General features: G+C 66.9%; 435 protein-coding genes, 7 tRNA genes, 3 rRNA genes, 1 other RNA gene, 2 pseudogenes and 1 riboswitch (2 of these 449 cut by a window edge). Of the genes and pseudogenes, 144 read left to right on the top strand and 304 right to left on the bottom strand.

The window, feature by feature from the left end:
• The 3 genes from MRBLWO13_RS13945 to MRBLWO13_RS13935 form a co-directional block, all read right to left on the bottom strand.
• Positions 1-1024, bottom strand: the 5' portion of a protein-coding gene (locus MRBLWO13_RS13945) for a MurT ligase domain-containing protein (RefSeq protein ID WP_341974597.1). 293 nt of this gene lie to the left of the window's left edge; the window shows 1024 of its 1317 coding nt (coding positions 1-1024); the start codon lies at positions 1022-1024; its stop codon lies off the left edge, out of view.
• Positions 1024-2292 carry an RNA polymerase sigma factor gene (locus MRBLWO13_RS13940; RefSeq protein ID WP_341974595.1) on the bottom strand — a complete coding sequence of 423 codons (1269 nt, stop codon included), beginning with the start codon at positions 2290-2292 and terminating at the stop codon, positions 1024-1026. Before MRBLWO13_RS13940 ends, MRBLWO13_RS13945 begins: the two co-directional genes overlap by 1 nt.
• Before the next feature lie 167 nt (positions 2293-2459).
• Entirely contained in the window at positions 2460-3401 is a 942-nt protein-coding gene (locus MRBLWO13_RS13935) for a PAC2 family protein (RefSeq protein ID WP_341974593.1), read from the bottom strand.
• Between the two features lie 115 nt (positions 3402-3516).
• On the opposite strand from MRBLWO13_RS13935, the gene MRBLWO13_RS13930 reads away from it, so the two are divergent.
• From MRBLWO13_RS13930 to sucB, 3 genes are all read left to right on the top strand, one after another.
• Entirely contained in the window at positions 3517-4989 is a 1473-nt protein-coding gene (locus tag MRBLWO13_RS13930) for a leucyl aminopeptidase (RefSeq protein ID WP_341974592.1), read from the top strand.
• Positions 4990-4992: 3 nt separating this feature from the next.
• The gene (gene lpdA, locus MRBLWO13_RS13925) at positions 4993-6366 is read left to right on the top strand and encodes a dihydrolipoyl dehydrogenase (RefSeq protein ID WP_341974591.1); all 1374 of its coding nucleotides are present in this window, start codon (positions 4993-4995) and stop codon (positions 6364-6366) included.
• A gap of 68 nt (positions 6367-6434) precedes the next feature.
• Entirely contained in the window at positions 6435-8177 is a 1743-nt protein-coding gene (gene sucB, locus MRBLWO13_RS13920) for a 2-oxoglutarate dehydrogenase, E2 component, dihydrolipoamide succinyltransferase (RefSeq protein WP_341974590.1), read from the top strand.
• A gap of 21 nt (positions 8178-8198) precedes the next feature.
• Here sucB and MRBLWO13_RS13915 read toward each other — a convergent pair whose 3' ends face one another.
• Positions 8199-9590, bottom strand: coding sequence for a hypothetical protein (locus MRBLWO13_RS13915; RefSeq protein WP_341974589.1), 1392 nt, complete (start codon positions 9588-9590; stop codon positions 8199-8201).
• 191 nt (positions 9591-9781) lie between these two features.
• On the opposite strand from MRBLWO13_RS13915, the gene MRBLWO13_RS13910 reads away from it, so the two are divergent.
• On the top strand, positions 9782-10492 hold the full coding sequence (locus tag MRBLWO13_RS13910; protein WP_341974588.1) for a DUF4191 family protein: 711 nt from the start codon (positions 9782-9784) through the stop codon (positions 10490-10492).
• Between the two features lie 70 nt (positions 10493-10562).
• Here MRBLWO13_RS13910 and MRBLWO13_RS13905 read toward each other — a convergent pair whose 3' ends face one another.
• The gene (locus MRBLWO13_RS13905; protein WP_341978409.1) at positions 10563-11750 is read right to left on the bottom strand and encodes a RimK family alpha-L-glutamate ligase; all 1188 of its coding nucleotides are present in this window, start codon (positions 11748-11750) and stop codon (positions 10563-10565) included.
• Between the two features lie 17 nt (positions 11751-11767).
• Between MRBLWO13_RS13905 and MRBLWO13_RS13900 the strand changes: the two genes are divergently transcribed.
• On the top strand, positions 11768-12256 hold the full coding sequence (locus tag MRBLWO13_RS13900; RefSeq protein ID WP_341974587.1) for a RimK/LysX family protein: 489 nt from the start codon (positions 11768-11770) through the stop codon (positions 12254-12256).
• 3 nt (positions 12257-12259) lie between these two features.
• Here MRBLWO13_RS13900 and MRBLWO13_RS13895 read toward each other — a convergent pair whose 3' ends face one another.
• A complete protein-coding gene (locus tag MRBLWO13_RS13895; RefSeq protein WP_341974586.1) occupies positions 12260-12688 on the bottom strand; it encodes an RDD family protein in 429 nt (142 codons plus the stop codon).
• Between the two features lie 122 nt (positions 12689-12810).
• On the opposite strand from MRBLWO13_RS13895, the gene glnA (MRBLWO13_RS13890) reads away from it, so the two are divergent.
• The gene (glnA, locus tag MRBLWO13_RS13890) at positions 12811-14235 is read left to right on the top strand and encodes a type I glutamate--ammonia ligase (protein ID WP_341974585.1); all 1425 of its coding nucleotides are present in this window, start codon (positions 12811-12813) and stop codon (positions 14233-14235) included.
• Between the two features lie 146 nt (positions 14236-14381).
• Entirely contained in the window at positions 14382-15533 is a 1152-nt protein-coding gene (locus MRBLWO13_RS13885; protein WP_341974584.1) for an AI-2E family transporter, read from the top strand.
• On the opposite strand, the gene MRBLWO13_RS13880 is transcribed toward MRBLWO13_RS13885, so the two are convergent.
• Genes MRBLWO13_RS13880 through MRBLWO13_RS13865 form a run of 4 tightly spaced genes read right to left on the bottom strand, consistent with a single transcriptional unit; the run spans position 15520 to position 21023 of the window.
• Positions 15520-16440 carry a diacylglycerol kinase family protein gene (locus tag MRBLWO13_RS13880; RefSeq protein WP_341974582.1) on the bottom strand — a complete coding sequence of 307 codons (921 nt, stop codon included), beginning with the start codon at positions 16438-16440 and terminating at the stop codon, positions 15520-15522. The genes MRBLWO13_RS13885 and MRBLWO13_RS13880 overlap by 14 nt on opposite strands.
• A gap of 45 nt (positions 16441-16485) precedes the next feature.
• On the bottom strand, positions 16486-19461 hold the full coding sequence (locus MRBLWO13_RS13875; protein ID WP_341974581.1) for a bifunctional [glutamine synthetase] adenylyltransferase/[glutamine synthetase]-adenylyl-L-tyrosine phosphorylase: 2976 nt from the start codon (positions 19459-19461) through the stop codon (positions 16486-16488).
• Positions 19462-19467: 6 nt separating this feature from the next.
• The gene (gene glnA, locus MRBLWO13_RS13870) at positions 19468-20805 is read right to left on the bottom strand and encodes a type I glutamate--ammonia ligase (protein WP_341974580.1); all 1338 of its coding nucleotides are present in this window, start codon (positions 20803-20805) and stop codon (positions 19468-19470) included.
• A 2-nt stretch (positions 20806-20807) separates the two neighbouring features.
• Positions 20808-21023, bottom strand: coding sequence for an SPOR domain-containing protein (locus tag MRBLWO13_RS13865; RefSeq protein ID WP_341974578.1), 216 nt, complete (start codon positions 21021-21023; stop codon positions 20808-20810).
• A 68-nt stretch (positions 21024-21091) separates the two neighbouring features.
• Here MRBLWO13_RS13865 and MRBLWO13_RS13860 point away from each other — a divergent pair, with 68 nt between their 5' ends.
• Positions 21092-21838: an ROK family protein gene (locus MRBLWO13_RS13860; protein ID WP_341974575.1), complete on the top strand. Its 747-nt coding sequence runs from the start codon at positions 21092-21094 to the stop codon at positions 21836-21838.
• Positions 21839-21901: 63 nt separating this feature from the next.
• Here the strand turns inward: MRBLWO13_RS13860 and rnpB are convergent.
• The 4 genes from rnpB to MRBLWO13_RS13840 form a co-directional block, all read right to left on the bottom strand.
• Positions 21902-22273: RNase P RNA component class A (rnpB, locus tag MRBLWO13_RS13855), an RNA gene on the bottom strand.
• Positions 22274-22287: 14 nt separating this feature from the next.
• A complete protein-coding gene (locus MRBLWO13_RS13850; RefSeq protein WP_341974574.1) occupies positions 22288-23943 on the bottom strand; it encodes a bifunctional 3'-5' exonuclease/DNA polymerase in 1656 nt (551 codons plus the stop codon).
• 70 nt (positions 23944-24013) lie between these two features.
• On the bottom strand, positions 24014-24745 hold the full coding sequence (locus tag MRBLWO13_RS13845; protein ID WP_341974573.1) for a C4-type zinc ribbon domain-containing protein: 732 nt from the start codon (positions 24743-24745) through the stop codon (positions 24014-24016).
• A complete protein-coding gene (locus tag MRBLWO13_RS13840; RefSeq protein WP_341974572.1) occupies positions 24742-25164 on the bottom strand; it encodes a YchJ family protein in 423 nt (140 codons plus the stop codon). The genes MRBLWO13_RS13845 and MRBLWO13_RS13840 overlap by 4 nt, the downstream gene beginning before the upstream one ends.
• A gap of 43 nt (positions 25165-25207) precedes the next feature.
• Between MRBLWO13_RS13840 and MRBLWO13_RS13835 the strand changes: the two genes are divergently transcribed.
• Positions 25208-26059, top strand: coding sequence for an aldo/keto reductase (locus MRBLWO13_RS13835; RefSeq protein ID WP_341974571.1), 852 nt, complete (start codon positions 25208-25210; stop codon positions 26057-26059).
• 17 nt (positions 26060-26076) lie between these two features.
• On the opposite strand, the gene MRBLWO13_RS13830 is transcribed toward MRBLWO13_RS13835, so the two are convergent.
• The 3 genes from MRBLWO13_RS13830 to MRBLWO13_RS13820 all read right to left on the bottom strand — a co-directional run bounded on the left by MRBLWO13_RS13830 (position 26077) and on the right by MRBLWO13_RS13820 (position 27699).
• Positions 26077-26964 carry a TIGR01777 family oxidoreductase gene (locus MRBLWO13_RS13830; protein ID WP_341974570.1) on the bottom strand — a complete coding sequence of 296 codons (888 nt, stop codon included), beginning with the start codon at positions 26962-26964 and terminating at the stop codon, positions 26077-26079.
• Positions 26965-26983: 19 nt separating this feature from the next.
• Positions 26984-27550, bottom strand: coding sequence for a hypothetical protein (locus MRBLWO13_RS13825; protein ID WP_341974569.1), 567 nt, complete (start codon positions 27548-27550; stop codon positions 26984-26986).
• Positions 27551-27623: 73 nt separating this feature from the next.
• Positions 27624-27699: transfer RNA gene (locus MRBLWO13_RS13820), tRNA-Val, on the bottom strand.
• Positions 27700-27852: 153 nt separating this feature from the next.
• Between MRBLWO13_RS13820 and aceE the strand changes: the two genes are divergently transcribed.
• The 6 genes from aceE (at position 27853) to MRBLWO13_RS13790 (ending at position 35478) form a co-directional block, all read left to right on the top strand.
• Positions 27853-30579, top strand: a complete 2727-nt coding sequence (aceE, locus tag MRBLWO13_RS13815; protein ID WP_341974568.1) for a pyruvate dehydrogenase (acetyl-transferring), homodimeric type — start codon at positions 27853-27855, stop codon at positions 30577-30579.
• Between the two features lie 31 nt (positions 30580-30610).
• Positions 30611-31813, top strand: coding sequence for a helix-turn-helix domain-containing protein (locus tag MRBLWO13_RS13810; RefSeq protein WP_341978407.1), 1203 nt, complete (start codon positions 30611-30613; stop codon positions 31811-31813).
• Positions 31814-31907: 94 nt separating this feature from the next.
• Entirely contained in the window at positions 31908-32828 is a 921-nt protein-coding gene (locus tag MRBLWO13_RS13805) for an ACP S-malonyltransferase (protein WP_341974567.1), read from the top strand.
• Positions 32825-33826 (top strand): beta-ketoacyl-ACP synthase III, encoded by a 1002-nt coding sequence (locus tag MRBLWO13_RS13800; protein ID WP_341974566.1) that lies wholly within the window; start codon positions 32825-32827, stop codon positions 33824-33826. Before MRBLWO13_RS13805 ends, MRBLWO13_RS13800 begins: the two co-directional genes overlap by 4 nt.
• 67 nt (positions 33827-33893) lie before the next feature.
• A complete protein-coding gene (locus tag MRBLWO13_RS13795) occupies positions 33894-34142 on the top strand; it encodes an acyl carrier protein (protein ID WP_102192880.1) in 249 nt (82 codons plus the stop codon).
• A gap of 97 nt (positions 34143-34239) precedes the next feature.
• Positions 34240-35478 carry a beta-ketoacyl-ACP synthase II gene (locus tag MRBLWO13_RS13790; protein ID WP_341974564.1) on the top strand — a complete coding sequence of 413 codons (1239 nt, stop codon included), beginning with the start codon at positions 34240-34242 and terminating at the stop codon, positions 35476-35478.
• Positions 35479-35547: 69 nt separating this feature from the next.
• Here MRBLWO13_RS13790 and MRBLWO13_RS13785 read toward each other — a convergent pair whose 3' ends face one another.
• Positions 35548-36213 (bottom strand): hypothetical protein, encoded by a 666-nt coding sequence (locus tag MRBLWO13_RS13785; protein ID WP_341974563.1) that lies wholly within the window; start codon positions 36211-36213, stop codon positions 35548-35550.
• 95 nt (positions 36214-36308) lie between these two features.
• Here MRBLWO13_RS13785 and MRBLWO13_RS13780 point away from each other — a divergent pair, with 95 nt between their 5' ends.
• The gene (locus tag MRBLWO13_RS13780) at positions 36309-37712 is read left to right on the top strand and encodes a PLP-dependent aminotransferase family protein (RefSeq protein ID WP_341974561.1); all 1404 of its coding nucleotides are present in this window, start codon (positions 36309-36311) and stop codon (positions 37710-37712) included.
• A 153-nt stretch (positions 37713-37865) separates the two neighbouring features.
• Here MRBLWO13_RS13780 and MRBLWO13_RS13775 read toward each other — a convergent pair whose 3' ends face one another.
• Positions 37866-38369: a DUF3145 domain-containing protein gene (locus MRBLWO13_RS13775; RefSeq protein ID WP_341974560.1), complete on the bottom strand. Its 504-nt coding sequence runs from the start codon at positions 38367-38369 to the stop codon at positions 37866-37868.
• A gap of 171 nt (positions 38370-38540) precedes the next feature.
• A complete protein-coding gene (locus MRBLWO13_RS13770; protein WP_341974559.1) occupies positions 38541-39314 on the bottom strand; it encodes a hypothetical protein in 774 nt (257 codons plus the stop codon).
• A gap of 175 nt (positions 39315-39489) precedes the next feature.
• On the opposite strand from MRBLWO13_RS13770, the gene MRBLWO13_RS13765 reads away from it, so the two are divergent.
• The 3 genes from MRBLWO13_RS13765 to MRBLWO13_RS13755 all read left to right on the top strand — a co-directional run bounded on the left by MRBLWO13_RS13765 (position 39490) and on the right by MRBLWO13_RS13755 (position 43124).
• Positions 39490-41493: a DUF262 domain-containing protein gene (locus MRBLWO13_RS13765; RefSeq protein ID WP_341974558.1), complete on the top strand. Its 2004-nt coding sequence runs from the start codon at positions 39490-39492 to the stop codon at positions 41491-41493.
• Between the two features lie 70 nt (positions 41494-41563).
• Positions 41564-42787: an alpha/beta fold hydrolase gene (locus tag MRBLWO13_RS13760; RefSeq protein ID WP_341978405.1), complete on the top strand. Its 1224-nt coding sequence runs from the start codon at positions 41564-41566 to the stop codon at positions 42785-42787.
• A 55-nt stretch (positions 42788-42842) separates the two neighbouring features.
• Entirely contained in the window at positions 42843-43124 is a 282-nt protein-coding gene (locus tag MRBLWO13_RS13755) for a hypothetical protein (RefSeq protein WP_341974557.1), read from the top strand.
• A 54-nt stretch (positions 43125-43178) separates the two neighbouring features.
• Here the strand turns inward: MRBLWO13_RS13755 and MRBLWO13_RS13750 are convergent, their stop codons facing one another.
• The 3 genes from MRBLWO13_RS13750 to glgA form a co-directional block, all read right to left on the bottom strand.
• Positions 43179-43433, bottom strand: a complete 255-nt coding sequence (locus tag MRBLWO13_RS13750; RefSeq protein WP_341974556.1) for a type B 50S ribosomal protein L31 — start codon at positions 43431-43433, stop codon at positions 43179-43181.
• A gap of 110 nt (positions 43434-43543) precedes the next feature.
• Positions 43544-44329: an ABC transporter ATP-binding protein gene (locus MRBLWO13_RS13745; RefSeq protein WP_341974555.1), complete on the bottom strand. Its 786-nt coding sequence runs from the start codon at positions 44327-44329 to the stop codon at positions 43544-43546.
• A 17-nt stretch (positions 44330-44346) separates the two neighbouring features.
• Positions 44347-45531: a glycogen synthase gene (gene glgA, locus MRBLWO13_RS13740; RefSeq protein ID WP_341974554.1), complete on the bottom strand. Its 1185-nt coding sequence runs from the start codon at positions 45529-45531 to the stop codon at positions 44347-44349.
• A 46-nt stretch (positions 45532-45577) separates the two neighbouring features.
• Here glgA and glgC point away from each other — a divergent pair, with 46 nt between their 5' ends.
• From glgC to MRBLWO13_RS13720, 4 genes are all read left to right on the top strand, one after another.
• Positions 45578-46822, top strand: coding sequence for a glucose-1-phosphate adenylyltransferase (gene glgC, locus MRBLWO13_RS13735; protein ID WP_341974553.1), 1245 nt, complete (start codon positions 45578-45580; stop codon positions 46820-46822).
• A gap of 31 nt (positions 46823-46853) precedes the next feature.
• Complete coding sequence (serB, locus tag MRBLWO13_RS13730; protein ID WP_341974551.1) at positions 46854-47489, top strand: phosphoserine phosphatase SerB; 636 nt, start codon at positions 46854-46856, stop codon at positions 47487-47489.
• A gap of 280 nt (positions 47490-47769) precedes the next feature.
• The gene (locus tag MRBLWO13_RS13725) at positions 47770-53259 is read left to right on the top strand and encodes a glycosyl hydrolase family 8 (protein ID WP_341974550.1); all 5490 of its coding nucleotides are present in this window, start codon (positions 47770-47772) and stop codon (positions 53257-53259) included.
• 22 nt (positions 53260-53281) lie between these two features.
• Positions 53282-53977, top strand: a complete 696-nt coding sequence (locus tag MRBLWO13_RS13720) for an alpha/beta hydrolase (RefSeq protein WP_341974549.1) — start codon at positions 53282-53284, stop codon at positions 53975-53977.
• Between the two features lie 39 nt (positions 53978-54016).
• On the opposite strand, the gene MRBLWO13_RS13715 is transcribed toward MRBLWO13_RS13720, so the two are convergent.
• Positions 54017-54727, bottom strand: coding sequence for a beta-ketoacyl-ACP reductase (locus MRBLWO13_RS13715; RefSeq protein ID WP_045280106.1), 711 nt, complete (start codon positions 54725-54727; stop codon positions 54017-54019).
• 139 nt (positions 54728-54866) lie between these two features.
• Here MRBLWO13_RS13715 and MRBLWO13_RS13710 point away from each other — a divergent pair, with 139 nt between their 5' ends.
• From MRBLWO13_RS13710 to MRBLWO13_RS13695, 4 genes are read left to right on the top strand one after another with little or no spacing between them, the layout of a single operon-like run.
• Positions 54867-55520: a DUF4190 domain-containing protein gene (locus MRBLWO13_RS13710; RefSeq protein WP_341974548.1), complete on the top strand. Its 654-nt coding sequence runs from the start codon at positions 54867-54869 to the stop codon at positions 55518-55520.
• A gap of 39 nt (positions 55521-55559) precedes the next feature.
• Positions 55560-55907, top strand: a complete 348-nt coding sequence (locus tag MRBLWO13_RS13705; protein WP_341974547.1) for a DUF3099 domain-containing protein — start codon at positions 55560-55562, stop codon at positions 55905-55907.
• On the top strand, positions 55904-56098 hold the full coding sequence (locus MRBLWO13_RS13700; protein WP_341974546.1) for a hypothetical protein: 195 nt from the start codon (positions 55904-55906) through the stop codon (positions 56096-56098). Before MRBLWO13_RS13705 ends, MRBLWO13_RS13700 begins: the two co-directional genes overlap by 4 nt.
• Complete coding sequence (locus MRBLWO13_RS13695) at positions 56095-56913, top strand: SURF1 family protein (protein ID WP_341974545.1); 819 nt, start codon at positions 56095-56097, stop codon at positions 56911-56913. The genes MRBLWO13_RS13700 and MRBLWO13_RS13695 overlap by 4 nt, the downstream gene beginning before the upstream one ends.
• Before the next feature lie 58 nt (positions 56914-56971).
• Here MRBLWO13_RS13695 and MRBLWO13_RS13690 read toward each other — a convergent pair whose 3' ends face one another.
• From MRBLWO13_RS13690 to MRBLWO13_RS13680, 3 genes are all read right to left on the bottom strand, one after another.
• On the bottom strand, positions 56972-57400 hold the full coding sequence (locus MRBLWO13_RS13690) for a cupin domain-containing protein (RefSeq protein ID WP_341974544.1): 429 nt from the start codon (positions 57398-57400) through the stop codon (positions 56972-56974).
• A gap of 79 nt (positions 57401-57479) precedes the next feature.
• Positions 57480-59078 carry an ABC-F type ribosomal protection protein gene (gene abc-f, locus MRBLWO13_RS13685; protein ID WP_341974543.1) on the bottom strand — a complete coding sequence of 533 codons (1599 nt, stop codon included), beginning with the start codon at positions 59076-59078 and terminating at the stop codon, positions 57480-57482.
• Between the two features lie 75 nt (positions 59079-59153).
• Positions 59154-59540 carry a CHY zinc finger protein gene (locus tag MRBLWO13_RS13680; protein WP_341974542.1) on the bottom strand — a complete coding sequence of 129 codons (387 nt, stop codon included), beginning with the start codon at positions 59538-59540 and terminating at the stop codon, positions 59154-59156.
• Positions 59541-59567: 27 nt separating this feature from the next.
• Here MRBLWO13_RS13680 and MRBLWO13_RS13675 point away from each other — a divergent pair, with 27 nt between their 5' ends.
• From MRBLWO13_RS13675 to MRBLWO13_RS13660, 4 genes and pseudogenes are all read left to right on the top strand, one after another.
• Complete coding sequence (locus tag MRBLWO13_RS13675) at positions 59568-60182, top strand: VTT domain-containing protein (protein ID WP_341974541.1); 615 nt, start codon at positions 59568-59570, stop codon at positions 60180-60182.
• A gap of 5 nt (positions 60183-60187) precedes the next feature.
• Positions 60188-61453, top strand: coding sequence for a sensor histidine kinase (locus MRBLWO13_RS13670; protein WP_341974540.1), 1266 nt, complete (start codon positions 60188-60190; stop codon positions 61451-61453).
• Positions 61425-62096 (top strand): response regulator transcription factor, encoded by a 672-nt coding sequence (locus MRBLWO13_RS13665; RefSeq protein WP_341974539.1) that lies wholly within the window; start codon positions 61425-61427, stop codon positions 62094-62096. Before MRBLWO13_RS13670 ends, MRBLWO13_RS13665 begins: the two co-directional genes overlap by 29 nt.
• 97 nt (positions 62097-62193) lie before the next feature.
• Positions 62194-63273 (top strand): annotated as a pseudogene (locus MRBLWO13_RS13660) (acyltransferase); the annotation flags it as partial.
• Between the two features lie 189 nt (positions 63274-63462).
• Here the strand turns inward: MRBLWO13_RS13660 and MRBLWO13_RS13655 are convergent.
• The 3 genes from MRBLWO13_RS13655 to MRBLWO13_RS13645 are packed head-to-tail and all read right to left on the bottom strand — an operon-like array spanning position 63463 to position 65322.
• Positions 63463-64056 (bottom strand): energy-coupling factor transporter transmembrane protein EcfT, encoded by a 594-nt coding sequence (locus MRBLWO13_RS13655; RefSeq protein WP_341978403.1) that lies wholly within the window; start codon positions 64054-64056, stop codon positions 63463-63465.
• The gene (locus MRBLWO13_RS13650) at positions 64053-64745 is read right to left on the bottom strand and encodes an ABC transporter ATP-binding protein (protein ID WP_341974538.1); all 693 of its coding nucleotides are present in this window, start codon (positions 64743-64745) and stop codon (positions 64053-64055) included. Before MRBLWO13_RS13650 ends, MRBLWO13_RS13655 begins: the two co-directional genes overlap by 4 nt.
• On the bottom strand, positions 64735-65322 hold the full coding sequence (locus MRBLWO13_RS13645) for a biotin transporter BioY (protein WP_341974537.1): 588 nt from the start codon (positions 65320-65322) through the stop codon (positions 64735-64737). Before MRBLWO13_RS13645 ends, MRBLWO13_RS13650 begins: the two co-directional genes overlap by 11 nt.
• Positions 65323-65426: 104 nt before the next feature.
• Here MRBLWO13_RS13645 and MRBLWO13_RS13640 point away from each other — a divergent pair, with 104 nt between their 5' ends.
• Entirely contained in the window at positions 65427-66023 is a 597-nt protein-coding gene (locus tag MRBLWO13_RS13640) for a TetR family transcriptional regulator (protein ID WP_341974536.1), read from the top strand.
• On the opposite strand, the gene MRBLWO13_RS13635 is transcribed toward MRBLWO13_RS13640, so the two are convergent.
• Genes MRBLWO13_RS13635 through sufB form a run of 7 tightly spaced genes read right to left on the bottom strand, consistent with a single transcriptional unit; the run spans position 65959 to position 72549 of the window.
• On the bottom strand, positions 65959-67338 hold the full coding sequence (locus MRBLWO13_RS13635; RefSeq protein WP_341974535.1) for an MFS transporter: 1380 nt from the start codon (positions 67336-67338) through the stop codon (positions 65959-65961). The two genes, MRBLWO13_RS13640 and MRBLWO13_RS13635, sit on opposite strands and share 65 nt — an antisense overlap.
• Positions 67335-68489 (bottom strand): aminotransferase class I/II-fold pyridoxal phosphate-dependent enzyme, encoded by a 1155-nt coding sequence (locus tag MRBLWO13_RS13630; protein ID WP_341974534.1) that lies wholly within the window; start codon positions 68487-68489, stop codon positions 67335-67337. Before MRBLWO13_RS13630 ends, MRBLWO13_RS13635 begins: the two co-directional genes overlap by 4 nt.
• Positions 68490-68491: 2 nt before the next feature.
• A complete protein-coding gene (locus tag MRBLWO13_RS13625) occupies positions 68492-68821 on the bottom strand; it encodes a metal-sulfur cluster assembly factor (protein ID WP_341974533.1) in 330 nt (109 codons plus the stop codon).
• Positions 68822-68830: 9 nt separating this feature from the next.
• On the bottom strand, positions 68831-69601 hold the full coding sequence (gene sufC, locus MRBLWO13_RS13620; RefSeq protein ID WP_341974532.1) for a Fe-S cluster assembly ATPase SufC: 771 nt from the start codon (positions 69599-69601) through the stop codon (positions 68831-68833).
• Positions 69602-69928 carry a non-heme iron oxygenase ferredoxin subunit gene (locus MRBLWO13_RS13615; RefSeq protein WP_341974531.1) on the bottom strand — a complete coding sequence of 109 codons (327 nt, stop codon included), beginning with the start codon at positions 69926-69928 and terminating at the stop codon, positions 69602-69604.
• Entirely contained in the window at positions 69925-71130 is a 1206-nt protein-coding gene (gene sufD / locus MRBLWO13_RS13610; protein ID WP_341974530.1) for a Fe-S cluster assembly protein SufD, read from the bottom strand. Before sufD ends, MRBLWO13_RS13615 begins: the two co-directional genes overlap by 4 nt.
• Positions 71131-72549: a Fe-S cluster assembly protein SufB gene (gene sufB, locus MRBLWO13_RS13605; RefSeq protein ID WP_341974529.1), complete on the bottom strand. Its 1419-nt coding sequence runs from the start codon at positions 72547-72549 to the stop codon at positions 71131-71133.
• Between the two features lie 233 nt (positions 72550-72782).
• Here sufB and MRBLWO13_RS13600 point away from each other — a divergent pair, with 233 nt between their 5' ends.
• From MRBLWO13_RS13600 to MRBLWO13_RS13590, 3 genes are all read left to right on the top strand, one after another.
• A complete protein-coding gene (locus tag MRBLWO13_RS13600) occupies positions 72783-73901 on the top strand; it encodes a COX15/CtaA family protein (protein WP_341974528.1) in 1119 nt (372 codons plus the stop codon).
• 73 nt (positions 73902-73974) lie between these two features.
• Positions 73975-74400, top strand: a complete 426-nt coding sequence (locus tag MRBLWO13_RS13595) for a hypothetical protein (protein WP_341974527.1) — start codon at positions 73975-73977, stop codon at positions 74398-74400.
• A gap of 55 nt (positions 74401-74455) precedes the next feature.
• Complete coding sequence (locus tag MRBLWO13_RS13590) at positions 74456-75133, top strand: HAD family hydrolase (protein ID WP_341974526.1); 678 nt, start codon at positions 74456-74458, stop codon at positions 75131-75133.
• A gap of 110 nt (positions 75134-75243) precedes the next feature.
• Here MRBLWO13_RS13590 and MRBLWO13_RS13585 read toward each other — a convergent pair whose 3' ends face one another.
• On the bottom strand, positions 75244-76149 hold the full coding sequence (locus tag MRBLWO13_RS13585) for a heme o synthase (protein ID WP_341974525.1): 906 nt from the start codon (positions 76147-76149) through the stop codon (positions 75244-75246).
• 266 nt (positions 76150-76415) lie between these two features.
• Here MRBLWO13_RS13585 and tkt point away from each other — a divergent pair, with 266 nt between their 5' ends.
• From tkt to pgl, 6 genes are read left to right on the top strand one after another with little or no spacing between them, the layout of a single operon-like run.
• On the top strand, positions 76416-78524 hold the full coding sequence (gene tkt / locus MRBLWO13_RS13580) for a transketolase (protein WP_341974524.1): 2109 nt from the start codon (positions 76416-76418) through the stop codon (positions 78522-78524).
• On the top strand, positions 78521-79633 hold the full coding sequence (gene tal, locus MRBLWO13_RS13575; RefSeq protein WP_341974523.1) for a transaldolase: 1113 nt from the start codon (positions 78521-78523) through the stop codon (positions 79631-79633). Before tkt ends, tal begins: the two co-directional genes overlap by 4 nt.
• Positions 79630-81237 (top strand): glucose-6-phosphate isomerase, encoded by a 1608-nt coding sequence (locus tag MRBLWO13_RS13570; RefSeq protein ID WP_341974522.1) that lies wholly within the window; start codon positions 79630-79632, stop codon positions 81235-81237. Before tal ends, MRBLWO13_RS13570 begins: the two co-directional genes overlap by 4 nt.
• A 22-nt stretch (positions 81238-81259) precedes the next feature.
• On the top strand, positions 81260-82810 hold the full coding sequence (gene zwf, locus MRBLWO13_RS13565) for a glucose-6-phosphate dehydrogenase (RefSeq protein WP_341974521.1): 1551 nt from the start codon (positions 81260-81262) through the stop codon (positions 82808-82810).
• Positions 82807-83742, top strand: a complete 936-nt coding sequence (locus tag MRBLWO13_RS13560; protein ID WP_341974520.1) for a glucose-6-phosphate dehydrogenase assembly protein OpcA — start codon at positions 82807-82809, stop codon at positions 83740-83742. Before zwf ends, MRBLWO13_RS13560 begins: the two co-directional genes overlap by 4 nt.
• Positions 83743-83747: 5 nt before the next feature.
• Complete coding sequence (gene pgl / locus MRBLWO13_RS13555) at positions 83748-84527, top strand: 6-phosphogluconolactonase (RefSeq protein ID WP_341974519.1); 780 nt, start codon at positions 83748-83750, stop codon at positions 84525-84527.
• Here pgl and MRBLWO13_RS13550 read toward each other — a convergent pair.
• Positions 84521-85567: a DMT family transporter gene (locus MRBLWO13_RS13550; protein WP_341974518.1), complete on the bottom strand. Its 1047-nt coding sequence runs from the start codon at positions 85565-85567 to the stop codon at positions 84521-84523. The genes pgl and MRBLWO13_RS13550 overlap by 7 nt on opposite strands.
• A 43-nt stretch (positions 85568-85610) precedes the next feature.
• Between MRBLWO13_RS13550 and def (MRBLWO13_RS13545) the strand changes: the two genes are divergently transcribed.
• Both def (MRBLWO13_RS13545) and MRBLWO13_RS13540 read left to right on the top strand, forming a co-directional pair.
• Positions 85611-86177: a peptide deformylase gene (gene def / locus MRBLWO13_RS13545; RefSeq protein ID WP_341974517.1), complete on the top strand. Its 567-nt coding sequence runs from the start codon at positions 85611-85613 to the stop codon at positions 86175-86177.
• 116 nt (positions 86178-86293) lie between these two features.
• Positions 86294-86809, top strand: coding sequence for a hypothetical protein (locus tag MRBLWO13_RS13540; protein WP_341974516.1), 516 nt, complete (start codon positions 86294-86296; stop codon positions 86807-86809).
• A gap of 87 nt (positions 86810-86896) precedes the next feature.
• Here the strand turns inward: MRBLWO13_RS13540 and MRBLWO13_RS13535 are convergent, their stop codons facing one another.
• From MRBLWO13_RS13535 to dusB, 6 genes are all read right to left on the bottom strand, one after another.
• The gene (locus MRBLWO13_RS13535) at positions 86897-87457 is read right to left on the bottom strand and encodes a CDP-alcohol phosphatidyltransferase family protein (RefSeq protein WP_341974515.1); all 561 of its coding nucleotides are present in this window, start codon (positions 87455-87457) and stop codon (positions 86897-86899) included.
• A gap of 143 nt (positions 87458-87600) precedes the next feature.
• Positions 87601-87676 (bottom strand) — tRNA-Asn (locus MRBLWO13_RS13530).
• A 97-nt stretch (positions 87677-87773) separates the two neighbouring features.
• Positions 87774-88547 carry an ATP-binding cassette domain-containing protein gene (locus tag MRBLWO13_RS13525; RefSeq protein ID WP_341974514.1) on the bottom strand — a complete coding sequence of 258 codons (774 nt, stop codon included), beginning with the start codon at positions 88545-88547 and terminating at the stop codon, positions 87774-87776.
• 36 nt (positions 88548-88583) lie between these two features.
• Positions 88584-90437 (bottom strand): DNA primase, encoded by a 1854-nt coding sequence (dnaG, locus tag MRBLWO13_RS13520; protein ID WP_341974513.1) that lies wholly within the window; start codon positions 90435-90437, stop codon positions 88584-88586.
• Entirely contained in the window at positions 90437-91810 is a 1374-nt protein-coding gene (locus MRBLWO13_RS13515) for a deoxyguanosinetriphosphate triphosphohydrolase (protein WP_341974512.1), read from the bottom strand. The genes dnaG and MRBLWO13_RS13515 overlap by 1 nt, the downstream gene beginning before the upstream one ends.
• A complete protein-coding gene (gene dusB, locus MRBLWO13_RS13510) occupies positions 91800-92954 on the bottom strand; it encodes a tRNA dihydrouridine synthase DusB (protein ID WP_341974511.1) in 1155 nt (384 codons plus the stop codon). Before dusB ends, MRBLWO13_RS13515 begins: the two co-directional genes overlap by 11 nt.
• Before the next feature lie 60 nt (positions 92955-93014).
• Between dusB and MRBLWO13_RS13505 the strand changes: the two genes are divergently transcribed.
• Both MRBLWO13_RS13505 and MRBLWO13_RS13500 read left to right on the top strand, forming a co-directional pair.
• Entirely contained in the window at positions 93015-93518 is a 504-nt protein-coding gene (locus MRBLWO13_RS13505; protein WP_341974510.1) for a glutathione peroxidase, read from the top strand.
• Positions 93519-93694: 176 nt separating this feature from the next.
• Complete coding sequence (locus MRBLWO13_RS13500; RefSeq protein ID WP_341974509.1) at positions 93695-94918, top strand: metallophosphoesterase family protein; 1224 nt, start codon at positions 93695-93697, stop codon at positions 94916-94918.
• 71 nt (positions 94919-94989) lie between these two features.
• On the opposite strand, the gene MRBLWO13_RS13495 is transcribed toward MRBLWO13_RS13500, so the two are convergent.
• Positions 94990-95664, bottom strand: a complete 675-nt coding sequence (locus tag MRBLWO13_RS13495; RefSeq protein WP_341974508.1) for a DsbA family oxidoreductase — start codon at positions 95662-95664, stop codon at positions 94990-94992.
• Positions 95665-95717: 53 nt separating this feature from the next.
• On the opposite strand from MRBLWO13_RS13495, the gene MRBLWO13_RS13490 reads away from it, so the two are divergent.
• The gene (locus MRBLWO13_RS13490; RefSeq protein WP_341974507.1) at positions 95718-96281 is read left to right on the top strand and encodes an AAA family ATPase; all 564 of its coding nucleotides are present in this window, start codon (positions 95718-95720) and stop codon (positions 96279-96281) included.
• On the top strand, positions 96278-96901 hold the full coding sequence (locus MRBLWO13_RS13485; protein WP_341974506.1) for an AAA family ATPase: 624 nt from the start codon (positions 96278-96280) through the stop codon (positions 96899-96901). The genes MRBLWO13_RS13490 and MRBLWO13_RS13485 overlap by 4 nt, the downstream gene beginning before the upstream one ends.
• Here the strand turns inward: MRBLWO13_RS13485 and MRBLWO13_RS13480 are convergent.
• Together MRBLWO13_RS13480 and recO are read right to left on the bottom strand one after the other, a co-directional pair.
• Positions 96844-97644 (bottom strand): isoprenyl transferase, encoded by an 801-nt coding sequence (locus MRBLWO13_RS13480; protein ID WP_341974505.1) that lies wholly within the window; start codon positions 97642-97644, stop codon positions 96844-96846. The genes MRBLWO13_RS13485 and MRBLWO13_RS13480 overlap by 58 nt on opposite strands.
• Positions 97641-98384, bottom strand: coding sequence for a DNA repair protein RecO (gene recO, locus MRBLWO13_RS13475; protein WP_341978401.1), 744 nt, complete (start codon positions 98382-98384; stop codon positions 97641-97643). The genes MRBLWO13_RS13480 and recO overlap by 4 nt, the downstream gene beginning before the upstream one ends.
• A 34-nt stretch (positions 98385-98418) precedes the next feature.
• On the opposite strand from recO, the gene MRBLWO13_RS13470 reads away from it, so the two are divergent.
• On the top strand, positions 98419-99105 hold the full coding sequence (locus tag MRBLWO13_RS13470) for a TRIC cation channel family protein (RefSeq protein ID WP_341974504.1): 687 nt from the start codon (positions 98419-98421) through the stop codon (positions 99103-99105).
• A 3-nt stretch (positions 99106-99108) separates the two neighbouring features.
• On the opposite strand, the gene leuA is transcribed toward MRBLWO13_RS13470, so the two are convergent.
• Positions 99109-100863: a 2-isopropylmalate synthase gene (leuA, locus tag MRBLWO13_RS13465; RefSeq protein ID WP_341974502.1), complete on the bottom strand. Its 1755-nt coding sequence runs from the start codon at positions 100861-100863 to the stop codon at positions 99109-99111.
• Between the two features lie 195 nt (positions 100864-101058).
• On the opposite strand from leuA, the gene MRBLWO13_RS13460 reads away from it, so the two are divergent.
• Positions 101059-101712, top strand: coding sequence for a hypothetical protein (locus MRBLWO13_RS13460; RefSeq protein ID WP_341974501.1), 654 nt, complete (start codon positions 101059-101061; stop codon positions 101710-101712).
• Here MRBLWO13_RS13460 and MRBLWO13_RS13455 read toward each other — a convergent pair.
• Genes MRBLWO13_RS13455 through hrcA form a run of 12 tightly spaced genes read right to left on the bottom strand, consistent with a single transcriptional unit; the run spans position 101709 to position 111736 of the window.
• Complete coding sequence (locus MRBLWO13_RS13455) at positions 101709-102650, bottom strand: NADP-dependent oxidoreductase (protein ID WP_341974500.1); 942 nt, start codon at positions 102648-102650, stop codon at positions 101709-101711. The genes MRBLWO13_RS13460 and MRBLWO13_RS13455 overlap by 4 nt on opposite strands.
• The gene (locus MRBLWO13_RS13450) at positions 102650-103132 is read right to left on the bottom strand and encodes a hypothetical protein (protein ID WP_341974499.1); all 483 of its coding nucleotides are present in this window, start codon (positions 103130-103132) and stop codon (positions 102650-102652) included. The genes MRBLWO13_RS13455 and MRBLWO13_RS13450 overlap by 1 nt, the downstream gene beginning before the upstream one ends.
• Positions 103129-104112 (bottom strand): hypothetical protein, encoded by a 984-nt coding sequence (locus tag MRBLWO13_RS13445; protein ID WP_341974498.1) that lies wholly within the window; start codon positions 104110-104112, stop codon positions 103129-103131. The genes MRBLWO13_RS13450 and MRBLWO13_RS13445 overlap by 4 nt, the downstream gene beginning before the upstream one ends.
• Positions 104105-104626: a sigma-70 family RNA polymerase sigma factor gene (locus MRBLWO13_RS13440; protein ID WP_341974497.1), complete on the bottom strand. Its 522-nt coding sequence runs from the start codon at positions 104624-104626 to the stop codon at positions 104105-104107. The genes MRBLWO13_RS13445 and MRBLWO13_RS13440 overlap by 8 nt, the downstream gene beginning before the upstream one ends.
• A gap of 54 nt (positions 104627-104680) precedes the next feature.
• On the bottom strand, positions 104681-105595 hold the full coding sequence (gene era / locus MRBLWO13_RS13435; RefSeq protein WP_341974496.1) for a GTPase Era: 915 nt from the start codon (positions 105593-105595) through the stop codon (positions 104681-104683).
• A complete protein-coding gene (locus MRBLWO13_RS13430) occupies positions 105570-106865 on the bottom strand; it encodes a hemolysin family protein (RefSeq protein ID WP_341974495.1) in 1296 nt (431 codons plus the stop codon). The genes era and MRBLWO13_RS13430 overlap by 26 nt, the downstream gene beginning before the upstream one ends.
• A complete protein-coding gene (ybeY, locus tag MRBLWO13_RS13425) occupies positions 106862-107320 on the bottom strand; it encodes an rRNA maturation RNase YbeY (protein ID WP_341974494.1) in 459 nt (152 codons plus the stop codon). The genes MRBLWO13_RS13430 and ybeY overlap by 4 nt, the downstream gene beginning before the upstream one ends.
• Positions 107317-108342, bottom strand: a complete 1026-nt coding sequence (locus MRBLWO13_RS13420) for a PhoH family protein (RefSeq protein WP_341978399.1) — start codon at positions 108340-108342, stop codon at positions 107317-107319. The genes ybeY and MRBLWO13_RS13420 overlap by 4 nt, the downstream gene beginning before the upstream one ends.
• Positions 108343-108391: 49 nt before the next feature.
• A complete protein-coding gene (locus MRBLWO13_RS13415) occupies positions 108392-108742 on the bottom strand; it encodes an HIT domain-containing protein (RefSeq protein WP_341974493.1) in 351 nt (116 codons plus the stop codon).
• 55 nt (positions 108743-108797) lie between these two features.
• Positions 108798-109526: a 16S rRNA (uracil(1498)-N(3))-methyltransferase gene (locus MRBLWO13_RS13410; protein ID WP_341974492.1), complete on the bottom strand. Its 729-nt coding sequence runs from the start codon at positions 109524-109526 to the stop codon at positions 108798-108800.
• A 15-nt stretch (positions 109527-109541) separates the two neighbouring features.
• On the bottom strand, positions 109542-110657 hold the full coding sequence (gene dnaJ, locus MRBLWO13_RS13405; protein WP_341974491.1) for a molecular chaperone DnaJ: 1116 nt from the start codon (positions 110655-110657) through the stop codon (positions 109542-109544).
• A 44-nt stretch (positions 110658-110701) separates the two neighbouring features.
• Positions 110702-111736, bottom strand: a complete 1035-nt coding sequence (hrcA, locus tag MRBLWO13_RS13400) for a heat-inducible transcriptional repressor HrcA (RefSeq protein ID WP_341974490.1) — start codon at positions 111734-111736, stop codon at positions 110702-110704.
• 125 nt (positions 111737-111861) lie between these two features.
• On the opposite strand from hrcA, the gene MRBLWO13_RS13395 reads away from it, so the two are divergent.
• A complete protein-coding gene (locus tag MRBLWO13_RS13395; RefSeq protein WP_341974489.1) occupies positions 111862-113277 on the top strand; it encodes a carboxylesterase family protein in 1416 nt (471 codons plus the stop codon).
• Here MRBLWO13_RS13395 and hemW read toward each other — a convergent pair.
• The 3 genes from hemW to lepA form a co-directional block, all read right to left on the bottom strand.
• Positions 113274-114491, bottom strand: a complete 1218-nt coding sequence (hemW, locus tag MRBLWO13_RS13390) for a radical SAM family heme chaperone HemW (protein WP_341974488.1) — start codon at positions 114489-114491, stop codon at positions 113274-113276. The two genes, MRBLWO13_RS13395 and hemW, sit on opposite strands and share 4 nt — an antisense overlap.
• Before the next feature lie 16 nt (positions 114492-114507).
• Positions 114508-115161: a DUF1990 family protein gene (locus MRBLWO13_RS13385; protein WP_341974487.1), complete on the bottom strand. Its 654-nt coding sequence runs from the start codon at positions 115159-115161 to the stop codon at positions 114508-114510.
• A 73-nt stretch (positions 115162-115234) separates the two neighbouring features.
• Positions 115235-117085 (bottom strand): translation elongation factor 4, encoded by a 1851-nt coding sequence (gene lepA / locus MRBLWO13_RS13380; RefSeq protein WP_341974486.1) that lies wholly within the window; start codon positions 117083-117085, stop codon positions 115235-115237.
• A gap of 239 nt (positions 117086-117324) precedes the next feature.
• Between lepA and MRBLWO13_RS13375 the strand changes: the two genes are divergently transcribed.
• The 5 genes from MRBLWO13_RS13375 to MRBLWO13_RS13355 all read left to right on the top strand — a co-directional run bounded on the left by MRBLWO13_RS13375 (position 117325) and on the right by MRBLWO13_RS13355 (position 123797).
• A complete protein-coding gene (locus tag MRBLWO13_RS13375; protein WP_341974485.1) occupies positions 117325-118308 on the top strand; it encodes an ABC transporter permease in 984 nt (327 codons plus the stop codon).
• A gap of 20 nt (positions 118309-118328) precedes the next feature.
• Positions 118329-119234 carry an ABC transporter permease gene (locus MRBLWO13_RS13370; RefSeq protein ID WP_341974484.1) on the top strand — a complete coding sequence of 302 codons (906 nt, stop codon included), beginning with the start codon at positions 118329-118331 and terminating at the stop codon, positions 119232-119234.
• Positions 119231-121162, top strand: a complete 1932-nt coding sequence (locus MRBLWO13_RS13365; RefSeq protein ID WP_341974483.1) for an ABC transporter ATP-binding protein — start codon at positions 119231-119233, stop codon at positions 121160-121162. Before MRBLWO13_RS13370 ends, MRBLWO13_RS13365 begins: the two co-directional genes overlap by 4 nt.
• Positions 121163-121279: 117 nt before the next feature.
• Complete coding sequence (locus tag MRBLWO13_RS13360) at positions 121280-122992, top strand: ABC transporter family substrate-binding protein (RefSeq protein WP_341974482.1); 1713 nt, start codon at positions 121280-121282, stop codon at positions 122990-122992.
• A 70-nt stretch (positions 122993-123062) separates the two neighbouring features.
• Complete coding sequence (locus MRBLWO13_RS13355; RefSeq protein WP_341974481.1) at positions 123063-123797, top strand: alpha/beta hydrolase; 735 nt, start codon at positions 123063-123065, stop codon at positions 123795-123797.
• Here MRBLWO13_RS13355 and MRBLWO13_RS13350 read toward each other — a convergent pair.
• Both MRBLWO13_RS13350 and MRBLWO13_RS13345 read right to left on the bottom strand, forming a co-directional pair.
• Positions 123792-125012, bottom strand: coding sequence for an MFS transporter (locus tag MRBLWO13_RS13350; RefSeq protein WP_341974480.1), 1221 nt, complete (start codon positions 125010-125012; stop codon positions 123792-123794). The genes MRBLWO13_RS13355 and MRBLWO13_RS13350 overlap by 6 nt on opposite strands.
• A 5-nt stretch (positions 125013-125017) precedes the next feature.
• Positions 125018-126400: a GH1 family beta-glucosidase gene (locus tag MRBLWO13_RS13345; protein WP_341974479.1), complete on the bottom strand. Its 1383-nt coding sequence runs from the start codon at positions 126398-126400 to the stop codon at positions 125018-125020.
• Between the two features lie 259 nt (positions 126401-126659).
• On the opposite strand from MRBLWO13_RS13345, the gene rpsT reads away from it, so the two are divergent.
• Positions 126660-126920, top strand: a complete 261-nt coding sequence (gene rpsT / locus MRBLWO13_RS13340) for a 30S ribosomal protein S20 (RefSeq protein ID WP_341974478.1) — start codon at positions 126660-126662, stop codon at positions 126918-126920.
• Positions 126921-126969: 49 nt separating this feature from the next.
• Here the strand turns inward: rpsT and holA are convergent, their stop codons facing one another.
• From holA to MRBLWO13_RS13315, 5 genes are all read right to left on the bottom strand, one after another.
• The gene (holA, locus tag MRBLWO13_RS13335; protein ID WP_341974477.1) at positions 126970-128007 is read right to left on the bottom strand and encodes a DNA polymerase III subunit delta; all 1038 of its coding nucleotides are present in this window, start codon (positions 128005-128007) and stop codon (positions 126970-126972) included.
• A gap of 9 nt (positions 128008-128016) precedes the next feature.
• A complete protein-coding gene (locus MRBLWO13_RS13330; protein WP_341974476.1) occupies positions 128017-130368 on the bottom strand; it encodes a ComEC/Rec2 family competence protein in 2352 nt (783 codons plus the stop codon).
• Positions 130365-130961: a ComEA family DNA-binding protein gene (locus MRBLWO13_RS13325; protein ID WP_341974475.1), complete on the bottom strand. Its 597-nt coding sequence runs from the start codon at positions 130959-130961 to the stop codon at positions 130365-130367. Before MRBLWO13_RS13325 ends, MRBLWO13_RS13330 begins: the two co-directional genes overlap by 4 nt.
• Before the next feature lie 254 nt (positions 130962-131215).
• Positions 131216-133795 carry a leucine--tRNA ligase gene (gene leuS, locus MRBLWO13_RS13320; protein ID WP_341974474.1) on the bottom strand — a complete coding sequence of 860 codons (2580 nt, stop codon included), beginning with the start codon at positions 133793-133795 and terminating at the stop codon, positions 131216-131218.
• Positions 133796-133826: 31 nt separating this feature from the next.
• The gene (locus tag MRBLWO13_RS13315) at positions 133827-135134 is read right to left on the bottom strand and encodes a chorismate-binding protein (RefSeq protein ID WP_341974473.1); all 1308 of its coding nucleotides are present in this window, start codon (positions 135132-135134) and stop codon (positions 133827-133829) included.
• Between the two features lie 42 nt (positions 135135-135176).
• Between MRBLWO13_RS13315 and MRBLWO13_RS13310 the strand changes: the two genes are divergently transcribed.
• The 3 genes from MRBLWO13_RS13310 to MRBLWO13_RS13300 are packed head-to-tail and all read left to right on the top strand — an operon-like array spanning position 135177 to position 137815.
• The gene (locus MRBLWO13_RS13310; RefSeq protein ID WP_341974472.1) at positions 135177-135848 is read left to right on the top strand and encodes a DedA family protein; all 672 of its coding nucleotides are present in this window, start codon (positions 135177-135179) and stop codon (positions 135846-135848) included.
• Between the two features lie 4 nt (positions 135849-135852).
• Positions 135853-136878, top strand: a complete 1026-nt coding sequence (locus MRBLWO13_RS13305; protein WP_341974471.1) for a phosphatase domain-containing protein — start codon at positions 135853-135855, stop codon at positions 136876-136878.
• A gap of 1 nt (position 136879) precedes the next feature.
• The gene (locus MRBLWO13_RS13300) at positions 136880-137815 is read left to right on the top strand and encodes a 3-methyladenine DNA glycosylase (protein ID WP_341974470.1); all 936 of its coding nucleotides are present in this window, start codon (positions 136880-136882) and stop codon (positions 137813-137815) included.
• On the opposite strand, the gene MRBLWO13_RS13295 is transcribed toward MRBLWO13_RS13300, so the two are convergent.
• Genes MRBLWO13_RS13295 through MRBLWO13_RS13270 form a run of 6 tightly spaced genes read right to left on the bottom strand, consistent with a single transcriptional unit; the run spans position 137719 to position 142524 of the window.
• Positions 137719-138900, bottom strand: a complete 1182-nt coding sequence (locus MRBLWO13_RS13295; protein ID WP_341974469.1) for a glycoside hydrolase family 3 N-terminal domain-containing protein — start codon at positions 138898-138900, stop codon at positions 137719-137721. The genes MRBLWO13_RS13300 and MRBLWO13_RS13295 overlap by 97 nt on opposite strands.
• A 56-nt stretch (positions 138901-138956) precedes the next feature.
• On the bottom strand, positions 138957-139613 hold the full coding sequence (locus MRBLWO13_RS13290) for an SDR family oxidoreductase (protein ID WP_341974468.1): 657 nt from the start codon (positions 139611-139613) through the stop codon (positions 138957-138959).
• Between the two features lie 21 nt (positions 139614-139634).
• Complete coding sequence (locus MRBLWO13_RS13285) at positions 139635-140159, bottom strand: hypothetical protein (protein WP_341974466.1); 525 nt, start codon at positions 140157-140159, stop codon at positions 139635-139637.
• On the bottom strand, positions 140156-140944 hold the full coding sequence (locus tag MRBLWO13_RS13280; RefSeq protein ID WP_341974465.1) for a hypothetical protein: 789 nt from the start codon (positions 140942-140944) through the stop codon (positions 140156-140158). Before MRBLWO13_RS13280 ends, MRBLWO13_RS13285 begins: the two co-directional genes overlap by 4 nt.
• 4 nt (positions 140945-140948) lie before the next feature.
• Positions 140949-142037, bottom strand: coding sequence for an NAD(P)-binding domain-containing protein (locus MRBLWO13_RS13275; RefSeq protein WP_341978397.1), 1089 nt, complete (start codon positions 142035-142037; stop codon positions 140949-140951).
• Between the two features lie 46 nt (positions 142038-142083).
• Positions 142084-142524 carry a GNAT family N-acetyltransferase gene (locus tag MRBLWO13_RS13270; protein WP_341974464.1) on the bottom strand — a complete coding sequence of 147 codons (441 nt, stop codon included), beginning with the start codon at positions 142522-142524 and terminating at the stop codon, positions 142084-142086.
• Between the two features lie 115 nt (positions 142525-142639).
• Between MRBLWO13_RS13270 and MRBLWO13_RS13265 the strand changes: the two genes are divergently transcribed.
• Positions 142640-142712, top strand: a tRNA-Ala gene (locus MRBLWO13_RS13265).
• A 59-nt stretch (positions 142713-142771) separates the two neighbouring features.
• On the opposite strand, the gene MRBLWO13_RS13260 is transcribed toward MRBLWO13_RS13265, so the two are convergent.
• Positions 142772-143329: a dihydrofolate reductase family protein gene (locus MRBLWO13_RS13260; RefSeq protein ID WP_341974463.1), complete on the bottom strand. Its 558-nt coding sequence runs from the start codon at positions 143327-143329 to the stop codon at positions 142772-142774.
• 102 nt (positions 143330-143431) lie between these two features.
• On the opposite strand from MRBLWO13_RS13260, the gene MRBLWO13_RS13255 reads away from it, so the two are divergent.
• The 3 genes from MRBLWO13_RS13255 (at position 143432) to MRBLWO13_RS13245 (ending at position 145313) form a co-directional block, all read left to right on the top strand.
• Positions 143432-144064 carry a TetR/AcrR family transcriptional regulator gene (locus MRBLWO13_RS13255; RefSeq protein WP_341974462.1) on the top strand — a complete coding sequence of 211 codons (633 nt, stop codon included), beginning with the start codon at positions 143432-143434 and terminating at the stop codon, positions 144062-144064.
• A 111-nt stretch (positions 144065-144175) separates the two neighbouring features.
• Positions 144176-144379 (top strand): hypothetical protein, encoded by a 204-nt coding sequence (locus tag MRBLWO13_RS13250; RefSeq protein ID WP_341974461.1) that lies wholly within the window; start codon positions 144176-144178, stop codon positions 144377-144379.
• A 13-nt stretch (positions 144380-144392) separates the two neighbouring features.
• Positions 144393-145313, top strand: a complete 921-nt coding sequence (locus MRBLWO13_RS13245) for a CorA family divalent cation transporter (RefSeq protein ID WP_341974460.1) — start codon at positions 144393-144395, stop codon at positions 145311-145313.
• Between the two features lie 9 nt (positions 145314-145322).
• On the opposite strand, the gene MRBLWO13_RS13240 is transcribed toward MRBLWO13_RS13245, so the two are convergent.
• From MRBLWO13_RS13240 to rplU, 12 genes are all read right to left on the bottom strand, one after another.
• Entirely contained in the window at positions 145323-145607 is a 285-nt protein-coding gene (locus tag MRBLWO13_RS13240) for a hypothetical protein (RefSeq protein ID WP_341974459.1), read from the bottom strand.
• Between the two features lie 98 nt (positions 145608-145705).
• Positions 145706-146011, bottom strand: coding sequence for a hypothetical protein (locus MRBLWO13_RS13235; RefSeq protein WP_341974458.1), 306 nt, complete (start codon positions 146009-146011; stop codon positions 145706-145708).
• 55 nt (positions 146012-146066) lie between these two features.
• A complete protein-coding gene (locus tag MRBLWO13_RS13230) occupies positions 146067-147362 on the bottom strand; it encodes a threonine/serine exporter family protein (protein WP_341974457.1) in 1296 nt (431 codons plus the stop codon).
• A 47-nt stretch (positions 147363-147409) separates the two neighbouring features.
• Positions 147410-147787, bottom strand: a complete 378-nt coding sequence (gene rsfS, locus MRBLWO13_RS13225; RefSeq protein ID WP_341974456.1) for a ribosome silencing factor — start codon at positions 147785-147787, stop codon at positions 147410-147412.
• Entirely contained in the window at positions 147787-148920 is a 1134-nt protein-coding gene (locus MRBLWO13_RS13220) for a hypothetical protein (RefSeq protein ID WP_341974455.1), read from the bottom strand. Before MRBLWO13_RS13220 ends, rsfS begins: the two co-directional genes overlap by 1 nt.
• Positions 148917-149513 carry a nicotinate-nucleotide adenylyltransferase gene (gene nadD, locus MRBLWO13_RS13215; RefSeq protein WP_341974453.1) on the bottom strand — a complete coding sequence of 199 codons (597 nt, stop codon included), beginning with the start codon at positions 149511-149513 and terminating at the stop codon, positions 148917-148919. Before nadD ends, MRBLWO13_RS13220 begins: the two co-directional genes overlap by 4 nt.
• Positions 149514-149519: 6 nt before the next feature.
• Positions 149520-149744 carry a hypothetical protein gene (locus MRBLWO13_RS13210; RefSeq protein WP_102192627.1) on the bottom strand — a complete coding sequence of 75 codons (225 nt, stop codon included), beginning with the start codon at positions 149742-149744 and terminating at the stop codon, positions 149520-149522.
• A gap of 51 nt (positions 149745-149795) precedes the next feature.
• Complete coding sequence (locus MRBLWO13_RS13205; RefSeq protein WP_341974452.1) at positions 149796-151049, bottom strand: glutamate-5-semialdehyde dehydrogenase; 1254 nt, start codon at positions 151047-151049, stop codon at positions 149796-149798.
• Between the two features lie 9 nt (positions 151050-151058).
• Positions 151059-151844 carry a glutamate 5-kinase gene (proB, locus tag MRBLWO13_RS13200; protein ID WP_341974451.1) on the bottom strand — a complete coding sequence of 262 codons (786 nt, stop codon included), beginning with the start codon at positions 151842-151844 and terminating at the stop codon, positions 151059-151061.
• Positions 151841-153340 (bottom strand): GTPase ObgE, encoded by a 1500-nt coding sequence (gene obgE, locus MRBLWO13_RS13195; protein ID WP_341974450.1) that lies wholly within the window; start codon positions 153338-153340, stop codon positions 151841-151843. The genes proB and obgE overlap by 4 nt, the downstream gene beginning before the upstream one ends.
• Positions 153341-153416: 76 nt before the next feature.
• Entirely contained in the window at positions 153417-153674 is a 258-nt protein-coding gene (gene rpmA / locus MRBLWO13_RS13190) for a 50S ribosomal protein L27 (protein WP_028501603.1), read from the bottom strand.
• Positions 153675-153693: 19 nt separating this feature from the next.
• A complete protein-coding gene (gene rplU / locus MRBLWO13_RS13185) occupies positions 153694-154002 on the bottom strand; it encodes a 50S ribosomal protein L21 (protein ID WP_341974449.1) in 309 nt (102 codons plus the stop codon).
• Positions 154003-154238: 236 nt separating this feature from the next.
• Between rplU and MRBLWO13_RS13180 the strand changes: the two genes are divergently transcribed.
• Positions 154239-154505, top strand: coding sequence for a DUF4031 domain-containing protein (locus MRBLWO13_RS13180; protein WP_341974448.1), 267 nt, complete (start codon positions 154239-154241; stop codon positions 154503-154505).
• Here MRBLWO13_RS13180 and MRBLWO13_RS13175 read toward each other — a convergent pair.
• Positions 154470-157019 carry an Rne/Rng family ribonuclease gene (locus MRBLWO13_RS13175; RefSeq protein ID WP_341974447.1) on the bottom strand — a complete coding sequence of 850 codons (2550 nt, stop codon included), beginning with the start codon at positions 157017-157019 and terminating at the stop codon, positions 154470-154472. The genes MRBLWO13_RS13180 and MRBLWO13_RS13175 overlap by 36 nt on opposite strands.
• A gap of 273 nt (positions 157020-157292) precedes the next feature.
• Here MRBLWO13_RS13175 and MRBLWO13_RS13170 point away from each other — a divergent pair, with 273 nt between their 5' ends.
• Positions 157293-157910: a vitamin K epoxide reductase family protein gene (locus MRBLWO13_RS13170; RefSeq protein WP_341974446.1), complete on the top strand. Its 618-nt coding sequence runs from the start codon at positions 157293-157295 to the stop codon at positions 157908-157910.
• 63 nt (positions 157911-157973) lie between these two features.
• Here the strand turns inward: MRBLWO13_RS13170 and ndk are convergent, their stop codons facing one another.
• The 5 genes from ndk to MRBLWO13_RS13145 form a co-directional block, all read right to left on the bottom strand.
• Positions 157974-158390: a nucleoside-diphosphate kinase gene (ndk, locus tag MRBLWO13_RS13165; protein ID WP_102192635.1), complete on the bottom strand. Its 417-nt coding sequence runs from the start codon at positions 158388-158390 to the stop codon at positions 157974-157976.
• A gap of 1 nt (position 158391) precedes the next feature.
• Positions 158392-158808, bottom strand: a complete 417-nt coding sequence (locus MRBLWO13_RS13160) for a DUF4233 domain-containing protein (protein ID WP_341974445.1) — start codon at positions 158806-158808, stop codon at positions 158392-158394.
• Positions 158805-160157, bottom strand: coding sequence for a folylpolyglutamate synthase/dihydrofolate synthase family protein (locus MRBLWO13_RS13155; RefSeq protein WP_341974444.1), 1353 nt, complete (start codon positions 160155-160157; stop codon positions 158805-158807). The genes MRBLWO13_RS13160 and MRBLWO13_RS13155 overlap by 4 nt, the downstream gene beginning before the upstream one ends.
• The gene (gene ileS, locus MRBLWO13_RS13150; RefSeq protein ID WP_341974443.1) at positions 160154-163516 is read right to left on the bottom strand and encodes an isoleucine--tRNA ligase; all 3363 of its coding nucleotides are present in this window, start codon (positions 163514-163516) and stop codon (positions 160154-160156) included. Before ileS ends, MRBLWO13_RS13155 begins: the two co-directional genes overlap by 4 nt.
• A gap of 360 nt (positions 163517-163876) precedes the next feature.
• Positions 163877-164725, bottom strand: coding sequence for a DUF559 domain-containing protein (locus MRBLWO13_RS13145; protein ID WP_341974442.1), 849 nt, complete (start codon positions 164723-164725; stop codon positions 163877-163879).
• A 243-nt stretch (positions 164726-164968) separates the two neighbouring features.
• On the opposite strand from MRBLWO13_RS13145, the gene MRBLWO13_RS13140 reads away from it, so the two are divergent.
• Complete coding sequence (locus MRBLWO13_RS13140; RefSeq protein ID WP_341974441.1) at positions 164969-165619, top strand: pentapeptide repeat-containing protein; 651 nt, start codon at positions 164969-164971, stop codon at positions 165617-165619.
• 2 nt (positions 165620-165621) lie between these two features.
• Here the strand turns inward: MRBLWO13_RS13140 and MRBLWO13_RS13135 are convergent, their stop codons facing one another.
• From MRBLWO13_RS13135 to MRBLWO13_RS13120, 4 genes are read right to left on the bottom strand one after another with little or no spacing between them, the layout of a single operon-like run.
• Positions 165622-167118 carry an ABC transporter ATP-binding protein gene (locus MRBLWO13_RS13135; protein WP_341974440.1) on the bottom strand — a complete coding sequence of 499 codons (1497 nt, stop codon included), beginning with the start codon at positions 167116-167118 and terminating at the stop codon, positions 165622-165624.
• Entirely contained in the window at positions 167115-167927 is an 813-nt protein-coding gene (locus MRBLWO13_RS13130) for an ABC transporter permease (RefSeq protein ID WP_341974439.1), read from the bottom strand. The genes MRBLWO13_RS13135 and MRBLWO13_RS13130 overlap by 4 nt, the downstream gene beginning before the upstream one ends.
• Positions 167924-168871 (bottom strand): ABC transporter permease, encoded by a 948-nt coding sequence (locus MRBLWO13_RS13125; RefSeq protein ID WP_341974438.1) that lies wholly within the window; start codon positions 168869-168871, stop codon positions 167924-167926. The genes MRBLWO13_RS13130 and MRBLWO13_RS13125 overlap by 4 nt, the downstream gene beginning before the upstream one ends.
• A gap of 43 nt (positions 168872-168914) precedes the next feature.
• Positions 168915-170528: an ABC transporter substrate-binding protein gene (locus MRBLWO13_RS13120; protein ID WP_341974437.1), complete on the bottom strand. Its 1614-nt coding sequence runs from the start codon at positions 170526-170528 to the stop codon at positions 168915-168917.
• Between the two features lie 169 nt (positions 170529-170697).
• On the opposite strand from MRBLWO13_RS13120, the gene valS reads away from it, so the two are divergent.
• Positions 170698-173322 (top strand): valine--tRNA ligase, encoded by a 2625-nt coding sequence (gene valS / locus MRBLWO13_RS13115; RefSeq protein ID WP_341974436.1) that lies wholly within the window; start codon positions 170698-170700, stop codon positions 173320-173322.
• Positions 173322-173537, top strand: coding sequence for a hypothetical protein (locus MRBLWO13_RS13110; RefSeq protein ID WP_341974435.1), 216 nt, complete (start codon positions 173322-173324; stop codon positions 173535-173537). Before valS ends, MRBLWO13_RS13110 begins: the two co-directional genes overlap by 1 nt.
• 100 nt (positions 173538-173637) lie before the next feature.
• On the opposite strand, the gene MRBLWO13_RS13105 is transcribed toward MRBLWO13_RS13110, so the two are convergent.
• Genes MRBLWO13_RS13105 through tdh form a run of 4 tightly spaced genes read right to left on the bottom strand, consistent with a single transcriptional unit; the run spans position 173638 to position 176746 of the window.
• Complete coding sequence (locus MRBLWO13_RS13105; RefSeq protein WP_341974434.1) at positions 173638-173856, bottom strand: hypothetical protein; 219 nt, start codon at positions 173854-173856, stop codon at positions 173638-173640.
• Between the two features lie 2 nt (positions 173857-173858).
• On the bottom strand, positions 173859-174464 hold the full coding sequence (locus MRBLWO13_RS13100; protein ID WP_341974433.1) for a helix-turn-helix domain-containing protein: 606 nt from the start codon (positions 174462-174464) through the stop codon (positions 173859-173861).
• A 60-nt stretch (positions 174465-174524) separates the two neighbouring features.
• Positions 174525-175703 (bottom strand): glycine C-acetyltransferase, encoded by a 1179-nt coding sequence (locus MRBLWO13_RS13095; RefSeq protein WP_341974432.1) that lies wholly within the window; start codon positions 175701-175703, stop codon positions 174525-174527.
• Entirely contained in the window at positions 175703-176746 is a 1044-nt protein-coding gene (tdh, locus tag MRBLWO13_RS13090; RefSeq protein WP_341974431.1) for an L-threonine 3-dehydrogenase, read from the bottom strand. The genes MRBLWO13_RS13095 and tdh overlap by 1 nt, the downstream gene beginning before the upstream one ends.
• An 89-nt stretch (positions 176747-176835) precedes the next feature.
• Here tdh and MRBLWO13_RS13085 point away from each other — a divergent pair, with 89 nt between their 5' ends.
• Genes MRBLWO13_RS13085 through MRBLWO13_RS13075 form a run of 3 tightly spaced genes read left to right on the top strand, consistent with a single transcriptional unit; the run spans position 176836 to position 180438 of the window.
• Positions 176836-177744, top strand: coding sequence for a LysR family transcriptional regulator (locus MRBLWO13_RS13085; protein ID WP_341974430.1), 909 nt, complete (start codon positions 176836-176838; stop codon positions 177742-177744).
• A gap of 34 nt (positions 177745-177778) precedes the next feature.
• Positions 177779-179830 carry a M3 family metallopeptidase gene (locus tag MRBLWO13_RS13080; RefSeq protein WP_341974429.1) on the top strand — a complete coding sequence of 684 codons (2052 nt, stop codon included), beginning with the start codon at positions 177779-177781 and terminating at the stop codon, positions 179828-179830.
• Complete coding sequence (locus tag MRBLWO13_RS13075) at positions 179827-180438, top strand: methyltransferase domain-containing protein (RefSeq protein WP_341974428.1); 612 nt, start codon at positions 179827-179829, stop codon at positions 180436-180438. The genes MRBLWO13_RS13080 and MRBLWO13_RS13075 overlap by 4 nt, the downstream gene beginning before the upstream one ends.
• Positions 180439-180464: 26 nt before the next feature.
• Here MRBLWO13_RS13075 and MRBLWO13_RS13070 read toward each other — a convergent pair whose 3' ends face one another.
• Positions 180465-181178, bottom strand: a complete 714-nt coding sequence (locus MRBLWO13_RS13070; protein WP_341974427.1) for a peptidase E — start codon at positions 181176-181178, stop codon at positions 180465-180467.
• Complete coding sequence (gene clpX, locus MRBLWO13_RS13065; protein WP_341974426.1) at positions 181175-182443, bottom strand: ATP-dependent Clp protease ATP-binding subunit ClpX; 1269 nt, start codon at positions 182441-182443, stop codon at positions 181175-181177. The genes MRBLWO13_RS13070 and clpX overlap by 4 nt, the downstream gene beginning before the upstream one ends.
• A gap of 245 nt (positions 182444-182688) precedes the next feature.
• Here clpX and MRBLWO13_RS13060 point away from each other — a divergent pair, with 245 nt between their 5' ends.
• Both MRBLWO13_RS13060 and MRBLWO13_RS13055 read left to right on the top strand, forming a co-directional pair.
• A complete protein-coding gene (locus MRBLWO13_RS13060; protein ID WP_341974425.1) occupies positions 182689-183300 on the top strand; it encodes a hypothetical protein in 612 nt (203 codons plus the stop codon).
• Complete coding sequence (locus MRBLWO13_RS13055; RefSeq protein ID WP_341974424.1) at positions 183300-183893, top strand: sigma-70 family RNA polymerase sigma factor; 594 nt, start codon at positions 183300-183302, stop codon at positions 183891-183893. The genes MRBLWO13_RS13060 and MRBLWO13_RS13055 overlap by 1 nt, the downstream gene beginning before the upstream one ends.
• Positions 183894-183965: 72 nt before the next feature.
• Here MRBLWO13_RS13055 and MRBLWO13_RS13050 read toward each other — a convergent pair whose 3' ends face one another.
• From MRBLWO13_RS13050 to MRBLWO13_RS13010, 9 genes are all read right to left on the bottom strand, one after another.
• Complete coding sequence (locus tag MRBLWO13_RS13050) at positions 183966-184817, bottom strand: aldehyde dehydrogenase family protein (protein ID WP_341974423.1); 852 nt, start codon at positions 184815-184817, stop codon at positions 183966-183968.
• A complete protein-coding gene (locus MRBLWO13_RS13045) occupies positions 184814-186256 on the bottom strand; it encodes an aldehyde dehydrogenase family protein (protein WP_341974422.1) in 1443 nt (480 codons plus the stop codon). Before MRBLWO13_RS13045 ends, MRBLWO13_RS13050 begins: the two co-directional genes overlap by 4 nt.
• A 10-nt stretch (positions 186257-186266) precedes the next feature.
• Positions 186267-187268 (bottom strand): deoxyribose-phosphate aldolase, encoded by a 1002-nt coding sequence (gene deoC / locus MRBLWO13_RS13040; RefSeq protein WP_341974421.1) that lies wholly within the window; start codon positions 187266-187268, stop codon positions 186267-186269.
• The gene (locus tag MRBLWO13_RS13035) at positions 187265-188200 is read right to left on the bottom strand and encodes a sugar-binding transcriptional regulator (RefSeq protein ID WP_341974420.1); all 936 of its coding nucleotides are present in this window, start codon (positions 188198-188200) and stop codon (positions 187265-187267) included. The genes deoC and MRBLWO13_RS13035 overlap by 4 nt, the downstream gene beginning before the upstream one ends.
• Positions 188201-188384: 184 nt before the next feature.
• Positions 188385-189026: an ATP-dependent Clp protease proteolytic subunit gene (locus MRBLWO13_RS13030; protein ID WP_341974419.1), complete on the bottom strand. Its 642-nt coding sequence runs from the start codon at positions 189024-189026 to the stop codon at positions 188385-188387.
• Between the two features lie 19 nt (positions 189027-189045).
• The gene (locus tag MRBLWO13_RS13025) at positions 189046-189642 is read right to left on the bottom strand and encodes an ATP-dependent Clp protease proteolytic subunit (RefSeq protein WP_341974418.1); all 597 of its coding nucleotides are present in this window, start codon (positions 189640-189642) and stop codon (positions 189046-189048) included.
• An 81-nt stretch (positions 189643-189723) separates the two neighbouring features.
• Complete coding sequence (locus tag MRBLWO13_RS13020; protein WP_341974417.1) at positions 189724-190206, bottom strand: tetratricopeptide repeat protein; 483 nt, start codon at positions 190204-190206, stop codon at positions 189724-189726.
• A gap of 70 nt (positions 190207-190276) precedes the next feature.
• Positions 190277-191752 carry a trigger factor gene (gene tig / locus MRBLWO13_RS13015; RefSeq protein WP_341974416.1) on the bottom strand — a complete coding sequence of 492 codons (1476 nt, stop codon included), beginning with the start codon at positions 191750-191752 and terminating at the stop codon, positions 190277-190279.
• A gap of 63 nt (positions 191753-191815) precedes the next feature.
• Positions 191816-191889, bottom strand: a tRNA-Pro gene (locus MRBLWO13_RS13010).
• Between the two features lie 107 nt (positions 191890-191996).
• Here MRBLWO13_RS13010 and MRBLWO13_RS13005 point away from each other — a divergent pair.
• A tRNA-Gly gene (locus MRBLWO13_RS13005) sits at positions 191997-192067 on the top strand.
• Positions 192068-192170: 103 nt separating this feature from the next.
• On the top strand, positions 192171-193364 hold the full coding sequence (locus tag MRBLWO13_RS13000; RefSeq protein ID WP_341974415.1) for a hypothetical protein: 1194 nt from the start codon (positions 192171-192173) through the stop codon (positions 193362-193364).
• 60 nt (positions 193365-193424) lie between these two features.
• Here MRBLWO13_RS13000 and MRBLWO13_RS12995 read toward each other — a convergent pair whose 3' ends face one another.
• The 11 genes from MRBLWO13_RS12995 to MRBLWO13_RS12945 form a co-directional block, all read right to left on the bottom strand.
• On the bottom strand, positions 193425-193778 hold the full coding sequence (locus MRBLWO13_RS12995) for an RNA polymerase-binding protein RbpA (protein WP_102192665.1): 354 nt from the start codon (positions 193776-193778) through the stop codon (positions 193425-193427).
• Positions 193778-194026, bottom strand: coding sequence for a preprotein translocase subunit SecG (gene secG, locus MRBLWO13_RS12990; protein ID WP_102192666.1), 249 nt, complete (start codon positions 194024-194026; stop codon positions 193778-193780). The genes MRBLWO13_RS12995 and secG overlap by 1 nt, the downstream gene beginning before the upstream one ends.
• 81 nt (positions 194027-194107) lie before the next feature.
• Complete coding sequence (tpiA, locus tag MRBLWO13_RS12985) at positions 194108-194899, bottom strand: triose-phosphate isomerase (protein ID WP_341974414.1); 792 nt, start codon at positions 194897-194899, stop codon at positions 194108-194110.
• The gene (locus tag MRBLWO13_RS12980; protein ID WP_341974413.1) at positions 194890-196104 is read right to left on the bottom strand and encodes a phosphoglycerate kinase; all 1215 of its coding nucleotides are present in this window, start codon (positions 196102-196104) and stop codon (positions 194890-194892) included. Before MRBLWO13_RS12980 ends, tpiA begins: the two co-directional genes overlap by 10 nt.
• 7 nt (positions 196105-196111) lie before the next feature.
• On the bottom strand, positions 196112-197122 hold the full coding sequence (gene gap, locus MRBLWO13_RS12975) for a type I glyceraldehyde-3-phosphate dehydrogenase (RefSeq protein WP_341974412.1): 1011 nt from the start codon (positions 197120-197122) through the stop codon (positions 196112-196114).
• 103 nt (positions 197123-197225) lie between these two features.
• Positions 197226-197852, bottom strand: a complete 627-nt coding sequence (locus MRBLWO13_RS12970) for a superoxide dismutase (RefSeq protein WP_341974411.1) — start codon at positions 197850-197852, stop codon at positions 197226-197228.
• A gap of 137 nt (positions 197853-197989) precedes the next feature.
• Positions 197990-198967, bottom strand: coding sequence for a DNA-binding protein WhiA (whiA, locus tag MRBLWO13_RS12965; RefSeq protein WP_341974410.1), 978 nt, complete (start codon positions 198965-198967; stop codon positions 197990-197992).
• A gap of 68 nt (positions 198968-199035) precedes the next feature.
• Positions 199036-199908 carry an RNase adapter RapZ gene (gene rapZ, locus MRBLWO13_RS12960; RefSeq protein WP_341974409.1) on the bottom strand — a complete coding sequence of 291 codons (873 nt, stop codon included), beginning with the start codon at positions 199906-199908 and terminating at the stop codon, positions 199036-199038.
• Between the two features lie 28 nt (positions 199909-199936).
• The gene (gene uvrC / locus MRBLWO13_RS12955) at positions 199937-201832 is read right to left on the bottom strand and encodes an excinuclease ABC subunit UvrC (RefSeq protein WP_341974408.1); all 1896 of its coding nucleotides are present in this window, start codon (positions 201830-201832) and stop codon (positions 199937-199939) included.
• Positions 201832-204720 carry an excinuclease ABC subunit UvrA gene (gene uvrA / locus MRBLWO13_RS12950; protein WP_341974407.1) on the bottom strand — a complete coding sequence of 963 codons (2889 nt, stop codon included), beginning with the start codon at positions 204718-204720 and terminating at the stop codon, positions 201832-201834. Before uvrA ends, uvrC begins: the two co-directional genes overlap by 1 nt.
• A 71-nt stretch (positions 204721-204791) precedes the next feature.
• On the bottom strand, positions 204792-205232 hold the full coding sequence (locus MRBLWO13_RS12945; protein ID WP_341974406.1) for a MarR family transcriptional regulator: 441 nt from the start codon (positions 205230-205232) through the stop codon (positions 204792-204794).
• 40 nt (positions 205233-205272) lie between these two features.
• Here MRBLWO13_RS12945 and MRBLWO13_RS12940 point away from each other — a divergent pair, with 40 nt between their 5' ends.
• Positions 205273-205521, top strand: coding sequence for a hypothetical protein (locus tag MRBLWO13_RS12940; RefSeq protein ID WP_341974405.1), 249 nt, complete (start codon positions 205273-205275; stop codon positions 205519-205521).
• A 3-nt stretch (positions 205522-205524) separates the two neighbouring features.
• On the opposite strand, the gene MRBLWO13_RS12935 is transcribed toward MRBLWO13_RS12940, so the two are convergent.
• Positions 205525-205857, bottom strand: coding sequence for a TfoX/Sxy family protein (locus MRBLWO13_RS12935; RefSeq protein WP_341974404.1), 333 nt, complete (start codon positions 205855-205857; stop codon positions 205525-205527).
• 18 nt (positions 205858-205875) lie between these two features.
• The gene (gene uvrB / locus MRBLWO13_RS12930) at positions 205876-207948 is read right to left on the bottom strand and encodes an excinuclease ABC subunit UvrB (protein WP_341974403.1); all 2073 of its coding nucleotides are present in this window, start codon (positions 207946-207948) and stop codon (positions 205876-205878) included.
• 66 nt (positions 207949-208014) lie between these two features.
• Between uvrB and MRBLWO13_RS12925 the strand changes: the two genes are divergently transcribed.
• Positions 208015-208623, top strand: a complete 609-nt coding sequence (locus MRBLWO13_RS12925; RefSeq protein WP_341974402.1) for a DUF4126 domain-containing protein — start codon at positions 208015-208017, stop codon at positions 208621-208623.
• Positions 208624-208672: 49 nt separating this feature from the next.
• Here the strand turns inward: MRBLWO13_RS12925 and MRBLWO13_RS12920 are convergent, their stop codons facing one another.
• From MRBLWO13_RS12920 to rpsA, 5 genes are all read right to left on the bottom strand, one after another.
• Positions 208673-209218, bottom strand: coding sequence for a hypothetical protein (locus MRBLWO13_RS12920; protein ID WP_341974401.1), 546 nt, complete (start codon positions 209216-209218; stop codon positions 208673-208675).
• Positions 209219-209450: 232 nt separating this feature from the next.
• Positions 209451-210242: a GNAT family N-acetyltransferase gene (locus MRBLWO13_RS12915; RefSeq protein WP_341974400.1), complete on the bottom strand. Its 792-nt coding sequence runs from the start codon at positions 210240-210242 to the stop codon at positions 209451-209453.
• Between the two features lie 61 nt (positions 210243-210303).
• The gene (locus tag MRBLWO13_RS12910; protein ID WP_341974399.1) at positions 210304-211521 is read right to left on the bottom strand and encodes an MFS transporter; all 1218 of its coding nucleotides are present in this window, start codon (positions 211519-211521) and stop codon (positions 210304-210306) included.
• Positions 211518-212117: a dephospho-CoA kinase gene (gene coaE, locus MRBLWO13_RS12905; protein WP_341974398.1), complete on the bottom strand. Its 600-nt coding sequence runs from the start codon at positions 212115-212117 to the stop codon at positions 211518-211520. Before coaE ends, MRBLWO13_RS12910 begins: the two co-directional genes overlap by 4 nt.
• A gap of 138 nt (positions 212118-212255) precedes the next feature.
• On the bottom strand, positions 212256-213710 hold the full coding sequence (rpsA, locus tag MRBLWO13_RS12900; protein ID WP_341974397.1) for a 30S ribosomal protein S1: 1455 nt from the start codon (positions 213708-213710) through the stop codon (positions 212256-212258).
• A 231-nt stretch (positions 213711-213941) separates the two neighbouring features.
• Here rpsA and MRBLWO13_RS12895 point away from each other — a divergent pair, with 231 nt between their 5' ends.
• From MRBLWO13_RS12895 to MRBLWO13_RS12885, 3 genes are all read left to right on the top strand, one after another.
• Positions 213942-214481: a hypothetical protein gene (locus MRBLWO13_RS12895; RefSeq protein ID WP_341974396.1), complete on the top strand. Its 540-nt coding sequence runs from the start codon at positions 213942-213944 to the stop codon at positions 214479-214481.
• Between the two features lie 74 nt (positions 214482-214555).
• Positions 214556-215278: a hypothetical protein gene (locus tag MRBLWO13_RS12890; protein WP_341974395.1), complete on the top strand. Its 723-nt coding sequence runs from the start codon at positions 214556-214558 to the stop codon at positions 215276-215278.
• 499 nt (positions 215279-215777) lie between these two features.
• Complete coding sequence (locus tag MRBLWO13_RS12885) at positions 215778-216710, top strand: 5'-3' exonuclease (protein ID WP_341974394.1); 933 nt, start codon at positions 215778-215780, stop codon at positions 216708-216710.
• Between the two features lie 7 nt (positions 216711-216717).
• Here the strand turns inward: MRBLWO13_RS12885 and MRBLWO13_RS12880 are convergent, their stop codons facing one another.
• A complete protein-coding gene (locus MRBLWO13_RS12880) occupies positions 216718-217704 on the bottom strand; it encodes a PHP domain-containing protein (RefSeq protein ID WP_341978395.1) in 987 nt (328 codons plus the stop codon).
• Between the two features lie 7 nt (positions 217705-217711).
• The gene (gene trpD, locus MRBLWO13_RS12875; RefSeq protein ID WP_341974393.1) at positions 217712-218776 is read right to left on the bottom strand and encodes an anthranilate phosphoribosyltransferase; all 1065 of its coding nucleotides are present in this window, start codon (positions 218774-218776) and stop codon (positions 217712-217714) included.
• A gap of 181 nt (positions 218777-218957) precedes the next feature.
• Here trpD and MRBLWO13_RS12870 point away from each other — a divergent pair, with 181 nt between their 5' ends.
• The 7 genes from MRBLWO13_RS12870 (at position 218958) to MRBLWO13_RS12840 (ending at position 224874) form a co-directional block, all read left to right on the top strand.
• Positions 218958-219587 carry a heme-copper oxidase subunit III gene (locus MRBLWO13_RS12870; protein WP_341974392.1) on the top strand — a complete coding sequence of 210 codons (630 nt, stop codon included), beginning with the start codon at positions 218958-218960 and terminating at the stop codon, positions 219585-219587.
• A gap of 20 nt (positions 219588-219607) precedes the next feature.
• Entirely contained in the window at positions 219608-220411 is an 804-nt protein-coding gene (locus MRBLWO13_RS12865; protein WP_341974391.1) for a cytochrome c, read from the top strand.
• Positions 220412-220447: 36 nt separating this feature from the next.
• Positions 220448-221530 (top strand): Rieske (2Fe-2S) protein, encoded by a 1083-nt coding sequence (locus MRBLWO13_RS12860; RefSeq protein ID WP_341974390.1) that lies wholly within the window; start codon positions 220448-220450, stop codon positions 221528-221530.
• Positions 221527-223341: a cytochrome bc complex cytochrome b subunit gene (locus MRBLWO13_RS12855; RefSeq protein ID WP_341974389.1), complete on the top strand. Its 1815-nt coding sequence runs from the start codon at positions 221527-221529 to the stop codon at positions 223339-223341. Before MRBLWO13_RS12860 ends, MRBLWO13_RS12855 begins: the two co-directional genes overlap by 4 nt.
• A 97-nt stretch (positions 223342-223438) precedes the next feature.
• Positions 223439-223843, top strand: coding sequence for a Rid family hydrolase (locus tag MRBLWO13_RS12850; protein ID WP_341974388.1), 405 nt, complete (start codon positions 223439-223441; stop codon positions 223841-223843).
• Positions 223836-224354, top strand: a complete 519-nt coding sequence (locus MRBLWO13_RS12845; protein WP_341974387.1) for a GNAT family N-acetyltransferase — start codon at positions 223836-223838, stop codon at positions 224352-224354. The genes MRBLWO13_RS12850 and MRBLWO13_RS12845 overlap by 8 nt, the downstream gene beginning before the upstream one ends.
• A 100-nt stretch (positions 224355-224454) precedes the next feature.
• Positions 224455-224874: a rhodanese-like domain-containing protein gene (locus MRBLWO13_RS12840; protein ID WP_341974386.1), complete on the top strand. Its 420-nt coding sequence runs from the start codon at positions 224455-224457 to the stop codon at positions 224872-224874.
• 61 nt (positions 224875-224935) lie between these two features.
• Here the strand turns inward: MRBLWO13_RS12840 and MRBLWO13_RS12835 are convergent, their stop codons facing one another.
• Positions 224936-225325 carry a MarR family transcriptional regulator gene (locus MRBLWO13_RS12835; protein ID WP_341974385.1) on the bottom strand — a complete coding sequence of 130 codons (390 nt, stop codon included), beginning with the start codon at positions 225323-225325 and terminating at the stop codon, positions 224936-224938.
• A gap of 85 nt (positions 225326-225410) precedes the next feature.
• On the opposite strand from MRBLWO13_RS12835, the gene MRBLWO13_RS12830 reads away from it, so the two are divergent.
• The gene (locus MRBLWO13_RS12830; protein WP_341974384.1) at positions 225411-226844 is read left to right on the top strand and encodes an MFS transporter; all 1434 of its coding nucleotides are present in this window, start codon (positions 225411-225413) and stop codon (positions 226842-226844) included.
• Positions 226845-226901: 57 nt separating this feature from the next.
• On the opposite strand, the gene MRBLWO13_RS12825 is transcribed toward MRBLWO13_RS12830, so the two are convergent.
• From MRBLWO13_RS12825 to MRBLWO13_RS12805, 5 genes are all read right to left on the bottom strand, one after another.
• Positions 226902-227336: a cytochrome c oxidase subunit 4 gene (locus MRBLWO13_RS12825; RefSeq protein WP_341974383.1), complete on the bottom strand. Its 435-nt coding sequence runs from the start codon at positions 227334-227336 to the stop codon at positions 226902-226904.
• Positions 227337-227339: 3 nt separating this feature from the next.
• Positions 227340-228992 carry a cytochrome c oxidase subunit I gene (gene ctaD, locus MRBLWO13_RS12820; protein ID WP_341978393.1) on the bottom strand — a complete coding sequence of 551 codons (1653 nt, stop codon included), beginning with the start codon at positions 228990-228992 and terminating at the stop codon, positions 227340-227342.
• A 78-nt stretch (positions 228993-229070) separates the two neighbouring features.
• The gene (gene coxB / locus MRBLWO13_RS12815; RefSeq protein ID WP_341974382.1) at positions 229071-229988 is read right to left on the bottom strand and encodes a cytochrome c oxidase subunit II; all 918 of its coding nucleotides are present in this window, start codon (positions 229986-229988) and stop codon (positions 229071-229073) included.
• Positions 229989-230084: 96 nt separating this feature from the next.
• Positions 230085-230447 (bottom strand): iron-sulfur cluster insertion protein ErpA, encoded by a 363-nt coding sequence (erpA, locus tag MRBLWO13_RS12810; protein ID WP_341974381.1) that lies wholly within the window; start codon positions 230445-230447, stop codon positions 230085-230087.
• A 102-nt stretch (positions 230448-230549) separates the two neighbouring features.
• Positions 230550-231977: a dipeptidase gene (locus MRBLWO13_RS12805; RefSeq protein WP_341974380.1), complete on the bottom strand. Its 1428-nt coding sequence runs from the start codon at positions 231975-231977 to the stop codon at positions 230550-230552.
• A gap of 46 nt (positions 231978-232023) precedes the next feature.
• Here MRBLWO13_RS12805 and MRBLWO13_RS12800 point away from each other — a divergent pair, with 46 nt between their 5' ends.
• Complete coding sequence (locus MRBLWO13_RS12800; protein WP_341974379.1) at positions 232024-232596, top strand: DUF3043 domain-containing protein; 573 nt, start codon at positions 232024-232026, stop codon at positions 232594-232596.
• 62 nt (positions 232597-232658) lie between these two features.
• On the opposite strand, the gene MRBLWO13_RS12795 is transcribed toward MRBLWO13_RS12800, so the two are convergent.
• The 28 genes from MRBLWO13_RS12795 to MRBLWO13_RS12660 all read right to left on the bottom strand — a co-directional run bounded on the left by MRBLWO13_RS12795 (position 232659) and on the right by MRBLWO13_RS12660 (position 261931).
• Positions 232659-233681, bottom strand: coding sequence for a quinone-dependent dihydroorotate dehydrogenase (locus tag MRBLWO13_RS12795; RefSeq protein ID WP_341974378.1), 1023 nt, complete (start codon positions 233679-233681; stop codon positions 232659-232661).
• A gap of 10 nt (positions 233682-233691) precedes the next feature.
• Positions 233692-234162 carry a transcriptional regulator NrdR gene (gene nrdR, locus MRBLWO13_RS12790; RefSeq protein ID WP_341974377.1) on the bottom strand — a complete coding sequence of 157 codons (471 nt, stop codon included), beginning with the start codon at positions 234160-234162 and terminating at the stop codon, positions 233692-233694.
• A 10-nt stretch (positions 234163-234172) separates the two neighbouring features.
• Positions 234173-235477, bottom strand: a complete 1305-nt coding sequence (gene hisD, locus MRBLWO13_RS12785; RefSeq protein WP_341974376.1) for a histidinol dehydrogenase — start codon at positions 235475-235477, stop codon at positions 234173-234175.
• 2 nt (positions 235478-235479) lie between these two features.
• The gene (locus MRBLWO13_RS12780; RefSeq protein WP_341974375.1) at positions 235480-236688 is read right to left on the bottom strand and encodes a hypothetical protein; all 1209 of its coding nucleotides are present in this window, start codon (positions 236686-236688) and stop codon (positions 235480-235482) included.
• A gap of 68 nt (positions 236689-236756) precedes the next feature.
• A complete protein-coding gene (gene dnaE, locus MRBLWO13_RS12775; protein WP_341974374.1) occupies positions 236757-240269 on the bottom strand; it encodes a DNA polymerase III subunit alpha in 3513 nt (1170 codons plus the stop codon).
• A 69-nt stretch (positions 240270-240338) separates the two neighbouring features.
• Positions 240339-241367, bottom strand: coding sequence for a hypothetical protein (locus MRBLWO13_RS12770; protein WP_341974373.1), 1029 nt, complete (start codon positions 241365-241367; stop codon positions 240339-240341).
• Complete coding sequence (locus tag MRBLWO13_RS12765; protein ID WP_341974372.1) at positions 241342-241947, bottom strand: RNA polymerase sigma factor; 606 nt, start codon at positions 241945-241947, stop codon at positions 241342-241344. The genes MRBLWO13_RS12770 and MRBLWO13_RS12765 overlap by 26 nt, the downstream gene beginning before the upstream one ends.
• 43 nt (positions 241948-241990) lie before the next feature.
• Positions 241991-242563 carry a GNAT family N-acetyltransferase gene (locus MRBLWO13_RS12760; protein ID WP_341974371.1) on the bottom strand — a complete coding sequence of 191 codons (573 nt, stop codon included), beginning with the start codon at positions 242561-242563 and terminating at the stop codon, positions 241991-241993.
• A 14-nt stretch (positions 242564-242577) separates the two neighbouring features.
• Entirely contained in the window at positions 242578-243348 is a 771-nt protein-coding gene (locus tag MRBLWO13_RS12755; protein ID WP_341974369.1) for a polysaccharide deacetylase family protein, read from the bottom strand.
• 188 nt (positions 243349-243536) lie between these two features.
• Positions 243537-244457, bottom strand: a complete 921-nt coding sequence (locus tag MRBLWO13_RS12750) for an RluA family pseudouridine synthase (RefSeq protein ID WP_341974368.1) — start codon at positions 244455-244457, stop codon at positions 243537-243539.
• A 2-nt stretch (positions 244458-244459) separates the two neighbouring features.
• Positions 244460-245017, bottom strand: a complete 558-nt coding sequence (gene lspA / locus MRBLWO13_RS12745; protein ID WP_341978391.1) for a signal peptidase II — start codon at positions 245015-245017, stop codon at positions 244460-244462.
• A 51-nt stretch (positions 245018-245068) separates the two neighbouring features.
• Entirely contained in the window at positions 245069-245671 is a 603-nt protein-coding gene (locus MRBLWO13_RS12740) for a DivIVA domain-containing protein (RefSeq protein WP_341974367.1), read from the bottom strand.
• A 160-nt stretch (positions 245672-245831) separates the two neighbouring features.
• The gene (locus MRBLWO13_RS12735) at positions 245832-246128 is read right to left on the bottom strand and encodes a YggT family protein (RefSeq protein ID WP_341974365.1); all 297 of its coding nucleotides are present in this window, start codon (positions 246126-246128) and stop codon (positions 245832-245834) included.
• A gap of 3 nt (positions 246129-246131) precedes the next feature.
• Positions 246132-246614 (bottom strand): cell division protein SepF, encoded by a 483-nt coding sequence (sepF, locus tag MRBLWO13_RS12730; RefSeq protein ID WP_341974363.1) that lies wholly within the window; start codon positions 246612-246614, stop codon positions 246132-246134.
• A 42-nt stretch (positions 246615-246656) separates the two neighbouring features.
• Positions 246657-247355 carry a YggS family pyridoxal phosphate-dependent enzyme gene (locus MRBLWO13_RS12725; RefSeq protein WP_341974362.1) on the bottom strand — a complete coding sequence of 233 codons (699 nt, stop codon included), beginning with the start codon at positions 247353-247355 and terminating at the stop codon, positions 246657-246659.
• A 14-nt stretch (positions 247356-247369) separates the two neighbouring features.
• A complete protein-coding gene (gene ftsZ, locus MRBLWO13_RS12720) occupies positions 247370-248518 on the bottom strand; it encodes a cell division protein FtsZ (protein WP_341974361.1) in 1149 nt (382 codons plus the stop codon).
• Between the two features lie 181 nt (positions 248519-248699).
• A complete protein-coding gene (locus MRBLWO13_RS12715) occupies positions 248700-249512 on the bottom strand; it encodes an FtsQ-type POTRA domain-containing protein (RefSeq protein ID WP_341974360.1) in 813 nt (270 codons plus the stop codon).
• Between the two features lie 108 nt (positions 249513-249620).
• Complete coding sequence (gene murC, locus MRBLWO13_RS12710) at positions 249621-251021, bottom strand: UDP-N-acetylmuramate--L-alanine ligase (RefSeq protein WP_341974359.1); 1401 nt, start codon at positions 251019-251021, stop codon at positions 249621-249623.
• Between the two features lie 51 nt (positions 251022-251072).
• Entirely contained in the window at positions 251073-252161 is a 1089-nt protein-coding gene (locus tag MRBLWO13_RS12705; RefSeq protein WP_341974358.1) for a UDP-N-acetylglucosamine--N-acetylmuramyl-(pentapeptide) pyrophosphoryl-undecaprenol N-acetylglucosamine transferase, read from the bottom strand.
• Positions 252158-253396 (bottom strand): putative lipid II flippase FtsW, encoded by a 1239-nt coding sequence (gene ftsW, locus MRBLWO13_RS12700; RefSeq protein WP_341974357.1) that lies wholly within the window; start codon positions 253394-253396, stop codon positions 252158-252160. The genes MRBLWO13_RS12705 and ftsW overlap by 4 nt, the downstream gene beginning before the upstream one ends.
• Complete coding sequence (gene murD, locus MRBLWO13_RS12695) at positions 253365-254903, bottom strand: UDP-N-acetylmuramoyl-L-alanine--D-glutamate ligase (RefSeq protein ID WP_341974356.1); 1539 nt, start codon at positions 254901-254903, stop codon at positions 253365-253367. Before murD ends, ftsW begins: the two co-directional genes overlap by 32 nt.
• The gene (mraY, locus tag MRBLWO13_RS12690; RefSeq protein WP_341974355.1) at positions 254893-255999 is read right to left on the bottom strand and encodes a phospho-N-acetylmuramoyl-pentapeptide-transferase; all 1107 of its coding nucleotides are present in this window, start codon (positions 255997-255999) and stop codon (positions 254893-254895) included. Before mraY ends, murD begins: the two co-directional genes overlap by 11 nt.
• Positions 255996-257408 carry a UDP-N-acetylmuramoyl-tripeptide--D-alanyl-D-alanine ligase gene (gene murF / locus MRBLWO13_RS12685; RefSeq protein ID WP_341974354.1) on the bottom strand — a complete coding sequence of 471 codons (1413 nt, stop codon included), beginning with the start codon at positions 257406-257408 and terminating at the stop codon, positions 255996-255998. The genes mraY and murF overlap by 4 nt, the downstream gene beginning before the upstream one ends.
• Positions 257409-257435: 27 nt before the next feature.
• On the bottom strand, positions 257436-259220 hold the full coding sequence (locus MRBLWO13_RS12680; protein ID WP_341974353.1) for a penicillin-binding protein 2: 1785 nt from the start codon (positions 259218-259220) through the stop codon (positions 257436-257438).
• Between the two features lie 26 nt (positions 259221-259246).
• Positions 259247-259810: a hypothetical protein gene (locus MRBLWO13_RS12675; RefSeq protein ID WP_341974352.1), complete on the bottom strand. Its 564-nt coding sequence runs from the start codon at positions 259808-259810 to the stop codon at positions 259247-259249.
• Positions 259807-260745, bottom strand: coding sequence for a 16S rRNA (cytosine(1402)-N(4))-methyltransferase RsmH (gene rsmH / locus MRBLWO13_RS12670; RefSeq protein ID WP_341974351.1), 939 nt, complete (start codon positions 260743-260745; stop codon positions 259807-259809). Before rsmH ends, MRBLWO13_RS12675 begins: the two co-directional genes overlap by 4 nt.
• A 115-nt stretch (positions 260746-260860) precedes the next feature.
• A complete protein-coding gene (mraZ, locus tag MRBLWO13_RS12665) occupies positions 260861-261292 on the bottom strand; it encodes a division/cell wall cluster transcriptional repressor MraZ (RefSeq protein ID WP_341978389.1) in 432 nt (143 codons plus the stop codon).
• A 264-nt stretch (positions 261293-261556) separates the two neighbouring features.
• Positions 261557-261931, bottom strand: coding sequence for a DUF3040 domain-containing protein (locus MRBLWO13_RS12660; protein ID WP_341974350.1), 375 nt, complete (start codon positions 261929-261931; stop codon positions 261557-261559).
• Between the two features lie 98 nt (positions 261932-262029).
• Here MRBLWO13_RS12660 and MRBLWO13_RS12655 point away from each other — a divergent pair, with 98 nt between their 5' ends.
• Positions 262030-263118: a polyprenyl synthetase family protein gene (locus tag MRBLWO13_RS12655; protein WP_341974349.1), complete on the top strand. Its 1089-nt coding sequence runs from the start codon at positions 262030-262032 to the stop codon at positions 263116-263118.
• Between the two features lie 45 nt (positions 263119-263163).
• Here the strand turns inward: MRBLWO13_RS12655 and MRBLWO13_RS12650 are convergent, their stop codons facing one another.
• A complete protein-coding gene (locus MRBLWO13_RS12650; protein ID WP_341974348.1) occupies positions 263164-263514 on the bottom strand; it encodes an Rv2175c family DNA-binding protein in 351 nt (116 codons plus the stop codon).
• Between the two features lie 130 nt (positions 263515-263644).
• On the opposite strand from MRBLWO13_RS12650, the gene MRBLWO13_RS12645 reads away from it, so the two are divergent.
• Both MRBLWO13_RS12645 and pknB read left to right on the top strand, forming a co-directional pair.
• On the top strand, positions 263645-264853 hold the full coding sequence (locus MRBLWO13_RS12645; protein ID WP_341974347.1) for a LysM peptidoglycan-binding domain-containing protein: 1209 nt from the start codon (positions 263645-263647) through the stop codon (positions 264851-264853).
• Positions 264854-264929: 76 nt separating this feature from the next.
• Complete coding sequence (gene pknB / locus MRBLWO13_RS12640) at positions 264930-266864, top strand: Stk1 family PASTA domain-containing Ser/Thr kinase (protein ID WP_341974346.1); 1935 nt, start codon at positions 264930-264932, stop codon at positions 266862-266864.
• 87 nt (positions 266865-266951) lie between these two features.
• Here pknB and MRBLWO13_RS12635 read toward each other — a convergent pair whose 3' ends face one another.
• Both MRBLWO13_RS12635 and MRBLWO13_RS12630 read right to left on the bottom strand, forming a co-directional pair.
• Positions 266952-268292, bottom strand: coding sequence for a 3-deoxy-7-phosphoheptulonate synthase class II (locus MRBLWO13_RS12635; protein ID WP_341974345.1), 1341 nt, complete (start codon positions 268290-268292; stop codon positions 266952-266954).
• 27 nt (positions 268293-268319) lie between these two features.
• Positions 268320-269018: a lysophospholipid acyltransferase family protein gene (locus MRBLWO13_RS12630; RefSeq protein WP_341974344.1), complete on the bottom strand. Its 699-nt coding sequence runs from the start codon at positions 269016-269018 to the stop codon at positions 268320-268322.
• 151 nt (positions 269019-269169) lie between these two features.
• Here MRBLWO13_RS12630 and MRBLWO13_RS12625 point away from each other — a divergent pair, with 151 nt between their 5' ends.
• Complete coding sequence (locus MRBLWO13_RS12625) at positions 269170-271002, top strand: long-chain fatty acid--CoA ligase (RefSeq protein WP_341974343.1); 1833 nt, start codon at positions 269170-269172, stop codon at positions 271000-271002.
• Positions 271003-271054: 52 nt separating this feature from the next.
• Here MRBLWO13_RS12625 and def (MRBLWO13_RS12620) read toward each other — a convergent pair whose 3' ends face one another.
• The 3 genes from def (MRBLWO13_RS12620) to MRBLWO13_RS12610 are packed head-to-tail and all read right to left on the bottom strand — an operon-like array spanning position 271055 to position 276839.
• Positions 271055-271546 (bottom strand): peptide deformylase, encoded by a 492-nt coding sequence (gene def, locus MRBLWO13_RS12620; protein ID WP_341974342.1) that lies wholly within the window; start codon positions 271544-271546, stop codon positions 271055-271057.
• Positions 271546-273378: an AAA family ATPase gene (locus MRBLWO13_RS12615; RefSeq protein WP_341974341.1), complete on the bottom strand. Its 1833-nt coding sequence runs from the start codon at positions 273376-273378 to the stop codon at positions 271546-271548. Before MRBLWO13_RS12615 ends, def (MRBLWO13_RS12620) begins: the two co-directional genes overlap by 1 nt.
• Positions 273379-273431: 53 nt before the next feature.
• A complete protein-coding gene (locus MRBLWO13_RS12610) occupies positions 273432-276839 on the bottom strand; it encodes a pyruvate carboxylase (protein ID WP_341974340.1) in 3408 nt (1135 codons plus the stop codon).
• Positions 276840-276932: 93 nt separating this feature from the next.
• On the opposite strand from MRBLWO13_RS12610, the gene MRBLWO13_RS12605 reads away from it, so the two are divergent.
• Positions 276933-277745, top strand: coding sequence for a ParA family protein (locus tag MRBLWO13_RS12605; protein WP_341978387.1), 813 nt, complete (start codon positions 276933-276935; stop codon positions 277743-277745).
• 65 nt (positions 277746-277810) lie between these two features.
• Here the strand turns inward: MRBLWO13_RS12605 and MRBLWO13_RS12600 are convergent, their stop codons facing one another.
• The 3 genes from MRBLWO13_RS12600 to MRBLWO13_RS12590 form a co-directional block, all read right to left on the bottom strand.
• Positions 277811-278356, bottom strand: a complete 546-nt coding sequence (locus MRBLWO13_RS12600; RefSeq protein WP_102192732.1) for a MerR family transcriptional regulator — start codon at positions 278354-278356, stop codon at positions 277811-277813.
• A 99-nt stretch (positions 278357-278455) separates the two neighbouring features.
• Positions 278456-279145, bottom strand: coding sequence for a MerR family transcriptional regulator (locus tag MRBLWO13_RS12595; RefSeq protein ID WP_341974339.1), 690 nt, complete (start codon positions 279143-279145; stop codon positions 278456-278458).
• Complete coding sequence (locus MRBLWO13_RS12590; protein ID WP_341974338.1) at positions 279145-279627, bottom strand: FHA domain-containing protein; 483 nt, start codon at positions 279625-279627, stop codon at positions 279145-279147. The genes MRBLWO13_RS12595 and MRBLWO13_RS12590 overlap by 1 nt, the downstream gene beginning before the upstream one ends.
• A 101-nt stretch (positions 279628-279728) precedes the next feature.
• On the opposite strand from MRBLWO13_RS12590, the gene MRBLWO13_RS12585 reads away from it, so the two are divergent.
• The 3 genes from MRBLWO13_RS12585 to MRBLWO13_RS12575 all read left to right on the top strand — a co-directional run bounded on the left by MRBLWO13_RS12585 (position 279729) and on the right by MRBLWO13_RS12575 (position 282752).
• Positions 279729-280394 (top strand): copper resistance protein CopC, encoded by a 666-nt coding sequence (locus MRBLWO13_RS12585; protein ID WP_341974337.1) that lies wholly within the window; start codon positions 279729-279731, stop codon positions 280392-280394.
• A 9-nt stretch (positions 280395-280403) separates the two neighbouring features.
• Positions 280404-281801, top strand: coding sequence for a dihydrolipoyl dehydrogenase (gene lpdA, locus MRBLWO13_RS12580; RefSeq protein ID WP_341974336.1), 1398 nt, complete (start codon positions 280404-280406; stop codon positions 281799-281801).
• Positions 281802-281903: 102 nt separating this feature from the next.
• Positions 281904-282752, top strand: a complete 849-nt coding sequence (locus tag MRBLWO13_RS12575) for a siderophore-interacting protein (protein ID WP_341974335.1) — start codon at positions 281904-281906, stop codon at positions 282750-282752.
• Between the two features lie 12 nt (positions 282753-282764).
• On the opposite strand, the gene MRBLWO13_RS12570 is transcribed toward MRBLWO13_RS12575, so the two are convergent.
• The 7 genes from MRBLWO13_RS12570 to MRBLWO13_RS12540 all read right to left on the bottom strand — a co-directional run bounded on the left by MRBLWO13_RS12570 (position 282765) and on the right by MRBLWO13_RS12540 (position 287540).
• Entirely contained in the window at positions 282765-283904 is a 1140-nt protein-coding gene (locus MRBLWO13_RS12570; protein WP_341974334.1) for an NAD(P)/FAD-dependent oxidoreductase, read from the bottom strand.
• A complete protein-coding gene (locus MRBLWO13_RS12565) occupies positions 283897-284613 on the bottom strand; it encodes a methyltransferase domain-containing protein (protein ID WP_341974333.1) in 717 nt (238 codons plus the stop codon). The genes MRBLWO13_RS12570 and MRBLWO13_RS12565 overlap by 8 nt, the downstream gene beginning before the upstream one ends.
• Positions 284603-285763: a type III polyketide synthase gene (locus MRBLWO13_RS12560; RefSeq protein ID WP_341974332.1), complete on the bottom strand. Its 1161-nt coding sequence runs from the start codon at positions 285761-285763 to the stop codon at positions 284603-284605. The genes MRBLWO13_RS12565 and MRBLWO13_RS12560 overlap by 11 nt, the downstream gene beginning before the upstream one ends.
• A 76-nt stretch (positions 285764-285839) precedes the next feature.
• Positions 285840-286454, bottom strand: coding sequence for a CYTH domain-containing protein (locus MRBLWO13_RS12555; protein WP_341974331.1), 615 nt, complete (start codon positions 286452-286454; stop codon positions 285840-285842).
• A complete protein-coding gene (locus tag MRBLWO13_RS12550; protein ID WP_341974330.1) occupies positions 286447-286659 on the bottom strand; it encodes a response regulator in 213 nt (70 codons plus the stop codon). The genes MRBLWO13_RS12555 and MRBLWO13_RS12550 overlap by 8 nt, the downstream gene beginning before the upstream one ends.
• A 55-nt stretch (positions 286660-286714) precedes the next feature.
• Positions 286715-287185, bottom strand: coding sequence for an A24 family peptidase (locus MRBLWO13_RS12545; RefSeq protein ID WP_341974329.1), 471 nt, complete (start codon positions 287183-287185; stop codon positions 286715-286717).
• A gap of 64 nt (positions 287186-287249) precedes the next feature.
• Positions 287250-287540 carry a DUF1905 domain-containing protein gene (locus MRBLWO13_RS12540; protein WP_341974327.1) on the bottom strand — a complete coding sequence of 97 codons (291 nt, stop codon included), beginning with the start codon at positions 287538-287540 and terminating at the stop codon, positions 287250-287252.
• Between the two features lie 115 nt (positions 287541-287655).
• Between MRBLWO13_RS12540 and MRBLWO13_RS12535 the strand changes: the two genes are divergently transcribed.
• The 3 genes from MRBLWO13_RS12535 to MRBLWO13_RS12525 are packed head-to-tail and all read left to right on the top strand — an operon-like array spanning position 287656 to position 293410.
• Positions 287656-288393, top strand: a complete 738-nt coding sequence (locus MRBLWO13_RS12535) for a hypothetical protein (RefSeq protein WP_341974326.1) — start codon at positions 287656-287658, stop codon at positions 288391-288393.
• Positions 288390-289928 (top strand): DNA polymerase Y family protein, encoded by a 1539-nt coding sequence (locus MRBLWO13_RS12530; RefSeq protein ID WP_341974325.1) that lies wholly within the window; start codon positions 288390-288392, stop codon positions 289926-289928. Before MRBLWO13_RS12535 ends, MRBLWO13_RS12530 begins: the two co-directional genes overlap by 4 nt.
• Positions 289928-293410 (top strand): error-prone DNA polymerase, encoded by a 3483-nt coding sequence (locus MRBLWO13_RS12525; protein ID WP_341974324.1) that lies wholly within the window; start codon positions 289928-289930, stop codon positions 293408-293410. The genes MRBLWO13_RS12530 and MRBLWO13_RS12525 overlap by 1 nt, the downstream gene beginning before the upstream one ends.
• A gap of 24 nt (positions 293411-293434) precedes the next feature.
• Here MRBLWO13_RS12525 and MRBLWO13_RS12520 read toward each other — a convergent pair whose 3' ends face one another.
• Positions 293435-293818: a hypothetical protein gene (locus MRBLWO13_RS12520; RefSeq protein ID WP_341974323.1), complete on the bottom strand. Its 384-nt coding sequence runs from the start codon at positions 293816-293818 to the stop codon at positions 293435-293437.
• Between the two features lie 65 nt (positions 293819-293883).
• The gene (locus MRBLWO13_RS12515; RefSeq protein ID WP_341974322.1) at positions 293884-294087 is read right to left on the bottom strand and encodes a hypothetical protein; all 204 of its coding nucleotides are present in this window, start codon (positions 294085-294087) and stop codon (positions 293884-293886) included.
• Positions 294088-294350: 263 nt separating this feature from the next.
• Between MRBLWO13_RS12515 and MRBLWO13_RS12510 the strand changes: the two are divergent.
• Positions 294351-295157, top strand: a pseudogene (locus MRBLWO13_RS12510) (SDR family oxidoreductase).
• Between the two features lie 15 nt (positions 295158-295172).
• On the opposite strand, the gene MRBLWO13_RS12505 reads toward MRBLWO13_RS12510, so the two are convergent.
• The 4 genes from MRBLWO13_RS12505 to MRBLWO13_RS12490 all read right to left on the bottom strand — a co-directional run bounded on the left by MRBLWO13_RS12505 (position 295173) and on the right by MRBLWO13_RS12490 (position 297883).
• Positions 295173-295409 carry a helix-turn-helix transcriptional regulator gene (locus tag MRBLWO13_RS12505; protein WP_341974321.1) on the bottom strand — a complete coding sequence of 79 codons (237 nt, stop codon included), beginning with the start codon at positions 295407-295409 and terminating at the stop codon, positions 295173-295175.
• Positions 295409-295900: a DUF2975 domain-containing protein gene (locus MRBLWO13_RS12500; RefSeq protein WP_341974320.1), complete on the bottom strand. Its 492-nt coding sequence runs from the start codon at positions 295898-295900 to the stop codon at positions 295409-295411. The genes MRBLWO13_RS12505 and MRBLWO13_RS12500 overlap by 1 nt, the downstream gene beginning before the upstream one ends.
• A gap of 109 nt (positions 295901-296009) precedes the next feature.
• On the bottom strand, positions 296010-296870 hold the full coding sequence (locus MRBLWO13_RS12495) for a Rieske (2Fe-2S) protein (protein ID WP_341974319.1): 861 nt from the start codon (positions 296868-296870) through the stop codon (positions 296010-296012).
• A gap of 149 nt (positions 296871-297019) precedes the next feature.
• Entirely contained in the window at positions 297020-297883 is an 864-nt protein-coding gene (locus MRBLWO13_RS12490; protein WP_341974318.1) for a helix-turn-helix transcriptional regulator, read from the bottom strand.
• A 116-nt stretch (positions 297884-297999) separates the two neighbouring features.
• On the opposite strand from MRBLWO13_RS12490, the gene MRBLWO13_RS12485 reads away from it, so the two are divergent.
• Positions 298000-299424, top strand: coding sequence for an MFS transporter (locus MRBLWO13_RS12485; RefSeq protein WP_341974317.1), 1425 nt, complete (start codon positions 298000-298002; stop codon positions 299422-299424).
• Positions 299425-299433: 9 nt separating this feature from the next.
• Here the strand turns inward: MRBLWO13_RS12485 and MRBLWO13_RS12480 are convergent, their stop codons facing one another.
• Both MRBLWO13_RS12480 and MRBLWO13_RS12475 read right to left on the bottom strand, forming a co-directional pair.
• Entirely contained in the window at positions 299434-300165 is a 732-nt protein-coding gene (locus MRBLWO13_RS12480) for a DUF2306 domain-containing protein (protein WP_341974316.1), read from the bottom strand.
• A gap of 91 nt (positions 300166-300256) precedes the next feature.
• Positions 300257-300913, bottom strand: a complete 657-nt coding sequence (locus MRBLWO13_RS12475) for a TetR/AcrR family transcriptional regulator (RefSeq protein ID WP_341974315.1) — start codon at positions 300911-300913, stop codon at positions 300257-300259.
• 58 nt (positions 300914-300971) lie between these two features.
• Here MRBLWO13_RS12475 and MRBLWO13_RS12470 point away from each other — a divergent pair, with 58 nt between their 5' ends.
• Both MRBLWO13_RS12470 and MRBLWO13_RS12465 read left to right on the top strand, forming a co-directional pair.
• Positions 300972-301247 (top strand): DUF1905 domain-containing protein, encoded by a 276-nt coding sequence (locus MRBLWO13_RS12470; protein ID WP_341974314.1) that lies wholly within the window; start codon positions 300972-300974, stop codon positions 301245-301247.
• Positions 301244-302026 (top strand): alpha/beta hydrolase, encoded by a 783-nt coding sequence (locus MRBLWO13_RS12465; RefSeq protein ID WP_341974313.1) that lies wholly within the window; start codon positions 301244-301246, stop codon positions 302024-302026. The genes MRBLWO13_RS12470 and MRBLWO13_RS12465 overlap by 4 nt, the downstream gene beginning before the upstream one ends.
• Positions 302027-302048: 22 nt before the next feature.
• Here MRBLWO13_RS12465 and MRBLWO13_RS12460 read toward each other — a convergent pair whose 3' ends face one another.
• The 7 genes from MRBLWO13_RS12460 to MRBLWO13_RS12430 all read right to left on the bottom strand — a co-directional run bounded on the left by MRBLWO13_RS12460 (position 302049) and on the right by MRBLWO13_RS12430 (position 307732).
• Positions 302049-302531 (bottom strand): hypothetical protein, encoded by a 483-nt coding sequence (locus MRBLWO13_RS12460; RefSeq protein ID WP_341974312.1) that lies wholly within the window; start codon positions 302529-302531, stop codon positions 302049-302051.
• A 9-nt stretch (positions 302532-302540) separates the two neighbouring features.
• The gene (locus MRBLWO13_RS12455; RefSeq protein WP_341974311.1) at positions 302541-302747 is read right to left on the bottom strand and encodes a hypothetical protein; all 207 of its coding nucleotides are present in this window, start codon (positions 302745-302747) and stop codon (positions 302541-302543) included.
• A gap of 70 nt (positions 302748-302817) precedes the next feature.
• Positions 302818-303561 (bottom strand): alpha/beta hydrolase fold domain-containing protein, encoded by a 744-nt coding sequence (locus tag MRBLWO13_RS12450; RefSeq protein WP_341974310.1) that lies wholly within the window; start codon positions 303559-303561, stop codon positions 302818-302820.
• A 174-nt stretch (positions 303562-303735) separates the two neighbouring features.
• Positions 303736-304485 (bottom strand): amidase family protein, encoded by a 750-nt coding sequence (locus tag MRBLWO13_RS12445; protein ID WP_341974309.1) that lies wholly within the window; start codon positions 304483-304485, stop codon positions 303736-303738.
• Positions 304445-305152 carry an amidase gene (locus MRBLWO13_RS12440; RefSeq protein WP_341974308.1) on the bottom strand — a complete coding sequence of 236 codons (708 nt, stop codon included), beginning with the start codon at positions 305150-305152 and terminating at the stop codon, positions 304445-304447. Before MRBLWO13_RS12440 ends, MRBLWO13_RS12445 begins: the two co-directional genes overlap by 41 nt.
• A 5-nt stretch (positions 305153-305157) precedes the next feature.
• Positions 305158-306444, bottom strand: a complete 1287-nt coding sequence (locus MRBLWO13_RS12435) for an amidohydrolase (RefSeq protein WP_341974307.1) — start codon at positions 306442-306444, stop codon at positions 305158-305160.
• Positions 306434-307732: an MFS transporter gene (locus MRBLWO13_RS12430; protein WP_341974305.1), complete on the bottom strand. Its 1299-nt coding sequence runs from the start codon at positions 307730-307732 to the stop codon at positions 306434-306436. Before MRBLWO13_RS12430 ends, MRBLWO13_RS12435 begins: the two co-directional genes overlap by 11 nt.
• Positions 307733-307843: 111 nt before the next feature.
• On the opposite strand from MRBLWO13_RS12430, the gene MRBLWO13_RS12425 reads away from it, so the two are divergent.
• Positions 307844-308893, top strand: coding sequence for an Lrp/AsnC family transcriptional regulator (locus tag MRBLWO13_RS12425; protein ID WP_341974304.1), 1050 nt, complete (start codon positions 307844-307846; stop codon positions 308891-308893).
• A 76-nt stretch (positions 308894-308969) separates the two neighbouring features.
• Here the strand turns inward: MRBLWO13_RS12425 and MRBLWO13_RS12420 are convergent, their stop codons facing one another.
• The 9 genes from MRBLWO13_RS12420 to MRBLWO13_RS12380 form a co-directional block, all read right to left on the bottom strand.
• Entirely contained in the window at positions 308970-310115 is a 1146-nt protein-coding gene (locus MRBLWO13_RS12420) for a serine hydrolase domain-containing protein (protein WP_341978385.1), read from the bottom strand.
• Between the two features lie 2 nt (positions 310116-310117).
• On the bottom strand, positions 310118-311086 hold the full coding sequence (locus MRBLWO13_RS12415; RefSeq protein ID WP_341974303.1) for a glycosyl hydrolase family 32: 969 nt from the start codon (positions 311084-311086) through the stop codon (positions 310118-310120).
• 63 nt (positions 311087-311149) lie between these two features.
• Positions 311150-312316, bottom strand: coding sequence for a serine hydrolase domain-containing protein (locus tag MRBLWO13_RS12410; protein ID WP_341974302.1), 1167 nt, complete (start codon positions 312314-312316; stop codon positions 311150-311152).
• 8 nt (positions 312317-312324) lie between these two features.
• Positions 312325-313179 carry a carbohydrate ABC transporter permease gene (locus tag MRBLWO13_RS12405; protein ID WP_341974301.1) on the bottom strand — a complete coding sequence of 285 codons (855 nt, stop codon included), beginning with the start codon at positions 313177-313179 and terminating at the stop codon, positions 312325-312327.
• Positions 313176-314138: a sugar ABC transporter permease gene (locus MRBLWO13_RS12400; RefSeq protein WP_341974300.1), complete on the bottom strand. Its 963-nt coding sequence runs from the start codon at positions 314136-314138 to the stop codon at positions 313176-313178. Before MRBLWO13_RS12400 ends, MRBLWO13_RS12405 begins: the two co-directional genes overlap by 4 nt.
• Before the next feature lie 64 nt (positions 314139-314202).
• Complete coding sequence (locus MRBLWO13_RS12395) at positions 314203-315552, bottom strand: extracellular solute-binding protein (RefSeq protein ID WP_341974299.1); 1350 nt, start codon at positions 315550-315552, stop codon at positions 314203-314205.
• Between the two features lie 324 nt (positions 315553-315876).
• The gene (locus tag MRBLWO13_RS12390) at positions 315877-316902 is read right to left on the bottom strand and encodes a LacI family DNA-binding transcriptional regulator (RefSeq protein WP_341974298.1); all 1026 of its coding nucleotides are present in this window, start codon (positions 316900-316902) and stop codon (positions 315877-315879) included.
• Between the two features lie 97 nt (positions 316903-316999).
• Complete coding sequence (locus MRBLWO13_RS12385) at positions 317000-318613, bottom strand: amidohydrolase (RefSeq protein WP_341974297.1); 1614 nt, start codon at positions 318611-318613, stop codon at positions 317000-317002.
• Positions 318610-320040 carry a cytosine permease gene (locus MRBLWO13_RS12380; RefSeq protein ID WP_341974296.1) on the bottom strand — a complete coding sequence of 477 codons (1431 nt, stop codon included), beginning with the start codon at positions 320038-320040 and terminating at the stop codon, positions 318610-318612. Before MRBLWO13_RS12380 ends, MRBLWO13_RS12385 begins: the two co-directional genes overlap by 4 nt.
• Positions 320041-320126: 86 nt before the next feature.
• On the opposite strand from MRBLWO13_RS12380, the gene MRBLWO13_RS12375 reads away from it, so the two are divergent.
• From MRBLWO13_RS12375 to MRBLWO13_RS12365, 3 genes are all read left to right on the top strand, one after another.
• Positions 320127-320783 carry a TetR/AcrR family transcriptional regulator gene (locus MRBLWO13_RS12375; protein ID WP_341974295.1) on the top strand — a complete coding sequence of 219 codons (657 nt, stop codon included), beginning with the start codon at positions 320127-320129 and terminating at the stop codon, positions 320781-320783.
• A gap of 174 nt (positions 320784-320957) precedes the next feature.
• Positions 320958-321779, top strand: a complete 822-nt coding sequence (locus MRBLWO13_RS12370; RefSeq protein ID WP_341974294.1) for a hypothetical protein — start codon at positions 320958-320960, stop codon at positions 321777-321779.
• Between the two features lie 215 nt (positions 321780-321994).
• On the top strand, positions 321995-322333 hold the full coding sequence (locus MRBLWO13_RS12365) for a hypothetical protein (RefSeq protein WP_341974293.1): 339 nt from the start codon (positions 321995-321997) through the stop codon (positions 322331-322333).
• Positions 322334-322367: 34 nt separating this feature from the next.
• Here MRBLWO13_RS12365 and MRBLWO13_RS12360 read toward each other — a convergent pair whose 3' ends face one another.
• From MRBLWO13_RS12360 to MRBLWO13_RS12345, 4 genes are all read right to left on the bottom strand, one after another.
• Positions 322368-322946 carry a hypothetical protein gene (locus tag MRBLWO13_RS12360; RefSeq protein ID WP_341974292.1) on the bottom strand — a complete coding sequence of 193 codons (579 nt, stop codon included), beginning with the start codon at positions 322944-322946 and terminating at the stop codon, positions 322368-322370.
• 497 nt (positions 322947-323443) lie between these two features.
• Positions 323444-323674 carry a hypothetical protein gene (locus MRBLWO13_RS12355; protein WP_341974291.1) on the bottom strand — a complete coding sequence of 77 codons (231 nt, stop codon included), beginning with the start codon at positions 323672-323674 and terminating at the stop codon, positions 323444-323446.
• Between the two features lie 77 nt (positions 323675-323751).
• Positions 323752-324960, bottom strand: a complete 1209-nt coding sequence (locus MRBLWO13_RS12350) for a HAMP domain-containing sensor histidine kinase (protein ID WP_341974290.1) — start codon at positions 324958-324960, stop codon at positions 323752-323754.
• The gene (locus tag MRBLWO13_RS12345) at positions 324938-325603 is read right to left on the bottom strand and encodes a response regulator transcription factor (protein WP_341974289.1); all 666 of its coding nucleotides are present in this window, start codon (positions 325601-325603) and stop codon (positions 324938-324940) included. Before MRBLWO13_RS12345 ends, MRBLWO13_RS12350 begins: the two co-directional genes overlap by 23 nt.
• A gap of 156 nt (positions 325604-325759) precedes the next feature.
• Between MRBLWO13_RS12345 and MRBLWO13_RS12340 the strand changes: the two genes are divergently transcribed.
• From MRBLWO13_RS12340 to MRBLWO13_RS12325, 4 genes are read left to right on the top strand one after another with little or no spacing between them, the layout of a single operon-like run.
• Entirely contained in the window at positions 325760-326281 is a 522-nt protein-coding gene (locus tag MRBLWO13_RS12340) for a hypothetical protein (RefSeq protein WP_341974288.1), read from the top strand.
• Positions 326278-327366, top strand: coding sequence for a peptidoglycan-binding protein (locus tag MRBLWO13_RS12335; RefSeq protein ID WP_341974287.1), 1089 nt, complete (start codon positions 326278-326280; stop codon positions 327364-327366). The genes MRBLWO13_RS12340 and MRBLWO13_RS12335 overlap by 4 nt, the downstream gene beginning before the upstream one ends.
• Complete coding sequence (locus MRBLWO13_RS12330; RefSeq protein WP_341974286.1) at positions 327363-328052, top strand: ABC transporter ATP-binding protein; 690 nt, start codon at positions 327363-327365, stop codon at positions 328050-328052. Before MRBLWO13_RS12335 ends, MRBLWO13_RS12330 begins: the two co-directional genes overlap by 4 nt.
• Positions 328049-329239 (top strand): ABC transporter permease, encoded by a 1191-nt coding sequence (locus MRBLWO13_RS12325; RefSeq protein ID WP_341974285.1) that lies wholly within the window; start codon positions 328049-328051, stop codon positions 329237-329239. Before MRBLWO13_RS12330 ends, MRBLWO13_RS12325 begins: the two co-directional genes overlap by 4 nt.
• A gap of 496 nt (positions 329240-329735) precedes the next feature.
• Here MRBLWO13_RS12325 and MRBLWO13_RS12320 read toward each other — a convergent pair.
• Positions 329736-329812: transfer RNA gene (locus MRBLWO13_RS12320), tRNA-Pro, on the bottom strand.
• A gap of 111 nt (positions 329813-329923) precedes the next feature.
• Here MRBLWO13_RS12320 and MRBLWO13_RS12315 point away from each other — a divergent pair.
• From MRBLWO13_RS12315 to MRBLWO13_RS12295, 5 genes are read left to right on the top strand one after another with little or no spacing between them, the layout of a single operon-like run.
• Positions 329924-330502: a GNAT family N-acetyltransferase gene (locus MRBLWO13_RS12315; RefSeq protein WP_341974284.1), complete on the top strand. Its 579-nt coding sequence runs from the start codon at positions 329924-329926 to the stop codon at positions 330500-330502.
• Entirely contained in the window at positions 330502-330696 is a 195-nt protein-coding gene (locus tag MRBLWO13_RS12310) for a hypothetical protein (protein WP_341974283.1), read from the top strand. The genes MRBLWO13_RS12315 and MRBLWO13_RS12310 overlap by 1 nt, the downstream gene beginning before the upstream one ends.
• A gap of 47 nt (positions 330697-330743) precedes the next feature.
• On the top strand, positions 330744-331418 hold the full coding sequence (locus MRBLWO13_RS12305) for a lysoplasmalogenase family protein (RefSeq protein WP_341974282.1): 675 nt from the start codon (positions 330744-330746) through the stop codon (positions 331416-331418).
• A complete protein-coding gene (locus MRBLWO13_RS12300) occupies positions 331415-331783 on the top strand; it encodes an RNA-binding S4 domain-containing protein (protein ID WP_341974281.1) in 369 nt (122 codons plus the stop codon). Before MRBLWO13_RS12305 ends, MRBLWO13_RS12300 begins: the two co-directional genes overlap by 4 nt.
• 51 nt (positions 331784-331834) lie before the next feature.
• On the top strand, positions 331835-333481 hold the full coding sequence (locus tag MRBLWO13_RS12295) for a DUF222 domain-containing protein (RefSeq protein WP_341974280.1): 1647 nt from the start codon (positions 331835-331837) through the stop codon (positions 333479-333481).
• Between the two features lie 126 nt (positions 333482-333607).
• Here MRBLWO13_RS12295 and MRBLWO13_RS12290 read toward each other — a convergent pair whose 3' ends face one another.
• The 25 genes from MRBLWO13_RS12290 to MRBLWO13_RS12170 all read right to left on the bottom strand — a co-directional run bounded on the left by MRBLWO13_RS12290 (position 333608) and on the right by MRBLWO13_RS12170 (position 361018).
• Positions 333608-334546, bottom strand: coding sequence for an NUDIX hydrolase (locus MRBLWO13_RS12290; protein WP_341974279.1), 939 nt, complete (start codon positions 334544-334546; stop codon positions 333608-333610).
• A 65-nt stretch (positions 334547-334611) separates the two neighbouring features.
• Entirely contained in the window at positions 334612-336132 is a 1521-nt protein-coding gene (der, locus tag MRBLWO13_RS12285; RefSeq protein WP_341974278.1) for a ribosome biogenesis GTPase Der, read from the bottom strand.
• Positions 336125-336799 carry a (d)CMP kinase gene (cmk, locus tag MRBLWO13_RS12280; RefSeq protein ID WP_341974277.1) on the bottom strand — a complete coding sequence of 225 codons (675 nt, stop codon included), beginning with the start codon at positions 336797-336799 and terminating at the stop codon, positions 336125-336127. The genes der and cmk overlap by 8 nt, the downstream gene beginning before the upstream one ends.
• The gene (locus tag MRBLWO13_RS12275; RefSeq protein ID WP_341978382.1) at positions 336792-337871 is read right to left on the bottom strand and encodes a prephenate dehydrogenase; all 1080 of its coding nucleotides are present in this window, start codon (positions 337869-337871) and stop codon (positions 336792-336794) included. Before MRBLWO13_RS12275 ends, cmk begins: the two co-directional genes overlap by 8 nt.
• Positions 337872-337945: 74 nt before the next feature.
• Positions 337946-338773 (bottom strand): pseudouridine synthase, encoded by an 828-nt coding sequence (locus MRBLWO13_RS12270; protein WP_341974276.1) that lies wholly within the window; start codon positions 338771-338773, stop codon positions 337946-337948.
• Positions 338770-339360 (bottom strand): SMC-Scp complex subunit ScpB, encoded by a 591-nt coding sequence (gene scpB / locus MRBLWO13_RS12265; protein ID WP_341978380.1) that lies wholly within the window; start codon positions 339358-339360, stop codon positions 338770-338772. The genes MRBLWO13_RS12270 and scpB overlap by 4 nt, the downstream gene beginning before the upstream one ends.
• Before the next feature lie 4 nt (positions 339361-339364).
• Positions 339365-340195: a ScpA family protein gene (locus MRBLWO13_RS12260; protein WP_341974275.1), complete on the bottom strand. Its 831-nt coding sequence runs from the start codon at positions 340193-340195 to the stop codon at positions 339365-339367.
• Positions 340179-341012 carry a ParA family protein gene (locus MRBLWO13_RS12255; protein WP_341978378.1) on the bottom strand — a complete coding sequence of 278 codons (834 nt, stop codon included), beginning with the start codon at positions 341010-341012 and terminating at the stop codon, positions 340179-340181. The genes MRBLWO13_RS12260 and MRBLWO13_RS12255 overlap by 17 nt, the downstream gene beginning before the upstream one ends.
• Positions 341013-341169: 157 nt before the next feature.
• Entirely contained in the window at positions 341170-342450 is a 1281-nt protein-coding gene (locus tag MRBLWO13_RS12250) for an ABC transporter permease (protein ID WP_341978376.1), read from the bottom strand.
• 44 nt (positions 342451-342494) lie between these two features.
• On the bottom strand, positions 342495-343217 hold the full coding sequence (locus MRBLWO13_RS12245; RefSeq protein ID WP_341974274.1) for an ABC transporter ATP-binding protein: 723 nt from the start codon (positions 343215-343217) through the stop codon (positions 342495-342497).
• Complete coding sequence (locus MRBLWO13_RS12240; RefSeq protein ID WP_341974273.1) at positions 343214-344809, bottom strand: hypothetical protein; 1596 nt, start codon at positions 344807-344809, stop codon at positions 343214-343216. The genes MRBLWO13_RS12245 and MRBLWO13_RS12240 overlap by 4 nt, the downstream gene beginning before the upstream one ends.
• Entirely contained in the window at positions 344809-345819 is a 1011-nt protein-coding gene (locus tag MRBLWO13_RS12235; protein WP_341974272.1) for a hypothetical protein, read from the bottom strand. The genes MRBLWO13_RS12240 and MRBLWO13_RS12235 overlap by 1 nt, the downstream gene beginning before the upstream one ends.
• 139 nt (positions 345820-345958) lie before the next feature.
• Positions 345959-346861, bottom strand: coding sequence for a site-specific tyrosine recombinase XerD (gene xerD / locus MRBLWO13_RS12230; RefSeq protein WP_341974271.1), 903 nt, complete (start codon positions 346859-346861; stop codon positions 345959-345961).
• Between the two features lie 2 nt (positions 346862-346863).
• Positions 346864-347433, bottom strand: a complete 570-nt coding sequence (locus MRBLWO13_RS12225; protein WP_341974270.1) for an NUDIX hydrolase — start codon at positions 347431-347433, stop codon at positions 346864-346866.
• Positions 347426-349123, bottom strand: coding sequence for a CTP synthase (locus tag MRBLWO13_RS12220; RefSeq protein ID WP_341978374.1), 1698 nt, complete (start codon positions 349121-349123; stop codon positions 347426-347428). The genes MRBLWO13_RS12225 and MRBLWO13_RS12220 overlap by 8 nt, the downstream gene beginning before the upstream one ends.
• Positions 349124-349140: 17 nt before the next feature.
• Positions 349141-350832 carry a DNA repair protein RecN gene (gene recN / locus MRBLWO13_RS12215; RefSeq protein WP_341974269.1) on the bottom strand — a complete coding sequence of 564 codons (1692 nt, stop codon included), beginning with the start codon at positions 350830-350832 and terminating at the stop codon, positions 349141-349143.
• On the bottom strand, positions 350832-351749 hold the full coding sequence (locus MRBLWO13_RS12210) for an NAD kinase (protein ID WP_341974268.1): 918 nt from the start codon (positions 351747-351749) through the stop codon (positions 350832-350834). The genes recN and MRBLWO13_RS12210 overlap by 1 nt, the downstream gene beginning before the upstream one ends.
• On the bottom strand, positions 351746-352543 hold the full coding sequence (locus MRBLWO13_RS12205; RefSeq protein WP_341974267.1) for a TlyA family RNA methyltransferase: 798 nt from the start codon (positions 352541-352543) through the stop codon (positions 351746-351748). The genes MRBLWO13_RS12210 and MRBLWO13_RS12205 overlap by 4 nt, the downstream gene beginning before the upstream one ends.
• Complete coding sequence (locus MRBLWO13_RS12200) at positions 352540-352716, bottom strand: hypothetical protein (RefSeq protein WP_341974265.1); 177 nt, start codon at positions 352714-352716, stop codon at positions 352540-352542. The genes MRBLWO13_RS12205 and MRBLWO13_RS12200 overlap by 4 nt, the downstream gene beginning before the upstream one ends.
• A 66-nt stretch (positions 352717-352782) precedes the next feature.
• Positions 352783-353820, bottom strand: a complete 1038-nt coding sequence (locus MRBLWO13_RS12195) for an HAD-IIA family hydrolase (RefSeq protein WP_341974264.1) — start codon at positions 353818-353820, stop codon at positions 352783-352785.
• The gene (locus MRBLWO13_RS12190; RefSeq protein WP_341974263.1) at positions 353820-354650 is read right to left on the bottom strand and encodes a hypothetical protein; all 831 of its coding nucleotides are present in this window, start codon (positions 354648-354650) and stop codon (positions 353820-353822) included. The genes MRBLWO13_RS12195 and MRBLWO13_RS12190 overlap by 1 nt, the downstream gene beginning before the upstream one ends.
• 47 nt (positions 354651-354697) lie before the next feature.
• Positions 354698-355513: a hypothetical protein gene (locus MRBLWO13_RS12185; RefSeq protein ID WP_341974262.1), complete on the bottom strand. Its 816-nt coding sequence runs from the start codon at positions 355511-355513 to the stop codon at positions 354698-354700.
• A gap of 224 nt (positions 355514-355737) precedes the next feature.
• Positions 355738-355854 (bottom strand): 5S ribosomal RNA (gene rrf / locus MRBLWO13_RS12180).
• A 107-nt stretch (positions 355855-355961) separates the two neighbouring features.
• Positions 355962-359065: ribosomal RNA gene (locus MRBLWO13_RS12175) — 23S ribosomal RNA — on the bottom strand.
• Between the two features lie 430 nt (positions 359066-359495).
• A 16S ribosomal RNA gene (locus MRBLWO13_RS12170) occupies positions 359496-361018 on the bottom strand.
• The 16S, 23S and 5S rRNA genes sit together here, the layout of an rRNA operon.
• 645 nt (positions 361019-361663) lie before the next feature.
• On the opposite strand from MRBLWO13_RS12170, the gene MRBLWO13_RS12165 reads away from it, so the two are divergent.
• Entirely contained in the window at positions 361664-362962 is a 1299-nt protein-coding gene (locus tag MRBLWO13_RS12165; RefSeq protein WP_341974261.1) for a CoA transferase, read from the top strand.
• 37 nt (positions 362963-362999) lie between these two features.
• Here MRBLWO13_RS12165 and MRBLWO13_RS12160 read toward each other — a convergent pair whose 3' ends face one another.
• The 5 genes from MRBLWO13_RS12160 to MRBLWO13_RS12140 are packed head-to-tail and all read right to left on the bottom strand — an operon-like array spanning position 363000 to position 368526.
• The gene (locus MRBLWO13_RS12160; protein WP_341974260.1) at positions 363000-364865 is read right to left on the bottom strand and encodes a glycerophosphodiester phosphodiesterase; all 1866 of its coding nucleotides are present in this window, start codon (positions 364863-364865) and stop codon (positions 363000-363002) included.
• Between the two features lie 21 nt (positions 364866-364886).
• Positions 364887-365690, bottom strand: a complete 804-nt coding sequence (locus tag MRBLWO13_RS12155) for a DUF4184 family protein (RefSeq protein WP_341974259.1) — start codon at positions 365688-365690, stop codon at positions 364887-364889.
• A gap of 19 nt (positions 365691-365709) precedes the next feature.
• The gene (gene tyrS / locus MRBLWO13_RS12150; RefSeq protein ID WP_341974258.1) at positions 365710-367011 is read right to left on the bottom strand and encodes a tyrosine--tRNA ligase; all 1302 of its coding nucleotides are present in this window, start codon (positions 367009-367011) and stop codon (positions 365710-365712) included.
• 28 nt (positions 367012-367039) lie between these two features.
• Entirely contained in the window at positions 367040-367885 is an 846-nt protein-coding gene (locus tag MRBLWO13_RS12145) for a hypothetical protein (RefSeq protein ID WP_341974257.1), read from the bottom strand.
• Complete coding sequence (locus MRBLWO13_RS12140) at positions 367882-368526, bottom strand: SatD family protein (RefSeq protein ID WP_341974256.1); 645 nt, start codon at positions 368524-368526, stop codon at positions 367882-367884. The genes MRBLWO13_RS12145 and MRBLWO13_RS12140 overlap by 4 nt, the downstream gene beginning before the upstream one ends.
• Before the next feature lie 60 nt (positions 368527-368586).
• On the opposite strand from MRBLWO13_RS12140, the gene MRBLWO13_RS12135 reads away from it, so the two are divergent.
• Positions 368587-369177, top strand: a complete 591-nt coding sequence (locus MRBLWO13_RS12135) for a DUF1349 domain-containing protein (protein ID WP_341974255.1) — start codon at positions 368587-368589, stop codon at positions 369175-369177.
• 36 nt (positions 369178-369213) lie between these two features.
• Here the strand turns inward: MRBLWO13_RS12135 and argH are convergent, their stop codons facing one another.
• From argH to MRBLWO13_RS12055, 16 genes are all read right to left on the bottom strand, one after another.
• Positions 369214-370644, bottom strand: a complete 1431-nt coding sequence (gene argH, locus MRBLWO13_RS12130) for an argininosuccinate lyase (protein ID WP_341974254.1) — start codon at positions 370642-370644, stop codon at positions 369214-369216.
• Positions 370644-371579 (bottom strand): ornithine carbamoyltransferase, encoded by a 936-nt coding sequence (argF, locus tag MRBLWO13_RS12125; RefSeq protein WP_341974253.1) that lies wholly within the window; start codon positions 371577-371579, stop codon positions 370644-370646. Before argF ends, argH begins: the two co-directional genes overlap by 1 nt.
• Positions 371576-372802, bottom strand: a complete 1227-nt coding sequence (locus tag MRBLWO13_RS12120) for an acetylornithine transaminase (protein ID WP_341974252.1) — start codon at positions 372800-372802, stop codon at positions 371576-371578. The genes argF and MRBLWO13_RS12120 overlap by 4 nt, the downstream gene beginning before the upstream one ends.
• A complete protein-coding gene (gene argB / locus MRBLWO13_RS12115) occupies positions 372799-373716 on the bottom strand; it encodes an acetylglutamate kinase (RefSeq protein WP_341974251.1) in 918 nt (305 codons plus the stop codon). Before argB ends, MRBLWO13_RS12120 begins: the two co-directional genes overlap by 4 nt.
• Complete coding sequence (gene argJ / locus MRBLWO13_RS12110) at positions 373713-374870, bottom strand: bifunctional glutamate N-acetyltransferase/amino-acid acetyltransferase ArgJ (RefSeq protein WP_341974250.1); 1158 nt, start codon at positions 374868-374870, stop codon at positions 373713-373715. Before argJ ends, argB begins: the two co-directional genes overlap by 4 nt.
• On the bottom strand, positions 374867-375919 hold the full coding sequence (gene argC / locus MRBLWO13_RS12105; RefSeq protein WP_341974249.1) for an N-acetyl-gamma-glutamyl-phosphate reductase: 1053 nt from the start codon (positions 375917-375919) through the stop codon (positions 374867-374869). Before argC ends, argJ begins: the two co-directional genes overlap by 4 nt.
• A gap of 214 nt (positions 375920-376133) precedes the next feature.
• The gene (locus MRBLWO13_RS12100; protein WP_341974248.1) at positions 376134-377660 is read right to left on the bottom strand and encodes a bifunctional hydroxymethylpyrimidine kinase/phosphomethylpyrimidine kinase; all 1527 of its coding nucleotides are present in this window, start codon (positions 377658-377660) and stop codon (positions 376134-376136) included.
• Positions 377651-377744, bottom strand: a riboswitch (TPP riboswitch). Its footprint overlaps the gene before it by 10 nt.
• 6 nt (positions 377745-377750) lie before the next feature.
• Positions 377751-378464 carry a DUF402 domain-containing protein gene (locus tag MRBLWO13_RS12095; RefSeq protein ID WP_341974247.1) on the bottom strand — a complete coding sequence of 238 codons (714 nt, stop codon included), beginning with the start codon at positions 378462-378464 and terminating at the stop codon, positions 377751-377753.
• Between the two features lie 37 nt (positions 378465-378501).
• Positions 378502-381000 (bottom strand): phenylalanine--tRNA ligase subunit beta, encoded by a 2499-nt coding sequence (gene pheT, locus MRBLWO13_RS12090; RefSeq protein WP_341974246.1) that lies wholly within the window; start codon positions 380998-381000, stop codon positions 378502-378504.
• Complete coding sequence (gene pheS / locus MRBLWO13_RS12085; RefSeq protein ID WP_341974245.1) at positions 381000-382040, bottom strand: phenylalanine--tRNA ligase subunit alpha; 1041 nt, start codon at positions 382038-382040, stop codon at positions 381000-381002. Before pheS ends, pheT begins: the two co-directional genes overlap by 1 nt.
• Before the next feature lie 60 nt (positions 382041-382100).
• Positions 382101-382547, bottom strand: coding sequence for a hypothetical protein (locus MRBLWO13_RS12080; protein WP_341974244.1), 447 nt, complete (start codon positions 382545-382547; stop codon positions 382101-382103).
• Positions 382548-382747: 200 nt separating this feature from the next.
• Positions 382748-383671, bottom strand: a complete 924-nt coding sequence (locus MRBLWO13_RS12075) for an amino acid ABC transporter permease (protein ID WP_341974243.1) — start codon at positions 383669-383671, stop codon at positions 382748-382750.
• Positions 383668-384324, bottom strand: coding sequence for an amino acid ABC transporter permease (locus MRBLWO13_RS12070; protein ID WP_341974242.1), 657 nt, complete (start codon positions 384322-384324; stop codon positions 383668-383670). Before MRBLWO13_RS12070 ends, MRBLWO13_RS12075 begins: the two co-directional genes overlap by 4 nt.
• 65 nt (positions 384325-384389) lie before the next feature.
• A complete protein-coding gene (locus MRBLWO13_RS12065) occupies positions 384390-385295 on the bottom strand; it encodes a glutamate ABC transporter substrate-binding protein (protein WP_341974241.1) in 906 nt (301 codons plus the stop codon).
• A 42-nt stretch (positions 385296-385337) separates the two neighbouring features.
• The gene (locus tag MRBLWO13_RS12060; RefSeq protein ID WP_341974240.1) at positions 385338-386108 is read right to left on the bottom strand and encodes an amino acid ABC transporter ATP-binding protein; all 771 of its coding nucleotides are present in this window, start codon (positions 386106-386108) and stop codon (positions 385338-385340) included.
• Positions 386109-386208: 100 nt separating this feature from the next.
• Positions 386209-387021, bottom strand: a complete 813-nt coding sequence (locus MRBLWO13_RS12055; protein WP_341974239.1) for an RNA methyltransferase — start codon at positions 387019-387021, stop codon at positions 386209-386211.
• Between the two features lie 95 nt (positions 387022-387116).
• Here MRBLWO13_RS12055 and MRBLWO13_RS12050 point away from each other — a divergent pair, with 95 nt between their 5' ends.
• On the top strand, positions 387117-387578 hold the full coding sequence (locus tag MRBLWO13_RS12050; RefSeq protein WP_341974237.1) for a DUF2809 domain-containing protein: 462 nt from the start codon (positions 387117-387119) through the stop codon (positions 387576-387578).
• A 25-nt stretch (positions 387579-387603) separates the two neighbouring features.
• Here the strand turns inward: MRBLWO13_RS12050 and rplT are convergent, their stop codons facing one another.
• From rplT to infC, 3 genes are all read right to left on the bottom strand, one after another.
• The gene (gene rplT / locus MRBLWO13_RS12045; RefSeq protein WP_102193108.1) at positions 387604-387990 is read right to left on the bottom strand and encodes a 50S ribosomal protein L20; all 387 of its coding nucleotides are present in this window, start codon (positions 387988-387990) and stop codon (positions 387604-387606) included.
• 30 nt (positions 387991-388020) lie between these two features.
• Positions 388021-388215: a 50S ribosomal protein L35 gene (gene rpmI, locus MRBLWO13_RS12040; RefSeq protein WP_017828564.1), complete on the bottom strand. Its 195-nt coding sequence runs from the start codon at positions 388213-388215 to the stop codon at positions 388021-388023.
• A gap of 73 nt (positions 388216-388288) precedes the next feature.
• The gene (infC, locus tag MRBLWO13_RS12035; RefSeq protein ID WP_341978372.1) at positions 388289-388921 is read right to left on the bottom strand and encodes a translation initiation factor IF-3; all 633 of its coding nucleotides are present in this window, start codon (positions 388919-388921) and stop codon (positions 388289-388291) included.
• A gap of 276 nt (positions 388922-389197) precedes the next feature.
• Between infC and MRBLWO13_RS12030 the strand changes: the two genes are divergently transcribed.
• Entirely contained in the window at positions 389198-389590 is a 393-nt protein-coding gene (locus MRBLWO13_RS12030; protein ID WP_341974236.1) for a DUF1844 domain-containing protein, read from the top strand.
• Positions 389591-389597: 7 nt separating this feature from the next.
• On the opposite strand, the gene MRBLWO13_RS12025 is transcribed toward MRBLWO13_RS12030, so the two are convergent.
• Together MRBLWO13_RS12025 and priA are read right to left on the bottom strand one after the other, a co-directional pair.
• On the bottom strand, positions 389598-390419 hold the full coding sequence (locus MRBLWO13_RS12025; protein WP_341974235.1) for an SseB family protein: 822 nt from the start codon (positions 390417-390419) through the stop codon (positions 389598-389600).
• Positions 390403-391149, bottom strand: coding sequence for a bifunctional 1-(5-phosphoribosyl)-5-((5-phosphoribosylamino)methylideneamino)imidazole-4-carboxamide isomerase/phosphoribosylanthranilate isomerase PriA (gene priA, locus MRBLWO13_RS12020; RefSeq protein ID WP_341974234.1), 747 nt, complete (start codon positions 391147-391149; stop codon positions 390403-390405). Before priA ends, MRBLWO13_RS12025 begins: the two co-directional genes overlap by 17 nt.
• Positions 391150-391305: 156 nt before the next feature.
• On the opposite strand from priA, the gene MRBLWO13_RS12015 reads away from it, so the two are divergent.
• Positions 391306-392502 (top strand): AAA family ATPase, encoded by a 1197-nt coding sequence (locus MRBLWO13_RS12015; protein ID WP_341974233.1) that lies wholly within the window; start codon positions 391306-391308, stop codon positions 392500-392502.
• Between the two features lie 37 nt (positions 392503-392539).
• Here MRBLWO13_RS12015 and hisH read toward each other — a convergent pair whose 3' ends face one another.
• The 4 genes from hisH to MRBLWO13_RS11995 form a co-directional block, all read right to left on the bottom strand.
• Positions 392540-393178, bottom strand: coding sequence for an imidazole glycerol phosphate synthase subunit HisH (gene hisH / locus MRBLWO13_RS12010; RefSeq protein ID WP_341974232.1), 639 nt, complete (start codon positions 393176-393178; stop codon positions 392540-392542).
• Positions 393175-393780 (bottom strand): imidazoleglycerol-phosphate dehydratase HisB, encoded by a 606-nt coding sequence (hisB, locus tag MRBLWO13_RS12005; protein ID WP_341974230.1) that lies wholly within the window; start codon positions 393778-393780, stop codon positions 393175-393177. The genes hisH and hisB overlap by 4 nt, the downstream gene beginning before the upstream one ends.
• Positions 393777-394862 (bottom strand): histidinol-phosphate transaminase, encoded by a 1086-nt coding sequence (locus tag MRBLWO13_RS12000; protein ID WP_341974229.1) that lies wholly within the window; start codon positions 394860-394862, stop codon positions 393777-393779. Before MRBLWO13_RS12000 ends, hisB begins: the two co-directional genes overlap by 4 nt.
• Positions 394863-394945: 83 nt before the next feature.
• Complete coding sequence (locus MRBLWO13_RS11995; RefSeq protein ID WP_341974228.1) at positions 394946-395308, bottom strand: LysM peptidoglycan-binding domain-containing protein; 363 nt, start codon at positions 395306-395308, stop codon at positions 394946-394948.
• Between the two features lie 284 nt (positions 395309-395592).
• Between MRBLWO13_RS11995 and lexA the strand changes: the two genes are divergently transcribed.
• Positions 395593-396279 (top strand): transcriptional repressor LexA, encoded by a 687-nt coding sequence (gene lexA / locus MRBLWO13_RS11990; RefSeq protein ID WP_341974227.1) that lies wholly within the window; start codon positions 395593-395595, stop codon positions 396277-396279.
• A gap of 81 nt (positions 396280-396360) precedes the next feature.
• On the opposite strand, the gene metE is transcribed toward lexA, so the two are convergent.
• Positions 396361-398673 (bottom strand): 5-methyltetrahydropteroyltriglutamate--homocysteine S-methyltransferase, encoded by a 2313-nt coding sequence (gene metE / locus MRBLWO13_RS11985; protein WP_341974226.1) that lies wholly within the window; start codon positions 398671-398673, stop codon positions 396361-396363.
• A 21-nt stretch (positions 398674-398694) separates the two neighbouring features.
• Positions 398695-399639, bottom strand: a complete 945-nt coding sequence (locus tag MRBLWO13_RS11980; RefSeq protein WP_341974225.1) for a methylenetetrahydrofolate reductase — start codon at positions 399637-399639, stop codon at positions 398695-398697.
• A gap of 196 nt (positions 399640-399835) precedes the next feature.
• Between MRBLWO13_RS11980 and MRBLWO13_RS11975 the strand changes: the two genes are divergently transcribed.
• The gene (locus MRBLWO13_RS11975) at positions 399836-401707 is read left to right on the top strand and encodes a prolyl oligopeptidase family serine peptidase (protein ID WP_341974224.1); all 1872 of its coding nucleotides are present in this window, start codon (positions 399836-399838) and stop codon (positions 401705-401707) included.
• A 49-nt stretch (positions 401708-401756) separates the two neighbouring features.
• On the opposite strand, the gene smpB is transcribed toward MRBLWO13_RS11975, so the two are convergent.
• From smpB to ftsE, 3 genes are all read right to left on the bottom strand, one after another.
• The gene (gene smpB / locus MRBLWO13_RS11970; RefSeq protein ID WP_341974223.1) at positions 401757-402233 is read right to left on the bottom strand and encodes an SsrA-binding protein SmpB; all 477 of its coding nucleotides are present in this window, start codon (positions 402231-402233) and stop codon (positions 401757-401759) included.
• Between the two features lie 64 nt (positions 402234-402297).
• Positions 402298-403212, bottom strand: a complete 915-nt coding sequence (gene ftsX, locus MRBLWO13_RS11965; RefSeq protein ID WP_341974222.1) for a permease-like cell division protein FtsX — start codon at positions 403210-403212, stop codon at positions 402298-402300.
• On the bottom strand, positions 403209-404279 hold the full coding sequence (gene ftsE, locus MRBLWO13_RS11960; protein WP_341974221.1) for a cell division ATP-binding protein FtsE: 1071 nt from the start codon (positions 404277-404279) through the stop codon (positions 403209-403211). Before ftsE ends, ftsX begins: the two co-directional genes overlap by 4 nt.
• A gap of 130 nt (positions 404280-404409) precedes the next feature.
• Between ftsE and MRBLWO13_RS11955 the strand changes: the two genes are divergently transcribed.
• A complete protein-coding gene (locus tag MRBLWO13_RS11955) occupies positions 404410-405483 on the top strand; it encodes a DUF2510 domain-containing protein (protein ID WP_341974220.1) in 1074 nt (357 codons plus the stop codon).
• A gap of 65 nt (positions 405484-405548) precedes the next feature.
• On the opposite strand, the gene prfB is transcribed toward MRBLWO13_RS11955, so the two are convergent.
• Complete coding sequence (gene prfB, locus MRBLWO13_RS11950) at positions 405549-406658, bottom strand: peptide chain release factor 2 (RefSeq protein WP_341974219.1); 1110 nt, start codon at positions 406656-406658, stop codon at positions 405549-405551.
• Between the two features lie 124 nt (positions 406659-406782).
• On the opposite strand from prfB, the gene MRBLWO13_RS11945 reads away from it, so the two are divergent.
• Together MRBLWO13_RS11945 and MRBLWO13_RS11940 are read left to right on the top strand one after the other, a co-directional pair.
• Positions 406783-408030, top strand: a complete 1248-nt coding sequence (locus MRBLWO13_RS11945) for an MFS transporter (RefSeq protein ID WP_341978370.1) — start codon at positions 406783-406785, stop codon at positions 408028-408030.
• Positions 408027-408590: an NUDIX domain-containing protein gene (locus MRBLWO13_RS11940; RefSeq protein ID WP_341974218.1), complete on the top strand. Its 564-nt coding sequence runs from the start codon at positions 408027-408029 to the stop codon at positions 408588-408590. The genes MRBLWO13_RS11945 and MRBLWO13_RS11940 overlap by 4 nt, the downstream gene beginning before the upstream one ends.
• Before the next feature lie 484 nt (positions 408591-409074).
• Here the strand turns inward: MRBLWO13_RS11940 and MRBLWO13_RS11935 are convergent, their stop codons facing one another.
• Positions 409075-410346, bottom strand: a complete 1272-nt coding sequence (locus MRBLWO13_RS11935; RefSeq protein WP_341974217.1) for a hypothetical protein — start codon at positions 410344-410346, stop codon at positions 409075-409077.
• A 72-nt stretch (positions 410347-410418) separates the two neighbouring features.
• Here MRBLWO13_RS11935 and MRBLWO13_RS11930 point away from each other — a divergent pair, with 72 nt between their 5' ends.
• Positions 410419-411459, top strand: coding sequence for a DUF4917 family protein (locus MRBLWO13_RS11930; RefSeq protein ID WP_341974216.1), 1041 nt, complete (start codon positions 410419-410421; stop codon positions 411457-411459).
• Between the two features lie 184 nt (positions 411460-411643).
• Here MRBLWO13_RS11930 and MRBLWO13_RS11925 read toward each other — a convergent pair whose 3' ends face one another.
• The gene (locus MRBLWO13_RS11925) at positions 411644-411985 is read right to left on the bottom strand and encodes a hypothetical protein (RefSeq protein WP_341974215.1); all 342 of its coding nucleotides are present in this window, start codon (positions 411983-411985) and stop codon (positions 411644-411646) included.
• 204 nt (positions 411986-412189) lie between these two features.
• Here MRBLWO13_RS11925 and MRBLWO13_RS11920 point away from each other — a divergent pair, with 204 nt between their 5' ends.
• Complete coding sequence (locus tag MRBLWO13_RS11920) at positions 412190-412846, top strand: SLATT domain-containing protein (protein ID WP_341974214.1); 657 nt, start codon at positions 412190-412192, stop codon at positions 412844-412846.
• 578 nt (positions 412847-413424) lie between these two features.
• Entirely contained in the window at positions 413425-414177 is a 753-nt protein-coding gene (locus MRBLWO13_RS11915; RefSeq protein ID WP_341974213.1) for a recombinase family protein, read from the top strand.
• A 115-nt stretch (positions 414178-414292) separates the two neighbouring features.
• Here the strand turns inward: MRBLWO13_RS11915 and MRBLWO13_RS11910 are convergent, their stop codons facing one another.
• Positions 414293-414517 (bottom strand): hypothetical protein, encoded by a 225-nt coding sequence (locus tag MRBLWO13_RS11910; RefSeq protein ID WP_341974212.1) that lies wholly within the window; start codon positions 414515-414517, stop codon positions 414293-414295.
• Complete coding sequence (locus tag MRBLWO13_RS11905; protein ID WP_341974211.1) at positions 414517-415200, bottom strand: hypothetical protein; 684 nt, start codon at positions 415198-415200, stop codon at positions 414517-414519. Before MRBLWO13_RS11905 ends, MRBLWO13_RS11910 begins: the two co-directional genes overlap by 1 nt.
• Positions 415201-415629: 429 nt before the next feature.
• Here MRBLWO13_RS11905 and MRBLWO13_RS11900 point away from each other — a divergent pair, with 429 nt between their 5' ends.
• Positions 415630-415890: a hypothetical protein gene (locus tag MRBLWO13_RS11900; RefSeq protein WP_341974210.1), complete on the top strand. Its 261-nt coding sequence runs from the start codon at positions 415630-415632 to the stop codon at positions 415888-415890.
• Here MRBLWO13_RS11900 and MRBLWO13_RS11895 read toward each other — a convergent pair.
• From MRBLWO13_RS11895 to MRBLWO13_RS11875, 5 genes are all read right to left on the bottom strand, one after another.
• A complete protein-coding gene (locus MRBLWO13_RS11895; protein ID WP_341974209.1) occupies positions 415887-416060 on the bottom strand; it encodes a hypothetical protein in 174 nt (57 codons plus the stop codon). The two genes, MRBLWO13_RS11900 and MRBLWO13_RS11895, sit on opposite strands and share 4 nt — an antisense overlap.
• A gap of 353 nt (positions 416061-416413) precedes the next feature.
• A complete protein-coding gene (locus MRBLWO13_RS11890) occupies positions 416414-417391 on the bottom strand; it encodes a hypothetical protein (RefSeq protein WP_341974208.1) in 978 nt (325 codons plus the stop codon).
• 22 nt (positions 417392-417413) lie between these two features.
• Positions 417414-417785: a hypothetical protein gene (locus MRBLWO13_RS11885; RefSeq protein ID WP_341974207.1), complete on the bottom strand. Its 372-nt coding sequence runs from the start codon at positions 417783-417785 to the stop codon at positions 417414-417416.
• Positions 417782-418177, bottom strand: coding sequence for a hypothetical protein (locus tag MRBLWO13_RS11880; protein ID WP_341974206.1), 396 nt, complete (start codon positions 418175-418177; stop codon positions 417782-417784). Before MRBLWO13_RS11880 ends, MRBLWO13_RS11885 begins: the two co-directional genes overlap by 4 nt.
• Positions 418174-418539 (bottom strand): hypothetical protein, encoded by a 366-nt coding sequence (locus tag MRBLWO13_RS11875; RefSeq protein WP_341974205.1) that lies wholly within the window; start codon positions 418537-418539, stop codon positions 418174-418176. Before MRBLWO13_RS11875 ends, MRBLWO13_RS11880 begins: the two co-directional genes overlap by 4 nt.
• Positions 418540-418777: 238 nt before the next feature.
• Here MRBLWO13_RS11875 and MRBLWO13_RS11870 point away from each other — a divergent pair, with 238 nt between their 5' ends.
• The 3 genes from MRBLWO13_RS11870 to MRBLWO13_RS11860 all read left to right on the top strand — a co-directional run bounded on the left by MRBLWO13_RS11870 (position 418778) and on the right by MRBLWO13_RS11860 (position 419759).
• A complete protein-coding gene (locus tag MRBLWO13_RS11870; RefSeq protein ID WP_341974204.1) occupies positions 418778-419011 on the top strand; it encodes a hypothetical protein in 234 nt (77 codons plus the stop codon).
• Positions 419008-419460 (top strand): hypothetical protein, encoded by a 453-nt coding sequence (locus MRBLWO13_RS11865; RefSeq protein WP_341974203.1) that lies wholly within the window; start codon positions 419008-419010, stop codon positions 419458-419460. The genes MRBLWO13_RS11870 and MRBLWO13_RS11865 overlap by 4 nt, the downstream gene beginning before the upstream one ends.
• Positions 419461-419525: 65 nt before the next feature.
• On the top strand, positions 419526-419759 hold the full coding sequence (locus MRBLWO13_RS11860) for a hypothetical protein (RefSeq protein WP_341974202.1): 234 nt from the start codon (positions 419526-419528) through the stop codon (positions 419757-419759).
• A 113-nt stretch (positions 419760-419872) separates the two neighbouring features.
• Here the strand turns inward: MRBLWO13_RS11860 and MRBLWO13_RS11855 are convergent, their stop codons facing one another.
• From MRBLWO13_RS11855 to MRBLWO13_RS11845, 3 genes are all read right to left on the bottom strand, one after another.
• On the bottom strand, positions 419873-420910 hold the full coding sequence (locus MRBLWO13_RS11855; protein WP_341974201.1) for a hypothetical protein: 1038 nt from the start codon (positions 420908-420910) through the stop codon (positions 419873-419875).
• Positions 420903-421157: a hypothetical protein gene (locus MRBLWO13_RS11850; RefSeq protein ID WP_341974200.1), complete on the bottom strand. Its 255-nt coding sequence runs from the start codon at positions 421155-421157 to the stop codon at positions 420903-420905. The genes MRBLWO13_RS11855 and MRBLWO13_RS11850 overlap by 8 nt, the downstream gene beginning before the upstream one ends.
• 100 nt (positions 421158-421257) lie before the next feature.
• Positions 421258-421518, bottom strand: coding sequence for a hypothetical protein (locus MRBLWO13_RS11845; protein ID WP_341974199.1), 261 nt, complete (start codon positions 421516-421518; stop codon positions 421258-421260).
• Between the two features lie 379 nt (positions 421519-421897).
• On the opposite strand from MRBLWO13_RS11845, the gene MRBLWO13_RS11840 reads away from it, so the two are divergent.
• The gene (locus MRBLWO13_RS11840) at positions 421898-422074 is read left to right on the top strand and encodes a hypothetical protein (RefSeq protein ID WP_341974198.1); all 177 of its coding nucleotides are present in this window, start codon (positions 421898-421900) and stop codon (positions 422072-422074) included.
• Entirely contained in the window at positions 422071-423138 is a 1068-nt protein-coding gene (locus MRBLWO13_RS11835) for an LPO_1073/Vpar_1526 family protein (RefSeq protein ID WP_341974197.1), read from the top strand. Before MRBLWO13_RS11840 ends, MRBLWO13_RS11835 begins: the two co-directional genes overlap by 4 nt.
• Here the strand turns inward: MRBLWO13_RS11835 and MRBLWO13_RS11830 are convergent.
• Both MRBLWO13_RS11830 and MRBLWO13_RS11825 read right to left on the bottom strand, forming a co-directional pair.
• Positions 423135-424595, bottom strand: a complete 1461-nt coding sequence (locus MRBLWO13_RS11830) for a recombinase family protein (protein ID WP_341974196.1) — start codon at positions 424593-424595, stop codon at positions 423135-423137. The two genes, MRBLWO13_RS11835 and MRBLWO13_RS11830, sit on opposite strands and share 4 nt — an antisense overlap.
• 9 nt (positions 424596-424604) lie before the next feature.
• The gene (locus MRBLWO13_RS11825; RefSeq protein WP_341974195.1) at positions 424605-425006 is read right to left on the bottom strand and encodes a hypothetical protein; all 402 of its coding nucleotides are present in this window, start codon (positions 425004-425006) and stop codon (positions 424605-424607) included.
• A 159-nt stretch (positions 425007-425165) separates the two neighbouring features.
• Between MRBLWO13_RS11825 and MRBLWO13_RS11820 the strand changes: the two genes are divergently transcribed.
• Positions 425166-425247: transfer RNA gene (locus tag MRBLWO13_RS11820), tRNA-Leu, on the top strand.
• Between the two features lie 34 nt (positions 425248-425281).
• Here the strand turns inward: MRBLWO13_RS11820 and MRBLWO13_RS11815 are convergent.
• The 3 genes from MRBLWO13_RS11815 to MRBLWO13_RS11805 form a co-directional block, all read right to left on the bottom strand.
• Positions 425282-426085, bottom strand: coding sequence for a hypothetical protein (locus MRBLWO13_RS11815; protein WP_341974194.1), 804 nt, complete (start codon positions 426083-426085; stop codon positions 425282-425284).
• 76 nt (positions 426086-426161) lie between these two features.
• Positions 426162-427493, bottom strand: a complete 1332-nt coding sequence (locus tag MRBLWO13_RS11810) for a HAMP domain-containing sensor histidine kinase (protein WP_341974193.1) — start codon at positions 427491-427493, stop codon at positions 426162-426164.
• On the bottom strand, positions 427483-428160 hold the full coding sequence (locus MRBLWO13_RS11805; protein ID WP_341974192.1) for a response regulator transcription factor: 678 nt from the start codon (positions 428158-428160) through the stop codon (positions 427483-427485). Before MRBLWO13_RS11805 ends, MRBLWO13_RS11810 begins: the two co-directional genes overlap by 11 nt.
• 123 nt (positions 428161-428283) lie before the next feature.
• On the opposite strand from MRBLWO13_RS11805, the gene MRBLWO13_RS11800 reads away from it, so the two are divergent.
• Entirely contained in the window at positions 428284-429042 is a 759-nt protein-coding gene (locus MRBLWO13_RS11800; protein WP_341974191.1) for a VTT domain-containing protein, read from the top strand.
• 15 nt (positions 429043-429057) lie between these two features.
• Here the strand turns inward: MRBLWO13_RS11800 and MRBLWO13_RS11795 are convergent, their stop codons facing one another.
• The gene (locus MRBLWO13_RS11795) at positions 429058-429909 is read right to left on the bottom strand and encodes a Ku protein (protein WP_341974190.1); all 852 of its coding nucleotides are present in this window, start codon (positions 429907-429909) and stop codon (positions 429058-429060) included.
• Between the two features lie 72 nt (positions 429910-429981).
• On the opposite strand from MRBLWO13_RS11795, the gene MRBLWO13_RS11790 reads away from it, so the two are divergent.
• Positions 429982-432393, top strand: a complete 2412-nt coding sequence (locus MRBLWO13_RS11790) for an ATP-dependent DNA ligase (protein WP_341974189.1) — start codon at positions 429982-429984, stop codon at positions 432391-432393.
• Between the two features lie 12 nt (positions 432394-432405).
• Here MRBLWO13_RS11790 and MRBLWO13_RS11785 read toward each other — a convergent pair whose 3' ends face one another.
• The 5 genes from MRBLWO13_RS11785 to murI form a co-directional block, all read right to left on the bottom strand.
• A complete protein-coding gene (locus MRBLWO13_RS11785; protein WP_341974188.1) occupies positions 432406-433326 on the bottom strand; it encodes a cation diffusion facilitator family transporter in 921 nt (306 codons plus the stop codon).
• A gap of 91 nt (positions 433327-433417) precedes the next feature.
• Entirely contained in the window at positions 433418-433996 is a 579-nt protein-coding gene (locus MRBLWO13_RS11780; protein ID WP_341974187.1) for a dihydrofolate reductase family protein, read from the bottom strand.
• A gap of 45 nt (positions 433997-434041) precedes the next feature.
• Complete coding sequence (gene rdgB, locus MRBLWO13_RS11775) at positions 434042-434635, bottom strand: RdgB/HAM1 family non-canonical purine NTP pyrophosphatase (protein WP_341974186.1); 594 nt, start codon at positions 434633-434635, stop codon at positions 434042-434044.
• Positions 434635-435369, bottom strand: coding sequence for a ribonuclease PH (gene rph, locus MRBLWO13_RS11770; RefSeq protein ID WP_341974185.1), 735 nt, complete (start codon positions 435367-435369; stop codon positions 434635-434637). Before rph ends, rdgB begins: the two co-directional genes overlap by 1 nt.
• 9 nt (positions 435370-435378) lie before the next feature.
• Entirely contained in the window at positions 435379-436230 is an 852-nt protein-coding gene (murI, locus tag MRBLWO13_RS11765; RefSeq protein WP_341974184.1) for a glutamate racemase, read from the bottom strand.
• Between the two features lie 60 nt (positions 436231-436290).
• Between murI and MRBLWO13_RS11760 the strand changes: the two genes are divergently transcribed.
• Entirely contained in the window at positions 436291-437616 is a 1326-nt protein-coding gene (locus MRBLWO13_RS11760; protein ID WP_341974183.1) for a nicotinate phosphoribosyltransferase, read from the top strand.
• A 7-nt stretch (positions 437617-437623) separates the two neighbouring features.
• Here the strand turns inward: MRBLWO13_RS11760 and MRBLWO13_RS11755 are convergent, their stop codons facing one another.
• The 3 genes from MRBLWO13_RS11755 to MRBLWO13_RS11745 are packed head-to-tail and all read right to left on the bottom strand — an operon-like array spanning position 437624 to position 441227.
• The gene (locus tag MRBLWO13_RS11755; protein WP_341974182.1) at positions 437624-437890 is read right to left on the bottom strand and encodes a DUF3039 domain-containing protein; all 267 of its coding nucleotides are present in this window, start codon (positions 437888-437890) and stop codon (positions 437624-437626) included.
• Between the two features lie 41 nt (positions 437891-437931).
• A complete protein-coding gene (locus MRBLWO13_RS11750) occupies positions 437932-439497 on the bottom strand; it encodes a hypothetical protein (protein WP_341974181.1) in 1566 nt (521 codons plus the stop codon).
• A complete protein-coding gene (locus MRBLWO13_RS11745) occupies positions 439473-441227 on the bottom strand; it encodes an ATP-binding cassette domain-containing protein (RefSeq protein WP_341974180.1) in 1755 nt (584 codons plus the stop codon). Before MRBLWO13_RS11745 ends, MRBLWO13_RS11750 begins: the two co-directional genes overlap by 25 nt.
• Before the next feature lie 242 nt (positions 441228-441469).
• Here MRBLWO13_RS11745 and MRBLWO13_RS11740 point away from each other — a divergent pair, with 242 nt between their 5' ends.
• The 4 genes from MRBLWO13_RS11740 to MRBLWO13_RS11725 all read left to right on the top strand — a co-directional run bounded on the left by MRBLWO13_RS11740 (position 441470) and on the right by MRBLWO13_RS11725 (position 445144).
• Positions 441470-442162 carry a phosphocholine cytidylyltransferase family protein gene (locus tag MRBLWO13_RS11740; RefSeq protein ID WP_341974179.1) on the top strand — a complete coding sequence of 231 codons (693 nt, stop codon included), beginning with the start codon at positions 441470-441472 and terminating at the stop codon, positions 442160-442162.
• Between the two features lie 106 nt (positions 442163-442268).
• Positions 442269-443240 (top strand): hypothetical protein, encoded by a 972-nt coding sequence (locus MRBLWO13_RS11735; RefSeq protein WP_341974178.1) that lies wholly within the window; start codon positions 442269-442271, stop codon positions 443238-443240.
• A 66-nt stretch (positions 443241-443306) separates the two neighbouring features.
• Complete coding sequence (locus MRBLWO13_RS11730; RefSeq protein ID WP_341974177.1) at positions 443307-444905, top strand: acyl-CoA carboxylase subunit beta; 1599 nt, start codon at positions 443307-443309, stop codon at positions 444903-444905.
• Positions 444902-445144 carry an acyl-CoA carboxylase subunit epsilon gene (locus tag MRBLWO13_RS11725; RefSeq protein WP_341974176.1) on the top strand — a complete coding sequence of 81 codons (243 nt, stop codon included), beginning with the start codon at positions 444902-444904 and terminating at the stop codon, positions 445142-445144. Before MRBLWO13_RS11730 ends, MRBLWO13_RS11725 begins: the two co-directional genes overlap by 4 nt.
• A gap of 232 nt (positions 445145-445376) precedes the next feature.
• Here MRBLWO13_RS11725 and MRBLWO13_RS11720 read toward each other — a convergent pair whose 3' ends face one another.
• From MRBLWO13_RS11720 to MRBLWO13_RS11710, 3 genes are all read right to left on the bottom strand, one after another.
• Complete coding sequence (locus MRBLWO13_RS11720) at positions 445377-446576, bottom strand: ROK family transcriptional regulator (protein WP_341974175.1); 1200 nt, start codon at positions 446574-446576, stop codon at positions 445377-445379.
• A 271-nt stretch (positions 446577-446847) separates the two neighbouring features.
• Entirely contained in the window at positions 446848-447858 is a 1011-nt protein-coding gene (locus MRBLWO13_RS11715) for a hypothetical protein (protein WP_341974174.1), read from the bottom strand.
• Positions 447855-448770: the 3' portion of an ATP-binding protein gene (locus MRBLWO13_RS11710; protein ID WP_341974173.1), read on the bottom strand. It continues 320 nt past the right edge of the window; only the last 916 of its 1236 coding nucleotides appear in the window; the start codon falls outside the window, past its right edge — the gene reads right to left on this strand; the stop codon is at positions 447855-447857. Before MRBLWO13_RS11710 ends, MRBLWO13_RS11715 begins: the two co-directional genes overlap by 4 nt.

The following is a 448770-nucleotide window of genomic DNA, read 5'->3' as shown; positions in this document are numbered from 1 at the left end:
TGAGCGCGCGCTCGGGCGCTCCGTCCAGTGCGTCGAGATTCATCTGCAGGCTCGGCGCGTTCTTGAACATCACGAATTCGACCTGTTCGCCCGCCGGATCCCGGCGCAGCGGAATGACTTCGCCACGGCCATAGGCCGGAGCCATCCTGGCGAATCCGGTCGCTGCCTTTGCGGCGGAGAAGTCAGTGCCGAGCACACGGGCTGCGACCGTGAGCGCGGCTGCGGCGTCGGCGGCGTAGTGCAGGCCGCGGGCCGGAAGCGTGATCTCCGCCTCCACGTCGCCGACGCGCACCGCGATCTCGCGTCCCTGCGCTCTGAGCACCTCGGAGTACGCGTCGCGGGCACGCGTGCCCGTGTTGCCGCTGCGGGTGTCCGCCGCGTTGGCGAGACCGTGCGCGGATGCGGCGACGAGTTCCGGCGAGACGCCGAAGAACGAGACCTCGCCGCGCATCGCGTCAGTGTCGATCTTGCTCAGATAGGGATCGTCGCGGTTGACGACGACATGCCCCGAGGCGCGAGTCGAGGCGTCGAGCATCATGTCGGCGACGCGCTCGGTCTCGTAGAACCGGTACAGCTGGTCCACCTGCACGTTCAACGACAGGATCACCGCGGGCGACAGCTGATCCGCGAGATCGGCGGCGTAGCCCTCGTCGACCTCGAGCACTGCGACATCGGCGCGGATGCGACCGGTGAGCGTCGCGTCGGCCAGCAGCGCGCTCGTGACCCCCTGAGGCAGGTTCGCCCCGGTGGGGTTCGTGAACACGGTCAGCCCGTGTGCGCGCAGCACCTCACTGATCATGTGCGTCGTCGTCGTCTTGCCGTTCGAGCCCAGCACGAACACGACCCCGTACCGGAACTGATCAGCCAGAGTGGGCAGCAGTGACGGAGAGAGCTTGTTCGTCAGGTACCCGGGAAACGCCGAACCGCCGCCCCGCAGACGCGTCGCGAATCGAGCCAGCTTCCCAGCCAGAACCGGGAAGACGTAGCGGATGCCTGCGGAGCGCGCCTGAGGTGCGCCCGTCATCATTCGAGGTAGTCCCGGAGCGACTGCGAGCGGCTCGGGTGACGCAGCTTCGCCATGGTCTTGGACTCGATCTGGCGGATGCGCTCACGCGTCACACCGAACGTGTCGCCGATCTGGTCGAGCGTCTTGGGCTGACCGTCGCCCAGTCCGAAGCGCATGCGGATCACGCCGGCCTCGCGCTCGGAGAGGGAATCCAGCAGCTGCTCGAGCTGACGCTGCAGCATCGTGAAGCCCACGGCGTCAGCCGGAACCACGGCTTCGGTGTCCTCGATGAGGTCACCGAACTCGCTGTCGCCGTCCTCGCCGAGCGGGGTGTGCAGCGAGATCGGCTCGCGGCCGTACTTCTGCACCTCGACGACCTTCTCCGGCGTCATGTCCAGCTCGCGGCTGAGCTCTTCCGGAGTGGGTTCGCGACCGAGGTCCTGCAGCATCTGACGCTGCACACGCGCCAGCTTGTTGATGACCTCGACCATGTGCACAGGAATGCGGATGGTGCGGGCCTGGTCGGCCATGGCCCGGGTGATCGCCTGACGGATCCACCAGGTGGCGTACGTGGAGAACTTGAAGCCCTTGGTGTAGTCGAACTTCTCGACAGCACGGATCAGGCCCAGGTTGCCCTCCTGGATGAGGTCGAGGAACTGCATGCCGCGACCGGTGTAACGCTTCGCGAGCGAGACCACGAGGCGCAGGTTGGCACCCAGCAGGTGGCTCTTCGCGCGCTGGCCGTCGCGGGCGACCCACTGGAGGTCGAGTCCGAGCTGGCCGGTCCGTTCTGCGCCGGACATCGTCGACAGCTTCTCCTCGGCGAAGAGACCCGCCTCGATGCGCATCGCGAGCTCGACCTCTTCGGCCGCGTTCAGCAGTGCGACCTTACCGATCTGCTTCAGGTAGTCCTTGACGGGGTCGGCAGTGGCCCCGGTGATCTGCGTCGAGTAGACCGGGACGTCTTCATCGTCGTTCGACGAGATGACGATCGCGCCCGTGGGCAGCGGCTCGGTGAACTTCGGCTTGCTGTCCTCGTCGTCATCATCGACGTCGGTGGCTGCAGCAGGGGGAACCTCATCGTCTTCGACGATGTCGTCGGCCTTCTTCTTCTTGACGGGCGCTCGCTTCGCCGCCGCGCGCTTCGCGGCGGTCTGGGCGACGGGCTTCTCGGCAGCAGCCTTCGCCGCCGGAGCCTTCTCCGCTGCAACCTCGGGCTGCGCGTCGAGCGCGGGCTCGTCAGCGGTCTTCTTCGTCCGGGAACTGTTGGTCGTGGCAGGAGTCACGTTTCGCCTTTCACGGGGCCACAGATACGCCCCGGGACATTTCGGACACTAGTAAGACCCTTGTCAAGTCCGTTCTCCGGAAAGAACGATTGACAACGGGTCAGAGTCCTAGTATCGCACACGGGAGACCGAGCGAGCGCATTCCGTCGAAGTTCGTCGAGATCGGGTCAGCCCCGGCCCGGTTTCTCGTCATCACTGGAGGGCCGTGACGCGAGGTAGCGCTCGAGTTCAGCGGCGAGTTCGTCCGCGCTCGGGAGATCGCGCTCGCTGAAGCCACCATCGTCATATGAGTCGTCGTCGGGGTTCCGACCGGCCATGTATGCGTCGTAGCGCCGTTCGAGGGTGTGCACCATCTGCTGCAGTTCCTCGTTGCCGAGGACCTGCTCGTCGACGCGCGCCAGGTAGTCGTCTCGCCGCTCCTGCACGTCATCCATCACCAGCACGAGCCCGGTCGCGGCCATCAGGCGTTCGGCCGCCGTGATCACCGCATCCGGGTTCTCGGTCTCGGCGAGGTAATGCGGCACCAGCAGCACGAAACCGACGGCCCGGTCGCCGCGCTCGGCGAAGCGGAACTCCAGCAGGTGGCCCGCTGTCGCAGGAACCTGAGTGCGCGGACGCCAGACCGAATGCGCGACGGTCAGCTCGCGACGGTTGCCGCTGACTGTGGTCCCGATCGGACGGGTATGCGGCACCGGCATCGCGATCGAGTGCACCCAGTTGAGCCCGGACACCTCGAGGTCTGCGGCCAATTGGAGGATCGTCTGCGCGAACGCATTCCAGGCGAAGTCCGGCTCGTAACCGGCCAGCAGAAGGAACGGCTGTCCGAGCGCGTCCGTGGCGAGGGAGAGCTCGAGCCGCGCCGGACGGAACTCTGTGAGGTGATCCTGCTCGAAGACGATCACCGGACGCCGGGCGCGGTAATCGAGCAGTACGTCGTTGTCGAACACGACGATCGGCTGCGGTGAAGTCGTCTCGCGAAGGTGGTCGATCAGGCCGGAAACAGCGCTCCCGGCATCTGTGAAGCCGGTCAGGAGCATCACCAGCGGGAGTCCGCGCGGCACAGTCGGTGCGTTGGCGACACGTTCGTAGAGGTCTCCGGAAAACGGCATATGACCATGCTACGAGGCACCATCCATCCGGGGGTTGGCCGGGTCATGCTGAGAGCGAACACGCAGCTCGTGCCGCTCGCGCGCCGACGGGTGCGCGAATACCTAGGATGGAGGCATGACGCTTCCCGTGCTGTCGCACACGACTGACCCGTTTCCCGGAAGCACCGCAGATGCCGCAGTGCTCGTCGTTCCCGATCTCTCCGATTCGACAGAGTCGATCGGCGCGTTCAGCGGTCTCGCTGAGGCCTTGAACGGCATCGGCTTCACCGGCGCTGCATCCGCGTTCGCACGCGTGTACGCCCCGGAGGTGACCGCTCTCCCGTTCGCGGTCGTCGGCGCCGGCAAGACGCCGAACGCCGCTGCGGTGCGGAACGCCGTCGGAGCAGCGCTTCGCACTCTGACCGGGTTCGAGACCGTCTCCGTGGCGCTTGCGCCCGGTGTGGATGAGTTCGCGGGCGCCGCCGCTGAGGGCGCGGTCCTCGGCGGCTACCGCTTCGAGAACTACAAGGCCGAGAAGGGCAAGCCGCGGGCCACAGCGGTCATCCTGCACGCCGATCTCGACGACGCGGCCACCGCTCGCGCCAACGCGGTGGGCGACGCTGTGTCGCTGGTGAAGGATCTGGTCTTCGTCCCCGCCGAGTGGCAGAGCCCGGCCCAGTTGGCGCAGAGCGCCGCAGACAGCGTGGCTGATCTCGACGTGACCGTCGAGATCCTCGACGAGAAGGCGCTCGCGAAGCAGGGCTTCGGTGGCATCCTCGGCGTCGCTCAGGGCTCGGAGCGCCCGCCGCGCCTGGTCCGACTCGACTACTCCCCCGCCGACGCCGTTCAGCACATCGCGCTCGTCGGCAAGGGCATCACCTTCGACACCGGCGGCCTGTCTCTGAAGCCCGCCGCCTCGATGGTCGGCATGAAATTCGACATGGCGGGTGCCGCGACCAGTCTCGCCGCGCTGCGCGCGATCGCCACCCTGCAGCTTCCGGTGCGGGTGACCGCGTGGCTGGGCATCACCGACAACATGCCGTCGGGCGGGGCCCTCCGCCCCGGCGACGTGGTGCGGATCCTCGACGGCACGACCGTCGAGGTGCTGAACACGGATGCCGAGGGCCGACTGGTCCTCGCCGACGCGCTCGTGGCCGCCAGCCGTGAGAACCCCGACGTCATCATCGACGTCGCAACCCTCACCGGTGCCATCGTCGCCGCGCTCGGACACCGCCTCACCGGAGTCTTCGGGGACGACGAGACCGTCGCCCGGTTCCTCGCCGCGGCCGACGCCGCGGACGAGCCGGCCTGGCACATGCCGCTGCCCGCGCACATGGAGGAGGCGATGGATTCCCCGATCGCCGACCTGCAGAACGTCAACATGAGCGATCGCATGGGCGGAGCCTCGTACGCCGGTCTGTTCCTGCGCCGGTTCGTCGGACGCACATCGACCGAGGATGACGCACCCCGCATCCCCTGGGTGCATCTCGACATCGCCGGCTCCAGCGAGCACAACGGCGCGCCGTACGGTTTCACTGAGAAGGGCCCCACCGGGGCGATGGTCCGATCGATCATCGCCTTCGCCGAAGCATCCCACACGGAGGCATGACACATGATCACTCACAACTTCGACGTCGTCATTCTCGGCGGCGGCAGCGGCGGGTACGCCGCAGCCATCCGCGCCAGCGAACTCGGCAAGTCCGTCGCACTCATCGAGAAGGACAAAGTCGGCGGGACCTGCCTGCACCGCGGATGCATCCCCACCAAGGCGCTGCTGCACGCGGCGGAGGTCGCCGAGCACGTGCGTGACGCCGCGCACGTCGGCATCACCGCCACTCTCGAGGGCATCGACCCTGCGGGCGTCCGGGCGTACCGCGAGGGCATCGTCGCCAAGAAGTACAAGGGCCTCGAAGGCCTGGTCAAAGCACGCGGCATCACGACGGTCCCCGGTCTCGGACGACTGCAGGCTGACCGGAGCATCGTTGTCGGGGACGACGTGTACGTCGGTGCCGACGTGATCCTCGCGACCGGCTCTTACAGCCGCACCCTCCCCGGTCTGGAGATCGGCGGACGCATCCTCACGAGCGAGCAGGCTCTGGCGCTCGACGTCATCCCCGAGCGCGTCCTCATTCTCGGCGGCGGTGTCATCGGCGTCGAGTTCGCCAGTGTGTGGCGCTCGTTCGGCGCCGAGGTCACCATCATCGAGGCTCTGCCGCACCTGGTCCCGAACGAGGACATCGCGCTCAGCAAGGGCCTCGAGCGCGCCTTCCGCCGCCGCGGCATCCAGTACTCGCTGGGCAAGCGATTCCAGACCGCCGCGCAGGACGACGCGTCCGTCACGGTCACGCTCGAAGACGGCACCGAGTTCACCGCCGACTACCTGCTCGTGGCCGTCGGCCGTGGTCCGGTGACCGCGGATCTCGGCTTCGAAGAGGCAGGCGTGACCCTGGACCGTGGCTTCGTCACCGTCGATCAGGACCTCCGGACCTCCGCAGCCGGCGTCTGGGCCGTCGGCGACATCGTTCCCGGCCTGCAGCTCGCCCACCGCGGCTTCCAGCAGGGCATCGCCGTCGCCGAGCGGATCGCCGGACTCTCACCCGCGAACATCCCCGATGTGCAGATCCCCAAGGTCACGTACTCCAGCCCGGAGGTCGCCTCCGTCGGTGTCACCGAGGAAGCCGCCGTCGCCGAGCACGGCGCGGACAGCATCGTCGCCTACGAGTACAACCTGGCCGGAAACGGCAAGAGCGAGATCATCGGCACCGGCGGCCTGGTGAAGGTCGTCCGTCTCAAGGACGGCCCGGTGCTCGGTGTCCACCTGCTCGGAGATCGCGTCGGCGAGCTCATCACCGAGGGCCAGCTCGCTGTCGCCTGGGAGGCGCACCCGGAGGACATCGCTCCTCTGATCCACGCCCACCCCACGCAGAGCGAGGCACTAGGCGAGGCGTTCCTCGCGCTCGCCGGCAAACCGCTGCACGCCCTCTGAACACCAATCGGCCAACCAGGTCACTAAGCTAGACAAGCGTTATACAACTTCTTGAAGGAGACTCCGTCATGAGCACATCCGTGGTCCTCCCCGCTCTCGGTGAGAGCGTCACCGAGGGTACGGTCACCCGTTGGCTCAAGCAGGTGGGAGACACCGTTCAGGCGGACGAGGGCCTGCTCGAGATCTCGACCGACAAGGTCGACACCGAGATCCCCTCCCCCGTCAGCGGTGTGATCGAGGAGATCCTCGTCGCCGAGGATGAGACCGTCGAGGTGGGCGCTCTGCTCGCCCGTATCGGTGATGGTTCGAATGCGGCACCGGCAGCGGATGCTCCGGAAGCCGCCGCTCCGGCAGCAGAGGAAGCGCCTGCGGCCGAAGCAGCAGCACCGGCCGCCCCCGCGGCGCCGGCCGCCGAAGCCCCGGCCCCCGCGGCTCCGGCAGAAGCCGCTCCCTCCGCTCCGGCCGGCGACGCCACCGACATCGTGCTCCCCGAGCTCGGCGAGAGCGTCACCGAGGGCACGGTCACCCGTTGGCTCAAGCAGGTCGGTGACACCATCGCCGTCGACGAGGCTCTGCTCGAGATCTCGACCGACAAGGTCGACACGGAGATCCCTTCGCCGGTCGCCGGCATCCTGCAGGAGATCGTCGCCGGCGAAGACGAGACCGTCGCCGTCGGCGCTGTCCTCGCCCGGGTCGGATCGGGTGCCGCTCCGGCAGCCGCGCCCGCAGCTCCGGCCGCTGAAGCTCCTGCCGCTCCGGCCGCTGAAGCTCCTGCTGCCCCTGCCGCGCCGGCACCGGCAGCCGCTGCTCCTGCGACTCCCGCCCCTGCTGCCTCGGCTCCCGCTCCGGCAGCTCCCGCCGCGGCCGAGCCTGCTGCTCCGAAGCTCACGCTGCCGACCGAGAGCGACAGCCTCTACGTCACCCCGCTGGTGCGCCGTCTGGCCTCTCAGCAGGGCGTCGACCTCGCCTCGGTGACCGGCACGGGTGTCGGTGGCCGTATCCGCAAGGAAGACGTGCTGAAGGCAGCTGAGACGGCATCCGCCGCCCCGGCCGCTGCTCCCGCCGTTCCGGCTCCCGCGCCGCTCGAGGTCTCGCCGCTGCGCGGAACCACGCAGCCGATGTCGCGCCTGCGCAAGGTGCTGGCCGAGCGTGCCGTCGCCTCGATGCAGCAGACCGCTCAGCTGACCACGGTCGTCGAGGTCGATGTCACGAAGCTCGCCGAGTACCGCGACAGCGTGAAGGCGTCTTTCCTGCAGAAGACCGGCGACAAGCTGTCGTTCCTGCCGTTCTTCGCTCTTGCGGCCGCCGAGGCGCTGCAGGCGTTCCCGATCGTCAACGCGACGGTCGACGGCACCGACATCGTGTACCCGGCGACCGAGAACCTCTCGATCGCCGTCGACACCGAGCGCGGCCTGCTGACTCCGGTGCTGCGGGATGCCGCGTCGAAGAACATCGCGCAGATCGCACATGAGATCGCTGACCTCGCCGCGCGCACCCGCGACAACAAGCTGAAGCCCGACGAGCTGGGCGGCGGCACGTTCACGCTGACCAACACCGGCTCCCGCGGCGCGCTGTTCGACACGCCTGTCGTGTTCCTGCCGCAGTCGGCGATCCTCGGAACCGGAACGGTCGTGAAGCGTCCCGGCCTGGTCAAGGTCGACGGCGCCGACGCGATCGCCATCCGCTCGTACGTGTACCTCGCGCTCTCGTACGATCACCGCATCATCGATGGCTCGGATGCCGCGCGTTATCTCGGCGCAGTCAAGGCTCGCCTGGAGTCCGCGGACTTCGCTGCCGCTCTCGGCGCCTGATCCGACAGACATCTGAACCGATCAGCCTGGCTGGTCCGCGACGTCGTACACGTCGCGGACCAGCCAGTTCTGGTTGAGGCGCACGAGCACGATCATCAGCTCGGACATCGGCTTCTCCTCTTCGCCCGCTCCCCCTGGCTCGGAAGTCGAAGCCGTCGGGGTCAGTCGGATCACCGCGACATCGCCGTATTCGTCGACGAGCGCCAGTTCCCGATCCTGCGCAACCGCCCCCAGGCGCTCCACGACACCGGCGGCTCCCTCAGCGACCGCTGCGTCACACGTCCCGTCCTCCGCCTCCGCGCAGGCTCGGATGACCGCCAGAAGCGCTGTGGCGGCGTACAGCGGGTCGCTGGTCTCCGCGGTCGGTGCAGCATCCGTGTCGTCCGTCGGCTCGTCCGTCTCCGAACTCGGAGTCGAGCTCTCGGCGGGCGGCACCGCGTCGTCCTGCGCACGCGTCGCCGCTTCCGATGCCCCGTCGGTCTGCGCACCGGCCTCGTCCGACCCGCCGGTGGGCCAGAGCAGGCCGATTGCGAGCACCGCAGCGGCAGCCGCACCCGCCACGACCAGAGTTCTGCGTCGTCGCGGCGCACCCTCAGAAACCGTCGATCTCCGACCCCGGTCCTTCTGCGGACGCTCAGCGATCAGCATCCGCCATCGCTCGAGAATGCGGCTGCGCAGCCCCTCGACGAACACCGCCGGTCCGCGGCCGTGAACCGGTTCGGAGAAGTCGTCGAGAGCGGCGTGTTGCGGAGCGATGTCACGCGCCCGCTCCGGCGGGAAGACTTCAGGGCGCAGCGGCTTGGGCGCCGCGTTCTCGAACAGCTCGCGCTCCCAATCGTCCTGCACGCGTCGCGGCACCCGCGGCTGTACAAGTCCCTGCTGCACGGTGGTGAGCGTGCGCCCCAGCGCCCGATCCGTGGTGCTCTCCTGCAGTCGTCCGACGATCCGCGCTGCGGACTCCCGAGCACTCTCACCATCGCCGAGAACGAAGACCGGCCGTCCTTCGTCGGTCAGCCACCAGCTGCCGCCGACAGTCGCCCCGCCGCCGAGCTCGTCGAGGCCGCGCAGAAGGCTGCCGACGAGCGTGGCCGTCTCCCCGGCCGATACGGCGACGCCGGCGGCTGCACGCCGCCCCAGGAAGGCCGCGAGCCGCTCGGAACACCACGGCAGGAGGACATCCTGGCCGTCGACACGGCGCACCACGTCCAAAGGGCCGGCCACGTGCTCTGCGCCGGCATACGCCCACCCGTCCCATCCACTGAGCGAGGCGGCATCGGTCTGCACCGCGACGCCGTCCCCGCGCGTGACGAGAGCACCGGGATAGGGCCCCTCCTGCGCGTCCAACGTCCGGATCACGCGATGCGCGCCGGACACGAGCGTCCGGTCGCCGCCGTCCGTTTCACGATCTGCCATGGATCCATGAGAGCGCAGCGACGCATCCGATGGGGGCCCTGGAGCCCGATGTGGACGAACTCCGTCGAACCCGCCATTGTGCAGGAGAAGTGGTGCCGGAGAGATCGTCCCGGGATCGTGCAGAGAAATTCGAATCCGCCCGACGCGAACGCCGACATCCGCAGCATCCCGGACTCGGTAGGCTGATACCTATGGCAAAGCGTGCTCCTGACCCCGAGAAGCGTCCTGGGTTCTTCTCCCAGATCAAGTCCCTCTTCCGGTTCACGCGTGAGGCTTATGCCTGGCTGCCCTGGGCCCAGATCGCGATCCTCCTCGGAGGCATCCTCGTCGGCCTGGTGGTCGGCTATGTGATTCCGCCCTTCCAGGTGTGGACGCTGGTCCTCTGGGGCATCACCGGCCTCATGCTCGGTGTGCTCGGTGCGCTCTTCCTGATGACGCGTCTCTCCACGAACGCGATGTACAAGAAGATCGACGGCATGCCCGGTGCCACCGGTCACGTGCTCAGCAGCAGCCTCGGTCGCAGCTGGCAGGCATCGGACTCCCCCGTCGGCATCAACCCCAAGACCCAGGAGGCGGTCTACCGCACCGTCGGGCGCGGCGGGGTCGTCGTCGTCGGCGAGGGTTCCCGCGGACGCCTCACCCGCCTCATCAACGAAGAGCGCCAGAAGGTGCAGCGCGTCGCGCAGGGCGTCCCGGTGACCGTGCTCTACGTCGGTCACGGCGAAGACGACGTGCCGATCAGCCAACTCGCCAAGACCATCAAGAAGCTGCCCAAGGCGATCGACAAGACGACGATGGCCGCGGTCATCCGGCGGATCGAATCCGTCTCGCAGTCGCTGTCTTCGTTGCCCATCCCCAAGGGGATCGACCCGACCAAGGCCCGGGCGCAGCGTCCGCGCTGACGCTCACCCGCAGACAGAGAAGCGCGGCCGCCCCTTTCGAGGGCGGCCGCGCTTCTGCAGTTTCAGGGCATCACTCCGAGAGCGGCTCGCGCGGCAGCCGGCGCACCTTCGCGCGGCGCCGACGGCGCTCAGGAATCATCGAACGCATCTCGTCCAGCTTGCCGAAGCAGAACAACCGGTCTTCTGCCTCCAGCACGACGTGCTTTCGGGGGTTCGGGATCACCGATACGCCACGGTGCAGAGTCAGCACGGTGATGTCCCTCTCCCAGAGCCCCGCCTCTCCCAGCGTCTTGCCCACGAGGTCGGCCGCACCGTGCACGAGCAGCTCGGCGACGCCGTATCCGGTCGACACCGTCAGCCGCTGACGCACGTCGATCTCGGGGAACGCCACCTGCCCGGCGATGTAGTCGATGATCGCTCCGGCGACGTCGAGGTTCGTCGCGGTCTCGATGCCCTGCAGGCCCGGCGAGGAGTTGACCTCCATCACCAACGGACCGTCTTCGCCCTCGAGCATGTCGACGCCGGCGACGCGCAGTCCCATGATCTGGGCTGAGCGCACCGCGGTGCGCTCGTACACCGGGTCGAGCTCGACCCGCTCCACGGATCCGCCGCGATGGACGTTCGAGCGGAACTCGTCACCGGCGGCGGATCGGCGCATCGCGGCGACGACGCGGTCGCCCACGACCAGGGCGCGGATGTCGCGGCCGCGGCTCTCGGAGATGAACTTCTGGATCAACACGTTCTGCTTCGTCGAATGCAGCGTCTCGATGATCGCCTCGGCGACCTTCACCTGCGGGGCGAGGATGACGCCGATCCCCTGGGTGCCTTCGAGCAGCTTGATGACGACGGGCGCTCCCCCGACGCGTTCGATCGCCGGCCGCACATCGGCGCGGTTGCGCACGAAGGCGGTCGGCGGCATCGCGATGTTGTGGCGGGACAGGATCTGATTGGCGCGCAGCTTGTCGCGCGCGCTGGAGATGCCGTTCGCCGTATTGGGCGTATAGACGTCCATCTGCTCGAATTGCCGGACCACAGCGGTGCCGAAGTAGGTGATCGAGTTGCCGATCCGGGGCAGGATCGCGTCATAGTCGCTGAGCTGGCGGCCCCGGTAGTGCAGGTCGGGTTCATCAGCGGTGAGGTCGATGGCGAAGCGCAGGGTGTTGAGGACTTTGACGGTGTGGCCGCGCTGCAAGGCGGCGGCTCGCAGTCGTTGGGTCGAGTATGCCTGCGGGGCACGGGAGAGCACGGCGATCTTCACGAAGTTTTCCTGCCAGGATGTATCAGGTGAGTAGGTCAACCCATTCAAACACCCTTACGGGCTGGCGCGAGTGGGTGAGCCTGCCCGATCTCCGTGTCGACTGGCTCAAAGCGAAGATCGACACCGGCGCACGCACCTCGTCGCTGCACGCTTTCGACATCCACGAATTCGAACGCGACAATGTCGCATGGGTGCGCTTCAAGGTCAAGCCCTGGCAGGACAGCCAAGAGGATGCCGTGGTCGTCGAGTGCCCGGTGCATGACCGCCGCGCCATCCGCAGCTCCTCCGGCCACGCACAGCAACGGCTCGTCGTGAAGTTGCTGGTCCGTCTGGTCGATCGCGAGGTTCTCGCGGAAGTGACGCTCAGCAACCGCGACGAGATGGGATTCCGGATGCTCATCGGCCGGGAGGCACTCCGCGGCGGCTACATCGTCGACCCCGCTCGGTCGTTCCTCGGCGGCCGCGCGCCGCGCGAGGCGCGTCGCCGCAACCGCGGACGGGACTGAGTCTCAGGTCCGGACGAGTACGGTCCGCACGGCCTTGTCGTGCAGGCCGCGCTGATCCTCGTCCCAGATCACGGCGGGGATCACCACGATCAGCAGGAGTGTCCGCACGATCGGGCGCCACAGGCCCACCCAGCCGCCGTCGAGACTGACCAGACGCATCCCGAGGATGCGGTGACCCGGGCTGCCACCCGCGGTCGGGATGAAGAGGACCTGCAGCAGCGCGAATACCACGAGCGGGGTGAACTGCGTGAGTCCGGCCTCTGACGGCAGCGCGAACTGATTGAAGCCGAGGAACGCGGTCGCGATAATGGTCGCGGCTGTGTAGTCGATCAGCAGGGCGCCGATCCGGCGACCGACGCGGGCGACGCTGCCACTGCCCGTTCGCGGGAGTCCGAGTCGTTCACCGGGGTACGCGTTCACAGCATCCGTCACCTCCCCAGCCTACCCAGCGTCTGTAACACGCCCGAAACAAAGTGGATACTGGGAGGTAACCCCCTCGCCGTACTGTGCAGAGTGGCCGTGAACCCCGATCCGCTATTCAGGAGTCGTTACACATGTTCAAAGATTCATCTGAGGTGCTGAGCTACATCAAGGAGAACGACGTCAAGTTCCTTGACATCCGTTTCACCGATCTGCCTGGCGTTCAGCAGCACTTCAACATTCCCGCGAGCACGGTCGACGAGGACTTCTTCGTCAACGGCCAGCTGTTCGACGGCTCCTCGATCCGCGGCTTCGCGAGCATCCACGAGTCCGACATGCAGCTCATCCCGGACGTCTCCACGGCCTACGTCGACCCGTTCCGCGAGGCGAGCACCATCGTGATGCTCTTCGACATCTACAACCCGCGCACCGGCGAGATCTACTCGAAGGACCCGCGTCAGGTCGCCAAGAAGGCCGAGAAGTACCTCGCCTCCACCGGAATCGCCGACACCGCGTACTTCGCCCCCGAGGCCGAGTTCTACCTCTTCGACGACGTCCGCTACGAGGTCTCGGCAGGCAAGAGCTTCTACCAGGTCGACTCCGAGGAGGCCGCGTGGAACACCGGTCGTGAGGAAGAGGGCGGAAACCTCGCCAACAAGACCCCGTACAAGGGCGGCTACTTCCCCGTCTCGCCGGTCGACAAGACCGCCGACCTGCGCGACGACATCACCCTGAAGCTGATCGACGCCGGCTTCATCCTCGAGCGCTCGCACCACGAGGTGGGCACCGCCGGGCAGCAGGAGATCAACTACCGCTTCGACACCATGGTGCACGCGGCAGACGACATCCTGAAGTTCAAGTACATCGTCAAGAACACCGCTGAGCTGTGGGGCAAGGCTGCCACCTTCATGCCGAAGCCGCTGTACGGCGACAACGGCTCGGGCATGCACACGCACCAGTCGCTGTGGAGCGAAGGCAAGCCGCTGTTCTACGACGAGACCGGCTACGGCCAGCTCAGCGACGTCGCGCGCTGGTACATCGGCGGTCTGCTGAAGCACGCTCACGCTGTGCTCGCGTTCACCAACCCCTCGCTGAACAGCTACCACCGCCTGGTGAAGCACTTCGAGGCTCCGGTCAACCTGGCGTACTCCGCCGGAAACCGCTCGGCAGCGATCCGCATCCCGCTGACGGGCTCCAACCCGAAGGCGAAGCGCATCGAGTTCCGCGTGCCGGATGCCTCTGGCAACCCGTACCTGGCATTCGCCGCACAGCTGATGGCCGGCCTCGACGGCATCAAGAACCGCATCGAGCCGCTCGAGCCGATCGACAAGGACCTGTACGAGCTTCCCCCCGAGGAGGCGAAGAACATCCCCCAGGTGCCGAACTCGCTGCTGGACTCGCTGACGGCGCTCGAGGAGGACCACGACTTCCTGCTCGAGGGCGGCGTGTTCACCAAGGAGCTCATCGAGACCTGGATCTCCTACAAGTACGAGAACGAGATCCTGCCGATGGCCCAGCGCCCGCACCCGTTCGAGTACGAGCTGTACTTCGGGGTCTGATCCACAGCAGCACCGAGAGAGCCCGCCCCAGCGTCTGCTGAGGCGGGCTCTCGCCGTTGCACCCGGCGCTTCGTCAAGGGGTTTGACCGCGGATCGACATAGAGTTCAACTGTTGCATCGGGATCGGAAACACCAGGGGGATAATCATGCGTCGACGCAAGGCTGCCGTCACGACGGTCGAACATCACCTTCACGCGCCCGGAAAGACCAGTCCTTCGGGGGCGTGGAAGATCAACCCGTTCCTGTTCGGTCTGCTCGGAGCTCTCGGCGTCCTCGTCGCGCTGCTCATCGGGAGCATGGTCGGCCAGCTCGCGACCGTGCTCGTCTACATCGGCGTTGCGCTCTTCCTCGCCTTGGGTCTCGACCCGATCGTCACCCTCATCGAAGCCAAGCTGCCCCGCCCGGCCGCCGTCACGATCGTCGTCGCGTCCGTGCTGCTCGTGTTCGCGGGAATCATCGTCGCCATCGTTCCCATCGTCGTCGAGCAGATCACGAACCTGATCGATGACGGGCCCCAGATGGTCGCCGACATCACGGCCAGCGCCTGGTTTAAGGACATGAGCGCCCAGTTCGGCTCGGTGTTCCAGGACGCCGCGGACGGCATCCTCGACTTCTTCAAGGATCCGGGCAACTTCGCGAACATCAGTGGGGGCGTCTTCGCTGTCGGCGCAGGCATCGCCGGTGGTTTCACCGCCGTCACGATCGTCCTGATCCTCACCCTGTACTTCATGGCGTCTCTTCGCAGCATCAAGCGCACAGCGGTCCGCTTCGTCCCCGCCTACCAGCGGGAGCGGTTCAGCGGACTCCTCGAGGACGTGTCCGGCGCTGTCGGTCGTTACGTCATCGGCCAGGCGAGTCTCGCTCTGATCAACGGCGTCCTCAGCCTGTTCTTCCTCAGCATCATCGGAGCCCCGGTTCCGGCGTTGCTCGCCCTCCTGGCCTTCATCGGCTCGCTGATCCCGCTCGTGGGCACGCTCACCGCATCCGTCATCATCTCGCTCGTCTGCCTGATCACCGACCCGCAGATGGCGCTGATCGCTGCGATCTACTACCTCGTCTACATGCAGATCGAGGCATACTTCCTCAGCCCGAGAATCATGAGCAAGGCTGTCGCGGTGCCCGGTGCTGTCGTGGTGATCGCCGCCGTGGGCGGCGGCGCGCTGGGAGGAATCCTCGGCGCGCTCGTGGCGATTCCCATCGCCGCGAGCGTCATCATCATCATCCAGAAGGTGACGTTCCCCGCTCAGGACAGCAAGACCGTGCCGCCGGACGGCGATCTGATCGTCAGTACACCCTGACGGCAGCGGGCTGCACGCGCACGGTGAACGCCGACACTTCGCCGAGCTCTTCCCCGTCGACTTCGAACGCCTGAGGCTTCTCCAGTTCGACCACGATCCGCTTCGCGGAGAGATGGCGGGTCGAGTCCGTGCTCACCGCCTCCTGGCCAGGGGTGAACAACCGACGGATGCCGTTGTCCCAGACGACCGAGCGCACCGTGTCGAGCCACTGCAGGGCTCCGTCCGAGCTGATCAGGAGGAGATCGAGCAGCCCGTCATCGAGGGTCGCATCCGGCAGCAGGCGGATTCCGCCCTGAACCATCCCGCAGTTCCCGATCAGCAGCGTATGACCCTTGACCGTCTGCGGTTCCTGGTCATCGAGAGTCAACGTGATCGGCGTCATCTCCGTACCGGCGAGAGCGCGGCCCATCGCCTCGACGTAAGCGAGCCAGCCTGCACGATCCTTCAGGTCATCATTGGTCTCGACCAGCATCTGCGCATCGATGCCGAAGCCCACCATGACGGCGAAGGCGTGTTCCTCACCGTTGACCTCCACCCAGCCGAGATCGATGGTCCGGGTCTTGCCCGACCTGACGCGGGCGAGCGCTGCGGGGATGTCGTCGAGCGGAAGCTCGAGGTTGCGGGCGAGGAGATTCCCGGTGCCCTGAGGAACGATGCCGAGAGCGACATCCGTGCCGGCGAGTGTCTCGGCGACCGCCCTGACGGTGCCGTCGCCGCCGACGGCGAGCACGGTGTCGCATCCGGCATCCACGGCCTCCTGCGCCATTCCCCGCCCGGGATCATCGACGCTCGTCTCCCACCACTGCACGTCGGCGTCTGCGGCGAAGGCATCCGCTACAGCCGCGCGCAGCTTCTCCTCCTCGATCTTCGAGGGATTCCAGATCACGCCGATGGTGGAGTTCGTCATGAGGCCACTCTGCGCGACGATGACGATCCGTGCAACTCGGCCGTATCAGCCGTAGAACAGCTGCTCGAAGGCACGCCGTGCGCGACGAGTGACGGCGAGGTAGTCCTCCTCCACCTCGGTGGCCGAGCGATCGGGATATCCGAGCAGACGGCCGATGGCGTCGAGCTGCCTGCGGTCCGTGGGGAGCACGTCGCTGGTCTGCCCGGTGAGCAGCGTGATCGCGGAACGCAGCCGACTGGAGAGGCGCCAAGCTTCCCGAAGAAGCTCCGCGGCCTGCTCCGGGATCAGATCTGATGCGACAGCGGCATCGAGCGCACCGAGCGTCGAGGTCGTCCGCAGCCCTGGCACGTCGTGGGCGTGCTGCAGCTGCACGAGTTGCACCAGCCACTCGACGTCGCTGAGCGACCCTGGTCCGAGCTTCAGATGCCGTCGAGGATCGGCGCCCTGCGGCAGCCGCTCCCCCTCGACGCGGGCTTTGATGCGCTTGATCTCGCGGAGGCCCTGGAGATCGACCGTCGCCGGGTATCGGATCGCGTCGGCCATCGCGGTGAACTTCGCGATCAGCTTGAGGCTTCCGGCGACGCCGCGCGCCCGGAGGAGCGCCTGCGCCTCCCAGGAGAGCGACCAGCGGCGGTAGTACTCCGCGTACGCCTCGATCGAACGCACGACAGGCCCATTTCGACCCTCGGGTCGGAGGTCGGCATCGAGATCGAGAGGCACACGATGATCGGTGAGGTGCTCGCGGAGTGCTGCGACGAGACGAGCGGCGAGGGTCTGCGCCCGCTGGGGATCGACCCCGTTCGCGTCATAGACGTACAGGATGTCCGCATCCGAGCCGAACCCGAGCTCGGCACCGCCGAATCGACCCATCCCGATCACGGCGAAGTCCAGCGCATCGTCTTCGGGCGGGACGATCTCACGACGAACGGCGCGCAAGGCGGACTGAATCGTCGCGTCCGTGATCTCGGTGAGCGCGGTGGCGATCTGCTCGATCGAGAGGACGTCGAGCACGCCGCCCATCGCAGTGCGCAGCAGCTCGCGGCGGCGCAGCGCACGCACCGCGCGCAGCGCATCCCCGGTCGTGCCATGCCGGGTCTGGATGGCCCTGGCTTCCTCGTCGAGGGCCGACTGTCCGCGCGGCGTGAGGAGCTCTGCGCTGTCGAGCCAGGCGACGGACTCCGGGAACCCGTCCATGAGCTCGCCGACGTAGCGCGACGACGACAGCAGTCGTGTCAGGCTCTCGGCCGCTCCGGATGAGTCCCTCAGCATCCGGAGGAACCACGGGGTGTCGCCCAGACGCTCGCTGATCCGGCGGAACGCCAACAAGCCGTAGTCGGGGTCGCTGCCGTCCGCGAACCAGCGCACCATGATCGGCATCAGATGGCGCTGGATCGTCGCCTTGCGGCTGAGACCGGTCGTGAGGGCGCCGATGTGGCGGAGAGCGCCTGCCGGGTCGCGGAATCCGATGGCGGCGAGTCGATCGCGCGCCTGCTCCGTGGAGAGAGTGCGCTCCTCCTCCGGCAGTGAAGCCACAGCGCTCAGCAGCGGCCGGTAGAAGAGGCGCGTATGGATGTCTCGGACCTCGCGGCGGACATGTTCCCAACGCTCCCAGATGCCGTCGCCCGTTTCGGCGAGGCCGCTGCCCCGGGCAAGGATGCGCAGCCCGGCCGGCGTGCGCGGCATGAGGTGCGTTCTGCTGAGTTCTCGCAACTGCAGCCGGTGCTCCATGAGCCGAAGGATGCAGTAGTCGTCGGCGAACGTCGCCGCCTCGGCTCGACCGATGTACCCGCCCTCGACGAGCGCGTCGAGACTCTCCAGGGTCCCGCGCGTTCGCAGAGTGGCGTCGGTGAGCCCGTGCACGAGCTGCAGCAGCTGCACCGTGAACTCGATGTCACGCAGGCCACCGGAGCCGAGCTTGAGCTGGTACGGCGCGTCCTCCGGGTCGATGTGCTCCATGACGCGCTCGCGCATCCGCTGCACGCTGTCGACGAAGTCCTCACGGGCGGCGCTGGACCAGATCTTCGGCTGCACGGCGGCGATGTACTCGATGCCGAGCGCCTGGTCCCCCGCAAGAGGCCGAGCCTTCAGCAGCGCCTGGAACTCCCAGCTCTTCGCCCAGCGGTCGTAGTACGCCAGATGCGAGGCCAGCGACCGCACGAGCGCGCCCTGCTTGCCCTCGGGGCGCAGCGCCGCGTCGACCTCCCAGAGCGGGGGCTCGACCTCGATGCCGCTGAGTCCGCGCATCGTCTCCCGGGCGAGGCGGGTCGCGATGTCGATGGCCTTGGGCTCCGCGACGACATCTTCGTCCGCGGTTCCTCCGACGAAGATCACATCGACGTCGCTGACGTAGTTCAGCTCCCGCGCACCGGCCTTGCCCATCCCGATGATCGCGAGCTGCGTCGCCGCGATCTCTTCGCGGCCGGTCGTGTCCAGCAGGCGCGTACGGGCGACGGCGAGTGACGCCTCCAGTGCTGCACCGGCCGCATCGGCCAGGGCGGCCGACACCGCCGCCACCAAGGCGGTCGGATCCGGATGCGCGAGGTCGACGGCCGCGATCGCCGCGATGCTGCGGCGGTAGGCGACTCGCAACGCGACGAGAGCCGCATCGTCGCCGGTTTCAGCGAACCCGTCGCGGGCCCCGACCGAGGCGAGCAGGTCGTCGCGCAGCTGCTCCGCCGTCGGCAGCTCGTCCGTCGCCTCACCGAGGACGGAGATCTCCCCGGGATGACGCAGGAAGAAGTCCGCAAGCCCCTGCGACGCTCCGAACACGCGCCAGATTCTGCGCCGGGCAGCCGGGTCGTCGCTCAGCGCCCGCAGCGGCGCAGGGTCGCGGCGAGCGACCCGCAGCATCCCGAGAACCGCGGCGTCGGGATCGGCGGCTCCGACGTCTTCGAGCAGCAGCGCGCGCTCACGGCCGAGCAGCGTCGCCAGTTCGGCGAGGGATTCTGCAGCTGCGCTGAGTTCCGCGAATCCGAGGCGTGCGAGCGCGGAGAGCGAGACGGAATCGTCCAGGCGTGCCATACGGGCTCAGAGCAGCTCGAGGTTGCTCTTCAGCTCGAACGGCGTCACTTGGCTGCGGTAGGCCTCGACCTCTTTGCGCTTGTTGAGCAGCACGTAGTTGAACACCTGCTCCCCCAGCGTCTCGGCGACGAGTTCCGACCCCTCCATGAATTCCAGGGCGTGGTCCAGGCTGGTCGGCAGCGCCGAGTAACCCAGGGCCCGTCGCTCCGATTCGCTGAGCGACCAGACGTTGTTCTCGGCCTCCGGCGGCAGCTCGTAGCCCTCCTCGATGCCCTTGAGGCCCGCAGCGAGCATGAGCGCGTATGCGAGATACGGGTTGGCCGCGGAGTCCAGTCCGCGATACTCGACGCGGGATGACTGGCCCTTGTTCGGCTTGTACATCGGCACGCGCACCAGAGCCGAGCGGTTGTTGTGCCCCCAGGTGACGAAGCTCGGCGCTTCATCTCCGCCCCAGAGACGCTTGTACGAGTTCACGAACTGGTTCGTGACCGCAGCCATCTCATTGGCGTGCTTGAGGAGTCCCGCGATGAAGTGTCGACCGGTCTTGGAGAGCTGGTACTTCGCGCCCTCTTCGTAGAAGGCGTTCTGGTCGCCCTCGAACAGCGACATGTGCGTGTGCATACCGCTGCCCGGCTGGCCGCCGAGCGGCTTCGGCATGAACGTCGCGTACACGCCCTGCTCGATCGCGACCTCCTTGATGACGGTACGGAAGGTCATCACGTTGTCTGCAGTCGTGAGCGCGTCGGCGTAGCGCAGATCGATCTCGTTCTGACCCGGTCCGCCCTCATGGTGGCTGAATTCCACAGAGATGCCGAGGTCTTCGAGCATCCGCACGGAGCGGCGGCGGAAGTCGTGCGCCGTACCGCCTGGAACGTTGTCGAAGTAGCCGGCGGAATCGACGGGGACCGGACCCTCAGGACCGAACGAGGAAGACTTGAGCAGGTAGAACTCGATCTCCGGATGCGTGTAGAACGTGAAACCGGCGTCCGCAGCCTTCGCCAGCGCACGCTTGAGCACGTGACGCGGATCGGCCACTGCCGGCTGGCCGTCGGGAGTCGTGAGGTCGCAGAACATCCGCGCGGTCGGGTCGATCTCACCGCGCCACGGCAGGGTCTGGAAAGTGGTCGGATCCGGCTGCGCAAGCAGATCGGACTCGAAGCTGCGGGTCAGGCCTTCGATGGCGGAGCCGTCGAAACCAATGCCCTCCGCGAACGCGCCTTCGACCTCGGCCGGCGCGATGGCGACCGACTTGAGCGTGCCGATGACGTCCGTGAACCACAGCCGGACGAACTTCACGCCGCGCTCTTCGATCGTGCGGAGCACGAAATCCCTCTGCTTGTCCATGGTTACTTTCCGCCAGCGCCCTTGCCGGGAGCCCAGCCGTCGTCTGCTGCGTCGTCTTCGGCCCAGGCGCGCGAACGCTCCTCCAGCGTCTCCGGTGCGCGAGCCGCCTCAGCCTCGGTGTCGAACGGGCCGACGCGGTCAACCGCCGGCGAGATCATCCCGAACTCGACCTGCGCGGTCTTGAGGTTGTACCAGTACTTCTGATCGCCGTCTGACATGGTCCAAGTCCCTTCATCAACTGTCATCGATCCTACTGGGAGTACCACCGCTCGCTAAGCTATCGGCCATGGCTCAAGCAATCGGCGTCGACATCGGCGGCACTGGCATCAAGGCAGGAATCGTCAATCTCGACCACGGGACCATGGCATCCGACAGGGTGCGCGTCCCCACCCCCGAAGGCGCATCACCGCAGGATGTCCTCGTGGCGGTGCAGACGGTCCTCAAGACCCTTGACGTGCACGACTCGACTCTTCCTCTCGGCGTCGCCTTCCCGGCGATCGTCAAGCGCGGGAAGACGCTGTCGGCAGCGAACGTCTCCAAGGAATGGGTGGACTTCGACGCCGAGCGGTTCTTCCGCGACGGTCTCGGACGCAACATCGTCTTCGTGAACGACGCCGACGCCGCCGGCGTCGCTGAAGCTCGTCATGGCGCCGCCAGGGACGTTCGCGGTCTGACCCTGATGACGACGCTCGGCACCGGCATCGGCTCGGCGTTCCTCTATGACGGCGTCCTGATCCCCAACACCGAACTCGGGCACCTGAATTTCGGCACCTTCGACTCCGTGGAGAAGTGGGCAGCGACCTCGGCACGCGAACGCGAGGGCCTCAGCTGGGCCGTATGGGCCGAGCGCCTGCAGGCGTTCTACTCGCACATCGAGTTCCTCTTCAGCCCCGACCTGTTCGTCGTCGGCGGCGGCGTATCGAAGAACGCCGGCGACTTCCTCCCGCTGCTCGAGCTCAAGACCCCGATCGTTCCCGCGATCCACCGCAACAACTCGGGCATCATCGGCGCGGCATCCCTGGCCGGCGACTGACCTCAGACGAATCCGAACGCACGAAGGCCCCGCTGATCCAGCGGGGCCTTCTGCGTGTGTAGGCGAATGGGCCGACCTGTACGCCGGGTTCTGTTCCGGGGTTCTTCGCCCCTTCGACGGCCATCTCTCTCGGCGACACGTTGCCGTGCCGCTCCAGCGGTCTACCCGAGGACTCGGCGAGCCGCGTCAACATCCTCTGTCTGACCTTGCTCCGGGCGAGGTTTACCTGGCGGGCCGTGTCACCACGGCCCCCGGTGGTCTCTTACACCACCCTTTCACCCTTACCGGATCCTCGACGAGCGAGGTTCCGGCGGTCTACTCTCTGTGGCACTTTCTCGCGGATTGCTCCGGGTGGGTGTTACCCACCGCCCTGCCCTGTGGAGCCCGGACGTTCCTCGGTGCGGTTTCCCGCCACGCGACCGTCCAGTCGACCCATTCGCAGGCCCAGTCTACTTCTCGGCCGAGCGCGCGATCCGCAGATCAAGCGGAACATCGATCGGGAACGCTCCGAACAGACGGCGGGTCGCAGCGGCCGCGGCCTCACGGACGGCCTCGGCGGCGGCATCCGCGCACTCCTCGGGAACATGCAGGATCACCTCGTCGTGCAGGAAGAACGCCAGATGAGCCTCGTGGGCGAAGGGCCCGGATGCCGGTGCCGGCGTCCGCGCAGCGGGAAGGCGCTGCAGCCGGTGGCGCAGCTCGGCGAGCCAGATCAGCGACCACTCCGCGGCCGTGCCCTGCACGACGAAGTTCCTGGTGAACCGCCCCCAGTCCCTCGCACGCCGTCGGGCCACGTTCACCTCCGCTGCATCGGCATCCGCGGCGGTGGCACGCGACTGCAGCGTCGCCCACTCGGCGGACGGACGCGGCGACGAGCGGCCCAGCCAGGTCGACACGACGCCGCCGTCTTCCCCGACACGCGCTGCCTCGTCGACGAGCCCCATCGCCCGCGGGTAGACCTTGCGCAACCGCGGAACGAGGCGACCGCTGTCTCCGGTCGTCGCACCGTACATCGCCCCGAGCACCGCGTACTTCGCCTCTTCGCGCGTGCTGACGGCACCGGATTCGACGACACCGGCATACAGGTCGGTCCCCCGCGCCGCTCTGGCCATCGCCTCATCGTGCGCCATCGCCGCCAGCATCCGCGGCTCCAGCTGGGCGACGTCCGCGACGACCAGGATCCATCCGGGATCAGCCCTGACCGCCGGCCGGAGACTCCGCGGCACCTGGAGCGCTCCGCCACCCGATGATGCCCAGCGGCCGGTGACGACACCGCCGGTGATGTAGACGGGGCGAAAGCGTCCGTCGTGCACCCACTCGGCCAGCCACGACCAACCGTTGGCGCTGAGCAGGCGCGAGAGCTTCTTGTACGCCAGCAGGGGTTCGATGACGGGGTGATCATGCTCGGCCAGTTCCCACCGGCCTGTCGATTCCACGTGCACGCCCACCCGGTGCAGCGCCCTGAGCAGCTTGGGCTGACTGTCCAGATGCAGCGTCTGGTCGTCGAGGATCGCCCGCACCTTCTCGCCGAGTGCGACCATCCCGCTGGGCAGACCGCCAGCGATCGGGCGGGCTCCGAGCGTCTCGGTGAGGATCGCCTCGTGGGCGGCCACGTCCCAGGGCAGCCCCGCAGCGCGCATCTCCTCGGCGACGAGTCCGCCCGCCGACTCCGCGGCGCACAGGAGGGTCAACCGGCCGTCGGCTGCCTCACCGATGACTCGACGGTGCGCACGGTACTGGTCGAGGAGTTCGGTGACCGGGTCGCCAGCCGAGCGCTCGTCCACGTCGAACAGCGCCGGCGCCTCGACGACGAGTTCGCGGGGCACCCAATCCGGGGACGGCGGCAGCGGATGCTCCACCGAGGCCGTGTCCCGGAGGATGGCGTGGCACAGCATCAGATCGTGCGTGCGGGCGAGGCGTACACCGGCCTCGAGGAGTCGCGGATAGATCTGTCTGGCGCTGCGCAGAATCCAGCGCGGCGTCTGCGCAGCCTCGACCTCTCGCACCCAGTCGATGAGACCGGTCGCGTCCAGCGGCACACGGCTCGTCTCGACGCCGAGCTCGTCGACCTCGATCGCCAGGAACGCGTTCGGTGCGGTCTCCACGAGAGCGATCCGGCGTTCTGGAGCTGGTCGAGGCGTGGCGGTCACCGCCGTCGAGCGCCCCGGCGGAAGATCACAGGCCGGATTCTTCGGTACGCACCAGGATGCAGCCGCACTCGGGGCAGGAGATCACGGCGTCGGGCGCGGCACGGCGGATGTCGTTCAGATCGGTGCTGGAGAGCACCATGCGGCATCCTTCGCAGGTGCCTCGAGTGAGCAGTCCCGCTCCGGCGGTCTTCGCGGAGCGCCGCGTGTACTCGGCGAGGAGGTCAGCCGGGAGCGGCGCCGTGACGGCAGCGCGATCGCGTCCGAGCTGGGCGATCAGCTCGGTCGCCGCCGCGATGTCGGCCTTTGCCTGCACCGTGAGCTCAGTGCCCTCGGCGGTGGTCGCATCGATGAGTGCCTGCTGCGCCGCGACGGCGGCATCTGCATCCTCGACGCGGCCCATCACGTCGAGCTCGGCGTCTTCGAGGTCGCTGAGCCGCTTGGCCAGGCTGGCGAGCTCATGCTCGAGAGCCTGCGCCTCCTTGGAGTTCGCAGAGGCGGCGAGCCGATCCGCATCGCGTGCGCGACGCTGCTCGGCCACCTTGACGTCGGCCTCCAGCCGGACGAGTTCGGTACGTGCATCTTCGCGTGTTCCGGTGAGGGCCGTGAGGTCTCGCAGCTGCTCCTGACGGAGCGCGGCGAGTTCACTGATCCGCCCGGACTGCGTCGGCTGGGTACGCGCACGCTCGGCCTGCGCGATGCGCCGATCGAGGTCGGCGACGTCGAGCAGGATGCGCTGGTGTTCCGGGGCTGCGTTCACCCTTCCAACCTAGTCGCTGGCGCGACACCGCCGTCGACGTACAGCCAGCGACGGTCTTCCCGCACGAACCGGCTGCGCTCGTGCATCACGCCGCGTTCGTCGCCCTGTCGCCAGAGCGCCTCGAACTCGACGACGCCTTCCCGGTCGAACGGTCCGCCCGCGACCGTTTCCAGGACGACGAGCCGGCGCCAGACCAGTTCGTCGTCGATCTCGACGCGTAGCGGTCTCGTGGACGGATGCCAGGTCGCCAGGAGGTACTCGGCATCGCCGACCGCGAAGGCCGTATATCGCGAGCGCATCAGGCGGACAGCCGTCGGGGCGGATGCGCCTTCCAGCAGTGGACCGCAGCATCCGCGGTAGAGATCTCCCGAGAAGCAGGGGCAGCGGTCATCTGGGGCAACGTCACCTGCTGAGACCATCGCCCCAGCGTACGCTGAAGCCAGTCCGCCTCGAAGGAGCACCGTGAGCACTCAGCCCGTCACCGTCCCCCTGTTTGCCGCCCACAACGGCTTCGCTCTCCCCGCGATCGGCCTCGGGACATATCGCTTGAACGGCGAAGCCGGTGCGGCCGCAGTGGCCGGCGCCCTCGACGCCGGTTACCGACTCGTCGACTCCGCCTTCAACTACGAGAACGAAGGCGCCGTCGGTCAGGGTGTCAGGGATTCCGGAGTGGACCGAGGCGAGATCATCGTCACCACGAAACTCCCCGGTCGGCACCACCCCGTAGCGCGTGCCCGCACGAGTGTCGAAGAGAGCCGCTTCCGGCTCGGCGTCGGCGTCACCGATCTGCATCTCATCCACTGGCCGAATCCTGCGCAGGACGAGTACCTGCAGGCCTGGACGGCCCTCGTGGAGGCTCAGGAACGCGGCACCGTGCGCCAGATCGGCGTGTCCAACTTCCTGCCGGAGCACCTGGAGCGCATCGAGAACGAGACAGGGGTCCGCCCCGTTGTGAATCAGATCGAGGTGCATCCGTACTTCCCACAGGAGGAGCAGCTCGCGTACCACCGGGAACGCGGAATCCTCACCGAGGCATGGAGTCCGATCGGGCGAGGTCAAGACGTACTCGCCGAGCCGATCATCGGGGAGATCGCCTCGGCGCACGGCATCAGCCCTGCTCAGGCCGTGCTCGCGTGGCACGTCGCCCGGGGCACGGTGGCGATTCCGAAGGCTTCGTCGGTGGAGCACCAGGTCGCAAACCTCGCCGCGGCAGCCGTCGTCCTCGACGATGCCGAGGTCGCGGCGATCACGGCGCTGGGCAGGCCTGACGGACGACTGTTCAACGGGGATCCGGCGACGCACGAGGAGTCGTAGCAGGCCGTCGACCCTCGTCAGACCGCGGCGTCGACGGCCTCCTGCGCTGTCACGTGCGTGAAGCGGAAGCCCGACTTCTCCAGAGCGGCCGGTCGCACGTCGGCGTCGGAGAGGAGCAGGGAATCCGCGGCCGCTCCGAGTCCGAAACGTAGCGCCCACGCGGGAGCGGGTAGCCAGAACGGCCGATTCATCTTTCGGGCCAGGGCGCGTCCGATGTCGTTCGCGGTGGCTGCTGTGGGTCCCGTTAGGTTGACCGGTCCGTCCAGCTGCTCGTCGATGACGTGCCGGATCGCCCGCACCTCGTCATCGAGCGAGATCCACGGCCAGACCTGGGTGCCCGTCCCAAGCGGGCCGGAGATGCCGAGCCTGGTGAGAGTGATCAGGGGCTTGAGCACGCCGCGTGGGTGGATGACGGGTGCGGTGCGCAACAGGGCGACCCTGACGTCGTCGCCCGCGCGCCGTGCCTCATCCTCCCAGCGGACGCAGAGCTTCGCGAGGAATGTGTCGCCGGCCGCCGAGCTCTCGTCGAGAACGGCGCTCGGCGCCGAGCCGTAGTAGCCCACGGCAGACGCGGAGACGAAAGCCGGAGCATCGGCTCCCAGGGCGCGCAACGCGGTGGCGAGCGAGCCAGTGGCCTGCAGGCGGGAGCGGACGAGTTCTCGCCGGTAAGCCCGCGTCCACGGCAGCCGGCCGACGCTGGCACCGCCGAGCGCGACGACGGCGTCAGCCCCGGCGAGGATATCGGCGTGGAGCGGATGCTCCCCCGGCGCCCACTGGATCTCAGAACCATCGCGCGGTGGGCGACGCACGAGTGTCGTCACTTCCGCGCCGTCGGCGCGCAACGAGTCTGAGAGCGCGGAGCCGATCAGACCGGATGCTCCGCTGATGACAATGCGACGTTTCATGGTGCTTCCTCCCGGTACGTCAGGACAGGTTCGACAGGGCAGTGAAGAAGTCGGATATCGCCCCGGCGCGGCCTGGGCGACCCAGCTTCTCGAAGATGGTGAGGGCGATCTCGTCCGTCGCATCCAGTCCGACAAGGTCGGTGCGAAGGTACTGAAGCACGCCGTTCTGACGTCCCTTCGAGAACGTGACGATCAGGGAGCCGTCGCGGAGCACGTCGGCCTTGCTGCTCGAGGTGTGGCGCAAGACGTAGTGCCGGCCTCGGAGCTCGATCACGATGCTCTTGGTCGAACGCTTCCCGTCCGCCGCACCCGGCGTCAGAGTTCCGGTGTCACCGCTGCCGGGCAGTTCGAACGGAACAGGTCTTCGGGCGAACGTGAGCTGCGGCCCGTTGTCTTCGAACGCCTTGTTCGTCGTGGAGTTCATCCTGTCGGCGAAGGGTCCGGTGAAGGTCTCCGTCGGTTTGATCGGCACGCGAGCCTGTCGAGCACCGGCGGGGTCCAGCACGTCCATATGCGTACGGTCGTCGTCCACGACGACACGCCAGCCTGCGGAAGTCGGTCGGAGCCAGAGCGGGATTTCAGTCACCGTTCGATCCTCGCAGGTGCAGCTCTGTCCGCACTCCCGGCGGAGCAGGCGATCTCAGTGCAACGAGGAACTGTGGTGGGCCCTGCCGGGATCGAACCGACGACATCCACGGTGTAAACGTGGCGCTCTACCAGCTGAGCTAAAGGCCCTGACCCGATCAGTCTATCCATGCCACAGTGATCCGCGTCGTCGTAGAAGAGGGCTAGGCTGATTCCGGCGTGCGTTGTGTCGAGTCGACAAGACTCCCCCGCGTCGCTTCCCGTTTCCCGGCGAGAACCGCCAGCTTGACGAAAGGCTCCACCGTGACCGTCCACGACCAGGATCCGTACTCCCAGGGCCCCCTCGACAGCGATCCGGAAGAGACCGGTGAGTGGCAGCAGTCGCTCGACGAGCTGGTGGACTCGAAGGGCCACGGACGTGGCCGCGAGATCATGCTCAGCCTTCTCAAGCGCTCGAAGGAGCTGCACCTCAACGTGCCGATGGTCCCGACCACGGACTACATCAACACCATCGCCTCGGAGAACGAGCCCGACTTCCCCGGCGATGAAGACGTCGAGCGCCGCTACCGCGCCTGGATGCGCTGGAACGCCGCTGTCATGGTGCACCGCGCGCAGCGTCCCGGCATCGGCGTCGGCGGCCACATCTCCACCTACGCATCGTCGGCCGCGCTCTACGAGGTCGGCTTCAACCACTTCTTCCGCGGTGCGGACAACCCCGGCGGCGCAGACCAGATCTTCGTCCAGGGTCACGCCTCCCCCGGGATCTACGCCCGTTCCTTCCTCGAGGGCCGGCTGAGCGAGGACAACCTCGACGGTTTCCGTCAGGAGCAGTCCCGTGCGCCGTTCGGCATCCCGTCCTACCCGCACCCGCGCCAGATGTCGGACTACTGGCAGTTCCCGACCGTGTCGATGGGCCTCGGCCCGATCAACGCGATCTACCAGGCCATGTCGAACAAGTACCTGGAGAACCGCGGCATCAAGGACACCTCCGCATCTCAGGTGTGGGCGTTCCTCGGCGACGGCGAGATGGACGAGGTCGAGAGCCGTGGTCAGCTCCAGGTCGCCGCGAACGAGGGCCTGGACAACCTGAACTTCGTGATCAACTGCAACCTGCAGCGCCTCGACGGCCCGGTCCGCGGCAACGGCAAGATCGTCCAAGAGCTGGAGTCGTTCTTCCGCGGCGCCGGCTGGAACGTCATCAAGGTGGTCTGGGGCCGCGAATGGGATGACCTGCTCGCACGCGACACCGAGGGTGCGCTGCTGAACATCATGAACGTCACTCCGGACGGCGACTACCAGACCTTCAAGACGGAGTCCGGCGCCTACATCCGCGAGCACTTCTTCGGCCGTGACGAGCGCGCAGCCGCCCTGGTCAAGGACTACACCGATGACCAGATCTGGCAGCTCAAGCGCGGTGGCCACGACTACCGCAAGGTGTACGCCGCGTACAAGGCCGCCGTCGAGCACAAGGGCCAGCCGACCGTCATCCTGGCGAAGACGGTCAAGGGCTACGGCCTGGGTCCGCACTTCGAGGGCCGCAACGCGACCCATCAGATGAAGAAGATGACGCTGGACAACCTCAAGACGTTCCGCGACACGATGCACATCCCGATCACGGATGCGCAGCTCGAGGAGAACCCGTACCTGCCCCCGTACTACAACCCGGGCGCTCAGGACGAGACCATCCAGTACATGCTGGAACGACGCAAGAACCTCGGCGGATACCTGCCGGAGCGCCGCTCCACGCATGTCGGGCTGTCGCTTCCGGATGACTCCGCGTACGCCCTCCCCAAGAAGGGCTCCGGCTCGCAGGAGATCGCCACGACGATGGCGTTCGTCCGACTGCTGAAGGACCTCCTGCGGTCCAAGGACTTCGGTCACCGCATCGTGCCGATCATCCCGGACGAGGCACGCACCTTCGGCATGGACGCGTACTTCCCGACGGCGAAGATCTACAACCCGAACGGCCAGCACTACACGTCGGTCGACCGTGAGCTGCTCCTCGCCTACAAGGAGAGCCCGCAGGGCCAGATCATCCACGTCGGCATCAACGAAGCGGGCGCTCTCGCCGCCTTCACCGCGACCGGAACGTCGTACGCCACGCACGGCGAGCCGCTGATCCCGATCTACATCTTCTACTCGATGTTCGGCTTCCAGCGCACCGGAGACGCCCAGTGGGCTGCTGCCGACCAGATGGCCCGCGGATTCATCATGGGCGCCACAGCCGGTCGCACGACGCTCACCGGTGAGGGGCTGCAGCACGCGGACGGGCACTCACACCTGCTCGCCTCGACGAACCCCGCCACGGTCTCCTACGACCCGGCATACGGCTACGAGATCGCGCACATCGTGCGTACCGGACTCGAGCGCATGTACGGCGGGAACCACCCCGACCCGAACGTGATGTACTACATCACTCTGTACAACGAGCCGATCGTTCAGCCGGTCGAGCCGGAGAACGTCGATGTCGATGGCATCGTCCGTGGCATCCACCGCGTCTCCGAGGGCACCGGCGAAGGACACCGCGCGCAGCTGTTCGCCTCCGGCGTCGGTCTGCCCTGGGCGCTCGAGGCCCAGGAGCTGTTGAAGAACGACTGGGGTGTCGTCGCAGATGTCTGGTCGGTCACGTCGTGGACCGAGCTGCGCCGCGACGGCCTCGCCGCCGACGAGCACAACTTCCTGTACCCGAACGAGCAGCCGCGGACGGCCTACCTCACCGAGAAGCTGCGGGATGCTCAGGGACCGGTCGTCGCGGTCAGTGACTTCATGCACGCCGTGCAGGATCAGATCCGCCCGTGGGTGCCGCAGCGGTACGCGACGCTCGGAGCCGACACGTTCGGCTTCTCCGACACGCGCGCGGCAGCGCGTCGCTTCTTCAAGATCGACGGCCCGTCGATCGTGGTGCGCACGCTGCAGTCGCTTGCCGACGACGGCGTCGTCGATCGTTCGCTCGCCGCTCAGGCCATCGAGAAGTATCGACTGCACGACGTGAACGCCGGGACCAGCGGCAACGCGGGCGGCGAGAGCTGAGCTCTCGGTGACAGGTTCGTCCCGCACGGCCATGGACAAGGCCGCAACTCTCACCTGGCTGCGCCGGATCTCCGGCGACATCGCCTCGGTGACGATCAAGCGGCTCGAGGACACCCTCCCGTGGTACGCCGATATGCCACCGGCCCGCCGCTCTGCGGTCGGGCTGGTGGCTCAGGCCGGCATCACGTCGTTCATCCAGTGGTACGACGACCCGACCTCGACCCCCTGGATCGCGGCGGACATCTTCGCCGCGGCGCCGCGGGAGCTGTTGCGCAGCGTCAGCCTTCAGCAGACGCTGCAACTGATCCGCGTGACGGTCGAAGTCACCGAGGAGCGCGTCGCCGGCAGGGGCGACAGCATCCGTGAGGCGATCCTGCTGTATTCACGCGACGTCGCTTTCGCCGCCGCCGACGTGTACGCCCGCGCCGCGGAAGCCCGCGGACTCTGGGACGCACGCCTCGAAGCGCTGGTCGTCGACTCGATCCTCACCGGTGAAGCCGATGAGGAGCTGCCCAGCCGGATCGCCGCTCTCGGCTGGCACGGTCACGGAGAGGTCGCCGTCCTCGTGGGCACGACTCCTCCGCAGTTCGACGTCGACCAGGTGCGCCGAACCGCCAGGAAGCTCGCCGTCGACGTGCTGATCGGGGTGCAGGGTTCCCGTCTCGTCCTCGTGCTCGGTCGCGCGCGCATCGCGGGTCACGAGAACGAGGAAGAAGACGACGAGCTGGCGTTCCTGGAGATCGCCGCCCGCCTGGAGCCGTTGTTCGGCCCTGGCTACGTCGTGCTCGGCCCCGCTGTCGCCGCTCTCGTGGATGCCAGCCAGAGCGCTCGCGCCGCACTCGCCGGTTTCGCGGTGGCCCGTGCCTGGCGGAGCGCCCCGCGCCCGGTCGAGGCCGACGATCTGCTCCCCGAGCGCGCCCTCGCCGGCGACCCTCTCGCGAAGCAGACCTTGATCGAACGCATCTTCCGCCCGCTGCAGGCACATTCGACCGACCTCGTGACCACCCTGTGGAGCTACCTCGACAACGGCCGCTCCCTCGAGGCGACGGCCCGCGAGCTGTTCGTGCATCCGAACACGGTCCGATACCGTCTCAAGCGCGTCAGCGAGGTCATTGGCTGGGACGCCACGGGGCCCCGCGAGGCGTTGATCCTGCAGACCGCGCTGATCCTCGGTTCCATCGGCGCCGCCGATCAGGTACGGCGCCGTCCCGGGTTGCGCCGCACCCCGCGCTGAGACCCGCGGGTACTGTGCGCCACACACAAGGGTTTCTCGCAATCTTGTGATGGATCATCCACCGCTCGCCCCCGATCATTGGCAGACTGGGGGTGTGATTGTCGTCGTATGCCCAGGTCAGGGTTCGCAGACCCCCGGTTTCCTCTCTCCGTGGCTTGAGTTGGACGGTGCGGCCGAGCGCCTCGCCGGCTATTCCGAAGCCGCCGGCGTCGATCTGCACGAGCACGGCACCGTCTCGGATGCCGACACGATTCGTGACACGCGCGTCGCACAGCCGCTCATCGTCGCGGCATCACTGATCGCCGCAGACGCCCTGGCCGCCCGCGCCGGACGCTCGGCCGACGGCATCGCCGGCCACTCGGTCGGAGAGATCGCCGCACTCGTCGGCAGCGGGGTTCTCGACGCCGAGACCGGAATGCGTCTGGTCGGCATCCGCGGCCGTGCGATGGCGGATGCCGCCGCCCAGACCCCGACCGGCATGAGCGCCGTCCTCGGTGGCGACGAGCAGGCTGTGCTGGAACGACTCGCCGAACTGGACCTCTCCCCCGCGAACTACAACGGCGGTGGCCAGCTGGTCGTCGCCGGCGCCCTCCCCGCGCTCGCCGCTCTCGCCGCGGAGCCGGTTAAGGGAACCCGCGTCATTGCGCTGCAGGTCGCCGGGGCGTTCCACACCGCGTACATGGCATCGGCCGTCGCCGCCCTCCGCGATGCCGTCGACACGGTCACGCCCGCCGATCCCCAGATCACTCTCTGGACGAATCGTGACGGTTCCGTGGTCAACAGCGGCGTCCAGGCTCTCGACTACCTCGTCGATCAGGTCTCCTCGCCGGTGCGCTGGGATCTGTGCATGGCGTCGTTCGCCGAGCAGGGCATCACCGGACTCATCGAACTCGCGCCCGCCGGCGCCCTGACGGGCCTCGCCAAGCGCGGCCTGCGCGGTGTGCCGACGGTCGCCGTGAAGACCCCCGAAGACCTCGATGCGGCCGTCGCGCTGCTGAATGGAGAAGCCGCATGAGCCCGACGCTGACTCAGATCACGGGTCCCGCGTTCACGCGGATCTACTCCTTCGGCGCGGCTCGCGGCGAGATCGCCGTGCCGAACGACGACCTCGTCGGCCCGATCGATTCCAGCGACGAGTGGATCCAGCAGCGCACCGGCATCATCACGCGCACCCGTGCGGTCAAGGAGACCGATGCGATCGATCTCGCGACCGCCGCTGCGACGGAGGCGATCGAGAAGGCCGGAGTTCCCGCCGACCAGATCGACCTGGTGATCGTCGCCACCATCAGCAACCCCAAGCAGACTCCCTCGGTGTCCGCCATCGTCGCCGATCGCGTCGGATCGAACCCGGCGGCCGCCTATGACATCAACGCCGCGTGCGCCGGTTACGCCTACGCAGTGACGCAGGCCGACGCGCTCATCCGGGCCGGGGCCGCTCGCTATGCCCTGGTCATCGGCACCGAGAAGCTGTCCGACGTGGTTGACCCGACCGATCGCAGCATTTCGTTCCTCCTCGGCGACGGCGCCGGCGCCGCCCTCATCGGCCCCAGCGACACACCGGGAATCGCCCCGGCCGTATGGGGGTCCGACGGCTCCAAGGCGGATGCCGTCGGCATGAACCACACCCTCACGGACTTCCGCGACGGCGTCGCGCCATGGCCCACCCTGCGTCAAGAAGGACCAACGGTGTTCCGCTGGGCGGTGTGGGAGATGGCGAAGGTCGCCCGCCAGGCGCTGGAGAAGGCAGGGATCGAGGCATCCGACCTTGCAGCCTTCATCCCGCATCAGGCCAACCTGCGCATCATCGACGAGTTCGCCAAGCAGCTGAAGCTGCCGGAGACCACGGTCATCGCGCGCGACATCGAGACGACGGGCAACACCTCGGCGGCCTCCATCCCGTTGGCGAGCCACCGCCTGATGGCCGAGCACCCCGAGCTGTCCGGCGGGTTGGCGCTGCAGATCGGCTTCGGCGCCGGACTCGTGTTCGCCGCACAGGTCGTCGTCCTCCCCTGAGAACGCCCGACCTTCTCTAGACTGTTCCACGGTTCCGAATACAACCCGCAAGAAAGAGGAAGACCACATGGCTTTCACCAACGATGAGGTCCTCGCTGGCCTCGCAGAGCTCATCACCGACGAGACCGGCATCTCCGCAGACGAGGTCGCACTCGAGAAGTCGTTCACCGACGACCTCGACATCGACTCGATCTCGATGATGACGATCGTCGTCAATGCCGAGGAGAAGTTCGGCGTCACCATCCCCGACGACGAGGTCAAGAACCTCAAGACCGTCGGCGATGCTGTGAACTTCATCGTCGCGGGCCAGGAGTAATACTGCAGGATGCCACCTCCGCCCTGCGCGGGGTGGCATCCTTCCTGCCTCCCCTCGACATCCGCTCGACACCCGTTCGACAAGGAACCACACCCCCATGACCAAGCGCATCGTCGTCACCGGCATCGGCGCCACCTCCGCCATCGGCGGTACGGCACCGGAGAACTGGACCAACCTGCTCGCCGGGATGTCCGGCACCCGCACCCTCGAGCACGACTGGGTGCAGAAGTATGAGCTTCCGGTCACCTTCGCGGCCGAGGCGATGGTGCGTCCGGAGGAGATCCTCCCCCGCCACGAGGCCAAGCGCCTGGACCCGTCTTCCCAGTTCGCGCTGATCGCCGCCCGCGAGGCGTGGGAAGACGCCGGATCCCCCGAAGTCGCGCCAGAGCGTCTCGGCGTCGACTTCGCCACCGGCATCGGCGGACTGTGGACGCTGCTGGACGCCTGGGACACGCTCAGGGAGAAGGGCCCCCGACGCGTGATGCCGCTGACGGTCCCGATGCTGATGGCGAACGCCGCAGCCGGCAACCTGTCGCTGCAGTTCCATGCCCGCGCGTACGCGCAGACCGTGGTCAGCGCCTGCGCCTCCAGCACCGAGTCGCTCATCCATGCTTTCCACCATCTTCAGGACGGTCTCGCGGACGTCGTGATCGCCGGTGGCGCCGAGTCGGCGATCCACCCGATCACGATGGCGTCCTTCGCTTCGGCGCAGGCCCTCTCGCGCCGCAATGATGACCCCGCGACCGCCTCGCGCCCCGGTGCGATCGACCGTGACGGCTTCGTCATGGGCGAAGGCGCCGCCGTGCTGATCCTCGAGACCGAAGAGCACGCCAAGGCGCGCGGCGCGAAGATCTACGCCTACCTCGTCGGCGGCGGCATCACGGCCGATTCGTACCACATCACCGGCAACGACCCCGAGGGCTGGGGCGCGGCGCGCGCCGTCACGCAGGCTCTGGAAGAGGCCGGAGCCAGCGCCGACCAGGTGACTCACATCAACGCCCACGCGACCTCGACGCCCGTCGGTGACCCGAACGAGTACGTCGCGCTGAAGCGCGTGTTCGGCGACCGGATCGACGAGATCCCGGTCTCGGCGACCAAGGCCTCCACCGGCCACCTCCTCGGCGGAACAGGCGCGCTGGAGGCCATCTTCACGATCCTCGCTCTTCGCGATCGTGTCGCACCGCCGACGATCAACATGACCGAACAGGACCCTGCCGTTCCGTTCCGTCTGTCCGGAGAAGCGCAGCCTCTGGGCGACGGCCCGCAGCTCGCCATCAGCAACTCGTTCGGCTTCGGCGGCCACAACGCCGTCGTCGCGTTCGCGAGCGCCGACTGACCGACGTGCATACGACGAAGGCCCCGGGAATCGCTCCCGGGGCCTTCGTCGTTCTTGCCGTCGTCGGTCTCAGTACGAATCAGCGGGAACGAGCCGACGCGATCGTTGCTCGCCGAGCCGGGTGATCCTCGGCAGGAACCATCCGATGAGCGGCCCGACGCCCAGGGCGAAGAGCACCGTGCCGACGCCCACGGGGCCGCCCAGCAGGAAGCCGACGAGGAGGACGCTGCCTTCGATAAACGTGCGCACGATCCACACCTTCCACCCGGTGACCCGGACGAGTCCGGTCATCAACCCGTCACGCGGGCCGGGACCGAAGCTCGCGGCGATGTAGAGCCCGGTGGCGAACGCGAGCAGCACGAGTCCGAGAACGAAGAGCGGCGCCCCGACCCACACCGAGGGCACCGGCGGGAGCAGCCACAGCGTGAGATCGGCGCTCGGGCCGACGAGAAGGGCGTTGAGCACCGTTCCCAGACCGAGGCGTTGGCGCAGCGGGATCCACAGCAGAAGAACTGCGACGGCGACGAGATTCGTGATGAGTCCGTACCCGAGTCCGGTCTGACCGGAGATGCCCAAGGAGAGCACGTCCCACGGCGCGACGCCGATGCCACCGCGGAGCATCAGTCCGAGCGCGACTCCATAGAGGAAGAGTCCTACCAGGAGCTGGAGGATCCTCTCGACGAGGTCGCGCCGGCTGCTGGCGACGACAGGAAGGAAGACGGTACGCAAGAGCATTCTCCTATCGTGCCGCTCTTGGGGGTGACGATTCCCGGACCACTCGATGCAAAGTGGTCTGATCATCTCGTGCCACTTTCCGGCAGACTGTAGGCATGGGATCACGATTGGTCGAACTGCTGGGTGCGCAGCACGTGGCAGGGTCCAGCGCGTCGCGTCTGTCGGATCAGATCCGCGCGCTGATCCTCGACGGGCGCCTGACCGTGGGAGAACGCCTGCCCAGTGAGCGCGCTCTCGCCCTGGAACTGCGCCGATCTCGATCCACGATCACCCGCGCGTACGACACGCTCGACGTCGAACGCTACGTGGACCGCGTTCATGGCGGTGGCACGCGGGTCACCCTTCCTGGCAGCCATCTCTCACCGGGCCCGGCCGTCGGCGACGAGGCGATCGACATGTCCATCGCCTCGATGGATTCGACTCCGGGTCTCTACGATGCGACCGTCCGCTCCCTGCCTCAACTGGCGGCGCTCCGGGGATCGAGCGGATATCTCCTGCAGGGGCTACCCGAACTGCGCGAGGCCGTGGCACGGCGCTTCACGGAACGCGGCGCGCCCACCTCAACGGACGAGATCGTCATCACGGCCGGCGCCATGCACGCTCTCAACCTCGTACTGACGACGATCGGGCGGCGCGGCGACCGTGCGCTCATCGAACAGCCGACGTTCCCCCACGCGATCGAGGCCCTCCGTCGCCACGGATATCGCATGCAGGCCACACCCGTGGAGGTCGATGGGTGGGACGCGGGGCACGTCACGGACATCCTCCTCAGCGCCAGGCCTCAGGCGGCGTACCTGATCCCCGACTTCCACAACCCCACTGGGGCCACGATGACGGATGCTGCGAGAGAGGTCATCGCGACGACCGCACGCAGCGCGGGAACGCTCCTGATCGTCGACGAGACGACAGCGGAACTCGACATCGATCGGGGTTGGTCCCCGAAGCCGATGGCCTCGTTCAGCCCCGACATCATCACGATCGGATCGATGTCGAAGCTGGCGTGGGGCGGTATGCGCATCGGCTGGATCCGCGCAGATCGACGCCTCGTCGCCCGCCTCCTGGCCGTGCGCTCCTCCTACGACCTCGGCACCGCGTTGCTGGAGCAGTGCATCGCGGCAGAGCTGCTGACCGACCTGCCGTCGCTGAGGGCACATGTCCGCGCGCGGCTGAGCGCAGGGCGAGCCGCTGTGGCTGATGCTCTGGAGGGTTTCGACGGGATCCGGATGCCACGCACACCGGGTGGACTCTCGGCGTGGGTGGACCTCGGGGCGCCTGTGTCGACGGCGTTGTCTCTCGCAGCCCGCGATCGCCAGCTGATCCTGCCGCCCGGCCCTCGCTTCGCAACAGGCGGTGTCCTCGAGCGCAAGGTGAGGATCCCGATCTCGTTTCCCCCGAAGCAGGCTGCAGAAGCCATGGAGCGGCTTCACCTCGCCTGGGATCACATCTCTCAGAGCGATGCGACGGCGATCGGGGAACTGCCCCGCACGGCAGTGATCTGATGACGATGATGAGGACCCCGCCCCCTCTGGGGCGGGGTCCTCATCATGCGGAGTGGGGATACGATTTCTCAGCGTCCGGGATGATTCACCGGCATCCGATACTCACGCCTCCCCCGCTCCGAGTCTTGGGGCCAGTCCATCGCTGTCGCGGGACTAGCCCACTTTGTGGAGCCAGACGACGCGTGCATCGTCGCTGGCGTGGCGGAACGGCTCCAGTTCTTCGTCCCACACGGAGCCGAGGGCGACATCGAGCTCACGCTGGAGTTCGATCGCGCTGCCGGCGGCGATCTCCATCGCGTACCGGATGCGGTCTTCCCCGATGACGATGTTGCCGGCCGCATCGGTCTGCGCGTAGTGGATGCCGAGGTCTGGCGTGTGCAACCAGCGTCCGCCGTCACTGCGCGGGGTGGGGTCCTCGGTGACTTCGAAGCGCAGATGCTCCCAGCCGCGAATGGCCGTCGCGAGCACAGCGCCCGTGCCGACAGGGCCGTCCCAGTAGAACTCCGCGCGCTGGGCGCCTTCGAGGACGGGCTGCTCAGCCCAGTCGAAGTTCACTGCTCGACCAATAGCGCGACCCACCGCCCATTCGAGGTGCGGGCAGAGCGCGCGTGGTGCGGAGTGGATGTACACCACTCCGCGTGCGTAAGCCGTCGCCATGATCTCTCCGTTTCATCAGGTGCGTCTTCCCCAACGACCTGAGCCAACGAAGTGGCGAGAATATGCGGTTATGCGCCCATTCTCGCCCAGTCGGGCGGAAATCACAAGCATGTGATTCATACGACGGAAGCCCCGGTCTCGCGACCGGGGCTTCCGAGTGCAGAACGAGGGTCAGGCCTCGCTCATCGCGAGCTTCACCTGCTGGCCCTTCGCCGCGTAGTAGGCGGCGCGGGCGGCATCCTTGCGTGCCTGCTCGATGTAACCGGCCTCGAGAACCTCCTGCGGAACCTCGACATTGGGAACGTCGTCGGTGCCCTTGTACTTCTCGATGTAGGCGTCGAGCTCGGGGCCGGACGTCCACGAGGTGATCAGGTTGTAACGCGGCTCGGTGCCGACGTGGGTCGCCGCGTGCCAGAGGCGCTGCGTGTCGATGATCAGCTGCGCGCCGGCCGGGAGAGCGATGCGGTACTCGATGCTCGGATCGGTGCGGTTCTCACGCAGGACGAAGAAGCTGTCCTTGTCATCGGTGAGGTTGAAGAAACCGCGCACGACCCAGCCGGTGCCGTCCGGGTTCAGGCGGTTGTTGTCGTCCTGGTGCAGGTTGTAGAGGCACTCACCGTAGGGAGTCGGCTGCAGTTCGATGACCCGGCAACGGCCGACGTTCGCGCCTGGCTCCTGTGCGCGACGTGCCAGGTTCGGGGCCTTGGCGACCTGCGAGTCGATCCAGACGCCGTCCTTGTCGGTGCGCGGCGGCTTGTGGTTCCAGAAGCCGTTGCACTCGATGTCGCCGAAGGCGCTGGCGAGCGGCGCGAACCGCGTATCGCCAGATGACTTCCAGTCGTTGTACTCGATGTCCAGCCACTCTTTGGGGTCGAGGTCCTGGTTGTAGCTGTCGAGTACGACGAAGCCCTTTTCTTCGAGGGCAGCGGATTTGATGTAACCCATGATCTGAATCATGTCCTTTCATCGGGGGCCAGCACGTTTTAACAGGCCCTGATAAGGCAAGCCTAACAGCGAAGTCCGCGCGTTCCCCGGAGGTCGCCGTGCACAAGCGAATAGACTGATCGGGGCACCAGGCGAGTCCTCGGCGCCCGGCACTACGGGAGGACGAGACACCAGCATGAGCACTGCGACCAACGTCGAGGCGACAGCAGTCAACACGATCGAATGGCTCGCAGCGGGCTCCACGACGATCGTCGTGCCGGTGTATCAGAGGCAGTACCGATGGGACATCGGCGGTTGCGAGCAGCTGCTCACCGACATCCGTGCAGTGGCAGGCGAAGACGACGCGCATCGGCATTTCATCGGCTCCATCCTCTCTGCCGAGAGCCCGGCGGATGCCGCGACCGACCTGATCCTCATCGACGGCCAGCAGCGCATCACCACCGTGATGCTTCTGGTCGCGGCCCTCCACCACTCGATCAAGGGCTCCGATCCGGCGCTGGCCGCCGAGCTCGAGCGCGTGCTGGTCCGACAGGACGACCCCACACGCACCAAACTGCGTCCGCACGATGCCTGGGCCGAGCTGTACGAGTCGGTGGTACTGGACCGCCGGGGCGACACCGATCGCGAGTCGCGCTTCGACGACAACTACGCCTTCTTCCGCAGTCAGGTGCACGTCGAAGACGTGCCGCAGATCTGGCGTGGGCTGCAGAAGCTCGAGCACGTCTCGATTACTCTCGGAACCGCGGCGAACGCTCAGCAGATCTTCGAGAGCCTGAACTCCACGGGTGAGCCACTCCGGGATCACGAACTCATCCACAACTACATCCTGATGGGTCTCACGCACGCCGAGCAGCTCGACGTCGAGGAACGCTTCTGGTTGCCGATCGAGCAGCACACCGGTCAGGCGATCGGTGCGTTCTGGCGGCACTACTTGGTCATGACCACCGGACGCGAAGTCGCAGCGAGCGGCGAGCACGGCGTGTACAGCGCGTTCCGGCAGTCGTTCCCTCGTGTCGACCTCGAGCACCTCCAGGCGGATGCCGAGATCTGGCGGCACTACGCGGAGATCTACGGCATCCTGCTGGATCCTTCGCTGGAGCAGGATCCCGAACTCGCCCGGCAGCTTCGGTACGTGAACACGTTCGGCCGCGCCGGGTACCCGCTGGTGATGAACGTCTACAGCGACTATGTCCGCGGAGTCGTCGGTCGCGACGAGCTGATCCAGACGCTGGAGTGGATTCAGGCGCTCTACCTGCGACGGACCCTGGTGAACCTGCCGAACGAGCGTCTCATAGCCCGGCTGTGCCGCGCGCGCATCGAGGGCCGCGAGTCGCTGATGCGCGCCTTCTCCCGGATCACCCCCTCGGACGAGCGAGTGAGCGCCGTGCTGAAGTACAGCGAGCTCCCGTACGCCGCATACGTGCTGGGCCGACTCGAAGGCGTCGACGATCCCGCGGATTACGACGTCGAGCACATCGCGCCGGCGGCGCCGGGCGATGCCTGGTCCGGTGACGGCGTCCGACCGTGGAGCGAGTTCACCGACGACGAGCAGAACAGCCATCGCGCGCTCGCACCGACTCTCGGAAACCTCACGCTTCTCGAGCAGCCGCTCGCACAGAGGGTGTTCGGAGCGTCGTACTCCGTCAAGCGGGCCGAGGCCTATGCGCGCAGTTCGGTGCCCGCGACCCGAGAACTCGGAGAGGTCGCTTCCTGGGGCACTGCGGCGATCACGGGGCGTACCGTGCAGCTCACTGCAGAGCTCTTGCAGATCTGGGCGCGCCCGGAACTCCCCGAGATCGACGACGACGGCCTGACCCCGATTCTCGATGCCGTCCGCAGGCGTGGATGGCCCGCCGGATGGGACCGGGAGTTCGATTACGTGGAGTACCGCGGCGAACGCTGGGAGGTCTTCGACGTCAAGCACCTCTTCAACCGGGTGCTCCGCAGAGCCTGGACCGACACCAGAGAAGCGGCGGTGGCGTACTGCGCTCGCCACGGCGGGCCGATCTACGACGCGATGGCATGGAAGGGACAGTGGGATGAGCTCGACGAGTCGCATTTCCTCTACATGGGCTGGGACTCCAACTACATGATGAGCGCGGTGCAGGGAGTGCTCGAGGAGTCCGGACTCGCGCCCGAGGTCTTCGTCAAGTACTCCTACATCGCCGACGTGATGTAGGTTCCTCGGACGAATGCGCGCGCTCGGCCGACGATATGCTCGAAGTGTGAGCACCGTTGCCCGTCGCATTATGGACCTGACCATCGAAGAGCACACGCTCACCGTCCCTCTGGTCTGGTCGGATCCGGCCGACAGCCGCACGATCGACGTCTTCGCCTCTGTGGTGTCGCGCGACGGCGGAGAGGCCCTCCCGTATCTGGTGTTCCTCCAGGGCGGGCCCGGATTCGAGGCTCCGCGACCCTTCCATTCCTCCACGTCGCCGGCGTGGCTCGACGAGGCTCTGGCCCACTACCGCGTGGTCCTGCTGGATCAGCGCGGTACCGGACGCTCGACCCCCGTGAGCGATGCCGACCTCGAGCAGGGCAGCGCGGCGGTGGCCGAGTATCTGACTCATCTGCGCGCGGACTCGATCGTGCGCGACTGCGAGGCGATGCGACAGCACCTGGGGGCTGCGACTTGGACCGTGCTGGGTCAGTCCTTCGGCGGATTCACGACTCTCGCCTACCTCTCCACCGACGCCGCATCCCTCGAGCACGTCTTCATCACCGGGGGCCTCAGCGCCATCGGCCGGCATCCCGATGACACCTATGCGCTCTGCTACGACAAGATGCGCGCAGCATCCGAGCAGTACTACCGCCGGTTCCCTGAGCACCGCGATGCGATGCGCCGCCTGGTCGACCACGCGGATGCCGGGCGGATCACCCTTCCGGACGGCGAGATCGTCTCGGTGTCACGCCTGCGTTCCCTTGGCTCGGCGCTGGGAACGAACGAGGGCTGGCAGACCGTCTGGTCGTTGCTGGAGCTCGACCCCGGATCGAATGCGTTCCGCCACGATCTGATGCATGCGATGCCGTACACCGGCCGCAATCCGCTGTATTTCGCGTTTCACGAATCCAGCTATGCCGACGGTCACGCCACTCGCTGGTCGGCCGAGCGCACCGAGCCGAGCGACTTCGCCGCCGACCCGACGCTGTTCACCGGCGAGCACATCCGCCGCGAATGGACCGAGACCGTGCCGGCCTTCCAGCCGTGGCGTGACGTCGCCCTGGAGCTCGCCGAGTTCGAGTGGCCGCGCGTGTACGACGCCACGGCGATCGCGGCATCCGATGCCACCGGCGCCGCTGCCGTCTATGTGAACGACGTCTACGTGCCGATGGAGTACTCGCTGGAGACGGCGCGGCTGCTGCCCGGCGTGCAGCTGTGGGTCACCAGCGAGCACGAGCACAACGGTCTGCGTTCCGGCCCGGTGCTCTCGCGCCTCATCGACCTCGTGCAGGACCGGCGCATCCGGTGAGCAGATCCCCCGTACGGGGGATGCCACGACGGTGCGAGCGGCGTACGGTGGCCTCATGAAGGACGTGGTCGGTTGGTTCTACGTCGCCGTGGTCGCAGGCATGGGACCCGGCCTGATCGTATTCGCGATCGTCCGCAGCCTGTCGAAGAAGTCGGTCGAAGAGAAGTATGACGGCACCGGCGGCGGGTTCGGCGGATCGTTCGACGCGATCTGGATGCCGTCGGCCTACGAGGCGGGCATGGAGCGCGACCGGCAGACGAAACGCACCGCCCCCGCCCCGTCTCCTGGCGACCCGCCGAGCAAGATCGACGGCGATCGCATCACGATCGAACTCTGAGCGAGACGACAAAGGCCCCGTGCTCCGAGGAGCACGGGGCCTTCGCGGCAATGATTACTTGGAGCCGCCGAAGCCCTTGAAGCGCTGGTTGAACTTCTCGACGCGACCGGCCGAGTCCATGATGCGCTGCTTGCCCGTGTAGAACGGGTGCGAGGCCGAGGAGATCTCGACGTCGATAACGGGGTAGACCACGCCTTCGAGTTCGATGGTCTTGTCGCTGGACACCGTGGAGCGGGTGAGGAAGGTCTCGCCCGAACCGAGGTCGCGGAACACGACAGCCTGGTAGTCGGGGTGAATGTCAGTCTTCATGGGATTCCTTACTTGGTGCCCTGGATTGTGCCAGGGCGCGGGAAGTCTGCGGTGCAGTGAGCACCAAGGTTCGAGTCTAGCAGTCCTTCGACGAGCTCAGAAACCCGAGCTCAGGACTGCGCTCGAGCGGCGTAGCGACCGTCTTCGCTGCTGAGGGTGATCGGCATGCCGAAGGTCTCCGTCAGCGTTTCGGCGGTGAGCGTGTCGGCGACCGGACCGGCCGAAACGACCTGACCGTCGCGCAGCAGCATCACATGTGTGAAACCGACGGGGATCTCTTCGACATGGTGCGTGACCATGAGCATCGCCGGCGTGGTGGGAGACGACGCGTACCCGCTGAGCAGGGCGAGCAGCTCCTCCCGGGAACCGAGGTCGAGCGACGCCGTCGGCTCGTCGAGGAGCAGGAGCTCGGGGTCGGTCATCACCGCGCGCGCGATCTGTACGCGCTTCTGCTCGCCGTCGCTCAGGGTTCCGAAGGTGCGGTCGGCGAGGTGCTCGAGACGCCAGTCGCCGAGCACACGCAGCGCGCGGCGCTCATCGATGTCCTCGTAGTTCTCGTTCCAGCGCCCGAGCACCGAGTACGCGGCGGTGAGCACGGCATTCAGCACTGTCTCGTCGCGCGGGACCCGCTTGGCCATCGCGGATGACGCGAAGCCGATGCGCGGACGCACCTCGAACACGTCGGTGCGGCCCAGAGTCTCCCCCAGCACCGTGACCGTTCCGGAGGTCGGGTGCATGAGCGTGTCGGCGAGCTGGAGCAGGGTCGTCTTGCCCGCCCCGTTCGGTCCGAGGATCACCCATCGCTGATCATCGGTGACCTGCCAGGTCACGTGATCGATGATGTTGCGCCCCTCGCGGCGCACGACGACGTCGGTGAGGTCCAGAGCGATCGGCATACCGCCAGCCTATCGGCTCAGGAGGTGAGCTCCGCGTAGAGCGCGCGCGTGGTGTCGGCGATCGCGGCCCAGCTGAAGTCCGTTCGAGCGCGCTCGCGCCCGGCCTCCCCATACGCCTTCGCCCGTTCCGGATCCGAGACCACTTCGGTGAGCACCGCCGCGAGGTCCGCGACATAACGCTCCGGATCGACCGGAGTGCCGGTGCCGTCCTGCACCTGCTCGATCGGCACCAGGCGACCGGTGATTCCGTCTGCGACGACCTCGGGGATGCCACCCGTCGCCGTGCCGACGACCGCGGCCCCGCACGCCATCGCCTCGAGATTGACGATGCCCAGCGGCTCGTAGACGGACGGGCAGACGAACGTGGTCGCCGCCGTGAGGATGGCGGAGAGCTGCTCCCGCGGAAGCATCTTCTCGATCCAGATCACGCCATCGCGAGTCTCCTGGAGCAGTCGGACGCCCTCCTGCACCTCGGCCATGATCTCCGGTGTGTCCGGCGCACCGGCACACAGGACGAGCTGAACCTCCGGCGGCAGCCGTCGAGCCGCCTGCAGCAGATACGGAAGACCCTTCTGCCTGGTGATGCGTCCGACGAAGACGACCGAAGGCCGATCCGGATCCATGCCGACGCTCTTCAGGAAGTCGGTGTCGTGCACGGGGTGCCAACGCTCGACGTCGATGCCGTTGTGGATCACCCGCACCCTGGCCGGATCGACATTCGGGTAGCTGCGCAGGATGTCTGCCCGCATCCCGGCGCTCACGGCGATGACGGCCGCAGCGTTCTCGTATGCCAGCTTCTCGATGCCGCTGGACACGGCGTAACCGCCACCGAGTTGCTCCGCCTTCCAGGGGCGGAGCGGCTCCAGGCTGTGAGCGGTCAACACGTGAGGAATGCCGTGCAGCTGGGAGGCGAGGTGACCGGCGAAGTTCGCGTACCAGGTGTGGCTGTGCACGACATCCGCGTGCTCGATGGCCGCCACGATCTCCAGATCGGTGCCCAGAGTCTGCAGAGCCGCATTCGTGTCGGCCAGTTCCGTCGGCGTGCCATACGCATAGGTGTCGGCTTCGTCGCGCTTTTCACCGAAGGCGCGAACACGCACATCGATGCTCTCTCGAAGCGCGGCAACGAGCTCCGCGACATGCACGCCGGCACCGCCATAGATCGCAGGCGGATACTCCTTGGTGATCATCTCAACTCGCATGATCGAACGCTAGTACACGACGGGTTTTGCCCTCTAGGGTGGAGCCATGTCCGCTCCAAAGAAGGTCTTCGGGATCATCCTCGCCGGCGGCGAGGGCAAGCGCCTCATGCCACTCACGGCCGATCGCGCCAAGCCTGCAGTGCCGTTCGGCGGACAGTACCGATTGATCGATTTCGCGATCTCGAACCTGATCAATTCCGGGCTGCGTCAGATCGTCGTCCTGACGCAGTACAAATCCCACAGCCTCGACCGACACATATCGCAGACGTGGCGGATGTCGGCCCTGCTGGATTCGTATGTGACTTCCGTTCCGGCTCAGCAACGACTGGGCAAACGCTGGTTCTCCGGTTCCGCCGATGCGATTCTGCAGAGCCTCAACCTCATCAGCGACGAGAAGCCCGACATCGTCGTCGTGATCGGTGCCGATCACGTGTACCGGATGGACTTCCAGCAGATGCTGGATGCGCACATCGAATCGGGCGCGAAGGCGACGGTCGCCGGCATCCGCCAGCCTCTCGCCATGGCCAACCAATTCGGCGTGATTGACACGGATCCCGAGGATGCCGGGCGCATCAAGCGGTTCCTGGAGAAGCCCTCCGATGCCGTGGGTCTTCCGGATTCGCCGCACGAGGTGCTGGCGTCGATGGGTAACTACATCTTCGATGCCGACGCCCTCATCGAGGCGGTCGAGGTCGACGGCGAATCACCGACCTCCGGACACGACATGGGCGGCGACATCGTCCCCTACTTCGTGGATCGCGGCGAAGCCGGCTTCTACGACATGAAGCAGAACGACGTTCCTGGGTCCTCGCCGCGCGACCGTTCTTACTGGCGCGATGTCGGTACGATCGACTCGTTCTTCGATGCCCACATGGATCTCATCTCGGCGCTGCCGATCTTCAACCTGTACAACATGGACTGGCCGATCCACTCGCAGGCCGTCAATTCACCGCCAGCGAAGTTCGTGCGCGACTCCGTCGGGCGGATCGGTAACGCGATCGATTCCATCGTGTCTTTGGGATCTGTGCTCTCCGGAACGCATCTGGAACGCAGCGTTGTGGGTCCTTGGACGCTCGCGGCGGGCGGCTCGACCATCACGGACTCCGTGGTGTTCGACCACGTCCAGGTCGGTTCGGGAGCGCGGGTGCACCGAGCGATCCTCGACAAGAACGTCGTCCTGGCCGACGGTGCCACGGTCGGCGTCGATCGCGATCGCGACCTGGCGCGCGGATTCACGGTCACCGATTCCGGGATCACGGTGGTCGGCAAGGGCGTCTTCATCGAACGCTGAGTCGGGCCGTGTTGGCACTACGCTCGATCGGGTGACCTCCGCGCGCTTCCTCGTCGTCCTCGATGCCGATTCCACCCTCATCCGCAACGAGGTGATCGAATTGCTCGCCGACGAAGCAGGTCGCGGCGCAGAGGTGCAGGCGGCGACCGAAGCCGCGATGCGCGGTGAAGTCGACTTCGCGGAGAGCCTGAGGTCCCGGGTCTCGGCACTCAGCGGCGTCCCCGTGGAGGCGTTCGCACGCGTCCTGGCACGTATCGAGCCCACGCCGGGTGTGCGCGAACTGACCGCCGCCGTTCATGACCGCGGCGGCGTCGTCGGTGTCGTCTCCGGCGGATTCCACGAGATCCTCGATCACGTGGCGCCGTCGCTCGGCGTGGATCGCTGGCGCGCCAACCGGCTGGACATCGTCGACGGCGTGCTCACCGGGGCGGTCGACGGCGAGATCGTGGATGCTGCAGCGAAGGCCGCTTCTCTGCAGGAATGGGCTGCCGAACTCGGCGTCGCCCCGCACGCCACGCTGGCGATCGGCGACGGCGCGAACGACCTTCAGATGATGACGGTCGCCGGCCTCGGAATCGCCTTCAATGCGAAACCCGCAGTCCGCGCGGCTGCCAGTCTGGTCATCCGCGACCAGGATCTTTCCGAAGTCATCCCGCTGCTCCCCTAGTCCCTTCAGGCGCGGGCCGCGAGTACCGGCTCCCGCTGAGCCGCGCTTCCGGAGACGTCCGTCACGATGGGGCCCCTTCCGGGTCCCCCGATCACAGGTGATGAACATCCGGTGCGCGCGGCGCACCATCGGGTGAATTCTCCGGAAGACCCGCTCGCGTGCATTGACCCGCCTCGTCCCGTGTGGATAGCATTCGAGCAGATCGTAAATCATGTTTTCAAACGATCTCCGCATTCGCTTGATCGGTCGTGTCAGACGGCCAGAACATGAAGGACTCTCGATGAAGTCTCCGCACCCGACGCTGACCGCGAATCGTGCACGCCCGCTCGTCAGGGCCATCGCGGCCGCTGCGACCGCTCTGATGGTCGCGGCTTTCACCGTTCCGGCCGCCCAGGCCGCCGTGCCCGAACACGTGGCGCAGTGGCAGTTCACCACCGCTCCTGTCATCGTCGACTCCAGCGTCGGCGCCAACGTGTTCAGTGCGACCGGCGGCACCGAGCCCTCGGCGAGCCTGCGACCGGTCACCACCGACCCGCTCACCGCGTATACCCACGATGAGGCGGAGGGATCGGTCCGCTACCAGGGGTGGAACGATGGCGCCGGAAGCAAGTCTTGGCTGGTCCTCCTCTCCACTCGCGGCTACACGGACCTCACCGTCAGCTCCCAACAGCGCTCCAGCGGCTCCGGTCCTCGCGATTTCGCGGTGCAGGTGAGCACCGACGGTCAGCTGACGTGGCAAGACGTCGCCGGTGGCACCCTCGCCGTCAGCGGCGACTTCGCAACGGGAACCACCTCGTCACTCCCCCTGCCCGCTTCCGCCGCCGACAAAGACGAGGTCGCGATCCGCTGGGTCACCACCTCCACGACGAGCGTGAGCGGCGAGACCGTCGGCGCGACCGGCTCCAGCCGGATCAGAGACGTCTCGGTGTCCGGCATCCCCACGGGCGACCCGGTGGAGAAGCCCACCACAGCGATCTCGTTCACTCCTCCGCAGGGTGCCGACACCGTGCAGACGGATGCTCCTGTCTCGGTGAAGTTCAACAAGTCAGTAGCCGTGCAGCAGGGAGCCACCGCGTCGATCGTCGACGGCGAGGGCGCAACGGTGAGCGGTGTCGACCTCACCGCAGACGGATCGACCGTCACCGTACAGCACGACGCATTCGCCCCCGGCCGCACGTACACGGTCACCATCCCGAAGACGGCCATCGCCGGAACGGACGATCAGATCGCTCCGACCGCCGATATCACCTGGTCCTTCAGCACGGCCGCTGTGCAGAAGGACTCCGTCGCCGAGTGGATCTTCGACGATGACGACGACAAGGGCGTCTTCTGGGCGACCGGCGGGGCCTATGCCGATCACTCCGCGCTGACCAGCGTGGGAACGAACGGGGAGTACGGGTTCCACGCCGACCGGGGCAACGCGATCTCCGCCCAGGGCTGGAGCGGTGGCATGCGCACCAAGTACTGGCTCGCCGCGCTCTCCACGACCGGATTCGAGAACATCGCCGTCGCCTCGGAGCACAGCGCCTCCGGATCAGGACCGCGAGACTTCGTCGTCGAGATGAGCACCGACCGCAAGACCTGGACCGAGGTCCCCGGCACGGCCATCAAGACCGCAACGCACACCTTCGCCTGCCCAGAAGACACCTGCCTGGTAAAGAACGTCGCGCTCCCTGATGCCGCCTCGGGTGCGCAGACGCTCTTCGTCCGCTGGATCATGACGTCGAACTCACCCTCCAACACCACAGACAACGAGACGGTCGGCGGATACGGAGACAGCTTCATTCGGAACATCCGCATCACCGGCGATCGCGTCGACGGCACACCCACGGTGATGCCCACCTTCGATGTGCTCTCCACACCGGCGGACGGCTCTGCCACCATCGCCCGTGACGTCCCGGTCGAGGTGCGATTCAACAAGAAGATCAAGATCATCGACGCGGCCGGCATCCGGATCGTGGACGAGACGGGCGCAGCCGCCGACGGCGTCGTCGCCACCGTCGAAGACGACACGCTGCGCATTGCGCACGACTCATTCGGATTCGGGCATCGCTACACGGTCTCGGTCGCATCGTCTGCTGTCGCCGCCACCGATGGCGTCACCCCCGCACAGGACATCAGCTGGAGCTTCAGTACCGTGGTCAAGACCCCCAGCACCTTCTCGATGAACATCAATGGCGACCCGCGCACCACCATGGGGTTCGCCTGGTACACACCTCCGCAGGTCACCGACACGAAGGTGCAGCTCGCACCGGCCGACAATCAACACGGTGAGGGCTTCCCGACCGACGGGGTGATCGAGTTCGACGGCACGTCCGAGGTCATCGACACGTTCGTGACCGCCGACGACCGCGAGGCTCGCCGCACCACGAAGTTCTCGAGCCACCGCGTGACCGCCGAAGACCTCACCCCCGGAACGAAATACGTCTACCGGGTCGGCGACGGCAGCGCGAACGGCTGGGGAAAGATCGGTACCTTCACCACGGACACGGCCAAGGAAGAGCCCTTCCACTTCATCTTCAGCGCCGACTCCCAGGCGTCCGACCTGTCGAACTTCCTCGAGTGGAAAGACACCTTCGTCAAGGCGATCGACACGATCGACGACCCGAAGTTCATCCTCGTGAACGGTGACCTCGTCGACAACGGCGACCTCGAAGAGCAGTGGCAGTGGATGCTCGACAGCGCAGCCGACCAGCTCGCCCACGTGCCCTACGTCCCCGTGCTCGGCGGACATGAGGTCGAGGACTCCGGCACCCTGCCCAACAACAACTTCTACAACCACTTCAACACGCCGAAGGACTCCGGCACCGGCGCCCATGACGGCTCCGTCTACTCCTTCGAATACGGCAACTCGCTCTTCATGCAGTTCAACTCCCAGTACGGCGGCTTCCTCGACGACGACGGCAACATCGGTCGGATCGACACGGAGTTCGCCAACCAGCTCGACTGGCTGCGCCGCACCGTCGCTGAGACGGATGCGCGCTGGAAGTTCGTCTCCCTCCACAAGGGCGTGTACTCCGCCGGCGAGAACGTCTGCAACTGGGAGGCCGACCGCGTGGCCTTCTACGAGAAGGTGCTCGTCCCGGTGTTCCAGGAGACCGGCGTCGACGTCGTCTTCGAAGCACACGACCACATGTACATGCGCTCTCACCAGATGCTCGACGGAAAGCCTGTCGACACCATCACCGACGAGAACGGCAACATCGTCGTCCAGTACGACGTCACCGATCCCAACGGCATCCTGTACTTGATGCCGAACGCGCTCGGCAACAAGTTCTACGAGACGCCCGAGGGTTGCGACACGTCATTCGCCGCGATCAATGAGCAGCCTGAGAAGAAGATGTTCGTCGACTTCTCGGTCACCGACGACACCCTCTCGTTCAAGGCCTACACGGCCGCGAAGTCCGATGAGTCAGCGGGCGACAACGGAGTGCGTCTCTTCGACGAATACGCCATCACCCGCACCGACGGCACGCCGGACCCTGTCCGCGATGCGAGCCTCACGATTGCCGACGGCAAGGCGAACTTCGCATGGAAGGCGCCCGCCGCATCGGAGGAGCCGGTGCGCGGTTACCGCATCTACGAGAAGGACGACAAGGTCGGCACCAACTGGAGCGCGTATATCCCCGCGGAGCCCGGCCGTACCGAGTACACCTTCGCGCAGCCGTTGTCCGATGACCCGACCGTGCGCTACGAGTTCGTCATCAAGGCGGTCGGCACGAAGGACAACTCGGCTCCGGTGGCCGTGGTCCCGCCCCGCGCGGGCGACGACGAGAAGGCGCCGACGGCGCCGGTCGGCCTCAGCATCCGGATCCCGTCGCAGTTCCAGATCGACCTGAGCTGGCTGCCGTCGACGGACGCCGTCGGCGTGACCGGTTACAAGGTGTTCCGTGACGGCGAGCTGATCGCTCGCACCACCACAACCACCTTCGCCGAGAAGGGGCTGACTCCTGGAACGACCTATGAGTACACGGTGAGTGCCTACGATGCCGCAGGAAACGAGTCCGAGAAGGCCACGCCCCGTCAGGCGTCGACGCCGCAGAATCCGACGACCTCGGACCCGCAGCGACCGTTCGGGCAGCACACCGAGTACGCCGCGGGCACGCTGAAGCCGAGCGCCTCCCAGGCCGAGCTCGACGCCACCGTCACAGGCCTCTACGACGCCTGGAAGGACGCCTACCTCACGCAGAACCCGTATGAGGATGACGAGTACTACGTCTACTACAACGGCAACGGTGAAGCGGGTGAGGAGACGCCGGATGCGGTGACCACGTCCGAGTCGAACGGCTACGGCATGCTGATCACGGCGATCATGGCCGGCCACGACCCGGACGCCAAGAAGTACTTCGACAGCCTGCTGCGGTTCTCCAAGGCGCACCCCAGCAGCATGGATCCGAACCTCATGGCCTGGCAGCAGCGCGACGACGGCACCGCGATCGTCAACACGCTCACGTTCGATCCGGAGAACCCGGATTGGGGCTGGTTCGGTGACGACGCCGCTACCGACGGCGACCTGGACATGGCCTATGCCCTCCTCATGGCCGACCAGCAATGGGGCAGCGGCGGCGAGTTCGACTATCTGGGCGACGCCCAGCGCATCATCGACGCCATCCTGAACAGCGCGATCCACCCGAGCGAGAACGTCGTCCTCCTGGGCGACTGGACGAAGGACGAAGCGGTGTACGGCCGCGGTACCCGCACATCGGACTTCATGATCCAGCACTTCAAGGACTTCGCGGCCGCGAGCGGGAACGAGCGCTGGACGACCATCGCAGACAAGACGCACGCCGTCTCGAATCAGCTGTTCACGGACCACAGCCCGATGACAGGCCTGTTGCCGGACTTCGCCTTCAAGGACGGCGACGGCTACCGACCCGCTGACCCCGAGTTCCTCGAGAGCGAGTTCGACGGCGCATACAACTGGAACGCGAGCCGCGTACCGTGGCGTCTCGGAACGGACTACCTCCTCACGGGCGACGACCGCACCAAGGAGCAGCTCGCCGCGATGAACGCGTGGATCGCGTCGTCGACCGGCGGCGACCCGACGACGATCGACCAGGGATACCTCCTCGACGGCGCACCCATCGAGGACGGCTTCGACCTCGCGTTCGCCTCGCCGTTCACGGTGAGCGCGATGCTCGACGGCGGCGACCAGGCGTGGCTGGACAGCCTCTGGCAGGTCAACACGGCCGATCCCGTGACGACCTACTTCGGTGACAGCATCCGGATGCTCTCGATGATCGTCGTCTCCGGCAACTGGTGGTCTCCGACCGGCGTCGGTCTCCCCCGTTCCGAGACGCCTCCTGCACCTCCTGCCGATGTGACGGCGACGGCGCTCGCGCCCGACTCCGTTGAGGTGTCCTGGACAGCGACCGGCGGCGCGCTCTTCTCGGCGGCGACGAACGGCGCGACCGTGATCGGCTACCGGATCTACCGGGACGGCGCGGCCGTCACGAGCGTGGCCGAAGGCACCTCCTTCCGAGACTCCGGGCTCACGGCGGGGACGACCTACGGCTACTACGTGACCGCGATCGACGTTCAGGGTCGCGAGTCGTCCCCGAGCCCGATCGCTTCGGCGACGACGCCGAAGTCCGGGGGCGGCGAAACGCCGACGACGCCGACGCCCCGCCCCGGGGACGGGCTTGCGACGACGGGTGGCGACGCGCCGGTCGGCCTGTTGATCGGCGGCGTCCTGCTGCTCGCCGCCGGTGGCCTGGCCCTGACCATGCGGAGGCGAGGTCGCGCCGGACGGAGTCGGAGCAACGTCTGATGTGACGGGTATGGTCGGGGCCATGAATCTCATCCTCATCCCCGGCCTCTGGCTCGATGCATCCAGCTGGAACGACGTCATCCCCGATCTCGAGCGTGCGGGTCACCGTGTGCATGCGCTCACGATGCCCGGTGTCGGCGCGGGCGCGGCTGAGTCGAGTGACATCGGCATCGCCGATTGGATCTCGGCGGCTGTCAGCGCGATCGACGCCGTCTCCGGACCGGTCGTGGTCGTCGGCCACAGCGGCGGCGGCAACGTCGCCTGGGGCGCTGTGGATGCGCGGCCCGAGCGTGTCGCGAGAGTCATCTTCGTCGACACGGTGCCGCCGCCCGCCGGCGTGGGGATCAGCGAGTTCGAGGTGGTCGATGGCGTCATCCCGTTCCCGGGCTGGGACTTCTTCCCCGACGAGGACGTCGAGGACCTCGACGAACCGACTCGCGCACGAACCGTGCCACTCACCGGAAGCGTGCCGGCACGCGTGCCCACCGATCCGATCGTGCTCGGGAACCGGGCACGGTTCGGAGTACCGGCGACGCTGCTCATGGGCAGCCTCGATCAGGAGACGCTGGAGTCGGAACTCGACAACTGGGGTCGGTACGGCGAGGAGTTCCGGGCGATCGAGAGTGTGGAGGTCGTACGGATCGACTCCGGGCACTGGCCGCAGTTCTCGGCCCCGGAGCGTCTCGCCGAGCTGATCAACGCAGCATTGACCGCCTGAGCGCGGCCGCTCGCCCGCTGGTCGCAGCCAGGCCTGCGGTCAGTGGCCCATTCCGAGGCCGCCGTCAACCGGGATGACCGCACCCGAGATGTAGCCTGCGTCGTCGCCGGCGAGCCAGGTGACGACGCCGGCGACCTCGTCGGGCGTTGCGAAGCGACCGGCTGGGATGTTGGCCTTGTACTGCTTCTGCGTCTCCTCGGGGAGCTCTGCCGTCATGTCGGTCTCGATGAATCCCGGAGCGACGACGTTCGCCGTGATGCCTCGACCGCCGAGCTCGCGCGTCAGTGAACGTGCGAAGCCGACGAGAGCGCTCTTCGAGGCGGAGTAGTTCACCTGGCCGGCCGAGCCGTACAGTCCCACGACACTGGAGATCAGGATGACCCGGCCGAAGCGGGCGCGGAGCATGCCCTTGGACGCGCGCTTGACGACGCGGAAGGTGCCGCCCAGGTTCGTCGCCACGACGCTGTCGAAGTCATCCTCGCTCATCCGCAGCAGCAGAGTGTCCTTCGTGATGCCGGCATTCGCCACGACGATCTCGACCGGTCCGAGCTGCTGCTCCACTTCGGTGAACGCGGCGTCGAGAGCTGCGGCATCCGTGACGTCTGCACGCACCGTGAGTGTGCCCTCAGGGCCCTCGCCGCTGCGTGCGGTGACCGCCACGCGGTATCCATCGCGGACGAATCGCTCGGCGATCGCCCGGCCGATGCCGCGGTTGCCTCCGGTGACGAGGACGACGCGCTGAGCACTCATGTTCCACTCCTGATCTGGCGGCGGCTTCCGGGCGGCCGAGCCGAGAACGATCCTATCGAGGATGCCGCGACCGACACCCGCGAAACGTTTGACAGATCCATCCACGGCTGAAACGCTGTGCAGGACGAAAGGCATCACTGTGAGCGACAACAGCACCCCCACTTCGCCCGCGGAGGACCCGTCCCTGACGCCACCTGCGGCCGCACCGGCGGCTCCGGCTCCTGTGTGGCCCGCCCCGGCCCCTGCCACCGCTCCGGTCTACCCGGTCGCACAGCCGGCACAGCCTCCGCAGGCGTATCCTGCGGCACCGACGCAGGCGTACCCCGGTGCCGCGCCGTCGTACCCTCCCGCCCCGCAGGCGTATTCGGGCGCAGCGCCCTCCTACCCTGCCGCTCCGCAGGCGTACCCTGGCCAACAGCAGAACTATGGCGTTCCGGGCCCGCCCGCACAGCCCGGCGGCTACCCGGTGTACGGCACTCCGATGCCTGCGACCTACGCGCCCGCTCGGCCGACCAGCGGACTCGCGATCACGTCACTGGTGTGCGGCCTGGCCGGCCTCCTGCTGAGCTGGCTGTTCATTCCGATGCTCGCCTCGGTGGTGGCTGTGATCACCGGACACATGGCACTCGGCCAGACCAAGAAGAACCCGGGGCTCGGTGGGCGCGGCCTGGCGTTCGCCGGCCTCATTCTCGGCTACGTGGTCATCGCCTTCCTAGTTCTGTCGATTGTGATGTCACTGGTCAGCCTCGTCTTCTTCGGAGCGTTCAGCCTGCCGTTCATCCTCAACTCGTAGCAGTCCACGCCGCTCGCATCGGCGTAGGCTGGAGTCATCGTGAAGGCCGAACGACACGCCCCTGCTGTCACCTCCCTGCCGCTGTCGCCGCAGGATGAGGTCGCTCATCGTGTCCGCCGCTATGCGCTCACGATGTCGATCCGAATCGCCTGTTTCGCACTGATGGTGCTGGTACACCCCTATGGCTGGTACACATGGGTCTTCGCGATCGCTGCGGCTGTACTGCCCTACATCGCCGTCGTGTTCGCCAATGCGGGCAGCGACAGCACCGAGACGCGAGCCGAATCGCCCGTGCAGCAACTGGAGAGTGCGGCGCCCGAGCCGACCGTCCCGCCGGCGGACCCTCAGATCGTGACGATTCACGAGACCCGCGAGGATCGGCCATGACCGCGCCGGAGTGCTCTCGAGCGGGCTGCCGGGTCGCCGCGACCCATCAGGTGGTGTGGCGCAATCCGCGCATCCACGCCGCCGATCGGGAGAAGATCTGGCTCGCCTGCGATGAGCACGTCACGTTCCTGCGCGACTACCTGGCCGCTCGGGACTTCCCGGTGACAGTCCGCGACGGTGTGCCCGCATGAGGGAACGGATTCTGCGCTGGGGTGTCTATGTCCTCATCGCGATCGGCTTCGCGGTCGGGTGCGCGTTCCTCTCGAACTGGCAGTTCGACCGCAATGAGTCGCGCGAGGAGCAGATCGAACTCGTCGAGCGGAACTACGATGCCTCGCCGGTGCCCCTCGCCCAGCTGATCGGCGACGACGGCGTACTCGACCCCCAGGACCAGTGGCATCCGGTGATCCTGCGCGGCGAGTACCTCGCCGAGGACCAGCTACTGGTCCGCAATCGCCCGCACGGCGGCACGAGCGCCTTCGAAGTGCTGGTTCCGTTCCGGGATGCGGATGGACGCGTGTTCATCGTGGATCGTGGCTGGGTTCCGCCGGGCGACGGTGAGGCGCCGGATGCCGTGCCAGCGCCGCCATCAGGTGAGGTCGAAGTGATCGTGCGGTTGCGGCCGGGCGAGCCGCTTCCTGCGTCGGGCCGAGGCGCGCCGACGGGGCAGGTACCGACGATCCACCTGCCGACGGTGGCGAAACTCGTCGACGGCGACGTCATCACCGAGGCGTACGGCCAGCTGGTCAGTGAGGACCCGGCACCCGAGACGGCGCCCAGCGGATTCGACTCCCCCACCGACGACCCCGGCCCCCATCTGTCCTACGCCATCCAGTGGATCCTGTTCGCGCTGATGGGCTTCGTCTTCATCGGCTACATCATCCGCACCGAGATCGTGAAGCACCGCGAGGATCTCGAGGGGGCTCCGGCGCCTGCGAAGCATCCCCGCCGCCGCGACCAGGACGCCGACACCGAGGACGAGCTTCTGGACGCCGGGGTCCGCTGACCTCGCCCCTTGCTCCGCGATGTCTTCCGAGAGATCTACGGCTGATCAGAGGGTGACGTCACCAGGGCATTTCCCGCTCGGGGTTGCGCGTGCCGTCGTTCGGCATGTGCGGCAGCTCCTCACCGCCAGCGCGGATGCAGAGCCAGCGCAGCTCTTCTGGGCTCTCGGGCAATGCCCGCCAGGTGCGCCATGCGCCCTGGCCCACGCGGATGACCGTGCCGGGGCCGACCTCGACGACGTCGTCATCCAGACCCATCTGTCCGCGCCCGCCGAGGAAGACGTACAGTTCTTCGACGCGCGAGTGCGTGTGCCAATAGCCGGCTTGCTCCCCCGGTGCGAGCGCGTTCGCGGTCATCCCGATGTACTGCATCGTGAGCTCATGATCGACGACCCTCCGGCCGTCGCGCGATCGCGCCTCATCGAACCCCCCGAAGTGACCTCGCCATTCATCGAGGGCGCCGATCTCGACCACCTGATACGCGTTCATCGCTGCTCTCCTTCGCTCGCTTCCGAGTCTGCCAGGACTCGAAGGAGGGAGGGTCGCCCGACGAGGGGCAAACTGCGGGCTACGCGAGCTCGATGAGGTCCTGGTATTCCTGGCTCCAGATGTCCTCGACACCGTCGGGCAGGATGAGCACGCGCTCGGGGTTCAGGGACTGCACCGCGCCCGGGTCGTGCGAGACGAGCACGACGGCGCCCTCATAGTGCGCGAGCGCATCCAGGATCTCTTCACGCGACGCCGGGTCGAGGTTGTTCGTCGGCTCGTCGAGCAGCAGCAGGTTCGCGGATGACACGACCAGCGTCGCCAGCGACAGACGGGTCTTCTCGCCACCGGAGAGCACGCCGGCGGGCTTGAGAACATCGTCGCCGGTGAACAGGAACGATCCGAGCACTCGTCGCGCCTCGGTCTCGGTGATGTGCGGAGCAGCGGACACCATGTTCTGGAGTACCGACCGCGACACGTCGAGGTTCTCGTGCTCCTGGGCGTAATAGCCGACCTTCAGGCCGTGCCCGGGCTCGAGCTGTCCGGTGTCCGGCTGGTCGACGCCCGCGAGCATGCGCAGCAGGGTGGTCTTGCCGGCGCCGTTGAGGCCCAGCACGACGACCTTGGAGCCGCGGTCGATCGCGAGGTCGACGTCGGTGAAGATCTCCAGCGAACCGTACGACTTCGAGAGGCCGGTTGCCATCATCGGCGTCTTGCCGCAGGGCGCGGGCTTCGGGAAGCGGAGCTTCGCGACCCGGTCGACCTGACGAACCTCATCCAGGCCGGCGAGGAGCTTCTCGGCGCGTGCCACCATCTGGTGCGCTGCGGCCGCCTTCGAGGCCTTCGCCCCGAAGCGGGCGGCCTGCTGCTGCAGCGTGGTCGCCTTCTTCTCGGCGTTCGCGCGCTCTTTCTTGCGGCGTTCCTCGTCGGCCACCCGCTGGCGCAGGTAGTTCTTCCAGTTCATGTTGTACGTGTCGATGCTCTGGCGATTCGCGTCAAGGTAGAACACCCGGTTGACGGTCTCCCCCACCAGTTCCACATCGTGACTGATCACGATCAGTCCGCCCTTGTACCCCTTGAGGAACTCGCGCAGCCACACGACGCTGTCGGCGTCGAGGTGGTTCGTCGGCTCATCGAGGATCATCGTCTCGGCGTCGGAGAAGAGAATGCGAGCCAGCTCGATGCGTCGACGCTGACCGCCCGACAGCGTGGAGAGCGGCTGGTCGAGGATGCGGTCCGGCAGCGAGAGGTTGTTGGCGATGGAGGCCGCCTCAGCCTCTGCCGCGTAGCCGCCCTGCGCCTCGAACTGCTCGGTCAGACGCGCATAGCGCTTCATCGCCTTCGCGGCCACGTCGGGGTCATCCGAGCCCATCGCGGACGCCGCCTCGGTCATGCCGAGGTTCAGTTGTCCAAGACCGCGGGCGTCGAGGATGCGCGTGCGCGCGAGGTCTTCCGGGTTGCCGGAACGCGGATCCTGCGGCAGGTAGCCGAGCTCACCGGAACGGTCGACGCGGCCTCCTGAGGGCAGCACATCGCCGGCGAGCACTTTGGTCAGCGTGGTCTTGCCCGCGCCGTTGCGGCCGACGAGGCCGATCTTGTCGCCGTCGCCGACACGGAACGAGACGTGCTCCATGAGGAGGCGGGCGCCCACGCGAATCTCGAGGTCGTGCACGGCAAGCACAGCAGGTTGTCCGTTCGTCAGGGAGGATGCGGCCGAAGGGCCAGCCTCTCAGTATAGATTGCGCTGGCTGGGCGTTCAGTCGAAGTAGAGCGACCGATGCAGACGACAACCGGGGTTGAATTCCGCGTCGCAGGTCGGGCACGCATCGACGCGCAGATAATCCTCGATGCGCAGGCGGGAGCAGCACACGCCGCAGACCACGGCCTCCGTGGTCCGAGCCGTCGCCGGCCATGGGCGTGAGGGATGATCGGTGATCGCCTCATGGCACAGATGACACGGAAACCACTCCTCGCAGCAGTGGAAGAGCAGAGCGATCACGTCGAGCTCGCTGTGATAGTGCGCACATCGGGTCTGCTCGTCGACGAGCAGACCCCGCACACGAACCGTCCCGAGCTCGGTGATCGACTCGGCGGATATACCTCCGGAGGCTGACACGGACGATACCGCGGAGGGATGCCGCATCCGCCACCTGCTTCCTAATCTTCTCGGGTGGATGTTATCAACGAGCTCATCATGCAGACCGTCACCTCACCCTGGCTCTACCTGATCATGCTCGCGGTGGCGATCATCGATGGCTTCTTCCCGCCGATTCCGAGTGAGACGGTGCTGGTCGCTGCCGCTGCAGTCGGAGCGTCCAGCGGCGGCGTCAACATCGCACTCCTCTGCGCTGTCGCCGCTATCGGCGCAGCGATCGGCGACAACATCGCCTACGCGATCGGACGCCGACTGGGCACCCGGCGATTCGCATGGATGCGGCGCCCCCGCGTCGCCGCCGCATTCGTCCACGCGCAACGTGCGCTCGACGACCGCAGCGCCACTCTGATCCTCGGCGCCCGCTACATCCCGGTGGGACGCGTCGCCGTGAACATGTCGGCCGGGGCGTTGGACTTCGCGTGGCGGCGCTTCATCCCCCTGAGTCTTCTCGCAGGCGCGAGCTGGAGCATTTTCAGCGTCGGGATCGGCCTCTTCGCAGGTTCCTGGGTCAAGGATCAACCTCTCCTCAGCGCTGCCATCGGTGTCGTTCTCGCGCTCCTGATCGGGTTCACCGTCGATCGGGTAGCAGCGCGACGTCGGCGCGCCGCTGTGCCGCAACTGGCAGGATGAACGTCATGGCGAATCGCCGGCAGCGCACCAGACGCTCCCCCCGGATCAGCCGCCGCAACGCCACCGTGTTGCTGTGCGCGGCACTCGTCGCGCTGCTCGCAGTTCTGGTGCCGGTGCAGACCGTGCTCTACGGCACGCCGTTGCCTCTGACATTCATCCTCGGCGGTGCGCTCTGCTCGGCACCGCTTCTTGCGATCTCGCGCCCGCGGAGGGCGATCGCGCTGTTCTGCAGCGCGGCATTCGCGCTTCCGCTGTTCGTCGTCCCCGAGCTGGCCACTGCCTCGCCCTGGCCCTGGTCCGTGCCTGCCCTGATCACCTTCGTGCTGTTCGTCGGCGTCGTGACGTTCGTGCACGGCGCCCGTCTGGGCGCCGCGCCCCTGGTGATCGGTCTGCTGTCCTCCCTCACCGCCCCGTTGTTGCGCCCCGACATCATCACGACACCGGGCATCGCCTCCAGTGCCACCGCCGACATGATCGTGACGGCCTCCCTCGCTGTCGCGATGTTCCTCATCGCGACGCTCGTCGCCGCGCGTGCCCGCGTCGACGCAGAGCTGACCAGGGAGCGCGAGCACAGCGCGCTCGAAGAGGCGCGTCGGGCCCTCATCGAGGAGCGCACCCGCATCGCTCGCGAGTTGCATGATGTCATCGCGCACAGCATGTCGGTCATCCAGGTGCAGGCTTCCACGGCGCGCTACCGCCTGCCCACCATCAGCGAACAGGCCGCCGCCGAGTTCGAGGACATCGCGGCGACGGCACGCGCATCGCTCACCGAGATGCGGCGAATGCTCGGGGTGCTGCGTACCGAGGATCAGTCGATCGAACTCGCTCCACAACAGGGCATCGACGATATCCCGGCGCTCGTCGACAGCATCCGTCGGGCAGGCGTCGAGGTCGGCTTGGAGATCGTCGCCGGGGAAGCGCCCTCCGTCGCTCCCAGTGTGCAGATCGCCGCCTTCCGCATCGTCCAGGAGGCGATGAGCAATGCCGTCCGCCATGCGCCCGGCACCACCATCTCGGTGCGTGTGCGCATCGACGCCGATGCCGTGCACATCCGAGTGCAGAACTCAGCTCGGACGACGGTCCCCGCCGAACCCGCCAGCGGGCACGGCCTGCGCGGCATGCGCGAACGCGCCGAGATCCTCGGCGGTGCATTCTCTGCCGGGCCCGATGCCGACGGCGGATGGATCGTCGAAGCCACACTGCCACTCACCACCGAGAACCTCGATCCGACAAGGAGAATTCGTGACGATCAGCGTCCTCATCGCCGATGACCAGGCCATGGTGCGCGCCGGGTTCGCCGCGCTCCTCGACGCCCACGAGGGCATCCAGGTCACGGGTCAAGCATCCAACGGCCTCGAAGCCGTCACGCTGTCGGCGCGCCTGGACCCGGATGTCATCCTCATGGACGTGCGGATGCCGGAACTCGACGGCATCGAGGCGACCCGTCGCATCCTCGGGCCGTCATACCCCGCGGCACACGTGCCGCGGATCCTGATGCTCACCACGTTCGACATCGACGACTATGTCTACGATGCCCTCCAAGCGGGAGCCAGCGGCTTCATGCTGAAGGATGCGTTGCCGGAAGAGCTCGTGCACGCGGTGCGGGTCGTCGCCGGCGGTGACGCCCTGCTTGCGCCGAGCGTGACCCGGCGGATGATCGAGCAGTTCGCCGGTCACCGGCCACGGTCTCCGCGCTCCGAGACCGTGTTGAACGGCCTGACCGAACGCGAACGCGAGGTACTGGTGCTCATCGGCCAGGGCAAGTCCAACGGCGAGATCGCCAAAGAGCTCTTCATCGCCGAACAGACCGTGAAGACGCACGTCGGCAAGGTCCTCGCCAAGCTTGATCTCCGCGATCGCGTGCACGCCGTGATCCTCGCCTACGACACCGGTCTGGTCGAGCCGAGCTCCTGAATCACCCCCTGGTAGGGGCAGAGACGACACCGCCGGTTGATGCTGCGCTGGACACCCGCTCCATAGTCTCCTGGGACACCGTTCCCGAGGAGGACTCATGGCCACCGTCCAGGCGCCGCAGATCGCCGTATCAGCACGCCCCGTGAAAGGGCTTCGCGACACCGGCATCGACTTCATCCGCGCCCTCTGCGTCGTCGGCGTCGTCCTTCTGCACGCCATCATGGTCGGCGTCACGGTCACCGATGCGGGGCCCGTCTTCGAGAACGCGAGCGACGGGACCTGGTGGATCACACCACTGAGCTGGATTCTCCAGGTGATGCCGCTGTTCTTCATCATCGGCGGATTCTCCGGCCTCATCGCCTACCGCCGCACGAAGAACCGCGGCGGCACCGCCACCGGATTCGTGGCCGGACGCCTGCATCGGCTGCTGCGCCCAGCGATGTTCACCATCGGTATCGTCGGCGCGCTCCTCGCTCTTCTGGCCGTTGTCGGAGTACCCGCCGACCTCATCGCGACCGCCGGCTTCCGGTACGGTCAACCGCTGTGGTTCCTCGGAGTGTTCCTGCTCTGCCAGGCTCTGCTTCCCCTGTTCGCCGCCGCTCACGAGCGTGCCCCGTTCCTCGCCATCGGCGTGCTCGCGTCGACCGCGGTCGCCGTCGACGCGCTGCGTCAGGCCAGCGGAATCGATAGGCTCGGGTTTCTGAATCTCGCCTTCGTCTGGCTGACCCTGCAGCAACTCGGTTTCTTCTTCGCCGACGGCAGCATCGATGCGCTGCCCAGACGCACCCGCGCCCTGGCAGCCGCCGGCGCCCTCGCGATCCTCATCGGTACGTTCCTCTTCGGGGTGTACTCCCCCGACCTCGTGGCGAACATCAACCCGCCCACGGCTGCTCTGCTGCTCGTCGGCGTCGTACACATTGCGCTCGTCTCGCTGTATCGCGATCGCCTCCAGCAGCTCAGCCGTCGGCCCCACGTGGCGGCGTTCACCGCTTTCGTCACCCGACGCACCATGACCATCTACCTCTGGCACATGCCGGTGCTGCTCGCGATGGCCGGGCTCTCGGCGGTCGGTGCGATCGTGACCGGCGTCGCCCTTCCCGATCTCGACAGCGCGGGCTGGTGGCTCGGACGACCGCTCTGGCTCGCCCTGGCTTTGGCTCTGACCGCCCTGGTGGCGATCGCGTTCACCCGCTTCGAGACCGCAGCCGCCCCGCGGGCGCACGACTCCGCGCGGCGCCTCTCGATCGCCACGCTGATCGGGCTGAGTGCCGTCCTGATGCTGCTCGTCTTCGGGACGTCCGTCGTCACCGCCGGCATCGCCGTCGCCCTGATCGTCCTGTCCCTGCGGCTCTCCCGGCGCGGGGTGTCAGGCGAGTCCTCTGGCGGCGAGGGCGTCTCCGACGTCGTCCGCGTGTCGGAGAGTGATGACCAGCAGCGGAACGACGGAACGCACACCGAGACGCACGCCTCGCGCATCCTGCGCATCCCGCACACGATCGGCGAACCCCGTCACCACCGGGATCATGGTGATGGTGAGCGATATCGTCATCGCCACGGAATCGGCGTCGATGCCGATCCTTCCGAGCGGGCGGAGCATTCGGTGCAGCACGGCGAGCAGGTCGGCCATTCGTGTGGTGAGCGTGAGCAGGCTGGCGAGCAGCACGAGGGCGACGACTCGTCCGGTATTGACCCAGGCCGTCACTGGCGAGACGAAAACCGTCAGCGCCACACCGAGGAGCAATACGATCCATCGCAGCCGCCACGCCTCCACGGCGAGAACGCGCACGGGAAAGCGGGCGACGGCGTAGAGCCCGCACACCGCGACGAGCACGGCGGCGATGCTCCAGACGTCGTGCGGATACAGCGACAGCGCGAGAGCCACCGACGCGAAGAGCGCGAGCTTCACGCCAGCCGGTGACCGATGCAGGACGCTGGATCCCGGCCGGTACAGGAGGATCATCCGCACACCCTGCGGTAGGTCTCGATGATCTCCGCAGGATCTCCCTCGTCGACGACTCGGCCCTCCTCGAACAGGACCGCGGCGTCGCACCGGGCGGCGAGATCGAGATCGTGGGTGACGAGCACCACCTGCGCGGGCTGCGCGAGAAGCAGATCACCGATCCGCTTCGCGTTGCGCAGGTCGAGGAGAGTCGTGGGCTCGTCGGCCACGATGAGCTCGGGTTCTGTGATCAGCACGGAGGCCAGCGCCAGCATCTGCTTCTGCCCTCCGGAGAGCGCAGAAGCGGGTGCGTCCGCGTGCTCGGCCAGCCCGTGGGCGTTCAGCGCCTCACGGACGCGATGCGCGATCTCCGCACGATCCCGGCCCCGCAGGGACAGCGCCAGATCCTCGGCCGGCGTCGGCATCAGGATCTGCGCCTCCGGATTCGAGAAGACGAAGCCCACCCGGCGGCGCAGCTCCCGTCGCTCCCGCACGGCGTCCAGTCCATGCACCGTGACGGTTCCCGCGGAGGGCGCGATGAGCCCGTTCAACAACCGAGCGAACGTGGACTTTCCGGATCCGTTCGCCCCGATCACGGCGATCCGTCGAGCGGCGAGCTCGACGGATACGTCGCTGAGGATCGCACGTCCCTCGCGCTGCACCGAGACGTGTGCGAGCGTGACGGTGCCGAGCAGTGTGTCAGGCGACACGTGCCGGTGCGGCCTGATCGAGGGTGCGGATGCCGAATGCGGGAGGGTAGGCGCGCCGAAGCGCGAGCGTGAGTGCGGTGGCCGCGCCGGCCTTCAGCAGGTCGCCGGGCAGGAAGACGGTGCTCGCCAGCGCCGACGGCCCCAGATCCAGACCCAGGACGAGGGCCGTCACCGGGATGCCGAAGAGGTACACGACGAGGATGCCGCCCACGACCGTTCCCAGCGCCGTGCGCCACCAGGTGATCCTTCCGCCGTGCACGATGAGTCCGACGACGAGCGCACCCGCGATCCAGCCGATCAGGTACCCCGCCGAAGGACCGAAGAACACACCGAGACCGCCGCGACCGCCCGCGAGCACGGGCAGGCCGATGGCGGCGAGCACGAGCACCAGCAGCACGGCGAGCGGGGCGCGTCGCGGACCCAGCACAGCGCCGGCGAGCATGACTCCGAGGGTCTGCGCGGTGATGGGCACGCCACCCGGAATCGGGATCGTCGCCATTCCGAGAACGACGATGAGGGCTGCGAAGATCGCGATACGGGCCAGATCGCGACCGATGTCGCCACGCTGCTCGGACATGGAGTTTCCTCTCGACGGGGTTCCTGCGCTCGTCGACTCGGTTGCTGAGCCCGTCGAAGCACCTGAACACTGTTCACTTGAACGCCGTTCAGTATACTGATGGGATGAGCCCCGCACGACACGACCGCCAGAGCGTCGTCGCCTGCGCGCTGCAGCTGCTCGACGATGTCGGACTTCCCGACCTGTCGATGCGCCGTCTCGCGGCCGAACTCGATGTGCAGGCGAGCGCCCTGTACTGGCATTTCCCGAATAAGCAGCAGCTGCTGGCCGCAGTCGCCGACCGCATCCTCAGTGCCGTCCCTGATCCTGACCCCTCGCTCGCGCTCGCTCCCACAGCCCGCGCGATCCGCGACGCACTACTCGCCTACCGCGACGGCGCCGAAGTCGTCATGAGCACGTACGCGCTTCGCCTGGGCACCCGACGCGCACAGGCGGCGCTTGCGGCCTCAATCGGCGACAACGGCGGCGACGCCGGGCCGTTCGCCGACGCGGCCTTCGAGTTCATCCTCGGTCACGCGATGCTCCTGCAGCAACGCATGCATGCGCAGAGCATCGGTGCGATCGACGCCGATGGCGCTGATCCGACCGCCCATTCCGTCGACGTCTTCGAGGCCGGCATTCGCGCCTTCGAGTCTCTCAGCGCGACCCGTCACCCAGCCGAAGCCCCGGAATCAGGGCGACCAGCAGCAGCACAGCCGTGAACACGTAGACGACGGGGAACCCCGAGCCTCCGAATGGAAGTGCAAGGAACAGCAGTCCGGCCAGGGCGATCGTGACGGCCGAACCCGTGGAATCCGAAATCGAGAGCGCGGAGGAGTTGAACCCCTCGTTCGCGGACGTCGAGTACGCGAGGGTGAGCACCGTCAACCTCGGGTAGAGCAACCCCATGCCCGCGCCGGCAAAACCCCAGCCGATCACCGCGAGCCAGGGCATTGCGCCGGTGACGGAGACGACGAGAATGCTGAGCACGGCCACGAGCAGCAGCGGGACGCTGATGACCACGATGCGGGTGCTGCCGAGCCGGTCTCCGTAGCGCCCCTGCAGCGCGGAAGCGCTCGACCATGCCAGTGCGGCGATGGTGAGGGCGAGTCCCGCGAAGGTCGGGCTGAATTCGAAGCGGTCCATCAAGAGCTTCGGCACATATGCCTCGGCCGCGAAGAATGCCCCCGCCGCGAGACCCCGCATCAGGATCACGCTGGGCAGGCCGCGCCTGGCCTGCAACGCCCCGGGCGGCAGCAGCGGCAGGATCGCGAAACCGAGGACGACGAGCGCTCCGAGCGCGATCGGCCAACCGATCGCCGGACGAGCCTCGGCCGCGAAGCCGACGGCCACAGCCGCGACGGCGACGATCACGGCGCGCAGCATCCGCACACCGATCGATCCCCCGCGCGGGGTCTGCGCCGCTTCATCGGTCGGATCGGACGAACTCAGCGAGACGTTGCGCAGCCGCGCCATGACGAGGACGAACGCGAGCACCGTGAGCACGGCGACTCCGAGGAAAGCCCACCGCCAGTGCAGGAACTCGGCCACCGCACCGGCCAAGAACGGCCCGATCATCGACGGCACGACCCAGGCCGCGGCGTACGCCGCGAAGATCCTGCCGTGCAGCTCGGGCGGGTACACCCTGGCCACGACGACGTAGAGCGCCACGGTCTGCCCTCCGGCGCCCAGGCCCTGGATGAGGCGCCCCACGATGAAGGTGTACATGTCGGGCGCGAAGCCGGAGACCACCAGACCGATGATGAACAGTACGACGGCTGTGTACAGCGGCACCCGAGGGCCCGTGCGGTCGCTCCACGCCCCTGCGGCGACCATGCCGATCACTCCGGTCGCGAGGGTGCCGGAGAAGGCGACAGCGAACAGGGCCTCCCCGTCCAGATCGACGCTGACGATCGGCATGACGGTGGTCACTGCGAGCGCCTCGATGGCCGCGAGGAAGATCAGGACAACGGAACCGACGGTGATGCCGAGGCGCTGGCGGTCCCAGATCGATGCGGCGACCTGCGTGGCGCTCACCGGCCGACGAGCGCCGCGATGCGCTCGATGGCGTCGGTGATGATCTCGGGGCTGGTCCCGAAATTCAGACGCACGTGCCCTGCACCCTCGGTTCCGAACGCCGGCCCGTAGTGCAGAGCGACCTTCGCGTCCTGCAGGATGCGACGAGCCGGGTTGTCGCCCCAGCCGAGAGCCGTCAGATCGATCCAGGCGAGGTAGCCGGCGTCCGGGATCCGATAGCGCGCACCAGGGAGGTGCTCGGCCACAAGATCCGCGAGAAGCCGGCGATTCCGATCGAGCGTATGCAGGAGTCCGTCGAGCCAGACGTCGCTTTCCTCGGAGAACGCCGCGACCGCCGCGAGCAGACCGAACTGGCCGGTGCGCCATTCCACTTCGACCGGGAGACGGCGAACGATCGCAGTGGTCTCTTCCGAGGCCGTGACCATCAGAGCGCACTTGAGCCCGGCGAGGTTGAACGCCTTGCTCGCGCTGACGACCGCGTAGCCGACGCGTCGAGCGGCATCGTTCACCGAGAGGAAGGGGGTGAACGCGGTGCCCGGCTGAACGAGAGGGGCATGAATCTCATCGGAGACGACAGCGACCCCGTACTCGTCGGCGAGAGCAGCGAGAGCGGCGAGAGAATCCCGGCTGTGCACGGTGCCGGTCGGATTGTGCGGATTGCAGAGCAGGATCGCGCGTGCGCCGTCATCGAGCGCCGAGCGGATGCCGTCGACATCGAGCTCCCACCCGGTCCCGGTGTCGCGCAGCGGGACGCGCTCGACCACACCGCCGGCCTCGGTCACGAGCTCGAAGAACGGCGGGTACACCGGCGTCGTGACGATGACGCGCTCCCCCGGTGCGACGACGCGGCGAAGGATCTCGACGATGCCCATGCTGACGTCGGCTGTGCTGCGCATCCGGCCGGGATCCGGATCCCAGCCGAACCGGCGCCGCGCGAAGGCGGCGTACGAGTCGGCGAGCGGGGTGCGGGAGGCCACATACCCGGTGTCCCCCGCCGCCACAGCGCGTTGCAGTGCGGCGGTGATCGCGGGCGCGAGCGGGAAGTCCGTCTCGGCGACGAACAGCGGCAGCACGTCGTCGGGGTACTCACGCCACTTCTCGCTGGTGCGTGCGCGGAGCTCGGCCAGCGGGAGCGCTGTGACCTCCAGCATCCTCAGATCGCGAAGCCGAGGGCGCGCATCATGTCGCGCCCGTCGTCGGTGATCTTCTCCGGACCCCACGGCGGCATCCAGACCCAGTTGATGCGGAACCGGTCGACGACCTTGTCCAGCGCCTGCGCGGTCTGATCCTCAAGCACATCGGTGAGCGGGCAGCCGGCGCTGGTCAGCGTCATGTGGATGACGAGGGCGTCGTTCTCGTCATCCCAGGCCAGGTCGTAGATGAGTCCCAGGTCGACGACGTTGATCCCGAGCTCGGGGTCCATGACGTCCTTGAGAGCCTCGGTGACCTCGTCGTACTTCGCATCGGTGAGCGTCGCGGTCATACGGTCAGCCTACGCCTCGATGGGTGCTGCGGGGTCGAGGAAACGGTCGTATCCCTCGTTCTCGAGGCGGTCGGCGAGCTCGGGGCCGCCTTCCTCGACGATGCGCCCAGCGACGACGACGTGCACGTAGTCGGGACGGATGTAACGGAGGATGCGCGTGTAGTGCGTGATGAGCAGCACACCGAGACCGGTCGACTCCTTGGCACGGTTGACGCCCTCGGAGACGATCTTGAGCGCGTCGACGTCGAGGCCGGAATCGGTCTCGTCGAGCACCGCGAACTTCGGCTTGAGGACCTCGAGCTGAAGGATCTCGTGACGCTTCTTCTCGCCACCGGAGAAGCCCTCGTTGACGTTGCGCTGCGCGAACTTCGGGTCCATGCGCAGGTTCGTCATCGCCTGCTTGACGTCCTTGGTCCAGCCGCGGATGGCCGGAGCCTCGCCGTCGAGCGCCGTCTTGGCGGTGCGCAGGAAGTTCGTCACCGTGACACCGGGGATCTCGACGGGGTACTGCATCGCGAGGAAGAGTCCCGCACGTGCGCGCTCGTCGACGCTCATCGCCAGGACGTCCTCGCCGTCGAACGTGATGGATCCGCTGGCGACCGTGTACTTGGGGTGGCCGGCGATCGTGTACGCGAGCGTGGACTTGCCGGAGCCGTTCGGCCCCATGATCGCGTGGGTCTCACCCGTGTTCATCGTCAGGGTGATTCCATTGAGGATCGGGGTGGTTCCCGCCTCGGTCTCGACCGTCACATACAGGTCGCGGATCTCGAGAACAGACATTCAGACTTCCTTAATCACAGTCGGGTCGATGAGCACGTCGTCGCCGTCGATCTCGACGACGTAGACCGGAACGGGCTCATACGCAGGGAGGTTCTGGGGCCGGCCGGTGAGCATCGAGAACGCCGAGCCATGGGCCCAGCACTCCACGGTGTCACCCTCGACGAAGCCCTCGGCGAGCGAGATCTCGCCGTGCGTGCAGGTGTCGCCGATCGCGTGGACGACGCCTTCGGAGTCCTTGATCACGGTGATCGGGACGCCATCGGGTTCGACGCGGATCGGGGTGTCCTGCTCCAGCTCGGAGACGGCGCAGACGCGATGAGCGCTCATGCGGTCACCGCCGCGAGTTCAGCCTCGATCGCGGCCAGCAGTTCGGCTTCGAGCGCCGGGATGCCGAGGCGCTGCACGATGTCGGTGAGGAAGCCGAGCACGACGAGCCGCCGCGCCTCTTCCTCGGTGATGCCGCGGGCCTGCAGGTAGAAAAGCTGCTCGTCATCGAAACGACCGGTGGCACTCGCGTGACCGGCGCCCTGGATGTCACCGGTCTGGATCTCGAGGTTCGGGATCGAATCGGCGCGCGCACCCTCGGTGAGCACCAGGTTGCGGTTGGCCTCGTAGGAGTCGGTTCCGGTCGCGTCCGGACCGATGAGAACGTCACCGATCCACACGCTGTGCGCACCCGCGCCCTGCAACGCGCCCTTGTAGAGCACGTCACCGGTGGTGTGGGCACCCTTGTGGTGAAGGAAGACCTGGCTCTCGAAGTGCTGCCCTGCGTCCGCGTAGGAGAGTCCGTTGAGGTACCCCTCCGAGCCGGTACCGGCGAGCTCGATGTTCGGGTTGACCCGGACGACCCCGCCGCCGAACGTGATCACGAAGTGCTTCAACGTGGCGTCGGCATCGACACGGGCCTGGTGAGACGCCATGTGGACCGCGTCATCCTGCCACTGCTGCAGGCTGATCACGGTGAGCTTCGACCCGTCACGGGCGATGATCTCGACGTTCTGCGCGTACTGCGCAGAACCGGTGTGCTGCAGGACGACCGTTGCGGAGCTGTGCGGCATCGCCTCGATCACGATGTGGGCGTCAGCGCGACGCTCGGCGCCGTGGCCGGTGATCGTGACGAGAAGAGGCTCGGCGACCTCGACCTCGCTCGGGATGCGAATGTGCATCGCCTGAGGCGAACCCTGCCACGCCACAGCCGAGACGATGTCTTCCGGGCGGAAGAAATCGCCTCGAGGCGCGGTGCCGGCGGCGAGCGGATCGGAGACGTACTGCTCCGCCGAACCGAAGTCGTAGCTCACGCCGTCGTTCTCGTCCGCGACGGCGAACAGCGACGTGAGTCGGGCGACCGGAGTGTGCTTCCAGTTGACCTCGCGGCCGCTGGGCGCACCGAAGTCCGCCGGTTCGAACGAATGCGGACGCTCGGATCTGGTCTGCACAGGAACGAATCCCGTAGCGAAGACCTGAGCTGCCGGGTCCACGTGCGCGTTCGTGTGCTGCGCCTCAGCGGGCGCTGTCGTCGGAGCCGTCATCTAGCCGACACTGCCTTCCATGCCCATCTCGATGAGCTTGTTCAGTTCCATCGCGTACTCCATCGGCAGCTCGCGTGCGATCGGCTCGATGAAGCCGCGCACGATCATCGCCATCGCCTCGTCCTCGGGCATGCCCCGGGACTGCAGATAGAACAGCTGCTCTTCGCTGACCTTCGAGACCGTCGCCTCGTGACCGAGCTGCACGTCGTCGACGCGGATGTCGATCGCCGGGTAGGTGTCGGAGCGCGACTTGGTGTCGATCAGGAGCGCGTCACACCGCACGGTGTTCGCGGAGTGGTGCGCATTGGCGTCCACTCGCACCTCACCGCGGTACCCGGCACGACCGCCGCCACGGGCGATCGACTTCGAGACGATCGACGACTGCGTGTACGGAGCCATGTGGATCATCTTCGCGCCGGCATCCTGGTGCTGGCCGGGGCCTGCGAAGGCGACAGACAGCGTCTCGCCCTTGGCGTGCTCGCCCATGAGGTAGATCGACGGGTACTTCATCGTCACCTTGGAGCCGATGTTGCCGTCGACCCATTCCATGGTGGCGCCCTCGTGGGCGACCGCACGCTTGGTGACGAGGTTGTAGACGTTGTTCGACCAGTTCTGGATCGTCGTGTAGCGAACGCGGGCGTTCTTCTTCACGATGATCTCGACGACGGCCGAGTGCAGAGAGTCCGACTTGTAGATCGGGGCGGTGCAGCCCTCGATGTAGTGGACGTAGCTGTCCTCGTCGGCGATGATCAGGGTCCGCTCGAACTGGCCCATGTTCTCGGTGTTGATCCGGAAGTACGCCTGCAGCGGGATCTCGACGTGAACGCCCTTGGGCACGTACACGAAGGAGCCGCCCGACCAGACGGCCGTGTTCAAGGCGGCGAACTTGTTGTCGCCGGCCGGGATCACGCTGCCGAAGTACTCCTCGAAGAATTCGGGGTGCTCACGGAGAGCGGTGTCGGTGTCCATGAAGATGACGCCCTGCTGCTCCAGATCCTCGCGGATCTGGTGGTAGACGACCTCGGACTCGTACTGCGCGGCGACGCCGGCGACGAGACGCTGACGCTCGGCCTCCGGAATGCCGAGACGCTCGTAGGTCTCGCGGATCTCTGCCGGAAGATCTTCCCAGGACTGCGCCTGCTTCTCCGTCGAGCGGACGAAGTACTTGATGTTGTCGAAGTCGATCTCGCTGAGGTCGGCGCCCCAGGTCGGCATCGGCTTGCGGCCGAAGAGCTGATAGCCCTTCAGGCGGGTCTTCAGCATCCACTCGGGCTCGTTCTTGAGCCCCGAGATCCCGCGGACGACCTCTTCGGAGATTCCGCGTTTCGCAATGGCACCCGCGGCGTCCGCGTCGTGCCATCCGAACTCGTACACCCCCAGACCGTCAAGCTCCGGGCGGTCGATCAGAACATCCGACATCACACACTCTCCTCTTAGGTCCCAACGGTGTCATCCGCCCCGGCACACCTGATCCCCGTCGAGTCTGCGGGAGCTGGTGCCGCTGGTGGGCCCTCATCACCGGCGCATCCATCGCGCCTAAACTGTTGACGATGCTTCAGCGCGGTCAGCGCTCATCACAACAATCCGATTCTACAGGTTCCGCCTGGACGCCGGGCCGTGCCCCGTAACGTCCACCGCGGTCCGGAGGACTTATGCCCGAGACCACGACCCCCCGTGCCACGGACGCAACGAGCCGGGATGCGCACTCCGTACCCGGTCACGTGCCGTTCAGCAGGACAATCCGGGTCCTCGCATGGTTGTCGTTCCTCACCGAGGTCATCATCATCGGCACCGGCGGCGCTGTGCGACTCACCGGCTCAGGGCTCGGGTGCTCGGAGTGGCCGCTGTGCACCCCCGACTCGCTCGTCCCCACTCCGGAGCAGGGCATCCACGGGGTGATCGAATTCGGCAACCGCACGATGACCGGTGTCGTGGGGCTCCTCGCTGTGGCCGTCGTCCTCTACGTGCTGCAGGCGGTCGGCGGAAAGCGCCCCCTCAACACCGCGCTGTGGTTCGCCGCGGGAGGGCTTGTCGCCGCCGGCGCGGTCTACGCCATCGCTTCGCCCCTGAACCTCCCCGCCTTCCCTGCCGCATCCGCCACTCTTCTTCTCGTATGCATCGCGGCGGCGGTGTTCTCGATCCGCACCACGACAAGACGACGCGATCTCGTGGCCTTGGCGTGGATCACGGCCGTCGGCGTGGTCGCCCAGGCGTTCGTCGGCGGCATCACGGTGCTCACAGGCCTGAATCCGTTCATCGTCGGCTTCCACTACACCTCCTCGTTGCTGCTCGTCTGCGCGACGGCCGCGTTCCTGGTGCGGATGTACGCGACCCCGGGTCCCCGAGAACGAGCAGTGCCGATCTGGTTCGCCGTGCTCAGCCACGTGACCGGGCTCGCGCTGGCGATGACGATCCTCTTCGGCGTTCTCACCACCGCGTCCGGCCCGCACTCCGGCGACGCCGATGTACTGCGCCACGGCTTCGATGCGACGGTGCTCGCCCATGTGCACTCCTGGCCCGGGTACATCCTGGCCGGGCTGGTGACAGTGCTGACGATCTCCGCGTGGGTCCTTCGCCTCGAGCCGCGCCGCTGGCTTCTGGTGCTCGTCATCGCGATCGCGGTGCAGGTCGGCGTCGGCGTGTGGCAGGCGCGCGACGGACTGCCACCGCTGCTCGTGGGCATCCACATGGTGCTCGCGTCGCTGTCCGCTGCCGCCTACACGGTCGTGGTACTGCGTCTCAAGCGACCAGCGGCGGTCGACGCCGCGTAACACGATCCGATGCATAGCCGGCACATAGCCGGCACACGCGCGACACATCAGAGCGTCGGCCAGGCTCGCTGTCATGAACACATCACTGACGCGCAACCTCGCCTATTGGCTTCTTCTGATCCTCTCCGTCGCTTCTGCCGCGATCGGCGCTTGGCTCATCACCGGGCAGATCGGCACGATGACCACGAGGCTGCTCGATGGCACAGCGACGAACGTCGAGGTCTACGTCGGACCGTCGATCGTCCTCGTGGGCGCCGCTCTGCTCGGAGCCGGAGTGATCGGCATCCTGCTCGCGCTGGTACTGGCCGCGGCGAAGGCGCTGCTGCCTGCTCAGGCACCGGTCACTGAAGTCGTCGACGTCGCTGCACCCGCCGACGTGGCTTCCGAGCCTGAAGCCGATGCCGACGAAAACACGGACGGCGCTGCGGAGACCGCAGATCCCGCAGACGATACCGAGACCGAATCGGCCCCGGTCGCAGAGTCGGCTGTCGCCCGATGATCCGACGGGCGGCGCCGGACAGGCGCCGCCCGGCCCCGACGCTAGTCTGAGGCGCGTGACAGCTCTCGCCCCGCTCGCCGCAGCCGTCTTCGACCTGGACGGGACGCTCCTCGATCAGGAGTCCGCAGCGGATGCGGCATCCATCGCCTGGGCGGCGGATCACGGCATCCGAGATGACGATGTCGCCGAGCGCTGGCGGCGGATCGCCACCAAGCACTATCGCCGATGGCAGGCGCGCGCGATCAGCTTCCAGGGCCAGCGCCAGGAACGCGTACGGGAGTTCCTGGGACAGGCGATGACGGATGCTGAGGCATCCGCCGTCTTCGAGGGCTATCTCGGCCGCTACGAGGCCGGGTGGCGGTTGTTCGACGACGCGATCCCGGCTCTACGTCGGGCGAGAGACGCCGGGCTGGCGGTGGCCGTACTCACGAACGGCGACCGCACCCAGCAGTTGCAGAAGCTTGACAGATTCGCGCTGGACGCGGAGATCGACCTGATCGTCTGCTCCTCCGATCTGCCGGCGGGAAAGCCCGATCCGCGCGCCTGTGCCACCGTTCTCGAGCAGCTCGGCGTCGTACCGCGCGTATCACTCATGATCGGTGATTCGTATGAGGCCGACTACGAGGGAGCGCTGACGTCCGGGATGCGCGCCGTGCTGCTCGATCGCAACGGGCGCCATGACACCGCTCCCGATCGCGTGCAGACGCTCGACGACGTCGCATTCAGTCGCTGACCGGGGTCCTGTTCAGCGGGTTCTTCGCAGAACAGCAACTTCTTCGCAGGAATCGCGGGAATCCCTGCGAAGGAGACGCAGATCTGCGAAGTCGATGCGAGCGCAGGGGGTCAGAACGGGAGCAGCGGGTCGATCGCGACGGCAACGAAGATCAACGTCAGGTACGTGATCGAGGCATGGAAGACGCGCATCGGGCGCGGCTCGGTCCCGTGCACTGCCCGGTTGTAGAGACGGTGCGACTCGTAGATGAACCAGCCGCCGAACACCAGCGCCGAGACGGTGTACACCAGCCCCATGTCAGCGATCGGCACGAGGAGCAGCGAACAGGCGACCGTCGCCCATGCGTAGAGGATGACCTGCAGCCCGACCTGCGAAGCGTTGCGCGTCACCCCGAGCATCGGGACGTCGACGTCTTCGTAGTCATCCTTGTACTTCATCGACAGCGGCCAGTAGTGCGGCGGCGTCCACAGGAAGATCAGCAGGAACAGCACGAACGCCGGCCAGTCCAGAGATCCGGTCACCGCCGACCAGCCGATGAGGACAGGGAAGCAGCCGGCGATCCCGCCCCAGACGATGTTCTGCTCGGTGCGGCGCTTGAGGATCATCGTGTAGATGACGACATAGAAGAAGATCGCCACGGCCGAGAGCGTCGCCGCGAGCCAGTTGGTCGTGAGCAGGAGCCAGACGGTGGATGCGACGGCGAGCGTCCACGAGAAGATCAGTGCGCCGCGCGGCGAGATCTCGCCGGTCACGAGCGGACGGTTCTCGGTGCGATGCATGTGCGCGTCGATGTCGCGATCGAGATACATATTGAATGCCGCTGCGGATCCGGCGCTCATCGAGCCGCCGATCACGGTGGCGAGCACGAGCCACATGTTCGGCAGTCCGCCCTGTGCGAGGAACATCACCGGCACGGTGGAGACCAGCAACAGCTCGAGCACACGCGGCTTGGTCAGGGCGACGTAGGCCCTGACGGTGCGACCGAAGGACTGCTTCACCACGGTCTGATCAGACATCGTCGAGATCTCGATCGCCTCCTCCGCACACGTCACGACAGCCCTTTCAGTCTAGGGCACGCGGCGGCCGCTTCCCGCCTCGAGCCACCCGTCTCACATTGCGCTTTCCATCGTTGTGAAGCGTCGTAAGACGGGGTAACGCAACGACGCACAGCGCTATGCTGAAACCACTCGCGCGCCCGGCGCTCATGACACCTCCTCCGTAACGATGCGGACCGCGATTCTGCTTTCCGGGCGCTCTCGAACTGTTGGAGAAGGGCTTCATCGTGTCGGAATTGCAGTGGGATGAGATCGATCGGCGCGCGGTGGATACCGCGCGACTCCTGGCCGCGGACGCCGTGGAGAAAGTCGGAAACGGCCACCCCGGCACCGCGATGAGCCTGGCACCTGCGGCGTACCTGCTGTACCAGCGCGTGCTGCGCCACGACCCGAGCGACACCGACTGGCTCGGCCGCGATCGATTCATCCTCTCGGCCGGTCACTCCTCCCTCACCCAGTACGTCGAGCTCTACCTCGGCGGCTTCGGTCTCGAGCTCGACGATCTCAAGTCGCTGCGCACCTGGGGTTCGCTCACTCCCGGTCACCCGGAGTACGGGCACACCAAGGGCGTCGAGATCACGACGGGTCCGCTCGGCCAGGGTCTCGCCTCGGCCGTGGGCTTCGCCTATGCCGCACGGTACGAGCGCGGTCTGTTCGACCCGGAGGCCGCAGCCGGCACCAGCCCGTTCGACCACTTCATCTACGTGATCGCCGGCGACGGCGACCTGCAGGAGGGCATCACCAGCGAGGCTTCGTCGCTCGCGGGTCACCAGCAGCTCGGCAACCTCATCGCGATCTACGACTCCAACCAGATCTCGATCGAGGACGACACGAACGTCGCCTTCACCGAGGACGTCGCGAAGCGCTACGAGTCGTACGGCTGGCAGGTCCAGGTCGTCGACTGGAAGAAGACCGGCGAGTACGTCGAAGACGTCGCCGAACTGTTCGCGGCGATCGAGGCAGCCAAGGGCGAGAGCGACAAGCCGTCGCTGATCATCCTGAAGACGATCATCGGATGGCCGTCGCCCGGCAAGCAGAACTCCGGCAAGATCCACGGCTCCGCTCTCGGCGCCGACGAACTCGCCGCCACCAAGAAGGTGCTCGGCTTCAACCCCGAAGAGCATTTCGCCGTCGCCGATGACGTGATCGCGCACACTCGCGGTCTCGCCGCCCGTGCCACCGAGGCTCGCGCCGCCTGGGAGGAGTCGTTCGACGCCTGGGCCGCTGCGAACCCCGAGCGCAAGGCACTGCTGGACCGCCTGGAGGCGGGCGAGCTGCCCACCGACATCTCCTCGGCGCTGCCGGTGTTCGAGGCGGGCAAGGACGTCTCCACTCGCGCCGCATCCGGCCAGGTCATCAACGCCCTCGCCGCTCAGCTCCCCGAGCTGTGGGGTGGATCGGCGGATCTCGCCGAGTCGAACCTCACCACGATCAAGGACTCGAAGTCCTTCATCCCTGCGGAGTGGTCGACCCACGAGTGGTCCGGCTCCCCGTACGGCCGGGTGCTGCATTTCGGCATCCGCGAGCACGCGATGGGCGCGATCATCAACGGCATCGTGCTGCACGGTCCGACCCGCGCCTTCGGGGGTACGTTCCTCATCTTCAGCGACTACATGCGCCCGGCGGTGCGCCTCGCGGCTCTGATGAACGTGCCGAGCATCTTCGTCTGGACGCACGACTCGGTCGCGCTCGGCGAGGACGGCCCAACGCACCAGCCGGTCGAGCAGATCGCGACTCTTCGCGCCATCCCGAACTTCACGGTCGTCCGCCCGGCCGACGCCAATGAGACCTCGGTCACCTGGCTCGAGATGCTGCGCCGTCAGGCGGGGCCCTCGGGCATCGCGCTCACGCGTCAGAACATCCCGGTCTTCGAGCGCGGCAACGGTGCAGCCACCGGCGAGACCTTCGCCGCGGCATCCAACGCCGTCAAGGGTGCTTATGTCCTCGCCGAGGCACCGAACGGCACTCCTGACGTCATCATCATCGCCACCGGCTCCGAGGTCCAGCTCGCCGTCAACGCACGCACCGCGCTGGCCGCGGAGGGCGTGAACGTCCGCGTCGTGTCCGCTCCGTCTCTGGAATGGTTCGACGAACAGGATGAGGCGTACCGCGAGAGCGTGCTCCCGGCATCGGTGACGGCTCGCGTGTCGGTCGAGGCGGGTTCCGTGCTCAGCTGGCGCGGCATCGTCGGAGACCGTGGACGCTCCGTCGGCATCGACCACTTCGGCGCCTCCGCCGACTACAAGACCCTGTTCGAGAAGTTCGGCATCACCACTGAGGCCGTCATCGCCGCAGCCCGTGAGACCATCGCCGCAAACATCAAGGAGAACGCATGAGCACCCCCACCGCAGACCTCGCCGCCGCCGGCGTCAGCATCTGGCTCGACGACCTCTCCCGCACTCGCATCGCCTCCGGGAATCTCGCCGACCTGATCGCCTCGCGCAACGTCGTCGGCGTCACGACGAACCCGACGATCTTTGCGAACGCGATCACCGACAAGAACGACACCTCCTACGACGCTCAGGTGACCGAGCTCGCCGCATCCGGCGCCACTGCCGAGGAGGCCGTGTTCGCGGCCACCACGCAGGATGTCGCCGCGGCACTCGACGTGTTCCGCCCGGTGTGGGAAGCCTCCGGCCACGTCGACGGACGCGTCTCGATCGAGGTCTCCCCCGACTTGGCGCACGACACCGCCGGCACCGTGGCTCAGGCCAAGGAGCTGTGGGCGAAGGTCGATCGCCCGAACCTGCTGGTCAAGATCCCCGCGACGAAGGCCGGCCTTCCCGCGATCGCCGACGCGATCGGGGCGGGCATCAGTGTCAACGTGACGCTGATCTTCAGCCTGGAGCGGTACGCCGCGGTCATCGACGCCTACCTGACCGGTCTGGAGACCGCCAAGGCAGCCGGCATCGACCTGTCGACCATCCACTCCGTCGCATCGTTCTTCGTCTCGCGCGTCGACACCGAGACCGACAAGCGTCTCACCGCTATCGGGTCGGATGCCGCCCTGGCGCTGAAGAACAAGGCCGGTCTTGCCAACGCACGCCTCGCCTACGAGCTCTACGAGCAGACGTTCGCCGGTGACCGCGCCCAGGCTCTCCTGGATGCCGGCGCCAACCCGCAGCGTCCCCTGTGGGCGTCGACCGGTGTGAAGGACCCGGCACTGCCGGACACCCTGTACGTCACCGAGCTCGTGGCGCAGGGCGTCGTCAACACGATGCCGGAGAAGACCCTCGAGGCGACCTTCGACCACGGCGTCATCGTCGGTGACACGATCACCGGCGGCTACGACGAGGCCCGTGAGGTCTTCGCCGGACTCGCCTCGCTCGGCGTCGACTTCGACGACGTCACCCAGGTGCTCGAGGACGAGGGCGTCGCGAAGTTCATCGACTCGTGGCACGACCTTCTGGCCCAGGTCTCCGAGGGCCTGGAAGCCCAGCGATGACCTTCTCGATCCACACGTCCGGGGCACCCCGGACAGCGATCGACGAGGTCGTCCCCGGCCTCGTCCGTGACCTGATCGCTTCGCGCCTCACCGGCGGCGACGCGAGTCTGTGGGGTCCGGATGCCGAGGCAGAGGCAGCCGTCCGTCTGGGCTGGGTGGAAGCCGTCTCAATCTCCCGCCCGCTGGTCGCCGAGATCGTCGCCCTGCGCGGCGAACTGGCTGCCAAGGGCGTGAACCGCGTCGTCCTCGCCGGCATGGGCGGATCGTCGCTCGCGCCGGAGGTCATCGCGCAGACGGCGGGAGTCCCCCTCACGATCCTCGACTCGACGGCGCCAGGGCAGGTCCTGGCCGCGCTCGATGAGGGCGTGGAGAACACCGTGCTCGTCGTCTCGTCGAAGTCCGGCTCCACGGTCGAGACCGATTCGCAGCGCCGCACCTTCGAGGCCGCGTTCCGCGATCTCGGCATCGACCCGGCCGAGCGCATCGTGGTCGTCACCGACCCCGGCTCGCCGCTGGATGCCTCGGCTCGCGAGGCCGGCTACCGCGTGTTCAACGCCGACCCGAACGTCGGCGGCCGCTACTCCGCACTGACGGCATTCGGCCTCGTTCCGAGCGGTCTCGCCGGCGTCGACGTCGACGAGCTGTTGAACGAAGCAGAAGCGTCTCTGCTCGAAGTCGCCGTCGACTCCGCCGACAACCCGGCGCTGCGCCTCGCAGCGGCGATCGCCGGCACCAGCCCGCGCCGCGACAAGCTCGGCCTGGTCACGGACGGCACGCACATCAACGGGCTGCCCGACTGGATCGAGCAGCTGATCGCCGAATCCACGGGTAAGCGCGGCACCGGCATCCTCCCGGTCGTCCTGCTGCCGGTCTCGCCGGAGCTCGACGCGCTGCCTAACGACCTGCAGATCGTCAGGCTCGTCGACGATGCGAACGAGTTCCATCTGCACGAGCGCCACCCGGGCGAGATCCTCGTCAGCGGCACGCTGGGCGCGCAGTTCATCGTCTGGGAGTTCGCCACCGCGATCGCCGGCATTCTGCTCGGAATCGACCCGTTCGATCAGCCGGATGTCGAGTCGGCGAAGATCGCCGCACGCGGCCTGCTGGACGCGCGACCTGAGCAGACGGCTGCCGTGTTCGTCGAGAACGGCGTCGAGGTACGGGTGTCCGACCCGGCTCTCGCGGCTTCCGGAACGGTGGAGGGCGTGCTCGATGCTCTCTGGGCGCAGCTGCCCGCTGACGGCTACGTGTCGATCCAGGCCTACGTCAATCGTCTCGACGTGCCGCAGCTGCAGGGTCTGCGCGAGCTGGTCGCCGCCGATTCCGGTCGCCCGACCACCTTCGGCTGGGGACCGCGGTTCCTGCACTCCACCGGTCAGTACCACAAGGGCGGGCCTGCCCAGGGTGTGTTCCTGCAGATCCTGGAGCGCACCGACGTCGACCTGGAGATCCCGGAGCGACCGTTCACCTTCGGACAGCTCATCGAGGCCCAGGCCGCCGGTGACGCCGCTGTCCTCGCCGAACACGGCCGCCCGGTCGTGTCCCTCACGATCACGGACTCCTCGGCCGACGTGCTCGCCCTCTTCGAAGCCGCCCAGAAGTAGTCAGCAGGAGAATCCCCCACTCATGACTGTTCCCATCTCGCGCGGGCACAATCCGCTGCGCGACCCCGATGATCGTCGACTCAACCGGATTGCCGGGCCCAGCGCCCTCGTGATCTTCGGCGTGACCGGCGACCTGTCGCGCAAGAAGCTCATGCCCGCGGTCTACGACCTCGCCAATCGCGGCCTGCTCCCGCCGGGATTCGCGCTGGTCGGCTTCGCCCGCCGCGACTGGGAGGACCAGGACTTCGCGCAGGTCGTGTACGACGCGGTCAAGCAGTATGCGCGCACGCCGTTCCGCGAAGAAACGTGGACGCAGCTGCTTCAGGGCATCCGGTTCGTCTCCGGGGAGTTCGACAACCCGGAGTCGTTCCGCAAGCTCCGCGAGACCGTGGACCACCTCGATGTCGAACGCGGCACGATGGGCAACCACGCGTTCTACCTGTCCATCCCGCCGAAGGCGTTCCCCGTCGTCGCCAAGCAGCTCAAGGACTCCGGGCTCGTCGGCGACGAGGATGACGACGACCAGTGCTGGCGACGCGTCGTCATCGAGAAGCCGTTCGGGCACGACCTCGAGTCGGCACGAGAGTTGAACGACGCACTCGAGGTCGCGTTCTCGGCGGACTCGATCTTCCGCATCGACCACTACCTCGGCAAGGAGACGGTGCAGAACATCCTGGCGCTGCGCTTCGCGAACGAGCTGTACGAACCGATCTGGAATCGCAACTACGTCGACCACGTGCAGATCACCATGGCCGAGGACATCGGCGTGGGTGGTCGTGCCGGCTACTACGACGGCGTGGGCGCCGCGCGCGACGTCATCCAGAACCACCTCCTGCAGCTGCTCGCGCTCACCGCGATGGAAGAGCCGATCAGCCTGTCCGCCGAGCACCTGCGGGCGGAGAAGGAGAAGGTCCTCGCGGCCGTCCACGTGCCGGAGGATCTGTCGCTCGCGACAGCCCGCGGCCAGTACGCCGGCGGCTGGCAGGGTGGCGAGCAGGTCACCGGCTTCCTCGACGAGGACGGCATGAACCCCGAGTCGGCCACCGAGACGTACGCCGCGATCAAGCTGGAGATCGACACGCGCCGCTGGGCCGGCGTGCCGTTCTACCTGCGCACCGGCAAGCGTCTCGGCCGACGCGTGACCGAGGTCGCCGTCGTCTTCAAGCGGGCGCCCGAACACCTTTTCGGTCGCAGCAACGCCTCCGAGCTCGGGCAGAACGCGCTCGTGATCCGGGTGCAGCCCGACGAGGGCGTCACGATCCGCTTCGGATCCAAGGTGCCGGGCAACGGCACCAACGTGCGCGACGTGACGATGGACTTCGGATACGGCCACGCCTTCACCGAGGCGAGCCCGGAGGCGTACGAGCGTCTGATCCTCGACGTCCTGCTGGGCGACCCGCCGCTGTTCCCCCGGCACGAAGAGGTCGAGCTCTCCTGGAAGATCCTCGACCCGGTGGAGAAGTTCTGGGCCGCCGAAGGCGGTCCGGTGGAGCAGTACGCGCCCGGTTCGTGGGGTCCGGCATCCGCCGATGCCCTGCTGGCCCGCGACGGACGAGTCTGGAGACGCCCGTGATCATCGACCTTCCCGATACGACCGTCAGCCAGGTCGCGAAGCAGCTCGTCAAGACGCGCGAAGAGGGCGGCGCAGTCGCCCTCGGTCGCGTGCTCACCCTCGTCATCGCGGCACGCAACGGCGTAGCCGAGGCCGCGATCGACGCTGCCAACGACGCTTCTCGCGAGCACCCGATGCGCGTCATCGTCCTCACCACCGGTTCGGGAGAGTCCCGTCTGGACGCGCAGATCCGCGTCGGCGGCGACGCCGGAGCCAGTGAGGTCGTGGTGCTCCGCGCATTCGGCGACGCCGCCAGCAACGAAGAGAGCCTCATCACCGGACTGCTTCTTCCCGATGCGCCGGTCGTCGCCTGGTGGCCGGAGGAAGCACCGCTGGCACCAGCGCAATCCCCGCTCGGCAAGATCGCCCAGCGTCGGATCACGGATGCCGCCACGGCATCCGACGTGCGCGATCGTCTCGCCCGACTCGGCGAGACCCACGCGCCGGGCGACACCGACCTCGCGTGGACGCGTCTCACCCACTGGCGCGAGCAGCTCGCCGCCGTACTCGACCAACCGCCGTACGACGCCGTCACCGCGGTCGAGGTGCGCGGAGCCTCCGCTTCGCCTTCGACCGCCCTGCTCGCCGCGTGGCTGCAGATGGCGCTCGACGTCCCGGTGCGGTGGTCGTACGAGGACCCGGAGCACTGGCAGGAGGGCATCAAATCCGTGCGTCTGACGCGTGCTGCCGGAGACATCCTGCTGGAGCGCCCGACACCCGGTGTCGCCGTACTCACGCAGCCGGAGCAGCCGAATCATGACCTGCACCTGCCGCGCCGCACGCTCCGCGAGTGCCTCGCTGAGGAGCTTCGTCGCCTGGACCCGGATGTCCTGTACGGTCGAGTGATAACCGAAGGCTGGGAGAAACTGGGCCCGCCCGAGACGGGAGAGTGACCTCGATGGAAGCAGCATCCGCAGAGAAGCGGGTCGTTGTCGAATCAACCCCTGCGGCCCTGGCCGCACGCGTTGCCGACCGTTTCCTGACGCGCCTCGGTGCGCGGACGCGGAACGGACGGATCGCGCATATCGCGCTGACCGGCGGGTCGATGGGCGGTGCCGTGCTCCGTGCGGCCGCAGAAGACCCTCGCTCGGCTCAGATCGACTGGTCGCTCGTGCACTTCTGGTGGGGCGACGAGCGTTTCGTCGCCCGGGACCACGCCGACCGCAACTCCGTTCAGTCCCGGCAGGCTCTTCTCGATCACATCCCGGTCCCTGCCGAGAACGTGCACGAGGTGGCTGGGTCCGACTCCGGCGTCACCCTCGACGAAGCGGCGGCGGCGTATGCTGCGGAGCTCGCACGTTTCGGAACCGATGAGCAGCCCTGGCCCTCGTTCGCGGTGTGTTTCCTCGGTGTCGGTCCTGATGGCCACATCGCCTCGCTCTTCCCCGACCGCCCGGAGGTGGGCGTGACGGATGCCGCTGTTCTTCCCGTGCGCGACTCCCCCAAGCCGCCGCCGGAGCGGGTCACACTCACCCGGCCCGTACTGAACTCGTCCAAGCGCGTATGGCTGGTTCTCACGGGCGCGGACAAGGCGTCGGCGCTCGGGCTTGCTCTGGCCGGCGCCAGTTACTCCAGCGTGCCGGCTGCTGGCGCGAAGGGGCGCAAGCGGACGATCTTCTTCGTGGATGAGGCGGCCGCGTCCGAGGTCTCCCCCGACCTGATCGATCGATCCTACTGAGGGCTCTCCGGCCCCGTCGAACGGCGCGGATCCGCACTCGTCGAAGGCGCGCCGGCCGCTGAATCGTCACTGCCGCGCGGGATGCCCAGCTCCTGGCTCTCGCTGAGCACCTGGGGATGGAATCGGGCGAGCCCCACGACACCCCACACCGCGATCGCTCCGGCGACCGCGAAGATGATGAGGACCCACCACGGCGCGGCTGCCGCTTCGCCGAGCACGACCATGCCGATGAGCACGGCGATGAGCGGATCGACGACAGTGAGCCCGGCGATCACCAGGTCGGGCGGGCCCGAGCTGTACGCGGTCTGCACGAAGTAGGCACCGACGGCGGCAGCAGCAAGGAGCGCGATCACGCACACGACCGTGACCCACTCGAAGTCCCCGGCCTGGACGCGCTTGATGACGACCTTCGCGAGGGTCGCGACGAAGCCGTAGAGGATGCCGGCGCCGATCACGTAGAAGAGGGCACGCATACGGTGCCTGAGGATGAGCCAGAAGGCGCCCAGGATGATGATCACGACGAGCAGCACGGCCAGGATCACGAACAGTTGACGTTCGTCGATCTCCTGCTCCGTGGCGAAGATCGCCGCGAAGAACACGAACAGGAAGATGCCACCGACGCAGCAGGTGATCGCGGTGATCGATTGCTTGGTCGGCGAGTGCCCCGAGATCCGCGCGTTGAGCAGCGTCGTCATCACCAATGCGATCGCGCCGAGCGGCTGAACGACGATCAGCGGCGCCTGCACGAGCGCGGCCAGCTGGCAGATCACGGCGAGGGCGAGCATCAACGTGCCCAGAAGCCAGGAGGGCCGGGTCATCAACCGCTTGATCTGGTTCATGTTGAGGCCGCTGGCGCCGTCCGCGCCGCTGAGAAGTTCTACCTTCTCGACCCCGCGGTGCTGGTACTGCGCACCGAGCGACATGAAGACGGCCCCGGCGAGAGCGAGCGGGATTCCCAGCAGCAGCCCCGGGTTCTGGAATGCGCCGACAAGGTGGTCACCGACGACATCCGCCCCATTTGTCCATACGCCTGCGCTCACAATACGACCCTACCTGGCAGTTCCCGCCCAGTAGGGTTATGGCGTGGCTGTACTTCCGATTCGCATCATGGGCGACCCCGTTCTGCACTCCCCCGCATCCGTCGTCGAAGAGATCACAGACGACATCCGCGCACTCGTCGCCGACATGTACGAAACCATGGATACGGCACCGGGTGTGGGTCTCGCCGCTCCCCAGGTCGGCGTGCCACTGCGGCTCTACACCTACTCCTACGTCGACGACGACGACGAGCCCTGGCGCGGCGTTCTGATCAACCCGGTCCTGTGGATGGCACCGCTCGAACCCGGCGATCCCGACCCTGACCTGGAATCCGAGGGGTGCCTCTCGTTCCCTGGAGAGCGATTCCCGCTGCGGCGTTCCGATCGGGTACTCGTCACCGGCACGGACCTGGATGGCGCAGACGTTCGCATCGAAGTCGATGGGTGGCGTGCCCGCATCATGCAGCACGAGTTCGACCACCTCGACGGCATCCTGTACGTCGACCGTCTCTCCGACGGCGACTGGAAGACGGTGCAGAAGATCGCCCGCAAACGCGGCTGGGGCCGTGCCGGTTCGAGTTGGACTCCGGGGATCGACGACCTCGAAGGTTGACGCGCTCAGTCAGCTCACAGCATCCTTGGAGTTGCGTCACAGACTCCCAGACGGATAACGTGCCCAAGGGGGTGTTTTCGCGCCCCCTCACCAAGACATTCGAGGGGAATCAGACCATGATGAAACTGCGCACGCGACGCGCCCTGGCACTGGCTGGAACAGCCGTGGCGCTCACGATCGCCCTCAGCGGCTGTAGCGCGATCAACAACATCCTCGGGGGTGCTCCTCAGGATGCAGACCGTGACGAGGAGACCGGCGAGGTCAAGGAAGACGCGAACATCGACATCTTCGCGTTGAAGGTCGGCGACTGCAAGATGTCCAGCGCAACCGGCCTCATCGAGAGCGCTGACGTCACCCCGTGCGACCAGCCGCACGACGAGGAAGTCTTCTGGGAGTTCCCGATGCCGGACGGCGAGTTCTCGGATGCCGATGTCGACGCCGCGTCGCAGGAGTGCATCGGCGAACCGTTCACCACGTTCGTCGGCGTCGCGTACGACGCTTCGGTGCTCACGGTCTACCCGATCACTCCGACGAAGGAGACCTGGGAGCAGATGAACGACCGCATCATCCAGTGCGTCGTCCTCGAAGAGGGCGTCCAGACGACCGGAACGCTCGCCGGCGCAGCACGCTGACGCGTTTCGTATCTCACCTGAAGAGGCTCCGCCGGATGGCGGGGCCTCTTCTGCGTCCACGTGGTCAAGGCAACCTCACCAAGACCTTCAACGCCGAAGCAGTGTCCGAAGGTATCCGAATCCGACGACCAGATGAAGCACGGCGCCGACGGCGCAGATGACCTGGCCGATCACACCGATGATGCCGAGGTCGGGCAGGATTCCCAATCCGATCAGGGCGAGTCCCGTCATGAAGATCGCCGTGCGCGCCTTCCCCAGTCGAGTGGCCGGGGGCATCTGCTCCGGCCGGGTGATCGCCCAGATCACGCCGAGTGTGAGATCGACGCCGACGACGACGACTGCGATCCACAGCGGCAGGTGGCCGGCGACCACGAAACCGCACGCGATGATGGCAACGCCCACGCGGTCGGCGAAGGGGTCCAGGAGCGCTCCCGTCCGACTCGTCTGCCCGAGGCGCCGCGCCAGATAGCCGTCCACCCAATCGCTCACGCCGAACAGCACCAGCAGGACGAGGGTCAGCACGGGAGCAGCATCCTGCACCAGCAGCACAGTGATGGGAACGACGAGAAGCAGACGCAGAACGGTGATCGCGTTCGGGAGCGTCGCCCAGTCGCGGGCGCGCTCCGGCTCAGCCGGGACGGCGTTCATAAGGCGATCCTCGCTCTCCACATCACGCACCGCATGATGGCCCAGGCTATCGCCGCGATGCCGCGGCCGCGGCCGACGTGGCCGTCTATCCCTCACATGGGAGAAGGCGCCCCTCCCGAACTCGCGGGAGGGGCGCCTTCTATTGGCTCCCCGGCTTGGACTCGAACCAAGAACCTGCCGGTTAACAGCCGGCTGCTCTGCCAATTGAGCTACCGAGGAATGTGCTCCGCTGCGCGGGCAACTCGACAAGCTTAGCAAACTCCGAACCATGCTCGTGACACACGGCGGGCTTTTCGGGAGGCGTGTCGCGAGAGGATCAGTGTCGGGAATCCGCCTCGGCGTTCGGCACCCAGAGCAGGTCCTTGCCGACGCCTCTCGCGACGACGTGCCCGCCTCGAAGCATCAGAGTCTCGGCGTTCAACTCGCGAATGAAGGCCGCATCGTTCGTGACGAGCAGCGCGCCCATCCCCTGCTCCTTACGGCGCCGCGTGATCGCACCGAACACGACAGGACGCACTTCGAGGTCGAGGTTGGCGAGCGGCTCATCGGCGATGAGCACCTTGGGTTCCAGGACGAAGGAGCGGGCGACGGCGACGCGCTGGCGCATGCCGGCGCTCAGCTCGTACGGGAACTTGTCTGCGGTGCCGAGCGGGAGGTGAAGCTCGTCGAGGAGCGTGGCGACCCGGATCGAGAGCGCTTTCGTGTTCACCCGCTTCTCCCGGAGGAGGATCGGCTCGGCGATCACCTCGTGCACGGTCAGACGCGGCGGCAGATTCGCGCCGGCGCCCTGGGGCACGAAGCCGGTGTGGTACGTGAGCAGTCGATGGCGGCGCCCTGGTCTGCGCACGTCGACACCGCACACCTGGGCGGTTCCGCCGACGATACGCACGGAGGGATCAGTGGAACCGGCGAGAGCTGCCACCAGAGTCGACTTCCCGGATCCGGTGGGACCAGCCACGCAGATCAGTTCACCGGGCGCCAGGCTGAAGGTCACGCCGTCGACCGCACGAGTCGGTGCTCCGTGCCCGATGCGATCGATCACCAGGTCGGCGCAGTCGATCACATTCGAGGATTCGGGCCGACGCGACATGTCTCCATCCTGCCCTGTATTGATCGGGCGCGGTCGTTACGACTCGGTGAAGCGCTGACGCTCCGCATCGAGATCCCGCAGGCGCATCCGCAGGGCACGACCGCCATCGGAGTCCGCCGGCACCCGCTGCAGGGCGGAATTCAGCTCGAACTTGTCCTGCTGGAGGCGCCGCAGGATCAGGCGTCGGGCGAGATCGGTGGTCGACGCGACCGCGCTTTCCTCGTTCCGCGCCGGGAACGGCGTCATCAGCAGCTCACCGGCAAGCGATCGGTACGGCTCGCGCACCGCGTTCACCGCGTCGGTCGCCCACCCAGCCCTGGCGCGGTTCGCGGCGGATGCCACGGCCTCGCGCACCGCGTCCAGACCCGGCGTCCGGAAATCGTCGGCCAGCGCACGGGTCAGCAGCTCGTGATCGACCTGATGGCCGTACTGGAGCGCCCCCATGAGCGCATCGCGCTCCAAGGCGACGTCCGCCGTCCGCGGCAGGCTGCCGAGCGTCACCGGTGCGATGCCGGTGAGACCCGCGGAGGACTCGGCCGGAGCCGATTCCCGTCGGTTCGTCTGCGCGCCTCCGCGTGCGGCCCGCTCCACCTCGGAATGCACCTCGGTGGGATCCATGCCGAGGCGACGCGCCAGCACACGCTCGTACCCGGGGCGCAGGAGCCGGTCCCGGATCTCGGCGACGATCGGAGACGCGGCTCGCAATGCCCCCACGCGGCCCTCCACAGTGGCCAGATCGAAGCCGCCGAGCTTGCGGTCGATCGCGAACTCGAACATCGGCACCTTGGCATCCATCAGTCCCCGCACGGCGGCATCGCCGCGCTGCAGGCGCAGATCACACGGATCCAAGCCATCCGGTGCCACCGCGACGAAGGTCTGCGCGTTGAAACGGTCGTCCTCGGTGAACGCGCGCAGCGCCGCCTTCTGACCAGCCTCGTCGCCATCGAAGGTGAACACCACCTCACCGGATGCGTTGTCATCGCCCATCACGCGTCGCAGCACCTTGATGTGGTCGGTGCCGAACGCCGTGCCGCAGGTGGCGATCGCCGTCGTGAGCCCGGCCAGATGGCAGGCCATCACATCGGTGTAGCCCTCGACGACCACAACGCGCCGCGGGTCGCCGCGAGCGATGTCCCGCTTGGCGAGGTCCAGCCCGTAGAGCACCTGGGCCTTCTTGTAGATGGGTGTCTCGGGGGTGTTCAGGTACTTGGGTCCCTGGTCGTCGTCGAAGAGCTTCCTCGCGCCGAAGCCGATCGTCTGACCGGAGACGTCGCGGATCGGCCAGACCAGGCGCCCACGGAAACGGTCGTATACGCCCCGCTGGCCCGTGGAGACGAGACCCGCGGCGCTCAGCTCGTCTCGCGTGAAGCCCTGCGCGGTGAGCGCCTTGAGCATCGCGTCCCAGCCCTTCGGCGCGAAGCCGACCCCGAAGTGGGCTGCCGCCCCCGCGTCGAAGCCCCGCTCGCCGAGGAACCGTCGGCCGATCTCCGCCTCGGGTGAGAGCAGCTGAGCGCGGAAGAACTCCGCGGCCGCGGTGTTCGCGGCATAGAGCCTGCTGCGACCGCTCGTCTCCGGTGCCGAACCGCCGTCTTCGTAGTGCAGCGCGTAGCCGATGCGACCGGCGAGCCGCTCCACCGCCTCGGTGAAGCTGACGTGATCCATCTCGCGCAGGAACGAGTACACGTCGCCCGACTCACCGCAGCCGAAGCAGTGGTAATAGCCGACCTGCGGCCGTACGTGGAAGCTGGGGCTCTTCTCGTCGTGAAAAGGGCACAGTCCCTTGAGGGACCCGACGCCCGCCGATTTCAGCGCGACGCGCTCCCCCACGATGTCCGCGATGTTCGTCCGCGCTTTGACCTCATCGACGTCCGCCTGCCGGATCCGCGGCATCAGACCGCTCCTTCGGCGACCGTCTGCCTGCCGACATGCGCGCGCGAACCCGGACGCGCATGGCGCGGAGTCCAGATCCCCACCTCGGCAGGATCGATCTCTCCGACCAGGCGGTTGTGCCAGTCGATGGCGCTCTGGTCGGTGAGACTCGCGACCTGGTCGACGACGACCCTGGCACGCTCGGCGTCGGTGGTCGCGGCGACGAAGTCCGCCGTGAAGGCGGGTTCGAGCACGTCGGCTCCCGCCGACCACAGCGCGTCCGTCGACCAGAGCGAGTCGGCGAGACGCCGCAGCACGCGCCGCTGCTCCTTGTAGACGCCCTTGCGCGCCTCGATCGTCACGATCGCCTGCCCCATGATGCCCTTGAGGACTGCGATCTCGGCTTCGACGACCCTGGGCACGACGACATGCGCGTTGTACCGGACCAGTGCGGTCCCCGGGTACGCTTCGCGCGTCGCCGAGACGGCGGCACGGGCGAAGCGCCCGATGAGGTCGCTGGTCAGGTTCTTCAGACGAGCGAGGTCGCGACGGGAGCGGTCGAACGACGACAGCCACATCGACTGGGTGGCCAGCCGGTACAGCGCGTCGGCCAGCTCATCCCGTGTGAAGTCATACCCCACCCACTGCTGGATCCGTCCGACCAGGGCGTCATGCTCCAGCGGGTCCGCCAGCTGCGCGACGTCGAGGTAGCCGTTCACGATGGCGTCCTCGAAGTCGTGCACGGAATAGGCGATGTCGTCGGAGAGATCCATGATCTCCGCCTCGATGCAGCGCAGCCGCCGCGGGGCCCCTTCACGCATCCAGCGGAACACGGCCTCGTCTTCGGGGTACACCCCGAACTTCAGCCGACCACCGGGATCCGGCACCGGGCTGTCGACCGTCCACGGATACTTGCACGTGGCATCGAGCGTCGCTCTGGTGAGGTTGAGCCCGACCGAGTGATCATCGTCATCGAGGACCTTGGCCTCGAGCCGGGTCAGGATGCGCAGCGACTGCGCATTGCCCTCGAAGCCGCCGATGTGCTCTGCCCATTCGTTCAGTGCACGCTCGCCGTTATGACCGAATGGCGGATGCCCGAGGTCGTGGCTCAGGCACGCCGTGTCGACGACGTCTTCGGAGACGCCGAGCGCGGTCGCGAGTTCGCGGCCGACCTGCGCCACCTCGAGCGAGTGCGTCAGTCTGTTGCGTGCGAAGTCGGCGGTGCTCGCGGGGCTCAGCACCTGCGTCTTCGCCGCCAGACGACGCAGTGCCGCCGAGTGCACCACGCGCGCCCGATCTCTGGCGAAGTCGTTGCGCTCGGAACGGTGGGTCTCGGCAAAGAAGCGCTCGGCATCGCGCGGGTCGTAGCCGTCCGTACGCAGATCAGCCACCACTGTTCTCGATCTCCGCTCCTCGCATCATCTCCGACGCCGAAGCCTCGATCTCTCGCGACTCCAACCATTTATCCGGCAGCGCCGTGCGCTTGGCGTGACCTGCGCGTCCACGCTGGCCCTCCGCATCCGCACCCGGATACGGCGCCGTGTGGTCGAGCTGGCCGAGCAGGTCATCGATCTCGGCGAGGCTCGACGCGGTCGCGAGTCCGGTGCGGATGTCGCCGCCGACCGGATAGCCCTTGAAGTACCAGGAGACGTGCTTGCGGATGTCACGGCATCCGTGGCTCTCGTCCTCATAGAACTCGACGATCAGTTCGGCATGACGGCGGAATGCGTTCGCGACGAAGCCCAACGTGGCATCGACCGGACGCGACGGCGCTCCGAAGGCGGCGGCGAGCTCACCGAACAGCCAGGGTCGGCCGAGGCATCCGCGACCGACCACGACGCCGTCGCAATCGGTTTCGGCCATCATCCGCACCGCGTCGTCCGCCGACCAGATGTCGCCGTTGCCGAGGACCGGGATGCTGGTGACGGCCTGTTTCAGCTCGCCGATCGCGTTCCAATCCGCGTGCCCGGAGTAATACTCCCCCGCGGTCCGCGCGTGCAGCGCGACCGCGGCCGCGCCGGCATCCTCCGCAGCTCGTCCTGCTTCGAGGAAGGTGAGGTGATCCTTGTCGATGCCCTTGCGCATCTTGACCGTCAACGGCACCGGCCCGGCCGCCTTGACCGCCTGGTCGACGATGTCTGCGAACAACCGGCTCTTCCACGGGAGCGCCGCTCCGCCGCCCTTGCGGGTGACCTTGGGCACCGGGCATCCGAAATTCAGATCGATGTGGTCGGCGTGGTCTTCGGCGACGATGATGCGGACCGCCTCGGCGATCGTCTTCGGGTCGACGCCGTACAGCTGGATCGAGCGGGGCGTCTCGGACTCGTGGTGCCGGATGAGGCGCATCGTCGTCTCGTTGCGCTCCACGAGCGCGCGGGAGGTGATCATCTCGCTGACGTAGAGGCCGGCGCCGTACTCACGGCAGAGACGCCGGAAGGCGGTGTTGGTGATCCCCGCCATGGGTGCGAGGACGACGGGCACGTCGAGGGCGATCGGCCCGATTCGGAGCGGGCGCACGGTAGCTGGAGCAAGAGTCATGACCTCTCCATTCTCCCAGACCCGGAGCCCCCGGCGGGCAGTCGCGTTTAGGCTGGGGATATGACCGATTCCGCCCTCCGTTCCATCCCGTTCACCGACGCCCAGGGAGCCGAGAAAACGCTCGATGATCTGGGTGCAGACGTGGTGCTGGTCGTGAATGTCGCCTCGAAGTGCGGCCTCACCCCGCAGTACGAGCAGCTCGAGGAACTGCAGCGCCTCTACGGCGACCGCGGCTTCACGGTGCTCGGCTTCCCCAGCAACCAGTTCTTCGGCCAGGAACCAGGATCGGTCGAGGAGATCCTCGAGTTCTGCTCGACGACCTATGGCGTCACTTTCCCGCTGGCAGACAAGGTCAAGGTCAACGGAAAGAACGCCACCGAGCTCTACAAGGCGCTGAAGCAGACACCGGATGCCGGCGGCAAGGCCGGCCGCGTGGAGTGGAACTTCGAGAAGTTCCTCGTGCTGCCTGACGGCGAGGTGCAGCGTTTCCGGCCGAAGCAGAAGCCGGACGCACCCGAGATCGTCTCCGCGATCGAGAGCGCCCTGGTCACCGCTCGCCGCTGACGTTCGCTGCGGGGTCGCGGCATCGTGCAGGTACTTCGTTCACCTGCGCGTCATTTGCGCACCCCGCTCATCCACAGGTGATTCCGCTGCCCCGTTCATCTGCGCGTCAGCCTCACGCCATCTGCCCTCCTTAGTCTCACCGCGGCGAAACCCGCCGTAGACGAAGGAGCCCAGCAATGCCCGACCGAATGCCGATGAGCCGACGCACAGTGATCACCGCGGGAGCGCTCGGCGCTCTGGGCGCCGCGCTGCCGATCGGCGCTGCGCACGCGGAGTCCGCGCCGCCGTCCGATCCCGCGACCGCCACGAGTTCCGCCTCGGGAAGTCCACGTGCGAACGGCCCGCGGCTGCGCTTCCGCGCCGGTGGAACATTCAAGGTGGTGCAGTTCAACGACACGCAGGACGACGAGCAGACCGACCGCCGTACGGTCGAACTCATCGAGAAGGTGCTCGACCAGGAGAAGCCGGACTTCGTGGTCATCAACGGAGATGTGATCTCGAGCGGCTGCGAGACACGACTCGCTGTCAAGCAGGCGATCAACAACGTCGTGTGGCCGATGGAGTCCCGGCGGATCCCGTGGGCGGTCACGTACGGCAACCACGACGAGGACTCGCTGCCGGAGTCGGGCGTCGACGAGGCGGGGATGCTCCAGATCTACCGCTCGTACGAGTTCAACATGAACGCCGACAATGCCCGAGGGCTGACGGGCACCAGTAACACGATCGTGCCGATCTCGTCGTCGCGGAAGAAGAATCGCGAGGCGTTCTCGCTGTGGTTGCTGGACTCGGGTCGCTATGCGCCGGATGCGATCAACGGACAGGACTTCACCGGTTATCCCACCTGGGACTGGCTGCGCATGGATCAGGTCGCCTGGTATCGCGAGCAGTCGCAGCGGCTCGAGCAGCGCCGCGGCCAGAAGGTGCCCGGCCTCATGTTCATCCACATCGCGCTGTGGGAGCACCGCTTCATGTGGTGGGGCGGCGTCGACACCCGGACGGAAGCCGACGCCGCGCGCGGCAGGGACCGTCACGGCATCGTCGGTGAGCGGAACGAGGACGAGTGCCCCGGTCCGTTCAACTCGGGGCTCTTCAACGCGATCCTCGAGCGTGGCGATGTGAAGGGCGTGTTCGTGGGCCATGATCACGTCAACGACTACGTGGGCGACTATTACGGCATCAAGCTCGGCTATGCGCCCGGAACCGGCTTCGGCGCGTACGGCCTGTCCGGAGACGAGCGCAACCGCATGCGTGGGGGCCGCGTCTTCGAGCTCACCGAGGTGGGCGACGAGGTATCGATCGCAACCCGCGTCGTCTACGCGCGCGATCTCGGCATCGATCTGACCGCGAACGACCAGCCGATGGAGCCGCTGCCGCTCGCCCCCAGACAGGAGCAGATCTGACCGGCACCGGTCGAAACGGAACGGCGGGGTCCCGGCATCGGGGCCCCGCCGTGTCTCGTCGTAGCGACGACTCAGGCCTCGACGGGCGCTCCCCGCTTCGCCCAGAGGTCGCGCAGCACATTCTCGAACGCAGCAGGGGGCTGTGCCCCGCTGATGCCGTACTGACCGTCGATCACGAAGAACGGCACGCCCTGGATGCCGTAGGCACGGGCCTGCTCCTGGTCCTGACGCACGGCCGGCAGGTACCGGGCGGTCTGGAGCGCTTCACGCGCGTCGTCGGCATCGAGGCCGACCTCAGCGGCGAGTTCCACGAGATCATCGATGCGCCCGACGTGCTTGCCCTCGGTGAAGTAGGCGGACATGAGCCGCTCCTCCATCTCGTGCTGGAGCCCCTGCGCCTTCGCGAAGTGGAGCAGCTCGTGCGCTTTCACGGTGTTCGTGTGCTGGAGGAGATCGAAGCGGTACCCCAGACCTGCAGCCTCGGCGACACCCGTGACATGGGCGAGCATCTGCTCGACCTGGTCCCTGGGCATGCCCTTGTGGCCGGCAAGGAAGTCGACCTCGTCGCCGTCGAAGTCGACCGGAGTGTCCGGGGAAAGTTCGAAGGAGTGGAAGGTCACCTTCACCTCAGGGGCATCCTCGTCGGCGGCGACCGCGGCGAGACCGGTCTCGAGGTTGCGCTTGCCGATGTAGCACCACGGGCAGGCGATGTCGGACCAGATGTCGATGGAGATGGGTTCAGTCACGTCTTCATCCAACCGCATGCACCTTTGGGCTATTCCGCCGATAGGATTTTCGGATGCTCTCCGCCGATGATCCCCTGCCGTTCCGGCCGGAGCGGGTACTGATCGCCGGCATCACGGGCTCGGGGAAGACGACGCTTGCGTCGCGCATCGACGAGGCGTGGGGGCTCCGACACGTCGAGATCGACGCCCTCTTCCACGGTCGGAACTGGACACCCCGACCGGAGTTCCTCGATGACGTCCGCGCCTTCGCCGCTGAGGAACGGTGGGTCACCGAATGGCAGTACACGAGTAAGGGCACGGACGCGATCCTCGCGCCACGCGCTCAGCTGGTGCTGTGGCTCGACTACCCGTACCCGTTGGTGCGTCGGCGGCTCGTCGGCAGGACGTTGAAGCGCCGGGTGTTCCGGACGAGACTCTGGAACGGCAACAGGGAACCGAATCTCCTCCAGGCGCTGACCGTCCGCGGGGAAGAGAACATCCTCGACTGGCAGAGGAACACCCGCGACAAGTGGGCCCAGCGAATGCCTGCGATCCAGGCCGACTTCCCGCACCTCACGATCGTGCGCCTCCGTCACCCGCGCGAGACCGAGGCCTGGCTGAGACTTCCGCGATCATGAGTTCCCGGATGCTCTTCGCCGCTGATCCTCTGCCGTTTCGGCCGCAGCGCGTGCTCATCGCCGGCGTCACCGGCTCAGGGAAGACGACTCTCGCTGCCCGGATAGGCAAGGCCTGGGGCCTCCGCCACGTCGAGATCGATGCGCTGTTCCACGGCCCGCATTGGACACCTCGACCGGATTTCCTCGATGACGTCGGTGCGTTCGCGGCGACCGAGCGCTGGATCACCGAGTGGCAGTACACGAGCAAGGGCACGGACGAGATCATGACCCCGCGCGCGCAACTCGTGATCTGGCTCGACTACCCGTATCCGGTCGTGCGCTCTCGGCTGATACGCCGCACGCTCGGTCGCAGCATCCTGCGCACCCGGATGTACAACGGCAACGTGGAGAAGCCGATCTGGAAGCTGCTCATGACCAGAGACCCTGATCACAACATCCTCGCCTGGCAGACGAAGACCCTCCGGCATTGGACCGAGCGCATGCCGACGATCGCCGACACGTTCCCGCACCTCACGATCGTGCGGCTGGCGCACCCTCGCGAGACCGAGAAGTGGTTGAGGGTTCAGGCGGAGCCGGGAGCATCCACCGCGCCCCCGAAGCGGCGGTCGCGCGAGAGATAGATCCCGATCGCGCGCCACAGCTCTTCGCGGGAGAAGTCCGGCCAGAGGGTGTCGAGGAACACCATCTCGGCGTATGCCGATTCCCACAGCAGGAAGTTCGAGGTGCGCTGCTCCCCCGAGCTGCGCAGGAACAGGTCGACGTCCGGCATGTCCGGCACGTACAGGTTCCGGCGGATCATCTTCTCGGTGATCGCGTTCGGCTTCAGCCGCCCCGCCGCGACCTCGGATGCCAGCGCACGCATCGCGTCGACGAGCTCGACCCGGCCGCCGTAATTCACACACATGGTCAGAGTGAGGACGTCATTGCCACGGGTGAGCTGCTCTGCGTACTGCAGTTCCTTGATGACGCTGCCCCAGAGCCGAGGCTTGCGCCCGGCCCAGCGCACGCGCACCCCCCACTCGTTGAGCTGATCGCGGCGGCGGTGCAGCACGTCGCGGTTGTACCCCATCAGGAAGCGCACCTCCTCAGGGGAGCGCGCCCAGTTCTCGGTCGAGAAGGCGTACACCGACAGATGCTTGACGCCCGCCTGGATCGCGCCCGCGACGACGTCGAGCAGCACCTCCTCGCCGGCCTTGTGACCTTCGACACGGCTGAGGCCCCGCCGATTCGCCCAGCGGCCGTTGCCATCCATGACGATGGCGACATGTTCCGGAACGGCCGGGAAGACCGGGGGCTGGATGCCGGTCCAGTCCAGCGGGCGATACGCCACGGCGTCCTTGTGGGTGTACGGCTTCGGGGTCACCGGGGTCCTTCCCGTGGCGGAACGGAGATGTGGGCGAGCGAGCGGATACCGCGCTCGAGATGCCACTGCGCGTAGGCCGCGATCAGGCCGGATGCGGAGGCGGTGGCGACAGGCGACGCCGCGTCGACCGCATCCCACTCCCCCGCCATCAGCGAGCGCAGAAGCGAAAGAGTCGCCTCGGCGATGCGTGGGCTGCCCGCCGGGGCGCAGTCCACGCAGACGAGCCCGCCGAGCTGGCCGACGAAGGTCGTGTGCGGACCGCGCGCCGCGCATCGAGCGCAATCTTCGAGCGAAGGCGCCCAGCCGGAGAGTGCCATCACCCGCAGCAGGTAGGAATCCAGGATGCTGCGGGGCGCATGCTCGCCACGCGACAATGCGCGCAGCCCGCCGACGAGCAGCAGATACTGATCCGGCGTCGCCTCGGAGTCGCTGAGACGGTCGGCGGTCTCCACCATCGCACTGGCTGACGTGAAGCGCTCGTAGTGGGCGGCGATCTCGGTGCCGTACGACCCCAGTGATTCCGCCTGCTGCACGATGTCGAGAGAACGGCCCTGATACAGCTGCACATCGGCCACCATGAACGGCTCCAGGCGCGAGCCGAACTTCGACGACGTGCGCCGGACGCCCTTGGCGACCGCACGGACCTTGCCGTGCCGTCGCGAGAGCATGGTGACGATGCGATCGGCCTCACCCAGCTTGTGAGTGCGCAGAATCACCGCTTCGTCTCGATAGGTGGGCACCATTCGATTATCCTCCGTGCGGGAGAATAGACGGGTGACCGAACCGCAGTTCTTCATTCCCCTCTGGGCGGATCTCCTCGGCGTCGGCCTTGGCGGCATCCAGGGCGCGATGTTCGCCTCCGGCTTCCAGGGTCAGCGACGCCTGGATCTGCTCGGCGTGTCGATCATCGGCATCCTCATCGGTATGGGCGGCGGTCTCATCCGCGACCTGCTGCTGGGGCAGCCGCCGGCGACGCTCCAGAACAACTGGTATCTGGTCACCGCCGGCGGCGCCGCCATCATCGGCATGCTTCTGGCCGGTCTTCTGAACCGGGCCAACGCGATCATCGTGGGTCTCGATGCCGTCGTCATCGGAATGTTCGGTGCTTTTGGCACCAGCAAGGCACTGGGACTGGGGGTTCCCCCGGTGCCTGCGGTCTTCATCGGCGTGTGCGCCGCCGTCGGCGGCAGCGTCCTGCGCGACGTCATCATGGGGCTGCCGGTCGCGATCATGCATGTCGGATCGCTGTATGCGGTGGCCGCGGCCGCCGGATGCACCGTGATCGTGATCGCGAACGCGGTCGGCGTGAACCTCGCCGTGGCCGGGGTGATCGGGATCGTGGTGACCGCGATCATCCGCGTGCTGGCAGTCGCCTTCGATCTCTCACTCCCGGAACAGCGCCGTCTCTACCGCCGCAAGGTGGCGGCAGAGACGGGCACCATTCCGATCGTCAAGCCGTAGGCGTCAGACGGCGGCGAGTTCCTGCTGGCGGGTGCGGATCGAGCGGTTCACGCCCGAGACGATCGCCTTGAGGGATGCCGTCGAGATGTCGCCGTCGATGCCGACGCCCCAGAGCCGCTGGTCGCCGACCTGCAGTTCGACGTAGGCGGCCGCCTGCGCGTCGCCGCCGGCGCTGAGAGCGTGCTCGACGTAGTCGTAGACGGTGATGTCGAAGCCCTGCGCCCGCAGCACCTCGACGAACGCCGCGACCGGGCCGTTGCCGGAGCCGGCGACCGCGAGCTGCTGCTCGTCGTCGCGGAGAACGACGTCGAGCACGACCTCGCCCGACATGTCGCTGCGCGTCTGCGTGGCGAGCAGTTCGAACCGGCCCCACTTCGCGGCAGCATCCGCTGCGGGCAGGTACTCGTCGTTGAAGATCGACCAGATCGCATCGCTGGTGACTTCGCCGCCCTCGGAATCGGTCTTGGCCTGCACGACGCCGGAGAACTCGATCTGGAGCTTGCGCGGCAGATCGATCGCGTGATCCGCCTTCAGCAGGTAGGCGACGCCGCCCTTGCCGGACTGCGAGTTGACGCGGATCACGGCCTCGTAGGAGCGACCGAGGTCCTTCGGGTCGATCGGCAGGTACGGAACTGCCCACTCGATCTCGTCGACCGTGACGCCTTCGGCAGCGGCACGGGCCGCCATCGCCTCGAAACCCTTCTTGATGGCATCCTGATGCGATCCGCTGAACGCGGTGAAGACCAGGTCGCCCGCCCACGGGCTGCGCTCGGGCACGGGCAGCTGGTTGCAGTACTCCACCGTGCGCTTGACCTGGTCGATGTCGCTGAAGTCGATCTGCGGGTCGATCCCCTGCGTGAACAGGTTGATGCCCAGAGCCACGATGTCGACGTTGCCGGTGCGCTCGCCGTTGCCGAACAGGCACCCCTCGATGCGGTCGGCACCGGCCATGTAGCCGAGCTCGGCCGCGGCGATCGCGGTGCCGCGATCGTTGTGCGGATGCAGGGAGAGGATCACGTTCTCACGGTGCGCCAGGTGACGGCTCATCCACTCGATCGAGTCGGCGTAGACGTTCGGCGTGGCCATCTCGACCGTGGCCGGCAGGTTGATGATGACCTTGCGGTCCGGAGTCGGTTCGAAGACCTCGATCACCTGGTTGCAGACGTCGACGGCGAATTCGAGCTCGGTTCCGGTGTAGCTCTCGGGCGAGTACTCGTAGTACACCTGCGTGTCAGGAATCGTCTTCTCGAACTTCCGGCACAGCCGCGCGCCTTCCAGGGCGATGTCGATGATGCCCTGCTTGTCGGTCCGGAACACGACCTCGCGCTGCAGCACGCTCGTGGAGTTGTACAGGTGCACGATCGCCTGCTTCGCCCCGGCGATCGACTCGTAGGTGCGCTCGATGAGGTGCTCGCGCGCCTGCGTCAGCACCTGGATCGTGACATCGTCGGGAATCAGGTTCTCTTCGATGAGCTGCCGGACGAAGTCGAAGTCGGTCTGGCTGGCGGAGGGGAACCCGACTTCGATCTCCTTGTAGCCCATGCTGACGAGCAGCTCGAACATGACGCGCTTGCGCTCGGGCGACATCGGGTCGATGAGGGCCTGGTTGCCGTCGCGGAGGTCTACGGCGCACCAGCGAGGAGCCTGCGTGATGCGGGCATCCGGCCAGGTGCGGTCAGGCAGGTGGACGGTGATCTGCTCGTGGAACGGCCGGTACTTGTGGATCGGCATCGTGGACGGGCGCTGAGTGTTCTGCATGATGGGGCTTCTTCTCTTCGTCAAAGTGATCGGGCCAACACAAGCGCCGCGACGAGGAAGGCCCTAGCTGGAGGACTCGTCGCGGCAGCTAAGAAGAAGCAGACCGCCGAAAGGCATGCGGCCATGGTAGCAGTCCTCGCCGGATGGTTCGCGCATCGGCCTGAGACGAACCACGCCGACGTGACACTGTGAGGTATGAGCACTTTGCGCCGTCGCCTGCTTCTCACGTCCTCCGCCCTCCTCGGATTGCTGCTGGCCGCCGGGTGCACCTCCGCCCCCGGAGGTTCGCCGGCCCCCACGAGTTCGGCGACTGACCCCGGAGCCGAGCGTCTCGGTGCCATCGCCCCAGCAGATCCGCCGGCCGGCCGTATGCTCGGCGTCGGGACGGTGCTGGATGTCGCCGGTGACGTGCAACTGTGCCTCGGCCCGATCATGGAGTCGTATCCGCCGCAATGCCACGGGATCCCCCTCGACGATTGGACATGGGACGGACTCGACGGCAACGAGACGAGCGGGGACACGCGTTGGGGTTCCTACGCGGTCTACGGCAGTTATGACGGAGAGCGCATCGCTCGCACCGATGAGCCGATCATGCTGGCGCTCTTCGACCCGATCGCCCCCGTAGACCCCACCGGAGGCGTCGAGGGCAAGACCTCGGAGGCCGACCTCACCCGCATCCAGGATGATCTTGCCGCCCGGCTCGGCAGCGACGCACTCGGCATCTCGGTTCGTGAGGGCTACGTCTGGGTCGATGTCGCCTGGGACGACGGGAGCTGGCAGCAGGCGGCCGACGAAGAGTTCGGCGATGGCGTCGTGATCGTCGCATCCGCTCTGCGCGAGGTCGACTAGAGCGCGGGAACCAGCGCGATCTTGCCCCCGGGATGCCCGTCGGCGAGCACCTGCAGAGCGAGCGGCGCCTGATCCAGCGGGAAGGTGCGCGCCATCGGCACCACCAGATCGCCCTTCTCTGCGAGGACGATCAGCTCGGATCGAGCGCGGTCGCGGAAGCGCGCGCTCTCGGGCATCGACCCGGCGATCGCAAGGAAGCCGTCGGATGCGGCGCGGCCGGGTGCCGCGACCGTCACGATCCGCGAGCGATCGGTGACGAGTTCGAGGGAGACGTCCACGGCTTCATCGGTGCCCACGGCATCCAGCGCGGCCGAGATCGGCGCCGTGGCTATCTCACGCACGCGTTCCGCGAGCCCGCGTCCGTACCGCGTCGGAACGCCGCCGAAACGGCGCACTTCGTCCGCGCGAGCCTCGCTCGCCGTGCCGATGACGCGGATCCCGCGCAGTGCCGCCTGCTGGAGCACGCTGACGCCGACCGCCCCTGAGGCGCCGTGCAGCAGGATCGTCTCCCCCTCGACGACACGTGCGACGGCGAGCATCTCCGCTGCGGTGGTGCCCGCCAGCAGGAGATTCGCCGCTTCCGGATGGGTCATCGTCGTCGGCTTGGCAAACACCTTCTCGGCCGGCACCGTGAGTGCGGTGGCGTAGCCCCCGCGAACCCGGAAAGCGATGACCTCATCGCCCACCTGCACAGGCCCCGAGCCGATCACCGTCTCCGGACCGACGGCGGCGATCACGCCGGACACCTCGTAGCCGATGGGAACCGGCAGCTCCGCACCGGGGCGCGGCACGGCGACGTGCTTCGCGTCGGCGGGATTGACGCCGGCCGCGTGCACGCGGATCGTCACTTCTCCCTGTCGCGGGGCCGGCACGTCGAACTCGACGAACTCCCACCGCTCGGGCGGACCCCAGCTCGCGGCAACCCAGCGCCGGGCCATCAGAGGGAGCAGCGGATGTTCGTGACGGGGCCGTAGATGTTCGTCGACCCTCCGGCGTATGCGGTCGCGACCGGAGTCGTTCCGTTCCGCGCCTGCGTCGATCCTGACGTTCGCGCGTGCGCGAGCGACTTCGCGACGAAATTCGACGGGATCGTCTGGCCGCCGCACACGCCCCAACTGAGCGAGGAGCCGTTCAGGGAGTAACCATTGAACACGCAGACACGTCCGTCTGCGCAAGGTCCCACCGCTGCGCGCGCCGTTCTGGCGCTCCCGCTCGGAACCGTCATCTCCATATCCAGCGCCGGCCAGACCGCGTGATACGCATCGACGAGGACGCCGCCGGGAACCGCTTCCATCATCTCGACGATCTGCGGATCGGCATCGATACCGTCCGGGGAGGCATCTGCGACAGCGGGCGTCATCGCCATCGCACCGATCAGCATGCCCAGTGCCACGCCCACAACGGTTCTCCAGCGCGTCATCGCACCATCTCCTCTGTCACGTCCCACAGGCGGTAGGCGATGATCGCCCCCGCGGGCAGCATGTCGTCCTCGCCCCCCAGGCTCGTCGTCTCCATGCCGACGATCCGACCTGTCTCCAAGGAGATCAGGATGACCTCGGTCGCCGCCCCATTCGCCGACGGCATGCTGATCCCGGCGACAGGTCGGCCGAGCCGGTCCGTCGTCGCGCCGAGCGCGGTCGTTCCCTCGGCGGCGGCGAGCACGTCCAGGAGATGACCCTGCTGCTCGTTCGTGAGGGTCCACTGCTCGACGGCATCACTGAGGTATCGGGAGACCTCACCGGCTGTGGGGTCGTTCGGCATGCCGAATGCGGTGAGCATCGCGACCATATCTTCGGCCGAAGAACCGGGAGGATCGACGACCGGGGTTCCGAATTGACCCGGTTCCATGATGAGGTCGCTCACGATCTCACCGCTGCTCGAGACCTCGGCCTGCGTGTTGGCCACCGCGTCGTCGGGGTCGTAGGGCTGGCCTGCGAAGATCGTCATCCGGCCGGAGAGGTCCGCCTCCCAGCGCAGAATCGAGAGTTGCGGAACGACCTCAGACTCCTGTGCCGTCATGTCGATCGCGTATCCCCACGAGGCCGCTCGGACGAATCGCTCCGGTGCTTCGGGGCCCTCGGTTTCGGTGAGTGCCACGTGCGCGTCATCCATGATCTGCTCCACCGAACCGGAATCCGCGAACGTCAGCGGTTGCGGGGTGCCCGCCATCGCCTGGCCCTGCGGGCTGAACAGTGCGAAGGCGACGACGCCGGCGACAGCGACGCCGGCCACGGCGGTCGCCCAGCGCAGCCCGACAGCCCGAGCGTGCTTCTGTCTGACTTTGCCGCTCATGATCCGGTCTCGCATCATGAGCGCGGCAGCATCCGGTTTCGCATCCCGCGGCGTTCCTGCGGGGTCGGCGTCAGTCAGAATCCGATCGAGCAGAGTGCTCTCACTCATCCGGTCCCCCCTCCGCGTTCAGACGGATGCGCAGCCTCTCCTGCGCCCGACGCAAGGTTCTGCTCACTCCCGCGTGCGGGGTGCGCAGCATCTCGGCGATGTCCCCCACGGACAACCCATCCCAGTATGTGAGCATGATGATACGCCGCTCGCGGGCGCTGAGGGCTGTGAATGCGTCGAGTACGGCCGCTCGGCCCACCGGCCCGATTCTGTGCGGTTCCCCGCCGAGCTCCTCGTGCACGACCTCGAGCATCTTCGTCCGCGGGCGCGGGCGCCGCGCACGTCCCCGCAACCTGCGGTCCGCAGCACGAAGCAGCCAGATCCGTCCCATGGGGCGGTCGGGATCAAGTCGCGACCACGCCAGCAGGAACACCTCCGAGAGCACCTCGGACACCTCGGCATCGTCGTCGACGATCCACTCGATATGGTGGCGGACCGGTGCCCAGTGCTCGTCGAAGATCCGGTTGAAGATCTCATTGCGGCGCGTTTCCCGGTCGTGGCTTCCGCCGCTCATTCCCGGGGAGCCGAGGAGAGTGCGACCTCGGCCGGCGCGGTTCGGGCCGCCACCTCAGAACCCGAGTCTGCCGAGCTGCTTCGGGTCGCGCTGCCACTCCTTCGCGACCTTTACGTGCAGTCCCAGGAAGACCCGCGTGCCGAGCAGCTCCTCGATCCCCACCCGTGCGCGCTTGCCGACATCCGCCAGCCGAGACCCTTTGTGGCCGATGATGATGGCCTTCTGGCTGTCGCGCTCGACGACGATCTGGGCGTGCACGTCCGTGAGGTCGCTGTTCTCACGCGGCGCGATGTCGTCGATCACGACCGCGATCGAGTGCGGCAATTCGTCTCGCACACCCTCGAGAGCTGCTTCGCGAATGATCTCGGCGATCCGGTCCTCTTCGGACTCGTCCGTCGTGATTCCCTCGTCGTAGAGCGCCGGCCCCACCGGCATCAGGGAGAGAACCTCATCGCACAACACTTCCAGCTGGTCGCGCGTCAGCGCCGACAGCGGGATCACGGCGTCCCAGTCCTCGCGAAGGGCGTCGACCTCCATCAGGCGTTCCGTGATCTGGTCGCGGCCGGCCGCATCCGTCTTCGTCACGATCGCGATCTTCTTCGCCCGTGCATAACCGTCCAGAGAAGCGGCGATCCGCCGGTCACCCGGACCCACCTTCTCGGTGGCAGGAACGCAGAAGCCGATGACGTCGACATCGCCGAGAACCTGCTCGACGAGATTGTTCAGTCGTTCGCCCAGGAGCGTCCTCGGCTTGTGGATGCCGGGGGTGTCGACGATCACGAGCTGCCCTTCGGGCCGATTCACGATGCCGCGGATCGCCCGTCGGGTCGTCTGCGGCTTCTCGCTGGTGATCGCGATCTTCTCGCCGACCAGGGCGTTCGTCAGTGTGGATTTGCCCACATTGGGCCGGCCGACGAAGGTCACGAACCCGCTTCGCGTCTGCTCAGTCATCTCGTCGTTCTCCTTCATGATGCGTTCCTTCCACGTTCCCGGCCGCGCGTTCCACGAAGACGGTCGCGATCCCGCGACCACGTCCCCGCGACGCGCCGCCGGTGAGCTCCAAGCCCTCGACCGTCGCGGTCGAGCCGGGCTGCGGCACCTGGCCGAGCTCCTTGCCGAGCAGTCCGCCGATCGAGTCCACGTCTTCGTCCTCGAGCTCCAGGCCGAAGAGGTCGCCGACGTCTTCGAGTGAGAGCCGCGCGCTGACCCGGTACCGTCCGTCGCCCAGTTCGACGATCTCGGCCGAGACCTGGTCGTACTCGTCTGCGATCTCTCCGACCAGCTCTTCGATCAGATCTTCCAGGGTCACCAACCCGGAGATGCCGCCGTGCTCGTCGATGACGAGGCACACATGAACGGCGTCGCGTTTCATCTGCTGCAGCAAGGTCTCGGCGCGCATCGACTCCGGCACGAAGGTCGCTGGTCGAGCGATCGGGCGGACGGATGCCGTGCGCCAGGCGTTCTCGTCGCGGAAGGCGAACTGCACGAGGTCCTTCAAATAGAGGACCCCGACGACGTCGTCGGCCTCGTCGTCGACGACCGGCATCCGGGACACACCGCGGTTCAGGAACAGCGCCATCGCCTCGCTGGTCGACGCGGTGGCATCGACGGTCACCATCTCGGTGCGCGGGACCATCACGGCACGGACGAACTGGTCGGTGAAGTCGAAGACCGAGTGGATGAGGTCACGGTCGTCGGCCTCGATGAGGTCGTTGGATGCGGCTTCATCGACCATGCTCAGCAGCTGCTCCTCCGAGGTGAAGGAGCTGCGGCCGGTACCGGGGGTCACCCGGTTTCCCAGGGCGACAAGCCCCTGCGCGAGCGGACCGAGGAGGATGCGCAGTCCTCGTACGATCGGGGCGTTGGCACGCAGCATCCGATCGGAGTGGTGTCGGCCGAACGTGCGCGGGCTGGCGCCGACCAGAACGAAGGTGATTCCCGTCATCAGCACGGCAGCGGCGAGCATCGCCCACCAGATGTTGTCGAAGAGGCTCGTGAAGGCGACGGTGACGAGCACGGCGGCCGTCACCTCGGCGAGAACGCGGATGAACGCCACCGCGTTGACGTGGACGTCCGGGTCGGCTGCGATCCTCGCCAGCTGGCGGGCATTGCGGCCGTCGGCGCCCATCTCCTCGAGGTCGGAGCGCGACGTCACACCGAAGGCGGCGTCGATCGCCGCCATCAGGCCGCCGAAGGCGACGAGCAGGACGGCGCCGGCGAGCAGGAATCCGGCTGTCATCGTCGGCGTTCGGCTGCAGCGAAGCCCACGATGAGCTCCTTCTGCAGTCCGAACATCTCGCGCTCCTCGTCGGGCTCGGCGTGGTCGAATCCGAGGAGGTGCAGCAGTCCATGCGTGGTCAGCAGAATGAGCTCGTCCATCAGCGAATGGCCAGCGGCCTGCGCCTGCGTCTCGGCGACCTGCGGGCACAGCACGATATCACCGAGCAGACCGGGAGCGGTCGGACGGTCCTCGGTGCCAGGGCGCAGCTCATCCATCGGGAAGCTCAGCACATCGGTCGGGCCGGGCTCGTCCATCCACTGCACGTGCAGGGCTTCCATGGCGCCCTCGTCGACGAGCACGATCGCCACCTCGGCGTCGGGGCTGACGTGCATCTGCGCAAGGTTGAAGTCCGTGAGCCGCTGCAGCACGGTCTCGTCGACGACGATGGCCGATTCGTTGTTGATCTCGATCATGAGAGTCCTCGTTTCGGCATCCGGTCTCGGGGTCCTGGTCGCTGGGGTCCGCGGCGTTCTGCGCGGTTCGCGAACTCTGCCGCCTGCTCGCGCTCGAACCGCTGCGCGGTTCGCTGCTCGTCGTACTCGCTGTACGCGTCGACGATCCGTCCGACCAGGGAGTGGCGCACCACGTCGGCACTGGTGAGTCGCGAGAAGTGGATGTCCTCGATGTCGTTCAGCACCCGCGTCACGAGGCGCAGTCCGGACGCGCCCTGCGGGAGGTCGACCTGCGTGATGTCGCCCGTGACGACCATCTTCGTGCCGAAACCGAGGCGGGTGAGGAACATCTTCATCTGCTCAGGCGTGGTGTTCTGCGCTTCGTCGAGCACGACGAAGGAGTCGTTCAGCGTGCGCCCGCGCATGTACGCGAGCGGAGCGACCTCGATCGTGCCCGTGGCCATCAGGCGCGGCACGATCTCGGGGTCCATCATCTCGTTCAGCGCGTCGTACAGAGGTCGCAGGTACGGGTCGATCTTGTCGCTCAGCGTTCCGGGGAGGAACCCCAGACGCTCCCCCGCCTCGACGGCCGGTCGCGTGAGGATGATCCGGGTGACCTCTTTGCGCTGCAGCGCCTGCACGGCTTTTGCCATCGCGAGGTACGTCTTCCCGGTGCCGGCGGGGCCGATACCGAAGACGATCGTGTTCTCCTCGATCGCGTCGACGTACTCCTTCTGCCCGAGCGTCTTGGGTCGGATGACCCTGCCCCTGGTGGACAGGATCGCCTCACCGAGCACCTCGCTCGGACGAGGACCGCCCTCGTGGCGCAGCATTCTGGCGGAGTTCTCGACATCACTGGGCACGAGATCGTGACCTGCCTTCGTCATCGCGAGCAGCTCGTCGACAAGGGTCTTCGCCTTGGCGACCGCCTCGGCATCGCCGGTCAGCGTGATCTCGTTGCCGCGGACCAGCACCTGCACATCACGGTGCTCCTTCTCGAGCATCCGCAGCAGCCGATCCTGCGGCCCGAGCAACTGCACCATGGCGACGCCATCGGCGTAGATCCGCTCCACGACCTCGGATTCTCGGGAGTCAGGCACCGACGCTCCGCTCGCTCAGTCCGCCGCCCAGCACATGGGCATGGACGTGGAACACGGTTTGACCGGCGTTCGCACCGGTGTTGAAGACGAGGCGGAAATCGCCGTCCTCGGTGTGCTCGACCGCGAGCTTCTCGGCGAACGCGATGAGCTCGGCCAGCAAGGCGGGATCGGCGGCCGCCAGCTCGGCGACATTCGGGTACTCCTGCGTCTTCGGGATCACCAGGAGGTGCACGGGGGCCTGCGGGGCGATGTCGCGCAGTGCGAAGAGGCGGTCGGTCTCGGCGAGGATCTCGCCGGGGATCTCCCCGTTCAGGATGCGCGTGAAGATCGAGGGTTCCGTCATGGGTCCAGCTTACTTGCGGGCCTGTGTGCCATGGGCGCCGGTGCCCGTCGGGGCATCACCAGCGATCGAGGGCCACCGACAGCACGGCGATCGCCGCCGGGCCAGCGGTCGAGGTGCGCAGCACGGTCTCACCGAGCAGCACGCGTTCGGCACCGGCGTCCGCCAGGCGGCGAAGCTCCTCGTCGGAGATGCCGCCTTCCGGTCCCACGACCAGCACGATGTCTCGGCCGTCTGGCGTGAGGTCGGACAACCGTACCTCGGCCGTCGGATCGAGCAGCAGCACCCGCTGCACCGCCACGCGCTCGACGAGCTGCGCGGTCGACACCGGCGCTGACACCTCAGGAACCCAGGCGCGGTGCGCCTGCTTCGCCGCCTCGCGCACGATGGAGGCCCAACGCTCCCGGCCCTTGATCGCCTTCGGCCCGTCCCACCGCGAGACGCTGCGGCTGGCCTGCCACGGCACGATCTCGTCGACACCGAGCTCGCACGCAGCCTGCACAGCCAGCTCATCGCGGTCGCCCTTGGCCAACGCCTGCACGAGCACGATCCTCGGGCTCGGCGCCGCGTGTTCCGTGCGCTCCGAGATCCGCACATCGACCTGCGACGGCGACACGTCCTCGGCCACCCCGGCGAGCCAGACTCCGGAGCCGTCACCGACCGTCACCGTTTCACCGACCCGCAACCTCCGCACGACGGCGGCATGCTTCGCCTCGGCACCGGTCAGCGACACGATGTCGCCCACCGAAGCATCCGACGACGACTCGAGCAGGAAGTGCAGCGCCATGGCTCAGTCCTTCGGTCAGTGCGTGCGGAAGCGATCGCGGAGCTTGGAGAACAGACCCTGCTGGAACTGCGCGAGTTGCGGAGCCGGTGCCTTCGACTTCTTCGCGAAGTCCTCGATCAGCGCGCGCTGAGCAGAGTCCAGCTTCGTCGGCGTGACGACCTGCACTCCCACCCGAAGGTCGCCGCGCTGGCTACCGCGCAGTGGCGTGACTCCGCGGCCCTTGATGGTGAGCACGTCGCCCGCCTGCACGCCGGGACGGATCTCCAGATCGACGACGCCATCGAGGCCGTCGATCGAGGTCTCCGTGCCGAGAATCGCGTCGGTCATCGACACTTCGAGCGTCGCGAGCAGATCGTCACCGTCGCGGCTGAACGCGGCGTGCGGCGACACGGTCACCTCGACGTAGAGGTCACCGTTCGGACCGCCCGCCTTGCCCACCTCGCCGGAGCCGGGAAGCTGCAGACGCAGGCCGGTCTCGACACCGGAGGGGATGTCCAGCGAGACCGTACGACGAGAGCGCACGCGCCCCTGACCGCCACAGGTCGCGCACGGATACGGGATCGTGGTGCCGTAGCCTTCGCAGCTGCCGCACGGGGCGGAGGTGACGACGTTGCCGAGGAGACTGCGCACCTGACGCTGCACATGACCGGATCCACCGCAGATGTCGCAGGTCACCGGCGAAGTGCCCTCCTGGCAGCAGGAGCCCTGGCAGGTCTCGCAGAGCACGGCGGTGTCGACCTCGATGTCGCGGTGCGCACCGAACACGACGTCGCCGAGCTCGAGTGTCACTCGGACCAGTGCGTCCTGGCCGCGCTCCCGGCGCGACCGCGGCCGGGCGCTGCGCCCGCCACCCTGTGACGCCCCGAAGAACTGCTCGAAGATGTCGCCGAACCCGCCGAAGCCACTGAAGTTCTGGCCGGCGCCGTCACCGCCGCCCATGTCGTAGCGACGACGGGAGTCGTCGTCGCTGAGCACGTCATAGGCATGGGTGACGAGCTTGAAGCGCTCCGACGCTTCCTCGCCCGGATTCACATCCGGGTGCAGCTGCCTCGCCAAGCGTCGGTAGGCCTTCTTGATCTCGTCAGTGGAAGCGTCCCGGGAAACTCCGAGAACCTCATAGTGGTCCGCCACAATCACCTTTCCGCGTACGCGCGTTCGTTCGTGCGGGAGCCGCGTCAGCGGCTTCCCTCGTCTTCGTCGAGCAGCCGCGATAGGTAGCGGGCCACGGCCCGTGCCGCCGCGAGGTTGCTCGGATAGTCCATGCGGGTCGGCCCCATCACGCCGACTCTCGCCGTTCCGCTGGGGGCGGCGTAGTTGCTGGCGACGATCGAGGCCTCACCGAGTCCGAACGGAGCATTCTCCGTGCCGATGCTCGTCGCGAGGCCGTGCTCGTCGCTCACCATCTCGCTCATCAGCCGCAGCAGGGTGACCTGCTCCTCGATCGCCTCGAGGATCGGATGGATGCTGCCGCGGAAGTCCTGCTCGCGCCGGGCGAGCGTCGCCGCTCCCGCCATCACCAGCCGCTCCTGGCGGAACTCTCCCAGTTCGTCGACGATGACCGACGCGAGAGTGTGCAGCGCGGCATCCTTCGTCTTCGAGTCCGCCGCCGCCAGCAGTCCGCCCAGACGGTCTGCGGCATCACTGACCGCACGACCGGTGATCAGGGCGGAAAGACGCGCACGCAGCACCGCCATGTCTGCTTCGTCGACGTCGACGGGAAGCGGCGCGAGCCGCTGGGATACGCCACCGGCATCGGTCACGAGCACGACGAGCAGACGGTTCGGCGCCAGGGCGACGAGCTCGAGGTGCGTGAGGTGCGCGCGCGCGAACGACGGATACTGGGCGAGCGCGACCTGACCGGTGAGCTGTGTGAGCACGCGGACGGTGCGGGCCATGAGGTCGTCGAGATCGGCGGGTGCAGCGAGGAACGACTCGATCGCCGTGCGCTGGGCGACCGAGAGCGGTCGCAGCTGGGCGAGGTGGTTGACGAAGACGCGATAGCCCTTGTCGGTCGGCACCCGCCCGGAGGAGGTGTGCGGTGCGGCGATCAGCTCCTCGTCCTCGAGCTGCGCCATGTCGTTGCGGATCGTCGCCGCGGAGACGCCGAAGGAGTACCGGTCGACGATCGACCTGCTCCCGACGGGTTCGCGGGTCTCGACATAGTCCTGCACGATCGCGCGGAGAACCTGCAGTCCTCGCTCGGTGACCATGTCGCCTCCTCCCGTTGTCTCGCCGATGTTCGCTGGCACTCGAATACTCAGAGTGCCAATTCTACCTGTGCGCGACCCTTTCCGCCTGGAACTCATCGACGCGAACGGGCAATACGATGACGATCATGACCTCCGACCCCCGGATCACCATCAGCACCGGCACCGTACAGGGCTCTGCGGAGGACGGCATCAGGCACTTCCTTGGCATCCCCTACGCGGCTGCTCCCGTCGGCGCGAATCGCTTCCGTGCCCCGCAGCCTCCCGCACCGTGGAACGGTGTGCGCTCGGCGACCGCTTTCGGCGCCACCGCTCCGCAGCTCCCCTATCCGGGCGCGATCGGTGAGCTTCTCGGGTCCGTGCGCATCGATGGAGACGACATCCTCACGGTGAACGTCTGGGCGCCGGACGACGCGGTGGCGGCGCCCGTCGTGCTGTGGATTCACGGTGGCGCCCTGGAACGAGGCACCGCAGCGCTTCCGTTGTACGACGGCTCTGTGTTCGCACGCGCCGGCATCGTCTTCGTCTCGATCAATTACCGGCTGGGTGCCGAAGGATTCTCGGTGCTCGATGACGTGCCGCGCAACCTGGGGCTGCGCGACGTCGCTGCGGCTCTCGAGTGGGTGCACCGTGAGATCGGATCTTTCGGTGGCGACGCGGCCCGGATCACCGCGATGGGTGAATCGGCGGGCGGAGCGCTCGTCGCCGGCCTCCTCGCGAGGGAGGACACCCGGCGGATGATCAGCGGGGCGATCATCGAATCGGCCCCCCTCGAGGCGCAGACACTCGCCAAAGCCGGCAGGGTCACGGCGCAGATGGCGAAACAGCTCGGAATCCGTTCTGATCGGAAGTCCTTCGCCGCGGTGGCGCCGAATCGTCTCCTCGAGATCCGCCGGCGGCTGTCTGCGGGCTCTTCACCGCTTCGCGGGGCACCCGGGTTCCAATTCGCGATCGACGAGGAGAGTCTTCCTCGCTCGCCCCATGAGGTGATCGGCGAGATCGACACTCCGCTTCTCATCGGCTCCAACACCGATGAGTACCGGCTGTGGCTCACACCGGATGCCCTCGCCGGGATCACTGAGCTCAAGCTCCTCGCTGCGCGCTTGGCCCTGCGCATCCCGCGGCGCGCGGTGAGCGCCTACCGAGCAGACTGGCCACAGGCCTCCCCCGGCGAGATCGCCGGCCAGCTGCTGACCGACCGCATGCTCCGAGCGCCACTGAGCAGGCTCGCGTCCACCCGGAAGGCGCCGACGTACGTCTACGAGTTCGCGTGGCAGAGTCCCGTGCGCGATCTTCGCGCGGCGCACGGACTGGAACTCGGGTTCGTCTTCGACCGTTTGGGCGATGACGAGGCGCTGCGCATGGCCGGACCTGAGGCGCCGCAGGAGCTCGCCGCAGAAATGCATGCTGCATGGATTCGGTTCATCAAGACCGGCGATCCGGGTTGGCCGGCTTTCGATGCACAGCGCCAGACCCGCCTTTTCGACGCCGAGACGACGACGGTCGTGCAGCGCCGCGCGACGGCGATGGACCTGCTGCCCTAGTCGGTGAGCTCTCTGACCACCGCGTCGGCCAGCAGCCGCCCGCGCAACGTCAGCCGCACCCGACCACGCAGGGCGGATGCCGGATCGACGAGTCCGTCTGCGATGAGTCCCGCGACGCGCGATCGCTTCGCTGGCGGCAGTTCGGCCACCGCGAAACCTTCTGCCAATCGACTCTCGAGCAGCACCCGCTCCAGCATCCGTGCCTGTTCACCGGGACGCTCTGTGCCGGCCGCCGGCGATTCGGATGCCGTGAGCCGCTGCGCGTAGGCGGCGGGGTGCTTCACATTCCACCAGCGGAGACCTGCGACGTGGCTGTGCGCCCCCGGCCCGAACCCCCACCAATCGCTCCCCCGCCAGTACGCGAGGTTGTGACGCGATCGCTGGTCGGGATCGCGAGCCCAGTTGCTGATCTCGTACCAATCGAAGCCGGCGGCGGCGAGCCGCGCGTCCGCCAGTTCGTACATGTCGGCCTGCACGTCGTCATCGGGCGTCGGCACCTCGCCGCGGCGGATCTGGCGAGCGAGCTTCGTGCCGTCCTCGATGATCAATGCGTACGCCGAGATGTGGTCGGACTCGAGCGCGAGCGCCGCATCGAGAGAAGCCTCCCAGTCGGCGAGTGACTCCCCCGGTGCGCCGTAGATGAGATCGACGCTCACAGCCAGCCCCGCATCCTTGGCGGCGGCGACGGCGGTGCGCACGTTCTCCGGGTCATGGGTGCGGTCCAGAGCGGCGAGCACATGCGGCACCGCGGACTGCATGCCGATCGACAAGCGAGTCACGCCGGCATCGGCCAGCGTCCTCGCGACGGACGGCGTCACGGTGTCGGGGTTGGCTTCGACGGTGACCTCCGCACCGTCGACGATCCCGAACGCGGAGACCGCGGCACCCAGCATCCGGGCGAGATCCCCCGCCGGCAGCAGCGTGGGGGTGCCGCCGCCGAAGAAGACCGTGTCCATCGGTCGGAGGGCGCCGGCGTCGCCGAGAACGGTGCGGGCCAGGGCGATCTCGGCCTCGAGCGTCGAGGCGTAGTCCTCCTGCCGCGCTCCGCGCAGCTCACCGGATGTATAGGTGTTGAAGTCGCAGTAGCCGCAGCGCACCCGGCAGAACGGGATGTGCAGGTACGCGGAGAAGGGCACGGCCGGATCGATCGGGAGGTCGTGCGGCAGACGACCGTCGGTGGGCGCGGGATCGCCGAGAGGGAGCGACGCGCCCATCAGAGAGTGCGTGCCATCAGACGGGGGTCGCGTACAGCGGGGAGATCGCCCGGAGGTAGCGGGCGAACAGCTCGCGGCGGCGGCGCTTCACCAGAACCGGCACCGTCCGGTAGAGCAGAGCATTCGGCGCATCGAACGCGCGCACGGTGAACCACACCTCGTCGTTGTCCTCGCGCCACTCGAGGTCGAACGACTCCTCGCCGCTGACGACCGAACCGCCGACCGTGCCGAGCACGAAGCCGACGCGGCGCGGTTCCTCGGTCACCGAGATCACGCGCAGCTCGGCATCCGCCCGCATGCCCGAGACCCGACCGTGCAGGCGAAGCGTCATGCCCGGACCGACGAACGGGGTTCCCTCGGCATCGAAGCGCTGCTCGACGTCGCGCTTGCTCGGAGCGACGGGGTTGCCCTCGGCATCGAAGCTCACGCCTGCATAGGCAGGACCCGACGCCGGGCGGACGTCTTCGATGCTCAGGCCGGCCGCGCGCTGCGCCGTCCAGGTCAGCAGGGATTCACCTGCGGACTGGAATCGCTCCGCACCACTGCCGATCCGCCAGGACTGCTCAGCGGGGATGCTGCGCTCCGGCGGGTACTGCATCAGATCGGGCGCGTGGGTCGCACCCACGGCCGCATAGTCAACCGTGTCGTCTCGGAAAGTCCCGCGCCGCATGAGTTCCAGCCTACTTCCCGTTCCCTGGGCGAACACTCCCCACGCGCCGCGGGACGTCACATCCCGCGGAGATCTACTTCTTGTCCTTGCTGTCGACGTCGCCGGAGAGAGCAGCGATGAACGCCTCCTGCGGAACCTCGACACGACCGACCATCTTCATGCGCTTCTTGCCCTCCTTCTGCTTCTCGAGCAGCTTGCGCTTGCGGCTGATGTCACCGCCGTAGCACTTGGCGAGGACATCTTTGCGGAGGGCGCGAATCGTCTCACGGGCGATGATCCGCGCGCCGATCGCCGCCTGGATCGGGACTTCGAAGTTCTGGCGTGGGATGAGTTTGCGCAGCCGCTCCGTCATCAGGGTGCCGTAGGCGTACGCCTTGTCGCGGTGCACGATCGCGCTGAACGCGTCGACCTTGTCGCCCTGCAGCAGAACATCGACCTTGACCAGGTCGCCGTCCTGCTGGCCGGCGGGCTCGTAGTCGAGGCTCGCGTACCCCTGCGTCTTCGACTTCAACTGATCGAAGAAATCGAAGACGATCTCACCGAGCGGCATCATGTATCGCAGCTCGACGCGCTCCTCGGAGAAGTACTCCATGCCCAGCAGCGCGCCGCGGCGCGTCTGGCAGAGCTCCATCACGGTACCGACATAGTCCTTCGGCAGCAGGATCGCAGCCTTGACCATCGGTTCGGCGACCGAGGCCACACGACCGTCCGGGTACTCGCTCGGGTTGGTGACGATCACCTTCTCACCGATGTCGGTGGTCACTTCGTAGATCACGCTGGGTGCTGTGGTGATGAGATCGAGGTCGAACTCACGGGCCAGTCGCTCGGTGATGATCTCCAGGTGCAGCAGCCCGAGGAACCCGCAGCGGAAACCGAAGCCGAGCGCCACGGAGGTCTCGGGCTCGTACACGAGAGAAGCGTCGGAGAGCTTGAGCTTGTCCAGCGCCTCGCGCAGCTCGCTGTAGTCGCTGCCGTCGATCGGGTACAACCCGGAGTAGACCATCGGCTTCGGGTCGGTGTAGCCGGGAAGGGCATCGGATGCCGGCTTCCTGGCCGTCGTGACGGTGTCGCCGACCTTCGACAGGCGCACGTCCTTCACGCCGGTGATGAGGTAGCCCACTTCGCCGACGCCGAGACCCTTCGAAGGCACAGGTTCCGGGCTGGACACGCCGATTTCGAGGAGGTCGTGTGTGGCCCGCGTCGACATCATCTGGATACGCTCGCGCGGCTCCAGGGAGCCGTCGATCATGCGGACATAGGTGACGACGCCGCGGTAGGCGTCGTAGACGGAGTCGAAGATCATCGCGCGGGCAGGAGCGTCCGGGTCGCCCTTCGGCGCCGGGATCTGCTCCACGAGGCGGTCGAGCAGATCCTCCACGCCGAGGCCTGTCTTGCCGGAAACTCGCAGCACGTCTTCCGGGCGACCGCCGATCAGAGACGCGAGTTCCTTCGCGTACTTCTCGGGGTCGGCCGCCGGCAGATCGATCTTGTTCAGCACCGGGATGATGTGCAGATCGTTCTCCAGCGCGAGATAGAGGTTCGCGAGGGTCTGAGCCTCGATGCCCTGCGCGGCGTCGACGAGGAGAAGCGCTCCTTCGCAGGCCGCGAGCGAGCGGGAGACCTCATAGGTGAAGTCCACGTGACCGGGGGTGTCGATCATGTTCAGCGCGAACGTCTCACCGTTCAGCATCCAGGGCATGCGCACGGCCTGGCTCTTGATGGTGATGCCGCGTTCGCGCTCGATGTCCATGCGGTCCAGATACTGCGCCCGCATGTCGCGATCCGAGACCACGCCGGTGATGCCGAGCATACGGTCGGCGAGCGTCGACTTGCCGTGATCGATGTGGGCGATGATGCAGAAGTTGCGGATCTGCGTCGCCGGAGTCGCGGCAGGCTGAAGGGAGGTGAGAGCGCGTGGTGACATGTCCACACGATTCTACGGTCAGGCGATGCTAATCCTCGATTCGCCCGAACCGGTGATAGTCTCCCGAGGTTGCCCCAGACGGTTCCGTGACACTGAATCCCGCAGGCGTCACGACTCCGTCACACGTCAGGAGCCGATCGCGCGTCGCGTGGATCGTCGGATGATGCTTGAATTGCAACCGACCCAGCGCTGCGTCGGCAGATCCCGAGCGCGTCTGTAAACGAGAAAGAATCATTACCTTGATCAAGTTTCTGTTGCGCCGCCTCGTGGGGTGGGTACTGATGATCGTCATCGCGACGAACATCACCTACTTCCTCGCCTGGAACTTCCTCGATCCCGAGAACAACTACGTCGGTCGCCGCCCTCCGAAGACAGCCGATGAGATCGCTGCCCTCCTGGAGCCACGAAACCTCAGCGAGACCGTGCCGCTGATCGAGCGGTGGTGGAACTGGATCACCGCCATCGTCCTGCGCTGGGACTGGGGCCTGGGGCCGACCGGTCAGTCGGTCAACGAGCAGGTCGCCTACCGCATGTGGGTCAGCGCTGAGCTCGTACTGGGCGCCACGATCATCACCACGATCCTCGGTATCGCGCTGGGTGTGTACACGGCCTCTCGCCAGTACAAGCTCGCCGACCGGATCGGTCAGGCGACGTCGATCGTCACGATGAACATTCCAGTCGTCGTTGCCGGTCTCGGCATCGTCCTGCTCGCCATCGGCTTCAACAACCTCGTCGGCGTGCGTGTCTTCTACGTCACCGGCTCGGCCAGTCAAGGCGTCGAAGGGTTCTTCCCCGTCCTCATCGACGTGCTCCAACACGTCACATTGCCGACATTGGGTCTCGTACTCACGGGATACGCCGGAATCCACTTCCTGCAGCGTTCCCTTCTGCTGGACAACATCAAGGCCGATTACGTCCGCACCGCGCGCGCCAAGGGCCTGACCAAGCAGCAGGCGATCCGCAAGCACGCACTGCGCACTTCGCTGATCCCTGTGACGACGCAGGTCGCGTTCACGATTCCGCTCATCTTCACCGGAGCCGTGCTGACCGAGACGATCTTCAACTGGAACGGTATGGGGAAGTACTTCCTCGAGACCTTGAACACCAACGACATCCACGGCACCGTCGCGATCGCCGCATTCGGCGCTCTGCTGACGGCCATCGGCGCCATCCTCGCCGACATCGCCGTGGTGGTCCTCGATCCGAGAGTGCGGGTGAGCTGATGTCCATCGAGACTCTGGGGATGACCCCTGAACTGAGCAAGGAGCCGGCCGCACCGACCCGGCGCAAGCGCACCTCGATGTGGACGCTGTACCGCCGCCGCTTCATGCGCAACCGCGGCGCGGTCCTCGGGCTGTTCATCCTTGCCGCGCTCGTCCTGTTCGCCATCATCGGCCCGCTCGTCGCGCAGTACAGCCACACCGACCTGGACTTCCTCGCATTGCGCAAGGGGCCGTCGGCCGAGCACTGGTTCGGCACCAACGGCTCCGGCAACGACAACTTCGCCCAGGTCGCGGTCGGCCTGCAGCGTTCCATGATGATCGCCCTGCTCGTCGCCGTCGGTACGACGGTGGTGTCCGCGATCGTCGGTGCCACCGCCGCCTACTACGGCAAGCTCTACGAGCGCGTCACCCTGATCGTCATCCACTTCATGATGGTGGTCCCGAACTTCCTGATCCTCGCAATGATCTCGAACGACGTCGGCGGCAACTGGCTCGTGATCTCGCTGGTGATGATCTTCGTGGTCGGCTGGTTCATGCCGGCGCGCATCATCTGGACCCTCTCCCTCTCTCTCCGTGAGCGCGAGTACATCCACGCCGCCCGATACGCCGGGCTCTCCGGCATCCGCATCGTCCTGCGCCATATGCTTCCGAACATCGGTTCGCTGCTCGTGATCAACTTCACCCTCGGAATCGTGTCGGCTGTGCTGACCGAGACGGCGTTGTCGTTCCTCGGGTTCGGCGTGAAGCTGCCCGATGTGTCGCTCGGCGCGCTCATCGGCTACGGCTCGAGCACGCTCGCCAGCGCTCCGTGGCTGTTCGTGTTCCCCGCCGCAGCACTGACGATGCTCACCGTGTCGATGGCACTCATCGCCGATGGTCTGCGCGATGCACTTGATCCGACCTCGGCGGCTGGAGGTCGCGCATGAGTACTGTTCTCTCCGTCAGGGACCTGCGAGTCAGCTTCCCGTCAGAAGCCGGTCGAGTCGACGCTGTCCGCGGCGTCTCCTTCGACCTCGAAGCCGGCAAGACACTGGGCATCGTCGGCGAATCCGGCTCGGGCAAGTCCGTCACCTCGCTCGCGATCATGGGGCTTCTCGACGAGAACGCCAAGGTCACCGGTTCCATCGTGTTCGACGGTCAGGAGCTCATCGGCAAGTCCGACAAGCAGCTCTCGATGATCCGCGGCAACGGCATGGCGATGGTCTTCCAGGACCCGCTCACCTCGCTGACCCCGGTGTTCACCATCGGCGACCAGCTGATCGAAGCGCTCACCGTGCACCGGCGCCTGTCGAAGCGGGAGGCGTGGGACCGCTCCGTCGAACTGCTGAAGCTCGTCGGCATCCCCGAAGCGGACCGGCGGATGAAGTCGTTCCCGCACGAGTTCTCGGGCGGCATGCGCCAGCGCGTCGTCATCGCGATCGCGATGGCGAACAACCCGAAGCTCATCATCGCCGACGAACCGACCACTGCTCTCGATGTCACCATCCAGGCGCAGATCCTCGACCTCATGGACAAGGCGCAGGAGGAGACCGGCGCCGCCATGATGATGATCACGCACGACATGGGCGTGGTCGCCAAGACCGCAGACGACGTTCTGGTGATGTACGCGGGCAAGCCCGTCGAGCATGCGGAAGTGCGCGAGCTCTTCTACCACACGCGGATGCCGTACTCGATCGGCCTCCTCGGCGCGATCCCGCGCGTGGACAAGACCGAGAAGGTTCCGCTCATCCCGATCAAGGGCAACCCGCCCTTGCTCATCAACCTTCCGGACGCCTGCCCGTTCGCCGATCGCTGCCCGATCGCCATCGACGCCTGCCGTCAGCGCGAGCCCGAGCTGCTGCCCGTGGTCACCGATGGCCACAAGGCGCACACCGCGGCATGCATCCGTGCACATGACATCGTGGACGGCGGCCTGATCGGCGGCCTGCCAGTGTTCCCCCTCCCCGAGATCCCGGAGAGCCCGCTCAGCCGACTCCCCCGCGAACAGCGCCCGATCACCCTCGAGGCGATCAACGTCACGAAGACCTTCCCGCTGACCAAGGGTGCGTTCCTCAAGCGCAAGGTCGGCGAGGTCCATGCCGTGAAGGGCATCAGCTTCGACGTCCGCGAGGGCGAGACCCTCGCCATCGTCGGCGAGTCCGGCAGCGGAAAGACCACGACGCTCCTGCAGATCATGGACCTCGTCAAGCAGGAGGACGGTGATATCCGCATCGCGGGAAAGAGCGTCGCCGACATCCGGTCGCGTTCCGAGGAGCGCGAGATGCGCCGCAACCTCCAGATCGTGTTCCAGGACCCGATGGGGGCGCTGGATCCGCGCATGACGGTGTGGGACATCATCGCCGAGCCGATGTTCGCCATCGGCATGGACAAGGACGACGTGCAGGACAGGGTCGAAGAGCTGATGGGGCTCGTCGGACTCGACCCCGCGCACAGTGACCGGTTCCCGACCGCGTTCTCCGGCGGACAGCGCCAGCGCATCGGCATCGCGCGTGCCCTCTCCACCAACCCCAAGGTCATCGTGCTCGATGAGCCGGTCTCGGCGCTCGACGTGTCGATCCAGGCCGGCGTCATCAACCTCCTCGACGAACTGAAGGCGAGGCTGGGCCTGTCGTACCTCTTCGTCGCGCACGATCTCGCCGTCGTCCGTCACATCGCCGACCGCGTCGCCGTGATGTACAAGGGAGACTTCGTCGAGTACGGAGACGTGGATCAGGTTTTCGACGATCCTCAGCACCCGTACACGAAGGCACTGCTCTCGGCGATCCCGATTCCCGATCCGGACATCGAGCGCACGCGTCAGCGCATCATCCTCCCCGTCGAAGGCTTCGACGCCGTGGCGGCGACTGCGCTCTGAGCCGTCGGCACAATGTGCACGGTCCGATAACATTCGGTGCCCATGCGCGTGAGCCGCAGTTCCACTGACTTATCCTGCCTCTATCCCAAGTAAGGCCGACAGGCACTAAGGAGTACCATGAAACGGCATCAGAAGCTGATGGGCATTGCAGCTCTCGGCGGCGCCCTTGCACTCGTCATGAGCGGATGTGCAGCAGGCAACGGCGGCGGCACCGAAGGCGAGGGCGAAGGTCCCAAGACCGTCACCGGCGCTGACTACAACCCGCAGCCCCGCGAGAACCTCAAGCAGGGTGGCGAGCTTCGCATCCCGATCTCGAACATCGCTGAGCAGCTGAACTACTTCCACAGCGACGGCGACGCCCGCGTGACGCAGGTCGGAACCTGGTTCCGCCCGCAGGTGCTGCTGATGGACCCGGACGGCACGATCAAGCCGAACCCGGCGTACCTCGACGACTACAGCTTCGGTGTCGAAGACGGCAAGACCGTCCTGCACTTCAAGGTCAACGAGAAGGCAGTCTGGAACGACGGCACGCCGATCGACGTCACCGCGTTCGAGGCGACTTGGAAGGCCAACAGCGGCGAGGACGAGGCTTACCTGCCCAACGCCACCGACGGCTGGAAGGAAATCGAGTCCGTCGAGGCCGGCGAGAACGACCGCGACGTCATCGTCACCTTCAAGGGCGAGTTCGCCTGGCCGGAGATGGTCTACTCGCAGCTGCTGCACCCCGCGGTGAACACGCCTGAGCTCTTCAACACGGCGTTCATCGGCGACTGGCACCCGGAGTGGGGCGCAGGCCCCTACACGATCGACAACTTCGACAAGAACGGCGGCGTCGTCGAGCTCGTTCCGAACGACAAGTGGTGGGGCGAGAAGCCGCTCCTCGACAAGGTCTCCTTCATCCAGATGGAGCCGACCGCTGCGGTCAACGCGCTGCTCAACGACGAGGTCGACATGGCCGAGACCGGCAGCGCCGAGCTGCTCGCTCAGGTCGCCGACCTCGAGGGCGTGACGACCTACAGTGGTCAGGCGACCGCGAACGCGCTGTTCATCCTGAACTCCGAGACTCCTGCCCTGGCAGACCTCGAGGTCCGCGAGGCGATCATGTCCGCGATCAACCTCGAGCAGGTCAAGGAGATCGTGTTCAACGGCCTCAACTACACCGAGGAGCCCGCAGGCTCGCTCACGCTGTTCTCGTTCCAGCCTGACTACGTCAACGCTCTGGAAGAGGCCGGCCGCAAGGACGGCGACACCGAGGGTGCCAACAAGATCCTCGATGACGCCGGCTGGACGCTCGGTGCAGACGGTGTCCGCGAGAAGGACGGCGTCCGCCTCGCGATCACGTTCCCGGGTCACAGCGACACCGAGACGGCACGCGCTCGTATGGTCGCAGTTCAGGCGCAGCTGAAGGAGATCGGTGTCGAGGTGACGGTGGACGTGCGTCCGTCGGCTGACTTCGCCGATGACTTCACGACGAAGAACTGGGACATGTTCTTCCTGAACTTCACCTCGTCCGACCCGTTCGGTGCTGCCTGGTACTGCCAGCTGTACTGCTCGGACAGTGGCCTGAACCTCTCGGGCACCGGCACCGAGGCGATCGACAAGAAGATCCACGAGCAGGTCGAGTCGCTTTCTGACCCGGTCGAGCAGACCAAGGCCGCGATGAAGCTCGAGTCCGAGATCTTCGCCGAGACCTGGGGTGTTCTGCCCGCGTTCAACGGACCGGAGATCTGGACCGTCAAGAACGGCCTCGCCAACCTCACGCCCGAGCCCTACGTGGGCCTCGACCTCTTCGGCATCACGCCGGTGGAGAACGTGGGATACGAGAAGTAAGCCTTCTGGCACATTCGCAGCGGGGTCGGTGGTTCATCCACCGGCCCCGCTGTTCTTTATGCTGGCTCCTGTGAGCATCCAGGTCGTCTTCGTGCATGGCATCCGCACGTCCAGAACGATGTGGCTGTCGCAACAGGCGTTCCTCACCGAGCAGGGCATCCACTCCGTCGCCCTCGATCTTCCGGGGCACGGCAGCACACTCGGTGAGACGTTCACCATCGAGGCGGCCCTGGCAACAGTGGATGCCGCGGTACGCAAGGCAGCACTCGACGGTCCAGTGCTGCTGGTGGGGCATTCGATGGGCGGGTTGCTCTGCCTGGCGACCGCCGGCTCGGCGGATCCGCCACCGATCGCTGGTGTGGTCGCTGCCTCCTGCACCGCCTTCCCGCGCGGTGCGGCGCTGCGCGCCTATCGGCTGCTCGCGAGCGCCATGAACGCGCTGCCCGGTCGGGGCTCGTGGCTCACCAGGCGGGTCCTTGCCGCAACGCTCCCCCTCGAGACGCGCGATCACTTCGGTGCCGGCGGCTACGCGTACGACGCGCAGGATGCCGCGCTGCGCAGCCTCGAGTCGCTGGATCTCGCGGACGCCGTACAGCGCATCCGCGTGCCCCTTTGGTACGTGAACGGCCAGTACGACCAGCTGCGCGTGCACGAGACGCTCTTCCAGCGGCTCGCACCGCACGCCGAACTCATCGTCGTGCCCCGATCGACGCACCTGGTCACTGCGATGCGCCCAGGGGTGTTCAACGCCGTGCTGGGGCTGGCTGTGGCGACGATCGAGCAGCGAGTCGCTGCAGCTTCATGATCGCGCGCGCGGACGCGCGAATGCGGTGAGGACGCCCCCGAGGAGAGACAGGACGGCCGCCGCCACGAACACCAGCCAGAACCCGCCGACCAGCGCCACCAGCGCGGCACCGAGCACGGGACCGATCAATTGGCCGAGAGCCGCCGTCACGTTGACGATGCCGAGGTCGCGTGCGTGATCCTGCTCATCCGGCAGCAGGTCAGCGGCGAAGGCGAGCCCGACGGTCGAGAAGGCGCCGTAGCCGAGCCCCATCAGCGCGGCGGCGATCATCGTCGCCTCGAAAGTGGGAGTGAGCGCGATGACCACACCGGATGCCGCTTGCACGACAGTGGCGGCCACGGTGAGCCCCCGCCGATTGCCCGTGCGATCCGAGACGATGCCGGTGAGCACCGAGGCGAGCACGACGAAGACGGTGTAGACGACGATCAGCAGCAGCAGGTTGTCCTGCGCCGCGGCACTCGGCTGGTTCAGACCGTGCAGCAGGAAGAACAGGAAGAGTGCGGTCCCCAGCGCATTCCCGATGTTCGTGACGAGTCGGCCGGACAGCATCCAGGCGAAATCGCGGTCGCGGAGCGACGCCAGCCGGCGTCCGGCTGCGCGCGGCGGCCGCATCTCCGCGGTCGAGGGCGGGTCCGCCAGCAGCAGCGCGGCGGCCGTCCCGATCACCGCGATGATTGCCGCAAGCAGCAGGTATCCGGCGAGCACGTCGAGCCCCAGCAGAACGACGAGAGCCACCCCGAAGACGATTCCGACCGCCTGACTGGATCCGACCGCGGCGGAGGCGGCGCCACGCTGCGTCACGGGAAGCTGATCGGCGATCAGCGCTGTGAAGGCCGCAGACGAGACGGCGACACCGACCGACACGCCGATCCACGCCGCGCCGACCGCCCAGGGCCCTTCGGTGAATCCCGTGACGACAAGGCAGACGGCGGTGAGCCAGACGCCACCCAGGGCCCAGGGACGTCGTCGATGCCGCCCGGCGCGGGCCCGATCGGAGAGAGCTCCGGCGACGGGTCCGGCGATGACTCCGGCGAGACCGCCGATCCCGAGCACGATTCCCGAAGAGACGACGCCGGTGATCCAGTCACCCTCGGTCGTGTCCAGCTGCAGCGGAAGAAGCAGCTGGACTGGCGTGAGCTGAACCGTCCAGATCGCCAGCCAGGCCAGGGAGAACAACGACATCCATCGGAAGCCGACGCGCGTCGCGGTGCTCACCGCGCTCACTGTGCGACCTCCGCATCGCGAGCCGAGGATGCTCCCGCACGGGCGTCCGCGATGAAATCGCGATACCAGTCGTATGAGGCTTTCCGGGTGCGCTCCCCCGTGGCGAAATCGACGTGCACGAGACCGAACCGCTGCGTGTAGCCGTCGGCCCACTCCCAGTTGTCCAGGAGCGACCACACCGTGTACTCGGTAACGGGAACTCCCGCCTCGATCGCCTCCGCGACCGCGGTGATGTGCCCGGTGAGGTAGCCGATCCGGTCGGCGTCCTCGACGCGCCCTGCACTCTCCGGCTCGGGGAAGGATGCACCGTTCTCCCCGATGATCACCGGCGGAAGCTGCGGATGCCGGCGGTGGAGGTCGATGAGGAGATCGCGCAGCGCCTCCGGCATGATCGGCCACTCCGGCCCGAAGCCGGTGACGGGCACCCCGGGCGTCGGCACGATGTCGAACGGGATCGGGCTCTCACCGTTCGCCGCCGTGACCGTTGTCGGGTTGTAGAAGTTCACTCCGTAGAAATCGATCGATCCGCCGATGAGTTCCAGGTCGCCGGATCGCACCGGCATGGCCGGAAGTCCCAGCGCCTCGAGATCGGGATAGGAACCGTCGAGAAGCGGCTCACTGAAGATCCGGTTGTGGATCGTGTCGTACACCGCGGCGACCGCACGATCCTGGTCGGTATCGTGCAGCGGCAGCACCCATGTGTGGTTGTTCACCAGCCCGACCCGACGGGCACCGCGACCTTGCAGCACCTCAGCTGCCCGGCCGTGCGCGAGCAGCTGGTGGTGCACGGTCGGCAGGGCGCCGAAGAGAAGCTGCTTCCCCGGAGCGAGCGCCCCGGTCGCGTAGCCCTGCAGAGTCGTCATCGCCGGTTCGTTGAGCGTGTACCACTGCGGCACCCGGTCGCCGAGGCGGTCAGCGACGAGTGCCACGTAGTCGGCGAAGCGCTCCGCCGTGTCGCGGTTGAGCCAACCGCCGTCCGCTTCCACCGCGCTCGGCATCTCCCAGTGATACAGCGTGGGAAAAGGGGCGACGCCGGCTTCGAGCAACGCGTCGACGAAGCGGGAGTAGTGATCGAGCCCCGCGGCGTTCGCGGGGCCGGCGCCGTCCGGCTGCACTCGTGCCCACTGGATCGAGAAACGGTAGTGATCCACGCCGAGGCCGGCGACGAGCGTGATGTCGGCTTCCGGGTGTCGGTAGCTGTCGCAGGAGGGCTCGGCCTTGGAGCCGTCCTTCACGGCCCCCGGCACGTCCACGAAGTCGTCCCAGATCGACCTCCCCCTCCCGTCCGCGCTGCGAGACCCTTCGATCTGGAAGGCCGAGGTCGCCGTGGACCAGCGGAAGTGGGGCGGGAAGACCAGCCGGGTGGGATCGGAAAGCATCTCGCTCCTTGACGTCGGTGTCGGGGACACTGCTGATTCTGTACCCGGTACCGCTCTCAGCGCGACTGGGTATCGTGACGAATCTCCCGTGTTTCGGCATCCTGCAGCGACCTCACGGCATCGTTTCGCGCTATCCGGTCGACTGCTGATAGACTCGACTCTTGGCTTGCGTGTGGGTTCTCTCCCTCACGACCGCTGTGCACCAGCCCTCTTCTGTTGCCGGCATTCCATCACACACCTGTACAGAAAGCGTCCACACGTGGCAAACATCAAGTCGCAGATCAAGCGCAACAAGACCAACGACAAGGCTCACGAGCGCAACAAGGCCGTGAAGAGCGAACTCAAGACGGTCATCCGCACCGCTCGCGCGGCCGTCGCCACCGGCGACAAGGCTGCTGCCGAGGCCGCCCTGAAGACGGCTACGCGCAAGCTCGACAAGGCCGTCAGCAAGGGCGTCGTGCACAAGAACCAGGCAGCGAACCGCAAGTCGGCCATCGCCAAGAAGGTCGCCGCTCTCTGAGCCTGAACCTTTTCTGAAGAAGGCCCGCACCTCACGGTGCGGGCCTTCTTCATTCCCCGAACGGCTGGCGGGTCGCGATGACCGTCACCATGCGCTCGAGGGCGAAGATCGGATCGCGCGCGGCGCCCTTGACCTCGGCGTCTGCCCGCGCGGTCGCCTGGATCGCCATGCCCAGCGATCGCTCGTTCCAGCCGGACAGGTCGCGGCGCGCGCGATCGACCTGCCAATCCTTCATGCCGAGGCGCTGCGCGAGCTGCCGGCTGGGTTCGCGGTTTCCGGCCACACGAGCCATAGTGCGGAGCTTCATCGCGAAGGCCGCGACCATCGGCACGGGATCGGCACCGGAGGCCAAGGCGTGCCGAAGCGAAATCAGCGCCTCGCCATAGCGTCCGGCGATCGCCGTGTCGGCGACGACGAACGCCGACACCTCGACACGGCCACCGTAATACTTGGTGACGACGTCTTCGCTGATGTCACCCTCGACATCACCGATGAGCTGCTGACATGCGGCGGCGAGCTCGGTGAGGTCGTCGGCGAAGGCGGAGACGAGGGCGCGAAGGGCCGCCGGGGCGATGCGCTTCTTGGCGGTGCGGAACTCGCCCGCAGCGAAGTCGACACGGTCGCTGTCGCGCTTGATCGCCGGGCAGGCGATCTCGATGCCGCCACCGGTACCGGCACGAAGCGCATCGAGGAGCTTCTTCCCTCGGACACTCGCGCCGGTGTGCCGGAGCACGATGGTCGCACCCTCCTGAGGCTGCTCGAGGTACGACACCGCCTCCTGCAGGAAGGCGTCTGAGCATTTCTCGACGCCCGAGACCCGCAGGAGTCGCGGCTCGCCGAACAGCGAAGGGGACGCGAGTGCGAGCAGAGTGCCAGGAGCGTAGTCATCGGCACGGATATCGCTGACTTCGAGGGCCGGATCCTCGGCGCGCAGATAGTCCCGGACACCGGCGATCGCACGCTCGGCGCAGATCTCCTCAGGACCCGAGACGAGCACGAGTGGGGCCGGTCGCGGCTCTCGCCAGGACACCTGGGGAACCTTCGTCGGCTTCGCGCCGCCACGGGACGAGGAACGCGGAGCAGCCATGCTGCCAGCCTACCCGGGGTCGCCGACGCTCGATCCGGTGACTGCCCCCTCTTCGCCCGCATTCCGCTCCGTCCACACCTCCAGCTCGCCGTCGCGCAACCCGAGAAGGATGCGCCCCTGCTCATCGGTGCGCAGTATGTGAGCGCCGACTGCGTCGAGGATGTCGATGGTCTCCTGTCGGGGATGCCCGTAGTCGTTGTCCGCTCCCGCGCTGAACAGGGCTGCCACCGGTCCCAGCGCCTCGTACAGCCCGGGGTCCTGATCCGCGCTGCCGTGATGGGCCACTTTCACCACGGTGTACGCGCCGCGGATCTGACCCGATGCGACGAGCATCCGCTGCGGTGTCGCCGCCAGGTCCCCGAGGAAGATCGCACGGGGCACATCGCCTCCGCTGATCTCCCAGACGATGCTGGCGTCGTTGCCCGCGGGGAACGCCGCCGAGCCCGGCCGAGGCCACAGCACACGCCACGATGCGGTGCCGAGTTCTCCGCGCATCCCGGTCGCAGCGTCGACCGCTGTCGCACCGGCGGCGGACAGATCGTTCAACATCCGTTGATCCGCTTCCTCCCCGATCGGACCGTGCAGAACGGTTTCCACGCGCCCCCGCACGGCATCGACACCACCCACGTGATCGAGATCGAAGTGCGTGAGCACGAGCAGATCGATACGTTCAATGCCGAGCGAGCTCAGGCATGCCGCCAGCGGGGCAGCTTCAGGGCCGGTGTCGATGAGGGCGACCTCGTCATCGGAACGGACCAGCAGGGCATCTCCTTGACCGACGTCGCATGCGGCGATCGACCATCCATCCGGCGTGGTCGCCGTCACGAGCGGCCCGGTGAGCACGAGATGCGCGCCGGCGAGAGACAGCGTGCTGACGACCACCGCGAATGCCCCTGCGCGCAGCCGCCGCAGGAACGCCGGCGCCTGAACGGGGCGGATGATCACGAGCCCCAGCGCCGCGCTGAGGACGGCCACGAGCAGGGAGCTTCCGAGGCCGGGGACGACGAGCACCTGCGCGCCGGGCAACTGCGCCGTCGTGGTGGCGGTCGACGCGATCCAGGCGGCGGGCAGCCAGGCGGATGCTGCGAGCAGATCCGCGAGCGCGGGCACCGGAGCGGCGAGACATGCGAGCAGCCCGATCACGGTCGCCAGCGGCGCCGCCGGAGCGGCGAGAAGGTTCGCCGCGAGGCCGATCAGCGACTGCTGCTCGGCGAAGAGCGCGATGATCGGCCCGCAGACGAGCTGCGCAGCGAGCGGCACGGCGATGGCCAGCGCCAGAGGTTCCGGCATCCATCGGCCAAGACCTGCGGCCAGCGGGCGCGCCAGCACGATCAGGGCGCCCGAGGCCGCCGCCGACAGCGCGAACCCCGGCGTGGCCGCCAGCCACGGATCGACCAGCAGTATCCCGACGACACAGACCGCAAGTACCCCGCTCCCGGCGCTCGGCCGGCCGAGAAGCACGGTGAGCATCGCGAACCCGGCCATCACCGCTGCCCGGACAACGCTCGGTTCGGGCGTGACCAGCACGACGAACGAAGCCAGCGCACTGAGCGACAGCACGACGCGCAGCGTACGTCCACCGCGGCAGAGCGCCGTGAGCCAGAACACGGCACCGACGACGATCGCACAATTCGCGCCGGACACGGCGGTGAGATGGCTCAGGCCGCTCGTACGCATGTCGTCATTGAGGTCCGTCGGCACCGCCCGGGTGTCGCCGACCGCGAGTCCAGGAAGCAGTCCGGCACCTGGTTCCGGCAAGCGCACCGAGCGCTCGATGAAGTCGTGTCGTACCTGGGCAGCGACGCCGAACACTCCGGATGCCGGGCTGATGATCTCTGCCTCACTCACGAAGACGATCAATGCGGCGCGTTCACCGGCGTCCGTCGCCATCGCCTCACCCACCACACGGATGCGGGCGCCGAGGTCGAAGCCGTCGCCGGGATCGACGCCGATGCGCACCGATGCGGACGCCGGCGTCGCGGAATCGGGCGGTCCTGCGCGGGTCGTGCGTGCGTCGAACCAGAGCCGACCGTCCTGGCCGATGGATGCCGACGAGCTGATCTCGGCGAACACCTCGACGACGCGGCCGTCGTGCGCCGCGACCTCGGTTCGCGATGGCGCCGCGAAGCCGACCGCCACCGCTGTCGCTGCCGCGGACGCGAGCAGCACGACCGCGAGACCTCCGCGGACGAGCTCGGTTCGTCCACGCTGCCGCGCGGTGAGCAGCCCGAGAAGCGTCAGCGCGAGCATCCCGCACACGACGGCACACCCCCATACCACTTGCGGCAGGAGCACGCAGAGGAGCGCGGCGCCCCAGACGGCCGCGGCGAGCGGCACGAGACGCAGCTCGCGCGCCTTCACACGCGCACCCCCTCGCGCAGGCCCGCGAGCATCTTCTCGCCGATCCCCGGCACGGCGAGAAGATCATCGACGGACTGGAACCGCCCGTTCTCATCTCGCCACGCGATGATCCGCTGCGCCAGCGCAGGACCGATCCGCGGCAGCGTCTCGAGCGCCGCCTGGTCGGCCGCGTTCAGGTCGATCCGCGCGTCTCCCGGTGGCGCCGCCCCCGGTGGGGCACCGGGCTCCCCCATCGGCGGAACGATGATCTGCTCCCCGTCCGCCACCACGCGCGCCAGGTTGACCGCCTGGAGGTCGGCCGCCTCGGTGGTGCCACCGGCTGCGGCCAGCGCGTCGACCAGTCGCGCATCCAGGTCGAGAAGGTACAGCCCGGGCTTCTCGACCTCGCCGAGCACGTGCACGTACAGCTCGCCGGCGACGTCGGGCGCATCCCCGTCACCGGCGACCGGCAGCGATTCCACCGGTGCCGCTTGGCCGCGCAGGATTCCCATGCCCACGGCGCCGGAGAGCACGACCAGCGCCAGCACCACGGCCGCGCCGATGCTCAGCCGTCGCCGGGCATTGCTCCCGGATGCCGACTCAGTCGCTGTCACCCGGTAACGCTAAGCCGGAGCGTCCGCGCCTGAAGAGGACGATGCCGCCATCGGTGGAAAGGTCACCGCGCCGTCGTGATGTGCAGACGAAGACGAAGCGCGTGCCGCACGGGCCATCGAGCTGCCTGAAATCAGGAGGACGTCCCCAGATCAGGAGGTTTCAGGCGGAAACGTCCTGATCTGGGGCGAACGTCCTGATCCGGGGCACAAGACCGGTCGGCGTCCCGTGGGAGTACCAACGTGAGAGACGAGCCTCAGCCCTTGACGACGAAACTGACGATCTTCGGGGCGCGCACGACGACCTTCACGATCTCCTTGTCGCCGATCGAGCGGATCACCCGCTCGTCGGCGCGTGCGAGCGCCTCGAGGTCCGCCTCGCCGATACGCGCGGGCACCTCGAGCTGTGCGCGCACCTTGCCGCCCACCTGCACGACCGCGGTGACGGTGTCCTCAACGAGCAGCGCGGGATCGGCGGAACGCCACGTCACCAGGCCGACGGAGGGCTCGTGACCGAGCGCCTCCCACATCTCCTCCGCCGTGTGCGGCGCGATGAGGTCGAGCATCACGGCGATCGTCTCCGCGGCCTCGCGCACAGCGGGGTCTCCCGCGCTCGCCGGGCCATCGATGGTCTTGCGGGTGAGGTTCACCAGCTCCATCAGTCGTGCGACGAGCACGTTGAACTTGGTCTGCTCGACCAGCCCAGGCGCGTCTGAGAGGAGCTTGTGCGTCGCGCGACGAAGCGCTGCGTCGCCGCCGTCGAACACCACGTCGACAGGGCTCGAGACATCGTGCGCGATCCGCATGACGCGTGCCAGGAACTTCTGCGCACCGGTCGTCGAGACGTCGGCCCAGTCCTTGTCGTCCTCGACGGGACCGGCGAAGGCCAGCGCGACGCGGAGGGCGTCTGCACCGTGTGCATCCAGCTCCTCTTCGAAGAGCACCAGGTTGCCCTTGCTCTTCGACATCTTCGCGCCGTCGAGGAGAACCATGCCCTGATTGATCAGATTGGAGAACGGCTCGGTGAAGTCGATCAACCCCATGTCGAACAGCACCTTGGTGATGAACCGCGCGTAGAGCAGGTGCAAAATGGCGTGCTCCACGCCACCCACATACGAGTCGACAGGCGCCCAGCGATCCGCTTCGGCCGGCTCGAAGGCGACGGTGTCGCTGTTCGCGGACAGGAACCGCAGGAAATACCAGGAGCTGTCCACGAAGGTGTCCATGGTGTCGGGATCGCGCAGCACAGGATCGCCTGTCGCCGGGTCCACCGTGCGCACCCACGACTCGGCGGCGCCCAGAGGAGAGGAACCCTTCGGCTTCAGGTCGAGACCCTCGACGCTGGGCAGCTTCACCGGCAGCTGATCTTCGGCGACCGGGATGATCCGGCCGTCCTCGGCGTGCAGCATCGGGATCGGCGTGCCCCAGAACCGCTGACGCGAGATCAGCCAGTCACGGAGGCGGTAGTTCTTCGCGGCGCGCCCGGTACCGGATGCCTCCAGCTGCTCGATCGCGCGGGCGATCGCGTTGCGCTTGGAGAGTCCGTTGAGGGCTCCCGAGTTGATCAGGCGCCCCTCGCCGGTGAGGGCGATGCCCGTGCTGGACGGATGCTGCTCATCGAGAGCCACGCCGGTGTCGATCGGCACACCCTCGTCATCGACCTCGATGATCGGCATCGCACCGGTGATCGGCGCCGTCGTGTCGACGACGACCGTGATCGGCAGGTCGAAAGCTCGGGCGAAGTCCAGGTCGCGCTGGTCGTGCGCCGGGACAGCCATCACGGCGCCGTGGCCGTAGTCGGCGAGTACGTAGTCGGCGGCCCAGATCGGCAGCTTCTCGCCGTTCACCGGGTTGATCGCGAAGCGGTCAAGGAAGACGCCGGTCTTCGGGCGGTCCGTGGACTGCCGGTCGATGTCGGTTTCCATCTGCACCTGCGTCAGGTACGTCTGGAAGCGCTCGCGCACGTCGGCCGGAGCATCGGCGGCGATCTCGGCCGCCAGATCGGAATCGGGAGCCACCACGAAGAAGGTCGCGCCGTGCAGCGTGTCAGGCCGCGTGGAGAAGACCGTGACCGGCTCGTCACGACCTTCGATACGGAAGTCGACGTCGGCGCCGACCGAGCGGCCGATCCAGTTGCGCTGCATCTGCAGCACCTTGTGCGGCCAGAAGCCCTCGAGCTGGTTCAGGTCGTCGAGCAGGCGGTCGGCGTAATCGGTGATCTTGAAGTACCACTGCGTGAGCTTCTTCTTCACGACCTCGGCGCCGCAGCGGTCGCAGCGGCCGTCGACGACCTGCTCGTTCGCCAGCACCGTCTGGTCGTTCGGGCACCAGTTCACCGGGCTCTTCTTGCGATAGGCCAGGCCGCGCTCGTGCAGCTTCAGGAACAGCCACTGGTTCCAGCGGTAATACTCCGGATCGGACGTGTGCAGCACACGCGACCAGTCGAAGGAGACCCCGTAGGCCTGGAACGCCTTCTTCTGCTGTGCGATGTTCTGGTACGTCCACTCCCGCGGGTCCGCGCCCTGACGGATGGCGGCGTTCTCGGCCGGTAGACCGAACGAGTCCCACCCGATCGGGTTGAGCACGTTGTGCCCGCGGTGCCGCCAGAAGCGCGCCACGATGTCGGAGTAGAGGTAGTTCTCCGCGTGGCCCATGTGCAGGTCACCGGAGGGGTACGGGAACATCGCCAGCACGTACCGCCGCGGGCGCTTGTCTTCGGCTCCGCCGGCGAGGAAGGTCTCGTTCTCGGCCCAGTACTTCTGCCACTTGGCTTGGATGTCGTGCGCCGAAGCGGGCGCGTCGACGGTCTCGGCGGAGGAAGGCTGGTGCTCGGACAACGAAAACGACCAATCTGAGAAGAAAGTGGGGTCAGTTCAGGATATCCGAACCCCAGTGTCCGGGCAGGACGGCGCCGAGTGCCGCCAGCGGCGCCCTGGCCTTCGTGGCGACCTCGGCGACTTCGGCTGCCGGCACCGATCCCCAGGTGATCCCGCCACCGGCGCCCACCACGGCAGCGGTCTGCTCGATCACGATGCTGCGGATCACCATCGCCAGGTCGAGTGCGCCGTCGACGCCGACGTATCCGAAGCATCCGGCATAGATGCCCCGGGGCCCGCCCTCCAATTCGTGCAGCCGGGTCATCGCCGAGAGCTTCGGCGCCCCCGTCATGCTCCCCGCCGGAAAGGTCGCCTCGAGGAGTTCGGCGACCGTCGTGCCCGACGCCGCCTTCCCGCTTACGGTGCTCACCAGTTGATGCACGGCCGGGTAGCTCTCCACCTGCCACAGCGCGTCCACCCGGATCGACCCCGGTTCGCACACCCGGGAGAGGTCGTTGCGCATGAGATCGACGATCATCACGTTCTCGGCCCGCTCCTTGGCGTTCACGGCGAGTTCTGCGGCGAGAGCCGCGTCCTCCGCCGCATCCGCGCTGCGGGGTCGGGTTCCCTTGATCGGGCGGGTGCGGATGACGCCTCCGGCCGCGTGCAGGAACTGCTCAGGACTCGCGCTGAGCAGAGCACGCCCGCCGATGCGCACGAACCCCCCGTGGTGCGCCGGCGTCGCGGCGCGGAGTCGAAGGTAGGCGGCGACGGCATCATGCTGCCCTGGAACGGTGAACCGCGTGGTCAGGCAGAGCTGATAGGCGATGCCCGCCCTGATCAGCTCGCGGCAGCGCTCGATGAGCTGCATGTATTCTGCGGGCTCGTGTCTGGCCAGCGCAGAAATTGCAACGTCAGTCGAGACGGGGACGGCGGATGCCACGGCACGCGGTTCCGCCACGAGCGCCGCCCACTCGTCCAGATCGCTTTCCTCCGCGAGCACCCAGACACGATCGGCCGCGTGATCGAAGGCCACGACCCGGCGGGCGCGCAGCCACGACCTCCCCACGCTCGCGGAAGTCGGCGCCCCGGCCGCCGCGGCGCCGCTCTCGTAGTCGCACCAGCCCACCCAGCCGCCCAGGAACGGCGGAGCGTCGGCATCGCCTCCCGTCACCGAGTCGATGCGCACAGCATCCGGATCCCCGACGCGCTCGCCGGTGCCGATGAAGCTCCAGCCCTCGCGGGCGGCCGTCCCGGCATCCAGCCAGAACACGTCCGGCGAGACGGACTCGAGCGCCATGAACAGCGCGGAAGGGTCGGTCCACCCGGACAGGACGCGACTACTCAGGCGATCGGGCACGTTTCCAGGGTAGAGCCGCGATGCGTCCCGTATCCTCATGGAGTGGATGAGATCGTGCCGTGGTTGATCGACTTTATGCGGTCCATCGACCCGGTTGCCCGCACGCTCGTCGCGGGGCTCGCCGTGATGTTGGAGACCAGCGTCCTGATCGGCCTGGTGTTCCCAGGCGACACGGTGGTCCTCATCGCCTCCATCGGCATCACGAGCCTCCCCGAAGCGGTCGCGATGGTCGTCGCCGTCGTGGTCGGTGCGCTGATCGGCGAGAGCATCGGCTTCTGGCTCGGCAGATGGATCGGTCCGCATATCCGCGCTTCCTGGGTCGGCCGACGGGTCGGCGAGGAGAACTGGGTGCGCGCAGAGCGCTATCTCGCGCGCAGAGGCGGCATCGCAATCTTCCTGTCGCGCTTCCTGCCGGTGCTCCACTCGCTCGTCCCACTCACCGTGGGTATGAGCCACTACTCGTACCGCCGCTTCCTCGCGTGGACCGCACCCGCGTGCCTGCTGTGGGCCACTGCCTACGTGAGCGTCACGTCTCTGGCGGCCGGAAGCTTCGACGAGCTCGCCGACCGGGTCCACTATGCGGGATACATCTTCGTTGGCATCATCGCGCTGTTCCTGATTGCGGTGTTCGTCGGTAAGAAGGTCATCTCACGCCTCGAGGCCCGCCACCTCGAGACTCCGGACGCGGATGCCGCGACCGACGTGAAAGACTGAACCGATGCCAAAAGTTCCCCCGGCACCCCGGATCCACTGGTTCGCGCGACTCGAGCACCGTCTTCACGTGTGGCGCGAGGGCCGCGCGCGCCGTCGCGGCCGTGCCGCGACGATCCTGCCCTTCCCCGGCTATGGCGGCGCCGGCTGGGTGCGCGTCACCGGCCGTGTGCTCATCGTGCGCCCGCAACGCGCGACCAAGAACGGCGAACCGGCGAGCGTGCGCGGTTGGCGCAGCTTCGTCGGAATCCCGGTGAGCTTCGCCACGGTCAGCATCGATATCGGCGGCAAGGTGCACGAAGTCGTGGCCGATCGTGGCGGCGTCATCGACACCTCGATCGCGGCCGACCTCCCCGCCGGCTGGCAGAGCTTCACGATGTCGGTCGAAGGACAGGACCCCGTCGAGTCCACCGCGTTCATCGCCGCAGACGGCGTGCGGTTCGGTGTCGTCTCGGACGTCGACGACACCGTCATGGTGACCGCGCTCCCCCGGCCCTTCATCGCCTTCTGGAACTCGTTCGTCGTCGACGAGCACGCCCGCCTGCCCGTCCCGGGAATGGCGGTCCTGCTCGATCAGCTCCTCCGGGAGCATCCCGGTGCCCCGATGATCTACCTGTCCACCGGCGCCTGGAACGTGGCGCCGACCCTGCGCCGGTTCCTCGGGAGGCACCTGTTCCCCGCCGGCGCCATGCTGCTCACCGACTGGGGTCCGACCCACGACCGCTGGTTCCGCAGCGGCCGAGAGCACAAGCTCACGAACCTGCGTCGGCTGGCGACCGAGTTCCCCGATGTGAAATGGCTGCTGATCGGCGACGACGGGCAGCATGACGAGTCGATCTACACGCAGTTCATGGAAGAGCATCCCGACTCCGTCGCCGGTGTCGCCATCCGTCGCCTGCTGCCTGCGGAAGCCGTGCTCGCGGGTGGGCGCGCCGACCCCGAGCCGCATGCTGACGACCCGGCCCCGTGGGTGAGCGCCGAGGACGGCGCGGGTCTGCGCGATCTGCTCGGTGATGTCGGCATCCTGCGCTGAGATGGCCCTCCCACGCAGCGACTGGTCGGAGCTCGAACGGGCGCACCACGAGCGCGCGGACCAGCTGACCGCCGAGCACCGCGCGCGGTCGGCACGCGGCGAGAAGCATCCGGTGTGGGACTTCCTGTTCACGTACTACTCGTACAAGCCCGCCCAGATACGTCGTTGGCACCCGGGCGCCGGGGTCGAACTCGAGCAGGCCCCGGAGCGGGTGGATTGGCGCTGGTACTCCCCCGGCTCCTCTGCCGATTCCGCCGTCCCCGATGCGGCCGCCTTCGCACGCGAGAAGCCGGACCTCGCGGGGTTGATCGAGCGGATGCTGCGCCGCACCGCGTCGCGACCCGGCCAGTTCGGCTGCTTCGGCCTGCACGAATGGGCGATGGTCTACCGAGACAAGGAACACCGCCATCCGGCGCCGCTGCGTCTCGGGCAGGCCGAGACCGACGCGGTGGTGGAGAGTCACGAACTGCGCTGCACGCACTTCGACGCGTTCCGCGTCTTCACGCCGGAAGCGGTGCCGCGCAACCGCAACGACCTCAGCCGTGATGTGCAGCCGCTGTTCGAGCAGCCGGGGTGCCTGCACGCCGGGATGGATCTGTACAAGTGGGCGATGAAGCTCGGGCCGCTGGTGCCCGGCGAGCTGCTGCTCGACACGTTCGAGCTGGCCAGAGACATCCGGCTGCTGGACATGCAGGCGGCGCCGTACGACCTCACCGCGTGGGGTGTCGAACCGGTTCGGATCGAGACCGTCGACGGAAAAGCGGAGTACGTGCGTCGGCAGCGAGGGTTCGCCGATCGCGGCGCGTTGCTGCGTAGGCGGCTGCTCGGCGCCTGGCTGGGTCAGGAGACGGGCGCGCACTCCGCGCAGAGCGCCCACCCTGAGCCGGCCCCCGCGAGTTCCAGCCGTAACGTGAGCACCCGTTCCGCCGCTTCCTGAAGCCGCTCCACGGGGAGGGCTCCCGCCTCGACGGCAGCGACGATTCCGGCCGTCAGCTGTGCGGCGGTCTCGGGTGTGGAGTGAGCGATGGTGAGTACGAGGTCGGTGCCGGCGGCCAGCGCCGCGACGGCGTTCGCGACCGGATCCGCGTATGCCGGAATACCGGTCGACTGGAGCATGCCGAGATCGTCGGTGATGATCACACCGTCGAATCCGAGTTCCTCACGGGCGATCTCGTGCCACCGGGCGGAAAGAGACGCAGGCGCGGGGTCGACCGCCGTGTAGGCGAGGTGCCCGAACATGAGCAGGGATGCGCCGGCATCGATCCCGGCGATGAACGGCAGCGCATCCGCCGCGCGCCACTGCTCGATCGTCATGGCGGTGGAGGGGATCTGCTGGTGAGAATCTCCCGGTGCCGCACCGTGCCCCGGGAAATGCTTCAGTGTAGAGGCGAGGAACTGCTCCTCGGCGGTGACAGCGGCGGCGACCCGATCTGCCGCACTCTGAGGGTCGGCCCCGAGGGAACGACTGAAGATGAACGACGAGCCGTCGGCGGTCGTATCCGCGACGATGCCGAAATTCACGTTCGCTCCCCCGCGCGCCACGAGCGAGGCGCGGGCAGCGAACGCCGCCGAGGTGGCCGCCGGGGTCGAGTCCTTGAGGGTGGGCGCGGCGGGGAAATCGTCCCAGCCGATGCGCGAAACGTCGCCGCCCTCCTGGTCGATGGCGATGAGGGGCGGAAGCTCGGGATCGATCGTGAGCGCCGCGGTGACCCCGAGCAGTTCGGCTTCTGAACCGGGAACGTTCGACCCCATCAGGATGAATCCGCCGAGATTCTCCGCCGACATGAAGGTGCTGAGCGTGGCCGCGTCCGTGCTCGGAATGTGCCCCATCACGACACTCGCCGCCTGCTCCTGGACGCTCATCGCCGAGACGATCGTCTCGGCCCGGTCAGCCGGACCGCTCTTCCGTGCGGTGTCGACCACGCCGGCGCGCTCGAGATCCGCCGACGCGGCCGCGGGAGTGAGCGCTGCGACGGCGACCATCAACGCTCCGGCAACCCGGACGGTGAGGTTTCGGCGCATCCGTCCAGCCTACGACGCCTTTTCTCCGGTCGCTGAGCGAGCGGGCGACGCGCCGGTCAGCGGGCGAGGGCGACGTCGATCGGCTCGGAGGATTCCGGGGTTCCGTTGCCGAAGCGGATGGTCCGTCCGATCGTGGGCGACGCTTCCAGCGTTGCGGCGATCACGGCGGCGACATCGGCACGGGACACTGCGCCGCGATCCGAAGGGTCGAGTTCGATCCGCCCGGTCGAGGAGTCGAGCGTGAGCGTACCGGGGGCGAGGATCGTGCCCTCCAGATCCGTCCCTCGCAGATACTCGTCTGCCGCCCACTTCGCGTCGGCGTAGGGAAAGAAGCCGTCGTCCTCGGGGATTCCGTGCTCGGCGGTCGATCCGAGCCACGACACCATGACGTAGCGGCGGACGCCGGCGGCTTCCGCCGCATCCATCGTTCGGATCGCGGCATCGCGATCGACGGCATAGGTCCGCTGCGGAGCACCACCTCCGGCACCCGCCGACCAGACCACCGCATCGTGGGCGCGGATCAGGTCGGCGAGAGCGGCGACATCCAATTCCTCGATATCGGCCACCACGGGCGTCGCCCCGGTCTGCTCGACCTCGGCGGCGTGCGCCGGATTCCGGATGATCGCCGTGACTTCGTCACCACGTGCGACGAGCAGCGGGGCAAGCAGAAGGGCGATGCGGCCGTGGCCGCCGAAAACGATGATGCGGGACATGAGGTCTCCTCTGGTCGGTGCTCAGCGAGGCCGCTGCGAGCCGTCGATGACGAACGCCTGCGGGTGGCTCGGAAGGTAGCGCACGACGACGCTCCCGCTCGATGGGATGGCGTCACGCGCAGGGTAGACGGACGGGGTGAAGAAATTGCTCTCGAGGGTGTACTCGACGCCGTCTGCGGTGGTGAATGTGACCCAGTCCCCATCGATGGTCGCGGTGGTCGGACGGCCGTTCTCGTGGATGTAGGCGCGGGTGACCGGCACTCCGGTCAGACCCAGGATGCCGAGGATCAGAGAACCGAGCATCAGGAAGGCGAGCACCCGGAAGACGATTCGACTGAGACGACCGAGAAACTCACCCCGTGGTCGCGCATCGAGCGTCAGCAGGCCCTCCCGCTCACGGATGCTGCGCAGCCGCCCTCCTGGTGCGGTGCCGCGGGCCGACATCGCGAACAGCCCGAGAAGGGAGAAGCCTGCGATGAAGACCATCGCGTAGCCGTGCGCGACCGGGAAGTTGATCAGCCAGATGAGCGTGTCCATCGGGTTCATCGCCCCTCCTCCTTCTCGATCGTGACGGCGACCGTCTGGGGATCTTCCCTGCGGTAGAACGCCCAGATCGGCGCGCCGACCTGGAATCTCGAGATCGCGTCGGGGTGCACGAACACCGTGGTGTCCGCCTCCCACGTCGACAGGCCCTCCGGTGCCATCAGCACCCGAAGCGCGAGCTCGCTCTGCCCCTCTCGGCGTCGCCCGGTCGGTCGCACGGTCAGGACCGATGCCGGCACCTGAGTTCCCGTGGTGCGCGCCTTCACCAGTCGTGGATCGAGGAGACCGCGCTCGATGCGCCAGTTCAGCATCGCCTCGCGCACCGTCGGGTCGGTGAGGTCGGCGAGCTCGACCGTGTCCTGATCGGTCATGCTGTAGCGCACCGGCAGCGGCTGGCCGACCTGCAGCATCCCAAATTCACTCGCATCCACCAGCATCCGGAGCTGACCGACGAACTCGTCGCCCATGCGCGGCGTCACGCGGATGAACAGGTCGTACTGCGGCACGTCGTTGACCGTGAGGCCGGTGCGTGAGACCTCGACGATCCGCCCGACGCCGATCTGCGCGTCGCCGCGCACGCGCTTGCGGCGGCCGAGGCCGCCCATCGTGCCGCCGAAGGTGAGGAGGAGCCCCCAGGCCACGCCGATCATGATCGGGGCGCCGAGCTTGTCGCCGCCGAACGGAAGGATCGACTGACGCTGATTCACTCCGAACAGGCCCTCCCCGACCCAGATGATGAGCCAGGCCGAGAGCAACAGCCAGATGATCGTGAAGACGATACGGAGCATGCGCTCAGCGTAGCGAGATGGCTCGGTCCGTGTCCTGCAGCGCGCCCGACGCGGCGAGCTGATGCTGTACGCCGCGCGCCGCGGTTCGACCCGCACGATTCGCCCCGATGGTGCTCGCAGACGGGCCGTACCCGACCATCTGCACGCGAGGGTCCCCGACCGCAGTCGTGCCGCGGCCATGGCGGTCGAGCTGAATACCGCCCGCTGCGCTGCGCAGGTGCAAGGGAGCCAGATGACTGATCGCCGGGCGGAAGCCGGTGGCCCAGAGGATGACGTCGACGCGCTCGAACGCACCATCGGCCCAGCGGACCCCGTCAGGCTCGATGCGCGAGAACATCGGTCGTCGTGCGGCATACGCTCCCCGCCGCTCAGCCTCTCGCTCTTGAGCGCGCAGCATGAGGCCGGTGACGCTGACCACGCTCTGCGGTGGGAGCCCCTGGGCGACGCGCTGCTCGACGAGAGCGACAGCGGCGGCACCCGCCTCCGGGGTGAAGTCGGAGGTGATCCAGACGGGCTCGCGCCGGGTCGCCCAGAGCGTGTCGGTGATCGGCGCGAGCGCGCCGATGAACTGCACAGCCGATGCTCCGCCGCCGACGACGAGCACTCGTCTGCCGCGGAAATGCTCGGGGCCGGGGTAGTCGACCGTGTGCAGCTGTTCGCCGAGGAAGGTCTCCATCCCGGGGTAGTGCGGCATGAACGGCTGGGTCCACGTGCCGGTCGCGTTCACGAGGGTACGGGTGCTCCAGGTGCGCTCGCCGGCATGCACGACGAGGATACCGTCGTCGTCCGTCACCTGATCGACACGCACCGGTCGCACGATCGGGAGCGCGTGCGCACGCTCGTACTCCGCGAAGTATGCCGGAACGGCCATATTCGCCCGTTCGCTGTTCCGCGGCGGCGGGGCCGAACCGGGGAGTTCGGCCACCCCGTGCACGTCCTGCATCGTCAGCGCGTCCCAGCGGTGCCGCCAGGCGCCCCCGGCTTCGGCATCCGCGTCGAGGACGACATGATCGATCCCGAGTCTCGTGAGGTGGTACGACGCGGAGAGCCCGGCCTGACCTGCACCGATCACCACGCTCTCAAGAATGCTCACCATGGAGTGAACGCCCCGAGCCTCGGAGTTGTTCCGCCGCTCGAACTCAGAGCGAGATCTGGTAGTGCGTGAACCCCGTGTTCGTCGCGACGCGGTCGTAGAGGGTACGCGCGGTCGCGTTGCCCTCCTGCGTGAGCCAGTAGAGCTTCGCGCAACCGGCTTGTTCGGCCCATTCGCGCACGTGCGCGATCATCGCCCGACCGCTACCGCTGCCACGGGCATCCGGGGCGACGAACAGGTCCTCGAGATAGCAGTACTCCCCCGTGCTCCACGTCGCCGCGTGCGTCAGCCAGTGCACCAGGCCGATCGCATGCCCCTCTTCGTCGATTGCGAGCGCGCCGTGCAGTTCGCGGTCTTTCACGAGACGATCGAACGTGGCGCGAGTGACATCGTCCGCGATCTCGGATTCATAGAACCGCAGGTATCCGGACCACAGAACGGACCATTCCTCGAAGTCGTCTTGCTGGATCGCTCGGATACTCGTCACGGGGTCAGCCTAATCCGCTCGCCCCTCGTGCCACAGGCAGGCTGTTCGATTGGCCCTTCGCCCGATCCGTGTAGTACGCTATTCGAGTTGCCCCGGCTTCTACGGGGCAGCGTTTGGGCCTGTGGCGCAGTTGGTAGCGCACCTGCATGGCATGCAGGGGGTCAGGGGTTCGAATCCCCTCAGGTCCACCGAATCAGAACGATCAAACCTTGCTCGGCGTCAGCGCCAGCAAGGTTTTTTCGTGCGGTCAGCGGGTCTGGTAGCGCACATAGAGCAGCCCGTTTTCGAAGGCACGCTGCTCGACCAGGTCGAGATCGAGACGTACGCCATCGGGGAAGAACCGCTTGCCCCCGCCCACGACGCTCGTGGTGATGAAGAGGTGGTATTCATCCACCAGGCCGGCAGCGATCGCGTGTGCAGCAAGCGTCGGGCCGTCGACGCTGAGGTCGTGATCGGACTCCGCCTTGAGCCGGCGCACAGCGTCCGGGTCGAATGACCGCTCGATCCGGGTCTTCGCGCTCGACACCGACTCGAGCGTGGTCGAGTAGACGACCTTCTCCGCGGCCTGCCAGTCGCGTGCGTACTGCGCGATGTACGGCGGCACATCGGGCAGGGCGTGCGCGGTCTCCCAGAAGACCATCGTCTCGTACATCCGCCGTCCGTAGAGATAGGTACCCAGGTGACGGAACGTGTCACCGATGAACGTGTGCACCTCCTCATCCTCGGCGCCGCTGCCGAGATCGCCCTCCGCCGCTTCGGCGTAGCCGTCGAGCGAGGTGAACATCGAGTAGATGAGCTTGGCCATGTTCGGCTCCTTTACATGAGGTGAGTCGGCTGACTCACTACGGGACGGTACTCCTTTCGTTATGGTGAGTCAAGTGACTCACCTCTGTGTCATACTGGGCGCATGGCACGAGCACTCTCCCAGTACCACCGAGGCGTCGCGGCCGCCAACCGTGCGGCGATCCTGGATGCGTCAACCACCCTGTTCCTCGAGCATGGGTACGATCGGACCTCGCTGGCGCGCGTCGCCGAGAACGCCGGGGTCTCCAAGGCGACGCTGTTCAAACAGTTCCCGACGAAGGCAGAACTCTTCGAAGCGACGGTGCTCGCGGCAGGCGATGTTCCTGGCGGCGAATTCGCAGATCCACCCTCCGAAGACTTTCACGCCGGCCTGGTCGTCCTGGGACTCGCCTATGCCGATTTGCTGTCGCGCCCTCAGATGGAGGACTTGATCCGGGTCGTGATCGCCAACCTGCCGAGATTCCCGGAGTTGCGCGAACGCACCTTCAATTTCGGCACGCTGCCCGTCCTCACTGCGCTGGCGCGCTATTTCAAGACGGCGAATGTGGCCGGGACCGCCATCGTCGAGAACCCCGACGTTGCGGCAGCACAGTTCCTCGGGATGATCTCCACCGTCGTCTTCTGGCCACGCCTCATCCACGGCAACTGGTCGCTCGACGAAGCCGAGACGCACGATGTGGTGGACGAAGCGGCACGGACGATGGTGGCACGCTACGGCGCGCCGACGAGTCGCTGACAGTCGCTCCGGCGCGGCTTATAGCGCCACCCGCACCATCGGTCAAGCGGCTCGGGCGCACAGTCCTTTCGTGGTTACAGTCGACGGACAACCCGGCGAAAGGACGCGATCATGTCGAACATCATCCCCCCGATCATTCCCCTCCCTGCTGACGAGACACCGGACGAGAAGCCGTTCGACGATGACCTCGTCACCACCGAGGTGGACGGAGAGACCACGCTCGATCCCGACATCGACGACGATCTGATCGACAGCGCCACAGCCGATCGTCTCGCTGCCGGCGGCTCAGAGGACGACGAGCGCGACGCATTCTGACCGGCGGCGCGCGATGACGAGACCATGGCACCGCCTGGTGAACCCCTCTCGCGCCGAACTGGAAGTGGCGCAGGCTCAGTTCGGACTCCACCCGCTCATACTCGGCGACCTGGGCGAGCATCGACAGCAGCCGAAGTTCGAGACCTTCGGCGACCACCTGTATCTGTCGATCTGGGATGTCGATCGAGGCGGAGTCGAGTCGGCGACGACCGACGTGGATCTGGCGCTCATCTGGAACGGCGATGTGCTGCTTCTGATCCAACGCGGCGACATCGATGAGATTCGCGACCTTGACGCGTTGCTCGCAGGCCCCGGGCCGGTACTCGTGGATTCGCCGATCACCGCGGCGTATCGAGTTCTCGACGCCATCGTGCATGACTTCGTCGAGCTCGCCGCTCAAGTCGAAGGCGACCTCGACGAACTCGAGGCGGACGTCTTCGACAACCGCGTCCATGAGGACTATCAGCGCATCTACCGTCTGCGTCGGCGGATCGGGCGCATCGATCGGGCCGCGACCGGCCTGTCCGAGGCGCTCAGGGCCGCTCGCCAGGAGTTCGAAGCGGCAACGGCGGATCGCCCTAAGTTGCGCCCTTACTTCCATCATCTCGAACTCGACGCGACGGGCGTTGCCGAACTCTCCGCCAACGAGCACGCCTCTCTCGACGCTCTGGTTTCCAGTCATGAGAGCAATGTCGCCACCCGCCAGAACCAGGACATGCGAACGATCTCCGCGTATGCCGCGCTGCTGGCGATCCCGACCGTGATCGGCGGCCTCTACGGCATGAACTTCAAGAACCTGCCGCTCCTGCGATGGGAGTACGGCTGGGTGGCGGTCGGCGTCTCGATCATCGTGCTCGACGTGGTGGCGTACATCGTCTTCCGCCGTCGCGGCTGGCTCGGCGGAGCGGCCGAGAACAACGGCGGAGAAGAATGATCGGTGCCCTCACGTCGCCAGAAGCGGCGGCAGATGCGGGATGGCGACGGGTCGGGTCGCTCGACTCACACTGTTCACCCGTTCCACTTCCTCGAGCACATCGAACGGCGAGGAGTAGCGGGAAGCGAGCGGCAAGTCGCGCAACCACACGACCTCGACCTCGGTCTCCTCGAGTTCGTACACACAGGCCACCACATGACGTGGATCATGCGCCTCATAGCGAAAGTCATTGATGACCCACTCCGTCGACGTCACTCTGCGCAATGAGTAGCGCGGATCCGGCGTTTCAGACATCTGACATCCCTCCAAGGTTTACTCCCAGGGAGATTGTCCGAGCGCTGTCAGGACAAGAAAAGACCCTTGACAGTTTTGCCCACAGCAGTCAGATGTTCTCAGACGTCGAGCACTTCATCGACGAGCATGATGCCTCCCGTCGAATTGGCTGAGTGCATCAGATCTTCGACCCACTGCATGTTCAACTCGGGCGGCTCCTCCTCGTCGAAGACGAACCGAAGAGGAATCGAAGGATGCAGCCAGATCGTCGACCGACCGCCGGGCTCGCTGTCCGAGTGCTTCCAGGACAGGGTGAAGCTCTCCTGGCGACGGAGCTTGGTGGCGATGACCACCTTGAGGTGCGCGAGTGCACGATCGTCGATGTGGATCGGGCGATCTTCGCCGTCGTACAGAAGGGAACCCATCTGTGAACCGTATCGCAGTTCGGAAGCCGCCCTCTGCGCCGGTGGCTTGGGGAACTCAGGCCACGGGGCCAGGGGCTGAGTGCGTGATGCGCGCCGCATCCGCGATCAATGCCCCCACCTTCGTGCCGATGCAGAGACTCACGAAGATCATCGGTGCAGCCGCCAGCGCTTCGGCATCGAACGATGTCATGGCGACGAGTCCTACGGTGCCGGGCACGAGAAGCAGGAAAGCGGGCTGGAAGGACACGGTCGCCGGCACGGCGAGCGTCACGCGTTCCAGGAGGCGCGCCGCGACGAACAGCAGTGCCGCCGCGATCCCGGTCGCGACGGTGTTACCCGTGAACGGTGTGAGCACGACCAGCGCCGCGTAGGTGCAGGTCATGACAAGAACGCTCACGACCGTCAGACGGAACCCGGCTCCGAAGGCGAGACCGATGCCGACCGCGAGGAAGACCACACCGATCCAGGAGAGCCACAGCGGCGGCAGCGCCTGCCACCCGCCGTGATCCGCGGTGACTCCGGCCGCCTGGCCGACGAGCGCCGCCGAATCCGGATCGATGCGCAGGCCGGTGATCGCTCCGCCGGCGAAGATCCCCGCGCTCATGAAGCCGAGCATGATGATCCCGTAGGTGAGACGCGCCGCCCCCGTCACGATGTCGGCAGCGGTGAGTTCGAGCAGCGCATTGGTGATCAACGCCCCAGGAACGAGCAATGCGATCGGCGCGCAGACCGCGAACAGCGGCACCGGCCCGAGATCGAGCCAGGCATCTGCGGCTCCGACGAGCACCGTCGAGACGAAACTCGCCACGAACGGCACGATCGCAGCCGCGGGGCGGAACCTCGACATGAGCGTCGAGATCAAGCCGACCAGGGCTCCGACCAGCAACGCCAGCACGATCGCCCACCACGGGCAGCGGAACAGCATGGCCAGGCCCATCGACAGCAGTCCGCCGCCCACGAGCCACTGCAGTGTCGGGTGCCGGCGGGGCAGGCCGCGGATCCGTTCGACGTGCGGCGGAACCTGATCGAGGCTGAGCTTGCCGACCTCGAGTCGCCTGGCGAGGCGACTGGCATGCGCGGACTGGCGGAAGGTGAGTTCCGCGCCCGTCGAGGCTCCGATCGTTGTCGCCCCCGCAGTGCGCGGCCGACTGACGAGGACGTGCTGGGGCAGGACGGCGAACGCCAGCGCTTCTTCGGGCGCTGTCGCATCGCGCACCTGCTCGAGCGACGCCCGAACATCGGTCACCGACATGCCGGCGTCGAGCAGCAGCGCTCCGAGGTCGCCGAAGACGACTTCGGCATCGGTGTGCGCGAAATCAGGCGTGTGAATCGGGCCGGTCGTATTTTCCACGAGCGGCAACTCCTCGAGCGTGTCTGCGCGGGGGTCGAGGCGGAGTGCTACTCCCCCGTGACCGTTTCCGCGAGCTGGATCGGAACGACAGGGCAGTCCTTCCAGAGGCGCTCCAGGCCGTAGTAGACCCGCTCCTCCTGGTGGAAGACGTGCACGATGAGGTCGCCGAAGTCCAGGAGCACCCAGCGGGCCTCCGACCGGCCTTCGCGGCGCACGCGCTTGTGCCCGGCCTCGATGAGGGTGTCTTCGATCTCATCAGCGATCGCGGCGACGTTCCGCTCGCTGTTTCCGGTGACGAGCAGGAAGATGTCGACGAGCGGAAGCGGCTCGGAGACGTTGAGCGCGACGAGGTCCTCTCCGCCCTTCGAGGCGGCGGCGTTGGCTGCAAGCTGCAGCATCTCTTCGGCGGTTTCAGGTGATTGCATCAGAACACATTCGTGGTGAAGGCGACGATGAGAGCGACCGCCAGTGCGAGGGCCAGACCACCGGCGGTGATCGCCAGAGTCAGCATGAGTTTGTTGCCCTTCTCAGGGGCAGGGGGGCGGATGACTTCACCGGCGGACTTCATCGTGCTGATCGCGGCGCTCGCGGCGATCGGCGTCGGCGAGGATGCCGGCGCCAGTTCACCGTCGATGAGAACCGCGTCGACGTCCTTGCCGTCGGTGGTCCCGTGTGCGTGCCCCTGGGACCCGAGCCCCTGGGGCAGCTCGTAAGAGCCGGTGACGAGCACTTCACCGGTGGAGGCGACGGGACCCGAGAGGGACCCCTCTCCCGGGGACTGCGTGAAGATCAGTGCGCTGGGTGCGATGTGCTGCGATCCGGTCGAGTCGTTCACCGTGAGCAGCTCGTCGAAGGAAGGGGCGAACGGCTTGTGGTCGGCGTCATCACCGAGCAGTCCTCGCCCGAAGGCGGGGCTCACCGTGGGTCGTTCCTCGGCGCGGACATTCGTATCGTCGACCGCGGCCGGCGCGATTTCGTCGTCTTCCGTTGATTCCCGGGAAGTGTCTTCGAAGAGCGTGCCGACCCCGTCGGTTTCCGCAGGAGCGTCCGCGGCGGCGGATTCTTCTCCGGGCGTTGCGGAGTCTTCAATTCTGCTGAAAAGCGGAACGCTGGTGACCATCTCGGCTTCGACGGCCTCGGCGGGCTCCGCGGGCGGCACGGCCTCGGCGGGCTCCGCGGGCGGCACGGCCTCGACGGTCTCAGCGAGCTCGACAGCCTCGACGATTTCAGGCGCCTCGGCATCCGCCGTTTCGATGGAGATGAGGTCTTCGGCAGGAGTCTCGGGCGCAGGATCTGCGATGGGGACCGAACCCGTTCGGATCCGCTCCTGCTCGCGCACCTGGCGGCGCGTCAGTCGCCCCGCCGCTTCGTCGGATTCATCGACGGACGCGGTCTGCTCGACCGGTGCGACAGGTTGTGAGACCGGCGGAACCACCGGCGGCGCCGCCGCAGCGGCTGCCTCCTCCGCCGTGATGACGGGCGTGGAACCGGTCAGCCGGATCTCGCGCAACTGCTTGCGCGTCAGCGGACCGTGTCCTTGCTGATCCGATGTACTCATGCCTTGCTCCGATACAGATGATGCTTTGCGATGTATTGAACGACTCCGTCGGGAACGAGGTACCAGACGGGTTCATCTTCGCGGACCCGCTGCCGGCAGTTCGTCGACGAGATCGACAGTGCCGGCACTTCCAACTGACTGACGTGATCTCCCGGGAGTCCGTCCGTGCTCAGGACGTGCCCTGGACGGGAGACCGCGACGAAATGCGCCAAGTCCCACAACTCATCATGGTCTCTCCAACTGAGAATTTGCGCTACGGCATCCGCACCGGTGATGAAGAAGAACTCTGCGTCGGGTCGATCTCGCTTCAGATCGCGCAACGTGTCGATGGTGTACGTCGGCCCCTCGCGGTCGATATCGACCCGGCTGGTGGTGAAATCAGGGTTCGAGGCCGTTGCGATCACCGTCATCAGATAGCGGTGCTCGCTGGCCGTGACCTCTTCCTTCTGCCACGGTCGTCCGGTCGGGACGAAGATCACTTCGTCGAGATCGAAAGAGTGCGCGACCTCGCTGGCTGCGACCAGGTGACCGTGATGGATCGGGTCGAAGGTACCGCCCATCACGCCGATGCGCGGAGCACGCGAGGTCTCCATGGGGGCCTAGTGGCCGTGCCCCGCCCCGTGGCCGTCCTTGCCGTGCTTCGCCGCCCATGCCTCCGCCTTCGCCGAGTGACGGTTGGCCACGTTGCGGTACGAGAGGGTCACGAACCCGAGGAAGGCGAATCCGAGCGCGGCGATGACACCGAAGATGAGGGTTTCGAGCGCGACGTTTCCGTGATGCTCGGTTTCCGCTGCAGCCATCGCGATCTGTGCGATGAGGTTCATCCTGACTCCGTTCGTGACCGGGTGCGAGAAGACGCCTGTCCATCCTATCGCTCAGCCGCGGGTCTGCCCCGATCCGCGCGCCAGCCACTTCGTGCTCGTCAGCTCGCTGAGCCCCATCGGGCCGCGCGCGTGCAGTTTCTGCGTCGAGATGCCCACCTCGGCGCCGAATCCGAATTCACCGCCGTCGGTGAACCGCGTGGAGGTGTTCACCATCACCACTGCGGAGTCGACCTCGGCGAGGAAACGCTCGGCGTTGCGTGAGTCTGTCGTGATGATCGACTCGGTGTGCCCCGTGCTGTACCGGCGGATGTGGTCGAGCGCGTCGTCCAGGGAATCGACGACCTTCATGGCGATGTCGAGGCTCAGATACTCGGTCGCCCAGTCCTCCTCGGTCGCGGGGATGACACCGGTGACGAGTCCGGCCACGATGTCGTCACCGTGGATCGCCACGCCCTCGCTCTGCAGCGCGCTCGCGACGAGCGGGATCAGGCTCGGAGCCGCCTGCCGCAGCACGAGGACGGTCTCCACGGCATTGCACACGCTCGGCCGCTGCACCTTGGCGTTGACGACGATGTCGCGCGCCCAGTCGGCCGGCGCGGTCTCGTCGAGCACGATGTGGACGTTGCCGGCACCGGTCTCGATCACTGGAACCGTCGATTCGGTGACCACCGTCTCGATCAGCCCCGCGCTGCCGCGAGGCACGAGCACGTCGATGAATCCACGACCGTGCATCAGCGCCTTCGCACCATCCCGACCGAAATCATCCACGGTCTGGATCGCCTCCGCGGTGACACCGCCGCCCTCCAGGGCATCGCGCATCACCTGCACGAGCACCGAATTCGAGTCGCGAGCGGCACTCCCGCCGCGCAGCACGACCGCATTGCCGGAGCGCAGCGCGAGAGCGGCGATGTCGACGGTCACGTTCGGGCGGGCCTCGTAGATGGCGCCCACGACCCCGAAAGGCACTCGGATCTGCTGCAGGGCGACACCATTCGGCATCCGATGCCCGCCGACGACCTGGCCGACCGGATCAGGGAGAGCGGCGATCTGGCGCACGGCGGCTGCCAGGTCGCTCACCCGCTTCTCGTCCAGACGGAGCCGGTCGATCAGCGATTCGCCGATGCCCTCCTCGCGGCCACGGGCGATGTCTCGATCGTTCGCCGCGATGATCCGCGGGGCTTCCGCCTCCAGCGCGACCGCGATCGCCTCGAGCACACGCACCTTGTCGTCGCTGGTGAGTGCGGCCGTGGCACGTGAGGCCTCCTTGGCGCGCTCCAGGCGCACCTGCGGGGTCTGGTCGGTCATCCGCCCAGTTTAGTCAGCGGCGGGTTCGAACCAGGTGCCGATGTCATCGCCGGCGAGGGCTCTGTCGACGAGATCGGCGCTGGTGACCAGCACCCCGATCCCGGATGCGGCAGCCAGCCGTGCCGCAGAGACCTTGGTCGCCGCTCCCCCGGTGCCGACGCTGTTCACGACCGTCGCGCCGAACTCGAGGCCGGAAAGGTCGGCATCCGCAGCGACGACGTCGATCGGCTGCGCACCGGGGTCAGACGGCGGCTTCGTGTACAGCGACTCGATGTCGCTGAGCAGCACCAGAGCATCCGCCCCGACCAGCTGCGCGACGAGCGCACCCAGGCGGTCGTTGTCGCCGAAGCGGATCTCCTGGGTCGCCACCGTGTCGTTCTCGTTGACGATCGGGATGATCCGCAGCCCCAGCAGCCGCTCCATCGCACGACGGGCATTGCTGCGAGAGGTCGGATTCTCCAGATCACCCGTCGTCAGCAGCACCTGGCCGGCGATGATCCCGAACTTGTGCAGCGCCTCCTGGTAGCGGTAGATGAGCACGTTCTGACCGACCGCTGCCGCCGCCTGCTGCGTGGCGAGGTCGGTGGGCCGCGCATCGAGGTTCAGGAGCGGGATGCCGGACGCGATCGCACCGGAGGAGACGAGCACCACCTCTGCGCCGCGTGCGTGCGCCGCTGCCAGCGCCTCCACGAGCACCGGGATGCGCCAGGAGGACTCACCGCTGATCGAGGAGGAGCCCACCTTCACGACGATGCGCGTGGCGGTCGCGAGGTCGGCTCTGACGCGAGCCGTCACTCGTCGGCTCCCAGATTGCTGGCGCGACGCTTGGCCTCCAGTTCCGCACGTGCTTCTGCCTTGGCATCCATCCGCTCGTAGTACTGCTCACGGCGCTCAGATGTCGTGCGGCGCGCATTGGGGGCGAGACGCGGGTCGGTACCGCGAGGAGCGGTCATCAGCTCGGCTGCCGAGCGCATGGTCGGCTCCCAGTCGAAGATCATGCTGTCGCCCTCGCCGATGACCACGGTCGAACCGGGAGTTGCGCCGAGGCGGAACAGTTCGTCTTCGACGCCGAGCTTCTCGAGGCGGTCGGCGAAGTAGCCGATCGCCTCTTCGTTCTGGAAATCCGTCTGCTGCATCCAGCGCACCGGCTTCTCGCCGAGAATGCGGTAGTAGTTGCCGTACGAGCCGCCGTCGATGCGGATCGTGAATTCTTTCTTGGAGCCCTTCGGCCGGATGACGACGCGCTCGTGGGTCACGTCGACAGCAGTATCGGCCTTGTGCTTCTCGACGATCTCGCCGAGCGCGTAGGTCAGCGGGCGGAGTCCTTCGTGGGAGATCGTGGAGATCTCGAAGACTCGGAAGCCACGCGCCTCGAGGTCGGGGCGGACCAGCTCGGCGAGATCGCGGGCCTCCGGCACATCGATCTTGTTGAGCGCGATGAGCTGCGGGCGCTCCAGCAGCGGCGTCTGCCCCTCGGGAACTTCGTAGGCGGCGAGCTCGGCGAGGATCACGTCGAGATCGGAGATCGGGTCTCGGCCGGGCTCCAGCGTCGCGCAGTCCAGGACGTGCAGAAGGGCAGAGCAGCGCTCGACGTGGCGGAGGAACTCGAGGCCGAGACCGCGGCCCTCGCTCGCGCCTTCGACCAGCCCTGGCACGTCGGCGACCGTGTAGCGGGACTCACCGGCCTGCACCACGCCGAGGTTGGGATGCAGCGTCGTGAAGGGGTACTCGGCGATCTTCGGGCGAGCGGCCGAGATCGCGCCGATCAGGCTCGACTTCCCGGCAGAGGGGTAACCGACGAGAGCGACATCCGCCACTGTCTTCAGCTCGAGGACGACATCGCCCTCGAAGCCGGGTGTGCCCAGCAGCGCGAAACCGGGCGCCTTGCGCTTCGGAGAGGCGAGTGCCGCGTTTCCGAGACCGCCCTGTCCGCCCTTGGCGACGACGAATCGCTCGCCAGGGATGATCATGTCGATCAGTACCTCACCGGCCGGGTTCTTCACCACAGTGCCGACGGGAACGGGAAGCTCGAGAGTCTCGCCCAGCGCACCGGAGCGGTGATCGCCCATACCGGGCCCGCCGTTGCCCGAAGAGCGGTGCGGAGAGTGGTGGTACGTCAGCAGCGTGCCGGTCTGCGGGTCCGCGACGAGCACGATGTCACCGCCGTCGCCGCCGTTGCCGCCGTCGGGGCCGCCGAGCGGCTTGAACTTCTCCCGGTGCACCGAGACACAGCCACCGCCGCCCTTGCCCGCGCGCAGATGCAGCGTCACGGTGTCGACGAATGAAACCATGTCGAAAACTCCCCTTGGATACACGGACGGGGCGAGCCGAAGCCCGCCCCGAACCGGATGAAATGCTGTGCTGTGATTACTCAGCAGCGGCGACGATGTTGACGACCTTGCGGCCGCCCTTCGCGCCGAACTGCACTGCGCCCGCTGCGAGAGCGAACAGCGTGTCGTCGCCACCACGGCCGACGTTCACGCCGGGGTGGAAGTGGGTGCCGCGCTGGCGGACGATGATCTCGCCGGCGAGAACCTGCTGACCGCCGAAGCGCTTGACGCCAAGTCGCTGTGCGTTGGAGTCACGACCGTTACGGGTAGAGCTCGCGCCCTTTTTATGTGCCATGTCTTAGTCTCCTCCGTGCTTACTTGATGCCGGTGATCTTGACGCGCGTGAGCTCCTGACGGTGGCCCTGGCGCTTCTTGTAGCCGGTCTTGTTCTTGTACTTCTGGATGATGATCTTCGGGCCGCGGAGGTTGCCGATGACCTCAGCAGTGACCTTGACCTTCGCCAGCGTGTCAGCGTCGGTGGTCACCGTGGTGCCGTCGACGAGCAGCACGGCGGGCAGCTCGATGTTCTCGCCCTGGGCAGCCCGAACACGGTCGAGCTGAACGATGGTGCCGACCTCCACCTTCTCCTGCCGGCCACCGGCGCGCACTACTGCGTAAACCACTTCATACCTGTTTCGTTGGGGAGCTCGCGGCTCCGAGAATCTCACGGGAAGACTGTTGCTTGCATTCATCGCGGGGCGATGGGTGCGAACACAAGACTTTCCGCACCGCCCGACGAGGACGGAACGGCATACGCACCAAGGGACTACTTTACCGGATGCAGGACCATGTCGCAAAGCGAGCCGGTCGGTGTGTCTGGTCGGCCGATCGCCTGCCGGACGCGAATAGGCTTGGCGACGTGACCGTTCTCGTCGACGACCCGCTGTGGCCCGCGCACGGCCGGCTCTGGGCGCACCTCGTCAGCGACGCGAGCCTGGCGGAGCTGCATGACTTCGCCCGTGCCCACGACGTTCCCGCGCGATCCTTCGACCTCGACCATTACGACGTTCCCGCAGAGCTCATCCCCCGGCTCGTCGCCGCAGGCGCCGAGCCGGTGGGCGGCAAGGAACTGGTCCGGAGACTGATCGCCTCAGGACTCCGGATTCCCGCTCGCGACCGGCGCTGAGGCCTCGGCGTTCACCGAGACCGGAGTGCCGGTGAGCGCGGCCGTGCTCACCCGACGGCGCCCGCGTCCCTGACCCGGAGCCTTCGGCTCAGGAAGGGCATCGAGCACCGAGTCGAGCAGCTGCTCGGCCGGGGACTTGGGTGCGTTGCGCTCCGAGTTGCGCTTCTTGCGCGGCTTCTTCGCGCGCTCCGGCTGAGCAGCCTGCACCGGCTCTACGGCGAGAGCCGCATCCGGGGTCTCCTCGACGCGGGGCGCGACGGTGGAGGCGGCGATCTGCGCGAGCGCTGACTTCGCGCCCTCGGGGATGCTGTGCGTGACGGTACTCGCGGGCGGAGCGCTCTGGCTCTGTCCGTTGCCGCCGCGCTGACGGCGATTGTTGCTGCTGCTCTGGCCGTTGCCGTTCGTGCTGGCACGGTGCTTGACGACCGGGTCGTGGTGCACGATGACGCCTCGGCCGGCGCAGACCTCGCAGGCCTCGCTGAAGGTCTCGAGCAGCCCGAGACCGAGCTTCTTGCGGGTCATCTGCACGAGGCCGAGCGAGGTGACCTCGGCGACCTGGTGCTTGGTGCGGTCGCGGCTGAGGCACTCGATGAGGCGGCGCAGCACGAGGTCGCGATTGGACTCGAGCACCATGTCGATGAAGTCGACGACGATGATTCCGCCGATGTCGCGCAGCCGCAGCTGGCGGACGATCTCCTCGGCGGCCTCGAGGTTGTTCTTGGTGACGGTCTCCTCGAGGTTTCCGCCGGAGCCGACGAACTTGCCGGTGTTCACGTCGACGACGGTCATCGCCTCGGTGCGGTCGATCACGAGCGAACCGCCGGAGGGCAGCCAGACCTTGCGGTCCAGGGCCTTCTCGATCTGCTCGGTGATGCGGAAGGCATCGAAAGGATCGGTCTCGTCCTCGTAGGCTTCGACGCGCTCCAGAAGATCCGGGGCGACACTCTCGAGGTAGGCGCGGATGGTCCCCTGGGACTCATCGCCCTGGATGAGCATCTTCGTGAAGTCCTCGTTGAAGACATCGCGGACGATCTTCACGAGCAGGTCGGGCTCGGCGTGCAGCAGTGCTGGAGCCTGCTGATTCTCGACCTGCTTCTGGATGTGCTCCCACTGCGTGGTGAGACGCTGCACGTCGCGCGTCAGCTGGTCCTCGGTGGCGCCCTCGGCCGCGGTGCGGACGATCACGCCGCTGGACTCGGGGAGCACCTCCTTGAGGATGCGCTTGAGGCGCGCACGCTCGTTGTCGGGGAGCTTGCGGCTGATGCCGTTCATCGAGCCGCCGGGCACGTACACGAGGTAGCGGCCCGGGAGCGAGATCTGGCTGGTCAGTCGGGCGCCCTTGTGGCCGATGGGGTCCTTGGTGACCTGCACGAGCACGCGATCGCCGGGCTTGAGCGCCAATTCGATGCGGCGGGGCTGGTTGCCCGTCTCGACGCCGTCCCAGTCGACCTCACCGGAGTACAGCACGGCGTTGCGGCCGCGGCCGATGTCGACGAACGCGGCCTCCATGCTCGGGAGCACGTTCTGCACGCGTCCGAGGTAGACGTTGCCGATCAGGGATGCGTCCTGGTTGCGGGCCACGTAGTGCTCGACGAGAACGCCGTCCTCGAGGACACCGATCTGGGTGCGGCCGTTCTTGGAGCGGACGACCATCTTGCGGTCGACGGACTCACGGCGGGCGAGGAACTCGGCCTCGGTCACCACGGGACGCCGGCGACCGGCGTCGCGTCCGTCGCGACGGCGCTGCTTCTTCGCCTCGAGCCTGGTCGAGCCCTTGATGGCCTTCGGCTCGGTGATGTACTCGACGACGCGCTGGCGCTGACGCGGCTCTTCGCGCTGCTGCTCGTCGACCTCGACTCCGCCACGACGGCGACGGCCGCGACGAGCGGATGCCGGCTCGTCCTGGTCCCGCTCGACGTTGCGGTCGAATTCACGATCGAAGCTCCGGTCCGCATTGCGATCGAAGTTGCGCTCGCGCCCCTGACGGGCCGGGAGCGGCACGATCTCAGGAGCGTAGAAGGAGAGGCGGGTGGAGACCTGCGACACGAACACCTCGGGGAGGAGCCCGAGAGAAACCGCGGTGAGCGGCTCCGGCGCGGCCGGCGTGGCGACGGGAGCAGCCTCTTCGGGAGCATCCTCGACAGGCGCAGCCTCTGCAGGCGCAGCCTCTACGGATGCTTCCTCTGCAGGCGCGTCCTCAACAGGCGCGTCCTCAACAGGCGCTTCCTCAATAGGCGCTTCATCAACAGGCGCTTCATCAACAGGCGCTTCGTCGACGGGCGCGTCCTCGACGGGCGCGTCCTCAACCGGCGCGTCCTCGACAGACGCTTCAGCGGATGTCGAGGCAACAGTTGGAGCCGTCTCGTCGGGCGCGTCGATCGCCTCGGTGGCGTCCTCGGCGGTCACGTCGTCGGCGGCATCCTCGGGGGGCGCCGCGTGTTCCGTCAGAGAATCCGCGGCGTCAGCCGGGAAGTCGAGGGTGGAGGCGTTGTTGTCATTGTTGTCATCGGCCATCTCTGGCTTACTCCCTGCGCGGGGCACTGAGTGCTCCGCGAAATCTCGTGCGACACCCGCAGGTGCCGCGAACTCACACGGTGTGCGACCGGCTCATGGCTCTGGTCACGTGGGGCATAGGACCCCGAAGTCTGCGTCGATGCGTGTCACGGCAAGGCCGTGCGGTGCATCACAGATCATTATCGCACCAAGTTCGCCCGTTCGCGGCATCCGACCTCGCGCGCGCCGCGCGCTTCACGTCCCGCGCATAGCCGACGCTGAGATAATCCAGATATGAGCGAGCCACGTCCCCGCCCCGTCGTCTTCGCCGTCTGGCTGATCATCGCCAGCGTTCTGGGCTGGTTCGCCGCCTTCCAACTCACCATCGACAAGTTCATCCAACTCGAGAATCCGAGCGCCGACCTCAGCTGCAACGTCAGCGTCATGATCCAATGCGGGAAGAACCTCGATTCCTGGCAGGGTGAGATCTTCGGATTCCCGAACCCCATCATCGGCCTCACCGGATGGATGGCACCTTTCGTCGTCGGAGTCGCGATTCTCGCCGGTGCCACGTTCCCGCGCTGGTTCTGGGCGACATTCGGCGCCGGAATCACCTTCGCGTTCGGGTTCGTCTGCTGGCTGATCGGCCAGAGCCTGTACGCCACGAATCTCGGAGTGCTCTGCCCATGGTGCATGCTCACCTGGGCCGTCACGATCCCGACGTTCTTCGCCACGATGGTGCATCTGACGCGCAACGGCACGTTCACTCGCAACGAAGCGGTGCAGGAGCGCGCGAACAAGCTGATGGTGTGGGTACCGCTCGCGACGATCCTCGCCTACGCGATCATCATCCTGCTCGTTCAGATGCGCGGTCTCGACCTTCTCGGTGAGGTCATCGGAATGATCCTCTGACCTCGACGCAAACGACGAAGCCCACCCGCACGACGATCGTGGGGGCGGGCTTCGTGTTTATCGTCAGTCGAACCAGATGCCGAGTTCGCGCGCCGCGGACTCGGGGCTGTCTGATCCGTGCACGAGGTTCTGCTGCACCTTCAGGCCCCAGTCGCGGCCGAAGTCGCCGCGGATCGTGCCAGGAGCGGCCGTGGTCGGGTCGGTCGTGCCCGCGAGCGACCGGAAGCCCTCGATCACACGGTTGCCCGCGAGACGAATGGCGACGGAAGGGCCGGAGAGCATGAACTCGAGCAGCGGCTCGTAGAACGGCTTTCCCTCGTGCTCGGCGTAGTGCGCTGCGAGAAGATCGCGGTCGGGATCGACCAAGCGGATGTCGACGAGGGCGTAGCCCTTCGCCTCGATCCGGGCGAGGATCGCACCGGTGAGTCCGCGGGCGACGCCGTCGGGCTTGACGAGGACGAGGGTTTCTTCGGTGGCCATGTCATTCACTCTCTGTCTGAGTATGAGTCTGAGTCTCGGTCGTGGGCTCCGTCGGGCGTCGTGCGTCCAATCGGGCCCCCATGATCGTCGCATACCCCCACATGCCGCCGAAAATCAGGACGACGATCACGATCGTCGGCTCGAAGAACGCGGAGAGCGCGATGATCGCCTGAATCACCCAGCCGACGCCGATCGCCCACGGCTTCGTGATCATGCCGGCGGTGACGATGCACGCCAGAGCTACGACGGCGGCGCCGACGATCGCCCACCACTGCTCGATCCCGGCGGGCAACGCCTTGAGACCGAAGAGGGTGAGACCGACCAGCACCACGACGATCGCCTCGAAACCCAGCACGATCGGGGCGAGCTTCTGCACGAGGGTTCGCGGCGGGCGCCCCGGGCGTGCCGGAGCACTCACGCTCGCCACCCGGACTTCCAGTCCTCGGTCTCGGCCAGCGCGATCGCCTCACCGGCGAGCACCACGGAGCCGGCGATGGCGACGGCGCGGCGGTCGGAGGAGGATGCCCACTCACGCGCCGCGTCGGCCGCTTCGGCGAGCGTTGGATGCACCGTCACCCGCCCCCCTGTCTGCTCGACGAGATCGGCGATGACATCCGCGTCGCTCGCCCGCTCCGAATCCGGCGCCGTCGCGAAGACATGCGCGGCCGCCGGAGCCAGACGGGCGACGATGCCGGCGGCGTCCTTGTCGGAGAGGATGCCGAGCACGATCCCCCACTCGTCGAAGTCGAAGCTGTCATCGAGCGCCAGCGCGAGGGCAGCGGCACCATGAGGATTGTGGGCGGCATCGACGATCACCGTCGGAGCGATCCCGAGCAGCTGCAGACGGCCAGGAGAGGTCGCCCCCTGCAGGCCCTCGGCGACGATGTCGGCCGCGATGCGCTGCGACCCGCCTCCGATGAGGGATTCGACCGCCGCCACCGCGAGCGCGGCGTTGTGGCCCTGGTGCGCGCCGTACAGAGGCAGGTACTCCTCGACGTACTCCCCCGCGAGACCGCGGACGGTGAGGAGCTGTCCTCCGACGGCGAGCTTCTGATCGACGAGGCCGAACTCCTCGCCCTCGAATGCGATCGTTGCGCCGTTCGCGGTCGCGACCCTGCGCAGGACCTCGACGGCCTCGGCGGGCTGCTGTGCGGACACGACCGCGGCGCCCTCCTTGATGATCCCGGCCTTGACCTGGGCGATCTCGGCGATGGTCGCGCCCAGACGGTCCGCGTGATCGATGTCGATCGGCGTGAACACGGCGACGTCGCCATCGGCGGTGTTCGTCGAATCCCACTCACCGCCCATCCCGACTTCGAGCACGAGCACATCGACCGGCGCATCGGCGGCCGCCACGAAGGCGAGCACCGTGAGCAGCTCGAAGAACGTCAGCGGGGCGTCGTCTGCCGCCTCCAGCTCGGCGTCGACGATGTCGACGAACGGTTCGATCTCGTCCCAGGCGTCCGCGATCGCGGCATCATCGATGGGCTCGCCATCGATCATGATCCGCTCGGTGAAGCGCTCCAGGTGCGGGCTGGTGAACAAGCCGGTGCGCAGGTCGTGCGCGCGCAGCAGGCTCTCGATCATCCGTGCCGTCGACGTCTTGCCGTTGGTTCCGGTGATGTGCACCACCCGGTAGGTGCGCTGCGGGTCGTCGAGGAACGCCAGGATCCGCGCCGTGCGCTCCTTCCGCGGCTGAACCCAGCGCTCGCCCGCCCGGGCAAGGAGGGTCTCATAGACGGCGTCTGCGCGCTCGCGGTCGCTCATGCGGTTGTCCCGTTCTCCTGGTAACCCTCTCGGGCGATGCTCACTCGGATGCTGCCGACGTTGGCGTAGGTGCCCGCTTCGACCACGGCCTCGTACTCGAAGCCGCCTTCCTGCCGTCCCCAATTGCCGCCGCCATGCTCCAGCACGACCTCGTCCTTCGCGCCGAGGGAGTAGGACACTGCGAGAGTCTCCTCGGCGACGCCCGCGACCGCGAACGCGCTCTTGACGGCGAACAGATCGTCGAGGTGCGTGAACCACAGCTCCAGACGGATGCGGTCGCTGACGTCGAAGTCCGCGGACTTGCGGGTGTCCTGCACAGCGCGGATCACGTCCCGCGCGAGGCCTTCGGCCTTCAGTTCCGGTGTGAGAGCAGTGTCGAGCAGCACGAAGCCGCCGCTGGGGACGATGGCCAGAGCCTCGCCCTCGGGGCGACCCGTGGTCTCCAGCACGAGCTCGTACTCGCCGGGCTCCAGTGCGATGCCGTCGGCCGCCACCACGCCGTTCTCCTCGGTCCAGAAGCCGCCGCGCGCCGCCTGGATGACCTTCTGCACCTCTTTGCCGAGGCGCGGACCGGCCGCGCGGGCATTCACGCTGAGCCTGTGGCTGACGCCGTACTCTGCTGCCGCGTTCTCCCCGAGTTCGACCAGTTCGACGCGCTTCACGTTGAGCTCTTCACGCAGGATGTCCTCGAACTGACCCAGCGATGCGGCCAGCGGCGACACGATCGTGAGACGGGCCAGCGGCAGGCGCACCCGCAGCTTCTCCTTCTTGCGCAGCGCGTTGCCGACGCTCGACAGTTCGCGTACGGCATCCATCGCATCCCGGATCTCGTCTGCGGCGGGGAACGCGGTGTCATCCGGCCAGTCCGTGAGGTGGACGCTGCGATCGCCGGTGAGACCCTGCCAGACCCGCTCGCTGACGAGGGGAACCAGCGGGGCGGCGACCCGGCAGAGCGTCTCGAGCACCGTGTACAGGGTGTCGAACGCCTCGCGGCTCTTCGGGTCATCGGTCACACCGACCCAGAAGCGGTCGCGGGAACGACGGATGTACCAGTTCGTCAGGGTCTCGCCGAATTCGCGCAGTCGTCCGGCGGCCGTGGTCGAGTCCAGGCCCTGCAGATCGGCGCGCACCTCGCGGACGAGGTCGCCGAGACGGGCGAGGATGTACCGGTCGAGGACGTCCGTGGAGTCGGTACGCCAGGTCGCCTCGTAGCCGTCGGATGCGTTCGCGTAGGTCGCGAAGAAGTACCACGAGTTCCACAGGGGCAGCAGGAACTCGCGGACGCCCGCGCGGATGCCCTCTTCGGTGACAGCGAGGTTGCCGCCGCGCAGCACCGAACTCGACATCAGGAACCAGCGCATCGCGTCGGAGCCGTCGCGATCGAGCACCTCGGAGACGTCCGGGTAGTTGCGCAGCGACTTCGACATCTTGTAGCCGTCGGAGCCCAGCACGATGCCGTGGCAGCTGACACCCGTGAACGCCGGGCGGTCGAACAGCGCCGTGGACAGCACGTGCATCACGTAGAACCAGCCACGCGTCTGTCCGATGTACTCCACGATGAAGTCGGCCGGCGAGTGCGAGTCGAACCATTCCTGGTTCTCGAACGGGTAGTGCACCTGCGCGTACGGCATCGAGCCGGAGTCGAACCACACGTCGAAGACGTCCTCGATGCGGCGCATCGTGCTCTTGCCGGTGGGGTCGTCGGGGTTCGGCCGGGTCAGATCATCGATGTACGGACGGTGCAGGTCGATCTCACCCTCCGGGTTGCGCGGCAGCGTGCCGAAGTCGCGCTCCATGTCCTCGAGGGAGCCGTAAGCGTCGACGCGCGGGTACTCCGGGTCATCGCTCTTCCAGATCGGGATCGGCGATCCCCAGTAGCGGTTGCGGCTGATGGACCAGTCGCGCGCGCCCTCGAGCCACTTGCCGAACTGACCGTGCTTGACGTTCTCGGGCACCCAGGTGATCTGCTCGTTGTTCGCCAGCAGGTCGTCCTTGATGTCGGTGACCCGGATGAACCAGCTGGACACGGCCTTGTAGATCAGGGGGTTCCGGCAGCGCCAGCAGTGCGGGTACGAGTGCTCGTAGCTCTGCAGGCGGATGAGTCGGCCGTCCGCGCGGAGAAGCCGCACCAGCGGCGTGTTCGCGTCCATCCACAGCTCGCCCGCGACATCGGTCACGTTCGGCAGAAAGCGTCCGCCATCGTCAAGGGAGAGGATCGTCGGGATGCCGGCGGCTTCGGCGACCCGCTGGTCGTCCTCACCGTACGCGGGAGCCTGATGCACCACGCCGGTGCCGTCGGTGGTGGTGACGTAGTCGTCGACGAGGATCTGCCACGCGTTCTCGGTGCCGTAGGTCTCGACGTCGGCGTAGTAGTCGAAAAGCGGCTCGTAGCGGAGGCCGCCGAGGTCAGCGCCGGTGATGGTGCGCTCGATGGCCGCCACCACGGCGTCTCCGTCCTCGTAGCCGAGGTCTTTCGCATAGCCGCTGAGCAGGTCCCGCGCCAGCAGGTAGCGACCGCCTGCTGCTCCTTCTGCGACGCCGTTCGGCCCTGCAGGCACCACGACGTACTCGATCGAAGGCCCCACGGCGAGCGCGAGGTTGGTCGGCAGCGTCCACGGCGTCGTGGTCCAGGCGAGCACCCGCACGCCTTCGAGCCCCTTGGCGGCGGCATCCGCACCCGCGAGCGGGAACGAGACCGTCACGGACGGGTCCTGACGCATCTGGTAGACGTCGTCATCCATGCGCAGCTCGTGCGCCGACAGCGGCGTCTCGTCGCGCCAGCAGTACGGCAGCACGCGGTAGCCCTCGTAGGCGAGGCCCTTGTCGTAGAGGGTCTTGAAGGCCCAGAGCACACTCTCCATGTATCCGAGATCGAGCGTCTTGTAGCCGCGCTCGAAGTCGACCCAGCGGGCTTGGCGGGTGACGTAGTCCTCCCACTCGCGGGTGTAGGTCAACACGGAATCCTTCGCCTTCGCGTTGAAGACGTCGATCCCCATGGCCTCGATCTGGCTCTTCTCGGTGATGCCGAGCTGCTTCATCGCCTCGAGCTCGGCCGGCAGGCCGTGGGTGTCCCAGCCGAATACGCGATCGACCTTGTGGCCGATCATCGTCTGGAAGCGCGGGAACACGTCCTTCGCATAGCCGGTCAGCAGGTGACCGTAGTGCGGCAGTCCGTTGGCGAACGGAGGACCGTCGTAGAACACCCACTCGGGTGCACCGTCGCGCTGCTCGATCGATGCACGGAAAGTGTCATCCGACTTCCAGAACTCGAGAACTTCGGTCTCGATCTCGGGGAAGCGCGGGCTGGGCACGACGGAGGCATCGGCGGCGGGTCCGAAGGATGAACGCGGGTAGGTCATGTCGTCTCGCAGTGATCTGAGCTGGTGGCACGGGCGGATGCTGCTGCGAGGACGATCTCCTGCGAGACCGCGGTACCACCTCACGTGCTGCGTCTCACGACGCGACCACTCTCACTGCGGCGATGACGGGCCTGCCCCGCTCGGTTCTACTTGCAGTCTCCTGCGTTCTTCCGAGAGCTCCCCGGTGATGGCCGGATCAGTGCTTGTGCTCTCATTCTACGCGCAGGTCGTGAGTGCGGCATCCGGGCGCCTTGCGGGGCCGAGCCGTGCGCCAGCGGTTCTTCGCAGAACCGCAGCTTCTTCGCAGGCTCTCCAGGAATTCCTGCGAAGTTGGGGCAGTTCTGCGAAGAAGCGCCCCCATCAGGCCCGGCGACGCGACGCGAGATGTAGCCCCTGAGCGACGGCTCGCATGATCAGGTCCTGCACTAATGCCCATTCGTGCATCATCTGGTGGTAGCTGATGCGAACCACGTGGTATCCCATGAGCCTCAGCTCGGCATCGTGTCTGATGTCCTCGCTGCGCTGCTGGCCGACGTGATGTGCTCCGTCGATCTGCAGCACGAGACGCTCGCCGATGAGCGCGTCGACCCTGTGGCCCGCAATCCACGTCTGGATCCGGATCGGATGCCGCAGCCAGCGCAGTCGAGGGCGAAGGTAGGTCTCCAGCCCGGCGTCCGAGAACGGCGTCGCTTCTCCGAGCAGACGCCGCGCCGCCGGGCGCCAGTCGTACCCGGCGAGTCCTTCCAACGTGACCAGTCCCTTGTTGAGCGCGGAGTCCCAGGTCGCGAGCGCCTGCTCATGGGGCTCGCACTCGGCGACTATCGCGAGCACATTCTCGATCGGATCCACGAGCGAGTCCGGGTGACGTGGCAGCAACGGCCGCGCCCAGTGCACGCGGATCGTGTCCGGCTTTCCACCCGCGCTGCCTGGCGTCGCTCCGACGTGCGCAGCTGCCGGCGTCTCGTGCACCCACAAGCCGAGTCGGCGCGCCTGGGTGATGCATGTGAGCACGACGCCGCGCCGCGCCGCCGATGCGAGAAGCGGATCCACGTTCGGCAACGCCACCCATCCGCGGCGCACGCGCTGAAGTCGGCCTGCGGCGAGTACGGACTCGAGAAGTGTGCGCCGAAAACCGAGTTCGCGGAGCCGCTCCACGCGCATGACACCACCGCCATTGGTGACGGCCTCGATGAGGTTGTCCTGGCTCATTCCGGCAGCATGCCGCATCCCACCGCCGCTCATTCCCTGCGCATCCCGGAACTGTGGACGGGCTCCAGCATCCACCCCCTGTGTAGGACAACTCGTTCGTCGCAGAATTGCAGCGTCTTCGCAGACTCTCCTGAAATTCCTGCGAAGTTCGGGAAGGTCTGCGAAGTTGCGCTTCCGGGGTTGCAGCAAGCCGAGGCGCGCTGCTCACCCACCCCTGTCCGTGCCACCGCATACGCTCGAGGGATGGCCCGCTCCTCCGACTCCCCCGTCGCGCCTCGCGTCACCGCACCCGACCTCCCGGAGGACCTCGCACCCGCCACTCCTGCCCGTCGAGCCGACCTGTTGGCCGCACGCCTCGAGATCGCGGGCTCAGCGGATCTCGCGTACGCCTCCTTGGAGCAGTGCGTGGTCACGGCGGATGCCGACACGGTCGACCTCACCGGTGCCACGATCCTCGACGTCGCGATGACCGACATGAGGGTGGCCTCCCTCAAACTCCGCAATTCCGGAATCCGTCGCCTTCGCATCACCGGCGGACGGATCGGGACGCTCGATCTCAGCGGCGCCCGCATCGCCGAGCTCGAACTCCGCGACGTGCGCATCGATTACCTGAACCTCGGGACAGCGCGCGCCGAAGATATCGAGGTCACCGGCTGCAGCATCCGCGCCATCGACATGCCGCAGGCCGAACTCACCCGGGTTCGCTTCACGAGCACTCGCAGCGACGAGGTCGATCCGCGCGGCATGCGTGCCACGCACGTCGATCTGCGCGGATTGGATGCCCTCGCCTACCTCGACGCGAACAGCCTGCGCGGAACCACACTGACCGAGTTCCAGGTGCAGCAGCTCGCCCCGACCATTGCGGCCGGACTCGGCATCCAGATCAAGGGCTGAGCTCAGGACACGGCGCTGGCCGCGAGTAGCTCTCGAGTGAACGGATGCTGAGGAGCCGCGAAGACGGCACCGGTGGCGCCCTGCTCGACGATCCGCCCGTCCTGCATCACGAGCACGTCATCCGCGATCGCCGCGATCACGTCGAGATCGTGCGAGACGAAGATTATCGTCAGCCCGCGTTCTCGCTGCAGTCGCCGGAGCAGGTGCAGGATCCGCTCCCGCACCGAGGGATCGAGTGCCGACACCGGCTCGTCGAGCACCAGAACATCCGGATCGGCGGCGAGGGTCCGGGCGATGGCCGCGCGCTGTCGCTGACCGCCGGAGAGGGCTGATGGCCGGCGCCCCGCGAGTGCGGGATCCAGGCCGACCTCGACGAGCAGTCCGGCAACGCGCGATGAACGCTGCGAGCGCGGGACCCGGCCGGCAGCAAGCGCCTCGCGCAGCGATCGTCCGATCGTCCATCGCGGATCGAATGCGCCGAGCGGGTTCTGGTGCACAAGCTGCACGCGCTGCGCTCCGTTCCGGCGCAGTTCGCCGGCGTCCGGATGCTCCACCCCGACGATCATCCTGGCCAGTGTCGTCTTGCCGGAGCCGGACTCCCCGACGATGCCGAGCGTCCGACCACGATGCACCGAGAAAGTCGCACCGACGACGGCGGGCATGGCGCCGAACGCCTTCGACGCCGCCACGGACGAGAACACCAGCTCGCCGCCCGCATCGACGGCGGGACGCGGCTCGTGCATCGTCGCTGCGATCAGTCGGCGCGTGTATTCGTGCTGCGGAGCCTCGAGCACGTCCGCGACCGCACCGGATTCGACCACCCGGCCGTCCCGCATCACCAGGACCCGATCGGCGACCCGCCGCACGGCCTCGAAGTCGTGGCTGATGAAGACGACGGCGGTGCCGGCATCCGCGATCCCTCGCAGCAGATCGAGGATCCGCGCCTGCACCGTCGCGTCCAGGGCCGTGGTCGGCTCGTCGGCGATGAGCACCGCCGGGTCGCCGGCAAGGGCCGAGGCGATGAGCGCGCGTTGCCGGAGCCCTCCGGACAGCTCGTGCGAGTACTGTCTGATCCGACGTGCCGGCTCCGGCATCGCCACCGCGTCGAGAAGTTCGAGCACTCGTGTGCGGCGCTGCGTCCCCGCGAGCTGCCGATGGATGGCCAACGGTTCGGCGATCTCCGCCCCGATGGTGCGCAGCGGGTCGAGGGACACCAGAGCATCCTGCGACACGAGCGCGATCCGTTCGCCGCGGAGCCGGCGCCACTCATGTTCGCCGAACAACCGCGCATCGACGCCGTCGACGACGAGACGGGTGGCAGATACCCGGGCGACGTGCGGAGTCAGTCCCAGCAGGGCCGCGGCCGTCAGCGACTTGCCGGCCCCCGACTCCCCGACGATCGCGACGCACTCCCCCGGTTCCACGGTGAAGGAGACGGATTCCACCGGCCTGGCACCGCCGATTCTGACGGAGAGATCCCGCACCTCGAGCGCACTCATGATGTCCTCCCCTCGGCGCGGGCCCTCAGTTGACGTCCGACGATCGTCGCTGCGACGACCGTGAGCGTGATCGCCGCTCCGGGAAAGACCGAGATCCACCAGGCCTGGCCGAGGACGTTGCGCCCGCCGGCCAGCATGAGGCCCCATTCCGGTGCCGGTTCCGCGGGGCCGAGGCCGAGGAAGCTGAGCCCGGCTGCGGCAAGGATGCTCGATCCGATCCCGATGGTGGCGAGCACACTGAGCGACCCGAAGACGCTGGGCACCACATGCCTCACGAACGCGAGCACGGGCGGCACCCCGAGGATGCGAGCCGCCTCGACGTGTTCGGCGACGGCGAGCGTCCTCGTCTGCACGCGCCCCATGCGCACGTACACCGGCACCGCGGCGAGCGTGACCGCGATCGCGACGTTCACGGGACCGGGCCCGAGCACCGCGACGACGATCAGAGCGACGAGGAACTCGGGGAAGGCGAGGAGCACATCCGTGACGCGCATCGCGGCAATATCGACGGCGCGGGGCGCGACCCCCGCCAGTGCGCCGAACAGCAGACCGACGACGAGGGCGAGGGCGGTCGCGAGCAGTCCGATGCCGACCGATCTGCCTGTCCCGTGCACAACGCGCGAGAAGACGTCGCGGCCACTCTGGTCCGTGCCGAACAGATGCGCGGCGCTCGGCGCCTGCAGGGCGCTGCGCACATCGGTCTGCAGGGGATCCTGGGAGGCGATCAGGTCGGGCACGAGCGCCGCCACGGCGATCAGCGCGAGGATCAACACGGCTGCGCCGAGGAGAATGCGACGTCCGACGCTCATGCGCGCGGCGTCCTGTCCGGGGTGTCGGCCACTGTCCGCACGCGCGGATCGAGCAGCGGGTGCACGAGCTCGACGACGAGATTCACGACGACGAACGTGAACGCGCTGAGCAGGATGATGCCACTGAGCACCGGCAAATCGCGGTCGGTGATCGCCGAGAGCGTCACCCTTCCGAGGCCAGGCCGGGCGAAGACGGTCTCCACCAGCACCGCCCCGCCGAGCAGCGAGCCGACGAGGTAGGCGGTCAGGGTGAGGGCGCCGGCCGCCCCGTGCCGCAGCGTGTGATGCAGGGTGAGGCGCACGTGACCCGCTCCCCGCGCGCGAACGGTCGTCGCGAACGGCTGGCGTTCCGCCGTCTCGATGCCGTCGCGCAGCACCTGTCCCAGAAGCGCAGCCACCGGCAGGGCGAGCGTGACGGCAGGGAGCACCATCGTCGCCGGATTTCGAGTGCCGGAGACCGGGAACCAGCCGAGACCGAAGGCGAAGACACTCAGCAGCACGAGTCCGATCCAGAACACCGGCGAGGAGAGCAGGACGAGTTCGACAGCCGCGACGATTCCCCGGGACACCGAGCGCCGCGCGAGGAGCGCGGCGGCAAGAGCGAGCACCACGGCGATGAGCAGCGCGGATGCGGTCAGCTGCAGGGTCGCCCCGAGCTGCCGCCCGATCACCTCGGCCACCGGCATCCGCAGTTGGTACGACTCGCCCAGATCGCCCCGCAGCAGCTGGCTCAGGTACGAGACGTACTGCTCGAGCGGCGGCCGATCCAGCCCCAGTTCCGCCCGGATGCCGTCCTTGACGGCATCGCTCACCTGAGCTTGCGGTCCGAGCATGACGTCGACCGGGTCGCCGGGGATCACCCGGAAAGCCAGGAAGGCGAGCGTCGCCGCTCCCCACAGCACCACGACGAGGGATGCCGCGTGCCCGACGATCCTTCTGATCATTGCGCTCCTGACTACGGCATCGTATCGCCGATGCCGTGCCGGGTCACTCGACCGTCACACCGAAGAACAGCGGACGTCCGTAGAGGTCGAACTGCAGACCGGAGATGCGCTCCCCGACCGCGGTGATGGCGGACGGCACGTACAGCGGCACGATCGCGACGTGCTCGGCGTTCCACTGCTGCAGTTCGCCGTAGACATCGGCACGAGCGTCGGCATCCGTCGTCGCGACACCCTTCTCGAGCAATTCGTCGATGGTCGGGTCGGTGACCTGCGAGGCGTTCTGGAAACCCTCGCTGTGCAGATGGTTGCGCAGCAGGTCGGCGTCGACGCCGGAGAAGCTCCAGTCGGTGAGATCGAACGTCTTCGGCCCGTACTGCTCGTTGTAGGCACCCGGCTCGAGCTTCTCGAGGAGGACCTCGAAGCCCACCTCCTTGAGGTCGGACTGGATGGCGTTCGCCAGCGCGGCACGATCGTCGGGCACCGGGGTCCAGGCGATCCAGCGCGCGGACAGCCGCTGGCCGTCTTTGGTGCGGATGCCGTCGTCGCCGCGCTGGGTCCACCCGGCCTCATCGAGCAGGGAGTTCGCGAGGTCGCGGTCCATCGGCCACGATCCCTCGAGTGATGCGTCGTAGCCCGGGGTCGTCGGTCCGAGGATGCTCCACGCGCGCGGGTATTCGCCGAAGAAGATCTCTTCGACGGACGCATCGATGTCGATCGCACGGGAGAACGCCTCGCGCACCTTCTGGTCGGCGAAGACGCCGTGCTTCTCGTTGAGGTACAGCGAGTAGGGAAGACCCGGCTCTTCGACGGCCTCAACGGTCACCCCGTCGCCGAGCGTGGCGGCGACGTTCGGCGGGATCTGGCCGACGAGGTCGGCCTCTCCGGAGCTGACGACGCCCGCGCGCACCGATGGCTCGGGGAGGATCTCCACGCGCAGCGTCTCGAATCCGGGCTTCTCCGTGCCTTCCGGCGCCCACGCGTAGTCGGCGTTGGCCGTGTACACGATCTCCTGCTCCGGCGTGTACTCGGTGAGCTCGAACGGGCCGGTGCCGACCGTGATGCCGGGGCCGCCGACCTTCAACTCGTCAGCGGACTCGGCCAGCACCTTCGGCGAGTAGAAGCCGAGCTGCGCCGTGCTCGCTGCCTGCAGGAAAGGCGCGTAAGGCTGGGAGAAGCGCACCGTGACGGTGTGCTCGTCGACGACGTCGGTACCGGCGTAGAACTCTCCGCCGAGCATGCTCGCGGCCTGAGCCGATTCCGTCTCGGGGTCGATGATCCGGTCGAAGTTCGCTTTCACCGCCGCCGCATCGAACGGCTCCCCGTCGTGGAACGTCACATCGTCGCGGAGCGTGAACGTGTACTCGGTGCTGTCATCGGACACCGTCCACTCGGTCGCGAGCCACGGGCCGAACGAGCCGTCGGGCTTCTGGAAGACCAGCGAGTCGAGGACGGACCGCTGGACAGCGGCGGAGATGTCCAACTGGCTCGTCTGAGGGTCCATGTGGCCGGACGCGAGCAGACTGCCGTCGACACCCCAGACGACTTCTCCGCCGCCTTCCTCGGTAGCCCCAGGAGCCGCGCAGGCGCTCAGCGCGAGGGCGGCAGCGGCGGAGACCGCGACGAAGGGCAGGAGGCGACGCCGGAGCGAAATGCGCATGAAAGGTCCTCGAGAAGAGCGATGGGGTGACATCTCAGTCTACGACCCCTTCTTGGACCGGGTCGATTTACACCTCATCCTTCGTCATCGGCTCTCCATTAGACTGAGGGCACAACCCACACTCAGGCACGCTCACACAGTGCCGCATACATCGCTCGAGGAGACCTCCATGGCCGTGTCCGTTCAGAACCAGATTCCCGACAAGCCCGCACTCGAAGGTCTCGAAGCGAAGTGGGACGCCGCATGGCGCGATCAGGGGACGTACCTGTTCGACCGCATCCGCGCCGCTGCCGCCGGCCGCGATGGCGTCTATTCGATCGACACACCACCGCCGACGGCATCCGGATCCCTCCACATCGGGCACGTGTTCTCGTACACGCACACCGACATCAAGGCGCGGTTCGAGCGCATGCGTGGCAAGACCGTGTTCTACCCGATGGGCTGGGACGACAACGGCCTCCCGACCGAGCGCCGCGTGCAGAACTACTACGGTGTCCGTTGCGACCCCACTCTTCCGTACGATGCCAACTTCACTCCCCCGTTCGAGGGCGGTGACAACAAGTCCAGCCGCGCAGCCGACCAGTTGCCGATCAGCCGCCGCAACTTCATCGAGCTGTGCGAGCGGCTGACCGTCGAAGACGAGAAGCAGTTCGAGAGCCTCTTCCGCCAGCTCGGTCTCAGCGTGGACTGGACCCAGACCTACCGCACGATCTCCGACGACACGATCCGGCAGAGCCAGCTCGCGTTCCTTCGCAACATCGAGCGCGGCGAGGCCTACCAGGCGCTTGCGCCCACCCTGTGGGACGTCGACTTCCGCTCCGCGATCGCGCAGGCCGAGCTGGAGGACCGCGACCAGCAGGCGGCGTTCCACACGATCGAGTTCCCCTTCGCCGATGGCACCGGCTCGATCGCCATCGACACGACCCGCCCGGAGCTGCTCCCGGCGTGCATCGCGCTCGTGACGCACCCGGAGGGCCCGCACAAGCACCTCATCGGCACGAAGGTGCGCACCCCGTTCTTCGGCTCCGAGATCGAGATCCACGGACACCACCTCGCTCAGCCCGACAAGGGCACCGGCGCCGCGATGGTCTGCACCTTCGGCGACGTGACCGACATCATCTGGTGGCGCGAGCTGCGCACGACGACGAACGAGTCACTGCCCAACATGACCACGATCGGCCTGGATGGCCGATTCCTTCCCAAAGCGCCTTCTCTGGTGTCGGATGCAGGCGCTCGAGACTGGTACGCCGAGAACATGGGCGGCAAGACGGTCTTCAGCGCCCGCAAGGCGCTCGTCGAGAAGCTGCAGGAGACCGGCGACATGACGTCGGTCGGCAAGCCGTTCAACCACGCGGTGAAGTTCTTCGAGAAGGGCGACCGCCCGCTCGAGATCGTTTCGACCCGCCAGTGGTACATCCGCAACGGCGCGAGAGACGCGAAGCTGCGCGACGAGCTCATCGCGCACGGTGCCGAGCTCGCCTGGCACCCGGACTTCATGCGGGTGCGCTACGAGAACTGGGTGGGCGGCCTCACCGGCGACTGGCTGGTTTCGCGCCAGCGCTTCTTCGGCGTGCCGATCCCGCTCTGGTACGCGCTCGACGAGAACGGCGAGCGTGACTACGACCGTGTGCTGACCCCGGATGCCGCCTCGCTGCCGATCGATCCGACGAGCGACGTGCCGGCGGGATACACCGAGGACCAGCGCGGCGTGGCCGGTGGATTCGACGCCGAGGCCGACATCCTCGACACCTGGGCGACGTCGTCGCTCACCCCGCAGCTGGCCGGCGGCTGGCAGCGCGATGAGGAGCTGTGGAACCTCACTGCGCCGTTCGACCTGCGTCCGCAGGGCCAGGACATCATTCGCACCTGGCTGTTCTCCACGATGCTGCGCTCGACTCTCGAGGACGGCCGGGCACCGTGGCGCAACGCGGCGATCAGCGGCTTCATCGTCGACCCCGATCGCAAGAAGATGTCGAAATCGAAGGGCAACGTCGTCACGCCGGCGGACATCCTCGAATCGCACGGTTCGGATGCCGTTCGCTACTGGTCGGCCTCCAGCCGACTGGGAATGGATGCGGCGTTCGACCCGCAGAATCCGACGCAGGTGAAGATCGGTCGCCGTCTGGCGATCAAGGTGCTGAACGCGGCGAAGTTCGTGCTGTCGTTCCCGGTTCCCGAGGATGCACAGGTCACGCACGCGCTGGATGCTTCGATGCTCGCCGCGCTTGACGGAGTGATCCGCGATGCCACGAAGGCATACGAGAACTATGACCAGGCGAAGGCCCTGGAAGTCACCGAGGCCTTCTTCTGGACGTTCTGCGACGACTACCTCGAACTCGTCAAGGAGCGCGCGTACAACCAGAACGACGTCGGGCAGGCATCGGCGGCACTCGCCCTGCGCCTGACCCTCTCTGCGGTGCTTCGTCTGCTCGCTCCGGTGCTGTCGTTCGCCACCGAGGAAGTGTGGTCGTGGTTCGAGGAGGGTTCGGTGCACACCGCGAGTTGGCCGGAGCCGCTCGGCATCGCCGGCGATCCTGCGGTGCTGTCTGCCGCCAGTGAGGCGCTGATCGGCATCCGTCGTGCGAAGACAGAGGCGAAGGCCTCGCAGAAGACGCCGGTCGCTCGTGCAGCAATCGCCGCTCCCGCCGCGAAGCTCGTCGCCCTCCGCGCCGCCGCCGATGACCTGCGCGCCGTCGGCCGAATCGCCGAGCTCGAGTTCAGCGAGGCCGAGGCGTTCGCGGTCATCGCGATCGAGCTCGCCCCCGTCGAGCCTGCAGTGGGCGAGGGCGTCTGATGCAGTTGGGCACTCGTTGGGCCACCGGTTCGGAGCCACCTGCTTCGGTACCAGCGGCGCTCCGCCCCGCGATCGCCGAGGTCGAGTCCCGCGGCCTGCGCGGCCACTGGACGCTCACCTGGCTCGAGGGCCGCGCGACCGCGGAACTCGACTCCGGCTGGGAGGTCTTGCAGACCGCCTCAGGCGACGTGATCGCCCGGCCGTTCGAGGACTGAGCGCCGCGTTTCGTCTCGCTTCGCTCGCTCAACGACCAAGAAGCGTCTCCGGTCGTTGAGCGAGGACCGCAGCGACGAGACGAAACGCCCGACGGGATTCTCAGCGCCTCGGCAGGCCGAGCTGCGCGAGGGCGTGATCCACGGCCCGCGGGTCGTGTCGGCGCGCCTGCTGCTCGCGCAGCATGTCGAGGGCGATCTCGCGACGCTCGGCGCGGGCGACGATGCGGCGTTCGACGTGGCGAGACAGTCCGAGCGCGACCTGCTGGAGAAGTCGTTCGAAGCGTGTCGGTGCGGCGAGTCGAAGCGTTGCAGTGGTCATGATCACTCCTCAGGGCTGGTCTGGCGGCTGTTCGCCGTCGGAAGGTCGAAGATCTCGGCGCGGAGAGAGACGCGACGAACATCAGGGCCGGTCTGACCGCGGAAGCGCTGGATCGCGCTCTCGACGAGCGCCTCCATCTCCTCGCGCAGCGCGAACACCTGGGGCGGCGTCATATCGAGGTGGGTCGTCATCGTGAGACCGACGTCGCGCCATTCCTCCGGCACCTCTGACTGCGGCCGGTTGAGATACGCCATGAGCGTCTCGTGACGCAGGCGGAAGAACTCCGCAGTGACGATCTGGGCTGCCGCGCGACTCGCGGGCGATGTGGACTCGTCGGGTCCCGGTACCTCGATGCGCCCCTTCGGGCGCTCCCACCAGCGCTCGCGCGCCGTGCCGCGCCCCTCGACTTCCTGGATCAGTCCGTGCGCGGCAAGGGCCCGCAGGTGATAGCTCATCGACCCCGAGGTCTCTCCGACGAGGCCGGCGAGGGAACTCGCGGTCTGCGGTCCCTGTGCAGCAAGGAGATCGAAGATCTGCACGCGCAACGGATGCGCCAGCGCCTTCAGCGCCCCCGAATCAAGCCTTCGAACCTGCGTGTCATCCGTCATGCATGCAAAGATACCTTTGCAAAGACTTCTTTGCAAGTGTTTCTTTGCAAGTGTTGAGGATCAACTCACCGACGCGCGGGCGGCGACGAATGCCGCGACGCAGCGCTCGATCTGTTCCGCGGTGTGCGCGGCAGACAGCTGCACACGGATCCGCGCCGCCCCTCGCGGCACGACCGGGAAGCTGAACGCTGTGACGTAGATCCCCTGGGCCTGCATCTCCCTCGCGACGCGGGCGGTGAGCGCGGCGTCGCCGAACATCACGGGAACGATCGGATGCTCACCGGGAAGCAGGTCGAATCCCTCCGTCGCCATCCGCTCCCGGAACAGTGCGGCGTTGTCGCGCAGTTGCGCCCTCAGATCCGCCGAACCCTCGACGAGGTCGAGCGCGGTCAGGGTTCCCGCCACGATCGCGGGCGCCAGAGTGTTCGAGAAGAGGTAGGGGCGCGAGCGCTGACGCAGGAGGGCGACGATGTCGGCGTGCGAAGCGACGTATCCACCAGAAGCCCCGCCCAGGGCCTTCCCGAACGTGCCGGTGTAGATGTCCACGCGGTCCGCGACGCCACAGAGCTCGGGCGTGCCGCGACCGTTTTCGCCCACGAAACCGACCGCGTGGGAGTCGTCCACGAACACCAGCGCGTCGTAGCGCTCGGCGAGGTCGCAGATCTCGGCCAGCGGTGCGATGTAGCCGTCCATCGAGAACACGCCGTCGGTGACGACCACCCGGAAGCGTGCATCCGATGCCGCTCGCAACTGCTCCTCGAGGTCTGCCATGTCGCGGTTGCGGTAGCGGAGCCGTCGAGCCTTGGAGAGGCGGATGCCGTCGATGATCGACGCATGGTTGAGCTCGTCGGAGATGATCGCGTCCTCCGCGCTGAACAGCGTCTCGAACACTCCCCCGTTGGCGTCGAAGCATGACGAGTACAAGATGGCGTCGTCGGTGCCGAGGAAACCGGACAGGCGCCGCTCGAGCTCCAGATGCTGCTCCTGCGTGCCGCAGATGAAGCGCACGCTGGCGAGGCCGTAGCCCCACTCCTGAAGAGCCGCCGTCGCGGCATCCAGAATCCGGGGATCGTCAGCGAGCCCCAGGTAGTTGTTCGCGCAGAAGTTCAGAACCGCCGCGCCGTCGGCGGTGATCTCGGCACTCTGCGGCCCGCGGATGCCGCGCTCGTGCTTGGTGAGCCCGGCCTCTTCGATGCCGGCCAGCTCGGCCGCCACGTGCTTCTGGAAAGTTCCGTACATCACAACTCCGTCCAATCGAGGATGATCTTGCCCGTTCCTGCTGACTCAGAGGCCGCGAATCCGCGCTCCCAGTCACGCGCCGGAATCACCTCGGCGATGACCTGCCCGATCGATGCGCGCAACGTCGCGCTGGTCTGCAGCATCGCGCCCATCGCGTTCCAGGTCTCGAACATCTCACGACCGTAGATGCCCTTGATGGTCAGCATGTGCGTGACGAGCTTTCCCCAGTCGACCCCGAACTCGCTGCTCGGCAGGCCCAGCATCGCGATGCGGCCGCCGTGGTTCATGTTGTCGATCATGCCGGGAAGCGCCGAGGGCGCCCCGCTCATCTCGAAACCGATGTCGAAGCCTTCGCGCATGCCGAGGGCCACCTGCGCCTCGCGGATGTCGCGCACCGAGACGTCCACGACCTCGTTCGCGCCCATCTGCCGTGCCATCTCCAATCGCGGAGCACTGACGTCGGTGGCGACGATGAAGCGCGCACCGGCATGCCGTGCGACGGCGATCGCCATCAGTCCGATCGGGCCGCAGCCGGTGACCAGGACATCCTCGCCGATCAGCGGGAACGTGAGGGCGGTGTGCACCGCGTTGCCGAGCGGGTCGAAGATCGCACCCAGCTCTGGGCTGACCTCGGCGTGGTGCACCCAGACGTTGGCCGCCGGAAGCGAGAGGTATTCGGCGAACGCGCCGTCGCGCTGCAAGCCCAGCCCGATCGTGCGGATGCACATCTGGCGACGGCCGGCACGGCAGTTGCGACATGTGCCGCACACGATGTGTCCTTCGCCGGACACGCGGTCGCCCACGGCGATGTCGTGCACGAGCGGACCGACCTCGACGACCTCACCGTAGAACTCGTGACCCGGAATCAGCGGGGCGACGACGGCGGATGCCGCCCAGTCGTCCCAGCGCTGGATGTGCAGGTCGGTGCCGCAGATGCCGGTGCGCAGCACCCGGATGATCACTTCGTCGGCGCCGGCCACGGGGTCGGGGCGCTCGACGAGCTCGAGCCCGGCTGCGCGTTCGGCTTTGAACAGTGCTTTCATGACTCGATCACACCGCACTTGCACCATGTAGAGCAATCGCTGATTACTGCACTATTCGTTAAGCCAGCTCTTAACTCTAGACTTTCGGAATGGAACTCCATCAGCTGCAGATCCTCCGCGAGCTCGGCGCACTCGGAAGCGTCACCGCCGTCGCTGCACAGTTGCGAGTGACTCCCTCCGCCGTGTCCCAGCAACTCTCCGCCCTGCAACGCGGCTTCCGAACTCCGCTGACACGCAAAGAAGGCCGAACCCTGATGCTCACCGCAGCCGGCGAGGTGCTCGCCGCGGCGGGCGCCGAGGCGATCGACGCGATGGCGGCTGCACGCAACGCACTGGACGACTTCGAAACCGACACCACCGGAATCGTCACGCTGAGCGGGTTCCACAGCGTCGGTCAGGCACTCTTCGGCTCGCTCGTCCGCGAACTGTCGACATCGACGTCATCACCCACGGTGCAACTGACCGATGAAGACGTCGCGCAGAGCGACTTTCCGGCCCTCACCGCCCGATACGACCTCGTGCTGGCTCACCGGATGGAGCACACCGCTCCGTGGCCGGCCGAGGGCATCCGGAGCCTCACGCTGGTTCGCGAGCCGCTGGACATCGCCGTCGCGAAGACTCATGTGCTCGCCTCTCGCAAGACCCTCACACCAGCCGACGTCGCCGGGGAACTCTGGGTGACGAGTCGAATCGGGTACTCCCCCGACGATGTCCTCCGTGCCGTCGCCGCGGTCACGAACCGCACGATCCACGTGCAGCACCGGATCAACGACTACGGCGCGGTGTCCGCGGTGGTCGCCGCTGGCGACGCGATCGGCATGCTGCCCCGCTACACGTCCAGGAGCGCCGATGACCGCGATATCGTCCGGCTGCCCCTGCAGGGGGTGAGCACGCACCGGATGATCGACCTGCTGGCGCGGCCGGAGAACCTTCGCCGGCGTTCGGTGCGGGTCGTCGTCGAGGCTCTGCAGCGGGTGATGACACGGCTGAGCGAGTGAGCCGCTGGATGCCGATGCGCCCTAGGCTCGAAGGATGACCGATGCCACGAACCCGTTGCTGCAGCCATCCGTACTCCCCTACGGTCTCCCTGACTACAGTGCGATCCGGCCCGAGCACTACCTTCCTGCCTTCCGCGCCGCGTTCGAGGAACACCTCCGAGAGATCGACCGGATCACGATGGTGCGTTCCATGCCCACCTTCGAGAACACGATCGAAGCGCTGGAGCGCGCCGGTGAACTGCTCGACCGCGTGGCGCACGTCTTCTACACGGTCAGCTCAGCCGACGCGACGGAGGAGATCCAGGAGATCGATGCGGAGCTCGCACCGCTGATGGCCGCCCACCAGGATGCGATCATCCTGAACAGTCAGTTGTACTGGCGGGTGCAGCAGGTGCATGCGCAGCTGGACGCGCGGGAACTCGACGCCGAACAGCGTTACCTCGTCGAGCGTCACCACCGCGAGATGACGCATGCCGGCGCCGCGCTCGACGATGCCGCGAAGGCACGTCTGACCGGTCTCAATCAGCAGCTGTCGACGCTCAGCAACGTCTTCGAACGGAATCTCCTCGCCGACACCAACGATCTCGCGGTCGTGTTCGACTCCGCCGCGGAGCTCGACGGGCTGACGGTCGGCGAGCTTTCCTCGGCTGCCCGCGCCGCCGAGGAACGCGGGCTTCCCGGTCGCTTCCTGGTGTCGCTGCCGCTGTTCACGGGGCATCCGTACCTCGCACAGCTCCGGGACCGGAGCTCCCGTCAGCGCATCCTCGAGGCGTCACAGGCGCGCGGCGCGCGAGACAACGAGCACGACAACCGCCCGGTGCTCAGCGAGATCGTAGGTCTGCGCGCCGAGCGCGCGGCCCTGCTCGGCTACGACTCGCATGCGGCGTATGTCACGGCCGACGAGACCGCAGGCGATCCGCTGGCTGTCGAGCAGATGCTGCGCGAACTCGCCGCACCTGCGGCCCGGAATGCCCGGGCTGAACAAGCCGCGCTGCAGTCCATCGTCGATGAGACCGAAGCGGAGCCGTTCACGGTCGCAGCCCACGATTGGGCGTACTTCACCGAGCGTGTCCGGACCGCTCGATTCGACATCGACACCGGCGCGCTCCGACCGTGGTTCGAGGCGGAGCGGGTGCTGCAGGAGGGCGTCTTCTACGCCGCTACCCAGTTGTACGGCGTGCGGTTCACCGAGCGCGGTGACCTCGCCGCCTACCACCCCGGCGCGCGCGTCTTCGAGGTGCACAACGAAGACGACAGCCCCCTGGGCCTGTACGTCCTCGACCTCTACACCCGGGATTCCAAGCGCGGCGGCGCGTGGATGAACCCGATCGTGAGCCAGTCCCGTCTAAGAGGGACCGCCGCGGTTGTGGTCAACAATCTCAATGTGCCGCTCCCCGGTGACGGCGAGCCGACGCTGCTCACGCTCGACGAGGTGACGACGCTCTTCCACGAGTTCGGGCACGCGCTGCACGGCCTGTTCGCGACCGTGACGTACCCGCACTTCGCCGGAACGAACGTCTTCCGGGACTTCGTCGAGTTCCCCAGCCAGGTCAACGAGATGTGGATCCTCTGGCCGGAGGTGCTCGACAACTATGCGAAGCATTACGAGACCGGCGAGCCGCTCGATCCTGCCATCGTGGACCGCCTGCGTGCGACCGAGACGTTCAACCAGGGGCATGCAACAAGCGAATACCTCGCGGCAGCGTGGCTCGATCAGGCCTGGCACCGGGTCGGGCCATCGGACGGAGCCGTCGATGTCGCGTCATTCGAGGCCACCGCGCTCGCGGACATCGGGTTGGACAACCCCGTCGTCCCCACGCGCTATTCGTCGACGTACTTCGCGCACGTCTTCTCCGGCGGCTACAGCGCGGGCTATTACTCCTACATCTGGAGCGAGGTGCTCGACGCCGACACTGTGGAATGGTTCCGCTCGAACGGGGGCCTGACTCGGGAGAACGGCGACCGGTTCCGTCAGCGCCTGCTCGGCGTCGGCGGCTCGATGGATCCGCTTGCGGCCTACCGTGACTTCCGTGGCCGCGATGCCGAGATCGCTCCGCTGCTGAAGCGGCGCGGCCTGGACGCGTGACCGACGACGCGCTCGCAGCGATCCGCGACGTGTTCGACGGACGTGCACCCGTATACGACGAAAGCGTGATGCATCGCGAGCTGGCGAACGCGGTCGCGGACTTCGTGGAGCTGGGTCGCGTTCATGATGTCCTCGACGTCGCGACCGGCACCGGTCTCGTCCTCCGCGCACTCCACGACAGAGCGGCCGGACTCGAAATGGTCGGCACGGACATCTCTCCGGGGATGCTGACTGTCGCCCGCGATGCGCTGCCACGTGCCACGTGGATTGAGGCGGATGCTGCGGTTGTCCCACTCCCCGACTCCTCCGTCGACCTGATCACCTGCGTGACGGCCTTGCACCTCATCCCCGATTCTGTTCGTGCCGTGGCGGAGTGGCGGCGGATGCTGCGGCCAGGTGGCCGGGTCGTGACGGCGACGTTTCTGCGCGATGGCCGTCAACCGGGTCCTGTGAAGTACCGGTCGGTTCCCGTGGACCACGATTCGTTCGACTCGGTTGAGACACTGCGCGCGACGTTCGCGTCACAAGGTTTCGCGGTCATCCGGCACTCGGAATGGCGAGAAGCAGACACGGCCATCCTCATCGCCGAGTTGCGCGTGGACAGATAATCGAGCCCGGAATCAGAATGGGCGGGTCAGGAAGGGTTCTGGAGCACCCGCACTGGAATGGCGTGCTCGATCGCCTCGTCACCGGCACGTTCGACACGGAACACCGGCTGGCCGGGACGCTCCGCGATCGCCTCGTGCAGCGACCCGTCGCGCATGACGATCGCGGCATAGTCGTCGACCGCGTAGCCGTCGGGCAGCGCGCCCGTCGCGACCCAGCTCAGATACTTCTCCCGCCGATCGGGCTCGCCGAGGTAATGCGGGCAGGCGCTGCCCTTCACGAATCCGAGACCGTCCGCCAGCGGGGCGAGCGGACCGAATGAGTCCGTCGACGACGCCTCGAACCAGCAGTTCATTCCTGCGCTGATTCCCGCGAGCACCGTGCCGTTGCTCGCCGCCTCACGCAGGATCTCCGTCAGCCCGTGCAGGCGCCACAGCGCGAGGAGGTTCGCTGTCGAACCGCCGCCGACGTAGACCAGATCCTGGTCGAGCAGCATCCGGGGATCGGTGTAACCCCATGGATCCTGGCAGAACAACGAAAGCACGGATGTCTCGGCGCGTCCCGCGAAAGCGGCCTCGAAACGCCTACTGTACGAGTCGGAGTCTCCGCTGGCCGTCGGCACGAAGCAGACACGGGGTTTCGCCGCGCCGGTCAGCTCCAGAAGATAGTCGTCGATCAGCGATGTGCCGTCGTCTGACATCGAGAACCCGCCGCCTCCGAGGGCGACGACGGTTCCGTTCACGCGCTCTTGCGCTTACGCTCCATGATGATCGTCGGCGGTGCGCCCTCGTCGACGGCGGCCTTCGTGACGATCACCTTGGCGACGTCATCAGCCGACGGGATCTCGAACATGATCGGTCCGAGGACGTCTTCGAGGATCGCGCGGAGACCGCGGGCACCGGTCTTGCGATCGACGGCGAGATCGGCGATCGAGCGCAGCGCCTCCTCATCGAACTCGAGCTGCACGCCGTCCAACTCGAACATGCGCTGATACTGCTTCACCAGGGCGTTCCGCGGACCGGTGAGGATCTCCATCAGCGCGTCCTGATCCAGCGGCGACACGTTCGTGACGACGGGCAGGCGGCCGATGAACTCGGGGATGAGCCCGAACTTGTGCAGATCCTCCGGCAGCACCTCACTGAAGAGGTCGAGATCCTTGGTCTTGTCGTGCAGCGGGGCACCGAAGCCGATGCCGTGCTTGCCGACGCGAGCCGACACGATGTCCTCGAGCCCGGCGAAGGCGCCGGCGACGATGAACAGCACGTTGGTCGTGTCGATCTGCAGGAACTCCTGGTGCGGGTGCTTGCGTCCGCCCTGCGGCGGAACCGAGGCGACCGTGCCCTCGATGATCTTCAGCAGCGCCTGCTGCACACCCTCGCCGGACACGTCACGCGTGATCGACGGGTTCTCCGCTTTACGGGCGATCTTGTCGACCTCGTCGATGTAGATGATGCCCTGCTCAGCGCGCTTGACGTCGTAGTCGGCGGCCTGGATCAGCTTGAGCAGGATGTTCTCGACGTCTTCGCCGACGTATCCCGCTTCGGTGAGGGCGGTGGCGTCGGCGACGGCGAACGGCACGTTCAGCCGCTTCGCGAGTGTCTGCGCGAGGTACGTCTTGCCACAGCCCGTCGGTCCGATCAGCAGGATGTTGCTCTTCGCGATCTCGACCTCTTCGGCCTTCTGCTCGGCCGTCTGCAGAGTGCCGTGCGCGCGGACGCGCTTGTAGTGGTTGTAGACCGCTACCGCGAGTGCGCGCTTCGCCGGCTCCTGGCCGACGACATATTCCTCGAGGAACGCGAAGATCTCACGCGGCTTGGGCAGATCGAACTCGGCTGTGCCCTCGGCGGAGGATTCCGCCATCCGCTCCTCGATGATCTCGTTGCACAGCTCGACGCACTCGTCGCAGATGTACACACCGGGGCCAGCGATGAGCTGCTGCACCTGCTTCTGGCTCTTTCCGCAGAACGAGCACTTGAACAGGTCAGCGCTTTCACCGATACGGGCCATGCGCGTCCTCCTAGGGGGGATCCAGAGATCGTCATCTGAGCCTAACCGCTGCAAGGGACACTGGGCCGCATTGGCGCGGGGCCGCTCGCCGATGGCGAACGACCCACGCCGGGTCAGGCTCTGATCACACCTTGCTCCTCGTGAGATCGAACTTCACACCCGATCATTTAGTTGGATCGCGGATTGAGACGGTTTGGCTCGCTTCTGTCATGTCCTGTCTGAGGGATGATGACGAAGGAGCCATGATGAACGAACTGCTGCGGTCGGATCTCGCATCCGCCGACCCCGTCGCTGCGGGCGAGGACGCGAGACTCCACGATCTCGTGCGTCGAATGACCGTCGACACTCGGGAAGCATCAATCGCGGGAACCCTAACCCGCGCGCCCTGGTGGAAGCGCCGCCGCACGATGATTCCCCTCGGCATCGCCGGAGCCATAGCTCTGACCGGAGCCGCGGTGATGATTCCACTCGGCATCGCGGTGAACGGTACGCCGGTCGAGATGGATGTGGAGATCCCGATCCTCTACACGACGGACACCGGCGTCGACGTGAGCTGCCGTTACGGCATCTACTTCGGTGACCCGGCCACTCGAAGCGCCGCCGACGAGCGGCTCGCGGAGTTCGCCCAGAACCACGACTGGACCGGAATCGGTCAGCGTGTGTACGAGGAAGCGATCGCGAACCCGTTCGCCCCCGGCCCCAACGACGTCTGGGAGACCGACACGCAGGAACTCCGCGACAGGCACTCCTTCAACCTCGCAATAGGGGGTGTCCTCTATGGAGAGATTCCCGCTGAGCTGCGGGCAGAAGGTCAACAAGTGGGCGGAACCATGGACTGCACGGGACAGCTGCGCTGATGGTCCGTGCTCCCGTTCCCCAGGAACTTCACGACTGGATCGCGATCGTCGTGGATGAGAACGCTGACGGCCTTCTCCGCTACTTCAGACGACGGGTCAACTTACCCGAAGATGCCGCAGACCTTCTCGGACTGGTCCTGCTGGCGCTCTGGGAGAGCGGCACGAAGGTCCCATCGAGCGACACGGACGCACGGATGTGGTGCTTCGGGATTGCGCGCAACGTTCTCCGCGAACACTATAGGAGTGCTGCCAAACGCCTCGCCCTCGCCGACGAGCTACGAGATCACCTCCGCGTCTCTCCACTGCACGACAACGCGGCAGATTCGGTCGTTGAGGCGAACATGCGCGCGGAGACAGCCAGAAACGCAATCAAGGCGCTCAACAAGCGATCACGGGAACTCGTGATGCTGATCCACTGGGATGGATTCAGCATCGCCGAGGCAGCACGGCTCCTTTCGATCAATGATTCGACTGCACGCACAAGATACGCACGCGCTCTTCAGCGACTCAAACGGGACCTGAGCGAGCATCCGCTCCACGATGAAGCCGCTGGGGCCCGTTCGCAACCGAGTCCAGCCACCGGCGCGCGATGAAGTAGTGCCTACACATTTCTTGAGCGACACCTGAGCCCGGGTTCGATCCGCCGAATCCCGGGCTCACGCCGATCACACCATCGACTTCGTGTGCCACACCGTCTTGATCTCAGTGAAAGCCGAGATCCGCTCCGGTGAGGCGATGACCTCGCCCGGCGCGATCACGCGCTTCAGCGTGTCGGCCGCGGCGATCTGCAGGTCGACCCACTCGAGGTCCCCCGCTCCGGCGAGGTCGAGGGCGTTGACGTCCTGATGCGAGGCCAGCCACGGGGCCATCTCCGCGGGCGACCCGGTGAGGACGTTGACCACTCCCCCTGGGACGTCACTCGTCGCCAGCACCTCCGCGAGGCTGATCGCCGACAGCGGGAACCGTTCGCTCGCGATCACGACGATGGAGTTGCCTGCGACCAGCGCCGGGGCGACGACCGAGACGAAACCGAGCAGGGCGGAATCCTGCGGTGCGACGATCGCGACCACACCGGTCGGCTCCGGCACCGAGATGTTGAAGTACGGACCGGCGACCGGGTTGGCGTTGCCTGCGATCTGGGCGTACTTGTCGCACCAGCCGGCGTACCAGACCCAGAGGTCGATCGCTTCGTCGACCTGCGCTCCGGCGGCAGCCGCAGAGATGCCCTCCTGCGCCACGATCTCGTCGACGAACTGCGCACGACGCCCCTCGAGCACTTCGGCGACGCGGTACAGCACCTGCCCACGGTTGTACGCGGTCGCCCCGGACCACCCCTTCACGGCGGCGCGGGCGGCGACGACGGCATCCCGAGCATCCTTGCGCGAACCCTGCGCGGCATTCGCGAGGAACGCGCCCTTCGCCGAGAGCACCTCGTAGGTGCGTCCCGATTCGCTTCGAGGGAAAGCGCCGCCGATGGCGAGCTTGTACGTCTTCGGCACGGTCAGTCGCTTGCTCATGCTGCAGCCCCCTTCAGGTAGGCGGTGAGTCCCTGACGTCCGCCTTCGCGGCCGTAACCGGACTCCTTGTAGCCGCCGAACGGGCTCGACGGATCGAAACGGTTGAACGTGTTCGCCCAGATGACACCAGCGCGCAGCCGGTCGGCGACGGCAAGGATACGGGAGCCCTTGTCGGACCAGATCCCGGCGGAGAGGCCGTACGGCGTGTTGTTCGCCTTCGCGATGGCCTCGGCCGGCGTGCGGAAGGTGAGCACCGACAGCACCGGCCCGAACACCTCGTCGCGTGCGATGCGGTGCGAGGCCTCGACTCCGGTGAAGATCGTCGGCGCGAACCAGAACCCCTTCTCTGGAATGACGCAGTCGGCGGTCCACCGCTCGGCGCCTTCGGCCTCGCCGATGTCGCTGAGTTCGCGGATGCGGGCGAGCTGGGCGGCCGAGTTGATCGCACCGATGTCGGTGTTCTTGTCCAGGGGGTCGCCGAGACGCAGAGTGGAAAGCCGGTTCTTCAGCCGGTCGATGACCTCGTCGTGGATCGACTCCTGCACGAGCAGGCGGCTGCCGGCGCAGCAGACGTGTCCCTGATTGAAGAAGATGCCGTTGACGATGCCCTCGACGGCCTGGTCGATGGGGGCGTCGTCGAAGACGATGTTCGCAGCCTTGCCGCCGAGTTCCAGGGTGACCTTCTTCATCGTACCGGCGACGGCGCGAGCGATGTCACGGCCGACGCCGGTGGAGCCGGTGAAGGCCACCTTGTCGACATCTGGATGCCGGACGAGGGATGCTCCGGTCGAGCCGGCACCGGTGATGATGTTCACCACACCGGCCGGGAGGTCGGCCTGCTGCAGGATCTCGGCGAAGATGAGTGCGGTCAGCGGCGTGGTCTCCGCCGGCTTCAGCACCACGGTGTTGCCGGCAGCGAGGGCCGGAGCTAGCTTCCACGCGAGCATCAGCAGCGGGAAGTTCCACGGGATGATCTGGCCGGCTACGCCCAGCGAGCGCGGATTCGCGCCGAGGCCGGCGTGATCGAGCTTGTCGGCCCAGCCCGCGTAGTAGAAGAACCAGGCGGCGACGAGCGGCACGTCGACGTCGCGACTCTCCTTGATCGGCTTGCCGTTGTCGAGGCTTTCCGCGACGGCGAGTTCACGCGCGCGCTCCTGCACGAGACGGGCGATGCGGAACAGGTACTTGCCCCGATCGCGACCACTCATCTTCGACCAGGTCTTCTCGTAGGCGCGTCGCGCTGCGGCGACGGCACGGTCGACGTCGTCATCGCTCGCCGATGCGATCTCGGCGATGCGCGACTCATCGGCCGGCGAGATGGTGGAGAAGCTGGCGCCCGATCCGTCGACGAACTCGCCGTCGATGAACAGACCGTAGCTGTCCTTGAGGTTCAGGAGCGCCTTCGATTCCGGCGCGGGAGCGTATTCCAGGAATGACATATGCGTTGTCCTAGTCGATCGTGACGTAGTCGGGGCCCGAGTAGTGGCCGGTGGTGAGCTTCTGGCGCTGCAGGAGAACGTCGTTCAGCAGGCTGGAGGCCCCGAAACGGAACAGGTGCGGCTGCAACCATTCCTCGCCAACGGTCTCTGCGACGGTGACGAGGTACTTGATCGCATCCTTCGACGACCGGATGCCGCCAGCGGGCTTCACCCCGATCTTCTCGCCGGTCGCCTGGTGCCAGTCGCGGACGGTCTCCAGGATGAGCAGAGTGGTCGGCAGGGTCGCGGCAGGCTGCACCTTGCCCGTCGACGTCTTGATGAAGTCGCCCCCGGCCAGGATGCCGAGCCACGAGGCCCGCTTGATGTTGTCGTAGGTGTTGAGCTCACCCGTTTCCAGGATGACCTTCAGCGAGGCGTAGCTGCCGTCCTCGCGACGGCAGGCTTCCTTCACCCGGGCGATCTGGTCGAACACGAGGCCGTACCGCCCGGAGAGGAACGCACCGCGATCGATCACCATGTCGATCTCGTCGGCACCCGCGGCGACTGCATCCGCCGTGTCCGCGAGTTTGATCTCGAGGGAGGAGCGTCCGCTCGGGAACGCGGTGGCGACCGCGGCGACCGAGATCAGTCCGTCGTCCGGGTCGCCGTGCATGCCGCCGAGGGCGGCGACCGCGTCGCCGACCATGTCGCCGTATACGCAGACGGCCGCGACCTTCGGGCACGACGGATCGGCGGCATCCGGGTTCTTCGCCTTGGCGACGAGCGAGCGCACCTTGCCAGGCGTGTCCGATCCCTCCAGCGTGGTCAGGTCGATCAGTTTGATGATCGTGTCCAGCGCCCATGCCTTCGAAGTCGTCTTGATCGAACGGGTGCCGAGTCCAGCAGCTCGCTGCTCGAGACCTACCGCATCCACTCCGGGGAGCCCGTGCAGGAACCGCCGCAGCGTCGCATCATCGGGCTCACCGCCCAGCACGTCCACCGCTGTTCTGCGGCTCAATTCCTTGGTCGTCACTGTTCCTCCAACAATGCTCGGGCTGTGGTCTCATCGGTCACCAGAACGCTGCATAGGCCGCTGCTGACGACTGTACGCGCGATGTCATGTTTTGCGGGGCCTGCGGTGACGAAGATCGCCGTCTTCGCCGTTCGCAGGCGAGCGAGCCCGACACCGACGGTGCGGGCATCCAGCTGCGGGTCCACGATGTTGCCGTCGGCATCGACGTAGCGCCCGAGGACGTCACCGACGGCACCGCGCCTGGCGAGCTCCTCGACGTCCTGAACGCTGAGGTAGCCGTTCTCGACGTGGGCGGAGCTGGCGTCGCAGGGACCGGCGGTGAACAGGAATGCCTGCGCCTGGGTGGCCTCTTCGAGAACAGCCGCGACGGTGCGATCGGCCTCGATCGCCAGCTTCGTCTCCACCCGCTCCAGAATGGCGGGGCTCGGCAGCAGGGAGACGTGTCCGGATGCACGCTGTGCGATCATCCCGGCGAGGCCGGCAGCTCCGCCGGAGCGGCGGTTCAGGCTGACTCCGCCGTTGAGCTGGACCACGGTCACGCCGTGCGCCCAGCCGTCGGTGAGCGCCTCGGCGACCGCGCGGAGCGTGCGTCCCCAGCTCACGCCGAGGGTCCGCGGCACCGGGCGAAGGGTCGTCAGGAAGTCGGCTGCCGCCTGGGCGACCCGGTCGAGAGTGCTCTCCTCGCCGGAGGGCGACGGCACGACGACCGCTTCGGCGAGGCCGAATCGCTCGACCAGCGCGCGCTCGAGTCCGAGCCGACGAGCCCGAGGATGCACGATCTCGATGCGGACGATGCCGCGTTCGCGCGCTTGCGTGAGCAGCCGGCCGACCTTCCACCGGGAGATCTTGAGCAGGGCGCCGATCTCGTCCTGAGTCTTGTCCTCGTCGTACGAGAGTTCAGCGACCCTGACCATGAGCAATTCGTCGTCCACGGCATCCTCCTTCGTCTCCAGCGTAAGCCGTCAACCCCATCCGCGCACTCCGGTGCTCAGATGAGCAGGCGGTTCACGACCGACGCGCATTCGCGCTCCTCCGAAACCCCGGCGCAGTACCGGTTCCTCGGGGGTGCGCAAAAGGGCGGTCCGGAAACCCGGACCGCCCTCTCTTGCCGAGATGCTACGCGCGCTTGCGCGTGGTGAGCACCTGGTCGACGATTCCGTACTCGAGCGCCTGAGCGGCCGAGAGGATGTTGTCGCGGTCGATGTCGCGGTTGACCTGCTCGACGGGCTTACCCGTGTGCGAGGCCATCGTCTCCTCGAGCCACGTGCGCATGCGGAGAATCTCCGCGGCCTGGATCTCGATGTCGGACGCCTGGCCCTGACCTGCCTCGCCCATCGCGGGCTGGTGGATCAGCACGCGGGCGTTCGGCAGCGCGAGACGCTTGCCGGGAGCACCGGCCGCGAGCAGCACAGCCGCAGCCGACGCCGCCTGGCCGAGCACGACCGTCTGGATCTGCGGCGCGACGTACTGCATCGTGTCGTAGATCGCGGTCATCGCGGTGAAGGAGCCACCGGGCGAGTTGATGTACATCGTGATGTCTCGCTCGGCGTCCTGGCTCTCCAGGACAAGGAGCTGTGCCATCACGTCGTCGGCGGATGCGTCGTCGACCTGCACGCCCAGGAAGATCACGCGATCTTCGAAGAGCTTGTTGTACGGGTCCTGGCGCTTGAAGCCGTAGGCCGTGCGCTCTTCGAACTGCGGGAGAACGTAGCGGCTGGAGGGCAGGTTGCCTGCGGATTGGAAGGTCGGGGTGTACATGTGAGTCCTCTCGAATCCGTTATTCTGCGGCGTCCGCAGTGCCGCCGCCGCCGGTCACATCGCTCGCGTGCTCGCGGATGTGGTCGACGAAGCCGTACTCGAGGGCCTCGTCCGCGGTGAACCAGCGGTCGCGGTCGCCGTCGGCGTTGATCTGATCGACCGACTTGCCGGTCTGCGATGCCGTGATCTCCGCGAGACGCTTCTTCATCGAGAGGATGAGCTGCGCCTGGGTCTGGATGTCGCTGGACGTACCGCCGAAGCCACCGTGCGGCTGGTGCAGCAGCACGCGCGCGTTCGGCGTGATGTAGCGCTTGCCCTTGGTGCCGCTGGTGAGCAGCAGCTGACCCATGGAGGCCGCCATGCCGATTCCGACGGTGACGATGTCGTTCGGCACGAACTGCATCGTGTCGTAGATCGCCATGCCAGCGGTGATCGAGCCACCGGGCGAGTTGATGTAGAGGTAGATGTCCTTCTCTGAGTCTTCTGCGGCGAGAAGAAGGATCTTCGCGCAGATCTCATTGGCGTTCGAGTCGCGCACCTCTGAACCCAGCCAGATGATGCGGTCCTTCAGCAGCCTGTCGAAGACACTCGTCGCGACGAGGGGTTCTGCAGCCATGTCAGCTCCTGTTTCCGTGTTTCGGTGATTCGAATCTACCGGCGACAACGCAGCGCTCCGGCCGTGTTCGCCGTCGGCATATCAGCGTGGCGGGGCAGCGAGTTCCTTGGCATACGCCGCGACGGAACGCGTGTACAGCGGGAGGTGCGGAGCGAGAGTTTCGAGGGCAACGGCCGCAGCGGTATACGGATCGCCTTTCGATGCCAGCGTCAACGCGTAGAACGCGGCAGCCGCATCGGCCAGCGGGCCTCCTCGCTCGCGTTCCGCACGAAGCATCTCCAGCGCCTCTTCGATCCGCCCGAGATTGCGCAGCGTGCTGGCAAGCTGGATGGCGGCCTGAGCTCGGTGCTCATCGTCGAGCCCCGCGTCGAGGGCTTGCCGATACAGACCCTCCGCCGCCGCCTCGAGCCCCGCGGAGTCACGGGCACCGGCGCGTTCGAAGAGAGCGCGGGCGTCATGGTCCGGTCGCTGCTCGGCAAGCGCGTCGATCCGCTCGATACGTTGTGCGTCCGAGAGCGTCCGGTCGCTCCAGACGGCATCGATCTGTTCTTCCCAGTTCGTCATGCACTCCCCCTCGAATGAAAAAGGGGCGGATGCCGCAGCACCCGCCCCTTTCGTCACGATCGCGTGGCGATCACTCGGCCTTGTCGGCCGCCTTCTTGGCCGGAGCCTTCTTGGCGGCGGGCTTCTTCGCAGCGGGCTTGTCCGCAGCGGCTTCGGCAGCGTCTGCGTCATCGGCCGCCTTCTTCGCGGGGGCCTTCTTCGCAGCGGGCTTCTTGGCCGGAGCCTTCTTGGCCGGCTTCTCCTCGACCTCAGCAGCATCCTGCTCGTCGTCGCCACCGATGAAGCCGGTGAGGTCGACAGGCTTGCCGTTGGTGTCGACGACCGTCACCTTGCCGAGCGCGACAGCGAGAGCCTTGTTGCGCGCGACCTCGCCGACGAGTGCCGGGAGCTGGTTCGAGGACTGCAGCGCCTCGACGAACTCCTGGGGCGCCATGCCGTACTGCGCAGCGGACTGGATCAGGTACTGGCTGAGCTCGTCCTGCGAGACCTGCACGTCGGCCTGCTCGGCGATCGTGTCGAGGAGCACCTGCGTGCGGAACTGCTTCTCGCTGGCCTCCGTCACCTCGGCGCGGTGCTCGTCGTCCTCGAGGCGGCCTTCACCCTCGAGGTGGCTGTGCACCTCATCCTCGATGAGCTTCGGCGGAACCGGGATGTCGATCTGCTCGAGCAGCGTCTCGACGAGCTTGTCGCGCGCCGCGGAACCCTGGGCGAACACGCCCTGCTCGGCAACGCGCTCGGCGAGGCTCGCGCGGAGCTCGGCGATGGTGTCGAACTCGCTGGCGATCTGCGCGAAGTCGTCGTCAGCCTCAGGAAGCTCGCGCTCCTTGACGGCCTTGACGGTGACGGAGACCTCGGCCTCTGCACCGGCGTGGTCACCACCGACGAGAGCGGAGCGGAAGGTGGTGTCCTCACCAGCGGTGAGCGACTCGATCGCGTCGTCGATGCCCTCGAGGAGCTCGCCCGAGCCGACCTCGTACGAGACTCCCTCGGCGCGGTCGATCTCAGCGCCGTCGATCGCGGCGACGAGGTCGAGCTCGACGAAGTCGCCCTTGGCAGCGGGACGGTCGACCGGGATGAGCGTGCCGAAGCGGGCGCGCAGACGGTCGAGCTCCTCGTCGAGGGCCGCCTCGTCGGTCTCGACGGCGTCGACGGTCACCGTGATGCCGTCGTAGGAGGGCAGCTCGATGTCGGGGCGGACGTCCACCTCGATGTCGACGAGCAGGTCTCCGGAGAAGTCCTTCTCGTTCGGCCACTCGATGATCTCGGCGGCCGGGCGGCCGACCACGCGGAGCTTGTGCTCGGCGGTGGCGGCACGGAAGAACTGGTCGAGGCCCTCGTTGACGGCGTGCTCGATGACCGCGCCGCGACCGATGCGCTGGTCGATGATCGGAGCCGGGACCTTGCCCTTGCGGAAGCCGGGGATCTGGACATCCTGAGCGATGTGCTCGTACGCGTGAGCGATGCTCGGCTTGAGGTCGTCCGGGGTGACCGTGATGCTGAGCTTGACCCGGGTCGGGGTCAGCTTCTCGACGGTGCTGTTCGCCATGCTGGTTCGTTCTCCTTGTCATTTCCGCGCTGAATCGCGGCTGTGATGCCTGTGGAAGTCGTGTCGGGGCGACAGGAGTTGAACCTGCGACCTCCCGCTCCCAAAGCGGGCGCTCTACCAAGCTGAGCTACGCCCCGGGGAATCCGCACGCGGATTCAGCCCCATGAAGTCTAACGGACGAGAGCACCCGCGACAGTCCGCTATGATCGATGAGTCCGGTCAGTGTCCGTGAAGGATCTGATTCGGGGCTGTAGCTTAGTGGTAAAGCCTCTGTCTTCCAAACAGATGATGCGAGTTCGATTCTCGTCAGCCCCTCGTTCTCAGAAGGCCCCGCCAGTGGCGGGGCCTTCTGCATTCGCGCCTGATTAGACTCATGTCGACGATCGCACGGCGGTGCGGAGGCAGGAGACGAAACATCGTGAGTCACCCCTATCCGGCCGGCGGACACGCGCTCCCGGCACAGATGACCGGTCCGATCACGCCGCCGCCGGTTGTACCGCGCAAGAGGCGCACTGGCGCGATCCTCGGCTCTCTCGGCGCCGTGGCGGCCGTCGCCACCATCGCCGCGGTGCAGCTCTCGTCCCACGCCGGATACGACGGTGCCGAAGCGGCGTACCAGGATTCCGTTTCCGCCGCCGCAACCACCGCGGAACAGCTCAGGGCCGAGGTCGGCGCTCTGCGGACGACGACGGATGCAGCGGCGCTCATTCTCGAGAACAACAGCGGCACCCTGCTCGATGCGAGCTCAACAGACGCACTCGGCGTCGCCGTGTCGGAAGGCCAGACGAAAGCATCCGCAGCAGACGACGCTCTCGCAGTCACCCTGCCGCAGACGGACGACAAGCCCTTCTGGTTCTGGGAGCTGTTCTCCGAGACGCAGAAGCTCAATGAAGATCGCGCGCGTGCAGACGCGCATGCCGAAGATCTCCAGGATCAAAGCGATGACGCCGTTGCCACCGCGACGACCGTGACCGAATCCGGCGTCGCCGCCCTGGTCTCGGCGGCAGACAGCGCCTCTGCGCTCGAAGCGGCGCACATCTCCGCCCGGAACCTTGACGTGATCGCTCTGCGCGACGCCGCCGAGGAGGTCTCCTACACGACCACGATCGACCAGGGCGCCGCTGACGCGTTCATCGCCCTGGAGTCGGCCGCCACGCAGATCGTCACCTCAGAGCAGGCGGAGATCGCAGAAAAGGCCGGTCCGCTGCAGGGCACGCGTCTCGAAGTGGAGGCCTTCGCGCGAAGCCTGGCTCCCGGTGTGCTGCTCGAGTTCGACTGGGCTCAACTCGTCAACGGCTTCGGACTCGACGGCGGCATGGGCGGATACACGACCTGGTGGTACGACGACCCCGGCTACGCGACGATCGAGCTGTCCGACTCCGTGGCCGAGCAGTGGCCGTCCGCGATGAGTCAGGCACTCGTCGCGCACGAGGTCGGCCACGCCATCAGCGTGAAGTGCGCAGACATGTACGACGACTCCACTCAGGACAGCATCGAGAAGTGGGCGACCGGCTGGGCGATCAGCATGGGCTTCACCGATGATGCGAACGGAGTGTGGGCGTACGGCTATCCCCCGCAGTCGTACATCGACGCTGCCGCGGGCTGCCGCTGACCGCAGACGAAGAAACCGCCACGACTCAGTCGTGGCGGTTTCTTCATCAGAGCGTGGTGGTCACTGACCCCGACGCTCGCGCAGCTGAGTGAGGGCGTCTTCCAGGAGCTGGACGGCTTCCTCATCGGTGCGACGTTCCTTCACATAAGCGAGGTGCGTCTTGTACGGCTCCGGCTTGGCGAGAGCCGGCGGGTTCTCCTTGTCCCGGCCAGCCGGGAGGCCCGACTGCGGGTGGTCGATGGTCTCGGGGATCTCCTCGTCCGGGAGACCGGCGGCGAAGTAGCGGACCGTCTCGTTACCGAGACCGTCCCAATACGACACTGCAATGCGGTCGGCATGATAGCCGTGGTCCTGCTCGCCCATCGGGCCAGAACCGACACGCGTGCCGCGAATGGCGTTACCACCGGTAGCCATCAGATCACCTCGAACTTCGTGATGAGCCCCAGCGCGACGATGGCGACGAACCACACCAGCGCCAAGACCACAGTGAAGCGATTGAGGTTCCGCTCCGCGAGACCGGACGAGCCGACCGCCGACGACATTCCCCCACCGAACATGTCGGACAGGCCGCCACCGCGGCCCTTGTGGAGGAGGATGAGGAGGGTCAGCAGGACGCTGGTGATACCCAGCACGACCTGCAGGACGAACTCGAGAATTGCCACGAAGAAGAGCCTTTCGCCAGGGCAGATTTGCCCTCGTAACGGTCAAGTATACGGTGTGACGGGGCCGCAGCCCCGTCACACTCACACGCCGACGTGCTTCTGGAAACGGATGATCGCTGCGAACTCATCGACGACGAGGCTCGCGCCGCCGACAAGGGCACCGTCCACATCAGGCTCACGCATGAAGCTGGCGATGTTGGCGGACTTCACCGAGCCGCCGTAGAGGACGCGGGTGCGAGCAGCCGCATCCTCCCCCAGAACCTTCGCGATCACGCCGCGCAGTGTCGCGCAGACGTCCTGCGCCTGCTGCGGCGTCGCCGCCTGACCCGAGCCGATGGCCCAGACCGGCTCGTACGCCACAACGATGTCAGCGTCCTTCGACACGCCCTGGAGCGCGACCTCGAGCTGACCGACCGGAACGGCGCTGGCACCGAACTTCTCCAGGTCCTCCGCGGTCTCGCCGACGCAGATCACCGGCACGAGCGCGTGCTTCAGCGCGGCCTGCACCTTGGATGCGACGACCTCGTCCGACTCGGCGTGGTACTCACGACGCTCGGAGTGACCGATGATGACGTACTTCGCGTCGAGCTTGGCCAGGAACGCACCGGACACCTCACCGGTGTACGCACCGGAGTCATGTGCCGACAGATCCTGGGCGCCGAGCGCGAACGGGATCTTGTCCGCATCGATGAGCGTCTGCACGCTGCGGATGTCCGTGAAGGGTGGGAAGACCGCGACTTCGACCGAACCGTCCTCGTGCTTGGCATCCTTCAGCGTCCAGTGCAGCTTCTGCACGAACGCCACCGCCTGCAGGTGATCGAGGTTCATCTTCCAGTTTCCCGCGATCAGCGGGGTACGAGCGCTTATGCCCATCCGAGCACCTCCAGGCCGGGTAGTTTCTTGCCCTCGAGGAATTCGAGGCTGGCGCCTCCACCCGTCGAGATGTGACCGAACTGGTCATCAGAGAAGCCGAGCTGCCGCACGGCGGCGGCCGAGTCTCCGCCGCCGACGACGCTGAGTCCGTCGACCTCGGTGAGCGCCTGTGCGACGGTCTTGGTCCCCGCGGCGAAGGCCGGGAACTCGAACACGCCCATCGGCCCGTTCCAGAACACCGTCTTCGAGGTGCGGATGACCTCGGCGAAGCGCGCAGCGGTCTCGGGGCCGATGTCGAGCCCGATCCCGGAAGCACCGAACGCGGTCTCCTCGATCGCGTCCGCCGCTGCGATCTCATGCGCGGCATCCGCCGAGAATGACGCCGCGACGACCACATCGGTCGGGAGCACGATCTCGACGCCGCGCTTCTCCGCCTCGGCGAGGTAGCCGCGGACGGTGTCGAGCTGGTCCTCTTCGAGGAGACTGGATGCGACGGCGTGTCCCTGCGCCTTGAGGAACGTGAACAGCATTCCGCCGCCGACGAGGATCCGGTCGACGCGCGGAAGTAGATGCGAGATCACGCCGAGCTTGTCGCTGACCTTCGAGCCGCCCAGCACGACCGCGTACGGTCGCTCCGGCTTCTCGGTGAGACGGTCCAGGACGTCGAGTTCGGCTGCGATCAGGAGTCCCGCCGCCGATGGCAGCAGTTCCGCGAGGTCGTAGACGCTCGCCTGCTTGCGATGCACGACGCCGAAACCGTCGGAGACCAGCACGTCAGCGAGTTCTGCGAGCTGCGCGGCGAAGGCCTGACGCGTCGCGTCGTCCTTCGCCGTCTCGCCCGCGTTGAAGCGCAGGTTCTCGATGACGACGACGCCACCGTCCTCGAGAGACGCGACGGCATCGTGTGCCGACTCCCCCACCGTGTCGCGCGCGAACGCCACCGGCTTGCCGAGCAGCTCGGAGAGACGCTGAGCGACCGGTTCGAGGCTGTACTGCGGGTCGGGCGCCCCGTCAGGGCGTCCGAGGTGGGAGCACACGATGACGCGTGCTCCGGCGTTGATGAGGGCGTTCAAGGTCGGCAGCGAAGCGCGCACACGACCATCGTCCGTGATGACCCCGTCCCGCAAGGGGACATTGAGGTCACAACGGACGATGACGCGCTTGCCTTCGAGCGAACCCAGAGAGTCCAGGGTGCGCAGAGTCATGTCGAGCTCAGAGACGCTCTGCGACGTACTCGGTCAGGTCGACGAGGCGGTTGGAGTAGCCCCACTCGTTGTCGTACCAGCTCGAGACCTTGACCAGGTTGCCGCTGACGTTGGTCAGCGTGGAGTCGAAGATCGACGAGTGCGCGTTGTGCACGATGTCGGTCGAGACGATGTCGTCGGCGTTGTACTGCAGGTAGCCGGCGAGGCGACCCTCGTCAGCGGCCTTCTTGTACGCGGCGTTGATCACGTCGACGGTGAGGTCTTCACGCTCGGTGATCAGCGTGAGGTCGACGATCGAGCCGACCGGAACCGGAACGCGGTACGACGAGCCGCTGAGCTTGCCGTTGAGCTCGGGCAGAACCGTTCCGATCGCCTTCGCGGCACCGGTGGACGCCGGGACGATGTTGATCGCCGCTGCGCGTGCACGGCGCAGGTCGCCGTGCGGGCCGTCCTGGAGGTTCTGGTCTGCCGTGTACGCGTGCGCCGTCATCATGAAGCCGCGGACGATACCGAACTCGTCGTTGAAGACCTTGGCGAGCGGGGCGAGGCAGTTGGTCGTGCACGAGGCGTTGGAGAGGATGTGGTCCGTCTCCGGGTTGTAGGTCTCCTCGTTCACGCCCATGACGATGGTGCGGTCGTCGCCGGTCGCGGGAGCGGAGATGAGAACCTTCTTCGCGCCGGCGTCGATGTGCTTCTTGGCGAGGTCGGCCTTGGTGAAGAACCCAGTCGACTCGATGACGATGTCGACACCCAGTTCGCCCCAGGGGAGGTTGGCGGGGTCGCGCTCGGCGAACGCCTTGATGGTCTTGCCGTTGACGGTGATGCTCTCGTCGTCGAAGCTGATCTCTGCATCGAGGACACCCGCGGAGGAGTCGTACTTCAGCAGGTGTGCGAGGGTCTTGTTGTCGGTGAGGTCGTTGACTGCGACGATTTCGATGTCTGCGCCCTGCGCGAGAGCCGCGCGGAAGTAGTTGCGTCCGATGCGGCCGAAGCCGTTGATACCGATCTTGACAGACACTAAGGTCTCCTGATTTCTCGAGCGCTCGCGCGCGGTTTCAACTAGAGAAGCATGGACAACGGCGTCCCGACGGGCAGTTGGCCCATCGGGACGCCCGTCTTGCTTACGACAGTACCAGCAGGCCTGCAGTCTTCTCGCGGGCTGTTACGAAGCGCTGAGCGACGTTCTCCCAGTTGGCGATGTTCCACGCCGCCTTGACGTAGTCGGCCTTCACATTGAGGTAGTCGAGGTAGAAAGCGTGCTCCCACATGTCGAGCTGGAAGATCGGCACGGTGCCCTGCGCAGCGTTGGACTGCTGGTCGAACAGCTGCTGGATGATCAGGCGCTGGCCGATCGAGTCCCAGCTGAGCACGGACCAGCCGGAGCCCTGGATGCCCATCGCGTTGGCGGTGAAGTGCGCCTGGAACTTCTCGAAGGATCCGAAGAACTCCTCGATCGCTGCCTTCAGCTCGCCCTCGGGCTGTCCTCCGCCGTTCGGCGACAGGTTGGTCCAGAAGATGGAGTGGTTGACGTGGCCGCCGAGGTTGAACGCCAGGTCCTTCTCCAGCTTGTTGACGTTCGCAAGGTTGCCGCTCTCGCGAGCCTCGGCGAGCCCGTCGAGCGCCGCATTCGCGCCGGCGACGTAGGCCGCGTGGTGCTTGCCATGGTGGAGTTCCATGATCTTCCCGCTGATGTGCGGCTCAAGGGCTGCGAAGTCGTACGGGAGGTCGGGGAGCGTGTAGGTTGCCATATCGCTTTCATCCAATCCGCGCCGCGCCGCGGCGCTTGCCGATCCTCCGCGCCACCGAAGTGCGGCGTGGAGCAGACGTTATTCATCCTAGTGACGAGAACGTCGGGGCGGACCGGATCCTTCCGGCTATGACGGGCTCAGACGTCGAGACCGGCGGGCACTGCGGCCTCGGTGCCGGGGATGCCCTCCTGCTGCGCACGCTTGTCTGCGGTCGCGAGCAGACGACGGATGCGGCCGGCGACGGCGTCCTTCGTCAACGGCGGATCCGCGTGGTGGCCGAGTTCGTCGAGGCTCGCGTCGCGGTGCGCGAGACGAAGCGCGCCGGCGAGACGCAGATGATCGGGCACGTCGTCGCCGAGGATCTCCAGTGCGCGCTCCACGCGTGCGCAGGCGGCGACAGCGGCCTGCGCCGAACGGCGGAGGTTCGCATCGTCGAAGTTCACCAGGCGGTTCACCCCGGCACGCACCTCACGGCGCTGACGGAGCTCCTCCCATGCGACGGCCGTCCGCTGGGCGCCCATCTCGTTGAGGATGGTGCGGATGGCCTCGCCCTCGCGGACGACGACGCGCGGCATCCCGCGGACCTCACGCGCCTTGGCGGCGACACCGAGCCGGTGGGCGGCGCCGACGAGTGCCATGGCGGCCTCCGACGACGGGCAGGCCACCTCGAGCATGGCGGAACGCCCGGGCTCGCTGAGGGTTCCCGCGGCGAGGAACGCGCCGCGCCAGAGGCCGGCGACCTCTTCGCGAGAACCGGTGGTGAGGCGGTTCGGCAGGCCGCGCACGGGGCGTCGGCGCTGGTCGAGGAGGCCGGTCTGCCTGGCGAGGGTCTCGCCTGCGGCGATGACGCGGACGGCCCAGCGTGCGCCCTCGTTGGCGGTGCTCGACTGCACCTGTGCGATCTCCGGACGCACGCCGTAGATCTCGGCGAGATCCCGGGCGACGCGGCGCGCGAGAGTCTCGGCATCCACCTCCGCCTCGACCGCGACACGACCCGCGATCGAATGCAGCCCACCGGCGAACCGGAGAATGGCGGTAACCTCCGCGACACGCACCGTGGGGGGTGCATTACGGATGCTGACCAGCTCAGCCTTGACGTCGGTGGTTAGTGCCACGAGACTCCTCATACGCTCACGCGCCGGATCGCGACGCAAACGACTAGCCTACTCGGCCGAACGCTCTGCTACTCGCGTCCGAGATCCCGATGACGGACGTTGACCGCCACTCCCGGGATCGCTTTGAGCCGGCGCGCCAGCTCTTCAGACATCGCCACGGAGCGGTGTTTGCCGCCTGTGCAGCCGATCGCGATCGTCGAATGGCTCTTGTTCTCGCGCTGGTACCCCTCGAGAACCGGCGCGAGCGCGGCCGCGTAGGCATCGAGGAATTCCTCGGCTCCCTGCCGCGAGAGGACGTACTCCTTCACCTGTTCGTCCTGGCCCGTGAGTCCGCGAAGCTCTTCGTTCCAGAACGGATTCGGCAGGAAACGCATGTCGGCGACGAGGTCGACATCGGTCGGGAGCCCGTACTTGAACCCGAAGCTGAGCAGGGTGACGCGATGCCTCGCCGCGCCCTCCTCGGAGAACATCTGAGAAACCTGCGTGGCCAGCTGATGGATGTTCAGATTCGAGGTGTCGATGATCAGATCGGCGGCCTCGCGGATGGGGGCGAGCTTGGACCGCTCGATCCGGATGCCGTCGAGGAGCGTGCCGTCGCCCTGCAGCGGTTGCGGCCGCCGGACCGACTCGAATCTCCGGACCAGGACGTCGTCAGAAGCGTCGAGGAACAGCACCCTCACGCTGCCTCGGGCACGAAGCGCCCTCGCCACGCCAGGGAAATCGTCGAACAGGTTGCGACCGCGCACATCGACGACGGCCGCGACCTTCGGGAGCGCGCCGCCACCCATGTCAGTGAGGTCGAGCAGCGGACGGAGGATCTGCGGCGGGAGGTTGTCGACGACGTACCAGCCCAGGTCCTCCAGCGCGTTGGCGACCGTCGTCCGGCCTGCGCCCGACATACCTGTGACGATGAGGAACTCGCCCTTGTCCTCGTCTGTCATGTTGCTCCTTCTCCCCGTCCTCTCAAGCCTAGCGAGTGGAGAGATGCGTATGGATGTTCTGGGCGAGCACGGGGCCGATACCCGGCACTTCTTCGATCTCCCCCGGCTGCGCGGCGCGGAGCGCCGTGACCGAACCGAAGTGCTTGAGCAGGGTCTTGATCCGCGACGCACCGAGACCGGGGACCTCGGTGAGCACCGTCGAGATGTCGCGCTTGCGCTTCTTGCGCTGGTGGACGATCGCGAAGCGGTGCGCCTCATCGCGCAGTCGCTGCAGCAGGTACAGCGACTCGCTGGTGCGCGGCAGGATCACCGGGAAATCCTCCCCCGGCAGCCAGATCTCCTCGAGTCGCTTGGCGATGCCGCACACCGCGATCTCGGTATGACCGGCGTCACGAAGGGCTCGTGCGGCCGCCTCGACCTGCGGCTTCCCGCCGTCGACGAGCAGCAACTGAGGCGGGTACGCGAAGCGCGGCTTCCGCTTCGCCTGTGTTCCTGCGTCTGTCTCCTCGTCGAGGACGGCTTCTGAATCGGCCTGCAGGTCCGGCCGGTCGAGATACGCGAGACGGCGGCGGAGGACCTGGTACATCGAGTCGGTGTCGTCGGTCGTCTCAGGGATGTTGAACGAGCGGTACTGGTCTTTTCGTGGAAGCCCGTCTTCGAATACGACCATCGAGGCGACGACGTTGGTGCCGCCGAGATGGGAGATGTCGAAGCACTCGATCCGCAGCGGTGCCTCTTCGAGTTCCAGCGCCTCCTGCAGATCGGTGAGCGCCTGAGTGCGGGCGACGTAGTCGCTGGTGCGGCGCGTCTTGTGCCTGATCAGGGCCTGCTGCGCGTTCAGCGTCGCGTTGCGCATCAGGTCTGCCCGCTGCCCCCGCTGGGCGACGGTGATCTCGATCTTCTTTCCTCGTCGTTCGCGCAGCCACAACTCCAGTTCGACCACGTCGTCGGGAAGTGTCGGCACGAGGATGCGGCGCGGCACGTCCTCGGCTTCGCCGTAGGCGCGTTGCAGCACCTGATCGACGAGCTCACCGGTGGTGATGTCGATCTCCTTCTCGATCGTCATCGCCCGCACGCCGCGCACGCGCCCGCCGCGGATCACGAACTGCTGCACCGCCGCGGCCAACTCGTCCTCGGCGATGCCGAAGAGATCCGCGTCTTCGTCGGCGGCGAGCACCAGTGCACTCTTGCCGAGCACCGCCTCGATCGCCGAGAGCTTGTCTCGGAACTTCGCGGCCGCTTCGTAATCCATCGCCGCGGATGCCGCCAGCATCCGCTTCGTGAGCTCCTTGGTGAAGCGCTCATCGCCACCGGCCATGAAGGCGACGAAATCGTCGACCATCGCACGGTGCTCTTCGACCGTCACCGTCATCGAGCAGGGGCCGCCGCATTTGCCGATCTGGCCGGGAAAGCAGGGCCGTCCGGTCTGCATGGCGCGCTTGTAGCTGGCGTCGCTGCAGGTGCGGATCGGGAAGGCCTTGACCATCAGGTCGATGGTGTCGTGCACCGCCCACACCTTCGGGTAGGGCCCGAAGTACTTCGCCCCAGGAATGCGATGGTTGCGGGTCACGATCACCCGGGGCGCCTCGTCGCCGAGCGTCACCGCCATGAACGGATAGGACTTGTCGTCCTTGTAGCGCACGTTGAACGGCGGATCGAACTCCTTGATCCACATGTACTCCAGCTGCAGCGAGTCGACGTCGGTGGGCACCACCGTCCATTCGACGGATGCTGCCGTCGTGACCATCCGGCGGGTGCGTTCGTGCAGCGTGCGCAGCGGAGCGAAGTAGTTCGACAACCGCTGGCGGAGGTTCTTCGCCTTGCCGACGTAGAGAACTCGGCCCTCGGCGTCGCGGAAGCGATACACGCCGGGGTCGGTGGGAATCTCCCCCGCCCGCGGCTTGTAGGGCAGGACATCGGCCATCAGCTGGCCTTCCGCGCCGAGCGCCCTTCCCCGAGGATTTCCGCGAGGAACTGCCCGGTGTGGCTCTGCTCGGCGCGAGCGATCTGTTCCGGAGTGCCGGTCGCGATGATCTCGCCACCACCAGAGCCGCCCTCAGGCCCGAGATCGATCACCCAATCCGCGGACTTGATCACGTCGAGGTTGTGTTCGATGACGATGACCGTGTTGCCCTTGTCCACCAGGCCGTTGAGCACCTCGAGGAGTTTGCGGACGTCTTCGAAGTGCAGACCGGTCGTCGGCTCATCGAGCACGTAGATGCTGCGGCCGTTGCTGCGGCGCTGGAGCTCGGTCGCCAGCTTCACGCGCTGAGCCTCGCCGCCGGAGAGGGTCGTCGCCGACTGACCGAGGCGCACGTAACCGAGTCCGACGTCGACGAGCGTCTTCATGTACCGGTGGATCGCCTGGATCGGCTCGAAGAAGTCCGCTGCCTCTTCGATCGGCATCTCGAGAACCTCGGCGATGTTCTTGCCCTTGTAGTGCACGGCGAGGGTGTCGCGGTTGTAGCGCTTGCCGTGGCAGACCTCGCAGTCGACATAGACGTCAGGCAGGAAGTTCATCTCGATCTTGATCGTGCCGTCGCCGGAGCACGCCTCGCAGCGTCCGCCCTTGACGTTGAAGCTGAAGCGCCCCGGCTGGTAGCCGCGGACCTTGGCTTCGGGGGTCTCGCTGAAGAGGGTGCGGATGCGATCGAACACACCCGTATAGGTCGCCGGATTCGATCGGGGGGTGCGTCCGATCGGTGCCTGGTCGACGTGAACGACCTTGTCGAGGTTGTCGAGCCCGGTCACCCTCGTGTGCTTGCCCGGCACCGTGCGCGCTCCGTTCAGGCGCGACGCGAGCACCTGGTACAGGATGTCGTTCACGAGCGAAGACTTGCCGGAACCACTCACGCCGGTGACAGCGGTGAGCACGCCGAGCGGGAAGTCCGCCGTGACGTTCTTCAGGTTGTTCGCCTTGGCACCGACGACGCTCAGCAGCCGCTTCTTGTCGATCTTGCGCCGCTTCTTCGGCATCGGGATCTCACGGCGACCGGAGAGGTAGTCCCCCGTCATCGAGTTCTTGTCGCTCAGCAGCGCCGAGTAAGGACCGGAATGGACCACTTCACCGCCGTTGACACCGGCTCCTGGACCGATGTCGACGACCCAGTCGGCCGCCTCGATGGTCTCTTCGTCATGCTCGACGACGATGAGAGTGTTGCCGAGATCGCGGAGCTTGATCAGCGTGTCGATGAGGCGGCGGTTGTCGCGCTGGTGCAGGCCGATCGAGGGTTCGTCGAGGACGTAGAGCACGCCCGTGAGGCCGGAGCCGATCTGCGTCGCCAGGCGGATGCGCTGCGCCTCACCGCCGGAGAGCGAGCCGGCGGAGCGACTGAGGTTGAGGTATGACAGTCCGACCTGCAGCAGGAAGTCGAGCCGCAGCCGGATCTCGCGAAGCACCTGGGCCGCGATCTTCGCCTCGCGGTCGGTGAGCACGAGCTTCTCCATGAAGCCGCGCGCGTCTGCGAGGCTCAGGTGCGAGACCTCGGCGATGGAGTGTCCGTGCACCTGGACGGCGAGCACCTCGGGCTTGAGGCGGTTGCCCTGACAGACCGGGCAGGGCACCTCTCGGAGGTACTCCCCCCAGCGGTTGCGCTGGTTGTCGGATTCCGCCTGCAGGTACTGTCGTTCGATATAGGGGACGACGCCCTCGAAGCCCGATGCGTAGCGCATCTCCCGCCCGTAGCGGTTCTTCCACTTGACGGTGACCTTGTAGTTCTCGCCGCGCAGGATCGCGTCTTGCACGTCGGAGTGCAGCTTGCGCCAGGGGGTGTCCAACGAAAAATCGAGGTCACGGGAGAGACCCTCGAGCAGCCGCTCGTAGTACTGGAAGAGGCCCTTGCCCTGGGTCGTCCAGGGAATGATGACGCCTTCGCGGATGGAGAGGTCCTCGTCGCCGAGCATGAGGTCGACGTCGACCGACATCCGGGTGCCGAGACCGGAGCAGGACGGGCACGCACCGAACGGCGCGTTGAATGAGAAGGTGCGGGGCTCGATCTCGGTGAGGGTGAGCGCGTGACCGTTGGGGCACGCCAGCTTCTCGGAGAAAGTCTGCCAGGCGTCGTCCCCCTCGCCATCGACGAAGTTGACCTGCACGACGCCACCGGCGAGTCCGAGTGCGGTCTCGACCGAGTCGGTGACGCGGCCGAGGATGTCATCGGATGCCACGAGCCGGTCGACGACCACGGCGATGTCGTGCTTGTAGCTCTTCTTCAGTGTCGGCGGTTCGGCGAGCTGGATGAGTTCGCCGTCGACGATCGCACGCGAGTAGCCCTTCGCGCCGAGCTCGCGGAACAGGTCAACGAACTCGCCCTTCTTCTGCGAGACGACCGGGGCGACGATCTGGTACCGGGTGCGCTCGGGAAGTTCCATGAGCTGATCCGCGATCTGCTGCACGGTCTGACGCTGGATCTTCTCACCGCACTCCGGGCAGTGCGGAATGCCGATACGCGCCCAGAGCAGTCGCATGTAGTCATAGATCTCGGTGATCGTGCCGACCGTCGAGCGCGGGTTGCGGTTGGTGGATTTCTGGTCGATCGACACGGCGGGGCTCAGGCCCTCGATGAAATCGACGTCTGGCCGATCGACCTGGCCGAGGAACTGGCGCGCATACGCGCTCAGCGATTCGACGTACCGGCGCTGCCCTTCGGCGAAGATCGTGTCGAATGCGAGGCTGGACTTGCCGGAGCCGGACAGCCCGGTGAACACGACCAGCGAGTCGCGAGGGATGTCGATGTCGACGTTCTTGAGGTTGTGGACGCGGGCACCGCGAACACTGAGTTTTCCTGGGGTGACAACGGGGACAATAGGCACCGATCAAGTCTACGAGGGGCCACCGACATTGGCTCCGGCGGACAATCGAGTTCGCGACCAGCGCATCGCGATCACACTCCTTCGGTGCGCCCCGCGAACCGTGCGACGCCGTCACGCAACGTCGCGACTTCATCGACATCCATCCCCACCGCCGACATCACCTGCTGCGGCACATCGAGGGCACGCTCCCGCAGTGCCCGCCCGGAATCGGTGAGCGTGATGTCGAGACGGCGTTCGTCGCCGGCGCTGCGCTGCCGGGTGACGAGTCCTTCCTTCTCGAGTCGTTTCACGAGCGGCGATGCGGTGGCGGGCTCCAGCGCGAGGTCGGCTGCGAGATCGTTCAACGCGCGAGGAGAGCGTTCCCACAGCGCCAGCATCACGAGATATTGCGGATGCGTGAGACCGAGGGGCTCGAGGATCGGCCGATAGATCGCGACGACGTTGCGCGCCGCCGTCACAAGCGCGAAGCAGAGCTGGTTCTCCAGCCGGAGCAGATCGTCAGAGGCCGTCACGAGAGATGATCTTACATCCGCCCTAATAGTTAGTACACTAATGAACATGACCAAGGACTCCGACCGCGAACCTCTCCGCACGCGCATCCGCGAGGCCGGTGGGTTCTACGCATGGTTCAATTCGAATCTGGTGCGCCTGGCCGGGCCTGCGTCCGTCGGCCCCTACGAGAAGACACCGCCGCCGACCGCAGCTGAGCGCGCAGAAAGGGCGTGTCCCCTCTGCGGCGCCCCGATGACGGAGCACGAGATCGACCGTTCCGGACCGAAACCACTGATGCACTGCCCGTAGGGATCAGCTCAGCGTCGCGCTGTCCTCCCGCGCCGCGTCGAGCCAGGACATCAGCGCATCGTCGTCTTCGATCGCGCTCGGCGCGACATCCAGCCAGTTCGGGCTCATGGTTCGCGCCCCCATGACCGCCGGGGTGGCACCGGGCTGAGTCAGCAATGCTGCGCCGTGCTCGGTGGTGACACGAACGAGTAGGACACCGCCCTTGCGTGCCCCGACGAGGATCCGCCCCTCGACCAGGAAGGCGCGGCTGCCGAACATGCGGCGCTCCTCCAGCGCGACGTCGGCGCTCAGCAGAGCGCGGATGCGATCGGCGAGCTCGTTCCCCGCGTCATCCATGTGGGTCTCCGCTCGCGATCAGGCGTGTCCCGCGCGTTCCATCGCGCGCAGTTCCTTCTTCATGTCCTGCACCTCGTCGCGGAGACGGGCTGCGAGTTCGAACTTGAGTTCCCCGGCAGCTGCGAGCATCTGGTCGGACAGGTCCTGGATGGTGGCTTCCAACTGCTGAGCGCCCTCGGCTGCGATGCCGGTGCGCCGCAGGTTCGGCGTCGGCGATTTGCCCTTGCCGGTTGCACGCCCGCGCTTGGACATCATCTCTGCGGTGTCGGCGCCCTCTCTGGCGAGCACCTCGGTGATGTCGGCGATCCGCTTCCGCAGCGGCTGCGGGTCGATGCCCCTCTCCAGGTTGTACGCCACCTGCTTCTCGCGGCGGCGATCGGTCTCGTCGATCGCCTTCGCCATGGAATCGGTCATCTTGTCGGCATACATGTGCACCTCGCCCGACACATTTCGTGCGGCGCGGCCGATGGTCTGGATCAGCGACGTTCCCGAACGGAGGAAGCCCTCCTTGTCGGCATCGAGAATCGCGACCAGCGAGACCTCGGGAAGGTCGAGGCCCTCACGGAGCAGGTTGATGCCGACGAGCACGTCGTAGACCCCGGCACGCAGCTCGCTGAGAAGCTCGACGCGACGCAGCGTGTCGACATCGGAGTGCAGGTAGCGCACGCGCACACCATGTTCGCCGAGGAAGTCCGTCAGCTCTTCGGCCATCTTCTTCGTCAGCGTCGTGACGAGGATGCGCTCGTCACGCTCGACGCGCAGACGGATCTCCTCGAGCAGGTCATCGATCTGCCCCTTGGACGGCTTGACGATGATCTGCGGATCGACGAGACCGGTCGGGCGGATGATCTGCTCGACGATGCCGTCGGCGATGCCCATCTCGTATTTGCCCGGGGTTGCGGAGAGGTAGACGGTCTGCCCGATCCTGTTCTTGAACTCGTCCCAGCGCAGAGGCCTGTTGTCCATCGCACTCGGCAGCCGGAAACCGTGCTCCACCAGCGTGCGCTTACGCGAGGCGTCGCCTTCGTACATCGCCCCGATCTGCGGCACGGTCACGTGCGACTCGTCGATCACCAGCAGGAAATCGTCGGGGAAGAAGTCCAGCAGCGTGTGCGGCGGCTCACCGGGTGAGCGGTTGTCCATGTGTCGCGAGTAGTTCTCGATTCCGGAGCAGAAGCCCAGTTGCTGCAGCATCTCCAGATCGAAGGTCGTGCGCATCCGCAGACGCTGCGCCTCGAGCAGCTTGCCCTGCCGCTCGAACTCGGCGAGGCGATCGGCCAATTCCGCCTCGATCGTGCCGATGGACCGCTGGATCACATCGGCACTGGCGACATAGTGCGACGCGGGGAAGATCGGCACCGCATCGAGCTTCTCGATGACCTCGCCGGTCAGCGGATGCAGGGAGTACAACGCCTCGATCTCATCGCCGAACAACTCGATGCGGATCGCGCTCTCCTCGTAGACGGGGATGATCTCGATCGTGTCGCCGCGCACCCGGAAGTTGCCGCGGGAGAAGTCGACGTCATTGCGGTTGTACTGCATCGAGATGAACTGCCTGATCAGCGCGTCACGGTCGTATCGCTCCCCCACCTGGAGCGCGACCATCGCGCGGAGGTACTCCTCCGGCGCGCCGAGGCCGTAGATGCAGGAGACCGTCGAGACCACGACGACATCGCGACGCGACAGCAGCGAGTTGGTCGTGGAGTGCCGCAGTCGCTCGACCTCGGCGTTGACGGAGGAGTCCTTCTCGATGAAGGTGTCGGTCTGCGGTACGTAGGCCTCGGGCTGGTAGTAGTCGTAATAGGACACGAAGTACTCGACCGCGTTGTTCGGCATGAGCTCACGAAACTCGTTGGCCAGCTGAGCCGCGAGCGTCTTGTTGTGCGAGAGCACCAGCGTCGGACGCTGCACCTGTTCGATGAGCCACGCTGTGGTCGCGGACTTTCCCGTGCCGGTGGCACCCAGGAGGACGACGTCGGTCTCACCGGCATTGATCCGTGCGGCGAGGTCGGCGATCGCCGCGGGCTGGTCGCCCGCCGGCGCGTACTCGCTGATGACCTCGAAAGGACGGACACTGCGCGTGGGTTGCATGATCCCAGCTTACGAGTGGGCTCCGACACTGGGCTCTGAGATTGACGACCCGCTTAGAGTGGTGGCGTGATCGAGTTCATCATCGGCTCCAGCCTGGCCGCATCCGCTGGTCTCAACGCGTGGATGCCCCTGTTCCTGCTCGGCCTTGCCGACCGCCTGCTGCCGGCGATGGCGTTGCCTGCCGGCTGGTCGTGGCTGTCCAGCGACGTCGCCCTCTGGATCCTCGGAGCCCTCCTGCTGCTGGAGATCGTCGCCGACAAGATCCCGGCGCTCGACTCCGTGAACGACATCGTGCAGAGCATCATCCGCCCGGCCGCCGGAGGTATCGCCTTCGGGGCGGGATCCGGAGCGCAGACGGTCGCCGTCGCCGATCCTGCGTCGTTCTTCACCGACAACACCTGGGTGCCTGTCGTCGTCGGCATTGCGATCGCCCTCGTCGTTCACGTAGTCAAGGCGACAGCGCGCGTCGCGGCGAACGCCACGACCGGCGGGCTGGCGGCTCCGGTGCTCAGCACCGCCGAAGACGGCGCATCGTTCCTCCTCGCGGCGCTGGCGATCATCGTCCCGATCGCCGCCGGTGTCGCCTTGATCGCTCTGATCATCGGCGTCGTCGTGCTTCTTCGCCGCAGGCGTGCCCGCCGTGCCGCCGATCGTGGCGAGCAGGCCGTCGGCTAGGAACGCGAAAGCGAGCCGCCCCGGAAGGAACGACTCGCTCGGCGTCTGCTCAGGCCGGGCCGACGAGCGCGCCGGTGCCGGACGCAGGCTGGATCATGAGCGGCGCCACCGTGAAGTCGGCGTTATAGGCGAGCGCCGACACAGTGATGCTGTTCGTCGCCGCGACCTGTCCGTTGAAGTACAGCGACGGCCCCTGGACGAATCCTTCACAGGTGGAATCCGTGGCTACGTGGCGGATGGTGACGCTCGTCGCGGTCGCGCCGGCGACGACGGTCCAGCCCAAGCCCTGAACGATGAGGTTCGAGATGTCGAAAGGCGCGGCGTTCGTAGACGTCAAGGTGATCTCGTGCACCAGCGCGGTGACGATGTCAGCCGACGTCATGCCCGGGTAGCAGTCGAACTGCAATGCCCCGATGTTCACGTTGATGCTGGAGATGTCGACCGACGATGCGTAAAGCGGACCGAGGTTCGTTCCGACCTCCGGCAGGCTTGCGGCTGCCAGGGGCATGGACGCCGCAACGGCGATGACGGGTATCGACCACGCAGCGCCCTTGACGACCGTGCGACGCGACAGCTGGGACTTGTTATCTACCACTTTGGACTCCTCGTTTGCGTGCGGACGTGGGTCAGCGCACAGCAAGACACCCGCGATGGACAGCCACATTCGCCGAAGACCACGGGCGCATCATTGCGCGCACCGAGAACGGTTGCTGACACCGCAGACGCGGAATCCCCAGAATTACATTCTCCCCGCCGCCAGATTATCAATCACGAAGGGGTCGGGTCAAATTGTGAATGATACGTACAAACCCACCGACTGCCGTTGTTCAGCGTGCCGGCTTCGTCCACACGTACGGAGTCGTCGTCGAGACCTTGACCAGCCCGGAGCGCTCCAGGATCGGTCTTGAGAACTCCGTGCAATCCGACTGCAGGTACCTCTTGCCGCGGGCGAGAGCGGATCGCGCCCGCTGCGCGGTGAGTGCGCGATAGATGCCTCGACCGCGCCACTCGGGCAACGTGGCGCCGCCCCAGAGGCCCGCGAACTCGGTTCCTTCGACGGGCTCGAGACGCCCGGCGCTCACCACTCGTCCGCTGTCGAGGGCGATCCAGAGTTCCACCGTGTCGTCCTCGTGCACGCGACGCAGCGTCGTCTCCGCTCTCGTCCGCCAATCCGGATCCTCGAACACCGTTCCCTGCATCTCCTCCATCGCCCAGACATCGGCGTCGCTGCGCGTCCGGCGGATCTCGACGCCTTCCGGCACTGCCACGTCATGTGCGAGCAGCACGGCCTCGCCGATCATGATCGACTCGGGATCCTCAGCGATGAATCCACGCGATAAGAGCGCCTCATGCAGTCCTGGAGCGTGATCGTGCCCGCGCGTCTTCCACTCGACCGATGTCGTGCCGGGCAGAGCGCGGAAGTGCTCGATGGCCGCGTCGACGAGTTCCCCGATCCTCTGCGCATCTGCTCCCCCGAGATCGGCATAGCTGATGAAGCCGCGTCCACCGGGAAAGACTGACAGACGCAGCGGCCCGTGCATCACGGTATCGAGGGCATGTACGGACTCAGAATCCGTGCGGAGCTGATCGTCGTACGCGGCGAGATAGCGCTTGTGCATCAGGCAACCTTTGCAGAATGGGCCCTTGGACGCACATCGGGCTCGAACCTCTGTGCGTGCGTCAGACGTGCCCGGACGGGACGGCGCGCAATCCGACCACGGCGAAGAAGGCAGCGACCGCGCACATCCCCACGACCAGAAGCACGAACCAGGTCCATCCTTCGTGACCGAACACGAGACCGAGCCCCCATCCGAAGAGGCTCGACCCGGCGTAGTAGCCGAAGTAGTACAGAGACGACGCCTGGGCGCGGCTCTCCGCGGCCACGGCCGCGGGTGCCCAGCCGGATGCAACGGCATGAGCGCCGAAGAAACCGGCAGTGAAGAGCACCAGACCGACGAGCACGACGGCAGCGACCGGCACCAGCATCAGAACCGCACCGCAGGATGTCAACGCGATCGATCCGAGCAGCACCGGATATCGCCCGTGCCGCGACGCGAGCGACCCCGCCAACGGCGAGGAGGCGGTTCCGGCGAGATAGGCCAGGAACAGCGATGTGATGAGCCATGCCGGCAGCAGGAATGGCGCTGCCGAGAGATGGAAGCCGAGGTAGTTGTAGACCGCGACGAACGCGCCCATCAGCAGGAATCCCTGTGCGTACAGCGCAAGCTGTGTTGCGGATCTCAGCGGCACCAGGAGGGTCGTGAGGATGCTGGGACCGTCGTCGTGCATCCGACGGGGCACGAAGCCACGCGCCCGCGGCGTGAGCCAGAGGAACAGCGCAGCCGCCACAGCGCAGAGCGCCGCCACAGCCCAGATACCTGCCCGCCATCCCGCCGCTTCGCCCACCACTCCGGAGAGGATGCGACCGACGAGTCCGCCGACGGTGGTACCCGCGATGTAGCTTCCCGCTGCCGCCGCCGCATGACGCGCGCCGACTTCCTCACTCAGGTACGCCAACGCGACCGCCGGAACAGCACCGAGCGCAATCCCTTCGGCGAAGCGCAGCACGAGCAGAGCCCCGATCTCCGCGCTCAGCGGAGCACACAGACCGAGCGCCGTCGCCGCCAGTACGCCGATGCCCATCGCGCGGATCCGGCCGATGCGATCCGCGACCATTGACCACGGGATCACGGCGGCGGCCAGTCCGAGTGTCGCCGCCGAGACGCTCAGCGCGGCAGCGGCCGGGGTGATGCCGAGATCATCGGCGATCGCCGGCAGCACCGCCTGCGGCGAGTACAACTGCGCGAACGTCGCGATACCGGCGAAGAAGAGGCCCGTGATGAGGCGCCGGAAGGAGGGCGATCCCGGCGCGTGCCCGGAGAAGGATTCCGCGCTCACTGGGCGCGGACCCGCTCCCAGAGGGCATCGGTCTGGGTCCGCGTCTCCTCGATCGTGCCGGCGGTGTCGATCACGACATCGGCGATCGCAAGACGCCGATCGTCGGACACCTGTGCGTCGATCCGCTCCTGGGCCGATCGCTCATCCATGCCGCGCAGTTCGACGAGCCGGCGCAGCCGCTCTGCGACCGGGGCGTGCGCGACGACGATGAGGTCCCAGGGATCGTCGACGCGCGCCTCGACGAGCAGCGGCACGTCGTACACGACGACTGCCGACGAGTCGGCGGCCTGCGCTTCCTCAAACCGGCGCTGCGATTCGGCGCGGACCGCCGGGTGCACGATCCCGTTCAATCGGGCGAGGAGCTCTGGGTCACCGAAGACCTTCGCGCCGAGGGACGCGCGATCGAGCGCGCCCTCCGCGGTGATGACGCCGTCACCGAAGGCCTCCGCGATCTGCTGGAGCACGGGAGATCCAGGGGCCTGGACGTCTCGGACGATCTGGTCGGCGTCCACGATGATCGCTCCATGGTCTGCCAGACGCCTCGCGATGGTCGACTTTCCGGACGCGATGCCGCCGGTGAGTGCGATGAGAGGCATGCTTCCATCCTGGCACGCGAGTCGCCGGCATCCGCTCTGGCCGTCCCGTCTTCCGGATCGGTCATCGAAAGCCTCGGGTCCTGGAGACGCGAAACGGGCCGCCACCCGAAGGTGACGGCCCGATTCTGAGCGTTATGCTTACGCGTTGCCGCCCGAGAGCTTCTCGCGCAGAGCAGCGAGAGCCTCGTCGTCGGCGAGGGTGCCAGCACCGGTCGCCTCGCTGGAGAACACCTGTCCACCGAAGTCGGCGCCGGCTTCTGCTTCAGCCTCGGCCGCCTTGGTGACCTGAGTCTTGTGAGCCTCCCAGCGAGCCTGGGCTGCAGCGTACTCCTGCTCCCATGCCTCGCGCTGCGAGTCGAAGCCGTCCTTCCAAGCACCGGTCTCGGCGTCGAAGCCCTCCGGGTACTTGTACTCGCCGTTCTCGTCGTACTCGGCCAGCATGCCGTACAGCGCCGGGTCGAACTCGGTGCCGTTGGGGTCGACCGACTCGTTCGCCTGCTTGAGCGAGAGCGAGATGCGGCGACGCTCGAGGTCGATGTCGATGACCTTGACGAAGACCTCTTCGCCGACCGACACGACCTGCTCGGCCAGCTCGACGTGCTTGCTGGAGAGCTCGGAGATGTGGACGAGGCCCTCGATGCCGTCTGCGACGCGAACGAACGCACCGAACGGAACGAGCTTGGTGACCTTACCCGGCGTGACCTGACCGATCGCGTGGGTACGGGCGAAGACCTGCCACGGGTCCTCCTGCGTCGCCTTCAGCGACAGGGAGACGCGCTCGCGGTCGAGGTCGACCTCAAGGATCTCGACGGTGACCTCCTGGCCAACCTCGACGACCTCGGAGGCGTGCTCGATGTGCTTCCAGGACAGCTCGGAGACGTGCACGAGGCCGTCCACGCCGCCCAGGTCGACGAACGCACCGAAGTTGACGATCGACGACACGACACCCTTGCGGACTTGACCCTTGTGCAGGTTGTTCAGGAACGTGGTGCGCGACTCCGACTGCGTCTGCTCGAGCAGCGCACGGCGGCTGAGCACGACGTTGTTGCGGTTCTTGTCGAGCTCGAGGATCTTCGCTTCGATCTCCTGGCCGAGGTACGGCGTGAGGTCGCGGACGCGGCGCAGCTCGATGAGCGAAGCCGGAAGGAAGCCACGGAGGCCGATGTCGACGATGAGTCCACCCTTGACGACCTCGATGACCGTACCGGTGACGACGCCGTCGTTCTCCTTGATCTTCTCGACGTCTCCCCAGGCACGCTCGTACTGTGCGCGCTTCTTGGAGAGGATCAGACGGCCTTCCTTGTCCTCCTTCTGGAGAACAAGAGCCTCGACCTCGTCGCCGACCTTGACGACCTCGTTGGGGTCGACGTCGTGCTTGATGGAGAGCTCGCGCGAGGGGATGACACCCTCGGTCTTGTAGCCGACGTCCAGCAGAACCTCATCGCGGTCGATCTTGACGATCGTTCCTTCGATGATGTCGCCGTCGTTGAAGAACTTCAGGGTCTTCTCGACCGCGGCCAGGAAGTCCTCAGCAGATCCGATGTCGTTGATGGCGACCTGCTTGGTGGCCGGGGCGGTCGTTGCGGTAGTCATGTAGTGGGTTGTCCTTGTGAATGGAACTCGGGCTGGAAGATGCGGCCGCGCACGGCCGAAATCATGCTTCGCAGCGAATGGATTGGATTGCTCGTCACGAGCGCGCGCGTATGCACGCCACGAGTGACAGTTCAGATTATCAGAAGATCGGGTGCCGCGGGACTCGAGCCTCACCGCCAGTCCTGTGGATAACTCTGACGGATGCGGACGCATTCGGGTTAACGTGTCGGGGTGACTCTCGTACGGACTGCGTCGACTCCCCTGGCCGCCCTCGGCGTGCTCGTCCTGTCGACCGCAATGCTGGTCGGATGCTCGCCTCAAGCGGAGCCGACACCGACCCCGACCGCGGCCTTCGCCTCGGAAGAGGAGGCTTTCGCGGCGGCAGAAGAAACGTATAGGGCGTACAACGATGCAGTGAACGCTCTACGCAGCGGCGATAACACCGCAGACCCGCGCAAGTTCCTCACCGGCGAGGTTCTAGAGTCCGATGTGAAGGCGGCCAGGGAACTGGAGGAGGCAGGTCTTCGAATCCTTGGCCCAACCGCACTCCTATCGTTTGCAGGGGTCCAGGCAAGTCACGGTGATGCAGTCGCCGAGGTAACTGCGTTGGTGTGTCTTGATGTAACTATGGCGCGAGCGCTCAACTCAAACGGCGAAGACGTCACTGCTCCCGAACGGAGCGATGTGTATGGCGTGGAAGTCAAGTTCGTCGGCAACGCAGATCAATTGCACATCGCAAAGTATGAGATTGCGACGGACGCACCATGTTGACGGTGCTGCTCCTTGGAGCCGTCCTTCTCACTACTCCAATGTCCGACGGCTGCAACGAAATTGAGCTTGTGACCGTGGGCTGCGGAGTTGAGAACAACGGAACAGCGATAACGGTCGGCGGCGAGCAGACTACCCCCGGCACCGATCCCGTCTTCAACCCCGACGATGATTCGGGTGAAGAATCCGAGTCCTCCCCGCCACCGAAGGAACTCGACTTCGAGACCTGCCTGCGCAGCTGGAGCTTCATCGAGTGCTTCCGAAGTGCCGAGGAAGCAGAAGAAGCTCCCGCCGAAGAGAACGTGGCGCCAGGTGTCCGACCGATCACGATTACCGACCTCGCCCAGTTCGCCCCGGCTCCCGCCACACTCACCGGAGAACCCGACAACGTCGGCATCGCCGGCATGCCCACCAACTTCGTCACCACCGCATCCATCACCACGCAGTCCGGCACACTGTTCGGTCGATCGCTCTCCGTCCGTTTCACCCCCATCGCATACGACTTCCAATACGGCGACAGCTCCTCCACCACGACCACCACCGGCGGAGCGTCTTGGGCGAACCTCGGTCAAGCGCAATTCACGCCCACCCCGACAAGCCACGTCTACCAGGACCGGGGAACCTATCCCGCCGACGTCGACGTCCGCTACACCGCAGAGATCGACTTCGGCACCGGATGGTTCCCCATCAGCGGAGAACTCACCACCGACGGTCCTGTCCAACAGATCCGTATCTTCGAAGCGCATACCGCCCTCGTCGCGCACACCTGCACCGAGAAACCCGACTCCCCCGGCTGCTGATCCCGCGCAGGTGTCGGAACCGAGTGCCAGACTGTCCCCATGACCCGCGCCAGCCTTCGATGCTGCCCGACGCCGCGAGCCGCCACCCCCACGTTGCTACTTGGTGATCGATGAGTGGAGCGCAAGAATTCCCTCGCCCTCTGACGACGAGGGAGCAAGCCGTACTGGATGCGCTTCTCTCGGCAGACTTCCCGGAGGCGGCGGGCCTACGACAGCAAGCACGGGTCGCTCAAGTCGCTCGAATGTGTGGCTGCGGCTGCCCATCGATTGATTTCGTCCATCCTCCGACATCTCCTGGTCTGCACGTCCGCGTGAACGCATGGGTTCGAAATGATGACGCAACCGGCTTGTTCTTGTATACCGAGGGACCGTGGTTGGGCGGCATTGAACTCGTCGCGTATGCCAAAGACTCCCCCGCAGAACTCCCCGAACCGAGCGTCCTCCAGATCGAGGCCTCCGTATAGCCGACATCGTCGAGTTGCGGTCGTAAGCTGAGCCAATGACGGATCGCCCCGAGAAGCTGCTTCTGCTCGACACCGCCAGCCTCTACTTCCGCGCCTTCTACGGCGTTCCCGACAAGGTGAAGGCACCGGACGGCTCCCCCGTCAACGCAGTGCGCGGCCTCCTCGACATCGTCGCCAAGCTCGTCACTCTCTATGAGCCGACGCACGTCGTCGCCTGCTGGGATGACGACTGGCGACCGCAGTGGCGAGTGGACCTCATCCCGAGCTACAAGACGCACCGCGTCGTCGAGGTCGTCGCCGACGCTCCTGACGTCGAAGAGGTGCCAGATCCGCTCGAAGCGCAGATCCCGCTGATCCGTCAGACGTTGACGGCGCTCGGCATTCCGATCATCGGAGTCACGGAGCACGAGGCCGACGACGTGATCGGCACCCTCGCGACCCGCGCGACGATCCCCGTCGACATCGTCACCGGAGACCGCGATCTGTTCCAGCTCGTCGACGATGCCCGCGAAATCCGGGTCATCTATACGGCCCGTGGCATGAGCAACCTCGAGATCGTCACCGACGCGACCGTGGTCGCCAAGTACGGGGTACTCCCCTCGCAGTACGCCGACTTCGCCACGATGCGCGGCGATGCCTCCGACGGCCTTCCCGGAGTGGCCGGCGTGGGCGAGAAGACCGCGGCCACACTCCTCCAGACGCACGGCGACCTCTCCGGCATCCGCACCGCCGCAGCCGCCGGCGAAGGCATGAGCGCCGGCGTCAGCGCGAAGATCCTCGCAGCCTCCGACTACCTCGACGTCGCCCCGACCGTTGTGGAAGTCGCGAGGAACCTCGACATCGCGGTCCCCGGCATCGCGCTCCGCACGCTCGACCCTGCTGAGGCGGATGCTGCCACGGCGCTGGCCGAGCAGTGGAACCTCGGCACCTCCATGACGCGCGCCGTCGCCGCGGTATCGACCGTCTGACCTGCTCTCACTCCGCCCAGGCGAGCAGTCTCTCCAGCCCCCACGTCGTCACGATGCGCGCAGCCGGGATCCCGGCGCGCTCCGCGCGTTCGGCACCATGATCGAGCAGCGACAGCTGCCCAGGGGCGTGCGCATCGGAATCGATCGAGAACAGGCATCCGGCATTCATCGCCAGAGCGATCAGGTCATCCGGTGGGTCCTGCCGCTCCGGGCGTGAGTTGATCTCCACGGCCACACCGTTCTCAGCGCAGGCCGCGAAGACCGCCGTCGCGTCGAACTGCGATTGCGGGCGCGTGCCGCGCTCCCCCTGAACGAGACGGCCAGTGCAATGGCCGAGGACGTTCACCCTCGGATGCGACACCGCCGCGATCATTCGCGCCGTCATCGCTTTCGCATCCATGCGCAACTTGGAATGGACGGATGCCACGACGATGTTGAGCTCGCCGAGCAGCGTGTCCTCCTGATCCAGCATCCCGTCCTCGAGGATGTCGACCTCGATGCCGGCGAGAACCCGGAATCCCTCGCCGGACTGTGCCCGCACGAGCGGTATCTGCTCGCGGAGCCGCTCAGCGGAGAGCCCGCGCGCGACACGAAGCCGCGGTGAGTGGTCGGTGATCGCCTGGTACTCGTGACCGAGGGCGCGCGCCGCCTCGGCCATCACGGCGATCGAGGTCGTTCCATCCGACCAATCCGTATGCGCGTGCAGGTCGCCGCGCAGCGAAGATCGCAGTGCCGAGATGCGCTCCGGTTCCACCTCGCCGCGCAGTTCGACCAGATAGTCAGGCACTTCGCCGGCCTGCGCCTGCCGGATGACCGCGAATGTGGACTCCCCGATCCCCTTGCTCGCCCGTAGCCGAGCCGGATCGTTGCGCACCTCTTCGGTCAGCCCCTGCAGCGTGGCTGCAGCCTGGCGGAACGCCTTGGCCCGATAGCGCGACGCCCGTTCGCGCTCCAGCAGAGTGGCGATCTCCAGGAGTGCGGCGACGGGATCCATCATGCGCCTAGGCGGAGGCGAGCTCTCGGCTGACCGCGACCCATTCATCGAGCTTGGCGGCGGCGCGACCATCGTCAACGGCCTCCGATGCGCGCTCGTACCCCTCGCGCAACCGCTCCAGGATCGGCCGCTGCACCTGCGTGGCATCCTGCGACAGCTCGAATGCGACGATGCCGGCAGCCGCGTTCAGGAGCACGATGTCGCGCACCGGCCCCGGCGCCCCGGTCAGCGTGTGGCGCAGCACCTCGGCGTTGTGCTGCGGGGACCCCCCGATGAGATCGGACAGCTCGGCGAGAGGGATGCCCAGGTCGCGCGGGTCCAGATCGTGCTCGTGGATGTCTCCACGGGTCACCTCCCAGATCCTGCTGTGACCCGTAGTGGTGAGCTCGTCGAGCCCGTCATCACCACGGAAGACGAGAGCCGTCGCCCCCCGGGTGCGGAACACGCCGGTGATCAGCGGCACGCGCTCGAGGTGAGCCACTCCGACGGCGTTCGCTTCGGCTCTGGCCGGGTTGCAGAGCGGACCGAGCATGTTGAAGACCGTCGGAACGCCGAGCTCGGAGCGCACCGTCGCCGCGTGCCGGAAGCCGGGGTGGAAGGCCGCCGCCCACGCGAACGTGATGCCGGTGCGGTCGAGGGCGGAGGCCACCGCCGCTGGATCGAGGGAGAGTTCGAGTCCGAGCGCCCCGAGCACGTCGGAGGACCCCGAGGCCGAACTCGCTGCTCTGTTGCCGTGCTTGACCACCGGAATGCCGGACGCACCGATGATGATCGCTGCCGTCGTCGACACGTTCACCGTGCCGACCCGGTCTCCGCCGGTACCGACGATGTCGAGCACGTTCGGAGACACCGGCAGCGGCACGGCCGACTCCAGGATCGCATCGCGGAACCCGACGATCTCGTCGACGGTCTCCCCCTTCGCGCGGAGTGCGACGAGGAACCCTGCCAGCTGCGCCTCAGTCACCTTGCCCTGCATGATCTGGCGCATCGCCCACGTCGACTCCCAGACACTGAGATCACGACGCTCCAGAAGAGAGGTGAGCATGTCGGACCAGGTCAGCGAATCAGCCATGTCAGCGATCCTATCCGCGCGCATCGACGTCGACGCCGAGATGACGGCCGCCAGCATCCGCTGTTTCCCGCCGATTCACCGACGATTCGCAGTATCTTCTTAGGGTTGCCTAAGTCCCTGGGAGGCAAAAACAGGGCTGTCGGTGCAAGAATCACCCCCTCGGATCGGCCATAATGGAAGGGTGACGACCTCAGCGACGTATGCCCCGGCGGCGAGAACGATCAAGCGGCCCAACCCGGTAGCTGTCGGCACCATTGTGTGGCTCGGCAGTGAGGTGATGTTCTTCGCGGGACTCTTCGCGATCTACTTCACGCTCCGCAGCACCTCACCCGAATTGTGGGCTGAGCGGACAGAGCTGCTGAACGTTCCGTTCGCGTTCATCAACACCGTGATCCTGGTCCTCTCCTCCGTCACCTGCCAGATGGGCGTCTTCGCCGCCGAGCGGCTTCAGCCGTACACGACGAAGAAGCGCGGCATGCTCGGCTGGGGAATGGTCGAGTGGTTCTTCCTGACATTCGCGCTCGGCGCGGTCTTCGTCTCAGGCCAGGTGTGGGAGTACGCACAGCTCGTCGCTGAGGGCATGCCCATCAGCGCCGACTCGTACGCGTCTGCCTTCTACCTGACCACCGGCTTCCACGCCCTGCACGTCACCGGCGGGCTCATCGCCTTCCTGCTCGTCATCGGCCGCGCCTACGCCGTCAAGAACTTCGGGCACAAGGAGGCGACCTCCTCGATCGTCGTGTCGTATTACTGGCACTTCGTCGACGTCGTCTGGATCGTCCTGTTCGCCGTTATCTACTTCCTGAAATAAGAGCGGAGCTGATCCCCGAGATGGCACGAGAGAAGAAGCGTCGCTCCAGCGGTCGTCGCAGCCCGATCGCTGCGGCCGCGCTCATCGGAGCAGGCCTGATGATCACGGGCGCTGTGTACGCCGGTGCGTCGGCCGCGTTCGCCGCCACCGACACCCAGGCGGCCGCGTCCACCCAGCTGACCGTGGAGGACGGCGAGAAGCTGTTCACCGCGAACTGCGCCACCTGCCACGGCCTCGACCTGCAGGGCACGCCCAATGGTCCGAGCCTGTACGGCGTCGGCGAGCTCGCGGCCGAGTTCCAGCTCGCCACCGGCCGGATGCCGCTGCAGATGCAGGGCCCGCAGGCTCCGCAGAAGAAGCCGCAGTTCACCGAGGACCAGATCAAGGCGATGGCGTCGTACGTCCAGTCGGTCGCTCCCGGTCCGACCTACCCCGATGAGCACCTGCTCGACGGTGAGGGCGACGTCGCGAACGGCGCCGAGCTGTTCCGCGTCAACTGCGCGATGTGCCACAACGTCGCCGCCGCCGGTGGCGCCCTGACCGAGGGCAAGTACGCCCCCGCTCTGACCGAGACCAGCGCGCTGCACATGTATGCGGCCATGGTGACCGGTCCGCAGAACATGCCGGTCTTCGGCGACATGAACCTGTCCGACGAGGACAAGCGCGACATCATCTCCGCCCTGCTCTTCCAGCAGCAGGCCGTGCAGATCGGCGGAGCGACACTCGGCTCGCTCGGACCGGTCTCCGAAGGTCTGTTCATCTGGATCTTCGGCATCGGCGCGCTCGTCGCCATCACCGTGTGGATCACGGCGAAGTCCAACTGACGCTTATTCATCGAAGAGGAACGTACGAGGAGCACCATGGCACACGACGACGACACGCAGGCTCTTGACAGGGCCTACCAGCCCTCTCCGGGGCTGGGCGTCGCAGTCAGCGACCCCGTGCAGAACCCGGGGCTGCCGCCGCACCGGGAGCGGATGACCGACAAGGATCCGCGCGCTGAGAAGAACGCGGTGCGCACGGTCTACTCGCTGTTCTACCTCTCGCTCGCGGGCAGCATCTGGGCGGTCGCCGCTTACATGCTGTTCCCGATCGAGAGCGGCGCGCTCATCGACATCCGCAACAACAATCTCTTCATCGGACTCGGCATCGCGCTCGCGCTGCTGGCTCTCGGTATCGGCGCGATCCACTGGTCGAAGGCGCTGATGTCCGACAAGGAGTTCATCGAGTACCGCCACCCCACTCGGGGCAAGGATTCGACGCGCGAGGCGGCGATCAAGGCTTTCGCCGAGGCGAACGAGGAGTCCGGCTTCGGACGTCGTTCGATGATCCGCAACTCGTTGATCGCCGCTGTCGTGGCATCGATCATCCCCGGTGTGACTCTGTTCCGCGGCCTGGCCCCGCACGCCGGCACCGACCCGGAGCACCCGCACGTCGGCGACCCGGTGGCACTGCTGAAGCACACCATGTGGGACAAGGGGATGCGCCTCGCTCGCGACCCCGACGGCACTCCGATCCGTGCAGCTGACGTCACCCTTGGCTCCGCTTTCCACGTCATCCCGGAAGAGCTCGCCGAACTCAGCCACCACGATGGCTACCTCGAGGAGAAGGCGAAGGCGATCGTCCTGCTCATGCGCCTGCGCCCGGAGCAGCTCATCGAGGCCGATGACCGCAAGGACTGGTCGTACGACGGCATCGTCGCGTACTCCAAGGTCTGCACCCACGTCGGCTGCCCTGTCGCACTGTACGAGCAGCAGACGCATCACCTGCTCTGCCCCTGCCACCAGTCGCAGTTCGACGTCACCGACCACGCCAAGGTCATCTTCGGCCCGGCGGCTCGTCCGCTTCCGCAGCTGCCGATCATGGTCGACGACGAGGGCTACCTCGTCGCACGCAGCGACTTCAAAGAACCCGTCGGCCCGAGCTTCTGGGAGCGCCATTGAGCACTGCAACGCTGTCCAAAGAGGACAAGGACAACAAGGCACCGCTCGGCGGCCGCTTCGTCGGCGCTGCGTCGAACTACATCGATGAGCGCACCAGCCTCTCCGGTTTCGTCAAGGAACTCGGACGCAAGATCTTCCCCGACCACTGGTCGTTCATGCTCGGTGAGATCGCGCTGTGGAGCTTCGTCGTGGTGTTCCTCTCCGGAACCTTCCTGACGTTCTTCTTCCAGGCCTCGATGGTCGAGACCCACTACACCGGCGCCTACGCGCCGATGCGCGGTATCGAGATGTCCGCGGCCCTCGAGTCGTCGCTGTACATCTCGTTCGACCTGCGTGGTGGCCTCCTGGTCCGCCAGATCCACCACTGGGCCGCACTCGTCTTCGTGGCCGGCATCGGCGTGCACATGCTGCGCGTCTTCTTCACCGGTGCGTTCCGCAAGCCGCGCGAGCTCAACTGGGTGATCGGCTTCGTGCTGTTCGTGCTGGCCATGGCAGAGGGCTTCACCGGCTACTCGCTCCCCGACGACCTGCTCTCGGGCAACGGTCTCCGCATCATCGACGGCATGATCAAGGGCATCCCGCTGATCGGCGTCTGGACCTCGTACATCCTCTTCGGTGGCGAGTTCCCTGGCACCGACATCGTCGGTCGCCTGTACACGCTGCACATCCTGCTGCTGCCGCTGTTGGTCATCGGACTGATCGTGGTGCACCTGATGCTGATGGTCATCAACAAGCACACGCAGTTCGCCGGCCCCGGCCGTACGAACGAGAACGTCGTGGGCTTCCCGATGATGCCGGTCTACATGTCGAAGATGGGCGGATACCTGTTCATCGTGTTCGGCACGATCGTGCTGATCGCGACGTTCTTCCAGATCAACCCGATCTGGAACTACGGCCCATACGACCCGTCCCCCGTGTCGGCAGGAACGCAGCCGGACTGGTACATCGGCTTCGCCGACGGCGCCCTGCGCCTGGCGCCGTCGAACCTGGACCTCGTCCTCTTCGATCGCACCTTCTCGTTCGGCATCCTGATCCCGCTCGTGGCGCTGGGACTGTTCATCGTCCTCGTGGCGATCTACCCGTTCCTCGAGGCATGGGTCACCGGCGACAAGCGCGAGCACCACATCGCTCAGCGTCCGCGCAACGCCGCCACCCGCACCGCCATCGGCGCGGCCGGCGTCATCTTCTACGCGGTTCTGTGGGCTGCAGCATCCTCCGACCTCATCGCGACGCACTTCATGCTCACGATGGAGGGGGTCATCCTCTCCCTGCAGATCCTGCTGTTCGTGGGTCCGATCCTCGGCTACTTCGTCACGAAGCGCATCTGCATCGCGCTGCAGAAGAAGGACCGCGAGATCGTGCTGCACGGCTTCGAGTCGGGCCGCATCGTCCGCCTTCCTGGTGGCGAATTCATCGAGGTGCACCAGCCGGTCGACAAGTACGACCGCTGGAAGCTCATCGATGTCGACGGCTACCAGCCGCTCGTCGTGCGCCCGAACGCGAAGGGCCGCATCCCGTGGACGGAGAACGTCCGCTCGTCGATCTCCCGCTGGTTCTACGAGGACCGACTCGCTCCGCTCACGCAGGCAGAGGTCGAGGCGGCAGACGCGCATCAGCACCACGTCCTCGCACACGACGAGGAGATCGAGAACGCCGAGATCCAGGGTGCGCACGAGCGCGCCGGAGCACCGGATGCTCCTCTGGTCGCGACCGAGGATCACATCGGCGAGACGCCGAACACCCCGAGCACGGTGATCGCCACCGAGCCGGTGAAGAAGCCTCGCAAGAAGAAGTCGGAGGAGGGCGAGTAGTTCGCCGCTCCCCCACGAGGAAGGCCCTGTCGGTCGCTGAGATGCGAACCGACAGGGCCTTGCTCGTTCGTGCGCGCACCCGTGAAAGGATCGGAGCATGTCTGCAGTCCGTCTCATCCGCTCGTCCTCCCTCGCCGAAGCCCCGTACGCGTACGCCGCGACCGCAGCGGCCGGCGCTCGCCTGATCTTCCTGGCCGGAGCCTGCCCCTTGAATGACGACGGGTCCACAGCCGCACCGGGCGACTATGCCGCTCAGGCCGCGCGATGCATGGAGACGTTGTCTGTCGCATTGCATGCGGCCGGTGCTGCGCGCTCCGACGTCATCAGCACCCGGGTTCTCGTCGCCTCCAGCACTCGTGAGGACCTCGTGACGGCGTGGGATGTCGTTCACGCGGGTTTCGGCTCGCACGACGTGCCCAGCACGCTCCTCGGGGTAACCGTCCTCGGTTACCCGGACCAGCTCGTCGAGATCGAAGCGATCGCGGCCGTGCACGATGACTGACACGTTGCGCGTCGCCATCCGCCCCGCTCGGGAGTCCGACCTGGCCATCGCGGAAGAGGTCGAGGCCGAGGCCGACGCCCTGTTCATCGAGCTGTTCGGCGCGACCGATTGGCCGCCACCCGCGTCAGCATCGGAACGGTCCGCACTTCCTGGATTCGTCCTGGTTGCGGAGGGTGTCGAAACGCCCCATGACGTCGTCGGCTTCGCTCACGTTCTGGAGATCGACGGGCAGGCGCACCTCGAGCAACTCTCAGTCCTCCCCCAACACGGCAGACGAGGCTATGGCCGGATGCTGGTCGCTGCGGCCAAGGCCGAAGCACGGCGTCGGGGGTATCGCTCCATCACGCTGCGCACCTACCGTGACGTCGCCTGGAACGGGCCCTTCTATGCGACGTGCGGCTTCCAGGAAAGCGTCCCTTCCACGCCCTTCCTGCACAGGCTTGTCGAGGTCGAGTCACGGCTCGACCTCGACCGCTACGGTCCTCGCGTTCAGATGACCGCTGTCATCTGAACGCCGCGTCTTTGCCGAAGCCCCACAGAATGGCGGAAATCAGTTGTTCGGCGGCCGCACAGCGCCGGACGTCGATGACGCTCCTCAATAGGCTGAAGGCATGATCGAACGTGCAGACTTCTTCGCAGCCAAGCTCGCCTACGAGACCGACGCCAGTGACGTCCATGCGGCGCTGAAGGCCGGAGAGCAGATCGTCGTGATCGACGTCCGGTCCGACGAGGCCTGGGCGCAGGGGCGCGTCGCCGGCGCGATTCACATGCACTACAGCGAGATCGCCGCACGAGCCGCAGTCGAGATCCCCGCAGACGCGCAGGTCGTCGTGTACTGCTGGAGCCCTGGATGCAACGCCGGCGCGAAGGGAGCGCTGGAGTTCGCGAAGATCGGATACGAGGTCCGCGAGATGATCGGCGGTTTCGAGTACTGGGTCCGTGAGGGCTATCCGGTGCAGGATGCCGAGGGCACCCACCATCGCCCCATCGACCCGCTCACCGGCATTCCGCGCGTCCGCATTCGCGCCTGACGGTGCGCGCACCGAAGAACCGCACGTCTCGCTTGAGACTCCGCAACCGGTGGGGTTGAGGTCAGGCGAGGTGCTTCTGAAGCACGGCCCGATGGGTGGGGCTCGCGGCGCTCCAGCGTTCCCTCCCCCGGTCCGTCAGCATCAGGAAGCTGGCGCGCCGGTCGAAATCGCACTCGCCCCGGGCGACGAGACCCGCCTTCTCAAGGCGGGACACGGTACGTGACAGAGCGCTCTGACTGAGATACATCTCCGTCTCGAGTTCTTTCATCCTCACCTGGGGATCCGCATCATGCTGAGCATGCACGGTAAGCGCCTGTAGGACCTCGAACTCACTGAGTCCCAGCTCGTGCTGCGACTGGAGTTCGCTCTCCAGTTCGCAGGATGCGTTGTGGTAGGTGCGCAGTGTTTCGGACCACTTCACGCAGACATCGCTATCCGGTGCCGACTTCATGAGCATCAGCGTAGCATGTGCACACATTTAATGACATGGCATTCAATGCGTTGACATCAAATGCACAGGCATGTACGTTATCGACGTGACACTTACGCAAACAGACCTCACTCCCCCGACAGCTTCCCCGTCGACCAACCGTCGATGGGGCCTCAAACTCTGGGCCATCCTCTTCGTCGCCGGACTCGCCATGTTCCTGGACGCGCTCGACGTCTCCATGGTCGGCGTCGCGCTGCCCTCCATCGGCGCCGAGTTGGGCCTGGACACCATCAGCCTCCAGTGGATCGTGAACGGCTACATCCTCGGATACGGTGGCCTCCTGCTGCTGGGCGGCCGCGCCTCCGACCTCCTCGGCCGACGGCGCGTCTTCCTGGCGGCCCTGGTCGTGTTCGGGATCGCTTCTCTCGTCGGTGGCATCGTCGACGACGGCGCCCTCCTCATCGCCAGCCGTGTCGTCAAGGGAATCGCAGCGGCCTTCACCGCGCCGGCGGCTCTGTCGATCATCACCACCACCTTCAAACAGGGACACGACCGCAACAGAGCGCTGTCGATCTTCACGGTCTTCGGTGCGACCGGCTACGCCTCGGGACTGATCATGTCCGGCCTGCTGACCGGGATCGACTGGCGGCTGACCTTCTTCGCCCCGGTCGTCGCTGTCGCCGTCGTCCTGGTCGCCGCGTTCATCGTGGTCCCCAAAACCCAGGAAACCGAGCGTGGACGCATCGATTTCGCCGGAGCCGCAATGCTCACCGGTGGCATGCTCGCCGCCGTCTACACGATCGTGACCGCCCCGGAGACGGGCTTCACCGGCGGGGTCATCGTCACGCTCGTGGTGGCTGTGGTCCTTCTGGGTGCCTTCTTCGTGACGGAGAGCAAGGTGCGCCACCCGCTCGTGCGCCTCAGCATCTTCAAGGTGACATCGATCGTACGAGCCAACCTCGCCGCCATGGCGATCTTCGGCTCCTATATCAGCTTCCAGACGATCGTGTCGCTGTATCTCCAGAACACCCTCGGCTGGGCACCTCTGCAGATGGCGCTCGCACTGGCGCCGGCGGGGATCATCGTCGCGATCCTCTCGCCGTTCGCCGGTCGTTTCATCGATCGCTTCGGCACCACACCGATGATCATCGTCTCGATGGCCTCCTTCGTGCTGGGATACCTCTGGTTCATCCTGCGGGGCGGCAGTCCGGACCCGGCGTACTTCGTCGACTACCTGCCGAGCTTCCTCCTGCTGGGGCTGGGATTCGCGATCGGCTTCTCCGCGGTCATGGTCCAGGCCACGGAGGGCATCGCCGACGAGGAACAAGGATTGGCATCCGGATTGGTGCAGACATCGGGCCAGATCGGCGGTGCGATCGTCCTGGCGATCGCCACCAGCCTCATCAGTGCGACGACGGCGACCAGCATCGCCGCATACCGCCCGGGGCTGTATCTGGTGATCGCCGTCGCGGTGATCGGCCTGCTAGCCTCCACATCGGTGCTGCTCACCCGCCGCCGCACGGTGGACGCCTCGATCTGAGCCAGGCATGAAAGAAGGCCCCCGGAGAGATCCGGGGGCCTTCTTCATGCCTGGTGATCAGCGCGCGAAGTTACCGCGGTAATACTCGTACACCCAGCCGACGATCGCGACCACGAAGATCGCGAGACCGATCGGCAGGAGGAAGTGGCCAACGGCCAGTCCGACGATGAAGATCGCCGCAGACGCCGCGAGAACGAGCGGCCACCAGGACCACGGGCTGAACTCACCGAGCTCCGGGTCACCGTCATCGATGTCCGCCGTGAGGATGTCCTCGGGCAGCTCGCCGCCCTGGGCGGCGTGCGTACGATCCAGGTAGAACGCGATCATCGCACCCATGAAGGCAGTGAAGAACAGGGCGACGGTGCCGACCCACTCGATTCGGTTCACGATCTCGAGATCAGGGTGAGCCAGGATGTTCCACCCGGTGTAGATCACGCCGACGAGCGCGAAGAACGCGGTCAGCACCCACCAGAGAATGACATTGTCACGCATGGCTCAGTGGACCTCTCGTTCGCCGGGCGCGGTGGTGGCGAATTCCGCCGCCTCCGGGTGGTTCAGATCGAACGCAGGACGCTCGCTGCGGATCCGCGGGATCGACGTGAAGTTGTGTCGCGGCGGCGGGCAGGAAGTCGCCCATTCGAGCGAAGCGCCGTAGCCCCACGGGTCGTTGACCGTGACCTTCGGCGCCTTGCGTGCCGTGATCCACACGTTCAGGAAGAACGGCAGCATCGAAGCGCCGAGGATGATCGCACCGATCGTCGAGACCTGGTTCTGCCAGGTCCAGCCGTCGGCGGCCGAGTAGTCCGCGTAGCGACGCACCATGCCGTCGACGCCCAGCCAGTGCTGGATGAGGAACGTCATGTGGAAGCCGATGAACAGCATCCAGAAGTGCACGTAGCCGAGACGCTCGTTCAGCATGCGGCCCGTCCACTTCGGCCACCAGAAGTAGAACCCGGCGAACATCGCGAACACGACGGTACCGAAGACCACGTAGTGGAAGTGCGCGACGACGAAGTACGAGTCACTGAGGTGGAAGTCCAACGGCGGGGCGGCGAGGATGACACCGGTCAGACCGCCGAATACGAACGAGACCAGGAAGCCGAGGGCGAACACCATCGGCGTCTCGAACGTCACCGATCCTCGCCACATGGTTCCGATCCAGTTAAAGATCTTCACACCAGTCGGTACAGCGATGAGCATCGTCATCAGCGCGAAGAACGGCAGCAGGACAGATCCGGTGACGTACATGTGGTGGGCCCACACCGCGACCGAGAGGGCCGCGATGGCGATCGTCGCGTAGACGAGGGTCTTGTAACCGAAAATCGGCTTACGGCTGAACACCGGGAAGATCTCCGAGACGATGCCGAAGAACGGCAGCGCGATGATGTAGACCTCGGGGTGCCCGAAGAACCAGAACAGGTGCTGCCAGAGGAGCACGCCGCCGTTGGCCGGGTCGTAGATGTGCGCACCGAGCACGCGGTCGGCACCGGCGGCGAAGATCGCGGCGGCCAGAACCGGGAACGCCATGATCACCAGCAGGCTCGTGATCAGCGTGTTCCACGAGAAGATCGGCATGCGCCACATCGTCATACCGGGAGCGCGCATGGTGATGACCGTGGTGATGAAGTTCACCGCACCGAGAATGGTTCCGAAGCCGGAGATGCCGAGTCCCAGCATCCACAGGTTTCCACCTGCACCGGGCGAGAACGTCGCGCCGGCGAGTGGCTGATAGGCGAACCAACCGAACGAGGCGGCGCCCTGCGGGGTGAGGAAGCCGGCGACGGCGATCGTCGATCCGAACAGGAACAGCCAGAAGGCGAAGGCGTTCAGACGCGGGAACGCCACATCGGGCGCTCCGATCTGCAGCGGCAGGATCGCGTTGGCGAATCCGGCGAAGAGCGGCGTCGCGAACATCAGCAGCATGATCGTGCCGTGCATCGTGAACAGCTGGTTGTACTGCTCCTTCGTCGGGACGATCTGCATCCCGGGCGCGAACAGCTCGGCGCGGATGACGAGAGCCATCACGCCTCCGAGGAGGAAGAACAGCACCGAAGCGATCAGGTACATGTACCCGATGGTCTTGTGGTCTGTGGAGGTGATCCACTTGACGACGATGTTGCCCTTCTGCTCCACACGCGAGGAGCTCATCAGAGCGGCCTGGCGGGCGGGAAGTGCGGTGGGACGGGAGCGGTGAGCGTCGCCGGATTCAGAGTTGGTCGACATGGCTTACTCTCCCTCTTCCTCGGAGTGGGACTCTTCCCCGGAGTCAGACGGTCCCGTGCCCGGGAAGTTGCCGAGACGGTCATAGGCGTCGGTAATGCTGCCGGTGTTGCCCTTCTCGCGGAGAGACTCGACGTACGCGTCGTACTCGTCCTGCTCGACGACCTTCACCTTGAACAGCATCATCGAGTGATACTCGCCGCAGAGCTCGGCGCACTTGCCCTCGTACTCGCCGACGCGCGTCGGGATGAAGGACCAGGAGTTGTCCTTCCCGATGTACATGTCCTTCTTGTAGAGGAAGTCGATGATCCAGAAGGAGTGGATGACGTCGCGGGACTGCAGGTCGATCGTGACCTTCTGATCGACCGGGAGCACCAGAGTCGGCAGCTGCGACTGGTCGATGTTGCCTTCTTTATCGGGCTGCGCCTGGATGCCCATCGTCCAGACGGCGTCCGAATCGTCTTCGTCCTCGCCGTCGTACTGGAAGTCCCACGCCCACTGCTTGGCGATCGCGGTGATCTCGACGTCGGGGTCGTCCCACTTCGCCTCGATCTCCGTCTGATCGCGAGCGGTGAAGAAGAACATGCCCAGCACGAGGATGAGCGGCACGATCGTGTAGAAGATCTCGATCGGCATGTTGTAGCGCAGCTGCACCGGCAGGCCGACCTGGCCCTTGCGGCGGCGGTAGGCGATCGCGGCCCAGGCCATCAGGCCCCACGTGATCACACCGACAGCGAGCAACACGATCCAGGAGTTCACCCAGAGTGACGACACTCGATCTGCCTGGTTGGTGGTGGCAGGAGCGCCGTCCACGAAGCCCGGGAGATAGCCGTGTTCCTGGGCGGTGGTACACCCCGCTAGAACCACAGCTGCCGCAACTCCCAGGGGGAGGGCGGCCCAACGAAGGCGGTGTTTCGAGGGCACGATGCACCTTTCAGATCGCGGACAGGGCACGCCTCAAGTCTAGGGCAACCTCACACCTGATTCATGCCAACCACGCAGGTTGGACGGGGTCGAGAATCAGTGGAAGCTGTCGCCGCAGGCGCAGCTTCCGGCCGCGTTCGGGTTGTCGATCGTGAAGCCCTGCTCCGAGATCGTGTCCTTGAAATCGATGGACGCGCCGTCGAGATACGGGACGCTCATGTTGTCGATGATGACCTCGACGCCGTCGAAGTCGACAGTCTCATCGCCCTCGAGGTAGCGCTCGTCGAAGTAGAGCTGGTAGATGAGTCCGGAGCATCCGCCGGGCTGAACAGCCACGCGCAGACGCAGGTCGTCGCGGCCCTCCTGCTCGAGCAGGTTCTTGACCTTGACGGCCGCAGCCTCGGTCAGGTTCACGCCGTGGGCGCGGGTGGTGTCGGCAGTCAGTGTGGTGTCGGTCATGTCGCTCCTTGTGACGGGCCGCGCCAGGCGCGGCTTTCCCATCGATTGTACCGTCGCTGCCCGTGTACACGGCGAGGACGAGGGAAAGCCGCGCCCGGGTGTTCAGAGCGGCAGTGTGATCTCGTTCATCCGGGAGAGCAGCAGCGCTTCGGTCGTCACCGCGTGGCGGAACGTGTCGAGGTGCAGCGACTCGTTCGGGCTGTGCGCGCGGGAGTGCGGATCCTCGACGCCGGTGACGAGGATCTGGGCCTCAGGGAACTCCCGGACGAGATCGGCGATGAACGGGATCGACCCTCCGACACCGAGGTCGACGGGGGCCGCGTCATAGCCGTCGCGCATCGCATCGCGGGTCAGCGCGACTGCCCAACCGCTGGTGTCCACCAGGAAGCCGTTGCCGAGATCGGCATCCGTGAAGGTGAGCTCCGCGCCGTACGGCGCGTGGGCGCGCAGGTGCTGCTGGAGCGCCTCGTACGCCTCTTCACCGGACTGTCCCGGTGCGACGCGAGCGCTGATCACTACCGTCGCCTCGGGGAGCAGCGTGTTGGATGCTGCCGCGACGCTCGTCGCGTCGATGCCGATCACCGTGATCGACGGCTTGTTCCAGATCCTGCTGAGGATGGTTCCGGCGCCGATCGGCGACGTCCCCGGCAGCAAGCCCGCCTCATCCCGCAGCGTCTCCTCGGTGTAGTCCGGAGTCGGGGCGTCCCGCTCCGTCATTCCCTCGACGGCGACAGAGCCGTCTTCGTTCCACAGGGTCGACAGGAGCTTCACCGTCGCCATCATCGCGTCGGGAACGGCGCCGCCGAACATCCCGGAGTGGGAAGCGTGGTCCAAGGTGCGGACGCGCATCGTGAATCGTGCGTTTCCCCGCAAAGAGACGGTCAAGCCGGGAGTGACCGAATCCCAGTTGCCCGAGTCCGCGACGACGATGGCGTCGGCACGCAGCGCCTCCTTGTTGTCGGAGAGGAACTGGGCGAACGAGCGGGAGCCGTACTCCTCCTCCCCCTCGATGAACATCGACACGCCGAGTTCCAGATCGTCGCCGAGCACCTCTGCGACAACCCGCAGCGAAGCGATGTGCGCCATGATTCCGGCCTTGTCGTCGGCGGCACCTCGTCCGTAGAGACGGCCATCGTGCACCGTCGGCTCGAACGGCGGGGTCTCCCAGAGCTCGTCGTCTCCGGGAGGCTGCACGTCGTGATGCGCGTAGAGCAGGATCGTCGGCTTGCCGTTGCGGGCGGCGCGCGTCGCCAGCACCGCCGGCTGGCCGTGCTCGTCGGTACCCGGGATCGCGGCCCGCAGTACGCGTACCTCGTCGAACACCCCGGTTCCGGTCGCGAGCGCAGCGACGGCGGCGGCGCTGCGCTCCAGCTGCGTCTGATCGAATGCGGGCCACGCGATGCCGGGGATCCGGACGAGATCGCCCAGATCAGCCAGCGCCGCAGGGATGCCGGTTGCGACGGCCTCGGCGATCGCCGGATCGACGGCAGGAGACGGATTTGATTCGCTGGAAGGGGCAGGAGAGTTCATGCGAGTAATCTTAAGGCGAACCCCCTGTAGCGAACCGAGGAACCTCGTGGCCAATACCCCTGCCTCCCCATCGACGAACGACGACGCCTCTGAGACGCCCGCCGTCGGAAAGGGACGCGCGACGCCCACCCGTGCGCAGCAGGAGGCGGCGCGCCGCCGTCCCCTTGTCGCGAACACCAAGGAGGCCAAGGCGGCGGCTCGCGCTGAGCTCAACGAGCGCCGCGCACGCGCGCAGGCCGGAATGGCTGCCGGCGAGGACAAGTACCTGCCGCCCCGCGATAAGGGACCCCAGCGCCGCTGGGTCCGTGACTACGTGGATGCCGGCTGGCACCCCGCAGAGTTCGTGATGGCCGTGATGGTCCTCGTCATCCTGGCGTCCCTCGCCCCTGCCAACCTCGCGATCGCCTATTACGCGTACATCGTGATGATGGCGTATCTGCTGATCGCCGTCGGCGGGATGATCCTGCTCGGCCTGCGCGTGAAGCGCAAGGCTGCGGAGAAGTTCGGCAAGGAGCGCCTGGAGAAGGGCCTCGGCTGGTACGCGGCCATGCGTGCGCTCCAGATGCGGTTCATGCGCCTTCCGAAGCCGCAGGTCAAGCGCGGCAACTACCCGGCCTGACTCGCCTCGTCTTCGAGAAAAGCCTCATGCTCCCGGGAGCATGAGGCTTTTCTCGTCAGAGCTCAGCCGCGGCGCAGCCCGCGATTGATCTCGCGACCCCAGAACGGGCCGCGGTAGAGGAACGCCGTGTAACCCTGCACGAGAGTGGCCCCGGCATCCAATCGCTCCTGCACATCGTCGGCCGTCTCGACACCGCCGACGGCGATCACGCAGAACTCCTCGGGCACCGCCGCGCGCACGACCCGGAGCACCTGCAGCGACCGCTCCTTCAGCGGGGCGCCGGACAGACCGCCGGCGCCGGCCGCTTCGACCGTCGCTGCATCCGTACTCAACCCGTCGCGGCTGATGGTCGTGTTGTGGGCGATGATGCCGGCCAGACCTTCGGCGACAGCCATCTGCGCGATCGCCGTGATCTCGTCATCCGGAAGGTCGGGAGCGATCTTCACCAGCAGTGGGGTCTCCCCCGCTGCCGCACGCACCGCCCGCAGCAGCGGCGCGAGCGTCTCCACAGCCTGCAGGCCACGGAGACCGGGGGTGTTCGGCGATGACACGTTGACGGCGAGATAGTCGGCCAACGGAGCGAGTGTGATTGCGGATGCGACGTAGTCGGCCGTGGCGTCCTCCACCTCGACCACCCGGCTCTTGCCGATGTTCACGCCGATCACCGTGTCGGGCGCACCCCGACGCAGCCGTGCGAGGCGGCGTGCCGCAGCATCCGCTCCCGCGTTGTTGAAGCCCATGCGGTTGATGACGGCACGATCCGCGATCAGCCGGAACAGTCGCGGCTTGGGATTTCCCTCCTGCGGGATCGCCGTCACCGTGCCGACCTCGACGTGGCCGAACCCCAGGGCTGCGAGACCACGCACTCCGACGGCGTTCTTGTCGAACCCGGCGGCGATGCCGAACGGCGAGGGGAAGACGAGCCCGAGGGCTTCGACCTGCAACGCGGGATCCGGGCGGGTCAGCGCACGAGTCGCCCAGGAGAACGGCGGCACGCCGAGGATGCGGATCACCGCCATGCCGGCATGGTGGGCGAACTCGGGGTCGAAGCGCGACAGGACGGCGCGGAAGAGCAGCGGATACATCCCTGCCAGGTTACCGTTCGTCGGGCTCGGACTTCGCGTGGTCCCGGCGCAGATCGCTGATCGCGCTCTCGAAGTCGTCCAGAGAGTCGAAGGCCTGGTACACGCTCGCGAAGCGCAGATAGGCCACACGGTCGAGGTCGCGCAGCGGACCGAGGATCGCCAGCCCGATCTCGTTCGTGTCGAGCTGCGACACCCCGGTCTGCCGGACGGCCTCCTCGACGCGCTGAGCGAGGATCGCGAGATCAGCCTCGGTGACCGGACGCCCCTGACATGCCTTGCGGACGCCTGCGATCACCTTCTCGCGACTGAACGGCTCCATGACGCCTGATCGCTTGATCACGTTCAGGCTCGCGGTCTCCGTCGTCGTGAACCGCCCGCCGCATTCCGGACACTGACGGCGTCTGCGGATCGAGAGCCCGTCATCGCTCGTTCGCGAATCGATCACACGGGAGTCCGGATGCCGGCAGAAGGGGCAATGCATGTCGTCTAACCTACGCCGTGAAACGGGCCTCGATCGCTTCGCCGTGCGCGGGCAGCACCTCGGCGTTAGCCAGCGCGACCACACCCTCTCGCACCGCGGCGAGGGCCGCGTGGTCGTATTCGATCACCTGCTGGGGGCGCAGGAAGGTGTAGGCGCCGAGGCCAGGAGCGTAGCGCGCCTGTCCGCCGGTCGGCAGGACGTGATTGCTGCCGGCCATGTAATCGCCGAGACTGACCGGGGTCTGGTCGCCGACGAAGACGGCGCCGGCGCTCGTGAAGGCCGCCGCCGCCTCTCGCGCATCCGACAGGTGAAGTTCGAGGTGCTCGGGAGCGTAGGCATTGCTGAACGCGGTCGCCATCGCCCGGTCGTCGACCAGCACGATCGCCGATTGCGGACCGTCCAGCGCCGCTGCGACGCGGACACTGTGTCGCGTCGCCGCCGACTGCCGCTCGACCTCGACGACGACCTGCGCCGCGAGTTCGGGCGAGTCGGTGACGAGCACGGCCGATGCCTGCTCGTCGTGCTCGGCCTGGCTGATGAGATCGGCCGCGACGAGACGCGGGTCGGCATCCGCATCGGCCACGATGAGAATCTCGGTCGCGCCCGCCTCGGAATCCGTGCCGACGACGCCGGCGACGGCACGCTTCGCCGAGGCGACGTAGTTGTTGCCCGGTCCGGAGACGACGTCGACGGGATCGAGGCCGATGGTCGGCACGCCCCACGCGAAGGCGCCGACGGCGCCGGCACCGCCCATCGCGTAGACCTCGGTGATGCCGAGGAGACCGGCGGCAGCGAGGATCGTCGGGTGGACCCGCCCGTCCTGATCGGACTGCGGGGGCGATGCGAGTGCGATCTGCTGGACGCCGGCGACCTGCGCGGGAACCACGTTCATGATGACGCTCGAGGAGAGGGGCGCTTTGCCCCCGGGGATGTAGACCCCGACTCGGCCGACGGGTTGCCAGCGCTGGGTGATCCGCGCACCCGCGCCGATGTCGGTCGTCTGGGCAGCCGGAACCTGCGCTGCGGATCCCTGCCGCACGCGGCTGATCGCCTCCTCGAAGGCGGCGCGCACGATCGGGTCGACGGATGCCAGGGCCTCATCGATGTGCTCCGCCGGAACGCGGACGGCGTGGCCGACGACTCGATCAAAGCGCTCGGCCTGCTCGCGCAGTGCGTCCTCACCGCGCTCGCGCACGTCGTCGACGATGCGCGTGGCCGCCTCAAGCGCCTCGGCGCGGGCTTGTGTGGCGCGCGGCACGGCCGCGAGCATGTCAGCGGGCGAGAGCTCGCGCCCTCGAAGGTCGATGGTGCGCACGTTCAGCCTTTCGCGATGTCTGCGAGGTCGTGCAGGTAGCCGATCCGACCATCGTCGTGCCGCACCACGTAGGCGCCGCCTCGGTCTTCGATCACGAGCGCCCACGCGCCGGGACCGATCCGGAAGAGCGTCTCACCGCGCTCGTCGTGGACGTCGCGCTCGGTCGGCGCGAGGATCCAGAACGGCTGGGCGGCGGGTGCCGACTCGCGCGGGTTCGTCGCGTCGAGATCGGTGGCGTCATCCAGATCGGCTGCGGGATCCGCATCGTGGCCGGCGGATGGCTCGGAAAGCTCCTCGACGAGAGCGTCGAAGCCGTCCGCGGCGCCGTGCTCGTCGTTCTCGACCGGTTCAGCCTGCCAATCGGCATCCTGTCCCCGCGACCGCCGCGAGTAGGACGGAGCATATGTGTCAGCCGCGGTGGTCTCCTCGGTCCCGGTGCCGCCGTTGGAGGCGTGAGCGGCGAGGGGCACCTGACCTGCGAAGTCGGCCCGGAGGATCTCGTCCGTCGTGTGCTCACCCGACAGTTCGAGGTCGAGCACCATGGTGGCCGATTCGTTCTGCGGCGCATCCGCCGTGGCCGAATCCGACTCGGCGACGGCCGCGCCGGGAGTTTCAGGTGCGTGCTCGGGAGCGACGGGGCGAGGGCGGGCGATCACGGGACGAACCGGATTCGCGTTCCGGTGGGCCAGTGTGACGAGGCGCCCCTGGAAGTCCTCCTTGAGGCCGGGGATGATGGGCGCGAAGACTGTGAACGCGACGAGAGCCAAGGAGACGATCACCTGGACGACGCCGTTCCAGGGCAGAGTCCAGCTGCCATATCCGATCGAGGCCGCCACCGCTCCCCACAGACTGCCGAGCCACACCGTCGCCGAGACTGAGAAGGCGACAGAGGCGAACTGATCGATACCGAGCGAACCGACTCGGCGGATGCCGTCCGGTGAGAATCGGCGCAGGACCAGCAGGAAGACCGCGACCGTCGGCAGGCCGATCGGCAGGATCCACTGGATCCCCACCGCCCAGATCGACGCTTCGCCGACGAGGGGGAAGAACGAGACGACGAAGGCGACAAGCCACGCGGCGACGATGAGCAGCTCACGAAGCGTGAAACCGAGGATCCCGTACTCGGGAGTGACCTCCTCGTCATAGAGCACGCCGTCCTCGATGAACGCTTCGCTCTCGCTGTCGGTGAACTCGGGCTGGTCGGTGCTCATAGTGGTCCTTTCGTCGCGGTGCGCGGCGGGGTCTTTCCGCGCTCCCAACGCGTCCCGATACTACCCGGTCATCCCAAACAGGACGGCCCGAGCAGAGACTTGAGGTCACCGAACAGGTCGGCTGTCACCTTGACCGGCATCGGCACCTCGAACACCTTCGCGGTGCCGCCGCGGTGTACGCGCAAGACGACCTCGGTCTCTCCGGAGTGCCGACGCAGCACCTCGGCGAGCTCGTTCATGACGCGTTCTGTCGCGCGCTGTTCCGCCAGCACGAGTGCAAGCGGTCCGGCCGCATCGAACGAGCCGACGTCGGGTGCGAAGGCGGATTGTGCGTGCAGGTTCAGCCCGTCGTCACGGCGCGACACGCGTCCGCGGACCGCGAGGATCGAGTCCTGCTGCAGGACCAGCTGGAACTCGGTGTAGGTCTTGCCCATGAACATCACGGTGACCTCTCCGTTGAAGTCCTCGACGGTGATCATGCCGTACGGATTGCCGCTCGACTTCGCCACGCGGTGCTGAACGCTGGTGACGAGGCCAGCGACGGTGACCTGCTCGCCGTCCTGGATGTCCTCGGAGTTGTTCAGGTCGTGGATCGAGATCGAGGCATGTTTCGCCAACGGCACCTCGAGTCCGGCGAGCGGGTGATCGGAGACGTAGAGCCCGAGCATCTCGCGCTCGAAGGCGAGCTTGTCCTTCTTCGTCCACTCCGGCCGATCCGGCACCTTCGCATCGTGCTGCGGCTCATCCCAGAGGCTGTCGAAGTCGAAGCCGACCTCGCCGTGGGCCTCACGACGCTTGTCGAGGACGATCTGCTCCACAGCGTCCTCATGGATCTCCATGAGTGCGCGACGGGTGTGCCCGAGTGAGTCGAACGCTCCCGCTTTGATCAGCGACTCCACGGTTCGCTTGTTGGCGACGTGCAGTGGAACCTTGCCAAGGAAGTCGTGGAACGAGGCGAAGTTCTCTTCCTGGCGAGCCTGGACGATGCCGTCGACGACGTTGCTGCCGACGTTGCGCACCGCGCCGAGACCGAAGCGGATGTCTTCCCCGACGGCGGCGAAGAAGTTGATGGACTGACCGACGTCCGGCGGGAGCACCTTGATGCCCATGCGGCGGCACTCGTTGAGGTACAGCGCCATCTTGTCCTTGGAGTCGCCGACGCTGGTGAGCAGCGCAGCCATGTACTCCGCGGGATAGTGCGCCTTGAGATACGCCGTCCAGTACGAGATCACGCCGTAGGCGGCCGAGTGCGCTTTATTGAAGGCGTAGTCGGAGAAGGGGAGCAAGACGTCCCAGATCGCCTTCACCGCACCATCCGAGTAGCCGTTCGCGTGCATTCCGGCTTGGAAGCCCTCGTACTGCTTGTCGAGCTCGGACTTCTTCTTCTTGCCCATCGCGCGACGGAGGATGTCGGCCTGCCCGAGGGAGAAGCCCGCCACCCGCTGCGCGATCGCCATCACCTGCTCCTGGTAGATGATCAGGCCGTAGGACTCGTCGAGGATATCGGCGATCGACTCGGCGAACTCCGGGTGGATCGGGGTGATCTCCTGCAGGCCGTTCTTGCGCAGCGCGTAGTTGGTGTGCGAGTTCGCACCCATCGGGCCCGGTCGGTACAGGGCGATGAGCGCCGAGATGTCACCGAAGCTGTCGGGCTTCATCAGTCGCATCAGCGAGCGCATCGGACCGCCGTCGAGCTGGAACACGCCGAGCGAGTCGCCACGGGCCAGCAGGTCGTAGGACCCCTGGTCGTCGAGGGCGAGCTCTTCGAGGACCAGGTCCTCGTCGCGGTTCAGTTTGATGTTCGCGAGGGCGTCGGAGATGATCGTCAGGTTTCGCAGCCCGAGGAAGTCCATCTTGATGAGGCCGAGGGATTCGCACGACGGGTAGTCGAACTGCGTGACGATCTGACCGTCCTGCTCCCGCTTCATGATCGGGATGATGTCGATCAGCGGGTCGGAAGACATGATGACGCCGGCGGCGTGCACGCCCCATTGACGCTTCAGGTTCTCCAAGCCCAACGCCGTGTCGAAGACCGTCTTCGCCTCGGGGTCGGTCTCGATGACCACCCGGAACTCGCTGGCTTCCTTGTAACGCGGATGCTTCGGGTCGAACATCCCGTCCAGCGGCATGTCCTTGCCCATCACGGCCGGCGGCATCGCCTTGGTGAGCTTCTCCCCCATGCTGAACGGGAAGCCGAGAACGCGGCCGGCGTCCTTCAGCGCCTGCTTCGCCTTGATCGTGCCGTAGGTGACGATCTGGGCGACGCGCTCGTCTCCGTACTTGGCGGTGACGTACTGGATCACCTCGGCGCGTCGACGATCATCGAAGTCGACGTCGAAGTCGGGCATAGAGACGCGGTCCGGGTTGAGGAACCGCTCGAAGATGAGTCCGTGCTCGATCGGGTCGAGGTCGGTGATCCCCATGGCGTAGGCGGCCATCGACCCTGCACCGGAACCGCGGCCGGGGCCGACGCGGATGCCGTTCTTCTTCGCCCAGTTGATGAAGTCGGCGACCACGAGGAAGTAGCCCGGGAACCCCATCTGCGTGATGACGCCCGATTCGTACTCGGCCCGCTTGCGCACGTCATCCGGGATCCCGTGCGGGTAGCGCATCTGGAGACCCTGCTCGACCTCTTTGATGAACCAGCTCTCCTCGGTCTCGCCCTGGGGCACCGGGAAGTTCGGCATGTAGTTCGCACTGGTGTTGAACTCGACCTCGCAGCGCTCAGCGATGAGCAGCGTGGAGTCGCAGGCCTCGGGGTTGTCGCGGAAGATCTGACGCATCTCGGCCGCGGACTTCACGTAGTAGCCGTCGCCGTCGAACTTGAAGCGATTGGGGTCGTCGAGCGTCGAACCGGACTGCACGCAGAGGAGAGCGGCGTGACTGGTGGCGTCGTGCTGGTGCGTGTAGTGGAGGTCGTTGGTGCCGACGAGAGGGATGCTGAGATCTTTCGCGATCTTCAGCAGGTCGGTCATGATCCGGCGCTCGATGGAGAGGCCGTGGTCCATGATCTCGGCGAAGTAGTTCTCCTTGCCGAAGAGATCCTGGAACTCGGCCGCCGCGGCACGTGCCGCATCGTACTGGCCGAGGCGCAGTCGGGTCTGGATCTCCCCCGACGGGCAGCCGGTCGTGGCGATGAGTCCCTTGGAGTACTTCTGCAGGATCTCGCGGTCCATGCGGGGCTTGAAGTAGTACCCCTCCATGCTCGCCAGCGACGAGAGCCGGAAGAGGTTGTGCATGCCCTCCGTCGTCTCGCTGAGGAGGGTCATGTGCGTGTACGCACCGGAGCCGGAGACGTCATCACGCTGCTGTTCGGGCGATCCCCACCGCACGCGCGTCTTGTCGCTGCGGTGCGTGCCAGGGGTGACGTACGCCTCGATGCCGATGATCGGCTTGATGCCGGCATCCTTCGCGGTTTTGTAGAACTCGAAAGCGGCGAAGGTGTTGCCGTGGTCGGTCACCGCGACCGCCGGCATCCCCTGTTTCACCGCTTCTTGAATGAGCGGCCCGACCCGCGCAGCACCGTCCAGCATCGAGTACTCGCTGTGCACGTGCAGGTGAACGAAAGAGTCGGATGCCATGGGTTCAAGTCTACTTTCGACCGCCGACACCGCAGGTCGGTGTCGGCGGTCGTGAGGTGGATGCCCGAGCTACTGAATCGGCACGGATACAGGAATCTCGTCGACGACGGTTACGTGAATCCGACTGGACCACCGATCGTCGTCGAGGTTGCCGCGACCGACGATCAGCCCCTGCGAGGTGTCGACATCGACTGTCTGCATCCAGTTGCTCTCGCCACCTTCGGGGAAGGCGATCGTCGTGATGTCACCGTCGACGCGCTCCACGCGAGCGCCGTCAACAAGAGCGAGCGCCTGGAACATTGCGGCGCGGAGGTCGGCTGGGGCGAGGTTGAAGTCAATCGGCTCGCCGAGCCGGGGCGGCGCGCACTCAGAAAGATAGATGTACGAGTAGTTCTCGAGCCACGCGACGAGCTCACCTGGGTCACGGGGCATCTCACTGTAGTAGCACTCCAGTGCGTTGCGATGGAACTGCGTGTTCGGGTCAAGCGCATCCGGCTCGCGATACAGACCGCCCGGATAGACGTCGACCCTGACGTTGTACTCGAGCTGACTGAGACCACCCTCCGCCTGCAGGGCTTCGGGCCCCGAGATCTCCAGCAGTTCCGTCGATTCTCCATAGTCTTCGACCCAATCGCCGGAGCGATCCGCCGGCACGTAGAGCGATCTCGACTGACGTATCGTAGCCGTGGTCACCGATTCGTTGCTGTCCCAATAACCACCGTCAGGACTGCTTTCATCCGATCGCCAGCCCAAACGCTGCGTAGAGACTTCCTGGATTCGGATGTACTGACCTGGAGCAGGATCGAGGACCGTCGCCGTGAGCGTCGCCTCTGCCGCAGCATTCAGCACCTCGGCAGCGGAAGCACTCGGCGGTGCCGGCGGCGCCAGCACCGACCCGACGACGATCGCGATCATCGCGGTTCCGGCTACCAGCCCGCCGATGCCGATACCCATCCACCGACGCCTGCGTCGGCGGATGGCAGGCAGGGTGCGTCTCTCAATCTCCCGTGTCAGCGACATCCGCGCGAGGTTGATGTTCTCGTCGTCGATTGGTGCCTCGTCGGCACCGATCTCACGAACTCGTTCCAAGAGCTGCATCGCTCTCCTCCTTAGCCATCCAGGTCAGCCGGGTCGCACCGTGCGAACCGGGAGGTGCGAGCTTTCGACGGACGCGGTTCAGTCGTGACCGCACCGTTCCGACAGGCACACCGAGAGCTTCCGCGATCTGGTCATAAGAGAGGTCGCCCCAGGCATGCAGCAGCAGGGTGTCCCGGTCGCGTGTGGCCAGCGCCGCGATTCGCGGCGCCAACTCCCTCAAGGCCGCGTCGGCGTCGAGCCGGGAGTCGGATGCCGCATGCGGCGTCTCCACGGCAACTGAATCAGCCGATGCCGACGCCTCGAACGCTCGCCACTGCCTGGCCTCTGCGGCGCGGTGACTCTTCACTACCCGCGTCGCGATGCCGAGCAGCCACGGCCGCGCGGACTCCCATCTCCCGTCGAACGATGCCCGACGCCGGAAAGCGACAAGAAACGTCTCGCTGAGTGCGTCGTCAACGGCATTCGCCCCAACCCTGCGCCTGATGTACCCGCCCACGGGACGCACGTGCCGCTCGAAGATCTCGGAGAATGCTCCGGGCTCGTCGACCGACCGCGTGATGATCTCGCTGTCTGTGCTCACACTATGTATTGCGCCAGAATCGAGAAGCGGTTCACGATTTCTTTCACGAGAGGTCGAGGCACATGAGCACGCGAGGGAAACCGTCGATCACTGACCCGGTGTCAGCCGCCTTCTCGAAGCCCGCACGTTCGAACATGGCGCGTGTCCCGACATACATCATGGTCTGATTGACCTTCGCCCCGTCGTTGTCCACCGGGTATCCCTCGATCGCCGGGGCACCGCGTTCCCGGGCATACGCGACGGCGCCGTCCATCAGGGCGTGCATGAGCCCGAGTTTCCGATGCCCTGGACGGACCCGGAAACACCAGAGCGACCAGACGTCGAGGTCGTCGACATGCGGGATCAATCGGTTCCGCGCGAAGCTCGTGTCTCGCCGCGGATGCACGGCCGCCCAGCCGACCGGCTCGTCGTCGAGGTACGCGATCACTCCGGGCGGTGGATCTTGCGCGCACAGCTCACGGACGCGGTTCGCGCGGTCCTCACCGATGAGCGCCACGTTCTCCTTGCTGCCGATGCGGTAGCTCAGACAGAAGCACACATTCGACGTCGGCTTCTTCGGTCCCACGAGCGCTGCGACATCGTCGAACGCGGTCGCCGGGCGCACTTCGATGTTCATGAGGCCATTCTCCGTCAGGCGTCCACGTGGACGAATCGAACACCATAGGCCCGCAGATCGGAGATCGCTGCCAGCGCTCCTGCCGCGGTTCCGCCGTCCGGCCGGTTCATATGCGCCAGAACGATGCTTCCAGCGGCGGCCCGCCCGAACTCGTGGCGCACCGCGCTTGCGGAATAACTGGCACCGCCATCGCCGTTGACGTTGAACCCGATCGGTATCTCGCCGAGCTCGTGCACGATCCGCACCGCGACATCGTCGTAGTGCGCTGTGCCTGCGCGGAAATAGCGCGGAGGATGCCCCACGAGTTCTGTGAGCACCTGATGGTTGCTCCACACCTCGTCGACCGCACCTGCCGCGGACCCTGTTCCCGGAATCCCATACGCGGCCGCGCCCGTGACCGAGAGCGGATGGTGCCCGGTGCCGTGGTTCGCGAGAAGGAAAAGCGGATCCGCCGCGAGCTCTGCCGCCAGCTCCGCATGGGTCTCGACCCAGCGCTGGTTCAGAAACAGCGTCGCCGGCACCGTCGCGGCGCGCAGACCATCGATCAGCGCGTGATCGACGTTCGAACCGCCCGATCCTCCGCACGCGTCGAAGGTCAGCGCCACCCGTGCCGCTCCGTGCTCGTCCGTCGGGTTCACCAGCTCCGACACGACGCCAGGCAGGTGCATCCCCCACGACGACGGCACGAGACCGTGGTGTCGTGCCGCGATCGTAACGGGATCGGGCAGCACCGGAGTCGGCGTCGGAGTCGACACCGGCATCGGCATCCGCGTCGGCGTCGGCATCCGCGTCGGAACAGCAACTTCTGACGGGACAGTCGGACGCGGAGCACACCCGATCAGTCCGAGCGCAAGGACTCCGAGCAGTGCGGTACGTCGGTCAATGGGTCGTCTCACAAGCGCCTCCCCCTCAGCGGCGCATCCACGCTAGCGCACCGGCTGCGGGTGCCAGGAGAGAGAGAAGGGGGCGTTCGCTATTCCCCGCGGAGCACGTCGAGCGCGTGACGGAAATCGGCCGGATACGGTGACTCGAACTGCACCCACTCGCCGGTGGCGGGATGGTGGAAGGCGAGCTGGTGCGCGTGCAGCCACTGCCGTGTCAGGCCGAGTCTGGCTGCCATCGTCGGGTCGGAACCGTACAGCGGGTCGCCCACGCACGGATGCCGGTGCGCGGCCATGTGCACGCGGATCTGATGCGTGCGGCCGGTTTCCAGGTGGATCTCCAGGAGCGATGCCCCCGGAAAGGCCTCGAGCGTCTCGTAGTGCGTGACCGACGGCTTGCCGTCGGGGATCACCGCGAACTTCCAGGAGTGATTCGGGTGTCGCCCGATCGGCGCATCGATGGTGCCGACGAGCGGGTCCGGATGCCCCTGAACCACCGCGTGGTAGATCTTCTCGACCGTGCGCTCCTTGAAGGCGCGCTTCAGCGCGGTGTAGGCGGTCTCAGTCTTCGCGACCACCATGAGCCCGCTGGTCCCCACATCGAGCCGGTGCACCACGCCCTGGCGCTCCGGCGCACCGCTGGTCGCGACACGGAAGCCTGCGGCGGCCAGAGCGCCGACGACGGTCGGCCCCTCCCAGCCGAGCGACGGATGGGCGGCCACGCCGGTGGGCTTGTCGACCACGACGATGTCGTCGTCGTCGTAGACGATGCCGAGATCCGGTACCGGGATCGGAATGATCCGCGGCTCCTCCTTCGGTTGCCATTCGACCTCGAGCCAGCCACCGCCGCGCAGACGATCGGACTTGTCGAGCGTCACTCCATCGAGCTGCACACCACCGGCGGCGGCGACGTCAGCGGCGAAGGTGCGCGAAAAACCGAGCATCTTCGCCAGCGCAGCGTCGACCCTCGTACCGTCCAAACCGTCGGGGACGGGAAGGGAACGGGATTCCACGCTCAGCGCTCCACGTCGGCGGTCGTCGACCCATCCGGCTTCTCGGAAGTCGCCGCATCGGCGTGCGCTGCCGCCTCTGCCGCAGCATGGTCACGCTCGCGGGTGCCGTCGAAGCGCAGCCCGAACACGACGAGGAGCGCGACCGAGATCATGCCAGTGACGATGAAGATGTCGGCGACGTTGAAGATCGCCGGCATCATCCAGGGCATCGAGATCATGTCGACGACATGCCCGACCGGAAAACCCGGCTCGCGGAGCAGACGGTCGGTCAGGTTGCCGAGCACGCCGCCGAGCAGGCATCCGAGAACCAGAGCCCACAAGCGCGAACGCAGCGAAAGCGCCTTCCAGATGATCACACCGGCGACGATCGACAGAGCGATCGTGAAGATCCAGGTGACCTCAGAACCGAGCGAGAAAGCCGCTCCGGGGTTGCGCACGTAGTAGAGCTGGAGAAACTCTCCGAGCACAGGCACGGACTCCTGCAATGGCAGGTTGGTGATCGTGAGGTGCTTCACAAACTGATCGGCGGCCAGTACGAGCGCTGCGAGAATCGCAACGATCGCACCGGCCGCCGACCGACGAAGGGGACGACGTCCTGGCAAAGGGTCGACCTACAGTCCGATCGCCGAGACGGGGGTCGAGTCCGTCGACGCCGACTTCTCGTCGAGGTCGCGGAGCTGACCCTCGATGTAACCGCGCAGCTGGTTGCGGTAGTCACGCTCGAAGTTGCGGAGTTCGGTGATACGGGCCTCGAGCTGGTTGCGCTCGCGCTCCATGCGGGAGGTCTCTTCGCGCTGCTTGGCCTCGGCCTCGCCGCGGATGCGGCTGACCTCGGTCTCGGCCTCGGCGATGAGCTGGTTGCGCTTCGCCTCACCCTCGGCGACGTGCTCGTCGTGCAGACGCTGCGCGAGCTCGATGATGCCTGCGGTCGCGGTCGCGGAGCCGGATGCTGCGGGCTCGACGGGGACCTCGGCGACGGCGACCGGCGCGGGTGCCTCGACGACGGCAGCGGGAGCCGGAGCGGCGGCCTCAGGAGTCGCACCGGACTCGTAGGCGGCCAGCTTGGCCTTCAGCTCGACGTTCTCCTCGAGGGCCTTGCGCCACTCGATGACGATCTCGTCGAGGAAGTCGTCCACCTCGTCCGGGTCGAAGCCGTCCTTGAAACGGACGTGCTGGAACTGCTTGGTGACGACGTCATCCGGGGTAAGTGCCATGGGTGGCTCCTCTTTCGATGAGTTCTGTTGCCAGTTTCGATGTATGGCGTGGTCGTGATGTGGCGCGAATCCGGGGCGCGCACCTGGGAGCCAAGCATAGTCCCCGCATCTGAATGTCGCGATGTCGCGACACCCGTGCGCGACGAAGTCGCTGCGCAGATCAGACGAAGATGCGCACGATGTTCATGAGGATCAGCACGATCAGCATGGTGAGTGCGAAACCAAAGTCCAGCGACAGCGTTCCGATGCGCAACGGCGGAATCAATCGCCGGAAGAAGCGGATCGGGGGGTCGGTGATCGTGTAAACGATCTCAGCGACGATCAGGCCAGCGCCCTTCGGACGCCATTCCCTGTTGAACAGCGGAATGTAGTCGAGGATGAGGCGTGCGAAGAGTATGAAGATGTACAGCAGAAGCACCAGATGAACGATGCTCGCGGCAACGGAGACCAGCTCCACGGGCTACGACTGGTCGAAGCCCGCAGACTCGGCGTCTGCGTGTGCGATTCCCCCGTGGCCCGACACCGCGATGTTCTCCGGCGACAGCAGGAAGACCTTGGACGTCACGCGCTCGATGCGGCCGTAGAGGCCCAGGGAGAGACCGCTGGCGAAGTCGATGAGGCGGCGCGCGTCGGCGTCGCTCATCTGCGAGAGGTTGATGATCACCGGGACGCCCTCGCGGAAGCTCTCAGCGATCAGCTGAGCGTCGCGGTACTGCTTGGGGTGCACCGTGAGGATCTCGTTCACCGTGCCCGCAGCAGGCTGCCGCACGGCGACGGGGCGACGCAACGGCGTGACGGGCGCCGGGGCGGCCTCTTCACGGTCACGCTGCTCGCGGTCGCGTTCGCGGTGTGCGCGGGCAGGAGCTTGCGTCTCCTCCTCGTACACCTCTTCCTCGTCGGCGAGGCCGAGATACACCATGGTCTTCTTCAGCGGGTTACCCATCGTGTCCTCCGGTTCGAACGTTCGGGCTGGTCTGTTTAGAGGTTAACCCCGGTCGGGCCGGGGTCCCGTGATTGCGGAGCCGATCCGCAGGTGTGTCGCACCTGCGGCGATGGCCTCGGCGAAATCGCCGGTCATGCCGGCGGAGATCCATGTCGCATCCGGCGCGATGAGGCGGATCCGGTCGGCGACGACGCGCAAGCGCGCGAAGGCGGATGCCGGTTCCTCATCGAGCGGGGCCACGGCCATCACTCCACGGAGCCGCAGCGAGGGCAGGCCGAGCACGTGCTCGGCGAGAGCGTCTGCCGCGCCCGGCTCGACTCCCCCGCGCCCGGCGTCGCCGGTGAGATTGATCTGCACGAGCACGTCAAGCGCGGAGTCGTCCTCCGCCGCACGATGGAGCGCATCGGCCAGCCGTTCGCGGTCGACCGAGTGCACGGCATCCGCCCCGCTCCTGATCGCCGCCGCCTTGTTCGTCTGCGCCTGGCCGATGAAATGCCAGCGCAGGTCCGCCAAGACCGGTCCCTGAGCCTGCCGAAGGGCGTCGACTTTGGCGGACATCTCCTGCTGCCGATTCTCACCGACGTCGCGCACGCCGAGCGCATGGAGCTCCCGGACGACGGATGCCGGATGGAACTTCGTCACCACGATTCGGGTGATCTCCCCGGCATCGCGGCCTGCTCGGCGCGCGGCGTCCGCGATCTGCGTGTCGATCGCCGACAGCCGCGCAGCCAATTCACTCAAATCGGATTCCCGTGTTACTTCAGGAACTCAGGAATGTCGATGTCGTCCTCGGCGAACGCCGGCTCGATGCTGGTCGCGGGGACCCGCTGGGCCGATTCGGTCTCGGTCTTCTCCGGCGTGGCCGGAGCATCGGAGACGCTGGAGAGCGGCACGTCGGGCAGCGTCGCCGCTGCCGCCGGACGGCTGACCACCATCGGGTCCAGGCGCAGCGTGGGTTCTCCGCTGTCGAAGCCGGCGGCGATCACCGTGACGCGCACCTCGTCGCCGAGAGTGTCGTCGATGACCGTTCCGAAGATGATGTTCGCCTCGGGGTGCGCCGCCTCCTTGACGAGGTCCGCGGCGTCGTGGATCTCGAAGATGCCGAGGTTCGAACCACCCTGGATCGACAGCAGCACGCCGTGCGCGCCCTCGATGCTCGCCTCGAGCAGCGGCGACTCGACCGCGAGCTCGGCGGCCTTGATCGCACGGTCGGCGCCGCGCGCGGAGCCGATGCCCATGAGCGCGGAACCCGCACCCTGCATGACCGACTTGACGTCGGCGAAGTCGAGGTTGATGAGACCAGGAGTCGTGATGAGGTCGGTGATGCCCTGCACACCGGCGAGCAGCACCTGATCGGCGGTGGCGAATGCCTCGATCATCGAGATGCCGCGGTCGCTGATCTCGAGAAGACGGTCGTTCGGCACCACGATGAGGGTGTCGACCTCTTCCTTGAGCTTGGCGACGCCCGCCTCGGCCTGGCTCTGGCGGCGGCGGCCCTCGAAGGAGAACGGCTTGGTGACGACACCGATGGTGAGCGCGCCGATGGACTTCGCGATACGCGCGACGACGGGTGCGCCGCCGGTGCCGGTGCCGCCGCCCTCGCCCGCGGTGACGAAGACCATGTCGGCCCCGGTGAGAGCCTGCTCGATCTCTTCGGCGTGGTCTTCTGCGGCGCGGCGACCCACCTCGGGGTCGGCGCCGGCACCGAGGCCACGGGTGAGCTCGCGGCCCACGTCGAGCTTGACGTCGGCGTCGCTCATGAGCAGTGCCTGTGCGTCGGTGTTGACAGCGATGAACTCGACTCCGCGGAGGCCGAGATCGATCATGCGGTTGACGGCGTTGACGCCGCCACCGCCCACGCCGACGACCTTGATCACGGCGAGGTAGTTCTGGTTCTGGCTCATGGCCGGCCTCCGAATAGTCGAGCCTGTCGTTTAGGCGAGAAACCAGAGTGTGAACCTTAAACCTCAACTAGAGGTGTAAAGTATTTCCCGGTATTGGTTTCTCTTGTTCGAAGGTAAGCGCCGCGTGCTCGCGGGCCCGCAGCGACACGGGCGTGTCGCGCGTTTGCCGTGCAGATCCGGCTCAGCCGACGACGGCGAGCTCGGGCGAGGAGACATCGATCGTGCTGGCGTCGGGTCTCGCAGCCATCGTCCTGCTCAGAGCCACCGCCTTGTCGCGGGACTCCTCGGCGCTCCCCCACACCACGATCAGTCCCGAGGCGAGGGTCAGCGTGACGTCATCCGCGGTTGACGCGCGGGCGCTCGTGACCACGGCGCGCACATCGGCCGGCAACGACCGCATGACCAGCCCGATGCTCTCGAAGGCCGTGGAGTCGACTCCGCCTTCGACCTCGATCAGCGGCTGGCCAGCCGGCTGGTCGCTCGTCGTCGCGAGCGCGACGCCTGCGGCATCGACGAGTGTGTAACCGGCATCCGATTCGATCACGCCGACCGGCGTGCGCTCGACGATGCTGACCGTGAGGTCATGCGGCGGCTTCGCCTCGAGCGCGTACGTCTCGATCAGGGGGAAGGCGAGCAGCGCCGCCTTCACCTCACTGGTGTCCACCAGCGCCAGGGGTGTGCCGATCTGGGCACTCAGCGCCGCTTCGACGGTCGCCGGGTCGAGTGTGGACGCGCCCACCACGGTGATCTTCTCCACGGCGAAAAGCGGGCTGTAGGCGGCGGCAACGCTCCCGCCGATCAGCACCAGCACCGCCCCGATGCCCGTGAACCAGATGATGCGGCGACGACGGGAGCGCTGCGTGAAGCGGCGGATCTCGGCGCGCAGCGCCTTGCGGCGCGCACGTGCTGCCCGCCAGACATCGCGACTCGTCGTCGGCGTTGCGAACTCCTCCGGCAGGTCCTGCGCCGTCTCGCTCGGATTCGAATCCGCCACCCGCTCGCTTTTGTCGGGCTTCTCGGCCTGACGGCGAGAGCGCGAAACCGGTTGCGAAGGTGTCTCCTTCTCCGCCGGCGTCGGCAGGGGTGCGGGCCGGCGCATCTGCTAGGCCCCGGGGGTCTGCCGCAGCGACTCGAGCACCTGCGGGATGATCTGGTACACGTTCCCGCAGCCGAGGGTGATCACGAAGTCACCCGGGCGAGCCACGGTGGCCGTGTAGTCGGCGGCATCCTGCCAGTCGGCGACGTAGTGCACGTTCGCAGCGTCGCGGAACGCGTCGCTGACCAGCTCGCCGGTCACGCCCGGCACCGGGTCCTCCCGCGCACCGTAGACATCGAGCATCACGGTGTGGTCCGCGAACTCCTCGAGCACGTCGGCGAACTCCTGGTACATGTGCTGGGTGCGCGAATACGTGTGCGGCTGCTGGATCGCGATGATGCGCCCCTCACCGGCCAGGGTGCGCATCGCCTCGAGCGCTGCGCGGACCTCGGTCGGATGGTGCGAGTAGTCGTCGTAGACGGCGACGCCGCGCTCGACTCCGTGCTGCTCGAGGCGGCGGACCGTACCGGCGAAGCCCTCCATCGCCCGCGTCGCGTCACTGAGTGAGAAGCCGAGTGCCCGCAGCACCGCGATACCGCCGGCCGCGTTGATCGCGTTGTGCACCCCCGGCACGGCCAGCTGCAGGCGCGCGCTCTCGACCCCGTGAGAGATCGTGGCCGAGACCGGCCCGTCGGTGACGATGTCCGTGACGCGCACGTCGGCATCGACGGCCTTACCGAACGTGATCACGTTCGGATGCGTCAGCCCGGCGCTCACGCGGAGGGCACCGGGGTCGTCGCTCGAGATCACGACCGCCTCCGTCGCGGCATTCGCGAACCGGATGAAGGCGTCGTGGAACGCCTCGTCGGAGCCGTAGTGATCGAGGTGGTCCGGGTCGACATTGGTGATCAGCGCGATCGACGTGTCGTACAGCAGGAAGGTTCCGTCGGATTCGTCGGCTTCGATCACGAACAGGTCGCCGGAGCCGCTCGCACTGGACAGGCCGAGCTGCTCGATGACCCCGCCGTTGACGAAGTTCGGGTCGGCGCCCAGCTCGCGCAGCGCCGTGACGATCATGCCGGTCGACGTGGTCTTGCCGTGAGCACCGGCGACCGAGACGAGACGGCGCGAGCCGATCAGCCAGTGCAGCGCCTGGGAGCGGTGGATGACGTGCAGCCCGCGCTCCTTCGCCAGCAGGAACTCCGGGTTCTCCGGCCAGATGGCTCCGGTGTGCACGACGGTGTCCGCATCGCCGAGGTGTGCGGCGTCGTGCCCGACGTGAACGGTCGCCCCGGCGGCGGCAAGCGCGCGGAGGTTGTCGCTGTCGGCGCGGTCGGAACCGGAGACGCGGATGCCGGCATCCAGGAACATCCGGGCGAGTCCGCTCATACCGGAACCACCGATGCCGATGAAGTGCGCGGCGGTGATCGTCTCGGGAATCGGGAGGGAGAGGTCGGGTCTGATCATGTCGGGACTAGTCTACTTTTCCGTGGGTGCGTTTCGTCTCGCCGCGCTCGCTCAACGAGCGGATGCGGAGGCACCCAGGGCGCGATCGATCAGCGCGACGACGTTCTCGGTGCCGTTGCGGGTACCGGTGCGCTCCGCAGCCGCGGCCATCCGGGCCAGGCGTTCACGGTCTCCGAGAAGGGGGACCACGATCCGTCGCACGGCATCTCCGTCGAAGGTGGCATCGTCGAGCAGCTCCGCCGCACCCGCGGCGACCGACGATGCGGCGTTCAGGCGCTGTTCGCCGTTTCCGACGGAGTACGGGACGTACAGAGCCGGAATCCCGAGGGCGCTGATCTCGCTGACCGTCGCCGACCCCGACCGCGAGACGATGAGGTCGGCGAGGGAGAACGCGAGGTCCATCCGGTCGACATACCGCCGGACGACGTACCCGGGCACCTCGGGGTCGACGAGATCGCTGCGCTCCCCCGTGACGTGCACAAGCTGCCAGCCCGCCGCGAGGACGTCTGCCCACGAATCCGCAAGCGCCTCATTGAGGCGCTGCGCGCCCAGCGAACCGCCGAACGCGAGCAGCACAGGCCGGTCGGGGTCCAGGCCGAACGCCTCCGCGGCCTCCGCACGCGCCGCGCGCCGATCGAGGGCGATGATCTCGCTTCGCAGGGGCATGCCGACCACTTCGCTCCCCCGCAATGGCGTGCCCTCGAACGCGACGCCGACGGCCGCCGCACGCCGCGCGCCGAGGACGTTCGCGAGTCCGGGCTTCGCGTTCGCCTCGTGCACCACGAAGGGGATGCCCTCGCGCCGCGCGGCGACGTACGCCGGCGCCGACGCGTAGCCGCCGAAGCCGACGAGCACGTCGATTCCGTGTGCGCGGATGTGCGCGCGCACCTGGGCGATGGCTCGGCGGAAACGCCCGGGGAACGCCGCCGCCTGCTTGTTCGGACGACGAGGGAACGGCACCTTGTCCACGATGAGCAGCTCATAGCCGCGCTCGGGCACGAGACGGGACTCCAGCCCCTCCGCCGTGCCGAGCACGAGGACGGAAGCCTCAGCATCGCGCGCACGCAGCGAATCGGCGACGGCGAGCAGGGGGTTGACATGGCCGGCGGTTCCTCCGCCGGCAAGCAGGTACGTGGTCACCTGGTGACCCTACCCCGCTCTGCCGAAGGAGTGCGGACGGCCTTGCCCCGCTCGGTGGCCGGAAGCGTGCGTGCGAACGCGAGGAGCACACCGCAGGCGATGAGCACGGCGAGCAGGGCGGTGCCGCCCTGAGACATGAACGGCAGCGGCACGCCCATCACCGGGAAGATTCCGATCACGACGCCGATGTTGATCACGGCCTGCCCGACGATCCAGACGGTGATGCCACCGGCAGCGACGCGGATGAAGGGATCCGACGTCTTGCGGATGATGTGGAACGCGCCGACGGCGAAGAACGTGAAGAGGGCGAGCACGACGACACAGCCGATCAGTCCCAGCTCCTCGCCGACGATCGCGAAGATGAAGTCGTTGCCCGGCGCGGGCAGCCAGCCGTATTTCTCCTGCGAATTGCCGAGCCCCAGGCCGAAGATGCCGCCGCTCGCCATGCCCCAGATGCCGTGGATCGACTGATAGCAGTCGCCGTAGTACTGCGACATGTCGTCGCACGTCGCCGTGATGCGCCGCAACCTGTCCGGGCTCGTCAGCGCGTACGCCAGCACCGCGGCCACGCCGAGGATCACCGGCAGGATGAACAGTCGCAGCTTCACTCCGGAGAAGAAGAGACAGCCGAGGAGGATGAGTACGAGCACCATCGACGTGCCCAGGTCCTTACCGGCGAGAACCGTGCCGATGGCGAGGACACCGACCGGGATGACAGGGATGAAGACCTGGTGCCAGGTTCCCAGCATCGCCTGCTTGCGCAGCAGGACGTAGGCGATCCAGAGCGCGAGGGCCAGCTTGAGGAACTCCGAGGGCTGGAGCGTGAATCCCGCGATCTTGATCCAGTTGCGGTTTCCGCCGCCCTCGTCGCCGAGCGGCGTGAAGACGAGAAGTTGCAGCGCGACGGCGCCGAACAGTGCCGGCCAGGCGATCTTCTTCAGGAACGGCACCGGAAACCGGCTGATCAGGAACATCAGCGGAACACCCAGTATCGCGAACACGCCCTGTCGCAGGGCGCCGTCCATCGGATTGTCACCGTTGGCCACCGCCGTCGCGCTCGTGGCGGAGAGCACCATCACGAGGCCGAAGATCGTCAGCAGCAGGGCGGTCGATGTGATGAGGAGGAACTCCGTCGACACCGGGGTGAAGCGGCGCCCGAGCGTGACGCGGGCGGCGAGTCCGCCGGACTCGGAGCGCCCGGCTTCACCGCGTGGGGTTCGGGCGACCTGTGTCATCGGCGTTCCCCCGGTCGATCCAGTCCCGCACCGCTTCGGCGAAGCGATGGCCGCGATCCGCGTAGCTGGAGAACTGGTCGAAGGATGCCGCCGCCGGGGCCAGCAGAACCGTACCCTCGTCGTCGACGATCCCCGCCGCGATCTCCACGACACGGTTCATGACGTGTCCAGTCTCGCCAGCTTCCACCTCGAATACGGGCACTGCGGGCGCGTGTCGCTGGAATGCCGCGACAACGGCCGACCGTTCGACCCCGATGACGACGGCTGCACTGGCCGTCGTGCCGACTTCGGCGACGAGGTCGGCGATGTCCACGCCCTTGAGATCGCCTCCGACGACCCAGACGGCACCGGGAAAGGCACGCAGCGACGAAGCCGCGGCATGCGGGTTCGTCGCCTTCGAATCGTCGACCCAGGTGATGCCGGCGTGCCGGGCGATCACCTGAATGCGGTGGGCATCCAATCGGAACTTCAGAAGTGCCGCGTGGATCGCCGCCGGTGCGACGCCGAGAGAGCGGGCGAGCGCACTGGCGGCGAGGATGTTCTGCACGATGTGCGGTGCCGACAATCCCGCATTCTCGAGATCCGCGACCGTGGTCAACTCCAGGGCGCTGCGCGCGCGGTCTTCATGGAACGCGCGATCGACGAGGAGTCCCTCCACGACGCCGAGGTCGCTGGGCCCGGGGACGCCGAGGTCGAAGCCGATCGCCCTGGCGCCCTCGATGACGTCGGCGTCCTCGACCATGCGTCTGGTGGCCTCATCGGCCTTGTTGTAGACGCAGGCGATCCGTGTGTTGCGGTACACGAACGCCTTCGCGTCGCGGTAGGCGTCGGCGCTGCCGTGCCATACCAGGTGATCGTCGGCGAGGTTGAGGCAGACGGCCGCGTAGGGGAACAGCTCCCCCGCGGCCGTCGACTGCCCGAGGTACCAGAGCTGATGACTGGAGAGCTCCACGACCAGGACATCGAACCCTGAGGGGTCGCGCACGGCATCGAGCACCGGCACGCCGATGTTCCCGCACGGAGCCGCGCGCAGCCCGCCCTCGACGAGCAGCGACGCCGTCAGCTGCGTGGTCGTCGTCTTGCCGTTCGTGCCGGTGATGAGAACCCAGTCCGCCGGCGTGCCGTCCGCGCGGACGACCTTGTCGCGAAGGCGCCAAGCCAGTTCGATATCGCCCCAGAGGGCGATGCCAGAATCCTGAGCCCAGCGGATCAGCGGATGCGAGGGCGAGAACCCTGGAGAGGCGACGATCACCTCGGGGGCGAAATCGGTCAGGGCATCAGGGACGGCCGCCAGCGAGCCGAGCTCGAACCGGGCGCCGATCACGGGCAGCAGTCCCTCGTATTCGTCCGCAGCGGTCTCGCTGAGCACCAGGACGTCGGCGCCGAGCTCGGTGAGAGTGTCGGCGACCGAGAAGCCGGTCATCGAAAGGCCGAGAACCGCGACCCGCAGTCCCCTCCAGTCGGCGTGCCAGCTGGTCAGAGCATCCAGGCGCGCTTCAGTCGACACGCGTCAACCACTCGACGTAGAAGAGTCCGACGGCCGACACCGCCAGCAGGCCCGCGATGACCCAGAGGCGCACGACGATGGTGACCTCCGGCCAGCCGCGCATCTCGAGATGGTGGTGGAACGGGCTCATCAGGAACAGCCGCTTGCCGCGAGTCGCCTTGAAGTAGGTGCGCTGCAGGATCACCGACCCGGAGGAGATCACGAAGACCCCGGCGATTACGAAGAGCAGCAGTTCGGTGCGGGTGAGGATCGCCATCGCCGTGATCACGCCACCGATCGCCATCGAGCCGACGTCGCCCATGAAGACCTTGGCCTTCGGGGCATTCCACCAGAGGAAGCCGATGAGCCCGGCGGCGAACGACGCGGAGATGATGGCGAGGTTGAACGGATCGCGCACCTCGTAGCATCCGCTGAGGGCCTCGGTATCCACGACCGTGCACGACTGCTTGAACTGCCAGAACGCGATCAGGCTGTATGCACCGACGACGAACACACCGGCTCCAGCCGCGAGGCCGTCCAGCCCGTCAGTCAGGTTCACGCTGTTCGAGGTCGCCACGCCGATGATCGCGATCCACACCAGGTACAGGACCCATCCGAGGATCGCGCCGAACACGAAGAGGTTCAGCCACGTGATGTCGCGGAACAGCGAGATCGAGCCACTCGCCGGTGTCTGATCGAACGTGTTCGGAAAGTTCAGGGCGACGACGCCGAACGGGATGATCACGAGCAGCTGCCCGATCACCTTCCTCCAGCCGGAGAGGCCGAGGCTGCGCTGACTGCGCACCTTCATGTAGTCGTCGATGAAGCCGACGGCACCGAACCCGACCATCAACCAGATCACCAGGATCGACGACAGCGCAGGCACTTCGCCGCTGACGTACACACCGGTGAAGTAACCCACGATGGTGCCGAGGATGAAGATCACCCCGCCCATCGTCGGCGTTCCGCGCTTCGCCTCGTGGCTGGGGTTGGCGATGTCCTCGGGGGTGCGGATGACCTGCCCCCATCCCCATTTGCGGAACAGCCGGAGGAAGACAGGAGTCAGGAAGAGTGTGAAGGCGAGCGATATCGCCGCCGCCATTAGCAGGGACCTCACGAGAACAATTCTCCCAGACGATCGCCGAGATGCCGAAGGCCCACGGAATTGGATGATTTCACGAGCACGCGGTCGCCGTCGCGAAGTTCTGTGCGCAGGTATTCGAAAGCGGCATCCTGATCGGGCAGATGCACGGCCTCGCTGTCCCAGGAGCCTTCACCGACGGCGGAGAGGTAGAGACGGCGGGCCTCAGGGCCGACGACGACGATCCGCTGGATGTTCAGGCGCACGGCGAGCAGGCCGATACGGTCGTGCTCCTCCCCCGTGCTCTCACCGAGCTCTGTCATCGCGCCGAGCACGGCGACGGTTCGCTCACCGGGGCCGGTGATCTGAGCAAGAGTGCGAAGGGCTGCCGCCATCGAGTCGGGGCTGGCGTTGTACGCATCGTTGATGATGCGCACGCGGTCGCTGCCGAGTGGCTGCATCCTCCAGCGCTCCGCGATCTCCACGGTCTCCAGACGGGCGATCGCATCCGCAACCGACACGCCCAGCACGCCGGCCGCGGCGATCGCCGCCAGCGCGTTGCCGACATGATGCGCGCCGAGCACCTGCATGTGGAGCGGGAATCGGATGCCGTCGACTTCGACGGTGCAGCGCGTGCCGGATGCCGTCACTGCGACGTCGTCCGCCCGGATGTCTGCGGCGGCGCTCTGCCCGAAACCGACGACGCGCATACCGCGCTCAGTGGCGAGTTCCCGCATCGCGGCCACTCGAGAATCGTCGATACCCAGAACCGCCGTGCCATCGGCTCGCGCCGCGGCCACCAACTCCGCCTTGGCCTTCGCCGTCTCCTCGATGCCGCCGAACCCGCCGGCATGGGCAAGGCCCACCATCAAGACGACCGCGACGTCCGGCTCGACCAGACCGGCGAGGTGAGCGATGCTCCCCGGTGCCGCTGCGCCGAACTCGCTCACCAGATACCGCGTGTTCTCGGTGACGCGGAGCATGGTGACGGGAGCGCCGACCTCATTGTTGAACGACCTGACGGGCGCGACGACCTCGCCCTCGTCCGACAGGATGCGAGCGAGGAAGTTCTTCGTCGTGGTCTTGCCGTTCGAGCCCGTGATGCCGACGATCCTCAGATTCCCGATGGCGCGCACGCGCCCCACGACCTCCTTGGCCAGATCAGCCAGGGCCGCGATCACATCCGTCACCACGATCTGGGTCACAGCTTCATCGACCGGCCGCTCGACGATCGCCAGGACGGCTCCCGCCTGAGCGGCGGCGCCGACGAAGCGGTGCCCATCGGTCTCGGCCCCGGGCTTCGCGACGAAGATCGACCCCGGCTCCATCTCTCGGGAGTCCGTGTCGACCACTCCCCTCACCACCGTGGTGGCGGTGTCGTCTCCGACGAGACGCAGGTCACCACCGGTGATGGCGGCGATCTCAGCAAGCGACAGGGCGATCATGACATCTCCATGCGCGGCTCTCGCCGGCTATTCGAACTTGGGCAGCAACTCGTCCATCGGCGTGGACGACGGCATGACGCGATAGGTCTTCATGACCTGCGTCACGGCCTTCTGGAAGGCGGAAGCGGTTGCGGCAGACGATGTAATTCTAGTCGGCTCGTCGAGGGTCACCACGATGACGTACTCAGGATCGTCGACGGGCGCGAAGCCGACCATGCTCGTGTAGTAGACGCCGGACTTGTAGCCGCCGTTGACCAGATCTGCGACCTGCGCGGTTCCGGTCTTGCTCGTGACACGGTAGCCGGGCACCGCGATGTCTTCGGCGAGTCCGCCCTGCACCGCGACGTTCTCCAGCATGCGCGTCAGCTGCGATGCGGTCTCGGGCGTGACGATCTGCTCGCGTTCTGGCGCATCCGGCGTGACGACGGTGCCGTCCGTCTGCGTGCAGGACTCGACGAGCGAGAGCCCGATCTTCTCCCCGCCGTTGGCGATCGCCTGGTACGCCCCGGCGAGCTGCGGTGCGGTGACGGTGAAGTGCTGACCGAAGGAGGTGGTGTAGATCGACTGGTTGTCCCACTCGCTGGTCGGGTGCAGCGTGCCGTCGGTCTCGTTCGGGAACCCGATCGTCTCGGTGCCGACGCCGAATCGCTGCAGGTAGTCGTGGCGCACGTCCGGACTGACCATCTCGCCGAACTTCGACAGCGCCACGTTCGACGAGTCGATCAGTGCGCCGGCGAGCGTGTAGTTGTAGTCCGGGTGCGAGAAGGCGTCGTTGATGACGGCCCCGTTCGGGAACGTCTCGCGAGACGAAGCCGTGACGGTGGTCAGGGGGCTCGCCCCCGCGCCCTCGATCACCGCAGCGGCGGTGATCGCTTTGAACGTCGAGCCGGGCTCGAAGTCGTACGTGAAGATCTGGTTGCCCCAGGTCTCGCGTGCCGACGCATCCAGATCATTGGGGTCCATCGCCGGCCACTCGGCCGCCGCCCGGATCTTGCCGGTCTTGGTCTCGACGACTGTGACGGTGCCGCCCTTGGCACCCTGCTTCTGCGCCTCTTCGCCGATCATCTGCTGCATGTACCACTGCAGATCGCTGTTGAGCGTGAGCTGCACGGTTCCACCGTCCACCGCGTCGACAGTGCGTTCACTGCCGGGGATCACGACGCCGTCCTTGCCGGTGCGGTAGGACCTCTCGCCGGCGGTGGAGGCCAGGCACTGGCCCTCCATCTTCTCGACGCCGACCTGCGCCTTGCCCTCTCCGTCGAGGAAGCCGACGATGTTGCCGGCGACGGCGCCATTCGGGTAGACCCGTGTCTCCCGGGGCTTCACGGCCAGATAGGGCAGCCCCAGGTCGCGCAGCGCGAGGTACTGCTCGGTGGTCAGGCCCCGCTTCAGCAGCGCGTACTGACTCTCGGCGTTCTCGGCAAGAGCGGCGGCGACGATCGCGCGCACCTCATCGCCGGTCTGACCGGTGATCGCGGCGATCTTCTCGGACGCCTCGGCCCACGGCAGCTTCGGCTTGTTCTCCTCGTCGTTCTCCAGGAGCATGATGACCTGCGGGCTCAGCTGGGCGTCGTAGACCAGGACGCTGGAGGCGAGGACTGTGCCTTCGGAGTCCACGATCGATCCGCGCTGACCGGGGATCGACGTCGACGTTCCGAGTTTGCCGGTGCGGAGCGAGTCCTCGACATGGGCATCCGCCCTGACCACCTGGATGTCGACAAGCCGGACGACGAACGCCGCCAGCACGGCGAGCACGACGGCGAGGGCGACGACGGTGCGTCGCCGCGGACTGCGGGTGGCTCGTGTCGTCATGAGGATGTCTCCGTCTGGGTTTCGGCTCAGTGGGTCGTGGGGCTGGGGAGGCCATCGGTGATCGACGGCGGCAGATCGGATGTCGTACTCTCCGCGGCTTCATCACCGGCCGGCGGTGTCGTCTCGGTATGCGCGGCCTGCAGGAGCGCATTGCCCACCGCGCCCGAACCGTTCGGGTCGACCGTCGAGTACCAATCGGCACCGGAGCCTGCTCCGAACACCGCACCGTCGCTGAGGCGCAGATACGAGGGCGACCCCGCGACGACCATTCCGAGGCCGGCTGCGCTGCTGGCCAGCAGCTGCGGCGAACTGAGCCCGGTGAGTTCCTCCTGCAGCGCGTGCGTGCGCAGGTTCAACTCGCGCTGCTGCGAGTTGAGCGCGGCAAGCGTGAAGGAGTCCTGGGTGATCGCCAGCGAGAGCGCGATCTGGAGAGCACCGATCGCCATCGCACCACCGAGGGCGATCAGCGCGTAAGCGAGCTTGGGCTTGCGTCGTTCGGCAGGACGCTCCAGGGGACGAAGGCGACGTTCCGGCGCCTTCGTCGGCGCAGAGGGCCGTGGCAGGACGCGCGCGGTGGCGTTGAGGCTCATGCCGACTCCCTGATCTTCTCGGCCGCGCGCAGCCGCACCGGGATCGCCCGGGGGTTGCGCGCACGCTCGGCGTCGTCCGCCAGTTCGGCGCCCTTGGTCACGATGCGGAACCGCGGAGCGTGCTCGGGGAGTTCGACCGGGAGTCCCGGGGGCGTCGTCGAAGCAGCCCCGGCCGCGAACGCCTGCTTGACCAGGCGGTCTTCCAGCGACTGATACGACATCACGACGATCCGTCCACCGACGCTGAGTGCGTCCATCGCCGCAGGGATCGCGTCTGCGAGCACGTTCAGCTCGGCATTGACCTCGATGCGCAACGCCTGGAACACGCGCTTGGCCGGGTGGCCCGCGCGCTGCGCTGCGGCGGGGGTCGCCGCGATCAGCAGTTCCACGAGTTCGCCGGAGCGGGTGATCGGCTGCTTCTGTCGCGCCTCGATGATGAAACGCGCGTAGCGGCCGGCGAGCTTCTCCTCGCCGTAGCGCTCGAAGATGCGGCGGAGGTTGCCCTCGTTGTACGTGGCGATGACTTCGGCGGCGGTGACCCCCTTGGTCTGGTCCATGCGCATGTCCAGCGGTGCGTCCTTGGAGTACGCGAACCCGCGCTCTGCTTCATCGAGCTGCAACGAGGAGACACCGAGGTCGAAGAGGATGCCGGCGGCGCCCTGTGCGTGCAGGCCGATCTCGTCGTACACGGTGTGCACGAGGGTGATCCGGTCCGCGAAGCGTGCGAGCCGCTCCCCCGCGATCCGCAGGGCATCCGTGTCGCGATCCAGCCCGATGAGCCGGATGTTGTCGAAGCGCTGGAGGAAGGCCTCGGCGTGGCCGCCCATGCCGAGCGTGGCATCCACGAGCACCGCTCCGTCGGCCTGGAGGGCGGGAGCGAGCAGCTCGACGCAGCGGTCGAGCAGGACGGGGGTGTGAATGTCTCGGAGGTTCATGATCTTTCTCGGGTGACGTTTCTCTTTCCGGTGACCAGGGCCCTGATCCCCCTCCGCTCGACCCGGCACCGGGGAAGTGTGTCGGGGCGGGAGCGGCGGGGCATCACAGCCGTGGTCAGAAGAGTCCCGGAATCACCTCCTGCTCCAGGTCTGCGTAGGTCTCCTCGCCGGCCGCGAGGTAGGTGTTCCAGCTCTCGGCATCCCAGATCTCGGCGTGGGCGCCGACTCCCGTGACGACGAGCTCCTTCTGGAGCCCGGCGTACTGACGAAGGTGCGCCGGGATGGTGATGCGGTTCTGGCTGTCCGGCATCTCCGCGCTCGCTCCGGAGAGGAACAGACGCATGAAGTCACGCGCCTGCTTGTTGGCGAGCGGGGCCCGTCGGATCCGCTCGTGCATGGTCTCGAACTCGGCAGTGCTGAAGACGTAGAGGCAGCGTTCCTGACCGCGGGTGACGACGATGCCGCCGCCCAGATCTTCGCGGAACTTCGCGGGAAGGATGACCCGTCCCTTGTCGTCGAGCTTCGGTGAGTGCGTCCCCAGCAACATGGCCATCACCCCCCTCTTCGTCCGGCCAACTCGAGGTGCGCCCCACTTTACTCCACTTTCCTCCACAAACCTACGACCAATCGCCGTGATCCTTCGTCGATCCGCGCATGAGCGTCTTGAGATCCTTGATTTCTCGCGGTGGAGCGCAGTGGAGGAAGAGGGGAGGGCCAGCGCGCATCGCCCCAACACCGCGCCGCGCCGAGAAACGACGAAGGCCCGGATGCTCAGAGCATCCGGGCCTTCGAGAAGACGACTTGTTGGCGGTCAGCGACCGTCTTGGCGGCGATCCCATCGATCGTTCATGCGATCCATGAAGGACGCCGAGTTCTGCGGCTTGGCCGACTTGCCCTCGCGAGCCGGCACCGGGGTGGTGCGGCGCACCGGGGTGACAGCGAGCATCACTCCGGCGAGCATCGTCGCGAAACCGATCACACCGACGACGATGCCGAGCACGTCGCCGAGGGCGACACCCGCGATCAGCGCGCCGACGCCGGCCAGCAGGAGGAGTGCCCCGTACACGAGGTTGCGGTAGCTCAAGGCACGATCACCGGAGGGCGCGCTCACGACGTCGGCGTCGTTGTGCAGGAGATGGCGTTCCATCTCATCAAGCAGACGCTGCTCCTGTTCGGACAGTGGCATCTCGTCCCCCTCGGGTATGGTGCCTTACATTCTACGCCCAGCCCGGCGATCTGGGGTAGCTGTCCGGCACCTCGTTCGGTGTACGTATGCTGAGAGTCGTGTCGTCCCCCACTCCTGTCCCCGATGCCGTCGCTGAGCGCCTGAAGCGCTTCCTCGACAGGGCACGCGCCGAGTCCGCCGGCTACGGCCCTGACGCGGTTTCGTTCCTCGACGCGGCTGCCGACACCCTCGTCGGCGGTAAGCGACTGCGGGCACGTTTCTGCCACTCCGGCTGGCGCTCGGTCGCCCGCTTCCTCGACCGGAACGCCGTGGAGAGCGATGCGCTCTGGGATCTGTGCGCCGCGCTGGAGATCTTCCAGTCCGCCGCGCTCGTGCACGACGATCTCATCGACAACTCGGACACCCGCCGAGGCCGTCCTGCGGCACATCGCGCCCTCGAGAGCGCCCACCGCGCGGCGGGATGGACGGGCGATGCCGAGTCGTTCGGACGCGCCTCCGCGATCCTGCTGGGAGATCTCCTGGTCGCCTGGAGCGACGACCTCATGGAGACCGGGATCGCAGACCACCCGCACGCCGCGACGGTGCGCGCCGAATACGCCCGGATGCGCCGTGACGTCACGACAGGGCAATTCCTCGACATCGCCGAGGAATCGGCATGGAGTGTGAATCCGCGCGACACGCATGCGGAGCGCGCGCTCCGCGTCGTCTCGCTGAAGTCGGCCAGATACAGCATCGAGCAGCCCCTGCTGCTGGGGGCATCCCTCGCCGGCGCCGCGGATGACCAGCTCGCCGCGCTGCGCCGATTCGGTCATCCGCTGGGCATGGCTTTCCAGCTTCGCGACGATGTGCTCGGGGTGTTCGGCGACGCAGCCGTCACCGGCAAGCCCGCGGGCGACGACCTCCGCGAGGGCAAGCGCACCGTCCTCATCGCCCTCACCAGGGATGCCGTCGACACCTCGACGCGCAACCTTCTCGACGAGTTGCTGGGCGATGCATCGCTCACGGACGAGCAGGTGTCGTCACTGCAGGCGACGATCGCAGGCTCAGGCGCCCTCGATCGCGTGGAGACGATGATCTCGGACTACGCCAAGGAGGCCGACCGGGCTCTGTCCGGGGCGCGCCTGGACAACGCCGCCGTCAGCGAACTCCGCGATCTCGCGCGCGCAGCGACCGTGCGGGCGGCCTGAGCGCTGCAACCGGCATGCCCGGCCTGAGCCGGGCCGCGATGACGGTCAGGCGAGAGTGCGGGCGATCCGACGGACCTCGCTCTTGTGGCCGGCGAGCAGAGCCGCGATCGGCGAGCGCCCCATCGTCTCCTCATCGCTGAGCAGCCAGTCGATGACCTCATCGTCGGTGAAGCCGGCATCCTTCAGGACGATCACGGTGCCGCGCAGCGAGGCCAGCGGCTCCCCGTCGACGATGAACACGGCCGGAACAGTGAACACTCCGTTGCGGCGGGAACCGATGAGATAGTGCTCGTCGATGAGTCGTCGCACCCGCCCGAGTGGCTCATCGAGCACCTCGACGAGATCGGGCATGGTCAGCCACTCGGTGGCATACGTTTCAGGGGCGTTCTCAGACACGTTGCCACTATCTCACCTCCGGTCTGAGGATGCATCTCGCCACTCCCGTCACGCCAGTCACACCAGTCACTCCTGTTGACTTTGGTTTACTTCCGTGCCAGCGTGGCAGAAGTCGAAAAAGGGGGAAGCTTTGAGACTGAACGCTTCGCGTCGTACGCGATATCTGACCGTGGCCGCACCTGCTGCCGTTCTGGGAACGCTCGCCGGCACGCTGGTCGCTGCGCCCGCTTCGGCGGAGGCCGCACCCGCCCTGCATCTCGTCCAGCTCAAAGACGTGGCATCGACGGCCGGCGTGCCGATGCACTCCGTGCCGGCGCAGACCAGTCCCGGCACGTACGTCGTCCAACCCGGAGACACCGTCTTCGCGATCGCCGAGCGCTTCGGACTGAGTACGGCCGACGTCCTGACCTGGAACGGACTCACCTGGCGGTCCGTGATCTACCCGGGGCAGAGCCTCACCCTCGCCGATACCGCAGTTCCGGCTGCCCCAGCCGCCGTCGAACCGGCGACGCCGGCAGCCACGACGACGCACGCCGTCGTCTCCGGTGACACCATCTACACGATCGCCCAGAAGTACGGCACCACGGTCGACGCGGTGCTGGCTGCGAATGCCCTCACCCGCGAGTCGATCATCTACCCCGGGCAGACGCTCGCCGTCTCCGGTACGGCCGCAGCAGCCGCCTCCCCCGCGGCACCTGTCACTGCGCCTGCGGCACCGGAGGCCGGACAGACCCACACGGTCGCCGCCGGAGACACTCTCTACGGGATCGCCCAGAAGTACGGCACCACCACGCAGACGCTGTTCGCCGCCAACGGCCTGAGCGCCGCGTCGATCATCTACCCGGGCCAGACGATCGTGGTGGCCGCCTCGGCCCCTGCGCCGGCGGCGGCACCAGCGCCGACCGCTGTTGCGCACCCGCCATTGACGGCGACCCTGGATGCGGAGCAGGCGGCCAACGCCGCGCTCATCATCAGCATCGGACGACAACTGGGCATCTCCGACCGTGGCATCGCCACGGCTCTCGCGACGAGCATGGTCGAGTCCTGGATGCGAAACCTGGACTGGGGCGACCGCGACTCCCTCGGGCTGTTCCAGCAGCGGCCGAGCACCGGCTGGGGATCCGCCGAGCAGATCCGGGATGCCGACCGCAGCATCCGCGTCTTCTACGGCGGCCCGAGCGACCCGAACGGCAGCGCGACGCGCGGCCTGCTCGACATCTCCGGCTGGGAATCCTTGGGCTTCGGCGCCGCGGCTCAGGCCGTGCAGATCTCGGCGTTCCCTGAGCGCTACGGCCAGTGGGAGGCCCAGGCCTACGAGTGGCTCGCGCTCCACGGATGACGCTCGGGGCAAACCCGCAGGGTCCAGGGGTGAGCCGCTCCCCAGGCTTTCAGGCAGTTCTCCATAGAATTTCCTCGTGACGACCAATCAGCAGGCCGACCCTCTCATCGGGCGGCTTGTCGACGGTCGCTACCGTGTCCGCGCTCGGATCGCGCGCGGCGGCATGGCGACCGTCTACGTCGCCACCGACCTGCGACTCGAACGCCGGATCGCTCTCAAGGTGATGCACGCGCATCTCAGCGACGATTCCGCGTTCCAGAGCCGGTTCATCCAGGAGGCACGGGCAGCGGCACGGCTCGCCGATCCGCACGTCGTCAACGTCTTCGATCAGGGTCAGGACGGCGAGCTCGCCTACCTGGTCATGGAGTACCTGCCGGGGATCACGCTGCGCGAGCTGATGCGCGAGCAGCGCCGTCTGACGATCCCGCAGACGATCACCATCATGGATGCGATTCTCGCGGGTCTCTCTGCAGCGCATCGCGCGGGGATCGTCCATCGCGACGTGAAGCCCGAGAACGTTCTGCTCGCCGAAGACGGCCGCATCAAGATCGGCGACTTCGGCCTCGCCAGGGCGACGACGGCGAACACCGCGACCGGAGCGCAGCTGCTCGGCACGATCGCGTACCTCGCCCCTGAGCTCGTCACGCGCGGCACGGCGGACGCCCGAAGCGACATCTACGCGCTCGGCATCATGCTCTACGAGATGCTCACCGGCGAGCAGCCCTACAAGGGTGAGCAGCCGATGCAGATCGCATTCCAGCACGCCACCGAGTCCGTGCCGCGTCCGAGCGTGCGCAACCCCGGCGTGCCGGAGCCCCTCGACGAGTTGGTGCTCTGGGCCACCGAGAAGTCGCCGGATGAGCGTCCGAACGACGCCCAGGAGATGCTCGACCGCTTGCGCGAGATCGAGCGCGATCTCGGCATCGCCCCCGCGGTTGCCGCCGCGACCATGCCGACCAAGCGTTCGCAGGCCGATTCCGGCGATCTCACCAAAGTGATGCCGAGCACCATGGTCATCGCCGATCCGACGGCCCCTGTCCCCCAGCAGCTCGACAATGCGACCGTCCTCCGCCGTCGCGCTTCCAAGCGCCGCGCCCGCGGTGCGTTCCTGCTCGCTTTCGTTCTCCTGCTGGCGGTGCTCGCCGGTGGCGTCGGCTGGTGGTTCGGCTCCGGACCGGGATCCCTGATCGCGGTGCCGGGTGTGGCCGGGTCCAGCTATGACGAGGCCGCCGCGGCGCTCACGGCGGAGGGCTTCGTGCCGGCGCGAGCGGACGAGAATTCCATCGACGTGCCAGCCGAGCAGGCGATGCGCACAGAACCGGGCGAAGGAGAGCGACTGGAGGCCGGCGCGACCGTCACCGTCGTCGTCTCGATCGGCCCGAAGAAGCACGCCCTTGATCCGTTGAACGGTCAGGTGGCTGAGGAACTCCGCACCCGACTCACGGATGAGTTCCACCTGAAACTCGCGGACGACGTGGCTCTCTTCTCGGACGCAGATCCGGGCATCGTCATCAACGCATACGTCACTCCCCGCGCCGGCGGCGAGACGTACGAATGCGGCGAGGGCTGCGAGGTGTTCGAGAGCGACGCCATCGAGCTCTTCGTCTCGCTCGGACCGGTTCCCGACGTCGCCGGCATGAACGTGAACCAGGCGACGAAAGCGCTCACCGACAAGGGCCTGGTCGTCGCCGAGGAGAGTCAGACGCAGTTCAGCGACGACATCGACAAGGACTGGGTGATCGGGTACGCCGACCGAGCCGAAGAGGGGAACTGGCGGCCGGGCGATGCCATCCAGCTCATCGTGTCGAAGGGCCCTGAGCCGATCGAGGTGCCGGACGTCGACGGTGAGAGCATCCGCGAGGCCGTCCGGATCCTCGAGGAAGCGGGATTCCAGGCGGTGTCGAACGTCCCCGAGATCGTCTGGGATCTGTTCACCGCGACCAGCACCAACCCCGAGGCGGGCAGCGAGCACCCGCGTGGCACGAAGATCCAGATTCGAGCGGCGGGCTGAACAGCCTCGCCCGCAACGAAAGAACTGCTCCCACCCTGGCGGGTTGGGAGCAGTTCTTTCGTTCTGAGCCGGTGGCGTGAGCCTGGGTCAGCGCTTCGCGAGTTCCTCGGCCACCAGGAAGGCGAGTTCGAGGGACTGCATGTGGTTCAGGCGCGGGTCGCAGAGGCTCTCGTAACGGGTCGCGAGCGCGGCCTCGTCGATGTGCTCCGAGCCGCCCAGGCACTCGGTGACGTCGTCACCGGTGAGTTCGACGTGGATGCCACCGGGGAACGTCCCGACGGCACGATGCGCCTCGAAGAAGCCGCGCACCTCGTCGACGACGTCATCGAAGCGACGCGTCTTGTAGCCGGTGGGCGTGGTGATCCCGTTGCCGTGCATCGGATCGGTCACCCAGAGCGGTGTCGCACCAGAGTCGCGAACGGCCTCGAGCAGCGGCGGCAATGCATCGCGGATCTTGCCGGCTCCCATCCGGGTGATGAACGTCAGACGCCCGGGCTCACGGTTCGGGTCGAGCTTGTCGATCAGCGCGAGCGCCGTGTCCGGCGAGGTGGTCGGTCCGAGCTTGACCCCGATGGGGTTGCGGATCTTCGAGAAGTAGTCGACGTGCGCGCCGTCCAGGTCCCGCGTCCGCTCGCCGATCCAGAGGAAGTGCGCCGAGGTGTTGTACGGCGTGTCCGTGCGCGAGTCGATGCGCGTCATCGGCCGCTCGTAGTCCATCAGCAGACCCTCATGGCCGGTGAAGAACTCGACGCGCTTGAGCTCGTCGAAGTCGGCTCCGGCCGCCTCCATGAACTTGATGGCGCGGTCGATCTCGGCCGCCATCCGCTCGTAGCGCTGGTTGGCCGGGTTCTGCGCGAAGCCCTTGTTCCACGAGTGCACCTCGCGGAGATCCGCGAAGCCACCCTGGGTGAAGGCGCGGATCAGGTTCAGCGTGGAGACCGCGGTGTGGTACCCCTGCAGCAGGCGCCCCGGATCCGCCTGACGCGAACCCTCGGTGAAGTCGTAGCCGTTGACGATGTCGCCGCGGTAGGCGGGAAGAGTGACATCGCCTCGGGTCTCGTTGTCGCTGGAGCGCGGCTTCGCGAACTGACCGGCCATCCGGCCCATCTTCACGATCGGCATCGAGGCGCCGTAGGTGAGTACGACGGCCATCTGCAGCACCGTCTTGATGCGGTTGCGGATCTGCTCGGCGGTCGCTCCGGCGAAGGTCTCGGCGCAGTCGCCCCCCTGCAGGAGGAATGCCTGACCGGATGCCGCGCGCGCGAGGCGGTCGCGGAGGTTGTCGACCTCACCGGCGAAGACCAGCGGAGGGAGCCCCGCGATCTGCTGGGATACGGCTGCGACTCGATCAGCATCGGGCCACTGCGGCTGCTGCTTGATGGGGAGCGAGCGCCATGCGTCAAGGGCGTCGATGTGGTGCTGAAGCATCCCCCCAGCCTAGTAGGCGCTGACGCCTCAGGAGCCGCGTGTGACGCGTACCGGAAGCCGGTCCTTCACCGTCGACGCGTAGACGTCCTCGTACTCCTGGGCGCCCAGCCTCTGCAGAGCGACCATGATCTCGTCGGTGACCGAACGGAGGATGTAGCGGTCGTTCTCCATGCCCGCGTAGCGAGAGAAATCGAGCGGCTCGCCGATCACGATCCCGATCCGCATCACGCGTGGGACACGCTGCCCGATCGGCATCGCCGTGTCGGTGTCGACCATGATGACCGGGATCACCGGCACCTTCGCCTCGAGCGCCATCCGCGCGATTCCGGTCCGTCCGCGGTACAGCTTGCCGTCCGGGCTGCGCGTGCCTTCGGGATAGATGCCGAGGAGGTCGCCCTTCCCGAGCACCTGGAGTCCGGTGTTCAGCGAGGCCTCGGACGCCTTGCCCCCGGAGCGGTCGATCGGGATCTGTCCCGTGGCCTTCATGAAGAACTTCGTCGCCCAGCCCTTGATCCCGCGGCCTGTGAAGTAGTCGCTCTTGGCGAGGAACGACATCGGCCGATCGATCATCAGCGGAAGGAAGACCGAGTCGGCGAAGGAGAGATGGTTGCTGGCGAGAATCGCTCCGCCGCTCGCGGGCACGTTGCGGCGGCCCACGATCCAGGGACGGAAGATCGCCTTGACCAAGGGCCCGATCGCGACGTACTTCATCAGCCAGTAGAACATCGAGGTGAAGTCTAGGGCACCGCCGCGGCATCCGCGGAGACTTCGGATATTCCCCGCCAAGGACGCGACCGGGTCTCACTAAGTGTGCGACTGGATTCCATGCCTTAGACTCGGGGACAACCCGTGTCCGACCGGTACCGAAGGAGCTGCCGTGGTCCAGTTTGAAGTCCCTGCGATCGTCCCCGCCGACCCTGACGCGAACATCGCCGACCTGCTGGTGAAGCGTGTCGAAGCCACCCCCGACCTGGCACTGTTCTCCGTGCCGGACGGCCAGGGCTGGCGCGACATCACCGCCGCAGATTTCCAGACCGCGGTCGTCGCACTCGCGAAGGGTTTCGCCGCGGCCGGCATCCAGCCCGGCGAGAAGGTCGGCTTCCTGGCGCGCACCACCTATGAGTGGACGCTCATCGACTTCGCCCTCTTCTACGCCGGCGCAGTGATGGTTCCCATCTACGAGAGCAGCTCTCCGTCCCAGATCCAGTGGATCATGGAGGATTCCGGAGCCATCGCCCTGCTCGTCGAATCGCCGGAGCACTATGCCCGCGTCGACGAGATCCGCAGCGACATCCCGCTGGTGCGTGATGTCTGGCAGCTGCACCTCGGCGCGATCGACACGCTCACGGCTCAGGGAGCTTCGGTGACGGATGCCGAGATCGAGCGCCGTCGCAACCTCGCCGTCGGATCCGACATCGCCACCCTCATCTACACCTCCGGCTCGACCGGACGCCCGAAGGGCTGCGTGCTCACGCACAGCAACTTCGTCGAGCTGTGCCGCAACTCGGGCAAGGCGCTCGACAAGGTGCTGACGACACCCGGCGCCTCCACTCTGCTCTTCATCACGACGGCGCATGTCTTCGCCCGCTTCATCTCGATCCTCGACATCCACGCGGGCGTCCGCACCGGGCACCAGCCCGACACCAAGCAGCTGCTGCCCGCTCTGGGCTCGTTCAAGCCGACTTTCCTGCTCGCCGTCCCCCGCGTGTTCGAGAAGGTCTACAACTCCGCCGAGCAGAAGGCCGAGGCCGGCGGCAAGGGAAAGATCTTCCGCGCCGCCGCCGACGTGGCCATCGAGCACTCCAAGCTGCTCGAAGAGGGCAAGAAGATCCCGCTGGGCATGAAGATCAAGTTCGCGCTCTTCGACAAGCTCGTCTACAGCAAGCTGCGGGCGGCGATGGGTGGCAACGTGGCCTACGCGGTCTCCGGATCCGCTCCTCTCGGCGCGCGCCTCGGGCACTTCTTCCACAGCCTCGGTGTCGTCATCCTCGAGGGCTACGGGCTGACCGAGACCACGGCACCGGCGACGGTGAACCTCGCTGACAAGTCGAAGATCGGCACGGTCGGCCCCGCGCTTCCCGGAGTCGGGGTGCGCCTGGCCGAAGACGGCGAGATCGAAGTCCGTGGCATCAACGTGTTCAAGGAGTACTGGAACAACCCGCAGGCGACAGCCGACGCGTTCAGCGAAGGCGGCTGGTTCCGCACCGGTGACATCGGCAGCTTCGACGCCGAGGGATTCCTCACCGTCACCGGCCGGAAGAAGGAGATCATCGTCACTGCCGGCGGCAAGAACGTCGCGCCGGCAGCGCTCGAGGACCCGATCCGCTCGAATCCGATCATCGGCCAGGTGGTCGTCGTCGGCGACCAGCGCCCCTTCATCTCGGCACTGGTCACCCTCGACCCCGAGATGCTGCCGACCTGGCTTGCGAACAACGGCCTTCCCGCCGACACGTCGCTCGCCGAGGCGTCGACCAGCGAAGCCGTCCGTGCGGAGGTCCAGCGCGCGGTCGACGCCGCGAACACGCGAGTGTCGCGCGCCGAGTCCATCCGCAAGTTCACGATCCTCGACTCGGAGTGGACCGAGGCCTCCGGCCACCTCACGCCGAAGATGTCGATCAAGCGGAACGTCATCCTCAGCGATTTCGCCGACGAGATCGCCGCGATCTACGACGAGCCCGTCACCACGACGAACGTTCCGCTCGGCGGCTGACCGCAGACATGACGAAGGCCCCCGCAGATTCTGCGGGGGCCTTCGTCATTGCTCAGAACCAGGCGCTCTCGCGCACCTCGCGCATCGCCACCTTGCGCGTCTCCGGATCGAGACGCGTGAGATAGAGCTTGCCGTCGAGGTGATCGGTCTCATGCTGCAGCGCCTGGGCGAGCAGACCCTCGCCCTCCAGGACGACCGGGTTGCCGTCGAGGTCGATCCCCTCGACGCGGGCCCATGGATGCCGAGGCGTGTCATGCCAGAGTCCGGGAACGGACAGGCATCCCTCCCCCGTCGGCACGGCGTCACCGCGCACCTCGGTGAGGACGGGGTTCAACACGTACCCGATATCGCCGTCGATGTTGTAGCTGAAGGCGCGGACGGCGAATCCGATCTGGGGGGCGGCGACGCCGGCACGTCCCGGCAGCTCGACGGTCTCCACCAGATCGGCGACGAGCGCGCGAATGCCGTCATCGATCTGCTCGATCGGGGAGCAGACGGTGCGCAGGACGGGGTCGCCGAACACACGGATCTCACGGACGGCCATCAGGCGGCCTTGGCGCGCAGGCCCTCGACCAGGAGCGCCGCGAGTTCGCGAGCCGCCTGACGAGTCTCCGGCCTCAGGTTCGCGAAGACGATGGTGCCGCCACCGGCGATCTGAGCGTCGTACGGCACGCGCACCACACGCTTCGCCCGGGTGGCGAAATGCGCTTCGAGTTCGTTCAGGCGCACCAGCGGAGCGCCAGGGGTGGACTGATTGAGCACGATGATCGCTTCACGCGCCTGCTCGGCGTAGCCGTTCGTCTCCAGCCAGGTCAGCGTCTCGGAGGCGAGCCGCGCCTCATCGACGCTGAGTCCGGAGACGACGACGATCTGGTCGGAGAGATCGAGGGTCGCCGACATCACGGAGTGCACGATGCCGGTGCCGGTGTCGGTGAGCACCAGCGAGTAGTAGTGCGCGGCGACATCGGCGACATCGCGATAGTCGCTGTCGTTGAAGGCCTCGGCGATGCGCGGGTCGGCATCCGACGCCAGGACGTCCAGTCGCGTGGCGTCACGGGAGACGATCGCGGAGATGTCGTGGTAACCCCTGACCTCGTCGTGGATGCGGACGAGGTCGCGGACCGACTTGCTGTGGTTCGGGCGGACGATGCGATCCGCCAGCGTGCCACGATCGGGGTTGGCGTCCACCGCGATGACGCGATCCTCGCGGGCATCGGCCAGTGCCATGCCGAGCAGTGCAGTGATCGTGGTCTTGCCGACACCGCCCTTGCGCGAGAGGACCGGCACGAAGCGAGCACCACCGGCGAGGGGAGCCGAGATCCTCGTCGTGAGCGCCTTGCGCTCACGCGCGCGACGTCCATCGCCGATGTTGATGCGACGGCCGGACAAAGTGTAGAGGAGGTGGCTCCATGCCCCCTCCGGCTCGGGCTTGGCAACCTGGTGCGGATCGAGGAGGCGATCGGCGGTGAGCAGATCGGCGCTCTCCCGCGCGGCCTCACCGAGATCGTCCAGACGCTTCGAGGTCAGCGTGACGTCGTTGCGTGCCGCGGCGCGCCGCGGCTGCGCGGCGATCGCCTTGTCGTTCGAGGTGTCCACGGGAGGGGTCTCCTTCTTGGCGGTCAGCGGTCGGACGGACGCCGCCGACACTGCGGATGCCGCCAGGTCGGCGCGCGCCTGAGCAAGGAACTGTGCAGCGGCAGCGGCCTCGGTATCGGCGTCGGTATCGGCGGCCCCGGCGTCGGCGGCGTCCTCGACGACGGGTTCTTCGATGACACCCGTGTCCGCGCCGACGACTTCTTCGACGACGACGGGTTCTTCGACGACAGCATCCTCGACGACCGGCTCTTCGACGAGCGGCTCCTCGACGAGCGGCTCCTCGACGACAGCATCCTCGATGAGGACGTCTTCGATGACGGCCGCGTCCTCGACGGCAGGGGCCTCGACGGCCGAGTCCTCGACGATGTCGTCCTCATCGAGTGCTTCCGCGACGGCCGGCTCCTCCACCGCTTCCGTCTCGACAGACTCCCCGACGGGCTCCGTCTCGATTCGCTGTTCCTCGGCATCCGCGATGCTCGTCGCCTCGGGCTCGGCAGGGATCTCGATGATGATGTCGGCGGCGTGGATGCGGCCGATGGCACGCGCATCCTCGAACGGCGTCTCGTCGACGATGACGTCGTCGACGATGAGGTCGGTGACGATCTCGCCCTCGACGACACCGTCGTCGGCGAGGTCGTCCTCATCGTCCTTGGGCAGCGCGACGCTCACCTGAGCGGTGCCGCCGAGGATGCCGATCCCCGTCGTGTCCAAAGACGCGGCGTCATCCAGCACCCCCCGCGAATCGTCCGCAAGCGGGTCGTCGAAGTTCTTCGGGGTCACGATGTCGCTCCAAGCTTGTGCGGGCCTCGGGTGCGCGGCCCGCCCGGACAAGATTAGTGCGCTGGGCGGATGACGACCAAAAGATCTCCCGCATCCACCTGCTGCGGGGAGGAGATCGCGAGACGTTCCACGACGCCGTCGGTGGGTGCGGTGATCGCTGCTTCCATCTTCATCGCCTCGATCGATGCGACCGGCTCACCCGCTCGAACGGATGCTCCGACCTCCGCCTTCAGCGTCACCACGCCGGAGAACGGCGCGGCGATGTGGCCCGCGATCGACGTGTCGGCCTTCTCCACCTGGTGCGCGTCGACGACGATGGAGCGATCGCGGACGAAGACCGGACGCAACTGACCGTTCAGCGTCGTCATCACGGTGCGCATGCCCTTGTCGTCCGCTTCGCCGATGGCTTCGAGCCCGACGAACAGCTGCACGCCGCGGTCGATCTCGATGACGTGCTCCTGCCCGGGGACCAGCCCGTACAGGTAGTCGCTGGTATCGAGCACCGACAGGTCTCCGAACAGTTCCCGCATCTGGGAGAACTCTCGCATCGGAGCCGGGAACAGCAGGGTGTTCAGACGCGCGCGTCTGCTGGCGCTGTCGCCCGCCAGTGCCGTCTCGTCATCCGCAGAGATCTCGGTGACCCCGATACGGATCTCGCGGCCGGCGAGCACCTTGGTGCGGAACGGCTCGGGCCATCCCCCGGGCAGTTCGCCCAGCTCGCCCGCCATGAAGCCGACGACGGAATCCGGAACGTCGTACTTCCCCGGGTTCTCCTCGAAGTCGGCGGGGTCGGCCTTGACGGCGGCGAGGTGCAGGGCCAGGTCGCCGACGACCTTGGACGACGGCGTGACCTTCGGAACGCGACCGAGGATCCGATCGGCCGCGGCATACATGTCCTCGATCAGCTCGAAATCGTCGGCGAGCCCGAGCGCCTTGGCCTGCTGGCGCAGGTTCGACAATTGACCGCCCGGGATCTCGTGGTGGTAGACCCGACCGGTGGGGCCCGGAAGACCGGACTCGAACGGCGCGTACTGATGTCTGACCGCCTCCCAGTACGGCTCGAGGTCCGATACCGCGTCGAGCGAGATGCCGCTGTCGCGATCGGTGTGCGCCAGCGACGCGATCAGGGCCGAGAGCGAAGGCTGGCTCGTGGTACCGGAGAGGGGTGCGGATGCCGCATCCACGGCGTCCACGCCGGCCGCACTGGCCGCAAGGAGAGTAGCGAGCTGCCCACCCGGCGTGTCGTGGGTGTGCAGGTGCACCGGGAGGTCGAAGCGCTCGCGGAGCGCACTGACGAGCTTCGCCGCAGCCATGGGCCGGAGGAGGCCCGCCATGTCCTTGATCGCGAGGATGTGGGCGCCCGCGTCGACGATCTGCTCGGCGAGGCGCAGGTAGTAGTCGAGTGTGTAGAGATCCTCGGCCGGATTCAGCAGGTCGCCTGTGTAGCAGAGCGCGACCTCGGCGACGGCGGTGCCGGTGGCGCGAACGGCTTCGATCGCCGGGCGCATCTGATCGACGTCGTTGAGCGCGTCGAAGATGCGGAAGATGTCCACGCCGCTGGCCGCTGCCTCGGCGACGAACGCCTCGGTCACGGCCGTCGGGTAAGGGGTGTAGCCCACGGTGTTGCGGCCGCGGAGAAGCATCTGGATCGCGACATTCGGCAGCGCCGCCCGCAGCTTGTCCAGTCGCTCCCACGGGTCTTCGCCGAGGAAGCGCAGTGCGACGTCGTAGGTCGCACCGCCCCAGGCCTCCACCGAGAGCAGCTGCGGGGTGAGGCGGGCGATGTGCGGGGCGACCGCGACCAGGTCGCGTGTGCGTACTCGCGTCGCCAGCAGGGACTGGTGCGCGTCGCGGAACGTCGTGTCGGTGACGGCCAGTGCCGTCTGCGCTCGAAGGCTCCTGGCGAACTCCTCGGGGCCGAGTTCGAGCAGTCGCTGCCGCGAACCCGGTGCGGGAATAGCATCCAGGTCGATCGCCGGAAGCTTGGTCACCGGGTCGATCGCACCCGGATGAGCCCCGTTCGGCTTGTTGACCGTGACATCGACCAGCCAGTTCAGGATCTTCGTGCCCCGGTCCTTGGACACTCGGCCGCGCAGCAGATCGGGCCGCTCGTCGATGAACGAGGTGCTCACATCGCCGGCGATGAACGACTCGTCCTCGAGCAGCGCCTGCAGGAACGCGATGTTCGTGGAGACACCACGGATGCGGAACTCCGCCAGCGCTCGACGGGCACGGGCGACCGCGGCGGGGAAATCGCGCCCGCGGCAGGTGAGCTTGGACAGCATCGAGTCGAAATGCGGGCTGATCTGCGAACCGGCGGCGGTCGTGCCGCCGTCCAGGCGGATACCCGCGCCGCCGGGCGAACGGTAAGTGGTGATCTTGCCTGTGTCCGGGCGGAATCCCTGCGTCGGATCCTCGGTCGTGATCCGGCACTGCAGTGCGGCTCCGCGCACGTGCAGAAACTCCTGCTGCAGACCGAGCTCTGCGAGCGTCTGGCCCGCGGCGATCCGCATCTGGGTCTGGACGAGGTCGACGTCCGTGATCTCCTCGGTGACCGTGTGCTCGACCTGGATACGCGGGTTCATCTCGATGAAGACGACTTCGCCCGCTCGCTCCCCCGCCGTCTCCAGCAGGAACTCCACCGTGCCCGCGTTCTCGTAGCCGATCGATCGCGCGAACGCCACACCATAACCGTGCAGGGCCGTGCGGACGCTGTCGTCGAGGTTCGGCGCCGGAGCGATCTCGACGACCTTCTGGTGGCGGCGCTGCACCGAGCAGTCGCGCTCGAACAGGTGAACGGTCTCACCGGTCTTGTCGGCGAGGATCTGCACCTCGATGTGGCGTGGGCGCACGACGGCCTGCTCCAGGAACATCCGCGCGTCGCCGAAGGCGCTCTCTGCCTCGCGCATCGCTTCGGCCAGCGCCGGAGCGAGCTCGCCCTTCGACGCGACCCTACGCATCCCACGCCCGCCGCCACCGGCGACGGCTTTGGCGAAAAGCGGGAAGCCGATGTCGTCGGCCTGCGCGACGAGGGCATCGATGTCGTCGGATGCTTCGGTCGAGCGCAGCACCGGAACTCCGGCCTCGATGGCGTGCCGCTTCGCTTCGACCTTGTTGCCCGCCATCTCAAGGACGTGGGCGGGCGGCCCGATGAAGACGATGCCGTTCGCCGCAGCCTTCTCCGCAAGTTCCGGGTTCTCCGACAGGAAGCCGTATCCGGGATAGATCGCGTCGGCGCCGGACTCCCTGGCGACGCGGATGATCTCGTCCACGTCGAGGTAGGCGCGCACCGGGTGGCCGCGCTCCCCGATCTGGTAGGCCTCATCCGCCTTCAGGCGATGCAGGGATCCACGGTCCTCATAGGGGAAGACAGCGACCGTCCTGGCTCCCACCTCGAACGCGGCGCGGAAGGCCCGGATCGCGATCTCGCCGCGATTGGCCACAAGGATCTTCTGGAACATGCACACCTCTGAGAGCTCGACGTGCGGCGTTTTCGTCGCACATGGGGCGGGGCTGAGTGTTTCCTCAGCCTAGGGGAAGGTAACGTGGAGTCCGTGCACGTACTCAGCGTCAGCTCTCTCAAGGGCGGTGTCGGCAAGACGACCGTGACTCTCGGCCTGGCCTCAGCGGCTTTCGCCCGAGGCGTCCGGACCCTCGTCGTCGACCTCGACCCGCAGTCCGATGTGTCAACCGGCATGGATATCCAGGTTGCCGGCCGGCTCAACATCGCTGATGTCCTGGCGAACCCGAAGGAGAAGATCGTCCGCCAGGCGATCACCTCCAGCGGCTGGGCGAAGGTCCACCCCGGAACGATCGACGTGCTCATCGGCAGCCCTTCGGCGATCAACTTCGACGGACCGCATCCGAGCGTCCGCGACGTCTGGAAGCTCGAAGAAGCCCTCGCCGCGGTCGAAGCCGATTACGATCTCGTGCTCATCGACTGCGCCCCGTCGCTGAATGCCCTCACCCGCACGGCCTGGGCTGCGAGCGACCGCGTCATGGTCGTCACCGAGCCGGGTCTGTTCTCGGTCGCGGCGGCCGATCGAGCCCTTCGCGCGATCGAAGAGATCCGTCGCGGACTCTCCCCTCGTCTGCAGCCGCTCGGCATCGTGGTGAACCGGGTGCGCCCGCAGTCGATCGAGCACCAGTTCCGCATCAAGGAACTGCGCGATATGTTCGGGCCTCTCGTGCTCGCCCCGCAGCTTCCGGAGCGTACCTCGCTGCAGCAGGCGCAGGGCGCCGCGAAACCCTTGCACATCTGGCCGGGCGACTCCGCTCAGGAACTCGCCGCGGACTTCGACTCGCTGCTCGATCGAATCATCCGCACCGGTCGTATCACGGTTTCCGAGACGGGCACCCAGTCCTGACAACCAACGCAGAATAAAAACGGCCATCCTCTCGCGAGGGTGGCCGTTCTCTTTCGAGTCGGAGACTACGCCGAACGCTTGGTTCGGCGAGCCGAGAGTTCGTCGACCGGGTCCGGTGCCGTCGGATCGAACTCGACGAGCGTCGACTCCACTTCGCGGAGCACCTTCCCGACGGCGATGCCGAAGACGCCCTGACCGCGGCTGACCAGGTCGATGACCTCGTCGTTCGAGGTGCAGAGGTAAACCGACGCACCATCGCTCATGAGCGTGGTCCCGGCGAGATCGCGGATGCCGGCAGCGCGAAGCTGGTCGACGGCCGTACGGATCTGCTGAAGCGAGATGCCCGTGTCGAGCAGTCGCTTGACGAGCTTGAGGACCAGGATGTCGCGGAAGCCGTAGAGCCGCTGCGAACCGGACCCGCTGGCGCCGCGGACGGTGGGAACTACCAGCTCGGTGCGCGCCCAATAGTCCAGCTGGCGGTACGTGATCCCGGCTGCGCGTGCGGCGACCGCACCGCGATAGCCGACCTCATCATCCATGGCGGGCAGACCGTCCGTGAAGAGGAGTTCGGACACGAACCGCGGGTCGCCTGAAAGCTCATCCGCATTCATCTGAAATCCTCCCTGGAGCCGTTACCTCCACGCTAGAGCAGTGCCCCAGCAGCAGCAATGACATCTGCACTTCGGTGCAGGTGTGTCGCAATCAGTTCGTTACGAAAGCACTCGCGAGAGGGCATCCTTGACGAACAGCGAGCGCACTTCGTCGATCTTGGTGGCCAGCTCCGGGGCCATCTCGCTCGCCTTGGCGCGCGAGATGGCATCCGTCCGGCGCAGCAGCGCGGACATCGCCGATTCGATGAGCGCCACTTCGCGTTCTGCCCCCTGCCGGATGGAACGCAGATGCCGAGGCTCGATGCCGTGCCGATCCAATGCGACGAGACCACGGAGCAGTGCGACCGTCGCTTCGGGATATGTCTCGGACGCTGTGATGACGCCGGTGCTGATCGCGTCGTTGAGAAGCTGCGGGCCGGCACCGGCCGCGGAGAGCAACTCGCCGCGACGGTAGCGTCGCGGCGGAGGCGTGATCGAGGGCGGCGGTGCAAGAGCCGCTCCGGCTCCGCCATTCGTCTCGGCGTCGTCGAGCTGCTCCCGGATGACGCTGAGCGGCAGATAGTGGTCGCGCTGCAGCACGAGGCCGAGGCGCAGCCGTTCGATGTCCGCCTGCGAGAACTTGCGGTAGCCCGACTCGGTTCTCGAGGGCGTCACGATGCCCTGCACCTCGAGGAAGCGCAGCTTGCTGGAGGTGAGTTCCGGAAACTCCGGGGTGAGCCGCGCGAGCACCTGACCGATGCTCAGAAGACCCGCGGACGCTGAGCGTTCGCGGGCGTGAGGTGCCGCCATCAGCCGTTCGCCGCCGAGCGGTCGACGGATGAGAGGAAGAAGTTCAGCCGGAACTTGCCGACCCGCAACTCGGAACCGTCGACGAGTGCACTGCGGTCCACTCGCTCCCCGTTCACGTAGGTGCCGTTGAGCGAGCGCTGGTCGATGATCTCGAAGGACGAGCCGTTGCGAGTGATCTCAGCATGACGACGCGACACGGTCACATCATCGAAGAAGATGTCCGCCTCCGGGTGACGACCGACCGTCGTGACGTCGGTGTCGAGGAGGTAGCGGGCGCCGGCGAGTGCGCCGGAGCGCACCAGCAGTAGCGCTGATCCGGCGGGCAACGCCGCGATCGCGGACTGCTCGACCTCGGTCAGCTCCGCCCCGAAGGGAACGAACGACAGATCGGAATCATGCCCGAACGTCTGCGTTACATCGTGCTTCTGCTCGCCGGAACGGTGAATCGCTTCCCCGCCCGATCGGCTCTCGCTGTCTGTCACAGTGGCCCTCCTCGTTGTCCAGACTATCCGATGCCGGGGGCGCCGCGGGAGGTCGGGTTCGCACTCAGCCCGCACATACCGGAGATTCATAGGCTGACCAGGTGCACACGACCGTTCGCCACCGCCCCGCTGTCCCGCTCACCGCCCCGTTCGCTCTCGCCGCGACGCTGTTAGCGGCTTTTCTGGTGCTGGGCACTCCGGTACCGGCATCCGCGCACGACAGCCTGCAGGCATCGAGTCCGGCCGCCGATACGACGGTGGAGACGCTGCCAGCCGAGCTGACGCTCACCTTCAGCGCGAAGCTGATCGACGGCGAAGGGGCGACGGAAGTCGTGGTCACGGATGCCGCCGGCCGATCTGTGACCGACGGAGCAGCGACCGTCGACGGCGCGATCGTCACCCTGCCGCTGGTGGCCGAGGCGGACGCCGGCGTCTACCACGTGATCTGGAAGGTCGTCTCCAGCGACGGCCATCCGACAGACGGGGAGTTCTCCTTCACCGTGGCCACGAGCACCCTCACGGAACCGACCGCAGCGCCGACCACCGCCCCCGCCCCCTCGGAGACGCCGTCGGCCGAGCAGAGCCCGCCGGCCACCGCGACGACCGAGGGCACTCCCGCGGACGGCGATGCGTTCCTGGACGCTCTGCCCTGGATCATCGGTGCCGTGGTCGTCGCGGGGCTCGGCGGCGCGGTCGTCGCCGTCATGGTCTCGAGGGCCCGTCGCAGGGGCGCTGCATCCGATTCCGACGACGCCTCAGCGCGCTAGGCTTGAGGCATGCCACACTACGATGTCGTCGTTCTCGGCGCGGGTCCTGGCGGATACGTCGCCGCCGTTCGCAGCGCACAGCTCGGCCTGTCCACTGCCATCATCGAGGAGAAGTACTGGGGCGGTGTCTGCCTCAATGTGGGCTGCATCCCCTCCAAGGCTCTTCTGAAGAACGCAGAGCTCGCGCACACCCTGAAGCACAAGGCCGAGTTCTTCGGCATCTCGGGTGAGTTCACGCTCGACTTCGGCAAGGCGTGGGATCGCAGCCGCGAGGTGGCCGACGGTCGCGTCAAGGGCATCCACTTCCTGATGAAGAAGAACAAGATCACCGAGTACGACGGTCGCGGGACCTTCACCGGCCCCAAGGCGATCTCGGTCGCGAAGACCGATGGCACGACCGAAGAGGTCACCTTCGACAACGCCATCATCGCCACCGGCTCGACGGTGCGCCTGCTTCCCGGCGTGACGCTGAGCGACAACGTCGTCACCTACGAGGCGCAGATCCTCTCGCGTGAGCTGCCGGAATCGATCGTCGTCGTCGGCGCCGGCGCCATCGGCATGGAGTTCGCGTATGTCATGACGAACTACGGCGTCAAGGTCACGATCATCGAGTTCCTCGACCGTGCGCTCCCGAACGAGGATGCGGACGTCTCCAAGGAGATCGCCAAGCAGTACAAGAAGCTCGGCGTCGAGATCCTCACCTCGACCAAGGTCGAGACGGTCGTCGACAACGGTTCTTCCGTCACCGTCACCTACACGGCCAAGGACGGCCAGCAGAGCTCGATCGAGGCCGACAAGGTCCTGATGTCGATCGGCTTCGCTCCGAGTGTCACCGGCTTCGGCCTGGAGAACACCGGCGTGAAGCTCACCGACCGTGGCGCGATCGACATCGATGACCACATGCGCACCAACGTCGAGGGCATCTACGCGATCGGCGATGTCACCGCCAAGCTGCAGCTCGCCCACGTCGCAGAGGCGCAGGGCGTGGTCGCCGCCGAAACCATCGGCAAGGCCGAGACGATGACTCTGGGCGACTACCGGATGATGCCGCGGGCGACGTTCTGCTCGCCCCAGGTGGCGTCCTTCGGTCTCACCGAGCAGCAGGCCAGGGACGAGGGACGCGACATCAAGGTCGTGTCGTTCCCGTTCATGGCCAACGGCAAGGCGCATGGCCTCGGCGAGCCGGTCGGCTTCGTGAAGCTCATCGCGGACGCCGAGCACCTCGAACTCATCGGCGCACACATGATCGGTCCGGACGTCTCGGAGCTCCTCCCCGAGCTCACGCTCGCGCAGAAGTGGGATCTGACGGCTCTCGAGCTCGCTCGCAACGTGCACACCCACCCGACGCTGTCCGAAGCCCTGCAGGAGGGCTTCCACGGCCTCGCCGGGCACATGATCAACTTCTGATCAGCCTGACCTGAAACGGCCTGACTACGTATCCGTAGTCAGGCCGTTTTCAATCCGGCCCGCTGCCCATCGCCGCCCCAGTTCCCCCACGGAGGAGATCCCATGACCGAGCCGAACCGCCTGTATGGAGAAGTCGTCGAAACCGAGCTCCTCTCTCCCCATCTGCTGCGCGTCGTCCTCGGCGGATCCGGGCTGGACGCCTTCGAGCCGATCGAGGACACCGACCAGTACGTGAACTGCTTCTTCCTCCCCGACGGAGCTCCCTATGAGGTCCCGTTCACCGACGACGCGGTCCGGGAGCTCCCGCGCGACCAGCGCCCGTTCGCCCGCAGGATCACCGTGCGCGCGTGGGACCCCCGGACGCGGCAGCTGGCCCTCGATTTCGTCGCCCATGGCGATGTCGGGTACGCCGGGAGATGGGCGCTGCACGCCCAGCCCGGCGACCGGCTGCAGCTGCGTGGCCCGGCCGGCGGCTACCGCCCTGAGGAGGACGCCGACAGCTATCTGTTCGTCGGCGACGCCAGTGCGCTTCCCGCGATCGCCGCATCCGCTGAGGCCGTTCCCGAGGGACGACCGGTGGTGATCATCGCCGAAGTCGGCTCGGCCGAGGACGAGATCCCACTCGCCTCGCCGGGCGAACTCACCGTGCGCTGGGTGCACACGGTCGACGGCGGAGACCCCGACGCCCTCCTGGCCGATGCCGTGGCCGCACTTCCCCCGCTGGAGGGAGTCGTGAGCGCCTTCGTGCACGGCGAGGCCGAATCAACACGCGCGGTGCGCCGCGTGCTGCTGAGCGCGGGCATCGTCGCCGAGGATCGTCTGTCCTGCTCCCCCTACTGGCGCCTCGGATACGATGACGAGGCATGGCGATCCGTCAAGGCGGCCTGGGTCCGCGAAGTCGCCGCCGAGACGCTTCCCACCCCGGTGCGTAGCGAACCATCATCCGCCTGACGGTTACCGCTCCTAAAGCCCCTTCATCGTGATCGTGTCCGCCATCCGTCCGTTCCCGGCGCCCGACCCGAGCACGCGGATCAGGAGTTCTCGGGTGTGCACGACGAGAGGCTGCGCCGGAGCACCCATCGCCATGTAGAAACGGGCACGGCTCTGGGTGCGGCGAGCAGCTCGTCTGCTGCGCCGTTCGAACCCGCGGAGGCCCGTCGTCCCGCGCCCCAGCGATTGCTCGATCCGGTCGGCGAGGCGCAGGGCATCCAGCCAGCCGAGGTTCATCCCCTGTCCCCCGATCGGGCTGATCTCGTGCGCGGCATCCCCGAGCAGGAAAACGCGGCCCACGACCGTACGGGCAGCGAGATGCTGAGCCGCCCGGAACGCCGTCGGCCGGACGCCGTCGGGGACGGTCAGCCCGACACCCGTGCGTTCCTCGATCGCCGCGCGGAGATCGGCGGCGTTCCAGCGCGCACTCGCCGCGGCTGCTGAGCCGCCCGACGCATTCCGCACCACCCATCGCCGGGTGCCGCCGGGGAGCGGGAAGGACTCCACCAGTCCTCCCGGTTCGCAGTACAGACGTGCACGCGAGTCCGCGGCAGGGGCGGGGACATCCATCATCAGGTAGTCCGCGGTGCCGCGCCGCCGCTGCCATCCGACTCCGAGCATCTCGCGGGTGCCGCTGCGTACACCGTCCGCTGCGACGAGAAAGGATGATGTGAGCTCGCGACGGTGCCCGCCGATGTCGACGGTCAGTCTGACGAACTCGTCCTCGTCTCTGACGGCGAGCGCGTCGCATCCCGACCGGAGAGCCGCCGCGTCGACCTGTTCGAGTCGTTCGCGCAGCAGTGCGCCGGTCCGATGCTGCGGCAGGACCAGGACCGGTCGATCACGCGTGAAGTCGACAGAAGCCAGCGTGCGTCCCCGGCTGAGCACATCACCGCCTTCCAGCGCCAACGCTTCCGCGCGCACACGATCGCCGATCCCGGCCGCATCGAGGGCGTCCAGACCGGGCGGGTGGATTCCGATCGCCCTGCTGCGTTCGTCTGCTCCGGTGCGCTTCTCGCAGACGGCGACGTCCATCCCCCGCTGGGCGAGCAGGCAACCGAGCAGCAGCCCCACCGGGCCCGCTCCGACGATCACGACGTCGTGGTCAGGCATCGGCCCGCTCCCACCGCAGTTCCAGCCGGGCCGGAACCCCTGGCCGCACCGCCCATCCGGCCGGCACCACGGCCGTCAACTCCCGCGCGGTGTATGAGCGGCGGATGCTGGTCAGCCCATCATCTCGAATGAACGATCCGGCGAGAAGATTTCCGGCGAACGGCCACGTGGCGGCGGCGAAGAGCGCATAAGCGGCTCTGCTCCGAGCGATGTCGTGATGCACGACGAGGCCACCATCGCCGACGAGTCGACGGGTATCCGCCAGAAGCTCCTGCAGCTCATCGGCGGCGAGGTGATGGAGCAGATGGTTGGACATCACCACATCGAAGACGGCGCCCTCTCGAACCAGATCGGAGGTGTGCGCGCAGCGGTATCGCACCCCCGCGCCATCGTCATGGGACTCGGCCCAGCTCACCGCGCGACGGTCGGCATCCAGCGCGGTGATCTCGGCATCGAGGCCGTCCCGGTGCAGCCGCCTGGCGAGTTCACGGCACAGGTCGCCGCCGCCGGCACCGACATCGAGGATGCTGATCGAGCGTCGCCTGGCGCGCGGGCGCACATCACGCCGATAGATGAGTCCTGGGCGGGAGACGATCGCGTTCACCAGCCGGAATCGCTGATACGTGCGATCCAGCATCCGGCGATCCGCACCAGGGTCGTCCATCAGCTCGCGCAGCCCCACCGCGCGAGCCGACAGTTCAGGCGGCATGGCTCCTCGGGGCGACGACGGTCATCAGAGCGCTCTCCGCGGTGAGTCCTGGGCCGAAGGCCATAGCCGACACCCGATCGCCGTCCTGCGCCCCTTCGTCGAGGATCCGCTTCATGACGAAGAGGACGGTGGCGCTGGACATGTTGCCGTTCGTGCGCAGGGTCTCGCGCGCGGGATGGAGCTGCTCGTCGGTGAGGCCCAGCTTCTCCTGCACCCGGTCGAGGATGCTGCGCCCGCCGGGATGGATCGCCCAGTGCTGGACCGCCTCGCCGATCGCGTCGTCTTCGAACGCCGCGGCGAGCGCGGGCTCCGCGTACAGCGGCCGGATCGCGTCGTGGATGCTCTCGCCGATGATCTGCGGCACCGCGGTCGAGAGGACCATCTCGAATCCCTGATCGCCGATCGTCCAGGCCATGTCCTGCTCTCCCCTCTCCGTGATCGCGGTGTGGAACCGGTCCAGGCGCAGGGCCGGCACGTCCGAGTCGAATGTGCGCGCGGTGACGATGCCCGCTGCCGCACCGTCCGCGAAGAGGGAGGAGGCGACGATCAGGTCGGGGTCGTCGGAGGAGCGCAGATGCAGCGTGCACAGCTCGACACTGACGACGAGCACCACCGCATCCGGATCGGCCGCGCAGAACTGGCTCGCCGCCCGCAGCGCCGGCATCGATGCGTAGCAGCCCATGAACCCCAGGTGGTAGCGCTGTACTCCGTCGGGCAGACCGAGGGCGCGCACGATCTCGTAGTCGGGACCGGGTGCATGGAATCCGGTGCAGGACACCGTGATGACGTGGGTGACATCGGCGGCGGTGATGTCCGGGTCGGCATCCACCGCTCGGCGCGCCACCTCGACGAACAGCCGGCCGGCCTCGCGCGTGTACAACTCGTTGCGCACTTTGGTGCCAGGAGCGAGCAGTTCACCGGATGATCTGTCGAAGAATGTCGGTTCGTCGACGTCAGCTTTCAACGACAGTTCGGTGAGCACCGTGTGCCGGGTCTCGATGCCGGACACATTGAACGACGTCGCCACGATCCGCTTCGCCAACCGCCCGATATCGGGCTGGGCGGCGAAGACATCTCGCACCTCCTCCTGGATCAGAACAGTGTCGGGGACCATCGTCTGCAGGGACCGGAGCACGGGAGCGAGGCGCATGCTGTCACTCAAGCATGCTGCGTGCCTCCACGGAAGGGGGTGGCATCGAGACCGCTTCTCTGCGATGCTCGCCTGTTCAGAAGCCGAGCGCGCGGGCGAGTTTCGAGCCGGATGCCGAGTGCCGCCCGCCGGCGGCGAAGACCGCTGTCTGCACGGCGAGGAAGAACGTCGTTCGACCTGCGGCATCGGTGGGTGCCGCCGGTCCCAGCTCCATCTCCCACTCCCGCCATTCGCGCTGCGTGCCGGTGCGGAGGTCCGTGGCGCGGACATGGTCGTCGACGAACTCGGCGACGACACCGTCTGGACCGGTGAGCAGATAGGCGACGCGGTCGTTCTCGATGCGCGCCAACGGGGTGAGCGGCTCTGTCGTCCAACGGGCGATCATGTCGGCGATGGCATCAGGGAGGGCGTCGCCCTCTCCGAGCGGCCAGCCGAGCTCGAGGCGTCCGTCCCCCTCCCGGGGTCCCTTCAGATGCCACCCCGCGTCGGGTCCGCCCGTGCGCCGGCGCAATGCGACACCGGAACGCGAGAGAGTGCCGTCGACAGTATCGAGGTAGCGTGCGTCGAGGGCCCTGACCTCTCCCTCGGTGACCGCGTCCACGCCGGGGATCGCGTCCCAGTTCGGCAGGGGCGTCTCGGGGTCGACGTCGAACTTGCGCTCGATCTCGACCGTTCGGGAGGGTTCAGTCATCTGCCGGATTGATGTCCTCGAGGGACTCGTCGTACCAGTAATCGATCTCGGTGGGCCCGTCGTGCGGGCCGGTGTTCTCCGGTTCGCCGCGTCGGTTGTACACCACCTGAGTCTCGCTGTAGGGGACGATCAGCTTGTCGTCCGCGTCGCCGAGGGGAATGATCTGCCCGTCCAGCGGGCCGCCGTGAAGCCGTGCAAGTGCCATGTGCTCACCCTAGCGTCGCTCCGCTGCAGCGAGGGAGAAGGCTGCGGCGGGGCATTCAGCCCGCCGCGACGCCGAGGATGGCCCCGACGATCATCCATGGGCCGAAGGCGATCCGAGTCGAGCGATCCGCGCGACGCAGGGCCATCAGCACCAGCGCGTACAGCGCACCGAGCACGAAGGCGGATGCCGCTCCGACGGCGAGCGCCTGCCAGCCGTGCCACCCCAGCACCACCCCGATCACGGCGGCGAGTTTCACATCCCCGCCGCCCATGCCTTCCCTGCTCACCATGCGCAGCGCCGCATAGAAACCGCCCAGGATCAGCATCCCCAGCACTGCCCCGATCAGCGGCCGGGACTGTCCGGTCAACAGTGCTTCGGCCACCACGAGCACCAGCAGCGCGACGAGCGTGGGCAGGACGATCCTGTTCGGCAGCCGGTGCGTCCGCACGTCGATGACAAGGAGCCAGCCGCCGATTCCGAGCAGCGCGAGGTGCACGACGACGGCGAGCACTTCATGGAGGGCCATCAGGGAAGGCTAGAAGATCGGCGGGTGCCGCGTGCGCGGGCTGTGGATAACTCGTCGCGCCGCGTCAGAGGCCGACGATGTCGAGGTGGACCAAGACGATATCGCCCTCGCCGATCCCCTGGGCCTCGCGAATCGCCTTCTTCAGCGGCAGCACGTAGCCCGCGTCACCGGGAAAGATCGAGGTCGTCCAGTGGGAGGAGCCGATTGCGGCGTGCACCCGGAGGGAACCGAATCCGCGTGACGGTGCGGGCAGCTCGCGCAGGTCGTCGGAGAGCTCTTCCGGCATGGTCGCGAAGAACCACGATGCCGTGCGCGCGTCCCACCGGGTCACGGCGCTCTCGAATTCGATCCGCATGGCCACAGCGTAGTCAGCGCATCCGACATCGCTGCGCTCGCACTGATGTCCGACGTTCGAATTATCGTCTTCACCATCACTTGCTTTATTCGAATATATCTTCGAGGATGGTTACATGGGGATCGGGCTCGATGCGGTGACCGCGCTCTCTCCGGCTGGCGACTCCCGCGCCGGAGAGGTGCTGCGGCTGCGCCGCGAGATCAGCAGGATGCAGCGCCGTCGCAGCGAGCTTCCGCTGCTCCCCCTCGACCCCGCCTTCGCCTCCCTGCTGCCGGAAGAGGGATTGCAGATGGGCGCCGCGTACACGGTCTCCTCCTCGCCGAGTCTCGTGCTGGCGCTGCTGAGCGCGGCATCGCAGAAGGGGCTCTGGTGCGCCGTGATCGGCATGCCGACTCTGGGCGTCGAGGCCGCAGCGGGATTCGGCATCGACCTGTCGCGGTTGATCCTCGTCCCTGAACCCGGCGAGCGCTGGCTGGCCGTGACCTCCGCCCTCTCCGAGGTGGTCCCGCTCATCGCCGTGCACCCCGGTACGCGAATGCGCGATGCGGACGCCTCCCGCCTGAATGCGCGCCTGCGCGACCGCGGCTGCACGCTGCTCGTGACCGAGTCGCTCGCCACCGGCACCTGGCCGCAGAGCGAGGGGACCATCCGGCTCCGCGATCCGCACTGGCACGGTCTCGGCACCGGTTGGGGTCTGCTCTCGGACTGCACCGTGACGGTGACCGCGCAGACCAGGCGCACGCCGATGCCGTCGAGCGTTCAGGTCCGGCTGCCGGGCTCGCACGGAGCCGTCGAGACCGTCGACACGATGGCACCTCCCGTCGAGATCTCCCGCTGGGCGGTCGCCGGATGAACGCCCCGCTCCGCGTCCTCGTACTGTGGTTCCCGGACTGGCCGCTGCGGGCCGCTCTCGGGAGTCCGCCTCCGCATCCGCCCACGGCCCTGGTGCACGCGAACGCCGTGGTGGCCTGCACGGCGTCGGCACGCGAGCACGGCGTCCGCGCCGGGCAACGCCGCCGGGTCGCACAGGGGCACCTACCGGCGCTGCGGGTACTCCCCCACGATCCGGCCAGAGACGAACGCGCCTTCCTCCCCGTGCTGCATCTCATCGAGAAGCATGCCCCCGGCGCCTCTCTGCTGCGCCCAGGACTCGCTGCTCTCCGCGCACGGGGCATCACCCGGTTCCACGGCGGGGAGAGCGAGGCCGCAGATGCCCTCCTCCGTGTCCTCACCCATGCCGGCTTCCCCGAGGCGCGGATCGGCATCGCAGACGGCCCGTTCACGGCAGAGGCTGCCGCCCGCAGCATCCGCCCCTGGACCATCGTGCCCCCTGGCGAAGCGAAGGAGTACCTGAGCGCATTCGATGTGCAGGCGCTGCGTGACGAGCAACTGGCCGGTCTCCTGATCCGGCTCGGGGTGCGCACCCTCGGAGAGTTCGCCGCTCTCGACGCCCTCGAGGTACGGGATCGCTTCGGAGAGCGCGGGGCACGTCTGCATGCGCTCGCCGCCGGCGCCGATTCCCGTCCGCTCGTCCCTCGTCCTCCTGATCCGGAGCTCGTGCGGGCTGTGGAGTTCGAGCCCCCGCTGGGTGGTGCGGATCAGGTGGCCTTCGCCGTGCGGCAGACAGCGGATGCGGTGATGCTCGCCCTCGGCGATGCCGACGTCGTCTGCACCGAGGTGCGCATCGACCTGACCGACGACAACGGCCTGGTCTTCTCCCGCTCCTGGCTGCATCCGACCTGTTTCGACGCCGCCGACCTCGTCGACCGGGTGCGCTGGCAGCTGGAGGCACTGGCGGCGGAGCATGCGAAGGAGCCCGTCGACGAGGCCAGAGCCTTCGGCGGCATCGCCGCTGTGCGCATCACCCCTGTCGCAGTCGACGATGCCGCTCACCATCAGCCGGGACTCTTCGGTTCGGGATCCGACGAACGCCTGCATCACGCCGTCTCCCGCGTGCAGACGATGGTCGGTCATCAGGGCGTGGTCACCGCTGCGGTCGCCGGTGGTCGCTGGCTCGCCGACCGGCAGGTGCTCACGCCGTGGGGCGAGCGCACGGTCACCCCCCGGGATCCGGATCGCCCCTGGCCCGGCAGCCTTCCCGATCCGGTGCCGGCCGAGGTCTTCCTGCCACCACGACCCGTCGTCCTGGAAAGCATCGTCGGCACCGAGGTCGGCATCGACGAGAGAGGGATGCTCTCCGCCGACCCCGCACGCATCGGCGGCGCCGCCGTGCAGGCATGGGCGGGGCCGTGGCCGATCGACGAGCGCCGGTGGACCGCGGCGCAGGGCCGCCGCGGGCACCGATTGCAGATCGTCGACGACCGGAACCGGGCGTGGTTGGTCTTCCTCGCCCGTGATCGCTGGTGGGCAGAGGGCAGGTACCGCTGATGGGGTGGCACAATCCCCCGCTGACCTGGGCAGAGCTGGAGCGCACCCTCAGCGGCGAAGAACCCGTCGAGAAGAGCCCGACCGCCGAACCTCCGGCCCACCGCACCGATCCGGGGCCGGTGAGCCGGAAACGAAAGCACATCCCGCCCACGGAGATCACCCGCCCTGCGGATGCCGTGCCCTACGCCGAGCTGCACGCCCATTCCTCGTACTCGTTCCTCGACGGCGCCTCATCGCCGGAGGATCTCCTCGCCGAGGCCGAGCGACTCGGCCTCACCGCCCTCGCCCTCACCGATCACGACGGCTTCTACGGCGCTGCCCGCTTCGGCGAACTGGCCGAGATCATGAAACTCCAGGTGCAGACGGTGTTCGGCGCCGAGCTGTCCCTCGATCTGCCGGCACCGCAGCGGGGTGCCGCCGACCCTGCCGGCGAGCATCTGCTCGTTCTCGCGGGTGGGCTGGAGGGCTACCACCGCCTCTCCGGAGCGATCTCCGCCGCCCAGCTGCGAGGCGGCGAGAAGGGCCGCCCCGTCTACGATCTCGACGAACTCGTCGAGAAGGCCGGCGGTCACTGGACGATTCTCACGGGATGCCGCAAGGGCGGCGTGCGACGAGGGTGGGAGCAGGGGGATGCCGAGACGCCACTGCGGCGCCTCGTCGACTTGTTCGGACGCGATCATGTCGCCGTCGAACTGTTCGATCACGGCGATCCGCTGGACTCCCGCCGCAATGACGCCCTCGCCGAGCTCGCCGGTCGGATGCGGCTGCCGGTCGTGGCCACGAACAACGTGCATTACGCCGCTCCCGGGCGCGCCGGGCTCGCCGAGGCGGTGGCCGCCGTGCGGGCGGTACGCAGCATGGACGATCTGGACGGGTGGCTGCCCGTGCACGGCGGCGCGCACCTGCGCAGCGGAGCCGAGATGACCGCACGGTTCCGGCGCTATCCCGGCGCGATCTCGTACGGGCTCGAGCTGGCAGCGGCATCCGCCTTCCCTCTGCGTCGCGCGCGACCCGCGCTGCCGCAACAGGAGGTTCCGGACGGGCACACCCCGATGAGCTGGCTGCGCGCCCTGGTCTGGGAGGCCGTTCCCGAGAAGTACCCGCGCCTCGATGCCGACGGGCGAAGCCGGATCGAGCGAGAGCTGAACGTCATCGAGGAGAAGGATTTTCCTGGCTACTTCCTCATCGTGCACGGCATCGTCGCCGAGGCGAAGCGCCTCGGCATCCTCTGCCAGGGACGAGGATCCGCTGCGGCGAGCGCGGTCTGCTATCTGCTGGGGATCACCGCCGTCGATCCGATCCTCTACCAGCTCCCCTTCGAGCGCTTCCTCGCCACCACACGCCAGGAGGAGCCCGACATCGACGTGGATTTCGACTCCCGCCGACGGGAGGAGATCATCCAGTGGGTGTACGCGAAGTACGGCCGGGAGCGGGCAGCGCAGGTGGCGAACGTCATCCAGTACCGCCCGAAGAACGCCGTACGCGACATGGCGAGGGCTCTCGGCTTCTCCCCCGGCCAGCAGGATGCCTGGTCGCGCCAGGTCGACGGGTGGGGCGCCGGGGTGGAGCCCGTGGAAGGGCACGACATCCCTTCGAACGTTCTCGAGTACGCCGGCGAACTGCTGAAGGCGCCCCGGCATCTCGGTATCCACTCCGGCGGAATGGTGCTCACCGCCCGACCGGTCGGCGAGGTCGTGCCTGTGGAGCACGCGCGCATGGAGAACCGCACCGTCATCCAGTGGGAGAAGGACGACGCCGCCTGGATGGGGCTGGTGAAGTTCGATCTGCTCGGCCTGGGGATGCTCGCCGCCCTTCAGCACTGCTTCGACCTCATCGAGGAGGCGACCGGCGAGACCTGGAAGCTGGAGACTCTCCCCAAGGAGGAACCAGCGGTCTATGACATGCTCTGCCGCGCTGATTCCATCGGGGTGTTCCAGGTGGAATCCCGGGCGCAGATCGGTCTGCTCCCCCGGCTGCAGCCGCGAAGCTTCTACGATCTCGCAATCCAGATCGCCCTGATCCGGCCCGGCCCGATCCAGGGTGGGGCGGTGCATCCGTTCGTCCGCCGCAAGATGGCGAAGGACAGACTCGACGAGGAGAACAGGGAACGGGCGGAGCGCGGCGAAGACCCCCTGCGCCTGGATATCCCGTACCCGCATTCCGATCTGGAACCCATCCTGAAGCGCACCCTCGGTGTTCCGATCTTCCAGGAGCAGCTCATCCAGATGGCCACCGCCATCGGCGACTGCACTGCCGATGAGGCGGATCTCCTGCGCCGCGCGATGGGTTCCAAGCGCGGCCTGGAGAAGATCGAGCAGGTCCGCGAGAAGCTCTACGCGGGCATGGACAGGCGCGGGCTCGACAAGGACACCGCCGACCGCATCTACGCGCAGATCCAGGCCTTCTCGAACTTCGGCTTCGCCGAGTCGCATTCGCTGTCGTTCGCTCTGCTGGTCTATGCCAGCTCCTGGCTGAAGCTGCACTACCCGGCGGCCTTCCTCGCCGGGCTCCTTCGCTCGCAGCCGATGGGTTTCTACTCCGCGGCCACCTTGACCGCCGACACCCGCCGGCACGGCGTGGAGGTGCGTCGCCCCGACCTGCACGCCTCGGGCGCGACCGAGACCCTGGAGCCGCTCCAGCCCGACCAGCCTGAAGAGGTCTCTACTCGGCGGACGCCGACCGGGCTGGGCTCCTGCCTCGATGATCCGCAGCCGACGCCTGCCCGTTTCAACCGGAGCGCACCGGACGATTCCGCCGCCCACCGCCGGGACGGCCGGTACGCGGTGCGGCTGGGACTCAGCGGCGTCCGCGGGATCGGCGTGCCGATGGCGGAGCGCATCGTCGCGGAGCGGGAAGCGAACGGCCCCTACCGGGATTTGAACGACCTGGTGCGGCGCACGGATGCGACCGCCGCCCAACTGGAAGCGCTCGGTACCGCCGGCGCTTTCTCCTGCCTCGGCCTGAAACGCCGGGAAGCGATCTGGCTCGCCGGTGCCGCCGCCGATGACCGCGCCAGATTCCTCCCCGGGACGACAGTGTCAGTGCAGCCGCCGTTGTTCGCCGATCAGTCCAGTTATGAACAGCTCGCCGCCGACCTCTGGGCGACGGGGGTCTCCACCGACGATCATCCGATGGCGCACTTCCGCGCGGCGCTGCGCGAACGCGGGGTGCTCACCGCCGCCGACCTGCAGACCCATGAGACGGGCCGGCGCATCGAGGTCGCCGGACTCGTCACGCATCGGCAGCGACCGGCGACCGCGGCAGGGGTCACCTTCATGAACCTCGAGGATGAGCACGGACTCGTCAACGTCGTCTGCTCGACCGGGGTCTGGAACCGCTATCGCCGTGTCGCGCGGGAGTCGCCGGCGCTCATCATCCGCGGCATTCTCGAGCGCTCCGCCGAAGGCGTCGTCAACGTGCTCGCCGACGCATTCGAAGACCTGCGCACCGGCATCTCGCACCGGTCACGGGATTTCCGATGAGAGACCCCCGCTGGGCCGGGCGTGTCACCAGAAGCGCTCGGCCTCCGGCTGAGGAGGGCGATCGCTGCCGCCCCAACGATCGGCTTCTGCCTTCGCCGCATCCGCGGCCGCATCCGCACCGCGCAGTGCCACCTTCGCACCGGTCGGCCCCGGACCGATCGGATCGACGGTGAGCACCGTCCCGGCGCCCGCTCCGTGCATGGTGACCGTGCAATCGAGCACCCGCCCCAGCCAGCGGGAGATCTCGCCGTGATGCCCCTCTGCGCGCTGGAAGCGGATGCCGGTGTCGAGGTCGACGAGGGCGAGCACGATCGGCTCTCCGGTCAGGTCGTCGTGACGCTCGGTCACCTCGAGCCGATGCCCTTGCGGAATCGCGACCTGAGCAGCCAGCACGAGAGTTCTGTCCATGGCCTCAGCCTACGAAGGCGCGGGCCGAAGGGGAAGAAGTCATCGATGATATGCGTCGGTCGCGTCTACTCCCGCGGATTCTCCTCGTCGAGCGGCACCTCTTGGCGCTGCTCCACGACATCCGCCGGGTTCGCCTCGGACCCGCCGAAATCCGGTGCTGCGACGGGTGGCGCTTCGGGGTCGTTCGGCTCGTCGATTTCCGGGCGCTCCTGCTCCTGGAGATCGGCTGTCGGCTTCTGATCTTCGATGGGGTCGATTCCGTCAGGCATGAGATGCTCCCTCCTCGCGGTGGATGGCTCCAGCCTGCGGTCCGGCACCAGTGCCCGCAAGGGGGTTGACGCCTGCGGCATGGTCGGCGCGACCGAGCGGATGAAGCGTCACGAGGTCGCATCATCGGTGATCTCCTCGATCGGCTATGAATCGGAGACAGATTGACACCGCCACCGCCGGAACGGTTGCGGGGCGTATCTCACGCATCGCGGGCTGTAAACCCCCTCCCGGCCCATGGCCGAACGCGGCTACCTTGCCTCGCATGTCACAGAGAGGCTTCTCCCCTGCAACCGCCATCGTCACCGCGTCCGACTCGGGGATCGGTGCCGCCACCGCCCTCGCACTCGCCGACGCCGGTATGGATGTCGGCGTCACATGGCATTCAGACCAGGAAGGCGCCGAACGCACAGCTGCTGCTGTGCGTGAGCGCGGCCGCCGTGCCGTCGTGGCCAGGTTCGATGCGACAGCGATCGACGAGGTCGCCGAGGTCGTGGACCAGCTGGCCGACGAGCTCGGCGGTCTCGACGTCTTCGTCAACAACGCCGGCGGCGGAACCGGAGGTCCGTTCCTGGAGGTGTCAGCCGATCAGTGGCGTGAGGTCATCGCGCTGAACCTCGACGGTGCGTTCGCCGGGCTCTAGGCGGCTGCGCGGCGGATGGTCACGGCAGGCACCGGGGGCCGGCTGATCGCGGTGACGAGTGTGCACGCGCATCAGCCACGAGTCGGCGCGGCAGCGTATGTGGCCGCGAAGCACGGCCTCGCCGGACTCATCGAGACCATGTCGCAGGAGCTCGGTCAACATGGGATCACTGCGAACGCGGTCGCGCCCGGCGAGATCGCGACGCCGATCAATCACATGGAGTCGTCAGATGCCGATTCCACGCACCGCCCCGGCGTGCCGCTGGGCCGGCCCGGGAAACCAGAGGAAGTCGCCGCGGTGATCGCCTTCCTCGCCTCCCCCTCCGCCAGCTACGTCACCGGCGCGAGCTGGTCGGTCGACGGCGGGATGCTGCAGATGGGCCCGCAAGCCGGGTCGCATCTCACTGACGACGCGTGGCGCCGGGGCTGAATCGTCGGTCCTGCCTCAGCCTGCGGCATCCACCGGGCGTGCCGCATCCGCCGGCACCCAGCGCAGCAGGTCGCCGGGTTGGCAGTCCAATGCTTCGCACAGCGCATCGAGCGTCGTGAAGCGAACAGCTTTCGCTCGACCGTTCTTGAGCACGGCAAGATTCGCCGGACTGATTCCGATCTGCTCAGCGAGGGCCCCGACCGCCAACTTCCGCTGCGCCAGAACGATGTCGATGTCGACGACGATCGGCATCAGACCACCTCATCGAGTTCGGATCGCAGCGCACGCGCCTCGGCGTCACGATCGATCGCCTGCACCAGCAGGCGCCTCATCACCACGACGAGCAGCGCCATCCCCATCAGCACACACGACGCCCCGCAGATCAGGCCGACGATCCCCGGGGCGACGCCGCCGGGTGCGAGCAGGACGGCAAGGGCGAACATCAAAACGGCCGCGGCCGCGATGGTGCCGATGATCACATCCACGTAGCGGAACGCGCGCCGTGAGAATACGGCGTCCTTGCGAACGAGCGTCAGCAGACGCCAGACGCAGACCGCGAAGCTCTGCATCGTGAGGACCCCGAGCCCGAGGATCACGACGAACGCGATGCGACCGGGCATGGTCGCACCCTCGCTCTCCAGGTCCGCCCAGATCAGCGGCAGCACGACCGTCTGCACGACGAGCGAACCGATGAGCGAGATCGCGATGACGGCCCGCAGGATGTAGATCGTCAGATTCCCCATGGTGTTCTCCCCTTGTTCGAGACACCCATCCTATCGACTTTCGATAGATTTCGCACGATAATCGATCTATCGAGTCCTCAGTGATCGCCCCGCGGCAAGGGATCCGAACTCAGGCTGACCGGACGAAGATGCGTCCGCCGTCCACACGGACCTCCCACTGCGGCTGAGGCACGCTGGCTGGGCCACGCACGACCGATCCATCCTGGGTGCGGAACCGGCTGCCGTGCCATGGGCAGGTGACGCAGCCATCCTGGTCAAGGGTTCCCTCATCGAGCGAGCCACCCGCATGCGAGCACACGGCCGAGATCGCCCGCAGTTCTTCACCGCGCCGAGCGAGGAGAACGGGCACGCCGTCGGCCGTGACGCGCGCGAGCGCCCCTTCCGTGATGTCGGCATCGGCGGCGACATCCGTCCACGTTCGCGTCGGGTGCTGGAACGCGGTGCGGTTCACTCCGACACCGCGCACGAACGACAGGTGGCCACCGAGATACGCGGAGGCGAGTGTCGTGCTGAGCGCGAGGAGGCTGAGCACGACACCCACGCCGCGATGCCCGCGCCGTCGCGCGAACCAGGACGCCGCCTGCAGCCCGGTTCCCGCGGCGTTCGCGAGGCCGTGCACGAGACCGACGCGCTTGTTCCGTCCGACGGTGTCCGCCCAGTCGGACGCGCCCGACATCGCGGTCGGCACTGCCGAAAGGATGCCGAATCCGACGAGTCGGCGCGCCGCCTTGGCCCCTTCCTCCCCTGCGGTGAGGTCCAGTACGGTCGCCGCGCCCCAGGCGCCGATAGGCAGATCGGTCAGCACCGGGTGCAACTGATGCCCGAGCCACGAGCCGGACAACGCATTCTTGACGACTGAGGGTTTCGCGACCGCGCCGACCGCATCGCTGACCGTCGCCGCAACGCGGTCGAGCCTCTTGTCCCCGCCGATCTTATGTATCAGCGCGTTGATCCCTGTTCTCTCCGACATCTCGATCACTCCTTCGCAGGTGGCGTCAAGATGCCCTTCTACCCCGCAGTCTCGACGACGTCAACCGGGTGGCGTCGACCTCATCCGGATGATCCGTGCGCGCAGCGACACCTTCGGCGTAAGAACCGAGCCGGGCGCCCGACGAACGCCTACACGCAGGTGAGAAGGCGGAGCGCAGCCTGAGAAGCGCTACCGGGGCGCGCGGTGTGCGTGAGGATTCGCTGCCCGTTGCCCTCGGGGAGGTGCAGCACCTCGTAGTCCAGTTCGATGTCGCCGACGGCCGGGTGCCGGAAACGCTTGGTGCCGCTCGTGCACAACCGCACCGAGTGCCCTGCCCACAGAGATGCGAATTCCGGACTGTTCATGCTGAGCTGGCCGACGAGCTCGGCGAGGTGCCGGTCGTCGGCGAACGTCGCCGCCGCGTACCGCATCGATGCGACGGCCACCTCGGCCTCCGCCTCCCAATCCGCATAGAGGTCACGGGTGTGCGGATCGCAGAACAGCATCCTGATGTGATTGGGCCGCTCAGCGGGCCAGGATGGCGCTGTCACGTCGAGATGACCTGCCAACAGCAGATGACCGGCGCGGTTCCAGGCGAGGATGTCGTTGAAGCGTCCGAGCAGGACAGCCGGCACATCACCCATCGCATGCAGGAGCTGTTCCGCACCCGGTTTCGCGATCTCCGGCGCGGAGGTCCGCGGCCGCTCGAGCGGGGTCGGATGCGCCAGCACGAACAGATGCGCCCGCTCATCGGCATCCAGCTGCAACGCGCGCGCAAGGGCGTCGATCACCGCGTCCGAGGCGTTCTGCGACTGCCCCTGCTCGAGCCGCGTGAGGTATGTCGCCGAGACTCCCGCCAGCTGCGCCAGCTCTTCGCGGCGCAGGCCCGGCACCCGGCGCCGACCATACGAGCGGACCCCGGCATCCTCGGGGGTCAGGCGGTCCCGGCGAGAGCGCAGGAATTCCCCCAGCTCGGTGACGGGCCGATCAGCCTCCAGCGCTCGTTCGTCCATGCCCTCATTCTCTCGGGCTTTCCCTGCCGTTGCCTGCCCCTGCCAGTACTAGGCATCGGGAGGGCAGCCAATCCAGGGTTCTGGCTGGGCTCTGCGCAACGGCGGAGGCTGGATGCATGACCGACGCACTCTCGCTCACCCGACCTGTTCTCCCGAAGTCCCCACGGCTCACCGTCGGTGATCGCCTCGCGGTCATGGTGCTGCTGACGGCGAACTTCACCCTCGCTGTCGACTTCTCCATCCTCAACGTCGCATTGCCGCACATCGGCCGCGAGCTCGGGTTCGCGACGTCTGCACTGCAGTGGATCGTGACGGCATTCGCACTGTGCGCCGCCGGCTTCACGCTGTTCTTCGGCCGGGCCGCCGACCTGTTCGGGCGTCGGCGCCTGTTCCTGATCGGCATCGTCCTGCTCGGCGTCTCCTCGCTCGCCGGCGGACTCGCCCAGGAGCCAGTGCTGCTGCTCTCCGCCCGCGTCGGTCAGGGCATCGCCACCGCGATGGTCACTCCGGCCGCATTGTCGCTGCTGACCACGATGTTCTCCGAAGGAGCGGCCCGCGCCCGCATTCTGGGGCTCAACGGCGCGCTCATGGCGGCCGGCTTCACAGCCGGAGCAGTGCTCGGCGGCATCCTGACCGGGACCGTCAGCTGGCGCTGGGCATTTCTCATCAACGTGGTCGTCGCGGTGATCGTCGTTGCCATCGCGCCATTCGTGCTCCGCGAGCCTGCGGCAGGGCCCCGCCCGCGCCTCGACGTACCAGGAGCGGTCACCGTCACCCTCGCCCTCATCGCCCTGGTGCTCGGCATCGACATGGCTGGCCATGCGGGCTGGGCGAGTCCTGCTGCGTGGGGTCCGATCGCGGCGGCCGTCGCGCTGTTCGCCGCGTTCCTGACCATCGAGTCCCGCGTCGCCGATCCCCTCGTCACTCCCGCTCTCCTCCGGCGCACCAACGTCGCGTGGGGCAACATCGCCGGACTGCTGGCCTTCGCGACCGAGACCTCTCTCGTCTTCCTTCTCACGCTCTACCTTCAGGAGACGCTGGGTTTCAGCGCTGTCGTCGCCGGTCTGATGCTTGCTGTGCTCGGGGTCGGTACGGTCATCGGCGGCGTCATCGCCCCGCGAGTCATCGGAAAGACCGGCGCCAAGGCTGCGATCGTCGTCGGATTCGTCGTGCAGGCGGCTGCGACGCTGCCGCTGGCCTTCCTCTCCGAGGACCATGCCTGGGTGATCCCGCTCCTGATCGTCACCTTCATCGGGGGCGTGGCGAACCTCGTCGCGATCGTCGGCTACACCGTCATCGCCACATCGGAGATTCCGTCTGACCAGCAGGGACTCGCGACCGGACTCGTCACGATGAGCCAGCAGGTCGGGATCACGCTGGGCACTCCGGTCATGTCTGCGATCGCAACGAGTGTCGTCGCGTCTACTCTGCTTCCTGGCCTGCAGATGGCGATCGGAGTCAATGCCGGGATCGCGCTTGTCGCGGCACTGCTGGTTGCCGCATTCCTCCGGACGCCGCGACGATCTGTGGATGCGATCTAGCAGGGCCCGTTATCCGGTGATCCGGAATGCAGGCAACCCGCGGCGCCGCACCAGCAACTCCGCGACGATGATGTTGGGCAGCCAGCACAGGAACGGCACCGTGACGTATGCGTTGTCGAAAGCCACGCCGAAGTCGATGTCATGTCCGAAGGAGAGCTGACCTGTGATGAACACACCCATCCAGAGCCGGAGTGTGACGGCGGCGAAAGTGAGAGCGAAGTTGCGGATCATCCAGGCCTGGTGACTGCGGACATCACCCGTGCGAATCGCCCGATAGGCACGCCAGGCGGTGAACAGCCAAAGGACTGCCAGGGAACCGAACCCGAAGAAGCCGACCAACCCGGCCTGGTTGGTCGGCGAGAGAACGAGAGCCGCCGTGCCGCCCAGGGCGACCGAGACGAGGTAGATGCGCCCGATCATTCGGTGGGCGCGACGGAACCGGTTGCGAAAGCGTTGAGAGAACTGCAGCGGCCCGAGGGCCAAGGCGACGCCGCCGAGTCCGATGTGGAGATAGAACGCGGCCTGCAGCACCGGGGGCAGCGTGAGGTAGTGGGGGGCAAGGCCGACTCCGCCCTCCGCCTGCGATTTGAGATCTCCGTTCGCATACTGACTGACGAGGAAGGCAGCAACCGCGATCGATGCGAGGGCGACAAACGCCCAGCTGACCCGGCGTCTGGCGGCGCCGGGAGCAGACACGGGGCCTGGCTCCACGGCGGCATCCTGAGTCGTTTTCGTTGTCATGCCGCGAGCGTAAGGAGCGGCATGGCGGTGCGGACACCCGGCTGGCCTTCGGCTTCGGTCGGGTTATCCCCCGTCGCCTCGGGAGAAATCCCTAGGCGCGCGCTGCGTCCACGCTGTACGCAGCGAGGAACACGTCGAGGCCGCATCCGACCTGCGTGGCGACGTCGACGTCGGGCAGTGCCTCGTCGTCGCCGAGCAGCATCGCCCGGTTGATGGGCTCTCCCATGACCAGCCAGTTGAGCTGGGTGGCGGCGAGCACCGGCTCGGGCACCCGCAACGAGCCCGCGGCATCCAGGCGCACGAGGACCTCGGCGAGCGAGTCGATCGCGCGCTGCGGGCCGTGCAGATGCAGAGAGCGCGCGAGATCCGGAAACTGAGGCAGGAGCCCGATCACCAGGCGTCGCAGGGCGAGCAGCCCGGGTGTCAGCACGATGGAAAGCTGCTGCTCGAGGATAGGTGCGAGCACGGAACGGGCATCCACGCCGGGCGCCAAGAGCGGAGGTTCACCGAGCACACGCTCGCTCGCCGCGCGGGTCTGTGAGCCGACGAGCTCGAGAAACAGCCCCTCCTTGCCACCGAAGTGGCTGTAGAGCGTCTGCTTGGCGACGCCGGATGCCTGCGCGATCGAGTCCATCGTGACCGCGTCGTACCCGTTGGCGAGGAACTGCTCTTGCGCTGCGGCAAGCATGGATTCGCGCTTGCGCACCGAGCTCGGACGGAGTTCTGCCGCACCTCTTGACGACTTCATACCGATGAGTCTAGTTTAGAGAAATCAGACCGACAAGTCTTGAAAGTGGGAGAAAATGATGAACAGTAAGGCCCCTCTTGAGTTCGAAGCGGAACTCATCCATCCCGACGAAGCCGGATCGTGGACCGTGTTCGACGTGCCGGGTTCGATCGCGCATTTCGGTACGGGCAATCCCGTGCGCGTGACCGGACTCATCGATGACACTCCAGTGCAGATCACACTCATGCCGACCGGGCGCGGTCTCCATTTCGGACCAGTGAAGGCCGCGACGAGAAAGCTCCTCGGCAAGGCGGTCGGCGACCGCGTGCGCGTGCGGATCGAGGCCGTGGCATGAGCGCGATCACGACGTCACGTGGCGATCGCATCGTCTACGACGACCTCGGCGCTCCCGGCGCGGTCACGGCGATCTTCATCGCGGGTGCCGGCCCCACTCGTGCTGAGGATCCCGTCACCCTCGCGACCGGAGAGGCATTCGCGGTGCGCGGCGGCCGGGCATTCATCCCCGATCGCATCGGACGGGGCGAATCGACGTCGGAGGCTCCGATCGACCTTCCGGCGCAGTTGGATGCGATCGGTGCGCTCGCCGCGGAAGCCGACGCCCCCGTCATTCTGATCGGCCACTCCTCCGGCTGCGCGATCGCGCTGCTCGCCGCCGCCCGCACGCCGAATCTCGCCGGACTAGTTCTTTGGGAGGCCCCGCTCGGCCTGTTCGAGGGCGGCGCAGCATCCTGGTGGACGAACGTCCGCCGTGCGATCGAGGCCGACGATCTCGAGGAGGCGGTCGCCCACTACATGGTCGGGATGCCGCCGGAGTGGCTCGAGGAACTCAAGAAGTCGCCCGCGTACCCGCAGGTCGTGCTCGGGTGGGTACCGGATGGCGAGGCGTTGATGGAGGTCGAGGAACGTGGCTATCGCGACGTGCTGTCCGCCGTCCGTGCCCCTCTGATCGCGATCGTCGGCACCGAGACCTTCCCCGGCATGATCGCGACCGCCGACGAACTCGCTGCCGCCGCTCCCGACGGCGTCTCTGAGCAGTTGGCCGGGGCCTGGCACTCGTGGGAGCCGGATGCGATGGCCGAGCGGCTGGCTCGTCTTGCAGGAGTCACGAAGTAGCGAGCGACCGCCCTCGAGCGGCTCAGCGGTCGATGGGCCCGTGGATCACGCCCCAGATCCTTCGCGCTTCGTCGATCATGGCGGGCACCTCAGAACCGGGTAACGCGTGCGCCGCCTCGACGCAGCGGTTGTCGCTGCAGGCGTGCTGCACCATTGCTCCGCCCTCGATCGGCAGCTTCAGATGCAGGCGGAACGTCTCCATCTCGTCCGTGATGTCTTCCGCGAGGACCACCGGAAGGGAGACACGACGACCGGTCGGCCTCAGCGCGACAGTTGCTTTCTCGCGCGCGACGGCGTTGACCCACAGGCTGACGCCGACGAGGGCGACGAACGCGCACACCAGCAGGGTCGCCGCGACGGCCCACCACTCCGGCGCCAGGCGCAGGCTCAGGACCCCACCACCGACGGCGATGAGGGTCAGGACCACGGCCGCCACGCGCATTCCGAGCGCGGCACGATGCCCGATCGGGTCGACCTGGGTCCATTCGGGATGTACGTCCTGCATGGCAACACTCTAGAGCCCGACCCGGACGACGCCGCCGGCACGCTCGAGTTCATCGAAGCCCACAGCATCCGCCATCATCACGGCACCGCGCAGCCGCAACTCCACGAGCCGCTCGGCGGAGATGGCCGCGAGCCGGCCGGTAGCACGGATTGCCGGTCCCCCGTGGCTGTGAGAGTTCGTGTCGACCGTCGCCGCACTCGTCGCTCCGGGCAGCACCGCGTCGTCGCGGCGCGCGGCGGTCGTCGCGCAGGCCAGGGCCTTGTCGGCGATCGGAGGCTGAGCCGCGCTACCGAGCGTCGACGGCCAGGCGCCCCACGATTCGAGCGGATGCCTCGCGGCCTTCCCTCGTCGGCGTGAGCGGGTAGACGTGCACTGCCCCCGAGCAGACGGTGAGGGTGAGAACAGCACCCTCGGTTGCCGCACGGTCGCGCAGGAGCAAGACGTCGGGCAACAGGATGTCGTGAGTGCCGATGTAGATCTCCACCGGCCCGAGTCCTGCGAGAGTCCCACTGAGCGGGCTCAGCTGCGGAATCCGCGGATCGGCACCCTCCGCCCAGGATCGGCCGCACTCCCGTACGCCAGGCACCGCGAGCCACGGGTCCGTGCGGGCGAGTCGCTCGATGTCCGGGTTCTGCAGCGCGAGGTCAAGCCAGGGCGACATGAGCACCAGCCCCGCAGGTTGAGGAATTCCCGTGCCGAGGAGCGTCTGGGCGAAGCCCAACGCGAGCCCTCCTCCAGCGGAGTCGCCGGCGAAGTGAACGGCGGAGGGGAGAGTCGTCGACAGGATGTCACGGTAGACGTCGGCGAGCATCCGGTACGCGGCCGTGTAGCCGTGCTGCGGCGCGAGGCCGTACACGGGTACGACGACACGGACACCCTTCTCGGCGATCCGTCCGATCAGATCCCAATGCTGCGGGGAGATCTCGTTGACGTACGCTCCGCCGTGCAGGTACATCACCGTGCTGCTGGGCTTCGCATGATGCGGTTCGACGCTCCAGCACCGGAACCCGTCATACTCCGTCGAGCTCATCGAGAGACGAGCACGGAGTTTCTCCGGCGGCTCTGACGACGCCTTCTCCCTCGCCAGCATCCTGCGCGCACCATCGACAGTGGCGAAATGTCTCTTGCTCCGTGCTCGCAAATACAGTCCCACGAGGCGCATCGACACGCTCACTCGCTCCTCCTCACAAAGAAACTTGCGCGATCAGAGCGCCGGGCGGTGCGTTCCAGTGTAGGTCCACGGAAGCAGGCTCTCCACGGCCTTTCCGATGCGGAACACCGTGGCGTCGTCATACGTGTGCCCGACGATCTGGACGCCGGTCGGCATCCCGTTCTCCGCGTGACCGCTGGGCACGGCCAGGACCGGGCATCGATTGCTGATGTTGAACGGGAGCGTGAGGGTGCCCTCGAGGCCGGAGACGATCCGGCCGTCGATGTCGATGCCGTTGACGAGCGTGTCGCCGGCCGGAAGTCCGACAGCCGCGGTGGTCGGGCAGAGCAGCGCGTCGTAGCCACTCATCACACGCGCGAGCTCTCGCTGGACCGCATATTCAGCCTTCGCCGCATCGAACATCGCGGTGGAGGCACGGACCGCACGGGTCTGCTCCACGAAGTCGCGGGCGTAATCGCTCAGTTCCGAGACTCTGCCTCCCACGAAGCCCTGGACCATGGATCCCATCATGTGACCGAAATGCGGCATCGCTGCGCCGATGATGAGTTCTCGAGTCCATGCGAAATCGACCTCGACGATCTCCGCGCCGGCTTCGGCGAGCGCCGCCGCAACCCGACGCGTGTTCTCCCCGATCTCCTTCGCGACGCTGAATCCGCCGAGGTCGACGCTGAGGGCGATGCGAAGGCCCTCGACGCCCGGAAAGCTGGCAGGAAGAGTGACCTTCGGGCGCAGAGCGACGTGGTCACGCGGATCCGGTCCGCTGATGACATTCGTGAAGAGCATGACATCGTCGACGGGTGCGCCCCATCGGCCCATCGCCGCGGTAGTAGTCGACACTCATCGGCCCGACTCCAGGAATGCGTCCGTATGGCGCCTTGTAGCCGACGTTCCCCGTGAACGCCGCAGGCCCACGGGTGGATCCGCCGATGTCGGATGCTGTGGCGAGAGTCGTCATTCCGGCCGCGAGCGCCGCCCCGGATCCGCCGGATGAACCTCCGGGCGAGAACTCGGGGTTCCACGGGTTCCTCGTCACGCCCCACCGGTCCGAGTGCGTGAAAGCGGCGATGGAGAACTCGGGCGTGGCCGTTCTCGCGTGGATGATCGCCCCGGCATCCAGGAGCCTGTCGATGATGGGCGCGTTCTCCGTCGCCGTGTAGCCGTCCCAGGCATTCGACCCCTCGACGACGTGCATGCCTGCGATCTGGTGCTTCTCCTTGGCAGCGACGGTGACGCCTTCGAGTGCGCGAGCAGTCCCGTCGCGGTAGCGGCGCTCCGATTCCTCCGCCTGCGCACGCGCCGTGTCCGCCATGGTCTCGGTGAAGGCGTTCAGCGAACTGTCGACGCGCGCCGTCTGCGCGAGCTGTGCTTCGAGCACGTCGACGGGCGACACGTCACCCGCGCGATATCGCGTGATGCACTCGGTGGCGGAGAGGTAGGTGAGGTCGTTCATCGTCGTCAAGGTCCTTCTGTAGGGAGGGCGTGGTCTGTGTTCAGCCAGTGCAGGGCCGCCGCCGTCATGGATCGGATGCCGGCGGGAAGAGCCCACTCCAGGTCTGGCAGATACTCCGGCGAATGGTTCATGGGGATATGGGCAGGGAAACGCGCCTCGGTCATGAGGGTGACGAGGTCGTTCGAGCTGTATCTGCCGGGATCCGTTCCGCCCCAGTGCCAGAACACACTCGGACAGCCGAGGGCTTCGCCGAGGACGCCGAAGTCCTCGCTGCCGGTCATCGGCTGCGCGACGATGTGGGCATCGAGTCCGGCCTCTCCGATCGCGCCGAGAGTGCTCCGCGTGGCCTCGGGGTCGTTCACCAGCAGCGGCGCACCGCTGATCCGTTCGACGTCGGGTCGCTTCGTCATGCCCGCTGCGGCGGCCTCCGCGTCCACCACCCGGTGCAGGGAGGCGATGAGGCGCTGACGCGTCGACGGGTTGAAGCTGCGGAGGTTGACCGTGAGGACGGCCTCGTCCGGAATGGCGTTCTCGGCCTGCCCCGCGTGGACCGAGGATACGGTGAGGACCGCAGGCTCGTGCGCCCCGGTCTCCCGCGATATCACCGTCTGCAGTCGCATCACCGTGGCGGCCGCCGCGACGATCGGGTCCACCGCGGCTTCGGGCGTCGAGGCGTGTCCGCCCACGCCGTGGAAGCGGATGCGGAAGTTGTCCGAGGCGGCACCGTACGTGCCCGCGGCGGTCACGACGACCCCCGCCGGAACGGGCGACACGTGCTGCCCCAGACAGACGGCGGGCGTGCCGACGATGTCGGACAGCCCGTCGGCGATCATGGCGAGCGCGCCCTCCCCCGTCTCCTCGGCCGGCTGGAAGACGATGGCGACGGTGCCCGCCCATTCCGCCGAGCGGGCCTGGAGAACGTCGACGGCGCCGATGAGGGCGGCCGCGTGCAGATCGTGGCCGCAGGCGTGCATGACGGGCACGGTCACCCCAGCCCTGTCGACGCCGCTGACTGTCGAGGCGTAGGGCACGCCTGTCAGCTCGCGGATCGGGAGACCGTCGATGTCGGCGCGCAGGAGCACGGTGGGGCCTTCGCCGTTCCTCAGCATCCCGACGACGCCGGTGCCGCCGATGCCCTCCCTGACATCGACCCGGCGCCGGGCCAGCTCCGCCGCCAGCCGCGCCGCGGTGCGGGATTCCTGACCGCTGAGCTCAGGGTGGCGGTGCAGGTCACGATAAAGCTCCAACACCGGATCCGACGGTTCCGACCGGAGCAGGGGGTCAGATGGCATCGGCCGTCGCCTTCTCGCGTCGGGTGAATGTGGCGAGGAACTCCTCCGGCCCCCGCGGCACCAGCAGTGCGGCGACAAGGCAGATCACGCAGCCGGCGATGAGGACGCCGAAGGCGGCCTCCCAGCTCACGTTCTCGACGACGACGCCCATGATCGTCGGAGTGAGGATGCCGGCGACCTGGCTCCCGGTGCTGATCGTCGCGTATGCGGTCCCGACCACTCCGGTGGGCAGGCCACGCACGGGGCTCGAGAAGACGGGCATGTAACACATCCCGCTGAAGAACGAGAGCAGCCCGATGAGCGTGATGAAGACCGGGACGGGCAGCTCCTGCGTCATCATCGCCAGGACGAGAATGCAGGCGAGCATGCCAGGGACGACGATCAGTCGATGCCGGCCGCCCAGCCGATCCACGAGACGACCTCCCAGGATTGAGGCGACGCCACCGGCGAGCACCGGGATCACGGCGGCCGCCGCGACCACGCCCAGGGGGATGCCGCGCGCCGAGACGAGGTAGCTCGGCACCCATGCGCTCATCCCCCAAGCGACGACCCCGTAACCGAAGAACATCGCCACGTGCCCCCAGAGTGCCGCGGACCGGAACAGATCCTTGGTGGCGATCGTCGACGCCGCTTCTTCCTCCACAGCGATTGCGGCGGCCGAGTCGGCGCGCACCTTGGGGAGGAAGACGCCGATCGCGACCGCGACGAGCACTCCGACGGCCCCGAGGACGAAGAAGGCTCCCTGCCAGCCGATGAAGCCGATGAGGGCCGCTCCGGCCACGGCCGCGACGATCGTGCCGACGGCGTTCGAGCTGTACATCCAGCCCGTGGCGGTCATGCGCTGTTCGGATGTCGTCCTCTCTGCGACGGCCTTCACCGATGCTGCAGGGTAGACGCCCTCGCCGATGCCGAAGAGGGCTCGCACCGCGAGCATCACGGCGAACGATCCTGCGGTACCGGTCGCGACGGTGAACACGGACCATGCGAGCACACCAGCGACGGCGGTGCGCTTCGCCCCCAGCCTGTCGACGAGCATGCCGCCGGGAATCTGGACGATCGCGTAGGTGACGAAGAATGCCGAGATGAGCATGCCCTGCTGCGTCGGACTGAGCGAGAGATCCTCGCCGATGTAGGGCAGCGCGAGCGTGATGAGCTGCCTGTCCGCGTAGCTCATCACCCAGCCGAGGAAGAAGAGGAGGACCGCGAGTTTCGCATCTCGGCTCAGCCGGGTTCGCGGCTTCTTCGTCTGCGCCTGGCTGAGCGCGGGGTGTGACGAGGTGTTGCTCATGGATGCTCCCTGTCGTCCTGAATCCGAAGAATTCCCAAATCGTATGCATGGGGTTGAACTTCGGTTCACTGAAGAGCACAACTGATCCGGATATGAGCTAGATTGCCACCTATGCTGCAGGAAACAGTCATCGATGAGGTCGACCGCCAGCTGGTGAACGCGCTGCAGATCTTCCCGCGGATCAGCTGGATGCAGCTGGGCAAGATCCTCGGCTATGACGCCACGACCCTCGCTCGGCGGTGGAGCAGATTGCGTGATGCCGGGCTGGCATGGACGGTCTGCTACCAGCAGCCCGAGCATCTGGCCGTCGACCTTCCGGCGATGGCGCTCATCGAAGTCGACGTCCGCGCCGGGCAGCGCGAACAGGTCGTCGCCGCCCTCACGCCGCTCGAGGAGATCATCGAGATCGATCGGACCTCGGGCGCCCGAGATCTGCTGCTCACCGTCGTGCACTCGAGCATCGCGACGGCCGATGCCTTCGTCGCAGCGAGCATCGCCGGTGTTCCCGGCATCCGCGCGACGCGCACCCGATTTGCCCGCACTCTCTATAAGGATGGAGCCCGCTCGCATCTCGACGTCCTTCCGCCGGAGATGCTGAACGCCCTTCGCCGTGCGGCCGAGGGGTTCGCCGGCGAGCCATCCGCCCCTACGCCACTGCTTGTGAGTGTCATGCGGTGCCTGCTCGCCGACGCACGCCGACCCGCGTCGGAGATCGCAGCCGAACTCGGACACTCCGTCACGAGCATCACCCGCGCAATCCACCGCCTGTTCGGATCTGCATGGTTCACAGCGAAGACCGACTTCGCGCACCACGCTCTCGGCTACACCACCGCAGCCTCGCTCTGGTACCGCGTACCGTCCTCCGAGCTCAACGCCGTCGGCGCCAGCGTGGCCGCGGCGCCAGGAGTGCGGATGTCCGCGGCGATCCTCGACAGGATGAATCTCGCGATCACCGTCTGGCTGCGCCACACCCAGGACCTGGAATCGTTGCTCATGCGCATCGAGCACGCCCACCCGCGAATCGAACTGTGCGAGACGTGGCTCATCCCGTCGGTCGCGAAACGTTCCGGAGCCGTCCTCACCGAAGACGGAAGGTTCTCGCACCAGATCTCCACCTCGCACGCTCTCGCGCCCGTCGGTGCGCAGACCCGTACTCGCTAGCGCTTCGGGTCAGCGAGGGCGATGTGTCCTCATCGACGACGCGCCCACGCACTCGATGAGGAGCATCCTGCCTCCGCTAAGTGAGAGTCTCGCGCAGCACGTCCACGATGACCGTCGCTCGATCGTCGCCGGCCTCCATGAGGTTCGTCAGGAACGCGAATCCGACCTTCGCCTCGGGGTCCGCGAATGCGACCTGGCCGCCGGCGCCGTCATGGCCGAACCCCCGTGGTGTGAGGTATCGACGCGCGTCGGAGTCGAGTTGGAATCCCATCCCCCAGGCGGGCCACGGAGCAGGCGCCTCGAAGAACGGTTCTCCCGCGCTCTGGACCTGCGTGGCGGAATCGCGCACCGCGTCCCCGATCAGGCGATGGCCTGCAGTCTCGGTCACTGTCGCGGACCAGATCGCGGAAAGAGCGCGAGCGGTCGCGATGCCTCCGGCTCCCGGCACGATCGCACGGCGAATGGCGGGGTCGTTGAAGCCGGTGCCCGCGCCCACGAGCGCGGGAGGCAACGCCCCTCCCAACGTCATCGCCCGGGCGGGCCAGGGGTTCTCCTGATCGTCGACGATGCGCCGGGTCAGCTCCGCCAGCGTCTGCCCTACGGACATGTCCGCCACCCTGCCGGTCACCTCGTCCGGTATCCCGATCCAGGCGTCCACGCCCAGCGGCCCGGCGATCGCCTGCTGGAAGAGCTGGTCGATCGGGAGCCCGGTGGCGCGCCGGAGCACCTCGCCCACGAGCCATCCGTACGTGATCGGATGGTAGGAGTACGCCGTGCCCGGCCGCCAGAACGGTCCTTCGTCCTCGATGGCCGCGACGACGTGGTCGAAGTCGAGCAGATCCATCGGAGCCAGCGCGCCGCGGAGCGCCGGCAGCCCTCCGCGGTGGGCCAGGAGGTGCCGGACCCTGGTGCCCTCCTTGCCACGGCGCGCATACTCCGGCCAGTGGTCGGCCACGAGATCGTCGAAGTCGATTCTTCCCTGCTCGACGCACTGGGCGACGAGGATCGCCAAGAGCCCCTTCGTACAGGAGAAGATCACCGATGCTGTGTTCTCCTCCCAGGGCGCGACCGGCGTCGCCTGCCCGCCCCAGAGGTCGACGACGTTCCGCCCGTTCACATGGATCGAAAGCGCGGCGCCCATGCCGTCGCGCCCGTCGAATGCTCGCGTGAAGGCATCGACCACCGCACCGTACCCGGTGTCCGCGACTCCGCTGATCCGCATACTCACGTCTCCATGCTCCGCACCGAAGGCCACCCTTCATCGTCGATTGTCAACGGGATCGGATCCGAGATCCGGCCGCCGAATGATCCGTCCGCTCCGGTGTTCACGAAGCCGATGAGCGCCTGCCGTCCGTCACGCTCGCGCACGACGCGCGCCGCGTACAGCGACTCGTCGTGGATCTGGCGCGCTTCCTCGATGTCGCACCACCCCGTCGCCGGATCGCGCGGAGCCACCCAGACACCGCCCTGTTGGAGTTCCCGCCGAGCACCCGCGAGGTGTGCGCGGTCGCAGGAGAAGAGGACGAAATGCCGGCCGTCGAACTCGACGGCCTGCAGGACCTCCAGATGAGCGAACCCTGCACCGGGCGCGCTGAGCGGATCATTAATGGTCCAGGAGACGAGATCGTCCGATGTGGCGTGCCCGACGACGCCGAGGTCCCGATCGTCCGGGGTGCCGGCGACGCACCGCGCCCGCGCGGTGATGAGCATGTGCCAGACGCCGCCCTCGAAGAAGACCCACGGGTCTCGCCATGCCTCTTCGGGCCACGTCCGGTCGGGCAGCGTCTCGTACCAGCGCGGGTCCGCCCGCAACGGCGGGCGCTCCGTCTTGGACCAGCTCTGCAGATCCCGCGAGTCGGCGGTGCCGATGCTCTCGATGTTGGTGTGCTCACTCGGATCGAGGAAGAGCGAGCCGGTATAGAACATCCGCCACCCGGTGACAGTGCGCACGACGCACCCCGTCCAGGTCGCCGTCCCGTCGAACTCTCCGGCGGTTCCGGGCTCCAGCACGACCCCTTGGTCCTCCCAGTCGCGCAGATCCTGCGAGATAGCGTGGCCGACGACGGCGTTCCGATGACGCAGGTACGGGTCACCGAGCGCGCGGGGCGCGTTCAGGTAGAAGAGGTGGAACCGATCGCCGTCATCGGCGATCCAGCAGTCCCAGACCCATCGGTCAGGTAGTTCGAACGGCATCGCTGCCCTTTCATCTCATGGTCTGTCGTGGTCGGCACCTCGGCGCCGGGGGCGCTCGGCGCGTCAGGCGCCCTTCAGCACGTCGCCCAGTGCACGCACGATCGAATCTCCGCGGTCGTCGGAATGGAGCTCGATGAGGTTCGTCACGTAGGCGAATCCGACGCCGTGCCTCTGATCGGCGAACGTCACCTGCCCTCCAGCGCCGTCGTGCCCGAACGAGCTCGCGCTCAGGAACGGCCGCCGCTCGGACGGGATCATGAACCCCGCACCCCATCGGGGGTAGGGGCCGGGCAGCCACCACACCGGCTCACCCTCACTCTGCACCCGCACCATGTCGGTCACGATCTCGTCGCCGAGGAGTCGTACGCCGTCGGTCTGACGAACCGTCGACGACCAGATGGTCGCCAGGGCCCTGGCTGTCCCGATGCCGCCGGCGCCCGGCACCTCGGCCAAATGGACGCGGGGGTCATCGAAGCCGGCCCCCGGAACCACGAGGTCCGCCGGGAAGGCGGCGCCGAGCGTCATCGTGCGCCCCATCCACCGCGCCTCCTCCTCATCGAGAGCGGGCATGCCTCCCGGCGGGGGCACCTCCATGCTGCGGCCGCGCACGAGACGGGCGACCAGAGGCTGCCGGGCTTCGGGGATGCCGATCCAGGCATCCGCCGCGAGCGGCGTCGCGACCTCCTCCTGGAAGAACTGCCCGACGCCGACGCCCGTGACACGACGGACGAGCTCGCCGACGAGCCAGCCGTAGGTGAGGGCGTGATAGCCGTACGCGCTGCCCGGTTCCCACAGCGGCTCCTCTGCGGCGAGTCGCTCGACCATCGAGGACCAGTCCAGGGCGGTGTCGAGGTCGACGTCCTCACGCAGTGCCGCAAGCCCCGCGCGATGCGACATGAGCTCACGCACCGTGATCCTGCCCTTGCCCGCTGCTGCGAACTCGGGCCAGTACCGCATCACGGGCGCATCGAGTTCCAGTGCTCCGGCCTCCACGAGGCGGGCGATGAGAACGGCGACCAGGCCCTTGGTCCCGCTGAAGATCACGGCGGGGGTCGCCTCGGTCCAGGCCAGAGCCGGATCCTCTGCGGCGTTGCCGTGCCAGACGTCGACGACGGTCCGTCCGTCGACGCGGATGCTCAGTGCGGCTCCGCCCCTCTCGTTCGCAGTCGTGGCGAACGCTCTCACGACCGGCTCGAACTCCGACTCGGCGATGCCTTCGATGTTGTTCATGAGACCCTTCAACCCTTGATTGCAGAACTGGCGATGCTGGCGACGAACCAGCGCTGGAAGATCAGGAAGACGACCACCACCGGGGTGATGAAGATCACTCCGAACGCGAGAACGCTCCCCCATTCGGGAGGTTGAGCGGCCTGGAAGACACTGAGTTCGAGGGGTAGCGGGCGAACCGAGGTGTCGGTGACCATCAGCACCGGCCAGAGGTAGGAGCCCCACTGCGCCAGGAAGGTGAGGATGGCGACGGTTGCGAACGCCGGCCTGCTCATCGGAACGACGATGCTGAAGAACGTGCGGAAAGGACCGGCGCCGTCGAGTCGAGCGGCTTCTTCGATCTCGTTCGGAATCCCGAGGAAGAACGTGTAGAAGAGGAAGATCGAGAACGCGCTCGCGATGAACGGCAGAGCCTGGACGAAAACCGTGTTCCGGCTTCCGTTGAGCATGAAATAGAGAGGCAGGGCGACGGCCTCGAACGGGATGATCGTCAGGACGGTGACGGCGACCAGCACGAAGGAGCGTCCCCGCCATCGCATGCGCGCCAGAGCGTAGCCCGCGAGCGAGTTGACCAGGAGCCCGCCGATGACGACGATCGCGGTGACCACGACGGACACCATGATGAACTGCCACAGGTACCCCGTCGTCGAGTTCGAGAACCGGCGGATGACGTCGAGATAGTTGTCCCAGGTGAGCTCGCTCGGGAAGAATCCCTGGATCCCGGAGAGAACCTGATCCCCGGGGCGGAAGCTGCCGACCACGAGATAGTAGATCGGCGCGAAGAAGATCACGGCGAACAGGACGAGCAGCGCGTACTCGACCACACGGGTCGCGATGCCTCCCGATCGGCTGCGGACGATGCTCATTCGACCCCTCCTTCCTGGCGGATCAGCCGCCGCTGGATCAGCGCGATGAGCGCGACGATGATCAGGAAGACCACGGCCATGGCCGATCCCTGACCGATGTTGTTCTGGTCGTAGCCGGTGGTGATCACCTGGAACATCACTGTCTGGGTCGCCTCGATGTTGATGGACGCGCTCTTGTCGAGCAGGTAGACCTGATCGAACAACCGGAACGCGAAGATGGTTGTGAGCAGCGTGACGAAGATCAAGGTGTTCCTCACCCCGGGCACCGTGACGTGGATGAACTGGCTCCATCGACCTGCGCGATCGATGGATGCCGCCTCGTAGAGCTCGGGAGGCACGCTCTGCAGCGCGCCGAGCAGGATGATCATCTGGAAGCTCACGCTCTGCCAGATGGACATGACGATGATCGCGCCGAGAGCCGTCGCCGGATCACCCAGCCAGTCGTGCGGGCCGATGGCGCCGCCGCTGATCGCATCCAGGAAGCCATTGAGGAGACCGTTCTCGTCGCGGGCGAAGATGAGCCGCCAGATCACCGCCACCAGCGCGAGAGGAAAGACGAGGGGCATGAAGAACAGCGTGCGGAACACCGTCATTCCGCGCAGCTTCCGGTTGATGAGGATCGCGAGCCCGAGAGCCAGCGCGGTCTGCAGCGGAACGACGACGATGGCGAAGGCGAAGTTGTTCGCAAGCGATCGAAGGAAGGTCGAGCTGATATCGGGATCGAAGAGGAGCCGCGCATATTGCTCCAGCCCGACGAACCGCGGTGGACGGGGGTTGCCGAGCTGGATCCGGAAGAACGACATCACGACGGCGCCGATGAACGGGATCGCGAGGAAGGCGGTGAGAAGGATCAGGCCCGGTGCGGCCATCAGCGGACCAGCTCCGCTGCCCGGAGGCCGATTGCGGCGCTTCGCCCGGCTCTGCCGGGAGCTGCCTGTGCGTATCGAGGAAAGGGTCATGTCACGTCCTTGGGAGGGATTGCGCGCCGGGCTCGGATCGAGCCCGGCGCGCAATCCGAGCGGCCTACTTGTAGTCGTCGTTGTCTTCGAAGTCGCGATCGATCGCGCGGGCCGCCGCCGCCAGGGCCTCGGAAGCATCCGCCCCGCCCCAGACGGCCGCGAGGGCCTTGCCGAACTCGGCAGTGACGACGGGATAGCCCGCGGTGATGGGCCGGGAGACCGCGACGCAGTCAGCGGCGAGGACGTCCTCCGTCGGGCACGCGGACTCCAACTGCTCGGAGAGGTATGCCAGGGGCTTGCCTTCTCCGTACAGTTCGGACCCGCTCAGTGCCGAGTGCGTCGCCGGAGGCGCACCGTTCGCCGCGGTGTACTCCTGCACAACCTCGTCGCTCATCAGGTAGTCGAGCAGCGCTCCGGCTGCGGCCGCATTCTTGGTGGCGCCGCCCATGCCCCAGGCGATGGTCCCGGATCCCGTCTTGGCGCCTTCGCCGAAATCGGGAAGCGGGCCCACCACCAGGTCGTCTCCCAGCGCTTCCTTGTAGGCCGGGTACAGCCAGTTGCCCATCCAGTTCAGCGCCACCCGCCCCGACTGGAATGCCGCGCCGTCGGTGTCGGGATCCGTGTAATCCCGCCAGGAGGTGAAGGTCTCGACCGCTTCGATCGCCGTCTCGGAGTCGAGAGCCCCGGCCGCCCTGCCGTCCTTGATGAGCGGAGTCCCCGCCGACCAGAGCACCGGAGCGAATGCGTAGATCCCGTACTCCGTCGAGAACCCGTTGTTCTCGGCGAGCCCGAACGGCTTGCCGTCCGGGTCCAGTACCGCGAGCTTGTCGAGAACCTCGCTGAACTCATCGGCGGTCCATGCCTCGGCCGCGCTCGACGGCATCTCGACTCCGGCAGCGTCGAGGAGCTTCTTGTTGCCCCACATCGCCAGACCCGAGTTCATCATGCCGACGGCGTACAGGTCGCCGTCGACGGTGTTCTGCCCCTTGATCGCCTCGGTCTGGTTCGCGACGGTCTCCTTCGAGACCCAGTCGTCCAGAGGTGCGATCCGTCCGAGGTATGCGAAGTTCGCGATCAGCGGGCCGTCGACCTCCACGACGTCCGGGAGCTCTTCGTCGGTCGCGGTCTGCAGGGCGGTCGTGAACTGATCGGCAGGAATGAACTGCATGTCGACCTCGATGTCGCCGTTCGATTTCTCGAACCCGTCGATGATCTTCTGTATCGCCTCGTTCTCCGCCGACTGCCCGTCGAGCGCCCACACCGTGATCGTGCCGGTGCCGGAACCCTCTTCGACTCGCGCGGACGGATCGGCGGCACCGGCGCAGCCGGCAAGCAGAAGCGTGGTCGCGAGACCGAGTGCAGAAGCACTCAGCCATCGGCTCGGTACACCGGCGATAGCGTGCTGTGATGGCATGCGAAATGACTCCCTCGTCTTGTTGTGTGCATGGAACGGATGCCCGAAACGGCTTTCTCGCAGTCCCGTCGGGCTCGAAGCAGAACCCGCGTGTTTTCAGGTGCTACAACCATTTAGCATCTTGCACGATCCGGCGATCGGCGTCAAGCGCGCGCCTCTCAGATGTCAGCGGGTCGCACCTGCGCCGGGCGATGACCGCCGTCTCAGCGCGACGCGGGCAGCAGCCCGACGGGCCGGCGATCAGAGAGGGACTCGCGGGTACGGATGCTCAGCGCGGCACCCGCCGGAGCGGGAGCTCAGCGCTGCATCCCCCGGAGCGGGAGCTCAGTGCTGCAGGGGCGCGACAGAGGCGCGGGTGATCACCGGCATGGGCACGAGCGTGTCGACCGCGTCCGAATGGTGCAGCAGGATGTCGACCGCCTTCGCGCCCATCGTCTCGTGCGGCAGGCCGATGGTCGTCAGCCCGGGGCGGAGATACGATGCGAGTTCGTCGTTGTCGAACGAGATCACGGAGATGTCATCCGGAACCGACAGCCCCGCGTCCGCGAGAGCCTGGTAGGCGCCGAATGCGATCCGGTCGTTCAGGCAGAGCAGCGCCGTCACCGGTCGCCCTCGTTCGAGTACCGCTTGCGTCGCGGCATAACCGCGATCCGGGACCCACATCGAGATCGGCTCCTCGTCGATGAACTCGAGACCGTGCTCGTGCATCGCCTGGATGATCCCCGCCATCCTTCGCGACACGGCGATGGATCGCAGCAGCTCGGAGCCGGCTTCGTCCCGCTGTCCGATGAGCGCGATGCCCTCGCGATGCCCCGCCTTGACCAGCACCTCCACTGCCGCCCGACCGCCTGCCTCCTCGTCGGGCAGGACGGAACGACGGTGCTCCGAGCTGATCGCGTTGAGCATCACGACCTCGGTACCCTCAGGAACAGGGGGAAGGCTCACTTCCCGGGCTCGCATCGATGCGAAGAGGATGCCGTCCGCCTGCCGGTCGAGCACCGCCTCGACGGCGACGGACTGACGTCGGGGGTCGCCGTTCGTCTCCATCACCAGCACCACATGGCCTGCTTCCTCCGCGGCAGTGATCGCGCCCTCGATGAGCCCTGACGCGAATCGCGTCGTCGTCACCATGTCGGAGATGAACCCGATGGTGTGCGTCTTGTCGCCGCGAAGCGCGCGGGCGGACAGGTTCGGTCGGTAACCCAGCGCTTGAGCGGCACTGAAGGCTCGATCCCGTGCATCCTGCGAAAGCCGGGTGTTCGGCCTCCCGTTGAGGATCAACGAAACGGCGGTCTGCGAGAGTCCCGCGAGCTGCGCGACATCGGCAAGAGTCGGCCGTTTCTCCCCCACGCTGTTCCTTCCTTGTCGCCGGGCGAATGCGCCCAAGGCAAGAATATGGGTTGATGCGATGAAGCCTGCACGACGCCATCATCGGCAAGGTCTGCGATCACGACGCCCGGTAGCGTGTCCTCCCGGCGACGATCGTCTGGATCACACGGGCGTCGAGCAGGGAAGCCGGCCCCTCGGTGAACGGATCGGTGTCGAGCACGATCACGTCCGCAGCGAACCCCGGGGCAATACGACCTCGCCAATCGCCGTCGCCGACGGACGCCGCGGCATCGCGCGTCGCGTGACCGATCGCGGCCGCGAGAGGGAGCGCGAACTGCGGATGGATGGCGCCCACGCTCCGATCGAGCGCCGAGGCACGAGTCGATGCCACGTACATGTTCGCCAACGCCTCGTGCGGGGCGGTCGGAGCATCCGTCGAGAAGGCCAGCAGCGCTCCGGCATTCTCATACTCCGGCCACGGGAACGCGCGGTCGACACGGTCGTCGCCGAGCATCTCCGCCCAGTTCGCGAAGATCGCGGGGTCGCTGTGCACCGGTTGCATCGATGCGGTCACGCCGAGGCGCGCCATCCTCTCGGCCGTCCCGGGGGCCGCGTATTCAAGGTGCTCGATGCGGTGGCGTCGCGGTCGGTTCCCGTTGACCGCGATGGCGTGCTCGATGGCGTCGAGCGCGATCTCGCTCGCGTAGTCGCCGATCGCATGCTGCGCGATCTGAAGGCCCGCGGCATCCGCTGCCACGACGACGGGATTCAGTTGCGCGACGGGCCAGATGGGCTCGGCGTTCGATCCATCGGCATACGGATGCCGCATCGCCGCGGTGCACGCGTCGATGACCCCGTCGAGGATGAGTTTGATGCCGACGACACGGAGCCAGGGAGAGGAGGCGTCGCGCGCGAGCTCCGCCGCGCGAGCGACTTGCGCAAGGTTCTCATCATCGTCACCTGTGTTTGTGATGATCCAGTGCGCGGCGACGCGGATCGGCAGCTCTCCCCCGTGTCGCACCTCAGCCCGCTGGAGCGCCGCGAGTCCGAACTCGTCGAAGGCCATGTCGATCGCGCCGGTGACCCCGGCGGCCAGGTAGGCGTCGATCACACGTTCCACGTCTGCATCACGGTCGGCGTCGGTGGTGGTCTCGTCCCGATGAGCCCAGGCGTACTGGGTCGCGGCGGTCTCGTAGAGCAGCCCGGTCGGCTCCCCCTCGGCATCCCGGGCGAAATGCCCGCCGATCGGATCCGGAGTCTCGCGGGTGATGCCGAGTTCCGCCAGCGCCGCGCTGTTGACCCAGCACGAGTGGTAATCGTTCGCGTCGAGGTAGACGGGGATGTCATCGACGACCGCGTCGATCATCGCCGCTGTCGGAGCGCCATCCGGCACTGAGTCGAACAACCATCCTCGGCCGCGCAGGACCGCAGCATCCGGATTCGCGGCCCTCGCCTCAAGCAGCAGCGCCTGGATCTCATCGAGCGAGCGCGCGGCGGTGAGCGGCACCTGGCCGAGCGCGGCACCTGCCATGAGGAGGTGGGTGTGAGCATCGGTGAAGCCGGGAAGGACGAGTCGGCCCTCAAGATCGACCGTCTCGTCGGCCGAGGGGGCGCCCTCGGCTGTACCGACGTAGGTGATCGTCTCGCCATCGATCACGAGAGCCTCGACCCAGGCGAGTGCAGGGTCCGGATCTGCGGTGAAGATGCGTCCGTTGAGGTAGCGGGTGGTCACGGTCGACCGTCCTTTCCGAGAGGTGTGCGCAGCAGGCCGGCGTAGAGGACTGCGGCGACGAGCATGCCGACGGGCACGGAGAGATCGATGTACCCGGTGATCTCGGCGACCGGACCGCTCCAGACGCTCGTCGACAGGCACAGCGCGGTCGCGATTCCGCCGACGATGAGCGCGGTTATGCCGGGGATGCTCCATCCCGCCGAGTACCAGAACTGGGCGCCGGGCCTGTCGTGGAAGAGGTCGACGCCGTCGTAGTCGTAGCGGCGCAGGATGACGTCGACGACGAAGATCGCCATTGCCGGCCCCGACACGACGACGAGGAACTGCAGCATGAGGTTCGCGGCTTCCACGAGGTTCGACGACAGCACGAGGTAGATCGTCAGTGCGGTGCCGACGACGCCGACGATGATCGCTGCCGGGATGCGGCGCAGGCGGAAGCCGATCGCCTGGAGGGCCATGCTCGACGTGTAGGCCGTCATGGCGTTGAGGGCGATCGTGTTGATGATGACGCCGATGACGAGCACCGGACCGAGCCATTCGGGCAGCAGATCCAGGAGGGCGACGTCGATGCCGGTCTCGAACGCGGCGACGCTCAGCCCTGTCGCCAGCAGCACGCCGACGGTAGTGAAGACGATGAAGGGGATGGCGCCCCCGAGGGCGGTCGCGGCGGTGATGTGCGAGGGCTTCGTGTCGCGCGGGAGGTAGCGGGCGATGTCGGGGCTGTTCATGAATGACAAGGGGGTCGAGGCGAGGATCGTGAAGCCGATCGAGATCGCCGACCAGAGGGCGGGTCCGCTCAAGGGCTCGGGGGCGGCGTACGCCCAGTCGACGGTCGGGAGGATGAAGGCGGCGACGGCGAGGAAGATCACGAACAGGGCGGCGGCCATGTAGGGGTAGGCACGCAGGATCAGCCCGTGACCGAAGATCGCGACGAGGATCGTGATCGCGGCGACGACGACCGTGACGCCGATCGGAACCCAGGTCGGGTCGTCCATGCCGGCGCGCCGCAGCAGGTCGGCGCCCATGAACGAGGATGCGAGCCAGGTCAGCGAAAGGAAGACCGCGCCGATGAACCAGCCGACCACGGCGACGAAGAGCCGGTTGCCGAGGACTCCGTACATCGCTCGCGTCACGACCGAGCCGGAGGTTCCAGCTGCCGGTCCGCTGCCGGCGATGATCCCTGGCAGCACCCAGAGCAGCGACGCCGCGACGATCACGGCGATCGCCTGCCAGATCTCGAGGCCCAGCAGGATCAGCGACGCACCGATCGTGAGATTCAGGATGCTGACGCTCGGAGCCGCCCAGATGAGGAACAGGTCGCGCGCTCTGCCGTGGCGTTCGGCATCATCGATCAGCTCGATGCCGCGCGTCTCCGGATGGGTTGCCGTGTCGACGGCGTCGGCACCGACGGGGTGGATCTGGGTCATGGAGTTCCTTTCGGGAGGAGCGTCATTGCTGTCACCTTTGTTATTGGTCACATGCCCAATGGACTATTGGTCACTCATTCAATAGCATGGGTGGGGTGACGTCAAGCACTTCTTCGAGCACTGCTCCCCCGCGAACTCGCAAGCCTCCGGAAGAGAGGCGGGAGGACATCCTCGCGTGCGCCGCGTCGATCGCGATCGAAGAGGGACTCGAGCGCATCACGCTCCGGGCGGTCGCAGCCCGACTGGGTGTGCGGCCAGGGCTGATCACGCACTATTTCCCCGTCGCAGAAGATCTGGTGGTCGCGGCCTTCGCCCGCGCCGCGGTGCTCGAGCGCGAGCAGTTCTTCACCTCAGACGGCACCCCCTTGCAGAGGCTCGCCCACTTCGTGGACCACATCGAGCAGCGCCGCTCGCTTCCGTTGGCGAAGCTCTGGCTGAACGCACGGCATCTGGCGCGGTTCAGTCCGACGCTCGATGTCGAGTTGGAGGTGCAGGACGCCCTCGACCGGGAGCGTCTGACGGCCATGATCGTGGACGGCATAGCCTCCGGCGACTTCGGAGCGGTGGATGCTGAAGCGGCGTGCATCCGGATCCTGATCGCGGTAGATGGCGGTGGGTCCTATGTGAACGCCTCCCGGCAGATCGAGCATCCGGCGCATACGCGAGTCGTGGCGGATGTTGCGGAATGGGCGCTAGGGATGAAGAAGGGGACATTGCGGGCGGCTATTGACGCGGGGGCGTGAAAGTCTGTCGAGGAGCACCGAGCCTGGTTTTCGTGCGAAGCCTGCACGTGCCCTCGGGACAGGTGCGGCGCGGCAGGAGCGACGACAGCCCGCACCGGTAATCTGGCGGTGGCGTGGGCGATAGTCGGCGGAGTCAGGGGTGCGTAGATGAGGGCGTCAACGAATAAGCGGACCATGGTGTTGCACAGTGCTCACCAGCACCAGTTCGACGTGCCCGACAGGGACCTCGTGTTCTACGACCAGCCCTACGACACCGAGCAGCTGTCGCGCATCACCGATGTACACCTGTGGTCGCCGCTTGACGGGCCAATCGACCGTCTCCCCGAGATCATCACTGCGATGACGAACTTGAAAGCCCTCAGCATCGGGCCGGGGCGGGTCCTCCCCACTGTCGTCACCCAACTGCGGCAAGGCGATCTCCCCGAGAGTCTGGAAGAGCTCTTCGTGCACGTCGGCGAACGGACCCTGGTATGGCCAGATGTGGTGGTGCCGAACCTGCATACCCTCTACGTCGGCGAACCCTTCCGATTCCAGAACGAGCACTTCCCCGAACTCCGGGCGCTCTCCCTCTACCCGCAGAGGTCTCTGAACAATGTGAGGCAGGCGCTCGAACTGTCGCTCGAAGAGCTGAACCTGCTGAACGTGCCCACTGACGAGGAGATCTTCCGCCTCGTCGAACCCGTCGGGCTGCGCCGGCTCGGGCTGATCGGTGGACGCACGCTGAAGAGCCTCACCGGAATCAGTGCGCTCTCCCAAATGGAGTCACTGCGGCTGAAGAATCTCACAGCCCTGGGCGACATCTCGGAACTGGCGACCCTGCAACGATTGGAAGTCCTGAACATCCAGTACTGCAAGAAGATCACCGGCATCGCGGCCATCAACGAACTCCCCGCCCTGCGCCGGCTCACCCTCGTGGGGTGCGGGGCTATCGGACTGAACACGATCGAGCAGAAGATGTCGACACTGGAATGGGCCAACACGGGCGCGACCACGTGACCGTCGGCCCCGAGAGACCGCTCGGTAGCCTGTAGAGCATGACGGACCTCTTTCAACGTGCGGCCGGATGCTTGCGGGAAGCCGGTTGGACGTATGAGCCGCCTCTGCCTGCGAATGGCGGACTTCCCTCTGCGTTGCGGGCGGCGCCCGAAACGGTGATCCGCTGGGTGTCCTCGTTCTCAGTGCTTTCGAGTTCAGACGATACGGTCTGGTTCTTGTCTCGCGACGACTACTCCCCCGGAGCGGAAGGTGCGTTCGCGTGGAACGAGCTGGAAGAGCTGAGCATCCAGGCCGCTACGACGGATGACGAGGCCGTCGAGGTTTCCCGTTTTTGGAAGCGCCACCTGCCCATCCTGCTTTCCGTTCGCAACGGATACGAGTACCTGGCGGTGCGGGACGATGGAGCAGTCGTCCACGGAACTGAACCAGAGTTCGAAGAGGCCGTTGTCGCGTTCCCGCACTTCGAGGATCTGCTGACGTACATCAGCTCGCGGCCAGCCCGACGGGACCACTTCGTCGATGGATTACTGTTCGGTGCCACCAGCAATCCCTGAAACTCCAATACGAATGTGAGTGATTGGCGTTCCATCAGAAGTCGATGAAGCCAGCGACGACGTCGCGCACGGTCCCGTCCGCACTCGGTGTGCCATAGAAGTACACCGAGCCAAATCCCCACAGATACTCCGCGATAACGTCCTCAAGCTCGCCCTCCACGGGCCAACCCTCTTCATCGATCTGGAACAGGAATCGGTGCCCATCCGCGCGCACGGCGTCCGCGAACGCGGGCTCGCCCTGAATCAAGACGGGTTCGTCATCGATCCGCACCAGAGCCGGCGTAGACCCGGCGTCTGGCCTTGCGACAAGCGCTGTCGCACGCAGTCCCGACCACCCCAGGTCATCCCGCAACCCACGCGGCGAGGGTTCATGAACGATCGCCCGCATGGCCATGTCCGGATAGACGAGATCCTCGTCTTCGATGCTGAAGCCGGCACGCAACACCACCGACACCTCACGGCTGCCCGTCCACGACGCACAGACCACGTCAAGAGTCAGCAGATATCGGTGCGTCTCCATAAGCGGATGCGTCTCGATCACTGACGGCGGAGCACCACCCAACCGCGCCCCGTCCGCGCGATCCGGCAAAGCGGGATACAAGAACACGGGCATGATGCCAGCCTATGGGCACCTCGAAACCGGCCACAGGTGGGAGGGCACTGCCTGCGGAGTGGCATCCCTCGACAGGTCGGGCTGACAGGATTTGAACCTGCGAACCTTTGACCCCCAGGCAGACGGTTCAGCGCAGATTCTTGGTTTTCCGGGGTTCCCTGCCCCTCAAGCGGCCTCATTTCACGTCATGGATTGCATGGTTTGCATGCACCAGATCCCGGCCAGGTCCCTGCTCTTGGTAGCCATCGGCAAACCCATCGAAGGGGTTCACGTGGGGTTTGTGGAAGCATCTCTGAAGAGCTCCACATTAGGAAGGCGCGCCCACTTGACCCCTAGTAGCCCCGACCAGGTCTCTTCGCCCTCTCGACCTGACGTTTCCTGTTTTAGCGGTGTGCTCCGCCGGAATGGTCAGCCACGGCTCTCGCACGGAAGCTCCGGTCCCTCGGCTTCAAGCGCAACGAACAGGACCGACGTCACCGATGAGATCGCTGTTGTTCTCATGCTGCCGACCACTGTGAGGGAGTCGGCGTCGGCCCGCGAGTCACCTTCGCTGTCGCTGTAGGCAACGGCGCCGCGGCTGGTCGCAGCATCGACGCCGTCAACCCTGCCGCCATCAGCACCGCGACGAGGACGAGGATCAGCCACGCCTGTTTCGACGCGCGCGGGTAGGCATGACGGATGCTGCATCCGCCGTCGCGGACGCCCTTGAGCGGCGCCTCATCGTCCATCACCCCATGGTCGGCTCGCGAGAGGATGCCGCAACTCGAAGACCTCAGCTGCGCTTGGCCGATCAGATGGCGCAGAGCTATCCCGCGGACGGGAAGGTCACCACGACGCGCAGACCTCCGCCCGGGCGGGCGGCCAGCTTGAGGATGCCGTGGAAGCGGGTGACGATCGCCGACACGATCGACAGCCCGAGACCATGCCCCTTCGCCGACGTCGTAGACCGGCGACCGGCGGCGCGCGTGAACGGCTCCGCGAGCGCGGTGACGGCATCCGCTTCCAGGATCTCGCCGCTGTTCTTGACCTCGATCAGCGCGGACCCGTCCGCGGCCGTGCGCGTGATGATCGTGAGGAAGCCGTCGAATGCGGCGTTGTGCCGGATCCCGTTCTCCACGAGGTTGCTGACGAGCTGTCGCGCCAGCACCGGCTCACCGTCGAAGTGCGCAGGCTGCAGATCGAGCGTCACCGTGACGCCGGCCTCGGCCGCTTCGTCGGTGCAGAACTCCGCGACCTCGGCCACAACCCTGGCCAGGTCGATGCGCTCGCCGGCGACTGTCGATGCTTCGATCTGCGCCAGGCCGAGCAGGGCTTCGGCCGTCTCGATGCTGCGCTCGTTCATCGCTCGCAGCCGAGCGAACAGAGCGCGCTCGGTTGCATCGTCGCGTTGGGCGACCGCGACATCGAGCATCGCCCGAGTAGTGGCCAGCGGGGTGAGCAGTTCGTGCGATGCGTTCGAGGCGAACCGCTTCGAGGCGGCGAAGGAGCGCTCGAGCTGCGCGAGCATATCGTCGAAGTTCATCGCCAGCTCGGAGATCTCGTCCCGCGGCCCCTCGAGCCGGATCCGCTGCGCGAGGTCGCCATGCGCGGCCTTGCGGGCAGCGCCGTTGATGTACTGCAGCGGCTTCAGCATCCGCCCGGCGACGGCCCAGCCGACGGCGATGCCCACGGCGGCGAGCACGATGAGCACGGCAATGGAGACGATCAGCAGCAGGTTGAGCATCTGCTCGGTCGAGGTGATCAGGATCTCGGAGGCCGGAGTGGTCGATGCCGCCGTCGTGCCCTCGGACGACTCGGGCAGCGGCGTCGCGATGCCCGGATCCGAGGGCTCGGCCGGGAAGGAATCGGACGGCACGAGGGCGTATGTGGGCACGAAGCGCATGACCAAGTAGACGATCGTGAGCATAACGAGTCCGGCACCGGTCAGCAGGGCGGAATAGGTCAGCGCCAGTCGCGTGCGGACGGTGGCGCGGTAGCGCCGGGTCTGGGGCTCAGTCGTGGTCTGTGATGGCATAGCCGACCCCCGGGACCGTGGTGATGATGCTGTGCTCGCCGAGCTTGCGGCGCAAGTTGCTGATGGTCACTTTCACCGTGGCGGTGAAGGGGTTGGCGTTCTCATCCCACGCCTTCTCCAGGATCGTCTCGGCACTGACGACGCCGCCGTCGGCGCGCAGGAGCAGCTCGAGCACGGAGAACTCCTTGCGGGTGAGCTGCACGAACCGGCCGTCGCGGGTGACCTCGCGGCGGAAGGGGTCTAGACGCACGCCGCGCTTCTCCAGCACGGGCGGGAGCGCGGTGAACGCGCGACGGTTCAGCGCGCGCAGCCGGGCGATCAGCTCAGGGAACTCGAACGGCTTGGCTAGATAGTCGTCGGCGCCGAGCTCGAGCCCGCCCACACGATCATCGAGCGCGCCCGCCGCGGTCAGCATGAGAACGACGGGACTGCTCGGGTCGGCGGCCAGAGCGCGACAGACATCGTCGCCATGCACACCCGGGATGTCGCGGTCCAGGAGCACCACGTCGTAGTCGTTGAACTCCACTGCGGCGAGCGCGGCATGCCCATCCCCCACGATGTCCGCCGCGATCGACTCCATCTCCAACCGGGTGCGGATGGCGTCGGCGAGGAACTCTTCGTCCTCCACGATCAGCACGCGCATGCATTCCTCCTCCGGTCCGTGATCTCCGCCCCGATTCAAGCAGACCGCAGGTTGGAGAAAGGTAAAAGGGACGCTTTACCCCCTCGCAACCACGTGTTTGGTGAGGTGGGATCAGCCAGGTCGTCCGACCGCGGCCGAAGTCCCAAGGAGCAGCCCATGAGATTCCTCACTACCCCCCGCAGTCGTCGCGTCACCACTGGCGTCCTCGCCCTCGTCACCGGCACGGTGCTCGCGCTCGGACTGTCCGCGTGCGCACCGGCCGGCGGCGCCGAACCCGAACTCAAGTCGGACGATCTGGAATCCTCGATCGTCGAGTGGCGCCAGACGATGGACAGCTGCATGCTGAAGGCCGGCTTCGACCTGGCTCAGACGTCCGCGGACGGCGAGCCCTCCGACTCCATCGACACCTCGCAGTGGGACATGGCCGAGTTCGACAAGGCCTACGCGGCGTGCACCGCCGAGGTCGGCGAGGCGCCCGTCGATGACAGCCTGCCCAGCGAGGACGAACTGTTCGAGTCGCAGCTGATCTTCGCCTCGTGCATGCGCGAGCTCGGCTACGACTACCCGGACCCGGTCAAGGGCTCGGGCGGCATGGGACAGGCGTTCGGCCCGGAGACGAACGGCGACGACGTAGACACCTGCACCGAGAAGGCCAACCAGCCGGTGGGATCCAAATGAGCACGGACACCACACCGACCACCGCGCGTCCTCGGCGCAAGCGCGCGCTGCTGCTAACTGGCCTCGGCGTGCTCGTCGTCGCGGCGATCGTCGCTGCCGTCGTGCTCGTCCAGCGACCGTTCTCGGCGCAACCCAAGGATGACAAGGGCTCGGTGGAAACCGCCACCGTCACCCGCGGCGAGCTGACCGAACAGCTGCGCGCGCAGGGCACACTCGGATTCTCCTCGCTCCGCGACATCGGCACGACCCTGTCGGGCATCGTGACCGGGGTTCCGGCCGGCGGCACCGTCATCACGGCCGGACAGGAGCTCTTCCGGATCAACGACTCCCCCGTCATTCTGCTGCACGGAAACCTTCCCGTTTGGCGCGCGTTTAGCGAGGAGATGACCAACGGTGCGGACGTCCTGCAGCTCGAGACGAACCTCGCCGCGCTGGGCTTCTTCGGTCGCACCCCGGACGCGCAGTTCACGTGGCACACCATCGACGCGATCAAGAAGTGGCAGAAGTCGCTCGGCCTGGAGCAGACCGGGATGATCGAGGACGGCCGGATCATCTTCTCCCCCACCGATGTGCGCATCCAGTCCACGAAAGCCGCCGTCGGCGCCGGCGCGAGCGCGGCCATCGTCTCGGTCACCGGCACCTCCAAGCAGGTCCTGGTGTACATCGACACCGCTGACCAGGCCATCGCCCCGGTGAGCAAGAGCGTGACTGTCGTGCTCCCCGGCGGAGTGGAGACGACCGGCACCATCGCCACGGTCGGTGCGCCGGTCGAGCGCGACGGCGCCAATGGGAAGGCAGTGAAGATCCCGGTGACGCTGACCCTCGATGACCCGGCCGTCGCCGCGGACCTCGACAACGTGACCGTGAGCATCGTGCTCACGCAGAGCAAGGGCACCGATCTGCTCCTCGTTCCCGTCACGGCCCTGCTGGCTCAGCCGGGCGGCGGATTCGCCGTCGAGGTGACTACCGGAAAGTCGGGCAAGACGAAGCTCGTGCCCGTCGAGCTCGGCGCCTTCGCCAGCGGCCTGGTGGCCGTCACAGGCGGGGGCCTCGCCGAGGGCGACAAGGTCGTGGTGGCCAAGTGAGTACCCCGATCGTGCAGCTGCGCGGCGTGACGCGCAGCTACGGCTCCCCACCCACCGTGGCCCTCAACGGTGTCGACCTGACGATCGAGGAGGGTGAGATGCTCGCGATCGTCGGGCCCAGTGGTTCGGGCAAGTCCACGATGCTCAACATCATCGGGTCACTCGACCGCGCCTCCGCCGGCAGCACCGAGATCGCCGGCAACGACGTCATGCGCATGAGCGATAATGAGCTCTCCGCGCTGCGCGCCTTCGCCATCGGGTTCGTCTTCCAGCAGTTCCATCTGTCGGACGGCGTCACCGCGCTCGACAACGTCGCGACCGGCCTTCTCTACACCGGCATGCCTCCCCGCGAGCGCCGTCGGCGGGCGGCGATCGCCCTCGAACGCGTCGGTCTGGGCGACCGGCTGCACCACCACCCGCGCCAGCTGTCCGGCGGCGAGCGCCAGCGGGTAGCCATTGCCCGCGCGGTGGTGGGTGAGCCGAAGCTGCTCCTCGCCGACGAGCCGACGGGCAGCCTCGACACCAAGTCCGGGGCGGGCGTGATGCAGATACTCGGCGAGCTGCACGACGCGGGCACCACGGTCGTGGTCATCACGCACGATCAGGGCGTCGCGGCGGGAATGCCCCGGCGGGTCCACATCAGTGACGGCGAGATCGTGTCCGACGAGCGGGAGGTGGCGGAATGAGCCTCTACCGGCGTTCCCGCCTGCGCCCCGCCGACCTGTTCGCCCTCGGGTTCCACGGGCTGCGGGCCCGGCCGCTCCGGGCGGTGCTGTCCTCGCTCGGCATCGCCATCGGTATCGCAGCGATGATCGCGGTCATCGGCATCTCGACCTCCAGCCAGGCGCTGATCAAGGAAAAGCTGGCCGCGCTGGGCACCAACCTGCTCACGGTGACCGGGGGCACCGACATGCTCGGTGCGCCGGCGCCTCTGCCCGAGGATGCCGTCGCCCAGGTCAGACGGATCCCCGGTGTACTCAACGCGAGCTCGACGAGCACGCTGGACAAGGTCAACATCTACCGCAACGCGGAGATCGAGCGTTCGCGCACCGGCGGGATGACCGTCGCGGCGGCGGATCTGGACCTCCTGGCGGCGACCGGCACCACGATGCTCACCGGCGTGTGGCTCAACGAAGCCACGGCGCAGTTCCCGACCGTCGTGCTGGGGCGCGCCGCTGCCGAAAGACTCGGCATCCAGAATGCGGGTTCGCTCGTCTGGCTCGGTGAGCGTCAGTTCACCGTGGTCGGCATCCTCGACTCGTCGCCGCTGGTGCCCGAGCTCGACTCGGTCGCCTTCATCGGCGAGCCGATCGCCCGCCAGGCGTTCGGCTACAAGGGCAATCCCACGATGATCTACGAGCGGTCCGAGGAGGACCGCGTGGCGGAGGTGCGCACGCTCCTGCCACCCACGATCAGCCCGCAGTCCCCGAGTGAGGTGAAGGTCAGCCGCCCCTCGGACGCCCTCGCGGCCAAGAACACCGTCGACCAGGCGTTCACGGGGCTCCTCATCGGCGTCGGTTCAATCGCGCTGCTGGTCGGCGGCATCGGAGTGGCCAACACCATGGTCATCTCGGTGCTCGAGCGTCGCCGCGAGATCGGCCTGCGCCGGTCGCTGGGCGCGACCAAGCGCCATGTCCGCGAGCAGTTCCTCTTCGAGGCGATACTGCTTTCGGCATATGGCGGGATCGCCGGTGTCGCTCTCGGCTGGATCATCACGGCGGTCGCCGCCAAGGCGAACGGATGGGTCGTCGCGATCCCGCCCGAAGTGCTGGTCATCGGAGTCGCGGTCACGGTGGCCGTCGGGGCCGTCGCCGGGCTACTGCCGGCGGTGCGCGCCGCGCGCACGTCCCCGACGACAGCGCTCAACGCATAGTCCGGGGAGGGGGCCGTCGGTCCCCTCCCCCGGACACAGCCACGGGGCTTCCGAGCGACACCCCCGGTGCTGCGAACTCCACCGCCCGCGCGTCGAAAGCAAGCCCTGTCGACGGTCACCATACCCTCGTCATCCTCACCGAAGAGGGACAAGAGAACCTCAACCAAACGACCCCCGAGCACGTGGGCACACTCAACCGACTCATCCTCTCGCCGTTGATGGCGTCGCAGAGGGGCAGCTACGCGAGATCAAACGCCGAATTCTGCGCCCGTACGAGGAACTTTTACCCTGATGACCGGCATTTTGGCGTCGACGGCAGAGCACGCGAATGCGATTCTTGCGGGTTGCTCCCTTTGGGTCCCCGCGCCACAGCGCGACGAAAAGCCGACTCCACGCCGATGAGCTCGCAAGCGATCAAAGCAGATTGGCCCAGCTATCAAAGCTCGCTGAAGAAACGACAAAGGCCTGATCAAACTTGCGTCTGATCAGGCCTTTTTGGTCGGGCTGACAGGATTTGAACCTGCGACCCCTTGACCCCCAGTCAAGTGCGCTACCAAGCTGCGCCACAGCCCGTTCTCCTGCACTCGCGCGCAGGCAACTCCCCTATCTTAGCCTCACCTCGGGGCCCTCCGCGAACAGGCTGGTGCGTTGCGAGTGTCGGATGCTCGGCGTAGCGTCACGAGCATGGTGACGATCACGACAGAGGTGGCGACGACCGCGCGGTGGGACGACGTTCAGCATGCCCTCACCGGCGGCGGCGACGGCGCTAGTTGCCAGTGCATCTGGCCGGTCCTCAGCAACAAGGACTGGAATGAGACGACGACACCGCAGAGGACGGAGATGCTCCGGGAGGAGATCGCCAGCGGTCCCCCACCCGGAATCATCGCCTACGTCGACGGAGAGGCCGCCGGCTGGATCCGCATCGGTCCGCGCACGCGGCAGGCGCGCATCCCTCGCACGCGCATCATCGCCGCGGCGAGCACTGAGCCCTTCGACGACGACACCGTATGGGCGGTCACCTGCTTCGTCGTTCGGCGCGAACACCGTGGCAGCGGCCTCAATCTCGAGTTGCTCCGGGCTGCCGTCGAGTTCGCGCGCGAATCCGGCGCTCGTGTGATCGAGGGGTACCCCGTCGTCACCGGCGGTGAGAAACAACCATCCAACGACCTTTTCCACGGAACGCTGGGAACGTTCGTCGAAGCCGGATTCACAGAGAAGACCGAACTCAAGCCGGGCCGAGCTCTGGTCACGCTCGAATACTGATGAGCGAGTCCGCGCTGCCAGCATCCATGGGCAAGGTCGCACGACGCGAACTCGCGCTGCACGGGTTGACGAGGCTCGAACAGTTCGACGGCGTCTCTGCGAAGGAACTGCTCGCGATTCACGGCGTCGGGCCGAAGGCGATCCGCATCCTGAGCGCGCATCTGGAACCCGAAGGACGGCGCCTCGCGCCGTGAGCCAGGCCACACGTCCGTCGGGCACGCGATCGCCCTACGATGAGAGGATGCAGCGCGGCGCCCTCCTTTCACCGATCCTGTGGGCGTTCGTTCCCTACGCGGTGATGTCGTTGCTCCACGTCGCACTGCTCGCCTTCGACAATCCACTCGCGACGCCGACCAAGCTCAGCCTCATGCCGCTGTTGGCACTTCCTGTTCTGATCGCAGCTCCACAACTGCGCCCGAAGGCAACGATCGCTTTCCTCCTCACCGCCATCGGCGCGTCGTGGCTCGGAGACGGCGCCGCCTCCTACTTCCCCGCGGCGCCCGAGCTGCCCCTCATGCTGGGATTCTTCGGCATCGCCCACCTCGCGTACATCGCCCTGTTTCTCGGCCTCCTGAAGCGCCGCAGACTCCCATGGTGGACCGTCATCTACGTCGCCTGGTGGATCGCCATGATCGCGACACTCGGCCCGCACACCGGCGGGCTCCTCGTCGCCGTTGCGGCTTACGGTCTCGTACTCGCCGGCACCGCCGCGTTTGCCGCACGGTGCCACCCGCTCATCGCCACAGGCGGAGCGTTCTTCCTCGCCAGCGACACGCTCCTCGCATTTCAGCTCTTTCTGCCCGACTCCCTGCCTGCGTGGAGCAGCCCTGCCATCATGCTGACCTATACGCTCGGACAAGGACTGATAGTCGGCGGCGCCCTCCTCGCCCTGCACAGACGGAGCACCCAATCATGAACGCCGCACGTGTCGACAGCTGGCTCTGGGCCATTCGCGTCTACAAGACCCGTTCCGCAGCGACGACTGCATGCCGCGCCGGGCATGTACGCGTGAACGGCGAGAAGGTGAAGGCCGCGCAGCAGGTGCGCATCGGAGACGAGCTGCGCATCAGGATCGCTGGATTCGACCGGATCCTGGTGGTTCGTCAGCTGCTGGTGAAGCGTGTCGGCGCACCCGTCGCCGTTGCGGCATATGAAGACCGGACGCCGGAACGCGAACCTCAGGCCGCCCTCGGTCTCCGCGATCGTGGAGCCGGTCGACCCACGAAGCGCGAGCGACGGGACATCGATCGCCTGCGAGGGCGCGAAGACTTCACGGACTGAAAGTCCCGACTTCACTCTTCCAACATTCGAACATATGTGCGATACTGGAGCATGGTCAGTTTCACTCCGGATGACGTCGAGCAGCGTCAGGTGCTGCTCGACTCCTGGGTGCAGACGAGGCGTGAAATCGCCGCGCTCGAAGCGCGAGCGGCGGGGCTGCTGCACGAGCGGCTGTCGGTGCTGGATGCGGATGTGCGTGAGTCTCCGTTCCACCGCGATGCGATCCACCGGTCGATGATCGCGGAGTACTCCGCCGCCGGACGCGTGTCCACGGGCAGCGTCGAGTACGCCTTCACCGACACCCGTGATCTACACGGCTGGTTGCCTGTCGCGCGTGCCGCGTTCGAGGGTGGGGAGATCACGGCGGCGCACGTGCGAGAGATCGTCCGCGCCGGCGGCATCGTCCGCGAGGCTGTCATCGAGGGGCGGGTGGATGCTGAGACCCTCAGCCTCTTCGACACCGCTGCGACCGTCGCCGCCACCGGAGACAACCCCGCCCGCACCCGGGCACTGGTTCGCCAGATCGCAGCCGCCCTCGCCGGAGAGACTCTCGTCGACCGGCACACCCGAGCGAAGAGCGAACGCACCGTGACGATGCGTCCGGCCGGCGACGGCCTCGCACTGCTGATGGTCGTGCTCCCGGAATACCTGGCTACCGCGATCGTCGACCGTCTCACCAGGCTCGCGCATGAGATCATCGCTGCCCGCGACGACCAGGAACCCGCTCTCGATCCCGATCTCCTCGACGACGGCCCCGACCCGATTTACGAAAGCGACATCGACCCCAGCGCCGACTTCGGCCCTCGCGCCGACATCGACTTCAACTCCCGCGCCGGTGCAGGCTCGAGCGCCGTCTCCGACTTCGACTCCAGCGCCCGTGCAGACTCCCGCGCCGGTGAAGACTCCCGTGCCGGTGAAGACTCCCGTGCCGGTGAAGACTCCCGTGCCGGTGAAGACTCCGGCGCCTTCGACTCTGGCGCAGACGCCGTCGCCAGCGCGATCTTCGGTGAGTCCGACACCTTCACCACTGATCCGCACCCCGATCTCACCGCCGACTTGATCGATCCGCTCACGGATCCCGCCCACAGCCTCGACATCGAGCACTACCCGGCCGATACTCGTGGGATCGACGAGATCCGCGCCGATCTGCTCACCGATCTGCTCCTGGCCTCCGACCCGACCGCCGCTCATGGCACCGGACTCGACAACATCACCGCCCGGATCCAGGTCACCGTCGCCGCGACCACCATCGCCGATGCCGATGACCGCCCCGCAGAACTCGACGGGCACGGGCCGCTCCATCCCGATGCCGCGCGGGCCCTCGCCGGGGGTTCGAGCATCTGGACGCGGCTGTTCACCGACCCCACCGGCATGATCACCGAAACCGATACGTACACTCCGACCGCGAGCATGCGACGACATCTCCGAGCCCGAGATCAGCATTGCCGATTCCCCGGATGCCGCATGCCTGTCCACCGGTGCGAGATCGATCACAATCACGACCATGCCAAAGGCGGCAAGACCGCGCTCTGCAACCTCGCACACTTCTGCACCGGGCACCACGTCCTCAAACATCCCGACGTCGATGAGCGACACCGCTGGAACGCCCGCCTTCATCCTGACGGCAGCATCCGATGGACCAGCCCGCTGGGCAACACCTACGTCGACTCTGCACCCCGGCGCGTCATGTTCGTCTGACACGACGCGGCTCTTCCCACAGCACTGTGGGAAGAATCGCAGCGCCATGAGAACTCAGCGGGAGAAATCCCACCCCGGCACGACGGAACCTGAGACGCCGCTAGACAGAAGCCCCTGACGCGACGGTCAAGACTCCCGGCGATTCAGAAGTCCCAGAAGCCAGCCGGCGGACTGAACTCGGGCGCCCGCGGCCTCGGCGCGAGCCTGCAGCCCCCGATCACTCGTCACGACGGTGACGGACTCCCCAGCGGCCAGTCGACGTTCAGCCTCTGCGACGATCGCGTCATCGCCCGACGCCTCCGCGCGCACCACAGCAACGTCAGAAAAGCCATCACCACGTGAACCGTCAGCACCACCCGCGACATCAGGCATGTCCCGCGCCTGCCCCTCGACGACGAGCACGACCTCGGGGAACCACACCGATCCGGCCACGTCGAACTCCTCTGCAGGAACACCGAGTCCCTCCAGACGCGAACGCAGCCGCGCAGCGGCACCCGCTCGATCCTTCCACCAGCCGTCAGGTACCGAGCCGACGACATTCGCCCCATCCACCACGAGCGACGGCCGTACCGAGAGCAATGAACGCAGCACCGGCCACGCGTCACCGAAACCGGGATGCAGTGGACGCTCCGCCACCTCGTCGATCGGAACCCACTCCAGCGCAACGCTCTCCGGGTCGCTGATCACCGGCTCGAACGCCACCCGCACATCGCCGACGACCGTCGTGTACGACCAGATCCCGAGGTCCAGAACACTCGTGAAGCGAGGACGCACGGCCCCATCCGGGATCCCGGCCTCTTCCTGAGCCTCACGCAACGCACCGACGATGACACTCTCACTCTCGTGGAGCGCACCGCCCGGCAACCCCCAGGTACCGCCGAAGTGGCTCCACGACACGCGATGCTGCAGCAGGATGCCGCGCTCGGAATTCACGGCGAGCAGTCCGGCGGCGCCGAAGCGCCCCCAGTACTTCTCCCCCGCGTCCGACACGACCCAGGCATCGCCCGGATCACGCGGCCCCGAAGGTCGTCGGGGCTCACCAGGGGAAGGGGGAACGATCGTCACCCCTTCACCCTTTCACAGCATCCGCGCCGCAGCGCCCAAGATCGCACAGAAGACGGCGACCGCGATCAGCGCTGGCGCTTCTCCCGAACGCGCATGTTGATGACGATCGGAGTGCCCTCGAAGACATACAGCTCGCGGAGGCGGCGCTGGATGAACCGGCGGTAGCCGGGGTCGAGGAATCCGGTCGTGAACAGCACGAACGTCGGCGGACGCGTCGACGCCTGCGTGCCGAACAGGATGCGCGGCTGCTTTCCGCCACGCAGCGGGTGCGGGTGCTCGGCGACGAGCTCCGCGAGGAAGGCGTTGAACTTGCCGGTGGGGATACGACGGTCCCAGCTGTCCAGCGCGGTCTCCAGCGCCGGAACGAGCTTGTCGAGGTGGCGGCCGGTCTTGGCCGAGATGTTCACGCGCGGCGCCCAGGCCACGTGCGCCAGGTCCTGCTCGATCTCGCGCTCGAGGTACCGGCGGCGATCCTGGTTCTCCAGATCGTCGTCGTTCAGGCGATCCCACTTGTTGAAGGCGAGAACGAGTGCACGCCCCGACTCCAGCACGAGGTCGATGATGCGCACATCCTGCTCGCTGATCGTCTCCGAGACGTCGAGGACGACAACTGCGACCTCCGCCTTCTCCAGCGCGGCAGACGTTCGCAGCGACGCGTAGAAGTCCGCACCCTGCGCCATGTGCACGCGACGGCGAATACCGGCGGTGTCCACAAGACGCCACAGCTTGCCGCCGAGCTCGACGACCTCGTCGACGGGGTCGCGGGTGGTGCCGGCGAGCTCGTTCACGACGACCCGCTCCTCGCCCGCAGCCTTGTTCAGCAGCGAGGACTTGCCCACGTTCGGCCGTCCGAGGATCGCGACGCGGCGGGGTCCGCCGATCTCGTGCTTGGCGACGGCCGACACCTCGGGCAGCGTCTTCAGCACGGCGTCGAGCAGGTCGGCGACACCGCGACCGTGGATCGCGGAGACCGGATACGGCTCGCCCAGTCCCAGGCTCCACAGCGCAGCCGCTTCCGGCTCCTGACGCGCGTCGTCGACCTTGTTGGCGATGAGGAACACCGGCTTGCCGCTCTTGCGCAGCAGCTTGACGACATGCTCATCGGTGGAGGTCGCCCCCACCATCGCGTCGACGACGAACAGCACGACGTCGCAGAGGTCGATCGCGACCTCTGCCTGCGCCGCGACCGAGCGATCGATGCCGCGGGCATCGGGCTCCCAGCCACCGGTGTCGACGAGGGAGAAGCGCCGGTCGGCCCACTCCGCCTTGTAGGTCACGCGGTCGCGGGTGACACCAGGAGTGTCCTCGACGACGGCCTCGCGGCGTCCGAGGATGCGGTTCACGAGCGCCGACTTGCCGACGTTCGGCCGCCCGACGATCGCGACCACCGGCAGGGCCGGCAGGAACTGGATTCCGTCCTCGCCCAGCGTCACGCCGGCGAGAAGCGCGGCATCCTCATCGTCGAGCTCGTAGTCGGAAAGACTCGCGCGCAGCGTCTCGGCGCGCGACTCGGCGAGCTCCTCGTCGAGCGCGTCCATCTTCTCGGCGAGCTGGTCGGGCCCGCCTTCGTATTCTTCGTCAGCCATTGTGAACTCCTCGGCGTCGTTGGATCACCGTCAGCACGGCATCGATGGTCTGGGGGAAATCTAGGTCCGTCGAGTCGACGACCTCGACGCCTTCTGCGGCGTTGAGGAAGTCGACGACGGCACTGTCGGAGGCGTCGCGGCGATGCAGCGCCTCGGCGACGGCCGCGGCGTTCTCTCCGGCGAGTTCACCGGCACGACGCGCCGCACGCACCTCGGGCGCGGCGGTCAGCAGGATCCGCACCGGAGCGTCGGGGGCGACGACCGTGGTGATATCGCGGCCCTCGACGACGACGGCGGGATACGGGGCTTCTGCGACGAGAGTACGGAAGAGCCGATTCACCTGCTCGCGCACCTCCGGCACCCTGGCGACACCGCTCACCGCGCCGGAAACCCGCGGTTCGCGGATCGCGTCGGTGATGTCGGCGGCGCCGACACGCACGGTACGGATGTCGGGGTCGAGACCGAGAGCGAGCGGAAAGTCGGATGCCGCCGCCCGGACGGCCTGGGCATCCGCCGTGTCCGCGCCCTGGTCGAGAACGTGCCAGGCGAGTGCACGATACGCGGAGCCGGTGTCGAGGTAGCCGAAGCCGAGCTTCCGGGCGACCGCCTTGGAGACGCTGGACTTGCCGGAACCCGCCGGGCCGTCGATCGCGATGAAATCAGTCATTGGTCGTCCCCGCGATCCGCCATCCGCGTTCCTGAAGCCCCACGATCGCTCCGTGCAGAGCCGCCGGGTCGACGCTGATCTCAGCGAGACCGAACTGCGCCCCCGGCGAGTGCTCCAGGCGGAGGTCTTCGACGTTCACTCCGAGCTCACCGAGCTCGCCGAACAGGCGTCCGAGCTGGCCGGCCGTGTCATCCACCATCACCACGAGCTGCTCGAAGCGACGGTTCTGCCCGTGCTTGCCGGGAAGGCGCTCGACACCGTCGTTGCCCTGACGGATCGTCTCGGCGACGATCCGTCGTGCGCCCGGCTCCTCCGGCGCACGCAGCGCAGCGGAGATCTCCTGAAGGTCGGCGGCAAGGTCATCGAGGATCTCGACGACCGGTCCCGCATTCGCACCGAGGATCTGCACCCACAGTTCCGGAGCGGATGCCGCGATCCTGGTGGTGTCTCGCACGCCCTGCCCCGCGAGGCGCAGCGCGCCATCCTCGGCGGTCGCGAAACGGCCGGCGAGCAGGCTCGCAACGACCTGCGGTACGTGCGAGGTGAGCGCCACCGAGCGGTCGTGCTCTTCGGGAGTCATCTCCACCGGCATCGCGCCGACGTCGAGAGCGAGGGCCTCGACGAGGGCGAGATCAGCGGGGCGGGTCTCCTCATCACGGCAGACGACCCAGGGGCGTCCGATGAACAGATCGGCACGTGCCGAGATCGCTCCACCGCGCTCACGCCCGGCGAGCGGATGGGATCCGATGTAGCGCGTGAGGTCGACGCCGCGCTCCTGCAGGGTGCGGAACGGCTCGAGCTTCACGCTGGCGACGTCGGTGACGACGGCGTCGGGGTAGCGCACGAGTTCGGCCTCGATGACGGAGGCCGTCACGTCCGGCGGCACCGCGACGACGATCAGCGCCGGCTGGTCATCCGCTGTCTCCGCGCGACCAGCGCCGTAGTCGATGGCGAGGCGAAGCTGCGAAGGCGACGTATCGGCGAGGACGACGTCCACACCCTTGGCACGCAGAGCATGCCCGATGCTTGCGCCTAGCAGGCCGGCTCCGACGACGCGGACGGTGCCGGACACGCGGGGAGCGACGACCGATCGGGGCGCGGCGACAGACGTCGATCGCTCCCCCGAAGGCACACCCGTGGTGTCGGTCACTCGTTCTCCTGCTGCTGCTCGCCTGGCGCCACGGCGGCACCGGAATTCTGGCGCGCGAGAGTCAACAGCGCACCGAGTTCGATTTTAGTCAGTTCGCGCGTCTTCCCAGCAGGGAGCGTTCCCAGGTGCAGCGGGCCGAACTGCCGCCGCACCAGCTCGGTCACCGGGTGGCCGACCGCAGCCATCATCCGGCGGACGATCCGGTTGCGACCGGAATGCAGCGTGAGCTCCACCAGACTCGACTGCTTTCCGCTCACCGAGTTGGTCGATGCGTCCAGGAGTCGCGCCTTGTCGGCCGCGATCGGGCCATCCTCCAGCTCGATGCCCTTCGTCAGCTTCGCGATGATCTGCGCGGTGACAGTACCCTCGACCTTCGCGATGTACACCTTGGTCACGCCGAACGACGGGTGCGCCAGCACGTGCGCGAGTTCGCCGTCGTTGGTGAGGATGAGCAGGCCGCTCGTCTCGGCATCCAGTCGCCCCACGTTGTAGAGGCGCTCCTCGTAGTCCTCGGTGAAGCGGCGGAGATCCGGCCGACCGTTCTCGTCCCGCATCGTGCTCACGACCCCCGTGGGCTTGTTGAGCATCACGTAGCGCTTGGAGACATCGAGCTGAACCGCCGTGCCGTCGACGTCGACGAGGTCGTGCTCCGGGTCGATCCTTCGGCCGAGCTCGGTGACGACCTCGCCGTTGACACGGATGCGACCCTCGACGATGTAGTCCTCCACCACGCGTCGCGAGGCGACACCGGCGGCGGCGAGCACCTTCTGCAGGCGGATGCCGTCGGGCTGCTGGATCGTCGAGTCGGTCGAAGCCTCGTTCATCGGATGGTCCCTTCATCGAAGCCGTCTGCGCCGTCGTCGAGCAACGGGGAGATCGGCGGCAGGTCGTCAAGTGAGTTGATGCCGAGGTGCTGCAGAAGAGCATCCGTCGTGCCGTAGTTGATCGCGCCGGTCTCGGAATCGGCGAAGAGTTCGGTGATGAGGCCGCGGGCGAGGAGCGTGCGCACGACGGAGTCCACGTTGACCGCTCGGATCGACGCGACCTGACCTCGGGTCACCGGCTGCTTGTAGGCGATCACCGCGAGGGTCTCCAGTGCCGCTTGCGACAACCGAGCGGGCGCCTGTCCACCGATGAACTCGGCGACCAGGTCGTCATGGTCTTCGCGCACATAGAGCCGCCAACCGCCGCCCACCTCGCGCAGTTCGAAACCGCGTCGCGGTCCGTGTCCCTTGCCGTCGTAGTCGTCGACGAGGGTCTCGATCGCCTGTCGCACGGCGGCCACCGGCGAACCGACGGCGGCGGCCAGAGCGACGAGGCCGATCGGCTCGTCGATGATGAGCAGGATCGCTTCGATCCGCTCCGTCAGCGGGGTGTCGACAGCAGCGGCATCCGTTTCCGCGTTCTGCATCACGTCATCGGTCATAATCGGCTCCCAGGGTCGCCAGCGTCTCGTCCGACCAGGAGTCGGCTGCCCAGCGGAGCGTCAGCTCGCCGAGCGGTTCCAGTTGTTCGAAGGACAGCGCCGCGTGCCGATAGAGCTCGAGCACCGAGATGAAGCGCGCGACGACGATGCCCGGCTCTCTCACACCCGCCACGAGCTCGCGGAACGACAGGGTCTCGGCACCGCGCAGCAGGGTCACGACGATCGCCGCCTGTTCGCGGATGCTGACCAGCGGCGCATGCAGATGATCGAGGCCGACGTGCGGAATCTCCTTCGGTGCGAAGGCGAGGAGCGCGAGGGCGGCGAAGTCATCGGGGGTGAGCGACCACACCAGTTCGGGGGTCTTCTTGCGATGCTTCTCGTCGAGGCGCACCGCGCGCACATGCCGACGGTCCTCCCGCCGCAGACACCGCGCGAACCACGCCGAGACCTCTTTGAACGCCCGGTACTGCAGCAATCGGGCGAACAGCAGGTCGCGCGCCTCGAGCAGCGCGACCGCCTCGGCGTCGACCAGCTCGCCCTGCGGGAGGAGGCCGACGACCTTCATATCGAGCAGAGTCGCCGCGACCACGAGGAATTCCGATGCCTGATCGAGTTCTTCGTCCGGCCCCAGCTCGCGCAGGTAGGCGATGAACTCATTGGTGACCGCGCTCAGCGACACCTCGGTGATGTCCATCTCGTGCTTGGAGATGAGATTCAGCAAGAGGTCGAAAGGTCCGTCGAAGTTCGACAGGGAAACGCGGAACCCGGAATCGGGGACGGCGTCGGTGGGCTCTGGAGCCGTCTCAGGCGACAGCGCCACGGGCGACCAGCTCCCGCGCCAGCCGCAGGTACGCCTGTGCGGCGGCGTGCTCCGGCGCGAACTCGGTGATCGGCACACCCACGACGGACGCGTCGGGGAACTTCACGGTACGGCCGATGACGGTCTCGAGAACGTCGTCCTGGAACGCCTCGACGACACGCTCCAGCACCTCGCGGGAGTGCAGCGTGCGCGGGTCGTACATCGTGGCGAGCAGGCCGTCCATCGTGATCGACGGGTTCAGCCGGTCGCGCACCTTGTCGATCGTCTCGATGAGCAGGGCAACGCCGCGCAGCGCGAAGAACTCGCACTCCAACGGAATGATCACGCCGTGCGCGGCGGTGAGCGCGTTCACGGTGAGCAGGCCGAGGGAGGGCTGGCAGTCGATCAGGATGACGTCGTACTCCCCCGCCACCTGGCGGAGGACTCGGGCGAGGATCGTCTCACGCGCCACCTCGTTGACGAGGTGCACCTCGGCAGCGGAGAGGTCGATGTTCGCCGGCATCACATCAAGACCTTCGACGCCGGACGGCACGATGGCGTCGTGCGCGTCACGCTTCGTGTCGAGCAGCAGGTCGTAGATCGTGGGCACGTCGTGGGTCTGGATGCCGAGACCGGCCGAGAGCGCGCCCTGCGGGTCGAAGTCGACGGCGAGAACCTTGCGTCCGTACTCGGCGAGGGCAGCTGCGAGGTTGATCGAGGTCGTCGTCTTGCCGACGCCGCCCTTCTGATTGCACAGCGCGATGATGCGAGCAGGGCCATGCGAGGCCAGCGGCTCGGGGGTCGGGAAGCCGTGATATGGGCGTCCGGTGGGTCCCATGGGGGTGTCGTCGGCCTGTTTCGCCTTCGCCCTGGACTTCGCCGCTTTCTCAGCCACCGATTCTCCCGCTTCCCTCGTGCTCGCTCGATTCTAACGGCAGGGCACTGGAGACGTCTCCCCGGCGCGCGGCGCACGCCGGGGAGACGTCATCGACACGTCATCCGCCGCGGAGAGCGGCGACCGGTTCGATTCGCGCAGCCCTTCGCGCCGGATACCAGCCCGATGCCCAGCCGACGACTGCGCCGAGCACAGCGCCGGCGATCGCGACCAGAGGATCCGTGACCGGAGACCACCCCTGTACGACGGCGACGACGATGACGGCGATCACACCGAGCGCGGCTCCGATGAGCCCGCCGATGAAGCCGATGACGATCGACTCCACCATGAACTGCGAGCCGATCTGCCGCCTCGTGGCACCCAGTGCGCGGCGCAGTCCGATCTCGCCGATCCGCTCCATGACGGAGAGGAGGGTCACGTTGGCGATACCCAACCCCCCGGCGAGGAGTGCGATCACACCGAGGATGAGGAAGACGACATTGACGTCGGCCTGGACGCTCTGGCTGAGATCAGACGCCCCGGACGGAGCCCGCGCCTCGAGCGTGTCCGGCTCATCCGGCTGAAGCGCGATTACGGACTGCTCGGCGACCTGCGGGCCGGCTCCCACTGCGATATGGATGCTCAGCTCTGCCGGAGCCTCGAGCCCGAAGTCCGCGCGCGCCGCGCCCATCGGGATGATCACCGCATCCTGCAGGTCGGTGCGCCGTTCCATGCCGTCGACGATGCCGATCACGGCGTACGCGACGCCCCCGATGAACACCGAAGGCTGCGAATCGACCCGGTTGATACCCATCCGTTCCGCCGCCCGCACCCCGAGCAGAGCGACGCGATCCGCCCGCTCATCGTGCCCCTCATCGAAGGCGCGCCCTGTTGTGATCCTGCCGTCGACCGTCCCGATCAGATCGCCTGTCGATGCGAAGAGACGGGGCGACGCGGGGACGGGAGCCGACGGGTCATTGACCGGAACAGCGGTGATGGTCTCATCCTCGGCCAGAGTGACTTCGCCGAGCAGAACAGCGGACTCCACGCCCGCCAGCAGCTGCACCCGATCCGCGGAGTCCCACGGGAGGCGACCGGCGGCGACGGTCGTGTTCTTCGAACCGGAGGTCGCTTCGGTCGGCGTGACCAGTACCTGGGTGGCGGCCACCCCGTCGAATTGACTCGCGATCTGCCCTGCCGCGGTCTGCGCGAAGCCGATCGTCGCCACAAGGGATCCGATTCCGAGGACGGTTCCGAGGATCGTCATCACCAGCCGTGCGGGGCGTGAGCCGATATCTGCGGTCGCCTCGGTGACGAGATCCTGGAACGTGAAGCGATCGGCATGCTTCACCTCGGGAACGAGCGGCGCGGCGCCCACCGACTCGTCGGGCTGCTCCGCCATCGGGCCTTCGGCATCCGCCTTCTTACGCCGCCACGGCCAGCGGATCACAGCTCGGTCAATCTGCCGTCGGCGATCCGGATACAGCGGCGCGCACGTCGCGCCACCGCATCGTCGTGCGTGATGACGATCAGAGTGAGCCCGTCCGCGTTGAGCTCCTCGAACAGCGACATGACCTCTCCGGACGTGCGCTGATCCAGGTTCCCGGTCGGCTCATCGGCGAGCAGCAGTCGAGGTCCGCTGACCACGGCCCTGGCGACGGCGACACGCTGACGCTCACCTCCGGAGAGCGACCCGGGATAGAAGTCGATGCGATGCTCGAGCCCCACTCGGGTGAGGGCCTCCCGCGCTCGCGACTCGCGCTCACGACGAGGAACACCGCTGTACAGCATCGGCATCAGCACGTTGTCGAGGACCGTGCGCCGCGGAAGCAGATGGAACGACTGGAAGACGAAACCGATGAAGCGCGCCCGGGCGGCCGCCCGCTCGTCGTCCGAGAGATCGCCGGTGAGCGACCCCGCCAGCCGGTACTCGCCGACGCTCGGGCGGTCCAGAAGACCGAGGATGTTGAGCATCGTCGACTTGCCGGAGCCGCTGGGGCCGACGATCGAGATGTAGTCGCCCGCGGCTGCCGACAACGTCGCGCCCTTGAGCGCCTGCACCTCGGGTGGGCCGGGAAAGGACCGCGTCACATCACGGAGTTCGACCAGCGGTGGCGCCACCGCTTCGTCCGGCGAATCGAGGATGACGTCGGCGAGAGGCTGGCTCACCGCCCGACCACCACGAGCTCGCCCTCTTCGAGCTCACCCTCCGTGGGTGTGATCTCCACCGCGCCGCGGGCGGCGAGTCCCGTCTTGACGACGACGATCCGGGTCTCCGCGTCCTCCCCCTTGCGCGGATCCGATTCGACGACCTCAACCCGTGACTCGCCGCCGGGTCCAGCCGTGAGCGCGGCGAGCGGAACGGAGAGAACATCGCCTTCGGTGGCCCCGACGGCGATCTTGACCCGCACATTGCTCCCCTGGAGCTGCTGGATCTGCTCCGCTGTCAGCGGATCCGGATCCAGGAGCACTTCCCAGCGCGCCTTGCTGTCCTTGCCGGCGTTGAGCGCCGAGATCACCGCACGATGCTCTGTGCCGTCCGGCAACTCGAAGGTGCCTTCCGCTCCCACCTTGAGCAGACGAGCGTCGGCCTCGGCCGCTGCGCCGGTCAGCCGAACCGTGGCACCGGACACCGTCATCGACGACCCGCTCACCGTGTCGCCGCGCTTGACGTTGACCGCATCCACTCGTCGCGGGAGCTCCGTGAGATAGAGCACCTCGCTCGACGGCAGGAACGGAAGCACGCTCTGGCGCGCCGTCTCCAACGCCTGGTTGGCCGCCTCGACCTGCGCGTATGCCGAGTCCAGCATCGCGCGCTCCGCGCCGGTGTTCTTCGCCGCCCAGAGCTGATCGCGCTCGAGTTTGGCGGTCTGCAGGTCCCACTCGGCCTGCTGGACTCCCTCGCCCTTGGCCTTGGCATCGGCGAGGGCCTGCTCGGCCTGAGCGACCTTCACATCGGCCTGCCACGCCTCCACCTTGCTGGGGCCAGAACCCGCAGCGTCCAGCGCGGCCTGGGCCTGACTGACGCTGTCGTTCGCACTGCGCACGTTCTCCTCTGCGGATCGCACTCCCGCGGTCGCATCCTCGCCGGACGACGGCGCCGGATAGCCGGCTTGAGTGTAGAGCTGCCCCACGGCATCGGCTGTCGCCCCGTCGAACAGGTCCGAGCCGACATCGCCCGGGTTGATCCCGACCGCGACGAGTGCCTGCTTGAGCTGCAGGACATCCGGGCCGGACACGCCGACGCGCAGAGTGCGGTACGCCGGCAGCTCTCCTGGCAGCACGATGACAGGGCGACCCGCCACCTCCAGCGCGATGGAGAGCGGGGTGAAGGTCGCGCCGACGGCAGGAACCTGCCCGGTCACGACGGCCCGCCCTTCCGTTCCGGTCGTGTCGATCGTCACCTCGACGGCATCCGCGTAGCCGACGTCCGCGCGCAGCGTCACGTCGTTGCTCAGCGATCCGAACTCGACCGGAACCGTCACCAGCCCTGGCTCAGGGGTATCCCCGTTCGCCTCAGCCGGAGAGATCAGGAAGTGCCCGATCAGGAGGCCGGCGACAAGGCTGACGACAGCGCACGCCGCCACGATCCACAGCGTGCGGTTTCCGCGCAGTACACGGCCCCAGCCGCTGACCTTCGAGGTGTCGGCGTCGGCGGACGCGTCATCCGCATCGCCGTCGGTCTCGCCGTTGATCTCGGCTTCGAGGTCGGCTTCGATATCGAGCGGGAACGCCGTCGTGGGGGTCTCGTCTTCTCGCATCAGTTGCTCTGCTCGGCCGCCGCCTTGAACGCCTCGAGGTCTGCCTTGTTGTCGGCGATGAACTTCTCCTCCTGGGCGAACTGGATCTTCAGCGACTTCTCCAGGTACGACGTCTCCTTGCGGCACTCCAAGTCCTTCAGCGCCAGCTCGACCTCACGCTCGCCGAGCTTCTTCATCTCGGGGCTCTTGCTCGGGTCCTCGACGGTCTCGGGGTCCACAGGTGTGCTGCCGTCGCCGTACGCGGCCTCGTAGATCTTCTGCTGTTCGTCGGAGATCGACATCGACGCATCGGACTGCGCCTTGAACCCGGGCTCACCGGCGTCGGCCATGCACGCCGCCCATGCCGCGTTGAGCTCCTTGAACTCGGGCGACTCCTGCGTGCCCGACCACAGCTTGTCCATCTTCTCGCGAAGCTCGGTGAACTCGTCCGACTGCCACGGGTCCTCGCCCTGCACCTCGTGCTGCGCCCGGCCCTGGCAGCCGGCGTCCTCCCACTTGTACTCGTAGGTGGCGCCCTCGGCGATCTCCTCCTCGGGGGGAGCGCCGTAGAGCGTTTCGTAGTAGGCGGTCTGCTCCGACTCGCTGAGGGAGGCGACGTAGTCCGCATTCGGGTCGGCCGTCTCCTCGGGCGGGTTCTCCTCCATCTGCTCGTTCCATGGGCTGTTCACCATGCCGTAGCCGTACTTCTCGACCCATTCGCGCGACTCAGGGTCCCACTCGCCTCCGTCATCGGAGAACACCGTGCCGTTGTTCTGGGTGTTCGGCTTGTACTCGAAGCCTTCCTCAGCCATGCACTCCGCCATGGCTTCTTCCTGCTTGCGGTTCTGCTCCTCGAACTGCTTCTGCTGCTCCTCGGGAGACAGATCGCCACCCCATGCCGCGGAGAGGTACTTGTTCAGCGGCGAATCCTCGTAGTCGAGCTTGTCAGCGCCGGGCCCGCCCGCGCAGCCGGCGAGAGCGAAAACGAGAGCGGTGGTCGCGACGAGCGCGAGGGAACCGGGGGATCTCATGGGGGAAACTCCTTCGTGGGTCCGGCAGACGTCGGACGACTCCGCTCAGGATAGACAGAGTCGCCCGCACCCCGCGTCCCCCTTTCGGGGGACTTCAGGACATTCACATCTTTTCGGAACGGAGGATGCTAAAGGACGATCAGCGGGCTCGCGGATGAGACGTGGTGTAGATGTCGCGCAGGGTGTCGACCGACACGTGCGTGTAGATCTGCGTGGTCGCGACAGAGGCGTGACCGAGCAGCTCCTGGACGACGCGCACGTCGGCACCGCCCTGGAGCAGGTGGGTCGCGAACGAATGGCGGAGGGTGTGCGGCGAGACCTCCGCGGTGATCTGCGCACCTTCGGCGGCCGCGCGGATCACGAGCCACGCGCTCTGCCGGGACAGAGGTGCCCCCCGCGCGCCGAGGAAGAGCCGTGCCGATGCGCGCCCCTTCGCCGCGAGCCCAGGGCGCACACGGGTGAGGTAGGCATCGACGGCGATGCGCGCGTATGAGCCCAGCGGGACGATGCGCTCCTTTGATCCCTTTCCGCGCAGACGCAGAACGTCGCCGTGGGCCAGATCGTCGACATCGAGCCCCACCGCTTCGGACACGCGTGCCCCGGTGGCGTACAGCAGTTCCAGGAGCGCACGATCGCGGATGCCGAGGGGCTCCTCCGCTGAAGGCGCGGCGAGCAGGCGCTCCACCTGGTCGATGGTCAGCGCCTTCGGCAGCCGCTGCGGCGCCTTCGGGGGCCGCAGGCGGCCACTCGGGTCATCCGCCTCGATACCCTCGCGTGCGAGGAAACGGTGCCATCCGCGGACCGACGACTGCAGACGGGCGAGGCTGGTGGCAGCGGGCGGCGGGTCCGCTGCAGAACGCTCGGCGATGAATCGACCGACGACCGCCGGGGACACGTCGACCGTCTCCTCGATGCCGTTCTCGACGAGCCAGTTCCGGTACCCGTCCAGATCACGCCGATACGCGGCGACCGTATGGGCGCTCAGCCCGCGTTCGATCGTGATGTGCCGCAGGTAGGCATCCAGCGCCCGATCGAGCAGCACGGCTACGCCCCGCCGACCCCGCGCCGCTCTGCCGCGAGCACCCCGATCGACAGGATCGCGTTGCGCATCCGTCCGTCGAGCACAGCATCCACGGCCTCGCTCAGCGGCACCCACTCGACGCGGATGTCGGCCTCCTCGTCGGTGCGATCATGAGCGGTGGCCGCCCGGGAGATTCCAGTGGCGAGGAACAGATGGATGATCTCGTTGTTCCCGCCCGGCGTCGTGTATGTCGACACCAACGGCTCCCAGTGCGCTGCCGTCACATCGGCCTCCTCCGCGAGCTCGCGCTGAGCGGCGAGAAGAGGCTCCTCCCCCTCGATATCGAGGAGGCCGGCCGGCAGCTCCCAATCGCGGTGGCGGATCGGATGCCGGTACTGCTGGATCAGCAGCACCCGCCCTTCGTCATCCACCGCCACGACCGCGACGGCACCGGTGTGGTCCACGTACTGGCGCACGATCTCGCCGTCGCCGTAGCGGAACCGATCGGAGCGGACATCCCACACCGCGCCCTGGTAGACCTTCTCGCTGGCGACGATCTCCGGCGAGAAGGGCTCGTCGCGCAGGTCAGTCATCTTCGCTGACATCGAACAGTTCGCTGGAGCGGTGCCGTTCGATCGCCGCGCCGACCAGCCCGCGGAACAACGGGTGCGGAGCAGTCGGACGCGACCGCAGTTCCGGGTGCGCCTGGGTGGCGATGTAGTACGGGTGCACGTCGCGCGGCAGTTCCACGTACTCGACCAGGTCGAGTTCGGGGTTGAGTCCGGAGAAGACCAGACCGGCCGCGGAGAGGCGGTCCCGGTAGGCGTTGTTCACTTCGTAGCGGTGACGGTGACGCTCGGAGGCCTGCGGTGCGTCGTAGAGTTCCCGCGCCAGCGAGCCCTCGGCGAGATCCGCCTGATAGAGGCCGAGGCGCATGGTGCCGCCGAGGTCTCCGCCGTCGAGGATCTCGACCTGTTCGGCCATGGTCGCGATGACCGGCTCCGACGTCTCCGGATCGAACTCGGTGGACGAGGCACCGGCGATGCCGGCGACGTCACGGGCGTACTCGATGACCATGCACTGGAGGCCGAGGCAGAGGCCGAGTGTGGGGATGCCCTGCTCGCGCGCGAACTTCAGTGCGCCGAGCTTGCCCTCGATGCCACGGATACCGAAGCCGCCCGGCACGCAGATGCCGTCGAGCTCGGACAGTTGCGCCTGGGCCCCCTCTGGCGTCTCGCACAGATCGGACGGGATCCAGCGGATGTTGACCTTGGTCTCCTGCGCGAAACCGCCGGCCTTGAGCGCCTCGGTCACCGACAAGTAGGCGTCAGGCAGATCGATGTACTTGCCGACGAGACCGATCGTGACCTCGTGCTTCGGGTTGTGCACAGCGTGCAGCACCTTGCTCCAGCGGGTCCAATCGACCTCGCCCGCCGCCTTCTGGTCGAGACCCAGGCGGCGCACGATGTAGGAGTCGAGACCCTGATCGTTGAGCGTCGACGGGATGTCATAGATGCTCGGCAGGTCGACCGTGTTGATGACGCCTTCGACGTCGACGTCGCACATCAGGGCGATCTTGTTGCGGTTGCTCTCGCTCACCGGCCGATCGCTGCGCAGCACCAGAGCGTCCGGCTGGATACCGACCTGACGGAGGGCAGCCACGGAGTGCTGAGTCGGCTTGGTCTTCTGCTCCCCCGATGCCCCCATGAACGGCACCAGCGAGACGTGCACGAAGAACACGCTGTCGCGGCCGAGCTCGTGGCGCAACTGACGGGCGGACTCCAGGAAGGGCTGCGATTCGATGTCGCCGACCGTGCCGCCGACCTCGGTGATGATGACGTCCGGGCGCGGCTCTTCAGAAGCCTGCAGGCGCATCCGGCGCTTGATCTCATCGGTGATGTGCGGGATGACCTGCACCGTGTCACCGAGGTACTCGCCGCGGCGCTCCCTGGCGATGACCTGCGAGTAGATCTGCCCCGTGGTGACGTTCGCCGCCTGCGAGAGGTTGATGTCGAGGAAGCGCTCGTAGTGCCCGATGTCGAGATCGGTCTCGGCACCGTCGTCGGTGACGAAGACCTCACCGTGCTGGAACGGGTTCATGGTGCCAGGGTCCACGTTCAGATACGGGTCGAGCTTCTGCATGACCACGCGGAGTCCGCGTGCGGTCAGGAGGTTGCCCAGGCTTGCTGCGGTGAGCCCCTTACCCAAAGACGAAACGACACCACCTGTCACAAAAATGTGCTTGGTCGTGTCGTTCTTGGGGCCCGCGGCAGAAGAGTTCATCACGGGCTTCGATCCTATCAGGCAACAAGGCCGCGGAGGCTGAGAAGTTCTCTGGCGTGTGTGAGCGCGGCGTCCGAATCCGTCAGTCCCGACAGCAGTCGCGCCATCTCGGCTTCCCGCTCCGCGCCCTCCAGCCGTCGCACGCTGGAGGCCGTGACCGCGCCGTCGCTGGCCTTGACGACCGAGAGGTGGTTCGAGGCGAAGGCTGCGACCTGCGCCAGATGCGTGACGACGATGACCTGGGAAGATTCCGCGAGCCGGGCGAGTCGCCGGCCGACCTCGATCGCCGCGGCACCGCCGATGCCCGCATCGACCTCGTCGAAGACGAACGTCGGCACCGGATCGGTACCGGCGATGACGACTTCGATCGCGAGCATCACGCGGGACAGTTCGCCGCCGGAAGCGCCCTTGGAGACGGCGCGCGGCTCGGCACCGGGGTGCGGAGCCAGCAGGATCGACACGTCGTCACGGCCGTGCGCGCTCTCCGCACCGACGGCGACGGAAACCTCGAGGCGTGCATCCGGCATCGCCAGCGCGTGCAATTCGTCGGTGACGGCTGCGCCCAGTCGCGTGGCGGCGTCGGTTCGTGCCGCCGTCAGCTGTGCTGCCGCCTCGTCGAGCACGGTTCGTGCCGCGGCGCGCTCCGCCTCCAACCGTTCGATTCGTTCGCCGTCGTCGTCGAGTTCGGCCAGTCGCGCGGATCCGGTCTCCCAGAGTGCGAGAGCCTCGTCGAGCGAGCCGTGCGCACGGATCAGCGTCGTGAGCGCAGCGCGGCGCTCCTCGACGGCGGCCAGCTCGTGCGGACCGGACTCGTCGAGATCGGCGAGGTAGGCCGACAGCTGGCCTGCCAGATCGGCGATCCGGTATCCGACGTCGGCGAGGCTTTCGGCGATCTCCGCGAGCTTCGAGTCAGTCGCACGCTCCAGTGCGCGCCGCGCCTCGGCGACGAGCGCTGAGGCATCGGCATCGCCTTCGTCACTCGACAGCGAGCCCCGGGCGAGCGCCGCGGCGAGCCGCAGCTCCTCCGCGTTCGCCAGTCGCTCTGCCCGCTCCGCGAGCGCGGTGTCCTCCCCCGTTTCAGGAGCGGTGGCCTCGATCAGCGCGAGAGCCTCCCTGAGCCTGCCGGCCTCCTCGGCGCGTCGATCGCGGTTCTCCGTGATCTCCGTGATCTCCGCATCGAGTTCGCGCCACCGCGTGAAGGATGCCGTGTACGCGTCGAGGCAGGTGCTGATCAGCGCTCCCCCGAAACGGTCGAGCGCATCGCGCTGCTCCACGGAGGAGCGCAGCCGCAACTGATCGGACTGACCGTGCACGACGACGAGTTCCTCGGCGAGTGCGGAGAGCACTCCAGCCGGCGCGGCACGGCCCCCGACGCTCGCCCTGCTGCGCCCTTCGGCGCTGAGGGTACGGGAGACGTAGAGCTCGGCGAGCCCGTCTCCTGCCGGTTCGAGGTCGCCGCCGGCATCGGCGACGATGTCGGCGATGTCGCCTGCGGATGGCACGATCCAGACGCCGGCGACCGATGCCTGCCCTGTGCCGGCGCGCACGGCGCCGGAGTCGGCGCGCTGGCCGAGCAGCAGCCCGAGTCCCGTCACGACCATCGTCTTGCCCGCACCGGTCTCGCCGGTGATCGCGGTGAACCCCGGCCCGAGAGGCAGCACCGCATCGGCGATGACGCCGAGCCCCTGCATCCGCATCTCCTCGATCATCAGGCGGTTCCCGCGCTCTGGCCGCGCCAGCCGTCGACCGGCAACTGGAACTTGCGCACCAGTCGATCGGTGAAGGCAGAGGGATGCAGACGTGCGAGTCGCACCGGGCGTGAAGAGCGTCGCACCACGACCCGTGCACCCGGCGGCAGGTCGTGCGAGCGCCGGCCGTCGCACCAGAGGATGCCGGAGCCGTCGGTGCGCTCCAGCATCTCGATGGCGACGGCGGCATCCGGGCTGACGACGAGCGGCCGCGCGAAGAGCGCGTGCGCGGACAGCGGCACCACGGCGATCGCCTCGACGCTCGGCCAGATCACCGGTCCGCCGCCGGAGAAGTTGTAGGCGGTCGAACCGGTCGGCGTGGACACGACCATCCCGTCGCAGCCGAACGTGGACAGCGGGCGGCCGTCGATCTCGAGCACCACTTCGATCATGCGCTCCCGGCTGGCCTTCTCGACCGTCGCCTCGTTGAGCGCCCAGGTCTCATAGATCACGGCACCGGCGGCGTCCTTCACCCGCACGGACAAAGCCATCCGCTCCTCGACGTCGTAGTCGCGGGCGATGACGCGCCGCATGGCGTCGTCCATGTCGTCGCGTTCGATCTCCGCGAGGAATCCGACATGCCCCATGTTGATCCCGAGCACGGGCGCTCCGCAGCCTCGAACCAGCTCCGCGGCCCGCAGGATCGTGCCGTCGCCGCCGAGGACGACGGCGAGTTCGAGAGCGGACTGCGCGACGGTGCCGCCGAGCACGTCCACGTCGGCGAAGCCCGCATCGACCGCAGCGAGTTCGGCGCGGTCATCGGCAGACAGAACGGGTCGCGCTCCGGCATCGCGGAGCGCCTCGACCACGCGTCGGGCCGCCAGGACGGTGTCCTCACGACCGGCATGGGCGACGACCAGGATGTAGCGCTCGTTCATCGTGCCCCCGCCAGTGCGTTGATCGTCTCGGTCCATTCTGACGGATCGGATCCGCGCTCCGGTGCAAGGTGCACGAGATACTCCGCGTTGCCGTGCGTCCCGAGGATGGGCGACGGCAGGATGCCGAGCATCCTGAGTCCGACATCCCAGGCGCTCCAGACGGTGCGTGCCACGGCATCCGCTCGGGTTGCCGGGTCTGTGACGAGTCCGCCGCGGACGGCCGTGCGTCCGACTTCGAACTGAGGCTTGATCAGGAGCATCACGTCTGCGGTGGGCGCGGCGACCTTCGCGACCGCGGGCAGCACGAGCTCGAGGGAGATGAAGGAGAGGTCGCCGACGATGAGGTCGGGCGGGGTGTCCTCACCGGTCACCTCCGCGAGATTCTCCGGCGTCATGTAGCGGACGTTGTACCCCTCGACCGGTGTGACCCCGGGGTCCGCAGCGATCGAGGGAGCGAGCTGACCGTGGCCGACGTCGACAGCGAGCACGCGCCGGGCGCCGCGCTCGCGCAGCACCTGAGTGAACCCACCGGTCGATGCGCCCATATCGAGGGCCAGGCGGCCGTCGACCGCGATGCCGAAACCATCGATCGCCGCGATGAGCTTGTGCGCAGCGCGTCCGACGTAATGATCGGTGCCGGCGACTGCGAGCTCGGCACCGTCGTGCACGGGCGTGGACGCCTTGATGACCGGTCGGCCGTCGACGCTGACCAGGCCGTCCGTTATGAGCGCGGCCGCATGGTTGCGTGAACGGGCGAGGCCTCGGGCTGCGAGGGCGACGTCGAGACGCGTCATCGGGATCCTGTGGTGTCCCGCTGCTCGAGCTTCGCGCCACCCTCGAGCCGGCGGGAGAGTTCGTCGTGCAGCGCGGAGTAGGCCTCAGCCCGAGCCGGGAGCGGCTGCCCTTCGATCAGGCGCAGACGGCTCCACAGACCATCGGTCGGCGTGCTCGTCGAATCTTCGCTCACAGCTTCTACTGTACGCGGAGGGGCGGACAGCGAGCGATGCCACGGCGTACCAGGGCGGATGCCGATTCAGGGGCGGTGGAACGGGTCGGCGTAGAGCCGCTCCGGTACTCGCAGCACGAACACCGCGGTACCTGATGCCCAGATGGCTGCAGCGCCGGCGCGGAGCAGGTCGATCTGCGACGTCCCCTCGGCGACGATCTCGACGTCGGCGCCGGACACGCGCACCGCGGCGTCGTTCACATGGAAGACGCCATCCTTCTCCACCGTCTGCGGGTAGGGCTGGTGCAGCTCCCGCAGGTCGCTGAGGATGAAGGTCGGCCGCGATTCCGCCGGAGCGGCAAGCACGTGCTTGGGCCGATCGATGCCGGTGAGCACCAGCGCGGAGTCGATTCCCGCCCGCGAAGCGCCGAGGATATCGGTGTCGAGGCGGTCGCCGATGAACATCGACTTCTGCGCACCGAAACGCGCGGTCGCCTCCTCGAAGATCGGCACCTCTGGCTTGCCCGCAACGGTCGCGAGTCGTCCGATCGCGGTGTGCACCGCCGACACCAGGGTGCCGTTGCCCGGGGCGACGCCGCGCTCCTGAGGAATCGTCCAGTCGGTGTTGGTGGCGATCCAGGGGATGCCGCCTTCTTCCTCCGGGAGCTTCAGTGCGAACGCGGCCTCGGCCAGGTCTGTCCATGCCACCTGCGGGGCGAAGCCCTGCACGACGGCCGCAGGGCTGTCCTCGGCGCTGCGAGTGACTCGATAGCCGGCCTTCTGCGCCTCATCGACGAGCCCGTCGCCTCCGACCACCAGGATCGTGGCCGGTGGCGGTACGAGCTTCGTCAGCAGGCGCATCGCCGCTTGCGGGCTGGTCACGACATCCGACGGCGCAACAGCGAGCCCCAGGCTCGTCAGGTGCGCTGCGACGGACGCGTCGGTCCGCGAAGCGTTATTGGTGATGTAACCGATGCGCGCGGTCTCCGCCGCCTTGTTGAGGCTCGAGACGGCGTACGGAAGGGCGCCTGCACCCGCGTAGACGACTCCGTCTAGATCCGCCAGGACCGTGTCGACGCCGTCCAAGGGCGTGCGCGTGGGGCGCTTCTTGGAGAACAGCGCCACTACGCGTCCTGCTCCGGCGCCTCGGATCCCTGCTGGCCGTCACCCTCGTCTTCGGAGTCGTCCTCGTCGGATTCGCCGAGGAGCTCACGAACCTCGTCCTCGACCGTGGGCTCCGCGTCAACGACGGAAGCGTCGTCCTCGTCGGCATCCGGCACCGAAGCCTCTGCGATCGAGGATTCCTCGCCTGATGCTTCCTCGGCGGCCGCGTCTTCAGCGGGAGTCTCTTCGACTGCGGCATCCGCGGGGAGCTCGTCATCGATGAAATCGCCCTCGATGAGGCCGTCCTCCACGATGATCTCCTCGTCGCCTTCTTCGTCGATGCCGAGCGCCGCCGCGGCCACATCGGCACGCGTCGCCCAGAACGCAGCCTCGTCGGCGCGTCCGAGATCCTCGAGCACGGCAGCGCGTGCGGAGAACAGCGCGGGACTCCACTCGAACGCACGATCGGGGTCCAACTCCGGAATCTCGAGTTCACCGAGCGCCAGCTCGAGTTCGCCCTGATCGAGTCGAGCGCCGGACATCGCGATGGCCAGCGCGACACGCACCGGAGTCTCCAGCGCGGAGCGATCAACTGCGCGACCGGTCTCGAGAGCACGGTCCGGGCGGCCGATACCACGCTCGCTGTCGACCATCAGCGCGATCTGATCGTCCTTGCCGGAGATCCGGCGGTAGGTACGCAGTTCCCGAAGCGCGAGAGCGAAGTCCTCTGTCGCGTACGCAGTGATCCCGAGCGTTTCGCGGACGATCGCGATGCGCCCGGCGCGACGGGATGCCGCCAGAGCATGGGCGTGCGCAAGTGCCGGGTCTTCGTCGATGAGCTGCGAAGCCATCACCAGATGGCGCGCGACCTGATCGGCGTTCTCCTTGCTGAGCGTCTTCAGTTCGTTCCGAGCAGAAGGGTGCAGGTCACGAGCGGTGACCTCTTCAGGGATCTCCGGGTCGTTCGAACGCGGACGCTCATCAGCTGCCTGCAGTGGACGCGTGCGGCCGCCTCCCCCACGCTGCGGGAAGGAACGACGGTCATCATCGCGACGTGGTCCACGATCGCCACGGTTGTCGCCATCGCGACGCGGGGCATCCGAACGGTAACCACCTTCACGGCGCGGACCACCATCGGAACGAGGACCGCCTTCACGGCGTGGCCCGTCTGAGCGGTATCCGCCCTCGCGACGCGGAGCGCCATCGGAACGAGGTCCACCATCGCGGCGCGGAGCATCGGAACGGTAACCGCCCTCGCGACGCGGAGCGCCATCGGAACGAGGACCACCATCACGGCGCGGCCCGTCTGAGCGGTAGCCACCCTCGCGACGCGGAGCACCATCGGAGCGAGCGCCGCCATCACGACGCGGCCCGTCTGAGCGGTAGCCACCCTCGCGACGCGGGGCGCCATCGGAACGAGGGCCACCGTCGCGACGCGGACCGTCGGAGCGGTATCCGCCCTCACGGCGCGGAGCGCCATCAGAACGAGCGCCACCATCACGACGCGGCCCGTCATCACGGCGGGGCGCACGATCGCCGCGGTTGTCACCGTCTCGACGGAACCCACCTTCACGACGCGGAGCACCATCGGAGCGGGACCCACTGTCACGACGCGGAGCGCCCTGACTGTATCCGCCCTCGCGACGCGGAGCACCATCGCGGCCACCAGCGCCAGAAGGACGTTTGTCACCGTCACGACGCGGAGCACTGTCACGACGCGGAGCGTCCGAACGACGCTGATCACCGTCGCGCCGTGGAGCGCCCCCGTCACGAGCGCTGCCGGAACGACCACCAGAAGTGCGGTCTCCGCGCGATCCGTTGTCGTCGTTGCGACGCGGACGGCGCTCTCCTTCTTCCGGCATGATTCTCCCTGTGTCGTTTTTGTGTTGTTAACGCGAAATGGCCACCCAACGATGGGTGGCCATTTGCTTAAAAGAAGTCCGGCGGTGTCCTACTCTCCCACAGGGTCCCCCCTGCAGTACCATCGGCGCTGTGAGGCTTAGCTTCCGGGTTCGGAATGTAACCGGGCGTTTCCCTCACGCTATGGCCGCCGAAACACTATTGATGTTTCAATCAAAACACATAACAAAGTCATTGTTATGTGGTTCTCGACCGTACATCGAGAACCACTCAGTGGACGCGTAGCACCAACAAACGGGTGTGTTATCAAGTCATCGGCTTATTAGTACCAGTCAGCTGCACACGTTACCGTGCTTCCACATCTGGCCTATCAACCCAGTAGTCTGGCTGGGAGCCTCTCACCCGAAGGTATGGAAATCTCATCTTGAGGCCGGCTTCCCGCTTAGATGCTTTCAGCGGTTATCCATCCCGAACGTAGCTAATCAGCGGTGCTCCTGGCGGAACAACTGACACACCAGAGGTTCGTCCAACCCGGTCCTCTCGTACTAGGGTCAGATCCTCTCAAATTTCCTACGCGCGCAGCGGATAGGGACCGAACTGTCTCACGACGTTCTAAACCCAGCTCGCGTACCGCTTTAATGGGCGAACAGCCCAACCCTTGGGACCTACTCCAGCCCCAGGATGCGACGAGCCGACATCGAGGTGCCAAACCATGCCGTCGATATGGACTCTTGGGCAAGATCAGCCTGTTATCCCCGAGGTACCTTTTATCCGTTGAGCGACAGCGCTTCCACAAGCCACTGCCGGATCACTAGTCCCGACTTTCGTCCCTGCTCGACCTGTCAGTCTCACAGTCAAGCTCCCTTGTGCACTTACACTCGACACCTGATTACCAACCAGGTTGAGGGAACCTTTGGGCGCCTCCGTTACTTTTTGGGAGGCAACCGCCCCAGTTAAACTACCCACCAGGCACTGTCCCTGAACCGGATTACGGTTCGAAGTTAGATATCCAGAGTGACCAGAGTGGTATTTCAACAATGACTCCACATGAACTAGCGTCCACGCTTCAAAGTCTCCCACCTATCCTACACAAGCCACACCGAACACCAATACCAAGCTGTAGTAAAGGTCACGGGGTCTTTCCGTCCTGCTGCGCGTAACGAGCATCTTTACTCGTAATGCAATTTCGCCGAGTTCGCGGTTGAGACAGTTGGGAAGTCGTTACGCCATTCGTGCAGGTCGGAACTTACCCGACAAGGAATTTCGCTACCTTAGGATGGTTATAGTTACCACCGCCGTTTACTGGGGCTTAAATTCTCAGCTTCGCCTTGCGGCTAACCGGTCCTCTTAACCTTCCAGCACCGGGCAGGCGTCAGTCCGTATACATCGTCTTGCGACTTAGCACGGACCTGTGTTTTTAGTAAACAGTCGCTACCCACTAGTCTCTGCGGCCTCCAAACGCTTTTGGGAGTAAATCCCTATACGCCGAAGGCCCCCCTTCTCCCGAAGTTACGGGGGCATTTTGCCGAGTTCCTTAACCACGATTCTCTCGATCTCCTTGGTATTCTCTACCTGACCACCTGAGTCGGTTTGGGGTACGGGCGGCTTGAACCTCGCGTCGATGCTTTTCTTGGCAGCATAGGATCATCCACTTTTTATCCGCATCGTGTCTCAGCCTATGTGAGTCGCGGATTTGCCTACGACTCGGCCTACGCACTTGCACCAGGACTACCATCGCCCGGCTGGACTACCTTCCTGCGTCACACCTGTTAATACGCTAACCGCACCAGAATGGGGTCGTGCGCTAGGCCCAGAGCGTCACCCCGAAGGGATCAGTCACTGGGATTCAGACACTTAGCACTACTGGATTAGCTTGGGCGGTTCTTCGCCGGTACGGGAATATCAACCCGTTGTCCATCGACTACGCCTGTCGGCCTCGCCTTAGGTCCCGACTTACCCAGGGAAGATTAGCTTGACCCTGGAACCCTTGGTCTTTCGGAGGACGTGTTTCTCACACGTCATTCGCTACTCATGCCTGCATTCTCACTCGTGTAGCCTCCACGGCTGGTTCACACCGCCGCTTCGCTGGCCACACGACGCTCTCCTACCCATCAACACGGCTGGACCACGAAGGCCTACCAATAATGTCAATGCCACAACTTCGGTGGCGTGCTTGAGCCCCGTTACATTGTCGGCGCGGAATCACTTGACCAGTGAGCTATTACGCACTCTTTCAAGGGTGGCTGCTTCTAAGCCAACCTCCTGGTTGTCACAGCAACTCCACATCCTTTCCCACTTAGCACGCGCTTTGGGACCTTAGTTGGTGGTCTGGGTTGTTTCCCTCTCGACTATGAAGCTTATCCCCCACAGTCTCACTGCTGCGCTCTCACTTACCGGCATTCGGAGTTTGGCTGACGTCAGTAACCTTGTAGGGCCCATCGGCCATCCAGTAGCTCTACCTCCGGCAAGAAACACGCAACGCTGCACCTAAATGCATTTCGGAGAGAACCAGCTATCACGAAGTTTGATTGGCCTTTCACCCCTATCCACAGCTCATCCCCTCAGTTTTCAACCTAAGTGGGTTCGGTCCTCCACGACGTCTTACCGTCGCTTCAACCTGGCCATGGATAGATCACTTCGCTTCGGGTCTAGGACATGCGACTGAATCGCCCTATTCAGACTCGCTTTCGCTACGGCTACCCCACACGGGTTAACCTCGCCACATATCGCTAACTCGCAGGCTCATTCTTCAAAAGGCACGCTGTCACCCCTACTAAGGAGGCTCCAACGGTTTGTAAGCAAACGGTTTCAGGTACTATTTCACTCCCCTCCCGGGGTACTTTTCACCTTTCCCTCACGGTACTTGTCCGCTATCGGTCATCTGGGAGTATTTAGGCTTATCAGGTGGTCCTGACAGATTCACACGGGATTTCTCGGGCCCCGTGCTACTTGGGATACTCTTCGCGCCAAGAGAGGCATTTCGACTACGGGGTTGGCACCCTCTATGACCGGCCTTTCAAGACCGTTCGTCTATACCTTCTTGTAACGCCGCCATCTCGGCAGAAATGACTGAAAAGTCCCACAACCCCCAACGTGCAACACCTGCCGGCTATCACACACGCTAGGTTTAGCCTGTTCCGGTTTCGCTCGCCACTACTAACGGAATCGCGGTTGCTTTCTCTTCCTGTGGGTACTGAGATGTTTCACTTCCCCACGTTCCCTCTACCCGCCCTATATATTCAGGCGGGAGTCACTAGGTCGGCACGCCGCCCAGCGGGGTTTCCCCATTCGGACACCCTCGGATCAAAACTTGCTTATCAGTTCCCCGAGGCTTATCGCAGATTGCTACGTCCTTCTTCGGCTCCAGATGCCAAGGCATCCACCGTTTGCTCTTAAAGACTTGAAATCACATGAGTTTGAATCAAAAACTCGACCCAGTCACTAAAACTGGATCTGAAATTGACTAATGATCTTTAAGATCATCTTGTGCAACACACTCAAAGAGTGCATTGCAAGATGCTCGCGTCCACTGTGTAGTTCTCAAAGTACGGGCGGTGCCCCAATCCACAACCCCACAAAACCGGGGGAAACAGAAAGAGGCCCAGAGTAACCGACTGCGCTCACAACCCCGAAAGGTCAAAGCTCATCCGGTCCCTCAGGACCCAACAGCGTGCAGGCACGACATCCGAAACCCTCCCCGTTCCAACCGCAAGCGGTGTACTAGAAGAAACTCTCATCGATCGCACCATGTCAAATGTTCCACCCATGAGCTCCCAGCGAACCACGAACGGGCCCGATCTGGGGTCTGGACAGCAAAGCTGCCAGTTGCTCCTTAGAAAGGAGGTGATCCAGCCGCACCTTCCGGTACGGCTACCTTGTTACGACTTAGTCCTAATTACCGATCCCACCTTCGACGGCTCCCTCCACAAGGGTTAGGCCACCGGCTTCAGGTGTTACCGACTTTCATGACTTGACGGGCGGTGTGTACAAGACCCGGGAACGTATTCACCGCAGCGTTGCTGATCTGCGATTACTAGCGACTCCGACTTCATGAGGTCGAGTTGCAGACCTCAATCCGAACTGGGACCGGCTTTTTGGGATTCGCTCCACCTCGCGGTATTGCAGCCCTTTGTACCGGCCATTGTAGCATGCGTGAAGCCCAAGACATAAGGGGCATGATGATTTGACGTCATCCCCACCTTCCTCCGAGTTGACCCCGGCAGTATCCCATGAGTTCCCACCATTACGTGCTGGCAACATAGAACGAGGGTTGCGCTCGTTGCGGGACTTAACCCAACATCTCACGACACGAGCTGACGACAACCATGCACCACCTGTTTACGAGTGTCCAAAGAGTTGACCATTTCTGGCCCGTTCTCGTATATGTCAAGCCTTGGTAAGGTTCTTCGCGTTGCATCGAATTAATCCGCATGCTCCGCCGCTTGTGCGGGTCCCCGTCAATTCCTTTGAGTTTTAGCCTTGCGGCCGTACTCCCCAGGCGGGGAACTTAATGCGTTAGCTGCGTCACGGAATCCGTGGAATGGACCCCACAACTAGTTCCCAACGTTTACGGGGTGGACTACCAGGGTATCTAAGCCTGTTTGCTCCCCACCCTTTCGCTCCTCAGCGTCAGTTACGGCCCAGAGATCTGCCTTCGCCATCGGTGTTCCTCCTGATATCTGCGCATTCCACCGCTACACCAGGAATTCCAATCTCCCCTACCGCACTCTAGTCTGCCCGTACCCACTGCAGGCTGGGGGTTGAGCCCCCAGATTTCACAGCAGACGCGACAAACCGCCTACGAGCTCTTTACGCCCAATAATTCCGGATAACGCTTGCGCCCTACGTATTACCGCGGCTGCTGGCACGTAGTTAGCCGGCGCTTTTTCTGCAGGTACCGTCACTTTCGCTTCTTCCCTGCTAAAAGAGGTTTACAACCCGAAGGCCGTCATCCCTCACGCGGCGTTGCTGCATCAGGCTTCCGCCCATTGTGCAATATTCCCCACTGCTGCCTCCCGTAGGAGTCTGGGCCGTGTCTCAGTCCCAGTGTGGCCGGTCACCCTCTCAGGCCGGCTACCCGTCGACGCCTTGGTGAGCCATTACCTCACCAACAAGCTGATAGGCCGCGAGCCCATCCCCAACCGAAAAATCTTTCCAAACGTTGACCATGCGGTCACGTCTCGTATCCAGTATTAGACGCCGTTTCCAGCGCTTATCCCAGAGTCAGGGGCAGGTTGCTCACGTGTTACTCACCCGTTCGCCACTGATCCACCCAGCAAGCTGGGCTTCACCGTTCGACTTGCATGTGTTAAGCACGCCGCCAGCGTTCATCCTGAGCCAGGATCAAACTCTCCATAAAAAGAAATTGCATACCCCACCGGGAAAACGGTGACGCAGCGAGTTTGATACCGACCAAAGAGACAAATTCATTGCTGACTTCATCCGAATGCCAACCCCCAACAAAGGGGATTGGTCTTTGATCCAAAGGAATTCTCAACCAAACCAAAAGGCTTGGACGAGGATAATTTGGCATTTGACAAGTGCACGCTGTTGAGTTCTCAAGGATCGGATGCTCCCACGACCCAGCCATCACGACCAGGCCCGAAGGGCAACTTCTCTATCTTACCCACTTCCTCCCGCTTGTCAAATCGACGCGCTGAGCAGATCTGAGATCCGCTGCGCAGCCGAAACAAGCTGCAGAAGAGGTGGAATCTCCCATCCTAGACGCAAGCGCCTGAACTCTCAAGAGAGTGGATCGGGAGGTGGTTCTCCGCTTGAGGGGGGTGAAGCTCTCGGCCTCTCCGCTTCCCTGTGGGGCGAACAAGTAATAAGTTACGCGGATCCCGGGGATCTGGCAAATCGGGGCACCCCTCCCGGGCGTGTCGTGGACGGCCCGTGGCGGATTCTCCCGGGTCAGCCGGTATTTCGGCCCAGCGCGGGGCTCGGAGTAGCATCTCACCATGTCTCAGCATCGCCACGCCCGTGCCGCTTCATGAATGCGGGCGTGCGCGTTCTCACCCGTTTCTGGCGTGAGCTCGGCGGGGATCCCGGGCGTCTCATCGACCTCCCGGCGCCACCTGTCGTTCCGCTCCCCTCCCGACTCTCGACCGGAGACCTCGCGTGGGCCAGCGTCGCCGCGGCGGCGCTGGCCTCCGGACGCGCGGCTGCCGACCTCACGGCGCTGGACCCGGTGCGGATCGCACTGTCGTACCGCAGCGACCGAATGCTGCGCATCGACGGCGCCGCTCCATCGGTGTGGTCGCCGTACTCGGGCTTCTGGGTGACATCCGATGGCTGGATCCGTACGCACGGCAACTACCCGCACCACGCCGCCGCCATGCGCGCAGCGCTTCAGCTGACAGATACCGCCGTGTCTCGGGATATCTCCGCCGCCCTTGCGAGCATCGGATCGCGGGAGGCGTGCACCCGCATCTCCGGCGCGGGTGGACTCGCCGTCGAAGTGGCCGATGAGCGTCCGCAGTTCGATGCCGCACTGCGCGAGCATCCGATCGTCGAGATTCAGCACACCGAGGGCGCACCGGCACGCGTCCTCCGGCACTCCCCCGGCGACCGACCGCTAGAGGGCGTGCGCGTGCTCGACCTCACCCGTGTGATCGCCGGGCCGGTGTGCACCCGCACTTTCGCGCTGCTCGGGGCCGACGTGCTGCGGATCGACCCGCCGCACCTCCCCGAACCGGAATGGCAGCACCTCGACACCGGTCACGGCAAGCGCTCAGCCCTGCTGGATGCGCGCTCCGACAGATTCCGCGAACTGCTTTCCGGAGCCGATGTCGTCGTCCTCGGCTATCACCCGAGCGCGCTCGCCCGCCTCGGTCTCGCTCCGGATGCCCTGGCCGCGGAGCATCCGGGGACCATCGTCCTGGATCTGAGCGCATGGGGAGCGGAGCAGCCGGCGCGGCGCGGCTTCGACAGCCTCGTGCAGGCCGAGTCCGGAATCGCGGTCATCGAGTCCGCCGATGCCGGGCGGCCAGGCGCACTCCCCGCCCAGGCCCTGGATCACAGTGCCGGCTATCTGCTCGCCGCGTCCGCGATGATCCTGCTCGAGCGCCGCCGCCTGCACGGGGGCAGCTGGCGGGCGAGCACCTCGCTCCGCCGTATCGCCGCTGAGCTGCTCGGGATGCCGCGCCGCCAGGAGCCCGGATCGGATGCCGACATCGACACGACCGCCCACGCGGCGAGGTTCACCGTCGCCGGTCGACAGATCCTCACGACCCGGCCGGTGCTCCCCTGGTTCGAGTTCGAGGCTCCACGCCCCTGGTCGGGTGACCAGCCCCGCTGGTGAGCATCGCGAACCGCCGGACCCTGCAAAGCGGCGCAGCCTACGGGCTGATGAACAACCTGTCGACGGCGTCGACCAGCCGGGCAGACAGCGCGGACTCCGAGGCGACTTCGTCTAGTTGACGCAGCGCGATGTCGGGATGGTCCGTGATGATTCCATCGACGTTGTCTCGATACAGCGCACGCATCTGCGCGGCATCCTGCACCGTCCAGACGTAGAGCGACTTGCCCTCTGCCCATACCGCATCTCGAAGCGCCCTGGTGTAGACGCTCTGCTCGACGACCAGGAATGATGCAGGCGTCTGCGGCACACCTCCGTAAGCCAGCGGAACGATGAACCCGATCGTCAGGTCGGGGCGCAGCGCCGTGAACTCCTCGACCACGTCGGCACTGAGCGTGTGATAAATGTGCTCGTCGGCGCCGTCGACGCGGTCGATGATCTCGATGAGTTCAGCCACGAAACCCTCCGATTCACCTCCGTGCACCTTGATCTCGATCAGCAGCTGCTGACCGAGATCATCGGCACGCTGAAGGTACTGCTCAAGGGTCGGAATCGGTTCGGCATGCCCGATGTCGTCGCGTACCGTGACGCCAGTCGCCTCCGCAACCGTCAGCTGCGCGATGGACGTGTCCAGGCCGGCGAGACGATTCAGGTCGGGATCATGCATGAGAACCCAGCCGCCGTCGCTGGTCTGCTGGATGTCCATCTCGACCAGTTCGGCGCCGGCGGCGTGCGCGGCGTCGAGCGATCCCAGTGTGTTCTCGACACCCCGCTCGGTGAATCCCCGATGAGCCAGCACCGTCGTCGCACCATCTGCGATCTCCGCGAGGGGCGGGACCGCCCCGGCTGCGAGCGCCGCACTGGCGACCACCGCGCCGGCGCCGGCGATGATCGCCCGCGCGCGGGCGGCCCGCGAAGGCGTTGCGTCTGTCGGCGCCGCCACGGCGACAGGGTCGTCCGGGGACGAAATGCTCAGCGGCTCTTCCTGCGGGACCACCGATGCGAGCGCACCTGCGGAGGTCGCTGCCGTGATGAGCACCTGCGTCTGCACCATCAGGAACAGGCCGACGATGAAGAAGGCGACGACTTGGCCGACTCCGAGGCTGATCGCCCCGACCGCGATCGATGCCGACGGAGCCCAGGCGTCGGATGCATACGTCGCCAGCGGCGTGACCAGCGCGAGCACTCCCAGCGCGGCGGTCATCGGCACGAGGACGCCTGCGAGAAGCATGACCACACGGATGCTCCGCCAGCGAGTGATCTGCCAGCTGCGCGCAATCGCCGCCGGAACGCTGATCGGCTCGAGCACGAGGAGGGGGATCGTGAAGATGAGTCGCAGGTTGACCCACCACACCACGGCCAGCACGAGTGTGTAGAGCACGGCGTGCAGCGGAGTCTTCATCAACTCGTCGGTCACGAAAGCGGGAATCGCGACCCATTGGGTGAGGACCGAGCCGATCCCGGCATGCCCCAGCGGAATGATGAGCACCAGGTATGGGACGAGCAACAAGGTCGAAGGCCGCCGAAGGAGCACAAGGGTTCGAGCGCCGATCCGATGCGCGATCGCACCGACAACGGCCAGCCGTCCGCGTCGTCGCTCGTCGGCGACCACCGCGAACACGGCGGCCTGCGTGAGCAGAGTCAGCACGACCAGCACGAGAGACGCCACGGCGATCCCGACTCCGAGAGGGCTCCGCAGGAACTGCGCCGCCGAGGTCGTCGTGACGGCGGTCAGACCCGACGCTCTCGCGGCGATCGAGAACATTCCAGCCAGAAGCGGCGCCGCAACGATCGCCACTGCCCCTTGCACCAGCGCCACCAGCACGAGAGTGCGGCCGAAGCTTCGTCGCGTCAGACGATAACCGGACGCGAGGCTGCGGCCGACCGGAAGTGCGAGGCGCGCCATCTCAGAATTCAACCACGGTCGTCAGGCCTTCGATGCGCGTGACGACGTTCGACGGAACACCGGCAGCACGAGGCAGAGCATCAGAGTCAGACCACCCCACACGGCGCACGCCGAAGGCAGCACCCGATACGCCAGGTGCTGCGCGGTGAACTCTGCATTCAGCGGCCCCAGCATGGCGAGACCGAACCCCCACGCCGCGATGAGGACAACGGGCAGCGCTACCCACCAGCCGATTCGGACCCAGGACGGCAGCACCCGTGCAGGTGCGGCTCCCGCTGTCGCGCGCCGCAGTCGGAGCAGCGCCCAGACCGCGATGATCACGAGGCCGATGACACTGGATCCGTGCTGCAGCCACTTGTATCCGCGCAGCGGACCCCACATCGCGTCGAGCGCCGGGATCAGCTCCACTCCCCCGCGCCCCTCGTGGGTGAACAGGTCCCACGCGATGTGCGAGAGCACACCCAGCACGAACGACAGCGCCAGCAGCACCGGATAGCCGCGGGATTGCTCGATCCCGACCGCACGCCGGAGCGCAGTCAAGCCGGTGTCGGTCCAGTCCGATGGCAGACGTCGTGCCAGCCCGACCGGTACCAACTCCGGGACTGCCGGCCGCAGCACCACTCGCCACAGGAGGAACAGGCCGAACGCGAGCAGAGCCGTCCAGAGGACATTTCCGATGGTGTGGGTGAAGGAGTAACTCACGCCGAAGCCGCGCAGGAACAGCGGCAGATCGGGGGTCATCGCACCGATCGCGATCGCCGACGGCACCAGCGGCGTGCGGATGAACGGCAGCGCGATGACCGCGTGGCTCGGCGTGAACGGCATGATCCCCGTCGACGCGGCGTCAGCCGACGAAGACGCCGGCGAGGGTCTTCTTGCCTCGTCGAAGAACGGATACACCGCCGGGAAGAGACCCCTGCACCGTCGCCGTCTCGTCTTCGACGCGTTCGCCGTCGAGCGAGACACCACCCTGCGCGATCGCCCGGCGTGCTTCGGAGATGCTCGACACGAGTTCGGTCGCGACGAGCGCTTCGACCACGGGGGTCTCCGCCGCGACGGTGGCGTTCGGGAGCTCCTCGAGCGCTGTCCGCAGCGTTGCTGCATCCAGCGCCGACAGATCGCCCTGCCCGAACAGCGCCTCGGATGCCGCGATGACGGCGGCGGCCGCGTCGACGCCGTGCACGGTGGCGACGACCTCGAGCGCGAGTCGCTTCTGCGCCGCCCGGCGGAACGGCTCGGATGCGACGAGCACCGCGTACTCCTCGATCTCGGCCCGACTCAGGAAGGTGAAGACCTTCAGACGGTCGATCACGTCGGTATCCGCCGTGCTCAGCCAGAACTGGTACATCCGGTACGGGCTGCACATCTCGGCATCCAGCCAGATCGCGTTGCCCTCGCTCTTGCCGAACTTGGTGCCGTCGCTGTTCGTGATCAGCGGGGTGCCGATCGCGTGCGCGGAAACGCCTTCGGAGCGACGGATCAGATCGGTGCCGCTGGTGAGGTTCCCCCACTGGTCGGAGCCGCCGGTCTGCAGCACGCAGTCGTACTGCCGGTATAACTCGAGGAAGTCCATCCCCTGCAGGATCTGGTAGCTGAACTCGGTGTAGCTGATGCCTTCGTCGGAGTTCAGGCGCGCGGCGACCGCATCTTTCTTCAGCATGGTGCCGACGCGGTAGTGCTTGCCGATCTCGCGCAGGAAGTCGATCGCCGACATCGGCGCGGTCCAGTCGAGGTTGTTCACGATCCGGGCGGCGTTGTCACCATCGAAGCTGAGGTAGCGCTCGACCTGTGTGCGGAGGCGCCCCACCCACTCCTCGACCGTCTCGCGCGTGTTCAGCGTGCGCTCGGCCGTCGGCCGCGGGTCGCCGATCAGGCCGGTCGAGCCGCCGACGAGCCCGAGCGGCTTGTGGCCGGCCAGCTGAATCCGGCGCAGCGTCAGCAGCTGCACGAGGTTGCCCAGGTGCAGGCTCGGCGCGGTCGGATCGAAACCGCAGTAGTACGTGATCGGGTCTCCCGCGAGCAGGGCGCGCAGCGCCTCCTGGTCGGTGGACACGTGTACGAGTCCGCGCCACACGAGTTCATCCCACACGTTGTCGAACGTGGGGTCGATCGCGGGTTCAGCGGTCGTCAGAGCGGGATGTGACACGCGCACCAGGCTATCAGCGCGCCGAACCTCAGCTGTGCGCCGCCCACCAGACCAAGAATGCCGAGCCGAGTGCCATGACCCAGCTCACCAGGCTTCCAACGAGGAAATACTCGGCGCGAGCGCCGGTCTCGCCGTCGCGGGATATCTCCGGGAAACGCACGATGCCCTTGGCGGCCAGCATCGCGGCGAGGATCGGATACGCCGCGGCAAGAGTCAGGATCAGCACGAGCATCCGCTCCAGGGGGCCGATCAGACGACCTCCCTTGAATCCGGCACGCGGATCGCTCAGAGATGAGGTCGCCTCTTCTGCGCCGGCATCCGAGGATGCGACCTCTGTCCCGTCGGCGGTGATCACGGTCTCGGCGGCGGTCACCGGCTCCACAGAAGTCTCGACTTCGGCGGCGGCGACGACGACCGTCTCGGTCACGGGGTCGGCCGGGCGCCACGTGTGCTCACCATCGAGCGCGGCGCGCACCACGAGATTCGCGGACTCGAGGAGGAAGACTCCCACACCCAGCACGAGCATGGCCAGGTCGAACGAGACCTCGCCGAACGGCGAACGCAGAGTCCAGACCTCGCCGATCAGTCCGGCATCCTGGCGAGCCCCGAACCAGACGACCGCGCCGACGGCCAGGACACCGAGCAGCACGGCCGGCCAGAATCCCAGGGGGGCTCGCCGATCGTCCGGCATGGACCACACCCAGAGGGCGCCGACGACGAGTGAGGCAGCCATGGGCAGCAGCGCATCGCTGACGCTGCCCAGCAGAAGCAGCGCCACGACGACGACCAGATAGCCGATCCAGCGCCGTGGGGCGAACTGGCGAACCAGGTCGGCTGCACCGACGGCCAGAAGGATGAATCCGGCGACGATCATTCGGACTCTCCTCGGAGTGCGTTCAGTCCCTCGAGGATCGCGGCAGTCCCCGCGTTCCTCAGCGCCTTCGAGACGCTCGGCTGCGAGATGCCTTCTTCGATCGCGAGCTCGTGCTGCGACCGGCCGACCAGACGGCCGTAGCTCAGGCGCCGTTCGCGCTCGTTCATCGCCCCGACCAGTTCGTCGCGGACGAGGAGGTAGGCGTTGGATGCCGCGATCGTGCTCTCCATGACCTCATCCTGCCCCGGGGCTCCGACAATCCACGTCCGCGTGCGCGGCACGGCGCGTCCTTCCCGCGCGTGCACGGTCTCGATCGCCGTCCGCGCCGCGTACCAACCCGGACCGTCGGCGAGTTCACCGTGCACCGAGGCGACGGGACGCACCTCCCCCACCCCGATGCCGAATCGGAAGCCGATGCCGTCGGGCAGGCGCAGCTGGATCATCAGGAGCGAAGTCATGGCATCTTCGAGATCGCGATAGACGCCCTGCTGCTCGTCCCCTACTGTGGGCGTCAACGGATGCGCCGCGAGGGGGAGATCCGCCTCGACCTGCGCGATGGTGTCATCGAGAACCCGTTGCGCGGCCGTGCGGTCATCGAGCTTGCGAGAGCCCACGATGTCGGCGAGTACGGCGATGACCATGTGATAACCGTATCACGAATAATCCACTACTTATGCCTTATTTGGCTATACTCTGGGAACATGCCTGAATCACAGATCATCCCCTGGTCCGACGGGACCTGGACCCATGCCCCCGCCACGCAATCCGCGGACACCGCAGACCACCTCGACGTCACAGCCGTCGAGAGCAGCGATGCGTGGAGGCACACCGCCTACGGATTCGTGCACGACACCGAACATGCGCTGCTCGCCCCGCTCGCGGTCGGCGAGGCCATGGACGTCTCGTTCCGTGCACCCTGGGACGGACAGTTCGATCAGGCCGGCGTCTTCGTGAGGATCGATGACGAGCACTGGATGAAGGCGGGCATCGAATACGCCGACGACCACCTCGGTCTCGGCGCCGTCGTCACCGACATCCGATCGGATTGGTCGGTCGGCCACGTCGACGACTGGCACGAGAGCGAGATCACCGTGCGCGTCAGCCGATGGCCGGACGCCCTGATCGTGCGCGCCCGCGCAGGCGACGGCGAGTGGCGGCTGGTGCGGGTCGCACCGTTCGACGGGGATGCTCCTGCATCCGCCGGGCCGTTCCTCGCTGCTCCCACCCGCTCCGACTTCACCGTCCGCTTCACGCGCTGGGAGCGTTCTGTCGCCGACACGGCTCTGCACTGAGTCGCTGCAGACCCCAGTCGCGACAGACCGAGTGCCCTACAGCCCGAGCGCGTGCGCGGCCGCCTGCGCCCGCGCGACCAGCTCGGCGCGCTGCTCCGCGACCCGCACGGGTGCGGTGCCGCCGGCGCCGGTGCGCGATGCCACTGACCCTTCGATCGTGAGCACCTCGCGCACCTCCGGTACGAGGTGCGCCGAGACCGAGAGCAGCAGCTCATCGGAGGCATCCTCGAGCCCGATGCCCTGTTCCTCGCACGCACGCACGAGGGCGCCCGAGATCTCGTGGGCGTCTCGGAACGGGACCCGGCGCTTCACCAGCCACTCGGCGACGTCGGTCGCCAACGAGAAGCCCTGCGGTGCGAGCGCCGCCATCCGCTCCGTGTCGAACCGCAGCGTCGCGATCATCCCTGCGAATGCAGGGAGCACGACCTCGAGGGTCTGCACCGAGTCGAATACCGGTTCCTTGTCCTCCTGCAGATCGCGGTTGTACGCGAGCGGGAGACCCTTGAGCGTCGCCAGCAGACCGGAGAGATTGCCTATGAGGCGCCCCGACTTGCCACGGGCGAGCTCGGCGATGTCCGGGTTCTTCTTCTGGGGCATGATGCTCGACCCGGTCGAGTAGCCGTCATCGAGCGTGACGAAGCCGAACTCGCGGGTGTTCCAGAGGATGATCTCCTCGCTGAGCCGCGAGATGTCGACACCCGTCATCGCCGTGATGAAGGCGAATTCGGCCACCACGTCGCGCGCCGACGTGCCGTCGAGCGAGTTCTCCGCCGGACGGTCGAGACCCAGCTCTGTTGCCACCAGCGCAGGATCGAGCCCCAGCGTGGATCCCGCCAGCGCTCCCCCGCCGTAGGGCGAGACCCCGGCACGACGACGCCAGTCGACCAGGCGCTCGAGTTCGCGCACCAGCGGCCAGCCGTGCGCCTGCAGGTGGTGCGCCAGCAGCACCGGCTGGGCGTGCTGGAGGTGGGTGCGGCCGGGAAGGATCGCATCGGGGTGCGCCTCGGCCTGCGCGACGAGGGCATCGACGACGCGCAGAATATCGCGGGCGATCACGCGTGCGTGGTCGATGAGGTACATCCGCACCAGCGTCGCGATCTGGTCGTTGCGGCTTCGGCCGGCGCGCAGACGCCCGCCGAGTTCCGGACCGAGTTCGGCGATCAGAGCCTGCTCCAGGGCGCCGTGCACGTCCTCATCGCTCGGAGCCGGTTGCAGACTTCCGTTCTGCACCGAGCGGAGCACAGCATCCAGCCCCTCGTGCATCCGCTGCGCCTCGTCCGGCTCCAGATAACCGGCGGCAGCGAGCGCGGTCGCATGCGCGTGGGAGCCGGCGATGTCGTACGGCGCCAGGATCCAGTCGAAGTGCGTCGAGCGGCTGAGCTCCACCAGCTCCGGCGACGGCCCCGTCGCGAACCGGGCGCCCCAGAGCGCACCTTCGTTCGTGCCCTCGTGCTTCGCACCGGTCATCATGCGTCCTTCGTCTTACCGAGCAGCCAGACCAGCAGCGCCTTCTGCGCATGCAGCCGGTTCTCCGCCTCATCCCAGACCACGCTCTGCGGGCCGTCGATGACCTCGGAGTCCACCTCGTAACCGCGATCGGCGGGAAGACAGTGGATGAAGATCGCCTCGGAGTCGGCGAGGGCCATGGTGTCCGGCGTGACCTTGTAGGCGCCGAGGTCGCGGATCCGCGCGAGCTTCTCCTCCTCCTTGCCCATCGACACCCAGGTGTCGGTGACGACGACATCGGCTCCGATCGCAGCAGCGACCGGGTCGGTGAGGAGAGTGATCGAGCCACCCGTCTCGGCCGCGCGGCGCTCTGCGGCCTCGACGACATCGGCACGCGGAGCGTAGCCGGCCGGAGCGACGACCCGCACGTGCATCCCGGCCGTGACGCCCGCGAGGATGTACGAGTGCGACATGTTGCTCTGGCCGTCGCCGAAGAAGCTCAGCGTGAGTCCCTTGAGCTCACCCTTGTGCTCGCGGATCGTCAGAAGATCCGCAAGGAGCTGGCACGGGTGGAAGTCGTCGGAGAGCGCATTGATGACCGGCACCCTGGTGCCCCTGGCCATCTCCTCGAGCCCTGCCTGCGCATAGGTGCGCCAGACGATGGCCGCGACCTGGCGCTCGAGCACGCGCGCGGTATCGGAGGGCGTCTCCTTCCCGCCGAGCTGGCTGTTCGCCGTCGAGATGATCAGCGGAGAGCCGCCGAGGTCGGCGATGCCGACCGCGAACGAGACCCGGGTACGGGTCGAGGACTTGTCGAAGATCACCGCGACGGTCTGGGGGCCGGCGAGGCTCTTGTCGGCCCAGCGGTCCTTCTTCAGTTCGAGCGCGAGATCGAGGATCTCGGCCTGCTCGGCAGGAGTCAGGTCGTCATCGCGCAGCAGGTGGCGGGTGGTCATGCGTGAACCTTTCCGGTCTCGGGTGCGGATGCCGCGGCGGCGGATGCCTGGACATCGGCGAGTGCGGCGGCGAACAGCTCACGGAACTCGGCGATCTCGGCATCGCCGATGTTCAGCGCCGGTGCGATCCGCACGGTTTCGGGATTGGCCGCGTTGATGATCAGGCCGCGCTCCTGGGCGGCGGCGACGACGTCGCCGGCCACCGGCTGCGTGAGGCCGACGCCGATGAGGAGTCCGCGACCGCGGACGCCGTCGATCAGCGGCGAGCCGATCCCCTCGATGACGGCTCGCAGCTCCTCGCCGCGTCGTGCGGCGTTGTCGACGAGGCCCGCGTGCTCGATCTCGGCGAGCACAGCGTCGGCGACGGCCGTCGCCAGCGGGTTTCCGCCGAAGGTCGAGCCGTGCGAACCGGGCGTGAACAGCGCGCTGGCCGCACCGAACGTGACCAGAGCACCGATCGGGAACCCACCGCCGATCCCCTTCGCCAGGGTGATCGCGTCCGGCGTGATGCCGTCATGACTGAACCCGAACCAGGCCCCGGTACGACCGGCGCCCGTCTGGATCTCGTCGACGATGAGGAGGGCGCCGTGCTTCAGCGTGAGCGAGCGTGCCGCAGCGAGGTATCCCTCCGGCAGTTCTACGACACCGGCCTCGCCCTGGATGGGTTCGACGATCACCGCAGCGACGCGGTCGTCGATCGCCGCTTCGAGCGCCTCCACGGTCGCGGGAATGTGCTCGACGCCGCCGGGCATCGGCTCGAACGGCGCACGCATGGTGGCTTTCGCGGTGAGGGCGAGCGATCCCATGGTGCGACCATGGAAGCCGTTCTCCAGGGCGATGATGCGCGGGCGTTCCGTCCCCCCGTGCAGGCGCGCGAGCTTGAATGCCGCCTCGTTCGCCTCGGCACCGGAGTTGGAGAAGAACACGCGCCCGTCGATCCCCGCGCCGGCGAGGCGCTTGAGCCGAGCGGCGAGCGCGAGCTGCGGCGGAGTCGCGAAGTAGTTCGAGACGTGAGCGAGAGTGGCCGCCTGCTTCGAGATGGCCTCGACGAACACCGGGTGCGCATGTCCGAGCGACGTCACGGCGATGCCGGCGAGGAAGTCGAGGTGGCGTCGGCCGTCGGCGTCCCACAGGTAGGAGCCTTCGCCACGCGTGAGCAGCGCGAGACGCGGCCCCGCGTTGAGGACCAGATCGCTCGCCGCGTCATCCTGCCAATTACTCATGCCGATACCCCGTTCGCTGCCATGACCACTTCTGTTCCGATTCCTTTGCTCGTGAAGAGTTCGACGAGCACCGAGTGGGGCACTCGCCCATCGATGATGGCCGCCGCGTCCACTCCTCCCTCGACAGCGTCGAGGCAGGCCCGCATCTTCGGGATCATCCCCGACTCCAGCTTGGGCAGCATGCTGATGAGCTCGGTCGAGGTGAGATGAGAGACCAGCGAATCCCGGTTGGGCCAGTCCGCGTACAAGCCGGGCACGTCGGTGAGGATGACGAGCTTGGCGGCATCCAGGGCGATCGCCAATGCGGACGCCGCGGCATCCGCATTCACGTTCAGCGATTGTCCCGGGTGATCGAGATCGGGGGCGATGCTGGAGACGACCGGGATGCGACCGGCAGCGAGGTGATCGAGCACCGGCGTCGGATCCACCTCCACGACGTCGCCGACGCGTCCGAGATCGATCTCTTCGCCGTCGATAATGACGCCGCGGCGGCGGCCGCCGAACAGGCCCGCGTCCTCACCGCTGAGACCGGTGGCGATCGGACCGTGCGAATTGATCTTCGCGACGAGCTGCGGGTTCACCTGGCCGGTGAGCACCATCCGTACGACGCTGATCGCCTCGGTGTTGGTGACCCGGTAGCCGCCCTTGAACTCGCTGGGGATGTCCAAGCGCTCGAGCATGTCGGAGATCTGCGGCCCGCCACCGTGCACGACGACCGGCTGCACGCCGACGTAACGCAGATAGGCGATGTCCTGTGCGAATGCTTCCTGCAGCTCATCGGAGATCATGGCGTTGCCGCCGTATTTGATGACGACGATCTGGTCGCGGAACTTCTTCAGCCACGGGAGCGACTCGATGAGCGTCGAGGCCTTGACGGCGGCGACGTCCGGCGTGGTGTCCTGGATGTCGGTCATGAGGCGTACGCGCTGTTCTCGTGCACGTAATCGTGGGTGAGGTCGTTGGTGAGGATCGTTGCCGACGCATCGCCGACCTTCAGGTCGATCACGAGGTGCGTCGCGCGCGGCGTGAGGTCGACCTCTTCGCGGGGGCGATCGGGACCGCCCTGCGAGCACACCCGGACGCCGTTCATCGAGACGTCGACGTCGTACGGATCGAACTGCGCGTTGGTGGTGCCGATCGCCGCGAGCACGCGCCCCCAGTTCGGGTCGTTGCCGAAGATCGCCGCCTTGAACAGGTTGTTGCGGGCGACGGAGCGTCCGACTTCGACGGCATCCTGCTCGGATGCCGCATTCCGGACCTCGATCGTGATGTCGTGACTCGCGCCCTCCGCGTCGCCCTGCAGCTTCACGGAGAGTTCGAGGCAGAGGTCGATGAGCGCCTGGGTGAAGTCCTCGAGGCCCGGGACGACGCCGCTCGCGCCGTTCGCGAGCAGTGTGACCTGGTCGTTCGTCGACATGCAGCCATCGGAGTCGAGGCGGTCGAACGTCTGCCCGGTGGCGCGGCGGAGCGCCGCGTCGGCCTCGAGCGGCTCGAGGACGGCATCGGTGGTGAGAACGACGAGCATCGTTGCGAGGCCCGGTGCCAGCATGCCGGCACCCTTCGCCATGCCGCCGATGGTCCAGCCGTCGCGCGTGATCGTCGCCGTCTTCGACACCGAGTCGGTTGTCATGATCGCCTCGGCTGCGGATTGACCGCCGTCCGCGCTGAGTTCGGCGATCGCGTGGGCGGTGCCGGTGAGCACCTTCGCACGGAACACTTCGTCGCCGACCCCGATCAGTCCCGTGGAGCAGATCAGCACGTCACCGGCGCTGACGCCGAGCATCTCGGCCGCCTTCTCCGCGGTCTGGTGCGTCGTCTGGAACCCGAACGTTCCGGTGAAGCAGTTCGCTCCTCCGGAGTTGAGGACGACCGCCTCGACGACGCGGTCCGCGACGGCCTGCTGCGACCAGATGATCGGGTTCGCCTTCGCGCGGTTGCTCGTGAAGACAGCAGCGCCGACCTTGCGCGGACCGCGGTTCACGACCACAGCGACATCGGGCTTGCCGGTGGACTTGAGACCGGCGGCGACGCCGGCGGCTTCGAATCCTTGGGGTGCGGTCACGCTCATGGTGCGACTCCGTTGATTGAGAGGGCGCGGTCCTCGGGCAGACCGAGCGCGAGGTTCATGGACTGGATGGCTGCTCCCGCGGTGCCCTTGACGAGATTGTCGACGGCGGTGACCACGGTCACGCGATTGGCTGCCCGGTCGATGGCGAGACCGATCAGGGCGGTGTTCGCGCCGAGCACGTCGGCGGTGCGTGGGAAACGGCCCTCCGGCAACAGCTGCACGAAGGTCTCATCGCCGTAGGCACTCTCCCACGCGGCGCGGATCTCAGCGTCGGTGGCTCCGGGCTTGATCGGCGCGGTCGACGTCGCGAGGATGCCGCGAGACATCGGCACCAGGACCGGCGTGAAGGAGATGCGGATGCTCTCGGGGTCCGCTCCGCTGGATGCGGCGAGAGCCTGGCGGATCTCCGGGATGTGCCGGTGCGTCCCACCGACCGCGTAGGGGTTCGCGGTGCCGAGGACCTCGCTGGCGAGCAGGTTCTGCTTGAGGCTCTTGCCCGCTCCGGATGGGCCGACCGCGAGGACGGAGACGATGTCACCGGGATCGATGACGCCCGCGGCGACACCTGGTGCGAGACTCAGGCTCACCGTGGAGGCGTTGCAGCCGGGCGCCGCGATCCGGGTCGCGTGGCGCAGAAGCTCGCGCTGCTTGACGCCGTCCACGAGGAGCTCGGGGACGCCGTAGCTCCACGGCTCGTGGAATGCGCCCCCGTAGAAGGCATCCCAGGCCGCCTCGGAGGTCAGGCGGTGATCGGCACCGGCGTCGATGACGAGCGGGGTGTCGCCCAGCGCATCGGTGTACTGCCCGGACTGGCCGTGCGGGAGAGCGAGGAACACGATGTCGTGACCGGAGAGGATCTCCGGCGTCGTGTCCTGCAGAGTGAGGTGAGCGAGCGAGCGCAGGTGCGGCTGATGATCGATCAGCGGCTGACCGGCATTCGAATGCGCGGTCACGGTACGGATGTCGATGTCGGGATGACCGGCGAGAAGGCGCAGAATCTCGCCGCCCGCATAGCCGGATGCGCCGGAGACGGCGACGGTGTACGTCATGCTTCTACCTTAACGGTCGGGGTCGGATGAGCCGGAGCGGCGACACCGGCACTCGACTGCCATCGGGCAGGAGCGCGGGGTCGCCTAGAGTCGGCGGTCGGACCGGCGTCGGCGCACCGAAACGACGCTCGGAACGAGCGTCAGTGAAGCGGATGCGGCCGAAGGCATGCCTGGACGATAGCGCGCGCTCGGCAGCATCCGCAAATCAGCAGCGTCATCGAGACGCGCAGCGCTCCATCGGCGCGTCGAAGAACGCCCGTTCATGACGGGAGGAAAGCTCGAACGCGCGGAACATCCGGGCGCGGGCGTCCGGGCCCACCCCCGCGGCGGCGTTCGCGACGTACCCGATCGCCCGCCGATTCGCTTCCTCGAACGCAGGGTCCGCGTACGTGGCGAGCCACGACGCGTAGGGATGCTGCGGGTTGCGCGCATAGGCACCGAACTCCCCCGCGTGCAGGCGCTTCCCGAGATCGGTGTACAGCCAGAAGCAGGGCAGGATCGCGGCGATGAGTTCGGCGTAATCACCGCCGAACGCGGTGGATCGCAGGTGGTCGAGATACGCGGTGGTGGCCGGTGCCGGCTCCGCCGCGAACGTCGACGTACCGACGCCTGTCTGCGGGGACAGCCACGAAGCGTGCAGCTCCAGTTCACCCACGATGGCTCCGTGCGCGGACTGCGCCCAGAACGCCTGTTCTTCGGAGGTCGGCGCAAGCCGTCCGGCCTGGGCGAGCACTCGGGCGTATTCCCGGAGGTAGAGCGCGTCCTGGCCGAGATAGAACAGGAAGGGTTCGCGGGACAGTGTGCCGTCGGCGAGACCGCCGATGAAGGGCAGCGCGTCGATGTCCGATCTGATCTCCGCGATCCGCGCCCACCAGTCGGCGACGACCTCCTCGGGTATCGGGGACGACACGACGCCTCCTCGTCGCCAGAGCCCGGCGAAGTGGCTGATCGGCCCCTGCCCGCCTCCGACCTTGAGGGTCTCGCTCTCACGGAGGGATTCGCGCACCCACGCACGGGACACCGCGACCGCCTGGGACCAGTCGTCGCCGTGCGCACGTCGTGTGGCGAGAGCGGACGACAGCGAGCATCCGGTGCCGTGGGTGTTCACCGTCGCGATCCGTGCACCGCCGAACTCGTGTACGACGCCGCCCGGCTCGACGAGGGCATCCGGGGACTCGTCGCCGGGAAGGTGCCCGCCCTTGACCAGCACCGCCGCACCGGTCTCATCGGACAGCGCCACGGCCGCGGCGATCGCGTCGCTCCAGTCGACGATGTCCCGATCAGTGAGCACCCCGAGCTCGATGAGGTTCGGCGTGATCAGGTGCGCCTGAGCGAACAGGGCGCGCAATGCGACCTCCGCATCGGCATCGAGCAGTCGGTCGCCGCTTGTGGCGACCATCACCGGATCGACGACGACCACCGGCGGACGGGTGACCGTGAGCCAGGCCAGCACCGTGCGGATGACTTCGGCGTTCGCGAGCATCCCGATCTTGACGGCATCGATCTCGATGTCGTCGGAGACGGCATCGAGCTGCTCCCGGAGGAACACAGTCGGCGGCACGTGCACTGCGCGGACACCCCGAGTGTTCTGCGCCGTGAGCGCGGTGAGGACGGCCATGCCATAACCGCCGTTCGCGGCGATGGACTTGAGGTCGGCCTGGATTCCGGCCCCGCCGGAAGGGTCGCTGCCCGCGATGCTGAGCACCCGAGGTACGGACGCTGGACGCAGAAGATCGCTCATTGCGACATCCCTTCGCTAGTACGAACTAGATCAGGTTCGACGGGTGTGTTCTCAGCCGCGGATGCGGCACCCCGTGTCACTGCTCGCAGTCTATGTGACCAGCTCTTCGAGGCCGGGCAGAACCGGGATCGTCCACGTCGATTCCGGACGCCAGCGCACCCACTCGCGATCGAACGGCCAGTCCCCTTCGTGGAACGAGGTGATCGCCGCATCCGCGTGACGCTCGATCTGCGCGGCCTGTTCTCTGGTGAGGCGCCCCTGCTCGACGCAGGCGGCCAACTCGTCCTCGTCCTTGAGATGGATCGTGCCATCGGCCTCGATCTCGACGTCGAGGATGTGGTCGGAGGAGTACGTATCGCGGTCGGTGCGCAGATGCGCGTTCTCGAGGTTCACGTACCAGCCCGCGAACTCCCAGTCGTCGCCCGTCGTGTCGCTCCAGAACAACCAGATCGACCAGGGCAGGCCGGCCGGAGCGATCCGCACGACTCCGTTGCCCCACCACTCCTCGACGATGCGGGTCCGGGTGACGAGCCAGCGCTGGTCGAGCGGTACGGACCGGATACGCCGACCGTCCGGCCCGCCCTGACCCTCTACACGCGTGCCCGCGGCGAGCCAGGCGACGAGACCCCGATCGTCATCGCGGACCACCCGCATCGGCGCGATGTACGACGGATCGCCGGGCTGCCACCCGGGCCGGCGGTAGTGCCAGTTGACGACCTCGCCTGCACTCAGGAACGGCCCTTCGCCCATCGGCCGGGCGCCTTCCGGCACGGCGGCCGGGGTACTGCGCGGAAGGATGCTCATCCCGGCACGATACCCCCGGCTCGCCGCTGCGCAGTACTCAGTCGCGCAGTGTCGCCGCGAAGCGCTCCTCAGCCAGCGCGACGCCGGCGAGTTTGGCTTCCGTCGCCTCTGCGGCCGTGAGAGTGCGATCGTCCGCGCGGAAGCGCAGAGCAAACGTCAGGCTCTTGAAACCGTCGGGCACTCCGTCACCGCGGTAGTCGTCGACGAGGCGCACCGTCTCGAGCAGCGCGCCAGCGCCCTCCACGAGCGCGCCACGCAGTTCGGCAGCGCTGACGGCGACCGGGACCACGAGCGAGACATCCTGCGTCGCTGCGGGGAACGTCGACAGCGATGCGGCGACCACACGGTTCCCAGCGAGCTCGAGGATGCGGTCGAGGTCCACCTCGAGCACGGTCGCGCGCCCCGGCAGGTCGGCGCCTTCGGCGACGACAGGATGCAATTCGCCGACGTAGCCGACCTCTTCGCCACCCAGGACCAGCGAGCCGGTGCGCCCCGGGTGCAGAGCAGCGCGCTCGGCCTGCACGACATCGATCTCGACGCCGGCGGCCGCGGCGATCACACGCACGGCATCCAGCGCTTCGGCGAGGCCAGCGGCCTCTGCAGCACGGCCGGGCTGACGGGCGACGACGTTGCCGGTGAGCAGAGCCGCGATGTGACGATGCTGCGGTGGGATGGAGGCGTTCAGCTCTGCGAGCTTCTCCTCGGAGGGGCGCTCGCCCAGCGGCGGGACCGTGTCGGTGCCGTACGTCACTCCGGGCTCCGGGAGAAACACGATGCCGGTCTCGAACAGCGCGAGGTCAGTGAGGCCGCGCGAGATGTTGCGGTGCGCGATCTGCAGCAGACCAGGGATCAGCGAGCGGCGCAGGTACGGCGCCTGCCCGTCGAGCGGGTTTGCCAGACGGATGCTCGGCAGGTGCTCCCCCGACGCCGAACCGTGCAGATCGTTCTGCATCTCGGTCGTGAAGGGGAAGGCCGGCGTCTCGACGAACCCTGCCGCTGCCAGCGCATCGGCGACACGGCGTCGGCCCTGCTGCAGCGGCGTGAGTCCGCGCCCGGATGGCGGCGTCGGAAGGACCGACGGGATGCGGTCGAGCCCGTGGATACGGGCGACTTCCTCGGCGAGCGTCCACTTGTCGGTGAGATCCGGACGCCAGGTGGGCGGGATGACCTGCCAGCCCTGGCCGACCGCGGTGATCTCGGCGCCGACCATGGTCAAGGCACCCGTGATCTCGGCATCCGTGTAGTCGACGCCGATGAGACCTTGCACGAAGCCCTCGGGGAGCTCGATGCCCTCGACGAACACCTCGGCGAACAGCGCACCGCCGAGGTCGTCGTATGCGCCACCGGCCAGGTCGACCATGAGGTCGGCGACGCGACGAGCGGCGACGAAGGGAAGCAGCGGGTCGGTTCCGCGCTCGAAGCGGCGGGATGCCTCGCTGGGCAGCTTGTGCCGTCGGGCCGCGCGCGCGATCGTGATCGGGTCGAAGGTCGCCGCTTCGATGAGGACGTTGCGAGTCGTCTCGCTCATCTCGGTGGTTGCGCCGCCCATGACGCCGGCGAGGCCGATCGGGCCGGACTCGTCCGTGATGAGCAGGTCTTCGACGTGAAGGGCGCGCACCTGACCGTCGAGGGTCTCGATCTTCTCGCCCGCCGTCGCCCGACGCACGGTGATGCCACCGGTGAGCTTGTCGAGGTCGTAACCGTGCACGGGGTTGCCGAGCTCGAGCATGACGTAGTTGGTGATGTCGATGAGGATGCCGAGCGAGCGCATCCCGGCCAGCGACAGCCGGGCGATCATCCACGGCGGCGTCGGACGGGACGGGTCGACGTCGCGCACGACGCGCGCCACGAACTCACTCGCCCCAGCGCGTCCGCGGATCGGCGCCTGGTCGTCGACGACGATCGAGAAGCCGTCTCCCGGCGCGAGTTCGGCGAAATCGCGTTCGGCCGGGTCGCGGAAGACCGCACCCGTCGCGTGCGAGTACTCCCGGGCGACGCCGCGCAGCGAGAAGGCGTAACCGCGGTCCGGGGTGACGTTGATCTCGACGGCGACGTCGTCGAGACCGAGCAGCGAGATCGCGTCGGTGCCGACAGGCGCGTCGACGCCCAGCTCGGAGAGGATCAGGATCCCGTTGTGCTCGTCGCCGAGACCGAGCTCACGCGCCGAGGCGATCATGCCGTCGGAGACGTGGCCGTAGGTCTTGCGGGCAGCGATCGGGAACGGGCCGGGCAGCACGGCGCCGGGCAAGGTCACGACGACCTTGTCGCCGACGGCGAAGTTATGGGCACCGCAGACGACGCCACGCGGCTCTGCCTCGCCGACATCGACCTGGCACCAGCGGATCGTCTTGCCGTTGGACTGCGGCTCATCATCGAAGGACACCACCTGTCCGACGACGACAGGACCGGTGATATCGAAGCGGTGGATGTCCTCCTCTTCGAAGCCGACGGTCACCAATGCCGCGAGGACATCTTCAGGAGTGGCATCCGCTGCCACATCCACGTACTCACGCAACCACGAAAGCGGGACGCGCATCACACCACCATCCCGAACTGCTCGCTGAAGCGCACATCGCCCTCGGCCATGTCACGCATGTCCTGCACATCGCTGCGGAACATCAGGCCGCGCTCGATGCCCATGCCGAAGGCGAAACCGCTGTACTCCTCCGGATCGATCCCCGCCGCGCGCAGCACGTTCGGGTTGATCATGCCGCAGCCACCCCACTCGATCCACCGTGCGCCCCCCTTGAAGGTCGGGTGCCAGAGGTCGAGCTCGGCGGACGGCTCGGTGAAGGGGAAGTAGTTCGTGCGGAAGCGCGTCTTCGCCTCCGGGCCGAACAGCAGCTTCGCGAAGTGATCGAGGGTGCCCTTAAGGTGAGCCATCGTGATGCCCTTGTCGACGACGAGACCCTCAAACTGGGTGAACACCGGGAGGTGCGTCGCATCGAACTCGTCCGTGCGGTACACGCGGCCGGGGCACAGCACATAGATCGGAACCTCGCGGTCGAGCATCGACCGCACCTGCACGGGACTCGTATGCGTACGCATGACGAGATGGCGATCGGCCGGGTCGACGAAGAAGGTGTCCTGCATCTGGCGTGCGGGGTGATCGACGTCGAAGTTCAGGGCGTCGAAGTTGAACCACTCATGCTCGAGCTCCGGCCCCTCCGCGATCTCCCATCCCATGCCGACGAAGATGTCGGAGACCTGGTCCTGCAGCAGGGTGAGCGGATGCCGAGCACCGACGCGCGTACGGGAGGCGACCGCGGTGATGTCGACGCGCTCCGCCTCCAGTCGAGCGGCGACCTCGGCCTCGGCGAGTTCGGCTTCCTTGGCAGCGAGAGCCTGGGTCACCTGACCTCGGCCCTGACCGACGAGCTTGCCGAATGCGGCCTTGTTCTCGGGGGCGACCTGGCGCATCGACGCGTTCAGGACCGCCAGCGGCGAGCCTTCCGCCACGTGCGCGGCACGGGCCGCCTTCAACTCGGTCGTACTGGCCGTGGCGCGGATCGCATCGAGCGCCGCGGCGACGGCGGCTTCGACCGCTTCTGGGGTGATCTCGGGAGACTCAGACACGAGAGTCGAGTCTACCGGGGACTGCATCGCGCCCTGTGCGCTCCCCTGTCGGACCTGGCCTCAGAGCGGACCGTACATGGGCGTGGCGTGGTCGGGCTTCCAGGACAGCCGATCTTCCTCGAGCCGGGCACGCAGTGCGGCGTCCGTCATCGCTCGATGACGGAACGATTCGCGGCCGCGGCCGAGCACACCGGCCGGCACGACGAATGCGGAGACGAGGAACAGGAGGATCGCGACGTTCACGACGATCAGGCCGAAGAATCGGCCCGTACTGACCATGGCCACGACCATCAGGGCGGTGACCGGAAGGTAGATCACCAGGGCGGCGCTGATGCCGGCGCGGAGCCGGGCCGGTCCACGCACGCTGCGCAGGCGTCCCGTGTCAGGGATCCGACGCTGCGCGCGGACTAGGAAGAGCGTGCACAGGCCGGCGAGCAGGACTCCCCCGCCGATGAGCGGGGCGCTCGAGATCCGACCGGTGACGAGGAGGAGTATGAGCCCGACCATAGCCGCGGAAACGCCGACGCTGATACCACCCGCCCAGGCTCCGGCCCTTGCCGCTTGAGTGTCAGCGAGGGCCCGCAGTCGCGTCGGAGCCTCCGGCGGATGAAGGGCCGCAAGATCTTCCGAGAGCCACCCATCCAGGTCGCGACTCGTCGCGGGAGGGTACGGAGAAACCGGCTCGACGGTGGTCATGGTGTTCGGGCTCAGCGGAGCCCGGCGCCGCCGTCCAGACCGCTCCCGCCCTTCTGCAGGGTGATCAGTTCCGTGTTCGTTCCGTCCTCATGCAGACGCGGGTCGGCACCGGCTGCCTCCACGATTCCCCGAACCTTGGGCGAGCGCCGCGTGCGGATCTCCACCCACTTGGCGATCCCCGAGAGGATGAGGCACATGATGATGTAGATGCCGCCGATGACGAACGCAGACTGCAGGATCGGACGCCCCTGCTGCGAGGTGAGCTGCTTGGCGTAGTACAGCAGTTCGGGGTACGTGATGATGAAGCCGAGTGCGGTGTCCTTCATCGTCACGACGAGTTGGGCCACGATCACCGGGAGCATCGCACGGATCGCCTGCGGGAACAGGATCAGCCGCATGACGCCGCTCTTGCGCAGGCCGACGGCGTAGCCGGCTTCCTTCTGGCCCCGAGGGAGCGATTCGACGCCCGCGCGGAGGACCTCGGCGAGCACGGAACCGTTGTAGACCATGAGCGCGAGCACGACGGCCCAGTACGGGTCCATCTTCACGCCGACGACCGGCAGCCCGTAGTACAGCAGCATCATGAAGACGAGCACTGGCACGGCGCGGAAGAGCTCGGTGATCACGGTGACGGGAATGCGCACCCACGCGTGATCGGAGAGCCGGCCGATCGCGAGGACGAAGCCGAGCACGATGCTGAGCACTGCGGCGAGGGCGAAGGCGGCGAGAGTGTTCCCGAGCGCCTTCCCGATGCCCATCCAGACGTTCGAGAACGTGAAGACGAACCACTTCTGCTCGGAGAACTGACCGGTGACGAGCATCCGGTAGATCACGAAACCGAGGGCCGCGAGCACCACGAGGATGGTGACGACGGCGAGGATGCGGTTGCGAGCGATCGCCCGGGGGCCGGGGACGTCGTAGAGCACGGAAGTCATCGTGCGATCCTCCATCGGTTCTCGAGATAGCGCTGCAGGCCGCTCATCACCATGACCAGCGCCACGAAGACGACGGCCACCCAGAGCAGGACCTCCATCGGGTTGCCCGGCCTGTCCGCGGCATCGTTGATCGTCGATCGGAGTGCGGCGAGCTCGGCGATCGAGAAGCCGGCGGCGACCGTGGTGTTCTTCAGCAACGCGATGAACACGCTCATCATCGGCGGGACGACCGAGCGGAAGGCCTGCGGAAGGATGACGGAGGTCATCACCTGGCCGAACGGAAGGCCGATGGCTCGAGCGGCCTCGGCCTGCCCGACCGGCACCGTGTTGATGCCGGCGCGCAGCACCTCGGCGACGTAGGTCGCCGTGTAGACGCCGATCGCCAGGATGCCGAGCACCGTGTTCGACAGGTTCGGCAGCCCGAGTTGCGGGTAGCCGAACACGAAGAAGAAGAAGACCAGGGTGAGCGGGGTGTTGCGTACGAGGTTGACGTACACCGTGCCGACGCTGCGCGCGATCGGCACCGGCGAGACGCGCATCGCGCCGACGATGATTCCCAGCACGAGCGCGATGATCCCGCCGATGAAGAAGACGAGCAGCGTGTTGCCGATCGCCTCTCCCCACAGGTCGAGGTTGCCGAAGATGACGTCCACGCCACCCTGCCCTTCTTCAAGCTGTATGGGGCGGCCTCCGGGAGAGGAGGCCGCCCCCGGTCAGATCAGTACGCGTCGACCTTGGGCTGCTCGACCTCGATGCCGGACTCGCCGAGGTTCGCATCGAAGATCGCCTGCCAGATCTCGCCACCGTCCGTGAACAGCTCGTTGATGTGTGCGCGCATCACGTCGTCGCCCTTGGTGAGGCCGACGCCGTAGCGCTCCTCGGTGAACAGCGGGCCGGTGACCTTGACGTCGTCCGGGTACTGGGCGGCGTAGCCGATCAGGATCGCCTGGTCGGTGGTGACCGCGTCGACCTTGCCGTCGATGAGGTCCTGAACGCAGGCGGAGTACAGGTCGTACTCCTGCGTCTTGATGTCAGGGAAGTTCGCCTTGATGTTCTGGATCGGCGTGGAGCCGGTCGCGGAGCAGACGGTCTTGCCGTTGAAGTCCTCGAGCTTGTCGGCTTCTTCGGCGTCTGCCGCGACGAGCAGGCCCTGACCGGTGATGAAGTAGGGGCCGGCGAAGTCGATCAGTTCCTTGCGCTTGTCGTTGATCGAGTAGGTGCCGACGTAGTAGTCGATGTCACCGTTCGTGATGGCCTGCTCGCGGTTGGCGGAGGCGATCGGCTTGAACTCGATCTTGTCCTCGTCGTAGCCGAGCGAAGCCGCGATCCAGCGTGCGATGTCGATGTCGAAGCCGGTGCGCTCGCCCGACGTGACGTCGAGGTAGCCGAGACCGGGCTGGTCCTCCTTGACGCCGACGATGACCTTGTCGCGCGCCGCGATCGCGTCGAACGTGGGGCTGCCCTCGAGAGCCACGTCCTTCGCAACCTCGAACCAGGTCGAATCCTCGGTGGGCTCCTCGGCGCCGCCGCCGGGGTTCGTCGGGGTGCCGCTGTTGCAGGCGGTCAGCGCCAGCAGTGCTGCTGCCGCGATTCCGATGCCCGCCAGTGTCCGTGTGCGTCGCATGTGCGTCTCCTTCGTGTGCTGTGAATGCAGGGTCAGAAAAGTTCAGTGGGTGAGGAGCTTCGAGAGGAAGTCCTTGGCACGGTCGCTCTTCGGGTTCGTGAAGAACTCCTCGGGCGTCGCCTCTTCGACGATGCGCCCGTCGGCCATGAAGACGACCCGATCGGCGGCCTTGCGCGCGAAGCCCATCTCGTGGGTGACGACGATCATCGTCATCCCCTCCTGCGCGAGTCCGACCATCACGTCGAGGACCTCGTTGATCATCTCGGGGTCGAGCGCGCTGGTCGGCTCGTCGAAGAGCATCACCTTGGGGCGCATCGCCAGAGCCCTGGCGATCGCGACACGCTGCTGCTGACCACCGGAGAGCTGTGCGGGAAGCTTCGACGCCTGCTTCGCGACGCCCACGCGTTCGAGCAGCGCCATCGCCTCTTTGTCGGCATCCGCCTTCTTGAGGCCGCGGACCTTGATCGGTCCGAGCGTCACGTTCTCGAGGATCGTGAGGTGCGCGAAGAGATTGAACGACTGGAAGACCATGCCGACGTCAGCCCTGAGGTTGGCGAGGCCCTTGCCTTCGGCGGGCAGCGCCTTGCCGTCGATGCTGATCGTGCCGCTGGTGATCGTCTCCAGGCGGTTGATCGTGCGGCACAGCGTCGACTTTCCCGAGCCGGACGGACCGATCACGACGACGACCTCACCGGAGTTGACGGTCAGGTCGATGTCGGTCAGAGCCTGGAAATCGCCGTAGTGCTTCTGGACGTTGTCCACCACCACCAGGGGGGTACCGCCTTCGCGCGGCGCGCCATTGCTTTGTGCCATGCCCCCACCCTAGGAGTTGACGCTCACGCAGACGAGAGCAACTCGATGTGGTTACACACTTGTAACCGCGCGATCCGCGGCGTCGCTGTGCGGCTGGTGCTCAGCGGGTGGCGTCGGCGCGCTGCGAGAAGGCGCTCTCATAGAGGCAGACGCTGGCCGCGGTCGCCAGGTTCAGCGATTCGGCGCGGCCGAAGATCGGCAGCCGGAGGACCCGATCGGCGAGCGACAACGCGCTGTCCTCGAGTCCATGCGCCTCGTTTCCGAACAGCCAGGCTGTCGGCTCGGCCAGCACGCCCTCGGAACGGGCCTGCAGCAGGTCATCGCCCTTGACGTCTGCGGCGAGGATGTTGAGCCCGGCCGCATGTGCACGCTTGATGACATCGGACAGATCACCGCCCACAGATACGGGCAGGTGGAACAGGGACCCGGTGGTGGCGCGCACCACCTTCGGGTTGTACGGATCGACGGTGCGGCCGGTCAGTACGACGGCGTCGGCACCTGCGGCATCCGCTGCCCTGATGATCGTCCCGAGGTTTCCAGGATCGCGCACCTCCTCGCAGATCGCGACCAGACGAGGAGAGGCAGCGAAGATCTCGCGCACCGACGTCGGAGTCTGGCGCACCACCGCGACGAGCCCCTGAGGGGTGACGGTGTCTGCCATCGCGTTGAGGACGTACTCGGTGACGTACTCGACCACGACGGCGTTCTCTGCCGCCGCGGCGCGGATGTCGGGATGCTTCTCCCACCCCGTAGGGGTGGCGAACAGGTCGACGATCGATTCGGGTCGATAGGTCAGCGCCTCACGGACGGCCTGCGGACCTTCAAGAAGGAACAGGCCGGTCTCGGTGCGCGCGCTGCGCTTGGTCAGTTTCGCGACGGCACGGACTCGGGGGGAGCGGGGGTTCTCCAGCACGTTCTCAGTCTAGAGAGTACGTCGGCTCCCGCGGAGACACTCCGGGTCGCCACGCTACTCGGGGCAGATCCAGATGGGCTCGATAGGGTGCGTCGATGACGACGGATGCCCCTGCCGCGACGAGAGCACGCCGGGTCACGCTCGTCGCCCTCATCGCCATCACGATCGGCGCGGGGCTTCTCGTGCACCGCTTCGGCGAAGGCATGGTCGGCGACATCGTGGGCGATGCCCTCTATGCGGTGATGATCTATCTGTTCGTGGCTGTCGTCTTCCCGCGTCGCCCCGCTGCGTGGAGGGCGACGGGCGCCGTCGCCGTGTGCTTCGCGATCGAACTGCTGCAGCTCACGGGTCTCCCCCGGGCGTGGAGCTCCGTGTTCCCACCCGTGCAGTTGGTCTTCGGCTCGGGGTTCGACCCGCGTGACCTGCTCGTCTACGCATCCGCGGTGCTGCTCGCTCACATCACCGAGGGCGTGCTCGGGCGGATGCTCCGCGCGAAGCGGCCGATGCGGGAAGACGCCAGAGGGCGCCCTCCCGAAGGAGAGCGCCCTCTGATCTGAGTCGCGTGCGCGACGGAAGAGCTGCTTACGCGGCCGACTTCGGTGCGTTGACGTCGGAAGGCAGAGCCTTCTTAGCCGTCTCGATGAGAGACGTGAACGTCGCTGCGTCGTTGACCGCGAGGTCGGCGAGCATACGACGGTCGACCGTGACGCCCGCGAGGCCGAGGCCCTGGATGAAACGGTTGTAGGTCATGCCGTTCTGGCGTGCAGCGGCGTTGATGCGCTGGATCCACAGGCGGCGGAAGTCGCCCTTGCGCTTGCGGCGATCCCGGTACGAGTAGACCAGGGAGTGGATGACCTGTTCCTTGGCCTTGCGGTACAGGCGCGAACGCTGACCACGGTAGCCGGAGGCGCGCTCGAGGATGACGCGACGCTTCTTGTGGGCGTTTACCGCCCGCTTTACTCTTGCCATGACTTCTTCCTATTCCTGCGTTCGGGCGCGTCAGCGACCGAGAAGCTTCTTCGCGACCTTGGTGTCGGCCTTCGAGAGCACCTGGTCCTGGTTCAGACGACGGGTGCGACGGCTCGACTTGTGCTCGAGGTTGTGACGCATCCCGGCCTGCTGCTTCTTCAGCTTGCCGCTGCCGGTGATCTTGAAGCGCTTCTTAGCACCCGAGTGGGTCTTCTGCTTCGGCATCTTCTCTTCCTTCGTATGGCGCCTTCTCAGGCGACGTTGTCAACCCGCAATGCGGGAGTCTTGTGGGCGGGCCTCAGCCCGCGGCATCCTCGACGACGGCGGGAGCATCTGCTTCGCTCTTCGCTTCACGCGTGGCCTGCTTGTTCGCAGCGCGCTGCGCGTCGCGAACAGCGTTCTGCTCCTGCTTCGCCTCGGACTTGCTCTTCAGCGGAGCCACGACCATGACCATGTTGCGACCGTCGATGGTCGGGTTCGACTCGACCGTGCCGAGCTCGGCGACGTCCTCGGCGAACTTGCGCAGCAAGCGCACACCCTGCTCGGGACGCGACTGCTCGCGACCGCGGAACAGGATCATTGCCTTGACCTTGTCTCCGGCCTTGAGGAAGCCCTCGGCGCGCTTGAGCTTGGTCGTGTAATCGTGCGCCTCGATCTTCAGACGGAAGCGGACTTCCTTGAGGATCGTGTTCGCCTGGTTGCGGCGAGCTTCCTTTTCCTTCTGGGCGGCCTCGTACTTGAACTTGCCGTAGTCCATGATCTTGACCACAGGCGGCTTCGAGTTCGGGGCGACCTCGACGAGATCGAGGTCAGCTTCCTGCGCAAGGCGCAACGCCGCCTCGATGCGGACGACGCCGATCTGCTCACCCGCGGGGCCGACGAGGCGAACCTCGGGGACGCGGATGCGCTCATTAGTGCGGGGATCGCTGATAGGTGCTCCTTAGACGATGCGATTCGGCCTCCGCGATGCTTTCTGCATCACGGGCGAATTCGGAATCGTCCCCCACCCACCGGCATTCAGATACCGGCTTCGCACCCTGACATCGGACAGGTTTCCTCGCGGATCTGACCGAACTACCGGACGGAGCCGGCGGAGTGCTCGACCCGGTAGCCTGGAACGGCAAGCGCGGGTGGGAAGTGAATCCTCTTTCGTACCGGAGCATTTACGCTCCGGAGCCCGACAAAGTCTAACAGAAGGCAAGGCGAAGTGACGACTCAGGGTCAGGACCAGGCAGATCGCGAGCGCGAAGAGCGCTGGGCACGGCAGGAGGAGGCAGCGTCTTCCGCCACGAGGGACATTGCCGATGTCCCAGCCGTCGAAGTGATCACGACAGCCGCCGTGCACTTGATGAGTGCCGCCGCCGTCAAGGTCGGCCTGGCGCACGACCCGGATGCCGAGCTCGATCTCGATGAGGCGCGCAAGCTCATCAACGCCCTCGCCGGACTCATCACCGCCGGCGCCCCGGAGATCAGCGATATGCACGCGCGGTCGCTCCGCGACGGCCTCCGGTCGCTGCAGCTCGCATTCCGCGAAGCATCCGTCATCCCCGACCCGATCGGCAAGGGGCCCGGCGAGAAGTGGACGGGCCCGGTCAACTAGCCGGCAGTCAGGCGCTGCGGCGGAGCTTGACGGTGAGGGAGTCCGCGAGGACGGCGATGCGATCGTCGGAGGCCCAGCGCTGCGCCAGTCGGTCGAGCACGGCGTCGAGAACCTCACGCTCCAGGCCGTCGACGAGCTCGAGGATCACGATGAGCTCGGGTCCCCGCAGGCGCGCGTCGGGGTCGCCGGCAGCGACAGCGACATCGATCACCGCGAGTTCGTGCCCGATGCTCTCCTGGAGAGCTGCGAAGACCTCCGGCGACAGGAAGCTCGGCTCCCAGGCGTGCCCCTGCGCGATCGCCCAGACTGCCGGGCGACGGATGACGAACTCGGTGTCGGATGTGGGGTCCAGCACGATCAGGTCAGTGTCCTCTGCGGACGCTGCCAGGGCCGCACGCACGGCTTCGACCGGGATCGGCCGCGCCGTGGCATCCCACTTCGACATCGCCGCGACCGAGGAGAACACCGGCTGCACACGACGGCCGTCGGGAGCAGCCACCGTCACGATCGACAGTTCCTGCGTCTTGTCGACCGTCAAGCCGTTCGGGGCGATGCCCTCCTCGCCTTTCTCGGCGACGAGCGGGATGAGAACACGCGCATTTCGGAAGGCATCGACGACCTCAGCCTGACTCCCCTGCCCCGCGCGGAAGCGCAGCAGGGCATCGAGCAGCACGGGATCGGCGGAACCGTCGTCGGCGGCGTGCGGATTCGCCTCGAAGCTGCGCCCCTCCCAGGGGACGCCTGCCGAATCGCCGGCCGCGCCCGGTGCTGCCGAATCGCCGGCCGCGCCCGAGCCGTGATCGCAGGCGCCGTCAGTCTCCTGCGACATCCAGCGCCTCAGCCAGCGTGAAGGCGCCGGCATAGAGGGCCTTGCCGACGATGGCGCCTTCGACGCCCAACGGCACCAGTTCGCGGAGGGCCGCGATGTCATCGAGGCTGGAGATACCACCCGAGGCGACGACGGGCTTCGGAGTGCGCGCCACGACCTCGCGGAGAAGTTCGAGGTTCGGGCCGCGCAGTGTGCCGTCCTTGGTGACGTCGGTCACGACGTAGCGGCTGCAGCCGGCCTCCTCGAGACGGTCGAGCACCTCCCAGAGGTCGCCGCCCTCCTTGGTCCAGCCGCGCGCCGCAAGCGTCGTACCGCGCACGTCAAGGCCGACGGCGATCGCCTCGCCGTAACGTCCGATGACGTCGGCGGCCCACTCGGGGTTCTCCAGCGCTGCGGTGCCCAGGTTGATGCGCGTCGCCCCGCTCTCCAGGGCCGCTTCCAGCGTGGCGTCGTCACGGATGCCGCCGGAGAGCTCGACGTTCACGTTGCGGAACTGCTTGATCACCTTGCGCAGGATCGGCGTGTTGCTGCCGCGACCGAAGGCCGCATCCAGGTCGACCAGGTGGATCCACTTCGCACCCTGCGCGACCCACTCCCCTGCGGCGTCCAGCGGGTCGCCGTAGTTGGTCTCGGTGCCGGCTTCGCCCTGCGTCAGACGCACGGCCTTACCGCCGGCGACGTCGACTGCGGGGAGCAGGGTGAGAGTGGGAGTTGACGCGAAGTCGTTCATGTCGTCCTCAGGTGAAATGGAACGGCCGATTCATCGGCACGAGAATCGACACTAGTCCGACGCCGGGACCGGTTCAAATGGGGCGATACCGATCGACACAAGGCAAGAGGGTAGCCTCGTGTGCAACCGTGTTCGATTCGGGGAGGGCGATGAACGATGGCCAACGATTCTGATCTGCGCGGAGTCGGTCCGCTGCGACGTGGCAACCCCGAACCCGTGAACGTGCCTGAAGCGGTCTCCGCCGAACCCGTGTTCGAAGAGCGCGTCCATGAGGAGCCGCTCCCCGCGGGCCTCCTCTTCGACGTGCCGATCACCGCCGGCGAGGTTCCGCGGGTGGCAGCGACGCCGAGCGCTGCACCGTTGATCACGGCACCGGAGCGCGAGCTCGAAGTCGCCTCAGAACCCGCGCCCTCACGCCGCACGCAGCGGGACCGCGCGGAGCGGCCGTCGTTCCTGCATCAGGAGCGGCGCGAGGAGCCGGCCCGCCGCGGCGCACGGGGCGCGCTGAATCGTCTCGGGTTCTCGCTGCGTCCGAGCGCCGCCGAGCAGGCGGTCCGTGACGACGAGCACGCTGTCAGCCAGCACTGGCCAGGCCCGCGGACCGTCGCGGTCGTGAACGGCAAGGGCGGCGCCGGGAAGACGCCGACAACAGTGCTCCTCTCGGCGGTCTTCGCCCAGTACGGAGGCGCCGGCGTCCTGGCATGGGACAACAATCAGACCAGGGGCACCCTCGGCTGGCGCACGGAAAGCGGCCCGCACGATCGCACGCTCCTCGAACTCCTGCCCGAGACGGAGCGGCTGCTCGGTGCGCGCGGTCAGTCTGCCGATCTCGCGCATTTCGTCCACCACCAGCCGCGGGAGAAGTACGACGTCCTGCGCTCCAAGCCGATCAGGCTCGCCCACGAGAACCGACTCAACCCCGACGACGTCGACGCGATCCACGCCGTCGCTGCCAAGTTCTATCGCCTGATCATCATCGATTCGGGCAACGACGAGTCCGATCCGATGTGGCTGCGGATGATCGATCGCGCCGACCAGATCGTGGTGGCGACGACCACTCGAGACGACCACGCAGAAGCCGGAGCACTCCTGCTGGAGGCGCTCGAGGAGCGCGATGCGCGGTCAGCGCAGCTGGCCCGACAGTCGGTGGTCGTGGTGACGCAGGCCGATCCCAAGGCATCGCAGGCAGACGTCGATCAGATCGTGGACGGGTACGGGTCTCTTGCACGCGAAGTCGTGACCATCCCGTTCGACCGTGGGATCGTGGACGGCGCGCTCAAGCTGGGTGCGCTGGATCCGGTCACGAAGCGGGCCTGGCTGTCGGCCGCGGCAGCCGTCGCCCGCGGACTCTGACAGCAACGGAACCGTTCGTCGCCAGGCCGGACTGCGATCAGGTCAGCGACTGCACCCAGTTGCGCAGCAGCCGGATTCCGGCCTCGCCGGACTTCTCGGGGTGGAACTGGGTCGCCGACAGCGGTCCGTTCTCCACGGCTGCGAGGAACGGATCGCCGTAGGTGGTCCACGTCAGGACCGGCTGCGGGAACGGTGGGATGACGTCGAGTTCCCAGGCCTGCGCGGCGTAGGAGTGCACGAAATAGAACCGCTCCTGTTCGATGCCCTCGAAGAGCACGCTTCCCGAACCGGGTTCGACGGTGTTCCAGCCCATGTGCGGCAATACCGGCGCGTTGAGCTCGGTCACCGCACCAGGCCACTCGCCGAGGCCCTCGGAATCCTGCCCGCGCTCGACGCCGTGCTCGAACAGCACCTGCATCCCGACGCAGATGCCCAGCACCGGACGCCCCCCGGCGAGACGTCGATCGATGATCTCGTCACCGCCGCGCGCCTTGAGCGCGTCTCGGACGGCCGCGAAGGCACCGACGCCGGGAACGACGAGGCCATCGGCCTCGAGCGCCTCTTTGCGGTCACCGGTGAGCACAGCATCCGCGCCGGCGGCGATGAGCGCCTTCACGGCAGAGTGCACGTTGCCGGACTCGTAGTCGAAGACGGCGATGCGAGGCGTGCGCGTCACAGTGCACCCTTGGTGGACGGGATGCCATCGACGAGCGGGTCGAGCGCCTTCGCCTGGCGGAACGCGCGAGCGAACGCCTTGTACTCCGCCTCGGCGATGTGGTGCGGGTCGCGCCCGCCGAGCACCCGGATGTGCACGGTGAGTCCGGCGCCGAAGGTGATCGCTTCGAAGGAGTGGCGCACGAGCGAACCGGTGAAGTGACCGCCGATGAGGTGGTGCTCGAATCCAGCCGGCTCACCGTCATGCACGAGATACGGACGCCCACTGATGTCGACCACGGCCTGCGCAAGCGCCTCGTCGAGTGGAACGAGCGCATCGCCGTACCGTGAGATGCCGGACTTGTCGCCCAGCGCCTCGGCGATCGCCTGCCCGAGGACGATGGACACGTCCTCGACGGTGTGGTGCGCGTCGATGTGGGTGTCGCCGGAGGCGCGCACGGTGAGGTCGGTGAGCGAGTGCTTCGCGAACGCGGTGAGCATGTGGTCGAAGAACGGCACGGACGTGTCGATGCGGCTCGCACCGGTGCCGTCGAGGTTCAGTTCCAGTTCGACGGTGGACTCCGACGTGCTGCGGACGCGACTGGCGGTGCGGGGGGCGCTCATGATGCTGATTCTATCGACGCGAGAGCATCCAGAAATGCGGTGCTCTCGGCCTCGGTTCCGGCGGTGACTCTCAGGTGCCCGGGGATGCCGACGTCGCGAATGAGGACACCGCGGTCGTAGAGCTGCTGCCAGGTGCGCTTGGGGTCGCTGACCCCGCCGAACAGCACGAAGTTCGACCAGGACTCGTGCGGCGTGTATCCGAGCGCCTCCAGCGTCGCAGTGATGCGATCACGCTGCTCGACGATCTCGTCGACCATGCTCAGCATGATCGCGGAGTTGCGCAGCGCGGCGACGGCCGCCGCCTGCGTGAGCGCGCTCAGGTGATACGGCAGCCGCACCAGTCGCAACGCGTCGATGAAGGCGGGGTCAGCGGCGAGATAGCCGACGCGCGCACCGGCGAAGGCGAACGCCTTGCTCATCGTTCGGGACACGGCAAGACGAGGGCGTCCTTCGAGGAGGGACAACGCGGATGCCGCCTCCTTCGGCGCGAACTCCTGATAGGCCTCATCGACGATGACGACGCCACGCGCAACCTCGTACACGGCTTCGATGACGTCGAGGCCGAGCGGTGTTCCGGTGGGGTTGTTCGGCGAACAGAGGAGGATGACGTCGGGGTCGACCTGTTCGACCTGCGCGACCGCCTCCTCCGGCGTGATCGTGTAGTCCGGCTCCCGCACCCCGGCGATCCACCGCGCACCCGTCCCCTGAGCGATCAGCGGATACATGGAGTAGGTGGGTGCGAACCCGAACGCCGTGCGCCCCGGCCCCGCAAAGGCCTGAAGGATGTGCTGCAGCACCTCATTGGAACCGTTGCCGGCCCAGATCTGATCCGCGTCCAGACCGTGGCCGAGGTACTCGGCGAATCCCTCGCGCAGGGTGGTGAACTCGCGGTCGGGGTATCGGTTCACGTCCCGCAGCGCGACGGCGATGTCGTCGAGGATGTCGCTGGCCACCTCATCGGGCACCGGGTGCGTGTTCTCGTTGACGTTGAGGGCGATCGGAAGCGGTGCCTGCGGTGCGCCGTACGGGGTGAGCCCGCGAAGATCGTCACGCAGCGGCAGGTCGTCGAGAGAGGCGGTCACCCCTCCCATGCTAGAACGCTGCGAGCCTCTGTGCTCATCCGGTGACGCCAGGTTTCCCGTCGGCTCACCGGTCCCACCGAACGTCAGTGGGAGAACTGGGCGGGAATCGCGAGTTCCTGCCCGATCTGGAGCATGCCGTCCTGCAGCAGGTTGAGTCGGGAGATCTCTCCGATGACATCGCGGGGATCGGCGTCCGGGGCGACGTCTCCGGCGATCGACCACAGGGTGTCGCCCGGCATCACCGTCACCGTCTCGAAGGTGGCGGTTGCGACGCTCTCACCCGAGGCGATCGCACCCCCACCGCTGATCGCCGCGAAGGCGATGCCGACGGCGAGCGGGAGAGCAGCGACTGCGAGGAGCAGACGACGACCGCGAACCGTCAGCCGAAGCCGCGTCGCCGGGCGTGCCGGGATGACTGCCGCATTGCTGAAGGTGATGGTGCTCATCTCTTACTCCCTGTGCTCTCGCCCCGCGAAACGGGGGAAGTTGGCGTAGCGTTCGCATTCTCGCCTCGGCCGGGAGCCGTGAATGCGAAGCTACGTTCCGAAGATATCTTCGAGTTCGAACATCTGTCAAGCGTTCTTCGAAATAGAGTTCGAGAATCGGGCGACACGCTCGAACAGATCTTCCACATCGGCCCGATTCTCGGATACGGTTTCGATAGGAACACCCCACCACGGGCCACCGACATTCGAAGAGCAGCGTCGGATTCGCCTACTGAAGGAGCACCATGAGCGAGAACTCAGCCCCCGAGTCAGAGGCACCGCGAACGCGCCGTCGGAAGAGCCTCAGCCCGAAGCAGATGGCGATCCTCGAGGTCATCCAGACGTCGATCGCCAGCCATGGTTACCCGCCGAGCATGCGCGAGATCGGCGATGCCGTCGGCCTCAAGTCGCTCTCCAGCGTCACTCATCAGCTCGGACAACTGGAGCTCAGCGGTTACCTGCGCCGCGACCCGGGCAAGACCCGCGCGATGGAGGTGCTCATCGACCTCCCCGGTCAGAGCGGCGAGAACCCTGCTGACGCGATGACACCGGTGGGCGATGCGGCGATGGTGCCTCTGGTCGGTCGTATCGCGGCCGGTGTGCCGATCACCGCCGATCAGCAGGTCGAGGAGATATTCCCGCTCCCCCGCCAACTCGTCGGCAAGGGCGATCTGTTCATGCTCAAGGTGTCCGGCGAATCGATGATCGACGCCGCGATCTGCGACGGCGACTGGGTCGTCATCCGCTCGCAGAACAGCGCGGAGAACGGCGAGATCGTCGCGGCGATGCTCGACGGTGAGGCGACCGTGAAGACGTTCCGCCAGCGCGACGGTCATACCTGGCTGCTCCCCCGCAACTCCTCCTTCGAGCCGATCCTCGGCGATGAGGCCACCGTGCTCGGCAAGGTCGTCGCGGTGCTGCGCGCGGTCTGAGCATCCGGCATCCACTCGCTGGAAACGCAAGAACCGCTCTCCCCAGGCTTCGGGGAGAGCGGTTCTTGCGTTTCAACGACGTCAGGCCGTGACGTTCACGTCCTCGCGCACGCGACGAGTGGCCTCGACGATGTTGCGCAGCGACTCGGTCGTCTCGGCGTAGCCGCGGGTCTTCAGGCCGCAGTCCGGGTTGACCCAGAGCTGACGCGTCGGGATCTCCTCGACGGCACGGCGCAGCAGCGCTTCGATCTCCGATGTGCTCGGAACGCGCGGCGAGTGGATGTCGTACACGCCAGGGCCGATGCCGTGGTCGAAGCCGACCTCGGCGATGTCGGTGACGACCTCCATGCGGCTGCGTGCCGCCTCGATCGAGGTGACATCGGCGTCGAGGGCACGGATCGCATCGATCACGACGCCGAACTCCGAGTAACAGAGGTGCGTGTGGATCTGCGTGCCAGCGGCCGCGCCACCCGTGGACAGGCGGAAAGATGCCACCGACCAGTCCAGGTATGCAGCCTGGTCGGCCTGCTTCAGCGGCAGCAGCTCGCGCAGTGCCGGCTCGTCGACCTGGATGATCTCGATGCCGGCGGTCTCGAGGTCGGCGATCTCCTCGCGGAGCGCCAGCGCGACCTGGTTGGCGGTCTCGCCCAGCGGCTGGTCGTCGCGCACGAACGACCACGCCAGGATCGTGACCGGTCCGGTGAGCATGCCCTTCATGTGCTTCACGGTCAGGGACTGCGCGTACGAGGACCAGTCGACCGTGATCGGGGCAGGACGCGACACGTCGCCCCACAGGATCGACGGGCGGGTCGCCCGCGACCCGTAGGACTGCACCCAGCCGTTCTCGGTGACCGCGAAGCCGTCGAGGTTCTCGGCGAAGTACTGCACCATGTCGTTGCGCTCCGGCTCGCCGTGCACCAGCACGTCGAGACCGAGCTCCTCCTGCAGCGAGACGACGCTGTCGATCTCGCGCCGCAGGAAGTCCTCGTAGTCCTCCTGCGGGAGCTCGCCACGCCCGTACTGCGCGCGCGCCCGGCGGATGTCGCCGGTCTGCGGGAACGAGCCGATCGTGGTGAGCGGCAGAGCCGGCAGCCCCAGCGCCTCCTGCGCCGTCTCGCGCTCCTCGTACGAGACCCGCGAGAAGTCGGCCTCGCTGAGCTCGCGCTGCCGGACCAGTCCGTCGCGGACGCCGGGTGCGCTCAGACGGTCCTCGAGTGCAGCGGATGCCGCAGCGAGCTCATCCTCGATCGCAGCGCGGCCCTGGCCGAGGCCACGGGCGAGAACGACGACCTGCTCGACCTTCTGATCCGCGAACGCGAGCCAGGAGACCAGGCGAGCGTCGAGCTTGGTCTCGTCCGCGACATTGTGCGGCACGTGCAGCAGCGAGGTCGAGGTGGATGCGGCGACCGCAGCAGCGCCGAGCCCGCGGAGGGCTTCCAGCTTGTCGTAGGCCGCCGCGAGGTCGCCGCGCCAGATGTTGTGGCCGTCGATGACGCCGCCGACGAGGGTCTTGCTCTCGAGTCCGGCAGCTGCCGTCGGCACACCGCCGCGGACGAGGTCGACGGCGATCGCCTCGACGGGCGCAGCGGCGAGCACGGGGAACACCTCGCCGAGCTCGGCGTAGGGTGCGGCGACGAGGATCGACGGACGCTCGGTCGCGCCGCCGAGCACCGCGAGCGCACGGGCTGCGGCATCGGAGAGCTGCGCGACGGATGCGGGAAGCGACTCGCTGACCAGCGCGGGCTCGTCGAGCTGCACCCATTCGGCGCCGGCATCCTTCAGGCGTGCCAGGAGCTCGACATAGACCGGGAGCAGGTCGTCGAGACGGGACAGCGGGTCAAAGCCCTCGGGGGCGTCATCCGACGCCTTGGCGAGAGCAAGCAGCGTCACCGGACCCACGACAACGGGACGGGTCACGAAGCCGGCGGCGACGCCCTCGGCCACCTCACGCACGAGGCGGTCGCTGGAGAGCGAGAAGGCCGTCTCCGGCCCGATCTCCGGCACCAGGTAGTGGTAGTTCGAGTCGAACCACTTCGTCATCTCGAGCGGCGCGCGCTCCCCCTCGCCGCGGGCGATGGTGAAGTACGCGGGCAGGCCGATCGTGCCGTCTGCAGCGCGCAGGCCCTCGAAACGGGTCGGGATCGCGCCAACCGTGACGGCGGCGTCGAGCACCTGGTCGTAGTACGAGAACGACTCGGGGATGGCGGAGTCGGTGCGGCCGAGGCCCAGTGCAGCGAGCCGCTCGCGGGTCGTAGCCCGCAGCTCTGCGGAGGTGCGCGCGAGTTCCTGCTCGTCGATGCGGCCGGCCCAGAACGACTCGATGGCCTTCTTGAGTTCGCGGCGGCGACCGATACGGGGGTAGCCGAGGATGGTTCCCTCGGGGAATGCAGTCATGGTCTTTCCTTTCGGCGGGGTCTAGTGGCGCAGGGCCGGGAGGATGCCGGCTTCTGCGAGGACGGTGAGGACGGTGTCGTGCTGGTTGAAGGCATAGAGGTGCACGCCGGGCGCGCCGCCGGCGACGACCTCGCGGGCGAGACGCGCGGCCCATTCGATCCCGATCTCGCGGCGGCCCTCGGGGGTCGGCTCGACCTCGAGCGCGATGGCGAGCTCGCTGGGCAGGTCTTCCCCGGTGAGTTCCAGCACACGGGCGAGACGCACGTGCGAAGTGATCGGCATGATGCCGGGGAGGATCGGGATCGTGACGCCGGCAGCGCGAGCGCGTTCGACGAAGGCCAGGTAGTCGTCGGCATGGAAGAAGAGCTGCGTGATCGCGAAGGTCGCCCCAGCCGCCTGCTTGGCAAGCAGCGCCTCGACGTCCTGCGTGCGATGCGTCGCACGCGGATGCCCCTTCGGGAATGCGGCGACGGCGATGTTGACCTTTCGCCGCGGGTCGACCCTGGCTGCGCCAGGGAAGCCCGGAACCGGAGCCTCTTCGTAAGGCGCTCGTTCCGCCTGCACCCGGTCGATGAGCTGCACCAGCTGCGCCGCGCTCTCCAGGTCCCCGAGAAACGCCTCCGTCTGCCCCTGCGGCGGGTCGCCGCGCAGAGCGAGGAAGCTGAGGATGCCGGCATCCAGGAACTCCCGGATCAGGCGCGCTGCCCCCGCGTAGGTGTTCCCGACGCAGGTGAGGTGCGCGAGCGGTTCGACGTCGGTGTGGGCGCGGATGTAGCGGAGGACATCAAGGGATCGTCCGCCGGTCGATCCGCCGGCGCCGTACGTGACGGAGAGGAACTCCGGGCCGGCGGCGGCGAGCTGCCGCACCGTCTCGTGCAGGGCCTCTTCGCTCGACTCCGAGCGCGGCGGGTAGAGCTCGAAGGAGAACGGCACACGAGTGGCGCCGGGGGTGAATTCCTCGGGCATCTTCTCTCCTGAGTGGCAGACGGACATAGCAGCCGCGCGCGACAGGGCAGGCCTGTCGTTCACGGGCGGGTGCCGGGCTCGGCTGTCGCACCACGCTCGAGGTGAATCGGGCGTTTCCAGCAAGGTAGAACAGCCGACCCGTTCCGCGCACGCGACCACGACACACGACGTCACACTGCCGACCTAAGCTCGATGCATGGCGACTCCGTACGGCTCCTGGCCCTCCCCCTTCTCGGCAGCGGATGTCGCGGCATCCGCCCCGCGCATCGACGGCGCCCTCTTCGTGGGCGACGAGATCTGGTGGGGAGAGTCGGTGCCCGCCGAGGGCGGCCGCGTCACCGTCCGCAGCTCGACCGGCCGAGAGGTGCTGCCCGCCCCGTGGAACGCGCGTTCCCGCGTGCACGAGTACGGCGGCGGCGCCTGGACGGCGGATGCCGATGGCACCCTGTACTTCGTCGATGCGGGCGATCAGCGGGTACGCCGGCTCGCACCGGGCGCCGAGCCCGAGCCCTTGACCGCGGCCGGTGCACGGTACGGCGGACTGAGCCTGCAGCGCGGGCGACTGCTGGCCGTGCAGGAGGACCTGCGGTCAGAGCCCCACACCCGCGCGATCGTCGAGATCCCGCTCGATGGCTCGGCGGCCGCAGACGACGACACGGTGCGAGTGGTCGCGAGCGGTCCCGGCTTCTTCGCGCACCCCGCGCTCTCTCCCGATGGTTCACGGCTCGCCTGGGTCGAGTGGAGCACCGATCGGATGCCGTGGGAGCACGCGTCACTCGTGATCGCCGCGCTCGACGCCGGCACGCGCGTCGACGTGCCGACCAACGCCGCACTGCAACCGGAGTGGGTCAGCGATTCGCAACTGCTCTTCGCGGACGATCCGACTGGACGGTGGGGGGTGCAGCGACTGACGCTCGACGGCGCAGCTCTCTCCGCGGCTCCCGAGCCGATCGCGCCGGCGGACGCCGACACCGGCTACGGCCTCTGGGTGCTCGGCAATCGCTGGTACCAGCCCCTGCCCGACGGCCGGATCGTCGCGGTGCGGACGAACGGGCGTGATGAAGTCGTCCTGATCGACCTCGACGGCGATGCACGCCGACTCGACGTGCCCGCCGATGCGCACGTCAGCGTCGACGACGTCTCCGGCTCACGCGTGCTCCTCTCCGGCGGGGGTTCGGGGACCGAGGCCGGTCTGTGGTCCGTCGACATCGACTCCGGCGAGGTCGTCGCCGTCCGCGGCGGACGCGCCCTTGACGACCGATGGATGCCGCCGGCTCGCGCGGTCTCGTTCGACGGGCCGAGCGGCCCGGTGCACGCCTTCGACTACGCGCCCGCGCACCCGGATGCATCCGCCGACTCCGGCGACCTCCCGCCGTACGTCGTGCTGGTGCACGGCGGACCGACCGCACACGCGTCGGGCGCGGCATCCGCCGCCATCGCGTTCTACACGAGCCGAGGGATCGGTGTGCTGGACGTGAATTACGGCGGCTCCACCGGCTATGGTCGCGCCTACCGCGAGCGACTGGACGGCGCCTGGGGCGTCGCCGACGTCGACGACGTGCTGGCCGCGGCGCGCGGGCTCGCGGCATCCGGCGCTGCCGATCCGCAGCGCATCGCCATCCGCGGTGGTTCTGCCGGCGGCTGGACCGTGCTGTGCGCACTGGTGCGGGGCGGGGTCTTCGCCGCGGGCATCAGCCGCTACGGTGTCGGCGACCTGCGCATGATCGCCGAAGACACGCACGACTTCGAGAAGCACTACCTCAACGGGCTCGTCGGGCCGCTGCCGGAACTCGAGCAGGTCTACATCGACCGCTCACCGCTCACGCACACCGACCGGATCGATGTCCCGGTGCTCCTGCTGCAGGGCGCGGACGACCTCGTCGTGCCGCCATCGCAGTCCGAAGCGATCCGCGACGCGCTGGCCGCGCGTGGGATCGCGCACGAGTACGTGCTCTATCAGGGCGAGGGGCATGGCTTCCGCAGGGCGGAGACGATCATCGACTCCCTGGAGCGGGAGCTGACATTCCTCGGACGCGTGTTCGGGTTCACGCCCACGACCGGTCGTTGAGCGAGGAGCCTGCGACGAGACGAAACGCGTCGATCCCGTGTCGACGCCGCTAGTCCCCGACGCGGTTACGAGTGCGCATGGCGCGCTCGGCCTCGCGGGTGTCCTGGCGTTCGCGCAGGGTCTGGCGCTTGTCGTACTCGCGCTTGCCCTTGGCCAGTGCGATCTCGACCTTCGCGCGCCCGTCGGTGAAATACAGCTTCAGCGGAACCAGCGTGTATCCGCCCGCGGACACTGCGTGGGAGAGCTTCGCGATCTCCTCGCGGTGCAGGAGCAGCTTGCGGATGCGCTTCGCCGAGTGGTTCGTCCAGTGCCCCTGCGAGTACTCCGGGATGTGCACGGCGTCGAGGAACACCTCGTTGCCCTTGATGAACGCGTATCCGTCGCTCAGATTGGCGCGCCCCTGGCGCAGCGACTTCACTTCGGTGCCCGTGAGCACCATCCCCGCCTCGTACGACTTCTCGATGTTGTAGTCGTGACGTGCGCGACGATTGGTCGCGACGACCTTCTCCCCGCGTTCCCTGGGCATGATGCTCTCCTGATCTGTGCCGTGCGGGCGCACGACAGCCTTTCAGTCTACAACGACAGCGACCTCAGGTGCGCAGCCAGCGACGGATCGCGAACCCTGCGGACAGCGCGGCGAGCACGATACCGATGCCGATGAGCACGGGGACGACGAGCACTGCGTCCTGCATCGTCACCCAGGTGGTGATGAACGGCACGCGACCTCGCAGGTATCCGTCGACGCCGAAATGAACGCCCGCGACCACCGCGACGCTGGCCAGCGCCGAACCGAGGAAGGCCGCGAAGACGCCCTCAAGGACGAACGGCGTCTGGATGAAACGGTTGGATGCTCCGACCAGGCGCATGATCCCGATCTCCTTGCGTCGCGCGTACGCCGAGAGACGGATCGTGGTGGCGATCAGCAGGATCGCCGCGATGAGCATGAGGACGGCGATTCCGATGGCGATGTACGTTGCGACGGTGAGAGCCGAGAAGAGCGGTTCGAGGTATTGCAGCTGGTCGGCCACCTGCTCCACTCCTGCTACCCCGTTGAACGCCTCGACGAGCACCTGGGACTGACTCGGATCCTTCAGCGTCACGAAGAAGCTCTCGGACATCTGGTCTGCGGTGAAGACGCTGGCCTTCTCCTCGCCGATCTGCTCGACGATGTTGGCGTACGCCTCGTCCTTCGTCTCGAAGCGCACATCGGCGATGAGCGGCGCGAGCGCGTCACCCTCGATCTGGGCGCGGACGATCTGCACCTGTTCCTCGGTTGCGGAGCCGTTGAGGCAGGTCGGCGATTCGGACACGCCGGAGCACATGTACACGGCCACCTGGGCGCGCTCGGTCCAGTAGCCGCGCATGGTGCCGATCTGCGCCTGCATGAGGATCGCGGCTCCGACGAACGTCAGCGAGACGAACGTCACGAGCACGACGGAGATCACCATCGAGATGTTTCTGCGGAGGCCGCCGAGGGCCTCTGTGAGGATCAGACCGTATCTCATGAGGTCGGTCCCACTTCCTCGTCGTCCGCGTCGGACAGACCGAGTCGATCGGCGACGCCGAGGTCGGCGATGTCGACCTGCGGCAGCACGATCGGATGCGTACGGGGCGCGACTGCGGCGGCCGGCTCCGAGACGTCGTGCGGCACGGGAGCGGGCTCCTCGACGGAGGCCTCCGGCTGGGGAGTCTCGGACGGCTTCAGGACCGCAGGTTCCGGCGCGGGCGCCGTTGCGGCTGCGCGGCGCTGGGCGCTCAGGTCCTGGGCGAGGGCGGCGCGCACCATCGAGAGGTCGGCCGTCTGGCGCTGCACCTCCTGCACAGCGGTGAGTGCGGCGACCGCTGCGGCGCCGCGCACCTCCTCCGGCACCAGGCGCGGGATGTTCGATGTGTCTCCGTAACCGCCGTGCACCTCGTCGCGCACCATCTCACCGTCACGCAGCTCGATCACGCGGCGCTGCATCTGGTCGACGAATCCGGCCTCGTGCGTGGCCATCAAAACAGTCGTGCCACCGGCGTTGATGCGCGCGAGCAGCTGCATGATGTCCACGGATGTGGCGGGATCGAGGTTTCCGGTGGGCTCGTCGGCGAGCAGCACCTGCGGACGGTTCACGAGAGCGCGGGCGATCGCGACGCGCTGCTGCTCACCGCCGGAGAGCTCATGCGGCATCCGCTTCTGCTTGCCGTCGAGGCCGACGAGTGCGAGCGCCTCCGGCACCGCCTGCTGGATGAAGCCGCGAGATGAGCCGGTGACCTGAAGCGTGAACGCGACGTTCTGGTACACGGTCTTCGACGGCAGCAGACGGAAGTCCTGGAACACCGCTCCGATGTGCCGCCGGAAGTACGGCACCTTGCGGTTGGCGAGCGAGCGCAGATCGCGCCCGAGCACCGCGACGCGGCCGGTTGACGGAATCTCTTCGCGGAGAATCAACCTGAGACAGGTCGACTTGCCGGATCCCGAGGCACCGACGAGGAAGAGGAACTCTCCCCGCTGCACTTCGAAGTCGACACCGGAGAGCGCGGGCCTGGCGGTCCCGCGATAGCGTTTCGTGACATTCTCGAACCGAATCATGGCGATACGAGCCTAAACGCGCCTCTTCCGGTGATCGCGAGCGACACCCCGTGACGTCACCGGTCACTGCTATATATGAGGTAGCCGATTCGCGCGTTCCGCGCGGGCGAACGATTTCGAGGGGGACCCCATGACGACACCTGCAGGCTGGTACGACGACGGCTCTGGCCGACAGCGCTGGTGGGACGGGCAGCAGTGGACGGAGCACTTCGCTCCCGAGGCGGCCGCACCCGAAGCGCCGGTGGTTGCAGACGCTCCGGCAGTCGCACACACTCCAGCGGTCGAAGAGACCGCTGCCGATTCTCTCGATGACACCGTGATCCGCACGACGGGCGAGACTTACGCTCCCCCGGCTGCGGCGGCAGAGCCCGACGCGCAGGTCGAGGCGCCGTTCGTCGCACCGAACGAGACCGCTGCGACGACGCCGATCAGCGACAGCGGCCTTCCGCCCTATGCTGCCGGCGGCGCCTACCCGACGTCCGCGCCCGCCGCGGACCCCGGCTACCAGATCGCCGCCCCGGGCTACGCAGCACCTGCGTACCCCGCTGCAGCTCCGGCATACCCCGGCGCGGCTCCGGCAGGCGTCCCCGGTGCGTATGCCGCGGCAGATGCCGGTCCGAAGAAGCCGTCGGTCCTCGGACTCGTCGGCCTCGGGTTGGCCGTGCTCGGCACGATCCTCGTGTTCATCCCGCTCGTCGGAGTGTTCGGTTTCGTGCTCCTGGGAATCGGCTTCATCCTGTCGCTCGTGTCGTTGTTCCTCAAGGGCAAGAAGTGGCCGGGAATCGCGGGCCTCTCGCTCGCCGTGGTCGGCACGATCATCGGCATCGTGATGTCGTTCGTCTACCTGTTCGCCTTCGCCGAGGGCGTCCAGAGCGAGATGGACGATTTCCCGACGTCGATCCCGACGGAGGCCGCGCCGGACCCCGATGAGACCGACAGCACCACCGACGAGACCTCGGCCGGTCGGCCGACCGTTGAAGAGGTGTCTGAGGGCCTCACGGAGATCCTCACGCTGTCCGGCCAGGGAGAGACGTACACCCCTGAGCAGGTCACCTGCATCAGCGAGGCGTTCGTCGCATCCGACATCGACGACGACACGCTGCGTGTCATCGCGAACGGTGATGAGATGTTCCAGGATGCCGACGCACTGACGGCGTTCACGGATGAGTTCACCAGTTCCGGCGTGACCTGCTTGATGCAGTGATCTCACTCTGAATGCAGAAGGCCCGGGAGCGATTCGCTCCCGGGCCTTCTGCATTCAATCTGAGATCAGTCCTCGACCTTGCGCTTGCGCCAGCGGATGCCCGCCGAGATGAAGCCGTCGAGGTCGCCGTCGAACACGGCGGCCGGGTTGCCGGACTCGTGGCCGGTGCGGAGGTCCTTGACGAGCTGCTGTCCGTAGAGGAAGTACGAGCGCATCTGGTCGCCCCAGCTCGCGGTGATGTTTCCGGCGAGTTCCTTCTTCTTCGCGGCCTCGTCGGCCTTCTGCAGCAGCAACAGGCGGGTCTGCAGCACGCGCATCGCCGCGGCGCGGTTCTGGATCTGCGACTTCTCGTTCTGCATCGACACGACGATGCCGGTCGGCAGGTGGGTGAGGCGGACGGCGGAGTCGGTGGTGTTGACCGACTGGCCGCCGGGGCCGGACGAGCGGAAGACGTCGACGCGGATGTCACCCTCGGGGATCTCCACCGCAGTGGCCTCCTCCATGAGCGGGATGACCTCGACAGCCGCGAAGCTGGTCTGACGCTTGTCGGCGGAGCCGAACGGGCTGATGCGCGCGAGACGGTGCGTGCCGGCTTCGACGGACAGCGTTCCGAACGCGTAGGGGGCGTCGATCTCGAACGTCGCGGATTTGATTCCCGCACCCTCGGCGTAGGAGGTGTCCATGACCTTCACCGGGTACTTGTGCTGCTCCGCCCAGCGCAGGTACATGCGCATGAGCATCTCGGCGAAGTCTGTGGCGTCGTCGCCGCCCGCGCCGGAGCGGATCGTGATGATGGCGGCACGATCGTCGTACTCGCCGCCGAGAAGAGTCTGCACCTCGAGCTGGTTGATCAGTTCGGTGAGGGCGGCGAGCTCGATGCGCGCCTCCTGCGCCGATTCCTCGTCGCCCATCTCGTTCGCGAGGCCGACGAGGACTTCGAGGTCGTCGAGACGGCCGGCGATCCCCTCGATCCGGGCGAGCTCCGACTGGCGGTGGCTGAGTGCGCTGGTCACCTTCTGGGCGCGCTCGGTGTCGTCCCAGAGGTCGGGGGCACCGGCTTCCTCGTTGAGGCGGGCGATTTCAGTACGGAGCGCTTCGACATCGACGACCTCGCGAATGTCACCGAAGGTGAGTCGCAGGGCCTGGATGTCGGCGGAGAGATCGAGTTCGAGCATGGCACTTCAGCCTAACGTGCCGGGTGTTCGCGCGGGGACGGAGTACCTCGACGGGCGGAAGCTGCCCGCGGGGTAACGTGAAGGCGTGAGCAGCGCATCGACGGTCCTGAGAGATTTCGGGCCGATGGTGTACCTGCCCACCATCCTTTTCGCCCTGGGCGAGGGCGCGGTGATCCCGTTGATCCCGGTGATCGCCGTCGGCATGGGAGCCGATGTCGCGTTCGCCGCCCTCGTCGCCTCGGCACTCGTCATCGGCCAGCTCTGCGGCAATCTGCCCGCCGGCTGGGCGGTGGCACGGATCGGCGAGCGCATGACGATGGTGATCGCGGGCGTGATCGCGATCATCGCCGGCGTGGGGATGGCGTTCGCCCCTTCCCTCGGCGTGCTGGCGGCATCCGTCTTCCTGCTCGGGCTGTGCGCCGCCGCGTTCGGGCTCGCTCGACACGCCTTCATGACCACGCGGGTGCCGCTCGAAGTCCGCGCGCGTGCCCTCTCTCTGCTGGGCGGAAGCTTCCGGCTCGGCATCTTCATCGGCCCGTTCGTGGCCGCGGGACTTCTGCAGCTCTTCGGGAGCGAAAGCGCGGCGATCTGGTTCTTCATGGTCTGCCTGATCGCCATGGTGCTGCTGGTGCTCCTCGGCCCCGACCCGGAGAAGACGAATCCGCCGACGCGGCAGGCTGGCCCCTCGCACCTGACCGAGGACTCCGGAGAGGCGGTGAGCGGCTCGATCCCGACCATCGAGCGTGCGGGCATCTTCCGCACGATGTGGCAGCAGCGTGCAGTGCTCAGCCGGCTGGGCCTCGCCGCCGCATCCCTGTCGGCGGTGCGCTCGGCACGGCAGGTGGTGCTGCCACTGTGGGGTCTGTCGTTAGGACTCGACGCATCGACGATCGCCCTGGTGGTCGGCGTCTCCGGCGCCATCGACTTCGCCCTCTTCTACGCAAGCGGGCAGGTGATGGACCGGTTCGGCAGGCTGTGGGCCGCGATGCCGGCGATGCTCGTGATGGGGGCCGGATTCCTCGCCCTGTCGTTCACGCACGACGGGGATTCGGCGGTGCTGTGGTTCGGCATGCTCGCCGCGGTGCTCGGCGTGGGCAACGGGCTCTCGAGCGGCATCCTGCTCACGCTCGGCGCCGATGTCGCTCCGAAGCGGGAGCCGGCGGCGTTCCTCGGCTCGTGGCGGACGCTGACGGATGCCGGTGGCGCGATCGCCCCGCTGCTGGTCTCCGGGATCATCGCCGTCGCATCGCTCTCGGTCGCCGCGGGTGTCATGGGCGCGATCGGCCTCCTCGGCGCGGCAGGGTTCCTGCGCTGGATCCCGCGGTTCGTGCCGCGGGCGAAGCGCACCGATTCCGAGGGGAGTTCTGAATGAGCGACGCGGTGACCCGGAGCATGTCGAACCTGGTTCGCAACTTCTCCCCGCGTGACGACGCCGAGCGCGCCGCCCAGGAAGACTTCGCTTCCTTCTTCGTGCACGGAGAATCACCGATGTGGCGGGAGTCCGGGCCGGATCACGCCACGGCATCCTGCGTCGTGCTCGATCCGACTCTCCGCGACACGCTGCTCGTCTTCCATGCGAAGGGACAGTTCTGGGTGCAGCCGGGCGGTCATCTCGAGGAGGGAGACGAATCGATCGAGGCGGCGGCCCTGCGTGAACTTCGCGAGGAGACCGGCCTCCGGCTCGACGCGCGAGACGACGGACCGCTCGCCTACGATCTCGACCACCACGCCCTTTCTGCGAGTTTCGGACGCTGCGCCTCCCACCTCGATGTCGGGATCGCCGTGATCGTCGACCGGGATGCCGAGATCACCGTGAGTGATGAATCAGAGGATGTGCGCTGGTGGCCGGTGGATGCACTGCCCGCCGAGCTCGCGAACGGCGTTCAGCGGCGCATCGACGCGCTGCTCACCCGGGTGCGCGGCCGCGCCTGAACTCGCTCAGGCTCACCGGAGCGCCGTACGGGTGGTCGCGTTGGCTTCCAACCGGATGCCGTCGGGAACGAAGGGCGAGAACAGTGGCGGGTGCGAGGCTGACGTGATGATGACGTGTGCGGAGGCCGTCCGGTGAAGTCGCCTCGACCAGGGTTGCGTCGCCCGGCCGCGTGGTGAGGAGGGCTGAAGCCTGTTCGTGCAGGCGCTCGTCGGTCAGCTCGGCCGCGACGCTCGCGCCAGAAAGACGAGGGTGAAACCGTCTGCTCCGGCGAGCTCTGCGGGTGCTGTCTGCGGAGTGCAGGGAGGTCGAGGGAGCGGAGGGCGGCGAGGGCGTCAGGAGTGTTCATCTCCTTCCTTACAATCGCGCGCAACGCCGCGGCCTATGGGGGCACATCGTGCGACATCGAGATATGCCCCGACGTTCCCACATACGTGCGCCATCTATGCCGCCCTGGCTTGCGTCACGAAGGACCGGGGAGGGGCTCTAGTCCCAGGTACGCCCCACGATGCTGACCGGGTCAGTCTGAATGATGAGCCATGTTCCGCGCGGATCACCCTCCAGGCGCGAGCGCTTGTCGGCATCGACGTACACCCAGCGCAACTCCGACTCCTGCACCTCGCCGCCAACTGTGAGTCCAACGGTCACGTGAGCAAGGGCAGGACCGCGAACATCGACGCTTCGCACGTCATAGCCATCTAGAGGTTGTCTCTCGAAGCGTAACCGGACCTCCCCAATGAACGCGGTTCGAGACTTCGGCTTCATGAACTCGTGTAGGTACGGGGCAAGCCGCCCGTAGTTCGTCGCCAGCCACGCATCGAGCATCGCAACGGTGGCCTCAACGACCGGCTCAGCCATCACTGTGTCTAGGCCGTCGGTGCTCACATCCCATGCACGCGGCTTCCACGCATCCATCTTCTTGCGGTCGGCGGCAGTGTCCGCCAGCTTCGCCAGAGACTCGCGAAGGGTCGGCTTGGGGTCTTCTGGCTTCTTCGCCTGTTCGATAGCTTGCGCCCAGTCGATGAGGGCGAACAAGCGGTTCCATGCCTTCGAAGCGACGACGACGTTGTCGAAGTTCGTCAGGTTGCCGTGCATGATTCCGTTCCGGTACAACTCGTACACCGGTTCAGTGCTGGTTTTGTTGAAGCTTTTGGTAAACGACTTCTGGGTCGCGGCCAGCCCTTGGTGATGAGCGGTCATGGAGTTCCAGGCGACAAGCTCTTCACCGTCCCGTGTGTGCAGTCCTCGTCGCTGGTTACCAACGTCGTTCACGAACCCGTCCATGACCGCTAGAAGCACGAGCACTGCGGCGTAGTAGCGTCCGTCGAGGTAGTCGCGTAGCGCCGCATCGAGCAGGTCGGACCTCGCGCGCATCTCCGGAACGTTCTTGGCTCGCATCATGGCGAACCTCATGCGTTCTGGGTCCTGGTACTGAGCGATGACGGCATTCTCAACCGCGTCGGGGTCACCGGTGCTGACCGCCTCGACCAATGGATCAAGCTTGAGCGAACCGTGAAAAACCCAGTGCCGCTCGCCTACAAGTTGGTAATACCGTTCGACCGTGCCGACGATGCGTTCGAACTCCTCCTTCAGCTTCTTGAAGTCTGCCCTCATGGATGGCTTAAGTATCAAGATCAGACTCATCGCCGTCACCTGCTCACGCATCTGCTTGTACTCAGGGATGTCATACGCGCTCGGGTAGCCGGCACTCGGGGGCGGATCGATGTCGCCCCTGCCGGGCTTCGTTGGTCGTGGCATTTGGTCCCTCCTAAGTCGATCCTGGCTCACGTCACCGGCAGACGCCGGTTGGCGCCGCGATAGGCTCACGCCATGCCGCCCCGGATACTGACTTTTGACGAAGCCTTGCTCGACGCGCGGCGGAAGAGTAACCACCGCTCAATCCTGCTCGGCAATGGTTTCAGCATCGGCTACGACCCGGCGATCTTCAGTTACGAATCTCTCGCGGACGAAGCCGAACTTTCCGGACTGTCGGTCACAAAGCCCGCTCTGTTCGACGCGCTCAAATCGAGCAACTTTGAGGCAGTCATTGACAAGCTCAACGCCTCATCAAGGCTGCTCGCGCTGTACGACGGCGACCGGGAGCTTGCGGCGAGGATGGCGACCGACGCCGTTGTCGTAAGAAACGGTCTAGCTGACGTTCTGGCAAACCGTCATCCAGTGAATGCCCAAGGACTAAGCGACGAGGAGGTCCTTCACGCCCGCACGTTCTTGTCAAATTTCCGACAGTTCTACACGCTCAGCTACGACCTCCTTCTGTACTGGGTTGTCACACGCACCGGGGTTGGCCCCTTCGTGCATATGCGAGACGGGTTCGAGTGGCCCGCATGGAACGATCGAAGCGCCCTGATTTGGAAGTCCAAGCCAACCCAGGGACGGCAGCGGGTGTTCTTTCTGCATGGGGCGCTTCACCTCTTCATCAGGGGCAAGAAACTTGAGAAGCTCTCATACCGTGACCACGGTTCACTCGTAGGCGAGTTGCGATCGCGACTCGATGACGACAACTATCCTTTGGTGGTTACGGAGGGGTCCCGCCCGGAGAAGGAAGCTCGTATCGAGCGAAGTGGTTATCTCCGGTTCGGGCTGCGCCGCTTTGCCGCAACCGAGGGCGCGCTTTTCATTCACGGGGTATCGATGAACCCCAACGACGATCACATCCTCGAACTGATCGAATCGGATTCCAGTCGTGTCAGCGCGATCTATGTCGCCGTGCATGGAGACCCCGCTTCGCCCGACAACCGCCGCTTGATCGAACGCGCAAAGGAGATGAGGAGCCACCGCCGTACCGTGGGCGGTGAGGCCCTGCGAGTGAGATTCTACGATTCCGACAGCGCAAGGGTATGGCGGGACTGATCGGTCACGTGTGCTTTGCAACGACAGCACACGCGTTCCTAGTACCGCATGCGGGGTCGGGTGACCAGGTCTCCGTCGCTAAAAGCGAGGATTCCTCCCCCAACCCGAGAAGAACGAACGGCTGTCTCTCGTGAGTTGACGTGCAGGCGCAGAAAGCGCGGCGGTACTCCGCTTCTGCTTTGGCTCAGTCGGCAGAACTGGCGTCATCTAGGTCGAGGTATGCAAGCACGTCAGCCAAGCTCGCGTCCGGGCCGACAATTTCCTCTCGTGCACTTATGTCGATCAGAGAGAACCGCCCATCCTCCTCATCCAGATACAGGCCCCGCCTCTGAGCGAATGCGGTGGCTATGTCCTTCTCAGTCGGCGGCTGTGTTTCCGCATCCTCAATGCCGTAAGCGATTGCGTCGAGCATCGCGGCGGCGCGATGCAGCCGCACCGGGTCGTCCGTTCGGAGCGCATCCCGCGCCGTCGCCTCCGCAGCCTTGTGGATAGTTGTCGGCCAAGTGGACTCAGACTCTGTTGTCATGGCCGCAGGCTAGTACACACAGCGCGTCCCGGAGCACCGCCGGGTGTGGACTGCATCAACGGGATCCACGACTTGTCATGCGTGAATCACAACTACAGCCCAGACGGGAACGATACCCCTCGCAAGTTCACCGCTCGCGCCATCGCTTTCCTCACTGGATTGCGGGACCGCGCATAAGCCCTATGCATGCCCTAGATTTCACTCATGCGCGAAGAACCCGAATCTCACACGCAGGATGCCCTGTCGGCCCTCAGCAGGCGCATCCAACGAACTTACAAGTCGCGTGTGGAAACAGCGCGGCGTCATCAAAAGCGAGGTAACTACTGGAACTTTGCCCTGGTCGTCGCATCGCTCACGGGCACATCGGTGGCAGTCGTATCGCTCACTGCACCATCTGTGTACGGTGAGCGTGGTTCGGCCTTGATGGTGGTTCTCGGAATCGTGACTCTCGTGGTTTCCGTCCTCGTTACAAGCGCGCAGTTCCAGGTACAGGCAGAGAAGTTCTTTCACGCATACCGAAGCCTTCAGAAGCTGTGGGTGGCGTCCGATCTTGCAAGCCGTTCGCTAACGGATACGCATGGACGAAACGATCGTGCGGACGAGATCGACCGCGATTACCAGTCTGTCCTGGACGACACCGATAACCACAGCCCTGCCGACTTCTTCAAGGCGTTCCCCGGCGAGATCAAACGGGATAAACCATCTATCGTCGATCCCGCCGATCAACTGTCGGTCATGGGGTTCTACAAAAGGAAGCTGATAGTACTCGGAAGCAACATCTTCACCTTCCTTCCGGTCCTCGGCAGCACGGCCTTGTTGCTGCTCCTGACTCCAGCAGTCAAATGGCTCCTCGGTCTCTAAAAGTCGTCATATGTGATTGGCAACCACAGCCCAGCCGGGCACGTCAGCACGCTCATCTTCGCAGAGGTCAGGAACGCGATCGACTGCACGGCGTCCCCAGGCGCGCCACCAGCGTCGGAGTGTTGTCATGAGGGATCCTTTCATCAGCGACTCAGCCGATGCCGAGTCGCAGGATGACAAGCATGGGTATATCGCGAAGAGCATGGAACATTTATGGGTATGTCACGCACCGCGCTCTACCTCCGCATCAGCCGGGACTCCGAGAAGCTTGGGCGGGGGTCTCGCGCCAAAAGAAGGAGGCGCTGGAGCTGGCCTCAAGGTCAGGCCTCAACGTCATCGAGATCTTTGAGGACAACGACATCTCCGCCTCCCGCTACTCGCGCCGGACGCGTCCCGAGTTTGAGCGCATGATGGAGCGTGCCGGACGTGGAGACTTTGACACCCTTCTGGCCTGGGACCTGGACCGCCTCATTCGAAGCCTGTCGACGGTGAGCGGATCATCACCCTGAACGAGAAGGCCGCGCTCAACGCACGCACCGTGTTTGGGCACCGTTGACCTTCGCGCCCCCAATGGCGTCATGTTCTTGAGGATCAAGGTCGCAGTGTCGGCACAGGAGTCTGACTTGAAAGGCCAGCGCGTGAAGGCCGCTCACCGTCAACGGCTGGAGGAGGGCAAGCCGATCTCTGGCCGACGTCCGTACGGATGGAAGACCGGAGGCCTGGAGCTGGAGCCGGTGGAGGCTGACGCGATCCGCGAGGGCGTCCAGCACGTGCTCTCGGGAGGCTCTATCTCCTCGCTCCAGAAGGGCTGGAACACATCCAGCCTCTTCGGCCCTACCGGCAAGCCGTGGACCGGTGGCTCCGTCAAGAAGGTGCTGAGGAGGTGGCGCAATGCCGGAGTGGTGGAGCAGCTTGGGGAGCCGCTGGAGGTTGAGTCTCAGATTGAGCCGATTGTCTCCCGCGCCGAGCTGGAAGAGATCCGCCTCAAGTTGGAACTACAGTCCTCCCCTACCGGGCGCCCGCTGGTCAAGAGCTGGCTCTCCGGCGTCATGAAGTGCGGAGTGTGTGGAGGCAGGATGCTACCGCGCAAGGAGTATTGCGCATGCGCTGTGTCAACCGAGAGGACGCAGACCGTCGAGGGTGAGCGACACGTGGCAATCGCCAAGCACTGGGCAGAACACCGCGTCATGATGGCTCTCTATTTCGAGGCCAAGCACAGCGCGCGCTGGGGCACCGTAAAGACCGCAGACGTCGACCGGGTGCGCGCTATTGAGGCTGAGCTGGTGGAGGCTCAGAAGGAGCGCCAGGAGGCACACAGAGGCTGTTCGTGAAGGGTGTGGATAAGGCCGTGGTGACGGCTGAGCTGAGCCGTCTGGATGGAGAGATCACCTGTAAAGCCCCGCGCCTGATTGTCCAGGCGCGGGGCTATTCAGGTGGCTTCGAAAACTAATCCTGCTCGGATGTCGCCTTCGCCCGCGGGACTGCAGAGAGCACTGCAAGGGCTCCGATTACCGGAACGATGAGCGTGATTACAACCCAGAAGACAACCCGAAGAGTCAGTCCTTCACCGAGGCGAGCGACTCGTACGAGCGCCAGCACCGCCAGTACCACCGTCACCGCTGCGAATGCGATGATCAGCAGCGTGTGCAAGGGGGAAAGCCCGGTACTCATCACGGAGTCCAGGCGGAGCGATCCTTGACGAACAACTTAAGCGTGACGCTTGTGTTGGCGCCTCCGAAGTTGTAGTTCGTCACCAGGTTGAGCTGCGCGGGGAGATCGCCGGACTGGTACTGCCGGATCAGCTCGAACTCCGGCACCGAGCAGGTGCCTGGTCCGCAACCCCACTCTTTCTGCCCCCAGTTGTAGACGCTAGCCTGCCGATCTCTCTTCGTGTAAGACGTCCGGAACGCCAACTCGACAGGGCCGAGCCAACCATGAACTCTGCAGTCCTGCGCATAGGTGGTGGCGTCGACCGCGCAGCCGCTAACGCTCATCGTCATGGACGTGTCGGAAGGCGCGAGCGAGGTGATCGAGATGGACCCGTCAGCGAAACGAGAAACCGTCACCTGCTTGGAGCCTTCGGAGTGAGTCTCTGTCGAGGCAGGATCTGCTCCGGTCATGGAGTCGAGGGGCGTTCCCTGGTCGAGCTTGTCCAGGAGAGAGGCCTGCGTCTCGGCTGGAACTTCGTACTCCGTCCAGACGTCGACCATGGACTGCTCCGAGGTGCCGTACTCGTCGGTAGTATCTGGCGGTGTTGTATCGGCTAGTACAGCCGGTGCGGTCCAAGAGCTGACCAGCAGAATCGCTGTTGCCGCTCCGGCACCGAACGAGAGTTTGCGTCGCATCTTTGACATATGTTCACTCCTAGTCTCAATGAATGAAGTGACGTTCGGCTGAACTGAGATACTGCGCCATTCGTCACATTGTTTTTCACCGTACACATTTCAGTGGGATAGCGATGTCCCCTCTTTGGGGGACACGGCTGAGAGGCGCGGTGCCGACAACGATCTCAGCGCGGACATGACACTAGGCAGGGGGTTCGCCCCATCAGCGAGGCTGCGTTACAGGGCGAACGGAGACTGGCTGCTCGCTCAGCGCAAGCTCGCGGTCTGTGAGGGACTGCAGCGGGCCGCGCTGCGCCGCCGCGAGTATCGACCGCCATTGAGACCTTCGGTCGTACGCGATCTGCAGTCGTTCGCTCGGTGTTCCCATCGCCGGTTCGTCCTTCCTCCGGCCAATCCCAGGGTAGCAAGAATAGAACATATGTTCTATCCTCTTAACCCATGAGCGTGACATCTATAGAACAAGCCGTAACCCTATGGCTGGTCAACGACATCCCGTCCCGCATGGTCTACGCGGGGAAGCGGTGGCGCGTCACTGACACTCCGACGCGGCTGCGTCACTCCGTTTGGTCGGTTCCGCTGGAGCACAGCCACGGCATGTACGGCTGGCGGTTCCAAGGGACCGACGACGCCGACCTATCCCTCGTCTTTGACGTCTACAAGGGCGAAGACGGCTGGCACGTGCACCGCGCTTACGACTAGCCGCCCTGGATGCTCGGGCCGTCGAACTCGGTTGGCAGCACAACGGCGTCGAACTCCGCGGAGTGGTCCTCTAGGTGCTGGCAGTTCTCGCACCAGAACCCACGGCGGTCGTCGATCATCACCGTCCCGCAGTGCGGACAGTGAGGCTGCACGCCGTCGAGATCACCCATCCGATCAGCGTATGTCAGTAGCGCGCGAGGCTACACGGATGCCGTGCGGATAGTTATTGTCCGTGTTCACGGCCCAGGAGCCCCGCACGACATCGGCGATGGCGACGTGCAACCGGGAACCATCCGGCAGGGACGCATCGACGAACGGCTGGCTGATCTCAAAACCAAGATTTTGACATATTTCTGACCAGGGATTTTTCTGATCTTCCCCGTTCCGACGCCCCCTGGACCTCTTGCCATTCACACGTCACCAGCGCCTCGCTCGCGGTCTCGCAGGTGGTGTGGCACAGGTGCATCACGGCCCCGGATGAGGGGAGGTCTCCGGGGCCGTGAGGACTTGGGTGGATCGAGTGCTACGCGGCACGCCCGATCAGCGCTTCCGCGGCCTCTCGAAGCTCTCCAAGATCGAGATGAGCCCACGGCCTGCGGTTCGGCGCTGTGCCAGAGGGGAGCGCCGCCCAGCCGATCAGGCCGTCGATGTTGTCGAGCGACCGAAGGTATGACGGCAGACCGAGGAACGACCTTACGCTGAGCGTCATCGCGGAGATCCCGACGCCGTGGGCCTGGTCGATCGCGAGATCGCACCGAGGGCAAACCACGCCGTCGAGGGAGTCGGCCCGACCGGGGCCGCCGATGCTCGCGGAGTCCGCGCTCATCAGGGTCCAGACGCTCTCCGCGTCTTCTCGGAGCGCCTCGACTGCGCCGACGCCACAGAGCATGCATCCCGAGGGGCCACCGTCGTCCGAGGGAGCGAGGACATCCACGGGCTTCTCGGTGCGGCGCGCCAGGAGCCGCGCTGCCGTGTTCCGCAGCTCCTGGCGCTGTTCGGGGGTCAGGTGAGACCAGCGAGCCCGGGACGGCGGCGTGGAGGGGGCCTTAACAAAGCTCGCAGAGCGCGCGAGCGCGGCCCATCGGGCATGGCCGCCGGGCACGGTGAGCGCGTCCATTAGCCGAACGAGGTCAGCGCCGGTTGCGGTCAGGTGGTCAACGGCTCGCGGTTCTGTCGTACCGACAGCATCGAGGGCACACAGAGCCGACTCGAGGCGGTGCACAGCGATTTCGGCCGCGCCGATCCGCTGGCGCACTGAGGGGTTCGCGCTCAGCAAATCGAGCGCCGTCTGACGGATCATGCGGCACTGATCGCAGCGCGTCACGAGGAGATCGTGCCGCGGCGGCACGTAGCCCGCGCTGCCGCTGCGACCGAAGACCTGTAGGACCTCGACCTCAGCGTCGATGCTGTCGCGCGCGGGGATGCCGCAGCTTGCACACGGAAGCGTGCCCGAAGGGAACGAGGCCCAACTAGCGGGCGCGGTGATGGTGTCGGGATTCATGATCGGTCCTATCGCTCGAAGGTCAGTAGCCGTAGGCGCTCGGGTCGGCACCCGGCGGGAGGTCGGCGATCTCACGCGCGATCTGCGCGCTCATCGTTCGCTGCTCTGCGCGGAGGCGGCGCTTCACCTGGGGGTCCGAGGTTCGTCGCAGCGCCTCGTCGAACATGCCGAGTGCGGGCGACGTGTAGGTCGGCGCGGGCGGCTGCAGCCCTCGGGGCACGCGCCCGTACTTCGGAAGCGGCGCCGACTCGGGCTCAGGCTTCGCCTCCCACGCGGCCGGCGCGGGTGTGCTCTCAGGTGCGGGATCTGGGCGTTGCTTCTCGCGGTGGCGGTCGGCGCGCTCGGTGACGCCGTGTGATGCCGGAATGACTCGCGGCGCGTACTTCCTGGTCATCGGTCGCCCTCCTCTGGACTCGTCTGCAAGACCGGGAACCATCGCGAGTCGCTGGCGTCGAAGGTCGCGGGGCACCCCTCGTCGTGGCGCACGTCCACGACTCCGGGCGTCAGCACGTCCACGCCCGCCGCGCGCCCGCAGAGCGGGCAGCACCCGGTGGCGGTCGCGAGGACGCGAGCGACGACGCGATCCAGAACGACGGCGGGCGCGTCGTGGCTGAGGGTCGGAAGGATCACGATGTGCCGGTCGCCGAAGAGAGCGCCCACCGCCCATGCTGAGTATCCGACTGGCGTACCGGCAGGCGGGGTTCCGAGGAGGCCGACGATCGGCACGGCGCTCGCGGCCTGCTGGCTGCTCACCAGACGGGCGCGGAGGTCTGCCGGGGTGCTCATCGCTGAGCGATCCTTGCCTTGATGCGCTCGGCGCAGAACTCGATGCGATCACCGCAGACGCCGCGTGCGCCGCCTTCACCGAGGCGGAAGCAGGGCTCACCGACTGCGGCGTCATGGATCGGGCATGGAACGGTGATGATCGCGGGAACCATTGCCGTGCGGCGGATTCCGTAGTGCACCTGCTCGTGGCTCGGTTCGGGGCGGGGAGAGTGCCCGCCGCGCGTGGGCGCACCCTGATCCCCACGCGCGACGGACCGGGGTCGCCCGGGATGCCAGGCCGAGGCGACCGGCGTGCTGTCGTCGCGAGCGATCGACGGCAGCACGGGCTGAGAGATGGAGGGAGGGGCGGCGTTCGTGGGCATGAGCGAACCTGTTCAATCAGGCTCGGCCCTACCGCCAGCAGCATCGTCGGGTCGTGGCACATGACCCTGATCGCAAGCGTACTACGCCACCTTCAGTCGTGATCTCTCCTCCGCGACGCTTAAAGAGCGGCATCTTCCGCACCTTGTCGTGCTTTCCAAAATCATAGATTTGCTTTCATGATAGAATGGGTATATGATTCGCGCCCTCCGAGCGCGGACGTAAGCGAAGGAATGCACCATGACCCATCCCCCTCAGGACTGGACCTCGAAGGACGTCGTAACTGGCGTCAACTCGCTGCGCGGAAAACGGCGCGGTGGGCTGCGAGTCACTGACGACATCAACGACACCGACTTTCGAATCAACACGAACGAAGCTCTGCGCTTCCTGGCTGACCATGTAGGCAACCTGCTCGACCGCATCGAAGTCCTTGAGACAGAGCTTCGTGAACGCGACGCACGCGGTGAGGCGTGAAAGGCCTCTCTCGTATCGGTTTTGGGCTTGCTCTCGTCAGCCTCGGGGCAACGATTTTCTTCGGCACACCCCGTGTCGTCGCTTGGAATGAGTTTCCGTGGGAATGGCCCGCGATCGCGTGCTTGGTCGTCGGCTTTGCGCTCTTGGGATTCGGCTCGCATGCCGCGTTCGTTACCTATAGGCGAACCGCTCGGGAGCGCCTAGACGAGAGAGAGGGCGGAATTGACGCTGCGAACGTCGAACTGGCCGCAGCGAGCGCAAAACTGAACAAGCTCCGCTACTGGCATCGCATCGCTACCGAGTACAAGGACGCTGCGCGCGCGGGACAGCTCGACGCCGATATTCAAGCCACGCAGGCCGATCAGAGAGCAGCCGTCCGACGCCTACGCTCTTACGGCGTCGAAGCAGAGATCCCGGACGTGGTCGACTGGACGCCATCTCAAGGGTGAAGTCCCGCACTTATGGTGCCAGTCACCTTAAGTGCTTATCCTGGTCGTACAAGGATGGAGCCCACATGACTTCGCAGCAGATGACCGCACGCACCATGTCGATGTCGATGGGAGCCGTTCGCTCCCGCCCCTCTTCCGACGTGATCCAGGACGTCGCCCGCTGGCAGGCTGCCCTGCTCGTCGGACGCGACCCTGGCGCAACCCCGGTGGGAGAAACCGGTTGGCCTCTCTCGCGCCAGGCCGCGCGCACCTACTTCGGCACGGACGTGCTCGGCGGCACAGTCTGCGCCTTCGGCTGAGTCATCCCGCGCGGTGGCTGTCCCCGCTGTCCCGTCCCATCCCGTCCGCCCCTACGTAGTAGGGGCGTGGGGATGGGATGGGACGGGACGAGGGGACTGACGCCGCCACGGTGCTACGGGATCTTCATGGCCTTCTTCATGGCCTCGATCGCTCGGCGCGGTGGATGCGCCCCGCCGATCACCTTCGCCCTCTTGAACAACACCTGCACACCGAGGTCGAGTGGGATTCCGTGCCCGTCGAAGAACGCTCGAGTGCGCTCCACCATCCACTCCTCCCTAGGCTCGGCCTTCGGGGTCGCGGCGCCGCCGCGGTTGCGCCCGAAGGGTCTACCGCGGCCCCCTATGACACGCTCGGGAACGGGCTTGTATCCGGCGCGCTCCTCGTCCGTCATGTCCACTACACGCTGATACTCCGCAATGAGGGCTGTGGGTTCTGTCTCTTCGGCGTCATGCAGTGCGCAGGTGTCCTGCGCGGGGAGCATGCCACGCTCGGGATCGAGGACGTACGACACGCGCCGCCAGCGGCCTTCCTCGTCAGAATGTCCGCACTCCCACGAGACCCGCGCCTGTTCGACAGCCACGGATCGTCCTGCTGCCTTCAGCACGGAGGCGAACGCCTGCACGCGGAGCTTGGGCGGCAGCTGCTGTCCGAGGGCGAATGCAGCCCTCTCAGCAGCCTCGCGAGCCCGCATCTCCTCTCGGGCTCGCGCCAGGCGGTCCCATTCGTCGCTCCACTCAGTGCCGCCAGCAGCCACGGCATGCTCGACCCGCTGAGCGAGATCGGAACGCCAATCCCAGCCGCCGAGCGCTTCGGCCTCAACGTGGCAGCACTGCTCCACGCCGAGGGCGGGCACGGCGTCGGCAACCAGGATCGGCACGCGGAGATCACGCAACGTCCTCGGGTAGCGGATCCGCACGAATCCATCACATTCCTCGTGCAGCACATCTTCCCAGCGCGCATCTCCGGTGCGCCCGGTCAGAGGACGAACCCGACGAGCGCTGTACTCCAATCGCTCGGGCTGGTGCGGGTAGCAGCTCGCGCACATGACGATCACGCCCGCGGCACTGCTGTAGGCGTTGAGTCCGCGGTCCCTGGCAGCGATCGACAGGAGATCGAGCGCCTTTCGGGCCGGGATCACTCGATCATCCATCGGCGGCCTCCTCGTCCTCATACGGCCCGAGCAGAGCCTGAAGCCGCGCAAGAGCGTCCTCCATGGCGGCCACAGTCTCGGCAGCGACGGCGCGCTCCTCTACCGTCAGGGGCGATCGGTCCTTGACCTTGACTTTGGCGAGCCCCGCACACCTTGAGGAGCAGTACTTCCCCTTGCTGTTGTACCGGGGGTGGAAGAGCGTGTCGCAGTGAGCACAGGACACCTGCGTGGCTGCGCGTCCGTTCACGAGGCGACTCCGGTCGAGAAAGTCAGCGACAGGAGAGCAGCCACGCGGGCACACTGGTCGTCAGTGAGTGTCGGCAGAGGCTCGACCGTCTGTGGCTCGCTCATTCGCCCACCGCCTCGATGGGAAGCGGCTTGACCGCCGCACCGTAACGTCGGAGACCGGTCCGCATCTTGCTCGGTCCGAGGATCCTCAGGGTCGCCTCGATCTCATCGAGGTTGAGCAGAAGCGTGCCGTCATCGGCTCGATAGACCTGCAGGTATCCCTTGGAGACCCAGTTCTTCGGCGTCTTGTCGGACACCTGGAAACGCTCGCGCACCTGGGCGAACGTGAGGAAGCGCGGTGTGCGCTCGGGGGTGGGCATGAGAAAAGCTCCTCAAGAAGAGGCACACGACGGTGCCGTTTCTTGGGAGCTCTGGACTCGCGCTAACGCCCTGGGATTGGGTCGGCTCTCCTGCGCGGGAGGCGATGGATTTCGAGGGCCGCCTCCGCGCCCTCGGTAGTTCCATTTTACCGCATGGGTCGCTAGGTGGTCTATGCCGCCAGGCGTCCGTTACCGCACGACTGAGGCACCGAAACGGTCACCAGGCGGCATAGACCGCCTAGCTGATTTCCGCGGCGTGTGCGGGGCGCAGAACCGAGGAGTGCGGCTCCCCTTCAGCAGATGCGCGGCGTGCTACAAAGTGTCGGTGCGTGCCGATATGGTCATAGGCATCTGCACGGGGCGCTGAAAGGGGACGACGATGGAGTGGTTATTTGACGGCCTGGGAACGATGCTGATCGGTCTGGCGATCGGAGCGGCAGGAGGAACCGGTGTGACCTGGCGGGTGATGTCTCGAAAGAACCACCAGAGGCAGACCGCGCGGAATGGCGCGACGCAGATCCAGGCAGGGCGTGATGTCAAGGGCGTCAAGTCGTGAGCGGTGAGCGGCAGACGCAACGGGGCGGTGAGGGCTCGCTCCAGATTCAGGTGGCGGGCGACTACATCGTCGGTATCGACGAGGCCCGCGCCAAAGAGATCGCTATCGCTACCTCACAACAAGTCATTGCCGAGTACACGCAAGAAGCCCTTGCGACGGTGCAGGCCCGGATCGACGAACTCGACACGCGCGTGATTCGTACACTCGACGAGAAGGGGCAACTCAATGCGTTCGCGGATCCCGCCTTCCAGCGCACCGTCAAGAAGGCGCAAAACAGTGCCGCGGCGACCGAGCGGGAATCGGACTACGACATGCTCGCCGCGCTCCTTTCAGACCGAGCGGGCAACCCGCGAGATCGCATGTCGATGGCGGGAATCGATCGAGCAATCGAGATCGTCGATCTCGTAGACGATGAAGCGCTGCGCGGGCTTACGGTGCTTCACGCGGTGGGAACCTGGGTACCGGCGAGTTCGTTCCTGGGTGACGGCCTGAACGCCCTCGAACGTATTTTCTCTCAGCTGATCGACGGACCTCTGCCCCTGGGGAATGAGTGGGCTGAGCACCTAGACGTGTTGGATGCGGTTCGCGTTGGGAGCATCGGAACGATGCGTGATTACGACGAACTCATGTCGAGCAGAATGGACGGTTACACCGCCGCTGGCTTGCCGACGGAGGAAGTACCGGAGTTCGTCGGAGGTAGCTTCCCCGAGGGCTATCCGTGGAGCCACTTCGTCGTAGATCACGAGCTCCGTCCGGGGTACAAGCGAATTGCCACCCCGACCATGGAAAAGCTTCGAGAACTGATGAAAGAGCAAGGCTTCCAGGAGGATGCCATCGTTGAGATCGAAGGCCATGCCAAGAACCTCTTCGGAATCGGAAACACCGAGCCGCAAGTACGAGAAGCGTTCATGACAGAACTCAACTCTCGTCCCGCACTCCGGGCCGTGGGAGAGTGGTGGGCCCAGATATTCACTGTCGTCCAGCCGACCACGGTGGGTAAGACCCTCGCAACGGCTAACGCATTCCGCCTGGATGCAGAGGGCAGGCTGCCCCGCGAGGGCTAGCTATCGACATCAGGATTGGCGAAGCTGACTCGATCGCGGGACCAAGCGGCTCCCTTCCTCGATGCAGGCTGGACGGTCACACGCAGAACCGTCGCCAGTACAGCGCGCTGAACGTCGATTGATGCCTCGAGGAATGCTTCCCCGGGATCGTCAGCACGGAGTATCGTGCTCGACGCCGACGAGCGCAGCGCTTTCGCCATGCGTGCGTCGACCACCTCGATCTCCGAGGACACTCGTTCGGTCGCCGCTCGCAACTGCTTCGCAGTGATGTCGCCAGCCGCGTAGTCACGCTCGAACGCATCGAGGCGTCGAGACAGCTTCGCCCTCTCCTCGCGATCAGCGGCGATCACCGAGTCCTCCCCGGGGCGCATCGCCGCCATGATGCGGGGATCGCGGACCATCTCTGCCACCGCTTCCCGCACGTACGCGTCGGTGGGGTCGGTCGAGATCGTCAGGTGCGCCTGACCCGTGCAACGGTAGAGAAACTTCCGGGTTCGACCCTTGTTCGAGTTCGTCCCGCCGTACGGCGCCGGTCGCATGGTGGATCCGCACAGTCCACAACGGTAGATGCCGCTGCCGAGCCACCGCGTCTCGTTGCCATGCTGTCGGATGCGTGACGGGTCCGTGAGCATCGTTATCAGCGCCCGCCACTCATCCTCGGAAACGATCGCGGGCCAAGCCGCTTCCCCCACGATCTCCAGATCGTACGAGCGCCCGCGGCGCTCCTTGTTGGCGTTCCGTCCCGGCAGCCCATGCGCGAGGAGGCCCGCATTGCGGGGGCGCACCAACATCTCCTTCAGGCGTCCGTACGTCCACTCGCGCCCTGGTGCGGTGCGGCTGCCCGAGGCGTTGATTTCACGCGCGACGCCGGCCAACGTGCGGCCGGCGAGTATCGCCTTCGTGGCCTCACGGATCACCTTCGCTTCGCTCTCGCGAACGGTCATGCCGTCCTTCTCGAAGCCGAAGGGCCGTTGACCGCCTCGATACTTGCCGTCGGCGGCCATCTGGTCCTTCGCACGCTTCATGCGCTCCTTTGCGTGCTCGACCTCATGCTGAGCGGCTGCGCCGAGCATGCGTGCGACCATCCGGCCGGAGGCCGTGGAGAGATCGACGGTGCCCGCCGTGACGGTCTGGATCTGAAGGTGATGCGCCTCCGCGAGGTTCACGAACTCTTCGAGCTCGGACGCGCGACGGTGTAGACGGTCGGTGTGCCAGGCGACGATCCCACGCACCTCGCCGCGACGCACGGCGTCGAGAAGGGCGCGATACTGCGGTCGAGGAGCGCCCGAATACGCGCTGATGTCGTTGTCCACGAAGACGGCAACGACGTCCCATCCCATCCGCTCCGCGAGGGCTCGGCAGTCCGCCTCTTGACGGTCGACGCCCAGTCCGCCGCCGGTCTTGTCATGCGAGATGCGCGCGTAGATCGCGGCGGGGACGGCGGCTCGTTGTTCCATATGTCTATTTTACGGTTTTGAGATGTCGACCCGCCGACCGGTGGACTGCAGCATCCGTTCGACCAGATCGCGCACGACCGCATCCGACAACCGCAGCCCGATGCGCTCGGACACGCCACCGCGCGCAACGTAGATCCGGTCAGGGCCGTTCAGCCAGATCTCCTCGATCTCCGGATCGTCGAGAAGCGGCTGCAGCGCCCCGAAGCCACTCACGGCGGCGATCACGTCCCGCACGCACTCGGTCTCGTCGTCGATCATCGCGCCACCGCGCGACAGGGCGAGGTCGTTGTGCCGGCGCACCTCGGACTGCACCACGCGTCGTGCGGCATCCGGTTCGATCGAAGGATCGAGGCCTTCGGCGCGCAGGCGCTGCCGCACACGCTCGGCGACCAGGAGGGACGGATGACTCACCCGAGCATCCTCGCAAGAATCCGCAGAGCGCCTCAGAAGTTATCCACAGGTCGGATTCCCGGGTTCCACCGCCTCGGCGTAAGACCGGCCGGCCAGCCACACAGATGCCGGCTGAGCGGGAGTCCCGATCAGCCGGCATCAGTAGACTGGATCCACCGCGCGGGAGTGGTGAAATCGGTAGACACGCAGGATTTAGGTTCCTGTGCCTTCGGGCGTGTGGGTTCAAGTCCCACCTTCCGCACCGAATCTCACCCACCTCCGGCCGGCGGCATCCGTCAGTCGTCGAGGTCGGTCGCGACGACGCTGAGGTCGGCGGCGAGCGCTGCTTCGAACTCTCGCCCACCGTCGTACCGAACCGTCACCTCGAAGGCGACACCGGGGTCATCGGATGCAGTGACCGAGTCGATCGTTCCGTCGCTCCCGCCAGCGGCAGAAGCAGCAGCGGCAGATGCGGCAGCCGTGATGTCATCGAGGTGGTCGAGATCGAGCACCGCATCGGCGGTCGGGTCGGCATCACGGTCGTACGGGTCAGAGACCACTCCGTCCGTCGACACGAAGACGTCTGCATCGGCGCCGCCGTCCAACTGCACCTCGATCTCGTAACCGCCGAGCTCGACATCGATCGAGCTGACGCCGATGCCACCGGTCGCGTCGAGTGCCGCCGTGGCTGCGGTGATCAGCGATGCCGAGTCCGCGGGCGCGAAAGCCCCTCCCTGGGCCCCCTGCGCATCGTCACGATCGTCGCCATCGGGGCGATCACCGCGACGGTCGTCGCCATCGTCGCCGTGTGGAGCACCGTTCGGGCCGTGCTGGGCCGACGACGCATCGTCTCGGTCGTCATCGCTGAGCTCCATGCCGACGGCCAGACTGACCCCGCCCACCAGCAACAGCGCCAAGCCTGCCCCGATACCGAGAAGCACGGGCTTGCGAAGACCCCGTTTCGGCGCCGCGTCAGCGGCGGGTCCTGCCGGTGTGGTTCCGGAGGCTGGAGCCCCGTTCGTTGCCTCCACAGGAAGTGTCGGTGCTGCTGCCGTCGGGTCGATGGATCCGTTTTCGTTGGTGCGCTCGTTGTCGTTCATATACCCAGCCTGTCTGGCGGGTACTGAAGCGCCACTGAAGAGTCCTGAAGCTCTCTTCAGGACTCTTCAGAAGGGGTCATTCCGCGGTGGACGGCAGCATCAACACGAATCGCGCTCCACCGGAGGCCGCGTCCGTCACCGACACGGATCCGCCGTGCGCGACTGCGATCTCTCGAACGATCGCCAGGCCGAGGCCGCTGCCCCCCTCGTCGCGAGCGCGTCCTTCATCGAGCCGGGCGAACCGCTCGAACACGCGCTCGCGCTGATCGTGCGCGATCCCGCCTCCGTCGTCTTCGACCTCGACCACCACCCAGGGGCCCTCCGCCTGCACTCGCAGGGTCACGGCGGTGCGCGCGTGCCGCGCCGCGTTGTCGGCGAGGTTGCGCAGAGCCCTGGCCAGGAGCACCTCATTGCCTCGCGCACGGCCGGGCGAGACACCGCCGGCATCGACGCGCACTCCGAGGCCTCGAAGCCGGTGCACCTCGGCGAGAGCGAGATCGTCCACGTCGACGGGCACAGCCGTGCCGAGGCCCCGATGCTCGTCGAGTCGGGCGAGCAGAAGCAGGCCCTCGACGAGTTCCTGCATCCGCGCGCCTTCGTGGAGCACGACGTCTGCGAGCGCGTCGGTCGAGATGGACCCGGGGTGCACGGTGGCGACCTCCGCGTGCTGCCGGATCGTCGCCAGCGGCGAGCGCAGCTCGTGCGACGCGTCGCTGACGAACTGCCGTTGCGTTCGCTGGGCGGCTTCGATGCGATCCAGCATCCGATTCATGGTGCCGGCGAGTCGACCCACCTCGTCGTCAGCCCCTCCGCCGTCCAGGCGACGATCGAGGTCAGCCGGGTCGATCTGATCGACCTGACGGCGCAAGCGCTCGACGGGAGCGAGCGCCCGACCGGAGACGACCCACACGACCAGCCCGATCAGGGCGATCGCGAGCGGCACAGCGAAAGCAAGAAGGCCGGTCGCTGCAGAGACCGCTTCGTCGACGTGCTCGACCGGGCGAGCGACGGTGAGAAGGCCCGCATCGCTGTCTTCCGAGGCGGCGAGATAGGAGTCGCCATCGATCGTCACCCGCTCGATATGGTCTTCGGCGAGCTCCGGCAGAAGTTGAGCATCCTCATCGTTGGTGCCAATTCCGTCGTGACCGCGCAGGCGAACCAACACCTCATCGCCGACGCTCCGGATATCGAACCGGCGCTCCTCGACGCGATCGCCGATCGTGTCGAGGTCGCTCTCCAGAGACACCACGACGCCGTCGGTCAGCGAACGACTGAGCAGCAGGACTCCGGCGACGGAGCCGCCGCCGAGAGCGAGCGCGACGACCAGCACGGCGACCACGGTGACGCGTGTGCGAATAGAACGTCCGCGGCGCCGGTGCGGCGGCACCGCGCCCGTCTCAGCCACCATCGGCCGACAATCGGTAGCCGGCGCCGCGGACCGTCTCGATCGCTCGGCGTCCGAACGGGCGATCCAGCTTCGCGCGCAGATGCCCCACGTAGACCTCGACGATGTTCGGGTCGGCGTCGAAGTCCTCGCCCCATACGTTCGCGATCACCTCGCGCTTCGTGACGACCTCACCGCGCCTGCGCATCAAGTAGTCGAGCACGGCGAGCTCTCGGGCGGTCAACGACACCTCGTGTTCGCCCCGGAAGACCTTGCGGGCCGCGGGATCGAGCCGGAGATCGCCGGCCTCGAGCACGGCCGGCCGCTCGCGGACCCCGCGTCGCACGAGAGCTCGGATCCGAGCGACGAGCACCGGGTACGAGAACGGCTTGGTCAGCCAATCGTCACCGCCGGTGTCGAGACCCTCGACCTCGTCCCATTCGCCGTCCTTCGCGGTGAGGAAGAGCACCGGTGTCCAGTCACCCTCTTCACGCAGCGCGCGACACACGCGGTAGCCGCTCATGCCCGGCATCATCACGTCGAGGATGATCGCGTCGTAGTCGCGCTCTCCGGCCATCCGCAGACCCTCGGTGCCGGTGCGCACCACATCGACCGTCATGCCCTCAGCCTCGAGGCCCCGGCGGACGCCGTCGGCAAGGCGCACCTCGTCGTCCACCAGGAGAATCCGCATCCTCCCAGTCTGGACCGCAGACCTGAAGCGCCGCTGAAGCGCGGCCGCCGCATCCCAGGATCCCCTCCGAAGCCACAGCTATACTGGCCCAGCACCGCCGACCGCCTCCTACGACGGGATCCCATGCATCACGCCGCCCTCATCCCCTGGCTCGACCCTGCGACGATCATCGAGGGAGCCGGCCCCTGGGCCCTGCTCGTGGTGTGCTTCATCGTCTTCGCGGAGACCGGCCTTCTGGTCGGGTTCCTGCTGCCGGGCGACACGCTGCTGGTCATCGCGGGTCTGCTCACGCACACGAGCAACATCTTCGGCCTGAACATCTGGGCGGTATCCCTGCTGATCGCTCTCGCGGCCTTCGTCGGCGGTGAAGTCGGCTATCTCATCGGGCACAAGGGTGGCCCCGCTGTCTTCGAGCGCAAGGAATCCGGCCTCTTCAGCAAGAAGAACGTCGAGCGGACGAACGCGTTCTTCGAGCGTTTCGGCGGCCTGACGATCATCCTCGCGCGATTCGTGCCGATCGTGCGCACCTTCGCTCCCGTGGCCGCAGGCGTGGGCCACATGCCCTGGCGCAAGTACACCCTCTACAACTTCATCGGCGCGATGCTCTGGGGCTTCGGCCTCACGATGGTCGGCTTCCTGATCGGCTACATCCCGTGGGTGAGCGACCTCGTCGTCGAGTACATCGACGTCATCCTGCTGATCGCGGTCGGCGGAACCGCCGTCGTCACCCTGTGGCACTACTTCGCCGAGCGCTACAAGGCGAAGAAGGCTGCTGCCGCCGGCGAAGACGTCGTGACGGATGCCGTCGAGGCCGAAGCACTCGCCCTCGACCCCGAGGTCTTCGATCGCGCGCCCGACCTGGACGGCGACGGCAAGCACTGACCTCCGGGTCGCCGTTCAGCTGGCGGTCTTCTTCTTCGCAGGAGCGGACTTCGGCGCTTTCTCGGACTTCGAGGCGTCCTTCTGCTCCTTGGAGCGGGCGACACTCGCACGCAGCGCTTCCATCAGGTCGATGACCTCGCCGCCCTTCGGCTCTTCGTCCTCCGCGAACGTCGTCGACACATCGAAGCCCTCACCGGCCTCGATCTTCGCGTCGATGAGGGTGCGCAGCTCGGTCTGATACTCGTCCACGAACGCACCCGGATCGAAGTCGCCCGAGTAGCTCTCGACGAGGGATGCCGACAGCTCGAGTTCCTTCTTCGAGATCGTGACCTTCTCGTCGAGCGACGGGAAGGCCGCTTCGCGCACCTCATCGGCCCAGAGCAGGGTCTGCAGAACGAGGACATCGCCGCGCACCCGGAGAGCCGCCAGCCGGGTCTTCTGCCGCAGGGTGAACCGCACGATCGCGGTGCGGTCGGTCTCCTCCAGGGTCCGACGCAGCAGCACGTAGGCCTTCGGCGACTTCGAATCCGGTTCGAGGTAGTAGGCCTTGTCGAGGGTGAGCAGGTCGACCTGGTCGGTCGGCACGAACTCCACCACGTCGATCTCGCGGCTCTTCTCGGCCGGCAGCGACGCCAGGTCCTCCTTCGTCAGCACGATCGTCTGCGCGTCGTCGACGTAGGCGCGATCGATGTCGGCGTACGCCACTGTCTCACCGCACACCTCGCAGGTGCGCTGGTAGCGGATGCGCCCGCCGTCCTTCTCATGCACCTGGTGCAGCGGAACGTCGTGATCCTCGGTCGCGGAATACACCTTCACCGGAACGTTCACGAGCCCGAACGTCAGTGCGCCCTTCCAGATGGTCCTCATGACACCAGTAGACACCAGTCGCACCGGCCACGGCCAGCCCCGTGATCGCGTGCCGTGCCCTAACCTGACGTCATGGCGACGGACGGACAGATCGTGCAGGTGGACGGTCGCCGTCTGCGCATCACCAACCTCGACAAGGTGGTCTACCCGGAGACCGGCACGACCAAGGGCGAGGTCATCGCCTACTACTCCGCGATCGCCCCGCTCCTGCTCCCCCAGCTCGCGGGCCGGCCGGTGACGCGAAAGCGGTGGGTCGAGGGGGTCGGCACAGCGGATGCTCCCGCCGATGCGTTCTTCACCAAGCAGCTCGAACCCGGTGCACCGGAGTGGATCCCCCGCATGCCGATCCAGCACTCGGACGGGCCCAAGGAGTATCCGCTCGTCGAAGACGTCCCGACACTGGTGTGGCTCGCGCAGGTCGCGGCGATCGAGCTGCATGTGCCGCAGTGGCGATTCGGCGCCGACGGCCTGCCGGGGAATCCTGACCGGCTGGTGCTCGATCTCGACCCCGGTCCCGGCGCCGATCTCGCCCAGTGCGCCGCGGTCGCGATGATCGCCCGCGGCATCCTCTCCGGAATGGGCCTGGAACCCGTGCCCGTCACCAGCGGCAGCAAGGGCATCCACCTCTACGCACCCCTGCCAGGCACTCAGACGAGCACCGAGATCTCCGCCGTCGTGAAGGAGCTGGCGCGCCTCATCGAGAACGAGCATCCCGATCTCGCGACGAGCACGATGGCGAAGGCCGCGCGCGAGGGCAAGGTGTTCCTCGACTGGAGCCAGAACAACGGCAAGAAGACCACGATCTCGCCGTACTCGTTGCGCGGGCGCGCACGGCCGTGGGTCGCCGCTCCCCGCACGTGGGCAGAGCTGGAATCCTCCGACGTGGCACAGCTCGACCTCGACGAAGTGCTCGAGCGGATGGAAGCGGGCATCGATCCGCTGGCCGGTCTCCGCCCGGACGGCGAGGATGCGCTCGCGCCGTACCTCGCGAAGCGCGACGCCGCCAGGACTCCGGAGCCGATGCCGGAGCGGATCGCCGCCTCCGACGGCGGAATGACGAGGCGCTTCGTGATCCAGGAGCACCACGCCCGTCGACTCCACTACGACCTGCGCATCGAGGACAGCGGCGTGCTCGTCAGCTGGGCGGTGCCCAAGGGCGTCCCGGAGACCGCCGATCGCAACCATCTCGCGGTGATGACCGAGCCGCATCCGATGGAGTACCTGACCTTCGCCGGCACGATCCCAGCCGGCGAGTACGGCGCGGGAGCGATGACGGTGTGGGACACCGGAACGGTCGCACTGGAGAAATGGCGCGACGACGAGGTCATCGGCACGTTCACCGGACTGCCGGATGGTCCGTTGGGCGCTGCCAGGCTCGCCCTGATCCGCACCGGAGGTGAAGGCGAGAAGTCGTCCTGGTTGCTGCACCGTATGAAGGACGAACACCGTCGAGGCCGGCCACGCCCCGCTCCGCGACAGCGATCCGCCGACACCGCACGCACTGAGGGCGAGAGCCGTGCCGCACCGATCCAGCCGATGCTCGCCGAGCACGGCACTCCGCCGATCGCGCGACGGCTCAGCTCCCCCGGCTGGGCGGAGATCAAGTGGGACGGCATCCGTGCGATCGGCGTCTGGCGCGACGGACGGATGACTCTGCAGGCGCGTTCCGGCACCGACATCACCGCACGCTACCCGGAGCTCACCGCAGACGGCGCTCCTGGCTTCGCGATCGACGAGGCCATCGTCGACGGCGAGATCGTCGCGTTCGACGCCTCAGGCCTGCCGAGCTTCAGCCGGATGCAGAACCGGATGCATCTGACCTCGGCGCGCGAGATCGAGCGCGAGGTCGTACGGACCCCCGTGGTCTACCAGCTCTTCGACCTGCTGAGCCTGGACGGGCACGACCTCACTGCCCTTCCGCTCCGCGACCGCCGGGAACTGCTGGAGAGCATCGCCCAGGATCTCGACGCTCCCGTCGTCGTGCCTCCCGTCTTCGAGGACGTGGATGCCGCACTGGAGACGAGTGCCGCACTCGGGCTGGAGGGGATCGTCGTCAAGGACCCCGCCTCGACCTATCGACCAGGCTTGCGTTCGCCCTCATGGCTCAAGCTCAAGCACACGCACACGCAGGAGGTCGTCATCGGCGGCATCCGGCCGGGCAAGGGTGATCGCGGCGGACGGATCGGCTCACTGCTGCTCGGCATCCCCGACGGGGGCGGCATCCGCTACATCGGACGCGTCGGCACCGGCTTCACCGATCGGATGCTGCGCGACCTCACCACCCGACTCGAACCGCTGCGCACCGACCGCACACATCTGACCGGCGTCCCTGCTCCGGACGCGTCTGACGCCCTCTGGGTGCGGCCGGAACTCGTCGCCGAGGTCGAGTTCGCGAACTGGACGCCCGACGGCATTCTCCGCCATGCCCGCTGGCGCGGTCTGCGGCCGGACAAAGGTCCCGACGAGATCGTTCGGGAGCCTTGAAGAACACCGGCGTCACGCGTGATGGGGCTCGCAGTCGGGCTGCTCGGCCGGCTCGATCTGGAAGGTCGAGTGCTCGACGTCGAAGTGATCAGCCAGACAGGTCTGCAGATCGGTGAGCAACCGGCCAGAGCCGCCTTCGGCAAGGAGCTCCGGCTCGACGCTGACGTGGGCACTGAACACCGGCGCCCCACGGGTGAGCTGCCACACGTGCACGTCGTGCACCCCGACGACGCCTTCGTAGTCGAGGAGGTGCTGACGGATCTCACTCACCGCGGTCCCCTTCGGCGCCGACTCGGAGAGCACTGAGAACACCTCCCGCAGCAGGGAGATCGCCCGCGGGATGATCATCGCCGCGATGAACAGCGAAGCGATCGCATCCGCCGGCATCCAGCCGGAGACCATGATCACGATCGCCGCGACGATCACCGCCGCCGAGCCGATCAGATCGCCCATCACCTCGAGGTACGCACCCCGGACGTTGATGCTGGACTTCTGCGCGCGGCTGAGCAGCCACATCGAGATCGCGTTCGCGATCAAGCCGACAACGGCGACGACGAGCATCAATGTGCCGGCGACCTCGACATCGCTCGGATTCAGCAGCCGCCCGATGCCCTCGACCGCGACCCAGCCCGCGAGCAGGATCAGGATCACCGCGTTGATCAGCGCCCCGAACACCTCGGCCCGCTGGTATCCGAAGGTGCGTCGGTCGTCAGCCGGCCGTGCCGCCACCGCGCTCGCGATGAGCGCGATCACCAGGGCGGAGGTGTCGGTGAACATGTGCGCGGCATCCGCGAGAAGAGCCAGCGAACCCGTGAGCGCAGCGCCGACGATCTGCACCACCATCACCGTCGCCGTCAGGCTCAGAGAGATGGCCAGCAGCCGTCGACTGCTGGCCGAGCGGATGCCGGTGGAGGCCGGAGCGTGATCGTGCATGTCCCCAGGCTAGACCGGCGGAATGCCCCGTACGGTCGGTTTCGCCTAGTCGGGAAGGGTAACGATTCTCACCTTCAGCGCGGGCGCCTTTTCACGCACGGATGCGCGAATACCGGAGCACGACGCAGCCGTTGTCGAGCGCCTGGGCGTCGTCGAACGCGAACTGCGTCGGCGCGAATGCGTGGCCGACCATCGGGATGCCGGAACCAGCGATCACCGGATACTTCTTCACGATGAGGCGGTCGATCTCGTCGAGGAGCACTCCCGCGAGTCCCGCACCGCCGGCGAGGTAGATGCCCAGGCCTTCCTCCGCCTTGAGCGCACGCACGCGGGACACCGGATCCGTGCGGACGACCTCGACATTCGGGTCCTCCGGATCGACGATCGTGCTGCTGAACACGAGCGTGCGCAGGTGCGCATACGGGTCGGTGATCCCGAACTGCAGTGCCGGCTCATACGTCCTGCGACCCATCAGCACCGTGTCGAACCCGGTGAGCGGGGCGTCGCCGACGCCCATGGACGCGCGCACGTGGCTGGGCTGGACGTCCGGCAGGTTTGCTCCGAGGAAGGCTTCGAATCCCGGTGTCAGCGGATAGAAGTCGACTTCGTCGTCTGGGCCGGCGATGAAGCCGTCGAGGGTGACGCCGATGTAGTAGGTCAGTTCTCGCATCCGGTCACTTTAACCACTACAAATGCACCACGTCAAGCGTAGTGGTTAAAGTGAGGCGAGGAGGGGAATCAGATCTGCGAACGCGCGGGCCCGATGGGATTGCGCCTGCTTCTCATCCGCCGTGAACTCGGCCACCGTGCGCACGGCGCCATCCGGCTGCGCATCGGGAATGAAGATGGGGTCGTACCCGAAGCCACCGATGCCGGCCGGCGAGTGCGCGAGGCGGCCGGGCCAGCTGCCGACCACGACGTGCTCGGTGCCGCCAGGCGTGACGAGAGCGATCGTGGAGATGAACTGCGCAGCACGATGCTCGTCGGCGATGTCCCGAAGCTGGTCCAGGAGCAGCGCGAGATTCGCGGCAGCATCCTTCTGCTGCCCGGCCCAGTACGCGGAGAACACGCCGGGAGACCCGCCGAGCACGTCGACGCAGATCCCGGAGTCGTCTGCGAGCGCCGGCAATCCGGTGTGCGCCGACGCAGCACGGGCCTTGAGCAGGGCGTTCTCCTCGAACGTCACGCCGTCCTCGACCGGCTCGGGGCCGTCGTACCCGACGATCTCGAGATCGGGCCGGGTCTGCGCCACGATCTGCTGGAACTCGGCGACCTTGTGCGGATTGTGCGTCGCGAGGACGACCTTCATCAGGCGCTCAGCGCGGTGATCTGACGCTCGCGCAGGTCGGCGCAGCCGGCGACGCCGAGTTCGAGAAGCGCATCGAGCTCGCGCTTGTCGAAGGGCGCGCCCTCGGCGGTTCCCTGCACCTCGACAAAGAGTCCGCGACCGGTGACGACCACGTTCATGTCGGTCTCTGCGCGGACGTCCTCGACGTATGCCAGATCGAGCATGGGTGCACCGTCGATGATTCCGACCGACACAGCGGCGACGGAGTCGATGAGAGGTGTCGAGTTCTTGCCGATGAACTTCTTCTCCCGGCCCCACTCGATGGCGTCGGCGAGCGCGACATACGCACCGGTGATCGCCGCGGTCCGCGTGCCGCCGTCAGCCTGCAGCACGTCGCAGTCGATGACGATCGTGTTCTCGCCGAGCGCCTTCGTGTCGACGACCGCGCGCAACGCGCGTCCGATCAGGCGAGAGATCTCGTGCGTGCGCCCGCCGATCCGGCCCTTGACGCTCTCCCGGTCGTTGCGACTGTTCGTCGCACGCGGCAGCATCGAGTACTCGGCCGTGACCCAGCCCTTGCCCTTTCCGTTCAGCCAGCGCGGAACACCGTTGGTGAAGGAGGCCGTGCAGAGCACCTTGGTGCCCCCGAAGCTGATCAGCGCCGACCCCTCGGCGTGGGCGCTCCAGCCCCGTTCGATCGTGATCTCGCGGAGCTGATCGATGGAACGGCCGTCGGCGCGGACGATGTCAGTCATGGGTTTCCTTCAGGGTTGTGGTGAGCGGGCCTGCTCGGCGGCGGATGCGGGAAGTGTGATGACGCCGGTCTGCACCAGCTGCACATCGCGCACCTCGTGCCCCATCAGGCGATTGGCGAGGGCGGTGAACTCGGATGCGGAGTCACCGGTCGCCTCGTAGACATAGCGTGCCGTCGCATCTGGCGACGCCAGCAGGTCTCCGCGCACGAGCTGGCGGTAGACGTCGCCGGCGGTCTCATCGTCACTGGAGACGAGGGTCACGCCCTCCCCCATGACGTAGCCGATCGCACCGCGCAGGAACGGGTAGTGGGTGCATCCGAGGACGAGGGTGTCGACGCCCGCCTCGCGCAGCGGCGCGAGGTATTCCTCGGCCGTCGCGAGCACCTCCGGCGTACCGGTGATGCCCGCTTCGACGAACTCGACGAAACGCGGGCACGCCGCGGTGAACACTTCGAGGGTCTCGTTCACCTCGAGCATGTCCTGGTACGCGCGGGAGCCGATCGTGCCGACCGTGCCGATCACGCCGACCCGCCCGTTGCGGGTCGTGGAGACCGCGCGGCGCACCGCCGGACCGATCACTTCGACCACCGGCACGTCGTACCGCTCGCGCGCATCGCGCAGCATCGCGGCGGATGCGGTGTTGCAGGCGATCACGAGCATCTTCACGCCCTGGTCGACGAGCGTGTCGAGCACCTCCAGCGAATACCGCCGCACGTCGGCGATCGGCTTCGGGCCATAGGGCGAATGAGCGGTGTCACCGATGTACACGAACGATTCACGGGGCAACTGGGCGTGGATCGCGCGAGCCACCGTGAGCCCGCCGACACCGGAGTCGAAGATTCCGATCGGCGCGTCGTTCATGACTCACCAGCCTACCCGCGCACGCGGCGCGAGCGCGTCATCGCTCACTATGCTGAGCGGATGACCTCGTCGACGGCGCTGCTCACCGACCGCTACGAACTCACCATGCTCGCCGCCGCCCTGCGCGACGGCACGGCATCACGCCCGTGCGTGTTCGAACTGTTCTCGCGCCGACTGTCCGGCGGTCGCCGCTTCGGCGTGCTGGCCGGCACCGGACGCCTGCTCTCCCTGCTGCGCGACTTCCGGTTCGGTGACGACGAGCTCCGCTATCTTCGCGACGGTCAGGTGGTGGATGCCGACACTCTGCGCCATCTCGAGAATTACCGATTCAGCGGGTCGATCAGCGGCTACCGCGAAGGCGAGCTGTACTTCCCCGGCTCCCCCGTGCTGACCGTCGAGGGCACCTTCGCCGACGCCGTCGTGCTGGAGACGCTCGCTCTCAGCGTGCTGAACCACGACTCCGCCGTCGCGACCGCCGCATCCCGGATGAGCATCGCCGCCGGCGAACGACCCCTGGCGGAGATGGGATCGCGCCGTGCCGCCGAGGAGTCCGCGGTGGCTGCCGCGCGCGCCGCCCACATCGCCGGCTTCGGTGCGACGAGCAACCTCGAGGCGGGTCGCCGGTGGGGCATCCCGACCATGGGCACGGCGGCGCACTCGTGGACGCTGCTGCACGACACCGAGGAAGATGCCTTCCGCTCCCAGATCGCGAGCCTCGGCACGGACACCACTTTGCTCGTGGACACCTACGACATCCGCACCGGGGTGGAGACGGCGATCCGCGTCGCCGGTACCGGTCTCGGCGGCGTCCGCATCGACTCCGGTGACCTCCCGATCGTCGCCGGCGAGGTGCGAGCCCACCTCGACGAGCTGGGTGCGGTGAACACCCGGATCACCGTCACGAGCGACCTCGACGAGTATGCGATCGCGGCCCTCGCCGCATCGCCTGTGGACGCATACGGGGTCGGCACCTCGGTGGTCACCGGATCCGGTTACCCGACGGCGGGGATGGTCTACAAGCTCGTCGCGAGGCAGGATGCCACAGGCGCATGGATCGGCGTCGCGAAGGCATCAACCGACAAGGGATCCCGCGGCGGACGCAAAGCCGCTTTCCGCACGCTCGCGGATGGTGTGGCCGTCGCCGAGACGGTGGCCGTATCCGACGGGTTCGAAGAGCTGGACGCCGCGTCCGAGCATCCGGACGGCCGCGCTCTTCAGGTTCCGCTCGTCGTCGCCGGCGAGATCGACGCGGCATTCGAGGGCGCTGCCGGAACGGCATCCGCCCGTGCCCATCACCTGCGCGTACGCGAGGAGCTTCCCGTGCGTGCGCTCGCGCTCAGCAAGTCGGACCCGGCGATCCCCACAGTTTTCGTCGACGCGAGCTGAACTCAGCTCAGCCCATCATCGACTCGTAGATCTCCTTGCAGGTGGGGCAGATCGGGAACTTCTCCGGATCACGACCCGGCGTCCACTTCTTACCGCAGAGTGCGCGTACCGGCTTGCCCGAGAGCGCGGACTCGAGGATCTTGTCCTTCTTCACGTAATGCGAGAAACGCTCATGGTCGCCCGGTTCGAGATTCTCCTCGCGGAGGAGCTCTTCCAGTTCGCGATCAAGCGTTGCCACGCCGCCCTGATCGGGGCTGTCCAGCGGAGTACTCATCCCGTGAGTCTAGCCGCGTTGCCGCCGCCACGGGCGGTGTCTCACGCCGTCTCGACGAACTCCATGAGGCGCGTGCCGCTGCGTTCGAAGATCCGACCGCCGATGGCCACACCGATGATCAGCGTGCCGACACCGGTCGCGATTCCGGCCCACAGGGCTGCAGGTCCGTACTCATCACCTTCGACGATCGTCCGCGCGAAAAGCCAGATCGTCGGGATGCTGACGATGAGCGCACCGAGGAACGCCGCGGCCGGTCCGTAGGTCCCGCGAGATCCGGGCCGCTGAGGCTGCTGGAAGGGACTGTCGCCCGGCCGCGAGACGGCGTACGGAGCGACAACCGAGACGACGCTGGACACTCCCAGCGCCGACAGCAGCAGACTCGCGGCCACTCCCGTCAGGGGCAGCAGCAGGCGCCAGTCCTCGGTCAGGAGGAGGGTGAGCGGCACGGCGACGGCGAGCACCGGGATGGCTACGAGCACGATCGGCACCAGGCGACCCAGGCGATCGGGGACGCCGCGCACCCCGCTCGCGACATGAGTCCAGAGGGCGGTGGAGTCGTAGGCGACATCATTGTGCGGCAGCCACCCGAAGAAGAGGGCCATCACCGGGACCGGCACGAGGGCGGCGATCTCGAGAGGCACACCGGCGACCAGCAGCGGCAGCACCGTGAGGGCGCCGGCGACCGGGACGACGATGATGTTCATGATGTAGCGGCGGTCTCGGAGCCAGTACACCAGGCTCCGCGCGGCGATGGCACCGAAGGCGTTCGACGGCAGCAGGCCGAACCAGCCGAGACCGGTGCGCTCGCGCGCCGCGACCGGGCGTTCAGTGGTCGTGAGCAGCCGTCGGACGAGCCAGGACCATACCGCCAGCAGCAGCACCGCGGTGACGACGGCGATGATCCCGCTGATCCAGGCACCCGCCGTGTCGTCCGTTGCGATGTCGAACAGGAAGCCGAACGGGGCCGCGAGAGGTGTGACCCCGAGGGTGGCGGTGACGGCCGCGACCGGACCGGGCACGTGCCCGTCCCACTTGAGCGACGCGAGGAACACGGCGACCGGGAAAGCGACCACCACGATGACCAGGACGAACAGGGCTGTCAGCTCGCGGGAGCGACGCTCGGGAAGCAGCAACGCGTTCACCGCCATGCCGATGCGCGCGACGAGCAGTGTGCAGATCAGCCCGAGGATGCTCATGAGCACCGCGAGCGGCCAGGGAGCCCCCAGCCGGATGGCGACGACGCACACGCTGATGTCGACGGCGAGCAGCGCGAGGCTCGGGATGCTGATGACCGCTGCAAGGACGAGGATCCACGGCATCCGGCGCTCATCCACGCCGAAGACGGCGAACCGTCGAGGATCGAGCTGGTCGACGGCGCCTGTGAGGATCGGTCCGATCAGGAAGCCGAGAAGCAGCGCAGCGCCGCCGAGCATGATCACGGTGCGGGCCACGGCGACCGGCGCGGTGGCGAGGCTAAGGACGGCGAAGCACACCACGGCCGTCGCGGCGACGACCGCCACCAACGCCGTGAGTGTGCGCGCCCGGCGCTCACCGCGGAGCGATCCGATGAGCAGAGCGACTCTCAGTCGGAGAACGTGTGCAACCACTCGAGCCCCTCCACCTCGCCGATTCCGCCGGACAGTTCGACGAAACGGGCTTCGAGTGTCTGACCAGCGCGCACCTCTTCGACGGTGCCTTCCGCGAGCACCTCACCGCCGACGATGATCGCCACACGCGAGCAGACGCGTTCGACGAGATCCATGCCGTGACTGGAGAGGACCACAGTGCCACCATGCGCGACATAGGCGCGGAGGATGTCGAGGATCACCGCGGACGAAACCGGATCGACGGCCTCGAAAGGCTCGTCGAGCACCAGCACGCGCGGCGAATGGATGAGCGCACCGGCGAGCATGATCTTCTTCGTCATACCGGCCGAGTAGTCCGAGACCACACGACTGAGGGCCTCGGTGAGATCGAACGCACGTGCCAGGTCGCCGGCCCGCTTCTCAATGACATCGGATGAGAGCCCGCGCAGCAGTCCGTAGTAGTAGAGGAGCTGCCGACCGGTGAGGCGGTCGAAAGTGCGCAGGCGATCGGGCAGCACGCCCAGCATCTTCTTGGCTGCGAGCGGCTTGGCCGATTGGTCGATGCCGCAGATGACGACGCTGCCTTCATCGGCGCGCAGGAGTCCGGCGACGATCGACAGCGTCGTCGTCTTCCCCGCGCCGTTCGGGCCGACGATGCCGTAGAACGAACCGGCGGGGATGGTGAGGTCGATGCCGTTGACCGCACGGCTGTCGCCGAAGCTCTTCACCAGACCGCGGATGCGGATGGCCTCGGTCGACGCAGACGCCGCGGGATGGCTGTTCTTCCCGGGTGCGGGCGCCGGGTCTTCGCGGGCGGCGGGTGCATCGGCGACCCGCACGTCGGCGGGGGCGGGGGCGGGGGCGACGGGCTCGTCGACCGCGAGAGTCGTCTCAGCGACCGGTTCGCCGACGATCGTCGCCGCGTCGGGCTCGTCGACGAGAGCCTCATCACCGGGCTCATCGATGAGAGCCTCATCACCGGGCTCATCGATGAGAGCCTCCGCGCCAGGCTCGTCGATGAGAGTCTCATCGACTGCCGGGTGCTCGATGGCCACTTCGTCCGCATTCGGCTCTGCCACGGCGACCTCTTCCACGGCCAGTTCTTCCCGGAACAGCTCTTCGATCGGCGCCTCTGCAATCGGCGTCGCTGCCGCGAGTTCCCCGCCGCGCAGCTCCTCCGCGGCCGATTCCTCGTGGGCTGCCTTCTCGGCGGCTGCCTTTTCAGCGGCCGCCTTCTCGGCAGCCGCCGTCTCCGCAGCCGCTTTCTCGGCGGCTGCCTTATCCGCGGCTGCCTTCTCGGCCGCTGCAGCCTTCGTCGCCGCCGCCTTGGCCGCGGCCGCCTTCGCCGCCGTGGTCTTCGCGGAAGCAGAACGCGCTGCTGTGGTCTTCGCCGTCGTCTTTGCGGCGGCCGAGCGTTCTGCTGCTCTCCGCGCCGCCGCCGTCTTCGCGGCGTTGGTCTTTGCGGCCGTGGCCTTCGCCGACTTCGACGCCGCGGCTCGGGCCGCTGCCGTCTGCGCCGCGACGTTCGTCGCGGCATCCGCGCTGCTCGTCGCCGGGATCTTCGCGATCGGCTCGGCGACGACCTCTGCGGTGGGCGCAGCCTTCTCGGCCGCGGCCTTGGCCGGTGTGCGCCGGGCGGGCGTGCGCTGGGCAGACCCCTTTGCCGTACTCGTGCGCTTCACCGGCGTCTTCTTGGCTGCGGGCGCGGCGTCGTCCACTTTCTCGATGCGGTCATCCCCGGTAGCAGTCACTGTTCTAAGGTATCAACGGGTGCAGACTTGTCACGGACACTGCGCAACAATTCAGCCGATGGATAGGCGGAAGACCGCGCGCTCGTCGAGCCTGAGTGTTCGGTGTGTACTCGATCACGAAATGGCAACAGGGGCCTTCCGGCCCCTGGCTTCCCAGGCTCGCTCGCTAGCATGACTCTCGGCACGAAGAAGTGTCTGGCCGATGAACCGGCCGTGAACACACCTTCATTTTAGGAGCACTCGTGACTCTTCAGACCGTCATTCTCGCCGCAGGCATGGGCTCACGCCTCGGTCGCGCCCTGCCGAAGCCGCTCACCGAACTGAGCGACGGCCGCACGATCATGCGCCAGCAGCACGACAACATCCGCGCCGCCTTCGGCACCGACGCACGCATCACCGCAGTCGTCGGCTACCGCGCAGAGACCATCATCGAGGCGTTCCCGAGCGTCAACTACGTCCACAACGAGCGCTACGACGAGACCAACACGTCGAAGAGCCTGCTGCGCGCCCTTGCGGCGACCGGCAAGAGCGGCGTGCTCTGGATGAACGGCGACGTGGTCTTCGACCCGATGATCCTCGGCCGCGCGGTCGAGTTCATCGAGCGCGAGCAGTCGTTCGTCACGGTCAACACCGCGAAGGTCAGCGATGAAGAGGTGAAGTACACGGTCACGGCCGAGGGCTTCATCAAGGAGCTGTCGAAGACCGTCAAGGGCGGCCTCGGTGAGGCTGTCGGCATCAACTACATCTCGGCAGCGAACAAGAAGGCGTTCATGCGCCAGCTGCAGCGCGTCGAGGATCAGGACTACTTCGAACGGGGCCTCGAACTCGCGATCGCCGAGGACGGCCTGCTCCTCGAGCCGATGGACGTGTCCGACCTTTACGCCGTCGAGGTCGACTTCGCCGAAGACCTCGAGCGGGCGAACCTCTTCGTCTGACTCTCTCCGCCCTTCGCGCGTCGAAGGGCTCGTCACGCCGGGAGCCGCATCCATTCACGGATGCGGCTCCCGGCGTTTTCGCGGTATCTCTTCCTAGGATCGAGTCATGGCGCGCAAGGTGCACAAGATCCATTCCCTCCCTGACGATGCCGCGTGGGACAAGGGCATCCCTCCGGCGGGTTCGCCTGAGCATCCGTTCATGGTGCGCGGGCTCGACAGAGTGCTGTCGATCCAGCGCCCCCTGGTGCTGGCGCACATCCGAAGCATCCGCCTGCGGCACCCCCAGGCGACCCCCACCGAGATCGTGCGGATCCTCGAGCGCCGCTACCTCGCCGCTGTGACGACCGGTGGCGCTGCCGTCGGCGCAACGGCCGTCGTTCCGGGAATCGGCACCGGCATCACCCTCGCGCTTTCGGGTGTCGAAACCGTCGGGTTCGTCGAGTCGACGGCGCTGTTCGCCCAGTCGGTCGCCGAGGTGCACGGCATCGCGCTCGAGAACCCTGACCGTGCTCGCGCCCTGGTGATGACGCTCATGCTGGGCAAGGAGGGCGTGGACCTGGTCGGTCAGCTCACCCGGCAGGTGGCAGGAAAGGGCGTCGGGCGTTCCGCCTATTGGGGCGAACTGGTGACCAAGTCGCTCCCCCGCGCGGCCGTCGGTCCGCTGGTGGATCGGCTGAAGACCATGTTCATCCATCAGTTCGCGGCACGCGGCGGTGCGTCGTTCATCGGCAAGGCGTTGCCGTTCGGGGTCGGAGCTGTGATCGGCGGGGCGGGGAACAACATCCTCGGCCGCCGAGTCCTCACCACTTCTCGGCGCGCGTTCGGCATCGCGCCCGCAATTCTCCCTCGTGAGCTCGAACCGGTCGCCGGTGCCGAGAAGCTGGAGCTGCGGATGCTGCACGGTGCGCGCTTCGCCGGGAACGCCGTCGCAGGAGCCGCAGGAACGGCGATACGCGGCGTCGGGTGGGCAGGCCGGAAGGTCGGCGAGCTGACCGTCCACCGCGGTCGCGGTGCGGACGTCGGGGCAGAGGATCCGGACACCGTTGTCCTCGAGCCCGGCAGCCCGGAGAAGCAGTAGATCACCAAAGGATCCCCCCACCCGTTGTGGCGAGCATCCAACGTCACCGCCCGACCCGACGCTAGTGTGGAATCCGTGACGGACAAGCCCGACCTCTTTACCACCGCCGGCAAGATCGCGGACCTCCGCGCTCGCTATACCGAGGCCGTCGTCGACGCCGAGGAGAAGGCGAAGGAGAAGCAGCACGCCAAAGGCAAGATGACCGCTCGCGAGCGCATCGAGCTGCTCGTTGACCCCGGCAGCTTCGTGGAGTTCGACGAGTACGTGCGCCACCGCACCACGGCGTTCGGCATGGACCGCTCCCGCCCGTACGGCGATTCCGTCGTCACCGGCGTCGGCACCATCCACGGTCGCACCGTGGCCGTGTACTCGCAGGACTTCTCGACCTTCGGCGGGTCCCTGGGCGAGGTCGCCGGCGAGAAGATCATCAAGATCATGGAGTTCGCCCTTGCCGGGGGGATGCCGTGCATCGGCATCCTCGACTCCGGTGGCGCGCGCATCCAGGAGGGCGTCGTCGCGCTCGGCAAGTACGGCGAGATCTTCCGCTTGAACACTCGCGCATCCGGCGTCATCCCGCAGATCTCCATCATCATGGGGCCGGCGGCCGGCGGCGCGGTGTACTCCCCCGCGCTCACCGACTTCGTCATCATGGTCGACAAGACGAGTCAGATGTTCGTCACCGGGCCGGACGTCATCAAGACCGTCACCGGCGAGGACGTCGGGATGGAGGAGCTGGGTGGTGCGTACACGCACAACACCCGCTCCGGCGTCGCGCACTACCTCGCGGAAGACGAGGACGACGCGATCGACTACGCGCGCACGCTGCTCAGCTTCCTGCCCGACAACAACATGGCGGAGCTGCCGACCTACGAGAGCGCCTTCGAGTTCGAGACGACGGATGCCGATCGTTCGCTGAACACTCTCATTCCGGACTCCGCGAATCAGCCGTACGACATCAAGGTCGTCATCTCGCATGTGGTCGACGACGGCGACTTCATCGAGGTGCAGCCGCTCTTCGCCCCGAACATCGTGATCGGCTTCGGCCGGGTCGAGGGCCGCTCGGTCGGAATCATCGCCAACCAGCCCTCGCAGATGGCCGGAACCCTGAACATCCAGGCCGGCGAGAAGGCCAGCCGCTTCGTCCGCTTCTGCGACGCGTTCTCGATCCCGATCGTCACGCTGGTCGATGTGCCCGGCTACCTTCCCGGCACCGACCAGGAGTGGGAAGGCGTCATCCGCCGAGGCGCGAAACTGCTCTACGCCTATGCCGAGGCCACCGTGCCGCTGGTCACCGTCATCCTTCGCAAGGCCTATGGCGGCGCCTACATCGTGATGGGCTCCAAGCAGCTCGGCGCCGATGTGAACCTGGCGTGGCCGACCGCCGAGATCGCGGTGATGGGCGGCCAGGGCGCCGTCAACATCCTCTACCGCGGTGAGATCAAGAAGGCCGAGGAGGCCGGTGAGGATGTCGCCGCCGTGCGTACGCGCCTCGCCAACGAATACACGTACGACGTCGCATCGCCGTTCCTCGCCGCCGAACGCGGCGAACTCGACGGCATCATCGAGCCGGCCAACACCCGTGTCTCGATCGCCAAGGCGCTCCGCGCCCTCCGCGGCAAGCGGGCCGAGCTGCCTCCGAAGAAGCACGGGAACATTCCGCTGTGACCGCGCAGACGCCACCAGCCGATTCGTCGGACGAGCAGCCGCCGTCGGTCGAGATCATCCGCGGCACCGCCTCCGAGGAGGAACTCGCCGCTCTCGTCGCGGTGATCAGTGATGCCTACGCGGGTGAGGCGGCGACGGCTGTCGCCGAGGAGCCGCATGTCTCCGCGTGGACGCGCACTCAGCGCTCACTGCGCACGCCGCTCCGACGCGATATTCCGTGGGGCCGCTACTCGGGCTGATCGCTGCACGGGGTGATCGGTGATCCGTGAGCCCCCAGCTCACGGATCACACGGACCACTGTCGCCCGCAAGTCGGGCGACAGCTTCGGGAGCCCCAGGCTCCCGCCGGGCTCGACCCCCATCGGTGCCCGGCTCTCCCTCCAGAGAAGCTACAAAAATACTACATCGATTAGACATAACCCTGTCAAGGGTTTTCTCGAAGACGCCGGGCGTGCTCGCGAGACGTCGCCGCTCACTCCTCCAGCAGGAGGTCCGAGGCGCGGGGCGTCAGGACCGAATCGAGCACGACGCATGCAGCTCCCACAGCCCCGACGTCGTCGCCGACGATGGTTCCGGCGACCGGGAGGGATCGAATGGCGCGCGTCGCGCTGCGTCGCTCGAGCTGCACCGGAAGCTCACGCAGATACACCTCTGAGAGCCGCGCCCAGAACGGACCACCCAGCACGACCCGATCGACGTCGAGCACGTTGGTCAGGGCGGCGATGAGGACCGACAGCCGCCGCGCCGCCTCGCGCAGCACGTGGACAGCGGTGACGTCACCAGCTGAGGCTCGCTCGCACAGCTGCGTGAACCGCTCGTCCAGCGTCTCCACGTCGGTCCCTTCCCGGTCGTCCCGGAAGACGCCGGCCCGTTCTGCCTGCTCCACGATCGCCTGCGGGGTGCAGACCACCTCGACGCAGCCCCGCGCACCACAGGAACACGACGGACCCTCGGTGTCGACGATGATGTGCCCGATCTCGCCGAAGTTCCTGGAGCTTCCGCCCACGACTTCGCCGCCTCGCACCAGTGCGGCTCCGATACCGGTGCCGAGATAGACGAACACGAACGAGTCGTCCGCGGGCCCGTGCCCGGTCCACAGCTCTCCGACCGCCGCCGCGGTCGTGTCCTTCTCCAGCATGACCGGGAGGCCGGTCGCCTCTTCGAGGACGCTCCGCAGCGGAACACGGTGCCAGCCCAGCAGCTTCGGCGGATCGATCACCGTCCCCATCTCCGCATCCAGCGGTCCGGGAGCGGCGATCCCGACGCCGGCGACCAGGGCTCTGTCGATCCCCGCTTCCTGGATCAGTTCGTCGATGGTCCGTGCCATCGCGTCGACGATGCTGCGCGGGTCCTTGTCGGGCGTACGCTTCGTCATCCTGCCGACCACACGACCGGTGAGATCCAAGAGCACGAAGGTCATCACGGCCGGGTCCAGATGCACCCCGACCGAGAAGTGGCTCTCCGCGTTCAGGCGCAGCGTGATCCTCGGCTTGCCAGGGCCGTTGATGATCCGACCCGCCTCGGCGATGAGGCCGTCTTCGATCAGCCGCCGAGTGATGTTGGTGACCGTCTGCGCCGACAGCCCCGTCGCGTCCGCGAGTTCGATCCGGCTGAGCCCCTCGCCGGAACGGCGTATAGCTTCGAGGATGACCGATTGATTGAAGTCGCCCATCCTTGGGAGATTCGTGCCGCGTCGCGTGCCCATCGTCCAATCTTCCCCCATCGGGTGCGGATCCGTATCTCCGAATCGGCGTCGGCGATTTGTCCCCCGAAATACCTACAGACAAGTACTCGACAATCGCGCAGACTTGACGAGACGCTTCGCGTTCGGCTGGTCTCTTTGTCCCAGGGTAGACAGACGCTGATCGGCCACCAGCGGACAGTTTTCGGGTAACTGACCGCACGGCGAGGGGTAGGCGGAATCCGCCACCCCTCGCCACTTCTTATTCCGGTGCGTTCTCGCGCGGGATCTCGTGCCACAGGTCGACGAGGTCGTCATCGTTCGAACCGGCAGATCCTGCCCGTCCGACGATCGTGACCGCGGTGCGCTGATCACGAGCGGCCCTGATGATCAGACGACCGGCGCTCGCACTGGCCAGGACGCCGGCGAGCTCGTCTCTGATCTGAGCACGACGGTTCTCGCCGATGTCATCGAGTCCGCCCTCGTCGAACACGGTCACCACGACACCACGACGCCGCACCTCGCTGATCGCATCCCTGACGGCGTCGTTGAGGAGGTCGGCTCCGCGCAGTTCGTCGCGCAGGCGGCCCTCGGCCAGCCGCGCCTCCATGCGCTCGCCCTCCGTGAGCACACCACGAGAAGCGACGGCTCGGCTGAGCACGGGACCAGCGACCGCCAAGGCGAACTGCGTTCGCACCCGCCGCTCGCGCTGGCGCACCTCCTGCGTCGCATGCCACGCCGACACGGCCTGCTGGATGTCAGCCAGTCGTTCCGTATCGCGCACGGCACGATCCCAGAACATCACCAGCAATCGAGCGATCACTATCCACATGATCGAGCCGACCAGCCCGAGATTGAGCGAGACGATGAGGCCGAGATGGGTCGCCGACGACACGATGAGGGCCAGCAGGATCAACCATCCGAACAGGAAGCGTCGACGCACGATGCAGACGACCCCCAGGACACCCAGTCCGCCGATGTACCACGTCGCGAACGGCGCCGTGTACGACGTCGGGTCAAGCGACAGCGTGACCAGAGTCGGGATGAGCAGACTGGCGCCCAGAGCGAAGATCGCCGACCACAACGGCATTCTCACGCTCGCCGCAGACTCCCCCAGAATCGCGATGTTCACGACGAGGAGATACAGCGCGATCGCCGCGACCATCAGGAGCGGGGCGGTCGGCTGTTCGATCCACCACACCCCTCTGGCTGCGAAGTACATGGCGAAGCCGACGGCAAGAGACGTCGCGACGCTGCGCACGGTCCAGTTCACGTCCGCTCCCAGCCGAGCACCACGGTCGTCCCCTGCGGAGTCGAATCGATCGTGGCCGTGCCTGCGACGCCCGCCATCCTGGCGAAGATCGAGGCCCGGATGCCGAGCCGATCCTCGGCGATCGCATCGACGTCGAATCCGGGACCCGCGTCGCTGATCGTGACGGTGATGCCCTCGTTGCCACGACCCTCGGCCACGATGTGCAGCCCCCGACCTTTGGCATGCGCAACAGCGTTGCCGATCGATTGACGCGCGGCGAGCACGAGCGCACGTGCGACCCGCCCGGGGATCAGCCCGATCCCCCCGCGCTCCTCGACGACGGCATCCACTCCCTGTTCGGAGAGCGCCCTGCGCAACTCGATGACGATCTGCGCGGTCGCCACCGGCTCGTCACTGCCCTCTTGGGCCACAGCCGCCTCGGTGTTGGCGAGCCTGGTGAGCGCCTCGCGGGCCATGCCGACGGCAAGATCGCGGGCTCGCTCCCCTTCGGAGCGCTCCGCGGCGATCAGCGCGGCCAGCACGCTGTCGTGCATGAGCGCCGCCATGGCGACGCGCTCCTCCTCGGCAGCCGCCGCAGCCGCCGCTGCGGCATAGGACGACACCGCACGGCCGCGCGCGTCGTCGACTCCTGCGGCGACCGAGCGGAACATCCATCCGAGCGAGATGATCACGATGCCGAGGATCAGCGTGAAGGAGAAGTCGAAGGCGGTCTTCACCCAGAACTCGCTGGAGAACCCGCCCTGCACAAGACGGACGTAGCCGTAGACGACGGGCACGCCGATCGCCCACGTGAGCTGCAACCAGAGCGGGAACGCCAGCATCGCTGCGACCACTCCGACATTCACCAGGAAGAAGATCCACGGCTGTTCGCCCGCGCCCTTCGCTGCGGGATCGACGACCAACGGCCAGGCC

The organism is Microbacterium sp. LWO13-1.2, assembly GCF_038397725.1.
GTDB lineage: Bacteria > Actinomycetota > Actinomycetes > Actinomycetales > Microbacteriaceae > Microbacterium.
The sequence above is the reverse complement of the archived record's forward strand: the minus strand, read 5'-3'. Positions and strand labels throughout refer to the sequence as shown.

What these genes read in the sequence shown, in the direction of transcription:
- MRBLWO13_RS13935 (WP_341974593.1), bottom strand. Translation starts at nt 3,401, where the DNA reads ATGCCGTTTTCCGGAGACCTCTACGAACGTGTCGCCAACGCACCGACT.
- MRBLWO13_RS13930 (WP_341974592.1), top strand. Translation starts at nt 3,517, where the DNA reads ATGACGCTTCCCGTGCTGTCGCACACGACTGACCCGTTTCCCGGAAGC.
- lpdA (WP_341974591.1), top strand. Translation starts at nt 4,993, where the DNA reads ATGATCACTCACAACTTCGACGTCGTCATTCTCGGCGGCGGCAGCGGC.
- sucB (WP_341974590.1), top strand. Translation starts at nt 6,435, where the DNA reads ATGAGCACATCCGTGGTCCTCCCCGCTCTCGGTGAGAGCGTCACCGAG.
- MRBLWO13_RS13915 (WP_341974589.1), bottom strand. Translation starts at nt 9,590, where the DNA reads ATGGCAGATCGTGAAACGGACGGCGGCGACCGGACGCTCGTGTCCGGC.
- MRBLWO13_RS13910 (WP_341974588.1), top strand. Translation starts at nt 9,782, where the DNA reads ATGGCAAAGCGTGCTCCTGACCCCGAGAAGCGTCCTGGGTTCTTCTCC.
- MRBLWO13_RS13900 (WP_341974587.1), top strand. Translation starts at nt 11,768, where the DNA reads ATGTATCAGGTGAGTAGGTCAACCCATTCAAACACCCTTACGGGCTGG.
- glnA (WP_341974585.1), top strand. Translation starts at nt 12,811, where the DNA reads ATGTTCAAAGATTCATCTGAGGTGCTGAGCTACATCAAGGAGAACGAC.
- MRBLWO13_RS13885 (WP_341974584.1), top strand. Translation starts at nt 14,382, where the DNA reads ATGCGTCGACGCAAGGCTGCCGTCACGACGGTCGAACATCACCTTCAC.
- MRBLWO13_RS13880 (WP_341974582.1), bottom strand. Translation starts at nt 16,440, where the DNA reads ATGACGAACTCCACCATCGGCGTGATCTGGAATCCCTCGAAGATCGAG.
- MRBLWO13_RS13875 (WP_341974581.1), bottom strand. Translation starts at nt 19,461, where the DNA reads ATGGCACGCCTGGACGATTCCGTCTCGCTCTCCGCGCTCGCACGCCTC.
- glnA (WP_341974580.1), bottom strand. Translation starts at nt 20,805, where the DNA reads ATGGACAAGCAGAGGGATTTCGTGCTCCGCACGATCGAAGAGCGCGGC.
- MRBLWO13_RS13865 (WP_341974578.1), bottom strand. Translation starts at nt 21,023, where the DNA reads ATGTCAGACGGCGATCAGAAGTACTGGTACAACCTCAAGACCGCGCAG.
- MRBLWO13_RS13860 (WP_341974575.1), top strand. Translation starts at nt 21,092, where the DNA reads ATGGCTCAAGCAATCGGCGTCGACATCGGCGGCACTGGCATCAAGGCA.
- MRBLWO13_RS13840 (WP_341974572.1), bottom strand. Translation starts at nt 25,164, where the DNA reads ATGGTCTCAGCAGGTGACGTTGCCCCAGATGACCGCTGCCCCTGCTTC.
- MRBLWO13_RS13830 (WP_341974570.1), bottom strand. Translation starts at nt 26,964, where the DNA reads ATGAAACGTCGCATTGTCATCAGCGGAGCATCCGGTCTGATCGGCTCC.
- MRBLWO13_RS13810 (WP_341978407.1), top strand. Translation starts at nt 30,611, where the DNA reads ATGGACAAGGCCGCAACTCTCACCTGGCTGCGCCGGATCTCCGGCGAC.
- MRBLWO13_RS13800 (WP_341974566.1), top strand. Translation starts at nt 32,825, where the DNA reads ATGAGCCCGACGCTGACTCAGATCACGGGTCCCGCGTTCACGCGGATC.
- MRBLWO13_RS13795 (WP_102192880.1), top strand. Translation starts at nt 33,894, where the DNA reads ATGGCTTTCACCAACGATGAGGTCCTCGCTGGCCTCGCAGAGCTCATC.
- MRBLWO13_RS13790 (WP_341974564.1), top strand. Translation starts at nt 34,240, where the DNA reads ATGACCAAGCGCATCGTCGTCACCGGCATCGGCGCCACCTCCGCCATC.
- MRBLWO13_RS13785 (WP_341974563.1), bottom strand. Translation starts at nt 36,213, where the DNA reads ATGCTCTTGCGTACCGTCTTCCTTCCTGTCGTCGCCAGCAGCCGGCGC.
- MRBLWO13_RS13780 (WP_341974561.1), top strand. Translation starts at nt 36,309, where the DNA reads ATGGGATCACGATTGGTCGAACTGCTGGGTGCGCAGCACGTGGCAGGG.
- MRBLWO13_RS13775 (WP_341974560.1), bottom strand. Translation starts at nt 38,369, where the DNA reads ATGGCGACGGCTTACGCACGCGGAGTGGTGTACATCCACTCCGCACCA.
- MRBLWO13_RS13770 (WP_341974559.1), bottom strand. Translation starts at nt 39,314, where the DNA reads ATGGGTTACATCAAATCCGCTGCCCTCGAAGAAAAGGGCTTCGTCGTA.
- MRBLWO13_RS13765 (WP_341974558.1), top strand. Translation starts at nt 39,490, where the DNA reads ATGAGCACTGCGACCAACGTCGAGGCGACAGCAGTCAACACGATCGAA.
- MRBLWO13_RS13760 (WP_341978405.1), top strand. Translation starts at nt 41,564, where the DNA reads ATGGACCTGACCATCGAAGAGCACACGCTCACCGTCCCTCTGGTCTGG.
- MRBLWO13_RS13755 (WP_341974557.1), top strand. Translation starts at nt 42,843, where the DNA reads ATGAAGGACGTGGTCGGTTGGTTCTACGTCGCCGTGGTCGCAGGCATG.
- MRBLWO13_RS13750 (WP_341974556.1), bottom strand. Translation starts at nt 43,433, where the DNA reads ATGAAGACTGACATTCACCCCGACTACCAGGCTGTCGTGTTCCGCGAC.
- MRBLWO13_RS13745 (WP_341974555.1), bottom strand. Translation starts at nt 44,329, where the DNA reads ATGCCGATCGCTCTGGACCTCACCGACGTCGTCGTGCGCCGCGAGGGG.
- glgA (WP_341974554.1), bottom strand. Translation starts at nt 45,531, where the DNA reads ATGCGAGTTGAGATGATCACCAAGGAGTATCCGCCTGCGATCTATGGC.
- glgC (WP_341974553.1), top strand. Translation starts at nt 45,578, where the DNA reads ATGTCCGCTCCAAAGAAGGTCTTCGGGATCATCCTCGCCGGCGGCGAG.
- MRBLWO13_RS13725 (WP_341974550.1), top strand. Translation starts at nt 47,770, where the DNA reads ATGAAGTCTCCGCACCCGACGCTGACCGCGAATCGTGCACGCCCGCTC.
- MRBLWO13_RS13720 (WP_341974549.1), top strand. Translation starts at nt 53,282, where the DNA reads ATGAATCTCATCCTCATCCCCGGCCTCTGGCTCGATGCATCCAGCTGG.
- MRBLWO13_RS13715 (WP_045280106.1), bottom strand. Translation starts at nt 54,727, where the DNA reads ATGAGTGCTCAGCGCGTCGTCCTCGTCACCGGAGGCAACCGCGGCATC.
- MRBLWO13_RS13700 (WP_341974546.1), top strand. Translation starts at nt 55,904, where the DNA reads ATGACCGCGCCGGAGTGCTCTCGAGCGGGCTGCCGGGTCGCCGCGACC.
- MRBLWO13_RS13695 (WP_341974545.1), top strand. Translation starts at nt 56,095, where the DNA reads ATGAGGGAACGGATTCTGCGCTGGGGTGTCTATGTCCTCATCGCGATC.
- MRBLWO13_RS13690 (WP_341974544.1), bottom strand. Translation starts at nt 57,400, where the DNA reads ATGAACGCGTATCAGGTGGTCGAGATCGGCGCCCTCGATGAATGGCGA.
- MRBLWO13_RS13680 (WP_341974542.1), bottom strand. Translation starts at nt 59,540, where the DNA reads ATGCGGCATCCCTCCGCGGTATCGTCCGTGTCAGCCTCCGGAGGTATA.
- MRBLWO13_RS13670 (WP_341974540.1), top strand. Translation starts at nt 60,188, where the DNA reads ATGGCGAATCGCCGGCAGCGCACCAGACGCTCCCCCCGGATCAGCCGC.
- MRBLWO13_RS13655 (WP_341978403.1), bottom strand. Translation starts at nt 64,056, where the DNA reads ATGATCCTCCTGTACCGGCCGGGATCCAGCGTCCTGCATCGGTCACCG.
- MRBLWO13_RS13645 (WP_341974537.1), bottom strand. Translation starts at nt 65,322, where the DNA reads ATGTCCGAGCAGCGTGGCGACATCGGTCGCGATCTGGCCCGTATCGCG.
- MRBLWO13_RS13640 (WP_341974536.1), top strand. Translation starts at nt 65,427, where the DNA reads ATGAGCCCCGCACGACACGACCGCCAGAGCGTCGTCGCCTGCGCGCTG.
- MRBLWO13_RS13630 (WP_341974534.1), bottom strand. Translation starts at nt 68,489, where the DNA reads ATGCTGGAGGTCACAGCGCTCCCGCTGGCCGAGCTCCGCGCACGCACC.
- MRBLWO13_RS13625 (WP_341974533.1), bottom strand. Translation starts at nt 68,821, where the DNA reads ATGACCGCGACGCTCACCGATGCGAAGTACGACGAGGTCACCGAGGCT.
- sufC (WP_341974532.1), bottom strand. Translation starts at nt 69,601, where the DNA reads ATGTCTGTTCTCGAGATCCGCGACCTGTATGTGACGGTCGAGACCGAG.
- MRBLWO13_RS13615 (WP_341974531.1), bottom strand. Translation starts at nt 69,928, where the DNA reads ATGAGCGCTCATCGCGTCTGCGCCGTCTCCGAGCTGGAGCAGGACACC.
- sufD (WP_341974530.1), bottom strand. Translation starts at nt 71,130, where the DNA reads ATGACGGCTCCGACGACAGCGCCCGCTGAGGCGCAGCACACGAACGCG.
- sufB (WP_341974529.1), bottom strand. Translation starts at nt 72,549, where the DNA reads ATGTCGGATGTTCTGATCGACCGCCCGGAGCTTGACGGTCTGGGGGTG.
- MRBLWO13_RS13600 (WP_341974528.1), top strand. Translation starts at nt 72,783, where the DNA reads ATGCCCGAGACCACGACCCCCCGTGCCACGGACGCAACGAGCCGGGAT.
- MRBLWO13_RS13595 (WP_341974527.1), top strand. Translation starts at nt 73,975, where the DNA reads ATGAACACATCACTGACGCGCAACCTCGCCTATTGGCTTCTTCTGATC.
- MRBLWO13_RS13585 (WP_341974525.1), bottom strand. Translation starts at nt 76,149, where the DNA reads ATGTCTGATCAGACCGTGGTGAAGCAGTCCTTCGGTCGCACCGTCAGG.
- tal (WP_341974523.1), top strand. Translation starts at nt 78,521, where the DNA reads ATGAGCACCCCCACCGCAGACCTCGCCGCCGCCGGCGTCAGCATCTGG.
- MRBLWO13_RS13570 (WP_341974522.1), top strand. Translation starts at nt 79,630, where the DNA reads ATGACCTTCTCGATCCACACGTCCGGGGCACCCCGGACAGCGATCGAC.
- zwf (WP_341974521.1), top strand. Translation starts at nt 81,260, where the DNA reads ATGACTGTTCCCATCTCGCGCGGGCACAATCCGCTGCGCGACCCCGAT.
- pgl (WP_341974519.1), top strand. Translation starts at nt 83,748, where the DNA reads ATGGAAGCAGCATCCGCAGAGAAGCGGGTCGTTGTCGAATCAACCCCT.
- MRBLWO13_RS13540 (WP_341974516.1), top strand. Translation starts at nt 86,294, where the DNA reads ATGATGAAACTGCGCACGCGACGCGCCCTGGCACTGGCTGGAACAGCC.
- MRBLWO13_RS13535 (WP_341974515.1), bottom strand. Translation starts at nt 87,457, where the DNA reads ATGAACGCCGTCCCGGCTGAGCCGGAGCGCGCCCGCGACTGGGCGACG.
- MRBLWO13_RS13525 (WP_341974514.1), bottom strand. Translation starts at nt 88,547, where the DNA reads ATGTCGCGTCGGCCCGAATCCTCGAATGTGATCGACTGCGCCGACCTG.
- dnaG (WP_341974513.1), bottom strand. Translation starts at nt 90,437, where the DNA reads ATGCCGCGGATCCGGCAGGCGGACGTCGATGAGGTCAAAGCGCGGACG.
- dusB (WP_341974511.1), bottom strand. Translation starts at nt 92,954, where the DNA reads ATGACTCTTGCTCCAGCTACCGTGCGCCCGCTCCGAATCGGGCCGATC.
- MRBLWO13_RS13505 (WP_341974510.1), top strand. Translation starts at nt 93,015, where the DNA reads ATGACCGATTCCGCCCTCCGTTCCATCCCGTTCACCGACGCCCAGGGA.
- MRBLWO13_RS13500 (WP_341974509.1), top strand. Translation starts at nt 93,695, where the DNA reads ATGCCCGACCGAATGCCGATGAGCCGACGCACAGTGATCACCGCGGGA.
- MRBLWO13_RS13490 (WP_341974507.1), top strand. Translation starts at nt 95,718, where the DNA reads ATGCTCTCCGCCGATGATCCCCTGCCGTTCCGGCCGGAGCGGGTACTG.
- MRBLWO13_RS13485 (WP_341974506.1), top strand. Translation starts at nt 96,278, where the DNA reads ATGAGTTCCCGGATGCTCTTCGCCGCTGATCCTCTGCCGTTTCGGCCG.
- leuA (WP_341974502.1), bottom strand. Translation starts at nt 100,863, where the DNA reads ATGCAGAACACTCAGCGCCCGTCCACGATGCCGATCCACAAGTACCGG.
- MRBLWO13_RS13460 (WP_341974501.1), top strand. Translation starts at nt 101,059, where the DNA reads ATGAGCACTTTGCGCCGTCGCCTGCTTCTCACGTCCTCCGCCCTCCTC.
- MRBLWO13_RS13455 (WP_341974500.1), bottom strand. Translation starts at nt 102,650, where the DNA reads ATGGCCCGGCGCTGGGTTGCCGCGAGCTGGGGTCCGCCCGAGCGGTGG.
- MRBLWO13_RS13450 (WP_341974499.1), bottom strand. Translation starts at nt 103,132, where the DNA reads ATGACGCGCTGGAGAACCGTTGTGGGCGTGGCACTGGGCATGCTGATC.
- MRBLWO13_RS13445 (WP_341974498.1), bottom strand. Translation starts at nt 104,112, where the DNA reads ATGAGTGAGAGCACTCTGCTCGATCGGATTCTGACTGACGCCGACCCC.
- MRBLWO13_RS13440 (WP_341974497.1), bottom strand. Translation starts at nt 104,626, where the DNA reads ATGAGCGGCGGAAGCCACGACCGGGAAACGCGCCGCAATGAGATCTTC.
- era (WP_341974496.1), bottom strand. Translation starts at nt 105,595, where the DNA reads ATGAAGGAGAACGACGAGATGACTGAGCAGACGCGAAGCGGGTTCGTG.
- MRBLWO13_RS13430 (WP_341974495.1), bottom strand. Translation starts at nt 106,865, where the DNA reads ATGACAGCCGGATTCCTGCTCGCCGGCGCCGTCCTGCTCGTCGCCTTC.
- ybeY (WP_341974494.1), bottom strand. Translation starts at nt 107,320, where the DNA reads ATGATCGAGATCAACAACGAATCGGCCATCGTCGTCGACGAGACCGTG.
- MRBLWO13_RS13420 (WP_341978399.1), bottom strand. Translation starts at nt 108,342, where the DNA reads ATGGTGCAGTTGCTCGGGCCGCAGGATCGGCTGCTGCGGATGCTCGAG.
- MRBLWO13_RS13415 (WP_341974493.1), bottom strand. Translation starts at nt 108,742, where the DNA reads ATGACGGAACCCTCGATCTTCACGCGCATCCTGAACGGGGAGATCCCC.
- MRBLWO13_RS13410 (WP_341974492.1), bottom strand. Translation starts at nt 109,526, where the DNA reads ATGGCGCTGCACTTCCTGCTCGAGTCGTCGTCGGATGCTTCGGTGGGC.
- hrcA (WP_341974490.1), bottom strand. Translation starts at nt 111,736, where the DNA reads ATGGTCACCGAGCGAGGACTGCAGGTTCTCCGCGCGATCGTGCAGGAC.
- MRBLWO13_RS13395 (WP_341974489.1), top strand. Translation starts at nt 111,862, where the DNA reads ATGACCTCCGACCCCCGGATCACCATCAGCACCGGCACCGTACAGGGC.
- hemW (WP_341974488.1), bottom strand. Translation starts at nt 114,491, where the DNA reads ATGGGCGCGTCGCTCCCTCTCGGCGATCCCGCGCCCACCGACGGTCGT.
- MRBLWO13_RS13385 (WP_341974487.1), bottom strand. Translation starts at nt 115,161, where the DNA reads ATGCGGCGCGGGACTTTCCGAGACGACACGGTTGACTATGCGGCCGTG.
- lepA (WP_341974486.1), bottom strand. Translation starts at nt 117,085, where the DNA reads ATGTCACCACGCGCTCTCACCTCCCTTCAGCCTGCCGCGACTCCGGCG.
- MRBLWO13_RS13370 (WP_341974484.1), top strand. Translation starts at nt 118,329, where the DNA reads ATGACCCCTGAACTGAGCAAGGAGCCGGCCGCACCGACCCGGCGCAAG.
- MRBLWO13_RS13365 (WP_341974483.1), top strand. Translation starts at nt 119,231, where the DNA reads ATGAGTACTGTTCTCTCCGTCAGGGACCTGCGAGTCAGCTTCCCGTCA.
- MRBLWO13_RS13360 (WP_341974482.1), top strand. Translation starts at nt 121,280, where the DNA reads ATGAAACGGCATCAGAAGCTGATGGGCATTGCAGCTCTCGGCGGCGCC.
- MRBLWO13_RS13345 (WP_341974479.1), bottom strand. Translation starts at nt 126,400, where the DNA reads ATGCTTTCCGATCCCACCCGGCTGGTCTTCCCGCCCCACTTCCGCTGG.
- holA (WP_341974477.1), bottom strand. Translation starts at nt 128,007, where the DNA reads ATGGCTGCTCCGCGTTCCTCGTCCCGTGGCGGCGCGAAGCCGACGAAG.
- MRBLWO13_RS13305 (WP_341974471.1), top strand. Translation starts at nt 135,853, where the DNA reads ATGCCAAAAGTTCCCCCGGCACCCCGGATCCACTGGTTCGCGCGACTC.
- MRBLWO13_RS13300 (WP_341974470.1), top strand. Translation starts at nt 136,880, where the DNA reads ATGGCCCTCCCACGCAGCGACTGGTCGGAGCTCGAACGGGCGCACCAC.
- MRBLWO13_RS13295 (WP_341974469.1), bottom strand. Translation starts at nt 138,900, where the DNA reads ATGCGCCGAAACCTCACCGTCCGGGTTGCCGGAGCGTTGATGGTCGCC.
- MRBLWO13_RS13290 (WP_341974468.1), bottom strand. Translation starts at nt 139,613, where the DNA reads ATGTCCCGCATCATCGTTTTCGGCGGCCACGGCCGCATCGCCCTTCTG.
- MRBLWO13_RS13285 (WP_341974466.1), bottom strand. Translation starts at nt 140,159, where the DNA reads ATGAACCCGATGGACACGCTCATCTGGCTGATCAACTTCCCGGTCGCG.
- MRBLWO13_RS13280 (WP_341974465.1), bottom strand. Translation starts at nt 140,944, where the DNA reads ATGCTCCGTATCGTCTTCACGATCATCTGGCTGTTGCTCTCGGCCTGG.
- MRBLWO13_RS13260 (WP_341974463.1), bottom strand. Translation starts at nt 143,329, where the DNA reads ATGGCCAAGCTCATCTACTCGATGTTCACCTCGCTCGACGGCTACGCC.
- MRBLWO13_RS13255 (WP_341974462.1), top strand. Translation starts at nt 143,432, where the DNA reads ATGGCACGAGCACTCTCCCAGTACCACCGAGGCGTCGCGGCCGCCAAC.
- MRBLWO13_RS13250 (WP_341974461.1), top strand. Translation starts at nt 144,176, where the DNA reads ATGTCGAACATCATCCCCCCGATCATTCCCCTCCCTGCTGACGAGACA.
- MRBLWO13_RS13245 (WP_341974460.1), top strand. Translation starts at nt 144,393, where the DNA reads ATGACGAGACCATGGCACCGCCTGGTGAACCCCTCTCGCGCCGAACTG.
- MRBLWO13_RS13240 (WP_341974459.1), bottom strand. Translation starts at nt 145,607, where the DNA reads ATGTCTGAAACGCCGGATCCGCGCTACTCATTGCGCAGAGTGACGTCG.
- MRBLWO13_RS13235 (WP_341974458.1), bottom strand. Translation starts at nt 146,011, where the DNA reads ATGGGTTCCCTTCTGTACGACGGCGAAGATCGCCCGATCCACATCGAC.
- rsfS (WP_341974456.1), bottom strand. Translation starts at nt 147,787, where the DNA reads ATGCAATCACCTGAAACCGCCGAAGAGATGCTGCAGCTTGCAGCCAAC.
- MRBLWO13_RS13220 (WP_341974455.1), bottom strand. Translation starts at nt 148,920, where the DNA reads ATGAGTACATCGGATCAGCAAGGACACGGTCCGCTGACGCGCAAGCAG.
- nadD (WP_341974453.1), bottom strand. Translation starts at nt 149,513, where the DNA reads ATGGAGACCTCGCGTGCTCCGCGCATCGGCGTGATGGGCGGTACCTTC.
- MRBLWO13_RS13210 (WP_102192627.1), bottom strand. Translation starts at nt 149,744, where the DNA reads ATGAACCTCATCGCACAGATCGCGATGGCTGCAGCGGAAACCGAGCAT.
- MRBLWO13_RS13205 (WP_341974452.1), bottom strand. Translation starts at nt 151,049, where the DNA reads ATGACCGACCAGACCCCGCAGGTGCGCCTGGAGCGCGCCAAGGAGGCC.
- obgE (WP_341974450.1), bottom strand. Translation starts at nt 153,340, where the DNA reads ATGGTTTCATTCGTCGACACCGTGACGCTGCATCTGCGCGCGGGCAAG.
- rpmA (WP_028501603.1), bottom strand. Translation starts at nt 153,674, where the DNA reads ATGGCACATAAAAAGGGCGCGAGCTCTACCCGTAACGGTCGTGACTCC.
- MRBLWO13_RS13175 (WP_341974447.1), bottom strand. Translation starts at nt 157,019, where the DNA reads ATGGCCGATGACAACAATGACAACAACGCCTCCACCCTCGACTTCCCG.
- MRBLWO13_RS13170 (WP_341974446.1), top strand. Translation starts at nt 157,293, where the DNA reads ATGAGCGAGCCACGTCCCCGCCCCGTCGTCTTCGCCGTCTGGCTGATC.
- ndk (WP_102192635.1), bottom strand. Translation starts at nt 158,390, where the DNA reads ATGGCCACCGAAGAAACCCTCGTCCTCGTCAAGCCCGACGGCGTCGCC.
- MRBLWO13_RS13155 (WP_341974444.1), bottom strand. Translation starts at nt 160,157, where the DNA reads ATGAGCGACCGCGAGCGCGCAGACGCCGTCTATGAGACCCTCCTTGCC.
- ileS (WP_341974443.1), bottom strand. Translation starts at nt 163,516, where the DNA reads ATGACCTACCCGCGTTCATCCTTCGGACCCGCCGCCGATGCCTCCGTC.
- MRBLWO13_RS13145 (WP_341974442.1), bottom strand. Translation starts at nt 164,725, where the DNA reads ATGAGCCAGGACAACCTCATCGAGGCCGTCACCAATGGCGGTGGTGTC.
- MRBLWO13_RS13140 (WP_341974441.1), top strand. Translation starts at nt 164,969, where the DNA reads ATGGCCCGCTCCTCCGACTCCCCCGTCGCGCCTCGCGTCACCGCACCC.
- MRBLWO13_RS13135 (WP_341974440.1), bottom strand. Translation starts at nt 167,118, where the DNA reads ATGAGTGCGCTCGAGGTGCGGGATCTCTCCGTCAGAATCGGCGGTGCC.
- MRBLWO13_RS13130 (WP_341974439.1), bottom strand. Translation starts at nt 167,927, where the DNA reads ATGAGCGTCGGACGTCGCATTCTCCTCGGCGCAGCCGTGTTGATCCTC.
- MRBLWO13_RS13125 (WP_341974438.1), bottom strand. Translation starts at nt 168,871, where the DNA reads ATGATCAGAAGGATCGTCGGGCACGCGGCATCCCTCGTCGTGGTGCTG.
- MRBLWO13_RS13120 (WP_341974437.1), bottom strand. Translation starts at nt 170,528, where the DNA reads ATGCGCATTTCGCTCCGGCGTCGCCTCCTGCCCTTCGTCGCGGTCTCC.
- valS (WP_341974436.1), top strand. Translation starts at nt 170,698, where the DNA reads ATGGCCGTGTCCGTTCAGAACCAGATTCCCGACAAGCCCGCACTCGAA.
- MRBLWO13_RS13110 (WP_341974435.1), top strand. Translation starts at nt 173,322, where the DNA reads ATGCAGTTGGGCACTCGTTGGGCCACCGGTTCGGAGCCACCTGCTTCG.
- MRBLWO13_RS13105 (WP_341974434.1), bottom strand. Translation starts at nt 173,856, where the DNA reads ATGACCACTGCAACGCTTCGACTCGCCGCACCGACACGCTTCGAACGA.
- MRBLWO13_RS13100 (WP_341974433.1), bottom strand. Translation starts at nt 174,464, where the DNA reads ATGACGGATGACACGCAGGTTCGAAGGCTTGATTCGGGGGCGCTGAAG.
- MRBLWO13_RS13095 (WP_341974432.1), bottom strand. Translation starts at nt 175,703, where the DNA reads ATGTACGGAACTTTCCAGAAGCACGTGGCGGCCGAGCTGGCCGGCATC.
- tdh (WP_341974431.1), bottom strand. Translation starts at nt 176,746, where the DNA reads ATGAAAGCACTGTTCAAAGCCGAACGCGCAGCCGGGCTCGAGCTCGTC.
- MRBLWO13_RS13085 (WP_341974430.1), top strand. Translation starts at nt 176,836, where the DNA reads ATGGAACTCCATCAGCTGCAGATCCTCCGCGAGCTCGGCGCACTCGGA.
- MRBLWO13_RS13080 (WP_341974429.1), top strand. Translation starts at nt 177,779, where the DNA reads ATGACCGATGCCACGAACCCGTTGCTGCAGCCATCCGTACTCCCCTAC.
- clpX (WP_341974426.1), bottom strand. Translation starts at nt 182,443, where the DNA reads ATGGCCCGTATCGGTGAAAGCGCTGACCTGTTCAAGTGCTCGTTCTGC.
- MRBLWO13_RS13060 (WP_341974425.1), top strand. Translation starts at nt 182,689, where the DNA reads ATGAACGAACTGCTGCGGTCGGATCTCGCATCCGCCGACCCCGTCGCT.
- MRBLWO13_RS13055 (WP_341974424.1), top strand. Translation starts at nt 183,300, where the DNA reads ATGGTCCGTGCTCCCGTTCCCCAGGAACTTCACGACTGGATCGCGATC.
- MRBLWO13_RS13050 (WP_341974423.1), bottom strand. Translation starts at nt 184,817, where the DNA reads ATGAGCAAGCGACTGACCGTGCCGAAGACGTACAAGCTCGCCATCGGC.
- MRBLWO13_RS13045 (WP_341974422.1), bottom strand. Translation starts at nt 186,256, where the DNA reads ATGTCATTCCTGGAATACGCTCCCGCGCCGGAATCGAAGGCGCTCCTG.
- MRBLWO13_RS13030 (WP_341974419.1), bottom strand. Translation starts at nt 189,026, where the DNA reads ATGTACACCCCGACCTTCCAATCCGCAGGCAACCTGCCCTCCAGCCGC.
- MRBLWO13_RS13025 (WP_341974418.1), bottom strand. Translation starts at nt 189,642, where the DNA reads ATGGCTGCAGAACCCCTCGTCGCGACGAGTGTCTTCGACAGGCTGCTG.
- MRBLWO13_RS13020 (WP_341974417.1), bottom strand. Translation starts at nt 190,206, where the DNA reads ATGACGAACTGGGAAGAACAGATCGATGCCGTCTGGAGCGACCGGACG.
- tig (WP_341974416.1), bottom strand. Translation starts at nt 191,752, where the DNA reads ATGGCGAACAGCACCGTCGAGAAGCTGACCCCGACCCGGGTCAAGCTC.
- MRBLWO13_RS12995 (WP_102192665.1), bottom strand. Translation starts at nt 193,778, where the DNA reads ATGGCTACCGGTGGTAACGCCATTCGCGGCACGCGTGTCGGTTCTGGC.
- tpiA (WP_341974414.1), bottom strand. Translation starts at nt 194,899, where the DNA reads ATGGGCATAAGCGCTCGTACCCCGCTGATCGCGGGAAACTGGAAGATG.
- MRBLWO13_RS12980 (WP_341974413.1), bottom strand. Translation starts at nt 196,104, where the DNA reads ATGACTCTGCGCACCCTGGACTCTCTGGGTTCGCTCGAAGGCAAGCGC.
- MRBLWO13_RS12970 (WP_341974411.1), bottom strand. Translation starts at nt 197,852, where the DNA reads ATGGCAACCTACACGCTCCCCGACCTCCCGTACGACTTCGCAGCCCTT.
- rapZ (WP_341974409.1), bottom strand. Translation starts at nt 199,908, where the DNA reads ATGACAGACGAGGACAAGGGCGAGTTCCTCATCGTCACAGGTATGTCG.
- uvrC (WP_341974408.1), bottom strand. Translation starts at nt 201,832, where the DNA reads ATGGCCGATGTCCTGCCCTACAAGCCGCGGGCGGGGGAGATTCCCACC.
- MRBLWO13_RS12940 (WP_341974405.1), top strand. Translation starts at nt 205,273, where the DNA reads ATGAACATGACCAAGGACTCCGACCGCGAACCTCTCCGCACGCGCATC.
- MRBLWO13_RS12935 (WP_341974404.1), bottom strand. Translation starts at nt 205,857, where the DNA reads ATGGATGACGCGGGGAACGAGCTCGCCGATCGCATCCGCGCTCTGCTG.
- uvrB (WP_341974403.1), bottom strand. Translation starts at nt 207,948, where the DNA reads ATGCAACCCACGCGCAGTGTCCGTCCTTTCGAGGTCATCAGCGAGTAC.
- MRBLWO13_RS12915 (WP_341974400.1), bottom strand. Translation starts at nt 210,242, where the DNA reads ATGCACAAGCGCTATCTCGCCGCGTACGACGATCAGCTCCGCACGGAT.
- coaE (WP_341974398.1), bottom strand. Translation starts at nt 212,117, where the DNA reads ATGCCTCTCATCGCACTCACCGGCGGCATCGCGTCCGGAAAGTCGACC.
- rpsA (WP_341974397.1), bottom strand. Translation starts at nt 213,710, where the DNA reads ATGACTACCGCAACGACCGCCCCGGCCACCAAGCAGGTCGCCATCAAC.
- MRBLWO13_RS12885 (WP_341974394.1), top strand. Translation starts at nt 215,778, where the DNA reads ATGACGGATCGCCCCGAGAAGCTGCTTCTGCTCGACACCGCCAGCCTC.
- MRBLWO13_RS12880 (WP_341978395.1), bottom strand. Translation starts at nt 217,704, where the DNA reads ATGGATCCCGTCGCCGCACTCCTGGAGATCGCCACTCTGCTGGAGCGC.
- trpD (WP_341974393.1), bottom strand. Translation starts at nt 218,776, where the DNA reads ATGGCTGATTCGCTGACCTGGTCCGACATGCTCACCTCTCTTCTGGAG.
- MRBLWO13_RS12865 (WP_341974391.1), top strand. Translation starts at nt 219,608, where the DNA reads ATGGCACGAGAGAAGAAGCGTCGCTCCAGCGGTCGTCGCAGCCCGATC.
- MRBLWO13_RS12860 (WP_341974390.1), top strand. Translation starts at nt 220,448, where the DNA reads ATGGCACACGACGACGACACGCAGGCTCTTGACAGGGCCTACCAGCCC.
- MRBLWO13_RS12850 (WP_341974388.1), top strand. Translation starts at nt 223,439, where the DNA reads ATGTCTGCAGTCCGTCTCATCCGCTCGTCCTCCCTCGCCGAAGCCCCG.
- MRBLWO13_RS12845 (WP_341974387.1), top strand. Translation starts at nt 223,836, where the DNA reads ATGACTGACACGTTGCGCGTCGCCATCCGCCCCGCTCGGGAGTCCGAC.
- MRBLWO13_RS12840 (WP_341974386.1), top strand. Translation starts at nt 224,455, where the DNA reads ATGATCGAACGTGCAGACTTCTTCGCAGCCAAGCTCGCCTACGAGACC.
- MRBLWO13_RS12835 (WP_341974385.1), bottom strand. Translation starts at nt 225,325, where the DNA reads ATGAAGTCGGCACCGGATAGCGATGTCTGCGTGAAGTGGTCCGAAACA.
- MRBLWO13_RS12825 (WP_341974383.1), bottom strand. Translation starts at nt 227,336, where the DNA reads ATGCGTGACAATGTCATTCTCTGGTGGGTGCTGACCGCGTTCTTCGCG.
- ctaD (WP_341978393.1), bottom strand. Translation starts at nt 228,992, where the DNA reads ATGAGCTCCTCGCGTGTGGAGCAGAAGGGCAACATCGTCGTCAAGTGG.
- erpA (WP_341974381.1), bottom strand. Translation starts at nt 230,447, where the DNA reads ATGACCGACACCACACTGACTGCCGACACCACCCGCGCCCACGGCGTG.
- MRBLWO13_RS12805 (WP_341974380.1), bottom strand. Translation starts at nt 231,977, where the DNA reads ATGAACTCTCCTGCCCCTTCCAGCGAATCAAATCCGTCTCCTGCCGTC.
- MRBLWO13_RS12795 (WP_341974378.1), bottom strand. Translation starts at nt 233,681, where the DNA reads ATGTATCCGCTGCTCTTCCGCGCCGTCCTGTCGCGCTTCGACCCCGAG.
- nrdR (WP_341974377.1), bottom strand. Translation starts at nt 234,162, where the DNA reads ATGCATTGCCCCTTCTGCCGGCATCCGGACTCCCGTGTGATCGATTCG.
- MRBLWO13_RS12780 (WP_341974375.1), bottom strand. Translation starts at nt 236,688, where the DNA reads ATGAGCACCGACCAGCCCGAGTTCACCGACAGCGAGAGCGAAGCGTTC.
- dnaE (WP_341974374.1), bottom strand. Translation starts at nt 240,269, where the DNA reads ATGGCATCCGACTCTTTCGTTCACCTGCACGTGCACAGCGAGTACTCG.
- MRBLWO13_RS12770 (WP_341974373.1), bottom strand. Translation starts at nt 241,367, where the DNA reads ATGCAGCTCTTGGAACGAGTTCGTGAGATCGGTGCCGACGAGGCACCA.
- MRBLWO13_RS12760 (WP_341974371.1), bottom strand. Translation starts at nt 242,563, where the DNA reads ATGAACATCGAAGTGCGCCCGGCGACCGCGTTCGACGATGTCGCAGCG.
- MRBLWO13_RS12755 (WP_341974369.1), bottom strand. Translation starts at nt 243,348, where the DNA reads ATGCCGACGCCGACGCGGATGCCGATGCCGGTGTCGACTCCGACGCCG.
- MRBLWO13_RS12740 (WP_341974367.1), bottom strand. Translation starts at nt 245,671, where the DNA reads ATGGCACTTACCCCGGATGACGTCGTCACCAAGCAGTTCCAGCACGTC.
- sepF (WP_341974363.1), bottom strand. Translation starts at nt 246,614, where the DNA reads ATGGGTAACCCGCTGAAGAAGACCATGGTGTATCTCGGCCTCGCCGAC.
- ftsZ (WP_341974361.1), bottom strand. Translation starts at nt 248,518, where the DNA reads ATGAGCCAGAACCAGAACTACCTCGCCGTGATCAAGGTCGTCGGCGTG.
- murC (WP_341974359.1), bottom strand. Translation starts at nt 251,021, where the DNA reads ATGATCAGACCCGACCTCTCCCTCCCGATTCCCGAGACGATCACCGCC.
- ftsW (WP_341974357.1), bottom strand. Translation starts at nt 253,396, where the DNA reads ATGACACAGGTCGCCCGAACCCCACGCGGTGAAGCCGGGCGCTCCGAG.
- murF (WP_341974354.1), bottom strand. Translation starts at nt 257,408, where the DNA reads ATGATCGCCCTGTCGCTTGCTGAGATCGCCGCCATCACCGGTGGTGAC.
- MRBLWO13_RS12680 (WP_341974353.1), bottom strand. Translation starts at nt 259,220, where the DNA reads ATGACGACACGAGCCACCCGCAGTCCGCGGCGACGCACCGTCGTCGCC.
- MRBLWO13_RS12675 (WP_341974352.1), bottom strand. Translation starts at nt 259,810, where the DNA reads ATGAGCCTCAACGCCACCGCGCGCGTCCTGCCACGGCCCTCTGCGCCG.
- rsmH (WP_341974351.1), bottom strand. Translation starts at nt 260,745, where the DNA reads ATGAACCTCCGAGACATTCACACCCCCGTCCTGCTCGACCGCTGCGTC.
- mraZ (WP_341978389.1), bottom strand. Translation starts at nt 261,292, where the DNA reads ATGTTGCTGGGGACGCACTCACCGAAGCTCGACGACAAGGGACGGGTC.
- MRBLWO13_RS12660 (WP_341974350.1), bottom strand. Translation starts at nt 261,931, where the DNA reads ATGCCACTGTCCGAACAGGAGCAGCGTCTGCTTGATGAGATGGAACGC.
- MRBLWO13_RS12635 (WP_341974345.1), bottom strand. Translation starts at nt 268,292, where the DNA reads ATGCTTCAGCACCACATCGACGCCCTTGACGCATGGCGCTCGCTCCCC.
- MRBLWO13_RS12630 (WP_341974344.1), bottom strand. Translation starts at nt 269,018, where the DNA reads ATGTTCTACTGGCTGATGAAGTACGTCGCGATCGGGCCCTTGGTCAAG.
- def (WP_341974342.1), bottom strand. Translation starts at nt 271,546, where the DNA reads ATGGCCGTCCGTGAGATCCGTGTGTTCGGCGACCCCGTCCTGCGCACC.
- MRBLWO13_RS12610 (WP_341974340.1), bottom strand. Translation starts at nt 276,839, where the DNA reads ATGTTCCAGAAGATCCTTGTGGCCAATCGCGGCGAGATCGCGATCCGG.
- MRBLWO13_RS12600 (WP_102192732.1), bottom strand. Translation starts at nt 278,356, where the DNA reads ATGAATGCGGATGAGCTTTCAGGCGACCCGCGGTTCGTGTCCGAACTC.
- MRBLWO13_RS12595 (WP_341974339.1), bottom strand. Translation starts at nt 279,145, where the DNA reads ATGGCGGCACCTCACGCCCGCGAACGCTCAGCGTCCGCGGGTCTTCTG.
- lpdA (WP_341974336.1), top strand. Translation starts at nt 280,404, where the DNA reads ATGCCACACTACGATGTCGTCGTTCTCGGCGCGGGTCCTGGCGGATAC.
- MRBLWO13_RS12575 (WP_341974335.1), top strand. Translation starts at nt 281,904, where the DNA reads ATGACCGAGCCGAACCGCCTGTATGGAGAAGTCGTCGAAACCGAGCTC.
- MRBLWO13_RS12570 (WP_341974334.1), bottom strand. Translation starts at nt 283,904, where the DNA reads ATGCCTGACCACGACGTCGTGATCGTCGGAGCGGGCCCGGTGGGGCTG.
- MRBLWO13_RS12565 (WP_341974333.1), bottom strand. Translation starts at nt 284,613, where the DNA reads ATGCCGCCTGAACTGTCGGCTCGCGCGGTGGGGCTGCGCGAGCTGATG.
- MRBLWO13_RS12560 (WP_341974332.1), bottom strand. Translation starts at nt 285,763, where the DNA reads ATGCGCCTCGCTCCCGTGCTCCGGTCCCTGCAGACGATGGTCCCCGAC.
- MRBLWO13_RS12555 (WP_341974331.1), bottom strand. Translation starts at nt 286,454, where the DNA reads ATGACTGAACCCTCCCGAACGGTCGAGATCGAGCGCAAGTTCGACGTC.
- MRBLWO13_RS12550 (WP_341974330.1), bottom strand. Translation starts at nt 286,659, where the DNA reads ATGGCACTTGCACGGCTTCACGGCGGCCCGCTGGACGGGCAGATCATT.
- MRBLWO13_RS12545 (WP_341974329.1), bottom strand. Translation starts at nt 287,185, where the DNA reads ATGGCCCTCCATGAAGTGCTCGCCGTCGTCGTGCACCTCGCGCTGCTC.
- MRBLWO13_RS12540 (WP_341974327.1), bottom strand. Translation starts at nt 287,540, where the DNA reads ATGCGGATCGAATTCGAGAGCGCCGTGACCCGGTGGGACGCGCGCACG.
- MRBLWO13_RS12535 (WP_341974326.1), top strand. Translation starts at nt 287,656, where the DNA reads ATGGGGATCGGGCTCGATGCGGTGACCGCGCTCTCTCCGGCTGGCGAC.
- MRBLWO13_RS12530 (WP_341974325.1), top strand. Translation starts at nt 288,390, where the DNA reads ATGAACGCCCCGCTCCGCGTCCTCGTACTGTGGTTCCCGGACTGGCCG.
- MRBLWO13_RS12525 (WP_341974324.1), top strand. Translation starts at nt 289,928, where the DNA reads ATGGGGTGGCACAATCCCCCGCTGACCTGGGCAGAGCTGGAGCGCACC.
- MRBLWO13_RS12520 (WP_341974323.1), bottom strand. Translation starts at nt 293,818, where the DNA reads ATGGACAGAACTCTCGTGCTGGCTGCTCAGGTCGCGATTCCGCAAGGG.
- MRBLWO13_RS12515 (WP_341974322.1), bottom strand. Translation starts at nt 294,087, where the DNA reads ATGCCTGACGGAATCGACCCCATCGAAGATCAGAAGCCGACAGCCGAT.
- MRBLWO13_RS12505 (WP_341974321.1), bottom strand. Translation starts at nt 295,409, where the DNA reads ATGCCGATCGTCGTCGACATCGACATCGTTCTGGCGCAGCGGAAGTTG.
- MRBLWO13_RS12500 (WP_341974320.1), bottom strand. Translation starts at nt 295,900, where the DNA reads ATGGGGAATCTGACGATCTACATCCTGCGGGCCGTCATCGCGATCTCG.
- MRBLWO13_RS12495 (WP_341974319.1), bottom strand. Translation starts at nt 296,870, where the DNA reads ATGTCGGAGAGAACAGGGATCAACGCGCTGATACATAAGATCGGCGGG.
- MRBLWO13_RS12490 (WP_341974318.1), bottom strand. Translation starts at nt 297,883, where the DNA reads ATGGACGAACGAGCGCTGGAGGCTGATCGGCCCGTCACCGAGCTGGGG.
- MRBLWO13_RS12485 (WP_341974317.1), top strand. Translation starts at nt 298,000, where the DNA reads ATGACCGACGCACTCTCGCTCACCCGACCTGTTCTCCCGAAGTCCCCA.
- MRBLWO13_RS12480 (WP_341974316.1), bottom strand. Translation starts at nt 300,165, where the DNA reads ATGACAACGAAAACGACTCAGGATGCCGCCGTGGAGCCAGGCCCCGTG.
- MRBLWO13_RS12475 (WP_341974315.1), bottom strand. Translation starts at nt 300,913, where the DNA reads ATGAAGTCGTCAAGAGGTGCGGCAGAACTCCGTCCGAGCTCGGTGCGC.
- MRBLWO13_RS12470 (WP_341974314.1), top strand. Translation starts at nt 300,972, where the DNA reads ATGAACAGTAAGGCCCCTCTTGAGTTCGAAGCGGAACTCATCCATCCC.
- MRBLWO13_RS12465 (WP_341974313.1), top strand. Translation starts at nt 301,244, where the DNA reads ATGAGCGCGATCACGACGTCACGTGGCGATCGCATCGTCTACGACGAC.
- MRBLWO13_RS12460 (WP_341974312.1), bottom strand. Translation starts at nt 302,531, where the DNA reads ATGCAGGACGTACATCCCGAATGGACCCAGGTCGACCCGATCGGGCAT.
- MRBLWO13_RS12450 (WP_341974310.1), bottom strand. Translation starts at nt 303,561, where the DNA reads ATGAGCTCGACGGAGTATGACGGGTTCCGGTGCTGGAGCGTCGAACCG.
- MRBLWO13_RS12445 (WP_341974309.1), bottom strand. Translation starts at nt 304,485, where the DNA reads ATGCTCTTCACGAATGTCATCAGCGGACCGGATCCGCGTGACCACGTC.
- MRBLWO13_RS12440 (WP_341974308.1), bottom strand. Translation starts at nt 305,152, where the DNA reads ATGAACGACCTCACCTACCTCTCCGCCACCGAGTGCATCACGCGATAT.
- MRBLWO13_RS12435 (WP_341974307.1), bottom strand. Translation starts at nt 306,444, where the DNA reads ATGCCATCTGACCCCCTGCTCCGGTCGGAACCGTCGGATCCGGTGTTG.
- MRBLWO13_RS12430 (WP_341974305.1), bottom strand. Translation starts at nt 307,732, where the DNA reads ATGAGCAACACCTCGTCACACCCCGCGCTCAGCCAGGCGCAGACGAAG.
- MRBLWO13_RS12425 (WP_341974304.1), top strand. Translation starts at nt 307,844, where the DNA reads ATGCTGCAGGAAACAGTCATCGATGAGGTCGACCGCCAGCTGGTGAAC.
- MRBLWO13_RS12420 (WP_341978385.1), bottom strand. Translation starts at nt 310,115, where the DNA reads ATGCGGATCAGCGGAGTCGCGGACACCGGGTACGGTGCGGTGGTCGAT.
- MRBLWO13_RS12415 (WP_341974303.1), bottom strand. Translation starts at nt 311,086, where the DNA reads ATGCCGTTCGAACTACCTGACCGATGGGTCTGGGACTGCTGGATCGCC.
- MRBLWO13_RS12410 (WP_341974302.1), bottom strand. Translation starts at nt 312,316, where the DNA reads ATGAACAACATCGAAGGCATCGCCGAGTCGGAGTTCGAGCCGGTCGTG.
- MRBLWO13_RS12405 (WP_341974301.1), bottom strand. Translation starts at nt 313,179, where the DNA reads ATGAGCATCGTCCGCAGCCGATCGGGAGGCATCGCGACCCGTGTGGTC.
- MRBLWO13_RS12400 (WP_341974300.1), bottom strand. Translation starts at nt 314,138, where the DNA reads ATGACCCTTTCCTCGATACGCACAGGCAGCTCCCGGCAGAGCCGGGCG.
- MRBLWO13_RS12395 (WP_341974299.1), bottom strand. Translation starts at nt 315,552, where the DNA reads ATGCCATCACAGCACGCTATCGCCGGTGTACCGAGCCGATGGCTGAGT.
- MRBLWO13_RS12380 (WP_341974296.1), bottom strand. Translation starts at nt 320,040, where the DNA reads ATGACCCAGATCCACCCCGTCGGTGCCGACGCCGTCGACACGGCAACC.
- MRBLWO13_RS12375 (WP_341974295.1), top strand. Translation starts at nt 320,127, where the DNA reads ATGGGTGGGGTGACGTCAAGCACTTCTTCGAGCACTGCTCCCCCGCGA.
- MRBLWO13_RS12370 (WP_341974294.1), top strand. Translation starts at nt 320,958, where the DNA reads ATGGTGTTGCACAGTGCTCACCAGCACCAGTTCGACGTGCCCGACAGG.
- MRBLWO13_RS12360 (WP_341974292.1), bottom strand. Translation starts at nt 322,946, where the DNA reads ATGCCCGTGTTCTTGTATCCCGCTTTGCCGGATCGCGCGGACGGGGCG.
- MRBLWO13_RS12355 (WP_341974291.1), bottom strand. Translation starts at nt 323,674, where the DNA reads ATGGACGATGAGGCGCCGCTCAAGGGCGTCCGCGACGGCGGATGCAGC.
- MRBLWO13_RS12350 (WP_341974290.1), bottom strand. Translation starts at nt 324,960, where the DNA reads ATGCCATCACAGACCACGACTGAGCCCCAGACCCGGCGCTACCGCGCC.
- MRBLWO13_RS12345 (WP_341974289.1), bottom strand. Translation starts at nt 325,603, where the DNA reads ATGCGCGTGCTGATCGTGGAGGACGAAGAGTTCCTCGCCGACGCCATC.
- MRBLWO13_RS12340 (WP_341974288.1), top strand. Translation starts at nt 325,760, where the DNA reads ATGAGATTCCTCACTACCCCCCGCAGTCGTCGCGTCACCACTGGCGTC.
- MRBLWO13_RS12335 (WP_341974287.1), top strand. Translation starts at nt 326,278, where the DNA reads ATGAGCACGGACACCACACCGACCACCGCGCGTCCTCGGCGCAAGCGC.
- MRBLWO13_RS12325 (WP_341974285.1), top strand. Translation starts at nt 328,049, where the DNA reads ATGAGCCTCTACCGGCGTTCCCGCCTGCGCCCCGCCGACCTGTTCGCC.
- MRBLWO13_RS12315 (WP_341974284.1), top strand. Translation starts at nt 329,924, where the DNA reads ATGGTGACGATCACGACAGAGGTGGCGACGACCGCGCGGTGGGACGAC.
- MRBLWO13_RS12310 (WP_341974283.1), top strand. Translation starts at nt 330,502, where the DNA reads ATGAGCGAGTCCGCGCTGCCAGCATCCATGGGCAAGGTCGCACGACGC.
- MRBLWO13_RS12305 (WP_341974282.1), top strand. Translation starts at nt 330,744, where the DNA reads ATGCAGCGCGGCGCCCTCCTTTCACCGATCCTGTGGGCGTTCGTTCCC.
- MRBLWO13_RS12300 (WP_341974281.1), top strand. Translation starts at nt 331,415, where the DNA reads ATGAACGCCGCACGTGTCGACAGCTGGCTCTGGGCCATTCGCGTCTAC.
- MRBLWO13_RS12295 (WP_341974280.1), top strand. Translation starts at nt 331,835, where the DNA reads ATGGTCAGTTTCACTCCGGATGACGTCGAGCAGCGTCAGGTGCTGCTC.
- der (WP_341974278.1), bottom strand. Translation starts at nt 336,132, where the DNA reads ATGGCTGACGAAGAATACGAAGGCGGGCCCGACCAGCTCGCCGAGAAG.
- cmk (WP_341974277.1), bottom strand. Translation starts at nt 336,799, where the DNA reads ATGACTGATTTCATCGCGATCGACGGCCCGGCGGGTTCCGGCAAGTCC.
- MRBLWO13_RS12270 (WP_341974276.1), bottom strand. Translation starts at nt 338,773, where the DNA reads ATGAACGAGGCTTCGACCGACTCGACGATCCAGCAGCCCGACGGCATC.
- scpB (WP_341978380.1), bottom strand. Translation starts at nt 339,360, where the DNA reads ATGCAGAACGCGGAAACGGATGCCGCTGCTGTCGACACCCCGCTGACG.
- MRBLWO13_RS12255 (WP_341978378.1), bottom strand. Translation starts at nt 341,012, where the DNA reads ATGGGACCCACCGGACGCCCATATCACGGCTTCCCGACCCCCGAGCCG.
- MRBLWO13_RS12250 (WP_341978376.1), bottom strand. Translation starts at nt 342,450, where the DNA reads ATGGCGGAGCAGCCCGACGAGTCGGTGGGCGCCGCGCCGCTCGTTCCC.
- MRBLWO13_RS12240 (WP_341974273.1), bottom strand. Translation starts at nt 344,809, where the DNA reads ATGCGAGAAGACGAGACCCCCACGACGGCGTTCCCGCTCGATATCGAA.
- MRBLWO13_RS12235 (WP_341974272.1), bottom strand. Translation starts at nt 345,819, where the DNA reads ATGAGATCCCCCGGTTCCCTCGCGCTCGTCGCGACCACCGCTCTCGTT.
- MRBLWO13_RS12225 (WP_341974270.1), bottom strand. Translation starts at nt 347,433, where the DNA reads ATGACTGACCTGCGCGACGAGCCCTTCTCGCCGGAGATCGTCGCCAGC.
- MRBLWO13_RS12220 (WP_341978374.1), bottom strand. Translation starts at nt 349,123, where the DNA reads ATGAACTCTTCTGCCGCGGGCCCCAAGAACGACACGACCAAGCACATT.
- recN (WP_341974269.1), bottom strand. Translation starts at nt 350,832, where the DNA reads ATGATCGAGGAGATGCGGATGCAGGGGCTCGGCGTCATCGCCGATGCG.
- MRBLWO13_RS12210 (WP_341974268.1), bottom strand. Translation starts at nt 351,749, where the DNA reads ATGAACGAGCGCTACATCCTGGTCGTCGCCCATGCCGGTCGTGAGGAC.
- MRBLWO13_RS12205 (WP_341974267.1), bottom strand. Translation starts at nt 352,543, where the DNA reads ATGACGCGTCTCGACGTCGCCCTCGCAGCCCGAGGCCTCGCCCGTTCA.
- MRBLWO13_RS12190 (WP_341974263.1), bottom strand. Translation starts at nt 354,650, where the DNA reads ATGGCTTCGCAGCTCATCGACGAAGACCCGGCACTTGCGCACGCCCAT.
- MRBLWO13_RS12160 (WP_341974260.1), bottom strand. Translation starts at nt 364,865, where the DNA reads ATGGCGCGCCTCGCACTTCCGGTCGGCCGCAGCCTCGCGTCCGGTTAT.
- MRBLWO13_RS12155 (WP_341974259.1), bottom strand. Translation starts at nt 365,690, where the DNA reads ATGCCGTTCACGCCGAGCCACGCGGTCATCGCGCTGCCGTTCATCCGC.
- MRBLWO13_RS12145 (WP_341974257.1), bottom strand. Translation starts at nt 367,885, where the DNA reads ATGATCGTCGCCGGATTCATCCTTCTGGCCGTCGGTGCAGCCGACCTG.
- MRBLWO13_RS12140 (WP_341974256.1), bottom strand. Translation starts at nt 368,526, where the DNA reads ATGGTCATCGCCGTACTCGCCGACATCGTGGGCTCTCGCAAGCTCGAT.
- MRBLWO13_RS12135 (WP_341974255.1), top strand. Translation starts at nt 368,587, where the DNA reads ATGCCTGAATCACAGATCATCCCCTGGTCCGACGGGACCTGGACCCAT.
- argH (WP_341974254.1), bottom strand. Translation starts at nt 370,644, where the DNA reads ATGACCGGTGCGAAGCACGAGGGCACGAACGAAGGTGCGCTCTGGGGC.
- argF (WP_341974253.1), bottom strand. Translation starts at nt 371,579, where the DNA reads ATGACCACCCGCCACCTGCTGCGCGATGACGACCTGACTCCTGCCGAG.
- MRBLWO13_RS12120 (WP_341974252.1), bottom strand. Translation starts at nt 372,802, where the DNA reads ATGAGTAATTGGCAGGATGACGCGGCGAGCGATCTGGTCCTCAACGCG.
- argB (WP_341974251.1), bottom strand. Translation starts at nt 373,716, where the DNA reads ATGACCGACATCCAGGACACCACGCCGGACGTCGCCGCCGTCAAGGCC.
- argJ (WP_341974250.1), bottom strand. Translation starts at nt 374,870, where the DNA reads ATGAGCGTGACCGCACCCCAAGGATTCGAAGCCGCCGGCGTCGCCGCC.
- argC (WP_341974249.1), bottom strand. Translation starts at nt 375,919, where the DNA reads ATGACGTACACCGTCGCCGTCTCCGGCGCATCCGGCTATGCGGGCGGC.
- MRBLWO13_RS12100 (WP_341974248.1), bottom strand. Translation starts at nt 377,660, where the DNA reads ATGAGCGATCTTCTGCGTCCAGCGTCCGTACCTCGGGTGCTCAGCATC.
- MRBLWO13_RS12095 (WP_341974247.1), bottom strand. Translation starts at nt 378,464, where the DNA reads ATGAGCATCCTTCCGCGCAGTACCCCGGCCGCCGTGCCGGAAGGCGCC.
- pheT (WP_341974246.1), bottom strand. Translation starts at nt 381,000, where the DNA reads ATGCGCGTCCCGCTTTCGTGGTTGCGTGAGTACGTGGATGTGGCAGCG.
- MRBLWO13_RS12080 (WP_341974244.1), bottom strand. Translation starts at nt 382,547, where the DNA reads ATGGTCGGGCTCATACTCCTCCTCGTCACCGGTCGGATCTCGAGCGCC.
- MRBLWO13_RS12075 (WP_341974243.1), bottom strand. Translation starts at nt 383,671, where the DNA reads ATGACTTCCGTGCTCTACGACGTCCCCGGCCCCCGGGCGATCGCTCGC.
- MRBLWO13_RS12065 (WP_341974241.1), bottom strand. Translation starts at nt 385,295, where the DNA reads ATGCGACGCACACGGACACTGGCGGGCATCGGAATCGCGGCAGCAGCA.
- MRBLWO13_RS12060 (WP_341974240.1), bottom strand. Translation starts at nt 386,108, where the DNA reads ATGGCACAAAGCAATGGCGCGCCGCGCGAAGGCGGTACCCCCCTGGTG.
- MRBLWO13_RS12050 (WP_341974237.1), top strand. Translation starts at nt 387,117, where the DNA reads ATGACGACGGATGCCCCTGCCGCGACGAGAGCACGCCGGGTCACGCTC.
- rplT (WP_102193108.1), bottom strand. Translation starts at nt 387,990, where the DNA reads ATGGCAAGAGTAAAGCGGGCGGTAAACGCCCACAAGAAGCGTCGCGTC.
- rpmI (WP_017828564.1), bottom strand. Translation starts at nt 388,215, where the DNA reads ATGCCGAAGCAGAAGACCCACTCGGGTGCTAAGAAGCGCTTCAAGATC.
- MRBLWO13_RS12025 (WP_341974235.1), bottom strand. Translation starts at nt 390,419, where the DNA reads ATGTCGCAGGAGACTGACGGCGCCTGCGATCACGGCTCGGGCGCGGCC.
- priA (WP_341974234.1), bottom strand. Translation starts at nt 391,149, where the DNA reads ATGAACGACTTCGCGTCAACTCCCACTCTCACCCTGCTCCCCGCAGTC.
- MRBLWO13_RS12015 (WP_341974233.1), top strand. Translation starts at nt 391,306, where the DNA reads ATGGCCAACGATTCTGATCTGCGCGGAGTCGGTCCGCTGCGACGTGGC.
- hisB (WP_341974230.1), bottom strand. Translation starts at nt 393,780, where the DNA reads ATGAGCGCCCCCCGCACCGCCAGTCGCGTCCGCAGCACGTCGGAGTCC.
- MRBLWO13_RS11995 (WP_341974228.1), bottom strand. Translation starts at nt 395,308, where the DNA reads ATGAGCACCATCACCTTCAGCAATGCGGCAGTCATCCCGGCACGCCCG.
- lexA (WP_341974227.1), top strand. Translation starts at nt 395,593, where the DNA reads ATGAGCGAGAACTCAGCCCCCGAGTCAGAGGCACCGCGAACGCGCCGT.
- metE (WP_341974226.1), bottom strand. Translation starts at nt 398,673, where the DNA reads ATGACTGCATTCCCCGAGGGAACCATCCTCGGCTACCCCCGTATCGGT.
- MRBLWO13_RS11980 (WP_341974225.1), bottom strand. Translation starts at nt 399,639, where the DNA reads ATGCCCGAGGAATTCACCCCCGGCGCCACTCGTGTGCCGTTCTCCTTC.
- MRBLWO13_RS11975 (WP_341974224.1), top strand. Translation starts at nt 399,836, where the DNA reads ATGGCGACTCCGTACGGCTCCTGGCCCTCCCCCTTCTCGGCAGCGGAT.
- smpB (WP_341974223.1), bottom strand. Translation starts at nt 402,233, where the DNA reads ATGCCCAGGGAACGCGGGGAGAAGGTCGTCGCGACCAATCGTCGCGCA.
- ftsX (WP_341974222.1), bottom strand. Translation starts at nt 403,212, where the DNA reads ATGAGATACGGTCTGATCCTCACAGAGGCCCTCGGCGGCCTCCGCAGA.
- ftsE (WP_341974221.1), bottom strand. Translation starts at nt 404,279, where the DNA reads ATGATTCGGTTCGAGAATGTCACGAAACGCTATCGCGGGACCGCCAGG.
- MRBLWO13_RS11955 (WP_341974220.1), top strand. Translation starts at nt 404,410, where the DNA reads ATGACGACACCTGCAGGCTGGTACGACGACGGCTCTGGCCGACAGCGC.
- prfB (WP_341974219.1), bottom strand. Translation starts at nt 406,658, where the DNA reads ATGCTCGAACTCGATCTCTCCGCCGACATCCAGGCCCTGCGACTCACC.
- MRBLWO13_RS11945 (WP_341978370.1), top strand. Translation starts at nt 406,783, where the DNA reads ATGGTGTACCTGCCCACCATCCTTTTCGCCCTGGGCGAGGGCGCGGTG.
- MRBLWO13_RS11940 (WP_341974218.1), top strand. Translation starts at nt 408,027, where the DNA reads ATGAGCGACGCGGTGACCCGGAGCATGTCGAACCTGGTTCGCAACTTC.
- MRBLWO13_RS11935 (WP_341974217.1), bottom strand. Translation starts at nt 410,346, where the DNA reads ATGCCACGACCAACGAAGCCCGGCAGGGGCGACATCGATCCGCCCCCG.
- MRBLWO13_RS11930 (WP_341974216.1), top strand. Translation starts at nt 410,419, where the DNA reads ATGCCGCCCCGGATACTGACTTTTGACGAAGCCTTGCTCGACGCGCGG.
- MRBLWO13_RS11925 (WP_341974215.1), bottom strand. Translation starts at nt 411,985, where the DNA reads ATGACAACAGAGTCTGAGTCCACTTGGCCGACAACTATCCACAAGGCT.
- MRBLWO13_RS11920 (WP_341974214.1), top strand. Translation starts at nt 412,190, where the DNA reads ATGCGCGAAGAACCCGAATCTCACACGCAGGATGCCCTGTCGGCCCTC.
- MRBLWO13_RS11915 (WP_341974213.1), top strand. Translation starts at nt 413,425, where the DNA reads ATGTTCTTGAGGATCAAGGTCGCAGTGTCGGCACAGGAGTCTGACTTG.
- MRBLWO13_RS11910 (WP_341974212.1), bottom strand. Translation starts at nt 414,517, where the DNA reads ATGAGTACCGGGCTTTCCCCCTTGCACACGCTGCTGATCATCGCATTC.
- MRBLWO13_RS11905 (WP_341974211.1), bottom strand. Translation starts at nt 415,200, where the DNA reads ATGTCAAAGATGCGACGCAAACTCTCGTTCGGTGCCGGAGCGGCAACA.
- MRBLWO13_RS11900 (WP_341974210.1), top strand. Translation starts at nt 415,630, where the DNA reads ATGAGCGTGACATCTATAGAACAAGCCGTAACCCTATGGCTGGTCAAC.
- MRBLWO13_RS11895 (WP_341974209.1), bottom strand. Translation starts at nt 416,060, where the DNA reads ATGGGTGATCTCGACGGCGTGCAGCCTCACTGTCCGCACTGCGGGACG.
- MRBLWO13_RS11890 (WP_341974208.1), bottom strand. Translation starts at nt 417,391, where the DNA reads ATGAATCCCGACACCATCACCGCGCCCGCTAGTTGGGCCTCGTTCCCT.
- MRBLWO13_RS11885 (WP_341974207.1), bottom strand. Translation starts at nt 417,785, where the DNA reads ATGACCAGGAAGTACGCGCCGCGAGTCATTCCGGCATCACACGGCGTC.
- MRBLWO13_RS11880 (WP_341974206.1), bottom strand. Translation starts at nt 418,177, where the DNA reads ATGAGCACCCCGGCAGACCTCCGCGCCCGTCTGGTGAGCAGCCAGCAG.
- MRBLWO13_RS11875 (WP_341974205.1), bottom strand. Translation starts at nt 418,539, where the DNA reads ATGCCCACGAACGCCGCCCCTCCCTCCATCTCTCAGCCCGTGCTGCCG.
- MRBLWO13_RS11870 (WP_341974204.1), top strand. Translation starts at nt 418,778, where the DNA reads ATGACCCATCCCCCTCAGGACTGGACCTCGAAGGACGTCGTAACTGGC.
- MRBLWO13_RS11860 (WP_341974202.1), top strand. Translation starts at nt 419,526, where the DNA reads ATGACTTCGCAGCAGATGACCGCACGCACCATGTCGATGTCGATGGGA.
- MRBLWO13_RS11855 (WP_341974201.1), bottom strand. Translation starts at nt 420,910, where the DNA reads ATGGATGATCGAGTGATCCCGGCCCGAAAGGCGCTCGATCTCCTGTCG.
- MRBLWO13_RS11845 (WP_341974199.1), bottom strand. Translation starts at nt 421,518, where the DNA reads ATGCCCACCCCCGAGCGCACACCGCGCTTCCTCACGTTCGCCCAGGTG.
- MRBLWO13_RS11840 (WP_341974198.1), top strand. Translation starts at nt 421,898, where the DNA reads ATGGAGTGGTTATTTGACGGCCTGGGAACGATGCTGATCGGTCTGGCG.
- MRBLWO13_RS11830 (WP_341974196.1), bottom strand. Translation starts at nt 424,595, where the DNA reads ATGGAACAACGAGCCGCCGTCCCCGCCGCGATCTACGCGCGCATCTCG.
- MRBLWO13_RS11815 (WP_341974194.1), bottom strand. Translation starts at nt 426,085, where the DNA reads ATGAACGACAACGAGCGCACCAACGAAAACGGATCCATCGACCCGACG.
- MRBLWO13_RS11810 (WP_341974193.1), bottom strand. Translation starts at nt 427,493, where the DNA reads ATGGTGGCTGAGACGGGCGCGGTGCCGCCGCACCGGCGCCGCGGACGT.
- MRBLWO13_RS11805 (WP_341974192.1), bottom strand. Translation starts at nt 428,160, where the DNA reads ATGCGGATTCTCCTGGTGGACGACGAGGTGCGCCTTGCCGACGGCGTC.
- MRBLWO13_RS11800 (WP_341974191.1), top strand. Translation starts at nt 428,284, where the DNA reads ATGCATCACGCCGCCCTCATCCCCTGGCTCGACCCTGCGACGATCATC.
- MRBLWO13_RS11795 (WP_341974190.1), bottom strand. Translation starts at nt 429,909, where the DNA reads ATGAGGACCATCTGGAAGGGCGCACTGACGTTCGGGCTCGTGAACGTT.
- MRBLWO13_RS11790 (WP_341974189.1), top strand. Translation starts at nt 429,982, where the DNA reads ATGGCGACGGACGGACAGATCGTGCAGGTGGACGGTCGCCGTCTGCGC.
- MRBLWO13_RS11785 (WP_341974188.1), bottom strand. Translation starts at nt 433,326, where the DNA reads ATGCACGATCACGCTCCGGCCTCCACCGGCATCCGCTCGGCCAGCAGT.
- MRBLWO13_RS11780 (WP_341974187.1), bottom strand. Translation starts at nt 433,996, where the DNA reads ATGCGAGAACTGACCTACTACATCGGCGTCACCCTCGACGGCTTCATC.
- rdgB (WP_341974186.1), bottom strand. Translation starts at nt 434,635, where the DNA reads ATGAAGGTCGTCCTCGCGACGCACAATCCGCACAAGGTCGCCGAGTTC.
- rph (WP_341974185.1), bottom strand. Translation starts at nt 435,369, where the DNA reads ATGACTGACATCGTCCGCGCCGACGGCCGTTCCATCGATCAGCTCCGC.
- murI (WP_341974184.1), bottom strand. Translation starts at nt 436,230, where the DNA reads ATGAACGACGCGCCGATCGGAATCTTCGACTCCGGTGTCGGCGGGCTC.
- MRBLWO13_RS11760 (WP_341974183.1), top strand. Translation starts at nt 436,291, where the DNA reads ATGACCTCGTCGACGGCGCTGCTCACCGACCGCTACGAACTCACCATG.
- MRBLWO13_RS11755 (WP_341974182.1), bottom strand. Translation starts at nt 437,890, where the DNA reads ATGAGTACTCCGCTGGACAGCCCCGATCAGGGCGGCGTGGCAACGCTT.
- MRBLWO13_RS11735 (WP_341974178.1), top strand. Translation starts at nt 442,269, where the DNA reads ATGGCGCGCAAGGTGCACAAGATCCATTCCCTCCCTGACGATGCCGCG.
- MRBLWO13_RS11720 (WP_341974175.1), bottom strand. Translation starts at nt 446,576, where the DNA reads ATGGGCGACTTCAATCAATCGGTCATCCTCGAAGCTATACGCCGTTCC.